At 72.3% G+C, this 461,373-nt stretch carries 343 protein-coding genes and 2 tRNA genes (2 of these 345 cut by a window edge); 179 read left to right on the top strand and 166 right to left on the bottom strand.

The features are described 5' to 3' along the window. From WMF26_RS42375 to leuS, 3 genes are all read right to left on the bottom strand, one after another. On the bottom strand, positions 1-482 hold the 5' portion of the coding sequence (locus tag WMF26_RS42375) for a penicillin-binding protein activator LpoB (protein WP_020740473.1). Its footprint begins 133 nt before the window's first position; only the first 482 of its 615 coding nucleotides appear in the window; the start codon lies at positions 480-482; the stop codon falls past the left edge of the window. Between the two features lie 62 nt (positions 483-544). Further along, positions 545-1,636, bottom strand: a complete 1,092-nt coding sequence (locus WMF26_RS42370; RefSeq protein ID WP_437951767.1) for a trypsin-like serine protease — start codon at positions 1,634-1,636, stop codon at positions 545-547. Between the two features lie 361 nt (positions 1,637-1,997). Further along, positions 1,998-4,562, bottom strand: coding sequence for a leucine--tRNA ligase (gene leuS / locus WMF26_RS42365; protein ID WP_437997354.1), 2,565 nt, complete (start codon positions 4,560-4,562; stop codon positions 1,998-2,000). Between the two features lie 713 nt (positions 4,563-5,275). Between leuS and WMF26_RS42360 the strand changes: the two genes are divergently transcribed. After that, a complete protein-coding gene (locus WMF26_RS42360) occupies positions 5,276-6,472 on the top strand; it encodes a hypothetical protein (RefSeq protein WP_437997353.1) in 1,197 nt (398 codons plus the stop codon). A gap of 78 nt (positions 6,473-6,550) precedes the next feature. After that, positions 6,551-8,008 carry a UDP-N-acetylmuramoyl-tripeptide--D-alanyl-D-alanine ligase gene (locus tag WMF26_RS42355; RefSeq protein WP_437997352.1) on the top strand — a complete coding sequence of 486 codons (1,458 nt, stop codon included), beginning with the start codon at positions 6,551-6,553 and terminating at the stop codon, positions 8,006-8,008. 40 nt (positions 8,009-8,048) lie between these two features. On the opposite strand, the gene WMF26_RS42350 is transcribed toward WMF26_RS42355, so the two are convergent. Further along, positions 8,049-8,669, bottom strand: coding sequence for a peptide deformylase (locus tag WMF26_RS42350; protein ID WP_437997351.1), 621 nt, complete (start codon positions 8,667-8,669; stop codon positions 8,049-8,051). Positions 8,670-8,793: 124 nt separating this feature from the next. Here WMF26_RS42350 and WMF26_RS42345 point away from each other — a divergent pair, with 124 nt between their 5' ends. From WMF26_RS42345 to rpsI, 11 genes are all read left to right on the top strand, one after another. After that, a complete protein-coding gene (locus WMF26_RS42345) occupies positions 8,794-11,253 on the top strand; it encodes an MMPL family transporter (RefSeq protein WP_437997350.1) in 2,460 nt (819 codons plus the stop codon). A 10-nt stretch (positions 11,254-11,263) separates the two neighbouring features. After that, positions 11,264-12,658: a hypothetical protein gene (locus WMF26_RS42340; protein ID WP_437997349.1), complete on the top strand. Its 1,395-nt coding sequence runs from the start codon at positions 11,264-11,266 to the stop codon at positions 12,656-12,658. Further along, complete coding sequence (locus WMF26_RS42335; protein WP_061627720.1) at positions 12,655-14,016, top strand: hypothetical protein; 1,362 nt, start codon at positions 12,655-12,657, stop codon at positions 14,014-14,016. The genes WMF26_RS42340 and WMF26_RS42335 overlap by 4 nt, the downstream gene beginning before the upstream one ends. 438 nt (positions 14,017-14,454) lie before the next feature. Then, the gene (locus tag WMF26_RS42330) at positions 14,455-14,874 is read left to right on the top strand and encodes an RNA recognition motif domain-containing protein (RefSeq protein WP_129579465.1); all 420 of its coding nucleotides are present in this window, start codon (positions 14,455-14,457) and stop codon (positions 14,872-14,874) included. Between the two features lie 100 nt (positions 14,875-14,974). Continuing rightward, complete coding sequence (locus tag WMF26_RS42325) at positions 14,975-16,252, top strand: MFS transporter (protein WP_437997348.1); 1,278 nt, start codon at positions 14,975-14,977, stop codon at positions 16,250-16,252. Between the two features lie 58 nt (positions 16,253-16,310). Then, positions 16,311-18,146 (top strand): glutamine--fructose-6-phosphate transaminase (isomerizing), encoded by a 1,836-nt coding sequence (gene glmS, locus WMF26_RS42320; RefSeq protein WP_437951759.1) that lies wholly within the window; start codon positions 16,311-16,313, stop codon positions 18,144-18,146. 120 nt (positions 18,147-18,266) lie between these two features. Continuing rightward, positions 18,267-20,096 (top strand): sensor histidine kinase, encoded by a 1,830-nt coding sequence (locus WMF26_RS42315; RefSeq protein WP_437997347.1) that lies wholly within the window; start codon positions 18,267-18,269, stop codon positions 20,094-20,096. A gap of 108 nt (positions 20,097-20,204) precedes the next feature. Next, positions 20,205-20,291, top strand: a tRNA-Ser gene (locus WMF26_RS42310). Positions 20,292-20,396: 105 nt separating this feature from the next. Further along, positions 20,397-20,484 (top strand) — tRNA-Ser (locus WMF26_RS42305). A 510-nt stretch (positions 20,485-20,994) separates the two neighbouring features. Further along, on the top strand, positions 20,995-21,444 hold the full coding sequence (gene rplM, locus WMF26_RS42300; protein WP_061625733.1) for a 50S ribosomal protein L13: 450 nt from the start codon (positions 20,995-20,997) through the stop codon (positions 21,442-21,444). Positions 21,445-21,452: 8 nt separating this feature from the next. Beyond that, positions 21,453-21,845 carry a 30S ribosomal protein S9 gene (gene rpsI / locus WMF26_RS42295; RefSeq protein ID WP_020740460.1) on the top strand — a complete coding sequence of 131 codons (393 nt, stop codon included), beginning with the start codon at positions 21,453-21,455 and terminating at the stop codon, positions 21,843-21,845. 230 nt (positions 21,846-22,075) lie between these two features. Here rpsI and WMF26_RS42290 read toward each other — a convergent pair whose 3' ends face one another. After that, entirely contained in the window at positions 22,076-24,217 is a 2,142-nt protein-coding gene (locus WMF26_RS42290; protein WP_437997346.1) for a peptidoglycan DD-metalloendopeptidase family protein, read from the bottom strand. 117 nt (positions 24,218-24,334) lie between these two features. On the opposite strand from WMF26_RS42290, the gene WMF26_RS42285 reads away from it, so the two are divergent. Beyond that, the gene (locus tag WMF26_RS42285; protein WP_437997345.1) at positions 24,335-25,207 is read left to right on the top strand and encodes a tetratricopeptide repeat protein; all 873 of its coding nucleotides are present in this window, start codon (positions 24,335-24,337) and stop codon (positions 25,205-25,207) included. 3 nt (positions 25,208-25,210) lie between these two features. Continuing rightward, complete coding sequence (locus WMF26_RS42280; protein ID WP_437997344.1) at positions 25,211-26,467, top strand: DUF2062 domain-containing protein; 1,257 nt, start codon at positions 25,211-25,213, stop codon at positions 26,465-26,467. Between the two features lie 1,132 nt (positions 26,468-27,599). Here WMF26_RS42280 and WMF26_RS42275 read toward each other — a convergent pair. Further along, complete coding sequence (locus WMF26_RS42275; RefSeq protein WP_020740455.1) at positions 27,600-28,052, bottom strand: hypothetical protein; 453 nt, start codon at positions 28,050-28,052, stop codon at positions 27,600-27,602. Positions 28,053-29,052: 1,000 nt separating this feature from the next. Here WMF26_RS42275 and WMF26_RS42270 point away from each other — a divergent pair. From WMF26_RS42270 to WMF26_RS42255, 4 genes are all read left to right on the top strand, one after another. Beyond that, positions 29,053-29,664 (top strand): hypothetical protein, encoded by a 612-nt coding sequence (locus tag WMF26_RS42270; protein ID WP_437997343.1) that lies wholly within the window; start codon positions 29,053-29,055, stop codon positions 29,662-29,664. A gap of 608 nt (positions 29,665-30,272) precedes the next feature. Next, positions 30,273-32,507, top strand: a complete 2,235-nt coding sequence (uvrC, locus tag WMF26_RS42265) for an excinuclease ABC subunit UvrC (protein ID WP_437997342.1) — start codon at positions 30,273-30,275, stop codon at positions 32,505-32,507. 269 nt (positions 32,508-32,776) lie between these two features. Next, the gene (locus WMF26_RS42260) at positions 32,777-34,093 is read left to right on the top strand and encodes a serine/threonine-protein kinase (RefSeq protein ID WP_437997341.1); all 1,317 of its coding nucleotides are present in this window, start codon (positions 32,777-32,779) and stop codon (positions 34,091-34,093) included. An 87-nt stretch (positions 34,094-34,180) separates the two neighbouring features. Further along, a complete protein-coding gene (locus WMF26_RS42255; protein WP_437997340.1) occupies positions 34,181-35,917 on the top strand; it encodes a VanW family protein in 1,737 nt (578 codons plus the stop codon). Between the two features lie 66 nt (positions 35,918-35,983). Here the strand turns inward: WMF26_RS42255 and WMF26_RS42250 are convergent, their stop codons facing one another. Continuing rightward, positions 35,984-37,006, bottom strand: a complete 1,023-nt coding sequence (locus WMF26_RS42250; RefSeq protein WP_437997339.1) for a tryptophan--tRNA ligase — start codon at positions 37,004-37,006, stop codon at positions 35,984-35,986. Between the two features lie 152 nt (positions 37,007-37,158). Continuing rightward, positions 37,159-37,692, bottom strand: coding sequence for a putative signal transducing protein (locus tag WMF26_RS42245; protein WP_061625337.1), 534 nt, complete (start codon positions 37,690-37,692; stop codon positions 37,159-37,161). Between the two features lie 216 nt (positions 37,693-37,908). Between WMF26_RS42245 and coaBC the strand changes: the two genes are divergently transcribed. Together coaBC and WMF26_RS42235 are read left to right on the top strand one after the other, a co-directional pair. Then, the gene (gene coaBC, locus WMF26_RS42240) at positions 37,909-39,210 is read left to right on the top strand and encodes a bifunctional phosphopantothenoylcysteine decarboxylase/phosphopantothenate--cysteine ligase CoaBC (protein WP_437997338.1); all 1,302 of its coding nucleotides are present in this window, start codon (positions 37,909-37,911) and stop codon (positions 39,208-39,210) included. Then, positions 39,207-39,935, top strand: a complete 729-nt coding sequence (locus WMF26_RS42235; RefSeq protein ID WP_437997337.1) for a CPBP family intramembrane glutamic endopeptidase — start codon at positions 39,207-39,209, stop codon at positions 39,933-39,935. Before coaBC ends, WMF26_RS42235 begins: the two co-directional genes overlap by 4 nt. A gap of 28 nt (positions 39,936-39,963) precedes the next feature. Here the strand turns inward: WMF26_RS42235 and WMF26_RS42230 are convergent, their stop codons facing one another. The 4 genes from WMF26_RS42230 to WMF26_RS42215 form a co-directional block, all read right to left on the bottom strand. Then, the gene (locus tag WMF26_RS42230) at positions 39,964-40,713 is read right to left on the bottom strand and encodes a YebC/PmpR family DNA-binding transcriptional regulator (RefSeq protein ID WP_061625334.1); all 750 of its coding nucleotides are present in this window, start codon (positions 40,711-40,713) and stop codon (positions 39,964-39,966) included. Positions 40,714-41,009: 296 nt separating this feature from the next. Then, positions 41,010-42,224, bottom strand: coding sequence for an ammonium transporter (locus WMF26_RS42225; protein WP_061625333.1), 1,215 nt, complete (start codon positions 42,222-42,224; stop codon positions 41,010-41,012). Positions 42,225-42,391: 167 nt separating this feature from the next. Next, complete coding sequence (locus WMF26_RS42220) at positions 42,392-42,838, bottom strand: universal stress protein (protein ID WP_061625332.1); 447 nt, start codon at positions 42,836-42,838, stop codon at positions 42,392-42,394. Continuing rightward, positions 42,813-44,993: a DUF2079 domain-containing protein gene (locus tag WMF26_RS42215; RefSeq protein WP_437997336.1), complete on the bottom strand. Its 2,181-nt coding sequence runs from the start codon at positions 44,991-44,993 to the stop codon at positions 42,813-42,815. Before WMF26_RS42215 ends, WMF26_RS42220 begins: the two co-directional genes overlap by 26 nt. A gap of 116 nt (positions 44,994-45,109) precedes the next feature. On the opposite strand from WMF26_RS42215, the gene WMF26_RS42210 reads away from it, so the two are divergent. Then, positions 45,110-45,748: a hypothetical protein gene (locus WMF26_RS42210; protein WP_437997335.1), complete on the top strand. Its 639-nt coding sequence runs from the start codon at positions 45,110-45,112 to the stop codon at positions 45,746-45,748. A gap of 35 nt (positions 45,749-45,783) precedes the next feature. On the opposite strand, the gene WMF26_RS42205 is transcribed toward WMF26_RS42210, so the two are convergent. The 3 genes from WMF26_RS42205 to WMF26_RS42195 are packed head-to-tail and all read right to left on the bottom strand — an operon-like array spanning position 45,784 to position 48,346. Further along, positions 45,784-46,773, bottom strand: coding sequence for a lysylphosphatidylglycerol synthase transmembrane domain-containing protein (locus WMF26_RS42205; protein ID WP_437997334.1), 990 nt, complete (start codon positions 46,771-46,773; stop codon positions 45,784-45,786). 2 nt (positions 46,774-46,775) lie between these two features. Further along, on the bottom strand, positions 46,776-47,384 hold the full coding sequence (locus WMF26_RS42200) for a class I SAM-dependent methyltransferase (RefSeq protein WP_437997333.1): 609 nt from the start codon (positions 47,382-47,384) through the stop codon (positions 46,776-46,778). Beyond that, positions 47,381-48,346 (bottom strand): glycosyltransferase family 2 protein, encoded by a 966-nt coding sequence (locus WMF26_RS42195; RefSeq protein ID WP_437997332.1) that lies wholly within the window; start codon positions 48,344-48,346, stop codon positions 47,381-47,383. Before WMF26_RS42195 ends, WMF26_RS42200 begins: the two co-directional genes overlap by 4 nt. A 302-nt stretch (positions 48,347-48,648) precedes the next feature. On the opposite strand from WMF26_RS42195, the gene WMF26_RS42190 reads away from it, so the two are divergent. Beyond that, positions 48,649-49,506 (top strand): DUF434 domain-containing protein, encoded by an 858-nt coding sequence (locus tag WMF26_RS42190; protein ID WP_437997331.1) that lies wholly within the window; start codon positions 48,649-48,651, stop codon positions 49,504-49,506. 70 nt (positions 49,507-49,576) lie between these two features. Here the strand turns inward: WMF26_RS42190 and WMF26_RS42185 are convergent, their stop codons facing one another. Continuing rightward, positions 49,577-50,524, bottom strand: a complete 948-nt coding sequence (locus WMF26_RS42185) for an NAD-dependent epimerase/dehydratase family protein (protein ID WP_061624326.1) — start codon at positions 50,522-50,524, stop codon at positions 49,577-49,579. 347 nt (positions 50,525-50,871) lie between these two features. Between WMF26_RS42185 and WMF26_RS42180 the strand changes: the two genes are divergently transcribed. Together WMF26_RS42180 and cysK are read left to right on the top strand one after the other, a co-directional pair. Next, positions 50,872-51,942, top strand: a complete 1,071-nt coding sequence (locus tag WMF26_RS42180; RefSeq protein ID WP_437333756.1) for a sulfate/molybdate ABC transporter ATP-binding protein — start codon at positions 50,872-50,874, stop codon at positions 51,940-51,942. Positions 51,943-52,000: 58 nt separating this feature from the next. After that, complete coding sequence (gene cysK, locus WMF26_RS42175; protein WP_061624327.1) at positions 52,001-52,957, top strand: cysteine synthase A; 957 nt, start codon at positions 52,001-52,003, stop codon at positions 52,955-52,957. Here the strand turns inward: cysK and WMF26_RS42170 are convergent. Both WMF26_RS42170 and WMF26_RS42165 read right to left on the bottom strand, forming a co-directional pair. Next, complete coding sequence (locus tag WMF26_RS42170; RefSeq protein WP_437997330.1) at positions 52,954-53,706, bottom strand: hypothetical protein; 753 nt, start codon at positions 53,704-53,706, stop codon at positions 52,954-52,956. The two genes, cysK and WMF26_RS42170, sit on opposite strands and share 4 nt — an antisense overlap. 235 nt (positions 53,707-53,941) lie before the next feature. Continuing rightward, the gene (locus WMF26_RS42165; RefSeq protein WP_437997329.1) at positions 53,942-54,487 is read right to left on the bottom strand and encodes a hypothetical protein; all 546 of its coding nucleotides are present in this window, start codon (positions 54,485-54,487) and stop codon (positions 53,942-53,944) included. A gap of 275 nt (positions 54,488-54,762) precedes the next feature. On the opposite strand from WMF26_RS42165, the gene WMF26_RS42160 reads away from it, so the two are divergent. The 7 genes from WMF26_RS42160 to WMF26_RS42130 all read left to right on the top strand — a co-directional run bounded on the left by WMF26_RS42160 (position 54,763) and on the right by WMF26_RS42130 (position 65,469). Beyond that, entirely contained in the window at positions 54,763-55,827 is a 1,065-nt protein-coding gene (locus tag WMF26_RS42160; RefSeq protein WP_129579426.1) for an AAA family ATPase, read from the top strand. Next, the gene (locus WMF26_RS42155; protein WP_437997328.1) at positions 55,824-57,950 is read left to right on the top strand and encodes a hypothetical protein; all 2,127 of its coding nucleotides are present in this window, start codon (positions 55,824-55,826) and stop codon (positions 57,948-57,950) included. Before WMF26_RS42160 ends, WMF26_RS42155 begins: the two co-directional genes overlap by 4 nt. After that, positions 57,947-59,143, top strand: a complete 1,197-nt coding sequence (locus WMF26_RS42150; RefSeq protein WP_437997327.1) for an ABC transporter ATP-binding protein — start codon at positions 57,947-57,949, stop codon at positions 59,141-59,143. Before WMF26_RS42155 ends, WMF26_RS42150 begins: the two co-directional genes overlap by 4 nt. Then, positions 59,140-60,888 carry an ABC transporter permease gene (locus WMF26_RS42145; protein WP_437997326.1) on the top strand — a complete coding sequence of 583 codons (1,749 nt, stop codon included), beginning with the start codon at positions 59,140-59,142 and terminating at the stop codon, positions 60,886-60,888. The genes WMF26_RS42150 and WMF26_RS42145 overlap by 4 nt, the downstream gene beginning before the upstream one ends. A 229-nt stretch (positions 60,889-61,117) precedes the next feature. Then, the gene (locus WMF26_RS42140) at positions 61,118-62,368 is read left to right on the top strand and encodes a serine/threonine-protein kinase (protein ID WP_437997325.1); all 1,251 of its coding nucleotides are present in this window, start codon (positions 61,118-61,120) and stop codon (positions 62,366-62,368) included. Positions 62,369-63,275: 907 nt separating this feature from the next. Next, positions 63,276-64,466, top strand: a complete 1,191-nt coding sequence (locus WMF26_RS42135; protein WP_437997324.1) for a hypothetical protein — start codon at positions 63,276-63,278, stop codon at positions 64,464-64,466. A 55-nt stretch (positions 64,467-64,521) separates the two neighbouring features. Then, complete coding sequence (locus tag WMF26_RS42130; RefSeq protein WP_437997323.1) at positions 64,522-65,469, top strand: PEGA domain-containing protein; 948 nt, start codon at positions 64,522-64,524, stop codon at positions 65,467-65,469. 23 nt (positions 65,470-65,492) lie between these two features. Here the strand turns inward: WMF26_RS42130 and WMF26_RS42125 are convergent, their stop codons facing one another. The 5 genes from WMF26_RS42125 to WMF26_RS42105 all read right to left on the bottom strand — a co-directional run bounded on the left by WMF26_RS42125 (position 65,493) and on the right by WMF26_RS42105 (position 74,985). Next, positions 65,493-67,346 (bottom strand): hypothetical protein, encoded by a 1,854-nt coding sequence (locus tag WMF26_RS42125; protein WP_437997322.1) that lies wholly within the window; start codon positions 67,344-67,346, stop codon positions 65,493-65,495. A 107-nt stretch (positions 67,347-67,453) separates the two neighbouring features. Continuing rightward, the gene (locus tag WMF26_RS42120; protein ID WP_437333746.1) at positions 67,454-67,966 is read right to left on the bottom strand and encodes a hypothetical protein; all 513 of its coding nucleotides are present in this window, start codon (positions 67,964-67,966) and stop codon (positions 67,454-67,456) included. A 344-nt stretch (positions 67,967-68,310) separates the two neighbouring features. Beyond that, positions 68,311-69,468 carry an alcohol dehydrogenase catalytic domain-containing protein gene (locus WMF26_RS42115; RefSeq protein ID WP_437997321.1) on the bottom strand — a complete coding sequence of 386 codons (1,158 nt, stop codon included), beginning with the start codon at positions 69,466-69,468 and terminating at the stop codon, positions 68,311-68,313. Positions 69,469-69,724: 256 nt separating this feature from the next. Next, on the bottom strand, positions 69,725-70,477 hold the full coding sequence (locus WMF26_RS42110; RefSeq protein WP_437997320.1) for a hypothetical protein: 753 nt from the start codon (positions 70,475-70,477) through the stop codon (positions 69,725-69,727). A gap of 482 nt (positions 70,478-70,959) precedes the next feature. Continuing rightward, a complete protein-coding gene (locus WMF26_RS42105) occupies positions 70,960-74,985 on the bottom strand; it encodes a protein kinase domain-containing protein (protein WP_437997319.1) in 4,026 nt (1,341 codons plus the stop codon). A 227-nt stretch (positions 74,986-75,212) separates the two neighbouring features. Here WMF26_RS42105 and WMF26_RS42100 point away from each other — a divergent pair, with 227 nt between their 5' ends. After that, complete coding sequence (locus tag WMF26_RS42100; RefSeq protein ID WP_437997318.1) at positions 75,213-76,640, top strand: serine/threonine-protein kinase; 1,428 nt, start codon at positions 75,213-75,215, stop codon at positions 76,638-76,640. Between the two features lie 93 nt (positions 76,641-76,733). On the opposite strand, the gene WMF26_RS42095 is transcribed toward WMF26_RS42100, so the two are convergent. After that, complete coding sequence (locus WMF26_RS42095; RefSeq protein WP_437997317.1) at positions 76,734-77,501, bottom strand: hypothetical protein; 768 nt, start codon at positions 77,499-77,501, stop codon at positions 76,734-76,736. A gap of 787 nt (positions 77,502-78,288) precedes the next feature. Here WMF26_RS42095 and WMF26_RS42090 point away from each other — a divergent pair. Then, the gene (locus WMF26_RS42090) at positions 78,289-79,047 is read left to right on the top strand and encodes a DNA methyltransferase (RefSeq protein ID WP_437339566.1); all 759 of its coding nucleotides are present in this window, start codon (positions 78,289-78,291) and stop codon (positions 79,045-79,047) included. Between the two features lie 45 nt (positions 79,048-79,092). Further along, positions 79,093-80,052, top strand: a complete 960-nt coding sequence (locus tag WMF26_RS42085; protein WP_437333740.1) for a gluconeogenesis factor YvcK family protein — start codon at positions 79,093-79,095, stop codon at positions 80,050-80,052. Between the two features lie 21 nt (positions 80,053-80,073). Here the strand turns inward: WMF26_RS42085 and WMF26_RS42080 are convergent, their stop codons facing one another. Continuing rightward, a complete protein-coding gene (locus tag WMF26_RS42080; RefSeq protein ID WP_437997316.1) occupies positions 80,074-80,238 on the bottom strand; it encodes a hypothetical protein in 165 nt (54 codons plus the stop codon). 498 nt (positions 80,239-80,736) lie between these two features. On the opposite strand from WMF26_RS42080, the gene WMF26_RS42075 reads away from it, so the two are divergent. Next, entirely contained in the window at positions 80,737-81,123 is a 387-nt protein-coding gene (locus WMF26_RS42075; RefSeq protein WP_061624036.1) for a hypothetical protein, read from the top strand. A gap of 178 nt (positions 81,124-81,301) precedes the next feature. Then, the gene (locus WMF26_RS42070) at positions 81,302-81,925 is read left to right on the top strand and encodes a hypothetical protein (protein ID WP_437997315.1); all 624 of its coding nucleotides are present in this window, start codon (positions 81,302-81,304) and stop codon (positions 81,923-81,925) included. Here the strand turns inward: WMF26_RS42070 and WMF26_RS42065 are convergent. Both WMF26_RS42065 and WMF26_RS42060 read right to left on the bottom strand, forming a co-directional pair. Continuing rightward, positions 81,900-83,126, bottom strand: coding sequence for a multidrug effflux MFS transporter (locus WMF26_RS42065; RefSeq protein ID WP_437997314.1), 1,227 nt, complete (start codon positions 83,124-83,126; stop codon positions 81,900-81,902). The two genes, WMF26_RS42070 and WMF26_RS42065, sit on opposite strands and share 26 nt — an antisense overlap. A gap of 171 nt (positions 83,127-83,297) precedes the next feature. After that, the gene (locus tag WMF26_RS42060) at positions 83,298-84,926 is read right to left on the bottom strand and encodes an N-acyl-D-amino-acid deacylase family protein (protein ID WP_437997313.1); all 1,629 of its coding nucleotides are present in this window, start codon (positions 84,924-84,926) and stop codon (positions 83,298-83,300) included. 122 nt (positions 84,927-85,048) lie between these two features. Here WMF26_RS42060 and WMF26_RS42055 point away from each other — a divergent pair, with 122 nt between their 5' ends. Beyond that, positions 85,049-85,714, top strand: coding sequence for an alpha-ketoglutarate-dependent dioxygenase AlkB family protein (locus WMF26_RS42055; protein ID WP_437333735.1), 666 nt, complete (start codon positions 85,049-85,051; stop codon positions 85,712-85,714). 65 nt (positions 85,715-85,779) lie between these two features. On the opposite strand, the gene WMF26_RS42050 is transcribed toward WMF26_RS42055, so the two are convergent. Together WMF26_RS42050 and WMF26_RS42045 are read right to left on the bottom strand one after the other, a co-directional pair. Then, a complete protein-coding gene (locus WMF26_RS42050) occupies positions 85,780-86,754 on the bottom strand; it encodes a hypothetical protein (protein WP_437997312.1) in 975 nt (324 codons plus the stop codon). Continuing rightward, positions 86,751-87,653: an SPFH domain-containing protein gene (locus WMF26_RS42045; RefSeq protein ID WP_437997311.1), complete on the bottom strand. Its 903-nt coding sequence runs from the start codon at positions 87,651-87,653 to the stop codon at positions 86,751-86,753. The genes WMF26_RS42050 and WMF26_RS42045 overlap by 4 nt, the downstream gene beginning before the upstream one ends. Before the next feature lie 149 nt (positions 87,654-87,802). Between WMF26_RS42045 and WMF26_RS42040 the strand changes: the two genes are divergently transcribed. Continuing rightward, positions 87,803-89,203 (top strand): serine/threonine protein kinase, encoded by a 1,401-nt coding sequence (locus WMF26_RS42040; RefSeq protein ID WP_437997310.1) that lies wholly within the window; start codon positions 87,803-87,805, stop codon positions 89,201-89,203. Between the two features lie 34 nt (positions 89,204-89,237). On the opposite strand, the gene WMF26_RS42035 is transcribed toward WMF26_RS42040, so the two are convergent. Both WMF26_RS42035 and WMF26_RS42030 read right to left on the bottom strand, forming a co-directional pair. Next, a complete protein-coding gene (locus WMF26_RS42035; RefSeq protein WP_437997309.1) occupies positions 89,238-89,960 on the bottom strand; it encodes a polyprenol monophosphomannose synthase in 723 nt (240 codons plus the stop codon). A gap of 100 nt (positions 89,961-90,060) precedes the next feature. Continuing rightward, on the bottom strand, positions 90,061-90,657 hold the full coding sequence (locus tag WMF26_RS42030) for a hypothetical protein (protein ID WP_437997308.1): 597 nt from the start codon (positions 90,655-90,657) through the stop codon (positions 90,061-90,063). Between the two features lie 242 nt (positions 90,658-90,899). Between WMF26_RS42030 and trxA the strand changes: the two genes are divergently transcribed. The 13 genes from trxA to WMF26_RS41965 all read left to right on the top strand — a co-directional run bounded on the left by trxA (position 90,900) and on the right by WMF26_RS41965 (position 102,685). Further along, positions 90,900-91,223 (top strand): thioredoxin, encoded by a 324-nt coding sequence (trxA, locus tag WMF26_RS42025; RefSeq protein WP_061622051.1) that lies wholly within the window; start codon positions 90,900-90,902, stop codon positions 91,221-91,223. A gap of 262 nt (positions 91,224-91,485) precedes the next feature. Then, on the top strand, positions 91,486-92,511 hold the full coding sequence (gene gap / locus WMF26_RS42020; protein WP_061622050.1) for a type I glyceraldehyde-3-phosphate dehydrogenase: 1,026 nt from the start codon (positions 91,486-91,488) through the stop codon (positions 92,509-92,511). 4 nt (positions 92,512-92,515) lie between these two features. Beyond that, positions 92,516-93,751, top strand: coding sequence for a phosphoglycerate kinase (locus tag WMF26_RS42015; protein WP_061622049.1), 1,236 nt, complete (start codon positions 92,516-92,518; stop codon positions 93,749-93,751). Beyond that, entirely contained in the window at positions 93,748-94,590 is an 843-nt protein-coding gene (tpiA, locus tag WMF26_RS42010; protein ID WP_437333727.1) for a triose-phosphate isomerase, read from the top strand. Before WMF26_RS42015 ends, tpiA begins: the two co-directional genes overlap by 4 nt. A 125-nt stretch (positions 94,591-94,715) precedes the next feature. Next, positions 94,716-94,988, top strand: a complete 273-nt coding sequence (gene secG / locus WMF26_RS42005; RefSeq protein ID WP_044986773.1) for a preprotein translocase subunit SecG — start codon at positions 94,716-94,718, stop codon at positions 94,986-94,988. Positions 94,989-94,994: 6 nt separating this feature from the next. Next, the gene (locus WMF26_RS42000; protein WP_437997307.1) at positions 94,995-96,659 is read left to right on the top strand and encodes a hypothetical protein; all 1,665 of its coding nucleotides are present in this window, start codon (positions 94,995-94,997) and stop codon (positions 96,657-96,659) included. Next, positions 96,656-97,330, top strand: a complete 675-nt coding sequence (locus tag WMF26_RS41995; protein ID WP_437951700.1) for an acyltransferase — start codon at positions 96,656-96,658, stop codon at positions 97,328-97,330. The genes WMF26_RS42000 and WMF26_RS41995 overlap by 4 nt, the downstream gene beginning before the upstream one ends. Next, entirely contained in the window at positions 97,327-98,427 is a 1,101-nt protein-coding gene (locus WMF26_RS41990) for a DegT/DnrJ/EryC1/StrS family aminotransferase (protein ID WP_437997306.1), read from the top strand. The genes WMF26_RS41995 and WMF26_RS41990 overlap by 4 nt, the downstream gene beginning before the upstream one ends. Positions 98,428-98,524: 97 nt before the next feature. Beyond that, positions 98,525-99,475 carry a LysR family transcriptional regulator gene (locus tag WMF26_RS41985; protein WP_437997305.1) on the top strand — a complete coding sequence of 317 codons (951 nt, stop codon included), beginning with the start codon at positions 98,525-98,527 and terminating at the stop codon, positions 99,473-99,475. A 98-nt stretch (positions 99,476-99,573) separates the two neighbouring features. After that, on the top strand, positions 99,574-100,665 hold the full coding sequence (ychF, locus tag WMF26_RS41980) for a redox-regulated ATPase YchF (protein ID WP_437722695.1): 1,092 nt from the start codon (positions 99,574-99,576) through the stop codon (positions 100,663-100,665). A gap of 243 nt (positions 100,666-100,908) precedes the next feature. Beyond that, a complete protein-coding gene (locus WMF26_RS41975) occupies positions 100,909-101,283 on the top strand; it encodes a hypothetical protein (RefSeq protein ID WP_437997304.1) in 375 nt (124 codons plus the stop codon). Between the two features lie 140 nt (positions 101,284-101,423). Then, positions 101,424-102,062: a hypothetical protein gene (locus tag WMF26_RS41970; protein ID WP_129579391.1), complete on the top strand. Its 639-nt coding sequence runs from the start codon at positions 101,424-101,426 to the stop codon at positions 102,060-102,062. Continuing rightward, entirely contained in the window at positions 102,059-102,685 is a 627-nt protein-coding gene (locus WMF26_RS41965) for a hypothetical protein (protein ID WP_061623024.1), read from the top strand. The genes WMF26_RS41970 and WMF26_RS41965 overlap by 4 nt, the downstream gene beginning before the upstream one ends. Positions 102,686-102,745: 60 nt before the next feature. On the opposite strand, the gene WMF26_RS41960 is transcribed toward WMF26_RS41965, so the two are convergent. Next, on the bottom strand, positions 102,746-103,273 hold the full coding sequence (locus WMF26_RS41960) for a DUF4142 domain-containing protein (protein WP_061623025.1): 528 nt from the start codon (positions 103,271-103,273) through the stop codon (positions 102,746-102,748). 309 nt (positions 103,274-103,582) lie between these two features. On the opposite strand from WMF26_RS41960, the gene WMF26_RS41955 reads away from it, so the two are divergent. Next, complete coding sequence (locus WMF26_RS41955; RefSeq protein WP_437997303.1) at positions 103,583-103,855, top strand: hypothetical protein; 273 nt, start codon at positions 103,583-103,585, stop codon at positions 103,853-103,855. 43 nt (positions 103,856-103,898) lie between these two features. Here the strand turns inward: WMF26_RS41955 and WMF26_RS41950 are convergent, their stop codons facing one another. From WMF26_RS41950 to WMF26_RS41920, 7 genes are all read right to left on the bottom strand, one after another. Beyond that, a complete protein-coding gene (locus WMF26_RS41950) occupies positions 103,899-104,255 on the bottom strand; it encodes a 2Fe-2S iron-sulfur cluster-binding protein (RefSeq protein ID WP_437607172.1) in 357 nt (118 codons plus the stop codon). Continuing rightward, positions 104,255-106,255, bottom strand: a complete 2,001-nt coding sequence (gene hscA, locus WMF26_RS41945; RefSeq protein WP_437997302.1) for a Fe-S protein assembly chaperone HscA — start codon at positions 106,253-106,255, stop codon at positions 104,255-104,257. Before hscA ends, WMF26_RS41950 begins: the two co-directional genes overlap by 1 nt. After that, the gene (gene hscB, locus WMF26_RS41940) at positions 106,252-106,788 is read right to left on the bottom strand and encodes a Fe-S protein assembly co-chaperone HscB (RefSeq protein ID WP_437997301.1); all 537 of its coding nucleotides are present in this window, start codon (positions 106,786-106,788) and stop codon (positions 106,252-106,254) included. The genes hscA and hscB overlap by 4 nt, the downstream gene beginning before the upstream one ends. A 56-nt stretch (positions 106,789-106,844) precedes the next feature. After that, positions 106,845-107,321, bottom strand: coding sequence for a HesB/IscA family protein (locus tag WMF26_RS41935; RefSeq protein WP_061623029.1), 477 nt, complete (start codon positions 107,319-107,321; stop codon positions 106,845-106,847). A 48-nt stretch (positions 107,322-107,369) separates the two neighbouring features. Further along, positions 107,370-107,819, bottom strand: a complete 450-nt coding sequence (iscU, locus tag WMF26_RS41930; protein ID WP_437997300.1) for a Fe-S cluster assembly scaffold IscU — start codon at positions 107,817-107,819, stop codon at positions 107,370-107,372. A 63-nt stretch (positions 107,820-107,882) separates the two neighbouring features. After that, positions 107,883-109,100 carry an IscS subfamily cysteine desulfurase gene (locus WMF26_RS41925; RefSeq protein WP_437953977.1) on the bottom strand — a complete coding sequence of 406 codons (1,218 nt, stop codon included), beginning with the start codon at positions 109,098-109,100 and terminating at the stop codon, positions 107,883-107,885. 17 nt (positions 109,101-109,117) lie between these two features. After that, positions 109,118-109,729 (bottom strand): MerR family transcriptional regulator, encoded by a 612-nt coding sequence (locus tag WMF26_RS41920; RefSeq protein ID WP_437997299.1) that lies wholly within the window; start codon positions 109,727-109,729, stop codon positions 109,118-109,120. Between the two features lie 1,069 nt (positions 109,730-110,798). On the opposite strand from WMF26_RS41920, the gene WMF26_RS41915 reads away from it, so the two are divergent. Continuing rightward, positions 110,799-112,226: an MraY family glycosyltransferase gene (locus WMF26_RS41915; RefSeq protein ID WP_437997298.1), complete on the top strand. Its 1,428-nt coding sequence runs from the start codon at positions 110,799-110,801 to the stop codon at positions 112,224-112,226. A gap of 229 nt (positions 112,227-112,455) precedes the next feature. Here the strand turns inward: WMF26_RS41915 and WMF26_RS41910 are convergent, their stop codons facing one another. The 4 genes from WMF26_RS41910 to WMF26_RS41895 form a co-directional block, all read right to left on the bottom strand. Next, a complete protein-coding gene (locus WMF26_RS41910) occupies positions 112,456-113,991 on the bottom strand; it encodes a heparinase II/III domain-containing protein (protein WP_437997297.1) in 1,536 nt (511 codons plus the stop codon). Next, positions 113,988-115,253 carry a glycosyltransferase family 4 protein gene (locus WMF26_RS41905; protein ID WP_437997296.1) on the bottom strand — a complete coding sequence of 422 codons (1,266 nt, stop codon included), beginning with the start codon at positions 115,251-115,253 and terminating at the stop codon, positions 113,988-113,990. The genes WMF26_RS41910 and WMF26_RS41905 overlap by 4 nt, the downstream gene beginning before the upstream one ends. A 139-nt stretch (positions 115,254-115,392) precedes the next feature. Continuing rightward, complete coding sequence (locus WMF26_RS41900; RefSeq protein ID WP_061623034.1) at positions 115,393-116,958, bottom strand: hypothetical protein; 1,566 nt, start codon at positions 116,956-116,958, stop codon at positions 115,393-115,395. A gap of 16 nt (positions 116,959-116,974) precedes the next feature. Next, a complete protein-coding gene (locus WMF26_RS41895) occupies positions 116,975-119,263 on the bottom strand; it encodes a GumC family protein (RefSeq protein WP_437997295.1) in 2,289 nt (762 codons plus the stop codon). 288 nt (positions 119,264-119,551) lie between these two features. On the opposite strand from WMF26_RS41895, the gene WMF26_RS41890 reads away from it, so the two are divergent. After that, entirely contained in the window at positions 119,552-123,022 is a 3,471-nt protein-coding gene (locus WMF26_RS41890; protein WP_437997294.1) for an FG-GAP-like repeat-containing protein, read from the top strand. A 157-nt stretch (positions 123,023-123,179) separates the two neighbouring features. Here the strand turns inward: WMF26_RS41890 and WMF26_RS41885 are convergent, their stop codons facing one another. Together WMF26_RS41885 and WMF26_RS41880 are read right to left on the bottom strand one after the other, a co-directional pair. After that, entirely contained in the window at positions 123,180-124,442 is a 1,263-nt protein-coding gene (locus tag WMF26_RS41885) for a hypothetical protein (protein ID WP_437997293.1), read from the bottom strand. A 59-nt stretch (positions 124,443-124,501) separates the two neighbouring features. Then, complete coding sequence (locus WMF26_RS41880) at positions 124,502-126,985, bottom strand: O-antigen ligase family protein (RefSeq protein ID WP_437997292.1); 2,484 nt, start codon at positions 126,983-126,985, stop codon at positions 124,502-124,504. A gap of 355 nt (positions 126,986-127,340) precedes the next feature. On the opposite strand from WMF26_RS41880, the gene WMF26_RS41875 reads away from it, so the two are divergent. Beyond that, on the top strand, positions 127,341-128,621 hold the full coding sequence (locus WMF26_RS41875; RefSeq protein WP_437997291.1) for a phage head spike fiber domain-containing protein: 1,281 nt from the start codon (positions 127,341-127,343) through the stop codon (positions 128,619-128,621). A gap of 25 nt (positions 128,622-128,646) precedes the next feature. Further along, on the top strand, positions 128,647-129,282 hold the full coding sequence (locus tag WMF26_RS41870) for a phenylalanine--tRNA ligase beta subunit-related protein (protein ID WP_044989384.1): 636 nt from the start codon (positions 128,647-128,649) through the stop codon (positions 129,280-129,282). 43 nt (positions 129,283-129,325) lie between these two features. On the opposite strand, the gene WMF26_RS41865 is transcribed toward WMF26_RS41870, so the two are convergent. Both WMF26_RS41865 and metK read right to left on the bottom strand, forming a co-directional pair. Then, positions 129,326-130,648, bottom strand: a complete 1,323-nt coding sequence (locus WMF26_RS41865; protein WP_437997290.1) for a hypothetical protein — start codon at positions 130,646-130,648, stop codon at positions 129,326-129,328. Between the two features lie 348 nt (positions 130,649-130,996). Continuing rightward, the gene (metK, locus tag WMF26_RS41860; RefSeq protein WP_437607158.1) at positions 130,997-132,244 is read right to left on the bottom strand and encodes a methionine adenosyltransferase; all 1,248 of its coding nucleotides are present in this window, start codon (positions 132,242-132,244) and stop codon (positions 130,997-130,999) included. A 410-nt stretch (positions 132,245-132,654) separates the two neighbouring features. On the opposite strand from metK, the gene WMF26_RS41855 reads away from it, so the two are divergent. Then, positions 132,655-133,050, top strand: coding sequence for a YbjN domain-containing protein (locus WMF26_RS41855; RefSeq protein ID WP_437333702.1), 396 nt, complete (start codon positions 132,655-132,657; stop codon positions 133,048-133,050). 15 nt (positions 133,051-133,065) lie between these two features. On the opposite strand, the gene WMF26_RS41850 is transcribed toward WMF26_RS41855, so the two are convergent. Next, positions 133,066-133,434: a PDZ domain-containing protein gene (locus WMF26_RS41850; RefSeq protein ID WP_437333701.1), complete on the bottom strand. Its 369-nt coding sequence runs from the start codon at positions 133,432-133,434 to the stop codon at positions 133,066-133,068. A gap of 202 nt (positions 133,435-133,636) precedes the next feature. On the opposite strand from WMF26_RS41850, the gene WMF26_RS41845 reads away from it, so the two are divergent. Beyond that, positions 133,637-134,509 (top strand): CDP-alcohol phosphatidyltransferase family protein, encoded by an 873-nt coding sequence (locus WMF26_RS41845; RefSeq protein WP_437997289.1) that lies wholly within the window; start codon positions 133,637-133,639, stop codon positions 134,507-134,509. Between the two features lie 63 nt (positions 134,510-134,572). On the opposite strand, the gene WMF26_RS41840 is transcribed toward WMF26_RS41845, so the two are convergent. The 5 genes from WMF26_RS41840 to WMF26_RS41820 all read right to left on the bottom strand — a co-directional run bounded on the left by WMF26_RS41840 (position 134,573) and on the right by WMF26_RS41820 (position 138,524). Next, the gene (locus WMF26_RS41840) at positions 134,573-135,280 is read right to left on the bottom strand and encodes an NTP transferase domain-containing protein (RefSeq protein ID WP_061629116.1); all 708 of its coding nucleotides are present in this window, start codon (positions 135,278-135,280) and stop codon (positions 134,573-134,575) included. Beyond that, positions 135,277-135,840 (bottom strand): thiamine pyrophosphate-dependent enzyme, encoded by a 564-nt coding sequence (locus WMF26_RS41835; RefSeq protein ID WP_437333699.1) that lies wholly within the window; start codon positions 135,838-135,840, stop codon positions 135,277-135,279. The genes WMF26_RS41840 and WMF26_RS41835 overlap by 4 nt, the downstream gene beginning before the upstream one ends. Further along, the gene (locus tag WMF26_RS41830) at positions 135,837-136,349 is read right to left on the bottom strand and encodes a thiamine pyrophosphate-binding protein (protein WP_061629118.1); all 513 of its coding nucleotides are present in this window, start codon (positions 136,347-136,349) and stop codon (positions 135,837-135,839) included. The genes WMF26_RS41835 and WMF26_RS41830 overlap by 4 nt, the downstream gene beginning before the upstream one ends. Positions 136,350-136,353: 4 nt before the next feature. Further along, entirely contained in the window at positions 136,354-138,018 is a 1,665-nt protein-coding gene (locus WMF26_RS41825) for an isocitrate lyase/phosphoenolpyruvate mutase family protein (RefSeq protein WP_437997288.1), read from the bottom strand. A 179-nt stretch (positions 138,019-138,197) separates the two neighbouring features. After that, the gene (locus WMF26_RS41820) at positions 138,198-138,524 is read right to left on the bottom strand and encodes a 2Fe-2S iron-sulfur cluster-binding protein (protein ID WP_437997287.1); all 327 of its coding nucleotides are present in this window, start codon (positions 138,522-138,524) and stop codon (positions 138,198-138,200) included. Between the two features lie 126 nt (positions 138,525-138,650). Here WMF26_RS41820 and WMF26_RS41815 point away from each other — a divergent pair, with 126 nt between their 5' ends. Further along, on the top strand, positions 138,651-139,940 hold the full coding sequence (locus tag WMF26_RS41815; RefSeq protein WP_437997286.1) for an NAD(P)/FAD-dependent oxidoreductase: 1,290 nt from the start codon (positions 138,651-138,653) through the stop codon (positions 139,938-139,940). A 30-nt stretch (positions 139,941-139,970) separates the two neighbouring features. On the opposite strand, the gene WMF26_RS41810 is transcribed toward WMF26_RS41815, so the two are convergent. The 4 genes from WMF26_RS41810 to purQ all read right to left on the bottom strand — a co-directional run bounded on the left by WMF26_RS41810 (position 139,971) and on the right by purQ (position 143,261). Further along, a complete protein-coding gene (locus WMF26_RS41810) occupies positions 139,971-140,312 on the bottom strand; it encodes a hypothetical protein (RefSeq protein ID WP_437997285.1) in 342 nt (113 codons plus the stop codon). A gap of 114 nt (positions 140,313-140,426) precedes the next feature. Beyond that, positions 140,427-141,764, bottom strand: a complete 1,338-nt coding sequence (locus tag WMF26_RS41805) for a DNA methyltransferase (protein WP_437997284.1) — start codon at positions 141,762-141,764, stop codon at positions 140,427-140,429. After that, on the bottom strand, positions 141,742-142,539 hold the full coding sequence (locus tag WMF26_RS41800; protein WP_020740366.1) for a zinc ribbon domain-containing protein: 798 nt from the start codon (positions 142,537-142,539) through the stop codon (positions 141,742-141,744). The genes WMF26_RS41805 and WMF26_RS41800 overlap by 23 nt, the downstream gene beginning before the upstream one ends. Beyond that, positions 142,536-143,261 carry a phosphoribosylformylglycinamidine synthase subunit PurQ gene (gene purQ / locus WMF26_RS41795; protein ID WP_061625438.1) on the bottom strand — a complete coding sequence of 242 codons (726 nt, stop codon included), beginning with the start codon at positions 143,259-143,261 and terminating at the stop codon, positions 142,536-142,538. Before purQ ends, WMF26_RS41800 begins: the two co-directional genes overlap by 4 nt. A 93-nt stretch (positions 143,262-143,354) precedes the next feature. Here purQ and WMF26_RS41790 point away from each other — a divergent pair, with 93 nt between their 5' ends. The 3 genes from WMF26_RS41790 to WMF26_RS41780 all read left to right on the top strand — a co-directional run bounded on the left by WMF26_RS41790 (position 143,355) and on the right by WMF26_RS41780 (position 146,583). Then, the gene (locus WMF26_RS41790; RefSeq protein WP_437997283.1) at positions 143,355-144,008 is read left to right on the top strand and encodes a CPBP family intramembrane glutamic endopeptidase; all 654 of its coding nucleotides are present in this window, start codon (positions 143,355-143,357) and stop codon (positions 144,006-144,008) included. Positions 144,009-144,511: 503 nt separating this feature from the next. Continuing rightward, the gene (locus tag WMF26_RS41785) at positions 144,512-145,906 is read left to right on the top strand and encodes an AAA family ATPase (RefSeq protein WP_437997282.1); all 1,395 of its coding nucleotides are present in this window, start codon (positions 144,512-144,514) and stop codon (positions 145,904-145,906) included. Beyond that, positions 145,903-146,583: a hypothetical protein gene (locus WMF26_RS41780; RefSeq protein ID WP_437997281.1), complete on the top strand. Its 681-nt coding sequence runs from the start codon at positions 145,903-145,905 to the stop codon at positions 146,581-146,583. The genes WMF26_RS41785 and WMF26_RS41780 overlap by 4 nt, the downstream gene beginning before the upstream one ends. Positions 146,584-146,661: 78 nt before the next feature. Here the strand turns inward: WMF26_RS41780 and WMF26_RS41775 are convergent, their stop codons facing one another. Next, a complete protein-coding gene (locus tag WMF26_RS41775; protein WP_437997280.1) occupies positions 146,662-147,960 on the bottom strand; it encodes a response regulator in 1,299 nt (432 codons plus the stop codon). Between the two features lie 175 nt (positions 147,961-148,135). Here WMF26_RS41775 and mnmA point away from each other — a divergent pair, with 175 nt between their 5' ends. The 7 genes from mnmA to ftsH all read left to right on the top strand — a co-directional run bounded on the left by mnmA (position 148,136) and on the right by ftsH (position 157,267). Beyond that, the gene (mnmA, locus tag WMF26_RS41770; protein WP_437997279.1) at positions 148,136-149,293 is read left to right on the top strand and encodes a tRNA 2-thiouridine(34) synthase MnmA; all 1,158 of its coding nucleotides are present in this window, start codon (positions 148,136-148,138) and stop codon (positions 149,291-149,293) included. Then, positions 149,290-149,943 carry a hypothetical protein gene (locus WMF26_RS41765; protein ID WP_437997278.1) on the top strand — a complete coding sequence of 218 codons (654 nt, stop codon included), beginning with the start codon at positions 149,290-149,292 and terminating at the stop codon, positions 149,941-149,943. Before mnmA ends, WMF26_RS41765 begins: the two co-directional genes overlap by 4 nt. A 190-nt stretch (positions 149,944-150,133) precedes the next feature. Beyond that, positions 150,134-152,392: a serine/threonine protein kinase gene (locus WMF26_RS41760; RefSeq protein WP_437997277.1), complete on the top strand. Its 2,259-nt coding sequence runs from the start codon at positions 150,134-150,136 to the stop codon at positions 152,390-152,392. Beyond that, the gene (locus tag WMF26_RS41755) at positions 152,389-153,786 is read left to right on the top strand and encodes a class I SAM-dependent RNA methyltransferase (protein ID WP_437997276.1); all 1,398 of its coding nucleotides are present in this window, start codon (positions 152,389-152,391) and stop codon (positions 153,784-153,786) included. Before WMF26_RS41760 ends, WMF26_RS41755 begins: the two co-directional genes overlap by 4 nt. 131 nt (positions 153,787-153,917) lie before the next feature. Beyond that, positions 153,918-154,157 carry a hypothetical protein gene (locus WMF26_RS41750; RefSeq protein ID WP_437997275.1) on the top strand — a complete coding sequence of 80 codons (240 nt, stop codon included), beginning with the start codon at positions 153,918-153,920 and terminating at the stop codon, positions 154,155-154,157. Continuing rightward, the gene (tilS, locus tag WMF26_RS41745) at positions 154,154-155,158 is read left to right on the top strand and encodes a tRNA lysidine(34) synthetase TilS (RefSeq protein WP_437997274.1); all 1,005 of its coding nucleotides are present in this window, start codon (positions 154,154-154,156) and stop codon (positions 155,156-155,158) included. Before WMF26_RS41750 ends, tilS begins: the two co-directional genes overlap by 4 nt. A gap of 162 nt (positions 155,159-155,320) precedes the next feature. After that, entirely contained in the window at positions 155,321-157,267 is a 1,947-nt protein-coding gene (ftsH, locus tag WMF26_RS41740) for an ATP-dependent zinc metalloprotease FtsH (RefSeq protein ID WP_020740357.1), read from the top strand. A 171-nt stretch (positions 157,268-157,438) separates the two neighbouring features. On the opposite strand, the gene WMF26_RS41735 is transcribed toward ftsH, so the two are convergent. From WMF26_RS41735 to WMF26_RS41725, 3 genes are read right to left on the bottom strand one after another with little or no spacing between them, the layout of a single operon-like run. Continuing rightward, on the bottom strand, positions 157,439-159,115 hold the full coding sequence (locus WMF26_RS41735) for an alginate export family protein (RefSeq protein ID WP_437997273.1): 1,677 nt from the start codon (positions 159,113-159,115) through the stop codon (positions 157,439-157,441). Continuing rightward, on the bottom strand, positions 159,112-159,954 hold the full coding sequence (locus WMF26_RS41730; RefSeq protein WP_437997272.1) for a hypothetical protein: 843 nt from the start codon (positions 159,952-159,954) through the stop codon (positions 159,112-159,114). The genes WMF26_RS41735 and WMF26_RS41730 overlap by 4 nt, the downstream gene beginning before the upstream one ends. Beyond that, positions 159,951-162,914, bottom strand: a complete 2,964-nt coding sequence (locus WMF26_RS41725) for a GYF domain-containing protein (protein ID WP_437997271.1) — start codon at positions 162,912-162,914, stop codon at positions 159,951-159,953. Before WMF26_RS41725 ends, WMF26_RS41730 begins: the two co-directional genes overlap by 4 nt. 297 nt (positions 162,915-163,211) lie before the next feature. Between WMF26_RS41725 and WMF26_RS41720 the strand changes: the two genes are divergently transcribed. Next, positions 163,212-163,808: a ComF family protein gene (locus tag WMF26_RS41720; RefSeq protein ID WP_437997270.1), complete on the top strand. Its 597-nt coding sequence runs from the start codon at positions 163,212-163,214 to the stop codon at positions 163,806-163,808. On the opposite strand, the gene WMF26_RS41715 is transcribed toward WMF26_RS41720, so the two are convergent. Then, entirely contained in the window at positions 163,774-164,346 is a 573-nt protein-coding gene (locus WMF26_RS41715) for a hypothetical protein (protein ID WP_437997269.1), read from the bottom strand. The two genes, WMF26_RS41720 and WMF26_RS41715, sit on opposite strands and share 35 nt — an antisense overlap. 439 nt (positions 164,347-164,785) lie before the next feature. Here WMF26_RS41715 and WMF26_RS41710 point away from each other — a divergent pair, with 439 nt between their 5' ends. Together WMF26_RS41710 and WMF26_RS41705 are read left to right on the top strand one after the other, a co-directional pair. Next, positions 164,786-165,811, top strand: coding sequence for a polysaccharide deacetylase family protein (locus WMF26_RS41710; protein ID WP_437997268.1), 1,026 nt, complete (start codon positions 164,786-164,788; stop codon positions 165,809-165,811). Between the two features lie 210 nt (positions 165,812-166,021). Further along, positions 166,022-166,744: a hypothetical protein gene (locus WMF26_RS41705; protein ID WP_437951656.1), complete on the top strand. Its 723-nt coding sequence runs from the start codon at positions 166,022-166,024 to the stop codon at positions 166,742-166,744. 42 nt (positions 166,745-166,786) lie between these two features. Here the strand turns inward: WMF26_RS41705 and WMF26_RS41700 are convergent, their stop codons facing one another. Continuing rightward, complete coding sequence (locus WMF26_RS41700; protein ID WP_061623866.1) at positions 166,787-167,851, bottom strand: endonuclease/exonuclease/phosphatase family protein; 1,065 nt, start codon at positions 167,849-167,851, stop codon at positions 166,787-166,789. A gap of 14 nt (positions 167,852-167,865) precedes the next feature. Between WMF26_RS41700 and WMF26_RS41695 the strand changes: the two genes are divergently transcribed. Beyond that, positions 167,866-168,327: a hypothetical protein gene (locus WMF26_RS41695; protein ID WP_061623865.1), complete on the top strand. Its 462-nt coding sequence runs from the start codon at positions 167,866-167,868 to the stop codon at positions 168,325-168,327. 50 nt (positions 168,328-168,377) lie between these two features. Here the strand turns inward: WMF26_RS41695 and WMF26_RS41690 are convergent, their stop codons facing one another. Beyond that, positions 168,378-169,637 (bottom strand): hypothetical protein, encoded by a 1,260-nt coding sequence (locus tag WMF26_RS41690; RefSeq protein ID WP_437997267.1) that lies wholly within the window; start codon positions 169,635-169,637, stop codon positions 168,378-168,380. 299 nt (positions 169,638-169,936) lie between these two features. Between WMF26_RS41690 and WMF26_RS41685 the strand changes: the two genes are divergently transcribed. Then, on the top strand, positions 169,937-170,695 hold the full coding sequence (locus WMF26_RS41685; RefSeq protein WP_437997266.1) for a hypothetical protein: 759 nt from the start codon (positions 169,937-169,939) through the stop codon (positions 170,693-170,695). A 37-nt stretch (positions 170,696-170,732) separates the two neighbouring features. Here the strand turns inward: WMF26_RS41685 and WMF26_RS41680 are convergent, their stop codons facing one another. Both WMF26_RS41680 and WMF26_RS41675 read right to left on the bottom strand, forming a co-directional pair. Then, positions 170,733-172,145: a DUF4331 domain-containing protein gene (locus tag WMF26_RS41680; RefSeq protein ID WP_437997265.1), complete on the bottom strand. Its 1,413-nt coding sequence runs from the start codon at positions 172,143-172,145 to the stop codon at positions 170,733-170,735. Between the two features lie 32 nt (positions 172,146-172,177). Beyond that, entirely contained in the window at positions 172,178-173,242 is a 1,065-nt protein-coding gene (locus tag WMF26_RS41675) for a hypothetical protein (protein ID WP_437997264.1), read from the bottom strand. Positions 173,243-173,531: 289 nt separating this feature from the next. Here WMF26_RS41675 and kbl point away from each other — a divergent pair, with 289 nt between their 5' ends. Continuing rightward, positions 173,532-174,722: a glycine C-acetyltransferase gene (gene kbl / locus WMF26_RS41670; RefSeq protein WP_437997263.1), complete on the top strand. Its 1,191-nt coding sequence runs from the start codon at positions 173,532-173,534 to the stop codon at positions 174,720-174,722. A 5-nt stretch (positions 174,723-174,727) separates the two neighbouring features. Here kbl and WMF26_RS41665 read toward each other — a convergent pair whose 3' ends face one another. The 4 genes from WMF26_RS41665 to WMF26_RS41650 form a co-directional block, all read right to left on the bottom strand. After that, positions 174,728-175,897, bottom strand: coding sequence for a zinc-binding dehydrogenase (locus tag WMF26_RS41665; RefSeq protein WP_437997262.1), 1,170 nt, complete (start codon positions 175,895-175,897; stop codon positions 174,728-174,730). A gap of 136 nt (positions 175,898-176,033) precedes the next feature. Continuing rightward, positions 176,034-176,708, bottom strand: a complete 675-nt coding sequence (locus WMF26_RS41660; protein WP_437997261.1) for a hypothetical protein — start codon at positions 176,706-176,708, stop codon at positions 176,034-176,036. A 114-nt stretch (positions 176,709-176,822) separates the two neighbouring features. Then, positions 176,823-178,277, bottom strand: a complete 1,455-nt coding sequence (lepB, locus tag WMF26_RS41655) for a signal peptidase I (RefSeq protein ID WP_437997260.1) — start codon at positions 178,275-178,277, stop codon at positions 176,823-176,825. A gap of 238 nt (positions 178,278-178,515) precedes the next feature. Next, positions 178,516-179,589, bottom strand: a complete 1,074-nt coding sequence (locus WMF26_RS41650; RefSeq protein WP_437997259.1) for a hypothetical protein — start codon at positions 179,587-179,589, stop codon at positions 178,516-178,518. A gap of 117 nt (positions 179,590-179,706) precedes the next feature. Here WMF26_RS41650 and WMF26_RS41645 point away from each other — a divergent pair, with 117 nt between their 5' ends. The 4 genes from WMF26_RS41645 (at position 179,707) to WMF26_RS41630 (ending at position 186,331) form a co-directional block, all read left to right on the top strand. Next, a complete protein-coding gene (locus WMF26_RS41645) occupies positions 179,707-180,705 on the top strand; it encodes an NAD(P)H-dependent glycerol-3-phosphate dehydrogenase (RefSeq protein ID WP_437997258.1) in 999 nt (332 codons plus the stop codon). A 93-nt stretch (positions 180,706-180,798) separates the two neighbouring features. Beyond that, a complete protein-coding gene (locus WMF26_RS41640) occupies positions 180,799-181,875 on the top strand; it encodes a hypothetical protein (RefSeq protein WP_437997257.1) in 1,077 nt (358 codons plus the stop codon). A 50-nt stretch (positions 181,876-181,925) separates the two neighbouring features. Beyond that, positions 181,926-183,872, top strand: coding sequence for a sigma 54-interacting transcriptional regulator (locus WMF26_RS41635; RefSeq protein ID WP_437951646.1), 1,947 nt, complete (start codon positions 181,926-181,928; stop codon positions 183,870-183,872). Next, complete coding sequence (locus WMF26_RS41630; protein WP_437997256.1) at positions 183,872-186,331, top strand: endonuclease MutS2; 2,460 nt, start codon at positions 183,872-183,874, stop codon at positions 186,329-186,331. Before WMF26_RS41635 ends, WMF26_RS41630 begins: the two co-directional genes overlap by 1 nt. Before the next feature lie 75 nt (positions 186,332-186,406). On the opposite strand, the gene nusB is transcribed toward WMF26_RS41630, so the two are convergent. The 8 genes from nusB to WMF26_RS41590 form a co-directional block, all read right to left on the bottom strand. Continuing rightward, positions 186,407-186,829, bottom strand: coding sequence for a transcription antitermination factor NusB (gene nusB, locus WMF26_RS41625; protein WP_020740334.1), 423 nt, complete (start codon positions 186,827-186,829; stop codon positions 186,407-186,409). A gap of 16 nt (positions 186,830-186,845) precedes the next feature. Beyond that, complete coding sequence (ribH, locus tag WMF26_RS41620) at positions 186,846-187,355, bottom strand: 6,7-dimethyl-8-ribityllumazine synthase (protein ID WP_437997255.1); 510 nt, start codon at positions 187,353-187,355, stop codon at positions 186,846-186,848. A gap of 109 nt (positions 187,356-187,464) precedes the next feature. Then, the gene (gene ribB, locus WMF26_RS41615; RefSeq protein WP_437997254.1) at positions 187,465-188,652 is read right to left on the bottom strand and encodes a 3,4-dihydroxy-2-butanone-4-phosphate synthase; all 1,188 of its coding nucleotides are present in this window, start codon (positions 188,650-188,652) and stop codon (positions 187,465-187,467) included. A 37-nt stretch (positions 188,653-188,689) separates the two neighbouring features. After that, positions 188,690-189,433, bottom strand: a complete 744-nt coding sequence (locus WMF26_RS41610; RefSeq protein ID WP_437997253.1) for a riboflavin synthase — start codon at positions 189,431-189,433, stop codon at positions 188,690-188,692. A gap of 17 nt (positions 189,434-189,450) precedes the next feature. Continuing rightward, positions 189,451-189,813 carry a PilZ domain-containing protein gene (locus tag WMF26_RS41605; RefSeq protein ID WP_020740330.1) on the bottom strand — a complete coding sequence of 121 codons (363 nt, stop codon included), beginning with the start codon at positions 189,811-189,813 and terminating at the stop codon, positions 189,451-189,453. Between the two features lie 6 nt (positions 189,814-189,819). Continuing rightward, entirely contained in the window at positions 189,820-192,579 is a 2,760-nt protein-coding gene (locus WMF26_RS41600; protein ID WP_437997252.1) for an Rne/Rng family ribonuclease, read from the bottom strand. 1,063 nt (positions 192,580-193,642) lie between these two features. Continuing rightward, entirely contained in the window at positions 193,643-194,179 is a 537-nt protein-coding gene (locus WMF26_RS41595) for a hypothetical protein (protein ID WP_437997251.1), read from the bottom strand. Between the two features lie 321 nt (positions 194,180-194,500). Beyond that, entirely contained in the window at positions 194,501-196,066 is a 1,566-nt protein-coding gene (locus WMF26_RS41590; protein ID WP_437997250.1) for an acyl-CoA carboxylase subunit beta, read from the bottom strand. Positions 196,067-196,847: 781 nt separating this feature from the next. Here WMF26_RS41590 and WMF26_RS41585 point away from each other — a divergent pair. Beyond that, positions 196,848-199,508 (top strand): protein kinase domain-containing protein, encoded by a 2,661-nt coding sequence (locus tag WMF26_RS41585; protein ID WP_437997249.1) that lies wholly within the window; start codon positions 196,848-196,850, stop codon positions 199,506-199,508. Positions 199,509-199,517: 9 nt separating this feature from the next. Here WMF26_RS41585 and WMF26_RS41580 read toward each other — a convergent pair whose 3' ends face one another. From WMF26_RS41580 to pyrH, 3 genes are all read right to left on the bottom strand, one after another. Then, positions 199,518-200,753, bottom strand: coding sequence for a KamA family radical SAM protein (locus tag WMF26_RS41580; protein ID WP_437997248.1), 1,236 nt, complete (start codon positions 200,751-200,753; stop codon positions 199,518-199,520). Continuing rightward, the gene (locus WMF26_RS41575; protein WP_437997247.1) at positions 200,740-201,801 is read right to left on the bottom strand and encodes a peptidylprolyl isomerase; all 1,062 of its coding nucleotides are present in this window, start codon (positions 201,799-201,801) and stop codon (positions 200,740-200,742) included. The genes WMF26_RS41580 and WMF26_RS41575 overlap by 14 nt, the downstream gene beginning before the upstream one ends. Before the next feature lie 135 nt (positions 201,802-201,936). Beyond that, positions 201,937-202,698, bottom strand: coding sequence for a UMP kinase (pyrH, locus tag WMF26_RS41570; RefSeq protein ID WP_437315352.1), 762 nt, complete (start codon positions 202,696-202,698; stop codon positions 201,937-201,939). 169 nt (positions 202,699-202,867) lie between these two features. Here pyrH and rpoZ point away from each other — a divergent pair, with 169 nt between their 5' ends. After that, positions 202,868-203,110: a DNA-directed RNA polymerase subunit omega gene (gene rpoZ, locus WMF26_RS41565; RefSeq protein ID WP_044966694.1), complete on the top strand. Its 243-nt coding sequence runs from the start codon at positions 202,868-202,870 to the stop codon at positions 203,108-203,110. A 141-nt stretch (positions 203,111-203,251) separates the two neighbouring features. After that, positions 203,252-204,085: a class I SAM-dependent methyltransferase gene (locus WMF26_RS41560; protein WP_437997246.1), complete on the top strand. Its 834-nt coding sequence runs from the start codon at positions 203,252-203,254 to the stop codon at positions 204,083-204,085. Positions 204,086-204,266: 181 nt separating this feature from the next. Here WMF26_RS41560 and WMF26_RS41555 read toward each other — a convergent pair whose 3' ends face one another. Further along, on the bottom strand, positions 204,267-205,004 hold the full coding sequence (locus tag WMF26_RS41555) for a metallophosphoesterase family protein (RefSeq protein ID WP_020740319.1): 738 nt from the start codon (positions 205,002-205,004) through the stop codon (positions 204,267-204,269). A 385-nt stretch (positions 205,005-205,389) separates the two neighbouring features. Here WMF26_RS41555 and WMF26_RS41550 point away from each other — a divergent pair, with 385 nt between their 5' ends. Continuing rightward, positions 205,390-206,073, top strand: coding sequence for a hypothetical protein (locus tag WMF26_RS41550; RefSeq protein WP_437951636.1), 684 nt, complete (start codon positions 205,390-205,392; stop codon positions 206,071-206,073). Positions 206,074-206,172: 99 nt separating this feature from the next. Beyond that, positions 206,173-209,130 (top strand): type VI secretion system membrane subunit TssM, encoded by a 2,958-nt coding sequence (gene tssM, locus WMF26_RS41545; RefSeq protein ID WP_437997245.1) that lies wholly within the window; start codon positions 206,173-206,175, stop codon positions 209,128-209,130. Between the two features lie 15 nt (positions 209,131-209,145). On the opposite strand, the gene rimI is transcribed toward tssM, so the two are convergent. The 6 genes from rimI to WMF26_RS41515 all read right to left on the bottom strand — a co-directional run bounded on the left by rimI (position 209,146) and on the right by WMF26_RS41515 (position 214,335). Further along, entirely contained in the window at positions 209,146-209,670 is a 525-nt protein-coding gene (rimI, locus tag WMF26_RS41540; RefSeq protein ID WP_061628295.1) for a ribosomal protein S18-alanine N-acetyltransferase, read from the bottom strand. Beyond that, entirely contained in the window at positions 209,667-210,863 is a 1,197-nt protein-coding gene (locus WMF26_RS41535) for a vWA domain-containing protein (protein ID WP_437997244.1), read from the bottom strand. The genes rimI and WMF26_RS41535 overlap by 4 nt, the downstream gene beginning before the upstream one ends. Positions 210,864-210,934: 71 nt before the next feature. Beyond that, the gene (alr, locus tag WMF26_RS41530; protein WP_437333652.1) at positions 210,935-212,215 is read right to left on the bottom strand and encodes an alanine racemase; all 1,281 of its coding nucleotides are present in this window, start codon (positions 212,213-212,215) and stop codon (positions 210,935-210,937) included. Between the two features lie 98 nt (positions 212,216-212,313). Next, the gene (locus WMF26_RS41525; protein WP_437997243.1) at positions 212,314-212,859 is read right to left on the bottom strand and encodes a hypothetical protein; all 546 of its coding nucleotides are present in this window, start codon (positions 212,857-212,859) and stop codon (positions 212,314-212,316) included. 391 nt (positions 212,860-213,250) lie between these two features. Then, positions 213,251-213,841, bottom strand: coding sequence for a GTP-binding protein (locus tag WMF26_RS41520; RefSeq protein ID WP_012239857.1), 591 nt, complete (start codon positions 213,839-213,841; stop codon positions 213,251-213,253). A gap of 11 nt (positions 213,842-213,852) precedes the next feature. Further along, on the bottom strand, positions 213,853-214,335 hold the full coding sequence (locus WMF26_RS41515) for a roadblock/LC7 domain-containing protein (protein ID WP_012239856.1): 483 nt from the start codon (positions 214,333-214,335) through the stop codon (positions 213,853-213,855). Between the two features lie 765 nt (positions 214,336-215,100). On the opposite strand from WMF26_RS41515, the gene WMF26_RS41510 reads away from it, so the two are divergent. The 4 genes from WMF26_RS41510 (at position 215,101) to WMF26_RS41495 (ending at position 222,593) form a co-directional block, all read left to right on the top strand. Then, entirely contained in the window at positions 215,101-218,913 is a 3,813-nt protein-coding gene (locus tag WMF26_RS41510) for a DUF3857 domain-containing protein (protein WP_437997242.1), read from the top strand. A gap of 193 nt (positions 218,914-219,106) precedes the next feature. Further along, positions 219,107-219,304 (top strand): 50S ribosomal protein L35, encoded by a 198-nt coding sequence (gene rpmI, locus WMF26_RS41505; RefSeq protein WP_020740309.1) that lies wholly within the window; start codon positions 219,107-219,109, stop codon positions 219,302-219,304. Between the two features lie 26 nt (positions 219,305-219,330). After that, positions 219,331-219,690 carry a 50S ribosomal protein L20 gene (gene rplT, locus WMF26_RS41500; RefSeq protein ID WP_020740308.1) on the top strand — a complete coding sequence of 120 codons (360 nt, stop codon included), beginning with the start codon at positions 219,331-219,333 and terminating at the stop codon, positions 219,688-219,690. 1,418 nt (positions 219,691-221,108) lie between these two features. Next, positions 221,109-222,593, top strand: a complete 1,485-nt coding sequence (locus tag WMF26_RS41495; protein WP_187345762.1) for a sigma-70 family RNA polymerase sigma factor — start codon at positions 221,109-221,111, stop codon at positions 222,591-222,593. 163 nt (positions 222,594-222,756) lie between these two features. On the opposite strand, the gene dacB is transcribed toward WMF26_RS41495, so the two are convergent. Then, complete coding sequence (gene dacB / locus WMF26_RS41490) at positions 222,757-224,331, bottom strand: D-alanyl-D-alanine carboxypeptidase/D-alanyl-D-alanine endopeptidase (RefSeq protein WP_437997241.1); 1,575 nt, start codon at positions 224,329-224,331, stop codon at positions 222,757-222,759. 158 nt (positions 224,332-224,489) lie between these two features. On the opposite strand from dacB, the gene WMF26_RS41485 reads away from it, so the two are divergent. Beyond that, positions 224,490-225,005, top strand: coding sequence for a hypothetical protein (locus WMF26_RS41485; protein WP_061628290.1), 516 nt, complete (start codon positions 224,490-224,492; stop codon positions 225,003-225,005). Next, positions 225,002-225,475, top strand: a complete 474-nt coding sequence (locus tag WMF26_RS41480) for a hypothetical protein (protein ID WP_061628289.1) — start codon at positions 225,002-225,004, stop codon at positions 225,473-225,475. The genes WMF26_RS41485 and WMF26_RS41480 overlap by 4 nt, the downstream gene beginning before the upstream one ends. A gap of 33 nt (positions 225,476-225,508) precedes the next feature. Here the strand turns inward: WMF26_RS41480 and WMF26_RS41475 are convergent, their stop codons facing one another. Next, complete coding sequence (locus WMF26_RS41475) at positions 225,509-226,408, bottom strand: fumarylacetoacetate hydrolase family protein (protein WP_437936120.1); 900 nt, start codon at positions 226,406-226,408, stop codon at positions 225,509-225,511. A 447-nt stretch (positions 226,409-226,855) separates the two neighbouring features. Between WMF26_RS41475 and WMF26_RS41470 the strand changes: the two genes are divergently transcribed. Further along, on the top strand, positions 226,856-228,541 hold the full coding sequence (locus WMF26_RS41470; protein ID WP_437333646.1) for a CTP synthase: 1,686 nt from the start codon (positions 226,856-226,858) through the stop codon (positions 228,539-228,541). A gap of 164 nt (positions 228,542-228,705) precedes the next feature. On the opposite strand, the gene WMF26_RS41465 is transcribed toward WMF26_RS41470, so the two are convergent. Both WMF26_RS41465 and WMF26_RS41460 read right to left on the bottom strand, forming a co-directional pair. Beyond that, positions 228,706-229,590 carry an acyl-CoA desaturase gene (locus WMF26_RS41465; RefSeq protein WP_437953976.1) on the bottom strand — a complete coding sequence of 295 codons (885 nt, stop codon included), beginning with the start codon at positions 229,588-229,590 and terminating at the stop codon, positions 228,706-228,708. Positions 229,591-229,798: 208 nt separating this feature from the next. Next, the gene (locus WMF26_RS41460; RefSeq protein ID WP_437997240.1) at positions 229,799-230,782 is read right to left on the bottom strand and encodes a diacylglycerol/lipid kinase family protein; all 984 of its coding nucleotides are present in this window, start codon (positions 230,780-230,782) and stop codon (positions 229,799-229,801) included. 95 nt (positions 230,783-230,877) lie between these two features. On the opposite strand from WMF26_RS41460, the gene WMF26_RS41455 reads away from it, so the two are divergent. Beyond that, a complete protein-coding gene (locus WMF26_RS41455) occupies positions 230,878-232,200 on the top strand; it encodes a hypothetical protein (protein WP_437997239.1) in 1,323 nt (440 codons plus the stop codon). A 36-nt stretch (positions 232,201-232,236) separates the two neighbouring features. Here WMF26_RS41455 and WMF26_RS41450 read toward each other — a convergent pair whose 3' ends face one another. The 3 genes from WMF26_RS41450 to WMF26_RS41440 form a co-directional block, all read right to left on the bottom strand. Then, a complete protein-coding gene (locus tag WMF26_RS41450) occupies positions 232,237-234,108 on the bottom strand; it encodes a hypothetical protein (RefSeq protein WP_437997238.1) in 1,872 nt (623 codons plus the stop codon). Between the two features lie 68 nt (positions 234,109-234,176). Beyond that, positions 234,177-234,704, bottom strand: coding sequence for a peroxiredoxin family protein (locus WMF26_RS41445; protein WP_020740296.1), 528 nt, complete (start codon positions 234,702-234,704; stop codon positions 234,177-234,179). 145 nt (positions 234,705-234,849) lie between these two features. Further along, positions 234,850-235,377: a TlpA family protein disulfide reductase gene (locus tag WMF26_RS41440; protein WP_061628282.1), complete on the bottom strand. Its 528-nt coding sequence runs from the start codon at positions 235,375-235,377 to the stop codon at positions 234,850-234,852. 417 nt (positions 235,378-235,794) lie between these two features. Between WMF26_RS41440 and WMF26_RS41435 the strand changes: the two genes are divergently transcribed. From WMF26_RS41435 to WMF26_RS41425, 3 genes are all read left to right on the top strand, one after another. Then, a complete protein-coding gene (locus WMF26_RS41435; protein ID WP_437333641.1) occupies positions 235,795-237,036 on the top strand; it encodes a hypothetical protein in 1,242 nt (413 codons plus the stop codon). Positions 237,037-237,178: 142 nt separating this feature from the next. Further along, complete coding sequence (locus WMF26_RS41430) at positions 237,179-238,279, top strand: P-loop NTPase (protein ID WP_437997237.1); 1,101 nt, start codon at positions 237,179-237,181, stop codon at positions 238,277-238,279. A 128-nt stretch (positions 238,280-238,407) separates the two neighbouring features. After that, the gene (locus WMF26_RS41425; protein ID WP_437997236.1) at positions 238,408-240,504 is read left to right on the top strand and encodes a S1 RNA-binding domain-containing protein; all 2,097 of its coding nucleotides are present in this window, start codon (positions 238,408-238,410) and stop codon (positions 240,502-240,504) included. Positions 240,505-240,582: 78 nt separating this feature from the next. Here WMF26_RS41425 and WMF26_RS41420 read toward each other — a convergent pair whose 3' ends face one another. Genes WMF26_RS41420 through WMF26_RS41405 form a run of 4 tightly spaced genes read right to left on the bottom strand, consistent with a single transcriptional unit; the run spans position 240,583 to position 245,054 of the window. Next, positions 240,583-241,815, bottom strand: a complete 1,233-nt coding sequence (locus tag WMF26_RS41420; protein ID WP_437951622.1) for an ABC transporter permease — start codon at positions 241,813-241,815, stop codon at positions 240,583-240,585. Beyond that, positions 241,812-243,032, bottom strand: coding sequence for an ABC transporter permease (locus WMF26_RS41415; protein ID WP_437997235.1), 1,221 nt, complete (start codon positions 243,030-243,032; stop codon positions 241,812-241,814). Before WMF26_RS41415 ends, WMF26_RS41420 begins: the two co-directional genes overlap by 4 nt. Then, positions 243,029-243,826, bottom strand: coding sequence for an ABC transporter ATP-binding protein (locus WMF26_RS41410; RefSeq protein ID WP_437333636.1), 798 nt, complete (start codon positions 243,824-243,826; stop codon positions 243,029-243,031). Before WMF26_RS41410 ends, WMF26_RS41415 begins: the two co-directional genes overlap by 4 nt. 7 nt (positions 243,827-243,833) lie before the next feature. Next, positions 243,834-245,054, bottom strand: coding sequence for an efflux RND transporter periplasmic adaptor subunit (locus WMF26_RS41405; protein ID WP_437333635.1), 1,221 nt, complete (start codon positions 245,052-245,054; stop codon positions 243,834-243,836). A gap of 315 nt (positions 245,055-245,369) precedes the next feature. On the opposite strand from WMF26_RS41405, the gene WMF26_RS41400 reads away from it, so the two are divergent. The 7 genes from WMF26_RS41400 to WMF26_RS41370 all read left to right on the top strand — a co-directional run bounded on the left by WMF26_RS41400 (position 245,370) and on the right by WMF26_RS41370 (position 249,841). Next, positions 245,370-245,975, top strand: a complete 606-nt coding sequence (locus tag WMF26_RS41400) for an FKBP-type peptidyl-prolyl cis-trans isomerase (RefSeq protein WP_437997234.1) — start codon at positions 245,370-245,372, stop codon at positions 245,973-245,975. 40 nt (positions 245,976-246,015) lie between these two features. Further along, positions 246,016-246,246 (top strand): hypothetical protein, encoded by a 231-nt coding sequence (locus WMF26_RS41395; RefSeq protein ID WP_020740286.1) that lies wholly within the window; start codon positions 246,016-246,018, stop codon positions 246,244-246,246. Then, positions 246,243-246,545, top strand: coding sequence for a DUF1844 domain-containing protein (locus tag WMF26_RS41390; RefSeq protein WP_061628276.1), 303 nt, complete (start codon positions 246,243-246,245; stop codon positions 246,543-246,545). The genes WMF26_RS41395 and WMF26_RS41390 overlap by 4 nt, the downstream gene beginning before the upstream one ends. Before the next feature lie 182 nt (positions 246,546-246,727). After that, complete coding sequence (locus tag WMF26_RS41385) at positions 246,728-247,690, top strand: S1C family serine protease (RefSeq protein ID WP_061628275.1); 963 nt, start codon at positions 246,728-246,730, stop codon at positions 247,688-247,690. A gap of 122 nt (positions 247,691-247,812) precedes the next feature. Continuing rightward, entirely contained in the window at positions 247,813-248,619 is an 807-nt protein-coding gene (locus WMF26_RS41380) for a sigma-70 family RNA polymerase sigma factor (RefSeq protein ID WP_437333632.1), read from the top strand. Beyond that, the gene (locus tag WMF26_RS41375; protein WP_437997233.1) at positions 248,616-249,323 is read left to right on the top strand and encodes an anti-sigma factor family protein; all 708 of its coding nucleotides are present in this window, start codon (positions 248,616-248,618) and stop codon (positions 249,321-249,323) included. Before WMF26_RS41380 ends, WMF26_RS41375 begins: the two co-directional genes overlap by 4 nt. Next, on the top strand, positions 249,323-249,841 hold the full coding sequence (locus tag WMF26_RS41370) for a hypothetical protein (protein ID WP_437333630.1): 519 nt from the start codon (positions 249,323-249,325) through the stop codon (positions 249,839-249,841). The genes WMF26_RS41375 and WMF26_RS41370 overlap by 1 nt, the downstream gene beginning before the upstream one ends. A gap of 22 nt (positions 249,842-249,863) precedes the next feature. On the opposite strand, the gene WMF26_RS41365 is transcribed toward WMF26_RS41370, so the two are convergent. The 7 genes from WMF26_RS41365 to WMF26_RS41335 form a co-directional block, all read right to left on the bottom strand. Further along, positions 249,864-251,024 (bottom strand): sensor histidine kinase, encoded by a 1,161-nt coding sequence (locus WMF26_RS41365; protein WP_437997232.1) that lies wholly within the window; start codon positions 251,022-251,024, stop codon positions 249,864-249,866. Positions 251,025-251,059: 35 nt separating this feature from the next. Then, on the bottom strand, positions 251,060-253,087 hold the full coding sequence (locus WMF26_RS41360) for a PAS domain S-box protein (protein WP_437997231.1): 2,028 nt from the start codon (positions 253,085-253,087) through the stop codon (positions 251,060-251,062). Positions 253,088-253,211: 124 nt separating this feature from the next. Then, positions 253,212-254,234: a Holliday junction branch migration DNA helicase RuvB gene (ruvB, locus tag WMF26_RS41355; RefSeq protein WP_061628269.1), complete on the bottom strand. Its 1,023-nt coding sequence runs from the start codon at positions 254,232-254,234 to the stop codon at positions 253,212-253,214. Positions 254,235-254,326: 92 nt separating this feature from the next. Beyond that, positions 254,327-256,246 (bottom strand): sensor histidine kinase, encoded by a 1,920-nt coding sequence (locus WMF26_RS41350; RefSeq protein ID WP_437951615.1) that lies wholly within the window; start codon positions 256,244-256,246, stop codon positions 254,327-254,329. Next, entirely contained in the window at positions 256,243-257,805 is a 1,563-nt protein-coding gene (locus WMF26_RS41345; protein ID WP_437333626.1) for a sensor histidine kinase, read from the bottom strand. Before WMF26_RS41345 ends, WMF26_RS41350 begins: the two co-directional genes overlap by 4 nt. An 80-nt stretch (positions 257,806-257,885) precedes the next feature. Next, positions 257,886-258,461, bottom strand: a complete 576-nt coding sequence (locus WMF26_RS41340) for a GNAT family N-acetyltransferase (RefSeq protein ID WP_020740276.1) — start codon at positions 258,459-258,461, stop codon at positions 257,886-257,888. A 4-nt stretch (positions 258,462-258,465) separates the two neighbouring features. Next, positions 258,466-261,195 carry a serine/threonine protein kinase gene (locus tag WMF26_RS41335; RefSeq protein ID WP_437333625.1) on the bottom strand — a complete coding sequence of 910 codons (2,730 nt, stop codon included), beginning with the start codon at positions 261,193-261,195 and terminating at the stop codon, positions 258,466-258,468. A gap of 651 nt (positions 261,196-261,846) precedes the next feature. Between WMF26_RS41335 and WMF26_RS41330 the strand changes: the two genes are divergently transcribed. From WMF26_RS41330 to WMF26_RS41320, 3 genes are all read left to right on the top strand, one after another. Next, positions 261,847-262,185: a P-II family nitrogen regulator gene (locus tag WMF26_RS41330; protein ID WP_020740275.1), complete on the top strand. Its 339-nt coding sequence runs from the start codon at positions 261,847-261,849 to the stop codon at positions 262,183-262,185. 141 nt (positions 262,186-262,326) lie between these two features. Further along, positions 262,327-263,739, top strand: coding sequence for a type I glutamate--ammonia ligase (glnA, locus tag WMF26_RS41325; protein WP_437333624.1), 1,413 nt, complete (start codon positions 262,327-262,329; stop codon positions 263,737-263,739). A 346-nt stretch (positions 263,740-264,085) separates the two neighbouring features. Beyond that, positions 264,086-265,165, top strand: coding sequence for a serine/threonine-protein kinase (locus WMF26_RS41320; protein WP_437333623.1), 1,080 nt, complete (start codon positions 264,086-264,088; stop codon positions 265,163-265,165). Positions 265,166-265,309: 144 nt separating this feature from the next. Here the strand turns inward: WMF26_RS41320 and WMF26_RS41315 are convergent, their stop codons facing one another. After that, a complete protein-coding gene (locus WMF26_RS41315; protein WP_437997230.1) occupies positions 265,310-267,067 on the bottom strand; it encodes a permease in 1,758 nt (585 codons plus the stop codon). Between the two features lie 298 nt (positions 267,068-267,365). Continuing rightward, complete coding sequence (locus WMF26_RS41310) at positions 267,366-267,818, bottom strand: Fur family transcriptional regulator (protein WP_020740272.1); 453 nt, start codon at positions 267,816-267,818, stop codon at positions 267,366-267,368. A gap of 270 nt (positions 267,819-268,088) precedes the next feature. Here WMF26_RS41310 and WMF26_RS41305 point away from each other — a divergent pair, with 270 nt between their 5' ends. Both WMF26_RS41305 and WMF26_RS41300 read left to right on the top strand, forming a co-directional pair. Continuing rightward, positions 268,089-268,574, top strand: a complete 486-nt coding sequence (locus tag WMF26_RS41305) for a hypothetical protein (protein WP_437997229.1) — start codon at positions 268,089-268,091, stop codon at positions 268,572-268,574. A 16-nt stretch (positions 268,575-268,590) separates the two neighbouring features. Beyond that, positions 268,591-269,508 (top strand): zinc metalloprotease, encoded by a 918-nt coding sequence (locus WMF26_RS41300; protein WP_437997228.1) that lies wholly within the window; start codon positions 268,591-268,593, stop codon positions 269,506-269,508. Between the two features lie 86 nt (positions 269,509-269,594). Here the strand turns inward: WMF26_RS41300 and WMF26_RS41295 are convergent, their stop codons facing one another. The 6 genes from WMF26_RS41295 to WMF26_RS41270 all read right to left on the bottom strand — a co-directional run bounded on the left by WMF26_RS41295 (position 269,595) and on the right by WMF26_RS41270 (position 275,897). Continuing rightward, positions 269,595-270,389, bottom strand: coding sequence for a hypothetical protein (locus WMF26_RS41295; protein WP_437951609.1), 795 nt, complete (start codon positions 270,387-270,389; stop codon positions 269,595-269,597). A 357-nt stretch (positions 270,390-270,746) separates the two neighbouring features. Beyond that, entirely contained in the window at positions 270,747-271,586 is an 840-nt protein-coding gene (locus tag WMF26_RS41290; RefSeq protein WP_437997227.1) for a CPBP family glutamic-type intramembrane protease, read from the bottom strand. After that, a complete protein-coding gene (locus tag WMF26_RS41285) occupies positions 271,568-272,728 on the bottom strand; it encodes a peptidase MA family metallohydrolase (RefSeq protein ID WP_437997226.1) in 1,161 nt (386 codons plus the stop codon). The genes WMF26_RS41290 and WMF26_RS41285 overlap by 19 nt, the downstream gene beginning before the upstream one ends. Further along, the gene (locus tag WMF26_RS41280; RefSeq protein ID WP_437997225.1) at positions 272,725-273,675 is read right to left on the bottom strand and encodes a hypothetical protein; all 951 of its coding nucleotides are present in this window, start codon (positions 273,673-273,675) and stop codon (positions 272,725-272,727) included. The genes WMF26_RS41285 and WMF26_RS41280 overlap by 4 nt, the downstream gene beginning before the upstream one ends. 58 nt (positions 273,676-273,733) lie before the next feature. Then, positions 273,734-274,726 (bottom strand): NAD-dependent epimerase/dehydratase family protein, encoded by a 993-nt coding sequence (locus WMF26_RS41275; protein ID WP_437997224.1) that lies wholly within the window; start codon positions 274,724-274,726, stop codon positions 273,734-273,736. Positions 274,727-274,760: 34 nt separating this feature from the next. After that, the gene (locus WMF26_RS41270; protein ID WP_437997223.1) at positions 274,761-275,897 is read right to left on the bottom strand and encodes a hypothetical protein; all 1,137 of its coding nucleotides are present in this window, start codon (positions 275,895-275,897) and stop codon (positions 274,761-274,763) included. 152 nt (positions 275,898-276,049) lie between these two features. On the opposite strand from WMF26_RS41270, the gene WMF26_RS41265 reads away from it, so the two are divergent. Next, positions 276,050-278,293, top strand: a complete 2,244-nt coding sequence (locus WMF26_RS41265) for a cyclic nucleotide-binding domain-containing protein (protein WP_061623635.1) — start codon at positions 276,050-276,052, stop codon at positions 278,291-278,293. 112 nt (positions 278,294-278,405) lie between these two features. On the opposite strand, the gene WMF26_RS41260 is transcribed toward WMF26_RS41265, so the two are convergent. Beyond that, a complete protein-coding gene (locus WMF26_RS41260; RefSeq protein ID WP_437997222.1) occupies positions 278,406-280,007 on the bottom strand; it encodes a serine/threonine-protein kinase in 1,602 nt (533 codons plus the stop codon). Between the two features lie 85 nt (positions 280,008-280,092). Next, a complete protein-coding gene (locus WMF26_RS41255) occupies positions 280,093-281,142 on the bottom strand; it encodes a serine/threonine-protein kinase (RefSeq protein WP_437997221.1) in 1,050 nt (349 codons plus the stop codon). A 340-nt stretch (positions 281,143-281,482) separates the two neighbouring features. Between WMF26_RS41255 and WMF26_RS41250 the strand changes: the two genes are divergently transcribed. Continuing rightward, positions 281,483-282,193: a helix-turn-helix domain-containing protein gene (locus WMF26_RS41250; RefSeq protein ID WP_437951601.1), complete on the top strand. Its 711-nt coding sequence runs from the start codon at positions 281,483-281,485 to the stop codon at positions 282,191-282,193. A gap of 99 nt (positions 282,194-282,292) precedes the next feature. On the opposite strand, the gene WMF26_RS41245 is transcribed toward WMF26_RS41250, so the two are convergent. Beyond that, positions 282,293-282,787 (bottom strand): hypothetical protein, encoded by a 495-nt coding sequence (locus tag WMF26_RS41245; protein ID WP_437997220.1) that lies wholly within the window; start codon positions 282,785-282,787, stop codon positions 282,293-282,295. Positions 282,788-283,477: 690 nt separating this feature from the next. On the opposite strand from WMF26_RS41245, the gene WMF26_RS41240 reads away from it, so the two are divergent. Then, the gene (locus WMF26_RS41240; RefSeq protein ID WP_437997219.1) at positions 283,478-285,004 is read left to right on the top strand and encodes a hypothetical protein; all 1,527 of its coding nucleotides are present in this window, start codon (positions 283,478-283,480) and stop codon (positions 285,002-285,004) included. Positions 285,005-285,027: 23 nt separating this feature from the next. Here the strand turns inward: WMF26_RS41240 and WMF26_RS41235 are convergent, their stop codons facing one another. Continuing rightward, positions 285,028-286,803 (bottom strand): PE-PGRS family protein, encoded by a 1,776-nt coding sequence (locus WMF26_RS41235; protein ID WP_437997218.1) that lies wholly within the window; start codon positions 286,801-286,803, stop codon positions 285,028-285,030. A 302-nt stretch (positions 286,804-287,105) separates the two neighbouring features. Here WMF26_RS41235 and WMF26_RS41230 point away from each other — a divergent pair, with 302 nt between their 5' ends. The 7 genes from WMF26_RS41230 (at position 287,106) to WMF26_RS41200 (ending at position 297,446) form a co-directional block, all read left to right on the top strand. Continuing rightward, the gene (locus WMF26_RS41230) at positions 287,106-288,233 is read left to right on the top strand and encodes a vWA domain-containing protein (RefSeq protein ID WP_437997217.1); all 1,128 of its coding nucleotides are present in this window, start codon (positions 287,106-287,108) and stop codon (positions 288,231-288,233) included. A 431-nt stretch (positions 288,234-288,664) separates the two neighbouring features. Next, positions 288,665-291,028: a hypothetical protein gene (locus tag WMF26_RS41225; protein WP_437997216.1), complete on the top strand. Its 2,364-nt coding sequence runs from the start codon at positions 288,665-288,667 to the stop codon at positions 291,026-291,028. An 89-nt stretch (positions 291,029-291,117) separates the two neighbouring features. Further along, a complete protein-coding gene (locus tag WMF26_RS41220) occupies positions 291,118-295,137 on the top strand; it encodes a hypothetical protein (protein ID WP_437997215.1) in 4,020 nt (1,339 codons plus the stop codon). A gap of 92 nt (positions 295,138-295,229) precedes the next feature. Next, positions 295,230-295,970: a Crp/Fnr family transcriptional regulator gene (locus WMF26_RS41215; RefSeq protein WP_061628538.1), complete on the top strand. Its 741-nt coding sequence runs from the start codon at positions 295,230-295,232 to the stop codon at positions 295,968-295,970. Between the two features lie 206 nt (positions 295,971-296,176). Beyond that, positions 296,177-296,485, top strand: a complete 309-nt coding sequence (locus tag WMF26_RS41210) for a hypothetical protein (RefSeq protein WP_020740254.1) — start codon at positions 296,177-296,179, stop codon at positions 296,483-296,485. Between the two features lie 128 nt (positions 296,486-296,613). Further along, positions 296,614-296,994 carry a dihydroneopterin aldolase gene (locus tag WMF26_RS41205; protein WP_437333604.1) on the top strand — a complete coding sequence of 127 codons (381 nt, stop codon included), beginning with the start codon at positions 296,614-296,616 and terminating at the stop codon, positions 296,992-296,994. Positions 296,995-297,056: 62 nt separating this feature from the next. Next, positions 297,057-297,446 (top strand): YidH family protein, encoded by a 390-nt coding sequence (locus WMF26_RS41200; protein ID WP_437997214.1) that lies wholly within the window; start codon positions 297,057-297,059, stop codon positions 297,444-297,446. Between the two features lie 349 nt (positions 297,447-297,795). Here WMF26_RS41200 and WMF26_RS41195 read toward each other — a convergent pair whose 3' ends face one another. From WMF26_RS41195 to WMF26_RS41175, 5 genes are all read right to left on the bottom strand, one after another. Next, positions 297,796-301,647, bottom strand: coding sequence for an AAA family ATPase (locus WMF26_RS41195; protein ID WP_437997213.1), 3,852 nt, complete (start codon positions 301,645-301,647; stop codon positions 297,796-297,798). Between the two features lie 164 nt (positions 301,648-301,811). Next, positions 301,812-302,846, bottom strand: coding sequence for an MvdC/MvdD family ATP grasp protein (locus tag WMF26_RS41190; RefSeq protein ID WP_437997212.1), 1,035 nt, complete (start codon positions 302,844-302,846; stop codon positions 301,812-301,814). Beyond that, the gene (locus WMF26_RS41185; RefSeq protein ID WP_437997211.1) at positions 302,843-303,862 is read right to left on the bottom strand and encodes an MvdC family ATP-grasp ribosomal peptide maturase; all 1,020 of its coding nucleotides are present in this window, start codon (positions 303,860-303,862) and stop codon (positions 302,843-302,845) included. The genes WMF26_RS41190 and WMF26_RS41185 overlap by 4 nt, the downstream gene beginning before the upstream one ends. Positions 303,863-303,875: 13 nt before the next feature. Beyond that, a complete protein-coding gene (locus WMF26_RS41180; RefSeq protein ID WP_061624684.1) occupies positions 303,876-304,103 on the bottom strand; it encodes a microviridin/marinostatin family tricyclic proteinase inhibitor in 228 nt (75 codons plus the stop codon). Between the two features lie 275 nt (positions 304,104-304,378). Further along, entirely contained in the window at positions 304,379-304,591 is a 213-nt protein-coding gene (locus tag WMF26_RS41175; RefSeq protein WP_437997210.1) for a microviridin/marinostatin family tricyclic proteinase inhibitor, read from the bottom strand. A gap of 167 nt (positions 304,592-304,758) precedes the next feature. Here WMF26_RS41175 and WMF26_RS41170 point away from each other — a divergent pair, with 167 nt between their 5' ends. The 5 genes from WMF26_RS41170 to WMF26_RS41150 all read left to right on the top strand — a co-directional run bounded on the left by WMF26_RS41170 (position 304,759) and on the right by WMF26_RS41150 (position 315,373). Continuing rightward, on the top strand, positions 304,759-305,925 hold the full coding sequence (locus WMF26_RS41170; RefSeq protein WP_437997209.1) for an HlyD family secretion protein: 1,167 nt from the start codon (positions 304,759-304,761) through the stop codon (positions 305,923-305,925). Beyond that, entirely contained in the window at positions 305,922-308,816 is a 2,895-nt protein-coding gene (locus WMF26_RS41165; RefSeq protein WP_437997208.1) for an ATP-binding cassette domain-containing protein, read from the top strand. The genes WMF26_RS41170 and WMF26_RS41165 overlap by 4 nt, the downstream gene beginning before the upstream one ends. Beyond that, positions 308,813-311,050, top strand: a complete 2,238-nt coding sequence (locus WMF26_RS41160; RefSeq protein WP_437997207.1) for an ATP-binding cassette domain-containing protein — start codon at positions 308,813-308,815, stop codon at positions 311,048-311,050. Before WMF26_RS41165 ends, WMF26_RS41160 begins: the two co-directional genes overlap by 4 nt. A 323-nt stretch (positions 311,051-311,373) precedes the next feature. Beyond that, positions 311,374-313,311, top strand: a complete 1,938-nt coding sequence (gene treZ / locus WMF26_RS41155; RefSeq protein WP_437997206.1) for a malto-oligosyltrehalose trehalohydrolase — start codon at positions 311,374-311,376, stop codon at positions 313,309-313,311. Next, on the top strand, positions 313,301-315,373 hold the full coding sequence (locus tag WMF26_RS41150) for an amylo-alpha-1,6-glucosidase (protein ID WP_437997205.1): 2,073 nt from the start codon (positions 313,301-313,303) through the stop codon (positions 315,371-315,373). The genes treZ and WMF26_RS41150 overlap by 11 nt, the downstream gene beginning before the upstream one ends. 175 nt (positions 315,374-315,548) lie before the next feature. Here the strand turns inward: WMF26_RS41150 and WMF26_RS41145 are convergent, their stop codons facing one another. Continuing rightward, a complete protein-coding gene (locus tag WMF26_RS41145) occupies positions 315,549-316,781 on the bottom strand; it encodes a cytochrome P450 family protein (protein WP_437997204.1) in 1,233 nt (410 codons plus the stop codon). A gap of 227 nt (positions 316,782-317,008) precedes the next feature. After that, positions 317,009-318,268 (bottom strand): metallophosphoesterase family protein, encoded by a 1,260-nt coding sequence (locus WMF26_RS41140; RefSeq protein WP_437997203.1) that lies wholly within the window; start codon positions 318,266-318,268, stop codon positions 317,009-317,011. Between the two features lie 201 nt (positions 318,269-318,469). On the opposite strand from WMF26_RS41140, the gene WMF26_RS41135 reads away from it, so the two are divergent. Next, positions 318,470-319,759 (top strand): NTP/NDP exchange transporter, encoded by a 1,290-nt coding sequence (locus WMF26_RS41135; RefSeq protein WP_437997202.1) that lies wholly within the window; start codon positions 318,470-318,472, stop codon positions 319,757-319,759. A 645-nt stretch (positions 319,760-320,404) separates the two neighbouring features. On the opposite strand, the gene tnpC is transcribed toward WMF26_RS41135, so the two are convergent. From tnpC to WMF26_RS41095, 8 genes are all read right to left on the bottom strand, one after another. Continuing rightward, positions 320,405-322,024, bottom strand: coding sequence for an IS66 family transposase (gene tnpC, locus WMF26_RS41130; protein WP_437997201.1), 1,620 nt, complete (start codon positions 322,022-322,024; stop codon positions 320,405-320,407). 118 nt (positions 322,025-322,142) lie between these two features. Further along, a complete protein-coding gene (gene tnpB, locus WMF26_RS41125) occupies positions 322,143-322,514 on the bottom strand; it encodes an IS66 family insertion sequence element accessory protein TnpB (RefSeq protein WP_437997200.1) in 372 nt (123 codons plus the stop codon). After that, a complete protein-coding gene (gene tnpA, locus WMF26_RS41120; protein WP_437997199.1) occupies positions 322,511-322,852 on the bottom strand; it encodes an IS66 family insertion sequence element accessory protein TnpA in 342 nt (113 codons plus the stop codon). Before tnpA ends, tnpB begins: the two co-directional genes overlap by 4 nt. A 766-nt stretch (positions 322,853-323,618) precedes the next feature. After that, complete coding sequence (locus WMF26_RS41115; protein WP_437997198.1) at positions 323,619-324,557, bottom strand: hypothetical protein; 939 nt, start codon at positions 324,555-324,557, stop codon at positions 323,619-323,621. After that, a complete protein-coding gene (locus WMF26_RS41110) occupies positions 324,558-325,997 on the bottom strand; it encodes an AAA family ATPase (protein ID WP_437997197.1) in 1,440 nt (479 codons plus the stop codon). 905 nt (positions 325,998-326,902) lie between these two features. After that, complete coding sequence (locus tag WMF26_RS41105; RefSeq protein ID WP_437997196.1) at positions 326,903-327,097, bottom strand: hypothetical protein; 195 nt, start codon at positions 327,095-327,097, stop codon at positions 326,903-326,905. 129 nt (positions 327,098-327,226) lie between these two features. Next, a complete protein-coding gene (locus WMF26_RS41100; RefSeq protein ID WP_437997195.1) occupies positions 327,227-328,144 on the bottom strand; it encodes a helix-turn-helix transcriptional regulator in 918 nt (305 codons plus the stop codon). 119 nt (positions 328,145-328,263) lie between these two features. Then, complete coding sequence (locus tag WMF26_RS41095) at positions 328,264-329,373, bottom strand: sigma-70 family RNA polymerase sigma factor (RefSeq protein WP_437997194.1); 1,110 nt, start codon at positions 329,371-329,373, stop codon at positions 328,264-328,266. Positions 329,374-329,722: 349 nt separating this feature from the next. Between WMF26_RS41095 and WMF26_RS41090 the strand changes: the two genes are divergently transcribed. From WMF26_RS41090 to WMF26_RS41075, 4 genes are all read left to right on the top strand, one after another. Further along, positions 329,723-330,745: a PEGA domain-containing protein gene (locus tag WMF26_RS41090; protein WP_437997193.1), complete on the top strand. Its 1,023-nt coding sequence runs from the start codon at positions 329,723-329,725 to the stop codon at positions 330,743-330,745. Between the two features lie 15 nt (positions 330,746-330,760). Next, positions 330,761-332,377, top strand: a complete 1,617-nt coding sequence (locus WMF26_RS41085) for a hypothetical protein (RefSeq protein ID WP_437997192.1) — start codon at positions 330,761-330,763, stop codon at positions 332,375-332,377. Positions 332,378-332,412: 35 nt separating this feature from the next. Continuing rightward, positions 332,413-333,957 carry a hypothetical protein gene (locus WMF26_RS41080; RefSeq protein WP_437997191.1) on the top strand — a complete coding sequence of 515 codons (1,545 nt, stop codon included), beginning with the start codon at positions 332,413-332,415 and terminating at the stop codon, positions 333,955-333,957. Positions 333,958-334,323: 366 nt separating this feature from the next. Beyond that, the gene (locus WMF26_RS41075) at positions 334,324-334,770 is read left to right on the top strand and encodes a DUF2147 domain-containing protein (protein ID WP_437997190.1); all 447 of its coding nucleotides are present in this window, start codon (positions 334,324-334,326) and stop codon (positions 334,768-334,770) included. Between the two features lie 156 nt (positions 334,771-334,926). Here WMF26_RS41075 and WMF26_RS41070 read toward each other — a convergent pair whose 3' ends face one another. Continuing rightward, positions 334,927-335,526: a hypothetical protein gene (locus WMF26_RS41070; RefSeq protein ID WP_437997189.1), complete on the bottom strand. Its 600-nt coding sequence runs from the start codon at positions 335,524-335,526 to the stop codon at positions 334,927-334,929. Positions 335,527-335,600: 74 nt separating this feature from the next. Next, on the bottom strand, positions 335,601-336,485 hold the full coding sequence (locus WMF26_RS41065) for an SDR family oxidoreductase (protein WP_437997188.1): 885 nt from the start codon (positions 336,483-336,485) through the stop codon (positions 335,601-335,603). Positions 336,486-336,557: 72 nt separating this feature from the next. Here WMF26_RS41065 and WMF26_RS41060 point away from each other — a divergent pair, with 72 nt between their 5' ends. Then, positions 336,558-337,361 carry a helix-turn-helix transcriptional regulator gene (locus WMF26_RS41060; RefSeq protein WP_437997187.1) on the top strand — a complete coding sequence of 268 codons (804 nt, stop codon included), beginning with the start codon at positions 336,558-336,560 and terminating at the stop codon, positions 337,359-337,361. On the opposite strand, the gene WMF26_RS41055 is transcribed toward WMF26_RS41060, so the two are convergent. Continuing rightward, on the bottom strand, positions 337,358-359,320 hold the full coding sequence (locus WMF26_RS41055; RefSeq protein ID WP_437997186.1) for a hypothetical protein: 21,963 nt from the start codon (positions 359,318-359,320) through the stop codon (positions 337,358-337,360). The two genes, WMF26_RS41060 and WMF26_RS41055, sit on opposite strands and share 4 nt — an antisense overlap. Positions 359,321-360,821: 1,501 nt before the next feature. Here WMF26_RS41055 and WMF26_RS41050 point away from each other — a divergent pair. The 3 genes from WMF26_RS41050 to WMF26_RS41040 all read left to right on the top strand — a co-directional run bounded on the left by WMF26_RS41050 (position 360,822) and on the right by WMF26_RS41040 (position 365,115). Further along, positions 360,822-361,313, top strand: coding sequence for a hypothetical protein (locus WMF26_RS41050; RefSeq protein ID WP_437997185.1), 492 nt, complete (start codon positions 360,822-360,824; stop codon positions 361,311-361,313). 528 nt (positions 361,314-361,841) lie between these two features. Then, a complete protein-coding gene (locus WMF26_RS41045; protein WP_437997184.1) occupies positions 361,842-362,963 on the top strand; it encodes a DUF4419 domain-containing protein in 1,122 nt (373 codons plus the stop codon). A gap of 457 nt (positions 362,964-363,420) precedes the next feature. Further along, the gene (locus tag WMF26_RS41040; RefSeq protein WP_437997183.1) at positions 363,421-365,115 is read left to right on the top strand and encodes an MYXO-CTERM sorting domain-containing protein; all 1,695 of its coding nucleotides are present in this window, start codon (positions 363,421-363,423) and stop codon (positions 365,113-365,115) included. Positions 365,116-365,293: 178 nt separating this feature from the next. Here the strand turns inward: WMF26_RS41040 and WMF26_RS41035 are convergent, their stop codons facing one another. Beyond that, entirely contained in the window at positions 365,294-365,854 is a 561-nt protein-coding gene (locus tag WMF26_RS41035) for a hypothetical protein (RefSeq protein ID WP_437333577.1), read from the bottom strand. Between the two features lie 274 nt (positions 365,855-366,128). On the opposite strand from WMF26_RS41035, the gene WMF26_RS41030 reads away from it, so the two are divergent. Continuing rightward, positions 366,129-368,591 (top strand): PAS domain-containing protein, encoded by a 2,463-nt coding sequence (locus WMF26_RS41030; protein WP_437997182.1) that lies wholly within the window; start codon positions 366,129-366,131, stop codon positions 368,589-368,591. A gap of 66 nt (positions 368,592-368,657) precedes the next feature. Here WMF26_RS41030 and WMF26_RS41025 read toward each other — a convergent pair whose 3' ends face one another. The 4 genes from WMF26_RS41025 to WMF26_RS41010 all read right to left on the bottom strand — a co-directional run bounded on the left by WMF26_RS41025 (position 368,658) and on the right by WMF26_RS41010 (position 373,867). Next, positions 368,658-369,797 (bottom strand): BON domain-containing protein, encoded by a 1,140-nt coding sequence (locus WMF26_RS41025; RefSeq protein WP_437997181.1) that lies wholly within the window; start codon positions 369,795-369,797, stop codon positions 368,658-368,660. A gap of 604 nt (positions 369,798-370,401) precedes the next feature. Further along, on the bottom strand, positions 370,402-371,337 hold the full coding sequence (argF, locus tag WMF26_RS41020; protein WP_437997180.1) for an ornithine carbamoyltransferase: 936 nt from the start codon (positions 371,335-371,337) through the stop codon (positions 370,402-370,404). Between the two features lie 234 nt (positions 371,338-371,571). Further along, positions 371,572-372,591 (bottom strand): RNA 3'-terminal phosphate cyclase, encoded by a 1,020-nt coding sequence (rtcA, locus tag WMF26_RS41015; RefSeq protein WP_437997179.1) that lies wholly within the window; start codon positions 372,589-372,591, stop codon positions 371,572-371,574. A 49-nt stretch (positions 372,592-372,640) separates the two neighbouring features. Next, positions 372,641-373,867 (bottom strand): RtcB family protein, encoded by a 1,227-nt coding sequence (locus WMF26_RS41010; protein ID WP_437951569.1) that lies wholly within the window; start codon positions 373,865-373,867, stop codon positions 372,641-372,643. Positions 373,868-374,114: 247 nt separating this feature from the next. On the opposite strand from WMF26_RS41010, the gene rtcR reads away from it, so the two are divergent. The 6 genes from rtcR to WMF26_RS40980 all read left to right on the top strand — a co-directional run bounded on the left by rtcR (position 374,115) and on the right by WMF26_RS40980 (position 382,537). Continuing rightward, entirely contained in the window at positions 374,115-375,746 is a 1,632-nt protein-coding gene (rtcR, locus tag WMF26_RS41005) for an RNA repair transcriptional activator RtcR (protein ID WP_437997178.1), read from the top strand. Between the two features lie 50 nt (positions 375,747-375,796). Next, on the top strand, positions 375,797-376,864 hold the full coding sequence (locus WMF26_RS41000; protein ID WP_437997177.1) for a ChaN family lipoprotein: 1,068 nt from the start codon (positions 375,797-375,799) through the stop codon (positions 376,862-376,864). Positions 376,865-377,317: 453 nt separating this feature from the next. Further along, complete coding sequence (locus WMF26_RS40995; protein WP_437997176.1) at positions 377,318-378,121, top strand: hypothetical protein; 804 nt, start codon at positions 377,318-377,320, stop codon at positions 378,119-378,121. 366 nt (positions 378,122-378,487) lie between these two features. After that, the gene (locus tag WMF26_RS40990) at positions 378,488-379,801 is read left to right on the top strand and encodes a GDSL-type esterase/lipase family protein (RefSeq protein WP_437997175.1); all 1,314 of its coding nucleotides are present in this window, start codon (positions 378,488-378,490) and stop codon (positions 379,799-379,801) included. Between the two features lie 135 nt (positions 379,802-379,936). Then, positions 379,937-380,533 (top strand): TIGR00725 family protein, encoded by a 597-nt coding sequence (locus tag WMF26_RS40985; protein ID WP_437997174.1) that lies wholly within the window; start codon positions 379,937-379,939, stop codon positions 380,531-380,533. Between the two features lie 222 nt (positions 380,534-380,755). Then, the gene (locus WMF26_RS40980) at positions 380,756-382,537 is read left to right on the top strand and encodes a serine/threonine protein kinase (RefSeq protein ID WP_437997173.1); all 1,782 of its coding nucleotides are present in this window, start codon (positions 380,756-380,758) and stop codon (positions 382,535-382,537) included. Positions 382,538-382,673: 136 nt separating this feature from the next. Here the strand turns inward: WMF26_RS40980 and WMF26_RS40975 are convergent, their stop codons facing one another. Together WMF26_RS40975 and WMF26_RS40970 are read right to left on the bottom strand one after the other, a co-directional pair. Next, positions 382,674-383,453 (bottom strand): nucleotidyltransferase domain-containing protein, encoded by a 780-nt coding sequence (locus WMF26_RS40975; RefSeq protein ID WP_437997172.1) that lies wholly within the window; start codon positions 383,451-383,453, stop codon positions 382,674-382,676. Continuing rightward, positions 383,450-384,778 (bottom strand): DNA polymerase beta superfamily protein, encoded by a 1,329-nt coding sequence (locus WMF26_RS40970; protein ID WP_437997171.1) that lies wholly within the window; start codon positions 384,776-384,778, stop codon positions 383,450-383,452. The genes WMF26_RS40975 and WMF26_RS40970 overlap by 4 nt, the downstream gene beginning before the upstream one ends. Positions 384,779-385,289: 511 nt before the next feature. Between WMF26_RS40970 and WMF26_RS40965 the strand changes: the two genes are divergently transcribed. Then, the gene (locus tag WMF26_RS40965; protein ID WP_437997170.1) at positions 385,290-386,210 is read left to right on the top strand and encodes a transposase; all 921 of its coding nucleotides are present in this window, start codon (positions 385,290-385,292) and stop codon (positions 386,208-386,210) included. Between the two features lie 243 nt (positions 386,211-386,453). Here the strand turns inward: WMF26_RS40965 and WMF26_RS40960 are convergent, their stop codons facing one another. The 3 genes from WMF26_RS40960 to WMF26_RS40950 all read right to left on the bottom strand — a co-directional run bounded on the left by WMF26_RS40960 (position 386,454) and on the right by WMF26_RS40950 (position 388,249). Next, positions 386,454-386,648 carry a hypothetical protein gene (locus WMF26_RS40960; protein ID WP_437997169.1) on the bottom strand — a complete coding sequence of 65 codons (195 nt, stop codon included), beginning with the start codon at positions 386,646-386,648 and terminating at the stop codon, positions 386,454-386,456. Positions 386,649-386,690: 42 nt separating this feature from the next. Beyond that, positions 386,691-386,969 carry a hypothetical protein gene (locus WMF26_RS40955; RefSeq protein ID WP_437997168.1) on the bottom strand — a complete coding sequence of 93 codons (279 nt, stop codon included), beginning with the start codon at positions 386,967-386,969 and terminating at the stop codon, positions 386,691-386,693. A gap of 386 nt (positions 386,970-387,355) precedes the next feature. Next, complete coding sequence (locus tag WMF26_RS40950; protein WP_437997167.1) at positions 387,356-388,249, bottom strand: SDR family oxidoreductase; 894 nt, start codon at positions 388,247-388,249, stop codon at positions 387,356-387,358. A gap of 90 nt (positions 388,250-388,339) precedes the next feature. On the opposite strand from WMF26_RS40950, the gene WMF26_RS40945 reads away from it, so the two are divergent. From WMF26_RS40945 to WMF26_RS40875, 15 genes are all read left to right on the top strand, one after another. After that, entirely contained in the window at positions 388,340-389,260 is a 921-nt protein-coding gene (locus WMF26_RS40945; RefSeq protein WP_437997166.1) for a LysR substrate-binding domain-containing protein, read from the top strand. A gap of 292 nt (positions 389,261-389,552) precedes the next feature. Beyond that, positions 389,553-390,263: a hypothetical protein gene (locus WMF26_RS40940; protein ID WP_437997165.1), complete on the top strand. Its 711-nt coding sequence runs from the start codon at positions 389,553-389,555 to the stop codon at positions 390,261-390,263. Positions 390,264-390,602: 339 nt separating this feature from the next. Beyond that, on the top strand, positions 390,603-391,742 hold the full coding sequence (locus WMF26_RS40935; protein ID WP_437997164.1) for a PAS domain-containing protein: 1,140 nt from the start codon (positions 390,603-390,605) through the stop codon (positions 391,740-391,742). Positions 391,743-392,146: 404 nt separating this feature from the next. Further along, the gene (locus tag WMF26_RS40930; protein ID WP_437997163.1) at positions 392,147-392,857 is read left to right on the top strand and encodes a hypothetical protein; all 711 of its coding nucleotides are present in this window, start codon (positions 392,147-392,149) and stop codon (positions 392,855-392,857) included. A 19-nt stretch (positions 392,858-392,876) separates the two neighbouring features. Further along, positions 392,877-393,386 (top strand): RNA polymerase sigma factor, encoded by a 510-nt coding sequence (locus WMF26_RS40925; protein ID WP_437997162.1) that lies wholly within the window; start codon positions 392,877-392,879, stop codon positions 393,384-393,386. Then, positions 393,383-394,150, top strand: coding sequence for a DUF4384 domain-containing protein (locus WMF26_RS40920; RefSeq protein WP_437997161.1), 768 nt, complete (start codon positions 393,383-393,385; stop codon positions 394,148-394,150). The genes WMF26_RS40925 and WMF26_RS40920 overlap by 4 nt, the downstream gene beginning before the upstream one ends. Continuing rightward, on the top strand, positions 394,147-395,733 hold the full coding sequence (locus WMF26_RS40915) for a caspase family protein (protein WP_437997160.1): 1,587 nt from the start codon (positions 394,147-394,149) through the stop codon (positions 395,731-395,733). Before WMF26_RS40920 ends, WMF26_RS40915 begins: the two co-directional genes overlap by 4 nt. A 200-nt stretch (positions 395,734-395,933) precedes the next feature. Then, entirely contained in the window at positions 395,934-396,233 is a 300-nt protein-coding gene (locus WMF26_RS40910) for a hypothetical protein (protein WP_437333551.1), read from the top strand. Between the two features lie 32 nt (positions 396,234-396,265). Continuing rightward, a complete protein-coding gene (locus WMF26_RS40905) occupies positions 396,266-396,994 on the top strand; it encodes a phytanoyl-CoA dioxygenase family protein (protein WP_437997159.1) in 729 nt (242 codons plus the stop codon). A gap of 381 nt (positions 396,995-397,375) precedes the next feature. Further along, a complete protein-coding gene (locus tag WMF26_RS40900; protein ID WP_437997158.1) occupies positions 397,376-398,629 on the top strand; it encodes a pectinesterase family protein in 1,254 nt (417 codons plus the stop codon). Between the two features lie 39 nt (positions 398,630-398,668). Further along, positions 398,669-401,377, top strand: a complete 2,709-nt coding sequence (locus WMF26_RS40895; protein WP_437997157.1) for a hypothetical protein — start codon at positions 398,669-398,671, stop codon at positions 401,375-401,377. Between the two features lie 78 nt (positions 401,378-401,455). Further along, positions 401,456-402,328 carry a DNA-formamidopyrimidine glycosylase family protein gene (locus WMF26_RS40890; RefSeq protein ID WP_437997156.1) on the top strand — a complete coding sequence of 291 codons (873 nt, stop codon included), beginning with the start codon at positions 401,456-401,458 and terminating at the stop codon, positions 402,326-402,328. A 371-nt stretch (positions 402,329-402,699) separates the two neighbouring features. Beyond that, positions 402,700-403,509 carry a cyanophycinase gene (locus WMF26_RS40885; protein WP_437997155.1) on the top strand — a complete coding sequence of 270 codons (810 nt, stop codon included), beginning with the start codon at positions 402,700-402,702 and terminating at the stop codon, positions 403,507-403,509. Positions 403,510-403,533: 24 nt separating this feature from the next. Further along, on the top strand, positions 403,534-406,218 hold the full coding sequence (cphA, locus tag WMF26_RS40880; RefSeq protein ID WP_437997154.1) for a cyanophycin synthetase: 2,685 nt from the start codon (positions 403,534-403,536) through the stop codon (positions 406,216-406,218). Continuing rightward, positions 406,218-407,129, top strand: a complete 912-nt coding sequence (locus WMF26_RS40875) for a cyanophycinase (protein WP_437997153.1) — start codon at positions 406,218-406,220, stop codon at positions 407,127-407,129. The genes cphA and WMF26_RS40875 overlap by 1 nt, the downstream gene beginning before the upstream one ends. A gap of 200 nt (positions 407,130-407,329) precedes the next feature. On the opposite strand, the gene WMF26_RS40870 is transcribed toward WMF26_RS40875, so the two are convergent. Together WMF26_RS40870 and WMF26_RS40865 are read right to left on the bottom strand one after the other, a co-directional pair. Next, on the bottom strand, positions 407,330-409,447 hold the full coding sequence (locus WMF26_RS40870; protein ID WP_437997152.1) for a right-handed parallel beta-helix repeat-containing protein: 2,118 nt from the start codon (positions 409,445-409,447) through the stop codon (positions 407,330-407,332). Between the two features lie 138 nt (positions 409,448-409,585). Then, complete coding sequence (locus tag WMF26_RS40865) at positions 409,586-410,755, bottom strand: hypothetical protein (RefSeq protein ID WP_437997151.1); 1,170 nt, start codon at positions 410,753-410,755, stop codon at positions 409,586-409,588. A 371-nt stretch (positions 410,756-411,126) separates the two neighbouring features. Between WMF26_RS40865 and WMF26_RS40860 the strand changes: the two genes are divergently transcribed. Further along, entirely contained in the window at positions 411,127-411,960 is an 834-nt protein-coding gene (locus WMF26_RS40860; RefSeq protein ID WP_437997150.1) for a LamG domain-containing protein, read from the top strand. 244 nt (positions 411,961-412,204) lie between these two features. On the opposite strand, the gene WMF26_RS40855 is transcribed toward WMF26_RS40860, so the two are convergent. After that, positions 412,205-412,441 (bottom strand): hypothetical protein, encoded by a 237-nt coding sequence (locus tag WMF26_RS40855; protein ID WP_437936004.1) that lies wholly within the window; start codon positions 412,439-412,441, stop codon positions 412,205-412,207. Between the two features lie 1,229 nt (positions 412,442-413,670). Here WMF26_RS40855 and WMF26_RS40850 point away from each other — a divergent pair. From WMF26_RS40850 to WMF26_RS40840, 3 genes are all read left to right on the top strand, one after another. Beyond that, positions 413,671-417,654 carry a serine/threonine-protein kinase gene (locus WMF26_RS40850; RefSeq protein ID WP_437997149.1) on the top strand — a complete coding sequence of 1,328 codons (3,984 nt, stop codon included), beginning with the start codon at positions 413,671-413,673 and terminating at the stop codon, positions 417,652-417,654. Positions 417,655-417,945: 291 nt separating this feature from the next. Further along, positions 417,946-418,746 (top strand): hypothetical protein, encoded by an 801-nt coding sequence (locus WMF26_RS40845; protein ID WP_437997148.1) that lies wholly within the window; start codon positions 417,946-417,948, stop codon positions 418,744-418,746. A 73-nt stretch (positions 418,747-418,819) separates the two neighbouring features. Further along, the gene (locus WMF26_RS40840; RefSeq protein ID WP_437997147.1) at positions 418,820-419,722 is read left to right on the top strand and encodes a LysR family transcriptional regulator; all 903 of its coding nucleotides are present in this window, start codon (positions 418,820-418,822) and stop codon (positions 419,720-419,722) included. On the opposite strand, the gene WMF26_RS40835 is transcribed toward WMF26_RS40840, so the two are convergent. The 3 genes from WMF26_RS40835 to WMF26_RS40825 all read right to left on the bottom strand — a co-directional run bounded on the left by WMF26_RS40835 (position 419,703) and on the right by WMF26_RS40825 (position 421,837). Beyond that, a complete protein-coding gene (locus WMF26_RS40835; RefSeq protein ID WP_437997146.1) occupies positions 419,703-420,020 on the bottom strand; it encodes a putative quinol monooxygenase in 318 nt (105 codons plus the stop codon). The two genes, WMF26_RS40840 and WMF26_RS40835, sit on opposite strands and share 20 nt — an antisense overlap. A 101-nt stretch (positions 420,021-420,121) precedes the next feature. Further along, the gene (locus WMF26_RS40830; RefSeq protein ID WP_437997145.1) at positions 420,122-420,664 is read right to left on the bottom strand and encodes an RNA polymerase sigma factor; all 543 of its coding nucleotides are present in this window, start codon (positions 420,662-420,664) and stop codon (positions 420,122-420,124) included. A gap of 72 nt (positions 420,665-420,736) precedes the next feature. Next, positions 420,737-421,837, bottom strand: a complete 1,101-nt coding sequence (locus WMF26_RS40825) for an RNA polymerase sigma factor (protein ID WP_437997144.1) — start codon at positions 421,835-421,837, stop codon at positions 420,737-420,739. 216 nt (positions 421,838-422,053) lie between these two features. Here WMF26_RS40825 and WMF26_RS40820 point away from each other — a divergent pair, with 216 nt between their 5' ends. The 3 genes from WMF26_RS40820 (at position 422,054) to WMF26_RS40810 (ending at position 426,396) form a co-directional block, all read left to right on the top strand. Beyond that, positions 422,054-423,166: a PEGA domain-containing protein gene (locus tag WMF26_RS40820; RefSeq protein ID WP_437997143.1), complete on the top strand. Its 1,113-nt coding sequence runs from the start codon at positions 422,054-422,056 to the stop codon at positions 423,164-423,166. Positions 423,167-423,183: 17 nt separating this feature from the next. Beyond that, on the top strand, positions 423,184-424,818 hold the full coding sequence (locus WMF26_RS40815; RefSeq protein ID WP_437997142.1) for a DUF1565 domain-containing protein: 1,635 nt from the start codon (positions 423,184-423,186) through the stop codon (positions 424,816-424,818). A 225-nt stretch (positions 424,819-425,043) separates the two neighbouring features. Next, a complete protein-coding gene (locus WMF26_RS40810) occupies positions 425,044-426,396 on the top strand; it encodes a hypothetical protein (protein ID WP_437997141.1) in 1,353 nt (450 codons plus the stop codon). Positions 426,397-426,451: 55 nt separating this feature from the next. Here WMF26_RS40810 and WMF26_RS40805 read toward each other — a convergent pair whose 3' ends face one another. Next, a complete protein-coding gene (locus tag WMF26_RS40805; protein WP_437997140.1) occupies positions 426,452-427,231 on the bottom strand; it encodes an aminoglycoside adenylyltransferase family protein in 780 nt (259 codons plus the stop codon). A 59-nt stretch (positions 427,232-427,290) separates the two neighbouring features. Here WMF26_RS40805 and WMF26_RS40800 point away from each other — a divergent pair, with 59 nt between their 5' ends. Further along, positions 427,291-428,670 (top strand): hypothetical protein, encoded by a 1,380-nt coding sequence (locus tag WMF26_RS40800; RefSeq protein ID WP_437997139.1) that lies wholly within the window; start codon positions 427,291-427,293, stop codon positions 428,668-428,670. Positions 428,671-428,892: 222 nt separating this feature from the next. Continuing rightward, positions 428,893-429,612 (top strand): hypothetical protein, encoded by a 720-nt coding sequence (locus WMF26_RS40795; RefSeq protein WP_437997138.1) that lies wholly within the window; start codon positions 428,893-428,895, stop codon positions 429,610-429,612. Positions 429,613-429,935: 323 nt separating this feature from the next. On the opposite strand, the gene WMF26_RS40790 is transcribed toward WMF26_RS40795, so the two are convergent. From WMF26_RS40790 to WMF26_RS40780, 3 genes are all read right to left on the bottom strand, one after another. Beyond that, a complete protein-coding gene (locus WMF26_RS40790; RefSeq protein ID WP_437997137.1) occupies positions 429,936-430,442 on the bottom strand; it encodes a hypothetical protein in 507 nt (168 codons plus the stop codon). Positions 430,443-430,669: 227 nt separating this feature from the next. Continuing rightward, on the bottom strand, positions 430,670-431,584 hold the full coding sequence (locus WMF26_RS40785) for an MBL fold metallo-hydrolase (RefSeq protein ID WP_437997136.1): 915 nt from the start codon (positions 431,582-431,584) through the stop codon (positions 430,670-430,672). Then, entirely contained in the window at positions 431,581-432,765 is a 1,185-nt protein-coding gene (locus tag WMF26_RS40780) for a thiolase family protein (protein ID WP_437997135.1), read from the bottom strand. Before WMF26_RS40780 ends, WMF26_RS40785 begins: the two co-directional genes overlap by 4 nt. 577 nt (positions 432,766-433,342) lie before the next feature. Here WMF26_RS40780 and WMF26_RS40775 point away from each other — a divergent pair. Both WMF26_RS40775 and WMF26_RS40770 read left to right on the top strand, forming a co-directional pair. Then, the gene (locus WMF26_RS40775; protein WP_437997134.1) at positions 433,343-433,930 is read left to right on the top strand and encodes a peroxiredoxin; all 588 of its coding nucleotides are present in this window, start codon (positions 433,343-433,345) and stop codon (positions 433,928-433,930) included. Positions 433,931-434,303: 373 nt separating this feature from the next. Further along, the gene (locus WMF26_RS40770; protein ID WP_437997133.1) at positions 434,304-436,430 is read left to right on the top strand and encodes a glycosyl hydrolase; all 2,127 of its coding nucleotides are present in this window, start codon (positions 434,304-434,306) and stop codon (positions 436,428-436,430) included. A gap of 39 nt (positions 436,431-436,469) precedes the next feature. On the opposite strand, the gene WMF26_RS40765 is transcribed toward WMF26_RS40770, so the two are convergent. The 5 genes from WMF26_RS40765 to WMF26_RS40745 all read right to left on the bottom strand — a co-directional run bounded on the left by WMF26_RS40765 (position 436,470) and on the right by WMF26_RS40745 (position 443,790). Then, a complete protein-coding gene (locus tag WMF26_RS40765) occupies positions 436,470-438,215 on the bottom strand; it encodes a class II glutamine amidotransferase (RefSeq protein WP_437997132.1) in 1,746 nt (581 codons plus the stop codon). A gap of 21 nt (positions 438,216-438,236) precedes the next feature. Beyond that, positions 438,237-439,271, bottom strand: a complete 1,035-nt coding sequence (locus WMF26_RS40760) for an alpha-E domain-containing protein (protein WP_437333515.1) — start codon at positions 439,269-439,271, stop codon at positions 438,237-438,239. Next, a complete protein-coding gene (locus WMF26_RS40755; RefSeq protein ID WP_437997131.1) occupies positions 439,268-440,896 on the bottom strand; it encodes a circularly permuted type 2 ATP-grasp protein in 1,629 nt (542 codons plus the stop codon). The genes WMF26_RS40760 and WMF26_RS40755 overlap by 4 nt, the downstream gene beginning before the upstream one ends. A 55-nt stretch (positions 440,897-440,951) precedes the next feature. After that, entirely contained in the window at positions 440,952-441,419 is a 468-nt protein-coding gene (locus tag WMF26_RS40750) for a response regulator (protein ID WP_020740151.1), read from the bottom strand. Between the two features lie 466 nt (positions 441,420-441,885). Beyond that, entirely contained in the window at positions 441,886-443,790 is a 1,905-nt protein-coding gene (locus tag WMF26_RS40745; protein ID WP_437997130.1) for a chloride channel protein, read from the bottom strand. Positions 443,791-444,011: 221 nt separating this feature from the next. Here WMF26_RS40745 and WMF26_RS40740 point away from each other — a divergent pair, with 221 nt between their 5' ends. Beyond that, the gene (locus WMF26_RS40740) at positions 444,012-444,380 is read left to right on the top strand and encodes a hypothetical protein (protein ID WP_061629806.1); all 369 of its coding nucleotides are present in this window, start codon (positions 444,012-444,014) and stop codon (positions 444,378-444,380) included. 105 nt (positions 444,381-444,485) lie between these two features. Continuing rightward, positions 444,486-444,872 carry a hypothetical protein gene (locus WMF26_RS40735; protein WP_437997129.1) on the top strand — a complete coding sequence of 129 codons (387 nt, stop codon included), beginning with the start codon at positions 444,486-444,488 and terminating at the stop codon, positions 444,870-444,872. A 168-nt stretch (positions 444,873-445,040) separates the two neighbouring features. Here the strand turns inward: WMF26_RS40735 and WMF26_RS40730 are convergent, their stop codons facing one another. After that, a complete protein-coding gene (locus WMF26_RS40730) occupies positions 445,041-445,745 on the bottom strand; it encodes a hypothetical protein (protein ID WP_437997128.1) in 705 nt (234 codons plus the stop codon). 538 nt (positions 445,746-446,283) lie between these two features. Here WMF26_RS40730 and glgC point away from each other — a divergent pair. From glgC to WMF26_RS40685, 9 genes are all read left to right on the top strand, one after another. Then, positions 446,284-447,552 (top strand): glucose-1-phosphate adenylyltransferase, encoded by a 1,269-nt coding sequence (glgC, locus tag WMF26_RS40725; RefSeq protein ID WP_061621780.1) that lies wholly within the window; start codon positions 446,284-446,286, stop codon positions 447,550-447,552. Positions 447,553-447,787: 235 nt separating this feature from the next. Then, on the top strand, positions 447,788-448,483 hold the full coding sequence (locus WMF26_RS40720; protein ID WP_437333509.1) for a metallophosphoesterase: 696 nt from the start codon (positions 447,788-447,790) through the stop codon (positions 448,481-448,483). Between the two features lie 122 nt (positions 448,484-448,605). Beyond that, entirely contained in the window at positions 448,606-449,553 is a 948-nt protein-coding gene (locus tag WMF26_RS40715; protein WP_437997127.1) for a 50S ribosomal protein L11 methyltransferase, read from the top strand. After that, on the top strand, positions 449,550-450,308 hold the full coding sequence (locus WMF26_RS40710; RefSeq protein ID WP_437997126.1) for an RsmE family RNA methyltransferase: 759 nt from the start codon (positions 449,550-449,552) through the stop codon (positions 450,306-450,308). The genes WMF26_RS40715 and WMF26_RS40710 overlap by 4 nt, the downstream gene beginning before the upstream one ends. After that, a complete protein-coding gene (locus WMF26_RS40705; RefSeq protein WP_437997125.1) occupies positions 450,308-451,303 on the top strand; it encodes a hypothetical protein in 996 nt (331 codons plus the stop codon). Before WMF26_RS40710 ends, WMF26_RS40705 begins: the two co-directional genes overlap by 1 nt. 115 nt (positions 451,304-451,418) lie before the next feature. Next, positions 451,419-452,063 (top strand): RNA polymerase sigma factor, encoded by a 645-nt coding sequence (locus WMF26_RS40700; RefSeq protein ID WP_437997124.1) that lies wholly within the window; start codon positions 451,419-451,421, stop codon positions 452,061-452,063. Continuing rightward, the gene (locus WMF26_RS40695; protein ID WP_437997123.1) at positions 452,056-453,369 is read left to right on the top strand and encodes a FecR domain-containing protein; all 1,314 of its coding nucleotides are present in this window, start codon (positions 452,056-452,058) and stop codon (positions 453,367-453,369) included. The genes WMF26_RS40700 and WMF26_RS40695 overlap by 8 nt, the downstream gene beginning before the upstream one ends. Continuing rightward, positions 453,366-454,583 (top strand): hypothetical protein, encoded by a 1,218-nt coding sequence (locus tag WMF26_RS40690; RefSeq protein ID WP_437997122.1) that lies wholly within the window; start codon positions 453,366-453,368, stop codon positions 454,581-454,583. The genes WMF26_RS40695 and WMF26_RS40690 overlap by 4 nt, the downstream gene beginning before the upstream one ends. Before the next feature lie 108 nt (positions 454,584-454,691). Further along, on the top strand, positions 454,692-455,168 hold the full coding sequence (locus WMF26_RS40685) for a hypothetical protein (RefSeq protein WP_437997121.1): 477 nt from the start codon (positions 454,692-454,694) through the stop codon (positions 455,166-455,168). A gap of 247 nt (positions 455,169-455,415) precedes the next feature. Here WMF26_RS40685 and WMF26_RS40680 read toward each other — a convergent pair whose 3' ends face one another. The 4 genes from WMF26_RS40680 to WMF26_RS40665 all read right to left on the bottom strand — a co-directional run bounded on the left by WMF26_RS40680 (position 455,416) and on the right by WMF26_RS40665 (position 460,455). Beyond that, the gene (locus tag WMF26_RS40680) at positions 455,416-456,342 is read right to left on the bottom strand and encodes a hypothetical protein (protein WP_437997120.1); all 927 of its coding nucleotides are present in this window, start codon (positions 456,340-456,342) and stop codon (positions 455,416-455,418) included. Positions 456,343-456,455: 113 nt separating this feature from the next. Beyond that, a complete protein-coding gene (locus tag WMF26_RS40675) occupies positions 456,456-456,884 on the bottom strand; it encodes a hypothetical protein (protein WP_437997119.1) in 429 nt (142 codons plus the stop codon). Positions 456,885-456,985: 101 nt separating this feature from the next. After that, entirely contained in the window at positions 456,986-457,843 is an 858-nt protein-coding gene (locus tag WMF26_RS40670; RefSeq protein ID WP_437997118.1) for a hypothetical protein, read from the bottom strand. Continuing rightward, the gene (locus tag WMF26_RS40665) at positions 457,840-460,455 is read right to left on the bottom strand and encodes a TonB-dependent receptor domain-containing protein (RefSeq protein ID WP_437997117.1); all 2,616 of its coding nucleotides are present in this window, start codon (positions 460,453-460,455) and stop codon (positions 457,840-457,842) included. The genes WMF26_RS40670 and WMF26_RS40665 overlap by 4 nt, the downstream gene beginning before the upstream one ends. Positions 460,456-460,744: 289 nt before the next feature. Here WMF26_RS40665 and WMF26_RS40660 point away from each other — a divergent pair, with 289 nt between their 5' ends. Together WMF26_RS40660 and WMF26_RS40655 are read left to right on the top strand one after the other, a co-directional pair. Further along, a complete protein-coding gene (locus tag WMF26_RS40660) occupies positions 460,745-461,161 on the top strand; it encodes a hypothetical protein (RefSeq protein ID WP_129579198.1) in 417 nt (138 codons plus the stop codon). A 67-nt stretch (positions 461,162-461,228) separates the two neighbouring features. Further along, positions 461,229-461,373, top strand: the 5' portion of a protein-coding gene (locus tag WMF26_RS40655; protein WP_020740128.1) for a ParA family protein. It continues 665 nt past the right edge of the window; 145 of the gene's 810 nt are visible here — the first part of the coding sequence; its start codon is at positions 461,229-461,231; the stop codon falls past the right edge of the window.

Below are 461,373 nucleotides of genomic sequence, written 5' to 3'. Positions count from 1 at the left end.
AAGACCTTGCCGGTGATGTAGTACTTCGCGCCGAGCTGGCGGTTGTACTCGGCGATGTGGTCCGGATCGAACCCGCCGCCGTGCTGCTGCTCGATCTCGGCGATCATCTGCTGCTGGCGCTCGACGCTCACCACGGTGACGAGGCCCGTGTTGACCATGTACGTCTCGATGTCCGACAGGAGCGCCTGGAGCTGGCTGTCGATGTGCTCGCTCGTCTGGTTCGACAGCGGGTAGATGGCGAGCGTGGGCCGCGAGCCCTCCTGCGCCCACGCCTTCGCGATGGGCGAGGCCATCAGCGACTTCAGGTTCTCGTGGAGGAGCTGCTCGATGTCGCGCTTGTCGATCCCCGTGCTCATCGCGGCGTCGTCGAGCCCCTCGACCTGGTTGCCGCGCACGTAGGTCGGCCCGCAGCCGAGGGACGTCGAGGCGAGCGCGAGCGCCGCGAGGAGCGCGGCCGGACGGATGATGGGCGAGCTGGGCATGGACACTCCGCAGGGTCTGGACGGGCGCATCCTAGCAGGCGAGGTGTGCGCCGGAGCGTCGATCAGGCGGAAATCGTGCTCCGCCGCGCGGCGCGCGCCCGCGGAGCCGCCGTCCCGGCGCGCCTCAGCGCGAGCAGCGCGAAGAGCGCGAAGAGCGCGCGTGCGGAGGCGGCCCCGCCCCCGGCCACGGGGCCGTGGGCGCACGAGAGCCAGCGCTCGTCGAGCGGCCGACGCGACGGCGATCGCTCCGCCAGGCCGGGCGCCGTGGCCCACCAGGGCGCGCCGTAAGCGCCGGCGTCGGCGGCGCGCGTTGCCTCGGCGACGAGCCAGTCGCGATGGGCGATCAGCCCGCCGTAGATGGGGTCGGAGCAGCCGGCCGGCCCGCGCGAGGTCACGCCGATGATCCGCCCGGCGCCGTCGAGCGCGGGTCCGCCCGAGTCGCCGCTGCAGATGCCGCTCTCGCCGCGCCACTCGCTGCCCGTGACGCGCTGCTGCGTCCCGCACCCGTAGCCGACGCACTCGACGCGGAGCCCGTCGCGGCGCCGACGCGCGCCGCCGTCGCGCGCCCTGCCCTCCGTGTCGCCGAAGCCCACCGCCGAGTAGACCTCGCTCTCCTCGGGCGGCCGGTCGAGGCGGGGCGCGAGGGGCGTGACGTCGCTGCTCGGGACCGGCGAAGCGAGGACGACGAGCGCGAGGTCGCGGCCGCACACGGCGTTGCCGTCGGGCGGGCTGAGCACCGCGCGCACGGCGAGCCACGGCGCGTCCGCGGCCCACATGGCCCGGCCGAGGGTGGCGTAGACCTGCGAGGCGTCGACCGGCTCACCGAACGTCGCCGTCTTGCAGGAGATGAGCTTCGGCGCCTCCGCGATGCAGTGCTGCGCCGTGAGCACCAGGTCGGGCGCGATCAGGGTGCTCGAGCAGGTCCGCGCGACGCGGCCCTTCCGATCCGTGATGATCAGCCCGGCGACCGCGCGATCTCCCGCGTCGGGATAGCCTCCCTTGATCTCCAGCGCGGCCTCGTCCGCGTCTTCCCCGCGCGCGGCAGGCTCGCCCGCGTCGCCCGCGCAGCCGGCCAGCGCGGCGGCGGCGAGGAGGTATCCAGCTCGGGTACACCACGCGGTGCTGTTCCGGAACACGGCAAGCCGCCGTTGCACGGCACCTGCCAGCCTGGGCTGTGCATGCGCCGCGTTCCTCGAGGCAGGAGAGGATTGCTTCCGAGGAAGCTCACGCGCCCGCCGAGCTGCGCAGCGCTGTGGTGGGCGCTGCGGCCGGCGCGCCGATCGGGCTCGTGGGGAGCCGAGCGCCCGACCCCGGCGCCGGCAGGGAGCCAGAGGTTCGCGATCGATCCTCCAGGGAAGGACGATGGGCGAGCTCGATCCTCCAAGGGAAGGGACGATGGGCGAGCGCGGACCTTCGGGATCCGGGAAGAGCGCGCCTCGCGCCGCCCGCTCGGAGCGTCCGTTCGCGACGACGTCGCGGCGTCGTCGTTCGTTCTGGCCGGGCGGCGCGGGCGCGTCAGCCGACCACGATGTTCACGATCTTCCCGGGGACGTAGATGAACTTCTTCACCTGCTTGCCCGCGGAGAGCGCCGCCACGCTCTCCAGCGCGAGCGCCGCGGCGCGCGCCTCGTCCTCCGAGGCCACCTTCGCCAGCGTCACCCGGCCGCGGACCTTGCCGTTCACCTGCACCGGGATCTCCAGGACGTCGTCGACGCAGAGCGCCTCGTCGTACGTGGGCCAGGGCTCGTAGGCGAGCGAGCGCTGATGCCCCGTGAGCCGCCACAGCTCCTCGGCGAGGTGCGGCGCGAACGGCGAGACGAGGAGGATCAGCCGGAGCACCGCCTCGCGCGGCGGCGAGGGGATCGCGTTCAGGTGGTTCACGAAGACCATCATCGCGGAGATGGCGGTGTTGAACGCCATGGCCTCGATGTCGCCGGTCACCTTCTTGATGGTCCGGTGGAGCTGCCGGCTCGTCGCGTCGTCGATCGCGTCCGAGAGCGGCCGCGTGCACGTCGCGAAGACGCGATCCCGGAACCGGACCACCCCCTGGATCTGGGCCGATTGCCAGGGCTTCACGGCCTCGAGCGGGCCCATGAACATCTCGTAGAGCCGCAGCACGTCGGCGCCGTAGGACCGCACGATGTCGTCGGGGTTGATCACATTGCCCCGCGACTTCGACATCTTCTCGTTGTCCTCGCCGAGGATCATGCCCTGGTGGACGAGCTTCATGAACGGCTCGGGGTGCTTCACGTGGCCGAGGTCGAACAGCACCTTGTGCCAGAAGCGCGCGTAGAGCAGGTGCAGCACGCCGTGCTCCGCGCCGCCGACGTAGAGGTCGACCGGCATCCACGCGTCGTACGCCGCCTGCGAGAACGGCTCGGCGTCGTTCTGCGGATCGAGGAAGCGCAGGTAGTACCAGCACGACCCCGCCCACTGCGGCATCGTGTTCGTCTCGCGCGCGTACCACGCGCCGTCCTTCTGGAAGAACCGCCAGTCGACTGCCCGCGCGAGCGGACCGGCCGGGTCGTCGCCAGGCCGGAAGTCGGCGAGCGGCGGCAGCTCGAGCGGCAGGCTGGCCTCGTCCACCGCGATCGGCTGGTCGTAGCGGATCGTGTGCGCGTCGCCCTTCCTGGGATCGCCGCCGGGATCGGCGAGCTCGACGGGGAAGTAGATGGGGATCGGCTCGCCCCAGTAGCGCTGGCGCGAGAAGACCCAGTCGCGCAGCTTGTAGTTCACCTCGCGCTTGCCGCGGCCGAGCGCCTCGAGGCGCTCGATGACCGCGCGCTTGCACTCCTCCGTCTTCAGCCCGTCGAACTCGCCGCTCCGGACCGCGACGCCGGGGTCGACGTAGGCGGCCTCGAGCTGGTCGTGCAGGGCGCCGTCGGGGCTCACCACCTCGACGATGGGCAGCCCGTACGCGCGCGCGAACGCGAAGTCGCGCTCGTCGTGCCCGGGCACCGCCATCACGGCGCCGGTGCCGTAGCTGCCGAGCACGTAGTCCGCGACCCAGATCGGCACCTCGGCGCCCGTGATCGGATGCACCGCGAACAGGCCCGTGTCGACGCCGGTCTTCTCCTTCGCGGCCCCGGCGAGGCGCTCGCGATCGCTCTTGCTGGACGCCGCGGCGACGTACGCGCGCACGGCCTCCCGGCGCGGCTCGGACGTGCTGCCCTCCGTCGACGTGATCCAGCTGGTGAGCGGGTGCTCGGGCGCGAGCACGACGTACGTGACGCCCATCAGCGTGTCGGGGCGGGTCGTGAACACGCTCACCGAGCCCTTGCTCCACGCCTTGACCTCGAACGTGATCAGGGCGCCCTCCGAGCGGCCGATCCAGGCGCGCTGCATCGCGACCGTCCCCTCGGGCCAGTCGAGCAGGCGGAGATCCTCCGCCAGGCGGTCGGCGTAGGCGGTGATGCGGAGCATCCACTGGCGGAGCGGCGTCCTGTAGACCGGGTGGTTGCCGCGCTCGCTCTTGCCGTCGATCACCTCCTCGTTCGCGAGGACGGTGCCGAGCGCCGGGCACCAGTTGACGCTCACCTCGTCCTGGTACGCGAGGCCGTTCTTGAAGAGCTGGAGGAAGATCCACTGCGTCCAGCGCACGTAGCGCGGATCGGTCGTGGCGAGCTCTCGCGACCAGTCGTAGCTGAAGCCCAGCATCTTGAGCTGGCGCTTGAACGTCGCGATGTTCCGCGCCGTGGTGTCGGCCGGGTGGGTGCCGGTCTCGATGGCGTGCTGCTCGGCCGGGAGGCCGAAGGCGTCCCAGCCCATCACGTGCAGCACGTCGATGCCGCGCATGCGGTAGTAGCGCGACACGATGTCGGTCGCCGTGTACCCCTCGGGGTGGCCGACGTGCAGCCCCGCGCCCGAAGGGTAGGGGAACATGTCGAGCACGTAGCGCTTCTCGCGCGCGCCGCCCGCGCTGCGGACGGCGCGGAAGGTCTCGCCCTCCTCCCACGCGCGCTGCCAGCGCGGCTCGACCGCGGCGTGATCGTAGCGCGCGGGCTCGCGCGGCTCGTTGGGAGAAGGTTCGGGGGAGGTGCGGGGGCCCATCGTCTCGGCGGCCATATCGCGACGAGCCATAGCACTGTGCTGCCGCGGTCGACAGCCGCCCCGCGGCGGCACAAGCCCGCGTCCCCGCGGGGGCGCCGTCACCCGTCCGCGGCGTGCGCCCCGCCATGTCGAGAGTTCCCGGCAAGCGTGGACAGCCCCTCGGTGCGAGCTCTGCCGTCGGGCGCGCCCGCGCTCGCGAGGCTTCGCGCAGGCCGCTGACGGAGCGCGCGTCCCCCGCACGCTGGATGCGAGCGCGCCGCGGGCCGGGAGCGCCGTCCGCTCCCGCGCAGGTGGCGGGGCGAGCGCACCGCCGCCTGCGCCCACGGGCGGAAGCGCGCAGGCGGCGGGGCGAGCGCACCGCCGCCTGCGCCCACGGGCGGAGGACGAGCTCGATCTTCGACGGGCCGAGCCCGGGAAGCGCGCCGCGCTGCTCCTTCGTCCGCAACGGGCGCCGTGGTCGCGGCGCCGCGCCGCGCATCCCCGGCGCAGCAGCGCCTCACGGGCGGGGCGACGCGTCAGAAGGATGGCCGGACGCCGAGACTTGAGGGTAGATTGAGAGCGCTGTTCCGCTTCAGTGTGAGGCGGAGGGGCCGCGTTGGCGGTCTCTCCGGGGCGCGCGGATGACCGACAAACACGTTCCATGGGGAGCCCCCGAGGGTGAGATGGCGGCGCAGTCAGGCCGGCCGCTCGCATCGACGCATGCATCAGGGATCCCTTTCCGGCCGCCGCCCGTGGCGCCGCTGATGGCGCCCGGGGTCCTCCGCCCGCTCTCCTCGCAGTACGCGCTCAGCCCTCGGCTTCAGCAGCACAGCCCACCCGGCTTCGCGGGACCGGCGCCGTCCGGGGCCGGGCTCGCCGGGCCCGCCGCCTCCGGAGCGGTGTATCCCGGGCCGGCGCCGTCGCCGCCCGCGTTCGCGGCGCCCGCGCCGTCGGCGCCCGGCCTCGCTGGGCCCGCGTCGTCGACGCCCGAGTTCTCCGCGCCGGCCTCCCCTCCGGCGGCGGCGAGATCCGGCTACACCCAGCCGCCCGCGGGGAACGTCTCGGCGCGCGGAGGGACGCTCCCGCCCGGGCTCGTCTCGCAGCAGGACGTGCTGTCGACCAGCGGCGTCTATTCTGCGAGCGGCCTCCCGTTCATCTCGGCGCCGCCGCCGTCGGACCCGGCGCCCCCGAGCCAGATGTCGTTCCAGCCTGCGCCGAACACGGAACGGATGCTGGCCGCGAACGCGGCGCAGCCGCCCCCTCCGGGGGCGCCGCCGGCGTTCGCGGGCCCCGGCTTCGGTCCGGCGGGTCCCCCTGTTCACGAGGCCGGGCGCACGCCGCTGCCCTCGCTGCACGCGGGCGTTCCGGCGCCGGCTGGACCGCCCTCGGCCGCTGCGCCCGCGCCGACCGTGGGCGCGGCGCCCGCCGCGGCGGCGCCCGGCGCGCCGCCGGCGGGCGGTGGGTGGGACGGCGCGTCCGCCGCGGGCGCGCCTCACGCCGCCGGCGGCTGGGACGGCGCGGCGGCGGCCGGCGCGCCCCAGGCGGCTCACGCGGCGATGCCGCCCGCCGAGAGCCCGTGGGCCACCACGTCGGCGCGCCTCGAGCTGCCGGCGCTCCCGTCGAGCTTCGTGCAGGAGCGCGCGGAGCCGCAGAAGCCGCCCGCCGTGACGGCGCCGCGCCGCGAGGGCGGCAGGACGGTCATCATCGTGCTCAGCGTGATCCTGGCGATCGCCCTCCTGGCGCTCGTCGGGATCACGCTGTGGCAGAGCATGGGCGGCGGCGGGCCCATCGCGATCGACTACACCGAGCCGGCCCCGACGACCGCCGAGACGTCGGCCGAGCCCACCCCGAGCGCGACCGCAGCGCCCGCCGCGACCGCAGCGCCCCGGCCAGCCGCGCGCCCGCGGCCGAAGAGCGACGACATCTACGACGAGATCGACAAGGAGAAGACCCGGCGCTGAGGCGGCTCGACGCGCGCGAGGCCGCGCGCCGGCGATTCGTTGGCCCTGCGGCCCGTTCCATGCTGGTGATCGCCCGCGATGGCGACGCCGATCCCGCAGAACCTTGCCCCGTTCACCCTCGACGAGCTGGCGCGCGCGACCGGCGGGCGCGTGCTGAGGGCCGGGCCGGCGGCGCGGGGCATCTCGACCGACAGCCGCACGATCGCGCCCGGCGCGGCGTTCGTCGCGCTCGCCGGCGAGACCTTCGACGGCCATCGGTTCCTCGGCGCCGCGGCGCAGCGCGGGGCGGCCGCGTTCGTCGTCTCCCGGGAGGCGGACCTGCCGCCCGAAGGCGGCGCGGTGCTCGTGGAGGACGGGCTCGCGGCGCTCGGGGCGCTGGCCAGCGCGCACCGCGAGCGGTGGCGCGGGGGCGCGCACCCGGACGGACCGCGGGCGATCGTCGCGATCGGCGGCTCCGCCGGCAAGACGACGACGACGCGGGCCATCGCGGCGCTGCTCGCGGGCGCGGGCCGCGGCGACGTGCACGCGACGGCGGGCAACCTGAACAACGCCATCGGGCTGCCGATGACGTTGCTCGGGCTCGAAGACCGCCATCGCTTCGCCGTCGTCGAGATCGGCACGAACCACCGCGGCGAGGTCGCGGCCCTCGCGCGGATCGCGGCGCCGGACCTCGCCGTGCTGACGTCCATCGGCGTCGAGCACACCGAGGGGCTCGGCACGCTGGAGGACGTCGCCGCCGAGGAAGGCGATCTGCTCGCCGCGCTGCCGGCCGACGGGGTCGCCCTCGGCAACGGCGACGACGCGAAGGTGGTCGAGCAGCTCGCGCGCGCCGGCGCCGCGCGGCGGATCACCTACGGGTTCGGCGAGCGCGCGCAGATCCGGATCGCGGGGCGACGGCCGGTCGGGGTGCGCGGCACCTCGGCACGGATCGAGCGGGGAGGGGAGGCGCTGGAGATCGTGGTCCCGCTGCTCGGGGAGGCGGGGGCGCTGGCCGCGGCGGCGGCCGTCGCCGCGGTGGAGGAGGCGCTCGGCGAGCGGCTCTCGACGGAGCGGGCGGCGCGCGCCGCCGCGGGGCTCGCGCCGCCGGGCGACGGGCGGCTGTCGGTCCGCGAGCTGCCGGACGGCACCGTGATCATCGACGACAGCTACAACGCGAACCCCCTGTCGATGCGCTCGTCGCTGAGGACGGCGGTCGAGCTGGCCGAGGCGCTCGGCAAGCGGCTCGTCCTGCTGCTCGGCGAGATGCGCGAGCTCGGCGCGCTCGCGGCGGCGGAGCACGACGCGCTCGGCGAGGCGGTCGGCGCCGCGCGCCCCGCCGCGCTGATCGCCGTCGGCGGCGAGGCGGCGCGGATCGCGCGCGCCGCCGAGGCGGCCGGCGTGCGCGCGTGGTTCGCCGGCGACGCGAGCGCCGCCGCGAGCCGGGCGCTTCAGATCGTCGAGCGCGGCGATCTGGTGCTGGTGAAGGGCTCGCGCGGGATCAGGATGGAGCGGATCGTGGAAGACCTCGCCGGGCGCGGCGCCGGCCCCTCGCCCTGAGCGCGGGCGCCGCGCGGGCGCTCGCCCGACGGGCGCGCGGTCACGCGCCGAGCGCGGCCCGCGCCTCGGCGACCGACTGGCCGAGCAGGACCTTCGCCTCCTCGTTGCTGCAGAAGGAGCGCGAGATCATGCGATCGACGTACAGCGTGCCGCGGAGGTGATCGACCTCGTGCTGGAGGATCCGTGCGGGCCAGCCGGTCGCCTGCCAGCGGACCTCCTTGCCGTCCGCGTCCACGCCGATCACCTCGACCGACAGATCCCGCTCGACCAGCGCCATGTAGCCCGGAACGCTCAGGCAGCCCTCGAAGAACGCCGCCCGCCCCGCGCCCGCCGCGTCGGCCGCCGCCGGCAGCGACGGCGCGAGGACCTTCAGCGTCGGGTTGACGATCACCTGCAGCGGGAAGGGCACGCGGCCGCGCTCGGCGCGCTGCTCCGGCGTCAGGCGGGACATCAGCGCCTCGCTGTCCTCGAGCACGATCACCTGCTGACCGACGCCGATCTGCGGCGCGGCGAGCCCCACGCCGGGCGCCTTGCGCATGACCGCGACCATCGTCGAGACGAGCTGCTTGAGCTGCTTCGTCCCGATCTCCTCGGGCGGGACGGGCGCGGCGGGCTTCCGCAGGACGGCTCTGCCTGCGAGGACGATCGGGGGGAGCTCCATGCCGCCGGGATGAACCGGTGCGCCCGCGGGCGCAAGCGCCGCCGGCGGGGGGCGGGCGCGCGATGTCCTCGCGGCGAGGCGGGCGTGAGGGTAGAGGAGCGGCGCCGGCCCGGCCCGGCTCGCCATGGCAGCGCCCCCTCCGCCCTCGCCGGCCCGCGCACGCGCCCCGCGCCGGCCTCTCCGCCTCGCCGTCGCGCTCGCGCTCGCGGCGCTGACGCTCGCCGCCTTCGCCGCCGTGACGCTGCGGCTCCAGCTCGAGCCGAACGTCGCCTCGCTCCTGCCTGAGCGCGGCGACGCCGCCGCGCTGCGCCGGTACGTGCGCGGGTTCGGGGGCGGCGATCTCGGCGTCGTGATGGTGAAGGGGGACGACCCCGACGAGAACGCCGCCGTCGCCGCCGAGATCGCGCGGGCCCTCGCGGCGCGCCCGACCGTGCAGCGCGCCGCCGATCGCGTCGACGCCTCGCGCGCGCTCGATCCGTGGCTCGCCTTCCGGCACGCGGACGCGCGCGTGCGGGAGCGGCTCGCCGCCGCGCTCTCGCCCGAGGGGATGCGCGAGCGGCTCGCCGAGACGCGCGCCATGCTGCTCGCGCCTGGCGCCGGCGCCGCGGCCGAGGCGATCGCGGCCGACCCGCTGCGGCTCGCGCAGCTCGTCTTCGAGTCCGCGGACATCGGCTCCGGGGTGCGCACGCAGGCCGACGGCGCGTTCGCCACGGACGACGGCAAGGTGCACCTCGTCCTGGTGCAGCCGGCGGGGCAGGCGCTCCGCGGCGCCGACGCGCGCGCCTTCGTCGCCGACGCGAACGCCGTCCTCGAGCCGATCCGCGCGGCGCACCCGCGGCTCACGCTCGGGCTCACCGGCGGGCACGCCATCGCCGCGGCCACCGAGGAGATGCTCACGCGCGATCTCGCCGTCTCGGGCACGCTCTCGATGCTGATCGCGTCCGCGGTCTTCGCGCTGCTCTTCCGCCGCATGCGCGCGCTCGCCGCGGTGATGCCGCCGCTCGTGCTCGGGACCGTCTGGACCGCGGGGCTCGCCACGGCGCTCCCGGGCGGGCTCAGCGCGATCGCGGTCGCCTTCATGTCGGTCGTCGTGGGCGTCGGCGTCGACACCGGCGTCCACGTCTACGCCGCGCTGCTCGAGGCGCGGCGCGAGGGCCTCGATCCGGAGGCGGCCGGGCGCGCCGCGAGGGCGCGGACCTTCCGCGCGGTGCTCGTCGCCGCCGTCACCGCGGCGGCGGCGTTCGGCGCGCTCGCGCTGTCGGACATCAACGCCCTCCGGCAGCTCGGCCTCCTGTGCGCCGCGGGCGAGGTGCTCACGGCGATCGCGATCGTCCTCGTGACGCCGGCCGTCGGCGCCTGGCTCGAGCGGGGGGCCCCGCCGCCCGAGGCGCCGGCGCGCTGGCCCGACGGCCTCTACCGGCTCACCCGGACCCGGGGCCGCGCGCTCGCGCTCGCCGCGCTCGCGGCGCTCCCCATCGCGGCGGTCGCCCTCGGCGCCGCGCCGCCGCTCGCCGAGGCCATCGTCGCGATCCGGCCCGCCGAGCTCGAGCCGCTCAAGGTGCAGCAGGCGATCTTCGACGCGTTCGGCGGGCGGCGCGGGCAGTGGGTGGTGCTCCTCGCGGACGGCGAGCAGGAGCGCGCCCGCGCCCGGGCCGACCGGCTCGCGGAGCGCCTCGCCTCGATGAAGGCCGACGTGGAGGCCGTCGACGCGCTCACCGCGCTCGCGCCCGCCCCCTCGACGCAGGCCGCGCGGTTCGCCGCGCGCGACGCGCTCGACCTGCCCGCGAAGGCCGGCGAGCTCGAGCGGGCGCTCCGCGACACGGGCTTCGCGCCCGAGCGCTTCTCGGCGGTGCTGGACGGGATGCGCTCGCCGCCGCGGCAGGAGGTCACGCTCGCCGATCTCGAGCGCGGCCCCGCGTCCATCCTGCTCTCGCGCTACCTCGGCGCGGACGGGGGCGAGGCGCTCGTTGCGCTGTACGTCCGGCCCCGCGAGGCCGGCTCGGTCGAGCGGATCGAGCGCGCGATCCGCGAGGAGGACCCGAAGGCCATGCTCACCGGCTACACCCGGCTCGAGGCGTCGCTCCGCGAGACGCTCGCGCACGACATGCCGCGGATCGCGATCGTCGCCGGGGCGCTCGTGCTGCTGGCCCTCTCGGCCTCCCTCCGCAGCGCGCGCGACATCGCGCTGGCCGCGCTCGTCGTCGCCTCCGAGATCTCGCTCGTGCTCCTGCTGATCCGGGTGATCGGCATCCCCCTGCACGCGTACGACGCGCTCGTCATCCCGGTGCTGCTTGGGATCACCGTGGACGAGGGCATGTTCCTGCTCCACCGCGCCCGCGACCTCGAGGCGGCGGGCGGCGGCGACGCCGTGATCCGCGAGACGCTGCGCCACGAGGGGCCGGCGATCGCCGCCACCGCGCTGACCACGGCCGCGGGCTTCGCCGCGCTCGCGTTCTGCCGCTTCGACGGCCTGCGCGATCTGGGCCGGGTCGGCGCGCTCGGCAGCGCGGTCGGCCTGGTCGTGGCGCTCGTCGTGGTGCCGGCGGGGCTGCGGCTCTGGCCCCGACCCCGCCGGCGCGCGTAACATCGCGGCGTTGTCTCCCCGGAGCCTCCTCCTCGTCGCCCTCCTCGCGCTCGCGCGCCCTGCCGCGGCGCAGCCGTCGCCGCCGCCCGCCGCGCCGCCACGCCCCGCCGCGCCGGAGCCGCCGCGCTCGGCCGTCGCCCGCGTCGTGGACGCGCTCGCGCGCTCGCTCGACCCCGTCACGGGCCGCGCGCTCGTCGCGGCCGGCCCGCTCGCCTCGGACGCGCCGGCGCCGCGCGGCGCCCAGCTCGCGGCCGCGCTCGCCGCCCACCTCGCCGGCAAGCTCGGCGCCGGGGTGCGCGCGCACAAGGACCCGATCCCGCTGCCGCTCGCGCGCGAGGCCGCGCGCGACGACGCGGCGCTCGTCCACCTCGCCGTCGAGGTCGCGGCGGGGCGGCTGCGCGTCACGGCCGACGTGTACCCGGTGCCGCGCACCGTCTGGGCGCGCATCCGCGATCCGGAGCCGGGGCCCATCGCCCACGCCTACGCCGAGGCGCCCCTCGACGCGGAGGTCCGCAGCTACCTCGCGCCGGTCCCGCTCGTCGCCGCCCGGGTCGATCGCGCGAAGAACTTCGAGGGCGACGTCGTCGCGCTCGCGTGCGGCGATCTCGACGCCGACGGCGCGCTCGAGATCCTGAGCGTGAGCCGGCGGCGCGTGACCACGCTCCGCCTCCGCGGCGGCCGGGTCGTGCCGCTCGCGTCGCGCTCGTGGCCGGACGTGGTCGCCGTGCACCCGTCGCCGCTGCGCGAGCCGCTCGCGTTCGCCACGCTCGTCGAGCGCGCGCGGTACGGCGAGCCCGAGCCGCCGTTCGCCGACGTCGGGCTCACCGATCGCGCGCGCAGCGTCCGCTTCGACGGCAAGCTGAACGCGCTCGCCGAGCTCCCGGGGCTGGCGATCCCGGACGCGGGCGGCTCGGCCTGCACGACGGCGTGGGGGCCGCTCCTCACCGGCCCGCTCGCGCCGTGCGCCCCGGCCGATCCGCCGCCGGCCACGACGGCGCTCGCCGGCCGGTACGACGCGCTCGCGTCGGCGCAGCTCCTGTCGGCCCGGGGCGAGCCGTTCACGGTCTGGGCGGCGCGCGAGCGCGGCGCGGTCGAGCTCCGGGACAGCGCGGGCCGCCGCAAGCTCGTGGGCAGCGCCGGGGCGCAGCTCGCGATCGGCGATCTCGATCAGGACGGCGAGCCCGAGCTGCTCGCCAGCCTCGACGTGCTCGACCCGCTCGAGGACGCCGTCGTCGTCTTCTCGTGGCGGCGCCATCACGGCGGCCCTTCGCGCGCGGCGCCCCCGGAGATCCTGCGCCTCCCGGCGCCGGCGGGGGTGCGCGCGCTCGCGGTCTGCCCGCCCGACGGGCCCGGGCGCGCCCCGTTCGCCGTCGCCACGGCCGACGAGATCTGGGTGGTGCGGTGAGCCGCTCGCTCCCGCGCCGCGCCTTCCTCGGCGGCGCCGGCGCCCTGCTCGGCGCCGCCGCCCTCCCGGCGCGCGCCCGCGCCATGGGGCGCACCCCGCTCGGCGGCCGCATCACGATGCACCTCCCGTGGCCGACGGGCTCGCTCGACCCGCACGACCTGAGCGATCCGGCCGCGGCCCTGTTCGCGTCGGCGATCGCCGACAGCCTCTACGGCCTCGACGCGTCCGGGAACCCTTACCCGACGCTCACGTCCGCGCTCCCGTCGCGCGAGGGCGACGCCGCGGTCGTGCGCCTGCGCGACGGGCTGCGCACCGCGCGCCTCGTCAAGCTCGACGGCCGCGACGTCGTGAGCTCGGTCGAGCGCGCCCGCGCCCGCGGCGCCGCGGCGGTGCTCGCCGACGTCCCGAGGCCCGAGCGGCACCCGAAGGATCCGCTCGCCGCCGTGTTCCCGCGCGCGGATCCCGCCCGCGTCGCCCGCGCGCTCGCGTCGCCGATGGTCGCGCTCCTGCCGCGCAGCTTCGACCCCGCGTCGCCGGACGGCACCGGCGCCTTCCGGGCCGACCTCGGCCCGCGGCAGATCACGCTGACGCGCAACGACGTCGCCGCGCGCGGCGCTGCCTTCCTCGACGCGATCGACGTGATCCGCTCCGAGGACCTCACGACGTCGCTGCGCGCGTTCGAGACCGAGCGCGACGACCTCGGGTGGCTCGGCGCCGGGCTGCACGCGAACCGCCGCGGCGCTGTCCGCTTCGATCTCGGCGTCGCCGGCTGGATCGTGCTGACCACCGGCCCGGAGGCCGGCCCCTTCGGTCAGCCCGGCGTCGCGCAGCGGCTGGTCGACGCGCTGCCGCCCGAGCGCCTCGCGCACCTCGGCCTCTCGGGCCTCCCGAGGGCGCACGGCGATCCCGGGTGGGGCGGCCCTCCGGCCGAGCTGCTCGTGGACGAGTCCGCCGCGCACCTCGTCGAGGTCGCCGAGGCGGTCGCGCCGATCCTCTCGCGGCCCGGGCACGAGGTCACGGCAGAGCCCGTCCCTCGCGCGGAGCTCGGGCGCCGCCGCGCCCGCGGCAAGGCGGCGCTCGCGATCGAGCTCGTGCGCCCGCTCGGCCCCGGGCCTCTCCACGCGCTGCTCGCGCTCGCGACCGCCGACGACCGCGCCCGCGCGCTCGACCTCGCCCGCCACCCGCCGCGGCTCGCCCCCACCGCCGCGCCGCGGTCGCTCACCACGACGCTCCGCCTCGGCGTGATCGCCGAGGTCCGGATCGCGGGCGGGGTGCTGCCGGACGTCGCCCTCGCGCGCGCCGGGGGCGGCGAGGGCTGGGATCTCGGCGCCACGTTCCGTCGATCGGCCGGGCGTTGATGCGCGCGCCGGATGTGGGGAAGCAGGCGCGACTGGCGGACGCAACAGGCGTGACCGGCGCAACCGACGTGACCGACGTGACCGACGCGACCGGCGCGACCGGCGCCAGCAGACGCGACCGCACCGCTCCGGGTTCGGTCGGGACGTCCGGCGAGCGATGCGCGGCTGCGTCGACGGGGAGGGCTGCTTCCAGCGCTTGCGCCGGGGGGACATTTGGTTACTATCGGCTGGTCACGAACGTCACTGGCACTCGACACGACGCTTCTCTTCTCGGGGATCGCGGATTGATCGCGGACTGGACGACGCAACGTGTGGCGCACCGGGGGCTCCTCCCCAGCGCCGCCCTCCCTCGATCCCCCACGGCTCCATCGGGGCGGCAGGGCACTGTTCGGCACCGAAGCTGACGCATCTCGCAGAGCCGTGAAGTGAATCAGTGTCATGGGTACTCGCCTCTACGTTGGTAATCTCCCCTTCTCCGCCACCAAGGCCTCCGTGCAGGCTGCGTTTGCCCAGAGCGGCGAGGTGACGGATGTGCACATCGTGACCGACCGCGAGAGCGGGCAGTCGCGGGGTTTCGGGTTCGTCACGATGGGCACGCCTGAGCAGGCCCAGCAGGCGATCGAGCAGATGAACGGCGCCCTCATGGATGGCCGTCCGCTTCGCGTGAACGAGGCGGAGGAGCGGGTCCAGCGCGGCGGTGGCGGCGGCGGCGGCGGTTACGGCGGCGGCGGCGGCGGCGGTTACGGCGGCGGCGGCGGCGGCGGTGGCCGCGGCGGTCGTGGCGGTGGCGGCGGCGGTTACGGCGGCGGCGGCGGTGGACGCGGCGGCCGCGGCGGTCGCGGCGGCGATCGGTACTGATCCGAGCTAGGACGACGTTCATGCGGCGGCGCTTCCCCAGGGAGGCGCCGCCGTTTTCGTTGGTGCGCTGCCCTCACCGCCGATGCCATCTCCCCTTTCTTTGCATCTCAAACCATCTCCGCGGGCGATCTCGCTCTACTACTTCGGCATCTTCGCCGTCCTCGGCGTGTACCTGCCGCTGTTCCCGAGCTGGCTCGAGGGGCGGGGGGTCCGCGGCCTCGCGATGGGGGCGATCGCGGCGACGCTCCCCGCGATGGGCCTCGTCGCGCCGCCGGTGTTCGGCCTCATCGCCGACGCGCTCGGCGTGCGCGTGTGGCTGATCCGGGCGGCCTGCGCCGGCGCCCTCGCCGTGTTCGCGCTGCTCGCGCTGTCGTCGGCGCTCGACGTCTCGCTCGGCTTCGGCGGGCTCTTCGCCGCGGCGCTCGCGTTCGCGTTCTTCCGCGCGCCGATGTTCACCATGGCCGACGTGGTCGCGCTCGAGACGTCGCTGACCTCCGGGATCGCCTACGGACGGCTCAGGCTCTGGGGATCGATCAGCTTCGCGCTGATGGCGATCGTCAGCGGGGCGCTCATCGATCCGGCGCGGCCGGCGGCGTTCCCCGTCGCGATCGCCGCCGCGCTGCTCGTCGCGTTCGCCCTCTCGTGGGCGCTCCCGGCGGGCGACGAGGCGCCGCTCCAGCGGCTCGGCAAGCGCGGCGGCGCGCAGGGCGTGGAGGGCGCGGCGCGCGCGGCGGCGGCCGCCGGCGGCTCCGTGCGCGAGCGCGCCGGCGCCCTCCTCCGGAGCCGCGACTTCCGCCTGTTCCTCGCGGCGTCGTTCCTGGCCCAGAGCGCGAACTCCTCTTACGACCTCTGTTACACGCTGCACCTGCGCGACGTCGGCTTCCCCGAGCCGCTGGTGGGGGTCGCGTGGGCCGTCGGCGTCGCCGGCGAGATCGCGCTCATGGCGTTCTCCGGCCCCCTGCTCCAGCGGTTCGCGCCGCCCGTGGCGCTCGCCGTCGCCTTCGCCGGCGCCTCGCTCCGCTGGGCGCTGCTCTCGCAGGTGCGCTTCTGGCCCGCCCTGCTCGCGCTCCAGCCGCTCCACGCGGTGTCCTTCGCCATGATGTGGGTCGCGTCGCTCGCCTACACGCGGGATCGCGCCCCGCCGCAGATCCTCGCCACGGCGCAGGGGCTCTTTTCCGCAAGCGCCGGGGCCGGATCCGTCATCGGAATGCTGACCTGGGGCGAGCTCTACAAGCGCGGGGGCGGCGCGCTCACGTTCGGCGTCGCCTCGATCACGGCCGCGATAGCATTCGTCCTGGCTGTGACCTTCGCGCGATCGACGCGGCGTTCACTGTCAGGGAGCTCAATTTTTTCTGCCGGCTCCCAGTGCCAGGAGTAACGTTGCGTTTTCCGCAGCACGCGTAGGCGCGCGCGGGCATTACCTAAACGAGGCGAGCATGTGCGGGATCGTCGGATACGTTGGGTCGAAAAAAGCGGCGCCGATCATCGTCGAAGGGCTGCGCAAGCTGGAGTATCGGGGCTACGACTCGGCCGGCATCGCCATTCATGATGGCAAGGGCATCGAGATCGTCCGGACGCTGGGCAAGCTGATCAAGCTCAGCGAGGCGCTCGAGAAGCGGACCCTCGACGGCACCACGGGCATCGGCCACACGCGGTGGGCGACGCACGGCCGCCCGAGCGAGGTCAACGCCCACCCGCACTCCGCGGGCCCGGTGGCCGTCGTGCACAACGGCATCATCGAGAACCACGTGGCCATCCGGCAGCAGCTGGAGGGCCAGGGCGTCAAGTTCCTCTCCGACACCGACACCGAGATCGTCGCTCACCTCGTCCACCGCGAGCTCCAGAAGGGCGCCAAGTCGCTCTTCGAGGCCGTGCGCGGGTCGCTCCGGCAGGTCCACGGCGCCTACGCGATCGCGGTCGTCTCGCGCGACCAGCCCGACGTCATCGTCGCCGCCCGCTACGGCTCGCCGCTCGTCGTCGGCGTCGGCGAGAACGAGATGCTGTGCGGCAGCGACATCCCCGCGCTCCTCTCGCACACCCGCGACATGATCTTCCTCGAGGACGGCGACATCGTCGAGCTGCGCGCCGACGGCGTCCGCATCGAGACCGTGGCCGGGAGCGACAAGGTCGAGCGGCGCGTGAAGCGCATCGACTGGAGCCCCGTCCAGGCGGAGCGCGGCGGCTACAAGCACTTCATGCTGAAGGAGATCCACGAGCAGCCCGACGTCGTCGAGGCGACGCTGCGCGGCCGGATCGATCTCGCCGCCGGCGACGTGCACGCGACCGAGATCGGGGTCACGCCCGAGTTCGCGAGGGAGCTGCGCCGGGTCTACATCGTCGCCTGCGGCACGAGCCACCACGCCGGCATCGCCGGGCGCTACTGGATCGAGCAGCTCTCCCGCGTCCCCACGGTGGTCGAGCTCGCGAGCGAGGTCCGCTACCGCGAGCCGATCTTCTTCCCCGACGACCTCGTCATCGCCATCAGCCAGTCGGGCGAGACCGCCGACACGCTCGCGGCCCTCAAGGCGGCGAAGGCGCAGGGCGCCAAGGTGCTCGCGCTCTGCAACGTGCTCGACAGCGCGATCCCGCGCCTCGCCGACGGCGCGCTCTACACGCACGCGGGCCCCGAGATCGGCGTCGCCTCGACCAAGGCGTTCACCACGCAGCTCGCCGCGCTGCTCCTGCTCTCGGTCTACCTCGGCCGCCGCCGCGACTCGCTCTCCGCGGATCGCGGGCGCGAGATCCTCCAGGCGCTCTGGGAGACCCCGAGCCACATGCGCGAGGTGCTCGGCGACGCCGACTACGTGCACGCGATCGCGAAGCGGCTCGTCCACGCGAAGGACGTCCTCTTCCTCGGGCGCGGCCTCGGCTTCCCGATCGCGCTCGAGGGCGCGCTCAAGCTCAAGGAGATCTCGTACGCCCACGCGGAGGGCTACGCCGCCGGCGAGATGAAGCACGGGCCGATCGCCCTCATCGACGAGAACCTCCCCGTGATCGTCGTCTGCCCGCGCGACGCGCACTACGACAAGACCTTCTCCAACCTGCAGGAGGTCCGGGCGCGCGAGGGTCAGGTCGTCGCCATCGCCACGAAGGGCGACGAGTCGATCCTCGAGATCGCGCAGCACCACGTCTGGATCCCGAAGGTGCCGGACGAGGTGGGGCCGCTCCTCACGGTGCTCCCGCTCCAGCTCATCGCCTATTACGTCGCCAACCTGAAGGGCAACGACGTCGACCAGCCGCGCAACCTCGCGAAGACCGTCACGGTCGAGTAGCGGCGCTCCGCTGCAGCGGGGCCGCTCCGGCGAGCGGGCGGCCCTGCCGGGCGGCGCGGCGGCCCGCGTGCGCGCCGGCCGGCCTGCGCGCCGGCGCGGGGCCGCGGCTATGCTGCGCGCATGCGCATCCCCGGCAGAACGGAGCGGCGGGTCGTCGCGGCCATCCTCGTGACCGCGCTCATCCCGCTCGTCGCCAGCATCGTGGTCGCCAGGACGGTGATCGCGCGGGTGTCGGCGACGGCGTTCCAGCCCGAGTTCGGCGTCCACCTGGACAGGGCGCTCGGCGTGTACGCCGAGCTCGCCGCCGCCATCAAGCAGGGCATGCGCTCCGAGGCCGAGGCGATCGCCGCGGCGGATCCGCTGCGCCGGAGCGCCTTCGCCGGGGACGCGGAGCTCCTCGACGCCGAGCTCGCGCGCATCATCGCGGCGCACCCCGCGCTGGTCTCCCTGCGCGTCGAGCGCTGCGGCGGCGAGCTCGTCGGCGCGCGGGAGCGCGGAAGGCCGGTGGATCCGGCGCGCGAGAAGACGCTCACGGTCCGGAAGGCGATCGAGCGCGCCCCCGGCTCGGCCTCCGGGCCCACGCCCTCCGAAGGGCCCGCGCCCCCCGCGGAGCCCGCGCCCCCCGCGGAGCCCGCGCCCCCCGGAGGGCCCGCGGCGGGAGGCGGCGACTGCGAGGGCGACGCGACGGCGCTCGTCGCGACGTTCGCCGCGCCGAGCGCCCGCTTCGACGAGCTCGAGTCCGCGCAGGCGTTCGCGCAGGCGTACCGCGCGCTCGAGCGCGAGCACCGCAAGGAGTACCTCGACGAGAGCTACGGCGACGCGTTCGCCGCGCTGCTCGGCGCGACGATCGTCCTCGCCGTGCTCGCCGGCGTGCTCGTGGCGCGCCCCGTGGTCGATCGCATCGCGCGGCTCGCCGCGGCCACGCGGCCGGTGGCCGAGGGCGATCTCTCGGTGCGTGTCGCGCTCAAGGGCGACGACGAGGTCGCCGATCTCGGCCGCGCCTTCGACCGCATGCTCGAGGAGCTCGAGGGCAGCCGCGCTCGGATCGAGTTCCTGAAGCGCATGGGCGAGTGGCAGAAGATGGCGCGGCACCTCGCGCACGAGATCAAGAACCCGCTGACGCCGATCCAGCTCGCCGTCGAGGAGTGCCACCGCCGCTACGCCGGCAGCGACCCGGCCTACCAGCGCCTGCTGCAGACCACGCTCGAGGTCGTCGAGGAGGAGATCGGCACGCTGCGCCGGCTCGTCGGCGAGTTCTCCAATTTCGCGCGGCTCCCGCAGGCCGAGCTCGAGCCCGCGGATCTCGCGGAGTTCCTGCGGGAGCAGGGCGAGCGCTTCGCCGCGGTGGAGGAGGCGGGGCGCGAGCACGCCTCGGACGAGGCGCTGCTCGGGCGCGTCGACCTCGAGTTCGACGTGCCGGCCGCCCCGATGCCGGCCGCGCTCGATCGCGAGATGCTCCGGCGCGCCCTCGGCAACATCGTGCGCAACGCGGCGCAGGCGCTGCGCGACGCGCAGCGGGCGGCGCCGGGCGCTGCAGCGCGCCCCGGCGCCCTCTGGGGCAGGGTCCGCGTCTCGGCGCGGAGCGAGGGGCAGAGCCACCTCATCGCGATCGACGACGACGGGCCGGGCATCGATCCCGCCGTGCGCGACTCGATGTTCGATCCCTACGTCACGACGCGGTACGACGGCACGGGGCTCGGCCTGAGCATCGTGAAGAAGATCGTCGTCGACCACGGCGGCACGATCGACGTGCTCGATTCCCCGCTCGGGGGCGCGCGCTTCGTCATCCGGCTCCCGCGCGCTGGCACGCCCGCGGCGCGCGCCGCGCAGCGGGCCGAGGGCGAGGGCGGGCCGCGCTCGACCTCGCCGCGCGCGGCGGGCGGACCTGGAGCCCCGGCGGCGCTCGGGCGCGAGGCCTTCTCCGACGGCGATCGCGAGGACGCTCGCTGATGTTTCGGCGGGGCCGGCGGAGGGCCCCGACCGCGAAAGCGCGCCGACGCGTCGGTCCGTGTCAGGAGATGCTTGACCAGCCGGCCCCGCTTTGCCATGTTCGCCCGCGGAGAGGTGACCGAGAGGCCGAAGGTGCCTGATTCGAAATCAGGTGTACCCGCAAGGGTACCGCGGGTTCGAATCCCGCTCTCTCCGCTACGCTTGGCTGCTTGCCCCCGCTGAACCAGGTGGGCTTTGACCGCCCGCTCTCTCGCGGGCGGCGCCGGTCCGGCAGAAGCGGGGCGCGTCGAAGAAGGTTCGGGAGAGGTGACCGAGTGGTCGAAGGTGCACGACTGGAAATCGTGTGTACGGCAACGTACCGCGGGTTCGAATCCCGCCCTCTCCGCCAAGCTGAACAGTCCACCGACTCCTGGTGGTGAGCTCCCCGAAACGAGCCCGCAGGAAGTCCGCAAGGAAAAAAAGAGGATGAGGCCGAGCGGCAGCTGCGCTCGGAAGTCGTGGTCGGTCGCTGACGGTGACGCCCGGCTTCTGGAGGCGTCGCTTCGGGCTGACCCTCGCGAGCTGCGGCGCCGTCAACCTCGGTCGAGCCGAGGCGGAGATCTGTCCCGAGCGACGGGTTCGGCGCTCGGAGGCGATGTCGCGCGGAACGTGTCTCGACGAGCGCGCTCTTCTGTGCAGGGGGAGCGCGAAGGGACGCGCGCGGACGCGGCGAACGCGAAGGAGCAGCGACCGACGTGAACGCTCGTGCTATCAAGGGGCCGACCGACGCCCTTGACCGGCTCCCGCCGGACGACAACGATGCCGTTACGAGCGGGCCCGAGACGCTTGACAGGCGGAGGGCCGCCTTGTAGAAGTTGCGCCCCTTTTTGGCAGGCGCCCTTCCGGAGTTTTTCGCCCAATGAATCCTCAGCCCAAGTCCTTTTCCGCCAAGCCTGCGGAGGCCCGCAACGAGCGTACGTGGTGGGTGATCGACGCGGAAGGCAAGCCCCTCGGCCGCCTTGCCAGCCGCATCGCCACGGTGCTTCGCGGTAAGAACAAGCCCACGTTCACGCCGCACGTCGACACCGGCGACTTCGTGATCGTCGTGAACGCCAAGAAGGTCCTTCTGACCGGTCGCAAGCTCCAGCAGAAGAACTACGTGCGGCACAGCGGTGAGCCGGGCGGCTTCCGCTCCGAGGCGTACGGTCACCTGCTCGAGCGCAAGCCGGAGCTCCCCATCCAGAAGGCCGTGAAGGGCATGCTCCCGAAGAATGTGCTCGGGCGCGAGCTCCTTACCAAGCTCAAGGTCTACGCCGGTCCCGATCACCCCCACGCGGCGCAGAAGCCGCAGCCTCTTAGCTACAGCTGAGCAAAGCCATGACGGAAACGAGAACGTACGCCACTGGGAAGCGTAAGACCGCGGTTGCGCGCGTCTTCCTCTCGCCGGGCACCGGCAACATCAAGGTGAACAAGAGGCCCGCCGACGAGTACTTCGTCCGCGAGACCTCGCGCATGGTGATGCGCCAGTCGCTGGAGCTGCTGGAGCTGCTCGAACAGTTCGACGTGAACGCGACCGTCGTCGGCGGTGGGCACAGCGCCCAGGCCGAGGCGATGCGGCACGGCATCGCGCGCGCCCTGTGCGAGCTCGATCCGGAGCGCAGGTCGTCGCTCAAGCGCGCGGGCTTCCTCACGCGCGACGCGCGCAAGAAGGAGCGCAAGAAGTACGGCCAGCCCGGCGCCCGCAAGCGCTTCCAGTACTCGAAGCGCTAGCAGGCCCGGCACGCTGCCCCTCGGGGCGGATGCCATGGCAAGGACATCGAGGACGAGAGGGATCTTCCCTCTGCGTCCTCGATGCTTTTTGTCCTCGGCCATGCGAGGCGCTGCGCTCTCCGAGCGGATCACTCGGCCCGCCCGGCGTCACACCGTCTCCGGCGGACGCTCGCGATGGGGGCGTTCGATGAGCTCGCCGCGCTGGAGCGGACCACCCGGCCCGCCCGGCGTCACATCGTTTCCGGCGGACTCTTGAGATCGGGGCCCTCGATGAGCTCGCCCTCATCGTCCCCGGCGCCTTCGGGCGGCTTCGCCTCGGGCTCGGTCGGCCCGCTCGGCCCGACCGCGGGCGCCGCGGAGACCGTGGCCTCGCTGCCGGCCGCTGCGGGGGGCGGCGGGGTCGGCTCCGCGACGTCCGGCTTCACCGGCTCGGGCGGCGGCTCGGGCAGCGGGATGGCGTCGAGCCGATGATCGAGCGCCTCCTTCGCCGCGGCGAACGCCGCGCGATCGACGCCGGGCATCACGCGCTCGCCGTCGAGCTGGAGCGTCTCGGCGTCGAAGTACTTGCCGTCCTTCTTCGCGCTGAAGTGAAGGTGCGGGCCCGTCGAGCGGCCCGTCGACCCCACGTACCCGACGAGCTGGTGGGTGCCCACCTTCATGCCGACCTTGATGCCGGCGGCATACCTCGACAGGTGCGCGTAGCCGGTGCTGACGCCGTTCGGATGCAGGACGGTGACGAGGTTACCGCTCGGTCCCGCGGGGCCGACCCACTCGACGACGCCGCGATACGCCGAGTACACCGGCGTTCCCGTCGGCGCGCCGAAGTCGGTCCCGTTGTGGGGCATCTTCTTCTTCAGCACCGGGTGCATCCGCTGCGGGTTGAACTTCGACGTCACGGGCGCGCCCGGGACCGGCGCGCGCCAGCCGCCCGCGTACGGCTGCCGGCCGCGCTCGTCGAAGTAGCCGCGGGCCTCCTGCCCCTTGAAATCGTAGATGCGCAGCGGCTTCTCGGCGGGATCTGCGGGCCGGTACTCGAGCGCGATGATCTTCTTGTACCGGGAGAACATCCCGAGCGCCGTCTCCTCGACGGCGATCAGCCGGACGATGCTCCCTTCCTCGAAGCTCTCCGTCGACATGCGCCCGCTCAGCGCGTCGTCGATCACGTCGAGCACGCCAGGCTCCAGGCCGCCCGATCGGTACGCGCTCGTGAGATCCTTCCCCACGTAGAAGGCGGCGACGACCTCCTCCTCGGCGATCTTCATGTCGAGCGTGGTGCCCGCGAGCAGCCCGGCCGCGTCCTCCCGCGCCTGGTAGATCTCGCTCGCCGAGACCTCGTACTCGAAGGCGCGGACGCGGCGCGTGGAGCGGTCCATCGCGACCGTGAACCGATCCTTGCGGCCGCACTTGTCGAACTTCCGCAGCCCGTCGAAGGCCTTCATGATCCGGTAGATCTGCGCCTTCGGCACGCCCTTCTCGTCGAGGGCCGTGATGAACGACCGGCGGTCCATCACGTCGCTCGCCACGATCACGGACGAATCCTTCGCGAGCTCGGAGATCCGCCACGGGCCCGGCAGCGGCGTGCGTGTCTTGGCCTTCACCTCGGGCGCGGCGGGCCGTCCGGCCTCTTCCGCGCCTGTGGCCGAGCCCGCCGGGCTCGCCGCCACGAGCGCGCGCTCGTCGCGCACCGGGACGCCCTGGATCAGGAGCGCGATCAGCGAGGTGAGCGTCGCGAGGCCGAAGATGCCGCCGAAGACCGCGGTCATGCGCGGCGAGAGGTGCGGCCCCGGAGGCGGCCGGCTGAGGCCGGCGGGCAGGCGCGGGCCGTCGGCCGCGCCGGATCCCGCGTAGGGGCCGCCGTCCGCGAGCGACGGGCGGGAGGACCGCGGATCGCTGCCGCGCGACCACGGCGCGGCGCCGCGCCCGCGAGAAGAAGGAGGAGGGAGCTGCGTCCACGACGGCGACGAGCGCGCGCGCAGATCGCCGCCGCGCGACCAGGGCGCGGCCGGAGCGCTCTCGGCCCGGCGGTGGCCCACGAGCGGCGCGGCCAGCGGCGGCGTGGCAGGCCTGCTGGAGGTGTCGAGCGCGTCGTCCGTCACGTCGGCGGCGCTGCTGCGCTCGATGTCCGCGCGCGGCGCGTGGTGCGGGACGATGCCGGGCTCGGCGCGCGGCGCGTCCCGCGGGGTGGCGTCGGCCTCCGCGCGCGGCGCGCCCTGCGGGACCGCGGCGCCGGGCTGTTCGCGCGGCGCTCCCGGCAGGGCGGCGGCGCCGGGCCCCGACGCCCTGCCGGCGTCTTCGTTCCGCTCCTCGGAGCGGTCCGCGGCGTCCGGCCCTCCGGAAGCCTCGAGCGGGTTCTGGGGTACTGCACTCGGCACGCCGACGTGCGTACCAAGGCATCGCCGGGGTTGCAACCGCGCGGCCACCCGATCCGCGCAAGGGTTGCGCGGAAGACCGACCGCATCGTACGCCGCTCGCGTAAGCTGGCGGGCCTCATGGACGACAGGCTGAAGCAGCTTCTGGTTCTCGGCAGGGAGCACTACGAGCGGCGCGAGTACGATCTGGCCGAGCACGCCCTGCGGCAGATCCTCGAGAAGACCGATCGGTTCGCGGACGTCTTCAACATGCTCGGCGTCATCCTCCACGAGCGCGGCGATTTCCTCGCGGCCGAGGCCCACTTCGAGCGCGCGGTGCAGCTGAACGAGCACTACACGGAAGCGCTGCTGAACCTCGCCGTCACGTACAACGACCTCGGCAAATACGAGGCGGCGCGACAGGTCTACTCCCGCATCCGTCGCGGCGAGGGGGACGGCGGCGTCCTCGATCCGTTCGCGCGCGGCAAGATCGCCAACATGCATGCCGATCTCGCGCAGGCCTACGCCGACGCGGGCTGCGCGCAGGAAGCGATCGCCGAGCTGAAGCGCGCCGTGGCGCTGTGCCCGACGTTCGTCGATCTCCAGCTGCGCCTCGGCACGATGTACCGCGACGCCGGCAATCTGGCGCTCGCCCGGGAGCACTACGCCGCCGCGCGCGACGCCAACCCGAAGTACCCGCCTGCGCGCGTGTTGCTCGGGGTCGCGCTGCACTCCCTCGGCGCGCTCGATCTCGCGATCGCCGAGTGGCGCGAGGCGCTCGCGATCGAGCCCGACAACAAGACGGCGAAGATGTACCTTCGCATGGTGGAGGCGCAGCGGAGCGGGAACACCGCGGGCGCGGCGCCGCGCGACGCGCCGTCGACCACCGCGAGGGGCGCCTCCTGGGAGGCGCTCGACGAGCCGACCCCCACGGAGGTGAGCGACCTCCTGTCCTCGCTGTCGGCGGACGCGGCCGATGACGCGGATCGCCCCACACCGGAAGGCAACCCCTGACCGTTGGCGAAATACTCTCTGCTCCGCGAGGAGGCGCGCCGCGCATGGCGCGAGCTCCGTGGCAGCGAGCTGTCGGCCGGCCGGACGGCCGTGGCGGTGGCGATCGGCCTGTTCATCGGATCGCAGCCGATCTTCGGGTGCCACACGCCGCTCGTCCTCCTGCTCTGCCTGTGGTTCCGCCTGGACGCGGCGATTGCCTGGGTCGCCGCGAACATTTCCAACCCCTTGTTCGCACCAGCGCTGCTCACGGCCGAGTTCCAGGTCGGGGCGTACCTCCGCACCGGGCGCTGGCTGCGCCTTCATGAGAAGATGAGCTGGGCGCAAGCACTGTCCGACTTCCCCGAGTACATGCTCCTCGGCGCGCCCGTGGTCGGGCTCGCGCTCGCCGCGCTCGGCGGCGGCCTGGTCTTCGCGCTCGTCGCGCTGAAGCGGCGCCGCGCGCCCTCGCTGAAGCGCGGCGGGATGGAGCCGTATCGGCTCCCCGAGGACGCGCCGCCGTGGGTTCACGCGATCGAGCGCGTCGCCGCGAGGTACAGCCCGCAAGAGGGCGCAACGGCGGCGCAGCGCACCCGGTTTCACTACGTCCGCTTCAAGCTGCTCGGCGATCCGGTCGCGCGGCTGATTGCCGACATCGCCGGCGACCGCCCCGGCGCGCTGGGGGAGGTGCTCGATATCGGGACCGGGGCTGGCCAGCTGCCGATTCTCCTGCTCGAGCTGGGCCGGGCCGCGCGCGCGCGCGGGTTCGACTGGGACCGCGCCAAGATAGAGGACGCGCGCCGCGCGAGCGGCGGCGATCCGGGCGCGCGTCTGCCGCCCTCGTCGGCGCCGCCCGGTCCGTCCGGCGAGCAGCCCGCGCTCCCCGCGGCCCCCCCGCTGGCCGCCGAGTTCTGGTGCGCAGACGCGCGCGAGGCCGAGCTGGGAGACGCGGACACCGTGCTGCTCATCGACCTGCTCCACTACTTCCGCGTCGAGGAGCAGGACGCGATCCTGCGGCGCGCGGCGGCCGCGGTCCGACCGGGAGGGCGCCTGCTCGTCCGCGAGGCGGACACCGAGCGCGGCCTGAGGAGCTCGATCACGCTCCTCGAGGAGCGCATCTTCACCGCGCTTCGATTCAACCGGGGCGAGCGGGTGCGTTTCCGCCCTGCCCGGGAGATCGTCGCGCTCCTCGAGCAGCTCGGCTTCTCGTGCGAGACGAGGCCCGCCTGGGGGAAAACGCCGTTCTCGAATGTCCTCATCGTCGGGACCCGGGCCGATCGCTGAGCCCGAGTCGCGCTTCCCGCAGAGATCTCTTCACGCGACCGCCGTCGCGACGCCCCTCGGTGGTGTCACCGGGGCGCCCGGTCCAGCGTGCGAGCTCGGCCCGGCGGCTCGACTGTCGATCGAGCGCCGCGGGGCTCCGATGAGCATCGCAGATGGTCAGAACCTGTCCAGCGCGGTTGCAGTTGGGTCTCGCCGCTTCACGCCGCGCATGAGGCGCGGTATCCGCTGAGCAACTCCCATGTGGCACAGACCATGCCTGAACGCTGACCAAGACCAAGACCAAGACCAAGACCAAGACCAAGACCAAGACCAAGACCAAGGGCCTGCGGCGGTCCTTGCTGTCCGGGTCCCTGCCTGATCCACAGAGGCCGAGAGCGCCCGAGGGCCCTCTTCGCTGGAGGCCGGGCTCGCCCACGTTGCAAATTCGCAATATCCGCCTGGGGCGTCCTGCCCAGATGTCTGTGAAGGTGCGTTGGTCTCCATCCCGCTTCGGGGCGAGGCGATGCCTCGCAGGCGCAACCATCGGTACCCGACGGGACACCGGGGGGAGGCGGCGCGGGCCAGGCGCTCACAGCCGAGACGCTCGCGCCGCGCCGATCGTGCTCTGCCAGCTTGGCAATCCCGACCACTTGCGGCCCACACAGCTAGATGTGGTGGTCCTTCGATGTTGCCCCACGACCTGTTGGGGTCCTCGGGTGAGGTGACGCTGGCCGTCTGCCGCGCGGACGACAGGAGCGCGCGCAGGGCGGCTCGGAAATCCAGCGTCCTGGGCGCCGGAGCGTGCCTGGGCGCACAGCGGCTTTCGGGCGCAGCTTCCGCGTTGCATCGCTGGGCGGATCCGCTCAGCAGCGGTCGGACGGGAGCTTTCGGGCCACGTGCGCGGATTTCTCCACCGCGCGTGCGGGGGTCTCCACGGTGCTACGCGGAGAGGGCATTGCTGGGGGAGTTTTCCTGAGAGGGGTCCGGAAGCGTGTACGGCTGCGGAGCTTGCTCCGCCCCGATGTGCGAGGTCTCCGCGCCTGCCTGGGGAGCTCCTGGCTCGCCACGATTTCCCCTGCTGCGCTTGGAGGAAGGCTGGACGTCGACCTCGGTTGGCTCGGCCGGACCCGCCCGGCGGGCATCGAGGCCGGCTTCAGCGGGAAAAGTACTTGGTAGCCCGCTTCTCTCCTTTCGACGTGATCTTCTTCTCGACGAGCAGCTTCCGAATCGGGAGGGTGAGCTCCTTCGTGGTGGTGCCCAGATCCTTGGCGATCTGCTCCACGCCCTGGCCGCTGTTGGCCCGGATGTGCTCCAGGACCTTCTGCGTCATGGCGGCGAGCTCTTCCTTCGAGCGCTTCTCGCCCTTTTTGCGGGTGGGCTTCGCGGCGCGCGCGGGGCGCCCCGCCGCCTTCTTGACCTCCGCAACCGGCGCGGGAGCGGCCTTGGCCCGACCCGCCTTGCGCGGCGCGGCGGCGGCAGCGGCCGGCTGGCCCTCCCCCCGCAAGGCGTCGGCGACGGCCTCGAGAGCCGCTTTGCGGACAAGTCCGCTCAGCTGAGAGACGAATGCATCAACGTGGCTTTTGATCTCGGTTTCGACGTTGCTCATTGGATCTCGCGTCCCATGAATAGCTAGAGTTGTCAACTGCTGAACAGCACCTTGGTTGAAAATAATTCGAGAGGTGTCCCCTTCATCCCCTCAGCTTGCGTCAGGAACCCGCGCTCGCGAGCTCCCCCTCCCGCCGTCCCCTCATGGCGTGCTGGGGCGACCGGTCGAGCCGGACTCCAGCCAGCGCGTCTCCCCAGTGGCGTCGCTCCGCGAAGCCAAGCCTGGTGGCTTCGCGGAGCGGGGCGAAGCCCGGTGGCACCGCGCCGCGAAGCCAGGCTCTGCCCAAACCCAGGAGGGGTGCGATGTACAGCGCCGCGCTCCTCTCTGCGCCGCGCCGCGGCTTCTCCTGCTGCCGCGCGGCGCGCGCCGCGGGCAGACCCGTAACCGCGGGGAGCCAGCGACATTCCCACGAAGGTTGGCTTTCCTGTGCTCCGGACACAAGCGACCCACCTCGCAGCAGCCGAAGCGGGCGCCTGACCGAGGGAGCGCGGAGGAGCCTGACCCCCCCGGGTGAGCCGCCCTCGTCGAGGAAAGGTGTCATGGACGAGGCCGCCGTTCCAGCCCACCCCGGTGCGCTGGACCGGAGGTCTTTCAGTTCTGCATTCCGCTCTGCGCCGCCGGCGTGTCTGTATGCCCGAGCTTTCGTCTCCGGACCGAGCCGCTCTCCGGGATCGACCGCAACGTGTCCGCCGCCGATCCGCCCTCCGGCGCTGTCGACGTCATGAGGGCTACCCCACCCACCTGCCAGGGCGCCCCCCCGGCGGAGCGGCGCGAAGGCCCGAGGCGGTTGCGCCCACCCATGTTGCAGCACCGAGGCCACCTCGCCTCGGGCGTGGCTGCGTCTTTTTGCGGCTGTGCTGGAGCTGCCCAGCCTGCGGCCGTGTCCCCCAAACCGCTCGCCGCGCCCCCGACCCGGCCGCCGCCCCGGCAAGCCGGAAGTCTGCCCGCGGGAGGTCTCGAGGCCGCCGCTCCTGCTCAGCTGCTCATCCTGACTCAGGCGGTGACACTCGCGCTGGGCACCAGGGTGACGCTCGTCCGCGGCTCGCCCCAGCTCGCGGGCGCAGAGCGCGCCGCCGCCGCCGAGGGCGACGTCGATCCCCTGAGCGGGGCGGCGGTGATGGACGCTGGTGGACAGTTCGTCACTCCTCGGCTGTTCGACGCGCACTCCCACCTCGGGGTCCACCCGACACCAGGTGCAGCGGCGCACCTGGACGGCAGCGAACGGGGACCAGATTCGGGACCGGTGGCGCCGCAGGCTCAGTCCGCCGATGCCTTCTGGCCACAGGACCCGGGTATCGAACGGGCAGTCGCTGGTGGTGTTACGACCATACAAGTCCTTTCGGGTTCAGGCAACCTGATTAGAGGGTGCGCGGTAAAGATGGAGCGCCGGCCGGGCATCGGGGCCTCCCAGATGGTTCCCAGATGGTTCCCAGATGGTCCCCAGACGCGCGTCACCGTGGCGCCCGGCGGGCCGAAAGTGGCTTGCGGGGAGAACCCGAAGCGCAGCTACGGCGAGGACAAGCGGGCACCGATGGCCGGCCCGGGCAACCTCGCTCTCCAGCGGGCGGCCTCTCTCAAGGCCAAGAAGCTCCAGACGGACTGGGCGCGATGAGGCGACGAGGAGTCGCGCAAGATTGCGACCGAGGCGAAGACGCCGTCGCCCGCGAGGCCACGAAGGAGGAACGCGCGACACCCGAGACCTGCTCCCGGGAGGTCTTGCGAAGATCTTGCCGCTCGGCCGCCTCTCGGATCGAGGGCGCGTCTCGAGGCGAGCCGCGCGCGATGAGCCACCACCGCTGTCGTCTCCGCCGCCAGCCACACGAGCGATGGCGACACAGGCGAGGGCTCGGGCGCCGTGATCATGAGGACGCCGACGCCGGGGCGCGCGAGCGCGCCGCGCCGCCGGGCGTGCCCCAGACGAAGCCGCGCAGTCGCGGCGCCGCGCCGCTCGTCGCGCTCACGCGAGTCGCGCGCGACGAGCGGGGCGGCGCGACTGTCGCGCAGGTCACCGCGCCTCCGCGGTCCGCGCCGTGCGGGCGGCCGGCGTGAGATCTCGACCTGGGCGTTCTGCCTCGCCCGCGCCGCGAGCTGCGCCGCGCCGCGTGACGGCGTTTCCGAGGTGTCGCGGAGCACCGCGCGGGCAGCGTCGCCCCTGTGCGCCGAGGGGCCGTGATCGGGGCGCTTGCTGCCGGCGCGCGCGACTTCTAGATCGTTCCGGCCGTGGTCAACCCGAGCGCCAAGCAGGATCCCGAAGCCCTCCTCGCAGCCAAGCTCGCCTCGCTCCCGACGAAGCCTGGCTGCTATCTGTTCATCGACAAGACGGGCGCCGTCGTCTACGTCGGCAAGGCGAAGAGCCTGCGCTCGCGCGTCCGCAGCTACTTTCAGGAGAGCGGGAGCGACGACCGGTACTTCATCCCGATACTCCGGAAGATCGTGGCCGATCTGGAGACGGTGGTGACCGCCACCGAGAAGGAGGCGGCCGTACTCGAGAACGAGCTCGTCAAGCAGCACAAGCCGCGGTTCAACGTCAAGCTGCGTGACGACAAGGACTTCCTCTGCCTCAAGCTCGACACGCAGAAGGAGTGGCCGATGCTCGAGACGGTCCGCCGCCCCGCGCCGGACAAGGCCCGCTATTTCGGCCCGTACCACTCGGCGACGAGCGCGCGGCGGACGCTCCACCTGGTCAACAAACACTTCCAGCTCCGCACCTGCTCCGATGCCGAGATGGCGTCGCGGCGGCGCCCGTGCCTCCAGTACCAGATCAAGCGTTGCCTCGCGCCGTGCGTGATGGATGTGGATCGCGAGCTCTATACGGAGATGGTCCGCTCGGTCGCGCTCTTCCTCGAGGGGCGCCACGACGAGCTCACGGGCGAGCTCACCTCGCGTATGCGGGACGCGTCGCGGGAGCTCGAGTTCGAGCGCGCGGCCATCTACCGCGATCAGCTCCGGGCGGTCGAGGCGGTGCGGGAAGCGCAGCGCGTCGTCTACGTGAAGGACGTCGATCAAGACGTGGTGGGCCTCTACCGCGAGGGGACGCTCGTGGAGGTCGAAGTGATCATGGTGCGCCAGGGGCGCGTGACAGACACGCTGTCCTTCTCGCTCCGCAACATGGAGCTGCCCGACGACGAGGTGCTCGGCGGCTTCCTCAACGAGTACTATGGCGTCGCGTCCACCACGATCCCCGATGAGGTCCTCGTGCCGGTGTTGCCCGACGGCGCCGAGGGCGTCGCGGAGTGGCTCAGCGATCGGCGCGGCCGCAAGGTGACGCTCTTCGTGCCGCAGCGCGGGCCCCGCGTCGACCTGCTCAAGATGGCGAACGAGAACGCAGCTCACGCGTTCCGGGAGAAGCAGCGGAGCTCGGACGATCTCGAGGCCCGCCTCGAGGAGCTCAGGGAGCGCCTCCGGCTCCCGACGCTCCCGCGTCGCATCGAGTGCTGCGACATCTCGCATCTCGGCGGCGGCGACACGGTGGGATCGATCGTGGCGCTCCTCGACGGCCAGCCCGACAAGAAGCGCTACCGCAGCTTCAACGTGAAGAGCGTGGCCGACGGCGACGACTACGCCGCGATGTACGAGGTGCTCGCGCGGCGCTTCCGCCGCGGCAAGGCAGCTCGTCCGGCGAGCCCGCCGGCCGTCGCGGACGACGCGGAGAGCGGCGCCGCGCCCGACGCCCCCGAGGCGGCCGTGAGCGACCTGCCCGAGGGCGACGCGGCCGAGGGCGCGGCTGACGACGCGATCGAGAATGAGGCGCCGGAGGGCGAAGCGATGGAGGCGGACGCGGCCGAAGCGACGTTCGACCCGGCGAGCGCCGGCGACGCTCCGCCGGAGACAGAAGCGGCGCTGGCGCCCGCGACCGCGGAGCGGCAGGCCGCCGGCTCGGGCAGCGAGGCGCCGAAGAGCGCGCAGTCCGGCGGAGCCGAGTGGGATCTGCCCGACCTGCTCGTGGTCGACGGCGGGCGCGGCCAGCTCCAAGTCGCGCTGTCGGCGGCGCGCGATCTCGGCCTGCACGGCCTTCCGATCGTCGGTCTCGCGAAGGAGCGCGAGACGCAGTCGGGCGAGAAGCTCGTCGACCGCGTCTACCTGCCTGGCCAGAAGAACGGTATCCCGCTCCGCTCCACGAGCTCGGCCCTCTTTTTTCTGGCGCGGGCGCGCGACGAGGCGCACCGATTCGCCAATCACGCGCGCAAGCGGCTGGGCAAGGCGCGGCGCCTCCGCTCCGAGATCGAGGACATCCCGGGGCTCGGCAGCGCGGTGAGGACGGCGCTCCTCCGGGAGCTCGGCTCGCTGGAGGGCGTGCGCCGCGCGACCGACGCGCAGATCCTGGCGGTCACCGGTGTGACCAAGCGCCACCTGTCCGCGCTGCGCAAGGTCATCCCGTCTCCCGAGGCTCCGCCGTCCGCCGCGCCGGCCGAGGGCGGCGGTGATCCCGACAAGGCTCCGGGGCTCACCCGGTGAGCGCGCGCCGGCCCGCGGCGCGATGGACCGGTGTAAAGATCACGCGGCGACCGAATAGCGTTCCGGGTTGAGCGCCAACGCGTTCTCTGCGACGATCCGTACATCAGGCGCCCGGCATCGCTCCGGGCGTCCGCTGTCACCCTCGATCAAGATCACCACCTGGCACACCGAGCGCTTCTCGCGAACCCGACCTCACGGAGGCCGCGCTCGGCGGGCTCCATTCCCGGCGGGGACAGCCTCGCTCCGGGGTTACGCGGCACGTGAGCACCATGGGAGAAGTACGCGCTGGCCACACGCTCGGTCGCTATGAGCTCCTCGTCCCCATCGCGCTCGGGGGCATGGCCTCGGTGTGGGCCGCTCGAACGAGCGGTCAGCTCCCGAAGATCGTCGCCGTCAAGCTGCTGCGCGCCGAGCTGAGCGACGACCCCGACTTCGAGGCGATGTTCCTGGACGAGGCCACGCTGGTCTCGCAGATCCACCACCCGAACGTCGCGGAGACCATCGATGCGGGCGAGGAGGACGGCGTCCTTTATCAGGTGATGGAGCTCATCGACGGCGAGCCGCTCAACCTGGTTCTCCGCGAGAGCAAGGCGCGCGGCGGCGTCCCGCTCCCGGTCGCGCTCCGCATCGTCGGCGAGGCGGCCCTCGGCCTGCACGCGGCGCACGAGCTGCGCGGCCGCGACGGCAAGCTCGTCGGCCTCGTCCACCGCGACGTATCGCCGCAAAACATCCTGGTCGGCTACGACGGATCGGTGAAGATCCTCGACTTCGGCGTCGCCAAGGCCGCCTCGAACCTGCAGCGCACCAAGGTCGGCCAGGTGAAGGGCAAGTACGCGTACATGTCGCCGGAGCAGGCGGGCAGCGAGCCCATCGATCGGCGCACCGACGTGTTCACGCTCGGGATCGTCTTCTATCAGCTGGTGACGGGCAAGCACCCCTTCCTCGCCGAGAACGAGCCTGCGACGGTGCGCCGCATCTGCGACAAGACCGCGGCCGAGCCGCCGCGCACCCTCATCCCTTCGCTCCCGGAGGACGTCGGGCGCATCATCATGAAGGCGCTCGCGAAGCCGAGGGACGAGCGCTTCGCGTCGATGGCCGAGCTGCGGCGCGCCATCGAGCAGGCGTCGCTGACGACGCCGCTCGCCACCGCCGATGAGCTCGCCGCGCTGATGCAGCGGCTGCTCGGCCCGCGCGGCGAGCGCCGGCGCGCCGCGATCCAGGAGGCGATGCAGATCGCGCGCGAGCGCTCGAACGACCCGGACTTTCCGCCTCCGCAGCCGAGCTCGCCAGAAACCGCCGAGCCCGCCGGGCGCGCGGTCGTGGAGCGCGGCGCGAGCGCGCCGCCGCCCGACCGACGCGCGCGGCGCTGGCTCGTCCCCGTGGCGTCCGTCGCCCTCGCGGTCCTCGTGGCGCTCGCGGGCGCGTACCTCCTGCGGTCCGCGCCCGAGAACCGCGCGCCGCACGGGCGGGGCGGCTTCATCGTGCCCAGGGCGGGCTCCATCAAGGCGCCGCTCCTCCGGGCCGCGCACGCCGCGTCGAGGGCGCCGCGCGGCCGCGCCGTCCCCGGGACGGGCGCCGCCCCGTGATTCGGTAGGCCGGGTAGGCCGAGCAGGCCGCGCCGGCGGCGTTTCCTTGACGGTTCGGGGAACGCTTTTCAAGATGGCCGCCCTCGCATGGATCTTCGCCGCTCGCCGGAGCTCTGGCGGTTCGCCGCGCTGGTGGCGATCTTCGTCACGAGCGGCCTGGTCATCACCTACCTCGTGCTTCCTCCGCCGCCGGACGACGGCCGGAAGCCTCCGCCGGTCCTCCGCGTCGCGCAGGTGCCGGTGCCGACGGGCGGCGACGTCGTGGCCAACGCGCTCGATCTCGTGCGCCGCTACGCGACCGGCGAGATCCGGATCGTGCTCCCCGACGGCTCCGCGCGCGCGCTGCGCCGCAACGACCTCGGCGTCGAGATCAACCGCGTCCGCCTCGCCGAGTTCGTCCGCGAGGCGCTCCGCCCGGAGAGCGCGCTCCGCCGCGCGCACGAGCGCCACGACGAGGACGCCCCGCTCGACATCCCGATCCCGCTCCTCCTCGACTCCGAGCGGGCGATCAGCAAGCTGCTCGATCTCAAGGTCGAGCTCGACGCGCCCGCGGTCGACGCCTATGTCGATCTGGAGGCGAAGCAGCTCAGGCCCGAGAAGATCGGGTATCGGCTGGACGTCTACGGCACCCTCGCGCGGATCGACGCTGCCCTCCGGGCGGGCGAGGACACGGCGCAGGCCAGCGTCGAGACGATCGCGCCGAAGCTCGTCGCGGAGCAGCTCGGCAACGTCAAGTTCGACCAGGTGCTCGGCTACTTCGAGACGCGCTACGCGACCGGGGGGAAGTCCAAGGAGAGGACGTATAACCTCAGGCTCGCCGCCTCGAAGCTCGACGGTGTGGTCGTCATGCCGGGGGAGATCTTCGACTTCAACGAGACGGTCGGCCCGCGCGACGAGGCGCACGGCTACCGGGTCGCTCCGGTCATCGCCCAGGGGGAGCTCGTCGACGGGCTCGGCGGCGGGACTTGCCAGATCTCGGGCACGCTCCACGGCGCCGCGTTCTTCGCGGGGCTCGAGATCGTCGAGCGCTACCCGCACTCCCGCCCGAGCTACTACATCAAGCTCGGCCTCGACGCGACCGTCGTCTATCCGACGATCAACTACCGCTTCAGGAACCCGTTCGACTTCCCGATCGTGCTCCACGAGACGGTGGCCGGCGGCGTCGTGCGCGCCGAGATCCTCGGCCCCTCGCGCAAGCTCACGGTCACGTACTTTCGCCGCATCGACGAGGTCATCCCGTTCGAGGAGCTGGAGCGCCCGACGCCGAAGCTGCCTGAGGGGACACGGACGCTCGCCCAGCGCGGCATCCCCGGCTTCCGGACGACGAGCTCGCGGGTCGTCCGCGACGGCGCCTATGGGGTGCGGGAGAAGTGGAGCGACAGCTACCCGCCGACCACGCAGATCATCCATGTCGGGAGCGGCCCGCGCGATCCGGAGGTCAAGGTGGCGGACGACAATCACCCCGAGTACGTGGCCGACGAGTACCTCGTCGTCACGCAGGGCCCGGACGTCCGCACGCCCGGCGCGACCGGCCCCGAGCCGGGCGGCGGCACCGTCGAGAGCCGCGAGCCGGGGCTCACGGGCGAGCGCGGCTGGACCGAGCGCGCGGGGATCGGCACCTTCCGAGCGAAGGGGGATGCGCGCGAGGGCGGGCGCGGCGAGGACGCCCCGCCCGCGGAGGGCGCGGCCACCGTGCAAGCCTCGAGCGAGCAGCCCGAGGGCAAGGGCGCGAGAGAGGCCCGCGGCCAGAAGGACGCCGCGGGCGACGAGGCGAAGGACGGCAAGAGCAAGAAGCGGCGCCAGAAGAAGGGCGACGGCGGCTGATCGGCCGCCGCCTGCCGGCCCGGGCGCGGCGGCCGGCGTCACGTCCGCCCGCGCCGGCGGCGGCCTTCAGCGGACGCCGATCGCCTTGCGCGTCTCCTGGATCGTCACGCTCGCGATCTGCCGCGCGCGCGCCGCGCCCTCCGTGAGCAGCGCGTCGACGCGCGCCGGGTCGGCCATGAGCTCCGCGTAGCGCCGGCGCGGCTCCTCCAGCGCGCGGTTCAGCACCTCGAACACGGCCTCTTTCGCCTCGCCCCAGCCGATGCCGCTCCGGTAGCGGCCGCGGAGCGCGTCCGTCTCCTCGGGCGTCGCGAACTCCCGGTAGAGGTGGAACAGCGGCGAGGTGTCCGGATCCTTCGGCTCGCTCGGGGGCGACGAGTCCGTCTTGTACTTGAAGATCGTCTTGCGAAGCTTCTCCGGCGCCAGGAAGAGCGGGATGGTGTTGTCGTAGCTCTTGCTCATCTTGCGGCCGTCGAGGCCCGGGATCACGGCGGTGTGGGCGTCGATGCGCGCCTCGGGCAGGACCAGGACCGGGCCGTAGATCGCGTTGAACCGCTGCGCGATGTCGCGGGCGATCTCGATGTGCTGGACCTGGTCCTTGCCCACGGGAACGACATTCGTCTTGAACAGGAGGATGTCGGCCGCCATCAGCACCGGATAGCAGTAGAGGCCCATGTTGATCCCGGCGTCGAGGTCGTCCATGTCCTCCACGGTCGCGGCGCTCGACGCTCGGGACTCCATGTTCCTGGCGACAGCGGCCTTGTAGGCGTGCGCGCGGTTCATGAGCCCCTTCGCCGTGAAGCATGAGAGGATCCAGCTGAGCTCGAGGATCTCCGGGACCTCGGATTGCCGGTAAAAGATGACCTTCTCGGGGTCGAGGCCGAGCGCGAGCCAGGTCGCGGCGACCTCGTGGACCAGGCCGCGGAGCTTCTGCGCGTCGTGGATGGTGTTGAGCGCGTGGTAGTCCGCGACGAAGTAGAGCGCGTTCGACGCGGTCCCTGCGAGCGCGAGCGCCGGCTTGATCGCCCCTACGAAGTTGCCGAGGTGCGGCGTTCCGGTGGGCTTGATGCCGGTGAGGACGGTGCTTGCCATCGTTTCGTGTTCCTGTGAGGGAGCCCCGTGACGAGCTCTCGGTGGGGGATGCTACTGCCGCGCGCCAGAAATCCCGCCAGGGATTTCTCGTCGCCACGTGACGGCGGCTCCCGCGCGACACCGGGCGCGCCGCGCCGCGGCCGCCGGTTGGTTCACTGGCCCTTCGGACGCAGCGCCGCCCCGCGCGGCGCCCGGTAGGGATTTCCATGCCTCGGCGCGTTCGCCTCCGGGGGCCAGTACGCATCGCACTTGCGGCAGTGCCACCGCTTCTTCAGGACGAGGAGCGGCAACCCGAGCAGCAAGAGGATGGCGAGGATCTGACCCGGAGCCCACTCGCGGTAAGCGTAGCGCGCCCCGCACCCAGGGCACTTCGGCCCATCGAGCTCGGCCGCCTCATCGTCGTCCTCGTCGAGCTCGCGATCGTCATCGACGGGCGGCGGTCTCAGGATCTCGGCCGCCCGCTCCAGATCCGCGCTCGGCACCTGGAGCCGGATCCCGAGAGACCTGCCGATATAATGAGGGGTCAGCGTCGCCACGTGCTCATCGGCGAGGAAGGCGCGGATGCCGTGAGCGGACAGGGCCGAGCGCCCCATCTGCGCCTCGACGGACTCGCTGTACGTCGCCACCGTGACGAGCTGCTCGGAGCCCGCCCGGGCGCGGCCCCGCGGCCGATCGAAGGAGCGCACCCGGTGAGGGTAGCATCCGCCCGCGGCGCAGCGTGTACGGCCGCCGGTTTTCGTGCCACGGTGGGCGGAGGCGGACCGCGAGGCGGTCCCCGATCGATGTTCACAGGGGACCGCGGAGCGGCTCCCGACCGATGTTGGCCAAGGGACCGCGGAGCGGCTCCCGACCGATGTTGACCGGCGACCGCGAAGCGGCGCCCCCACGCTGGCACCTGCATCATGTCCGGCCGAACGCCGTCCTCTCCTGCGCCTCACCCCGACGCCCCCGCTCCGCCGGCCGCCGGCGGCGGGCGACCGACCGTCGCGCTCGCTGTCTCCGGCAGCATCGCCGCGTACAAGGCCGCCGAGGTCGCGCGGCTCCTGATCCAGGGCGGCGCGCGCGTGCTCCCGGTCATGACCCGCGCGGCGCAGCAGTTCCTCGGCCCGATGACGCTGAGCGGGCTCTGCGGCGAGCCGGTGCGCGACACGATGTGGGATCCGGGGTTCGCGGGCGAGCTGCACGTCGCGCTCGCCGCCGAGGCGGACCTCGTGCTCCTCGTGCCCGCGACCGCCGACGTGCTCGCCCGCCTCGCCGGCGGCCGCGCCGACGACCTCGTGACGGCGCTCGCCCTGTGCGCGAAGGGCCCGGTGCTCGCCGCGCCGGCGATGCACCCCCGCATGTGGGCGCACCCCGCGACCGCGCGGAACGTCGCCACGCTCGAGGCCGACGGGCGCGTGGAGCTCGTCGGTCCGGTCTTCGGCGAGGTCGCCTCGGGCGAGCGCGGCCTCGGCCGCATGGCCGAGCCCGCGGCGATCGCGGCCGCGGCGCTCTCGCGGCTCGGCCCGCGGGATCTCGCGGGGCTCCGCCTCGTCGTCACCGCGGGGCCCACGCTCGAGGACCTCGATCCCGTGCGCTTCCTCGGCAACCGGTCGACCGGCAAGATGGGCTTCGCCGTGGCCGATCGGGCGGCGCTCCGCGGCGCGCAGGTCACGCTCATCGCCGGTCCCGTGTCGCTCGCCGCGCCGCCCGGCGCGCGGCGCGTCGACGTGCGCGGCGCGCTCGAGATGCGCGCCGCGCTCTGGCAGGCGCTCGGCGAGGACCTCCGCGGCGCCGACGCGCTGATCATGACGGCCGCGGTGTCCGACTACCGCCCGGCCGAGCAGCACGCGACAAAGCTGAAGCGCACGCCGGATCTCGCCTCGCTCCCGCTCGTCCCGAACCCCGACCTGCTCGCCGAGGTCGGCCTCGCGCGCGCCAGCCTCGACGCCGCCGCGCGCGAGGGCGGCGCGCGGCCCCCGGTGCTCGTCGGGTTCGCCGTCGAGACCGACTCGGACGACGGCGTGATCGCCTATGCGCGGCGCAAGCTCGCGAGCAAGCGCGTCGACATGATCGTCGCCAACCACGCCGCGGACTCGTTCGGCCGGGACGACAACCGCGCCACGATCGTGACCCGCGACGCCGCCGACGCGCTCGGCGTGTTGCCCAAGCCCGTGCTCGCCGACCGCATCCTCGATCGGGTCGTGCAGCTGTGCGCGCGATGATCCCGGTCGACCCGCCGGCCACCGACCCGCGCGAGCCGCCGCGGGCCTCGCGCCGCGAGGCCGCGCTCATCGCCGCGTCCGTCAGCGCCGGTGTCGCGCTCGCGGTCGCGTACGCGTTCCACCCCGATCGCGCGGGCGCGCCGGGCATGCTCGCGCCGCTCGGCGCGCTCTACGCCGTCCTCGCGGCGGTCACCGTGCTGTGGCTCCGCCGGCGCGGCGAGCTCCGCGCCGCGCTCCGCCCGCTGTCGGGCGATCTCGCGCGCGGCGCGTTCGTCGCGGCCGTGCTCTACGGCATGGCCATGGCGGTGCAGCTGGCGCTCGCCCCGCGGGGCTCGCCGCGCGAGGCGTGGCTCCTCCGCATGTACCTCCACCTCGGCGACCCCCTGGCCGACACGCGCGTGTTCACCGGCGCGATCGTCTTCGTCGTGGCCGCGCTCGAGGAGCTCGTCTGGCGCGGGCTCGTCATGCGCGCGCTCGAGGGGCCGTTCGGCCAGGTGACCGCCTGGCTGCTGTCGAGCGCGCTCTTCGCCGCCGCGCACCTCCCCACGCTCTTCTTGCTCGGCGATCCGGTCGCCGGGCCGAACCCGCTGCTCGTCGCGGCGGGCTTCGGCTGCTCGATCGTGTGGGGCCGCGTGGTGCACCGCACCGGCCGCCTGCCGCCGGCGCTCTTCGCCCACGCGTTCTTCTCGTGGGCGATCGTGAGCTTCCCGATCTGGCGCCCGTGACGTGCGGGCGCCCGCGTCGGGCCGGGCGTCACCCCTCGAGCTTCGCGAGCTCCTCTTCGGGGACGTCGAAGTCGGCGTAGACGTTCTGCACGTCGTCGTGGTCGTCGAGCGAGTCGACGAGGTTGAGACAGACCTCGGCGTCGCGGCCGGCGACCTCCTTCTTGTTCTTGGGCACGTAGCCCGCGGTGCTCGACTTCACCGCGATCTTCGCGTCCTCGAGGGCCTTCACGACGGTGTCCATCACGTCGACGCTGGAGAGCACCTGCCACTCCTCGCCCTGATCGCTGTAGTCGTCGGCGCCCGCGCCCACGGCGGTGTCCATGAGCTGGTCTTCGGTCGCCGCGTCCTTCGCGATGAGGATGATCCCCTTGCGATCGAAGGCCCACTGCGCGGAGCCGCCGGCGCCGAGCTGCCCGTTGTTCTTCTCGAAGATCTTCCGGATCTCGGCGACGGTGCGGTTCCGGTTGTCGGTCATCGCCTCGCAGAGGAACAGGGTCCCGCCGGGGCCGGTGCCTTCGTAGAGGATCTCCTCGTAGTTCGCGCCCTCGATCTCGCCGGTGCCGCGCTGGATGGCGCGCTTGATCGTGTCGGCGGGCATCGCCTGGCCCTTGGCGTCGTTGATCGCCTTCCGGAGGCGCGGGTTGCCGTTCGGGTCTCCGCCGCCCATGCGCGAGGCGACGGTGATCTCCTTGATGAGCTTGGTGAAGAGCTTGCCGCGCTTCGCGTCGAGGGCGCCCTTCTTCCGCTTGATGGTGGCCCACTTGGAATGGCCGCTCATGCCTGTCTGCTCCGTGATGACGGGGCGCTCGCTCGGCGCGCGCCCAGGGGAAAGGTTCGGCGCAAGCTGGAGCACCGATCGGTCCGGGGGGATACGCCGTCGGGGCGCCGGGGGCGCCGGGAGAGCGTCGACCTCTCACGGCATCCCCGGCGCCCCGGCGGTTCGAACCGTCTGTCGCTCTAGCGGTGCGCCCGGGTGGAGGCAACTACGACGGCGCCTCACCCCCTCGTTACCAGGAGAGCGAGCCCGGCCGAGGCCCGCGACGACGCTGGGGGCCGGGGCTGCCCCCCGCGCCGCTACAGCGCGTAACCGGTCTCGCCGTGCTCGGTGGCGTCGAGGCCCTCGCGCTCGTCGCTCTCGGCCACGCGCAGGCCGATCAGCTTGTCGACGAGCTTGAGGAGCAGGAAGGTCACGATCGCCGCGTACAGCCCGACGGCCACGATGCCGGCGAGCTGCGGGACCATCTGACCGGGGTTGCCGGCGATCACGCCGTCGCGGCCGCCCTCGTTCAGGGCCTTCTCCGCGAAGACGCCGGTCAGGACGGCGCCGAGGAGGCCGCCCACGCCGTGGACGCCGAACGCGTCGAGCGAGTCGTCGTAGCGGAGGCGCTCCTTCGAGACGACCGCCGCGTAGCAGACCGCGCCCGCGAGCAGGCCGATCACGGCCGCGGCCCAGGGCGCGACGAACCCGGCCGCCGGCGTGATGCCGACGAGCCCGGCCACGATGCCGGACGCGACGCCGAGGGCGGTCGGCTTGCCCCGCTGCGCCCACTCGACGAAGAGCCACGCCGCGCCGCCCGCCGCCGCCGCGACGTGCGTGTCGAGCAGCGCCAGCGCCGCGAGCCCGCCCGAGGTGAGCGCGCTGCCGGCGTTGAAGCCGAACCAGCCGAACCAGAGGATGCCCGTGCCCGTCAGGGTCATCGTCAGGTTGTGCGGCACGTGCCGCTCGTGCGGGTACCCCGAGCGCCTGCCCAGCACGATCGCGCAGACCAGCGCCGAGATGCCCGCGGCGAGGTGGACGACGGTGCCGCCGGCGAAGTCGAGCGCCCCCATCTCGAAGAGCCACCCCTTCTCCGCCCACACCCAGTGGGCGACGGGATCATAGACGAGCGTGGACCAGAGCAGGATGAAGACCAGATACGCCGGGAACCGCATGCGCTCGGCGAACGCCCCCGCGATGAGCGCGGGCGTGATCACCGCGAACATCATCTGGAACGCCGCGAAGGCGAGGTGCGGCACGGTGCCGCGCTCCACGCCCGCGAGCCCCCGCATGCCGACATAATCGAGCCCGCCGATGAGCCCGCCCTGCGACGTGCCGAACGCGAGCGAGTACCCGATCGCCACCCATTGCACGGAGATCACCGCGAGCGCCGCGAACGAGTGCATGAGCGTCGCGAGCACGTTCTTGCGGCGCACCATGCCGCCGTAGAACAGGGCGAGGCCCGGCGTCATGAAAAGGACGAGGGCTGTCGATGCGAGGAGCCAGGCCGTATCCCCAGTGTCGATCTTCATGGCTCGGGCGTAACGTGCCCGATGTTTCAACGAGGTTTCGGGGCAGCGGCCGGATGCATTTGGCAGGGCGTCGGGAAATTTCTAATGCCCGATCCGGTGGTGCCGGATACGGATGCGATGGTCCCCGATGCCACGAACCTCGGGCCCGAAGCGGCAGGACGTGTCGCTCAACCGCTCTGCGGGCCGCGGATCGTCAGCACCGGGACCTTCGCCGAGCGCACCACCCGCTGGGCCACGCTGCCGAGCAGCGCCCGCGCGACCGCTCCGCGCGTGTGCGTCCCGATCACGATCATGTCGGCGCCGATCTCGTCGGCGAGCCGGCAGATCTCCTCGTCGGGGGCGCCGGCGCGCAGCGTGCCCGAGATCTCGACGTCGCCCACGGCGCGCCGGCGCTCGAGCACCTGATCGAGGCTCCGCTGGGCCGCCTCGGCGAGGCGCGCCGCGTCCTCGGCCGAGGGGATCAGCGACGAGCCCTCCGGGAAGGTGTAGACGGGCACGCTGTACACGTGTGCGACGACGACCTTCGCGGAGAGCTTGCGGGCGAGCTCGATCGCAGTGTCGAGGGCGCGCTCCGAGGTCTCGTCGAAGTCATGGGCCAGGAGGAGGGTCTTCATCTTGCTCCGCGGTGCTGGTTGGCTCGGGCGGCGCGCCGCCGTCTTTTCTGTCCTGCTTTCGTAGCTCCGGAGCCGGGTCTTCGGTAGGGGGCTCGTCGCGCTCGGCCGGGGCCGGCGGCGGCTGCTTCGCCGCCGGCTTCACCCGCTTGAAGAGCGCCATCTTCTTCAGCCGGCCGAGCTCCGTGAGCTCGCCGCGCTTCACCGCCGCGTTGTGGCGCTCCAGGTCCTTGCCTTTGAGCTCCCCCTCGTCAAGGAACACATACTGGACGATGGCGGCGCGGTCGCCCGGGTAGAAATAGGCTTCCTGCCGGTTGGATACGTGCGGCCCCATCTTGCTCGTCGCGCCGACGATCGCGCCGGGCGGGATCGACTCGACCTGCTGCCTGACCCACCCGTAGGTGGCCTCCTGCTCGGGCGTGAGCGCGCGCGCCACGCGGTGAAAGCCTCCCCTGAACGAGGCGTTCTCGACGAGGCCGCCGAACTTCCACGACACGAGCGCGCTCGCCACGAGGGTCGCCGCGAGCAGCGCGCGCGAGAGCCGCCGCCCGTCGAACCCGAGGTACGCGGCCGGCGCCGAGTCCTCGACCCGCTTGAGCGCGATCGGCGTCAGCACGAAGGCGATGGGGAAGAGGATCGACGAGTACTGGAAGTGGATCGAGAAGACCGCGTCGCGCGAGGCGAGCAGGCAGAACAGGAGCCCGTAGGCGAGCATCCATCGCCCGGGCTTGGCGAGGAAGGGCAGGAAGCAGAGGGGGACGAAGAGCTGGAGCAGGAAGAGGATCTTCGGCTCCTCGAGCATGACCTTGAGGACGAAGACGGGGTTCGTGAGGACGGAGACGACGAGGCCGCCGAGCCCGCTCCGGTTCGGCATGAGCTCTTCGTAGTAGTAGGCGAACGAGTACGCGTCCTTGCCCGACATGATGATGCCGGCGGACGTCATGAAGAACAGCTTCACGATGACGAAGTAGACGAGGCTCGTCGCGATGGTGATCCAGCCGAGGCGCGTCCGGCCCGCGCGCCGGTCGAAGATGGCGTAGAGCCCGATGAAGCACATCAGGAGCGAGACGTCCTCGCGGCAGAGCAGCAGCGTGGCGAGGGTGACCCAGTACCACCGGTCCTTGCCGGTCTCGTAGAAGTAGAGGAGCCAGACGACGAGCGGCGAGATCAGCGCGAGCGAGTGGAACTCGTACATGTTCGCGCCGTGCAGGGCCGGGTAGAGGGCCCACACGGCGGCGAGCAGGAGCGCCTTGCCGCGGTGCTCGAGCTTGTCGAGCGCGAGCAGGTACACCGGGATCACGCCGGCGCCGAGCCACACGGACTGGAGCACGAGGAGGAGCTCCGCCCTCGGGTAGATGAGGTAGAGCGGCGAGAGCAGGACGAGGATGGGATCGAAGTGCGCGGAGCCGTGGTAGCCGGCGCGGAGCCAGGAGCAGCCGAGCGGCCGCCCGTGGATCGACTGGTAGAAGATGTTGTCGTAGTACCCGAGGTCGGGCGTCCGCGTGTGCAGCGCGTGGTGGTTGGTGATCGCGAGCCGGGAGAAGAAGAGGGCGTAGCCTGCCCACAGGGCGAGGACGGCGAGCGGCGCGAGCCACCGGCCGGCTTTGGCGAGCGGGCCGCCGCTTGCGGGCGGGTTGTCGAGCGCGGCCGGGTCGTCGATGGCGAGCGCGGGCGAGAGCCGGGCGCCGCGGCCCCAGGCGTAGACGCCGGCGCCCACCGTCGCGGCGGCGAGGGCGGCGTAGAAGATCGCGGTCCTCGGGCTGTCCTTCTCGATGTTCGGCAGCTTGAGCGCGGCGATGAAGGGGAGCGCGAGCAGGGGGGCGAGGGCGCGGTTGAGGCGGCCCACCGTGCCCACGACGTCCCACGAGCGGGTCAAGGCGCGCCCCGCCAGCATCACGAAGAAGTAGGCGAGGCCGACCCCCACGATGGCCGCGACGGCGCCGCCGGCCATCCAGCGGCGTTCCAGCTCGGTCAGCTTGTTCGTCGAGAGCAGGGCGAGACGGCTCGGGTGGGTGAAGACCCACGCCGACACGGCGACGCTCATGCCGAAGAGGATCGGCCACGGCGCCAGGGTCAAGGCGGCGCGCGCGAGCCGCTCGAGGGTGCCGTCGAGCTTCGCGAGCGCGCTGCTCAGCCTGGTGCGGTGGGGTTCTAGCATGGAGGAGGCGGGTCCTCGGCTACTTGACCCTACCCCCTGCTGTCAAGGAACGGCAGGAATGGCACGGGGGTGTGGGAAGGGCAGGCGCCGCGCGCGGCCCGCGGTAGAATGGTCCCATGTCGCACTACCGGGATCATCTCGATGCGGCTCGCGCGCGCATCGAAACCCTCGAAGCCAAGCTGAAGGAGCGGGAGGCGGCGCTCGCCGCCCGGGATGCGGAGCTCGCGGAGGTCCGCGCCGAGGTCGAGCGGCTGCGCGGCGGATCGGGCGACGACGGCCCGCCCGACGGCCCTCACGGGCGGGCCGGCGGGCAGCGCGCCCTCCTGGTGGCGCTCGCGGTGTGCGGCTTCGCCACCGCGACCGGCTACGCGATGGTGCGGCCTGCGCACTGCCCGCAGCGCGGCGCCCCGTACCCCGCGTCGGCCGAGGTGCTGCCGCGGTCGCACGACGGGCACGACGCCTGGTCGAGCCGGGTCGACGCCGCGCGCCTGCGCGTGGGCAGGGCCGCGGGCGCCGCGCTCGAGCACGGCCGCGTGCGCGCGCAGCGCTGCTGGCAGCCGGACGGCCCGAGCGGCGAGGGGAGCGTGACCGTGACCTTCGCGCCGGGCGGCGACGCCCAGGTGGAGCTGGACGGGCCGCCCTACGCCGGCACCGAGGTCGGCGAGTGCGTGGTCGACGCCTTCCGCGCCGCGGCCTCGCGGGTGCCGTCGTTCGACTGGGAGCCGCTGACCCTAACCACCCGCTTCTCTCTCTAAAGGGCGAACGGTGGGAGAGAGGGGAAGAGAGAGGGTTAGGGGTGGGGGGGGACGGGGGGGGCCGGTTCGGGGGAGGTGGGTGGGGGGGCGATTTGCCAGCTCACGAAGCCTAGGGCGACGACGACCAGGTAGACGACGGCGAAGACGAGGAGGCCGAAGCTCACGCCTTGCTCGGCGCTGAAGCCCAGGGCAGGAAACACGAGGGAGAAGAAGAACTCCCGGACGCCAACGCCGGCGATCGAGATCGGCAAGAGGCCGAGCAGGTTCGCGATGGCGAGCAGGCAGGTGACGTCGAACAGCGAGAGCGAGAGGCCGAGCGCCCTCGCGATGAGATAGCCCTGCAAGAAGTTGACGACGAACGTCGCCACCGTGACGGGAAGCGTGAAGAGGAGGCCGCGGCCGACTTGGGCGCGCAGCGCAACGAGGAAGCGGCTCGTCGCGCCAGGCTCCGCGGCCTCGGCGGAATCGCTCGGGATCTTGCGGGATACCGCGAGCATCAGCCGCTCGGCGAGGCCGGGGATGAGCAGCACGAGCGGCGCCAGGACCGTGAGCGCAATGCCACCCCACGTCACCCAGGCCAGGCGGCCGGCGATGACCGCGCTGTAACGCGCGACGCCGACGGCGACGAACGCGGCCAGCACGTAGAGATCACACAGCCTGTCCATCACGACGGAGGCCAGCCCCTCCGCGTACGGCACGCCGAGATCGTGGCGCAGGTAGCGGATCCGGAGGAGATCGCCGATGCGCCCGGGGGTCGGTATGCCGACATAGAGCGACGTCAGGAACGACGCCCAGGCGCGCCCGAGCGGGTAACGAATGCCCCGGGCGCGGAGCAGCGCGTCCCAGCGGACCACCTTGAGGTGGATGTTGAGCAGGTTCAGCGCCGCGGCGAGCACGAGCGGGCCAGCCGAGGCCGAGGCGAGCGCGCCGAGCACCGCGTCCCGATCGTCGATGCGCAGGATCACGACCGCCAGCAGGAGCGGCCCGATGAGGCGGACGAGCGCCCTCACAACCGTGCGGCGCATGCTCAGCGCGGGGCTGCGAGGCAGAGGACCCAGGGGTAAGAGGTCGTCATCCGCACGACGTCGAAGCGCGGCTCGATGAGCCGGCGGAACGACGCCGGGCTCCAGTGGTTGATGTGCTCGACGTCGTTGCCGAAGCGGCGCACGTTGTTCCCTGCGAGCAGGTTCGAGAGCATGAAGAACGGCTCGTACGGCACGGAGAGGATCACGCGCCGGCACGCCAGCCGCTGGATCTCGGCGAGCGCCCGGTCGGGCGTCTCGAGGTGCTCGAGCACCTCGGCACAGATCACGAGGTCGAAGCCGGACGGGAGATCGCTGAGATCATACGCGCTCCCGACGCGCGCCTGGATGCTCGGGAAGAGCCGCTGCAGACGCTCGATATCGGCGGGGTTGAGATCCACGCCGGTGAACTGCTTCTCGGGGAATTTCTCCGAGAGGTAGCCGGAGAGGAACCCCTCTCCGACGCCGATCTCGAGCACGCGCTGGACCGGATTCGCCTCGATGAAGAGCTCGTGTATCGAGGAAACGAAGCGCTGGATGAGCTTCCGCTTGAGAGCGCCTGCCTTTCTGTATTTCGCGGTCTCGAAGCGGCCGAAGTAAGCGTCAGGGATCACTCGAACTCCTCGCGGACGGGCGGCTCGTCCGCCACATGGCGCTGCTGCATCTGGAAGGTGAGGAACTCGCCGATGAACCCCATCGAGAAGAACTGGATGCCGAGGAGGATCATCAGCACGCCGAGGAGGAGCAGCGGCCGATCGCCGATCCTGTGCCCGAGCAGCCAGAGGAAGGTCAGGTAGGCGTTGATCGTCACCCCGACCGCCGCGAACACGAGGCCGATGAGGCCGAAGAGGTGCATCGGCTTCTTCGAGTAGCGGGTCAGGAACATGACGCTGAGCAGGTCGAAGAAGCCGCGCAGGATGCGCTCCAGGCCGTAGCGGGAGCTGCCGTACTTGCGGGCGTGATGGCGCACCGGGATCTCCGCGACCCGGAAGCCCTGCCACGCGGCGAGCGCCGGGATGAACCGGAAGAGATCGCCGTAGATCGGGATCGTGCGGAGCACCTCGCTCCGGTACGCCTTGAAGCCGCAGTTCATGTCGTGGAGCTTCACGCCCGTGACCGAGCGGACCGTCCCGTTGAAGATGCGGGACAGGACGAGGCGGTTCTTGGGGTCGAGCCGGTTGACCTTCCAGCCGACCACGACGTCGAGCCCCTCCTCGACCTTGGCGATGAAGCTCGGCAGATCGGCCGGGTCGTCCTGGAGATCGGCGTCCATCGTGACGACGATCGCGCCCTTCGCCTTGCGGAAGCCGGCCGTCAGCGCCGTCGCCTTGCCGAAGTTCTTCCGCAGCCGGATGCCCTTCACCACCGGGTTCTCCGCGCGGATCCTGGAGATGACGGCCCAGGTGTCGTCCGTGCTGCCGTCGTCCACGAAGATGAGCTCGTAGGTGAAGCGCCCCCGCAGCGCCTGGTCGATGCGCTGCGCGAGCTCGGCCAGGCTCTCCGCCTCGTTCAGCCCCGGGACGACCACCGAGACGTGCGGCGCCGCCGAGGTGGCCGGCGCTATGGAAGGCTCCATCAGGCTCGGGCGAGGGTCGAAGGCGGAGAGCCCGAACGTGGCGCGGTCCTCCGGGACCTCTGTAGGGGCAGGTGTGGGGGGCTGGTCCACAATCACGGCGGCGGAGGATAGCAGGATCGTCGCGGATGCGCGCGGTTCCGTCCGTGGGAAGCGACCGGCGCGCCGGCAGGGGCGCGAGGAGCGCTAGCGCGTACCGTGGAGGGAAGGGGAAACGAGGCCAGGGGCGAGCGATCGTGGCCTCGTTGGATCCGTGCTTGCTGGGCACCACAACCGAGCCTCCAACGCACGCGGCGGTGAAACGAATGGCGGACGAACGACACGACCCGACGACAGGCGAGACGACCGGCGAGCCAGCGCCCCGCGGCGGCCACCCCGACGACCCGCGGCTCTTCGGCCCCGAGGCCGTCGCGAAGCTGCGCGCCGCGTTCGAGGAGGTGACGTGGCTCCTCGGCCGCGGCTATCCGCTGCGCACCGCGATCCGGACCGTCGGCGACCACCACCAGCTCGCCGCCCGCCAGCGCCTCGCGCTGCAACGGTCCGCCTGCTCGGACGCGCAATGCGCGTCGCGCCTCGCGCGCCGGGCGCCCGCGTCGTCGCTCCGGGGCGCGGAGGCGAGCATCGACGGCTTCAACCTGATCATCACCCTGGAGGTGGCCCTCTCGGGCGGCCTGCTCCTGCGCGGCCCGGAGGGGGCGCTCCGCGACCTCGCGGGCCTCCGCGGCAGCTACGCGCCGATCGCGGAGACCGACGCGGCCATCGATCGCCTCGGCGCCGCGCTGTCCGGCGCCGGCGCGGCGCGCGCGCGCTTCCTCCTCGACGCCGCCGTCCCCAGCTCGGGCAAGCTGCGCGCGCGGATCCTCGAGCGCCTCGCCGGCGGCCCCTTCGCGCTCGAGGCGACGCTCGTCCCCGATCCCGACCGCCTGCTCGTCGGGGCGGCGGGCGTGATCTCGTCCGACAGCGTCGTCCTCGATCGCTGCGCGCAGTGGATCGACCTCGCGAGCGAGATCCTGGCCGCGCGCGCGCCGGCGGCGCGCCTCGTCGACCTCGCCGGCGGCGGTGTCGACGTCGCCGACGGCGGCGTCGACGTCGCCGACGGCGGCGTCGACCTCGCCCCCGGCGGCGTCGATCCCGTTCCCCGTGGAGGAGCGTCCGGCTCCTGAACGGCGCAGGAACCCGGGGCCCCGAGCGCGCGGTCACCCCCGGCCCCCGGCTGCGCGGGGCCCCGCCGCGCTACCGGGCGAGCCCGAGCCGCCGCGACTGCCACGCCACCTGGGCGGCGAGCCCCTCGCGCAGGGGCACCCGGGGCACATAGCGGAGCGCCGCCCGCGCCGCCGCCGTGTCGGCCCAGGTGTGCCGGACGTCGCCGGCCTGCGGCTCGCCCCGCTCCACGCGCACCGGCCCGGCGAGCTCCCCGAGCAGCCGGAGCGCCTCGTTCAGGCTCACCCGCGAGCCGCCGCCGATGTTGAACACGCCGACCGCGCCGCCCTCCATGGCCTCGACGTTGGCCTGCACGACGTCGCTCACGTACGTGAAATCGCGCGTCTGCTCGCCGTCGCCGTGCACGCGGACCGTCTCGCCCTGCAGCACGGCGGCGATGAACCGGTGGAACGCCATGTCGGGCCGCTGCCCGGGCCCGTACACCGTGAAGTACCGGAGCGAGACCGTGGGCAGGCCGAAGTTGCGCCGGTACAGCTCGCAGAGGTTCTCGGCGGCGAGCTTCGTCACCCCGTAGGGCGAATGCGGTGCGGTCCGGCTGGATTCGTGCATGGGCACGTCGTCCGCGTCGCCGTACACGGAGGAGGACGAGGCGTAGACGAGCTTGCGCACCTGGCCGTGCGCCCTCGCCGCCTCCAGCAGCCGCTGCGTCGCCAGCACGTTGTCGCGCAGGTAGCCCTCGAAGCTCTGCCCCCAGCTCGGGCGCACGCCGGCCTGCGCCGCCTGGTGGAAGACCACCTCGCACGTCGAGAGGAGCGGGCGCAGATCGGCGGTCGCGAGATCGGCCGTCGACAGAGAGAAGCGCGGCTCGCCGAGCAGCCGGGCCAGGTTCCCTTCCTTGATCTCGCGGCCGTAATAGTCGGTGAAGCGGTCCACCCCGAGCACCTCATGCCCGAGCTCGATCAACCGCTCCGCCAGGTGGGCGCCGATGAATCCGGCCACCCCAGTCACCAGACAACGCATCCGCCTCCCGTCCTGGTCCCGCCGCGCCGCGCGGCCCGCCGTCCTCGTCGTGCTGCCGCCCTGCGGCCTCCGTCCCGGTCCTGCCGCGTCGCGGCGCGGCGATGCTAGCACTTCGACCTGTCCCGTGGACCGGCACCCGCCGGCAGCCGCCCGCGCGCCCGCCGCCCGGCGAGCTCCAGGAGAAGGCGCGCGATCCGCGGGCTTCTTGCAAAAATACCCACCTTTCCGATGTATCTTCTGAATCCGGTTGCGCCTCCCGGTTCGGCGGGCGACGCTGAGCCGCGCTCGGGCGCCCTGGTTTTTTCTGTCCGAGGCGCGCGGGACGGGCAGAAGGTTAGCTGTCGCTTATGGGAATCGTTGTCGAGCAGCTCACGAAGCGGTTCGGTCCGAACAAGGTCGTCGACGACGTCTCGTTCGAGATCGAGAGCGGCGCCCTGGTCGCGCTGCTGGGGCCGAGCGGAGGGGGCAAGAGCACCGTCCTGCGCATCATCGCCGGGCTCGAGAGCCCCGACTCCGGCGAGGTGATCCTGAACGGGAAGAACGCGACGCACACCCGGGTGCAGGAGCGGAACATCGGCTTCGTGTTCCAGAGCTACGCCCTGTTCCGGCACATGACCGTGCGCGACAACATCGCCTTCGGCCTCACGATCCGGAAGCGGCCCCGGAAGGAGATCGAGGCCACGGTCGACGAGCTCCTCGGCCTCGTGCAGCTCGAGGGGCTCGGCGGCCGGTACCCGCACGAGCTGTCCGGCGGCCAGCGGCAGCGGGTCGCGCTGGCGCGCGCGCTCGCCCCGGGGTCGTCGCTGCTCCTGCTCGACGAGCCGTTCGGGGCGCTCGACGCCAAGGTGCGCCTCGAGCTGCGCGAGTGGATCCGCAGGCTCCACAAGGAGCGCGGGATCACGAGCGTCTTCGTCACCCACGACCAGGAAGAGGCGATGGACCTCGCCGATCGGGTCATCGTGCTGCACAAGGGGCGGGTCGAGCAGATCGGCACGCCCGAGGAGATCTACGACCGGCCGGCGACCGAGTTCGTGGCGAGCTTCGTCGGGTCGATCAACGTGCTCAAGGGGGAGGTCCGCGACGGCCAGGCCGCGCTCGGGACCCTCGCGGTGCACGCGCCCCCCGGGACGGGCGACGGCGCGAGCGTGCGCGCCTTCGTGCGGCCGCACGACATCGAGCTCCACACCCGGATCGACTCGTCGAGCTCACCCAGCGCCGACGACGCCAGCGTGGCGCGCGTCGAGCGGCTGTCGCGGGTCGGATGGATGGTCAAGGCGGAGCTCCGCCTCTCCGACGGCCAGCCGCTCTCCGTCGAGCTGACCAAGGACCGCGTCGCCGAGCTCGCCCTGTCCGAGGGGGACCGGGTGCTTGTAAATCTCCGAGACGCCAAGATCTTCGTGCAAGATTACTCCATCTAGCCACCTGGCCGGCGCTTCCGCCTGGCCCCGGGGGCCAGCCAACACGGAGGGCGGGCACGTGGGTTCAATCTTCGACAACATCGCGGCGACGATCGGGCGCACCCCCCTCGTTCGCCTGAGCTCTGCGGGCAAGGGGCTGCGTGCCGAGCTGATCGGCAAGGTCGAGAGCCGGAACCCCGGCGGCAGCGTCAAGGATCGCATCGGCCTCGCGATGATCGAGGACGCCGAGCGGCGGGGCAAGCTGACCCGCGGGAGCGTCCTCGTCGAGCCGACGAGCGGCAACACGGGCCTCGCGCTGGCGATGCTCGCCGCGGCCAAGGGCTACCGGCTGATCCTCACGATGCCCGAGTCGATGAGCCCGGAGCGGATCGCGCTGCTCCGGGCGTTCGGGGTCGAGGTGCTGCTCACGCCCGGGTCCTTGATGGTGCAGGCCGTCGCGCGGGCGCGGCAGATCGTGGAGGAGACGCCGGGCGCGGTGATGCTCCAGCAGTTCGAGAACCCGGCGAACCCCGCCGCGCACCGGATGACGACCGCGCGCGAGATCTGGGAGGACACGGACGGGGCGGTCGACGTCGTCGTCGCCGGCGTGGGGACCGGCGGGACGATCACCGGCGTGGGCGAGGTGCTCAAGGAGAAGAAGCCGGGCGTGAAGATGATCGCGGTCGAGCCGAAGAACGCCGCCGTGCTGAGCGGCGGCCGCGTGGGGGCGCACCTCATCCAGGGCATCGGCGCGGGCTTCGTCCCGAAGATCCTCCGGCGCGAGCTCATCGACGAGGTGGTGCCCGTGACCGAGGACGAGTCCTTCGAAGCCGCCCGCCGGCTCGCCAAGACCGAGGGGATCCTCGTCGGCATCTCCGGCGGCGCGGCGATGGCGGCGGCGCTCTCGATCGCGGCGCGCGACGAGATGCAGGGCAAGAAGATCGTGGTGATCCTGCCCGACGGCGGCGAGCGGTACGTCACCTCGCCGCTCTTCAAGGAGCTCGTCGGCTGCGCCCGGGGGCCCGCGAAGGGCTAGGGGAGGCAGCCGCACATCGGGTCGCCTTCCCTGCAGACGCACTCCGCCTTCTTGGGCGCCGGCTGCGCCTGGGGCCGCGCGACCTTGCCCTGGAGGGCGTCCCGGTCGCGCTTCGCCGCGAGGAGCTTGCGCTCGAGCTCCGCCTTCTCCGCCTCGCTCCGCACCGTCTGGTACGCGAGCGTGAGCTCGCCGATCTGCCGCTCGCTCGCGGCGAGGTCGCTCTCGAGCGCCGCGAGCCGCTGCTCGTACGCGGCGCGCGCGGCGGTCTGCTCGGCGAGCGCCTGCTCGGCCTCCGGCTGGATCTTGCCGAAGTAGACGCCGAGCGTCGCGGCGAGCGCGGCGACGAAGAGCGCGCTCCCCCCCGCGATGAGCCGCACGAGGCGCCGCTTCTGGGCGTCGCCCGCGAGGGCCGCGAGCCTGCGCTCGTGCTCGCGCTGCTTCTCCAGGGCCTCGACGCGGGCGCGCTGCTCGGCCTCGACGCGGGCCTTCTCGACGGCCGCCGCCCGGATCCCCTCGAGCCGCGCCGCCTCCTCGCGCGCGAGCTCCTCCTCGCGGCGGGCCCGCTCCTCCTCGGCCCGGAGGCGCGCCTCCTGCTCCGCCAGGGCGCGCCGCTCGAGCGCGCGCCGGGCCTCCTGCGCCGCGAGCGCGCGCCGGCGCGCGGCCTCCTCCTCCTCGCGCACGCGCTGCTTCTCGAGGCTCATGAGCTGCTTGAGCGAGAAAAGAACAGAGCTCTCCTGGATCTCGGCCATGACGGATCGACCTCCTTGCCCGCGCCGGGGTGCGGCGCACGGCGCGCGACGTGGAACGCGCCGCCGGCGGATGGAGTCCACCCCTCCGGCATCGCTCCTCGCGCGTGGTGCGCTCGCGGTTCTCAACGTTCGACCGAGCGAGGAGACGGAAGCTTGGATGGTTCAGGGGACGTCCAGAGGACGAACCGGGGGGGCGCTGCGGAGCCTGGAGAAGGAGGGCGGCGCGGCGGCGCGATCACTCGACGCGGACGGCGACGATGACCTTCATCCACACGCCCTCGGGCGGGATCTTCTTCGTGAGATCGACCTCGCCGAACCAGTCGACGTGCACCGTGTAACCGCCGTTCTCCTCGTCCGGATAGAAGAACTTCCGGATGTCGCCGTGATACTTGCGATCCAGCGGGACGATGCGCTCGCCGGCGGGCATCGGCGCCTTCTTGGCGATCAAGGTCGCTTCGCCGTCGACGACGGCCTGGGCCGTGATGCTCTTGATGAACGTCAGGTCGGGCACGTTGTCGTCGCGCGCCTCGAGCCGGATGAACCTGAGCTCGGCGCCGTCGACGGAATTCGGGTCCTGCGAGATGGAGACCTCGCTCCATCCGGAGAAGGTCGACTGCGAGGTCGGCTTGACGAGGAACTTGGTCTCCGCCTCATGCTCGCCGGCTATCGTGGCGCAGGCGCTCGCGCCGAGCGCCAGAGTCGCGGTGAGCGCCGCGCCGGCGCGCGCGGAGAGACAGAGCGAGGCAACGGCACGGCGACAGGTCCGGATAAGCATGTTCATCCGTGAAAGATAGCATGGCGGCGTCCCTGGCCGAGGCGATCGACCGGTCGTTTCCGTGCGTTACGTGCGTCCGCGGCGCCTCCGGAGGGGCGCTCCGCGCTGCGTGCTCCGGCGCGGCCTCGTCGCTCTCGGTTCGACACGAGATGCCGAGTCTTCTCGGCGGCGCCTCGGCGCGGCCCGCGGGCCGCGGCGCCGTCACGCCGCGGCCCGCGCGCTGCGGCGCCGATCGACGCCCGGCGCGCGGCCGGCTATGGTCGTGCCCCGAGGGCGACCGGATGGCGGCGGAATCAGGCGCAGGTATTGACGGAGCGGAGGGATCGGCCCCCGCCTCCTTCGAGGCGAGGCTCGAGCTCGCGCAGCAGACGAGCGCGCGGCTGCGCGAGGCGATCGGGCAGGCCGTCGTCGGCCAGGGCGACGTCATCGAGCAGACGCTCTGGGGGATCATCGCGGGAGGGCACGTCCTCCTGGAAGGGGCGCCCGGGCTCGGCAAGACGCTCCTCGTCAGGACCATCGCCAGCTGCCTCGATCTCAGGTTCTCCCGCATCCAGTTCACCCCGGATCTCATGCCGAGCGACGTGATCGGGACGAACGTGCTCGTCACCGCGGAAGGCGGCTCGCGCCACTTCGCGCTGCACAAGGGGCCGATCTTCGGGCAGGTGATCCTCGCCGACGAGATCAACCGGGCGACGCCGAAGACGCAGAGCGCGCTGCTCGAGGCCATGCAGGAGCACGCGTGCACCATCGCGGGCGCGCGGCACGCGATGGAGGAGCCGTTCTTCGTGCTCGCCACCGAGAACCCGATCGAGATGGAGGGGACGTACCCGCTGCCGGAGGCGCAGCTCGATCGGTTCCTGCTCAAGGTGCTCGTGCCGAGCCCGACCGAGGACGAGCTGACCGAGATCCTCGCCCGGACCACGGGGCACGACCGCGGCCCGCCGCCGCGGGTGCTCACCCGCGACGACGTGCTCTCGCTGCGCTCGCTCTGCCGCGACGTCGCGGTCGCCGAGCCCGTGATGCGGTACGCGTCGCGGCTGACGCGGGCGAGCGATCCGGCCGCCGAGGGGGCGCCCGAGATCGTGCGCAGGGCGCTCCGGTTCGGCGCCGGCGTGCGCGGCGCGCAGTCGCTCGTGCTGGCCGCGAAGGCGGTGGCGTTGCTCCAGGGCAGGGCGCACGTCGCCTTCGCCGACGTGCAGCGGGTCGCGAAGCCGGTGCTCCGCCACCGCATGATCCGGTCCTTCGAGGGCGAGGCGGAGGGGATCACGACGGATCAGGTGATCGCCGCGCTCCTCGCCGCGGTCGAGCCGCGGCCCGAGCCCGTGGCGCAGGCGATCCGGCGATGAGGCGCGGCGACGAGGCGCGGGAGCCGGCGCTCCGGATCGCGACGTCGAGGGGCGCGCGGGGCGCGGCCGGCGCGGCGTGGCTCGCGGCGCTCCTCGCCGCGGGGCCTGCGTCCGGGCAAGCGCCGAGCGCGCCGGAGCTCGTCGTGGACGCGGCGCCGGTGTTCGGGACGAGCGGCGCGATCCCCTGGGGGTGGAACCAGGTCGTCGTTCGCATCCAGAACCGCGGCGGCAAGGCGGCGAGGGGCGAGGTCGAGGTCGAGTCGAAGCGCTACTCCGAGCAGCGCGTGTTCGTCGCGTCGGCGCCGTACACCGTCGCTGCGGGCGAGTCGGTCCACGTGCGCGTGCCCGTGCAGGTCGCGCCCTTCGGCGACGTGCAGGTGCGCGCGCTCGACGAGGGCGGCGCGACCGTGTCCTCGCACGCGCTCTCGTCGACCTCGCAGCGCGCGGTGGTGCTCTTCGACGTCAGCGAGACGTCGCTCCTCCGCGCGGGCCTGCACGAGGCGCCGGTCGCGCCGCTGTACACGCCGAGCGGCCGCGGGCCCGGGTCGTCGCCGGCCGCGGTCCTGTGGGTCGGGCAGCCGCGCTACGACGGCGCGACCGGCGATCCGCTGCTGCCCGATCGGGCGGCCCTGTACAGCGCGGCGGACGCGGTGCTCATGCGCACCGACACGCTCTCGATGTTGAACGGCGCCGAGCTCGACGCGCTCGCCGGCTACGTGCTCTCCGGCGGCACGCTGGCGCTCGCGGTCGGGCGCCCCGAGGCGCTGCGGCACCCGACGCTCGCGGCGCTCGTCGGCGGTGAGGTCTCGAGGGCGGGCGTCGCGCCGCCGACCCTCGAGGAGATCGTGCCGCCCGGCGCGCCCAGCGGCTTCGGCAAGCAGGGCAACCCGCTCCTGCCCGCGCCGAGCGCGAGCCCCGAGGTGGCCGAGGCGCTCGCCGGCTGGTCGGGCGGGAACCTGCGGGCGAGCCCGTATGGCAGCTCGGCGTTCTACGGCCTCGGTGAGGTGCACGTGCTCGCGTTCGACCCGACGCAAAAGCCCGCGGCCGGCGACCCGTGGGTGAAGATCCGGATGGCCGATCTCGCGCGCCGCGCCCACGACCGCCGCTCCACCGTCGCGTTCCGCCCGGGCGAGGAGGCGATGGGCCTCGATCTGGACCCGGTGCGGCGCGAGCTCGATCCGAACGAGGGCGCGCGCTGGGCGATCGGGGTCTCGGCGCTCTTGCTCTGCATCTACGCGGTGCTCGCCGGCCCGATCAACTTCTCGCGCGCCGCGCGGCAGGGGCGGCCGCTCCGCGCGCTCCGTCACCTGCCCGTGTACGCGGCGGTGACGTTCGCGGCGATCGTCGGCGTGGGCGTGCTCGCGAAGGGCGTGCGCGGCAGGGCGCGGCACCTCACGCTGATCGAGGCGGGGGCCGGCATGACGAAGGGGGCGGTGCGCCGGTTCCGCGGCTTCTTCGTGGCCAGCTCGGAGGAGCTCACCGTCCGCACGACCGACGCGAGCAGCGTCATCAGCACGGCGGTGCTCGCCGAGCTCTCGGAGCGGCGCGACCGGCTCCTCGTGGACCGCGACGGGGCCCGGCTGACGAAGGTCGCCGCGCTCCCGTGGCAGACGGTGATCGTGCGCGAAGACGGCGTCGCGCCGCTCGGGGACGGCATCGCGATCGTCGCCGAGCCGAGCGGCGACGTGGTCGTGAGCAACCGGAGCGGCCGCGATCTCCGGGGCGGCGTCCTGTGGCTGCCCGAGGGGGCGGCCCGCTACTTCGCCCGCGTCCGGGACGGGGAGAAGGTCTCGTCGCGCGCGGGGGTCGATCTCGCGGCGCGGGCCGAGGGGCAGGGGTGGCTGTCGCACGTGAGCTTCGGCCGGCGGGTGGGCGGCATCGACATCCACGACCTCGGCGGGAGCCTGCTGGTCCCCCTGCTCGAGCCCGACGCGCCGGGGCTCGGCGCCGCGTGGCTCGCGATCGAGGAGGCGGCCGGCGACGCGGTCGACTGGTTCCCGGCGGGCGTGCCCGTCCTGCTCGGGCAGCTCGACGGCGGCGAGGGGCGCGCGGTCGACTCCGGGCTCGGGATCGAGAGCGACCGCGTGCTCGTGCGGATCGTCGGCTACGGAGGCCAGCCGTGAGCGCGTCCGGCGGCGCCCCGCCCCCCGCGGCGCGGATCGAGCGGCCTGCGCCGACGATCCGCGTCCGCCACCTCTCGCATCGCTTCGGCGCGCTCGACGTGCTCCGGGACGTCTCCTTCGACGTCGGCCCCGGCGAGATCTTCGGCTTCATCGGTCCGAACGGCGCGGGCAAGACGACGACGATCCGGGTCATGGCGACCTTGCTCGAGCCGATGGCGGGGCGGGTCGAGATCGACGGGGTCGACGTCACGATCGACCCGGCGGCGGTCCGCCGCAGCATCGGCTACATGCCGGATCACGCGGGCGTCTACGACCGGATCACGGTGCGCGAGTACCTCGAGTTCTTCGCGGACGCGTTCCGCGTGCCGTCGCTCGACGTTGTCGACGCGGTCCTGGAGCTGACCGACCTCGGCAAGATCCAGGACCGGATCGTGGCCACGATGTCGAAGGGCATGAAGCAGCGCCTCCAGCTCGGGAGGATCCTGCTGCACGATCCCAAGGTCCTCATCCTGGACGAGCCGGCGAGCGATCTCGATCCGCGCGCGCGCATCGAGATCCGCGACCTCTTGCTCGAGCTCCGCAGCCTGGGGAAGACGATCTTCCTCTCCTCGCACATCCTCACGGAGCTCTCCGACGTGTGCACGTCGATCGGCATCCTCGAGAGGGGCCGCCTCGTCGTCGCCGGGCCTATCGGCGAGATCGCGGCGCGCCTCGAGGCGCTGCGCGCCGCGCAGGCGCACGGGCACGCGCCGCCGCGCCACGCCGCCGCGCCGGGCGCGCACCCGGCAGAGGCGCGCCACGCGCCCGCGCACGGGCCCGGGGATCCGGCCGCCGTCGGGCCGCAGCAGGCCGAAGGTCCGCCGCCCGGGTACGGCCCGCACCCGCCCCACGCCGCGGGGCCGGGGCAGGCGGCGGCCTACCCGGGGCTGTCGCCGCTCTCCCGGCGCAAGGTCAAGGTGCGGGTCCTCGGCGATCCCGAGGCCGCGGCCTACCTGCTGCGGGGCGGCCCCGGGATCACCGACATCGAGATCGTCGCGGGCGCCGTGCACGTCGGCTACGTGGGCAACGACGTGAAGATCGCCGAGATCGTGCAGCACCTCGTGCGGAGCGGCATCGGCGTGATCGGGGTCGAGCCGGAGCGCAACGAGCTCGAGAGGATCTTCCTCGAGGTCACGCAAGGAGAGGTGCAGTGAGCGCGCAGACTGGCTCATCGCCGCCCGCCGGCCCGGCGTCGCAGCGGCTCGTCGATCGGGCGCGCCACCGCGTGGCCCGCCTCCTCGGCGAGCCGAACCCGATCTGGATCCGCGAGCTCAAGCAGGCCGCGCGGCTCGCCCGCACGCCGATCATCCTCCTCGTGCTCGCCGTGATGATGACGCTGCTCGTGGCGTCGATCGGCGGCATGGTGTCGCAGGACATCGCGCCCGCGAAGGCGGGCGTGATCCTGTTCCAGGTCTTCTTCTCGCTGGCGTTCTTCGTGGTGGCGCTGGTCGGGCCGGCGGTCGCCGCGAACAGCATCGCGTCGGAGCGCGAGGGCCGCACCTGGGAGGCGGTACTCCTGACGGGCATCCCGCCCGGCGAGATCGCGCGCGGCAAGTTCCTCGCCGCCTACACGGCGATCTCGATGTACGTGGTCATGCTCGCGCCGGTCGGGGCGCTGCCGTTCCTGTTCGGCGGGATCACTGCGATGGAGGTGGTGATCGCCTTCCTGTTCCTCTTCCTCATCGCGCTGCTCAGCGTCGCCTTCGGCCTCGCGATCAGCTCGAAGATGGCGAGCCTCCGCGCGGCGATCCTCGTCACGCTGCTGCTCGCGTTCCCCCTGTCGATCTGCTTGTTCATGGCGGGGGGCACGGGGCTCTCGTACGCGGCCCACCTCGCCTGGCCGGAGGTGCCCGACGGCCCGCCCATCTGGCTCCCGGTCGCGTACCAGCGCGTCCCGTTCGGCGTCGACTACGCGCTCTTCCTGGTCCTCCTGCCGCTCGCGGCGGTGGTCGTCCCCGCGTGGTTCCTCTACCAGGTGACCGTCGCGAACCTCACGAGCGAGAGCGACGATCGCTCCTCGGGCCTGAAGACGTGGTTCGCGGTCTGCACGCCGGTGGTCGCCGCCGCCGCGGCGGTGCCGGCGTTCTCGGTGGACCCGTCCGATCGCCTGGCCGCGATCCTCGCGGGCCTGTGCGCGACGCTCTCGTACCTGACCTTCTGCGTGTTCCTCTTCGCCGGCGATCCGGTCGGCCCATCGCGCCGCGTCGAGGTGCACTGGGCCAGGAGCCGCGCCGGCCGGCTGCGTCGCTTCTTCGGCCCCGGCGTGGCTCGCGCGGCGTACCTCCTGCTCGCGGCCGGCGTCCCCGCCGTCGTCGCGCTCTGGGCCGTCGGGCACCAGCTGCTCCTCGGCGCGTCCGTCGGCGCGCCGGAGAGCCAGACGCGGCAGCTCCAGTACTTCGCCGTCTACGCGCTCGCCTTTTATGTGTTCCTGGTCGGGCTCGGCGCCTTTCTCCGCGCGCGGATCGCCGCGCCGATGGTTGCGCGGGTGCTGCTGCTGACGCTCCTCTTCTCGATCGCGGTCGGCCCGTGGATCGTCGCCGCCATCGCCGGCCTGATCACGGAGTTCAGCGCCAGCGAGAGCGCGCTCCTCGTCGCGGCCCCGTCGCCGTTCTACGCCTTCGTGATGGTCTCCAAGACCGCGCAGGGCGATCCGGGGCCGGTCGTGGTCGCCGGGCACGTGGCCGCCGCCGCCTGGGTCGCCGCGGGGCTCGGCCTGCTCGCCGCGGCGCGCGCGCGCTGCGCCGCCCTCCTCGCGCAGCGGGACGCGGCGCTCGCCGTGACGGACGCGCTCCTCGCCCAGGAAGACGAGGCCGCGCGCGCGGCCGAACAGGCAGTCCCGGCGCAAGCCGCCGCGCCGGAGCGCGCCGAGCCAGGGAGCGCCGCGGGCACCCTCGCCTGAGCGCATCGCCGCGGCGCGCGCTGAAATCGCATGTGTGAGTGGTGTTGTTTGGAAATTTGGATCGACTCGCGGGAATGCTTCATGATGCGCCTGCGCGCGGATCTGTCGAAATCTTGAGCGCTCCGGGAGGGCGTGTGAAAAGGGCGTTCGCGCTCGAGGTCCGGGAGCGAGAGGGGATCTCGATCCTCGCGTCGCGTGGCGACGGCGGTGCGACCTCGACCCGCGGAGGATGGCCTTGCCTTCGCACGACGATTGCCGGTGCTCGGCGTCTGAGCTGAGCGATACGCTGCTGTACGGAACGCCGTACCGGCCGGTGCGTCGGCTCGGGCGAGGCGGGATGGGGGAGGTGATCGAGGCCGCGCACGTGGGCCTCGACAAGCCCGTGGTGGTGAAGCTCCTGCACCGCGATCTGAACCGCGAGCCGCGGCTCGTGGAGCGGATGCGGGTCGAGGCGCAGTCGCTGGCGCGGCTCGCCCATCCCAACCTGGTGATGGTCACCGACTTCGGGCGGACGGCCGAGGGGCGGACGTTCCTCGTGATGGAGCGGCTCTACGGCCGGACGATGCGCGAGGAGCTCGCGGCGCGCGGCGCGCTGCCGGCGCTGGAGGCGCTCGATCTCGTGACACAGACGCTGGCCGGCCTCGCCGCGGCGCACGGGGCGGGCATCGTCCACCGCGACGTGAAGCTCGAGAACCTGTTCGTGTGCGACGCGGACGGGCGGGGGCGTCGCGTGGTGAAGGTGCTGGATTTCGGCATCGCGAAGGTGGTCGCTCCGCGCGGCGACGGCCGCGCGCCGGCGCCGTCGCTCTACCAGACCGAGGAGGGGGTGCTCGTCGGCACGCCGCGCTATCTCTCACCCGAGCAGGCGTGCGGGCTCGCCGTCGACGCCCGCACCGACGTGTATGCGGCCGGCGTGGTGCTCTACACGCTGCTCGCTGGCCGCGGCCCGTTCGAGCACGTGAAGCGCGTCCCCGATCTCGTGCGCGCCCACGCCAGCGAGGTGCCCGCGCCGCCGTCCTGCCACGCGCCGCGGCCGGTGCCGCCGGAGCTCGACCGCGCCGTCATGAGGGCGCTCGAGAAGCGCCCGGAGCTGCGCTTCCCGGATGCCGCGGCGTTCGCGGGCGAGCTGTCGCGCATCGCCGCGGCGCTCTCGGGAGGGGCGGGGCCGGCGCCGGCCTTGCCGGCGGGGGCGCGCTGGGAGAGCACGGCGCCGCTGACGGTGCCGCCGGTCCGCGCGCTGGTCGCACCGACGTTGAGCGCGACGGTGGAGGCGTTCGGCCTCACGGCGCCTGGCGTGGCGGAGCAGCCTGCCTCGGGACGTGCGCTGCCGCGCGCTCCGGAGGCGCGGAGGGGCGGGGCGAGGCGCGCGCGACGGCGCCCGGCGCGCGCGGAGTCCAGCGTGGCGGCGATGGTGATGCTGGTGGTGAGCGTGGTGCTGTTCGGCTTCGCCGTGGCGCTGCTGGTGAGCGTCGTGGGCTGACGGGCGGCCGCGACGCCGTTGCCGAGGTCGCGAGGAGCCTCACCGGGGGCGATGAAACCGGTACCATGCGGGGGTGGGATGGATGGGCAGCGCTGGCGCCGGCGGGAGGCTCAACCTGGGTGGGCCGGGGGCGGCTCAACCTCGGGGTCGGCTCAACCTGGGTGGGGTCAACCTGGGTGGGGGGCGGCTCAACCTGGGTGGGCCGGGGTCGGCTCAACCTGGGTCGAGCGCCGGCTCAACCTGGGTCGGGCGCCGCTCAACCTGGGTGGGGGGCGCCGGCTCAACCTGGGTCGGGCGCCGCTCAACCTGGGTGGGGGCGGCATGCCAGGTGCAAGGTGGATGCAATAAATCGAGGCTGCGGCATCGCAACAGACACGACAGCGTAGCCATGGACGTCTCCCGCAAATTCCAGGAAGGCAGCAGAAGGATGGCCAGCGTCAACTTCGCGCTCGGTCGACCCGCAGGGGCGCGCCTCGCCCGAGGCCACGTTCCGGGGCATCGGTACGCGGCCATCGAGCGGCTCCGTCACGCCCGCGACGGCGGAGGCTTCCGATCCAGGTGCATCCCTGGACGCTGTCGTTGTATCGCTGCGGAGGGGTCGTGATGCTTGGGTGCGTGGTGGCGACAGCTGGGTGGGGTATCTTCGGGGCTATGCCGTGGCCCCGCCCCCGAGCGAGCTCCGAGGTGTCGCACGCCGACCAGCGCACGTTCGACGCTGGCCCGCGGCGCACCCGCGCTGGCCGGAGCGCTGCCGCGGCGCCCGCCGCACCGTCGGCAGAGCAGCGGCCGAGGCCGCTCGCCTCGGGAGCACGCCCATGACAACGCGGAGCCTTGGACCGGGTGCTCGATGCGCCGCTGCCCACGCGGGGCAGCAGCGCGCCTTTTGCACGTGGCGAGAGGGGCAGGCATGACCAACAGGAACCCGAACAAGAGCTCGCCAGGGCAGCCGGCAGGTCAAGGCGCTGCGGGCGACGCCGCGCCGCCGCCGCAGCAGCAGCGCGGGTACGAGGCGCCGAGCTTCGCACCGCAGGAGCACCCCTCGCAGGCGCAGCAGCGGGCGCTTTCCCAGGATCCGCGCCGCAGGCCCGACGAGGCCGCGCCGGCCGCCGCCGCGCCGCCCGTCGAGCGAATGGTGCAGTGGGGCGAGCCCAGGCCGCGGCGCCGTCAGGATCGCGAAGCGGGGCCCAGCGACAAGCAGGTGTACGTTCCCCCGGTCACCTTGCCCCCGAACCGGGAGCACCAGGCGATGGACCTGCAGAAGATCCAGGTCGCGCCGTCGCTGCTGAAGGGCGTTGACGAACGGAACCGCCCGACGATGCGCCGGATCCCCGTGCACGGCATGCCGGGCCCCCCGCAGGCGGTCCCCGAGGGGCCAGGCAGCGCGCGCACCGGCGTGCGCACGGCCCGCGTGGGCGTGGGCAGCGGCGTCTGGCCCCCGCCCGAAGAGCCGACCCGCAAGCAGCGGCTGGCTCCGGCGCCCGCTCCCCAGCCCGCCGGCGCCGCGCCTCGAGCGGGCGTGCCACAGGCCGCCGCGCGCCCCGACGCCGCCGTGGCCGCCGCTGCCTCCGCGGCGGCGCTCGCGGCGCGCCGCCGCGCGGCCCCGCTGGGCCTGTTCGCGCTGCTCGTGTTTCTGGGCAGCGCGACCGTCGCGGGCTTCTGGGTGCTGTGGCGCGCCGCCAACCCCCCGGTCCCTCCAGACGCCCCGGTCGCCGACGACGGCCGCGCCCCGACCCCCGAGCCCGGCCTCGCGGCGCCCACGCCGAGCGCGATGCCCGAGCCGGCGCCGACGCCGCCTCCGGTGGCGACCGTTGAGCCGCCTCCCACGGCGGAGCCGGCCCCCGCCGCGTCGAACGCGCCGCCGACGTCGCCTGCCGCGGAGCCGAGCGCGTCGTCCGCCCCTTCCGGAGCGGTGGCCGCCCGCCCGTTCTCGCCGCGCCCTGCGGCGCAGGCGAAGCGTCCGCCCAGACCTGCCGCGCCGGAAGATGTCTACGAATCGTCGTCCGTGAGCCCTCCGCTCCCCCCACCGCTGCCGTCCGTGCCCTCTGCGTTGCCCACGACGCCCCCGGGGACGACCGCGCCCCCGCGCCCCTTCCCCTGAGGCGTCGCCCCCTCCGGAGTGCAATCCCCCGGCAGTCACCATGCGAAAGCCATTCTTGAAATACGCGCCACTGTTCCTCCTGTGTTCCATGGTCGTCCTGGCGCCGGGCGTCGCGACCGCGACCGGCAAAGCTCGGCTCACGCCCACCTCTCCGACCGACGCGCCGGGTGCGACATCGAGTGAGGGCGAGCGCGCCGCGCAGCTCTACCGCGAGGGGAACAGGTTCTACGACGAGGCGCGGTTCGTCGAGGCGGAGGCGCGCTATCAGGCGGCGTGGGACCTCCAGCAGAGCTTCGACGTCGCCGGCAATCTCGGGAACGTCGAGCTGGAGGTGAACCAGCCCCGCGAGGCGGCCGAGCACCTCCTGTACGCGCTCAACACGTTTCCCCTCGGCGAGAAGGAAGAGAAGAAGCGCTTCTTGGAGCAGCGGCTCGCCGAGGCCAAGGCGCACGTCGGCACGCTCCGCATCCGCGTGAACGTCGACGATGCCGAGGTGCTCATCGACGGCAAGCTCATCGGACACTCGCCCCTCGAGGCCCAGGTGTTCGTCGATCCCGGCAAGCACACCATCGAGGCGCGCCGCTCCGGCGCCCGGACGTCGACGTCACTGCTCGTGGCGAGGGGCTCGGACCAGAGCATCGCCTTGAGCCTCGACGCCGGCTCGAACCTCCCGCTGGTGGTCGCGGGCGGAGCGGTCGGGCTGCTCGGGGTCGCCTCGGGCGTGACCTTCGCGATCCTCTCCACCGCGAAGGGCAAGTCCGCCGCGGCGGAGCCGTCCCCGAGCCAGCGGCGCAGCGACCTGCGCGACGCCCAGACCACGTTCGCCAACCTCTCCTTCTGGAGCTTCATCGGCGGCGGCGTCGTGCTCGCCGGGACCGCCGTGTACGCGATCAGCACGTCGAGCCGCGCGCTGCCGGCCCCGCGGACCGGGCTCACCCGCATCCACGCCGTGCCCCTCGTCACCGCCGACGCGAAGGGCTTGCTGGTCGGCGCGAGCTTCTGACGGCGCGCACGCCGCGCCCGGGCTCACCGGGGTTGGAAGTAGCGCCCGACCTGCTCGCGGTACTCTTCCGGGACGTCGCTGCGCTCGACGCCGCCGATCTCCTGGGGACCCACGACGCCGAGCGCGCCCTCGCCTTGCACGTTGGCGGTGTCTCCGGCCCGCCCTGCGGTCCGGCCGATCACGATCCCCGGCATCGGCCTGCCCGGATTGGTCCGCGCGTCGGCGCGTGAGCGCAGCTCGCCCCCCGCGATCGCGCCGGTCTGCCCCTCGTGGCTGCCCGGCCCGCCTCCCTCCGAGCGACCTGGCTGCCCGGGCCCTCGCCCTCGCGTGCCTCCGCCGCCCGCCTGCGAGCCCTGGCCGCGCTCCTCGCCGCCCGGACCCGCGTTGCCCGATCCGCCGGCGATCGGCGCCGGGACCGGCGTCCCCCCGAGCTGCCCCTCCGCCTCGCCCGCCCCGCGCTGCGCGTCGTCGAGCGCGCGCTGGCGCTCCGACTCCTCGCTGCTCGGGCCTCCCTCCTGGGCCATCCGGCGCAGCTGCTCCTCGAGCTGCCGCTGGCCCTCGGGCGTCGCCAGCTGCCGCGCCATCTCGCGCAGCTGCTCCTCCGACGCGGCCTCCCCCGGCGCGCCCTCGGGCGACCGCGCCACCTGCCGCTTGAGGCGCTCGGCGAGCTGCCGACGCTCCTCCGGGCTCAGCTTCTCGAGCGCCTTCTCGAGGCTGTCGGCGAGCCGCCGCGCGTCCTTGCCGCTCCCGGTCCGACCGAGCTCGCCGAGCGCCTCGCGCCCCTCGTCGCCGAGCGCCTCGCCGAGCGCCTCGGCGAGCTCCCTCAGCTTGTCGGCCTCCCGGCCGCGCCGATCCAGGAGCTCGCGCTGCTCCTCGAGCGCCCTCGCCACGCCGGGGGCGCCGGCCCGCTTCGCGGCCTCGGCGGCCTCCTCGAGCGTCTTTCTCGCCCGCTCGCGATCGGTCTTCTCGACCCGGTTCGCGAGCCGCTCCATCTCCTCGTCGAACGCCACGAGATCGCGATCGCCGAGCGCCTTCGCCGCCCGCTTCAGCTGCGGATCCTCCCCGAGCTTGCCGAGCGCCGACTCCATCCCGTGGCGCTGCTCGCCCTCGCCGAGCGACAGCCGCTCGGCCGTGATCGCGTCGCGGAGCGCGCCGATGTCGGCCTGCGCTTCGCGGCGCTCGACGCCGCTCCTCAATTTTTCGCGGAGCCGCTTCGCGTCGTCCGCGAGCCGCTTCAATCGATCGCGCTGCGCGGCGTCCCGAGCGTCGACCTCCGAAAGCTGGATCACCCGCTCCAGCCCGGCGATCTCGGCCATGCGCACCTGCTCGGCCCCGGGCGGGGGCGCCGCGCTGGCGGGGGCAGGCGGCAGCGGAGCCCAGCTGAGGTAACCGATGGCCGCCGCCGCGAGGGGCGCTCCGGCGTGCCACGGGCGCCACAGCGGCGCGCGGACCTCCTGGGCGGTCGCCCGATCGAGGGCCGCCGCGGCGTGCGCGAACACCACGTCGCGGGCCGCCGGCGCGCCGGCGCGGGGCGCGCCGTCGCCCGCGCGCTCGGCCGCCGCGAGCTCCACGGCCGTGGAGACCGACTCGGACGCGCCGAGCTTGCCGTCGAGGAACAGCGCGACGTCCGGATCCGACCACCGCCGCCGCCGCGCTACCGCCGCGCCGGCCGCCGCGCCGAGCAGGCCGCCGCCCGCCATCCAGGGGCGCAGCGCGCCGTGCCGCGCCTGCCAGGCGGCCGCCGCGCCCGCCGCGCCGAGCATCAGCCCCGCGGCGGCGCCGGTGAGGATCAGCTCCAGCGCGAGCCGCCGCCGGACGCGGCGGGACCAGCGAGCGAACGCGGCGCTGAACCGTCGCCGGGGGGACGCATCCTCCATGGTTCGATGTTTACCTGTGGGCAGACGCGCGGGCCAGCGCTGCCTCGGGCGCCCCGAACGCCTCGCCGCGGCGCGCTCTCCTCCGAACGCGCCGCGGGCGCGCCCGCTCACGGGACGAAGCACCATTTCAAGTGAAATGACGCGCGCTCGAGGCGCGCCTGGATACCGTCCTGGTCACCGCCGAACAGGCGCAAATCGCACCCGGCGAAAGAGAACGCGCATTCGTGCGATCCCTGCTGTGACGTCCTGAGCGTGGCCGGACATGAGCCGTCGAAAAGCTCATCGTCGACATACATTCGCATGTTCACGACAGCGGCGTCGCCGCCCTGGCGCTCGCTGCCCAGCAGATGGAGATCGAGGTAGTAGAAGCCCCTCCTGCCCTTCGAGCGATCCGCCAGCTCCAGATTGGTCTCGCCATTGACGATGGAGCAGTCAACGTCCCAGCTGTCATCGAATCTGGGGACAGGCAGCTTGCCGTCATGGCCCGTGTCGAGCTCCAGCTCCTCCCCGTTCAGGTTCATGACCGCCTTGCCGTACGCTTCAGGAATTTCCGGGCTAGCAGAGCACCCGAACGGCGCGAGCGACAGCACGAGGCCTTGGGCGATGAGGGATCGGTGCATGGGAGCTCTCCAGCGGCACGGAGGGCGAGAGTATCGCACGAGATCGACAGCCATGGACGCGCGCCGTGTGGTCGATCCATGCGCCGTGGCGGATGTCAACCGGAAACGGAGGGCTCCACGAGACGACCTTGTTGGTCCTGATCCACGCTGCGCGAGGCCCGGGGGCCCGACCCACGCTGTCCAAGGCTCGAGCCAGCGGGGCCGGCAGCGGCCGGCGAAGGAGCGCCATTGAGGTGTCCATCGCGCGCGATAAAGCGACGAGAACACGTCAATCGTCTGCGCCTGCGCGCATGATTGCGCGCCTGGACCTCCGCTTCATTGCGGCGCCTCGGCCGGCCGGGCGTTCAGGTCTTCAGCACGACCTTCACGCAGCCGTCTTTCTTCCCATTGAAGAGATCATACCCCCGCGCGGCCTCGGCGAGCGGGAGTCGGTGCGTGATGACGTCGTCCGCGCGCAGCTTGCCCTCCCTGATCCACCCGAGGAGCTTGTCCACGTGCTTGTGGACCGGGGCCTGGCCGAAGCGCACGGTCACCCCTTTGTCGAAGAGCTGCCCGAGCGGGAAGTTGTCGTACGGCATGCCATACACGCCGACCACGCTGACGACCCCGCCCCGGCGGACCGCGCTCACCGCCAGCTTGAAGGCGACGAACGAGCCGATCTGCCCGTGAACCATGCTGGAGATCTTCTCGAGCGGCGTCCGGTGCGCCTCCATGCCGACGGCGTCGATGCAGACGTCCGCGCCGCGGCCGCCGGTCGCCGCGCGGATGAACTCCAGCGCGACCCCCGACTCCACGTTGACGGTCTCGGCCGAGGCGATCTCGCGCGCCTTCTCCAGCCTGTACTCCTCCCGATCGACCCCGATCACGCGCGCTGCGCCGCGGAGCCAGGCGCACTTCATGGCCATGATGCCCACCGGCCCGCAGCCGATGACCGCCACCGTCTCGCCGCCCTGCATCCCGGCCCAGTCGACGGCGGTGTAGCCGGTCGGGAGGATGTCCGTCAACAACAAGACCTGCTCGTCCGTCAGGTCGTCATCGACCTTGCGCGGCCCCACGTCGGCGAACGGCACGCGGACCATCTCGGCCTGCCCGCCCGCATATCCGCCATACAGGTCGGTGTACCCGAAGAGCCCGCCCCCCTTCGAGCTGATGACGTTCCCCTCGGGCCCGTAATGTCCCGGGTTCGAGCGCTCGCAGTGCCCAGGCAGGTCCCTCTCGCAGAAGAAGCAGCTCCCGCAGGCGATGGCGAAGGGCACGAGCACGCGATCGCCCGGGCGGAGCCGCTTCACCTCGCTCCCCACCTCTTCGACGATCCCCATGAATTCGTGCCCGAGGACGAGCGGCTTCGCCTGCGGGATCAGCCCATTGTAGATATGCAGATCCGAGCCGCAGATCGCCGTGCTCGTCACCCGCACGATCGCGTCGGTCGTCCGCAGCAGGACCGGCGCGTCGACGGTGTCCACGCTGACATGCTTTGGGCTGTGAAACACGAGCGCCTTCATTCGCCCTCCTCGCCTTCGTGCCGTGGGACCGGGGCGAAATGTCTGCAACCTGTATGCCCCTCTGCCGCGTCCGGCGACGCGAGCGCCGAGGGTGCGCCGGCAGCAGGGCGTCAAAGCGCACGGCCGGGACGAACGAGGGCCGGTTCACGGGCGGGCTCTGCGCTCGCGTGGCGCGGAGACCCCCGGAGGCGGAGCGGGCGAGGCGCCGCGCCGCCCCGCGGATCCCACGGCGGCGCGGGGTGGCAGGCGGGCGCGCTCAGGGGAACAGCGGCGTGCAGAGCGGATAGAAGGCCGAGAAGTCGGGCCGCTGCAGAAACACCGTCACGACCTCGTCGTAAGGGGTCGTCATGGACTTGCCCCCCTGGGTGGTCACCGTCGCCTCGCACCGCTCGTAGCCCTCGAGGGAGGCGTTCTTGCACACGCTGTCCTTCGGGGCCGTCAGGTCGCGGCACGGGCCCAGGAACTTGAGGCTGCAGTCGTCCTTCGACGCGCACGTTCGCTCAGGCGCGAAGTTGGTCTCGTTGCCGGCGCACGACAGCTGGAGCAAGGCGCCGCCGCAGGCGTACATCCGCGAGCCGATGTCGCCGAGCTCGTCGCGCTTGCCGAGCGGCTGGAACACGTTGCCGAAGAAGGAGATCTCCTCCTGCTGATATGCCTGCCGCTCCGCGCTGTCCGCGGTCAGCGCCGGGTGGCGGCCGCGCAGCGAGATCGCGACCTCGACGCCGTACCCGTTCACGTGCGCGAGCAGGCACGCCGTGACCCAGCGCTGCGCCTTCTCGGGGAGCGGGGAGCGCAGCCAGTCGGGCGCGAGGCCGATCCGCCCCTCGAACTTGTACGTCGTGCCGTCCGCCGCGCCCACGAGCGCCTTCCCCTCGGGGAGCGCGCAGGCGATGGTGTAGCGGAGGAGCTCACGGCCGTCCTCGTCGCGCAGCAAATCCGTGGTGGCCAGCGTGCGGCCGTCCGCCGTGAGGCGGTTCATCGAGAGGCTGTTCATCGAGAGGCGATTCATCGAGAGGCGATTCATCGACAGCCGGTTCGCCGATATCACCTCTTGTTCCGACGTGCCCACCGCCTCCTCGGAGCCCGGATCGGCGCTCGTGACACAGCCGAACAACGCAAGGCAGGGAATCGCAACAACCGTCCGTAGCGCGGTAAGTCCCATGGGGTGCCTCTCTTTTCGAGTGCGGTGGGGTTTGCTGAAATCGCTGCAATCGTCGGGCCATGCCTGACCGTTCCCGCCCGCGTCGCACCGACGGTGGAACACCGCACGGTCGGGCTCCGCATCGCACCCGGTCGACGTCCGCGGCAGCCCCTACATCGTCCTCATGCCCGGCGCTGAGGCGAAATGCATCAGCCCGACGCCCCGCCGCTCCCGCGCCCGCTGCATTGCGCGCTTTCAGCCCGAATTCTTGCTCCCGGACGCGCGCTCGAAGCGCCGGCGCCGCGACACCCTCTCGCCACGCTGAGGCGATTTGCACCGGGGTTCAGCGCTCACCCGGGCGCAGCTTTGGTCACTCCCTGCGCGCCCGCGTGCGCGTCGCCCTCGGACGGCTCGGCAGGCGCCGGCAGCAGCGCCGCCACCGCCTCGAAGCGGGGCTGCCACATGCGGCAGCCGGCGAGCACGGGCCGCGCGCGCTCGAGCGCCGCCGACGCCTCGCGGTGACGCCCGGCGGAGGCGGCCACGCGCGCGCGGAAATAGAGCACCTCGAGCAGCTCCTCCACCGGCAGGGTGCGCTCCGCGAAGTCGGTGAGCGCCTCCCAGCTGTCCCCCTGCTCCTCCGCGCTCGCGGGGACCTCGAGCCCCTCGGCCGCGAGCACCAGCTTCAGCGTCCGGAACAGCGCGAACAGCGCCGGCGCCGAAGCGTCGGGGCTGCACCGCTCGGCGACCCACGCGACGAGGCGCGCCGCCTCCGCGAAATCGCCGCGCGCCGCCTGGATGCGGGCGATGAGCAGGGCGTCGTCCGGGGCGTCGCGCTCGCCGAAGCGCTCGTCGAGCACGCGCGAGCGGCGCGCCAGCGCGAGCGCCTCGTCCTCGCGCCCGCACCAGTGCAAGAGCTCGGCGAGGTTGTGCGTCGCGACGTGCTCGGGCCCGGGGTTGCCGATCTCGCGCGCGAGCTCGACCGCGCGGCTCAGGTCCTTGAGCCCGCGCTCGGGCGCGCTCAGCGCGGCCCACAGGTAGGCGCGGTTGGCGTACGCCGAGCAGAGGTGCAGCCGATCCTTCCTCTCCTTGGAGAGCGCGATCACCTCGCAGAAGCGCGCCTCCGCGTCGGCGAGCCGGCCCGCGATCACGAGCGCCATCGACAGGAGCAGCAGCGAGATGACCCGCGTCTCCTGGTCGCCCTCGGCCGCGGCGCCGGCCGACGCGCGGCCGAGGAGCTCGATCGCCTCCGCCACCCGCTGCTGCCGCCAGCACGAGCGGCCGAGCGCCATCCGCAGGCGGTTCTCGAGCCGGAGGTCCCCGAGGCGCTCGACGATCTCGCGCGCCTCGGACGCGCACCGCGCCGACGCCGCGTAGTCGGTCGCGTGATCCAGCGCCGTCGCCTCCTCGAGCAGGAGCTCGGCGGTGAGCCGGTCGTCGCCGAGCCCCCGCGCGAGCTCGCGCGCGAGCTCGAGATCCGCGAGCGCTTCGGGGATCCGGTGCAGGCAGTACCGCGCCTTGCCGCGGCCGGCGAGCGCGCGCGCGCGCCCCCGCGCGTCGTCCTCGGGGAGGAGCGCGAGCGCGGCCGTGTAGCGCTGGTCGGCCTCGACGTTCCTGTGGCTCGCCGCCGCCCGGTCGCCGAGCGCGAGGTGGGCCGACGCCGCCGTCGCGCGCTCGCCGCACGCGGCCGCGTGCCGCGAGAGGTGCCCGAGCCCCCGCAGATCCGGGGCGCCGGGGTCCACGCGCGCCCGCCAGAACGCGAACGCGTGCGCGTGGATCGCCTGGCGCTGGGCCGGCGCGAGCGCGTCGTAGACCGCGTCGCGGAACGTCGCGCTCTCGAACGCGTAGATCCCCCGCTCGCCGCGCGCGAGCAGGCCCAGCTGGGCGAGCGCGCCCAGGCCGACCCCGGCGTCCATCGGCGTGCTCGCCCCGCCCGCCTGCTCGATCTCGTCCTGGATCGCCTCGACCTCCTCCCGGGTGAAGTCGGGCCCGAGCGCGGAGCAGAGCCGCACGCACGCCGCGAGCTCGGGCGAGAGCGCGTCGAGCCGGCGCGCGGCCAGCCACTGCCACACGGGCAGCGGCGGGAGCTGATCGAGCGCGGCGGTCGCCACGTAGAAGGCCCCGGTCGGGCGCCGCTGGACCGCGCCGGTGCGCTTCAGCGCCCGGACGAGCTCGGTCAGGGTGGACGGGTTGTACCCGGACCAGCCCGCGAGCTGCCGGAGCGCGGCCTCGGGCGGGTACTCCGCGGGCAGGAGGAGCTCGGCCGCGAGCCGCATCGCGTCCTGCTCCGAGAGCCGCCCGAGCGCCGCCCGGTCGTGCCGCTCGGCGCGCGCGCCCCAGCTCCGGCGCATGTCCTCGAACCTCGGGTGCGCCGCGACGAGCACCCAGAGCGGGCAGCCCGGCGCGTCGAGCGTCGCGAGCTCGAGCGCGTCGAGCGCCGCGTCGTCGGCCCAGTGGGCGTCGTCGAGGAGGACCGCGACCGGCGCCTCGCGCGCGCGGCGGCGGAGCCCCTCGGCGATCGCGCGCATCGTGCTCTGCCGCAGCGACAACGGCGACGCGTCCGCGGCGTCCGGCGGCGCCCACCCGAGCGCCGCGGCCACCGCCGTCCACGTCTCCTCGGCGAGCGCCTCGCCGAGCCGCTCCGCGCAGCGCGCCCGCGCCTCCTCGGGCCTAGCGGCGGCGTCCACGTCGAGCACGCGGGCGAGGAGCTGGCCGGACACGCGCTCGCCCGCGAGCGGCTGCGCCGCGCGCAGGGCGATGAGCTGCGCCCCCTCCTGCATGCGCCGGACGAGCGCGGCCGCCTCGTCGATCAGGCGCGACTTGCCGAGGCCTCCCTCGCCGATGAGGGTGAACAGGCCCGGGCTCCCGCCGGAGAGGCTCGCCTCCATGCTCACCGCGAGCGCGCCGACGACATCGTCGCGGCCGACGAGCGGCGCGGCGCTCGCGGAGCCCGGCGGGCGGTCCGACCGCTCGGCGAGCCGGTAGAACGCGGCGAAGGGCGCGGGCGAGAGCGCGGCGTCGCGCGAGAGCCCGCGGAGCTCGCCCTCCGGCAGGGCGCGCACGAGGTCCGCGGTGAGCACGACGCCGCGCCAGTCGCCCCGCGGCATCCAGGCGTCGGGCTGCTCGACCGGCGCGCCGTAGACCGCGGGCGGCCCCTGCTCCTTGCGGCGCACGATCAGCCCGGCGATGTGCACGGCCGCGCGCCCGGCGCGCCGCTCCTCGACCTCGCGGGCGACCGCGATCGCGGCGCTCACCGGATCGTCGGCGTCGAGGCCCGAGAACACGCACACGAGCCGGCCCCCGCGCTGCCTCGCCACGAACCCCTTGCGCGCCGCGACGGCGCTCATCACGAAGGCGGCGGCGCCCCTGGCCTCGACCACGAGCACGACCGCGGGCTGGCGACCCTCGGTGAGCAGCGCGCCGCGCGCGGGCTGCGCGTTCGGCGCGGGCTGCGCGCCGCCCGGGCGCGCCTGCTCGAGCGCGCGCCGCAGCGCGGCGACGTCGGGCGGGCGGCGCTCGGGCTCCTTCGCGAGGCAGGCGAGGACGAGCCGCTCCAGCGTGTCGGGCACGGCGGCGAACTCGTGGGGGCGGTGCGGGCGGAGCGCGAGGTGGCCGTGCTCGATCTCGCCCCGATCGCCGGTGAACGGCGTCCGCAGCGTCAGGAGCTCGTAGAGGATCACGCCGAACGCGTAGATGTCCGTGCGCTCGTCCTGGATCGGGTCGCCGCGGATCTGCTCCGGGGCCATGTACTCCGGGGTGCCGATGACCGTGCCGCGGGGCGTGAGGCCCTCGTCCTCCGGCGCGCGCGCGTGCTTCGTCAGGCCGAAATCGAGGAGCGCGAGGCGCTGCCCCCCCTCGGCCAGGAGCAGGTTCTCCGGCTTCAGATCGCGGTGGATCACGCCCTTTTCGTGCGCCGCCGCGAGCGACTCGAGGATGGCCGCGCCGAGCGTCACGACGTCCTCGGCGGCCGGCGGGGCCTCGAGCTCGGCGAGCACGTCGGCGAGCGTCCTGCCGCGGATGAGCTCCATCGCGATGTACGGCCGCCCGTCGCGCAGCGCGCCGTGCGCGACCACCCGGGGCACGTGCGGCGGGCCCACCTGCGCGAGCGCCTCCGCGTCGCGGCGGAATCGCTCCACCATCGGCGGGCTCGCCCACCGCCCGACCTTGAGGGCGACGGGCTCGCCGCCCTCGGTCGGCGCCGCCTCCCATACCGTGGCGAAGCCGCCCGCGCCGATGCGCCCGAGCGGCGTCATGCCGGGCAGCGACGGGGCGGGCTCCTGCGCCGCGTCGAGGGGGGCGCTCGGCGGCGGGAGCCAGGCGTCGCGCGGGCAGGGCTTCGTGCCGGAAATGCGGCGATGGCAGACCTGACAGCGCGGCAAGCTGCCTCCTTGGACGAGAGCTTAGCCCGTTCGACGGCCCGGACGAAGGCTTCCTCCTCCCAGGCCACGCCGATGGAACGGGGTGTGCTTCTTCCGCGAGGGTGTGGCAAGAGACCGTTCGCTCGGTGGCCCCGACCCAGGACGACGCGGCGCAAAGGGCCGTGTCGGATAGGCGGGACGCGCTCGACACGGCGTGCGGCGGCGGCGCAGGTGAGGCGGTTTTGTGCATGGACACTTGCGCAGCGCCCGCGTCGTCGGGCCGCCCGCAGACGCTCCCCGCGGGCAGCCGGGTGGGCGACTACGTGGTCGAGCAGAGCATCGCTCACGGCAGCTTCGGCGTCGTCTACCGCGCCGTGCACGCGGAGAGCGGCGAGCGCGCGGCGGTCAAGGTGCTCCACCCGGAGCTCGTGTTCACCCGCGACGCGGTCGTGCGGTTCGAGCGCGAGATCCAGGCGATCCGGCGGATCGACCATCCCAACGTGATCCGCATCCTCGATTGCGGCGAGATCCCCGGGGGCCGGCCGTTCTTCGCGATGGAGCTCCTCCGCGGGGTCGATCTCCAGTCGTACATCACCTCGCGCGGCAGGCTCTCGCCGGAGGAGGCGCTCGAGATCCTGGAGCCGGTCTGCGAGGCGCTGTCGGCGGTCCACAGGAGCGCGATCGTGCATCGGGATCTCAAGGCCTCGAACGTGTTCATCGCCGACGAGGGCTGTCCTGCGCGCGTGATCCTCCTCGACTTCGGCGTCGCCAAGGTCCTCGACGACGCGGGGCCGGGCATCACGGCGCCGACGCACCTGCTCGGCACGCCGGCGTGCATGGCGCCCGAGCAGATCCGGGGGCAGGCGGCGGACCCGAGGACGGACGTCTACGCCCTCGGCGCGCTCGCCTATTACATGCTGACAGGCAAGCTCCCGTTCCTCGACTCGATGCTCGCGACGCTCCTGCACATGCACCTCTGGGTGCTCCCGCCGAGCCCGAGCCGCGAGGCGCCCGTGAGCCCCGAGCTCGACGGCGTGGTGCTCCGCGCGATGGCCAAGGACCCGGCCGCGCGGCACCAGACGGCGGCGGAGTTCATCGAGGAGCTCCGCGCCGCCGTGGCCGCGGCGCGCAAGAGCGCCGCGCCGCGGCCGGGGAGCCCGGAGGAGCGCCTGGTGGGCGCGATCCACGTCGAGGTGCGCGCGGCGTGCGGCGCCGCGGACGAGCCCGACGACGCGCTGCTCGCCGACATGGATGCGGTGCTGCCGCGCGCGTCGCGCTTCCTCGCGGCGCGGGGCTTCGGCGCGGCGATGGAGACGGGCAATACGCTGCTGTTCTTCAGGGAGCTCGCCGCCCCGGCGCCGTCGGACCGGGCGTCGCGGCGGGAGATCGTGGAGGCCGCGCTGCTGCTCGAGCGCGAGCTCTCCGAGCGCGGGGGGCGCGACGCGCGGGTGCAGGTGAACCTCTGCCTGCACGCGGGTCGGGCGCTGATGCGCGCGTCGGAGGTCGTCGGCGGAGAGGTCATGGATGTCGAGGCGTGGGCGCCGGAGGTCGAGCTGCCCGGCGTGCTCGCGACGGCGGCGATGCTCGACGGCCTCGACGTCGACGCGGAGCCGCTGGAGCGCGCGCCGGAGCTCCTGCGGGTGGCGCGCCTCTCGGCGGCGCCGCGCTCGCGCTAGCTCCGCGCACCGGAGATCCTGGCGAGGCGCGGGGTCAACCGGCGCGGCGGCGGCCCGCCCGGCGCGCGAGGCGCGGGAGGCGAGAGCGCGCCGCTATTGCGGCACGGGGAGCGCGGCGCTCGAGTCCGTGAGCCTCCCGATCACGATATCGCGCATCTGCTTCGAGTAGTACGTCGAGCCCGCTTGCGGGCTCCAGGTGTATCCCACGATCGCGCCGGTGCTGTTGCTCGCATAGAGGCGCATGTCGCCCCGCCCGACGCCCGGGTGCCAGGATCCGTCCCACTGGCGCCGGGTGTCCGTCATCCCGTGGCCCGTGGTGCTCGCGTCGAGGACGGCGAGCGCGTACTGGGTCGTGCCCGCGATGAGCGGATAGGTGCCCGAGCGCGGGACCGCGGCGCTCGCCGCGATGGCGACGTGCCCGGAGGCCGTGGTCCCCGGCGGATACTCGATGGCGATGATGTCGCCCGCCTGGATCTGGTCCACCGTCAGGATCTCGTCGAAGCCGTCCTCCGCGACGATCCTGTCGTGGTAGAGGACGGCGTTGGGGCTCGTGCTGCCGAACCACGCGGAGATGTCGTAGGTCGACAGGCCATAGGCCCGCTTGATGACGTGGGTGACGAACGAGGCGCACAGGCTGCGGCTCCGGTACTCGGTCGCCCCTTCGACGCCGGCCCAGGAAACATAGGTCGTGCCGCTGCCGTATTCGTTGTTCTCCGGGGCGATGTGCGCGACGAGGGTGTCGGCCCAGTAGAAATGGCTGGGCGCCTCGATCGACTGGCCCGCTGCCGGGAGCGGCGCGAGCAGGCTCAATCCCCCCAGGGCAAAGGCCGGAAGCGCGCGAACGACGGATCGTGAGCTCATGCACTTCATTGCACTCATGGTTTCCTCCCGTGTGGAATCGATGGTTCCGCGTGGGGTGATCTCACCCGATGCCGGCGGCTCGGCGAGCGTCGCGGCGGAGCTCCGGCAAAGCGAAGTGGGGCACGAAGCTACCCAACATACGCCGGTCGCTCGGCCGCTACAATCGCCGTCGCAGCCGTCGCCGCGGCGCTCGGCTCCGCGCGATTCGACGCTTCGCTCGCCCACGCGCCACAGTTGGCTTCATTCGAACAGCGTTCCCTCCATCTCCACAGCGCGCCTTCTCCGGACGACATCCGTGCACGTCTTCAGAGGGACGCGCGGCGGCGCCCACCGCGGGCGCGCGGAGCGGCGGTGATGCGGTGATCGCGGCCGGCCGCCCTCGTCGAACACCGCTATCCGGAGGGCAGGGGTGACGGCCCCCGGGCGCCGGGGCGCGCTTCCCCGGCGCCGGCCGGCCCGCCGGCGGGGCCGCCGGCGCCTATTTCCGCCGTTTTGTTGACAGATCCGCGCAGTTCGATTGGATGGCCACGTGCCCCCCGTGAAGCGCGCATCGACCGACCTCCACCCCGTCCTGACGCTCGGCGACTCGTTGGATCACTATGCCTCGTGGCCGAGGCCCACGGTGATCGTCTCCGACGGCGCGTATGGCGTCTCCGGCTTTCCCGGCGACCCCCCGACGCACGAGGGGCTCGCCGCCTGGTACGCGCCCCACGTCGCCGTCTGGTCGGAGCGCGCCTTGCCGTCGGCCACCCTGTGGTTCTGGGGGACCGAGGTCGGCTGGGCGACCGTGCACCCGCTGCTCGCTCAACACGGCTGGGAGTACCGGAGCTGCCATGTGTGGGACAAAGGGATCGCCCACATCGCCGGCAACGCGAACACCCGGACGCTGCGCAAGTTCCCGGTCGTGAGCGAGGTGTGCGTGCAGTACGTGCGCAAGGTCCTGCTGGAGAGCGGCGGCGTGCGGCTGCCCCTCAAGGCCTGGCTGCGGCACGAATGGGAGCGCTCGGGCCTCCCGCTGCGCCAGACGAACGAGGCGTGCGGCGTGAAGAACGCCGCCACGAGGAAGTATTTCACGCGCTGCCATCTCTGGTATTACCCCCCCGCCTCGGCGTTCGAGCGGATCGTCGCGTTCGCGAACGCGCACGGCCGCCCCGAGGGGCGGCCCTACTTCTCGGTCGACGGCAAGCGGCCGCTGACGGGCCATGAATGGGCGAGCCTGCGCGCGAAGTTCCATTGCGAGGTCGGGGTGACCAACGTCTGGCACGAGCCCGCGGTCCGCGGCGCCGAGCGCTTCAAGGAGGAGACTCGCTCCGTCCACGGCAACCAGAAGCCCCTCAAGCTGCTCGATCGCATCATCCGGGCGTCGTCCGATCCGGGCGATGTCGTCTGGGAGCCGTTCGGCGGGCTCTGCTCGGTCGCGGTGGCGGCGTTCGCGGCGGGGCGGCGCTGCTACAGCGCCGAGATCGCGCCCACGTACCACGCCGTCGCCTCGAGCCGCCTCGCGAAGTGCATGCCGCAGCCGCGCGCCGCGATCTCGGCGGCGTGACGGCCGGTGTCGGCCCCGCTCGCCCGCGTGGTACCCTGCTCCGCCATGGCGACGCCGAAGATCGTGACGGTGGGAGGAGGAACGGGCCATTACACGCTCCTCACGGGCCTGCGCGACCTGAGCGCCCGGATCACCGCGATCGTGACCATGATGGACTCGGGCGGGAGCTCCGGCAGGCTCCGGGACGAGTACGGCCTCCTGCCCCCGGGCGACTTCACGCGTTGCCTCGTCGCCCTGTCCGAGCACCCGGACGCGCTGAAGGAGCTGCTCAGCCACCGCTTCCGCTCGGGGAGCCTCGGCGGCCACACCCTGCGCAACCTGATATTCACCGCGGTGCAGGAGATCACCGGCTCGCTCCCCCTCACGGTCGAGCGCCTGCACGAGATCTTCTCCGTCAAGAACCGCGTCCTCCCCGTCACGATGGACCATGTCGATCTCGTGATGTGCCTCGAGAACGACCGGACCATCCGCGGGGAAGCGTCGATTGACAACCTCTCCGACATGCTCGATGCGCCGGTGCTCTCGGTCTATCTCGACCCGGAGGCCGTGGCCTATCCAGCCGCGCTCGAGGCGATCGCGGACGCGGATCTCATCATCCTCGGTCCGGGCGATCTCTACACGAGCCTCGTGCCGAACCTCCTCGTCAAGGGGGTGCGCGAGGCGATCGCGGCGAGCCGCGCGCGCGCGCTGTTCGTGTGCAATCTCATGACCAAGCCCAACGAGACACCCGGCTACACGGTCGAGGACTTCGTGGGGACCATCGCGATGTACCTCGGCGAGGCCCGGCTCGACGCGGTGCTGTTCAACGACGTGTGGCCCTCGGCCAGCCTGCCGGAGTACGCCTCCGCCGGCTCCGAGCCGGTCGTGACCTCGCCGGACCGGCGGCTCGCCTCCGATCTCCTCGTCCCCGCCGATCTGCTGTTCGGCGGCAAGCTGATCCGCCATGACCCGCACAAGCTCTCGGCCGCGATCGTGTCGCTCGCCAAAGAGCGCGCGTGGTGGTGAGCTCCGCGGGCGCTCGGCCCGTCACGCCGCCTTCGGCGCGTCGTACAGGTAGAAGGGCGTGTTGACGATCACGATGCCCTTCCCGCCGCGGAAGAGCAGGAGCCATTTGAGGATCGAGGAGGTGTGGTTGTGGAGCAGGTAATGGTACCAGTGTGACTCGACCACCTCGGGCACGACGACCGCCACCTGCCGATCCGGGTGGGCGCGGAAGACCCCGTCGTGCCGCGCCGCGGACGACCTGCGTGCTCTCCTCGTCGCCTGGTCGCCTGGCGCCGGCCGACCGCCAACGTCATCGACCGCCGCAACCTCGTTGAGAGCGTGAAAAGTAATATAAACTACGTGTGGCGAGGTGTGTTCCCTGGATCGCCGGACGCTCGCCTGGCCCCGCCCACATCGCCCTCGCGGACGGAGCCGCGCCGGGCTCCGTCCGCGTCCCGGTGTCCTCGTCGGAGCGCCGACGGCGCGTGAGCCCTTGAGGCGAGATCATTTGCCACGCCCGGCCAAGTTGCCCCATCGCCGGCGAGCGCCCGCGCACGCGCTCGCCCTTGCTGCTGGCGCAGGCGGCTCGAAGCGCCGTCGCTGCGCCGCCCGTTGCGCGATTCTCCAGACTGGTATGTGCTTCGCATAGAGCCGGGAGCTATCGCCATCTCAGAGGCTTGATCATTCAGGACGAGGTAGAGCGCTATGAGCACCATCGGTAACGACCAGTACACTTCGACCGGGTACAAGAACGGGATCTACGAGGGCGGCTCGCAGGAGGCCGGCTCGCAGGAGTCGAGCTCGCAGCAGGCGCAGGGCGGCGACGGCGGGATGAGCCTCGACATGCTGCTCAAGTTCGCCAAGGACGTGCAGAGCAAGGTCAAGGACGTCCCCTACATCGTTCCCATCGCGATCGGCGGAGCGGCGTTCGCGATCGGCGTGCTCGCGAGCTCGAAGATCCTGCGCCAGCTCACCCTCCTCGCCGGCGGCTACGTGGTCAAGTACGCGATCCAGAACGCCCCGAAGGATCAGATCGTCGACTTCGCGAAGAAGGTCGTGTCCGACTCGTTCCGGGCCTCGTCGAGGGCCTGATCCAGCGACCCACGGCGGTATGTGCAGGGTCGCTCGCCGGAGCGCGCAGCGCTCGGCGATGGCAGCCTGAACCGGCCCTGACCCAGCCTCCGCCGCGCCGACGGCGCACGCGCTCCCGTCTCCTCGCACGATGCGATGGGGGCGCGCGCGCCGCCTGCGCACGGGTCAGGAGGACGCCATGCATCTCCACGAGAGCTTCGAGGTCCGCTGGTTTCTGCCCGTCGACGACGCCCGAGTGCAGCGGCTCACGTCGTGGTTTTCGGGCGCGCCGTCGTCCGGGCCGCCGCGGACCGACCGCTACCTCCGCGTCGAGCGCGCCGATCTCGGGATCAAGATGCGCGGCGGGGCGGCGAGCCTGGAGACGAAGTTCCGGCGCTGCGCCTTCGGCCCGATCCACTTCTCGCCCACGATCCTGGGCGAGCTGGAGCGGTGGACCAAGCTGTCTCACCGGTCGACGGACGCCGATGACGGGGGGCGCGGGTGGACGACGCTCAGGAAGGAGCGCCGGGTGCGGGTGTTCGGGCTGGCGAGCGGCCGCGTCACCGAGGCGACGGGCGAGAGGATCCCCGGCGCCGGGTGCGCGGTGGAGCTGACCCGCGTCGACCTCGTGGACGGCAAGGGCACCGCCGCGCCGGCGGCGTGGACGCTCGGGCTCGAGGCGTTCGGCCCGGAGGAGAGCCTGCTCGAGGCGCTCTACGGCGTGGGCCGGGCGGTGTTCGCGGAGCAGCCCGACCTCAGGCTGGAGGCCGCGGACTCGAAGGGATATCCGGCGTGGCTCACCGAGAGATCGGCGGAGCGGTGAAGCGGTGCGCGGCCGACGCGGCGCTCGCGTCGAGCCGCCGGGCCGCCGCGCCCGCGAGCCATGAGGCCGCGCCGCAGGCGGCCATGACGGCCGCCATCGGCCGCATGGTGCCGTCGTTCAGGAGACCGACCAGCGACGAGGCGCAGGCCGCGATCGCGAACTGAACCGAGCCGAGCGCCGCGGAGGCGAGCCCCGCGCGCGCGGCTTGCCCGTCCATGGCCAGCGCCGTCGCGTTGGCGTTGATGAAGCCGAGGCTCGCCATGAACGCGAAGATCGAGCCGACGACGGCGGTGAGCCCGCCCCAGCGGCTGACCGCGACCGCGAGGAGGACCACGCCGATCGCCGTGGTCACGGCCGTCGCCCGCGCGAGCAGCCAGGCGGGCGACCTCCGCGCGAGCAGCCGGTGGTTCAGCTGAGAGGCGGCGATGAGGCCGAACGCGTTCGCGCCGAAGATCCAGCTGTAGTGCTGGGGCGACACGTGAAACAGCTCGATGAGCACGAACGGCGAGCCCGAGATGTACGCGAACAGGCCGGCCTGGCCGAAGGAGCCCGTCAGCGTGTACGCGACGAAGGCGTGATCCCGCCCGATGGCGCGCAGGTGCGCGCCGATCGCGCGGAGGTCGAGCCGCTCGGTCCGCGAGGCCGCCGTCTCGGGCAGCGCGGCGGCCATGAGCGCGAGGCAGCCGAGGCCGAGCGCCGCGAGCAGCGCGAAGATGACGCGCCAGCCGGCGACGAGGAGCATCCAGCTGCCGAGGGTCGGCGCGAGGATGGGAGCGGCCCCCATGACGAGCATGAGCAGCGAGAGCAGCCGCGCGGCGGCGGCCCCGCCGTAGAGATCGCGGACCACGGCCCGCGTCACGACCTGCCCCGCGGCGCCGCCCGCGGCCTGGAGGAAGCGGAGCGCGATGAGCGACTGCACGTTCGGCGCGAGCGCGCACCCGAGCGACGCGAGCACGTAGAGCGCGAGGCCGGCGTACAGGGGGCGCTTGCGGCCGAACCGATCGGTCAGCGGCCCGTAGGCGAGCTGCCCCAGCCCGAGCCCCGCGAAGTACGCGGCGAGCGTGAGCTGCACCGCGGAGGCGGTGGTGCCGAGCTCGCGCTGCAGCGTCGGCAGGCTCGGCAGGTACATGTCGATGGAGAGCGGGCCCAGCGCCATGAGCGCGCCGAGGATGAGGGCGAGGAAACCGGGGCTCCTTCGCATGACGGGCGAGCTCGGCATCGTTGGCAGACGAGCTATGTAGAACACACGGCGCCCCTCGGCCAGGAACGCCCAGCGGCCGTGGCGACGCGGGCGCCCGCGACGTGCCGGCTGCGCGGCGTCGCTCCGTTGAGCGCGCCCGGGGCGCACGGCCGTCGCGCCGCGACCGGCCCTCTACCTGCGCAGCACGCGCCCTTGCCGCGTCTTGCTCGTCAGCGCGCCGTCCTGCGCCACCACCTCGCCGGCGATCAGGACGGCTCGGATCCCCGACGGCGGCGCGTCCGCTCGCCGCGGCGTCGTGTTGTCCGCCACCGCGGCCGGATCGAAGACGACGAGATCCGCCCAGTGCCCGGGCGCGATGCGCCCCACGCCGCGGAGCCCGATCCGCTCGGCGGGCAGTGAGGTCATCCGGCGCACGGCCTCCTCGATCCGGAACAGTCCGAGGTCGCGGCTGTAGTGGCCGAGCACGCGCGGGAACGTGCCGAACGACGCCGGGTTGTGCCGGCCGCGCCGGGTGAGGATGGCGTCGGTCTCGAACGCGCAGAGCGGGTGCGAGAGCACGGTCCGGAGCGGCTCGTCCCGCGCACCCACGCCGGAGTACGTGTCCAGGAGGACGCGCGCCCGGCCGTCGCTCACGCGGGCGACGTGCACGTAGGCGTCGAACGCGCTCCTGCCGAGGCGCCCCGCGATCTCCTCGAAGTCGAGCCCCTCGAGCTCGGCGAGCTCGGGCGCCGCGCCCCAGAGCAGCCGGATGTCCGCGTACTCCAGCCCGAGGAGCAGCCGGAACATCGCGAACTCCCGCCGGAGCCTCCGGAGGACCGCCGGGTCGTTGATGCGGGCGCGAAAGCCGTCGAGCACCCACGCGGGGAAGAGGGCGTTCACCGTGGTGTTGCCGACCGTGTAGGGGAACGCGTCGAACGCGGCGTCGACCCCTCGGTCCACGGCCCGCTCGATCGCGCGGAGCACCCACGGCACCGTGGGCCACGTCCGACGGCCGATGAAGATCTGGTGCGAGAGCTGGATCTTCGCGCGGCCCTCCTCGGCCAGGCCGAGCAGCTCGCGGACGGAGCGGAGGTTGTGCGGCGGGCCGAGGAGCAGCGGCCTGTAGAACGGCGAGACCCACGTGTAGGCCCGGCCGTGGACCGTGAACACGGCGCCCTCGTCGGCCACGGTCCGGACCAGGCCGAGGAGCTCGTCCCTGCGCGCGAAGATCCCCGGCGTGTAGGCCAGCCCGGCCGAGAGCCCGAACGCGCCCTCGCGGAGCGACGCGCGCGCGAGGGCGCAGAGCGCCGCCATCTGCTCCGCGCTCGGGCGAGCGGCGCTGTTGCCCATGACCGCCTGACGGAGCGTGCCGTGGCCGACGAGGAGCGCCGCGTTGACGAGCAGCCCGCCGCCCTCGAGGGCGCTCAGGAGCTCGCCCATCGATCGCCACGGATAGGCGAGCGCTCCGTCCTTCAGGATCTCCGCGGAGCGCTCCACCAGCGGGATCGACGCGTCGGTGACCGGGGCAGGGGAGTGCCCGCAATTGCCCGCCACCACGGTCGTGATGCCCTGGGCGACCATCGGCGCGAGGACGCGCTCGTGATCCGGCAGCGGGAGGAGCCAGTCGACGTGCGAGTGGACGTCGATGAAGCCGGGGGCGACGGCGAGCCCGCCGGCGTCGAGCGTGCGCCCTCCGCGGAGCGCGCCCGGCCCGGCGATCGCCGCCAGCTTGCCGTGCTGGATCCCCAGGTCCGCCAGGTAGCGAGGCTGGCCGCTGCCGTCGAGGATCGTCCCCCGCGAAACGACGAGATCGAACTCCATCGGAAACCCCCTGTCGGTGAGGCGTCGCTCCGCCCGAACGAGCGCGCGTGCCCGGCGAGCGCCACGAGGCGCCCCATCGGCGCTGCCTGGCGCGCGCGCGGCGAGCGCGCTAGTCGGTCCTCGTGCGCACGCGGATCGAGCACCTCGTCGAGGGCGGCTGGTTCGCCCTCCTCGATCCGTGGCTCCCGCGCGCCGAGGCGGACGCGCTCTTCGAGGCGCTGCGGGCCGGCGTCGCGTGGCGGCAGGACAAGATCAAGCTCTTCGGCAGCGAGTTCCTCCAGCCGCGGCTGTCGGCGTGGTACGGCGACCCCGGCGCGATCTACACCTACTCGGGGCTGACGCTCTCGCCCGACCCGTGGTCGCCGCCGCTCGCCGAGCTCAAGGCGCGCGTGGAGTCGGCGTGCGCCGAGCTCCCCGTGGCCGAGCCGCCGCGCGCGTCGCGCGCGCCACGCCCAGCATTCAACAGCGTGCTCTTGAACTACTACCGCGGCGGCGACGACTCCATGGGCTTCCACGCCGACGCGGAGAAGGAGCTCGGGCAAAATCCGCTGATCGCCTCCGTGTCGCTCGGCGCGCCGCGCCGCTTCGTCATCAAGCCCGCCCGGAAATGGAAGGACGCTCCCGCGGTCGAGCTGGAGCTCGGCGGGGGGAGCCTCCTGGTGATGGGCGGGACCACCCAGCACCACCACCGCCACGGCGTGCCCAAGCAGCGCGGCGCGGGGCCGCGCATCAACCTGACGTTCCGGCGCATCCTCGGGCAGGGCCCGCGCGCCGGGGCGGGGGCGTAGCGCGGCAGCGCGCCGCCCTGGCGACGGCGCGCCGGGAGGCCGCGCGAGCCCCTCCCGCCGCGCGGTCAGGCGAGCTCGCCGCCGCCGAGGAGCAGCGCGGCCAGCTCCCCGGCCCGCTCCGGCGTCGCCGCGTCCTGGGCAGCGACCGTAATGGCGCGGATCTCCTCGGCTTTCCACCCGCCGTGGCCGCGCTCGCGCCCCGGGCTGGACGCGGCGATCCGGACGCGCAGCAGCTCCCCGGACGCCACGACGGCGAGCTCCACGCCCCCGCCGCCCGGCCCGCCGTCGTCGCGGGAGACGGGCACCACGACAGCGCCGCGCGCCTCGAGCGCCCGCGCGAGCCGGGCGCCCGGCGCTTCGGCCGGGCCGAGCGGCGTCGACCCGCCGAGCGGGGCGAGCGCCGTGGCGAGCTCGACGGACGCGACCGCCTCGGCCGCGCGCGTGCCGGCGCTGCGCACGGCGCGCTGCAGCCGCTCCGCGCGCTCGCCGTCGCGGTCGAGCACGGCGCGGTCCGCCGGGTCGAGCCGCACCACGCAGCGGACCAGCGCGACCCCGCCGCTGCTCGGGACCTGCGCCGCCTCGAGCCGCGCGCGGCGGAGCATCGCCGCGCCGCGCGCGTCGCCCGAGGCCTCGAGCAGCGCCGCCGCCCCGCCGAGGACCGCGTCGGGGGGCGGCCGCTCCGTCGCGGCCGGGAGCGCGGCCTCCCGGTAGACGTGGTTCCAGCCGCGCCCGACGCCGGGCAGGCGCAGGAGCGGCGTCAGATCGGCGAGCTCCGTCTCCGGGGTGCGCACCGCGCTCGCGAACGCGTCCTTCGCCGCCGCGAGGCGGGCCGCGTCCGCGGTGAGCGCCGCGAACGCGGGCGCGTCGACGGCGAGCGAGAGGCGCAGCGCGCTCACCTCGCGCGAGCCGATCGTCCACCGCTGGGGCGGCCCGGCGAGCGCGAGCTCGGCGCCGGCGACGAGGGCCGCGAGGCCGCGCTCGCCGCGCGCCTCGAGCAGCGCCACGGCCGCGGCCTTGAGCGCGGTCAGCGCCGGGATCACGCCCCGCCCATGCGCCCGCGCCGCGCCGTGCGCTGCTCCTCGAGCGCGGCGTCCGCCTCGAGGGCGGCCTCGGCCTCGCGCTGCGCCTCGGCGTCGACCGGGTGCTGCCCCTCGCGGACGCGCACCGGCTGCACCTCGGTCGCGGCCGCCTCCGCCATGGCCGCCGCGGCGTGCCGCACGTCGTCGTACGGCTTCGCCAGGTCGAAGATCACCTTGGTGTTGCCCTGGCTCAGGTTCGCCAGCGCCTCGAAGCGCCGGAGCTCCATCGCCCCGGGGGAGCGCGCGAGGATGCTCGCCGCCTCGGCGAAGTTCTTCGCGCTCTCCACGTCGGCCTCGCTCTTGATGATCACGTAGCGCCGATCGCGCTCGGCGATGGCCCCCTTCGCGAGCACCTCCTGCATCTGCGGCGGCAGCGCGATGTCCTGGAGGCCGATCATCTCCACGTGCAGCCCCCACGCCTCCGCGACCGCCTCGACCTGCGCGCGCACCTTGGCGGCGACCTCCTCGCGGTGGGCGAGCAGCTCGTCGAGCCGCGTCTCGCCCACCACGTCGCGCAGCACGACCTTGGCGCGGTCCTTCATCGCCGTCTCGTAGTTCTCGACGGCCAGCGTGGCCTTCTCCGGATCGACGACGCGGTAGTAGACGACCGCGTCGACCATCGTGGTCACGTTGTCGCGGGTGATCACCATCTGCCGGAGGAGATCGCGGTTCTTCATCCGCATGTCGATGCGCCGCAGCTCCTGGAGCCCCGGCAGGAACATCGTGACGCCCGGGGACACGCGGCCCGTCAGCTTGCCGAGCGTGAAGCGCAGCGCCGCCTCCCACTGGTTGATCTGCCGCAGCCCCGAGGCGAGGTAGGCGACCGTGAACGTCGCGAGCAGGGTGAGGATCAGGGTCATGGCCCGTCGACTCTAGCAGAGCGCTCCGCGGCGGCGGCGCGCTCCGGGTGCGGGCGGACGCCCGCGGTCGCGCGCGCGGGCGTCCGCGGTCGCGCCGGCACGGCTTCGCCCTGGTGCCGCTGCGCGGGCGGTGTACCCTCGCTCCCGCGATGAGCACCGAGCCGAGCCAGGCGTTGCGCGACGGGCGCTACGTGGTCACGCGCGCCCTGGGCGAAGGGGCTCAGGGGCACACGCTCGAGGCGGTCGACAAGCGGCTCGGCAAGCTCGTCGCGATCAAGCGGTTCCAGATCCGCGGCGCCTCGAGCTGGAAGGGCGTGGAGCTCGCCGAGCGCGAGGCGCGCGTGCTCGCCTCGCTCTCGCACCCGAGCCTGCCCGCCTACCTCGATCATTTCGAGGAGGACGGAGCGCTCTTCCTCGTGATGGAGAAGATCGACGGCGAGAGCCTCGGCGCGATGCGCCGTCGCCGCGCGGTGCTCGGGCGGGACGAGATCGTCCGGTTCCTGCGCGACGCCTCGGGCGTGCTCGACTACCTGCACGGCCGCGCGCCGCCGGTCATCCACCGCGACATCAAGCCGAACAACGTGATCCGCAGGCCCGACGGCTCCTTCGCGATCGTCGATTTCGGCGCGGTCCGCGATCGCCTGCGCCCCGAGGGCGGGAGCACCGTGGTCGGCACCTTCGGGTACATGGCGCCGGAGCAGTTCCAGGGCCGCGCGCTGCCCGCGTCGGACGTCTACGCCGTCGGCGCGACCGCGCTCTGCCTGCTCACCGGCGAGGAGCCGGAGAACCTGCCGCACCGGGGGCTCGCGATCGACGTGGTCGCGGCGCTCGGCGGCCGCGCGGACCCCGGCCTCGTCCGGGCCCTCTCCGCGATGCTGGAGCCCGATCCGGAGCGCCGCGCCGCGCGCATCGCGCCGCTGCTCGCGGCGCTCGACGCGGGCGGCGGCGCCCCGGAGCGGCCGCGCGCCGGGCGCCCCTCGGAGCGCGACGCGCGCACGGCGTACCGCGACGCGCGCAAGGCGGAGCGCGAGGCGCGGAAGGCCTACCGCGACGCGCGCAAGGCGGAGCGGCGCGCCCGCAAGGAGGACCGGCGCGCGCGCGAGCACGACGAGGCAGCGGCGCCGTGGCGCGGCCTCGACGGCCTGCCGCTCGCGGGCGCGCTGTTCGGCCTCACGGTCGCGCGCATCGCGGTCGGCCTCGCGCTCGGGGTGGTCGTGCCGACGGTGCTGACGCTGCTGTCGCTGGTGTTCGGCCGGGTGCTGCGCGAGCAGGCGGCGCCGAGCGTGCGCCGGGCCGGCCGCGTCGCCGAGCTCGCGCTGCGCCGCGCCACCCGCGCCGTCCGCGGGCGCCCCGCGCCGGACGGCGCCGCCCAGCGCGATCAGGGCGCGGCGGCGCGCGTGCGCGTCGAGGACCAGGAGGCCCCCGGGCGCTCGCGCATCCATGACGCCGACGCCGACGAGGCGCTGGACGAGGAGCTCGACGCGCCGGAGGCCGACGGGCGGACCCGGTCGGCCGCCGCGTCGAGGCCGTCGAGGACGGGCGGCGGTTGACGGCGGGTCGAGCGCGCTCCTGCGGGCGCGGGGGTCAGATGCGCCCGCGCGCGGCGTCGAGCTTCAGGCGGAAGACCTCGACGATCGCCTCGGCGAAGATCCTCCGGCTCATCTTCGAGTGCCCGGCGCGGCGGTCGACGAACACGATCGGCACCTCGACGACGCGGAGCCCTTTGCGGAGCGCCCGGTAGGTCGTCTCGATCTGGAAGGCGTAGCCGTTCGAGCGCACGCTGCCGAGATCGAGCGCGAGGAGCGCGCGCCGCGTGAACGCCTTGTAGCCGGTCGTCATGTCGCGGACGCCGACGCCCAGGATGGTGCGCGCGTAGAGCGAGCCGCCCTTCGAGAGCACGTGCCGCCCGAGGCCCCAGCCCTCGACGCCGCCCCCCGGCATGTTGCGCGAGCCGAGGACCACGTCCGCGCCCCCGGCGATCGCGTCGAGGAAGGCGGGCAGGTGTCCCGGGTCGTGCGAGAGGTCCGCGTCCATCTCGAGCGCGACGTCGTAGCCGCCGTCGAGCGCGCGCTGGAACCCCTCCAGGTAGGCCGTGCCGAGCCCGAGCTTGGCCGGTCGGTGGAGCACGCGGACGCGCCCGTCGCGCGCGGCGAGCGCATCGCCGAGGGCGCCCGTCCCGTCGGGCGACGCGTCGTCGACGACGAGCACGTGCGCGTCCGGGACCGTCGCGAGGACGGAGCTCACGAACTCGGCGAGGTTGTCTCGCTCGTTGTACGTCGGCGTGATGACGAGGATTCGGGGGGCCATCCTGGCTCGGCGCTGCGCGAGCGGGCGCTCGTGCGGCGAATCGTGCGTCGACTCGTGCGTCGAATCGTGCGCGTCGTGCTGCGCGGGCGTCCGCCCGCGCTCAGGCCTCCGGTTCGTCGGCCGGCACCGGCACCGGCGCGATCGAGAGCACCGCCGGCGCGTAGACCGCGACCGCGATCGCCTCGTCGGGCGCGCGCGCCTGGCCGTCCGCGAGGCGGTGGAGGATGTACGGCCGCGTCAGCTGCTGATGCTTCGCGGGGAAACGCGTACCGAGCAGGTAGCCGTAGAGGCGCTTCAGATCGCCGAGGCCGCGCGGCGTGGTCGCGGCGAGGTGCATGCCGCCGTCGATGCGCATGACCGTCACGTCGCCCTCCCGCCTGGCCGCGCCTCGGATCGGGAGCACGGCCTCGTAGCCCCACCGCGCCGGCGGATCGTTCTCGGGATCGCCCCTCAGGCCGAACAGCGGGTCCTCGGCGATCGTGAGCTTCTGCCGCGCGGCCACCGCGGTCAGCCGCGCGAAGGCGGCGCGGAGCGCGGGGAGCGTGAGGGCGCGCTCGAGCGGCACGACGAGCGCCCGGGCCGTCTGTCGCCACGTCTCCTCGACGTCGTAGCCGCCCGTCGTCGCCGCGGCCGCCGCGGGAGCGCCGCGGCCTCGCGGGCGGCCGAGGTGCTTCGGGGGAGGTTCGTCCGACGCCATCCGGGTCGGTCGATCTACCAAACCGGCGGCGCGAGCGGAAGGTTTCGCCGGGCGCGCGCCCGGCGCCGTGCCGGTTGGCGGTTGCCGGAGACGTGCGCGCCAGTTACTTTCCTTGCCCGACAGGGCGTCCGCTCTGCATCGGGCCGACCGGCTGGAGCAGCCTCGGTCAACTCGTGGGGTCGCACCCTCCGCACAGGGGTGCGGCCCGGAACCTGAACAGCGCGGCACCGACGGAGACAAACATGGCGAGCCAGAACGTCCACACCCTCACCGACCAGAATTTCGAGGCCGAAGTCCTGAAATCCCCCGTCCCCGTTCTCGTGGATTTCACGGCCACCTGGTGCGGGCCCTGCAAGGCGCTCGCCCCGATCGTCGACAAGATCGCGGACGAGTTCCAGGGCAAGGTGAAGGTCGCCAAGCTCGACATCGACGGCGCTCCGGAGACGACCCGAAAGTACGGCGTGCGGAGCGTTCCGACGGTGATGGTGTTCCAGGGCGGCGAGAAGACGGGGCAGCAGGTCGGCCTCACGACCCGCGAGAAGCTCATCCAGCTCCTCGGCGTCTGAGCCGAGCGCTCCCCGCCTGGAGGCCTGCGCGACGAAGCCTCGCCAGCGCGCCGACCGAAGCGCCGACCGAAACACCCGCCCGACCGAACGCCCGCACGCCCGCCCGAACGCCTCGCCCGACCAGCCGGCCCCGGCGCGCACCTGCCGCTGCGCCGCGGCGAGAGGCCGCTTCATCGCCTGCGTCGCGCGCGCTGAGGCTTTGCTTGACCGTCGCGCGCGAGGTGACTACGTATCGCGCCGGCCACTTTCCCAGGAGTTCGTGATGGCGACGAAGATCGCAATTAACGGTTTTGGGCGCATCGGACGCTGCATTGTCCGCGCGCTCTACGAGCGCGGCGTGAAGGATATCGAGCTGGTCGCCATCAACGACCTGACGGATCCGAAGACCCTCGCCCACCTCTTCCAGTACGACTCGATCCACCGCGAGTTCAAGGCGGCGAAGGTCGGCGCCGGCGACAAGTACATCAGCATCGGCGACCAGAAGATCGAGGTCCTCGCGCTGAAGGACCCGGCCGAGCTGCCGTGGAAGAACCTCGGCGTGGACATCGTGCTCGAGTGCACGGGCCTCTTCACGGACAAGGCGAAGGCCGCCGGCCACATCAACGCGGGCGCCAAGCGCGTGATCATCAGCGCGCCGGCCAAGGGTCACGACCTCACGGTCGTCATGGGCGTGAACGACGAGCTCTACGACGCGCAGAAGCACACGGTCATCTCGTGCGGCTCCTGCACGACGAACTGCCTCGCCCCCATCGCCAAGGTGATGCTCGACAACTTCGGCATCGTCCGCGGCCTGATGACGACGGTGCACTCGTACACGAACGACCAGCACCTGCTCGACATCCCGCACCGGAAGGGCGACCTGCGCCGCGCGCGCGCCGCCGCGGTCAACATGATCCCCTCGAGCACCGGCGCCGCGAAGGCGCTCTCCGAGGTCATCCCGGCGCTCAAGGGCAAGTTCGACGGGCTCGCGATCCGCGTCCCCACGGTCGACGTCTCGCTCGTGGACCTCACCCTCGAGACCGAGAAGCCGATCACGAAGGACAGCATCCACGCCGCGATGAAGCAGGCCGCGGAGCAGGGTCCGATGAAGGACGTCCTCAACTACACCGACCGGGAGCTCGTCTCGGGCGACTTCATCGGCTCGCCGGCGTCCAGCACGTTCGACGCCACCATGACGTCGGTCCTCGGCGACCGGTTCGCGAAGATCTTCTCGTGGTACGACAACGAGTGGGGCTTCTCGAACCGCATGATCGACCTCGCGCAGCTCGTGGCGAAGAAGGGCGTGTAGCGCCGTGAAGCTCACCGGAATCCGCTCTGTCGAGGACCTCGCCGCGGCTGGCGACGCCGGCGGCCTCAGCGGCAAGCGCGTCTTCATCCGCGTCGACTTCAACGTCCCGCTCGACAAGAAGACGGGCAAGATCACGGACGACTCGCGCATCCGCGAGGCGATCCCGACGATCAAGCTCGTCATGGAGGCGGGCGCGAAGGTGATCCTCGCGTCGCACCTCGGCCGCCCGAAGCCGGGCAAGACCGAGGGGCTCTCCCTGGAGCCGTGCGGTGGGCGGCTCAGTGAGCTCACCGGCTACGAGGTCCATCTGCCCGACGACTGCGTCGGCGACTCGCCCAAGAAGGTCATCTACGACCTGCGCGCGGGCCAGATCTGTCTCCTGGAGAACCTCCGCTTCCACGAGGAGGAGGAGAAGGACGACGAGGCCTTCGCGCGCCAGCTCGCCGAGCTCTGTGACGTCTACGTCGACGACGCCTTCGGCGCCGTGCACCGCGCCCACGCGTCGGTGCACGCGCTGCCGCGCCTCGTGCGCGAGCGCGCCGCCGGCCTGCTCCTCCTGAAGGAGCTCAAGGCGCTCACCCGGCTCACCGATCGCCCGGAGAAGCCGTACGTCGCCGTCCTCGGCGGCGCCAAGGTCTCCGACAAGATCGACGTCGTCGAGGCGCTCCTCAACGTGGTCGACACCCTGTGCATCGGCGGCGCGATGGCGAACACCTTCCTCGCCGCGCAGGGCAAGAACGTGCAGAAGAGCCGGATCGAGGAGGACAAGCTCCCGCTCGCGCGCACGATCATGAGCAAGGCGCGCGATCGGGGCATCCAGCTCCTGCTCCCCGTCGACGCCGTGGTCGCCTCGGGCATCGACGCGACGCAGGGCGAGGCCGCGTCGGTCGACGCGATCCCCGAGGGCACGATGGCGCTCGACATCGGCCCGCGCTCTGTCGATCTGTTCGGCAAGGCGATCGAGAAGGCGAAGACGGTGTTCTGGAACGGCCCGATGGGCCTCTTCGAGACGCCCGCCTTCTCCAGGGGCACGTTCGACGTCGCGCGCATCATGAGCGGCGCGTCCGGCTTCACGGTGGTCGGCGGCGGCGACAGCGCGGCGGCGGTCAAGCAGGCCGGCGAGCAGATCGCCAAGGGCTTCGATCACATCTCGACCGGCGGCGGCGCTTCTCTCGAGCTCATCGAGGGCAAGCGGCTGCCGGGCGTCGAGGCGCTCCGGTCGGCCGAGGTGAGCGAGTGAAGCCCGTGAACGACGGGGGCGCGCCCGAAGCCACGGGCGCCGCCCCGCGGGCGGGCTCGCGTCGTCCGCTCATCGCCGGCAACTGGAAGATGAACGCCGGCGGGCAGGACGCCTGCCCGCTGGCGGCGGCCGTCGCCAAGGCGACCCGCGAGCTCACCCGGGCCGAGGTGGTGGTCGCGCCGCCGTTCACCGCGATCGCCGCCGTGGCGCACGAGCTCGCGGAGGCGAAGAGCGAGGTCGGCATCGCCGCGCAGAACATGAGCGCCGAGGTCTCCGGGGCGTTCACCGGCGAGATCTCCTCGGGCATGCTCAAGGACGCGGGCGCGACCTGGGTCATCCTCGGCCACAGCGAGCGGCGGCAGCTGTTCGCGGAGACCGACGAGGCGGTGGCCCGGAAGGTCGCCTCGGCGATCGCGGCCGAGCTGCGCCCCATCGTCTGCGTCGGCGAGACGCTCGAGCAGCGCGAGGCGGGCGACACGCTCGCCGTGGTCGAGCGCCAGGTACGCGCCTTCCTCGACGAGCTCGCCAAGCAGCCCGGCTTCGGCGTCATCGCCTACGAGCCGGTCTGGGCGATCGGGACGGGCAAGGTCGCGCGCGCCGAGGACGCCCAGGAGGTGCACGCGTTCATCCGCGGCCTGCTCGCGAAGGCCTCGGAGGACCTCGCCGGCGTCACGCGCATCCTCTACGGCGGCAGCGTGAAGGCCGACAACGCCGAGGGGCTGCTCGCCCAGGACGACATCGACGGCGCCCTGGTCGGCGGGGCCTCGCTCGACGCCGCCGGCTTCGCCAAGATCGTCGACGCCGCGCACCGACTGGCGGAGCGCGCCGAACAGGGGTAGATCGGCGGGCCACCCCCGCCTCGCGGCGGGGCGCCGGCCTGCCCTCTCGGCTACCTCGCACCCCTCTCGCACGTTTGCCCCTGGGCCCGTCGCGCAGGCCAGAACGACCCAGCAGAAAGACGCCGATGCTTCACACGTTCCTCAACATCGTGCACGTGTTCGTCTGTCTGTTCCTGATCCTCGTCGTGCTCCTCCAGCAGGGCCGCGGGGGCGGGATGGGCTCGGCCATGGGCGGCGCGACGGCCCAGGTGTTCGGCGGCCGCGGCGCGGGCAACTTCATGACCCGCCTCACGGCCATCTGCGCCGCCGTCTTCATGACGACGAGCGTGGCGCTCGCCTACCTCTCGTCGGCGGGCGACCGCGAGCTGCGCGAGTTCGAGCGATCCCAGGAGAAGTAGGCTCGCGTGCTGCGGCCCGCTCCCGCGCCGGGGAGGGAGGCGGGCAGCGCGCTCGACGCGGGGTCGTTCGCGGCTGGGGCCGTGACCTCCGCCGTCCCTCTCGCGCGCGACCTTGCCCTCGTCGCCCTCGCCAAGGCTGCAGTCTCCGCGCTGGTCCTCGCGCTCGGCTTCCGCGCGGTCAGCGACGACGACTTCGCGCGCGTGGTCCTCGCGCAGGCGTGGGCCCACGCGCCCCGGCTCGACCCGACCGGGACCAGCTGGCTCCCCGTCCCCTTCTGGCTCAACGGCGCGCTCTTCCGCGTCTTCGCGCCGACCCTCGAGGTCGCCCGCGCCATCGCCTTCGCGCTCGGCGTCGCGTCGTCCGCGCTCATCTACATCTCCGCCCGCTGGATCACGGGCGACCGCCGCGCCGCGCTCGCCGGCACGCTGGTCGCCGGCGCCTTTCCGTGGAGCGCCTGCCTCGGCGTGGCGACGGTCCCCGAGCTGCCGACCGCGGCGCTCACGCTGTTCGCGGTGGCGTCGCTCGTCACGCCGCCGGCCGGGCCTGCGCCCCCGGCCGGCCGCGCCCTCCTCGGCGCGCTCGCGCTCGCGCTGGCGACGCTCTCCCGGTACGAGCCCTGGCCCGTCGCCGCCGTCTTCGCGGCGATGGCGCTGCTCTCGGCCGCCCGCCTCGGCCAGGGCCGCGCCGCGCAGGCGACGCTCGCGCTCGCGGCGCTCGCGGCGCTCGCCGGGCCCGCCGCGTGGATCGCCTGGAACCGCGTCGCCCACGGGGAGGCGCTGCACTTCCTGGCCCGCGTCGCCTCGTACCGCAGCGCGCTCGGCCCGGGCAGCGACGGCTCCCTGCTGCGGCTCTTCGCGTATCCCGCCGCGATGGTCCGCGAGGAGCCCGAGCTCTTCCTGAGCCCCATCGCCCTCGCCCTCGTCGCCTGGCGCGCCCGCCGCGGCGCCCCGCCGGGGGCGGCCCGCCCGCTCCCGCCGCTCCTCCGCGCCGCCCGGCCGTACGCGCTCCCCGGCGCGGTCGCCGCCGTCCAGATCGCCGCGCTCTCGCTCGCGCTCGTGCGCGACGGCGCGCCCACGCATCACCCCGAGCGCGCCACCCTCCTCGCCTTGCTCCTGCTCGCGCTCGCCGTCGGCGATCTCCTGGCGCGCGCCTTCCGCGGCGCCTCGTCCGGGGCGCGGCGGGCGCTCGGCGGCGCGCTCATGGCCGTGCTCTGCGTCGGCCTCTTCTTCCGCCCGCACCTCCGCCGCGAGCACTTCAACCCGCGGACCGACGAGGTCGCCATCGGCCGCGCCGCCGCGGAGCTCACGCCTCCCTCGGCGCCCCTCCTGATCGAGGTCGTCGACTATGGCCACCTCGCGACGCTCGCCGCCCTGGGCCGTCCCTGGGGCGCGCACCCGGATCGCTCGATCGACCCGCGCGATCCTCCGGTCCGATCGAGCTTCGACGACCCCGCGTCGCTCGCGCGCCGCGCCGCCGCGCTGGGCGCCGTCTACCTCATCGGGCGCGTCCGTCCGCCGGTGCTCGACCTCGTCGGCCCGCCGCTCGCGACGCGCGGCGCCTTCGGGCTCTGGGCCGCGCCCTCGGCGGCCGGCGCGCCGGGGGCGGCGCCGGAGGACCGCGCCCGGCGCCCCGCGCCTCCCGCCGACCCGGCGCCGGAGGCGGCGCCGTGAGCCAGCCCGCGAGGCCGTTCTTCGCGCACGCGTCGGCGTGCATCGACGAGCCGTGCGACATCGGCGAGGGCACGAGGATATGGCACTTCTGCCACGTCTCGGCGGGCGCGCGCATCGGCCGCGGCTGCGTCCTCGGGCAGAACGTCTTCGTCGCGGGCACCGCCGTCATCGGCGATGGCGTCCGGATCCAGAACAACGTGTCTGTCTATGACGGCGCCCTGGTCGAGGACGACGTGTTCCTCGGCCCCTCCGCCGTCCTCACCAACGTCGTCAACCCGCGCGCGCAGATCGACCGCCGCGCCTTCCTCGACAGGACGCGCCTTCGCCGCGGCGCCACCGTGGGCGCCAACGCCACCATCGTCTGCGGCGTCACCATCGGGCGCCACGCGTTCATCGGCGCCGGCGCCGTGGTCACCCGCGACGTCCCCGACTACGCGCTCGTCACCGGCGTGCCGGCCCGGCGCACCGGCTGGATGAGCCGCCACGGTCACAAGCTCGTCGCCTCGGGCGACGGCCTGATGCGCTGCCCCGAGAGCGGCTATCGTTACGAGCGCCGCGGCGAGATCGTCCGTTGCCTCGACCTCGACGAGGACGCGCCGCTGCCGGCGCCCCGCGCCGCGGCCGCGCGCCATTACCGCGATCTCCCCCCGGCGGAGGACGACGAGGGATGACGCCGCCGGTCCCCTTCTTCGACCGCGCCCGCGGCGATCTCGCCATGCAGGGCGAGCTCACCGCCGTGTTCCAGTCGGTGATCCAGAGCGGCCGCTACATCCTCGGTCCGGAGGTCGAGGCCTTCGAGTCGGAGTGCGCCGCGTACCTCGGCGTCCGGCACGCGATCGGCGTCTCGTCCGGCACCGACGCGCTGCTCGCCGCGCTGATGGCGCTCGGCGTCGGCGCGGGCGACGAGGTGGTGTGCCCCGCGTACACCTTCTTCGCGACCGCGGGCGCCGTCCATCGCACCGGCGCGCGGCCGGTCTTCGCGGACGTGCTCCCCGGCTCCTTCAACCTGGATCCCGCCTCCCTGGCGCGCGCGCTGACCGCGCGCACCCGGGCGGTCGTCGCCGTCCACCTCTTCGGCGCCTGCGCGCCCATGGACGAGCTCCTCGCCGTCGCGCGGGGCGTGCCGGTCCTCGAGGACGCGGCCCAGGCGTTCGGCGCCGAGCGCGCGGGCGCGCTCGGGCTCCTCGGGTGCTTCTCGTTCTTCCCGACCAAGAACCTCGGCGGCTTCGGCGACGGCGGGCTCGTGACCACGGACGACGGCGACCTCGCCGATCGCGTCCGCGCGCTGCGGGCGCAGGGCGCTCGCGAGAAGCATCGCCACACGCTGGTCGGCGGCAACTTCCGGCTCGACGCGCTCCAGGCGGCGCTCCTCCGGCGCAAGCTGCCGCGGCTCGGCGCGCTCCTCGAGCGGCGGCGCGATCACGCCGCGCAGTACGCGTCGCTCCTCGGCGGCGCGGGCCTGCCGATCTCGCTGCCGGACGCCGGCGACGCCGGGCATACGTTCAACCAGTACGTGATTCGCCTGCACGACGCGTCCCTGCGCGACCGCTTGCGGGGCTTCCTCGCCGCGCGGGGCGTCGGCACCGAGATCTACTATCCGGCGCCGCTCCACCTTCAGCCCTGCTTCGCGCCGCTCGGCCCGCCCGCCGGCGCCCTCCCGGTCGCCGAGTCCGCCGCGCGCGAGACGCTCGCGCTCCCCATCTTCCCCGAGCTCACGGGGGACGAGGTCGCCCGCGTGGCGGCCGCGATCCGCGCGTTCTTCGGCTGACGGCCGGCCCTCTCGCGCGCGGGCAGGAGGAGCGCGCGAGGCACCTCGAGCGAGCGCCGGGCGGCGGTCTTCGGCGGATGCGGCGTACAATCGGCGCGTGGAGGCGAAGAGTCGTGAGCTCGGTTCATCGATCGACCCGAGCGAGGCCGCGCACGCGCTGAGGCTCCTGGTCGCGATCGCGGATCTGCGCTCGTTCTCCGCGGCGGCGGAGCGGCTGGGGCTCACCCCGTCGGCCGTGAGCAAGGCCGTCTCCCGCGCCGAGGCGCGGCTCGGCGTGCGGCTCGTGCAGCGCACGACGCGCCGGGTCTCGCTCACCGATCTCGGCGAGGCGTACGTCGCGCGCGGCCGGCAGCTCCTCGCCGACGTCGAGTCGCTCGAGCGCGACATCGCAGCGCGCGACCAGGCGGTGCGCGGTCCGCTGCGCGTCGCGGCGCCGGCGGTCTACGGCGCGTGCCGCGTCGCCCCGATCTGCGCGCGCTTCCAGGCCGAGCACCCGGGCGTGACCGTCGATCTCCGCTGCGGCGACCGGCTCGCCGACCTTGTCGAGGAGCGGATCGACGTCGCGGTCCGCATGGTCACCGCCCCGCCCGCCGAGCTCGTCGCGCGCCCGCTCGAGGACGACCGGCGCGGCCTCTACGCGAGCCCGGGCTACCTCCGCGGGCGCCGCGCCCCGCGCGACGCGGCCGAGCTCGGCGCGCACGCCGGGCTCCGCTACGGCCCGGGCGGCGCGTCGCACGTCGTCTTTCGCCTCGTCGAGCCCGGCGGCGCCGAGGCGCCGGCGCGGGTGCCCGCGGTCTTCTCGAGCGACAGCGTCCTCGCGGTGCTCGAGGCGACGCGCGCCGGCCTCGGCCTGGCCGAGCTCCCCGCGTACCTCGTCGCGGACGACGTCGCCGCCGGCCGCCTGCGCGAGGTGCTCGCCGGGTGGCTGCCGGTGCGCCGCCGGGTCGTCGCGGTGTACCTCCCGTCGCGGTTTCTGCCCGCGCGGGTGCGCGCGTTCGTCGACCACCTCGCCGGCGCCCTGCGCGCGCCGGACCGCGCGCGGCGCTGACGGACGGCGGCGAAACCATCTCGGGTCCGGAAGCCCCTTAGGGCGGATCTGCCGCGGCGCCGGGCCGCGCGACCCTCCCTGTGCTAGACGTGCGCGCCATGAGCGTCGAGGTCGGCATCGTCGGACTGCCCAACGTGGGCAAGAGCACCCTGTTCAACGCCCTGACGGCCGCGAAGGCCGAGGCGCAGAACTACCCGTTCTGCACGATCGAGCCCAACGTCGGCGCCGTCCCTGTCCCTGACGATCGGCTCGCGACGCTCGCGAAGTACATCAAGACCGAGAAGATCGTCCCCGCCATGGTGCGGGTGGTCGACATCGCCGGGCTCGTGCGCGGCGCGAGCACGGGCGAGGGGCTCGGGAACAAATTCCTGAGCCATATCCGAGAGGTAGACGCGATCCTCCACGTCGTCCGCTGCTTCACGGTCGCCGACGTCGTGCACGTCGACGGCGGCGTCGATCCGCTCCGCGACATCGACACGATCGAGACGGAGCTCATGCTGGCCGACCTCGGCTCGCTCGAGGGCATGCTGGAGCGCACGAAGAAGCAGGCGAAGGGCGACAAGGAGCTCTTGCCGAAGATCGCCCTCATGGAGCGGTGTCTCGAGGCGCTCCAGGCGGGCAAGCCGGTCCGCGGGCTCTCCTTCGACGACGAGCAGCGGAAGGTCGTGAAGACGTTCGGGCTGATCACCTCGAAGAAGGTCCTTTACGTGGCGAACGTCGACGAGTCCGACGTCTCCGGCACGGGCCCGCTCGCGGCGAAGGTGCGCGAGCGCGCCGCCTCCGAGGGCAGCGGCGTCGTGCCGGTGTGCAGCAAGCTCGAGGCCGAGCTGAACGAGCTCGCGCCCGAGGAGCGCGCGGAGATGCTCGAGAGCCTGGGCATGAAGGAGCCGGCGCTCGCGACGCTCGCGCGCGAGGCCTACCGGCTCCTCGGCCTCCAGAGCTACTACACGGCCGGTCCCAAGGAGATCCGCGCCTGGACGATCCCGGTCGGGTGCACGGCGCCGCAGGCCGCGGGGGTCATCCACAGCGATTTCGAGAAGGGCTTCATCCGGGCGGAGGTCTACAGCGTGGACGACCTCGTCGAGCACCGGACCGAGGCCGCCATCCGCAGCGCCGGCAAGCTGCGTGTGGAGGGCAAGACGTACGTCTTCCAGGACGGCGACGTCACGCACTTCCTCTTCAACGTCTGATCTCTCCGTTCCTCGAGCGCGCCCGCTCGCCGCGGGTCCTCTCGAGCGCGCGTGCAGCGCCCCTGCGCTGCGCACGCTCCTGCTGTGCGCGTGCCCCTGCTTCGCGGGCGGCGCGGCATTGCCGTTGCTCCTCGGCCGTGTGCGCAGGCGCGGTGTACCGGCCGCGACCGCCGGCGTTCCGGCCGGCCTTGCGCCTCGTGAACGGAGGCGGCGGTGCCCAGGGCGAGCGGCGGCGCATTGTGTGTGCTGGTTCTCCTCATCTCGCCGGCGGGCGCCGCGGCGGCTTGCGTCGCTGCCGCGACCGACGTCCCCCCCGAGGAGGCGGCCGCTCCGGACCCGGGCGGCGACGCGTCGCCGGCGCCTCCTCCGCCCGCGCCGTGCGCGCTGCCGCACGGGTTCCTCGCGGGCGAGCCGCCCCGCTTCCCCGCGACGCCCGCGCCGGCCCTCGGCCACAGGCCCGCGGCGGCTCCCGGCGACGACGCCTTCGGGCGCTTCGTGCGGTCCACCGTCGCGTTCTGCGGTCCCGACGAGCGGCCGTACTTCCTTCGCTACCGCTTCTACCTCACCGGCCCGTTCGCGGGCCGCTGGCGGCGCCCGCCTCTCGCCCAGCCGCTCTGACCCGAGCGCGCCGCGCCCCCCCGGCGGCCGGCGCCCTCGCCGCGCGTCGCCGCCACGGCGGCGCCGCGGCGTCCGGTTTTTTGACCCCCCAGATCCGCTCGGCTACCTCCGTCGCCTTCACGGGACGAAAGGACGATCATTTGGGCGCACTCAAAGGATCCATCTCATTCTCGAAGTTCTATGTCCGCGGCGACCTCCCCGAGGGGTTCCGCGACAAGTTCGTCGAGCGAATCCGGCTCCGCGCGTTCCGGCCGCTGACGGTCGACGAGGACGCGGAGCAGCGCGCCGGGTGGTGCTCCATCGAGAACCCGCTCGATTGCGAGCTCGATCACGGCAAGATCTTCTTCAACTCGTACCTCAACCTCGGCCTCAGGACCGATCGCTGGCAGGTGCCCGCGGCGCTCTTCAAGGCGCATTTCGCCGAGGCGGAGCGGGAGCACCTCGCCAAGCGCGGCCGCGAGAAGCTCGGGCGGCGCGAGAAGGAGGAGCTCCGCGCGGTCGTGTCGAGGAAGCTCCGCGCGCAGCTCATGCCGGTGATGAAGGTCGTCGACCTCTCCTGGAACCTGGAGGCCGGCGTCGTGCGGTTCTGGAACCAGTCGCCGCGCGCGCACGAGGGGCTCGCGGAGCTCTTCGAGGACACCTTCGAGCTCGATCTCGTGCCCGAGAGCCCCTACACGGCCGCCCGCGAGCTCGGCCTGACGACCGAGCAGCTGGCCGCCTTCGAGGTGCTTAAGCCCACCGTCTTCCACGCCGAGTCGACCCTTGGAGGTGCCCTGTGAGCCTCGCCGAGCTGATCGAGCAGCGCCGGTTCGTCGGCCGAGAATTCCTTGTCTGGCTCTGGTTCGAGAGCGAGCTCTTCGAGGGCCGCTTCTCCCTCGACGCCCTCGGCGTCTGCGAGCTCTGGCTCGAGGGGCAGATCACGCTGGTCCAGGAGAAGGAGCAGAGCCGGCTCAAGGGCGCGGCGCCGAGCAGCGCCCCCGAGGCCCACGAGGCGCTGCGCCAGGGCAAGCTCCCGTCGCAGGCGCGCGTCCGCGTCACCCGCGGAGAGCTCGAGTACGCGTTCCTCTTCAACGCCGACGCGTTCGCGCTCGCGGGCGTCAAGATCCCGAGCGTCGTCAAGGACGCCGTGGACGAGCAGTTCTACGAGCGCATGTACCTCATCGAGGAGCTCGAGACGCTCTTCACGGCGCTCTACGGCGAGTTCCTCGCGCTGCGCCTCAGCGCCGCGTGGGAGACGGGCGTCTTGCCGTTCCTCCGCGCCTGGGTGCGGGGCGAGCCGATCGACGCGGCCGCGTACCAGAAGCTCCGGGGCAAGCTCGCGCCGGTCCGCGGCGCGGCGAGGTCGAGGACGACCCCGCCGCCCGCGGCGGCGCCCGAGCGCGCGGCGCGCGTCGTCGCCTGAGCCGGCCCTCGGCCGAGCATTGTCCGCGCCGCGCCGCGCGCGGCCGGCGCGCCCGCGCCTCTACTTCCCCTTCACCTTGCCGTGGATCTGCTTCGCCATCGCGAGGTGCTCGCGGAGCTGCGGGAGCGTCGCCGTGGCGAAGCCCTTCACATCGGCGTCCTTCGCCTCCTTCGAGGCCTTCTCGAACTTCGCGACGTCGTGCTCGTGGTCGTCGACCATCTCGCTCATGTAGGCCTGGTCGAACTCGGTCCCTGTCTTCTGCGACAGCTTGTCGACCTTCTCGCGGTGATCCTTGTCGAGCTCCTGCGGCACGAGCATGCCCTTCTGCTGCGCGACCTGGGCGAGCCGCTTGTTCGCCGCGGAGTGGTCGTCGATCATCCGCTGCGCGAAGCGCTTCACCTCCGGGCTCGCGGCGCGCTGCTGCGCGACCTGCCCGAGCCGCACCTCGAGGAGCCCTCCCTGGCCAGCCTTCTCGACGAACTCCCGGTCAGCCTTGCTGAGCTTGACCTCGCCAGCCTGGCCTTGATGCCCTGGCGAGCCCTGCCCCTGCGCGGCCACCGAGGCCGGCAGGATCGCTGTCCCGATCAAGATGGTGAATAAAACAGGCCTGAGCATTTTCGTCCCCTCCTTGTTCCGGCTCTCGCCGGGGGGACGCGCCGAGCGCTGCATGGAACCGGCGCGGCCGGACTCCACGGCTCGGTCCCCCGGTCGAGCCACCCGTGATCTGTCGTGAGACCCCGGCGCTCTGGCAAGGGGCAGCGGTCACGGGGCGGCCCGCCGCGGCCGTGCAACGGCCCGCGCGCTCGGCGTCGGCGCGCGGCCCTCGGCGCCTCGTCGAAGGGCAAACGACCCCCAAGAACTGGGCCCAGGCTGCTCGCTCATCTACCCTCGGCGCCTGTGGTCGGCGATTTCTTCAAGCGCCTCACGAACGGCATCGTCTTCCTGCTCGCCGCCCTGACCTTCTTCCTCGTCCCCATCGGCAGGAAGACGGCCGCGCAGCACCTCGTGGCCATCGTCTCGACGCCGCCCGCCAAGGAGGCCGCCTCGGCCTTCGCCCACATCGCTCGCCGCATCACCGCGGAGGCGCGCACCGAGCTGGACAAGCTCCGCAACCCGCCGCCCGCGCCGCGCGAGCCGAAGCCGCCGGCGAAGGCGAGACCGCCGTCGTGACCCCGGCCCCGGCCGGCCCGCGCTCGGCGGGCGCGCGGAGGGCTCAGCCCTTGCGCGGATCCTTCACGTTCGGGTGCTCGTTGTAGAACGCGTCGAGGCTCTCCCGGGAGATCTCCGCCTCGATATCGCCGTCCCTCAGGATCTTCGCCTGACAGCCGAGGCGGCTGCTCGACCGCACGTCGAACGCCTTGTCGAGGATGTCCTCCTCGTCCTCCTCGGCCTCGCTGAGGAGCTCGCGCCCCTTCGTGACGTACACGTGGCAGGTGGAGCACGCGCAGACGCCGCCGCACGCGTCGCCCTCGGGGGCGCCCACGGACTTCGATGCCTGGAGGACGGTCGACCCCACCGGGACCTCGACCTCCCACGCGCGACCGTGCGCCAGAAAGCGGACCTTGGCCATCAGCTCCTCCTCGCTTCGACGGCGGCCTGCGCCGCGCTGGCGCCGCCCGCCTCGGCCGCCGTGCGGCCCGCGTCGTCCCCGCGATGCTCGGCCAGGTGCGCGTCCACGCCCTTCGCCGCGGCGACGTTCGCCTCGACGTCCTCGACCTGCTTGCCCGCGATCGCCTTGGCCACGGCGCGGTCCATCCGCCGCCCCGCCCACCCGCGCGTCGCGTCGTCGAGCGCGTCGGTGCGCGCCTGGATCAGCCCCGGCTTGTCGCCGCGGATCGCCGCGTCGAGGGCGCTCAGCGCCGCCTCGATCGCCTCGCGCTCGCCTGGCCCGAGCAGGCCGGCGTCCGCGGAGAGCGCCTTGCGCGTCGCCATCGCCACGCGCTCGCCCTCGACCCGCGCCTCGACGAGCCGCCGCTTGAGCAGGTCCTCCTCGCCGTGGTCGAGCGCCGCGAGGAGCATGTTCTCCACCTCCTCGTCGGTCAGCCCGTAGCTCGGCTTCACCTCGACCTTCTGCTCGACCCCGGTCGTCAGCTCGCGCGCGGTCACGCCGAGCAGACCGTCGGCGTCCACGCGGAACGTCACCTCGAGCCGCGCCATGCCCGCGGGCATCGGCGGGATCCCCTTCAGCACGAAGCGCGCGAGCGACCGGCAGTCGGCGGCGAGCTCCCGCTCGCCCTGCACGATGTGCAGGTCGAACCCGGTCTGGTTGTCGGCGTAGGTCGTGAAGACCTGCCGCGCCCCGGCCGGGATCGTCGTGTTCCTCGGCAGGATCTTCTCGGCGACGCCGCCCATCGTCTCGATGCCGAGCGACAGCGGCAGCACGTCGAGCAGGAGCACCTCGTCCGCGCGCTCCATCGAGCCGGCCAGGATGTCGGCCTGGATCGCCGCGCCGAGCGCGACGACCTCCTCCGGATCGATGTCCTTGAGCGGCTCCTTGCCGAAGAGCTTCGCCACGTAGCCGCGCACGTACGGCACGCGCGTCGCGCCGCCCACGAGGATCACGCCGTCGACGTCCGAGGCCTGGACGCCCGCGTCGCGGAGCGCGCGGCGGCAGGCCGCGCCCGTGCGCTCCACGATCGGCGCGATGAGCGCGTTCAGCTCGTCGCGGGTCACGGTCACGAGCTTCGACGCCGGCTGGCCGGCGCCCGCCTGCACGGGCAGCTCGACCTCGACCCGCTCCGCGTCGGTCAGCGCGTGCTTGATGCTGCGGGCGGTGTCGAGCGCGAGCCGCACCACCTCGGGCGTGCGCCGCGCCGCGCCCATCTCCTGGAGCAGCCGCTCGGCCAGCGCCCGGTCCATGTCGTCGCCGCCGAGCGCGCTGTCGCCGCCGGTCGACTTCACCTGGAAGACGCCGTCGTCGAGCAGGAGGACGGTGATGTCGAACGTCCCGCCGCCGAGGTCGTAGACGGCGAACAGGCCGTTCTGCTGCTTGTCGAGCCCGTACGCGAGCGCCGCGGCCGTCGGCTCGTTGAGCAGGCGCAGCACCTCCAGCCCGGCCAGCCGGCCGGCGTCCTTGGTCGCCTGCCGCTGGGCGTCGTCGAAGTAGGCCGGCACCGTGATCACCGCGCCGCCCACGGACCGCAGCTCGCGCTCGGCCGAGGTGCGGAGCTCCCTCAGGATCTCCGCCGACACCTCGACGGGCGTCACGACCTGGTCGCGCACCTTGAAGCGCACGCTCTTCGCGTCCTCGGGGCCCTTCGGCTCCACGAACTCGTACGGCCCGAGCCGCCGCGTCTCCGGGTCGTTCGCGCCGCGGCCCATGAAGCGCTTCACGCTGACGATCGTCTCGCGCGGCTGGCTCTGCGCCATCCGCCGCGCGCTGTGGCCCACGATCGCGTGGCCGCGCTCGTCGTAGTGCACCACCGACGGCACGAGCCGCTCGCCGTTGCAGTCGTCGATGACCACGGGCCGGCCGTCGCGCACGCGGGCCACGAGCGAGTTCGTCGTCCCGAGATCGATGCCGATCGGGCTGGGCCTTGCCTTGGGGTCGAAAATTTCGAGGAGGGTCATGTCTGATCCGCGAGTTCTTCTTCGATTGCGCTCACTTCGTCGAGGAAGCGCCGGATGTAGCGGAGCTCGCTCAGCATGGCGAGCACGCCCTTCATCCGTTCCGGGTCGTCCCCTGCGGCGGCGAAGGACGCCTGGATGGCGGCGAGGGTCGTCTGCTCGCGCGCCCGCATCCCGTCGCCGAGGCGCGCGATCCGCGCGCGATCGCGCCGCTTCGACGCCTCGGAGAGCTCCTCGCGCGACTCCATCATCTCCATCAGCAGGGCGGGGGAGGCCTTCTGCTCGCCCTCCTCGCCCCGCGCGATCCCGGCGCGCTGGAGCAGCGCCTCGGCCCGGCGGATCGGATCCCTGAGGACGCGCAGGGCGTCGTTCGCCTCGATCGCGCGCCCCAGCGCGAGCCTCCGCTCGGCCGCGGGGGCGCCCGCGTACCGATCGGGGTGGAGCGCGCGCGAGAGATCGCGGTGGCGCTGCTCGAGCGCGCGCAGGTCGAGGTCGAACCGAGGCTCGACGCCCAGGATATCGAAGGGATCGGTCATCACGTGCTCTGGGGAGGAGCGCCTCGGCGGCGAGGGCGGGCGCTCCCAGCGGCGGCTCAGGCCACCGTGAACGAGTGCCCGCAGCCGCAGCGCGTCGCCTCGTGCGGGTTCTTGAACTTGAAGCCCTGGTACATGAGCGTCTTCTCCCAGTCGAGCACCGAGCCGCCCAGGTAGAGGATGCTCTTCTTGTCGCAGAAGACGCGCACCGTGGCCTTGCCCGGCTCCGCGAACTCCAGGACGAAATCGCCGGATCGGGGCGGTTTGTCCTCGAACTCGATGACGTAGGAGAACCCGGAGCAGCCGCCGCCGCGGATCCCGACCCGGATGGCGCCCTCGGGCGTGCCGCGCTTGGCGAGCTGGGCGCGGATGGCCTGGACCGCCGCGTCGCTCACCGAGATCGTCCGCTTCGACTTGGCCTCCGCCTCTCCCGCGGCCCCGCTGCTCTGCGCGGGCGCGGCGTCCGCCGCGGCGGGCGCGGGCTGGGCCCCGCCGTCCGCGGCTCTGGTCGTGGTCGTCTCCTCGCTGGTCTGCATGGCGCTGCTCCCTCTCCGGTGCTCCGGGCCGCCCCGGAAGCCGGTGTGTTACTCCGCGCTCGCCGTCGCGGTGCCCTCGGCGCCGCCCGCGGGCGCGGCGCCGCCGAGCTCCTTCTTCGCCTGCTGCTTGGCCCGGAAGTCGGCGATCGCGCTCTTGATCGCGTCCTCGGCGAGGACCGAGCAGTGGATCTTCACCGGCGGCAGATGGAGCTCCTCGGCGATCATGCTGTTCTTGATCGTCTCCGCCTCGTCGATCGTCTTGCCCTTCAGCCACTCGGTGGCGAGCGACGACGACGCGATGGCCGACCCGCAGCCGAACGTCTTGAACTTCGCGTCCTCGATGACGCCGCCCTCGCCGACCTTGATCTGCAAGCGCATGACGTCGCCGCAGGCCGGAGCGCCGACGAGCCCGGTGCCGACGCGCTCGTCATTCTTGTCGAGCGTGCCGACGTTCTGGGGGTTCTCGTAGTGCTCGATGACCTTATTGCTGTATGCCATGGCTCTCTCCTCGACCGTTTCCTTTCCTCTCGAAACCTTGCTCTGACGGGCCTGCGCGGCCCCTCAGTGGGCCGCCCACTGCACGCTGTTGAGGTCGATCCCCTCTTTGTGCATCTCGTAGAGCGGCGACATGTCGCGCAGCTTGTTCACCTTGCGGATCACGAGGTCGGCGACGTGATCGACCTCTTCCTCGGTGGTGAAGCGCCCGAGCCCGAAGCGGATGGACGAGTGGGCCAGGTCGTCGCCGATGCCCATGGCGTGCAGGACGTAGGAGGGCTCGAGGCTGGCGCTCGTGCACGCCGAGCCGCTGGAGACGGCCACGTCCTTGATCGCCATCATCATGGCCTCGCCCTCGACGAAGCTGAACGACACGTTGAGGTTGCCCGGCAGGCGCCGGTCGGGCGAGCCGTTCAGCTGGATGGCGTCGAGCTCCTTCCAGAGCCGGGTCCTGAGCCGCTCGCGCAGCGACAGGATGCGCGCCGACTCCGCCTCGCCCTCCTCCAGGAGGATCTCGGCGGCCTTGGCGAACCCGACGATGCCGGGCACGTTGAGCGTGCCGGACCGCATGCCGAACTCGTGGCCGCCGCCGTCCATCTGCGCGGTGATGCGGACGCGCGGCTTCGACCTGCGCACGTAGAGGCAGCCGATGCCCTTCGGCCCGTAGATCTTGTGGGCCGTCACCGACGCGAGGTCGACCCCCATCTGCTCGACGTTGAAGGGGATTTTCCCGACGCCCTGCACCGCGTCGCTGTGGAAGAGGATGCCCTTCGCTTTCGTGATCTTGCCGATCTCGGCGATGGGCTGGACCGTGCCGACCTCGTTGTTGGCGAGCATGATCGAGACGAGGATCGTCTTGTCGGTGATCGCCTTGGCGACGTCGTCCGGGTCGACCATCCCGTACTTGTCGACCTTGAGGTAGGTGACCTCGTAGCCCTGCTTCTCGAGCCGTTTGCAGGTGTCGAGCACGGCCTTGTGCTCGATGACGCTCGTGATGATGTGGTTGCCCTTGTCCTTGTAGAACTCGGCGACCCCCTTGATGGCGATGTTGTCGCTCTCGGTCGCGCCGGAGGTGAAGATGATCTCCTTCGGGTTCGACGCGCCGACGAACTTGGCGAGCGTCTCGCGAGCGTGGCTGACGGCCTCCTCGGCGGTCCAGCCGAAGACGTGGCTCCGGCTCGCGGCGTTGCCGAACTTGCTGTTGAAGTACGGCAGCATGGCGTCGAGGACACGCGGATCGACCGGGGTCGTCGCGTGGTAGTCCATGTAGATCGGAAGTTGGATGGCCATGATGTTCTCGCTCAGCGGTGATTCGAGCCCTGGCGGCACTGCCCATTGCCGCCGCGGATCCCGGCGACGAGCTCGGGCTCAGCCTTGCTCTTGTCGTGAAGATTACAGTTCGTGCAGGCGGCGACGAGCTCTGCCGGGTCGCACGTCTCGCAGGTGTCGAGGTAGGCGAGGCTCGCGACGAGCTCGTGTTCGAGGTTCTCGAGGTGCGCGATCTGCTCCCGCACCTCTTCGAGCTTCTGCTGGTAGACGTCCCGGATGCGCGACATGGCGCCGGGGGCCGACGAGGACGACTCCCAGGTCGAGACGATCTGCTGGATCTGGCTCAGCGACAGGCCGAGGTCGTGGAGCTTGCCGATCCACCGGACCCGGGTGAGGGCCGCGTGGTCGTAAAGCCGGTAGCGCCCCTTGGAGCGGGCGTGCGGTCTGAGCAGCCCGACCTCCTCGTAGTGGTGGATGGCCCGCACCGTCTTCCCGGTCGCCTTGGCGATGTCGCCCACCTGCAGGAGGCGCTCGTCTTCCTCGGCCTCAGCGCAGCCCCCGGCCCGTGTTCCGTCCGTTCTGGACAGGAGGGACCCGTCGATGCTGTGCTCGTGCGCGACAGGGAGGTGGTGCCGGGTCGTCATGGGTGCGCCAGGTTGAAACCCTGACCCTTACGTACGCGTGAGGGTTGCGGACCTTCTAGGGCGCTGGACGGAGGCTGTCAACCGGCTTGTACTGGTACCGGCAGGGAGCGGCGCCCAGGCCGCCGGCCCGGCGGTCCCAGGTTGAGGTCGCCGCGGCTCCGGCCTCTCAGGTTGAGGTCGCCCCGCCGGCGTCCCAGGTCGCCGCCGGCCTCCCAGGTTGAGGCCGCCGCCAGCCTCCCAGGTTGAGGCCGCCGCCGGCGTCCCAGGTTGAGGCCGCCGCCGGCCTCCCAGGTTGAGGCCGCCGCCAGCCTCCCAGGTTGAGGCCGCCGCCGGCGTCCCAGGTTGAGGCCGCCGCCGTTGCAGCCGGAGCCACGATGTCACGCTCTGACAGGCTCTCCGCAACCGAAGAGACACTCCTGAAAGGTACATTCCTGGGGTGAGGCGAGGACGCCTATGCCGGGTCAGGTCGGCTGAGCTCGGCAATACCATCCTCGGAGCCAACGTCGCCGTGAATGGAGCGCCTCGAGCACGGACGTCGCGGGCAGCGCGTTGCGGATCATCGCACCTGGACGAACGGTGAGGTGCATTGTGCTCGCCGCACAGACCGTCGGAATCGAGCGATCAGCAAGTTTGACTTGCGTCGTGGCTGCCGACGATCCGCGCGACAACAAGGGAATCGACGGACACTGACGCCGCATTTTTCCGATCATCGACCGCTGCGAAACGCCTCAAACATAGATATTTACAGTGTAAGTGTAAAGTGTGTGATCTCTCACCATGACGGAAGGTTGGCTTACTAGGGCTTTTTCTTACCTGACGCGCACACTTGTGTCCGTAACCTGCCCCCCGGGTTGTCTCGGGCGCATTGTTGAGGTAGTAGGGGCACATCGACCAAGGCTTTTCTGGCGTTTTATATGACGAGCTATGAATATCGCGCTCCGCGCTGCACCAAAAGGGGGGGGGACTCCCAAAGGGAAGGAGAGCGATGGTAAGTACGCTCACTGCGGTTATCCTTGCGCTGGTGCTCTCCTGGGCGGCGACGCCGCTCGCGCGGAGGGTGGCGTTCGCTGTGGGTGCGGTCGATGAGCCGACCGCGCGCCGCGTGCACACCCGGCGCATCCCGCGCCTTGGCGGGCTCGCCATCGTCGCAGGCTTTCTGCTGCCGCTCTTCATCCTCGTTGCGCTGCAAACCGACATCGCGCTTCAGTGGTTCTCGCAGCGCTCGCTCGTCGCGGGCCTGCTGGCGGGCGGGCTGACGATCGCGGCGGCAGGCGCCTGGGACGACTCCAAGGGGATGCGCGCGCGGCACAAGCTGCTCGCGCAGATCCTCGCCGCGTCGATCGCGTGGATCTGCGGGCTCCGCCTCGAGTGTGTGACGCTGCCGTACTTCGGCCACGTCTCCTTCTGGCCGTTGTCCTTTCTCGTGACGATCCCCTGGTTCGTCGCGATCATCAATGCGGTCAACTTGATCGACGGGCTCGACGGCCTCGCCGCGGGCGTGGGCTTCTTCGCGTGCGTCGCCAACTTCATCACCGCATACCTGGGCGGCTACCCGGGCAACCTGGTGATTTGCCTGCTGGCGGCGACGCTGGCGGGCGCGATCGTCGGATTCCTGTTCCACAACTTCCACCCCGCGACGATCTTCATGGGCGACACCGGGAGCATGTTCCTCGGGTTCATGCTCGCGGCGATCCCGCTCTTCGGCGTGGGCACGGCCAAGGGTGGCACCGCGCTCGCGGTCCTCGTGCCGCTGCTCGCGCTGGGCCTGCCGATCTTCGACATGATCTCGGCGATGGTGCGGCGCTTCATCGCCCGCAGGCCGATCTTCTCGGCTGACCGGTCGCACATCCACCACAAGCTCCTCGATAAAGGCCACTCGCACCGCGGCGCGGTGCTGATCCTCTACGGGCTGAGCCTGCTCTTCACCGTGGTGGCGCTCGTGGCGTACGTCGGCCGCTCGCACGAGATCGGCTTCGCGCTGGTGGCCTGCAGCGCGGTGCTCTTCATCGTGGTGCGCGCGGCGGGCTCGTTCGCGCTCTTCGGGGCCCGCCCCGCCGCCTCCAAGCGCTCGCGGGAGGCGGTCGTCGAGGCGCTGCGCCGCGCCGTGCCGCGGGCGCTGCTCGAGATCGAGACCGCGAGCGGGCCCGAGCGGCTGCGCGTGGTGCTCGAGCGCTTCGCGGCCGAGGCGCGGCTCCTGGCCATGGAGGTGAGCTCCAAGGGCGCGAACGGCAGCGCGCGCGTGAAGCCCTGGACCTGGACGCGGGACATCGCGACGCCGCTGCAGCTGCGCGAGGCGGTGGCCGCGGTGTTCACCTTCGACCTCGGGGGCGAGACCGTCGAGCTGCGGTTCCGCTGGGACAGCGAGGAGAGCGCGGTCAACCCGCAGGCGGACATGTTGCTGCAGCTCGTGGCCGACTCGGCGGAGCGGCTGCTGCTGCGCCGGCCGTCCTCGCGCACGCTGGAGCCGCTCGCTCAGGGCCGCCTGTCGGTGGTCTGAGCCGCCTCGTCCAGCGGCCTTCGGCCTCTACGCTCGGCCCGCAGGACAATCCACGAGACACCGTAAAGCGCGCTCATCACGTCGTCGCTTCGAACGCTACGACGAACGCGCTTTATCACCGGTGCTCGAATCCCACGCAGCCCTGGAAGGTTGAATCAGGTCCGGGGTCGCGGCCGAGGAACGCTCTCCAGGGGCGTCGATCGCCCGGCCCACGCTCGGGCGAGGCGCGTCACCACCGGACGCGAAATCCGCCGCGAAAGCCGCCCCGGACCTGGAAGCTCCCCGCGAAGACCACCGCCGCCTGCGGCTGCCGGAAGCGGGGGAACCACACGCCCGAGCTCCGGTCCAGCGTGAGCGCCCGGCCCTCGATCGCGATCGATCCGGTCCGCAACGCGGCCTCGTCGAGCCTGAGCCGCGAGCACGCGCTCGCCCGGCCGCCGATGATCTCGTCGCGGATGGCGAGCTCCCGCTCGGAGAGCTCGAGCGCCCGCCGGTGCACGGGGGCTCCAGGGAGGAACCGGTATCCGTCGTGCTCCGCCTCCACGGCGACATGCGCGCGGGCCTGCTCGATCCGGCGCACCTCGGCGCGGGCACGGCGGCCGACGCGGAAAGCGCTCCACACCTCGCTCGAGTCGGCGCCGCCGAGCTCGATGGTGTTGTGCGCGCGCGTGGCCCGGGTCTCCTCCCGATCGCGATCCGCCTTGTAGCTGGAGACGCCGTAATCGACGACGGCGCGCTCGCCCCCGATCCACAGCTCGAACGTGAGCGCGTCGGCGTGCACGTGCCCCGGCTGGTAAGACGCCCCGTCCGCCCCGGCGTCGAACGCGAGCCAGGCCCCTGCGCCGGAGCGCAGGATCACCCAGCCGGTCGCGGCGAGGCGATGGAGCGACGGCGCGCCGTCCGGCGCTGCGCCGGGCGATCGGGCCGGATCGAAGAGGCCGAGCTCCTCGCCGAGGCCGAGGACGACATCGAGCTCGGGCGCGGCGTCGAGCGCGGCGTCGTTGAACAGAGGATAGGTGCCGTCCGGAGCGCGGACCGCCGCGGCCCACGAGAGCGCCCTCTCGGCCGTCGTCCGCCAGAGCTCGGGCACCTCGCGCCCGGACGCTTGCGCGAGCTCGATCGCCTCGAGCAACGCGGCCGTCAGCGCGAGGTGGTACGAGGCGGAGAGCTCGAAATGCCCGCCGTCCTCTAGGAACTGCTCCGGCAGCTGCCAGGCGAGGAGCGCCGAGCCGAGCTTCCACCACGCCTCGGCCTCGAGCCCTTCGGTCACCGCGCCGCCGCACACGAGCCCGATGGCGTTCTCCACCAGATGATTGCCGAGCAGGTGCAGCTCGAGGCCGAGCGCGATGGCCCGACAAGCGCGCCCGAGCTCGGCCGAGAGCCCAGGACGCCCGAGGCGCGCGGCGACCGCGAGCCGGCGGGCGCGCACCGAGGCGGGGAACGGATGCGACGCGACGGGGTCGTCCCACGCGCTCGGGGCCTCGAGCGTCGGATCGGCCCCGAGCTCGTAGCCATAGGCGCGCTCGTACGCATGCAGCAGCGATCCCTCGGGGATCGCGGCCAGGCGCGCGCCGCCGCGCGCTCGTTCGGCGTCGGCGAAGGCCGCGAAGCGCGCGCGCGGCGGGGCGAAGCCGGGGCGGACGCGCGGAGGTCGCGCCGACGTGGGGACCTTGCCGAGCGCGCGCTGACCGAGCGCGAGCGGGCGGGCGAGCACTTGAATCGGATGGAGCTGCGCCACGGTACGGGCGATGCGCGGGAGGTTCATGCCCTGCTCCTCCCCTGTTCTCCTCGAGAGCCCGAGCGAAGGAGCACGCGCTCCAGCACCTCGATGTAGTCGCGCGCGAGCGCGTCGCGATCGAACGAACGCATGACGTAGGATCGCCCCGCTTCCCCCATGCGGCGCCGCCTGTCGGCGTCGGACGCGAGCTCGACGATGGCCCGGGTCATGGCCGGCACGTCCTCGGGCGGAGCAAAGATGCCGGCGCGCGCTTCCTCGACGATCTGCCGTGCCTCGCCGTCGACCGAGATCACGACCGGGCGCGCCATGGCGAGGATCTCGAAGATCTTCGAGGGGATCACGGTCTCGAACAGCTCGGTCTTGCGCAGGGGAACGAGGCAGATGTCGGCGGTGGCGTACACCTCGGCGATCGCGTCGCGCGGGAGCGCGCCGAGGAACGTCACGTTGGTGAGCCCGAGCTCACGCGCGCGCGCCTCCAGGCTCGCCCGCTCCGCCCCCTCTCCGACGAAGAGGAAGCGGATGTCGTCGCGCGCGAGCAGGCCTTGGGCCACGTCGAGCACCGCGGAGAGGCCGTGCGCCATCCCGTGCGTGCCGACGTACGCCACCACGAGGCGGTCCCCGAGGTCGAGCTTCGCCCGGAGCGGCGTGTCGCGCGGCGACGGCGTGAACCGGCCGAGATCGACGCCGTTGCGGATGACCTCGATCTTGTCGGCGGGCACGCCCCGGGCGACGAGGCGCTCGCGGAAGCTCTGCGTGACGACGACGATCTCGTCGGCCACCCGGTAGAGCTGCTCCTCGACGACCGTGAGCCCACGCACGACCGGATGCCCCGCCGGGAGCGCGCCCACGGCCACGATGGACTCGGGCCAGAGGTCGCGCACCTCGAAGACGAACGGCAGCCGGCGGGGCGCGGCGAGCCCGTAGCCGGCGACGGCCGTCAAGAAGTGGGGGCTCGTCGCGATGAGCACGTCGCTCGGAGGCAACGCGAGCTGCGCGAGCGTCAGCGCGGAGGCGGCGAACGACCCGTACGCCAGCGAGCGCCGCACCGTGCCCCGGTTGGGGGCGGCGTAGATCCACGTGCGGAGGACCCGCACTCCATGGAAGTCCTCCTCGATGCGGACCCGACCTCGGTACTCGGGCGGGACGACCCCGGTCGGGTGGTTCGGCAGACCTGTGAGGACGGTGACCTCGTGTCCGGCGCGACGCCAGGCTCGGGCGAGCTCCGAGACGCGCGCCGCGGGGGCGCCCGGCTCGGGCGGGAAGTAAGGGGAGACGTAAAGGATGCGCATGATCTGCGTGGCGCTTCAGGCCAGATCCTCGTTGGGGGTTGGTTCGGCCGTTCTCCTGGCGGAGCTCGCGCCCGCGGCCGCTGCAGCCTCGGACCGAGGCGAAGCAGGCCGCCGGCACCCGGACGGCGACGCGGGGGCCCTACTGGCCCGACGATGACGGCTGGCCGAGGCGTCTGTGCCGCAGGGGCCGCTCATATCCATGGCGCACTTTACCCATGGCAGCGAGCTTACGCCGCACGAGGTTGACGAACGAGGCCGTCAAGATCGCCACGAGGACCGCGAAACCCAGCGTGAACGAGATTTTGAGGAGGGCGGTGAGCTCGCCCCGGAACTGGTTGTACGAGAAGGAGGCGAGGCACGCGCCGGTCGCACGGCCGAGGAGCGACGTATCGCGCGCGGCTGCCAGGACGAGCGGCAGCATGAAGAAGAGGGCGCACATCGCCGAGATCTGGATGAAGGTACCGAAGAGGCCGAAGTTCAGGTACCCCTCCGCGGCGGCGCTCAGCGCCAGGCCGCCGCCACGCCGCGCGAGGTCGGGATCCTTCCACAGGACATAGCGCTGCGACAGGGCGAGCGGCCGGTCGCGCCAGACCGGGCTGGGAACGAGGATGAGGACGGCGTTGACCCAGCTCTCGCCCGGGTAATCCACGAGGGGAGGCTTCTCGTTCACGATGCTGGCGAGGTTCTCATAGATGCGCTGGAGCTCGCCGATCTCCAGCACGTTCTCGGTCTGATCGATGCGCGCGGCCGCCGACTCGATCTGCGCGTCGAGCCCGCTTCCCTGTTTGAAGCGAAAGCCGTCGATGGCGATGCCGTAGAAGACGGCGCACACCACGCCGAGGGCCAGCCACAGGCGCCGGATCTGCATCCCGTAGGCGTGCAGCGCGAGCCCGACGGAGGCGACGGCGAAGATCAGCGCGCCGCGCCGCCCCGTCACCGTGTAGAGCAGGAAGCTCATCAGGAACGACGCCCCGGCGACGGACACCAGCATCGGGGCCCGCAGGCGCGCCTTGCGGAGCGACGCGTACCGGAGAAAGAAATAAACGGCCGCGAGCTGGATCAGGTACCAGCCCGAGATCAGGATGCCCTTGCCGAACCCTTCGAGGTAGGTGTCTGCATAGCTCAGCGTGAAGAAGCGCCTCACGCCGATCGAGGCGATCCACGCGAACACGAGCCCGAGCCCGAGCAGCCCGACCACCAAGTTCCCCCAGTCCTGGTCCAGGATCGCCTTCGGTCTGTGCACCGGCACCAGGCGCTCCACGTTCGGCGCCTCGGGGGGCCGGCTCAGGGCGGTGCACACGATCGCGCACCCGGCTGCGCCGACGTAGGCCACCTCCATGGCCGCCTCGTCGCGGCTCGACAGATGCAGGCTGCTGGACATCAGCAGGCGCAGGACGGGCGTGTAAGCGACGCTGAGGAAGTACGTCGCTGGCACGTACGTCTCCGGATCGAGCGGATGAAAGCGGGGGCCGCCGGCGCGGGCGAGCGACGGGACGAGCGTCAGGAACACGATGCCGATGGTCCACCCGAGCCCGCTGCCGAGCGACCCCTCGAGGACGGGGCCGAGCGCCGCGAGGGCGGCGACGAGGAGCGCCGCCCCGACCCGGACGCGGGGCGCCCTCGCCCGGGCGGGGGCTGCCTTGGCAGCGCGCCGAGCGCCGGGGGCGCGGGGGATCCCCCACGCGCCAGGGGGCCTCAAGGACATCAAGGGCCGGGGCTCCTCAATTCGGCAGGGGCGGCGGAGGCGGCTCCGCGGGGCCTCCGGGCGCAGGCTCGGCAGGCGGCTGGGCGTAACCGTCGCTCTTGTAGCCGTAGTAGTGGTAGACGCCGTACTCTTTGCGGTTCAGGTCGACGGCGTTCAGCACGACCCCCACGGTCTTGCCCCCGACGTCGTAGAGCGCCCGGATGCCGTGGCGCGCGAAGTCGCGCGTCGTGACGGCCGCTCGCACGACGAGCACGGTGCCGTCGACCAGCGTGGACAGCACGGTGCCGTCGGTCACCGCGACCAGGGGAGGGCTGTCGATGAGCACGCGGTCGAAGCGGCCCTGGAGCTTGCGGAGCAGCGCCTTGAAGCGATCGCTGTGCAGGAGCTCCGCCGGGTTCGGCGGGATGGGGCCCGCGGGGATGACATAGAGGTTCTCCACCTCCGTCTTGAGCGCGCTCTCGTCGTCGATGACCGAGTCGTCGAGCAGCGCGCTCGTGACGCCGATCTCCATGCCTTTTCCGAAGATATGGTGGAGGCGCGGCTTGCGGAGGTCGCAATCGATGAGGACGACCCTCTGCCCTGCCTGCGCCATGGCGACGGCGATGCAGCAGACCGCCGTCGTCTTTCCCTCCGCGGGCCCGGCGCTCGCGATGAGCAGCGTCTTGTACGGGCGGTCAGGCGCCATGAAGAGCAGGTTGGTCCGGATCGCGCGGGCCGCCTCGGCGATCCCGCTCTTCGGTTGATCGTGGACGACGAGCTCGCGACGGCCCGTCTGGGCCGCGCGCCTGCCGCGGCGGTTCGCCCTGCGGAGCTCGGCCTCCCGCTTGTTCCCTTTGTCGAACTCCGGCAAAAGGCCGAGGAGGGGCAGCCCGAGCTCCCGCTCCACCTCATCCGGCGTCTTCAGGGTGCGATCGAGCAACGCGCGCCCGAGCGCCGCCACGATCCCGAGGAGCAGCCCGGCGAAGATGCCGACCGCGATGTTGGTCGGGACGCGGGGGCGCAGCGGCTCGATCGGGCGGCTCGGCCGGTCGAGGACGCGGATGTTGTTCACCCGCATCATCCGCTGCAGGTCGCTCTCCTTCGTGCGCTCGAGCACGAGCTGGTAGAGCTTCTCCGTGTTGTCCTTGGTCCTGCGGAGGCGGTCGTACTCGATCTTCAGCGAGTTCAGCTCGAAGGCCTGCTTCCTCGCGTTCTCGAGCAGCGTCGCGAGGCCCGCCTCCTGGCGCTTCACGATGGCGAGATCGCGGCTCACCGCTCCCTGGACGTTCTTGACCTCGGCGATGAGCGCGCTCCTGTTGGCGGCGATCCGCTCGTTGGCCGCGCGGACTTCCGGGTGATTCTCGCCCTTGCCGGAGCCGATGAGCGAGTCGCGCTCGCGGACGCACTCCTCTTGCCGCGCCCGCAGCATCTGGAGCACCGGGCTCTGGATGAGCTCGGAGGCGGGGAGCTCGGTCGAGCTGTTCGGGTCGACCTTCGACAGCTCGAGGCTCCGCGCGGCGAACTCCTCCCGTCGCGTGCGCACGGACGTGAGGGCGTCGTTGATCTGCTTCATCTCCTCGCGAAGCAGGTTGGTCTGGTCCTCGAAGTCCACGTCGAGGATATTGTTGCTGAGCTTGTACTCGTGGAGCGAGGTCTCGCTCGCCTCCAGGTCGTTCTTCAGCTTGTCGAGCTGCGTCCTCAGCCAGTCGACGGCCGAGTTGGTCGAGGCGAGCGCTTCATCGAGGTTCTGCTCGATGTACACATCCATCAGGGTGGCGAGCACGCGCTGCGCGCGCTCGCGATCCGCATCGTTGTAACGCACGATCGCGAGGCGGCTGTCCTTCACCGGCTCGACCAAGAGCCGCTCGAGCAGCAGGTCCGCGGCCTCCTCCGGGGTCACGGACTTGGGCGCGGGGGCCGCCGCGTCCTTCGGGAGATCCTCGAGGAAGTAAGTGTCGTTCTGCAGGCTGAGCTGGGCGACGACCGCGAGCGCCACCCGCGTCGACCGGATGACCTTGTACTGGGTCTCGTAATAATCGCGGTTATTCCAGTACGACCCAGTGCCCATGTCGACCACGGCATCGACCCCGCGGCCGAGCGGCCTCGGAGGATTCGGATCGAACTGCACTGTCGCCGTCGACTGATAAATTTTCTTCTGTCCGAGCGTGTAGAAGGTGACGCTGAGGGCGACGAAGATCATCGTCGCGAGCGCGGTGGCCCAGTGCTTGCTGATGATGCGCCAGGCGGCGACGAGATCGAACGAGCGCTCGGCCGAAGCGTCGCTGGAGGACAGGGAAGGCGAGGGGGCTCTGAATTCGTCAGCCATAAGTCGTACGCTCTAAGCGCGTTTCCCAGGGTAGGGGTCCGCGCGGAGGGCTAAGGTGCTCCCCAAGTCCCCAAAATTCAAGCCGGTGTTCCGAATTGGGCGGGGATGTAGTATAACATGCGCACGTCGGGCTGTCCACGGCCTGAACGCCCGGGCGGCGGCGCGGAGGAGCGCGCGCTCGGAGGACTTTTGCTCGCTGCTGCCGCTCCTCCGGGATGGATTACACTTCGGCCGCGTGCGCAGCGCTACGCTCGCTCGCTGAGGACAAGCAGAATGACACGGTCATCGATGGTAACGCGTGCAGGCGCGATGGCGGCGTGCTCCGCGCTCCTCTTCGCCGGAAGCGACGCGTTTGCAGACTGGCCTTCTGCCCGTCACGACCCGCAGCGCACGGGCGCCACGTCGTCCACGAGCAATATCGCCAAGCCGGCTCCCTACTGGCGATCGTACCTGGGCGGCACGCTCACGTCGAGGAGCATGTTCGCAGGCGACGTGAACCAGGATGGCGAGATCGACCTGCTCTTCGCTTCCGGAGGGCGCGTGACGCTCTCCGATCCGCAGGGCTTCACCCGCTGGAGGACCCCTTCGATGGACTTCCGGGGGCTGCAGGCGGTCGAGGATCTCGACGGGGACGGGCTGCTCGAGGTGGTCGCCGTGACCGGCGCCGGGGCGGCCGTGCTCGATGGAGCGAGCGGCGTCATCCTGTGGATGGAGCACGCCACGGAGCTCGGCGTGCTGGGCGCAGCGCGCCTCGCGGACTTCAACGATGACGGCCACCTCGATCTGTTCCTCGACGAGTGCGGCTGCTGCGCGGTGAAGACCGAGAGCCCGGGCGTCATCTACAGCTTCGCGCGGGGGTTCAGCGCCGTGGAGACGCTGCCCCCCCCGCCGCAGCGCTCGCACTGCAACGCCGCCATCGACACGGTGGGCGACTGGGACGGGAACGGAACTGCCGATCTCCTCGTGTCCTCTCACGACCGGCTGTTCTTCGTCTCCGGGTCTGGGGACGTCTTCGCGGAGTCCGGGCTCGTCGGAATGCACCTCGGGGGCGCGATGTGCGAGGCCGTGCGGCTGGGCGACCACCCGAGCCGCCAGCAAGCGCTGTGCTTCCAGAATCGGGTGTTCGGCGTGCAGGGGGCGCGCGAGGTCTCCCTGCTCGCGTACAGGCCGGGCGAGAGCCCGTCGCTGGCCGTCGCCTGGCGGAAGACGCTCAGCCCCAACGACGGCGGCGACGCCCGGGCGCCGACGCGCCTCGTCTGGGACCTCGACGGCGACGGCGCGCTCGAGGTGCTGGCGAGCGGCAAGACGGGCGAGACGTGGACGTCCTTCGTGCTCGACGCGGCCACCGGCGCCGAGCTCGCCGTCATCCCCGACGAGATCGTGCAGGGAGCGGTCCCGGGAGAGTCCGGCGCCGAGCAGTGGATCCTCGCCTCGCGCGAGGAGCGCGTGTCGGCGTTCCGGTTCAGCCGCGCGGCAGGGCAGCGGGTCGAGCGGCTCTGGTCGCTCGACGGGGAGCTGGTCCGCACGCGGTACGACTGGGAGCGCGCGCAGCACACGGGGCTCACCCAGTCGCTGATCATGCCGGATCTCGACGGCGACGGGCGCGGCGAGCTCGTGCTCGAATCGACCTCGGCGCCGGTGGTGGTCACCGCGTACGCGACGCGCGCGGACGGGGCCTCGCCGGCCGCGGCCTACCGGGTCGACCTCGGCGTCGGCGTCGGGGCGCTCGACGCGCCGGCGGCGACGTCTCCGGGGTCGCCGCGGCTCATGGTCTCCCGCGAGGACGGCTTCCTCACGCTGCTCGACGCCTCGCTCGCGCCGACGAACCTCGTGCATGAGGGGCGCGAGGTCGTGCCGGGGCTGCGCGTCGGCGGCTACCTCGCCGGCCCCGGCGCCTACGTGAACTTCGGCCGCGCGCCGATCGCGGCGAAGCTGTCGCCGGGGGACACGGCCGACAGCGTTGTCGTCGTCGATAGCCGGGGCGATCTCGTCCGGATCGCGTCCGAGGACGCGAGCAACGTCGCGCCGGCCAAGCCGGCCTGGCGCGTGGTCGACGCGTTCGGCGCCTCGATCTGGCCCGCCGACGACGGCTCGCCGGCGACCCTCGCGTGCTTCCGGCGGCGCCACCCGCTCGTCGATCCGCCGAGGTACGCCGTCGTGGCGCTCGACGCGAACGGCAGGCAGACGGGCGAGACCGCGGTGCAGAAGCCGCCCGCGTGGGACGTGCTGCACGGAGACCTCGACGGCGACGGGGCGCCCGAGCTCGTGGCGCTCACGGTCGACGCCGCCTACCGCACCGAGATCCTCGCGCTCGATCGGAGCGGCGGGGTGCGATGGAAGGACGACTTCAGCGCCTCGGCCGGGACGCAGGCCGTCGCGATCGCCGACTGGAACGGCGATGGGGGGGAAGACGTGGTCGTGGCGATCAACTCCGCCCGGGTGCTGTCGGGCCGGGACGGCCGCGCCCTCCGCGAGAGCACCGAGCGGTTCCCCTACTTCATGCCGATCCTCGCGGACGTGTCGGGCGACGAGCAGCTCGAGATGACGCTGCAAGGGGGCTACCACCCCGAGCGAACGCTGCCGCACGATCTGAGCTCCGCGCTCTGGAAGGGGCCCTCGAACAGCCGGCCGTACCCGCACGGCGCGATCGCGAGGTGCGAGGGGAGGTCGCTCCTCGTCGAGGGCTCGTACTTGCAGCCGGCGCGCCTCACGTTCACCAAGCTCGACGGCCCTGGCGCCGGCCAGTCGAGCTCCATCGTGCTCGCCGGCGACGCCGTGTTCCCCGACGAGCAGGCCGCGGAGCGGGCGGGCGCGGTCATGGGCCAGCTCAGCGACGCCGCGATCTCGCGGAACCTCACCGGGCTCCCGTCCGCGGGCCCCGCCGTCGTCATCGGCTCCACGAACGGCTTCCTCTACGCGGTCGACGCGTGCTCGGAGCGCCTCCTGTGGTCGTACGCCTTCGGCGAGCCGGTCGGCTCGCCGATCCTCGCGGACACCGACGGCGACGGCCACGACGACATCGTCGTGAGCGTCGCGGACGGCTACCTCTACGACCTGCGGCACGAGATCCTGCCCGCGCCCGAGTTCGTCTGGGAGATCGATCCGATCGCGAGCCCCAGCGAGGACGTCGACGAGATCGAGACCCGGGACACCCTCCACGTGAAGTGGTCGAAGGTCCCGGCGGCGACGTCGTATCAGGTGGCGGTCGTGGGCGGCGAGGGGAACTACGTGAGCTCGCCGCCGTGGCGCGACGTCGGCGACGTCTCCGAGGCGTCCATCGACCGATTGCCGCTCCTCGACGGGGCGAAGTACTACGTCGGCGTCCGCGCGGTCTCCGCCGCCGGGCTCTCCCCGGATCGCGCGTCGGACGGGGTGATCGTGCGCATGCCGCAGGGCGAAGGGGGCGCCGGTGGGGACGGCGCCGGTGGGGCGGGGGCCGGCGGGGCCGGCGCCGGTGGGGCCGGGGCCGGCGGGGCCGGCGGTGGCGGCGGCGGGGCCGGTGGGGCTGGCGGTGCGGGCGCTGGCGGCGCCGGCGGGGCGGGGGCCGGTGGGCCCGGCGCGGGCGGCGCCGACGGCGCGCTGCCGTTGGACACGCTCCTCTATGGCCGGGGCTGCGCCTGCTCCGAGGCGCCCGGGCAGCCCGGCGCCTCGTGGGCGGCTGGCCTCGGCGGCGTCGCGCTCGCGCTCCTCGCCCTCGGCAGGGCCCGAGCCACGGCGGCCGTTCCGGCGCGCCGCCGCGGGAGCGCCGCGCGATCCTAGAGCGGTTATCGCCCGCTCTGGTACATGCGTTACAGAGCGGCGGCCACCCGCACAGGAGACGGGTCCAGCTCGGCGTTTTCGGCGCGGAAGCGCACTCCAGTGCGCTGAGCACCGAAAACGTCGAGATGGGCCCGTATCCGAAGCGGGTGACCGCCGCTCAGAAGCTAACGCCCTGCCCGAGCGTCAGCGCGGCGGCGTACGCGGCGATGAGCAGGAACATCGCTCCGAGCGCGTAGCGGCGCATGGACGCGTCGATCACGAAGGCGAGGCGGGCCACGCCGACCAGCGCCGAGGGGCCGAACACGCCGAAATGGCGGACCAGGAGCTCCGGCGCCAAGAGGAGGCCCCCGGCCACACAGGCGCTGCTCAGCACGCTGCCGATGGGGAGCGCGCGGCGCGAACGCGGGCCGGAGAAGTAGACGCACAAGGTGTCGGTGATGAGCGGACCCGCCACGGAGACCAGCATCGTCGCCGTCATGGCGTCACGCGCGGCCCCCGTATGAGGGATCCAGGGGATCGGGATCGCAAAGAGCGCGTAGATGACGGCGCCGATGGCCCAGAGCGCGAGCCCCGCCGGCAGCCAGGCGCGCAGGGCGCGCGGCTGCCAGGTCGCCTCGTCGCCCGAGCCGCTCGCGCCCGAGACGCCGCGCGCGGCGAACGCCTGCGAGGCGCTCGAGAAGGCCACGGCGAACGACCAGTAGAGCACCTGCTGCCCGACGCGATGCTCGCCGATGTACTTCAGGTTCACGCTGAGCGAGATGGGATAGACGACCACCGTCGAGAACGTCGCGATGGAGTACGGGAACGCCCGCCGGACGATGAGCACCGCGTACCGGGCGGCGCGCCGGAGGCGGGTCGGGCGCAGCAGGAGCAGCGCGGGCGAGGCGCTGGCGAGCCCGAGGGCCGTGGCCACGCCTCCGGGGAGGCCGGCCAGCGCGGCCAGCATCGACGCGCCAGGCGAGAAGGCGAGCAGCACCGCGAGCGACTGGAGATACCGCCCCTCGCGCTGGAAGAGCGGCCAGAGGCTGGGCGAGGCCGCGGCGAGCAGCGAGCACCCGCTGAAGAAGGCCGTGATGAGCCCCGCCGCGCCGCCCAGCCCGAGGGCGAGCTCGTGCGTGAGCGTGATGCTGAAGGCGACCGCGGCGATCATCGCGAGCGCGCCGCCGGCGAGCGCGCGGCCCGCCTTCGTCGAGAGCGCGCGCGTCCGGCGCGCCAGGATCGGCGCGAGGCCGGCGTGGACCAGCGCGACGGCGACCACCCCGCGCGACATGTAGTTGGCGAGCGCGGCGAGGGCCGCGGGCTGGGACGAGAGCGCGAGCACCCACTGCGCGGCGAGCGAGAGGGCCCGCGGCAGGAGGACGGCGAACGCGACCCCCGTGCCCCCGTGCATCAGGGCGCGCAGCAACGACGACAGCTTCACGAGGCGCTTCGCTGGAGGCGGACAGGGGCGCGCATGACCACAGGGGGCGCGCAGTCTACCTACGGCGAGAGCGTAGGCGCCAGGGCCTTGGCCCGCTCGTCGAGGATCCTCCGGCGCAGCTCGGCGTCGTTGCCGCCGCGGCGCTGCAGCAGGCGCTCCAGCGCGCTCGCCGCCTCGACGTGCGCGCCGGCCGCGCTCGCGGCGTCGGCGAGCTTGCGGAGGCGCTCCTCCGTCGGTTCGTCCTGCGCCGCCCGCGCGTAATAGGTCACGGCGGACGAGTAGTCCTTGCGCCCGGCGAGCAGGTCGCCGACCCAGGTCGCCGCCGACGCGCACTCCGCGTGGGAGCTGCACGCCGCCGGCATCAGGTCGCGGAGCGCCGGGAGGAGCCGCTCGGAGGTGCCCAGCTGCGACGCGGCGACGACCCGCAGGCGGAGGCAGCCGAGCCGGTTGTCGAGCCGCTCGCAGCTCTGCGCGAGCAGCTGCTCGGCCTCCGCGCTCTTCTTGCGCGCGAGGAGGAGCCGCGCCCGCAGCTGGACCGCGAGGAACGAGTCGCTCTTCGCCCCCTGGATCGCCGCCGCGTGCGCCTCGACCTGCCGCTCGCAGGCGCCCCGCTGCGCCTCGTCGCCCCCGCAGCGGGCGGAGCTCGGGTCCTCCAGCATCGTGAGCAGCGCCGTGCCCGCGGCCCAGCGCGCGCCGACGCGCGCAGGGTCGCGCGCGACCGCCTCCTCCGCGCAGCGCAGGCGCAGGTCCAGCGCCTCCCGGCGGTCCCCCACGATCGCCATGCGCTCGAGCATCTCGACCCCGGCCTTGCCCTCCGGCACCGCCCGCAGCAGCTCGTCCCAGCGCTCGGTCCATTGCCGGGCGAGGACCGCGGCGGCGCCGGTGACGCTGGCGTCGTCCTCCACCGCGAGGCGGAGGCTCAGGAGCGCCTGCTCCTTGGCGCCGCGCGACGCGAGCACCTCCGCGAGCAGGAGGTGGGCGCGGCCGTGGCGGCGCGCGCGCTCGAGCGTGCGTTGGAGCCACGGGATCGGGCTCTCGATCCGGCCCTGCAGCACGGTCACCGCGCCGAGCAGCGGGAAGTACGGCTCCGCGGGGTGGCGGAGCATCGCCGCGCGGAGCTCCTCGCGGAGGCGCGGCCAGCCGGCGCCGCTCGCCGCCCCGGCGTCGCTCACGGCGCGGAGCGCCCGGCGGTCGTGGTCGACGTCGCGCCAGCCGAAGCGCAGCATCAGCGCGACCAGCGCGACCCCGGCGGCCGCGGCGCACGCCGCCTCCTGCCACGGCCGCCACCGCCCGGAGTCGGCCTCGTCCGCCGGAGCGCCGCGCCGCGGGCGCTCGCGGTGGGCCTCGCCCCAGAGCGAGCCCAGGGTCGCCGCGAGCGCGATGGCGACGCCTGGCACCTCGAGCCCGAGGTCCAGCAGGTTCTGGAGGAGGAGCACCACGCAGCCGACCCACGCGCCCAGCGCCGCCGTGCTCCCGCGGAGCGCGATCTTGCCCGGGCGAAACGCGACGCCGAACGCGACGAGCGCGGCCGCCGCCGCCGGGACGCCCCACTCCGCCGCCCACTGGATCGCGAAGTTCTCCGCGTGGGTGAACACGATGTTCCCCGGCTCCTGCCGGTAGGCGGGGAACACCGTCTCGAAGGCGCCGCGCCCGATGCCGAAGAGCCAGTGGTCCGCGATCAGCGGGAGCGTCGCGTAGAACAGCGACAGCTTGTTGAGGTTGTCGTCCGCGATCTCCGAGAGCGTGCGGTTCGTGGTGGCGAGCGCGGCCAGGAGGGCGCCGCCGGCGATGGCGAAGCTCAGCAGCCAGGCCGCCGGGCGCTGGATGCGGCCGCCCGAGCGCCGCCTGCCGCGCCGCTGCCGCGAGAGCAGCGCGAAGAGGGCGAGGCCGAGCGGCAGCACGAGCAGCCCGCCGCGCGAGGACGCGATGATGCCGACCCCGACGATCGTGGTGATCCCGACCCCGGCAGCCCAGGCCGGCAGGAGCGGCCGGCTCGTGAGCAGCAGCCCGACGCCGGAGAGGATTCCGAGGTTCAGGTACCCGGCGAGGTTGTTCGGGTTGAGCAGCGGACCGATATGCCACGCCGCGACCGAGAACCGCGGTTGATACAGGCCGAAGACCTGCGTCGCGCCGAGCAGCCCGTGGGCGATCGTCGTGAGCGCGGCGAGGAACGCGCTGCCGAAGACGAAGGTGATTCCAAGCCTCGCGCCGTGCCGCGCGCCGACGAACGCCGCGGCGATGAAGATGCCGGAGTACGTGAGCCATTTCACGGCCTCGACCAGCGTCGCCCCCGGATCGAGCGAGATGCTGGCGTACCGCGGCGCCGCCTCGCCGAGCGGCATCAGGGCGCGCGACCAGATGTCGGCGCTCGCGGGCGAGAGGCGCTCGAGCCACGCGAGCGGCAGGGGCACGGCCTGCAGCAGCGTATAAGCGGTCAAGCCGAGCAGCGTGAGGACCGGCAGCGCCCTCACCAACGATCGTCCCTCGGTGAGCGCGCCGGCGCGGAGCGAGAGCGCGGCAGCGATCGTTGTGATCGAAGACACCAGTGCCAGCGTGGGCGTATGGACGGCGCCGATGGCGAGCACGGATCCGGCGATAGCGGCCGCGAGGAGCCACGGGATCACCCGCTCGGCGAGCGGCGGCGCGGCGCCTCCTGGTCGGCCCCACGCTGCGGCGCTCGCCGAGCGCCGGCGTTCCATGGGCGACCTCGGCTTCAAGCGGGGGTAGTCCGGATCCACGGCCCGCCAGGGTAGTCGATCTCGGTCGCGAAGGGACGAGATCGACCACGGCATGACAGGCTCGATCGGCGCGGTGCCAGGATTGACAGCGAGAGAGTGGGAGGACAATCATCCCGCCATGAGAGCCGCCGCGCTCCGCCGCGCATCAACGGTCCTTCCGTTGGCGGTCCTCGTCGCGAGCGCGGGGGCCGCATGCACGCTCGACGTGCAGGGCACGGGAGGGAGCGGGGCGGGCGCCGCCCCCGCTTCGCCCGGCGATGGCGGGGGCGGCGGCGAGGGGAGCGTGGACGGTCTGCCGAACGGGATGCTCTACGGGTGGTCCGCGAGCACCCCGGCGCAGCCGGGGGTCTACGAGCTTCCGGGGTGGCTGACGCTGGAGAGCCCCACTCCGGACAAGACCGTGCAGATCGGCGAGAGCGCCCTCGTGAGCGGAATCCCCGCGCACGCGGCCCGCGCGCGCCGGCTCAGGGACGACGGCCCCTCCGGGCTCAGCCTCGAGAGCGCGCGCGAGAACCGGATTCCGCTCTCGACTCCGTCGCAGCGCCCCTGGCGCACGCTCCACGCGGCCAGCGTCGCGGAGGCGCGCGGGCCGGACGGCGAGCTGTCCGCCGGGCGCGTCTCCGATGAAGACACCGCGCAGGCCGCAGCGACCTACGTGCCGGTCGACCGCAGCGACGGTTCGAGCTCGACCGTCTCGGGCTGGGTGGGCGACGTGGAAGGGGAGGAGGGCGGCTTCGCGTGGATACGGGCGTTCGCGTTCGACGACGCCGCCCAGAACGACGAGCGCGCGCGGGTGCCCGCGCCGGCGCGCGCGTGGCGCCGCGTCGACTTCACCGGCGTCGAGACCGCCCGCGCCGTGCAGATCTGGGTCTATCCCGCGGCGGGCGACGACGCCCGGCAGAGCGCGGCGAGCTTCGCGTTCTTGAACCTCGAGTCGGCCCGATACCCCTCGTCGGCCATCCCCACCTCGGGCAGCGCGCGGCGGCGCGAGGCCGACGTGCTGGTTGCGAACAACGCTGAATGGTTGATCTGGAAAGGGTGGTTCAAGGCGATCCTCGAGTTCGCGCCCAACTACGCCTCTGGCGAGCAGCTCGCCGATCACGACCTCCTCTACATCGACTCCGGAACGCGGGTGTTCCTCCGCGCCTCGGACGGCGCCGTCGTGATGACCGTGACGGGCGCCGACGGCTCCGCGAGCCTGGAGACGGAGAGCCTCTCGTGGGAGCGCGAGCAGCCCTTCCACGTCGAGGCCTCGAGCTCGCCGTCGGGGCTGTCGCTGCGCGTCTCCCTCGACGAGGGGAAGGACGTCGAGATCGAGGAGCCGGCGGCCGCCGTCGCGATCCCCGTCCCCGAGTCGGGCCACATCCACATCCTGGGAGACCCGGACGGCAGCCAGGAATGCGCGGATCTACGCCGCGTCGAGTTCTACGAGGTCCACTGAGCGCGGCTGGTGTAGAGTGCGCCGCGTGCTCACGATCTCGGCACATCCGCTGCTCGAAGCCGCCGCCTTCGTCACGACCTTCCCCGCGCCGCTCGGCGAGCTGCCGGAGAGCGACGCCCTCCGCGCCCTGCTGTCCGACAAGGCCTCGGCCCCGTTCCGCTCGGACGACGCCGTGCGGTCGGCGGTCCGCGACCTGCTCCGGCACGGCGGCTACAAGCCGACCGGCCGGGGCAAGCCGGCCTCCGAGTACCTCATCCGCGCCGCGGAGGGCGGCGCGCTCGCGACCATCAACGCGGCCGTGGACGCGTGCAACGCCGTGTCGCTGCACACCGGGCTGCCCATCAGCGTGATCGATCTCGACCGCGCGAGGCCGCCGCTCCGCATCGACGTCGCGCCCGCAGGCGCCCGCTACGTGTTCAACGCGTCGGGGCAGGAGATCGACCTCGCGGGGCTCCTCTGCGTCTTCGACGCGGAAGGCCCGTGCGCGAACGCCGTGAAGGACTCGCAGCGGACCAAGACCCACGCGGGGACGACGCGCACGCTCTCGGTCCTCTGGGGCAGCCGCGCGCTGCCGGGCCGCGCGGCGGAGGCGGCCGCCTGGTACAAGGCGCTGCTCGGCGGCGTCGGCGCGGCGACCTCGGACGCGCCGATCGCGGCCTGAAGAACCGCGCCGGCACCCGCCGCCGGCGCGGGCGCGCTCGTCGCTAGGGGGCCGGCGGCGGGCGGTCGACGGGTACCGTGCTCACGGTCTCGTCCTTCTCGGCGAGCCACACCCAGTTGTCGACGAGCCCGGTCGAGTCGAGCTGGTGATCGCCGGCGTCGTACGCTCCCCACCGGATCTTGATCAGCTGGCCCGGCTCCACGGGCGCGGAGGTGACGAGCCAGCCCGTCCCCGCGCGGCCCTCGAACCCCGTCCCGAGCAGCTCGCTGGTCCCGCTCGAGCACGCGTACACCCTGCCGTCGAGGTTGCAGGGCGGGCCGCCGTCGCAGCTGCAGACGTCGATGAAGGCGTTGTTGATGCTCATCGCGTTCCTCTTGTTGTCGAAGAGGATGTGGCCGTCGATGAGGTTGGCCGGACGCGGCGAGAGCAGCGCGACGAAGTAATCGTTGAACTCGGTGCAGGCGAGCGGCCAATCGTAGGTGACGTAATTGATGTTGAACGCGAAGCCGCGGACGTTCGTCGGGACCCGGATCGCGATCTCGACGGCCGTCGGGTCGGACGGCTTCAAGGGCACGAAATCGCCGCAGTCGCGCGGGTCCTTCGGGAAGCCCTCGGGGAACTCGCCCTCGTACTTCTTGTTGAACCCCATCGGGCTCTCGAACCCCTCGTCGCTCGCTTGGCGCGCCGTGCCGCTGGAGAGCGCGAGCAGCCGCGCGCCTGCCTTCGGCGGGATGTTGGCCCCGAACTTGGGCAGGATGCCGTGCCCGAGGTGAAAGTTCGCGTTCTGTTCCGCCCCTTCCGGCGGCGGCGAGCCGTCGACCATGACCCAGGCCGCAGAGACCACCCCCCAGTCGCCGGGCCCGGACGACGTCTTGCACAGCTCGACCGCCTTCGCGGCGTTGAGCGGATCCGCGTCGTCGATCGCGATGTCGCTGTCGCAGGGCTCCGGCAGGTTGTCGACGTCGCCGTCGCAGTCGTCGTCGACCCCCTCCGGCGCGGCGCCGCCCTCGCCGCCGACCGTCGCGAGCTCCACCACGCCCGGGTTGACGAGCGGGTTGCAGTCGTCGCAGTCGCCTTGCTGCTCCGTGTAGCCGTCGCCGTCCGCGTCGTCGTCCGGCGAGCCGCCGCAGTCCATGCCCCCAGCGCCCCCCACGCTCGCCGCGCCTCCGGCGCCGCCCGACGCCGTGGTGATGGTCGTCGCGTCGGTCGTCGCTGTCGGCGCGTTGCCGCCGGGGCCGGCGGCGCTCCCGGCGCCGCCCTCCCCGCCAGCGGCGATGCCGCCCACCGGTCCGATGTTCCCGGTGCAGGCCACGCTCAGGCACCCCGCCGCGGTCATGAGGCTCAAGAAATCCAACCAACGCGTCATCGGTGCTCCTCGAGGTCGCATGGAGCCAAGGAGGTTCAGGTCGATCCGGCGATACGGGAGTCTGCGATGATTTTATCAGCAGAAGCCGCGGCAACAGTCAGCACATCCCGGCGAAGCGCGGTGCTTTTTTGTGAGTCGGACGCCCACATCGTGGCACCGGCTCCCGGCCAGGCGCGGGCGTCCAGCGCGCTGCGCGCCGCAGAAGAAGAGGGGCGACCGCATCGACGGAGCCTCGACAAAGCAGAGAGCGCCGGCGCTTTCACCGCGCCGGCGCTCTCGGGCCCTCGAGGGGCGTGGGCCGCCGGATCCGCCCCGCTCGACCGGTGCCGGGCGGGACGTTCCGGACGCTCAGGCCTGGGCGCCCACTTCCTTCTTGCCCTTGCGCTTCGGCTCCTTCTTGCCGGAGCCGTTCACGGCCGCGGGCACCGCCGAGAGCGTCGGGCGCAGCAGATCCTCGGCCATCTTGGCCGCGCGGTTCGTCTTCTCCCAGCTGAACTCGTCGCGCCCGAAGTGGCCGTACGCCGCCGTCTTGCGGTAGATGGGCTTCAGCAGGTCGAGCTGCTCGATGATCGCCTTCGGCCGCATGTCGAAGTTCTGCATGATGTACTTCTCGAGCACCTCGTCACCTACGCGGCCCGTGCCGAAGGTGTTGACGTGCACGCCGACCGGCTGCGCGACGCCGATGGCGTAGGCGATCTGCACCTCGCAGCGCGCGGCGAGCTTCGACGCGACGACGTTCTTCGCGACGTAGCGCGCGTAGTAGCAGGCGGAGCGATCGACCTTCGTCGGGTCCTTGCCGCTGAAGGCGCCGCCGCCGTGCCGGCCCATGCCGCCGTAGGTGTCGACGATGATCTTGCGGCCGGTGAGGCCGGCGTCGCCGAAGGGGCCGCCGACCACGAAGCGGCCGGTCGGGTTCACGTACACCTTCGTGTTCCGATCCATCAGCTTCGCCGGGATGCTCTTCTCGATGATCAGGCTCCGCACGGCGTCGACGATCGTCTTGTGCTTGACCTCGGGGCTGTGCTGCGTCGACACGACGACGGCGCTCACGCGGACGGGCGTGTGCTCCTCGTACTCGATCGTGACCTGGGTCTTGCCGTCGGGGCGCAGCCAATCGAGCTTCTTCGACTTGCGGAGATCAGCGAGCTTGCGGGCGAGGCGGTGGGCATAGCTGATCGGCGACGGCATCAGCTCCGACGTCTCGTCCGTCGCGAAGCCGAACATGAGCCCCTGATCGCCGGCGCCCTGCTCCTTGAAGAGGCCCTCGCCCTCGGTGACGCCGCGGGAGATATCGGGCGATTGCTTCTCGATCGCCGTGAGCACCGCGCATGTCTCGTAGTCGAAGCCCATCGAGGCGTCGGTGTAGCCGATGTCCTTGATCGTGTTGCGCACGACCACCGGCATGTCGACCCACGCCGAGGTCGTGATCTCGCCGGCAACGACGGCCATGCCCGTCTTCACCAGGGTCTCGCAGGCGACGCGGGCCGTCGGATCCTTCTCGATGATGCCATCGAGAATCGCGTCGGAGATCTGGTCGCACACCTTGTCGGGATGTCCTTCGGTGACGGACTCGGAAGTGAACTGGTAACGGCGCATGAATCGCTCCTTCGGCGGGCTCGAAAAACGGGCCTCTACGCATAGTTCGAGCGCGGGGCACCGTCAACGCGGGCTGCGGCCGGCCGCGGACAAAAGCGCCGGCCGGACGAGCTGCCGGATGGGTCGGCTCGCGCGGCCTGAGCGCGAATGGGCCACCGCGCGCGCGGCCATCCCGCGCGCGGCCACCCTGCGCGCGCGCTGCTGCCCGGGCAGCACTTCGCTCCCCGGCGCGCGTCGGTCGGGCGCGCCGGCGAAAGGCGCGCCCGACCGACGCGCGCCAGGCGAAGGGGCTGCGCCGCGCTCCGGATCGCGCCGGGCGGCCCGTGATCGCGGGCGATCGCGGCGCGGCCGCCCTGCCGCGCGTCCAGCGCACTCCCGGTGGCGCGCCGCGAGCGGCTATGATGCCGCGCATGACGTTCGACGAGATCAGGGCCTGCCTCGAGGGTGAAGGCTGGGCTGTGGAGGTCGTGTCCAGCGACACGATGCGCAGCGACTTTCAGGGGGCCGAGCGGCTCTTCCCCCTGTTCGTGCGGCTCTCGCCCCCCTTCGTCGTCTTCGCGGTGATCCCGTTCGTGCGGCTCCCGATGGAGCCCGAGGAGGGCGACGCGATCGTGCGGCGCCTCCTCCAGCTGAACCGCGAGATCAACATGGCCAAGCTCTCGGCCGACGAGGAGGGCGACGTGATCCTGAGTGTCGAGTACCGCCTCGAGGACCTGGATCCGAGCGAGGTGCGCGACGCGGTCGACGTGCTCTCGTTCTATGCGAACAAGCACTATGCCGAGCTGGTGGAGCTCGCCACGCCGTGAGGAGCCCCCGGCGCCTCACGGCACGATCGGCTCCTCTCGCGGCTTGATCCCCTCGTGCGCCCTGAGCTCGCTGCGCACGACGCGGACGCGCCGCACGTCGCCGCCGCGGACGACCGTGAGCTCGACGGCGCTCCCGACGGCGCCGCGGAGCCGCTCGCGCACCTCGGCCGAGGAGAGATCCCGCACGTAGACGCCATCGATCATGAGGATCTCGTCGCCGGGGATCAGCCCGGCTCGCTCGGCGGCGAGCCCGCGCGGTACGTCGCGCACGTAGAGCGCCTGCGACTCGTTGTCTCTCCCGAGGACGGCCCCGATGGACCCCACGCCCGCCGCGCAGCCGGCGGCCATGAGCAGGAGCGCCGCGCCGAAGGACCTGCTTGCCACGGGGACACCATAGCGCCCGAGCGGCGCCCCGTGCGCCTCATCGTCGGGCGACGTCCGCGGAGCGCTCAATCCAGTTGGTCTCCGGGGGGAAGCTGCCCTAGAGTCCGCGCCGGAGTCGCCGATGCCCGAACCGTGCGCTGCTACCGAGAGCTCTACGCCTGCCGCTCCGTCCGGCGGTGTGCCCGGCGGCTGGAAAATGCGCATGGAGGACCCGCTCAATCGCTACTACCGGTACCCGATCGCGCGCTGGATCGTGCGAGCGCTGATGAGCACGCCCGTCACCCCGAACCAGGTGACGCTGGTCCAGCCGCTCTTCGCGGCGCTCGCCGGGTACCTGGTGACGTTCGATGATCCGCGGCACCTCGCCGCCGGCGCGCTCGCCTTCGAGCTCCGCTCCATCCTGGACTGCGTGGACGGCGCGCTGGCGCGGGCCAAGCGGATGGCGAGCCCCGCAGGGCACGCCATTGACGCCCTGGCGGACTGGCTCGGTGTGACATTCCTGTACGCGGGCATCTTCTGGCACTTCCACCTTCACCCGCCGCCCGAGGGCCCGTGGAGCGCCGTCCTGTCCACGAACGGCATCCTGCTGCTCGCGCTGCTCCAGGGGGCGCTGCGCTCCTTTTCCTCGGACTACTTCAAGCTCAAGTACTGCTCGATCTTCGAGCGGGGCACCGATGAGACGGTGGACGTGCTGCGCAGCAAGATCCAGGCGCTCGGCCCGTCGTCCTCGTTCTTTGCCCACGCCGATGTCTTCATCGGGCGGATGGGGCACCTCGCGTTCGAACACGAGTGGTTCGACCCGGAGCGGAGCCGGTCCTCCACCGGCGCGGATCAGGTAAAACAGCTGATCCGGGAGGAGACATCGCCGCTCACGCGCCTCATCGGCGCGCTCTGGGCGATATCGAGCGGGGACGCGTTCCTGTCGCTGGTGGTGCTGACGCTCCTCGCGGACCAGCTCTGGCTGGGTCAGGTCTTCTTCGCGACCGGCGGGGTCGTCTGGATCGTCGCGGTCATCGTGCTGAACGGCTGGTTCCTCCGCGGCGCGTCCCGCCGCGGGAAGCTGGCCGTGGCCTGAGCTCGGCCGCCGCGGCGCCGCCGCGCTCGGGCCCGCGCGTCTCGTCTCGTCAGAGGGCGCGCGTCAGAGCGCGCTCGCCAGCCGGCGGGCCTTCTCCACGTCCTCCTCGAAGTCGATCTCGGTCCAGGGCAGGTCGTCGACGCGCTCGATGCCGAACGGCACCTCCTGGAAGGCGCGGTCCATCGCGGCCTCGTACTCCTGATCGAGGCGGCCGGCGGAGACCTCCTCCTCGAGGAGGCGCTGCATCACGCGGCCGCCCTGCGGGCCGACCTTGGCGAAGCCGACGGTCTCGCCCGCCAGGTCCCACTCCTTGCCGACGCGGCGCGCGATCTTCAGCACGCGGCCGGCGCGGACGCCGACCATCATCTCCTCGCCGCTCTCCTCCGAGCCCGCGTCGACGAGCAGGCAGTTCTCGTGCGGCGAGGACACGAGGCGCCGCAGCAGCGCGGCGGGGTACAGCACGTCGGCGTCCATCCACAGCCCGCCGCCCGACAGCCGATCGGCCGCGACGTGGAGCGAGACGATGCTCCCGTGGACGAACCGCGGGTTCTCGACGAGCTCGATCGTGAGCGGGGCGCGGAGCGACGCGAGGGCCTCCTCGATCATCTCGCGCCGGAAGCCGACGACGATCGTCAGCTCGGCGACGCCGCTCTCGGCGAGGTTCACGAGGTGGCGCTCGAGCAGCGTCTTGCCCTCGATCGAGATGAGGCACTTGGGCGCGTCCCGGCCGATGCGCCGGCCGCGCCCCGCGGCGAGCAGGATGGCCCTCATCGGCGCGCCTCGGCCGCGAAGCGGGCGGCGAGCTCCGGCGGGGTCTCGGCGACGCGGCCGATGCCCTTCACGGTGCCGCCCTCGACGAGGGCGAGGACCATGACCGGGCCCGGCTGCACGCGCGCGGCGCGCAGCGACGCGTCGAACGAATCGACCGAGTCGGCGCGGTGCGTGGCGCGGTAGCCGACGGCGCTGGCGACCGACTCGAGCTTCACGTCGCCCGAGATCGTCCGCTGCCCGCCGGTCGAGGCGTGGGAGCGGTTGTCGAGGACGACGTGCAGGAGGTTCGCGGGCCGCTCGCTCCCGACGCTGGCGAGGGCGTTCATGCCCATGAGGACGTTGCCGTCGCCGTCGAGCACGAAGATCCGCTTGCGCGGCTGCGCGAGCGCGAGGCCGAGGCCGATCGACAGGCCGAGCCCCATCGAGCCGATCATGTAGAAATTCGAGGGCCGGTCCTGCGTCGTGTAGAGCTCGCGGCCGATCATGCCGTTGCAGCAGACCACGAGGTCGTCCTTGCCGACCGCCGCCGTGAACACCTTGAGCGCTTCGAGCTTGTTCATTCGAGCACCCCCGCCGGGACGATGAGCGCCGCCGGCTGCCTCGTGGAGAGCATGACGTCCTTCGCCCACCCGACCTGCGGGCCCATCGGCTCGCCGCCGCGGAGGACGCGGTGCTGGATCTTCATCAGATCGAGGATGGGGAGCATGATCTCGCCCATCATGATGTGCTCCGGGGCGTCGTTGCCGCCCTCGCCGCGCCAGGAGATGACGAGCAGCGTGGGCACCTCGTACATCGTGCTGAGCGAGGCCAGCGCGTTGACGGAGACGCCGAGCCCGGAGTTCTGCATCAGGACCATCGGCAGCCGGCCGCCGAGCCAGGCGCCGACCGCCATCCCGATCGCGCTGTCCTCGCGGGTCGCCGAGATGTAGCGGGCGTCCCTGTCGGCCTCGAGCTGCGAGACGAGGCCCTTCAAGAGCGAGCAGGGCACGCCCGCGAAGAAGTCGAACCCCGCGTCCTTGAGCGCGGCGACGAACTCGGGCGCGTACGATTTTCCTGAACCGTGGGACATCGGCTCACTCCTTGATGAGGGCCCAGGCGCGGCGGTAGTCCTCGAACGTGTCGATCTCGAGCCACCCCTTGTAGACGTCGATCGCCTGCACGTCCGCGCCGCGGTCGATGAGCTCCTGGAGCAGGTCGGTGAAGGTCGCGCTGCGGAGCGACTCGGCCTCGTGGAAGCTGCCCTTCGCGCGGGTCTCCTGCAGCTGGTGATAGCAGTCGGTGAGCAGGCGCGCGCCCTTCGCGGTGAACATGGCCATGCCGACGAACTCGCCGTGCGCCTCGCCCGCCGGGATCGCGCGGCCGACGCGGGCCACCCGGTGCGGCGCGTCGGCGCCCACGAAGCGGTAGCCGGCCTCCTGCGCGTCCTTCAGGACCACGAGATCCGGCACGCCGCGCGCGTCCTTGGGCCGCTGGCCCTCGGCGTAGGCGCGGTCGACGACGATCGAGATGTCGGCCGGGCTCTTGAGCAGCTTCTCGAGGTGGCCGCGCTCGAACACGATGTCGCCGTAGAGGAAGACGAACGGCCCGTTCAGCTCCTTGGAGGCGCGGAAGAGCGAGGCGACCTCGTTCGTCGTCGCGTACTCGTCGTTGTCGTAATAGCGGGCGTTCGGGAGCTTGATCGCCTCCTTCTTGTACCCGCGCACGACGGCGACATCCTTCACGCCGCACGCGTTGAGCACGTCGATCTGCCGCTCGAGGATGCTCTTGCCCTTCAGGTCGAGCATCGGCTTCGGCAGCTCCTCCGTGAGGGGCAGGAGGCCCTGGCTCTGGCCGGCGGCGAGGATGACCGCGGTGACGCCCGGGCTGCCGGAGGGCAGGAAGCTCGACTCCTCCTGCTTCATCTTGTCGACGCCCACGAGCTGATAGACGCGCTCGAGCGGCACCACCTTGTCGTCGACGCTGCCGGTGTACATCTCGCGCTTGAGCGTCTGGAGCGTCTCCGTCATCGCCTTGATGGACGAGCGGATCGCGTGGTTCGCGAAGATGATCAGCTTGAAGCCGGCCTTGTGCAGGGTGTCGACGTTGGTCGTGCGGTAGATCGTCGGCACGCAGACGAGCGGCGTGCCCGGGCGATCCCACGCGCGGGCGAAGGAGAGCACCTCGTCCGGGTCCTTGCTCTTCGAGTGGATGAGGACCATGTCGGCGCCCGCGTCCGCGTAGGCGCGGCCGCGGCGGAGCGCCTCATCCATCCCCCAGCCGGCGATGAGCGCCTCGGTCCGCGCGATGACCACGAAGTCGCGGTCCTTCTGCGCCGATTTCGCCGCGCGGACCTTGAGCGCGTGCTCCTCGACCTCGGCGAGCTCGCGCTTCACGCCCGCGTAGAAGCTGCAGCGCTTCGGGAAGATGTTGTCTTCCATGCAGATGGCCGCGACGCCGGCGGCCTCGTACTCCTCGACGCAGCGGATGACGTTGACGGCGTTGCCGTAGCCGTTGTCACAGTCCGCGATGACGGGGAGCGAGGTGTTGTTCATCATCTTGGCGGCGTGGAGGTTCTCCGCCATCGTGAGGATGTTCGCGTCCGGCACCGCGTAGCTCGCCGAGATCTCGAAGCCGGAGGCCCAGAGCCCGTCGAACCCTGCCTCTTCGCCGATCTTCGCGGAGAGCCCGTTGTGCGCGCCGATGATGACGATCGGGCCCGGGCGGGCCATGAGCTCGCGCAGCTTCCTGGCTTTGGTCACGTCTCCTCCACTCCTCTCCTCCGCGCGGCCTCGTCACGGTCCGCCCGGCGAGCGACCGCGCCCGCTGCGCAGCGGAGCGCGGCCCGAGCGAGCGGCGCCCGCCGTCGCCGCGCGCGGGCGGCGCCGTGGGGCGCCGGGTCTCGCCCTCCATCGGAGCCGGGCCTCAGAACGGGGCTGCCTTAACACCGTTCGCCGGTCCCGCCAATGCCGGGCACGCCGCGGAGCCGGACCAGCCCAGGGCTGGCGCGGAGCACCGCCTGGCAGGCGAGGCGCAGGCGCGGCGGGGCGCCGAGCCGCTCGAGCAGCTCGAGCTCGCCGCGCGCCGGCGGCTCGAGGTGTTGCTCCCCCTCGACGACCTCGACGCGGCAGGTGGCGCAGCGCGCGTCGCGGCACGAGAACACGACCGGCGCGCGCGCGTCGTCGCAGACGTCGATCAGCCTGCCGGGCTCGGCCTCGACGGAGACGGGAGGGCCGAGCTCGCTGGCCTCGAACACGACCGTGGGCATCTCCGCTTCCTCCTGCGCCCTGGCTGGGGCCCCGCGCCGATGGCGAGCGGCGCGTCGGCGCGGCGCTGGCCTCGCGCGCCGCGACCGCATTTTCGCGGGCGTCTCCTCGCATTATACGACGGAGGCATGACCGATCGCTGGGACGCAATCATCCTCGGCGGCGGGCCGGGTGGGTCGACGCTCGCCGCGTCGCTGGCCAAGCTCGGCCGCCGTTCCCTCGTGCTCGAGCGGGAGACGTTCCCTCGCTTTCACATCGGCGAGTCGCTGCTGCCGCGCTCGCGCGAGGTCTTCGAGCGGCTCGGGCTGGACGAGAAGCTCGACGCGCGCTTCCTCCGCAAGTACGGCGCCCGCTTCTTGTGCTCGTCGACGAGGCGGACGCGGACGTACAGCTTCGCCGACGCGTTCGATCCGAAGTTCGAGTTCGCCTACCAGGTGGAGCGCGACGTGTTCGACCAGCTGCTGCTGCGGCACGCGGCGGAGCTCGGGGCGGAGGTGCGCGAGTCGTGGGAGGCCGTCGAGGTGCTGTTCGACGGGTCGCGCGCGGTCGGGGTGCGCGCGCGGCCGCGCGCGAGGTCCGAGGGCGCCGCGCCGGACGCCGGGTCGGCCGCGCGCGCCGGCGCGAGCGACGTCGTGGAGCTCCGGGCGCCGATCATCGTGGACGCGACGGGGCGGGACACGCTGCTCGCCTCGAGGTTGCGGCGCAAGGCGCAGCTGGCCGAGCTCGACAAGACCGCGCTCTTCGCCCACTACGAGGGCGTGGTCCGCGAGGACGGGATCCACCAGGGCAACATCCAGCTGGTCATCTTCGACCACGGGTGGTTCTGGTTCATCCCGTTCCGCGGCGAGGTGACGAGCGTCGGCGCGGTCGTGTCGTCGAGCTGGATCCGGAGCCGGAGGAGAGGGGAGAGCCTCGACGACTTCTTCGAGCGCACCGTCGCCGAGAGCAGCTGGGCGCGGGAGCTCCTCGCGGGCGCGCGGCGCGTGAGGCCGGTGGGGGCGCTCGCCGACTTCTCGTACCGGATCGACCAGCTCGCCGGCGACGGCTGGCTCTTCGTGGGCGACGCCGGCGGGTTCCTCGACCCGCTCTTCTCGACGGGCGCGCACCTCGCCATCAAGGGCGCCGATCTGGCGGCCACGGCGATCCACCGCGCGCTCGAGGCCGGGGACACCTCGCGCGCCGCGTTCGCGGGCTACGAGGCGGAGGTCCGCTACGCCGTCGATCTGTTCCTCGGCGTCGTGCAGGGCTTCTACAAGGGCCACTTCCGGGAGACGCTGTTCGAGCCGAACCAGCGGCCCACGATGCGCAAGCTCATCACCAGCATGCTCGCGGGCGACGTGTTCCACGCCGAGAAGCGCCCGCAGTGGGCGTCGTTCCTCCGGCAGTACTATCCGGCGGAGGTGCCGACCTTCACGTGACGCGCGGAGCGCTGGCCCCCGCGCGCGCGATCACCCGCCGCAGGGGGCGCGCTCGGCGACCGCCTCGCTCATCTGCTGGCACGCGGCCGCCAGCGCGCTGCGCGCCTCGTCCCTCGCGTCGCCCTCGAGCGCGTCGTCGTCGGCCTCCGCCTTCGCCTCGAGCGCGTCGCGCGCGATCCGGATCGCGGCCTCGTGGCCCTTCCTCGTCTCCGCGGGCAGCTTGCCGGCGCAGGCGAGCATCGCGGCCAGGTAGCCGTCGCACGCGTCGACCCCCGTGCTCTCGATCTCGGCCCTCCCCGGCTCGCCGCCGGCCTTGCCGCAGCCGAGGACGGAGGTGCCGCACAGGAGGAGTCCGAGGAGTGCTCTCGTCATCGTCATCGTCGCGCGCCCGGGGCGTCGCCGGCGTCCGGTGCCGGCCGCGTCGCGCCCCGCTCGATCGCGGCGCACCCTGCCACGGGCGCGCGCCGCGGGGCAATTTTCGGCCGATCAGGCGCGGATCAACAGGATGGCGTGCTCGTGGCGCGGGCGGCGCTGGAAGGCGCGCGCCGTGGGGCGGTGGAAGTGCGGGCGCGGCTGCGACGCGACCGCGCGGACCGCGAAGCGCGCGCCGGAGGCCGCGGCCTTCACCACGTCGACCGCGTAGACCGGCGCGCCGGCCACGACGCTGTCGGCGATCAGCAGCACGAGCGGCGCGCCGCTCCGCAGCACGCGCGCGAGCGCGACGAGCACGCCGCCGAGCTCCTCGCGCCAGCGCGCGCGGCCGGCCTCGGGGCCGAGCGGATCGAGGTGTCGGCGGGCGCCGATCTCGTCCTGCTCGAAGCTCGCGCTCCGGAGCCGGAGCCAGCGCAGCCTGGCCTCGTGGTGGGCGAGGTAGTCGTAGACGCCCGGGTACGGCGGCGACGTGACCGCGAGGTGGATCGAGTCGGGCGCGACGCCGCGCAGCGCGCGCGCGTCGCCCTCCTCGACGAGCGCGGGCGGGCTCGCGGCCAGCGGCGCGGCGACGTCGGCGAGGCGCCGGGCGAGCTCCTCCGCCTTGCGGACGAAGAGCCGCGCCGGATAGCCGGCGGCGATCCGCCGCGGCATCTCGTGCTCCGACGTGTCGGACGTGCGGCGGCTGAGCTTCGTGAGGATGGCCGAGAGCACGAGCTCGAGATCCGCGCGCAGGGCGTCGGCGCCGTGGCCCGCGAGGCGGTCGAGGCCGACGCGCAGCCCGTCGAGCTCGAGCAGCACGTGCGGCTCGAACAGGGCGACGTCCTCGGGGCCGTACCTGCGGCTCGGGCCGGCGCGCGCCTTGCGGCGCTCGTCGGCGGCGGCCGCGACCTCGCGTGCGGCGGCGACGAGCCGCTCGCGCTCGCCCGGGGTGCTGCCCTGCACCTTCAGGCGGGCGAGGCGCACGGCGAGGGGGTTCGCGTCGACGCCGATCGCCGCGCGGCCCGCGAGCCGGGCCTCGACGAGGACGGTGCCGCTGCCGCAGAACGGGTCGAGCACCCGATCGCCCCGCCTCGAGAGCGCCTCGACGAGCCGGCGGGCCGTGTCCGGGTGCATCCGGGCCGGGTAGCTGTGGAACCCGTGCACGTGGGCGCGGGCCGCCTCCTCCGCGTCGCTCGCGCTGGCCACGTCGAGCGCGTGGGCGAGCATCGCCGCGTCGGCCGGATCGCCCTCGAGCCGCGTCTCGCCGCCGACGTTGGTCAGCGCGCGGCGCGCCTGCGGCGCAGGGCGGGGCGCGCGGGGTTCCTGGGGCGCGCGGGCCTCCGTGGGCGCGCGGGGCTTCTGCCGCGGGGCGCCCGGCTTCGTCTTCGGATCAGCGCTTCGTGGGCTCGACATGGGCGGTCCGTTGCGTGAGGGGCACGTCGGCGAGCGCTTCCTCCTCGGCGGCGAGGGCGTGCGCCGCGCGCTCGGCCTCGGGCTCGCCCGCGGGCGCCGCGCCGACGCGCAGCCTCGGCGCGTAGCCGAACTCGCCCGCGGGGCTCACCGCGCCGCGCACGACGTCGTTCACCTCGAGCAGCGCGAGCAGCTCCTCGGCCTGGGCCTCGCCGATGCGGAGGGTCGAGGCGAGCGCGCCGGCGGTGAGCGGGCGCTCGGCCTGCCGGGCGACGTCGGACGCGACGGAGACCCAGGCGGCGTCGAGCGCGGGCGCGATGTCCCGGCCCCGCGACTTGGCCCGCCGGAACGCCCACAGGGCGAAGGCGGCGACGGGCGCCATCGTCAGGAGGCCCGCGGCGAAGAGCCCGACGCTCGCGCTGAGGACGAGCAGCATCACGGCGAACAGGAACACCTCGAAGCCGAAGAGCGCGCTCGCCGCGATGCCCGCCGCGCGCCAGACCGAGCGCGCCGAGGCCGCGGCGCGCGCCTTCTGGAGCAGCGGCACCTCGCGGCCGGATCGCTTCGCGCGGTCGCCGTCGACCGGGACGCGCGGGCCGCCGCAGACGTCGCACCGGAAGCGCAGCTCGGGGTGCGCGGAGACGCCGGCCACCCCGCCGCAGTGCGGGCACGCCTCGGCGCGCTGGTCCGCGCCGCACCGCGGGCAGCGCGCGCTCCCCGGCGCGAGCGCCGCGGCGCACACGCGGCAGCGGGCGTCGCCGGACGGCGCCTGCGTCACGGCGCGCTCGCGGCGGACGCGGCGCGGGCGCCGTTCACGCTGCGGAGCACGGCGTCGAACAGGGCGCGCCCGTCCGCGCAGCCTTGCCCCTGGAAGGGCTGGCTCATCCGCTCGGGGTGGGGCATCAGCCCGAGCACGTTGCGCCGGGGGCCGCCGTAGATGCCGGCGATGTCCATGGCGGATCCGTTGGGGTTCGCGTCTCCTCCGACCAGCCCCTCCCGGTCGCAGTACTGGAGCGCGATGGCGCGATCCTCGACGAGCTTGCGGAGCGTCTCCGGATCGGCCTGGTAGCGCCCCTCGGCGTGGGCGATCGGCAGGCGGAGCACCCGAGGCAGGCCGCTCGTGAACGGCCCCTCGGCGCGCGGCGTCACGAAGACGTCGCGGCACTCGAAGCGGAGGTGCGCGTTGCGGGTGAGGGCTCCCGGGAGCAGCCCCGCCTCGGTGAGGATCTGGAACCCGTTGCAGACGCCGAGCACCAGGCCGCCGCGCTCCGCGTGCCGCCGGATGGCGGGGACGATCTGGCTCGTGCGCGCGATGGCGCCGCAGCGCAGGTAGTCCCCGTAGGAGAACCCGCCGGGGATCGCGACGAGGTCGGTGCCAGCGGGGAGCTCGGCGTCGCGGTGCCAGGCGGTCGACGTGCGGACCTGGAGCACGTCGCGGAGCGTATGGATCATTTCGGCATCGGCGTTGGAGCCCGGGAAGATGACCACGGTCGCGTGCATGGCCGTCCACGTAGTCCGGTTGCCGGCGCTCGGCCAGGGGTCCTGAAGCTGCGCGCCGCTTCACCGGCTTCTGGGGGCGTGCCATGATGGGGCATGGCTTCGCGATGGGCGCGGACCGGCCGGACCGACGCGACGCTACGGGCTTCGCGGTGGGCGCGGACCGGCCGGGCCGACGCGACGCTGCGGGCCGCGTCCGGCTACCTCGTCCTCTCGGCGCTGGCGATCGCGCTGGCCCTGGTGGTGCGGGATGGATGGCCGTGGATCCACCCGAGCCCCTGGCTCTCGCTGCCCCCGCTGGCCGCCTTGCTGATGAGCGCCGCGCTCGGCCTCACGCTCGCGGCCGGGGTCGTCGTGATGACGCGCGTCGCCGTGGCCCGGTTCGGCTGGGCGCGGCGCCTGCACAGCGAGCTCCGCCCGGTCGCGCTCGACCTCTCGCTCGGCCAGGTCCTGCTCCTCGCGGGCCTCTCGAGCCTCGGGGAGGAGCTGCTCTTCCGCGGGCTCCTGACGCCGCTGCTCGGCGTGGCGCTGAGCGCGCTCCTCTTCGGCCTGATGCACCAGATGCGGGGCCCGAGCCGCTGGGTGTGGGTCGGTTGGGCCGCGGGCGTCGGCGCGGGGCTCGGCGCCATCTTCGCCGCGACCGGCTCGCTCGTCGGGCCGTTCGTGGCGCACGCCGTCGTGAACGCCGTGAACCTGAGCTACCTGCGGGACCACGATCCCGGCGAGGCGGAGCAGCAGGCGACGCTCTGACGGGCTCGTCCGGCCGGCCGGACGAAGGCCTCCTTGAGGAGAGGCGTTGCCGAGCTGCCCGGCCCCCGGGAGGGGGCTCGCCGCCTTGGCGAAGCCAGACCGATCGGCTCGCGATCGACCCCCGGCCGAGGTGGCCGAAGGGGAGGGGCGAAGGGGGTTCGACCCCCGGCCGAGGTGGCCGAGGGGAAGGGGCGAGGGGGGGCGAACCCCGTCCGAGGTAGCCGAGGGGGAGGGGCGAGGGGGGTCGAACCCCGTCCGAGGGTAGCCGAGGGGGAGGGGCGAGGGGGGCGAACCCCGTCCGAGGGTAGCCGAGGGGAAGGGGCGAGGGGGGCGAACCCCGTCCGAGGTAGCCGAGGGGGAGGGGCGAGGGGGGTCGAACCCCGTTCAGGGTGGCCGAAGGGCAGGGTCGAACGGGGGTCGACCCCCGGCGGTGCGATGGCGGCTGGTCTACACGTCGGGATGTGGTCCTGGCGATCCGGACGTGGCACAAGAGCCGCCTCCGCATGCAGCCCCCCTGGAAGCTCCTCGTCGAGGATCTCGGCCGCATCGCCCGTGCGGAGATTGAAGCCCGGCCGTTGCTCCTCTTCGTGGGCGGGAACAACACCGGCAAGACCTACCTCGCCTCGCTGCTCTGGGGGTTGCTGTCGCTGACGAGGGAGCTGCCCGTGGCGCGCGGCGCTGCCTACCAGCGCTGCGTTGCGTGGATCGAGGAGCGCTTCGCGCGCCGCGAGCGCGAGCCGACGTTCGATCTCACACCCGAGGTTCACGCCGATTTCGTGCAAATCGTCAACGACACGCTGCGAGAGCACGGCGCCGAGCTCGCCAGGCGAACGTTCAACCGGTCAGGCTTCGAGCTCGGCAGGATCGAGCTGCGGGACGTCACCCTTCCCAGGGAGATCTCGTTCCGCTGGGAAGCCGGTCACGAGCAAGGGGAGCCTTTCGTCTCGCTGTCAGCTCGTGAGCGCGACGGCATGATCTGGCACGCCACGGGGACCGAGGACGCGGAACGACGAGCCTCCGTCATCGCCTTTCTGGCGAAGGAGCACGTCGCTGACGTGCTCGGAGGTGCCAGCGACCCCTTCGCGAGCGACACCGTCTTCCTCCGTCTCATGGGCCCGACCTTCCATCCCGGCCCCGTGTTTCTCCCTGCGTCACGGACGGGCTTCATGCTCCTCTACCGAAGCCTCGCGCGGCAGCTCGTCGGCGACGCCCTCATCAAGACCGGCGCCGCTCGCGCGCCCGCGCCCGACCTGACCCGGCCGGCCATCGACTTCGTCGACCTGCTCGTCGGTCTTCGCCCCGAGGAGGGCGCCTACTCCGAGGAAGCGGCCTTCCTCGAGCGAGCGATGGGAGGCCGGCTCGCGCTTCGATCCGGGGTCGGGCTCAACGAAGTGATCTACGAGTACGCCGAGGGCGAGCCGGCGCTGCCGATGGAGCTCTCGTCGTCGCTCGTCACCGAGCTCGCCCCGGTGGTCGTCACGCTCCGTCACGTCAGCGGCTACCGCGTGCTCATCATCGAGGAGCCCGAGGCGCACCTTCATCCGAGGCTCCAGCGCCGGCTGGCGCAGGTCATCGTGCGCCTCGTCCGGAAGGGGCTCTTCGTCTGGATCACGACGCACAGCGAGAACTTCTGCCAGCAGATCAACAACTTCATGAAGCTCGGCGCGCACCCCCGGCGGGCCGAGATGCAGCGCAAGCACGGCTACGAGGAGATCGACTATCTCGAGGTGGACGACGTGGCGGGCTACCAGTTCGAGGCAGACGCGCCCGGCGGGCGCACCACGGTCACCGAGATGAAGAAGACGGCGTCGGGTCTGGTCATCCCGACGTTCAACCGCGAGCTCGCGGCGCTGACCGACGAGGCCATGGACCTCGAGCAACCCGACGTCGAGGGATGAGGCTGCCCGGGACCATCGAGGAGCGCCTCGCGGTGATCCGGGCCGGTCGCTGGAAGCTGCTCCGCGCGACGGAGATCGCCGAGCTCGAGGACGAAGGCGTTCGCGTGAGCTGCTCTCTCGCCGGCGCCGCTTCATGTGTCGAGCTCCGTCTGATACCGGATGACGTGCAATTCCTGCGCGAGACGACATGCGCGGATTTCGCGCTGCTGCTGGCCCGGGGAGACGACGCGTTCGAAGCGCACATCGTCGAGCTCAAGCGGTCCGTCGGGACGAACACGTGGGAGCACGTTCAAAAGCAGCTCGAGTGGGCTGCCGTGCGGCTCCTGGCCATCGCGGGCGTCGTCGGCATCCGGATCGACGGCGTGGTCGCGTACACGGCGTTCTGCAACGACAAGCTCGCGCGCGAGAGCTCCACGAACCCTGCCAGCATGAAGATCCCCCTCGGTCCATCCGGCATCCTCGCGAGCGACGCGAACGTCCGTCGCCGGGCGGAAGCGCGGCGCTCCTGGGAGCGCGGGAGCATCTGGATGAAGGCGCTCGGCCGTGACGTCGAGCACAGGCGGATCCGAGCAAACGAGGTCGGAACGACCGCGGCTGGCCATGTTGCGTGCCGACCGCGCTCGTCGCCGGCCGAGGGCGATACGACCTGGCTCTTCGAGCCCGTCGTCGCAGGATAACGCATCGGGTTATCGGCGACGCTCTTGGCCACCGCCCGTCTGCTCGCGTGGTAACGCTCATCGAGCGAGCGGGCGATCTCAGCGCTTCTTTGAGTCGGGGCGGGGAGGCCGGGCGGGCGCTGGTCGCTGGGGGACCGGGCTCAACCGCGACGAACCTGCTTCATGGCTCGCCGGCTGGGTCGTCGGGGGAGCGATGCTCCCGCGGGAGAGCTCGCCCGGCTCGCCCGAGCGGCCCGGCGAGGACGGCGGCGCGGTCGGCCGGCGGGACGGCGGCTTCGACGGGGAGAGCCGGCCGTGGCCGCGCGGGACCGTGGGCGGATCGCTCTCGTCCGCGCCGCGCCGGCTCGACGGCGGCTTCGCCGTCATGCGGGCGAGCGACCGCAACGTCGGCGGCGGCGCGGCCTCGAGCTCGAAGCTCAGCTCGAGCGACGGCGGCGCGTCGGAGATCGCCAGGGCGCCGTCGGCCGCCCTCCGCGGCGCGGCGCCGGGCTGGCGGCGCAGGAGCTCCCCGAGCGGCGCGCGCGACGACGGCGGCGCGACGTCGTCCGGGATGGACGACGGCCCGCCGAGCGCCGTCGTCGCGATCCGGGGCTCCGGACGGCGCCGCGACGGCGGCATCGGCAGCTCGACGCGGGCGCTCTCGTCCTCGAGCCGGGTCGCCTCGAGCAGGTAGGCGGCGATCGATTTTCGCTCCGGCGGCACCGGCCGGCTGCCTGGAACGAACGCGAACCGCCCGACCTTCCAGGCCAGCATGGTGCGCAGCGCGGCGAGCGCCGACACGCGCGTGCCGCCCACGGTCCCCTGGACGATGCACCCCTCGGCGATGTCGAGCTGCGCGCGCCGCTTCTTGCTGAGCACCTCGAACACGCCCGATCGCCGCTCCATCTCGAGGACCGTGAGGACGGTCGCGATCGACATCTGGCTGAGGTCGCCCTCGATGGCGGTCTGGTCGACGGAGGCGGGGATGGACATGAGGCTGTCCCGCCGCTGCCGCAGGCGGGACGCCATCTGCACGAGGGCCCCGATCTGCGCGACGACCTCGGTGACCCGGAACGGCTTGGTCATGTAGACGTCGGCGCCGACGTGGAACCCCTCGAGGCGGGATTGCTGGTCATCGAGGGCGGAGAGGAACAGGAAGGGGGTCACGGACACCCGCGAAGGTTGGGTGCGGACGTTGCGCGCGACCCAGTAGCCGTCGTGGTCGGGCAGGCCGACGTCGCAGACGATGCACTCGGGCTCCAGGGTGCAGGCGGTCGAGAGCCCGGCCTCCGCGGTGGCGCAGTAGATGACCTCGTAACCCGCCTCGCGGATCGCGGTGGCGAGCAGGTCCGCGACATACTCCTCGTCCTCGATCACGAGCACGACCCCGCTCGGCATCTGGCAGACGGTACACGCGCGCCGCGGGGGTGGCCAAGGGTGAATGGCGGCGAGCCGGTCCGAACCTCGGGCCGCGCGCCGCCGCGCGGCGCCGCGCGCCGCCGACGGAGCGTGGTGGCGCGTGTTTGCCCGCGGCGCCCGACCGCGGCGCGGGATTCACGCTATAAGAACGGAAATGGCAACTCCTGTCCGAGAGGCCGGCGGCGCGGCCCGGCCCGGCGAGCGGCCCTCCCCGGGGGCTCGCGTCTTCATCGCGATGAGCGGCGGAGTCGACTCCTCGGTCGCCGCGGCGCGCCTCTGCGACGCTGGTTACGAGGTCGTCGGCGTGACGCTGCACCTCTGGGACTACCCCGACGACGGCAGCGTCAAGAGCCGCTGCTGCGCGCCCGAGGATCAGCACGACGCCCGCCGGGTCGCCGACCACCTCGGCATCCCGCACTACACCTTCGATCGCCGCGCCCTGTTCCGCGAGCACGTCGTCGATCCGTTCGTCGACGCCTACCTCGCGGGCGAGACGCCGAGCCCGTGCGTGGCCTGCAACCGCTCGGTCAAGCTCCGGGAGCTGTTCCCGCTGGCGGAGCGGCTGGGCGTCTCGTGGGTGGCGACGGGCCACTACGCGCGGGTCGTCGTGGAGGAGGGCGGCGCCCGCCTCTACCGCGGCCGCGATCGGCACAAGGATCAGAGCTATTTCCTCCACATGCTCCGGTCGGACGAGCTGTCGCGGCTCCTCTTCCCGCTCGGCGAGTCGACCAAGGAGGAGGTGCGCGCCGAGGCGATCGCCCGCGGGCTGCCGGGGGCCGACAAGGGGGAGAGCCAGGAGCTCTGTTTCATCCCCTCCGGCCGCTACGCGCCCTTCGTGGCCGAGCGCGCGGCGGACAGGCTCCGGCCCGGGCCGATCGTCGATCGGGACGGGCGCGTGGTCGGGTCGCACGGCGGGGTGCACGGCTTCACCGTGGGCCAGCGCAAGGGCATCGGCGTCTCGCTCGGCCGCCCGGCGTTCGTCGTGGGCCTCGACGCGGCGACCGGCGCGGTGCGCCTCGGCGACGAGGCCGACCTCTACGCGGCGGGCGCCGAGATCACCGAGGCCGTGTGGTCCGACGACGCGGTCTTCCCCCTGGAGGCCGAGGTGCGGGTGCGCGCGCGGCACGAGGCGGCGCCCGGCGTCATCGAGCGGCGGCGTGACCCCGCGACGGGCGCCGAGAGCTTCGTGGCGCGGTTCGAGAGCCCGGTGCGGGCCGTCTCCCCCGGTCAGATGGCCGTGGTGTACCGGGGCGACCGCGTCCTCGGCGGCGGCCGCATCCGGGCCGCCCTCCGCGCGGGGGCGGCGTCGTGACGGCGCGCCTGCTCGTGCCCCTCGTGTGCTGCCTCTCGCTCGGGTGCTCGCTCGGGCAGGGGGAGGGCGAGGTCTACAGCTCGAGGCTGCTCGCGGCGGACTGCTGGGAGGGCGCCTACGACATGCGCCCCGACTTCTTCGCCGCGGTCCCGTACCGCTCCACGCTGCAGATCCGGGTGCAGCGGGGCAGCGACCTCCAGGAGGTCTCGGACGGCCTCTCGGTCACGATCGACGATGTCGGCCTCATCCGCGGGGACGGGCAGGTGAACAAGCTCGATGTCGACCTGAGCGTCGGGCTCCCGCCCGGCGTCGAGCTGCCGGGCTCGCCCCCGCCGACGCCGAAGCCGGAGGGGCTCGCCCCGCTCGTGCACATGGCGCTCTACCTCCAGCGGTCGTGCCACAACCAGAACACCGTGCTCTACGCCGTGGATGGGACCATCAAGTTCCAGGCGCTGTTCAGCGGCGATCCCAACGAGACCGACGCGGTCGACAAGTACACGGACGCGACGTTCGACATCTGGGTCGGTGATCCGCGCGACGCCGGGATCGGTCATCCAGCCGACGCCATTCCCCGGGAGCTCCTCTCGAGGGTCACGGGGAGCTTCCGTTTCTATTTCGAGCGAGGTCAACCTGGCCAACCGTTCCCCTGAGCTCGCCACGACTCCGTCCTGGGTCTCTGGTGGTGTCCTACCTGTCAGGACACGGGCCTTCAGCGACCGAGTGGATTGAAGCTGACCATCTGCCAGGTCGCTCGGCCGAGACGACATGGCAAAGCGCCGCGCACTCGCGGTAAAGTAGTGACCGCTCATGCCCCAACCCCCGCCTCGACCCGCATCGCGAATGGGCGGACCTCCAAGCCCCGGGTCGACCAATTCATCGTCTGACGCGCGCGCGAAGGAGTCCGAGAAGCAGCAGGGGACCTACTTCCTGGGCCGTTACCGCGTGGTCGACGAGATCGGGGTGGGCGGAATGGCGAGCGTCCACCTGGCGCGCATGGATGGGCCGGGTGGCTTCCAAAAGTGGGTCGCCATCAAGCGGATCCACCCGCATCTGGTCGAGGACGATCAGTTCGTCGATATGTTCCTGGACGAGGCGCGCATCGCGGCTGGCATCAACCACGCCAATGTCGCGCAGGTGTTCGATCTCGGGAAGGACGACAACACTTACTGGATCGCCATGGAGTATCTCCACGGCGAGCCGCTCCGGGAGGTGATGCGGCGCGCCGAGGAGCGCCGGCTGCGCATCTCGCCCGAGCTCGCTGCGCGCATCTGCTCCGATGCGGCAGAGGGGCTCCACGCCGCCCACGAGCTGCGTGGAAAGAACGGCCAGCTGCTCGGCCTGGTGCACCGCGACGTGACGCCGCACAACCTGTTCCTCACGTACGACGGCTACACAAAGGTGGTGGATTTCGGGATCGCCAAGGTGGCCGATCGGCTGTCGTCCACCCGCGCGGGAACGCTGAAAGGCAAGTTGGCCTACATGTCTCCCGAGCAGGTGCGCGGCAATGAGGTCGATCGCACGACCGACGTGTTCGCGCTCGGGGTCGTCCTCTGGGAGCTCACGACGAACCAGCGTCTCTTCCGGATGGATACCGATCTCGACACCCTCGAGAAGGTGCAGGCCTGCGTGGTCCCGCCGCCGTCCACGATCGTGCCCGACTATCCGATCGAGCTGGAGAGCGTCGTCATGAAGGCGCTCGCCAAGCACAGGCAGGACCGCTTCCAGACGGCGCGCGAATTTTCGCGAGCGCTGCAGAACTTCCTGATGCGGAGCGGGATCTTCGTCGGCTCCGAGGAGGTCGCGCAGTTCGTGCAGCAGGTGTTCGCCGACCGCATCCAGAAGCGCGAGGCGCACCTCGCGTGGGCGGCGGAGGTGACGTCGACGATCAACGTCGAGCAGGTGCGCGGGCGGGCCTCGACCACGGCCACGGACAGCGTCGGGCTCCGCAGCCGCGGCCGGGAGCCCGAGCCGCAGCAGCGGCTCACGCCGCCGCAGGTCTTCCGGCACAACGCCGCGCCGGCGAGCGGGATCGCGCCGGTCGGGCGCACGCCGTCGAGGGACGCGGCCGACAAGCAGATGGTGGCCTCGTCGCTGATGGATGACGACGAGGATGTCCCGACGACGGTCGCGACGCGCGAGCACGCCGAGCCGGTGCGGCCGCTCCCGCACGGCGAGCGCGCGATGCCGCGCCCGGCGGCCGGCATGGCGCCGGAGCTCGCGCCGGCGCCTCCGCCTCAGCCCGGTGCCCCGTCCGCCCTTCCCACGGTGCGGCCCGGTGCCCCGCCCGCGCACGCGGGCTCGCCGCGCGCGCACGGCGGCCAGAACCTCACCGCGCCGACGATCCCGGCGAACCCGTATCCGCCGCGCGATCTCGGCGCGGCCGATCGGGCGCCGTTCCCCAAGGGGGGCCTCCTGGACAGCGATCTGGGCAACCCGCTCGCGTCCACGCTCGCGCTCCCGCAGCAGGCTCCGCCCCAGCCCCCCGCGCCGGTCCCGCAGGGCTCGAGCGACGCCGCGCGCCGCGCGCACGCGAGCAGGGCCGCTGCGTTCGGCGCATCGCCGCAGGCGCCCTCGTTCGCGCTGCCGTTCAACGGCCAGGGCTACGCTCCTTCGCCTCCTGCCGGCTCGCCCGCGCCGGTGTTCCCGCCGCCGCCGTCGATGACGCTCGATCCATCGCGCGCGCAGGCCCAGCCGTTCGCGCCCGCCGCGCCGGCGCAGCCTCCCCAGTCGCAGATCGAGACCGCGCTCTCGCTGCCGCGCCCCGATCCGGCGGCCATCTGGGCGGCCACGCAGGACGCGGTGTCCAAGGGGAACGGCAGGAACACGCTCGTGCTCTTCGCCGTCATCGCCCTCACCGCGCTGTGCGTCATCGGCATCGGCGCGCTGATCTACATCAAGACGATGGCCGCGCAGCCCGCGCCCCTGAAGGGGGTCGACGCTGCGCCGCCCGCCTCGACCGCCACGCGCGGGCCGCGCCTCGGCGCCAACGTGGAGCCCGCGGGGGATGGGCGCGCGCGCTCGCTCGCCCTCGCCGGCGGAGCTCCTCTCGTCCACCACCCCGGCGCGACGAGCCTGCGGCGCGTTACGATGAAGGGATGAAGGCTGTTCATCGCCGCTCGAGCGGCGCCAGGGCGCGGCCCCGCGCCGGCGAGCGAGCGCAGCTGCGCATCGACGCGCTGGCCGCCGGCGGCGCAGGGATCGGTCGGCTCGCCGGCGAGGTCGTCTTCGTCCCCGCGACGGCGCCGGGCGACCTCGTCGAGGTCGAGCTCGATCGGAGCGCGCGCCCGGCGCGGGGCAAGCTGCTCCGCGTGGTCGAGCCGAGCGCCGACCGCATCGCCCCGCCCTGCCGCTTCGCGGAGACCTGCGGCGGCTGCGACTGGATGCACGTCCGCGTCGAGGCGCAGCAGGCCGCGCACGCGCAGATCGTCCGGCAGGCGATCGCGCGCGCGGCCTCGCTCGCCGAGGCCGACCTGCCGCCGATCCGCCTGCACCCCGCGCCCCAGCCGCTCGGCTACCGCTCGCGCGCGCGGCTGTTCGCGCGCGCGGAGCGCGGCGAGGTGCGCGTGGGCTACCGCGCGCCGAGGACGCACGCCGTCGCGGCGGTCGACCGCTGCCTGGTGCTGGCCGACCCGATCGCGCCGCTCGCCGGCGAGCTGCCCGGCGTCCTGCGCGGGGCCGCGGGGGAGGGCGACATCCTCGTCTCGCTGGGCGCCTCGAGCCGCCCGGTGGTCGAGATCCTCTGGCGCGGCCAGCTCCCGCCGGCCGTGTGGCAGCAGCTCGACGAGCGCACGGCCGGCGGCGCGTGGGCCGGCGCCCGCGTCACGCTCGACGGCGCGCGCGAGGCCGCGTCGTTCGGCGATCCGCGGCCGGCGATCGTGGGCGCCGACGGCCTGCCGCTGCTCCTCGCGCCGGGCGGCTTCGGGCAGCCGTCGGAGGAGGGCGCCGCCGTGCTCGCCGGCCGCGCCGCCGAGCTCGCTCACCTCGACTCCTCCCGGCCGCCGCACGTCCTGGAGCTGTTCGCGGGGAGCGGGACGCTCTCCGTGCTCCTCGCGCGCGGCGCGCCGCGGTCCGCGCCGGTCGCCGGGGCTGCCGAGGCCGCCTCGCCGGCCGCCCCGGGGCTCGCGTCGTTCACGGCGGTGGAGCGCTCGCCCGAGGCGGTCGCGTGCCTGCGCCAGAACCTCGCCGCCCGCGGCCTCGCCGGCAAGGCGATCGAGGCGGACGCCGACCAGGTCCCGATCCCGGCGCGCGCCGACGTCGTGGTGCTGGATCCTCCGCGCAGCGGGGCGCCCGGCGCGGCGCGCGCGATCGCGGCCTCGGGCGCGCGCGTGGTCGTCTACGTGTCGTGCGACCCGGCCACCCTCGCGCGCGATCTCGGCGGCATCCTCCGCGGCGGCTTCGAGATCACGGACATCGAGGCGGTCGAGCTCTTCCCGCAGACGAGCCACATCGAGTCGATCGTCCGCCTCGCCCGCGCCCGCCGGCCGGCGCGCTGAGCCGCGCGGCGCGCGGCGAGGAGGCGCGTCGCGCCGCGTCGCGCGCAGCCCCGGCGAGCTCGGGCCGAGATCGCGCGCGGCGCGGGGTCGCAGCGCGCCTCCGCCCAGCGGCTTGCGCTACGCTGGCCGGGATGATCCACCCCCTCGACGAGCGGCTCCGCGAGGAAGCGCGGCGCTACCGCCTCGTGTTCGCCTGCCCCGACTGCGCGTCGTTCGATCCGGCGGAGACCGAGCGCGACGAGGCCGGCGGCGCGCCTGCCGGCGGCGCGCCGCGCTGCTCGCTCGGCTATCCGGTCGCGCCGCACCTGAGCCCGTCGCTCGACGACGAGCGCGACGAGATCATCTTCTGCAAGGCGTTCGAGCTGCGATGAGCCCGTCCCCCGGGCCTCCCCCGCCGCCCAGGCGGGGCCGGTCGCACCCCCCGTCGCTGATCCGGCTGGCCGAGCGGCTGATCCGGGACGAGCGGCTGCTCGCGCGCGGCGACGTGGTCCTCTGCGCCTGCTCCGGGGGTCCCGACTCGACGGCGCTGCTGCACGTCCTTGCCATGCTCCGGCGGCGGATCGGCCACGAGGTCGTCGCGCACGGCGTCGACCACGGCCTGCGGCCGGCGGCCGCGGCCGAGCTCGCGATCGCGCGCGACCTGGCCGAGCGGCTCGGCGTCCCCTACTCCAGCACCCGTGTGGACGTGGCGCCCGGCGCGAACCTCCAGGCCAGAGCGCGCATCGCCCGGTTCGCCGCGCTGTCGGCGGCCTCGGCGGCGCTCGGCGCCCGCGCGATCGCGACCGGCCACACCGCGGACGACCGGGCCGAGACGGTGCTGCTGCGCCTGCTGCGGGGCGCTGGGCCGCGGGGGCTGGCCGTGCTGCCGCCGCGCGCGCCGCTCTGGACCGACGCCGCCGGCGCGGCGCCGGGCGCTGCGGAGCCGGGCTCGGCGGCTGCCAGCGTCGAGCTCATCCGCCCGCTGCTCCTGGCCCGCCGCGCCGACGTGCTGGCCCACCTCAGCCGACATCGGCTGGCTTTCGCGGAGGATCCCAGCAACGGGGACCCCCGCTTCACCCGCGTTCGCGTCCGCCGCGAGCTCCTCCCGCTCCTCGAGGACCTGTCGCCGGCGATCGTCGAGCACCTCTGCGCGCTCTCGGACATGCTCGCCGCCGGCCGAGATCGGCGCGCCGGCGGCGATCCGGCCGTCCTCGACGGCGGCGAGCCGCTCTCGATGCCGCTCGGTCGGGCGCAGCGCCTCGCGATCGAGCGGGCTCGCAAGCTCGGGCGGCCGCTGCGCGTCCTGGTCCGCGGCGGCGGAGAGATCGCCCTGGGCTTTCCAGAGGAGTCCAGCGTGCTTATCGAGGACAGGTCTGAGCGTCGCGGGGCCTGACCGCATGCACCCCACCCGCGACCCCTGTCGAGTCCCCTGTTTCGCCGTGCCGCCGCGGGGAAAACCCGCGGTCGACGACCGAGCCGACGGGTGGCATGCTGACTGGAACACGCGTACAATTTCGGTACACGCCGGCTCGCCGCGCGAGCTTAGAGGGTCCTCGTGAAGCAATCGCACAAGACGCTGCTGCTCTGGGTTCTGCTGATCATGATGTTCTTGGCGATCTGGCAGTTCTTGAGCCCGGATTCCCGGCCCGCCACGCAAGTCGCGTTCAGCGAGTTCATGGGCCAGGTCCAGGTCGAGGCCAAGGACAAGGATCCGCACGTCGAGTCGGTCACCATCAAGGACCGCGAGTACACCTTCTGGGTCAAGGACCCCAAGACCGGGGCGAAGACGAAGAAGGTCACGATCGGGCCTGACAACGCCGACGAGATCACGAAGACGATCGTCGACAACAAGGTCGCCGTCTACTTCGAGAAGGAGGACACGTCGCCGTTCTGGCCGGGGGCGATCATGTACCTCCTGCCGACGGTCTTCCTGCTCGTGATGTTCTACCTGTTCATGCGCCAGCTCCAGGCCGGCGGCGGCAAGGCGATGAGCTTCGGCAAGTCGCGCGCCCGGCTGCTCAGCGAGGCGCAGAACAAGGTGACGTTCGCCGACGTCGCGGGCATCGACGAGGCGAAGGACGAGCTCGAGGAGATCATCGCGTTCCTCAAGGACCCGAAGAAGTTCCAGAAGCTCGGCGGCCGGATCCCGAAGGGCGTGCTCATGATGGGCCCCCCCGGGACGGGCAAGACGCTCCTCGCGCGCGCGATCGCCGGCGAGGCCGGGGTGCCGTTCTTCTCGATCTCCGGCTCGGATTTCGTCGAGATGTTCGTCGGCGTCGGCGCGAGCCGGGTGCGCGACCTGTTCGAGCAGGGCAAGAAGCACGCGCCGTGCATCATCTTCATCGACGAGATCGACGCGGTCGGCCGCCACCGCGGCGCGGGCCTCGGCGGCGGGCACGACGAGCGCGAGCAGACGCTGAACCAGCTCCTCGTCGAGATGGACGGCTTCGAGTCGAACGAGGGCGTGATCATCGTCGCCGCGACGAACCGCCCCGACGTCCTCGACCCCGCGATCCTGCGGCCTGGCCGCTTCGATCGGCGCATCGTGGTGAACCGCCCCGACGTGCGCGGCCGCGAGGGCATCCTCCGGGTCCACACGAAGAAGGTCCCGCTCGGGCCGGACGTCGACATGGAGATCCTGGCGCGCGGCACGCCCGGCTTCGTCGGCGCCGACATCGAGAACCTGGTCAACGAGGCGGCCCTCCTCGCGGCGCGTCAGGACAAGGACGTCGTCACGATGATCGACTTCGAGATGGCCAAGGACAAGGTGCTGATGGGCGCCGAGCGCCGCAGCATGGTCATCAGCGACGAGGAGAAGCGGACCACGGCCTACCACGAGGCCGGGCACGCGCTGGTCGCGAAGCTGCTGGAGAAGTTCTCGGATCCGGTCCACAAGGTGACGATCATCCCGCGCGGCCCGGCGCTCGGCCTCACGCAGCAGCTGCCGAAGGAGGACCGGCTCAGCATGTCGCGCGAGTTCGCCAAGGCGCGGCTCTCGGTGCTGATGGGCGGCCGCGTCGCCGAGGAGATCATGTTCGGCCAGTTCACGACCGGCGCGGGCAACGACATCAAGCAGGCGTCGAACCTCGCGCGGCGGATGGTGACCGAGTTCGGCATGAGCGACGTCATCGGGCCGATCTCGTACGGCGCGGACGAGGAGAGCGTGTTCCTCGGGCGCGACTTCACGAGCCGGCGCCGCGACTACTCGGAGACGATCGCCAACCAGATCGACGACGAGGTGCGGCGGTTCATCCTCGACGCCCACGCCGAGGCGCGGCGGCTCCTCACCGAGAACCGCGAGATCCTCGAGCGGCTCGCCAACGCGCTCCTCGAGCGCGAGACGCTGGACGCGGAGGAGGTCGACGCCATCGTCTCGGGCCGCGAGCTGCCGCAGCGCCAGCGCGTCGTGATCCCGAGCTACAGCGATCGCGATCGCGCCGCGAAGGAGAAGCGCCGCGCGGCCAGCATCTTCGGCACGCCGAAGCCCGCCCCGAGCACCTGATCGCGAAGCGCGGGGGCCGCGCCCGGTGAGCCCGGGCGAGCGCCCCCGCACCGCCGCGCGCCGCACGGCACGGCGCGGCCCCCGAGACGCCTCACTCCCTCCCCTCCGACAGCGAAGCACGCGGCGCGCGACGCGGACAGCGACGCACGCGGCGCGTGACAGCGGCCCGCTTCAGGGAGCGCTCAGGGTCGTCTGCAAGAACGCCCACTGCTGCAGATCTGCCGGGCGGCCGCCGTCGTGCGCGCGGTTCGCCTTCGTGAAGATCGCCTGGGCGCCGTCGCCGAAGATGAACAGGCCGTAGCCGAGCGCGAAGCGCAGCGGGTCCCACGGCTGGAAGGCGAGCGAGACGTCGATCTCGTGGCCGAGCGTCCGGCGCTCGTTGTCGCGGACGGCGCCCACCGGAAGGAGCCGCGCGGTGACCCACCTGCCCCCGGGCGAGGCGAGGCCGACGAACGTGTACCCGGCGGCGACGGTCATCGCGTCGAGGGGCGAGGCGCGGACGGCTCCGCCCGCCTCGATCACGTTGGACCACGCGTAGAGCCCCATCGGGCCGTGGTTGTCCTGCGCGTCGGGCAGGATCGGATCGAAGCGGCGCTGCGTCTCGCCCTCCTCGAGCGCGCCGTCGTCGCCCGTCGCGTAGGCGCCGCGGGCGCTGAAGGTGAGGCGGGCGGGGAGGGACGTCTCGAGCGCCGCCCGCGCGGCGGCCGCGAACCCGCCGAGCGGGCGATCGGCCGTGAAGGTGGCGACCCGACCGAGCTCGTAGGCCCCCTCGATCGCGTAGCGGAAGCCGCGGCGGTCGCCGGAGATGCGCGCGTCGAGGACCACGGTGTCTCCGGGCGTGAGCCAGCTCGGCCGCGGCTCGCGGGCGATTCGCGCGAGCGCCGTGGCCTCGAGGTGGAGCAGGGGGGCGACGCGCCAGAGCGCGTTCAGGCCGTAGAGCTGCGTCCCTGTGCCGGCGGAGATGGGCTTGCGCGTCCCCGTGACCTCGGGCGGCGCGCCGCCCGGCGCAGCGAGGAGCACGGCCATCGCCTCGAGGTCGACGTTGCCGAGCTGCACCCCCGCGCGCACCCCGTCGAGCGAGCGCGCGGTGAGCGTCTCGTCGTCCGCCCCGATCAGGCGGCCGTCCCCCCACTCGATCCGCTGACGGCCCAGCCGGACGAAGGCGCGGCGCCCCGAGCGCGTGTGCACATCGACGTAGGCCTCGTAGGGCGCCGTCGCCGGGAGGGACGGCTCGCCCGCCCCGACGAAGATCGCGTCGTCGCTCCCCCAGAGCCGCGCGTCCTGCAGCGTGAGGACGCCCGTGACGGGCCCGCGATCGACGGCCAGGCCGAGGCGCGCGCGCTGCGCGAAGAACCACTGGGTCTCGACGACGTTGCCCGTGTCGAGGAGCGGCGGCAGCGCGCCCCCGAAGCCCTCGGCGAGCACCGCGTTCGAGCTGTAGACGTCGCCGCCCGTGTCCACCGGGTACCGGCGAAGCTCGCCCCGGATCCGGAGCTCCGCCGACGGGCGGAAGACGAACCCGCCGATGTGCACGCCCTCCGACTGCGGCGGCGCCTGGGCCGCCGCGGTCCGGGGCGCGAGCGCGAGGAGCGCCGATCCCAGAGCGATGGAGGCGAACGGCAGGGATCGGATCATCAGCGAGGAGGGCCGGGGCGCGGGGTCGTCGAACGGCGGATGCGCGGCCTGGCGCGCGGCGTTCTCGCGGGCCGCGCTCCTGGATCGCTCGCGGAGGATAGGCGTCCCGGCGCTCGTCGGACAAGTGGGGAAGCTGCCGAATGGAATGCAGTGCCGCTCCTGTCCGGAGGCGTTGCCGCCGGACAGGGCGAGCCGCCGCGCCGGCGGCGTCACGGATCGAAATCGTCCTCGCCGTTCGGAGGCGGCGGCGGCTTCGGCGGCCTCGGCGCGGCTCCGGCGCCGCTCCCGCGCTGCGGCGGCGCCTTGGCGCTTCCGGTGGGCTGCCTCGGCGTGGGGCGCCGCGCCGCGCCTCGCCGCGCCGGCGCGACGCCCGCGTCGACGGCGAGCACCAGATCGAGCGCGAGCTTCGACGCCCTGCCGGCGTGCCGCTCGGCGGCCGCGCCCGCCTCGGCGAGCACGCGCTCGGCCGCCTCGAGCTCGCGCTTCGCCTCGCGGCGCTGCGGGTCGCCCGCCATGGTCTCGGCCCACGAGGCTGCCAGCGACGCCCGCTGCTTCTCGAGCTCCGCCGCGCGCTTCGACAGCTCGCCGAGCTGCTTCGCCGCCGCGAGGGAGCTCTTCAACGACGCCTCGAGCGCCTCGACGGCGTCCCTGTCGTCCGCGTCGAGCGCGCGCCCGCCTCGCGCGCTGACGAGCCGCGCTTCCGGCGCGAGCTCGACGTGGAGCGAGACGCCCGACGCGCGGAGCTCCGCGGCGCGCGCGCGCGCAGCGTCGAGCGCCGCGTCGGCGGCCGACCTCGGATCGAGCCCGGCCGCGCGCGCGAGCTCGGCCCGCGCCGCGTCCGCGAGCGCCTCGGCCTTCAGCGACTCCTCGCGGAGCGCGAGCGCTGCCTCGAAGAACTCGTCGTAGGGCTGCTTGCCCGTTCGCAGGGCCCGGCCCTGCTCGAGCTGCGACGCCTGCGCGGCGCACGCGGCGAGCAGCGGCGCGTGCGCCGCGGCGAGCAGCAGCGCGAGCGCCGCCGCCCGGAGGCGGCTCGCGCCCGGGGCCCTCGTCATCCACATTGGAGGATGACCCCCCAGAGCTCGTAGCTCGCGGCGGGCTTCGAGAGGAACACGACGCCCACGTAGCCCGATCGCGGCGCGACGCCGAGCACGCCCTGCCCGAAGTTCCCGGCCGGGGGCGAGAGCGCGATCGGATCGCCGATCGGGGAGAAGTTGGGGGCCAGGGTCTGCGCGCGCATGGCGCGGCTCCCCGGAGGGCCTTCGGTCCACACGAGGAGCCAGCGTCCGTCGCTGAGCCCCGCGATGTCCGGCGCGAACGCGTCGCCGCCGGGGCCGCCGGAGGGGAGCGGGATCACCTGGGTCGACGTGGGGATGTCGCCCGGCGCGGCTTGCCCGGCGCGGATCTCCCATCGTCCGTCCGCGGGCCGGTCGGCGAAGACGACGGCGAGGGCGCGCTCGTTCCAGCCGAGCGAAGGCTTGCCGAGCGCGCCCCCGGAGCCGTTCACGCGGGTGAGCTCGCCGGCGGGCCTGCGCTCGGCGTCGAGCCAGCCGGCCCACACGGCCTTCTCGCGGCGGAACGCGACGGCGTACCCGCGGGACCCGGCCGCGAGGGCGCGCGGCGACTCGAGCGGCTCGTCGCCTTGCACCGGCCAGAGCCGCGAGGGCGCGGCGCCGGGGTCGTCGGCCGCGACCACGGCGCCGTCGGCCAGGCCGATGACGAACGGCCGGGGCCCCGGGACGCTGACCGGGGAGCGGATGGCCTGCTGCGCCGACGTGAGGACGGTGAAGGTGTCTTCGACCGGCGAGATGCTCACGATGTCGGCGGCCTCTCGGTTCGAGAACTTCTCGCTCCGCTCCCCGGTCGCGGGATCGATCTCGAGGCCGACGGCCTCCATGGCGCTCCTGGCGTAGCCCACCAGGAGCTTGCCGCCCTTCGTCGCCGTGACCTCGAAGGGGATGCTCTTCGCGACGAGCGGCGCCCATGGCTGCGGCTGGCGCGCCACCCAGCAGGGCTTCAGCGGCGCGGGGATGGCGGAGCGGGCGACGTTGTGCGCGGCGCCGAGCGCGGGGCGCGCCGTCGCGACCAGCGGCTGCCGCGCGGCTGCGACGGAGTGGCGGCCCGCGAAGAAGGCGGCGATGCTCATGAGCACCGCCGCCCCGCAGATGCCGATGAGCGACGAGATCGGCACGGGCACCGCCGTGGAGAGCCGGCCGTCGCCCCGCGCCGGCGCGCCCGCGAGGGGCGGCTGAGCGCGCCGCGCGGAGAGGGCGCGCGGATCGAGCGCAGGCGGGCCGTTGCTCGATCCCGGGGCGGAGCCGCGATCGGAGCGCGGCGCCGGCGGAGCCGCGGCGGACGCAGGGCGCAGCCCGGGCAGCAAGCCTGGCCACGCGCGCATGGCCGGGTGCCCCTGCGGGGCGCCTGCGCCGACGCCCTGCGGGGCGCCTGCGCCGACGCCGGCCGAGGGGATCGTGGCGTACTCGCGGCGCCCCATCGTCGGGTCGACGGCCAGGGGGGAGCGCTTCGTCTCGCTGGGCACGGGCGCAGCGGCGTGCTCCTTGGCCTCGCGGTGCGGCGCCGTCGTGGTGGAGGGCTCGGGGGCCTCGCTGACGGCGCGGAGCTCCGATGGGACCCGGCCATCGTCGGCCGGCGTGCTCTCGGCGCCGCGGGGCGGGGGACCGTCGCCGGGCGCCGCGGGGCTGGCGAGGCGAGGTCCGATGGACGCGATCGCCGCCGCGTCGGCGGCGCTCGAGACGGGCGTCGCTTCGGCCGAGGGGATCGGGGCAGCCGGGGGCGAAAGGAGCGCTGCGGCCGGCTGCGAGGGGGACGGCGGCGCCGCCACCGGCGTCGCGCGGGGAGCGTCCGCGGGCGGGCGCGGCGGCGGCGCGGGGAGCGCTCCGAGGCGGACGAGGGCCTTCGCGCCTGCCGCGGTGTGATCCGGTGCATCGAGCGCCGGCGCGCCCGCGGGCCGCTTCGCGGCGACGGCGGGGAACCGGACCGGGACCGGCGGCGGCGGCACGGACCGCCCCTTCGCGGGCCGCTTCGTGCCCCGGCTGGGGCTCGCCAGCGCCGGCGGCGTTGCCGGGAGGGGCTTGCCGGCGCCCTGCTCCGCAACGGCGGCTGCGCCGCTGCGCCCGTCTTCCTGCGGCGCAGCGCCGGCCGGCGCCCCGTCGCGGCCTGGAGGCAGGGGCGGCGGCCGGGGCGGCCTCGCCGCGCGCGCGGCCGGGCCGCCCGCGGCCTTCGGCGTCGCGCCGGGCCTGCTGGGCGCGGCCGAGCCCGCCGCGCGCCTCGGCGCTGCGGGCTCGCCGCCTTCGGTCATCCCGCCGGCGGCGCCTGCGTCGCCGGCCGGACGCTGACCGGCCGACGTGTCCTCGGGGTCCTCAGACGCCGAGGGGAGCTTCGGCGCGCGCGGGATCGCGGGCGCTCCCTCGTCGCCTGCCGAGGAGCCGTCGTAGCGGGGCAGCTGCGTGATCGCGCGGGCGACGCCCGCGTCGAACGCTCCGCCCGCCGAAGGCACGACGATCGGCGCGCTCTGTCCGCTGGCCGGCGCGCTCGCCGGAGCCTCGACCCCCGCGAGCGTCGCCATGGGCTCGCGTTTCCGCGGCGGCGGGGGGGGCGGCTGCGGTCGGGCGGTGGCCCGGCCCGGGGACGACGCCGCAGGTCGCCGCTCGTTCGCGGACCTGTCCGGGGGCGCCGGGCGCTGACCCGGGCGGGCGGGCGCCGGGCCCAGCTCCTCGACGAGCTCGAGCTCCAGCGTCGCGCCGCTGTCGCGCGCCGACGCCCGGGCATCGGCGGCGGGCTTGTCGGGCGGAGCGGCGCCTGCGTCCGGCTTGCGCCGGAGCTGCGCGGCGTCGGCGAGCTCCGGCTGCTTGGAAGCCGGGGCCCACGCTTCCATGCCCTGGCGCCACACGAGCGTGGAGCCCGGGATGACCCCGGCAGCCAGCGCGCTGCGCAGCTCGGCGGTGCTCACGAGCCGCTGGACGCCGCGCTCATCCGTCCATCGCCATGCGCTCAACGGCGGCCCCTCCTCCCCTTGCGAGAGCGCCGGAATTTCAGGACGCGATCCACGACGCGGGGGATCGTACCGCGCGTCGTTTGCAAAGAGATCCTCTTTTGTCCGATCGCGCAACCGCGCGCCCGCTCCTGACGACGATCGCGCTGGCAGCCCATGAGCCCTTCCCGCGCCCTCGTCGCCGCAATCCGCTTTCTGGCCGCCATCGCTGCGCGTGCGCTCAGCCCACCGGCCTGCGCCGCCTGTGACGCCGCCATCGCAGCTGGCGCGGTATTTTGCTCCGACTGTGCGCGGACCACCGTGCCGTACGCGGAGCGCCCGCTGCGGAGGGCGGTGGGGTCGAGCGCGGCGGCGGGCGTCGATCTCGTCGCGTTCGCTGTGTTCGGCGGGGCGATCGCGGAGGGGATCCGGCGCTTCAAGTACGGGGATAGGCCGGACCTCGCGCGCCCGCTTGGCCGGTTGCTGCTCGGCGCGGCGCGCGACGCCGAGGTGAGCGCCGACCTCGTGGTCCCGGTGCCGCTGCATCCGCGCCGTCTCGCCGAGCGGGGGTACAACCAGGCGGCCTTGCTGGCTGCGTACGTCGCTGACGGACTTCAGGCGTCGATGGCCCCGCGGGCGCTTTGCCGCGTCCGTCCCACGGCGCAGCAGGCGCAGCTCCCGCGCGGTCTCCGCTTGCAGAACGTGGCGGGGGCGTTCCGGGTCCGCGCGCCGGAGCGCGTGCACGGCCGGCGGGTCGCGCTGGTCGATGACGTGGCCACGACCGGCGCCACGCTCGCGGCGTGCCGGGAAGCGCTCCTGGGCGCGGGGGCTGCTTCGGTCACCTACCTCGTCCTCGCGACGACCGAGAGCGGCGTGGACGAGCTCAGAAGGCCGCCTCTGTCAGCGCACCGCACTTGATGCGAACTGTCCTGCCCTCGGCGAGCCATCGCGTACCGTTGCGCGTCGGCTCGCCGAGCCGCACGAAGAAGCGCCCGCAGCGCACCTCGATGGGCTGATTGCTGGGACCCACCGCCACGCCCGTGACGTACACGGTCGCGTTCTGGGAGGAGTTGAGCTTGAGGAAGCCGTAGCCGCGGCGCGGTTTCCGCGGAACGCTCGCTTCGGCCTGGGTGGCCGGCGGCTGTGGAGGTGCCGGCGCTGCTTCGGGGCTGGGCTGGGGTGGAGGCGGGGGTGGCGCCTCGGGGCTGGGCTGGGGTGGAGGCGCATCGGGGGGCGGCGGAGGTGCGGCCTGTGCAGCGGCTTCGGTCGCGCTCGGCGGGGGCTGGGCGGTCAGCAGCACGGGGGCGGCTGCTTGCTTCGAGGCTGCGGTGTTCGAGGGTGCGGTGATGACGCTGGCGGGACCGCTGGCCGCCATGTTCGCCGGGAGAGCCTCCCGGCTGCGTTCTGCGAGCCCGGGCAGGCCCGTCTCGACGGTGTAGACGCCCAGCGCAAACACGATCGCTGCCGTCGTGAGGGCAACGCCGATGGTGCCGAGGGGCGAGAGCGGCTTCGACGGATGGCCGTCAGCCGACCGAGGTTGGGGCCCGTCCCCAGCCGACCCAGGTTGGGGCAACTCGTCGGCCGACCCAGGTTGGGGGGAGAGCGGCTTCGACGGATGGCCGTGAACCGACCGAGGTTGGGACCCGTCCCCAGCCGACCCAGGTTGGGGCGCATCCTCGGCCGACCGAGGTTGAGGCGCGTCCGTCGCGAACATCGCCGCCAGTCTAGCGGGATCGTCCACCGCCGAACCTTTCTCTCCCGCTCGGCGGCCCAACGTCCGGCGCGCAGGACCGCTCCCTCCGAGCCGCTCCGGAACGCGAGCACGGACGCTGTTTGTGTGCTGGAATACATGTGTGTACGTCATCGCACATCCACTGACGTGGGTTCGCAGGGGGATGCCGCACGGCCGTCGCGCGCTGGCCGCCGGCGCGCTCGACACCCTCGGGCTCCTGGATCGCTTCCTGTGGCTGCGCGCGAAGCTCCGGCTGCCCGTGCTCTCCGTGTTCACCTACCACCGCATCGCCGAGCTCTCCGACGTGGACGAGCTCGATCCCGGCGTCGCCGAGGTGAGCGCGCGCGAGTTCGAGGAACAGCTCGCGGTCATCAAGGCGCACTGCACGGTGGTGTCGCTCCGGGACGTGCGGCGCTTCGCCAAGGGCCGGAAGCTCCCGCCGAACCCCGTCATGGTCGCGTTCGATGACGGCTACCGCGACAACCACGACGTCGCCTTGCCCCTCCTCCAGCGCGCCGGCGTCACGGCCACGTTCTTCGTCGCCACCGAGTACCCCGGCAAGGGGCGCCTCTTCTGGTGGGACCGCGTCGCGCTCCTCATGCACCGGTGCCGGCGAGCGCGCGTCGAGCTCGCCTACCCAGCGACGCTCGTGCTCGAGCCGCAGCGCGACCCGGTCGCCGCGGCGACCCTCGTCTGCCAGACCATCAAGCGCACGTCCGGCATCGACATCGGCCGCCTGTGGGACGAGATCGAGCGCTCCACGGGCGTATCGATCGACCTCTGCGAGGAGCGCGCGATCGCGGCCAGGACGATCATGGACTGGCACCAGATCGCGGCGCTGCGGCGGGCGGGCATGGACGTGCAGTCGCACTCGCACAGCCACCGGGTCCTCCAGACCCTGTCGCCCGAGGAGGCCACGCGCGATCTCGCGCGCTCCCGCCGCGTCCTCTCCGACGCGTTGAACGAGGCCGTTCACGCGGTCGCGTACCCCGTCGGCTACAGCCTGTGCGGCGCGTTCCATCGCGCCGTGCGGGAGGCCGGGTTCGAGATCGGCTTCACCAACAACTCCGGCCTTTGCACGCTCTCGTCCTTCGATCCCCTGAACTTCCCGCGCATCGCCATGGACCGCGGGCAGATCGGCGCCCTCTTCAAGCTCAAGCTGCTCATCGGCCAGCGGCCCGGCCGCTGATCGGGCAAAGCCCCTGCGCCGCTCCGCCGCCGCGCTCTCCGGCCCGCCGCCCTCGCTGCCCCAGCGCCCCCGCTCGCTCGCGGCCGCCTCGACCGGCGCGGCCGTGGCCTGGGCTGTGCACGTGCACCGTCGCTGGGCCGGTTCTGCACGCGCATGGCCTCGATGGCCAGGAAAGCTGCTTCGCAGCCTGTCCGACGAAGGGAGGCTCTCGTGAAAGGCACAATCCGTGGTCGCAGCTCCCGCGCCGCCTCGTCCATGCTCGGCGCGGCCTCGCTGATCTCCGCAGCCCTGGGCTCGGGATGCGGCGGCTCAGCGCCGCACGCGGCGCCCGCCAAGTCGCCCGCGCAGCCCGCGCTCGAGGCGCGCGACGGGCGAGGGGAGCGGAGGGGGGCCGTCGAGCAACCCGAGCACCGCGAGCAGCGCGAGGCGCAGCGCGCGTGGTGCGTGTACCTCGAGGAGCTCTACGAGCGGGCCACCGAGCAAGCGAAGGGCTGGCCCAAGTTCGAGCAATGCACCCGGATGACCACGATGGCCTCGCCGAGGATGCTCCGCGCCACCTCGGAGTGCTCGCTGGCAGCGCTGAGGCGGTTCGAGGGCGATCCCTTCACCGCCGCTTACGCGGAGGAGGTGAGCCGCTGCGGCTCCGACGCGATGACGGCCACCACGCTGCCGCGGTCGGATCTCGCGCCGTTCATGGCCGCCCTCTGCGGCCGGATCGCCGGGTGCGGAGACCTCGACTACGACACCTGCCGGCAGAGCCTCGAGGAGGGGCTCGGCCCGCAGCTCGAGCGGGCGATCGGCGCGATGAACAGCCGTGGCCGGCAGGAGGTCCGCGCCTGCTTCGGCAAGCTCGCGTGCGGCGGCGATCTCGGTCCGCAGATCTCCGCGTGCCTCGAGCCCATCATGGACGACCTGCTCTGGCTGCCGGGGTGACGCCCGGACGCGCCAGGGCGGCAGCGCTGCGCGGCGCGGCGGTCAGCCGGAGGTGCCCGGCAGGCGGCAGCGCGCGATCAGCGGGACGTGATCGGAGAGGCCGGCGAACGCGCCCTTGTGACCGAACGGGTGCGTGCCCGCGAAGTCGAGCCACTCGAGGCGCTCGGACGAGTAGACGTGATCGAGGTGCATGCGCAGGTTCATGAAGCCGGCCGTCGGGAAGGCGCGCGCCTCGATCTCGGAGAGGCAGCGGACCTTGGCGAACGCGTCCACGAAGCCGATCTCCTCGCGCAGGAAGCGATCGACCGGCGAGCCCGGCAGCGAGTTGAAGTCGCCGACCACGACGAAGTTGTCGCTCCGCCGCTCGCGGTGGACGAAGTCGGCGAGCACGCGCGCCTCCTCGAGCTGGTTCGGCCCGAACCCCATCCGCGCCTCGCCGGTCCAGAACTCCCTCGAGAACACGCTCGGCAGGCTGAGGTGGGTGTTGAACACATCGAACGTCTGGCCGCTCTCGTGCTCGAACGACACATGCGCGCAGATGCGCGTCTGCTTCAGTCTCTTGACCCTCCGCCGGTGGGTGATGTCGTGCGGACGCTCTGCGTTGTGGTGCCCGATGCGGAACGTGTCGCGCGCGATCACCGCGAGCCCCGTCGTGTAGATGTTCGTCCGCGAGGTGAGCCTGTAGGTGTGCGCGGGGAAGTAGTAGGCGACGTAGCGCTCGGGCCGCTCTGCGTGCGCCAGCGCCGCGTGCAGCTCGGTCATCAAGCGATCGAGCTGCGTCTCCTCCGGGTGCCACCGCGGGTTCATCGTCGAGGAGCGCAGCGACTGCGTCTCCACCTCCTGGAGGCACACGAGATCGGGCAGCGGGGAGAGCCGCGCCAGCGTCGTCGCGATCCGGGTGATGGCGGCGCTGGTCGAGGCGATGCCCCGCGTGCCGTGCCCGAAGTAGCGGACGTTATAGGTGATGATCCTGAGCGACGTGGCGCCGTCGGCCGCCGCCGCGCCGCCGCGGCTCGCGCCGCGCGCCTCGCCCGCGGAGCGGCCGCCAGGCGCGGAGTCCTCAGGGATTGTGCCGTTCGAACCAGGTGGGAGGCGCCGCTCGGTCATGTATCCTCTCGCCCATGGGCAAGAACATCATCGTTTCCGAGGATACCATTCGTGACCTGCTGGAAGCGCATGCCTCCCTCTCCGCCTGGTACTATGAGCTCTGGTCGGCGCTGCGGGTCGCGAAGGCGTCGGCGAGCGCCCCCGATGATGCGGCCCGTGCGGCGTTTGTCGAGCGGATGGCCACGAGCTTCCCGGAGGTCGCGTCGATCGCCCGCTCTATCCGGGTGCCGAGGATGTTCGTCCCACCTCCGCCCGCCGTGAGCATACCCCCGGTCGCGACCGCGGAGGGCGAGGGCACGGAAGAGGCCCCGACGGCGGTCGAGCCCGCTCCCGCCCGGCTCCGCGAGCTCCACGGCCAACCACCCAAGAGCCAGCCAGGCGCTGGCTCCGCCGATGAGCCCGCTCCGGCGCCGTCGCAGCCCGCGATCGCTCCTCCGCCGCTGGTGATCCCATCGACGGTGAAATACGACACCTGAGGTCGCTGGCGACGAGATCGGACTCGGCCTGACGCGCGCTGGGCGCGCTGTCAGCGGGCTGGGCCGCCGATGGAAGTCCGCCGCGCGAGGAGCTGCTCGGCCTCCGCGGCTCCCGTCCAATCGAACCTCGGGTTCAGATCGAGCGCAGCCCGCACGAGCCGCTCGCCCTGCTCAAGGTCTCCCAGCGCGATCCGGATCGCCCCCGCGTGATAGAGCAGGCGCGCGTCCCTGGTGCCGAGGGCCAGCGCCCTGTCGCTCGCGGCGCGCGCCTCGGACAGCCTGCCGGCGCGGTACAGCGCCCAGGCGAGGGTGTCCTCGGTGTCGATGTCCCCGCGGACGGCGCGCTCCGCGGCGGCGAGCCGCACGGCCTCGTCGCGCTCCAGGCCCTTGGTCGCGTAGTACAGCGCGAGGGTCCGGCGATCGGAGAGGCGCCCAGCGGCGACCGCGCTCTCGTAGGCCCGCGCCGCGCCGGCGCGGTCGCCGGCGGCCGCCCTGGCGTCGCCGAGCAGCCACGCGATCTCCGCCTCCGCGCTCTGCCGGTGGGCCCGCTCGAGCAGCTCGACGGCGCGGCCCCACGCGCCGCGGGCCAGCGCGACGCGCGCTCTGCCGGCCAGCGCCGGCGGATACTCGCCCTGCACGGCCAGCGCCCGCTCGAAGCCCCGGTCCGCGGCCTCGGGGTCGCCCTCGTGCCAGAACATCGCGGCCGCCTGCGTCAGCGCCCACGCGAGCGCCTCGGGCTCGCGCGGATCGCCCGCGTCGATCGCCAGGCGCATGATCCGCTTCGCGGTCGCCGCGTCGCCCTGGAGCCAGCGGAGGTGCGCGGCCCGCGCGTAGGACGGCAAGCCCGGCCGCAGGTCGACCATCCGCTGCGCCGCCGCGGCCGCCGCCTCGAAGTGACCGAGCCCGAGCTCCGCGTCGCTGAGCGTCCCGAGCGCGAGCGTGTCGCCCCCGTCCCGCGAGAGGACCCGCTCGGCGGCGTCGCGCGCCTCGACGAACCTGCGGTCGTGGAGCAGCGCGAGGCCGAGCAGGTCGAGCGACGCGCGATCGCCCTCCGCCTGCGCGAGCGCGAGCTCCGCGCACGCGTGAGCGCGGCGGGAGAGCGACGGATCGCCGGAGGCACGCGACTTCTTGATCCACGCGAAGCCGAGCGCGCTCCAGAGATCCGCGCCGCCCGGCGCCTTCGCGAGCCGCCGCGAAAGCGCCTCGATCTCGAGATCCGCGGCGCTCGCGCCCGCCGGCGCTGCGAGCGCGAGCCTGCGCGCCGCGTCGAGGCTCGAGGGCGCCGGCGCCTCGTCAGGGCGCTCGATCAACGCTGGCGCGGCCGGCGACGCTGACGCGGCCGGGACGGCGTCGCCGCGCGATCGCCCGGAGCAACCGAGGCTCCCGCTCAGGGCAACGCAGGCGAAGAGGCGAGCCGTTCGTCGCAGCATCGGAGCGTCGACCTCCTTTCGCGCTGGAGCTCCGCCCGGGGCGAGCCGCGCCTCTTACCGCGGCGTCGCGACCTCGATCCGATCGCGAAAGAGCTTGCCTCGCCGGTAAGCGCCGGCAAGCTCGCCGCTCCAGCGCATCGCTCGATCGGCCAGCAGCGCGCAGCGCGGAGGGGATCGCATTGCCTGTCTCGACGGATCGCGACCGCCTGCGGCGGCTCTGCGCCGCGGCGCTGATCCTGCAGCTCGGCGCCGCCTGCGCGCGCGCGCAGCGCAGCTCGCCGGACGATGGCGCAAGCGCAGCGCCCCCGCCGGACGCGGGCGCGACCGCAGCGCCCTCGCCGGACGCGGGCTCCTCGGCGAGCGGCTCCTCGCCGACGCCGCCCGCCGACACCCCGGTCGGCGACGAGATCTCTCCCGTCTACCCGAAGGCCGAGGGCGCGCCGGATCCGCTCGCGGCGCGGCTGTGCGAGGCGCTGCACGCGCTCCCCGCGCGGCGCAAGGCGGCGTGCTGCGGCGGCAGTCCGGGCTTCCATGCCGGCGCGGAGTGCGCGCGCGCGCTGAGCTTCGCGCTCCGCGCGAAGGCGGTGACCCTGTCGACCGACGCGGTCGACCGCTGCGTCGAGGCGATGGCGCGATCGCTCGAGGGGTGCGACTGGGGCGCTCCGCTCGCCGCCCCGGTTCCATCGGCGTGCGAGGGGCTCGTCCGGGGCGCGCTCGGCGAGGGCGCGCGGTGCCGGTCGTCGCTCGAGTGCGTGGACGGGCTGCGTTGCGACGGCGTCGGACCTACCGACGCGGGCATCTGCCGCGCCCCGCGCGCCGCGGGCCCGTGCGGCCTCTCCGTCGACGCGCTGGCCGCGGTCACCCGCCAGACGCGCTACGCCGAGGCGCACCCCGAGTGCCGCGGCCGCTGCGCCGGGCGCGCCTGCGCGGCGCCGTGACGCGCGCCGCGCCGTGACGCGCGCCGCGCCGGCCGGCTCAGGGCCGGAAATGCCCCTGCGTCGCGCCTTCCCAGGCGGTCGCGAGGTACGGGAACGCCGGCAGGAACCGCGCGTCGTTCGCCGCGACCCCGTCGCCCGCGGTCGTCCCGGGCGCGCCGGTCAGCAGGAGCGTGAGCAGCGCGTCGGTGACGTCGGTCTGCTCATGATCCGCGCCGGGCACCAGCGCGCGGCCGTTCGGAAAGGCCGACGGCATGCCCAGATCGATCCGGAGCACGTCGCCGACCGTCTCCAGGTTGTGCCCCCCGAGGCGCGCAGGCTTCAGGTTGAACAGATCGATGAGGTCGGTCCGGTTCTGCTTCAGCGCCTCGGGATCGAACCCCGCGAGCGGCTGGCCCGTCCGGTAAAGGCCGGCGAACTCCGCGTCGCGCACCACGATCGGGTTCAGGAAATACGCCCCGAAGTTGGCGAGATCGTCGCGCGGGTGCGCGCGGTTGTACTTGTCCTTGTCCTGCAGGCCGATGAGCCAGGTGTTGACGAGCGGCAGGCCGACCCGCGACACCTGCACCCACGGACCCAGGCCGTCCTCCTTGCCGTTCGCGCGCAGGATCCGCACCTTGCGGCGGCTCGCGGAGGCCCAGACGCCGAGCGTCTGCCGGTCGCTTGGCCCCGGCGTCGGCGCCGACCCGCCGTTGACCACCGCGAGCGGGATCTCGAGCGCGAGCGTGTGGACGTTGAAGCCGGCGAGGTTGTCGCGCCCGGCGCACGACGGGTTCGGCGCCGCGAGGAGCGGGCACAGCCCCGCGAGGTCGAACGCGCGGCCGAGGTCGGCGTAGAAGCCGTCGTCGCGCGGCCCGGCCCAGGCGCGCCCCTCGCCGCCGGCCATCTGCTTGAGGAACTTCGAGGACGTCGCGAAGGCAGGGTAGCCGCCGCCGGTGATCTGGTAGGCGAGCTGGTTCGTCCGCTTCCCGATGTTCGGCGGCGCGACCGGGGCGCCGGCCAGGATGACCTTCGACGCTCCGCCCTCGATCTTCGTGATCGTGTACGTCTGCTCCGCGCCGGCGAGCTGCGCGAAGAACTCGTTGCCGCCGCTCGGCGCCGGCGTGAGCCCCGCCGGATCGGCCACCCGGTACGGCGTCGTGGAGAACCGGAACTGGTAGGTCAGCGCGTCCTCGAGGCTCGACGGCCCGCGGGCGATGTGCACCTCGTAGAGCACGTCGTCCGAGAAGCCGTGGAAATTCGGCCCGCCGGCGGGCTCCTCGAACGGGATGTAGCTCGCGAGGAGCACGAGGTTCGCGCCCTCGACCCACGCGTAGAGATCGGTGTTGTCGGCGGCCGGATCCCCGGCGATCGCCGGCGCCTCGCGGTGGCTCGACGCGGCGGCGAGGCCGGGTGCGCTGAGCGCGGCGCACGCCGCGATGGCGGCGGCGACGCGCGACGGTCGGTGGATCATGCGTGCGGGTCCTCCCATCGCTCCTCCGCGGCTCACGGCCCGAGCAGGAACACCGAGCCCTGCTCCTGGGCCCTGTGATCGACGAACGCGAAGACGTCGGCGCCCTTCGCCCGGTGCAGCCCGCCGGGCTCGTCGTGGCCCGGGGCGCCGGTCGCCGTCGCCGAGCGCGCCCCGGACGCCACCTCGATCCGCACGACCTCGTCGGCGCCTCGGGCCACGTCGCGCGCGAGCACGAGCAGCGCCGCGTCGTCGCGCGTCAGCGCGAGCCCGCACGGATAGCCGACGTGGAGCCCGGTCGCGAACGCGCTCACGAAGCCGTCCTCGATCCGGAAGATCGTCGCCGTCCGGTCGGGGCTCGCGAGGGTGTCGCACACGAAGACGGCGCCCCCGCCGGCGACGGCGACCCCGCTCGGATCGACCAGCGGGCTCCCCGTGGCGATCGCGGAGGCCTCGCCGCCGCGCGCCGGCAGGGCGAACACGCCGGGCTGGCCGCCCTCGCGATCGCGCCCCGAGAACACGATCCGCTCCTCGCCGTCCGCGCCCCGGGCGACCTCCAGGCCGCGCGCGCGCATCCCCTCGCCGCCGCGGACCGGCGCGACGGCGCCGCCGGGCAGGTCGATCGCGAAGAGGGCGCCCGCGTCGTCGAGCGCCGCGCCGCCCGCGCCCGGATCGGCCACGAAGAGCCGGCCGCCGTCCGCGCTCGCCGCGATCCCGAGCGGCGCGACGAAGGGCGGTCCGGCCGCGATCTCGGTGGAGCCTGCTCCACCGCGCGCGCGGGTCCTGAAGACGCCGGCCCTGCCGCCCGCGTCGATCGCGGTGAAGTACACGTACGCCGCGCCCGCGTCCGGCGTCGCGTCGAACGCGATCGCCGGGGCGAGCGCCGAGATCGCGTAGGAAACATCGCCGCCCGCGCCGCCCGCGCCGCCCGTACCGCTCGTCGCGGCCGCGCCCCCCGTGCCCGCGGCGGAGCCCGCGACGGTCCGTCCCGGCGCTTCCTCTGCGCGGCTGCAACCCGGGTTGCCCGCGGCGGCCGACAGCGACGCGACGGCGCACAGCACGCCGGCGCTCCGCCGGAAGTCCCCCCTGGCTTCCGTCATGCCTGCTCCTCCCGGCGGCGCTCGTGCGCCCGGCGCGCGCGGCGCACGTCCACGCGCGCCGATGCGCGTGCCGCGCGGCGATCGCGCGGCGCCGAACGCGGCCGTTCTGCCACGGCGCTCCGGGACCGAGTAGGCCTCGGCCGCGCCGCGCGCGACAAAGCCGCGCGCACCCTGCCTCTCGAGTCCGGGGTCGCCCGCCGGCGCTCAGGCCGGCGAGCAGCCCCGCGCGGGACGGCCGTACGGCGTTCCCCCGTCGACCCGCTGAGGACCCCGTTTTATAACGACATCCATGTTCGATGTCGCTCGGTCATTGTACGCACGGGCGTTGGAGGACATCCGTGCGGCGGGTCTCTACAAGGAAGAGCGGATCCTCGCGACGCCGCAGGGGCCGGCGATCCGGACCGAGGGGGGCGCCGAGGTCCTCAATTTCTGCGCGAACAACTATCTTGGCCTGTCGTCGCACCCGGCGGTCATCGGCGCGGCGAAGCAGGCGCTCGACTCGCACGGCTTCGGCCTCTCCAGCGTCCGCTTCATCTGCGGCACGCAGGACCTGCACCGGCGGCTTGAGTCCAGGATTGCCCGCTTCTTCGGCACCGAGGATGCGATCCTCTACTCGTCCTGCTTCGACGCGAACGGCGGCCTGTTCGAGACGCTCCTCGGCGAGGAGGACGCCGTCATCTCGGACGCGCTGAACCACGCCTCGATCATCGACGGCATCCGCCTCTGCAAGGCCGAGCGGCACCGCTACCCGAACGGGGACATGGCCGCCCTCGAGGACATCCTCCGCAAGACGGAGGGCAAGCGGCTCCGGCTCATCGCCACCGACGGCGTGTTCTCGATGGATGGATACCTGGCCAAGCTCGATACCATCTGCGATCTCGCCGACAAGTACCGCGCGATGGTGATGGTCGACGACTCGCACGCGACCGGGTTCATCGGGCAGACGGGGCGGGGGACCGCGGAGCTCTGCGGGGTCATGCATCGGGTCGACGTGATCACCTCCACCCTGGGCAAGGCGCTCGGCGGGGCGAGCGGCGGCTTCACCACCGGCCGGCAGGAGATCGTCGACCTGCTCCGGCAGCGCTCGCGGCCGTACCTGTTCTCCAACACGCTCGCGCCCGCGATCGCCGGCGCCTCGATCGCCGTGTTCGACCTCATCGACGCCGAGCCCTCGCTGCGCCAGCAGGTGATGGAGAACGCGCGCCGCTTCCGGCAGGGGATCACGCAGGCCGGGTTCACCGTCAAGCCGGGCATCCACCCGATCGTGCCCATCATGCTGGGCGAGGCGCGGCTCGCGAACGAGATGGCGAAGGCGCTCCTCGCCGAGGGCATCTACGTCATCGGCTTCTCCTACCCCGTCGTGCCGAAGGGCGAGGCCCGCATCCGGGTGCAGCTCTCCGCCGCGCACGAGCCCGCGCACATCGATCGGGCGATCGAGGCCTTCCGCAAGGTCGGCCGGCAGCTCGGCGTCGCGAGCTGACCGGCTCAGTACCGGAGGATCACCTTGGGGTGGTTCGAGATCGCCTCCTGGAAGGCCGCCGGGTCGTAGTCGTTGAAATCGAACACCGTCTCCTGACCCCGGTTCAGGATGACCTCCCAGATGAGGTCGTGGATGTTCGGATCGCGCGACTCGAGCAGGTGGCGCGTGATGTGCCACGTCTCGAACATGCGGCGGCCGATCACGCTGTGGAGGCTGATGCCGTCGACGATGAGGCGATCGAAGTTCTCGATCACCGCGTCGCCGCTCTTCAGGCCGAAGAGGATCACGTCGCCCCCGCGCCTCGCCGCGTGGATCGCGTTGTTCACGCTGCTGTTCACGCCGCTCATCTCGAGCACCACGTCGACGCCGACCCCGTCCGTCAGCTTGCGCACCCGCTCCGTCAGCTCGGGATCGCTCGCGTGGGGCCGCTCGGGGCTCGCCCGGTGCGGGCGCAGGACCACGTCGGCGCCCAGGCGGCGGGCCATCTCGGCGTTCCGCTCCAGCGGCTCGACGCCGATGATGTAGATGGCCCCCATCGCGCGCGCGATCGCGACCGCGAACAGGCCGATGGTGCCGCAGCCGAAGATGGCCACGCGCTTGCCGCGGAGGTTCACCTTGGTGCACGCGTGCACGGCGTTGCCGAACGGCTCCTGCACCGCGGCGACCTCCGGCCGGATCCTCGTGATGTCCGTGCGCCACAGGTTCTTCGCCGGCAGCTTGACGAGCTCGGCGAAGCAGCCATCCTCGCTGATCCCGATGATCTTGTCGTCGGCGCACACGTGGGTGTCGCCGACGCGGCACTGGTAGCAGGCGCCGCAGGCGATGTGGCTCTCGGTCGACACGATGTCGCCGATCTCCAGCCCGAAGGTCCGCCGCGCGTCGGTCCCGAGGTCGACGACCCGGCCGAGCAGCTCGTGGCCGATCGTGCGCGTCGCCTTCCGGTCGCGATCGAGCGACTTGAAGATCATGTCCTTGAACGCGCCGCGGAACCAGATGCCGCGATCCGAGCCGCAGAAGCCCGTCATGATCGGCTTCACGAGGACGCTCGCGCGATCGTGGTAGTCCTTCGCCTCGTTGATCGCCGGGCGCTCGACCTCGTCCTTCGACAGCCCGACGGTGGACTCCCACGGCTGCTTCTCGCGGTTGTACGTCAGCGCCCACATCGTGTCGCTCATGCACCAGGCTCCTGTCTGGAGGTTCGAGGCGCACGCAGCTGGCGCTCGGGCGCCTCAGGCCCGTGTAGCGTGGCGCGCGAACGAGCGAGCGCCCATCAGAAAATTGCGCTCGGGCTGCTCACTTCGTCGGTGCACTCTACGGCCTCTTCAGGATGATCTTGCGCCGCGCGCCGCCGTCCGCCGCGCCCGCGTCGGGGTTGGCGCCGGAGCCGGTCGCCCCCGCGTCGCCGCCGCCGGTCGTCCCCGCGTCGGGGTTGGCGCCGGAGCCGGTCGCCCCCGCGTCGCCGCCGCCGGTCGTCCCCGCGTCGGGGTTGGCGCCGGAGCCGGTCGCCCCCGCGTCGCCGCCGCCGGTCGTCCCCGCGTCGGCCGTCTTGGGCGCAGGGGTCGCCGTCGCCGCGCGCGCCTCCGCGTCGGTCACGGTCGTCGCGCGGGTGTCGTTCACCTTGAGCTCGATCCAGCCCAGCGTGGGCTGGCCCCCGCTCTGGAAGGCCACGAGCATCCAGTCCTGATAGCTCGCCTTGAGGTCGACGATCGCCCCGCTGTCGAGGCGCGCGAGCTCCTTCGATTTGGCGTCCGCCGACTGGTATACGGCGAACTGCTGCTGAAGGCGCCGGCGCCCGGGCTGGGGCTCCATGGTCGGGTACGTGGCCACGTACCCGACGAGGTCCGTCGCGGCGGGCGCCACCGGGGGCGCCGAGGCCACCGCCGAGGTCGCTGCGCTCGTCGTCGAGGCCTCCTCCCTGCTGCACCCTGCTCCAGCGAGCAAGCTGCCCGCGAGCGCCAGGCTCCACATCTCGACCGCACGTGCCATCGTCTCCTCCGTCGCCTCGGGCCGGGGGACGCGCTGCGTCGGCCCGAGGGCCGGGGCAACGTACACGAGCGCCGCAGGGAGCGCAGCTCCCCACGCTCGCCCGTTTTGGCGGCCTCAGCGCTTGGATTGCCGGCGCGCGGGCGCGGGCGGCGGGGTCGTCTCGGAGACGGGAGGCCGCTCGCGCAGGCACTTGTCGAGGCCTTCCTGCAGCGTCGCCTCGTGCGCGCCGGGGAGCTTCGGGCGGCCCATCACGTTCACGAAGAGGCGATCCTGCGCGATGCCCCCGCCCGGCCCGAAGCTCATCCACACGAACATCGCGCGCCCCTTGATGTTCTCGAAGGGCACGCCCGCGCCGAGCCCGCCGCGCCAGCTGCGCGAGTCGTGGCTGTTGTTGCGGTTGTCGCCCATCACCCACGCCTCGTCGGCGGCCACCTTGAAGGGGCCCTGGAGCATGCCGCAGATGCCGCCCCGGCACGTGGAGCCCGGCGTGCAGTCGTCGTTCGCGACGCACATCGTCTCGTCGGGGTTCGTGTCGTAGAGCGTGAAGTACGACTTCTCCCCGAGGAACTCGACGAACAGCTCCGCCTGCCGGCCCTCGTAGCGGTAGGGGCCGACGTGGCAGTGGGGGACGAGCCAGCCGTTGAGGATGGGGCGGCCGTTGATGGCCTCCAGCGTGTCGCCCGGGATGGCGATCGTCCGCTTGATGAAGTCCTGCTCCTTGTTCTCCGGGAACTTGAACACCATCACGTCGCCCCGCGACGGCGGCAGGCGAGGGAAGAGGCGCTGGTCGGTCCAGGGGATGAGCGGGCCGTAGGTGAACTTGTTGACGAAGATGTGGTCGCCGACCATGAGGGTCGGGATCATCGAGCCGCTCGGGATCTTGAACGCCTCGACGACGAAGGCGCGCAGGATGAGCGCCACGGCGACGGCGATGCCGATCGACTCGGCGTACTCGCGCATCTCGCCCTTGCGCCAGCGGCCGAGGTGCTCGCCGACCGTGCGATCGGCGCGGCCGAGGGCGGCGTCGAACTCGTCGGCGTCGAACGTCTCGGCGCTCATCGCGCGCTCGAGGGCGGCGATCGCCTGCATCACCTGCTCGCGCTCGCCGCTCGTCAGCTCGCGCTCGACCTCGCGCTTCCGGCTGCGCAGGATCCGGTGCGCCTCCTCGAGGAGCGCCGCGGCGTCCTCGAAGCGGGCGCGCACCTTCGGCGGGATGTCCCGGCGGCCGCCGACGCCGATCGCCGACGCGAACGGCAGCTCGTAGCGGAACCGCCAGAGGATCATCGCGAAGATCGTGAAGAGCACGATGCCGGCCGGGATCTGCTGCTCGGCGACGAAGACGCGGAGCGGCTGGGTGCTCCCGCTCTCGGACGACGGGGTGAGCAGCCAGACGTTCACGACCGCGAGCGCGAACGGCACGAGGCAAATCCACACGAGGTGGAACAGGAAGCGCAGCACCCGGCCGTCCCGGCCGCCCGGCGGAGGGGCGCCGCCGGTCCCGCGCGCGTCAGCCCCTCCGGTCGGCTTGGCCGCGCTGACGCGGGGCTCCGAGCTCGAGCTGCCCCTCATCGAGGTTCGGAACTCCGAGCTTGCGGGCCGATTGGCCGCGACCGACGGTACGCTCTGGGGTTGTTCATCGGGGCGCGGCGGCAAGAGAGAGCTTATGTATACGCCGACCCTCGCCGCGGCAAGTGCGCAGGCGCGGCAGGCGACGAGCGGTCCGTCGTCGCCGGCCACGTCGCCGTCCGCGCCGCCGGCGTGGGCGTCCGCGCCATCCGCGCTCCCGTCCGCGTCGCCGCCGCCGCCGTCACGGCGCGTCCCCCGTCTCGACGGCGTAGCTCACCAGGGCGGCCCGGTCGTCGCGGGCGTACGTCGTCGGCTGCGTGCGCCCAGCGGCGTTCGTGTTGTCGATGACCAGGTAGTACTGCCCCTCGGGCAGCGGCACCGTCCGCCGCCAGGGGGCGCCGGAGTACACCGGCTCGTCGAGCAGGGGCGCCGCGGAGAGGGGCGGCGGCGCGGCCTGCGTCAGGTACGCCTGGAGCCACTGCTCGCCGGCGGTCCGGGGCACGAGGATCACGTCCACGCCCGGCGCGCCCTCGACGGCGACCGTGAGCGTCATGGCCTCGCCGCTGCCCGTGATCTCCAGCGGGCCGATGTAATCGCGCTGGCCCTGGTGCACCTCGGTGCGCTCGTTCGCCAGGAGGAGCCGGCCGTTGTCGCGCCGCGCGTAAGGCGCCTGGGGCCGCTGCCCCTTCTCGATGATGCCGAGGCCGAACTGCACGGCGCCGTCGTCGTCGCGGATGACCGTGAACCCCCGGGCGATCTCGGTCTTCACGAGCTGCGCGCCGAGCGCGTTGGCGTACGCGCTGCCCTGGGCCAAGGACACGCCGCCGAGCGAGATCGCCGCGGGCTGCTCGATGAGCTTGGTCGTGAAGCTCGCCGCCGTGGTCGACCGCTGACGGAAGTACACGTACATCGTGTCGCCATCCATCAGGAAGTCGTGATCGTACTCGACGGCGGCGCTCGCATCGAAGCTCATGCGCTTCGTCAGGTTCGTCCAGACCACGCCGCTGCCGCCGAACTGGAGGAAGAGGTTGCCGTTCGCGAGCTCCTGGGCGACGCAGGTGCCCGGGTAGAACCGGCCGGTCACCGGATCCTCGTCGCGGAGGCGCAGCGGCACGCTCCGCTTCCGCATCTCGCTGCAGAGCTGGCTCGTCGCGAAGGACAGGATCGCCCTGCGGAGCGACAGGTTCCCCGGATCGTTGACGACGCCCGGCATGACGCCGAGCGCGCCCTGGCCGCACGCGCCGCCCACCGTCCCGAGCACGGAGAGGCAGAGCGCGAGGCCGAGCGCGCGCAGCGCGGCGGTGCGGAAGAGCATGGGCGCAGCATAGTCGAAACGCCGGCGGATCGAGCGGCGCGCCGCTGCGTCCGCCCAGCCGGGCGCGCGGGGCACGCCGCTTTCGGCCCGGAGCGCCGGTGGTGATAGGGTCGCTCCATGGCGAACGTCGCAGTGATCGGGGCCGGCGCCTGGGGGACGGCGCTGGCGAAGTTGCTGGCGGACAAGGGCAACCCCACCGCGCTCTGGGCGCACCAGGGGGAGCTGGCCGAGCGCATCGAGCGCGAGCGCCAGAACCACCGCTACCTGCCCGGCGTGGAGCTGCCCGGGAGCCTTCGGGCGACGGGCGATCTCGAGGGCGCGCTCCGCGGCGCGGAGCTCGTCGTCGTGGTCGTGCCGTCGCACGCGCTGCGGGAGGTGGTCCGCGAGGCCAGGCGCCACATCCCGGAGGGCGCGCTCGTCTGCAGCGCGACCAAGGGCATCGAGAACGACTCGCTGATGCTGATGAGCGAGGTGCTCGTCGACGAGCTCGGGCGCGAGGCCGAGCCGCGGCTGTCGTACCTGTCGGGCCCGAGCTTCGCGCGGGAGGTGGCGGCCGGCCAGCCGACCACCGTGGTGGTCGCGGGCAGGGGCCCGCAGGAGACCCACGCGGTGCAGCGCATGCTCGCGACGGATCGGTTCCGGGTCTACTCGTCCGATGACGTCGTGGGCGTCGAGGTGGGCGGCGCCCTCAAGAACGTCGTCGCCATCGCGGCGGGCATCTGCGACGGCCTCGGCCTCGGCCACAACGCGCGCGCCGGGCTCATCACGCGCGGCCTCGCGGAGATCGGCCGCATGGCGGCGGCGAAGGGGGCGAACCCGCTCACGCTGGCGGGGCTCTCCGGGATGGGCGACCTGGTGCTCACGTGCACGGGCGAGCTGTCGCGCAACCGTACCGTCGGGATCGAGATGGGCAGGGGACGGAAGCTCGAGGAGATCCTCGAGGGCCTCGGGCACGTCGCCGAGGGGGTGAAGACGGCGAAGAGCGCGTACGACCTCGCGGACAAGCTGGGCGTGAGCGCGCCGATCACGGTCGAGGTGTACCGCATGCTCTACGAGGGAAAGCCGCCGCCGCAGGCCGTCGTCGACCTCATGACGCGCGCCCTGACGAGAGAGTGAGAAAGAGCGAGGCGCGGGGGCGGCTCGGGGGAAGGCGCTTTCTCGCGCCGCGCGCGCGCCTCGCCGCGCGCGAGCGTGTAAAGTGGCGGCGCGATGCACACGCGACCTCTCGTGAGTCTCCTCTCCGCGATCCTCATGTCGAGCGTCAGCTGGACGGCCTCTGCCCAGTACGGCGCGCCGCCCTACGGCGGCGCGTACGGGGGCCAAAGCGGCGCGTACGGGGGCCAATACGGCGCTCCGTATGGAGGTCAGTACGGCGCGCCCTACGGCGGCTACGCCTACACGCCGCCGAAGAGCCAGCCCAAGTCGACGCCGCTCGAGGTCGGCTACCTCTACGCCACGTCCGTGGCTTACGGCGTGGGGACCGGCATCTGGTTCGACGCGCTCGTCGGCATCGACGATCCCGGCGTGCAGTTCATCGCGCCCGCGCTCCTCGGCGTCGCGGCGCCCGTCGGGGTCTACTTCCTCGACTCGCCGCCGATGCCGCGCGGCATGCCGTCCGCGATCGCCACTGGCATGGTGATCGGCGCGGGCGAGGGGCTCGGCGTCGCCTCCTACCAGTACGTCAGCGCGCGCAAGGGCGAGGAGTGGGGCTTCCTCGGGCTCGCCACCTCCGAGGTGATCGGCTCCACCGTCGGCGGCGCGCTGGGCTGGGGCTTCTACCACCTGCTCCGGCCCAAGCCGCAGACCAACATGCTCATCGCCTCGGGCGCGGTGTGGGGCTCCCTCATCGGCAGCGCGTTCGGGGCCGCCGCCAGCAACGGCGGCTGGAGCGAGGCGAACGACAGCATCTCGCTCGGGGGGCTGATCGGGTTCAACGTCGCGACCGCGGGCGCCGTCGGCGTGTCGATCGCCTGGACGCCCTCGTGGAACCAGCTCGCGTGGATGTGGGGCGGCCTCGGCATCGGCACGGTGGTGTCGCTGCCCATCTACTTCGCGTACATCGGCAGCGACCACGACCCGCGCCGCGGCCTCATCGCCCAGGGCGCGGCGGGCACCCTCGGCATCGTGGCGGGCGCCTTGTTCCTCGGGAAGCCGGACCCGCGCGGCGAGGTCGCCCTGGACGAGCCGGAGGAGCGCGGCGATCCCCCGTTCGCGCGCGTGCTCGGCGGCGGCATGGTGCCTTACCAGGGCGGCATGGGCGCCGTCGTCATCGGAGAGCTCTGGTAAGCCGCGGTGCGCACGCCAACACGGCTGCATGGGGCCGCGGCGCGCCTGCTATGCTGCTGTCGATGCCGACCCTGAAGTATTTCGCCTCGGAGGGCGCGCCACTCCTGTACAGCGTCCACAAGCCGGTCACGACGATCGGCAAGGCGCTCGGAAACGACGTCGCGGTCGCGGGGGCCGGGGTGCTGGAGCATCACGCGCAGATCGTGTTCGACGGGCGCGATTTCGTGCTCGAGGAGTGCGAGCGCGACGGCGAGATCGCGATCAACGGCAAGAAGAAGCGGCGCGCGCGGCTGGTGCACGGCGACCGGCTCCAGCTCGGCTCGGTCGAGCTCGGGTTCTCGATGTTCGCCGAGGCGCCGACGGTGAAGGAGCGGCTCCCCGCGTGCGACGGCGAGGCGGAGCGGCCCGCGCCGGCGCAGGGCTCGTCGGAGCTCGCGGGCGTCCGCAAGCTGTTCGCGTTCAGCGAGAAGCTCATCAACCGGCGCAGCGTCGACGAGCTCCTCGAGGCGATGCTCGACGACGTCATCGAGCTGACCCACGCCGACAAGGGCTTCCTGCTGCTCCTCGAGGGCGCGGAGGCGGCGGCGGACACGGCGGTCCGCGGCGGCGCCCCGTCCGCGGCGTCCGCGGCCGGCGACCGCAAGCTCGCGGTGCGCGCGTCGCGCAACATCCGCAAGGAGGCCATCACCGACGCCGCCGGGGGGATCTCGGACAGCATCGTGCGGCAGGTCATCTCCTCGGGCCGCCCCGTGATCGTCTCCGACGCGCTCGCCGACACGCAGTTCGGCCGGAGCGACAGCGTCATCGCGATGAAGCTCTCCAGCGTGATGTGCGCGCCGCTCCTGTCGCAGGGCCAGATCATCGGCGCGCTCTACGTCGGCAACGACAAGATCAAGCACCTCTTCGATCGCGCCCAGCTCGACCTGCTCAGCATCTTCGCGTCCCAGGCCTCGCTCATCCTCCAGAACGCGATGCTCCTGAACGCCCTCCGCGCCGACAAGGCCAAGCTCGTCGCCGAGCTGCACGACAAGAAGTTCGGCGAGATCATCGGCGCCTGCCCGTCGATGCTCGAGGTCTTCCGCAAGCTGCAGAAGGTCGCCGCGACCGACATCAGCGTGCTCATCACGGGCGAGACCGGGACCGGGAAGGAGCTCATCGCGAGGGAGCTGCACCGGCGCAGCCCGCGCGAGGGCGGCCCCTTCGTCACCATCAACTGCGGCGCGATCCCCGAGAACCTCATCGAGAGCGAGCTCTTCGGCCACGTGAAGGGCGCCTTCACCGGCGCCATCGCCAGCCGCCCGGGCAAGTTCCAGGTCGCCGACAAGGGCACGCTGTTCCTCGACGAGATCGGCGAGCTCCCGCTGAACCTCCAGGTGAAGCTCCTCCGCGCCCTCCAGGAGCGGGTGGTCTTCCGCGTCGGCGACTCGAAGCCCGAGAAGGTCGACATCCGCATCGTCGCCGCCACCAACCGGAACCTCGAGGACGAGATCCGCGCCGGCAACTTCCGGGAGGATCTCTACTACCGGCTCAACGTCGTGAACCTGTGGCTCCCGCCGCTGCGCGAGCGGGGCGACGACGTGCTGATCATCGCCAAGGTCCTGCTCTCGAAGTACGCGGACGAGCTCGGCAGCCCCGTGCGCGGCTTCAGCCCGGCCGCGCTCGCCGCGATCAAGAAGTACTCCTGGCCGGGCAACATCCGGCAGCTCGAGAACCGCATCAAGAAGGCGCTGGTCCTCTGCGATCAGGCGCTCCTCGCCGTGGAGGACCTCGATCTCGGCCCCGGCGCCGAGACGGCGATCATGCCGCTCGAGAAGGCCAAGGAGGAGTTCCAGCGGCGGTACGTGCTGGAGGCGCTCGAGCGCAACAACGGCAACCGCACGCAGACGGCCCGCGACCTCGGCGTCGACCCGCGCACCATCTTCCGCTACCTCGAGAAGGAGCAGAACCCGATGCCGAGCGGGGCCGGCGGCGTGGCCCGCGATCCGACCGAAGCGTGATGGAATACAACCCCGAGGGGCCCTTCGCAGACCCCTGTCCGACCAAGACCCGCGCCGATCTGGAGTGGGACCGCATCCTCGAGGCGCTCGCGGAGCGCTGCGCGTCGCGCGCCGGCAAGCGGCTCGCGCGGGCCCTGCCGTTCGCGTCGACGCGCGCCGAGGCGATGACCATGCTCGCGGAGGTGCGTGAGGCGGTCGAGCTCGCCCGGGCCGGGGCGCCGGTGCCGGCGCGCGACGTCGCGGAGCTCGAGGACGCGCTCGACCGGGCGCGCATCGGCGCGTCGCTCGCCAACGAGGAGCTCCGCGCCGTGCTCGGCCTGCTCGAGGCCGCCCGGACCGCGCGGCAGTACCTGCAGAGCCGGCGCCAGATCGCGCCCGCGCTCTACGCGGCGTGCGCGACCAACCCGGAGCTCGACGCCGTCGCGCGCGAGCTCGACGCGGCCTTCGATCCGGACGGCACGCTCTCGGATCGCGCCTCGCCCCGCCTGGAGGCGCTGCGCGCGGAGCGGCGCGCGGTGCGCGAGCGGCTCGTCCGCCGCCTCGAGGACCTCATCAACAAACACGAGGACATCCTCCAGGACCGCTACTGGACCGAGCGCGACGGGCGCTACGTGCTCCCGGTGCGGTCCGACGCGCACGAGCGCTTTCCCGGCATCGTCCACGCGACCAGCGCGAGCGGCGCCACCGTGTTCGTCGAGCCCCGGGTGCTCGTCGAGACCGGCAACCGGATGAAGATGGTCGACGCCGAGGTCGCGCGCGAGGAGCAGGCGATCTACGCGGCGCTCACCGCCCGCGTGGCCGAGGACATCGAGAGCGTCGCCGCCGCCGCCCGCGCGCTCGCCCACGCCGACGTGCGCGCCGCCGCCGCGCGGCTCGCGAAGGACCTCGACCTCACCTTCCCGGACGTCCCCGAGGGCGCGTTCGCCGTGGATCGCGGCGCCTCCGAGGCCGCGGCGCGGCCGACCTCCATCGAGCTCGTCGGCGGCCGCCATCCGCTGCTCGCGCTCGACGGCGTGAAGGTAGTGCCGAGCGATCTCTCGATGAGCGCGGGCCGCGCGATGATCGTCTCCGGGCCGAACGCCGGCGGCAAGACGGTGGCCCTGAAGACGCTCGGCCTCGCGGCGCTGATGGTCCGCGCGGGCCTGCCGGTCGCGGCGCGGGAGGGCTCGCGGGTCGCGCTCTTCGACGTCGTGCTGACCGACGTCGGCGACGACCAGAACCTCCACAAGAACCTGTCGACCTTCAGCGCCCACGTGAAGAACCTCGGGCGCATCCTCGGCGAGACGCGCCCCGGCGCGCTCGTCCTGCTCGACGAGCTCGCCGGCGGCACCGACCCGCGCGAGGGCGAGGCGCTCGCCGCGGCCGTGCTCGACTCGCTCTGCGCGCGCGGCGGCACCGTCGTCTGCACCACGCACTACGAGGGCCTCAAGGCGCTCGCGCTCGGCGATCAGCGCTTCGAGAACGCCTCGGTCGGCTTCGATCTCGCCACCATGAGCCCGACCTTCCGGCTCGTCGTCGGCGTGCCCGGCGCCTCGAGCGCGCTCGCCGTCGCGCGTCGGTTCGGCATCCCGGGCACCGTGCTCGAGCGGGCCGAGCGCTTCCTCACGACGGAGGCGGTCACCTTCGAGCAGATGGTCGAGAAGCTCTCCGCCGAGCGCCGCGCGCTCGAGCTCGCGCGCGAGGACGCCGAGCGCGAGGCGGCCGCCTCCCGGGCGAAGCGGCGCGAGCTGGAGAGCGAGATCGAGCGGCTCCGCGACAAGGAGCGCGGGGTGATCACGCGGGAGGGGGAGGCGCTGCTCGCCAGCCTGCGGCGCGCGCGCGAGGACCTCAAGGCGGCGCAGTCGCGGCTGCGCGGCAAGCCCACCGAGGAGGACCTGCGGGCGGCCGCGCGCGCCATGGATGCGGTGGGGCAGAAGACGTCGATCGGCGGCGAGCTCGAGCTCCGCCCGAAGGACGAGCCGCCGGCGCGGCCGGCGGTCGATCCGGCGGCCATCCGCGTCGGCGCGCGCGTCTACGTGCCTCGCCTGCGGGCCGAGGCCGAGGTGGTCGAGGTCCTCTCGGGCGGCCAGCTGCGGGTCGCCGCCGGCGCGCTCAAGCTCACGACCTCGATCGCCGAGCTGCGCGGCGCCGGCGCGCCGCCTGCGGCCGCGGCGCCGCCCCAGCGCCGCGTCGACCTGGACGCGGCGGCGGACCCCGACGTGCCGATCCAGACGGCGGACAACACCGTGGATCTCCGCGGCTTGCGCGCGCACGAGGCGGTCGCGATGGCCGAGCAGTTCCTCGATCGCTCGCTCGGCGCGGGCCGCCGGGTCACGTTCTTCGTCCACGGGCACGGCACGGGCGCCCTGCGCGACGCCGTCCGCGAGGCGCTGCGCGGGAGCCCCTACGTGGCGCGCATCCGCCCGGGCGGCCCCAGCGAGGGCGGCGACGGCGTGACGGTCGCGTGGCTGAAGTGGTGAGGTGAGCGGCCGTCGCCGCGGCGCTCGGCGGGCCGCGGCGCTCGGCGGGCCGCGGCGCTCGGCGGGCCGCGGCGCTCAGCGATCCCGGTCGATGCGGCCGAGGTTCTCGGCGACCCGATCGAGCACGCCGTTCACGAAGGCGCCGCTCTCCTCGCTGCCGTAGCGCTTCGCGAGCTCGACCGCCTCGTCGAGGATGACCGCGCGCGGCACCTCCGGGTGCTTCATGAGCTCCCACGCGCCGAGGCGGAGCACGTTGCGGTCGACCCGCGCCATCCGCTCGAGGCGCCAGTTCGTGCTCGCCTTGCGGATCGCCTCGTCCACGGCCGCGAGGTCCTTGGCGACGCCGTGCACCACCTCGTCCGCGTAGGCGCGCCCCTCCGGATCCCCCGGCGTCTCGCGCCAGAACGTCGCGACGACGCGGGACGCCGGGTTCCCGCCGGCCTCCAACGCGAACAGCATCTGCAAGGCCGCCTCGCGGCCGGTCGAACGCGCACCCATCGCTCAGAACCTTCGTCTACAGGCCGGCGGCGTCCAGCGACGCGCCGAGCGAGAGCATCTCGATCGCGCTGACCGCGGCCTCCCAGCCCTTATTGCCATGCTTCGTGCCGGCGCGCTCGACCGCCTGCTCGATCGAGTCGGTCGTGAGGACCCCGAACGTGACCGGCACCCCGGTCTGGAGCGACACCGTCGCGATCCCCTTCGTGACCTCGGCCGCCACGTAGTCGAAATGCGGCGTCGAGCCCCGGATCACGGCGCCCAGGGTGATGATCGCGTCGACGCCCTTCTTGTGCGCGAGCCGCCCCACGACGGTGGGCATCTCCCACGCGCCCGGGACGCGCACGATGGAGGTCCGCTCCAGCGCGCCGCCGTGCCGCGCGATGGCGTCGAGCGCGCCCTCGACCAGGCGGTCGACGATGAAGTGGTTGAAGCGGCTCGCCACGACCGCGAAGCGCGCCCCCGGCGGGACCACCAGGTTGCCTTCGATCACCCTCGCCTGTGCCTGCCCGACCGCTTGATCTGCCATCCGCCGTTCCTCTCTCTCGCCGCGCTCGGTGCGCGGCCTTCGCGCTCGCGATCCTCGTCCGAGCGCCCCTGCTCTCCGCGCGACCCGGCGCGCCAGCGCACCTCGCGCGTCAGGCCTCGCCCTTCATCGACACGAGCGGCACCCGCTCGGTCACGGTGAGCCCGAACCCGGTGATCCCGACGATCTTCGGCTGGCTGTTCGTGAGGAGCCGGATCTGGTGCACCCCGAGGTCCGCCAGGACCTGCGCGCCGAGGCCGAACTCCCGCAGCGTCGACGGCTGCTGCGCCCGCACGACGAGGGCGCTCTCGTCGGGGCCGGGGCCCCGCAGCTGCTCCAGCTCGCGGCCCAGGTCCCCTCGCGACGGGATATAGACGACCACCCCGACGCCGGCGCCCTCGATCGCGAGCAGCGCCTCGCGCAGGTTCGAGCCGCCGTCGAAGGGCGTCGAGCTGAAGAGGTCCGCGACGGTCGAGCCGGAGTGCACGCGGCAGAGGATGGGCTCCTGCGTCGCGACCACGCCCTTCGTGAGCGCGAGGAACTGCCGCTGCTCGTTGATCACCTCGTAGACGTACGCGGTCCACTCGGTGCCCGTGAGGTCGAGCCGCAGCGTCCGGTCGCTCACGCGGCGGACCAGCCGCTCCGTCTGGAGCCGGTACTGGATGAGGTCCGCGACCGTCACGATCAGGAGGCCGTGCTTCGCGGCGAACACCTCGAGGTCCGGCATGCGGGCCATGCTGCCGTCGTCGTTCATGATCTCGCAGATCACGCCCGCCGGCCGCAGCCCGGCGAGCCGCGCGAGGTCCACGGACCCCTCGGTCTGGCCCGTCCGCACGAGCACGCCCCCGCGGCGCGCCTTGAGCGGGAACACGTGCCCCGGCGTGACGAGATCCTCGGGCCTCGCGTCGCGCGCGCTCGCGACCCGGATCGTGTGCGCCCGATCGGCGGCGCTGATCCCGGTCGTCACCCCGGTGCGCGCCTCGATGCTCACGGTGAAGGCGGTGCCGAGCGGCGGCCCGTTGCGCCCGGGCGCCGACATCATCGGCAGCTCGAGGCGCGCGACCTGCTCCTCGTCGAGGGCGAGGCAGATGAGGCCGCGCCCGTGCATCGCCATGAAGTTGATCGCCTCGGGGGTCACCGCCTCCGCCGCCATGCAGAGGTCGCCCTCGTTCTCGCGGTCCTCGTCGTCGACGAGGATCACCATCTTGCCCGCGCGGATGTGGTCCAGCGCGGTGTTCACGCGGTCGAGGACCGCCTTGTCGATGGTCAGCCGGTGAGGCATCGGACCCCCGGAGGTCATGTCGTGGTCGAGCTTGCCGCTCGAGGCTGACAGGGCCTCACCAGAATCCCCCCGCGCGCAGCTTTGCGAGGAGTCGTTCGTCGTGATCCGCATTCTCTCCCGTATTTCCACGCTCTTCGCCACGCTCGGCAGAGGCATCGCCCTCGCGCGCGTCCCTGCTCGAGAGGCTCTGCAGGCCGGCGATCGACACGACCTGGAGCGTCCGCGCCACGTAGCGCGCGAGCACGTCAACTTCAAGGTTGACGGCCGCGCCGGGGCGGAGCTCGCCGAGGAGAGTCCGGCCGATGGTGTGCGGCACCAGCATCACGTCGAACCACGTCTCCGCGGAGCCCGGCGTGGACACGGCGTTGAGCGTGAGGCTCGCGCCGTCGACGGCGATCGAGCCCTTGGGAGCGAGGAACGGCGCGAGATCGGTCGGCGCGCTCACCCGCATGCGGAGCGCGTCGCCGGCGCGCGATTGCTCGACGACGCGGCCGAGCCCGTCGACGTGGCCCAGCACCACGTGCCCGCCCATGCGGGCGCCGAGCGGCGTCGCCCGCTCGAGGTGGACGCGCGCGCCGACCGAGAGCGCGCCGAGCGTGGTGCGGCCGAGGGTCTCGGAGGACATGTCGCACTCGAACCCGCCGGGCGCGATGCGATCGACGGTGAGGCAGGCGCCGTTCACGCTCACCGACTCGCCGAGCGTCAGCGGCCCGAGGCTCGCCTCGATCAGCGCGCGGGCCACGGCGCCGCCGCTCCGGCGGCGGAGGACCCCGATCGTCTCGACAAGCCCGGTGAACATCGCCGAAGCCCCTCTGCCTATTCCTTCGAGGCGCGGTGCCCCTGGCTCGTCAGGAGCTTGTCGATGAGCCCCTGCGAGTAGCTCGACAGCTCGGTGAAGACGACCCCCATCCCCTGCGGATCGTCGTGCACGCGCACGACCTCGCCGACGCCCTCGATCGTCTCGATGTCGTCCATGATCACGGTGAACCGGAGGTTCACCTTGGTGCCGACGGCGAGCGGCGTCTTCGACCGCACGAACACGCCGGTGCGCGAGATGTTCGTCACGTACTCGTTGATGAACGCGTCATAGGACTCGAACTCCTTGTTGATGGTGACGCGCTCTTCCCTGCGTCCCGTCTTCGCGTCGATGCTCTCCGGAGAACCCTGATCGTCCGCCATGGCGCCTTACCTGCCTTGCAGATCGAACTGCTCGAGGTGGTACTCCTTTCGGGGCACGAGATCGATCCGGCGCTGGAACAGCCGCTCCGCCTCCTGCACGGCGATGCGCTCGTCGTTCTTCAGGAGGTCGATCACGGCCGGATGCGCGTTCACCACGACCGAGTAGCCGGGCAGGTTCATCCGCTCGCGCCGGATCTGCCGCAGGATCTCGTAGGCGACGGTCTGCTTGGATTGCAGCTGGCCCGTCCCGTCGCAGTAGAAGCACGGCTCGAGGATCGTGCGCCCGAGGCTCTCGCGCGTCCGCTTCCGGGTCATCTCGATGAGGCCCAGATCGGAGATCCGGTTCAGCGTGGTCTTCGCCTTGTCCTTGGAGAGCAGCTCCTCGAGGCGGCGCCGCACCTTCTCGCGGTTCTGGGCGCGCTCCATGTCGATGAGGTCGAGGATGATCAGCCCGCCGATGTTGCGGAACCTGAGCTGATAGGCGATCTCCTCGACCGCCTCCATGTTCGTGGTCAGGATCGTCTCCTCGAGATCCTTCGACCCCTTGCCGACGAACCGCCCGGTGTTCACGTCGATCGCGGTGAGCGCCTCGGCCTGATCGATGATCAGGTGCCCGCCCGACGGGAGCGGGACCTTCCGCGACAGCGCGCGCTGGATCTCGTCCTCGATGCCGTACGCGTCGAAGATCGGCTCGGTCCCTTCGTAGAGCTCCACCGCGTCGGCGCGCTCGGGCATGAACATCTCGACGAAGCGCCGCAGCCGGATGTACTCCTCGCGGTCGTCGATGACGATCTTCTCGATGTCGTCGGTGAAGAGGTCGCGGGCGGTCTTCAGCACGAGGTCGAGCTCGGTGTAGAGCACCGCCGGCGCCCTCACGCCGCTCTCGCGCTTCTTCGCCACCTCGCCCCAGAGGCGCACGAGGTAGCCGACGTCGGCCTTGAGCTGCTTCTTCGTGAGGCCCTCGGCGAGCGTGCGCACGATGAGCCCGCCCTGCGGCGGCTTCATCGCCTCGATGGCGTCGCGCAGCCGAGAGCGCTCCTTCTCCGAGCCGATCCGCTTGGAGATCCCGATGTGATCGACCGTCGGCAGGTACACGACGTAGCGGCCGGGGAGGGAGATGTGGCTCGTGACCCTGGCGCCCTTCGTCCCGATGGGCTCCTTCGAGACCTGGACGATGACCTCCTGCCCTTCGCGGACGACCTCGCGGATGGGCGTCGATTTCGAGATGCGCGGCGGCTCGTTCTGCCAGCTGCGCGCGCTCTGCTGGCCGCGCGCGGCGCTCTTGCCCTTGCCGTCCCGCGCCTGCTCGCGCCCGCGCTCTCGCGTCCGCTGCTCGCCGCGCCCGCGCTGCTCGCGATCGCGTCCATCGCGTCCGCCCTGCTGTCCGCGTCCGCCCCGGTCGCGGCTTTCGCGTCCTTCGCGGCTTTCGCGTCCTTCGCGGCTTTCGCGTCCTTCGCGGCTTTCACGGCCTTCGCGGCTTTCACGGCCTTCGCGTCCCTCGCGGGCCTCGCGGCCTTCGCGGGCCTCGCGGCCTTCGCGGGCCTCGCGGCCTTCGCGGGCCTCACGGCCTTCGCGCGGCGCCTCGCGCGCTTCCGTGGCGACAGCCCCCTCGGGCGCGGCGCTGATCCCCTCGATGTTGGCGCGCCGGTCGCGCGTTCGTCCCGACCGGCGCACGCGCGCCTCGCGCCGCCCGCGCGCGCGCCCGTTGCGCGCACGCGCTGCCGGCGGCACCTCGTCGCCGGGCGCGTCGGGCGCGGCTTTCGCGGCGGCGCCCTCGGCGGCTGGCGACGCGCTCGCCTCCTGCCCGGACGGCCACTCGCCGGAGGCACGCGCAGCGGGCTCCTCGGACGCGATCTCTGCGGGGGCTTCCGTTTCCCCGCGGTCCGTGGCGTCGCTCCGCGCCTCGGGGCGCTCCTCGGCCGCGCTCCACACGTCGGCGGCGTCCTCCGGCGGCGGCGAGGCCGGCTCGAGGTCGTAGGCGGGCGTGTCGAGCTCGTCGTCGTCCTCGGCCTCGGCGTCCTCCGGCCCAGCTTCGTCGGGCCCTGACTCCTCCGGACCGGCCTCGTCGACGTCGCTGCCGCTGCCTGCCGCGACCAGCTCCTCGTCGTCGTCGTCCGCGCCCTCGTGCACGTGTCCGCCGTCGAGCCCCGGCACCGGCTCGTCGTCGGCCTCGTCGAGGGTCACCATCGAACCCACGCCGGCGAACGCCTGGCCGGAGGGGCTTCCGAGCACGTCGAGCGCCGTGGGCAGCTCGATCGGCACGTCGCTCGATTCGTCGAGCGGGCTGTCCGCCTCGAGCGGGCTCTCGGCCTCGAACCCCTCATCGGCCCCGAAATCCGCCCCTTCGTGGGGCTCGTGGTGTTCGGCTGCGGCGTCGGGGCCCTCGGGCGCGGCCTCCTCTGCGCCGGATAGCTCGTGAACCTCGCTTTCTTCAGGCCCAGGCGCCTCGCTGGCGCGCGCGGCGCGGCCTCGGGAGGAGGCGCGCTCCTCTTCGGCAGGACGGCGATGCCCAGCCAGGTATGCCTCGAAGTCGTCGGGCCGGATGAGGTCCTCGACGTGCAGGAAGGCGGCTCGCTCGAGCCCCACGTCGATGAACGCGGCCTGCATCCCGGGCAATACGCGGCTGACCTTGCCGAGGTAGATGTTTCCGAGCGTCCCCTTGGAGCTCTCCCGCTCGAGATGCAGCTCAGCGATGATCCCATTTTCGATCAGCGCGACGCGTGTCTCGCGGATGTCCACATTGATGACGAGAAGGTTCTTTCCCATGTCGGATGCCGCACATCGGCGGCGCCGCCAAGCGTTACCACGGGTTGCCCGAGCCATGAAGGCGCAACCCGGCGCGCGCTGCGCGATTGGGGGCGTCGGGGGTCGCAGGTCGCCGAGGTGGGCCGGCCGCCAGCACGTGAGCTACCTCGCGTATCCGCGGCCACGCCCCGAGGCGCGGCGGCGGCTGGCGTCGGCCCCGGGGAGCGGCGGCGGCTGGCGCCGGACGGCGTACCGGCGCCGGCCGAGGCTCCGGCGGCGGGGCAACGGGGGCCTCCTGGGACGGCGGGCGCCCCAACCTGGGACGGCGGAACCCCAACCTGGGACGGCGGAACCCCAACCTGGGACGGCGGAACCCCAACCTGGGACGGCGGAACCCCAACCTGGGACGGCGGAACCCCAACCTGGGACGGCGGAACCCCAACCTGGGACGGCGGAACCCCAACCTGGGACGGCGGAACCCCAACCTGGGACGGGGCCCCAACCTGGACCGGGGCCCCAACCTGGGACGGCGGAACCCCAACCTGGGACGGGGCCCCAACCTGGACCGGGGCCCCAACCTGGGACGGCGGAACCCCAACCTGGACCGGGGCCCCAACCTGGGACGGCGGGACCCCAACCTGGGACGGGACCCCAACCTGGGACGGGACCCCAACCTGGGACGGGACCCCAACCTGGGACGGGACCCCAACCTGGGACGGGCACCCCAACCCGGGACGGCGGCGCCTCAACCCCGGACCGGCGCCCCAACCCCGGACGGTATTCCCAGCAGCGAGCGGCCAGCCCTTGCGCAGCCTCCGACCGCCCCCGTCCTCTTATCCCCCCGGCACCCTGCCGGCGCCCCCCTCCGGCGCTGCCGCGCGCACCGCCGTCCCGCGCCGCATGTTCCAGGCCGGCCAAGGCGAGCCCCGCGCCGAGCGCGCCTGTCTCGCGGATACAGCTGCAGCAGATTCCACGCAGCCCGCAGAGCCCGCCCGCCGTCCGCCGTGCCAGCGAGCCAACAAAAGGCCGAAGGGGGCGGCCATCGGACGCCCCCTTCGGAGATGACGTGCTGCTGGTCAGCGCCTCACATCGCGCACAGCGGCTCTTCGGAGGCACCGCAGTTCTGGGCGCACTGCTCGCAGACAATGCACTTGGTGATGGCGTCGTACGCCTCCACCCCGGCCTCGTTCGCCGTGCGGCACTCGTCGATGCACGTCGCCGGATCTTCCTCGTCCGAGCAACGAGCGACGCATTTCACGAGGTCAAAACATCCCATGTCGGCATTATCATCCACACAGGCGTCGATGAACTCTTTGCATGCGTCGTCGGCGGCGCACTTGTAGCAGCCCGTCCCGTCGTCGCTGCCGCACGCGTCCGTCGTGTCATCACACGTCGGGATCCCTGTCGAGGAAGAGCTCGTGGTGCTCGCGCCTCCGTCGCCGCCCGAACCGCCGCCGCCGGCGTCGCCGCCGTTGCCGCCGTTGCCGCCGTTGCCGCCGGAGCCGCCGCTCCCGTTGCTGCTGCTGGTGGTGCCGTTGTTCGGCGGGTCGGTGTTGTCGTCACCGCACGCCACGAGGGCGCAACCGGAAATCAAAAACGCAGCGAATACCCAAGATTTCATGCTCAATACCTCCACAGAACCCAACCGACCCCTCATTCGTATACTCGGCGACCCCCCAACGCTCGGTATGCCCGCCAAACCACCCGTCCTCCTGCAACCGGCCCCCGGGTGCGCTTGTGCAGATCGTTGGTCAGAGAGAAGCATCGCGCGTGGAGAGCAAAGAAAAACAGCCACGCAAGTTGTTTTTACACGCTTGGGATCGGCCGCGCAACGGCGTCGCTCGATCCGGCTCCCTCCTTCCAAGGCGTTCTAAGCGGTTTTGCAGGCCGATCTCTCGCTGAGCGAGGCTCTCGTGGGGCTCCCCGTCGCCCCAAAATTCTACTAAAGCGGGATGTTTCCGTGTTTCTTCGCTGGGTTCTTGTCCCGCTTGTCGCGCAGGAGGTCGAGGGCACGCGCCAGCCGAATGCGGAGCATGCGCGGGTAGATCACCTCGTCTATGAAGCCGAGCTCGGCCGCCCTGTACGGGCTCGCGAACGTCGTCCTGTAGTCCTCGACGAGGCGCGCGCGGGCGGCGGCCGGGTCCGCCGCCTGCTGGATCTCCCTGCCGTAGACGATGTTCACCGCGCCCTCCGGGCCCATGAGCGCGATCTCGGCCGTGGGGAAGGCGAGGTTGTAATCGGCCCGGATGTGCTTGGACGCCATCACGTCGTAGGCGCCGCCGTAGGCCTTGCGCGTGATCACCGTGATCTTGGGCACCGTGGCCTCGGCGAACGCATAGAGCAGCTTCGCTCCATGAGAGATGATCCCCCCATATTCCTGGTCGAGCCCCGGGAGGAAGCCGGGGACGTCCACGAGCGTGACGAGCGGGACATTGAAGCAGTCGCACAGCCGGACGAAGCGCGCCGCCTTGATGCTGGCCTTGATGTCCAGGCAGCCGGCGAGCACCTGGGGCTGGTTCGCGACCACCCCGATGGGCGCGCCCCCGATCCGGGCGAGCCCCACCACGATGTTCTGCGCATAGCGCGCGTGGATCTCGAAGAAGCGGCCGTCGTCGACCACGGCGCGCACGAGCTGCTTGACGTCGTACGGCCCCGACGGCTCGAGCGGGAGCATCGTGTCGAGCTCCGGCACCTCCCGGTCGACGGGATCGACCGCGGCGCGGCGCGGCGGAGCCTCGGTGTTGTTCGAGGGCAGGAACGAGAGCAGCTCGCGGACCTGCGCGAGCGCCGCCCGATCGTCGGGTGCGGTGATGTGGCATACGCCGCTCCTGGCGGCGTGGGCGGCGGCGCCGCCGAGGTCTTCCTCGGTGACGTCTTCGTTGGTCACCGCCTTGATGAGCTCGGGGCCGTTGACGAACATGGTGCTCGTCCGCTCGGTCATCAGGATGAGGTCGGTGATGGCGGGCGAGTACACGGCGCCGCCGGCGCACGGCCCGAGGATCGCGCTGATCTGGGGGACGACCCCGCTCGCGAGCGTGTTGCGGAGGAAGATGTCGGCGTACCCGGCGAGCGACTCGATGCCCTCCTGCACCCGCGCGCCGCCCGAGTCGTTCAGCGCGACGACGGGGGCGCCCACCTTCATCGCGAGGTCCATCACCTTGCAGATCTTCGAGGCGTACGCGCCGGAGAGCGAGCCGTCGAACACGGTGAAGTCCTGCGCGAACACCACGACCTTGCGCCCGTCGACGAGGCCCCAGCCGGTCACGACGCCGTCGCCGAGGACCTTCCGCTCGTCCATGCCGAAGTCGGCGCACCGGTGGACCACGAACCGGTCGATCTCGACGAACGAGCCTGGATCGAGGAGCAGGTCGATGCGTTCCCGCGCGGAGAGCTTGCCGGCCTCGTGCTGCTTGGCGACGCGATCCCCCCCGCCCCCGTCGAGCGCGCGGCGGTTCATCTCGTCGAGACGAGCGAGCGCCGGACGCGGCAGGGCCGTCGGATCAGCCATGCCGCGCCCTACCACGGCTCCCCCCGGGGATCGAAACCCCGTCGCGCGGCGGGCCGGCGCGGCGGCGGGCCAGCGCGGCGGCGGGCCGGCACGACGGCGGAGCGGCGGAAGGGCGCGACGGCGGCCGGACGGCGCCGCGGGGGACGGGCCCACCCGCTGGTACGACAACGACGACAATGGGCGAGGTCGTCGGAATCGTGCCCGACGTGCGGGAGGTGCGAGCCGGCGGCAAGCACGCGAGGGGCGGGCGTGAGGCGCGAGCCGCGGAGGCGCGCGGGACCTGCGACGAAAAATGACCGGGCCCGGACGCCATCCGCCCTACTCTCTTGCCCAGGCGAGGGGACACCACGTAACCTGGGCAGCGCTCATTTATCGCTGGTAAATGCAGGAATTTCCGACACATAGAGTCTCTGAGGACCGGGGCGCGCGGGCGGCCATCGCCGCTCCGGCCCTGCCGCGTCGCGACTTCCAACGGGGCAGCTCGGGCCGGCGCGGCAGCAGAGCGGGCGCCTGCCACGGCGGCTGACGTGCGCCGCCTCGTGGGACGCGCACCGAGCGGCGGCGCCGGCAGCCCTGCATCCGCCGCGGGAGCGCTGCGCCCTCGCGGCGCGCGCCGCCTTGCGCTCAGCGGTCCCAGCGCGGCCTTCCGCCTCGCGTCTCGCGGTGAGATCGTTTCGGACGAGAGGTCGCTCGAGTGAAGCTCGCTCAGACTCGCGAGGCTCGTGCCCTGGCCGTCGCCGCCGTGGCGCGAGGGCTCATCGAGCCCAACGCCCTTTGGGACATGGCCTGCCGATGGACCCTCGGCGGCGCGTCGACGCCCCAGGAGCTCTTCGAGGGGATCCTCACGCCGGAGCAGCTGGCGGCGCTGCCGGAGCTGCTCGCGCAGGAGGGGCGCAGCCCGCCCGCCGCGCGCGCCCTCGCGCCGCAGGTCGACGATCTGGACGCGCTGCGCTTCGACACGCAGCGGGAGATCGATCTTCCGGGCGAGGAGGTCGTGGCCGATTTTCCGACGCTCGCGACCTCCGCCACGCGCGCCGTGAACGCCGGCGGCAGCCGCTACGAGGTCGGCGAGGCGCTCGGCGCGGGCGGCGCCGGGAAGGTGGTGAAGGCGCGCGACCGGGAGATCGGGCGCGTGGTGGCGCTGAAGACGCTGAAGCCCGGGGCCGAGGCGGACTCCGCGGTGGGCAACCGCTTCCTGACCGAGGCGCGCATCACGGCCCAGCTCGAGCACCCGAACATCATCCCGGTCTACGACCTGGGCACGCTGCCGAACGGCCAGCCCTACTACTCGATGCGGGTCGTCAAGCGGCAGAGCCTGCAAAACGTGCTGACGAACCCCGAGCTCCGCAAGCAATGGCCGCTCGTCCGGCTCATCGGCGCGTTCGTGCAGATCTCGCGGGCGCTCGCCTACGCGCACCGGCGAGGCGTCGCGCACCGCGACATCAAGCCGGAGAACGTGCTGCTCGGCGACTACGGCGAGGTGTACCTGGGCGACTGGGGCAACGCGAAGCTGCTCTCGAGGGCGGAGGTGAGCGAGCCGATCACCATCGACCCGAGCGGGCAGGACTTCGGCCGGAAGCGGCACGAGGCGGTCGCGAGCGCGCTCTCGGGCACGCCCGGGTACATCGCGCCGGAGCAGATCCGGGGGGATCAGAAGCGGATCGATCACCGCGCGGACATCTTCGCGCTCGGCGTGGTGCTCTACGAGATCCTCACCGGCGAGCACCCGTTCGACGCGCCGACCGTGCTCGCCGTGATCCTCGCGACGCAGACGCGCGACCCCAAGCCGCCGCGCTCGATCTCGCCGAGCTGCCCGCTCTTGCTCGAGGACCTCTGCCTGGCGATGCTCGCGAAGGATCCCGATCAGCGCCCGCCGACCGCCGACCGCGTCGCGGCGGAGGCCGAGGCGTTCCTCGAGGGCGCCAAGGAGCGGATGCGCCGCCGCGAGGAGGCGATCAAGCTCTGCGAGCTCGCCAAGGCCCCGCTCGAGCGCGACCGGCGGCTCGACAGCGAGCGCGAGCGGCTCGTCGAGGAGGCGCGTCGGCTGCTCAAGGACGTGAAGGAGTACGAGCCGATCGAGCGCAAGCGGGCCGGCTGGCAGCTCGAGGACAGGGCGGCCGGGGTCGAGCGCGAGCAGGCGCGCGCCGCGGCCGAGGCGATCGATCTCTACACGAAGGCGCTGGCGTACGACCCGGATCTGGTCGAGGCGCGCGCCGGGCTCGCGGACCTCTACTGGTCGCGCGCGGTCCGGGCCGACCAGGAGCACCAGCACGCGGCGCGCATCTACCACGAGGCGCTCGTCGCGGAGTTCGACGTGGGCCGCTACGCCGCGCTGCTCACCGCCGACGCGGTCCTCTCGGTCGACTCGTCGCCGTCGGGCGCCAGCGTCCTCGCGTACCGGTACGTCGAGAAGGACCGCATCCTGGTGGCGAGCGACGAGCGCGCCCTCGGCCGCACCCCGCTCCGCGAGGTGCACCTCAAGCCGGGCAGCTACCTCTTCGTCCTGAAGCGCGCCGGCTACCGGGACGTGCGCTACCCGCTGCTGCTCAAGCGGGGCACCCACCACCGCGTCGAGGTGAACCTCTACACCGACGCGGAGATCGGCGAGGGGTTCGTCTACATCCCCGGGGGGACGTTCATCGCCGGCGGCGACGCGCAGGCCTACGATCCGCTCCGCCGGGCCGAGCTCCACGTCCCCGACGTCGCGATCGCGAAGTTCCCGGTCACCTTCCGCGAGTACTGCGAGTTCTTGAACGAGCTCGAGTCGCGCGATCTCGATCTCGCGCTCAAGCGCGCGCCGCACGGGACGCGCGGCTCCGAGGGCTACGTCGCGCGGCCGGCCAGCGGCGGCGGGTGGGAGCCGCTGCCCACCGTCGTCGAGGGCGACGCGCAGAAGCGGTTCCCGGCCGAGGAGGGGCACCTCTGGAACCTGCCCGTCATCCTCATCGACTGGTTCGACGCCGTGGCCTACTGCCGCTTCCGGAGCGAGCGTGACGGGATCGAGGTCCGGCTCCCCACCGAGCTCGAATGGGAGAAGGCGGCGCGCGGGACCGACGGCCGGTTCTACCCGTGGGGAGATCATTTCGATCCCACGTTCTGCCTGATGCGCTCGTCGCGACCTTTCCTCGCGCAGCCGGAGCCGGTCGGGACGTTCCCCATCGACACCTCGCCCTACGGCGTGCGCGACATGGCGGGCGGCGTGCGCGAGTGGGTCGCCGACGTGAACGGCGAGAAATCGTGGGTGGAGACGTCGCTTGAGATCGAGTCGACCGCCGACGCCGGCAGCGACGCGCCCCCGTGGCGCATCGCCCGCTCCGGGAGCTGGGCCGCGGACTCGCAGCAGTGCAGGAGCGCGTCGCGCACCCGCTTCTTCGGGATCACGCGGGCCCTGAACCTGTCGTTCCGGATCGCGAAGCCGCTCTCGCGCGGCCCGGGCCGCTGAGCGGGCGGCTCAGCCGCCGGGCTGCGGCGGGGGGTCGACGTACTCGACCTCGACGCCGCGGTGGGTGCGGAGCACCGTGCGCCCGGGCCGGCGATCGACGACGTAGTCGGGGCCGACCGGCACCTTGCCCATCCCGCCCGGGGTATCGACGATCAGCTTCGGCAGCGCGATGCCGGTGAGCCGTCCCTGGAGCTGCTCCATGAGGGAGATGCCGGTCGCGAGCGGCGTGCGCAGGTGCGCGGTGCCGCGCACGGGGTCCATCTGGAGCAGGTAGTACGGGCGCACGCGCCAGCGCACGAGCCCCCGGAAGAGGGCGGACAGCGTGGTCGCGTCGTCGTTGATGCCGCGCAGCAGCACGGTCTGGTTCATCACGGGGAAGCCGTTGTCCACGAGCCGCTTGCAGGCGCGCTCGGCGGCGGGCGTGAGCTCCTTCGGGTGGTTGAAGTGCGTCATCACCCAGAGCGGATGGTGCGGCCTGAGCGCGCGCACGAGCTCCGCGGTGATGCGCTGAGGCAGCGTGACCGGCACGCGCGTGGCGATGCGGATCGTCTCGACGCTCGGGATCTGCCGCAGCCGGGCGATCAGCCGCACGACGCGGTCCGTCGAGACCGCGAGGGGATCGCCGCCGCTCACGATGACGTCGCGCACCTCCGGGTGCGCCTCGAGGTAGGCCATGGCCGGCGCGAGGCGCTCGAGCGCCACCGCGCCGCCGCCGTCGCCGACCATGCGCGAGCGGGTGCAGAACCGGCAGTACACCGCGCAGCGATCGGTCGCGAGCAGCAGCGCGCGATCCGGGTAGCGCTGCACGAGGTGCGGCGCGACCTCGTGCGCGACCTCGCCGAGAGGATCGACCAGATCTCCGGGCACCTCGGCGGCCTCGTCGGCGAGCGGCACGCACTGACGGCGGATCGGGCACGCGGGGTCGCCCTTGTCGCAGAGGCTCAGGTAGTACGGGGTGACGCGGACGGGCAGCCCGGCCTTCTCGGCGCGCCGCGCGCCCGCGAGCTCCTCCGGCGTGAGCGACAGCGCCCGGTGCAGCTCGTCGGCGCTCGAGAGCGCGTGGCGCAGCTGCCATGTCCAGTCGCTCTGCCGCGCCTTGGCGCGGGCCGGTCGCGCGCCCTGCTCACCGCCCGCGGCGGGCGCCGCGGGGAGCTCGGGCGGCGCGACGGCGCGGGCGCCCGCGCCGTCGTCGCTGGGCCGCCGGGTGAGCTGCGCCGGGGCGACGAGCGCGCTACTTGCCCGCATCGCTCGACGAGGGCGCGGCGCCGCCGGCCTGCTCCGGCTGCGGCGCGCTGGGCTTCGCGGGATCGGGCTGCGGCGCGCTCCCGGGCTGCGTGAGCTGCGGCGGCAGCTTCACCGAGGAGAGCGCCGCGTCGTTGATCTCGACGGGGAACTTCTTCCGCAGCTCGTCCTCGAGGGCGCGCTCCTGCTCCTGCATCTTCTGCTGGAGGAGCGCGACGCGGATCGAGCGCTCGGCCTCCGCGAGCGCGCGCCGGTGCCCGCCCGTGAGCCCGCTCAGGCGGACGATGTAGAACCGGCCGTCGGCCTCGACGAGCTCGTCGCTGACGGCCCCCACGCTGGCGATCCGGAAGACGGCCGCGCGGACCGGCTCCGGGACCTGCGGGTGGGCGCCGCGCGGATCGCCGGGCGGGCTGACGATGCCGAGCTCGCCCGCGAGATCGAGCGGCGGCGCCTTGCTCTTGTCCTTCGGCGCGCCGAGCGAGTGCTTGAGGAAGAGCTCTCCCCACGCGCTGCTGCTCGCGGCCTTCTGCGCTTCCTTGAGGACCTTCTCCCCGAGCGCCCTGTCGCCCACCACGATGGCGGAGACGCGCCTTCGCTCGGGCTCGCTGAACTTGTCCGCGTTCGCCTCGTAGTACGCGCGCACCTCGGATGCCGGGATGTCGGCCGGCGCGGGCAGGCCCTTGCGCGCCTGGGCGATCATCGCCTCGCGGAGGATCTGCCGGATCGCGTCCTCGACCGCGGCCTCCTTGTCGAGGCCGCGGCGCTTCGCTTCCAGCGCGAGCAGCTCCGCGTCGATGATCTCGCTGAGCAGCTCGCGGCGCCGCTCCTTCGTCTGATAGCGGAGCCGATCGAACTGATCCATTCGCTCCAGCGTCCTGCCGAAGTCGCCGAGGGTGATCACCCGGTCGCCGACCTTCGCGAGCACGCGCGCCGACTGCTCGGCGCTGAGCCCGAGGACCGGCTCGCCCGCGTCCGCCGGGACCTGGAGGGCGGGCTCATCGCAGCTCGAGACGAGCGCGGCGAGCGAGATGGCGAGCAGGGGGCGGCGCACCGGAGCTCGGATCATTGCTGGCTCGGGGTCTAGCACGGTTTCCTCGCGGCTCGAGGGCGCGCCGGCCTGGCTCGCGCCGGCGGGGCGCCTCGGCCCGTCGCCCGCGGCGGGGCGCTGCGGGACGATCGCGCGCGCTCAGTCGACGATCGTGCCGATCTCCTCGCCCCTGCACACGCGGAGGATGTTGCCGCGGGTCATGAGCTTGAACACGCGGATGGGCATCTTGTTCTCGCGGCAGAGGGTGACCGCGGTCGAGTCCATGACCCCGATCCTGTCCGCGAGGAAGCGGTCGTAGCTCAGGTGCGCGAACATCTGCGCGCCCTCGTGGCGCACGGGATCGCGGTCGTAGATGCCCTCGACCTTGGTCGCCTTGAACAGCGCCTGCGCCTGGATCTCCATCGCCCGCAGCGCTGCCGCCGTGTCGGTCGAGAAGAACGGGTTGCCGGTGCCCGCGGCGAAGATGACGATGCTGCCCTTCTCCAGGTGACGCATCGCCCTGCGGCGGATGTACGGCTCGGCGACCTGCCGGATCTCGATCGCGGTCATGACGCGCGTCGGCACGCCCGTCTTCTCGAGCGCGTCCTGCAGGGCGAGCGCGTTGATGACGGTGGCGAGCATGCCCATGTAGTCGCTCTGGGAGCGGTCCATGCCCGCGCTCGCGCCCTTCAGCCCGCGGAAGATGTTGCCTCCGCCCACGACGATCCCGATCTGCACCCCCATCCGCTGGAGCTCGGCGATCTCGCCGGCCACGTGGTGGAGCGTCTCGGGGCGTATGCCGAACCCGCCTTCTTCGCCGCAGAGCGCCTCGCCGCTCAGCTTGAGGACGATGCGGCGGTATTTCAGCCCTGGGACCGGACGGGGGGGAGGGGGGAGGAGGGAATCCTGCTCAGCGGCCACGGGGGCACCTCGTAGCCGGGACCTGCGTCGAGGGCAACGAGCAACGTGCGCCGCGCGGCGCCGTCGACTGACGAGCGGAGCGACGCGGCAGCGCGGCGCCGCGGCGCAGAGCCGCCGAGCGGCATGTACCTTGCGCTGGCCGGAGCAGGGCGCTACTCTCGGCCCCCCTATGGCGCGTGTGACTGTGGAAGACTGCCTCGAGCGCGAGGAAAACCGTTTCGCCCTCGTCGTGCTTGCGGCCAACCGGACGCGGCAGCTCATGAAGGGCTCGGACGCCCTCGTGAAGACGAAGAACAAGCCTGCCGTGACCAGCCTTCGGGAGATCGCGGCCGGCAAGGTGCACTTCCACCGGAGCTCCCACGAGGTCGTGTCCGAGTGGCTCCAGCAGATGAACGCTGGCGGCCAGCGCTGAGGGCGCGTCGGGCGAGCGTGCTCTCGTGAGGCACGCCTCCGTCGGCCCGGCATCTCGGCGCGCTCCCGCCCGAGTGCCAGCGCTGCGCTCGATCCGCTGCTTCCCATGAAAGGTGCGGCCACGCCCCGGTCGAGGCGGTCTTTGCGCTCGGGCCAGCCTCGCGACCCGGAGCTCGATGCGGGGACGTCGGCCCACTACGAGGACCCGGCGTACTACGCGAAGACGTATGCGCGCCGGCAGGACGACGTCCGCTACTACGTCGATCTCTCGGTGGCGTCCGGCGGGCCGGTGCTCGAGTACGGCTGCGGCAACGGGCGGATCACGCTGCCCGTCGCGAGGGCAGGGGTCCGGATCACGGGCGTGGATCTATCGGCGCCGATGCTCGGCGATCTGCGCGCGCAGCTCGGGCGGGAGCCGCGCGGCGTCTCCTCTCGCGTGAGCGTCCGGCGAGCGGACATGCGGGCGCTGCGGCTAGGGCGCCGCTTTCCGCTCGTGATCTGCCCCTTCAACGCGTTCCTGCACCTGTACACGCGCCCGGACGTCGAGCGCTTCCTCGCGCGGGCGCGCGAGCACCTGACGCCGCGGGGCGAGCTCGTCTTCGACGTGTCCATGCCCGAGCCGGCCGAGCTCGCGCGCGATCCGGATCGCGCCTACGCCACGCCACGCTTCCGGTATCCCGAGAAGGACGGCCCGGGCACGGTCGTCCGGTACACGGAGCGGTTCGACTACGACAAGGTCCGGCAGATCCTGTTCGTGTCCATGGAATTTTCGCCCGTCGACGGCGGCGAGCGCTGGATGACGCCGCTCGCCCATCGTCAGTTCTATCCGCAGGAGCTCGAGGCCTTGCTCCACTACAACGGCTTCGAGATCACGGCGCTCCGCAGCGACTTCTCCGCAGCGCCGCCCGACAACCAGACGAGCATGCTGCTCTATCACTGCCGTCCCCGGCGCTCCGTTCGCACCAGCCGCGCTTAGGCGCCGAGCGACCGCGACGCGGACGCGTCGTCAGCGGGAAGAGCAGGACCGCAGGTCAGCGAAACCCACGCGCGATCCCGCCTCGCGGAGGCGCCGGGTCGCCATCGCACGAGCGCGCGACGGGACGGCCGCCGCGCGCGGCTGCCAGCTCGCGCGCCGCGCGCGGATCCGCGAGGCGCTCTCAGACGCCGATGTAGAGCCGGTGGGCGAAGTTGCGCTCGAGCTTCGCGCGCAGCACCTTCTCCGCCGCCGTCTCGATGTCGTACTCGACGCGCTTGAACTCGAAGCGCTTCGTCTCGCTGTCGTAGATCGTGTAGCTCGCGCGGTTGTCGTAGTCCCGCGGCTGTCCGACCGACCCGACGCTCACGATGTACTTGCGCCCCTGCTCGAGCTGGAAGTCCACCGCCGGGAGCTCCTCGACGCTGTTCGGCGTGAGCGCGAACACCTTGCAGAGGTGGGAGTGACCGATCAGCGTGATGTGGCCGAGCTCGTTCCACATGGGCAGGCACTCGCGCGCCTGCTCGGGGGCGAAGATGTACTCGAACTCCTCGAGCCGGACGGGCGATCCGTGGCAGAGGTCGACGTTGATGTCCGTCAACTTCTCCTGGTACGTCAGGCTCCGGAGCCACGCCGCGTTCTCGGAGGAGAGCATCGCAGCGTGCGTGTCGAGCGCCTGCCGGGCAGCCTCGTAGTAGTACGAGTAGTCCATCCGACCTGCGACGGCCGCGTCGTGGTTGCCGAGGATCGTCTTCTTGGCCACCTTCCGGACGAGGTCGGCGCATTCGTTCGGCGAGCCGCCGTAGCCGACCGTGTCCCCGAGGCAGTAATAGACGTCGATGCGCTCGTGGCGGTAGGACTCGAGCACAGCGCTGAGCGCCTCGTAGTTGGCGTGCGTATCGCTGAAGATCCCGAGTCTCATTTCGACGCGAGGGCGGAGCTTAGCACGATGGCCTCGACTTCCGTTAGGAATTCAAACCCGAATCCACGGCCGGGCTGATCAGGGCGGGGGCTCAGGGCGACCGGCTTTCCGGAGCAGCTTCGGCGGCCCATGCTTTCGCTGCGCCGGCACTTCCCTTCGAGGCGGAGCTTCGAGGAGGAGCGAGGGCCGGCCACGTTCCATCTCGACGATTCGCCCGACGATCCGACCCGACGACCCCGGCCCGACGACCCCGACAATCCCGAAGCCTCAGGAGCTGTCGGGATCGTTGCGACCACCGAGCCTGCGGAGGCGCTTGCTGAGTCGCTCCCAGCGCGACCACGTTGACGAGCAGCCACCCGCACCGGAGAAGGATAGCGTGGAGCCCATGGATACCAAACAGAACGGTGCAGGGTCCTCTCCGATTTCTCTGGAGCGGTCGGCCGAGCCTGCTCCGTCCGCTGCAGCTGTCGCGCCGCCGCCGCCCGCCGTGGAGGATCTCGCCGAGGGGTGCGTCCGGTTTGTCGAGCGCGCTCTCGGTGTACGGCTTGACTATCGGCCGGAGACCCTCCCCGTGCTCGACCACTACCTGGAGCAGGCGCGTGGGGCGACGTCGGAGAGGGTCGAGGCGTTGCCGGTGGTCGCTCACATGGCGGGCGTGTACTTCGGCGAGGTCATCCGGCGCCGGCACGCGTCGTGGTGGCGCATGGACGGCGAGGATCCGACCTACTGGCAGCTGGAGTTCGAGTCGGTCTACCTCGCGTTCAGCCCGGTGCTCTTCATCCGGGAGGCGCTCACGCGCGGTCGCGGCGCCGAGGCCGCGCGGGACCTGGCCGAGGACTCGGTGAGCGGCGATCCGGCGGCGCTCGAGCTGGAGGAGGAGGACCGCGAGGCGGTCGCCGAGAGGCTCGCGGAGCTGCCGCAGGTCTCCGAGGACGAGTACTACGCCCCGTCGACGCGGCTCGAGGTGATCGACATCGCCGTGGACGCGATCCGCTCGCGCCGGCTCGCGGCCGGCGAGGAGACGGACGCCGCGCTCGAGCCGGGCGACTACGAGCGCGGCGACGGCTGATCCCGGTGCGGCGGCGCGCGAGCGGCTTTCGCGCGCGCGTCGCGACGCCGCCGCGCGTCGCGACGCGCGCGCGAAAGCCGCTCGCGCGCCGCGCTGCGCGTGGGACGTGCTCCGGAGGCGGCGACCGGTGGTATCGTCGCCATCGTGTTGTGGGTCCTCTTCGGGCTGCTGCTCCTCATCTCGTGGGCGGCGTACTTCACGTTCGGGCTGTCCACCGCGGTCCCGATCGCGGCGAGCGTCGTCGTCGCGCTCTCCGCGGTCGCGCTCTTCGTGTACCGCCGCGTCAAGGCGGGCCGCGCCGCGTCTGCCCTGGAGCGGGCGATCGTCCAGCAGGGGGCGCAGCAGGCGCTCAACGCGCGGCCCGAGCGGCGCGCCGAGATCCAGGAGCTCCAGCGGCAGGTCCAGGGCGGCATCAGCGCGCTGAAGAGCTCGAAGCTCGGCAAGGGCAAGAAGCACGGCAGCGCCGCGCTCTACTCGCTGCCCTGGTACGTCATCATCGGCCCGCCGGGGGCAGGGAAGACGACGGCGCTGAAGCACTCCGGCCTCGTCTTCCCCTACGCGCACCCGAGCAACGGCGGCGGCGTACGCGGCGTCGGCGGGACGCGGAACTGCGACTGGTGGTTCACCAACGAGGCGATCCTCCTCGACACCGCGGGGCGCTACACGACCGAGCAGGACGACCACGAGGAGTGGATCGCGTTCCTGCAGATGCTCCTCAGGCACCGCGCCCGTCGCCCGCTCAACGGCATCCTCGTCGCCGTCAGCGTGACGGACGTCATCGACGCGAGCGAGCAGCACATCGAGCAGATGGGGAAGAAGCTCCGGGCGCGCATCGACGAGGTCATGACGCAGCTCCACATGGTGCTGCCCGTCTACCTCCTGTTCACCAAGTGCGATCTCATCGCGGGCTTCTCGGAGTTCTTCGGCGACATGCGCAAGAGCGACCGCGCCCAGGCGTGGGGGGCGACGCTCAAGCTGAGCGCGGACAAGGCCGACCCGGGGAGGCTCTTCGACGCCGAGTTCGACGCCCTCGCGAAGCAGATCCACGGCCGCGCGCTGAAGCGGCTCGTCATGGAGCGCAGCCGGGAGGTGCGCGAGCGCGTCTACCAGTTCCCGCTCGAGTTCTCGGGCATCCGCCGGAACCTCTCCGATCTGGTCTCGACCGTCTTCATGGTCAACGCCTTCCAGGGCACGCCCATCTTCCGCGGCTTCTACTTCACGAGCGGCACGCAAGAGGGCAGGCCGCTCGACCGGGTGCTCCAGCGCATGGGCCAGGCGATGGGGATCCGCACGCACGAGGCGGCGGCTCAGCAGAACGTGGAGTCGAAGAGCTACTTCCTCCACGACGTGTTCATGAACGTCGTCTTCCCGGACGGGGACATCGCCGCGAGGAGCGCGAGCGAGATCCGGCGCCAGCGCGTCGTGCGCGGCGCGATCAGCGCGGCGGCCGCGGCCCTCGGGGTCATCCTCGCGATCCCGAGCGTGGTGTCGTTCGGCAACAACCGCGAGTTCCTGCGCGGGGTCGAGGCCGACGCGCGCGCCGTGAGCGCGCTCCGGTGGGAGGACACGCGGCCGCTCTCGGACAAGCTCGCCGCGCTCAGGCCCGCGCTGGATCGGCTGCAAGAGATCGACAAGGCGCGCGAGGAGGGGCCGCCGGACGGGATGGGCTGGACGATGTTCCAGGGCGAGACGGTCTACCCCCCGCTCTTGCACGTCTACGTCGCGAGCCTCCAGAACGGCTTCGTGATCCCGTGCAAGCAGCGGCTCGAGGACCGCCTCAAGCTCGCGAAGGGAGAGCACTACCTGCGCGAGCGCAACGACCTCAAGCTGTACCTGATGCTGAGCGACGTCGAGCACCTCGACATCAACTGGGCGAAGGACAGGCTCACCTCGCTCTGGGCCGAGGTGCTCCGGCCGACGTCGAACCTCAACGAGAGCGACCTGAAGAAGCAGCTCGAGCCGCACGTCAGGTATTACCTGTCGCTCATCAAGCAGAAGAGGGTCACGCCCGTCGCGCCCAAGGCGGAGCTGGTCGCGAGCGTGCGCGCGACGCTGCAGGCCGTGCCGGTGCGGAAGCGCTACTACGACTTCTTCGTCAACTCGATCATCGAGGAGAAGTACGACGAGACGGGCGACAACAGCCGCGCGAACCGCAAGTACCCGCCGCTCACGCTGGCCGACATGTTCGCCGACCGCCCGGACGTGCTGAAGGTCATCAGCAGCAAGCAGTTCGCCAAGGAGAAGCGCTGGAAAGAGGTCGACGGTCCGTACACCGAGAGCGGGCACTTCGAGGTGCTCGATAAGATCCGCCAGGGAGCCGACCTCTTGAGGGCAGAAGAGTGGGTCGTGCCGCTCGCGCCCGGCGAGAGCGCCGCGATCGACAAGGATCTGGACGGCCTCGCGGCCGACTACGACGCCCGGTACATCGCGCAGTGGACCGACTGGATGGCGGACCTGACCGTGCGGATGCCGGCCAACCTCAAGGAGGCGAAGGAGCTCTACATGGAGCTCGCCAAGCCGGACTACCCGTACCTCCGCATCCTCCGCGCGCTCGAGGACAACACGCAATGGAAGCGGGATCGCAGCGCGATCGAGGACTCGGGCTTGCTCAAGCTGGGGAAGCAGCGCGTCGAGAGGAAGATCGAGCAGACGACGAGGTTCAAGGTCCCCATCGACGTAAAGCTCATCCGGAACCGCCCGAGCCCGGTCCCGGACGCGTTCAAGCGGACCGTCGAGTTCGGCGTTCCCGCTGCGTCGAGCGGCTCCGCGCCGATCACGGACACGCCGCTGGCGAGGTACATCTCGCTGCTCAGCTCCCTGCGCGACGAGATCCAGCGGCTCGAGGACGTGAACCCCAACGTCGACGCGCGCCTCATGGCCGAGCGGCTGGTCGAGGCGATACGGCAAGCGGACGCGCTCCTCCAGCCCTTCGACGAGCGGGCCAAGACGCTGCTCCGTCCGCTCTTGCTGACCCCGCTCCAGGTGGTGGCCGCGCGGCTGCCGCCGCTGTCGGCCACCTCCCGCTTTCCTGCGGCGTCGGCAGCCGCGCAGCGCTGAGCGGCGCGGCGCCGCTCAGACCTCGATGCGGATCTCGTCGCGGCCTGGCTGCACCGCGCCGGTCGCGGGATCGAACGTGAGGACCATCTCGACCGCGTCCTCGCCGTTGTCGCTGTAGTACCGGGGGCGCACGCCCATCGCCGTGAAGCCGAGCTTCCGGTAGAGCCGGATCGCCGCCCGGTTGGAGCGGCGCACCTCGAGCAGGACCAGCCGCACGCGCTGCTCCTGCGCGTACTCGAGCGAGCGGCGCATCAGCGCCGTCGCGAGCCCGCGCCGCCGCGCGGTCGGGCAGGTGGCGACGTTGAGCACGTGCAGCTCGTCGGCCACGTGCCACGCGATGAGGAAGGCGAGCGCGCGCCGCTCCTCGCGCGCGACCCAGCACCGCGTCCAGGGGCGGCCCAGCTCCTCTCGCGCGGAGAACTGCGGCACGTCGAAGGCCGCGGACGCGACCGCGTCGATCTCGTCGAGCGCGGCGTCGTCCGCGGACTCGGCCGTCAGCTGGATCAGCGTGGGCGCGCTCTTCGCTGCGTCGCGCCTCACCTCGCCACCTCCGTGGGGCAGCCGGAGACGATCTGCACCTGCCCGACCCGCCCGCTCTTGAGCTTCTGGCACGCGTCCCCGAGGAGCTCGACGACCGCGGGGGAGCTCCAGCGCCAGCCGTCCTCCGGGTCGTACGGGACCAGCTCTTCGTCCAGGTAGACGTTGGTCTGCCCGTCCTCGGGCGGCGGGTCGACGAGGTCGAACTCGCAGGAGACGACGATGCTGGCGATCTTCGACAGGACGTTGCCGAGCGTGTCGAGGTCGTCCACCTTGAAATAGAACGGGCTCACGAACTGCGCCGTGCCGCCGGCGAGCGCCATCTGGTCGAGGACGTCGCCGTAGAACTCGCTCCCCGGGATGCCGACGACGTAGACTTCGATCCCGCTCGCCGCGAGCCGCTCGATCGCGGCGACCGTATCGCCGCGGTCGAGGCACCCTCCTGGCCCCGAGAGGCCTGACGGTGTGCAGCAGTTCTCCTGGGGGCATTGTTGCTCGATGTTGGCGATGCACTCCTCGGCGCCGCACGTCGCGGCGCTGTTGCAGTTCGGGCCGCCGTCGGTCGCGAGCACCACGATCGTCTTGCCCGGGAGCTCCACGAGGCTCGGCGTGAGCGCCGCGAGCGTCGCCGCGGTCGGCGTCCCGCCGAGCGGCTCGACGCGCGTCGCCGAGCGGAACCTCGAGGTCGTCGTGGCGCCTTCCTGCGAGGCGGCGAAGGGATCTCCCGGCGTGACGGGGAACACCTCGCCGCCGGGCTTGCACGGCGCATCGGAGGTCGCGTCCAGCGGGAACACGGCGGCGCCGACGTTGATCAGCGGGCCCAGGTTGTGCACTAGGTCGACCGCCGCCTCGCGCACCCGGTCGTAGCGGGTCGCGCGCGACGAGGCAGGGCTGAGCATGCTGCCCGACGCGTCGAGGACGAAGTAGAGGTTCGGCGCCTCGGCGATCGTCACCTCGTGGACCTGGTTGCCGCAGAGCCCACCCGCGTCCACGGGCGGCGGCCCGCTCGAGCCCCCGGGGCCAGGGTCGAACTCGTCCTCCGGCTCCTGCGCGCCCTGGCCGCCGCCGTTGCGTGGACGCTGCGCCTGGCCTTCGTCCTCGCAGGCGGACAGCGCCGCGCCGCCGAGCGCGAGCGCGGCCGCGAGGCCGCAGAGCATGCCGTAGACGCCGGCGCGCTGCTTCACGGCCGTCTTCATGGAGAGCAGCGTACCACGCCCGTTCGCACCGGCAGCGCCGGCGCGGGCGGCGAGCGCCGCCGCGCGCGAGCTCAGGGCTCTCGGTAGAACCTGGGCACGCGGCGAGAGATGCTCGTCAGCACCTCCCAGGCGATCGTCCCCGTGAGCCCGGCGATCTCCTCCGCGCTGATCGTCGCCCGCCCGAGCGGGCCGTCCTGGGTCCCGAGGAACACCACCTCGTCGCCCACGCGGGCTCCCGGCGCGTCCGTCACGTCGAGCATCGTGAGATCCATCGACACGGCGCCCGCGATCGGCGCGCGCTGACCGCGCACGAGGGCCGCCCCGCGGTTCGACAGCTGGCGGCTCAGGCCGTCGGCGTACCCCATCGGCACGGTCGCCACGACGCTCTCCCGCGACGCCTGCCAGGTGTGGCCGTAGCCGATCCTGTCGCCCTTCGCGATCGTGCGGAGCGCGACGATCTCGCTGCGCACCCGGATCACCGGCTTGAGGTCGGGCGCGAGCCCTGGGCACGGCGAGATGCCGAACAGCGCGACCCCGGGTCGAACGACGTCGAGCCACGCGGCGGGGAGGCGCAGCATGGCCGCGCTGTTCGACGCGTGCCGGATCCGCGGCGCGAGGCCGAAGCTCTTCGCCCGCTGCTCGATCTCCTCGAAGCGCCTCATCTGCTCGATCGTCACGCCGAGATCGTCGGCGTCCGCGCAGGCGAGGTGGGTCATGAGCCCGTCGAGCCTCACCTCCGGGTGCTTGGCGAGCATCGCGAACACCGCCTCGATCTCTGAGCTCGCGGCCCCGAGCCGACCCATGCCGGTGTCCACCTTCAGGTGGACGCCGACGCGGCCGCGCTGCTCGAGCCGCACCACGTTCGCGAGGCGCTCGATCTGCCCGGCGTCGTAGACGACGGGCACGAGATCGCGCGCCATGATCTCCTCGAACCCCTCGCGGCGGGGGCCGTAGTAGCCGCCCATGACGAGGATGGGCAGCCGGATGCCGGCGTCCCGCAGCTCGATGGCCTCCTCCAGGAGCGCGACGCACAGACCGGGGATCCCGGTGCGCTCGAGCGTCCTCGCGACGGCCGGCGCGCCGTGCCCGTACGCGTCGGCCTTCAGCACGCCCCAGATCTGCGGCCGCTTCGCGCCGGTCAGCGCGCGCTCGAGGACCCGGAGGTTGTGCCGCAGGTGGGCGAGGTTCACCTCCGCGCGGGTCGGCCGCACCGCGTCCGCTGGCGCCGCCCGGCGCGGCCGCAGGACCCGCACGGGGCCGGCGCTCGAGCCGAGCCCTTCGACGGGCGACGCCGTGCCGTTGCGATCGGAGGTCGTGCTGCTGAGCTCTGTGGGCGCGTGCGAAGCGGACATCGTGTACGCGGATAGCCCTACGCTCGATCGCGGGTCAAGATTCCAGGCCATCTTGGTGCGACAAGGTGAGGCATGTTCGCAGAGCGCAGCGCCGCTGGTCAGAAGCAGCCGCGCATGCACCGCGTGTACTTGCCGGAGCACCCCTTCTCGCAGCCGGCGGACCTGCAGTCCTGCAGGCACCCCTTCCAGCTCGCCTCGCACGCCGCGCTGCACTCCGCCCCCGGCGGCGCTGCGTCCTCGGCGGCGCTCGGCGCCGTGTCGGGGGCACCAGCGTCCGCCTCCTCCGCGGGCGCGGCCACGTCGGCGGTCAGGAGCCTGGGCGGCGGGGCGAGCGCGCTCGTCGGCTCCGGCACGGCGGGAGCCCGGCTGCTGGGCGGGCTCCACTCGCCTTCGTCGAAGTCGCTGGCGTGGCTCAGCTGCCTCGCGCGGAGCGCGGCGTACTCGACGCGATCGCGCGTCTGCCCGAACGTGTAGAACTGGAGCCACTCGTCCCAGCACGCGCGCCGCAGCGTCGGCTTCACGTCGGCCAGCGAGTCGAGCGCCATGCAGTGCTCGAAGCGTACGTCCCCCTCGTAGACCGCGTTGATGCTCGCGCCGCACGCGGTCACCGAGGCGGCGAGGCAGAGGAGGATCCTGAACCGCACGAGCTACGAACACCGATAGCAGAAAAGCTCGGCCCCGGTGTGCCCCCTGGCTCGCCGGCTCCGGGACCGCGTGGGTCGGCGGGCCGAGGTGCTCTCCGGTTGAACTTTGCCCTGCGATGCCGTACCTTGCCGCCCCTTCGCACCGGCGGCGGCGGCACGACGCCTCCGCGCCGGGCGCCTCAACGGAGCCTGTCCATGTTCCTCATGCTGTCGAAAGGTCCTCGGAAGACCACGCGCTCCAAGTCGAAGCGCTACCGGTCCAAGCTGAAGGCGAAGAACCGCAACCGGCGGAACCGCATCTACCAGCGCGCCTGATGGTTGCAGCGAGCGCGAGCGGGCCTTCGCGCCTCGCTCGCCCCGCTGTGCTTCGCTCGTGGGGCTGCCCCTTGTCTTAGGGGCCGCCCTTTTTCAGCTCGGTCAGCACCAGCTTCGCGACCGCCTTGAGCGTGTCGAACACCCCGACGCCGGTCCGCGCGACGCCCTCGAAGTCGGGGACGTTGGTCGGATTGAGCAGCGACCGGAGCTCCTCGACGGTGCCGATCTCCGGCAGGTCCCGCTTGTTGTACTGGATGACGTACGGGATCTTGTCGAGCGAGTAGCCCTGCTCGGCCAGGTTCGTGCGGAGGTTCTCCACCGACTCCTGGTTCGCCTCGATGCGACCGAGCTGCGAGTCCGCCACGAAGACCACGCCGTCGACGCCCTTCAGGATGAGCTTGCGGCTCGCGTCGTAGAAGACCTGCCCCGGCACCGTGTACAGGTGGAACCGCGTCTTGAAGCCGCGGATCTCGCCCAGCGCGAGCGGGAGGAAGTCGAAGAAGAGTGTCCGGTCGGTCTCGGTGGCGAGGGAGATCATCTTCCCCTTCGCGTCCGGGTTGGTGCGCTCATAGATGTACTGCAGGTTCGTCGTCTTGCCGCAGAGACCCGGGCCGTAATAGACGATCTTGCAGTTGATCTCGCGCGCCATGTAATTGATGAAGCTCATCGACCGCGCTCCTAGTCGTTGAAGAGGTTGTCGATGTCCTCGTCGGTGATCTCGGCGAACGGCGAGTCAGCGCCCGGCTCCTGCACCTTCTTGAGCAGCGCCTCGAAGATGTGGTTGAGCTCCTCGCTCGCCTTTCGCACCCGGAGCCTCACCAACCCGAGGCTCGACTTTGAGTCGAAGATCACCACGAGGATGACGCGGTTCCCGACCAGCTGGATGTGGATGTTCGCCTTCTCACCCTCGTGGAACTGAGTGGCGAACTCGTTCTCCTTGAGGAGCTTCGCCATCCCGCCCGTGGCGGCGATGTTCCCCGCCGTCAGCGAGGCGAGCGACGTGGTGTCGAGGTTGTCGACGTCCCCGCTCGCGGCGATCAGTTGCCCGTTCTTGTCAACGATGAAGACGACCTTCGCATTGGCGTCCTTGACGAGGCGATCCACCACGCTCTGGATCTGATTGAATTCCTCCTCGTACATCACCATCTGAGGGTTGACCATCGTTCCTCCGCCAGCGCTCTCGCGATGGGGCCCTGGGCATTGCGGGCTCTGTAGCCCTTGTCATCACCGGGCGCCGCACGTGCGGTCCCCGACCATCGTCATCCAACCGGCTTCCCGCTGTGCGGGTCTGCCTTACCACCGGTACCACGTTCGCGGCGCCACGCTCGCTGCCTGGGGCTTGCATGACCGGTTCGCGGCGCGCAGTGCCGCTGCTCCTCGACCGTGCGCCCGTACATCTTGGGACGTTTCTATCCGAAGCAGGTGCGGCGGAGCAAGGCGGCCCTTTCTGGAAGTTGGAGGATCGCGCAGCGGGGCCCCTCCGAGCGCTGCTCGAGGTCGACGGACCTCGCTCCCACCCCGGCCCCCGTCGGCCCCGGTCCTGGCGCTTTCCAGGCGCCGCTCCGCGGCTGCAGGCCGGGCGTTCTTCTCGTCCAACTATATGAATTAAAAAGATTTTTTGCGACCCGAGGGGCGGCGGTCCGCTGCCGGACCGCCGCTGCGCCCCGCTCTGGGGGCCCGCTGCTCGCGGGCGCGCCGAGCAGCGCTCCTGTGTGTTGGGCAGAAGGTCGGGAAAATTCCTGGGATCAGCGCGGGCGGCGCGGCGGGCTCATGAACGCGCTCCTCGACGTGCGAGAGCCCGGGAACGTTGCCTGCCGGCGCGCTTTGCTGGCCGTGAGCGTCAGCGCTTGACCTGGGCCGCTTCATGGCCTGTGCGGGCGAGGCTTGCGCTTGACCGATGGCTTCGGCCACGGGATAGCGCCCTGGATGCGTGACGTGCTCAACCGGACCGAGCCCCGTGGAATCGAGCTCGACGCGGGGACGACGAGGAAGCGCTTCTCCTGCGCGCTCGCCGCGGGGGCGGCGGCCCTGGCGTGCGCCGCGTCGATCGGCTCGGATGCTCGCGCGGAGCTCGGCGCGGTGCACCCCGAGGTGCTCGCCGCGCACGCGGCTGTCCGCTCCGCGAGGGGGCCGGAGGTTTACGGCGCGCTGCGCGAGCTCTGGCGCACGTGGGACCGCGCCGATCCGACGCAGGTCGAGGAGGCGATCGCGTCGATCGCGGAGAGCGGCGCGACCAGCGCGCCTGCCCGTGTCTACGCGGAGCTCCTCTCGGCGTACGCGCGCAGGCGGCGAGGCGATCTCGACGGCGCGGTCGCGAAGATCCAACGGCTCGGGTTCATCGGTCGCTGGGCGACGATCGGCCCGTTCGACAACGAGAACAAGGGGGGCTTCGATCGCGCGTTCGGGCCCGAGGAAGAGCTCGAACAGCCGATCGTGGCGGGCAGGACGTACGACGGCAAGGCGCGGGCGGTCCGCTGGCGCGTGCCGCCCGAGGCGCCGCAATACGGGTGGTTCGATTTCGGCGATGTCATCCGCCCGGTGGAGGGCGTCTGCGGCTACGCGACGACGTTCGTGCGCGCGAAGCCAGGGACGCGCGCGCCTCGGCCGATCTCGGTCTGGGTCGGCGCCGACGGCGCCTTCAAGCTGTTCTGGAACGGCGAGAAGGTCCTCGCCGATCCGGGGTACCGCGAGCTCGACATCGATCGGTTCGCCGCGCTCGTGTCGCTGAAGCCGGGCTACAACCGCCTGACGATCAAGGTCTGCGGAGGTGCGTCGGCGCCCAAGTTCGCGCTCCGCATCGGCGACGAGAAGGGAGCTCCGGATCTCGATCTGGAGGTGACCTCCGACATCGGGACGCAGGTGACGGCGCCTCAGGGGCAAGCGGGCGTCGCCAGGCGTCCTTCCGACGCGCGGGCGCAGGCTGGAGCGCCGGCCTCGGGCGCGACGCTCGCCGCGCGTGCGCTCGCCGTCGAGGGGCCCATGCAGGCGTTCGAGCGCGCCGCGGGCGCCGCCCGGCCCTCGCCTGCGCTGCTGGAGGCGTTCGCGCGCTACCTCATGCTCACCGGCGGCGACGCCGAGGGCGAGCACAGGGCGCGCGATCTCGCGCGCCGCTCAGCCGAGGCCGAGCCGAGCGTGCGACGCTACCTGCTCGCGGGCCAGCTCTCGGAGGACAGGAACCAGCAGCGCGCGTGGATCGAGCGCGCCGCGCAGCTCGCGGGCCGTGGGCGCGAGGACGTCGACGTCCTGCTCGCCCAAGCGCGGCTCGCGCAGACGAGCCCGAACTGGCGGGAAGCCGCCCCCATCTACGAGCGCATCCTGGCCGCAGACCCCGACCACGTCGTCGCTGTCCTCGGGCTCGTCGACCTCTACGTGGAGGCGGGGCTGAAGCGCACCGCCCTCGCCACGCTGGAGCGAGCGCTGTCGCGCCAGCCGAGCAGCGTCTCGCTGCTCCGCGCGTCGGCGGCGCAGCTCCGCGCCCTCGGCCGCGACACGGAGGCCGCCGAGACGGAGGCGCGCTACGCGGCGCTTCGCTTCGACGACTCGAGCTTCCTGCACCAGCAGGTCGAACTCGCGGTGGCGCGGCGCGATCCTGCCGGAGCGGAGCGCTGGCTCGAGCGCTTCCTCCGCAGCGAGCCCGACTCCGTCTGGGCCCGTTCGGTCGCGGCGCGCACGTACCGGGCGCTCGGTCAGGGCGATCGCGCCCTCGCCGCGCATCAGCGCGCGCTCGCCATGGCGCCGGAGGACATCGGCACGCTGCGCGCGCTCTCGGATCTCTACGGCGAGGAGGGCAACCGGGAAGCGCAGCTCGAAATGCTGCAGCAGATCCTGGCGATCAGCCCTCAGGCGAAGGACGTGCGCGAGTACATCGAGCACATCGAGCCGCCGAAGCCGCGCGCCGACGAGGCCTACGCCTGGGCGCCCGACCGCTTCCTCCCGATGCGGCGCAGCGCTGACCGGCAGTATCCCAAGCGCACGCTCCGCAGCCTGACGGTGACCACCGTCTTCCCGAACGGCCTCGCCAGCCGCTTCCGTCAGGTGGTCTTCCAGCCGCTCACGGACGAGGCCGCGGCGAGCGCCCGGCAGTACGCGTTCGAGTACCAGGCCGATCGCCAGACCGTGAGCCTCCGGGCCGCGAAGGTCTACCGGGCCGACGGCAAGGTCGACGGGGCGATCGAGAGCGGCGAGGCGGGCGCGAACAACCCGGCGCTCGCGATGTACACCTCGGCGCGCACGTTCTACGTCAGCTTCCCGCGGCTCAACGCCGGCGACGTCGTCGAGCTGCGCTACCGCATCGACGACGTCAGCCCTCGCAACGAGATCGCCGATCACTTCGGCGAGATCGAGTACCTCCAGAGCGACGAGCCGATCGCCAGCAGCGAGTACGTGCTGATCACGCCGAAGGCGAAGCCGTTCCACGTCTTCGCGTCCCCGCTGCCCGGCCTCGTGCGTGAGACCAAGGAAGACGCTGAACGGCGCATCTTCCGCTTCTCCGCCGCCTCGGTCCCGGCGGTCGCCCCCGAGCCGGCGATGCCCGCGTGGTCCGAGATCCTCGCGCATGTCCACGTCTCGACGTTCAAGAGCTGGGACGAGGTCGGCTCCTGGTACTGGGGCCTCGCGCGGGAGCAGTTCGACGTGGACGACGAGGTGCGCAAGCGGGTGCGCGAGATCACGAAGGGCCTCAGCGACGATCTGAGCAAGGTCCGCGCGATCTACAAGTACGCGACCGAGACGCGCTACGTGGCGCTCGAGTTCGGCATCGAAGGCATCCGCCCGAGGAGGTGCGCCCAGACGCTCGCTCGCGGCTGGGGTGACTGCAAGGACAAGGCGACGCTGATCGTGACGATGCTCCGCGAGCTCGGCATCCCGGCGACGATCGTGCTCGTGCGCACCCGCATGCGAGGCGGCATCGAGCCGGAGCCCGCGAGCCTCGCGCCGTTCGACCACGCCATCGCGTACGTGCCCTCGCTCGACCTCTACCTCGATGGAACGGCGGAGCACTCCGGCTCGACCGAGCTGCCGATCATGGATCGCGGCGCGATCGCGCTTCAGATCAACGAGGGCAAGCCGAAGCTCGTTCGCCTCCCTGAGCCCCCGCCGGAGGCTTCCGTCGTGCAGCGGACCGTCGACATCGCGCTCGGGGCCGACGGGTCAGCCCAGCTCGGGGTCGACGTCCAGGTGGCCGGCGCGTTCGCGCCGGAGTGGCGGACCCGTTACATGGCCGAGGGGACGCGCCGCGATCGGGCAGGTCGGGACCTCGCCGTGGACTTCGGGACGGTCGAGCTGGCTCCCGGCAAGGCGGGCGTCGAGGTGAACGACCTCGAGGACATCGAGCAGCCGGTGAAGCTGCGGGCGAGGGGAAAGGCCGTCGCGCTCGCTCGCCGGGAGGGCGACAGTCTGTCGATCCCCGCTGTCCCCGCCCAGCGCCTCGCCACGGAGTTCGCCTCCCTGTCGGTACGTACCCGCGACGTGATCATCCCTGCGCTCACCACGCGCCGGGACGAGTGGTCGATCCGCCTCCCTGCGGGGTGGCGCGTCACCAGGGCGCCGCTGCCCCAGGAGGTGGACACCCCCTTCGGCAAGTTCTCCATCTCGGTCGAGCAGTCCGCGGGGAAGGTCGTCGTTCGCAGCCAGATCGCCCTCGCCAAGTCCCGGATCAAGCCGTCCGAGTACATGGATTTCAGGCTGTTCTGCGAGACCGCGGACCGTGCGTTCGGCCAGCGGGTCGTGCTCGGCAAGTGAGCGACCGCCCGAACCATGCCGGAGCCCCGGCAGTTCGTCGACGACCGGCGCCGGCCCCTGCCTCGGCCTTGACAATCTTGCGGTGGGTCGCCATAAAGCGCCCCCTCTACGCATCCCTGCGGCACAGAACAGCCGCTCCGGTGGTTCGGAGCGGTGGCCGCTGGGAGCGGTAGGCACTCGGATCGAGGGCGTCATGCCGAAGATGAAGACGAACCGCGCCGCGGCCAAGCGGTTCAAGGTGACCGGCTCCGGCCGGATTCGCCGCAGCAAGAGCGGCCTCAACCACTGCATGCAGGAGAAGAGCAAGAAGCGCCTGCGTCGTCTCCGCAAGAACGACATGGTCGACTCTGCGATGGAGAAGCGCGTCAAGCTGCTTCTTCCCTACGGCTGACCCTGGATCAGTGAGGTAGAGCTCCGATGCCGCGTGTAAAAAGAGGGTTTAAGGCCCGTCGCCGTCGCAACCGCGTCCTCAATCAGACCGAGGGCTACTTCCTCGGCCGGAAAAATCGCTTCCGCCAGGCGGTCGAGGTCCTGCGTCACGCCTGGGAGTACGGCTACATCAGCCGCAAGCTCAAGAAGCGGGATTTCCGTCGTCTTTGGATTACTCGGATCAACGCCGCCGCGCGCCTGAATGGCACGACCTACTCCCGCCTCGTCAGCGGGCTCAAGAAGGCGGGTATCGCGCTCGATCGGAAGATCCTGTCCGAGATCGCGATCCACGATCCCGCGTCGTTCGGTGCTGTGGCGAAGCTCGCCGCGCCCTCGTCGGCCAGGTGACGGTCCCGGGCGGTCTGCACGCGCATCCGGCCGCACCTTCCTGAGTCGGTCGAGCCTGCCAGACCGCCCCATCTGGGGCTGAGAATTTCAAGATCGTAGTATTTTTCGCATCAAGCTGCCTGGTGAAGCAGGCTGCTCTGGCCACCGCGCCTGTGGGCATGGAGGTCCAGATCCATCTTCACGGTGAAGGCACGCCGCTCCCCGTCCCTGGCATGAACGGCTCTGCCGTCAGGTGAGGCGAGTCGGCACCGAACGGATGCACAGTGTGCACATCCTGCACGCCGGCTACGCATCTTTGATGGCACCCTATGACCCTGCTGCCAGGGTGAGCTGAGACCCAGCTCCCAGATCTTCGACGGCTCCAGCGTCGCACATCGTCCTCGCGACGGGGCCCTTCGCACATACGAGGCCGGAGGAGCCTAAGGCCGTTCCCGACCCCGCTCCCCCGGGTTACACGTAGCTGCGAATTCCGCTGCGCCTGATCCGCCGCCTGGAAATACTAACTTTCCAGGTGGATCTGTCGGGAAAAATAACCTTCTCCGCCTTCGGCTGTCGGGTGAGGGCTCGACATTGGCATCGGGAGGCCCAGGTTCAGGAAACATCGAAGCGCGCTGACAGGACGGCCTCAACGGTCGGGTCCGGCCCTCTAAGGGTCGGAAACGACAGCGTATTCCCTTGCCCGTGCCGCGAGGCCGACCCCGCCGGAGCCCATGAGAGGCCGGCGAGCTCGATGTCCTCAAGGAGACAGGTTGCCGATGTTGTTGCGTCCCCGAAAGCGTACCCAGCCATGCAGTTCGGCTCGGTCGCAGCGAAATGTTTCGCTCGACACGACACGGACGGCACCTTCCACTCTACATACCGCACCCAGGGCGAGCTCTCAAACGGGAGAACACGGAACGCACGCCAAAAAAGGCACTGTTCTTGCTTCTGGAGTTGGGCTGCCATCAGGAGCCGGCTCGAGAGCATCACTCTGCAAGAGCAGGTCTGCCTCAGGCGAGAAGAGTTCGACCGGAATCAAAAGAAAGCACCAGCGGTTGCCGGTTTCAACAGGGGCTCCTTCGGTCAGCTCCTGCTCCCTGTTTGGCACGAAATCGTCTCGCTCGCCGTCGAAAGGTGGCGAGGCATTTCAATCTCGCAAGGTCAGCCGTTTAGAAGTGAACGCCGACACAAAGACCAAGATGAGCACGTCGACCGCCCGCCGTCCAGAAACTGCGCGGAGAAACGCCAAGTCCTCTGCTGTAGGTACCTCTGCGCGGCTCGCGGCATCCAAGAGCTCGCAGGGAGCCGAGACCGCATCGGCTCCCCGGCGGGCGGCATCGCAGACCACCGATCCGGGGGTCTCCGATGTCGAAGAATTCGGGGACAGCCAGTCGCCGCGCTCGCACTTTCAAGGAGCTACCACCGTGGAGGGAGCCGCCATGAGGTCGACCAAGAGCAACGCCACTGTAGTGAAGGGCGACCCGCTCGCTCAGGGTGGGACGGCCACGCCGGAAATCGGAGCCCTCAGCCTTCTGGAAGACGACCAGACGGAGGAGACCGTCGTCCGACCCCGCCCGGCGGAGATCCTCGACGAGGATCGGGCGGCTGACTTCATGGATCTGGACCTCGGACCGCTCGATCGGCTGCCGCAGCCCGAGCGGGCGAGGAACCAGGATCGGGAGCTGAAGGATGTCGAGGACGGCGGGGGCGACTCGATGCTCGCCCGCTACTTCCGCGACATGGCGCTGCACCCGGTGATGGGGCCGGACGAGGAGCTCGACACCGCGCGCGCGGTCGAGCGCACCGAGGTGGACCACTGGGTGGCCCTCCTCTCGTACCTGCCTGCGGCCGAGTACATCCTCACCGCGCTCGAGGAGGATGTCGCCAAGGCTGGCGAGGACGAGGTGAAGGCTCCGCAGATCGCGGAGCTGCAGAAGCTCGTCCGCCTGGCGAAGAAGCAGAAGGGCAAGCTCCTGCCCGAGCAGGAGAAGCCGTGGACGCAGCTCTCCGAGGAGCTCGCTGCAGCCGTCCGGCTGCCGGACTCGGATCGCCTCTGGATGGCGCGGGCCTTCACCATCGCGCGCGATCTCGTGCGCGAGCCGGACTTCGAGGACGACGTGAGCGATCCCGAGGAGACGCGTCCCACGCGGCCGAGGCTCCCGATGTCCAGCTCCTACCGTCGGTACCTCGATCGGGTCGAGCGGACCTTCCAGGCGCAGCACGACGCGAAGAACCGCTTCGTGAAGGCCAACCTGCGGCTCGTCGTGTCGATCGCGCGCCGGTACAACCGCGGGCGTCTGCCGCTCATCGACCTGATCCAGGAGGGCAACATCGGGCTGATGAAGGCGGTCGAGCGCTTCGACCACAGCCGCGGCTACCGCTTCTCGACCTACGCGTCCTGGTGGATCAGGCATGCGATCAGCCGCGCGCTCGCCGACAAGGGCCGCGCGGTCCGCATCCCGGTCCACATGCTCGACACGTACAACCGCGTGGCGCGGGCGACGCAGGCGATCATCGCGCGCACGGGGCACGAGCCGACGATCGAGGAGCTCGAGAAGGAGACGGGGGTCCCGCGCGAGAAGCTCGACAAGGTGAAGGACTTCTACGCGGAGACGCCGTTCTCTCTCGACCGCCCGGTGGGCGACGAGGACGGGCGAAAGTTCATCGACTTCCTCCAGGAGGAGAACGCGCTGTCGCCGTTCGATCACCTGGCGAACAGGAAGTGGAGCGACGAGGTCCGACGGCTCCTGACCACCCTCACGCCGATCGAGTCGCGGATCATCCGCTGGCGCTTCGGTCTCGACGATGAGGATGAGCTCACGCTCAAGGAGATCGGCGACAAGTACAACCTGTCGCGCGAGCGCATCCGCCAGCTCCAGGAGCAGGCGCTCGGCAAGATCCGGAAGCAGATGCGCGACTACTGAGCGACGAGCTCAGCCGGTGCGACGATGCGGCCGCGCAGCGCAATGCTGCGCGGCCGCGCTGCTCGAGCCGCCGGATCCCGACCGTCCGTGGGAGCGCGCCGAGGCGAGCGGGGCTCGGGAGCGCGCCTCGGCAGCGACGTGACGGCAGCGGCCGGCCGCGACCTCACGGCGTGCGTGCACCCCGCCAGAGCTCGTCGGCGAGCGCTCCGACGAAGTCGTCGATGGCCCTCCGCACCGGATCGATCTTCCCCGGGACCTCCGCGACCAGGACGGCGAAGGCGATCGGAGATCGGCCGGGCGGCGGGAGGACGTAGCCGGAGAGGGCCACGACCGAGGCGAGCGTCCCCGTCTTGGCCCGGATGGCGCGCTCCTTCGACCACCCGCGGAAGCGGCCGCGCAAGGTCCCGTCCACGCCGCCGATCGCGAGCTGCGCGGTGAAGTCCGCGCCGAGCGCCGGATCGAGGAAGGCGGCGCGGAGCAGCCGCACGATGGCCTCTGGCGACGCGCGGGCCGCGTCGAACAAGCCGGAGCCGTTCCGCAGGACGACGCCCTCTGCGAAGGCGTCGAGCTCGCCGAGCGTCTCGCCGACCAGCGCCGCCGCAGCCTCGGCCGTGCCGGGGCGTCCGCGCTTCTCGGCGGCGAGCGTCTTGAAGATCGTCTCCGCGTAGAAGTTGTCGCTGTCCTTCCCGAGGACGGCGAGGAGCTCGCCGAGAGGCGCCGAGCGGTGAGCCACGAGGAGCCGCTTCTGATGCTCGCCGCCGAGCCGCACCTCCCCCGGGACCTCGACGCCCACTTCCTGCAGCATCTCCTTGAGCGTGTACGCAACGAGGAGGCGCGGATCATCGACGCGTCTCGCCACGCTCACCGCGCGGCCGCCCTCCGGGACGTGCCCGCTGAGGTGCGCGACGAGGCGATGTCCGCTCGGCTCGAGCCGGACGCCGATCCGCTCCGGTGTGTCGCGCTTCGCGGTGGTCACGGCGCCACGGAGCACCACGAAGCCCGGGGGATCGATCGCCACGGAAGCGGGCTGGCCCGCCTTGGATGGCCGCACCGTGAAGAGCAGGGCGTTCGCGTTCAGCGACGCCGCCGCGACGGGGGCACGGAAAGCCGCCCACTCGTCCGGCTGCTGCTCGAAGGCTGGAGGCACGAAGCGCGCGTCGAAGTAGCCCTGGTCGATCGAGATCGCCGCGACCTTGCGGACGCCGGCCGCGCGCAGATCGCGCGCCATCTCCCAGAGATCGCGGGTCCTGAGCGACGGATCTCCCGAACCTCGGAGCACGAGCTCGGCGACGCTTCCGTTCGACGCGTCCCCGTAGAGGCCGGTCAGGTAGCGGTAGCCCGGGCCGAGCAGGCGCAGCGCAGCGGCGGCGGTGAAGAGCTTCGCGTTGGACGCAGGGTTGTACAGTCCGCGCTCGTCGAGGGCGGTGAGGGTCGCTCCGCTCGCGATGTCGAGCGCGAGCACGCCGACCCGCCCCCCCGCGCGCCGCACTTCGGCGGCGAGCTTCTCGAGCTGCTCTCGAGCACGCCCAGGGGCGAATTTTTGAGGCCCAAGCGCGCCGAGGGGCGAGCGGGGGGCGCTCGGGTCCCCGGGTACGTCGAGCGTGGGCTTCGCGGTGCGGGTCGAGCGCTCCGCGGGAGCCGCGCCGCCGTCGAGCGGCTGCGAGCCGCCCGGGCGGGCGAGGATCGACGAGAGCACGAGCGCGACCACGGAGAGGGCGCGGCGGGGATGTCGAGGCATGACGGCTCTCCGGCTCTACAATGTCTTCGCCGCGGGCGCCTCCTCCGGTCGACCGCTCGGCGCGGGCTGGGCGATGCTTCTCGGAGTTGTCCTCGCAAAGGAGAGCTTGCTAGGGTGCGCGCAGCACTCCTTCACGCTCTGTTCGAAGGGAGGACACCGTGTCCCAGCAGCATTCGACCCGCGCCATCTTGCCGCTCATCATCCTCGCGGCGGCGGCATGCTCCGGCGCCAAGCCCAAGCAGGCAGGGGAAGACTACAACTTCGACCAGGCATATACCGGCGAGGCCGCACCGGCCGAGACGGGCAGCTCCGACGCCGCCGAGGCGAGCGCGCCCTCGGACAGCGGCGGCGGGCTCAACGACGACCAGAAGAAGCAGATGGAGATCGCGCTGCGGCGCGGCGGCGACAAGGCGGCGAACTGCGCCGAGGTCGTGCCCAACGCGCCGACCGGCGAGGGCGAGGTCAAGGTCGTGTTCGACGGTCAGAAGGGGCGCGTGACCGACGTGCTGGTCGGACCGCCGTTCGCAGGGACGCCCGCCGAAGCATGCGTCAAGCGCGCCTTCGTCGGAGAGATCGTGCTGCCGTTCGAAGGCGAGCCGCTCGAGGTCCCCTACACGGTGAAGCTGCCGTCGAAGAAGGCCGGCTCCGCACCCTCCAGCAAGAAGGCCCCATGAAGAGCGTCGCGCTCGCCGTCGCCGCTGCGCTCGCGCTCTCCGCGGCTTCCGCCGGCGCGGAGGAGCCAGCGGCGCCTCCGCGGTACCCGCCGTCGTCGGCGCGCGCGAAGGTCATCGTCGGCGGGGTGGCCGTGACGGCGCTCTCCTATGGTGCGGCGTTCCTGGCCGCGACCTCGTGGCCCGAGGTGCCCGGGTCGAGCGAGCTGAAGATCCCGATCGCGGGCCCGTGGATGGCGCTCGCCAAGAACGGCTGCGCTTCGGATGATCCGGACTGTGGAGCGAAGCTGTACCTGCGCGGGGCGCTCACCATCGTCGGTGGGCTCGCGCAGCTCGCTGGCCTCGGCCTCGTCGCCGAGGGCATCTTCATGACCACGGAGGCGCGCTCTGCGCAGCCCGCGGCGATCACGGTGCGGCCGGCTCCGGTGATCACCGCGACCGGCATGGGAGCCGGCGTCGTCGGCACGTTCTGATCCACCGAGGACCTCGGCGATGCGCCGGCGCGCTCACCCGCGGCGCCACGGCAACGGAGCAGGGCCTCGGACCGGTTTGCCGCTCAGCCGTCCGATGCGCTCGATCATCAGCTCCACGCTGGCTCCGTACGGTACGCGCTGGCCGGCGCTCCCGCCGAAGACCCGGCCTGCTCCGACCACGTCGCCTGCGCGCAGCTCGATGTGGTTGCTGATGTACGCGACGGATTCGGCCAGCGAGAAGGCCCACTCGCCGATGCGAGAGCAGGGGCGCGACGCGGCGCCGACGCGGACCTGGGTCCGCAGCACCTCGACCGGGCCGAGCTCGTCGGGCGTGACCAGAACCGGACCGAGCTGCGTCGCGAAGTCCCTCGCTTCCGACGGCGGAAGCCCGCACGCCAGCGAGCGCGCCTCCAGGCCGCGCGCGGTCCAGTCGTTCAGCACGGTGTACCCCGCGATCGCGCGCTCCACATCGTCCGGCGTGGCGCGCCGCAGATCCTCGCCGAGGAGCGCCGCCAGGTTCAGCTCGTAGTCGGGCTCGTCCTCGAGCGCGGGGAAGGGGATCGCCGCATCGTGCCCGAGCAGCGCGCGGCTGTTGCCGAACCGATACCAGGGGCGCTCCGCGCCGTGCGCGTAAGGGCCGAGCTGGATGTACGCCGCGCGATCCGTGGCGCAGGGCGGCAGCCAGAGGACGGTGGACGGGTGCAGCTCCGTCGACGAGGGGCGATCTCCGCTGAGGAGCCGATCGTCCAGCGCGTGGAGACCGGCACCGCGGAGCGCCACCACGCGCGTGTGAAAGTCGGACACGCCGCGGATCTCCGCGAGCTTCGTCCCGAAGTGGCGCTCGAGCTCCGCGACGTCGTAGAGCGCGCCGTCCCGTTCCAGCGCGACGATCGGGGTGGACGTCGCGAGCTGGAGCACGTGGGCGATTCTCATGGCGTGGCCAGGCCGCGGAGAGCCGGCGGAGCGTACCATCCCGGTCCGCCGACGCCCCGGGCCGACGGAGCCCCCGCGGCCGCGGCCGCGGTCGGGCCCGATCCGGAGGGGGCTCGGCCCTTCTTGGGAGATCGGATTGCCCTTTGCATTGACGAGCTGAGAGAGCGGCCTAGAATGCCGGCGGATTCAGAGCGGCATCACGTCGCGCAGGCTTGCCTCGAGCTCATCCGGTTGTAGACGGGCTCGCACGGCAGGTCAGGTTCTGTTGCCGGCGCGGGATCCCCCTCGCGGGGGATTCCTCTGGCTTCGGTCCTGTTGACGGGGCCGTGCGGCTTGTAAGCCGGGCAAGGTATTTGCCGTGGACAGCCGAACCTCGCGTCGCTCACCTTTGAGCGCCGCCGAGGAACTGGTTACAGGCGCGCACACGGCGCAGCGGAGCGATGGGTCATGAGCAAGCGGACCAAATTCGTCTTCGTCACAGGCGGAGTCGTATCGTCGATCGGCAAGGGACTGGCCGCGGCCTCGATCGGGGCGCTGATGGAGTCCCGTGGGTTGAAGGTCACCCACCTCAAGCTGGACCCGTACATCAATGTCGATCCCGGCACGATGTCGCCCTACCAGCACGGCGAGGTCTTCGTCACGGACGATGGCGCAGAGACCGACCTCGATCTGGGGCACTACGAGCGCTTCACGCTCGCCCGGATGACGAGGCAGAACAACTTCACCACGGGCCGCGTCTACGAGGCGGTCATCTCCAAAGAGCGCCGCGGCGAGTACCTCGGGGCGACGGTGCAGGTGATCCCGCACGTCACGGACGAGATCAAGCTCCGCATCCGCTCCGCGGCGGATGGGGCCGACGTGGCGATCGTGGAGGTCGGCGGCACGGTGGGCGACATCGAGTCGCTCCCGTTCATCGAGGCGATCCGCCAGCTCAAGGTGGAGTCGGGCGCGCAGAACGCCATCTCGGTGCACGTCACGCTCGTGCCGTTCATCGCGACGGCGGGCGAGCTGAAGACGAAGCCCACCCAGCACTCGGTCAAGGAGATGCGCGAGATCGGCATCCAGCCGGACATCCTGCTCTGCCGCTGCGATCGGCCGCTCCCGCGCAGCATGAAGGAGAAGATCTCCCTCTTCTCGAACGTCGCCGTCGACTGCGTGATCGCGGCCGTCGACGTGGACTGCATCTACGAGCTCCCGCTGGTCCTCCACGCCGAGGGGATCGACGAGAAGATCACGGAGCTGCTCAACATCTGGGCGAGGCAGCCGGACCTGTCGTCCTGGCAACGCATCGTCGAGCGGTTCAAGAAGCCGTCTCGCGGCATCGTGAAGATCGGCGTCGTCGGTAAGTACGTGCACCTGCGCGACTCCTACAAGTCGCTCCACGAGGCGCTCGTCCACGGCGGGCTCCACAACGACGTGCGGGTCGAGCTCGAGTACATCGACTCCGAGCAGATCGAGGCGCGCGGCGCGCCCGAGGTGCTGTCGAACCTCGACGCGATCCTCGTGCCCGGCGGCTTCGGAGATCGTGGGACCGAGGGGAAGATCGAGGCCATCCGGTTCGCGCGCGAGGAGAAGATCCCGTTCTTCGGGATCTGCCTCGGCATGCAGCTCGCGGTCGTCGAGTTCGCGCGGCACGTCTGCGGCATGGCGGGAGCGAACTCCGTGGAGTTCGATCGGAACGCCCCCTACCCGGTGATCGATCTGATGCCCGACCAGAAGGGGGTCGTCGAGAAGGGCGGGACGATGCGCCTCGGCGCGTACCCGTGCGTGCTGGACAAGGGCTCGGTCGCCGCGGAGGCGTACGGGCAGACGAGCATCAGCGAGCGGCACCGGCACCGGTACGAGGTGGCCAACAAGTACCGCGAGGCGATGGTGCAGAAGGGGCTCGTGCTCTCCGGAACGTCGCCCGATCAGCGGCTCGTCGAGATGATCGAGCTGCGCGAGCACCCGTACTTCGTGGGCTGTCAGTTCCACCCGGAGTTCAAGAGCCGCCCCCACAGCGCGCACCCGCTCTTCGCTCGCTTCGTCCGCGCCGGTCTGGAGCGCCAGCGCGAGCGCAGCAAGGCCGAGAAGCCGAAGCCTGGCGACTCCGCCACCGCTCACAGCCAGCAGGCTGCCTCGTCGGTGAATTAGCTCGCGTCCCACGCCGGAGAGCCGCGATGGATCTCCGGCCGCCACGCCTCCGCAGATGCGCGGGGACGGCGCTGTTCATCGAGCGGGCTGTCGCGAGCGCTCCCGGCGAAGGCTGACCAAAAGCCTCCGACCGGGAGAGGTTCGATGCCGAGCGGCGCGGGCGGTCAGACGTCGCCGAGGCTCGGCCGACCCAGCGGCGGGGCGTCGAGCGGCTCGACCGGCGCGGCCTGAGGGGCGAGGAGCGGCGAGCGCTCGCCGACCTCCTTGATCAGGTTCCGCTGCAGCACGTGCGCCGGCGCCGTCCTGAGGTCCCAGATCAAGCCGAGCTTCTCCATCCCGCGCAGGATGTAGAAGCTGACGTCGATCTCCCACCAGAAGAAGCCCTGGTTGGCGCTGCTCATGTAGTGGTGGTGGTTGTTGTGCCAGCCCTCGCCAAGCGTGACCAGCGCGAGCCAGAAGTTGTTGCGGCTCGTGTCGGTCGTCGCGTAGCGCCGCGAGCCGAACACGTGCGCGAGCGAGTTGATCGTGAACGTGCCGTGCATGAGGGCGCACGTCGACACGACGTAGCCCCACAGGAAGGCGTCGTAACCGCCCAGCGCGAAGAGCAGCGCGATCATTCCGAGCGGTCCGACCACGTGGTAGCGATCCAGCCAGCGGAGCTCAGGAAAGCCCGCGAAGTCAGGGATCCGCTTCAGGTCGAGCTCCTCGTGCTCGCGGCCGAGCCACCAGCCGATGTGCGCGTACCAGAACCCGCGACGGAGCGGGCTGTGAACGTCGCGCTCGGTGTCCGAGTACTTGTGGTGGACGCGGTGCGTGCCCCCCCACCACAGCGGGCCCTTCTGCGTCGCCGTGGTCCCGAGCAGGGCGAGCAGGAACTGGAGGCCACGGCTCGTCTTGTAGCTCCGGTGCGAGAAGTACCGGTGGTAGACCGCCGTGATCGCGAACATCCGGACGAAGTACGTCGCCGCAGCGAGCGCCGCGAGCTTCCACGTGGCGCCTCGGACGATGGCGACCACGGTGCCCGCGTGGATCGCAACGATCCCCAGCACGTTGAAGAGCTGGCCGAAGCTCGGGCCAGGCTTCGGTACGACGACTCGTGTAGGGCTCGATGCAGGGGCTTGCGTGATGGTTTCCAAGGTGCATGGAGCATCGAGCACGCCCGTCACTGGGGTTCACGACGCCGGTCATGATTCCGTCACGCAACGCGCCGCCCGGCACCCGGCAGATCGGGCGCACGTCGCCGACGAGCGCGCGGGCTCAGGGACGCGGGGTCAGGACGCCGATGGCCGGCCCGGCCGAGATCCGGACCTCGCTCGCCCGGAGGGGATCTCCGTCGAGGATGTAGGGGCCGTCGCCGGGCGCTGGCGCGCCGTCGAAACGGACCGTGAAATCGCGGACGAGATCGTCGAAGTGATCCCGACCGCCGATGGGCCGGCCCGCAAGGACGAGCGGGGCGCGCGGGCCCAGCTCCCGGGGGGGTAGCGCGCTGGCGACGAGGTGCGGGCGCTCGAGAGCCTCACCGGCCCGGTAGGTGACCCGCATGTGGATGCCGAGGTCGCGCACCACCGACGAGCAGACGAGCGACCAGGCGCGCGGGGCGAGCCGCCGCCCCTCCACCTCGATCGTGCAGGGCAGCGGTTCGAGCACGCGCCGCGCATAGGAGCCGCCGTAGAACGACTCGATGAACACCCGTGACACGATGCGCGCGGCGGCGCCGTATCCGTCTCCTCCGCGCTCGTAGTAGACGTCGAAGAAGCTGGCCACGAGCCCGGTGCCGAAGATGAAGCCGATGCGCTCCTCGACGCCACCGCCGCGCGTCGTCGCTCGCGCGCGCAAGGTGGGCCGACGGACAACCCCGGGGAGGGCGGCGCCGCTGCGAAGGCCGCGAGCTTCGTGGATGATCCGCTCGAGGAGCACGGCCGGATCGCCCGTCATGCCCCAGTTGCGCGCGACGGTCGCCACGGTCCCGCCAGGCAGGAGGACGAGGGGCGGCAAGGAGCGCTCGCCGAAGGCGCGGGCGAGCGCCGTGACGCCCGCCATGAAGCTGCCGTCTCCGCCGGAGAGCGCGACCAGATCCGTGCCACGCCGCGCGATCCGGTCGCAGACCTCCGCGAGCTCCGCGACGCTCGAGGTCGGATGGAGCTCCGCAGCGCCAGCGCAGGCGGCCGACATGCGGTCGATGAGCGAGGGCTTCGCCCGGTACCGGCGCGCTGTGGTGTTGACGATGACGTCGATACGCATGGTGCCGGGGCGTGAGCGCCGTATAGAACGGATTCCCCGGGTGGTCGAGCCGAAGGGGCTTCGAGCGCGAACTTCGGCGCGGTAAGAGTCGCCTCATGCACCGCGCGCTCCCTGGGTCGATCCTCGCCGGCCTCCTCTCGCTCGCCGCGGTCGTCGGCTGCGCGAGCTCGGCCTCGATGCGCGCGGCCGAGGCGGGCAGGTTCGATGAGCTGCGCCGCGCGCTCCACGACGAGCTGCGCCGCGGCGCGCTCGACAGCGACGACGCGCGCGCGATCGCCCGCGCGGTCGCGGAGGGGGAGATCGCGCGCGCGACGCCGCCGTCCGGGATCGATCTCCTGCGCGAGCTCCGGACCTGCGCGCGCCCGCTGGAGGACGCGCTCGCCGAACGCGCCGCGGGCTCGGACGCGGTCGCGACAGCCGCAGCGATGATCCTCCTCGAGGCAGGGCTCACCGAGCCAGAGCGCGCGAAGCTGTACGCGAACGACGCGGCGGCCGGGAGGTCCCCTGACAAGAACGCGGCGCTCCGCGCGCTGGAGGCGCGGGCCTTCGTCGCAGCCGAGGACGGCGCGGCGCGGCGCGCGCGGATGCTCGACGGCGATCAGGAGGTGCGCGTGTCGGCGCTCCGCGCCGCGATCGCGGCGGCGGACCCGAGCGACCGAGGCGCGCTGCTCGAAGCGGCGCGCCTCGACCCGTACCCGCTCGCGCGGACGCTCGCGATCCGCGCCGCCGGTGCGCTCGGCGGTCGAGAGGTCGTGCTGGCGTTGCGCGATCTCTGGACCCTCTCGGATGAACCCGGGCGTGAAGCGATCGCCGAGGCGTGGGCGGCGCCGCGCGCGATCGACGCCGGCGGGCGCGCGCAGCTCCTCTGGGCGATCTCCACCCAGCGCGGCGCGCCCGCGATCGCCGCCGCGCGCGGGCTGGTCCGCGCTGGCGGCGACGGCGCCGGGGAAGCCGTCGCCGTCCTTATCAGCGCGATCCGCACCAGCCAGACGAGGGACCGCGTCTACGCCATCCTCTCCGCGCCGCTCGAGGATGCCTCGGTGCGAGCCGCGCTCCTCGAGGCGCGGGCCGATCCGGATGACGCGGTCGCCTTCGCCGTCCACGCCCGCCACGTTGATGCCCCGCCGCACCTCATCGCAGCGCGCGAGCGCACCGCCGCGACCGCATGGCTGACGAAGCTCGCCACGGGCACGTCGACCCGCGCGGTGCTCGCGCGGGGCGTCCTCGCCCGCGCGGGCGTCAGGTCCGTCGTGCCGCTCCTGGAGCGCGATCTCCAGTCCCGGGAGATCCCGGTCCGCGAGGCGGCCGGCGTCGGCCTGGTCGATCTCGGCGAGATCCCGCGCGCTGCCCCGCTGGTCGCCGACGCCGATCCCCGGGTCAGGAGCGCGGTGGCCTGCGCGATCCTAACGGCGTCCTGATCGCCGCCGGTGGCCGCGCGCGGCGCGCTCGGCCGCTCAGAACCTCGAGACGAGCTCGAGCCGCGCGCCCTCGAACGGCGGGAAGGTCCGGCACACGCCGGAGACGCAGCGCAGGCCCCCGCGCCGCTGGCCGACGAAGAGCTGCGCCGTGTCGACGATCTGATCGAGCGCCGTCCGCCTCGAGCCGGATTTCCATTGCAGGCCCCCGCTGAAGAAGTGGCAGAGCTCGCCGTCCTTGCCGGGCGCGCAACCAGGTTGAGACGTGTACTCGTAGCCGAAAATTGCTGCCAGGTGGGGCGACCACTGGAGCGCGAGGTAGTTGTCCCCTTCGACCCAGGACGACTCGAAATTCTCCGGCCTGTAGCGGCGGCGGCTGTTGCCCTGCACCTGGACAGAGAACGCGCCAGCGAGGTGCTTCACGATGTCGTAACGGACGTAGCCCTCGCTGTAGAAGGCGCGCTCCGGCTCGGCCTCGTCGGATTGTCGAGCTCCGGCCCACGCGCGCACGTGCGAGCGGCTGCGGTCGAAGTGGAGCTCGGTGCCCGCCGCGACGTCCCACGTGTCGGTGCGGTTCGCGTCGTCTTCGATGCAGCCGTCGCTCGCCTTCTCCGTGAAGCTCACGTAATGACCGACCCAGGCGTACACGGCCAGGCTCCGGTCGAAGCGGTAGTCGACCCGCCCGCGCCCGCCCGTCACGCAGACGTTTGGCGCGCCGATCGGCTCCACGTAGACGGGCTCCGCGGTGGGAGGTTGGTTGTACGCGAGGCCCTTGTACTCGGGCGCGCTGAAGCCAGGGTTCAGCGGGTCGACATCGATGTTGGCCAAGAGCGGCGCGAAGCGGCGATAGTGCTTCCCCTCGAGCGACACGGCGACCGGCCCGCTGCGGGCGTTCGCCGCCGCGTAGATCGCGTAGCCCGGCCGGACGCGCTGGCCCTCTTCCGTTCGGCCCGGCTGGCCGGCCACCTCGACGTACACGTCGCCGTGCTCCGCGATCGAGGGAACGCCGATCGAACCGCTGAACGTGCCGATCTCGCCGCGGAGCAGCGCTCCGTTCGCGGCGAGCTGCACGCCCTTCGCCGCCACCTCCAGACTTCCGCCGAGCACGGTGTCCTCGACGTAGCTCGGCTGCGCCTCCGCGACATGCGTGACCGGGCGCGGATTCCCCTGCGGGTCCACGGTCGACTCGTACGTGCGCAGGTCGCCTGCGCTGTCCGCGTCGGGGAACCCGAAGAAGAGGGGTGACCCGGAGCCGTGCAGCCGCCTGCCGCTCGCGCTGTCGATGCGCAGCGGGTTCAGCTGCCCGGCGAAGGCCGTGGCCTTGAGCCGGAGGACCGTGAAATCGTGCTCGAGCGCGAGCCTGCCACCTCGGACCGTCGTGTCGATGGCGAGCTCGTCCATCTTGCGCACGCTGAAGACCAGGCCGCGCCCGAGCTGGGCGTAAAAATCACCTACCGTCGCCTCGATGCCTGGCTGCGTGTAGGTTATCCAGAGCTTCGACGGATAGACCGTGTTCCGGTACCGCGAGTGGAGCTCCCGCCTGGCGTCGTTGACCTCGAACAAGACCTCCTCGTCCCGGATCTTCTCCAGCAGGTCGAAGCTGGTCGCCGACGGCGTGCCGACATAGAAGGCGGCGTCGATCCGGGCGCCGAGCTGAAGACGCCACCAGCTGATCTGCGCGTCCAGCCGGTCGAGGATCTCGCCGTAGCGGTCGTCGAGGTAGCGCGACGCGTAGCGAGGATCGTCGTTCCGGTTGTCGAAGTGGTACACCGCGGCCGCGGTGTTCACGATGTCGACGGCCATCGGCTGGCCGCCGACGTCCTGGAAATCGACCGCCGCCGCGGAGCCGGCAGCGAGGAGGAGGGACGCCGCGGGCAGACCGGCGACGGCGGCGTGGAGCAGGGAGCGCACCTCGGTTTCCTACCACGGACCCACCGCCCGTGGAGCCCGGCGCGGCGCCGAGCGCGAGCCCTCCGCGCCTACGGCTGACCGAGCGCCTTCTCGACATGCTCGGCGAGCAGCGCCTCGTCGCCGGGCTGGTAGCCGCCGCGCTTGTGAAGAATCGAGCCGTCTCGGCCGATGAGCACGGAGAACGGTAGCTCGCGCTTCGGGTTGTACTTGGCGGCAACGGTCGTCTCCTCGTCGAGGAGCACGGGGAAAATCATCTCTCTGTCGTGCGCCGTGCTGCTCACCTGCGCGCGGGACTCCGGCCCATCGAGGGAAACGGCGAGCACGACGAACCCCTTGTCCTTGTGCTTCTTGTAGAGCTCGACGATGTGGGGCATCTCCGCCAAGCACGGATCGCAGGTGGTTGACCAGAAGTCGATCAATACGACGCTCTTGCCGGCATAATCCGAGAGCCTGACGGTCTTGCCGTCCAGGGCGGGGAGCGAGAAGTCCGGCGCAGGGCTCGCCGCCGGGCCTCCGGAGGCGGCGCCACACGAGGTGGTCGCGAGGCCGAGGACAGTGAACGCCAGCGAGAGCGCGCAGCGGGTAATTCGGTTCATCGAGGGCTTCCGTCGCGGAGGGCCGGCCTGAGCGGCCGACCGGCTTGAGGTCTCAACGTTGCGGACGCCGCGAGCGGCGCCCTGACAGGTTCTCCCGCGGGCGCGCCGAACGGTGGCTCGGCGGCGCGCCCGCGCGGCGGTTCGTTCAGAGCTCGCCGTTCATGATCTTCTCGAACTTCCGCCAGAAACTGCTGTCCTCCGCGGGCACGCCGGAGACGACCTCGATGATGGTCATGTCCTTCGTCCTGACCAGCATGTTCGCCGGGAACGCATCGGCCTGGAAGAGCGCGCCGAGCTTGTACGAAGGGTCGATCGCCGACGGGTACTGCACGTCGTACGTGGTCGTCCAGCGGTACAGGTCGCGCGGCACCGCGGGCTCACCCGGGTTCCTCCCGTCGGCGAGCTGGACCAGGAACTCGCCGCCGAGCGGTTGATACTTCTCGTACAGCCTGGGCAGGACGGACTCCGCCTCGATCTTGCAGGGGCCGCACCACACGGACGAGACGTCGATCAGCAGCACCTTCGGCTTCGGCTCGCCAGCGCCGTAGGGCGAGCCCTCGGGAAAGACCTCCTCCCCGGTCGGGTTGTAGAAGTCGGCGAGCTGAATCGGCTGCATCGTGTCTTTGTGTTCGGCGGCGTTGGCGTACCCGACGAACTGGTAATTCGCGATCACCCGGCCGGGGCTGATCCCATACGGCCCAGCCGGATATTGAGCAGCGTTGGCCGCAGGCTGACCCGTCCCTTCAGGAAAAGGAGGAGCCGGGATGGGATCCTCTTCTCCCCCGCAGCCGACGAGCCCCAGGGCTGCGACGACGCCAAGGCCCATCCAAACGAGAACTGCGTCCATTCGCATGATGCCACCGCCTGAAGTATGGTGTAGGAGTGCTCATTCTTCTGGGCGGCACGGGGGGCGTCAAGGGCAACCTTGTCGCCGCCGCTTCGCTCGGGGGGCTCGTTTCCGCAATCTCCGGCCAGGCCCGCCGTGCCTGCCCCGATCCGCGGGTGTTTCCCGCGCTGAGGTCCTATGCAGCAGGTTGTCGCCACTCACAGCGCCCGTCGGCCCCGTCTCCGTCGTATCCACGCCTTCCTGATGCTGGGCTTGCTGGCGAGCGGGGCGGCCCTCGCGAGCGGCGCCTGCTCGTCGTCGGACGCGCCGCGGGACGAATGCTTCGGAGGCGTCGTCGTCAACGGCGTCTGTGAGGGCAAGTGCAGGCCGGAGCTCTGCCTGGCGGGCAACACCTGCGTCGGAAACCGCTGCGTGCTCGAGTGCAGCAGCCACCTCGAGTGCGCCCCGGGTCTCCAGGACTGTGTGCCCGCCGTGGAAGACGACACGGAAGCCAAGATTTCCGTTTGTAGGCCGAACGGGAAAATGGTGGGTTTTGGGGCGCCGTGTCCGTTCGGTTTCGAATGCGGGCACTTCGGGCGCTGCCCCGACGACACGCCGTGCAACCCGATGCAGTGCAACGGCAATCCCGGCGAGTGCCAGCGCGACGCCGCGGCGTGCGGCGACAACCCCGCCTGTACCGCCGGCAAGTGCAGCGACGGCAGCTACTGTTTCATCCCGACCTGCGCTCCCGACCAGTGCTCTTCGCTCGGCCTGGAGTGCCTCGGCAAGGGAGAGGGCGACGCCGAGGCGTACTGCACGCAGCCGCATTGCGAGAGCGACGCCGACTGCCCCGGCGGCTTCGAGTGCGCCGTGACCCGCGACCCTCACGCGATCTGCGGCACCGACAAGGGGAATAGCAGCTTCTGCGGCGAGACCGACGAGGAGTGCATCGACCCCTCCACGTTCGGCGAAGGCAACACCTACGAGGAGGGCTCGCTCTGCCTGCTGCGAAAGACGTGCGTCAAGCGCACGCAGTGCGCGCCGTGCAGCTCCGATGTCGACTGCTCGCTCGTCCTGGGGCAGCGCTGCGTCACGATCGGCGGCGAGAGCCGGTGCGCCAGGTCGTGCAGCGAGGACTCCGACTGCGACCTCGACTACAGGTGCGACGGCGACGTGTGCAAGCCGCGGTTCGACCGCTGCGTCGGCGATCCCGGCGGCTTCTGCCATCCGTGCCGCAACGACACCGACTGCGGCGACGCGGACTCCACGATGGAGTGCACCACCACGCTGCGCGGCCAGCGGGCGTGCCTCGACGCGGCGCTCCCCATCCGGTGCACCGAGGAGAACGCGGCCGAGGTCTGCCCGAAGTCGCCCAGCGGGCTCTCCGGCGCGTGCGTGTGCATCGAGGCGAACGGGAGCGGGGAGTGCGTGGACTCGCGGTGCTACCTGCCGTCGCGCCGGCTCGACCCGAGCGACCCGCAGTCCGTGGTCACCTCCTGCTGGTGACGGGGCCGGCCGGGCGCGGGGCGGCCGGTGCGCCGCCCGGCCAGGTGAAGGCGAGGCGAAGGCGAGGCGAAATCGAACGGCCGCGAGCGTGGCGCGCTCGCCGGTTGACGGGAATCCGGAGCGGTCCTAACTCCTTCGCCCCATGCCCATCACGAAGGATGCCGCGCTCGCCGCGCTGGCAAAGGTCATCGCGCCGGATCTCCAGCGCCCGCTCACAGAGCTCGGGCGCGTCCGGGAGCTCTCGATCGAGGGCGAGGCCGCCTCGCTCACGGTCGAGCTGACCAGCCACTTCAAGCAGCGGCTCGCCGCGGACATCGAGGCGGCGCTGAAGGGCGCCGGCGCGAAGGACGTCCGGATCGCGTGGGACGTCGCCGTCCCGCAGCGCACCATCCTCCCGGACGACCCGTCGCCGGGCGTGCGCAACATCGTCCTCGTGATGAGCGGCAAGGGCGGCGTCGGCAAGAGCACGGTCGCCGCCAACCTGACGCTGGCGCTGAGCCGCGAGGGGGCCAAGGTCGGCCTGCTCGACGCGGACATGTACGGGCCGAGCGTCCCGACCATGCTCGGCGTGATGGGCCGCCCGACCTCCGCCGACGGCCAGAAATTCCTGCCGCTCGAGCGCTTCGGCGTGAAGCTCATGTCGATCGGCTTCCTCCTGGAGGATCCGAGGTCAGCCGTCGTCTGGCGCGGCCCGATGCTCCAGAACGCGCTGCTCCAGTTCATGCGCGATGTGGAGTGGGGTGAGCTCGACTACCTGGTGCTCGATCTGCCGCCCGGGACCGGTGACATCGCGCTGACGATCTCCCAGAAAATGAGGACCACGGGCGCGATCGTCGTGACGACGCCGCAGGAGGTGGCCCTCCAGGACGTGTACAAATCGGTTTCCATGGCCCAGAAGGTCGGGATCGCCCTGCTCGGCGTGGTCGAGAACGAGAGCTACTTCGTGTGCGACGGGTGCAGCAAGCGGCACGAGCTCTTCGGGGCCGGCGGCGGGCAGAAGATCGCCGAGTTCGCCGAGGCGCCGCTGCTCGGCCAGATCCCGATGGACCCCGCCATCCGGGAGTGGGGCGACGCCGGCACGCCGGTCGTTCAGGCCGCCCCGGCCAGCCCGATCGCGCGCGCGTTCCTGGATGTGGCGGAGCGGCTGGCCGGCCAGATCAGCGCCCACAACCTCGCGAGCGGGGGTGGCCTGCGCATCGACCGGAGCGGGGGGACGAACAAGCACCTGCCCATCATGCGGTAGGCTCTCGCGTAAACGTCCCGGGTACGTTATGGTTCCGGCCCCTTCCCCCCAATTGAACCGAGGGGGCCGCTGGAGAGAACGCGAGCACGTTTCGCCCCCATCGGCATGCGTTGTCGCGCGAGGCGCGGATGAATACCCACGAAAATACCACCACGCCGGCGGACGCGCCGGAAGCTCCGGCCGACCAGGGCGGCACGCTCGAGGCGTCGAACGCGGCGTCCGAGCAAGCAACCCAGGCTCATGAAGCGGGGTCCACCACCCCGTCCGAGGCGAGCGGCGCGTCCGGCGGAGAAACCTCGCCGCAGGCGAGCTCGACCCAGCCCGAGGCAGCACCGGCCGCGGCGGCACCCGCCGCCCAGGCGAGCGCTGCCGATGACGACGACGACTGGGAAGAGCAGCCCGGCGACGACATCGGCAACCGCGTCCCCGGCCTGCCGCGGGACGATATCGGCAACCGCAAGCCGGGGGCCCCCCAGGGCCAGGGCAGGCGGGGCGCTCCGGCGGGCGGGAAGCCCGCGCAGGGCGCGAAGCCCGCGCAAGGCGCGAAACCCGCGCAAGGCGCGAAGCCCGCGCCGGCGGGAGAAGCGGGCGCGGCCGCACTGGCGGAGGGGGGCGCTGGAAAGAAGCGCCGCCGCCGCCGCCGCCGCAAGGGCGCGGAGGAGGCCGGTGGTCCGCCGGGCGCCGAGGCGGCCGAGGCGGCCGAGGCCAGCGACGCCGAGGCCAGCGACGCCGAGGCGGCCGATGCCGGCGACGAGGAAGGCGAGGAGGAGCAGGCGGCCGACGAGGCGGGGGGGCAGCCCCAGCCCGGCGGCGAGAAGCGCAAGCGGCGCAAGGGGCAGGGACCGCCGCCGCCGCGCGAGCGCCCCGCCTTCAGCATCGGCGAGGAGGTGTTCGGCAAGGTCAGCAAGATCACTGACCACGCCATCTGGATCGACATCGCCGGGAAGGCCACGGGGCTCTTCGACCGCCGCGAGATCCTCGATGAAGAGCCGCCCGTCGATGGCGATCAGTTCATCGCGACGGTGGCGAGCACCGGCGTGCGCGGGGGCATGCTGCTCCTGTCGAGAGCACCGGTGCAGCTCGATCAGGCGCGGGCGCGCGCCGAGGCCGCGCTCCAGAGCGGCGAGCCGATCGAAGGGTTCGTGACCGGGGCGGTGAAGGGCGGGCTCGAGGTCGACCTCGGCGGCCTCCGCGCCTTCGCGCCGGCGTCGCACGTCGATCTGCGCCACGGCGCCGACCTCAACTACCTCGTGGGGCAGCGGCTCGATTTCATCGTGACGCAGTTCGCGAAGAAGGGGCGCGACATCGTCGTGTCCCGCCGCAAGATGCTCGAGGAGGAGACCCGGAGGGCGCGCACCGAGGCGCTCACGTCGATCGAGCCCGGCTCGCTGCACAAGGGCGTGGTGCGCAAGGTCGTCGCGTGGGGCGTGTTCGTCGCGCTCCCCGACGCCGGCGGCGTCGAGGGGCTGGTCCACATGAGCGAGGCGAGCCACGACCGCGGCGCCAAGCTGGCCGACCTGTTCAAGCCGGGCGCGGAGATCGACGTGAAGGTCCTGCGCGTCGACGACAAGGGCAAGCTCTGGCTGAGCCGCAAGGCCGCCACCGTCGATCCTTGGGACGCGGTGAAGGACAAGTACGCGGTCGGCTCGCGCCACAAGGGGAAGATCGCCCGCTTGCAGCCGTTCGGTGCGTTCGTCGAGCTCGAGCCGGGCATCGATGGGCTCATCCACACGGCCGACCTCTCGATGAAGCCGATCCAGCACCCGAGCGAGGTGGTGACGGTCGGCGACGATGTCGACGTGGTCGTCGCGAGCTGCGACCCGGCGGGTCGGCGGATCGGTCTCCACCCCGCCCCGCCCGAGGGCGAGGAGAGCGAGCCGCGCCAGCGCGTGCAGCAGGGCAGGGCGGTGAAGGTGGCCGTCACGCAGGTGACCGAAGGGGGGCTCGTCGTCCGGGTGCTCGGCACGACGGGGCGAGCGGCCCGCGGCTTCATCCCGGCCGGTCACACCGGCACGCAGCGCGGCACCGACCTGCGCAAGGAGTTCCCCATCGGGACCCAGTTCGACGCGAAGGTCATCGAGGTGGATCCGCGCCGGGGAGAGGCCAAGCTGTCGATCCGCGCCCTCAAGGAAGACGCCGAGAAGCAGGCGTACCAGCAGTACCGCGCGGGCGTCGCGCGCGAGGCCAAGTTCGGCACCTTCGCCGACCTCATGAAGAAGAGCTGATCCCGGGAGGGGCGCGCCGCCTGCGCGGCCGCGCCCCCGCCTCCCTCCGGCCGCCGCGGCGGTCCGCGGGGGTTCGCGCTACTCGCGCCCGAGCGCGTTCACGGGATCCATGCGCGCGGCCCGTCGCGCCGGGAAGAATCCGAAGACGATCCCGATCGCCGTGCTCACCCCGAGCGCGACGCCGAGCGCCGTCGGCTCAAGCCTCATCGGCCAGTCGAGGGCGCTCGAGAACCCGAGGATGACGCCGTACCCGAGCGCGCTGCCGACGATGCCGCCCAGCGTGGCGAGCACGAGCGCCTCGAGCAGGAACTGCAGCAGGATGTCGATCTCCCGGGCGCCGATGGCCATCCGGATGCCGATCTCGCGGGTGCGCTCGGTGACCGACACCAGCATGATGTTCATGACGCCGATGCCGCCGACGACGAGCGACACCGCCGCGATGCTCACGAGCAGCGCCGAGAGCGCCGCGAAGATCGCGTCCTGCATGGCCTGGAACTCCGCCTGGCTCCGGACGGCGAAGTCGTCCTCCTCGCCCTCGTCGATGCGGTGCCGCTGGCGGAGGATCGCCTCGGCCTGCTGCTTGGCGCGCTCCGACGTCTCCGCGGACGTCGAGCTCAGGAGGATCGCGTGCACTTCTCCGGGCCGCGTGGCGACGACGTGCGATCGCATCGTGGTGATGGGCATCAGCACGATGTCGTCCTGGCTCTGCCCGAAGGGCGACGCCCCCTTCTCCTCCAGGACCCCGAGCACGCGGTAGGTGTGGCGGCCGATCCGCACCATCCGGCCGACCGGATCGAGCGACCCGAACAGGTCGCGCGCGGTCTGGGCGCCGATGACGACGACCTTCTCGGAGAGGTTCTCCGAGGCGGGGCTCCACGGCTCTCCCCGCGCCACCTTCCAGCTCCGGATCTCGAAGTAGTTGAGGCGGGTGCCGACGAGCGTCGGGCTCGCGTTCTGGCCTTCGTAGATGACCTGGGCGCTCGACCTGAGGAACGGCGCCGCGATCCGGATGCTCGTCGACTCGCGCACGAGCGCCTGGCCGTCGAGCTCCGAGAGCCGGGCGCCGGTGGTGCTGCGGACGCCCGAGGCGCGCGCGGAGCGCGCGAAGACGATGAGCGAATTGGAGCCGAGGTTCGAGATCTGCGCGTTCACGTTGGCGCGCGCGCCGCTCGCCAGCGCGGTGACCGTGACCACGGCCGCGACGCCGATCGTGATCCCCAGGATCGTGAGCCCCGCGCGGAGCTTGTTCCGGCGCACGGCGCGCATCGCGATCACGATCGCCGACAGGACGCGGGTGAGCGTCGCCCTCACTCGTGCCTCAGGGCGGTGATCGGGTCCTGGCGCGCGGCGCGGCGCGCCGGGAAGAACCCGAAGACGATCCCGATCGTCGCGCTCGTCCCCACCGCGACGACGACCGCGCTGGCCGGCAACGTCATGCTCCAGCCGAGCGCCGCGGCGAAGAGCTGGATGACGACGAGCCCCGCGCCGAGCCCCATCACGCCGCCGATCAGCGACAGGGTGATCGCCTCGACCAGGAACTGGACCAGGATGTCGCCCTCGGAGGCGCCGATCGCCATGCGGATGCCGATCTCGCGCGTCCGCTCGGTGACGCTGACGAGCATGATGTTCATGACCCCGATCCCGCCGACGAGGAGCGACACCGCGGCGATCGACGACAGGAGCATCGTCAGGGTGTCCAGGATCCGCTCCTGCGACGCCCGGAACTCCGCCTGCGTACGGATCACGAAATCCGGCTCGTCCTCGGGGTCGATCTCGTGGCGCTGCCGGAGGATCCTGTCGATCTGGTCCACCGCGCGATCGACGGTCAGCTCGCTGGTCGCGGCCGCGACGAGCATTTGCACCCTGCCCGGCGCGCTCGGCACGACGCGCGACCGGAAGCTGCCGATCGGCATGAGCAGCCGGTCGTCCTGGTCCTCGCCGAACGGCGATTGCCCCTTCTTCTCGAGCACCCCGATGACCCGGAACGGGTGCTTGCCGATCCGGATGTACTGCCCCACGGCCTCGCCGGAGCCGAACAGGTTCTCCCGGACGGTCTCGCCGATCACGCAGACCTTCGTCTTGAGCTGCTCGTCCGACTCGGTCCAGCCGTCGCCCTTGGCGACGCGGTAGGAGAGGATCGTGAGGTAGCTCCGCGTCACGCCCATGACCTGGGTCGCGACGTTGGCCTCTCCGGCCACGATCTGCGTCGACGTGGAGCTGAACGGGCTCAGCGCGGCCACGCTCGTCGACTCCTTCACGATCGCGAGCCCGTCGGCCTCCGACATCCGCACGTTCTCGCGGCGCTTCAGCCCGGAGGCCTGCGTCGACTGCGGGAAGATGTAGATCGAGCTCGCGCCCAGGCCCGAGATTTCGCCGAGGACGCGGTTGCGTACGCCCGTCCCGAGCGCCACCACGATCACCACGGCCGCGACCCCGATCAGGATGCCGAGCACCGTGAGCGCGGCGCGGAGCTTCGAGCGGACGATGGCGCGCAGGGCGATCCGGACGGCGGCAAGGTAGCCCCTCACGGCGCCTGCTCGTCGAGCTCCGCCCCGGAGGGCGGCAGCGCGGCCAGGGCCACCGCCGCGTCGACGGGGCGCTCGTTCCTGAGATCGCTGCGGACCTCGCCGTCGCGCATCGTGATCACGCGGCTCGCGCAGGCGGCGATGTCCGGCTCGTGGGTCACGAGGACGATGGTGATCCCTTCCAGGTTGAGCCGCTGCAGGAGCCCGAGCACCTCGTAGCTCGTGCGGGTGTCGAGGTTGCCCGTAGGCTCGTCGGCGAGGAGCAGCGGCGGGGAGGTGACGAGCGCTCGCGCGATGGCGACGCGCTGCTGCTGGCCGCCCGAGAGCTGGTTCGGCGTGTGGTGCAGGCGCTCGGCCAGCCCCACCGCGCTGAGCGCCTCGAGCGCGCGCGTGCGCCGCTCCGCCGCGCCGACGCCCCGGTAGACGAGCGGCAGCTCCACGTTCTCGAGCGCCGTGGTGCGCGGCAGCAGGTTGAAGCCCTGGAAGACGAACCCGATGAGGCGGTTCCTCACGATCGCGCGCGCGTCGTTGCTGCGCCGGGTCACGTCGAGCCCGTCCAGCCGGTACGTGCCCCGGGTCGGCCGATCGAGGCACCCGATGATGTTCATCAGGGTGCTCTTGCCCGAGCCGCTCTGCCCGACGATGGCGACGAAGTCGCCGTGCTGGATGGTCAGATCGACGTGGCGGAGCGCCCGCACGACGACCGCCTCGGTCGTGTAGTCCTTGCCGACGCTCGAGAGCTCGATGAGCGGCTCGTCTCGGAGCACCGCGGCGACGGCCTGGCTCTGGGGCAGCATCGGCGCCTCAGAACAGCCGGGGGCCGCGCCCCCTGCCGCCCGTGGATGGACCGTCGTTCTCGTCGATGACGACCTTGACCGGCCCGAGATCGGTGAGCAGCGCGGTGAAGATGCCGTCGGTGATCCCGACGTCGACGACGCGGGGCTCGATCTTCTCCGCGCCCGGCGTGGCGTCGGTCAGCACGTAGACGCGGCCCTTCTTCGGCGGGAGCGGCTCGAGGGGCGGCGCCTTGATCTCCTTGCCGTCCTTGTCCCGCTCCGGGGCCGGCTTGAACCGGAGCGCCGCGTTCGGCAGCCGCCGCGCCCCCTTGGCCTCGGCGGACCGGATGCTCACCGTGGCCGTCATGCCCGGCCGCAGCTTGACGTCCGGGTTGTCGACCTCGACGACCGCCGCGTACGTCACGACGCCGGACTGGTTGAGCGGGCTGTAACGCACCTGGCTCACCGTCCCCCGGAACGTCTCGCCCGGAAAGGCGTCGACGCTGACGTCCGCCTCGATGCCCTCGCGGAGCCGCCCCACGTCCGCCTCGTCGATGTCGGCGAGCACGCGCATCTTGCGCAGATCCTGGGCGATCACGAAGAGCGTGGGCGCCTGGAAGCTCGCCGCCACGGTCTGCCCGGGATCGATCGCGCGGCTGATGACGACGCCGTCGATGGGCGAGAAGATGCGCGTGTACTGGAGGTTCGTCGTGGAGGAGCGGAGCACCGCCCTGAGCTGCGCCACCTGCGCCTTCGCAGCCGCGAGGTCGGCGAGCGCCACGTCGTAGGCGCCCTGCGCCGTGTCGAGATCGGCCTGCGAGCCCACCCCCTCCGCGACCATCTTCTTCGCGCGCTCGAGCCGCTGCTTGGCGGTCCCCAGCGAGGCCTCGGAGCGCACGACGCTCGCGTTGGCCGCCTCGAGCTGCGCCTGGTTGGAGTCGATCTGCGCCCCGAAGAGCGTCGGATCGATCTCGGCCAGCACGTCGCCGGCCTTCACGATGCTGTTGAAGTCCACGTAAACCTTGGTGATTCGCCCCGAGACCTGCGCGCCGACCTGCACCTCGGTGAGCGGCTTGACCTGCCCCGTCGACTGCACCAGCTCGATCACGTCGCCCGTCGTGATGTCGCCCGTGACGTAGCGCGGCGGCGGCGGCGGCCTCGTCCGGATCCTCCACACGACGATCCCCGCGACGAGCGCGGCGATGATCGCCAGAACGCCGAGCCGCCCGAGCCAGCGCTTCGTCCCCACCTTCGAGAGCTCCTGCTCGAGGCTCTCCCGTCCGCGACCGGGAGGCGGTCCACCCGCGCGCGGGCCCTGGACCGACGCGCCGCCGCGCGGGGGAGGCGCTGCCGAGGCCGGTCGTGCCCCGCCCGGCTGCGCCTCGCCGGGGCGGACGCGCTCCGTTTCCGGGGTGGCCTGCGTCGCAGGGGCCGACGCGTCGAGAGGGTCGCGACCGGTCGCCCGAGCCATGGAATCGGCCATCGGACGTCCTCATAGCATGCCGCTGCGCAGGCGCGGCTCGCTTGAAACCGCGGAACCGCCATGGCAAACCATCCGCCGCCTATGGAGTCTCTGCCCATCGCAACGGACACGGTCGTCACGCTGTCCTACGTCCTGTTCAACGAAAACGGCGAGGCGGTGGACCAGGCGTCGACCGCGGAGCCGCTCATCTACGTGCACGGATACGCCCAGATCGTGCCTGGCCTGGAGCGCGCCCTGGAGGGCCTGCGCGCCGGCGAGCAGCGCGAGATCACCGTCGAGCCGGCAGAGGCGTTCGGCGAGCGCGAGGACTCCGGCATCTTCGAGGTCGACAAGGCCGATTTCCCCGATGCGGGCGAGGTCGAGGTCGGCGACGAGTTCGTCGCCCAGGGGCCGGACGGCGAGCCGGTCGCGCTCCGCGTGGTCGACATCCTCCCCGACGGCTTCCGGGTCGACACGAACCACCCGCTGGCAGGCCAGAAGGTGCGCTTCCAGGTCCAGGTCAGCGAGGTGCGCGCCGCCAGCGAGGAGGAGATCGCGCAGGCTCAAGCCGAGCTGGAGGAGCGCATCGAGGAGTCCGAGAGCGGGGGCTGCTGCGATCACGATCACGACCATGACCACGATCATGGCCATCCTCACGAGCACGGCCATGGAGAGGCGCTCGTGACGCTCTCGAAGAAGTCGTCCTAAGCCCGCCGCAAACGGGCGGGTTGTCCGAGGAGATCACATCATGACCGTAGGTGAGAAGGGCAAGCTGACGGAGCTGCAGCTCGATCGCCGGGTGCGCGAGCGCCTCCTGGCGAGCGGTACGCTGAGCGCCGCGACCATCGAGGCGCACCTCGCGAGCTTGCCGGATGCAGAAGAGCAGGCCGAGACGATCGCGGTCGATCAGCCGGCGCTCGGCGGGGCAGCGCACGCGCCGCGGGTCGAGCCTGAGCTCGACGACGAAGGGTCCGAGTGAGCGACGCGAAGGAGCAGGAGGATCTCCCTCCGGCCGGGGGCCCCCCGGAGCTGCCGACGCTCGACTTCTCGACGTTCGTGCTGTCGATCATCGGCTCCGCGTACGTGCACCTGGGCGACGCACCCAGCCCTGACGGCAGGGAAGAGCAGAACCTGGTCCTCGCGCATCAGGACATCGATCTGCTCTCCCTGCTCCAGGAGAAGACCAAGGGGAACCTCACGGGTGACGAGGAGCGCCTGCTCGAGCAGGCGCTCTACGATCTGCGGATGCGCTACCTCGAGGTCTCGAAACGCTCGTGACCGCCGGCGCCAGGGCTCTTTCGTGGGTCCTCCTCGCCTGGCTGGTCGCCGCGTGCAACAAGGCCTCTCCCGGCCACTCTTCCGGCGCGAGCAGCTCCGCCGTCCCTCCGGGCGCCGTGCCGGTGGTCAGCCTCTCCCCGCCTCCTCCTATGCCGGCTCCTCCGATCGTCCGGTCCGAGGGCATGCCCGGCTCCTTCGCGCCGCTCGCGCGCAGGGCCGACCCAGCGGTCGCCACGGTCAAGGCCCGCGTCGAGCGGCAGCAGCACCCGGGCGGCCGCCGCCGGACGGTCGCCGAGGGGCTCGGGACGGCCTTCGTCTACGACCCCGAGGGCTTCCTGCTGACGAACAACCACGTCATCGAGGGCGCGACGGACATCCTCGTGAGCTTCGTCGACGGACGCGACATCAAGGCGACCGTCGTCGGCCGCGACAAGCACACGGACGTCGCCGTGCTGAAGGTCGAGGAGAAGGGGCTCCCGTCGCTGCCGCTTGGCGACTCGGACACCATCGAGGTCGGCGACTGGGTGGTCGCGATCGGCAACCCCTTCGGCCTCTCCCACACGGTGTCGGCGGGCATCCTCTCGGCCAAGGGCCGCACCCGGGACGACGTGAAGGGGCTCGATCCGAGCGGTTATTTCAACTTTCTCCAGACGGACGCGAGCATCAACCCGGGCAACTCCGGCGGCCCGCTCCTGAACCTCAAGGGCGAGGTGGTCGGCATCAACGCGGCCGTGCGCGCCAACGCGAACAACATCGGGTTCGCGATCCCGATCAACATGGTGCGGCAGCTCCTGCCGATGCTGCTGCGCGACGGGAAGATCCGCCGGAGCCAGGTCGGGGTGATCGTCGATGTCCTCAACTCGATCGAGGCGGGGCGGCTCAAGCGGCCGGATCGAAAGGGGGCATGGGTGAAGACCGTGGTGGCGGGAGGGCCCGCGGACCGGGCCGGCATCGCGCCGGACGACGTGATCATCGGCTTCGAGGGAAAGCCGATTTCCGACCCGAACGAGCTCAGATGGATGGCGAGCATCGCCGGCGTGAACAAGGTCGTTACGCTCCGCGTCGCGCGGCTCGAGCGGGTCTTCGATGTGCGCCTCACGCTTGGCGAGCTCCCCGAGCTCAACGAGGAGGCCGATGAGCCGTGAGCCGGGCAACGCGGAGCGTAACGACCTTGTGCCCGGCACGCCCGCCGGCCACCGCGCGCCCGGCCTGGGCATCCGCCGCGCGACGTTCCTTGCCCCCCAGCCTCCTCAGGTAAGCTGACCCCGTGGCCTCTCTACCTTCCTCCCCGGACGAGCTCGAGCCGGTCGCACCTCCCGGCCCTCCCGGCGACGCGCCGGGCGACATGGCGGGTGACGACCTGCCCGCGGGGGGCGACCACCGCCGAGCGGAGCAGCTCCACGCGCGCCTGAATAGCGCTTCCGCCCGTGCGTCCAATCGCGAGGCACGACGGCGGGAAGCGGAGGAAGATCGTGAGCTCATCGAGCGGGCGCAGAAGGGGGACCAGGCGGCGTTCCGCTCGCTCGTGGAACGGCACCAGCGCCGGGCGTTCGCGATCGCGATGGGGCTCGTCCGCGACGAGAACGACGCGCGCGAGCTCGTGCAGGACGCGTTTCTCCGCGTCTACAAGGGGCTCGGCTCCTTTCAGGGCGGCTCCTCGTTTTTTACTTGGCTTTACCGGATCGTCACCAACCTGGCGATCGACCTCATGCGCAAGCCGGGGCGCCGCGACCTCGAGCTCCAGGAAAACCAGGCGGCTGAAGAGCAGTCCGACTTCCCGCTCGTCGCCCGGATCGACGGCGCCGACCCCCTCAACGTCGTCCGCCGTCGGGAGATCGCCGGGCGCATCCAGGCCGCGCTCGACGCGCTGCCGCCTTACCACCGAGGCGTGATCCTGATGCGGGAGGTCGAGGGGATGTCCTACGAGGAGATGGCGCAGGCGATGGGGGTCTCGAAGGGGACGATCATGAGCCGCCTGTTCCACGCCCGTCAGAAGCTTCAGCGCGCCCTCGCTGACTGCTACGCGGAGGAAGAGGGCAAGGGAGCCGCAGAGGACCCGGAGGAGATCGCGTGAGCACCGCCAACAGCAGCAAGGCGAATCACGGGGATGCGAGCGCCCCGCCGACGGATCTGGAGCTGATGCTCTATGTCGACGGTGAGCTCGATGAGGCGCGCCATCGGCAGGTGGAGGAGTATGTGCTCCACGACCCGCGCTGCCGAGCGAAGGTCGCGGGGCTCGTCACCGCAGCCGACATGATCCGGGACAGCGCTCTCGCCTCCAGCGCGGCCGACGGCATCGCCGACGGGGTCATGGCGAAGATCCTCGAAGGGCAGGGGGCGGCCGCGAAGGCCAACGGAGGCGCTGCGGTGCAGCCGGTCGCGGCGTCGCCGCCGGCCGCGCTGGAGGCGAGCGCGCGGGCGCAGCTCCAGGGATCGCCGGCCAACGACAACGCGCGCGGGATCTTCGCGCTGACGGCGCTCGCCGTGGCCGCGGCCGCCGCGATGATGGTCTGGGGTCGGACCGACGTGGAGGCGCCCAGCGCGGCGCTGACCGCGCCGGCGTCCTCCGCAGAGCTCGCCCCGCCGCCCGCCGCACCGACGCACGAGCCCGTCGCCGCGCCGAGCGCTGAGGGCGAGATCGAGCCGGGCGTCGAGGTCGCCGCGGTCGACTTCGGGGCGCGCATGGGGTCCATCTTCTACGTTCCGCGGGAGGCCGCGGCCTCAGGCCCGACGACCACGGTGGTTTGGCTCTCCGATGAGGGTCCGGGAGGACAGTGATGAGATTTCTTGCGAGTGCGATCACCGCGATCATGGTCCTGGCGCTCGGCGTGAGCCCTTCCCCCGCCGTCGCGCAAGGCAAGGCGCCGGCGCCCGCCCCGGCGGCGCCGTCCGACGCCGCGATCACGACCGAGGTCGTGGTCCTCCACGCGACGAACGACGGGTCCGGCATCGATCCGAAGATCGGCAAGATGCCCGAGCTCGGGAAGCCGCCGTTCTCGGCGTACAACAGCTACAAGCTCCTCGATCGGCTGAAGATCAGCCTGCAGAAGGGCAAGCCGACCACGACGAAGCTGCCGAACGGCAGCGTCCTCATGGTGTCGCTGAAGGACGTCGTGGCCGCGAAGAAGCAGGACGAGCCGAAGCGCTTCGTCGTCAGCGCGAGCATCCAGAAGCCAGGCGGCAACACGTTCCTGCCGCTGCTCGAGGTGAACGCCAAGGCGGGCGAGAATTTCTTCGTGGCGGGTCAGCAGCACCAGGGCGGCGTGCTCGTGCTCGGCATCAAGGTCGCGCCCTGAGCCGAGGGCGCTCGGCTCCCGCTCAGCGACGGCCCGAGGACGGCAGCGCGACGGGCAGGTCGAGGTAGAAGGCCGCCCCGCGCGGGGCGCACGCCTCCGCGCGGATGCTGCCGCCGTGCGAGGCGACGATGTTCCTGACGATGCTCAGGCCGAGCCCGGTGCCGCTCCCGTCGGTCTTGGTCGTGAAGAAGGGGTCGAAGATCCTCGGCAAGTGCTCGATGTCGATCCCGTGCCCCTCGTCCCGGATGGTCACCGTGATGTAACCGTCCTCCGGCGACGTCGCGGTGGTGATGCCGAGACAGCCACCGTGCTCGTGCATCGCGTGCGCGGCGTTCGTGAACAGGTTGACGAACACCTGCGTCAGCGGGTCGATGACGCCCCGCACCGGAGGTATCTCGCCGAAGCATCGCTCGACGGTGACGCCCGTCTGGTCGAGCAGGTGCTCGCAGAAGACCAGCGCGCGCTCGATGATGTCGTGGAGGGAGACGGCGCCCGGCTTCTCCGTGGACGGCCGCGCGTAGGTGATGAGGTCGCGCGAGAAGCGGAGGATGCGGTCCGCCGCCTCGTTGATCCTCGCGAGCCGCTCGATGTCCGAGGGATCGAAGCCGCTGCGCTCGCCCTTGCGGCGCAGGTACTCGGAGTAGGCGAGGATCGAGGTGAGCGGGTTGTTGAGCTCGTGCACAACGCCGGCGGCCATCTTCCCGAGGGAGGCCAGCTTCTCGGCCTGGATGACCTGGGCGCGCAGCGACTCGTGCGCGCGCGCCTCGCGGAGCGAGGCGCCCAGGGTGAGCACGAGCCGGTCGACCAGCGCCTGGATGGGCGCGCTGTCGAGGTACACGGCGTCGTCTGCCGCGATGTGCATCGTCGAGCGCCCTTCAGGCTCGATGGCCGCGACGCGCTCGAAGGCGAACTCCGGGAGGAGCCGCGCCGGATCGCGGCCGTCGTCGCGGCGAGCGCGCGGCGACACCCGGACGACCGCCTGCGCGCCCGTCGCGCCCGGGATGTACACGCCGAGACCGCAGCCGGGCAGCATCTTCGCGGCTGCGCCGAGCAGCGCCGAGGCGCGCTGCTCGATGGAAGCGGACGGATCCAGCTCGCTCGACGCGATCAGCAGGTTGTCGATCCACTCGAGCGGGAGGTCCCGGGTGAGGGGCTTTCGAAGCGTGACCGGAGCGTCGGACAACGGCCGCTTCCCCAGGCGCTCCGCGCTCCTCCCGCTCACCCGATCCCCCTGTTCGGGTCGTCGCCGCTCGACCGGTCGAGATCGATGATCTTCGCGGCGCCGACATAAGATTTCGTTTCGTAGCGGGTGATCTTGCCGATCTTGCGGACGATCTCCGCCATCCGCTCGGCCTCGCTGCGGATCGTGGCCGCCGCCCCCTTGATGGGGGACGCGTCGTCGATCCGGCGGCAGATCAGCTCGGCGTAGCCGAGCACGCTGGTGAGGGGCTGGTTCAGCTCGTGCGCGGCCGCGCCCGCGAGCTCCGCGATGATGGCCTGCTTCTCGCGAGCGCGGAGCTCCTCCTGCGCCTCGGTGAGGCGGGCCTCCATCCGCATCCGCTCGCGCAGGTCGGTGAAGATGCCGACGGAGCCGACCGGGACGCCGTTCTCGAAGATCAACGCCGCGGAGAGGTGCACCGGGATGCGCGACCCGTCCTTGGCGAGGACCTCGGTCCGGTAGCCCTCGAGTCGGCCGGGGCCGCCGTGCTCCTTCGCGTGGATGAGCCTCATGATCTGCTCGGCGTTGTGGTCGGGATAGAGCGCGCGGACGTTCATCGCGCCGACGACCTCCTTCGCGTCATAGCCGTAGATCCGCTCGGCGGCGCGGTTGAAGAGCAGGACGACGCCCGCCATGTCGGCCGAGACGATGGCGTCGACGGAGCTCTCGATGACCCGCTCCAAGAACTCCTTGGTCTTGGTGAGCTCCGCCTCGGTGGCGCGCTCCGTGGTGACGTCGCGGAAGCTGACGAGGACGGCGCCGCTCTCCTCCCGGAGGACGCTGCTGAAGCTGAAGCTCAGGATGAGCTTCTCGTGCTCGGGCACGCCCCGCCTCACGGTGAAGTCCACCATGTGCGGGAACGACCCCTTGGCGAAGCCGGCGCGGATCTCCTCGAGGAGCGGGAGCTCGCGGGGATCGACGAGGTCGGCCAGGTTCGCCTTCTCGAGGTCCTCCGCCGTGCGCCCGGTGATCGCCTGGGCGCGCGGGTTGGAGAAGAGGATGTGGCCGTCGGGATCGACGACGATGATGCCGTCCGCGGTCGAGTGGAAGAAGTCGGCGTAGCGCTGGAGCGCCTTGAGCCGGCGCTCCGCCTCGAACCGGGCGAAGGTGCTCTGCTGCGTCTGATCGCGGAGCGACTGCAGGATGCGCGCGTTGCGCAGGGCGATCGCGGTGGCGCTCGCGACCGTGCGCGCCAGCGAGAGCTCGTGCGTGTGGGGGGCGACCGGCTGCCGCCCCCGCAGGAAGAGCACGCCGAGCGGTTTGTCCTCGAACAGGATCGGCAGAAGGGCGAGCGAGCGGAACGCGTTCTCCGGGAGCTCGGCACGCACGATGTCGAACAGCGGGTGCGCCTTCGCGTCGTCGATCACGAGCACGTCGCCCGTGCGCATGACGCGCTGGATCTCCGGGTACTTCCCGAGATCGATCGGCAGATCGCGGAGCTCCTTGTCGTCGCTCGCGGCGACCACGTAGCCGACGTCGCCCGAGTCGCGCACGAGCACGATGCTGCAGCGATCGACGCGCGCCACCTCGGCGATGCGGCGCACGACCGTGAAGAGGATGTTCCGGAAGTCGAGCGTCGAGGCGAGCGCCTGCGTCAGCTCGAGGACGACCTTCGCGTCGTGCTCCTTGCGCGCGAGCGCGTCGACGTAATCGCGGATCCGGAGCTGCCCGCGGATGCGGGCGATGAGCTCGGCCGGGCGAAACGGCTTGCGGATGAAGTCGTCCGCGCCGAGCTCGAAGGCGCGGGCGACGTCCTCGTCCGCGTCGAGCGCCGTCAGCACGACGACCGGCACGTCCTGCGTGCGGCGATCGTCCCGTACGGCGCTGAGGACCACGTAGCCGTCCGGGGGCGGCATCACCAGATCGAGCAGCACAAGCGCGGGTACGCTCGCCTTGAGCCAGGCGAGCGCCTCCGCTCCCGAGGTGACCGCGACGGTCTCGATGCCCGCGTCGGCCAGCGCGTGCAGCAGCATCTGCCGGCTGACGGCGTCGTCATCCACGACGAGCACAGGATCACGGCGAGACACACCGCAAGCTTATCGATTCCACGCTGGAGCGATGAGAGAATTCCGGCTCACGGCGCAACGCTGGCCCGCTCACCAAACGTGGCGGGCGGCGCGGCGCATCGGGGCGCCGCGCGCGCGGCGTGGGTCAAGAGAAGAGATCCCCCTGCTTCGCCGCGGGAGCCGCGATGCCCAGGTGCTCGTACGCGCGGCGGGTCGCGATCCTGCCCCGGGGCGTGCGGCCGAGGAAGCCCTGCTGCAGCAGGAACGGCTCGTATACGTCCTCGATGGTGTCGCGCGGCTCACTGAGCGCCGCGGCCAGGGTGTCGACGCCCACCGGGCCGCCGTCGTAGTGATCGATGATGACGCGCAGCAGCCTGCGGTCCATCTCGTCGAGGCCGGCCGCGTCGATCTCGAGCCGCTCCGCGGTCTTGCGCGCGATCGCCATGGTGATCGCGCCGTCGCCGAGCACCTCGGCGAAGTCGCGCACCCGGCGCAGGAGGCGGTTGGCGACGCGGGGGGTGCCCCGCGAACGCGCGGCGATCTCGCGCGCGCCCCCGGCGTCGATCGGCACGTCGATCAGGCCGGCGCTGCGCTGCACGATGCGCTCGAGCTCCTCGACGGGGTAGAAATCGAGGCGGACGACGTGGCCGAACCGCGACAGCAGCGGCGCGGTGAGCAGCCCGGTGCGGGTCGTGGCGCCGACGAGCGTGAACGGCTTCAGCGCGAGCTGGATCGTCGTCGCGTACGGGCCGTCGCCGGTCATGATGTCGATCTTGAACGATTCGATCGCGGGGTAGAGGCTCTCCTCGACCGCCGGCGTGAGCCGGTGGATTTCGTCGATGAAGAGCACGTCGTTGCGCTCCAGCTTGGTGAGCAGCCCGGCCAGCGCGCCCTTGTGCTCGATCGCCGGCCCGCTCGTGACGTGGAGGGTGACGCCCATCTCGCGGGCGAGGATGTGGGCGAGCGTCGTCTTGCCGAGCCCGGGCGGGCCGCAGAAGAGCATGTGGTCCAGCGGCTCGTGCCGGCGGCGCGCGGCCTCGACGAAGACCTTCAGGTTCTCCGTGTGCTTGGCCTGGCCGACGTACTCGGCGAGCGAGGCCGGCCGGAAGAGACGGTCGAAGCGATCGTCGTCGCCTGTCTCGGCAGGAGAGAGCGCCCGTTCAGGCATGCCCCGGGAGTACCGCGGGCAGAGGGCGAAGGGAAGCGATCCCGCGCGCGGAAGGAGCGTGCGTCGCGCGCCGCCGGCGGCTGCGGGCGAGGTCAGCCGAGCGCGGGGACCGACGAGAGGCGAGGGCGGCGCGGCGGCGGGACGCGCGGCAGCCGCGCGCGGCAGAGCGGGCGGCCGTCCGGGGCTCCGTCGACCTCGAGCGAGCCGCCGTGGAGCTCGATCACCGAGCGCGCATGGCTGAGGCCGAGGGTCAGGCCGCGCCCGCGCGCCGTGGTCTGCCGGCTGAACAGCGCCTCCAGCTCGTCGGGCGGCACGTCGCGGCTGCCGTACTCGATGTCGATGCGGACCTCGCTGTTGAACTCGCCGGCCATCGTCGCGGTGAGGCGCACGAGGCGCGCGGACGGGTCGGCCGCGCCGGTCCGGAGCGCGTGCGCCACGATGACGGCGATCGCGCGCGTCGCGTACGCCTGGTCGACGGGGATCAGCGGCAGCGTGTCGCCGACCTCCACGACGACCTCCCCGTCGGCGTCGCTCGCGAGCTCGCGCGCCTTGCGGATCGCGCCCGCGATGAGCGCGCCGACGGACGTCGGCTGAGGCTCGAGCGTGAGCTGGCCGGCCTCGACGCGCGCGGCGTCAAGGATCGACTCGATGAGGCCGAGGAGCTCGCGGCCGCGCGTCGAGATGAGCTCCAGGCTCTCGCGCTGGGCGGCGGTCAGGTCCTCCTGGCCCACGAGCTCGGCGAACCCGAGGATCGCGTTCAGCGGGCTCTTGAGGTCGTGGCTCACGCTCGCGAACAGGAGGCCGCGCATGCGCTGCGCCGCCTCGCGGGCCTCGAGCGCGCGCTCCTGCGCCGCGGCGAAGACGCGGAAGCGCTCGGCGAGATCCTCGATGGCGTGACCGAGCCGGGCGACGACGGCGAACCGGGCGGGGCGGGCGATCTGCGTGGCGCCGCGGAGCACGCTGTCCGTGCCGAGCAGGCGCACCTGCTTCGTGGCGTGCACGAGATCGGCGGCGAGGACGCGGCCGAACAGGTTGCCGAGCACGCCGGCGACCAGCACCGCGAGCAGCGCGACGAGCGCGCCCCAGATCGCCGCGGAGGGCTCGAGGTCGGCCGAGAACCGGATGTTGGCGCAGCCGCCGTCGAGCGGCGTGATCACGGCGATCTGCCCGTCGGCCTCGCGGCCGAAGGAGGGCTCCGCGCTCACGCAGTCGTGCTGTACGCGCGCGAGGAACCCGTACTCCGCCGCGGCGGCCACGACGTCGTTGCGATCGGCCTCCGCGATGGCCCCGAGCGACGGATCGAGCGCCGTCCGCGCGATGAGCCCCGCGGTCGTGCGCCGGCTCCGCTCGATGAATGTCTGGAGGTGCGCGTTCGCGATCAGCACCGCCCCGACGCCGACGAGCAGCACCGGCGCGGCGACGGCGAGGAGCAGCTTGTAGGTGACCCGCCGGCGCGGCGTCTGGTAAAATTCGGCCGTCTCGAGCAACGAGCCGATCGCCTCGGCCGGGCTGATCTCGAAGAGGCTGAACGTCGTGGCGCGCGTCAACACGTAGTGCGGGATCGCGGACGCGCAGAGGATCGTGATCGCGAGGATGAGCAGGCTGACCGCCCGGCCGTCGTCGAGCTTCTCCGGCCTGATCCCCGGGATCATGGTGAGGCTCGAGATCGTCGAGCTCGCCAGCACGAAGCGCAGCGCCAAGGACGGCGGCAGCTCGGCGAACCGCTCGAGCTCCTCGTGATCGATGTCGCGCGAGCCGATCATGAGCGAGCGCAGCAGGTTCCGGTGCGTGCGCAGCCGGAGCAGCGTCAGCAGCGTGGTCGCGACGATCGCGGCGAGCGCGATCTTGGCGCCGACCGAGAGCACGCTCGCGGCGACGTCCTGCTCCAGGATGAGCAGCTTCGGCGCGAGCGCCGCGATCGCCCCGAACGCGGCGACGCCGACCAGCGCCTGGCGGACGAGCACGCGCCGCGCGAAGTGGATCGCGTCGTCCCTCATGCGCTCTTCGTTCATACGATCCTCCCACCTGGCCGGCCGCCGCCCGGCTCGCTCACGGGCGTCGCCGCCGCGTCCGGCGCGGGCGGCTGGACCGGCGCGGGCTGGGGGGGCGGGGCGACCCAGAGCGGCAGGGTGATCGTGAAGGTCGAGCCCCGCCCGAGCTCGCTCTCCAGCTGGATCGTCCCGCCGTGCATCATCACGAGGCGCCGCGCGATCGAGAGCCCGAGCCCCGTCCCGGCCCGGCGAGAGCGCACGTCGCCGGTCTGCCGGTACTCCTCGAAGACCGCCGACGTCTCCTCCGGCGGGATGCCGGGGCCGGTGTCCTGGACGGCGATGGTCGCGTAGCGGCCGCGCGCCGCGATGTGGACCGCCACCGAGCCGCGCGCCGTGAACTTGACGGCGTTCGAGACGAGGTTCGTCAGGATCTGCCGCACCCTCCGCGGATCGGCGTGCGCGAGGAGGCCGTGCTCCCCGGTGACGCGCAGCTGGATGGGCTTGTCGCGCGCGGCGGCGGACGCCTCCCGCATCACCTGATCGACGAGGACGCGGAGGTTGACGGCGCGGCGGGAGAGCTGGAGCTTGCCCGTCTCGAGCGCCGACAGATCGAGGATGTCGTCGATGAGCGTGCGCAGGTGCTCGCCGCTCTGCCGGATGACGGACAGCGCCTCGCGCGCGTCCTGGCTGAGCGGCCCGTCGACCTCGCTCTCGAGCACGTGCGCGAACCCGAGGATGGCGTTGAGCGGCGTGCGCAGCTCGTGGCTGAGCCCCGCGAGGAACGCCGAGCGCTCGCGGTCCATCGCGGACGCTTGCTGGAGATCCGCCCGGTAGGAGCGCTCCGCCGCGGCGAAGCGGGTGATCAGCAGGTTGAAGGCCGCCGTCAGGAGGCCCACCTGGTCGAGCGACCTGATCGGCACCGGCTCGGTCTGGATGAGGTCGGTGCTCGACGCGCTCTGTCCGTGACCGCGCGCCATCGCGGTGATGCGCTCGCGCAGGTAGTCGACGTCGTCGCGCGCCGCCTTGGTGAACGAGAGCGCGACCGCGACCGCCACGCCGAGCAGCAGCGTCGTGAGCGCCGCGACCGCGTTGCCGAGGGCGAGCGAGTCGGGCGGCGGGGTCGGCGCCGAGACGAAGGTGAGCACCGAGAGGTGGGACAGGGGTGGGCGGAGCGGGCGCGCCGCGAACCGGACGCGGCCGAGCGAGGTCGTCTCCTCGCCCTTGCCCCGCGTGAGCATCTGGAAGATGTCGGCCTTGGCCGGCGCGCCGAAGCTCTCGTTCACCAGCACGTGGCCGTTCTGCTCCACGAGCAGGATCTCCGACCCGGTCCGCCGCGCCGCCTGCCCGAGGACCTCGGTCCGCTCCGCGTCGGCGGTCCCATGGAGCCGCGCCGCGAGCGTCGCGGCCAGCACCTCCGCGCGCAGGCTCGCGGCCTGATCGCTCATCCTGGCGAGCTGGCGGATGCCGATCAGCGCGATCGCCACCGCCGTGGCGATCCCCACGACGATCACGATCGCGGGCGCGAGCGGCACGAGCGGCATCGTGCCGCGAGGCCAGCGGATGAGGCGACGGCGAGCCACGGCGAGGGCAGGATGCTAGCGCGCTTCGGGCGGCGTACGGGCCGCCTCAGGCGCCCGGAGCGCGATGGGGCTTACCCGCCTCACCTGGGGTCGGTCGCCAGGAGCGCGAAGACGGAGTGGTCGAGCCAGCGGCCGTCGCACCACTCGGCCTGCCGGGCGATGCCCTCGAAGCGAAACCCGAGACGCCCGATGACCGCGAGGGAGGCGTGGTTGTCCGTGGCGGCCGCGACCCGCACCCGGTGCGCGCCCATGTGGCCGAACGCGAACCCGAGCGCGGCCTTCGCGGCCTCGGTCATCAGGCCGCGCCCGGTCGCCTCCTTGCGCAGCCAGTACCCGAGCTCGCAGGAGCGGTGCAGGTGCACGCACGACTCGAGCCCGACCACCCCGGCGAGCGTGCGGTGCGCGCGCTCGCGGATGACGAAGCGCAGCGCCCTGCCGTGATCCCAGTCGGCGGCGCACGCCTCGGCGAAGCGCACGCTCGCGGCCGGATCCGTGTGGAACTGCACCCAGGGCAGCCAGCGCTGGAGCGTCGCGCGCGAGCCGCTGACCGCGAGCCAGAGCTCCGGTCCGTCGGACGGATCGATCGGCACGAGGAGCAGCCGCTCGGTCTCGATGGGGCGGGCGCGGACCTCGCTTCGAGGTGGGAGGATGAGCATGGGGTCACCGGCACTGGATGCGAGCGGCGTAGGGCTCGAGATGACCCGCCTCGTAGTCGAGCCAGGCGACATACCACTCTCCGGGCTTCGCGCCGGGGCTGATCGATGGCGCCGGCTGATCGCCGCTGACGCGGGCGAACTTCGTGGGCGCGCCGATGCCGTCGCGGTTGATCGATGCGGTCAGCATGCGGCCCTGCTCGAACCAGACGAGCTGGGCCTGACCGCTCGGCGCGATCGCGACCGACGGGCGCGCGCCGGTCTTCGAGAACCTCTTGCGCCAGAGCGGCTGCCCCTTGGCCGGATCGATGTACGCAGCCGACGCGCCCCCGATCGGCGCCTCGCCGTGCCAGACGACGAAGCAGCCGGCCGCGCCGCACGCGAGCGAGGGGCTGTCGCTGCGTGCCCGGTCGCTGTTCACGAGCGACAGCTCGCCGAGGGCGCGGTCGGCGCGCTTGCCGGGCGCGGCCGGCGGGAGCCCCTTGTCGGCGCTCGCGAGCGGGAGGCGCATGTACTGGATGACCCGCATCGGATCGCGATCGAAGCGGAAGGCGAGGTGCATCACGTCGCTCGTCACCGCGATCGAGGGCAAGCGGACGCGCGGCTTCGACGGGCCCGTCGGGGTCACGTCCGTGAGCCGGATGATCTCGCCGACCGGATCGAGGTTCGGCGAGAGGCGGCGCATGAAGAGGTCCTCGGAGGAGGCGTTGTCCCCGTCGTCCGACCACGCGATCACGAACCCCTCGGGGGCGCGCGTGAGCGAGGGCCAGGAGTTCCCCCCGCGAGGGAAGCGGGCGACCATCATCGCGGGGCCGTCGATCCGGCCGCTGGCGTCGAGCCAGCGCACGTACACGCCGGCCTCGGGCCCCTTGCCGTCCCAGTACGTGAGCACCAGCCGATCGCCGGCGGTCGTCAGCTCGGGGCGACCGATGGCGCGGCCCTCGGGCGTCACGTCGAGCGCGGGGGACGACGGGCGCATCGCGCTGTCGAGCGCCGCCGTGTACGCGTGCTCGGTGCCCTCGTGCGAGTCCGTCCAGGTGATCACTGCGCCGCGCGGCCCGAGCGAGATCGAGGGCCGGCTGGCGCCGATGGCGCGGCCGCCCTCGCGCACGAGATCGTGCGTGCGCGGCCGGGCGAGCCCGGTGAGCTGGCACGGCGCCTTGCCGCTCGCGTCCTTCAGGGCGACCTGCACGTGCTCGATCAAGGTCCGAGGCACGGGGTGGTTGCCCTTCTCCTGAGCGTCCCTCAGCAGCCGGAGCGCGGCCTTGAGATCGCCGGCGGCGATCGACTCCTGCGCCTGCGCGACGAGCGGCGGCCACTGCAGGCCCGGCGGCTCGGGCTGGGCGTCGGCGCGCGCCGGCACGGCGGCCGCCGACGCGGAGGACGAAGGCGCGCTGACGACCGGCGGCGGCGCGGCGCTCGACGAGACGGGCGGCAGCGTCGTCGGCTTGAGGAACTGGCGGTAGCCCGCGTACGCGGCGCCCGCGGCGAGCACGAGCACGCCGAAGACGACGAGCGCGCGACCGGCCCCGCCGCGCCTCGGCGGCGAGCGCTGCGCGAGCGGATCGGACACCGAGGCCTCGCCCGAGCCCCCGGAGAACGTGATCTGCTGCCCCGCGCCCTGGCTCACGCGCCCGGCCGGCGTGCCGCCCGGTGAGCTCGAGAAGTCCAGCCCGGCGAACGGATCCAGCCCGCGCTCCGCCGGGCCCGAGGGGACGGTGCGCCGCGCTTCGTTGGGGGTCACACGGACGACCCCCGGCGGATCGAACGTCACGTCCGCTGGCGGGTCGCCGCCGGTCGGCAGGACCCCCGCCTGCGACGGCTCGGCGCCGCGCGGGGGCGTCGGCTGCGCGACGCCGAGCGCGATCGAGAGCTCGTCGGCGAACTCCTTCGCGGTCTGGAAGCGGCGATCGATCGAGCGGTCGAGCGCCTTCTCGAACCACACGGTGAAGCTCGGCGGCAGATCCGGGCGGAGCGCCGAGGGCTGCGGCAGCGGCGCGTTCGCGATCTGCGCGAACGTCATCGCGACGCCCTGCTCGGTCTGCCAGACGGTGCGGCCGGTGAGGCACTCGTAGGTGATGCAGCCGAGGGCCCAGAGGTCGGCGCGATGATCGACCGCCCCCTGTCCGCGCACCTGCTCCGGGCTCATGTACGCCGGCGTTCCGAAGACCGCGCCCTCGCGGGTGAGGCGCGCCTGCGCGTCGCCGCCGTCGACGGGCGCGTAGAACTTCGCGAGCCCGAAATCGAGGATCTTCGCGCAGAGCCGGCCCTCCTCGTCCTTCGTGAGGAAGATGTTCTCCGGCTTGAGGTCGCGGTGGACGATCGAGGCGGCGTGCGCCTTCGTGAGCCCTCGACACACCTGGGACACCACCGCGACGGTGGTCTCCGGATCGAGGTACCTGACCACGGTCATGCGCTCGTAGAGCGACTCGCCTTCCAGGAGCTCGAGCACGAGGAAGGGCCGCCCGTCGTCGAGCTTGCCGGAGTCGTAGACGTCGCAGATGAACGGGCTACGGATCGACGCGGCGGCTCGGGCCTCGCGGAGGAAGCGCTCGACCACAACGGCGGAGGTCGTCAGCTCCTGTGCGAGCACCTTGATCGCCACGCGCTTGCCGATGTCGATGTGCTCGGCCTCGTACACGGCGGCCATGCCGCCGCGCCCGATCTCGCGTGTGATGCGGTATTTTCCGGCGAGGACCGTGCCTACCGGGATCTTCGCTTTGTTCGGCAAAGCCATCAGGCAGGGCTGTCCCGCGACTGGATTCGCCAGCGGAGACTATTCGAGCCGGGTCGCAAGAACAATGGCGAGCGCGGGGGGACCCGTCCGGGAGGGGGAGCCACCCCCTCGGGGCGCCGTGGAGGCGGGCTCTGCCATCGCCCGGACGGAGCCGGGGGGCGGCGCCGGCCCGGGAAAGGAGGAGGCGGACCCACCCCGGCGCCTGGGCGAGGGGGGCGGGCGCGCTTCCGCCCGGGGCCCCTCCTCGGGCTCCCCGGGGCGGGGCGCCGGGGCGGTGAAAAAAGTAAGCGGGCTCTGATTTCCGGAGGCCGGAACCACTTTTCTCACGCACGCGCAGTGCGCGAAACATTCCGGAAACATGAGCTTGGGTACACCAGCCTGGACCTCGGGTTGCTGCGCCAGCGCCCGGGGTGAAGGGTCGCCGATCCAGCTCTGCTGGATGGGCCCCTGAGTCGTTGACAAGCGTCGGGGCAATGCTCGGCAGGCCGGGCGGACCCCGTCACGGATCGGAGGCCGGGCGGCGCCCGGCACATCGACGGGAGGCCGCCGGCGGAGGCGTCCCCCCTTTACCGGCTCTGCTCCGGCGGGGCTTTTCGGGTGCTCGCCCGGGATTTTACCCTGGCGGGCACCCGGTCACCACAGGCGTGCGCAATGAAAAAGGTCGAGGCGATCATCAAGCCGTTCAAGCTCGACGAGGTCAAGGACGCCCTCGCCGAGGTCGGGATTCAGGGCATGACGGTGACCGAGGTAAAGGGCTTCGGTCGGACCGGCGGCAAGAAGGAGGTCTATCGAGGGTCGGCGTATGTCGTCGACTTCGTCCCGAAGGTGAAGGTCGACATCGTCGTGCCGGACAGCATGGTCGGCGACGTGATCGACGCCATCGAGAAGAGCGCCAAGACGGGTCGGATCGGCGACGGCAAGATCTTCGTCGTCCCCGTCGAGGAGGCCGTGCGGATCCGCACGGGGGAGCGCGGCGAGGACGCCATCTAGGCGAGCCGCGGGCAGAGCGTTACAGGGCATTCGCAGCGGGTCGCAGGCTCGACAACCCAGGCAGCCAACAGCGAGCACGAGCCAGCGCGCCGTAGAATCACATCCAGCGAGAGCAGCGAGTCAGCGAGGAAAGAGAAGATCATGAAGGCCAAAGATGTCGTCGCGTTTGCGAAGGAAAACGACGTAAAATTTGTCGATCTCAAGTTCATCGATCTGCCCGGCATCTGGCAGCACACGACCGTCCCGGTGTCCCGTCTGAACGAGGACATCTTCGAGGAGGGGATCGGCTTCGACGGCTCGTCGGTGCGCGGCTGGCAGCCGATCAACGCGAGCGACATGCTGATGACGCCCGATCCGACGACGGCGAAGCTCGACCCCTTCCACGCCCAGAAGACGCTCAGCCTGATCTGCAAGATCAGCGACCCCGTCACCGGCCAGCCCTACGGCCGCGACCCCCGTTACATCGCCCAGAAGGCGGAGAACCACCTCCGTCAGAGCGGCATCGCTGACACGACCTACTTCGGGCCCGAGGCCGAGTTCTTCGTCTTCGACTCGATCCGCTACGAGAGCTCGCCGCGCGGCGCCTTCTACGAGATCGACAGCGACGAGGCGGTCTGGAACACCGGCAAGGCCGGCCTGAACCTCGGCCACAAGATCCGGTCGAAGGAGGGCTACTTCCCCGTTCCGCCGACCGACACGCTCGCGGATCTGCGCGCGGACATGATGTCCACGCTGATCGAGACCGGCATCGCGGTCGAGGTCGGCCACCACGAGGTGGCGTCGGCCGGGCAGTGCGAGATCGGCATCAAGTTCTCGACGCTGACCACGATGGCCGACAACCTCATGTGGTTCAAGTACGTCATCAAGAACGTCGGCCGCAAGCACGGCAAGTCGGTGACGTTCATGCCGAAGCCGCTCTTCGGCGACAACGGCAGCGGCATGCACTGCCACCAGTCGCTCTGGAAGGAGGGCAAGCCGCTCTTCGCCGGCGACGGCTACGCCGGGCTGTCCGACACGGGCCTCTGGTACATCGGCGGCATCCTGAAGCACGCGAAGTCGATCGCGGCGCTCACCAACCCGACGACGAACAGCTACCGCCGGCTCGTCCCGGGCTACGAGGCGCCCGTGAACCTCGCGTACTCGAGCCGCAACCGCTCGGCGTCGATCCGCATCCCGCTGCCGCCCGGCAACAGCCCGAAGGGCCGCCGCATCGAGGTCCGCTTCCCGGACGCGAGCTGCAACCCGTACCTCGCCTTCGCGGCCATGATGATGGCCGGCCTCGACGGCATCCAGAACCGGATCGACCCGGGCGACCCGCTCGACAAGGACATCTACGCGCTCTCGCCCGAGGAGCTCAAGGAAGTGCCGCACATGCCGGGCTCGCTCGACGAGGCGCTCAGCTCCCTCGAGCGCGACCACGAGTTCCTCCTCCGCGGCGACGTCTTCACCCGCGACATCATCAAGACCTGGATCGACTACAAGCGCGAGCGCGAGGTCGACGCGATCCGGCTCCGCCCGGTCCCGCACGAGTTCTTCCTCTACTACGACGTCTGATCACCCCCGCCCGAGGGGCAGCGCAGGGTCCGGCGCACGGGAAACCGCGCTGCGACCCTCGCTGCCCGCGCTCTTCATCGCTCGCCACCCCGTTCGTCGAGCGCCGGTGACGCGAGAGGCGCCGCGGCGCCTCGACATCCAGGCTTTTCCGTCCATCGCCGCGGCCCCTCGGGCCGCGAGGCCGGCTGTCGTCTCCGCGGCCCGCGAACTTTTGCTTCCTGCTGGACCGAGCGGCCCGCGGTACCGCTCGTCCATCCGCCGGGTTATCCTCCGGCCCGTCTCCGATGTGGGTCGGGGGTAAGGCATCCCCCTCCCGGAGCTTCCCCGGAGACACCTCGGCGCAGCAGTGAACCCCGGCGATCTCATCCAGTCTCGCTACCGGCTCGTGAAGCTCCTGGGCCGAGGCGCCAGCGGGTCGGTGTGGGCCGCGAAGAACGAGCTCATCGATCGCGACGTGGCGCTCAAGGTGATGCGCCCCGAGGTGGCCGAGGACGCCGTCGCGCTCCAGCGGTTCTTCAACGAGGCGAAGGCGAGCGGGCGCGTGCGGAGCCCCAGCATCGTCGAGATCCTCGACCTCGGTCAGGCCGAGGACGGCTCGCCGTTCCTCGTGTTCGAGCTGCTCGTCGGCGAGGGGCTCGACGAGTGGCTGCGCCGCGAGCACACGATCGAGCCGGAGACGCTCGTCGAGATCTTCATCGGCCTCGCGCGGGCGCTCGACATGGCGCACCAGCAGGGGATCATCCACCGCGATCTCAAGCCCGCGAACATCTACGTGCACAGGAATCACCTGGGCGAGCTCGTGGGGAAGATCCTCGACTTCGGGATCAGCAAGGTGCTGGAGAGAGAGCACAACTTCTCGCTGACCCATACGGGCTGCGTCGTCGGATCGCCGGCGTACATGTCGCCGGAGCAGGCCGCGGGGCGCGAGGACCTCGACGGCCGCGCCGACATCTGGTCGCTGGGCGTCGTCATGTACGAGGCGCTGACAGGGACGCTCCCGCACCAGGCGCCGAACTACAACGCGCTCATGGTCCGCATCCTGAGCAAGGACTGCGATCCGATCGCCTCGCGCCGGCCTGGGCTCCCGCCGCGCCTCTGCCACATCGTCGACGCCTGCCTCCGGCGCGAGCGCGACGAGCGGGTCGCCTCGGCGGGCGTGCTCGCGAAGGAGCTCGAGGCCTTGCTCCGCGAGCTGCGCGCCGCGCGCTTCCGGGGGCGGCGGGGGCGGCGCGCCTCGGACGTCGTGCTGGGCGACACCCTCGCGCCGGAGAGCGCCGCGATGCGCGGCGGCGGCGCCGCCGGGACGCTGGGGCGGCTCGTGCAGCACGGCAGGCGGCTTCCGCCGGCCATGCTCGTCGCGGCGGGGCTCGGCGTCGTGTTCTGGGCGATGGTGCTCGTGCTCCTCGGCAGGTACTGGACCCGCTGAGCGGCGCCCTCGGCCGCGGCCCCCTGCCACCGCGAGCGGCGCGATCCCGCGCGCGGGCCGGTGGACGGCGGCGAGCGGCCCGCGCGCGCGCCGGCGGCGGGCGTCGGGCGGCGTCTCGTGGAGCGAAGGGTCGCGCGCTCGACGTCAGAGGCGCGGCGCGCTCGTGCTCGCGGCGGGCGCGTGCGCGCGGCGGTCGCCCAGCGCGTCGCAGCGATGCGCGTGCGCATCGGGCGCGTGCGGCTCCGCCGGCCCGGGCGCAGGCGCGTCGCCCTCGCCGAGCATGCCGCCGAACCACGCGCGAGGCCCGAGCCGCGCGAAGCTCGAGAGCAGCAGCGCGCCGAGCGCCGCCGCGCAGATCCACGCGACGGGGGCGTGCTCGCGGGCCGCGAGGCCGTGGAGCTCAGGGACCGCGGCGGCGGGGACGAGCGCGTTCGCGGCGAGGCCCATCGCGACGGCGAGGGCGACGCTGGCGAGCGCGAAGGCGGCGGCGGCGCGCGCGCCGAGCGACCGCTTCAGCGCGGCGAGCGCCGCGGCGCTGGTCGAGGGCCCCACCACGAGGAGCGCGAGCGCCGCGCCGACCGAGAGCCCCTTGTGGACCATCACCGCGGCGAGCGGCGTCGCGCCCTGCGCGCACACGTAGACGGGCGCCGCGATGAGGGCGCTCACCACGACGCCGGCCGGCGCGCCGAGCGCGCGCGCAGCGGCCGGATCGAGCGTCGCCTCGAGCGCGGCGGCGAGCGCGAGGCCGACGACGTACCACGCGGCCACGCGATCGAGCGCCGGACCGGCGGCCTCGGCGGCGGCGGCGCGGAGCCGCGCGCCCAGCGACGCGGCGGCGCCCGCGACGGCGGGCGGCGCGCTGCTGCGCGGCGCCGCGCCGGGAGCGCCGGCCGCCCTGGCGACGAGGCGCGCGAGCAGCACTGCGAGGAGGGCGCTGCCCGCGACGCGCGCCGCGGTGAACGGCAGGCCGAGCAGCTGCAGCGACATCAGCGCGCCGCCCACGTCGAGCGCCGGCGCGAGCGCGGCGAGGGAGAGCATCGCGGCGACCGGAGGGCCGCCGCGCGGCCGTCTGGTCGCGCGATGCGGGAGGAGCGCGCGCAGGAGCCCCGCCGCGGCGAGCCCCGCGAGCATCGCGGGCGCGGTCGCGACGAACAGCGAGCCCAGCGACCCGGCGATCGACGGCTCGGGCCCGTGCGCGTGCGTGAAGACGCTCTCCTCACCGGGGAGCGCGAGCGCGGCGCAGAGCCCCGAGACGAAGGCGACGGCGCTCGCGGCCCGCGCCGTCTGGCTCCGGGGCGGCGCCTCGTGCGTGTGGACGACGAGCCGCAGGAGGACGCCGAGGCCGAGGGCGATGAACACCTCGAGCGACGCGTGCGGGAGGCCGTCCATGAGGCGCTGCCCGAGGAGGGCGCCGAGCAGCGTCAGCAACCCGAGGAGACCGAGGCGCAGGGCGAGCTGCCGCCACCCCCAGGCGGGCAGGAAGCGCGCCGCGAGCGAGAGCCCCTCGGGGAGCCGATGCACGAGCACGGCGCTCGCGATGAGCAGCCCGTCTGCGCCGCCGTCGGCCGCGGCCGCGGCCAGCGCGAGCCCGGCGCCGTCGAGCAGACCGTGGACGGCGAGCGCCGAGAACGCGATCTCCCGGCCCAGGACCTCGCCGGTGTCGCGCCGCCGGTGCTCCGTGAGCGAGAGCGCGAAGTACCCGAGCGCCGTCCAGAGGACCGCCTGCGGCCCGATCTCCTCGACGGCGTGCGGGAGGTGGCGCGCGAGGACCAGGGTGGGGACGAGCCCGAGCGTCAGCCCGTCGAGCGCCGACGTCGGCAGCGCCCTGCGCCGGCCGAGCGCCACGAGGAGCGGCCCGGTGGCGAGGCCGACGATCGACAGGGCGACGACGAGCGCGAGCATGGGCGCTTGGCGCTATGCCCGAGCGACGGACCCCAATCAACATCAAATTGATGTTGCAATCGAGCTGCAAACAGCCGCCGCGCCCCCCCGCGAGGCGGCGCCTTTTCGCGATCGTCGGGCTCGCCACGCGGCTCCGGCAGGCCCGAGCTCAGGGCTGCCGCGCGGCTCCGCTGGCTCCGGCTCGGACCGACGCGCGGCTCGGATCGACGCGGCGGCTCAGGCCGGCCCGCGGCTCAGACCGACGCGCGGCTCAGGCGGGCCCGCGGCTCAGGGCCGCCGCGCGAGCCCGCGCGCCGGCTCAGGGCTGCACGCACCGGTCGCAGCGACCCTTGATCTGGATCTGGAGACCCTTGCGGCGCAGCGCGCGGGGCGCACCGCGCGCCGCCTTGATCTCGATGCTCTCGTCGGGGAGGCAGAGCACATCTCCGCACGTGTCGCACATGAAGTGGGGGTGCTCGTCCTTCGCGTGCTCACCGCTGCCCTCGCGCAGCTCGAACCGCCACAGGTGGTCGCCCATGTCGGTGCGGCGCACGAGCCCCGCATTCGTGAGATCGATCAGGTTCCGGTAGATGGTGGCGCGATCCCACCCCTTGGGAGCGAGCTCGGCCGCGAGCTCGGCGTGGCTCACGGGCGTCCGCGAGCGGCCGAGGCTCTGCAGCACGGCGATGCGCGGCGAGGTGGCTCGTAGGCCGGTCGCCCGGATCTGCTCGCGGAGCTGCTCCGCGGACTGACCTGCTTTCGTACGCGCCATGCGAGACATCTACCGTCGCCAGGACAGTACTGCAATCAGGATGCACGGAGCTCACCGGACGCGCGCCCCGGGCCGGCCGCAGGGGCGAGTGAGATCGCCCGACCGCCGCGCGGCTCGCCCCGCCGCGCCCGTGCTCGGCGAGGCCGCCGCCGAGGGACCACCAGACCGGCGACCGCGCCCTCTCCCGCCGCGGCCGCGGCCGCGGCCGCGCGTGCGCCGCGCAGCCCGGGGCGAGCCGGCACAGCGAGCGCGGCCGTGGGTCCGAGATCGATGAAGATGGCAGATGGCGAGTTGGACAACCTCGTGGGGCCTCGATTCGAGCGTGGCTCAAACTGCACAGGCAAGGCGGATGAGCCGCGGCGCGGTGTTCCTCAGAAGGCTTTTCGAAACCTGGGTGAGCTCCCCGAGCCTGCTGCCGAATACGCAGAGGACATGGAACAGGCGGAGCCGCCATCGTCCCGGTCGTCGCGTCTGGTCTCGACTCGAGGGTCACTTCTGGAGAGCGCCGATCTCGGCGCGTGCTCCATAATGGAGCGATCGCTCCATGTTGGAGCAGCCGAGGTGTCGCTCTGCGCGTATCGTTGCGCCGCGTCATGGGGGGGTGCGCGCTCGACGGATCCTCTGGCGTTCGGCGAGATGACGCAAGGCGACCAAGACGTGGAATCTCACCTTGTCGTCGTGCGTGAAATCAGCCCTTTTGGAATTGAACTGATTGTCATCGCGGATATATATTCCTGCTTCCTTTGCGGGGCCTGAACCAAGGAGAATGTCCATGCGAGCTCGGACGCGTGCGGAGGTACTTGCCTTAGTCTTGATCGCTGCCTTGAGTGCCGCCGCGTGCAACGGCGAGCCCGCCGCCCCGGCGGAGCAGGAAGCGCCGGCGGTCGTCGACGCCGAGCCCGAGCAGGTGGAGGCCGCGCCGGCTCCCCTCCGGCGCAGCTGCGCGACCGTCGAGCTGAGCGAGGCTGAGAGGGATGCGGTCGATCAGTTCGTCCGCAGCCGGGTGGCGGCCGGATTCACCGTGGAAGGGCCGGTCCAGATCCCCGTGCACTTCCACGTCATCAACAAGGGAACGGGTCTACGGAACGGCGACGTGCCCGATTCCATGATCAACGAACAGATCAGGGTGCTCAACGAGGCTTACGCGACCACGCGCTTCAGCTTCGTTCTGGAGTCGGTCGACCGGACCACCAAGGCGGAATGGTACACCATGTCGCTCGGCTCCACGGCAGAACGGCAAGCCAAGAGGGCGCTCCGTAAGGGTGGTCCCGACCACCTCAACCTGTACACCGCCAACCTGGGCGGCGGTCTACTCGGCTGGGCGACGTTCCCCTCGGACTACTCGGCTAAGCCGAGCGACGACGGCGTCGTCATCCTGTACTCCTCGTTGCCGGGCGGCAGCGCGGCGCCGTACAACGAGGGAGATACGGGGACGCATGAGGTCGGACACTGGCTCGGCCTCTACCACACGTTCCAGGGCGGCTGCAGCACCAAGAAGGGTGACGAGGTCGACGACACGCCGGCTGAGCGCAGCGCCTCGTATGGCTGCCCCATGGGCCGGGACACCTGCGGGGGCGGTGGTGTCGACCCGATCACGAACTTCATGGATTACACCGACGATTACTGCATGAACTCGTTCACGGCGGGTCAGGCTGCCCGCATGTCGGCGCTCTGGGACGCGTATCGTTGAACGGGAGATGATGTGAGAGCGCAGCCGGCGAGAGGCGGAGAGCTCCGCCGCTCGCCGGCTGGCGAGGCGCGATCGTCAGAGGACGATCACGCCGACTTGACCTGCGCCCGGCCCTCGAAGCGCTGGCTCTCGGGGAGGACGCGAGGCGCGGGCTTGGCCTGGGGCGCGCTCTCGCCGTCGTCGCCCTGCGCGATGCGCTGCTGGCGGCGGGTGCCGGCCTGGACACCGAAGTAGACGCCGAGGAACGTCACGAGACCCCAGCCGAGCAGGCCGGCGGCGATGAGGCCGGTCTGGCGCGAGGCGTCGCTGCCGAGCTGGCTCATCTCCTCCATCGGCGCCGACAGCTTGCTCACCTCCTTCATCGGCTCGCGCAGCGTCGCGACCTGCTCCATCGGCTGCCGCAGCCCGGCGACGTCGCGCATCGGCGCGTTCAGGGCGGCGACGTCGCGCATCGGCGCGTTCAGGGCGGCGACGTCCTCGAGCGGGGCGCGGATGCCCGCGAGGCTCTCGTTCATCGCCGCGATCGTCGCCTTCATCTCGCTCAGCCGGTCCATCGACTGCTCGAGGCTCGCGGTCTGCCGCAGGCTCTGCTGCATCGCGTCCATCGACCCCTTGAGCTCGGCCAGCCGATCCATCGCCTCCTGCATCTCGGCGACCTTCTCCATCGGCTGGCGCAGCTCGGCCAGCCGATCGAGGCTCTGCTGCGAGTCCCGCAGCGTCCGATTCGAATCTTCGATCGTCGACCGCGTGCGCCGCATCTCCTCGGTGGTCGCCTGGATGGAGCGCGTGTTCGTGTCGACCATCGTCGCCATGCCGCAGCCCGTCGACGCGAGGACGAGCAGCGTCACCGGCGCAATCTGACGGATTCCCTTCCAATGCATATCCGATCGTTGATGCCTCGAAGGCGTCGCGTCAACGTGCATTTGACGCGGTGCGCTGGAATATGACATAGCCGTGTCCGGGGGGTGAGGCGCTGTGGGATGGTGCGCAGCGCGCACCACAGGTTTCGCGGCGCGCGGCGCGTCCTCGCACGCTGCTGTGAACTGTCGGTGTCGGTTCGGCGGACGTTGGCGCGCCGGGCGCCGGAAGCGGGATGAGGGAGAGGTCGAGCGCGCGGCCGCGACGCGCGTGGCGCCCCCCAGCGCCGCTGTCCGGGGCTTCAACGCGGGCGAGGGGCATCTCATGCCGGCGCGGCGAGCGTCAGGGAACGCCCGGCGGCGTCCGCGGGGCGGGGGCGCTCACGGCGCCGGGCGGCGAGGGCGGGGCGCGCCGGCGCGGAGGACGAGCGCGGCCAGGGCCGCGAGCGCGGCCGCGGCGAGCCAGGCAGGCCGGCCGAAGGCCCGCGTCCCCGCCGCGAGGGCGCCGTCGACCCACGTGACGTCGAGCAGGGAGCCGCGCAGGCCCGCGCCCGCGAGCGCGGTGAAGCTCGCGTGGGCGGCGATCGGCGCGAGCACACCGCGGCCGCGCAGGAAGAGCGCCGCGGCGAGCGCGCCGAGCGCCGCGGCGAGGGCGAAGCTCGACACGGTCGCGCCCGGCGCGAGCCCGAGGGCGGCGCCGTGCGCGAGGGCGGAGAAGGCGATCGCGTGGCGGGTCGAGATGCCGGCGCGCGCCGCGGTGGCGAACGGAATGCCGGTGAGCAGGAGCTCGTCGCGCACGGCGAGCGCGATCGCGCGCGCCACGGCGAAGCCGAAGCTCGCCGAGGGCGCGCCAGCGTCGACGGTCGCCCAGCCGAGGAGCGCGGAGACGCCGAGCGTCAGCAGCACGGCCAGGGCGCCCAGGGCCGCGCCGAGCCCGACGCGGCGGGCGAGGCGCGCGCGGCGGCCCGGGCCCTCCGGCTCCAGCGGGTCGATCCACGGCACGCCCGCCCGCGACGCGACGAGGTCCGCGACGACGGCGCCGGCGAGCGCCGCGGCGAGCGGGCTGGACGACAGGAGCGCGGAGACGAGCTGCAAGGCGGCGGCGAGGCCGACGAGCCAGGCCGCGCCGAGCGCGAGCTCGACCAGACGACGGCGCTGCGGCTGGGCGCGGCCGGGCCGGGGGCGGCCTTGCTCCGCGGCGTTCAGTGGAGCGTGTGCCACTGGCCGTTGTGCTCCACCTTCGGGACGTCCGCGTCGCCGTCCCCGTCGCCGCGATGCCGGGCGCCCAGGGTCGCTACGAGCTGGGCCGTGGACGGGCGCGAGGACCGGTGGCGCATCTCCACCGCCTCGCGCGCCGCGCGGAGCCGCCGGCGCGGCGCCGGCGGCGGCAGCGACCTCCGGGCGCGGAGCCGCTGTACGGCCAGCTTGCCCGCCACGACCAGCGCGATCAGCAGCAGCGAGCCGGCCAGCACCGGGACGAAGCCGTAGCGACGCGCGACGTCGGCGCGCCACGCGAGCTCGAGCTCGCGGCCGGTGGAGGCGTACGCGACCTCGAGCGCGGCCGCGAGCGGGGCCCCGGCGCGCACCTCGTCGAGGGCGCGCGCGAAGCGCTGCCGGCGCTCGATGTCGACGAGGTAGCGGACGACGTCGGCCGCCTGCGCGTGAGCCAGCGAGCCGGCCGTGTCCCCGGCGTCCGAGAGGCTCGCCTCGAGCTCGTCGAGCGGGAGGAGGCGGCCCCGGAGCGCGGCGATGGAGAGCCGCTGCGCGCGACCGGCGACGCCGTCGCCCGCGGCGTGCGCGGCGAACCCCTCGTGGAACCAGCGCGGGATCGGGGCGCCGCCCGTCGCCTCGTCGAGGGCCAGGTGCGCGAGCGCGTGGCGGAAGGCGCTCTCGAGATCGGGCGCGTCGACGCCGAGCCGCGGGGCGTCGCTCAGGACGGCGAGCCGCAGCGCGCCGAAGGAGACGGCGGTCGCCGGGCCCGCGACGCCGCCAGGGACGAGCCGGTCGAGCTCGGCGGGGGAGGCGGCGATCCGGACCTTCACCGGAGCGGCCAGCGTCTCGCGGCCGAGCAGGGCGCCGAGCTCGGCGCGGACGGCGTCGGCCCGGGCGAACAAGGGGCGGACGCGATCGCGGGTCGACGGGTGGTAGGCGAGCTCGATCCAGCCGAGATCCTGGGTGAGGTACTCCGGCGGGGGCGGCGGGACGGAGGGAGCGGCCGCGCCGCTCTCCGCCGCGGCGGGCGCGTCGTAGACGCGGGGCGCGGCGCTGGCGGCGCGCGAGGGCGCGGCGCCGAGCGCGAGGCACAGGAGCGCGGTGAGCCGCAGCCCCAACGCCGCCGAGCTGCGCCGGCCGGAGCGCGTCATGGAGCGATCCGACCCCGGAGGTGCACGGTCTCGCCGTCGCCGTCGCCCGTCTGGGCGAGCACGAGCACCACGATCCCGGTCGCGACCACGCCCGCGAGCGGACCCCAGAACCAGGGAGAGCTCCACATCGAGCGCTGCGCCGGCGCGCCCTGGCCGCCGGCCGGCGCCTTGGATGCCGTCAGGTCGACGCCCGCGCGAGGGCCCACGGGGCCGCGCTGCGGCGCCGCGTGGGCGGACGCGGACGGCGCGGCGGCGCGATCGGCCGCGCCTGCCGCGCGCTCGTCGCCGGCGAGCAGCGCGCGGACGGCCGCGCCCGCGCCGGGCCAGTCGAACGTCGCGTCGGCGGGGGCGGCCGCGCCGTCCGCGGTCGCGCCCGCGCCGCCCGCGGCGCGCTGGACCGTCGCGCCGAGCTCGAGCGGCGCGTAGCTCGCGCCCGCGACCCGGAGCACGCGCGCCACGGGGTGGCCGTGCGCCGTGGTCACCGCCACGACGAGCGCCGCGCCCGCGCCCGCGCCGAGCGACGCGAGCAGGCTGCGGGCGACCGGCTCGGACTCGGCGCGACCGGCGGAGCGGCGCACCTCGGCGAGCTCCTTCACGGCGGCCGGCGCGTCGGGCCGCGGCGGATCGCCGGTGAGCACCTGCGCGGCCGCCTCGTCGATGGGCGGGCGCAGCGCCGGGTCGCGGTAGATCGCGCGCGCGAGCGCTCGAGCGGCGTCGGCGCTCGCGTCGTCCACCGCCACGACGACGGCGCCGCGAAGGGCCGACCGGGGCGCGACGGCGCTCGGCGCGGCGCCCGAGGGGGCCTCCGCCGCGGCGGCGCCTCCGTCGCGCGGCGCCTGCGGCGCGGCGGCCCCGCCGCCAGGCGGAGCGTCGGCCAGCGCCGGCGCGGCCGCCAGGCCGAGCGCCATCGCGACGAGGCCCGGGGCAGCCGGCGGACAGCGGGACATGCGTTTACCGTACGGAGGCCGCGGGCGAGCGTCAAACGGCGCGCGGCGCGGCGTCACGTCACAGCCAGCCGTGCTCGCGGTACCAGGCGACCGCCCGGCGCGTCCCCTCCGCCCATCCCACCTGCGGCTCCCAACCGAGCTCGCGGCGGGCGTCGCCCGAGTCGCAGACCCAGTGCGACGCGGCGAGCTCGTTCAGCTTGTCGCGCGTCAGCATCACGGGCTTGCCCGTGAGGCGGCCGAGCCCCTCGCTCGCGAGCGCGGCGCCCCGCACGAGCGAGAACGGCACGCCGAAGCGGACGAGCGCCCGCGCGCCGAGCGCCGCCTCGACGTGCGCCAGCATGTCGCGCCACACGTACACGCCGCCGTCGTCGATGAAGTAGGCCCGGCCGCTCGGCACGTCGGCCTCGAGCGCGCGGATGCACGCCGCGGCCGCGTCCGAGGCGTAGATGACGCTGAGCGTGTTCCTGCCGTCGCCGAGCATCGGGAGGAAGCGGCGCGCGACGCTCTGGAAGAACGCGAACGACTCCTGATCGCGCGGGCCGTAGATCATCGGGGGCCGCAGGACGACGACGGGCAGCGCGTCCTTCTCGGCCAGGACCAGCCGCTCGGCCTCGAGCTTCGAGCGCCCGTAGCGCGTCACCGGGGAGGGGCGCGCGTCGGCGGCGACCGGGCGCCCGTCGAGGCTCGGGCCGATGGCGGCGAGGCTCGAGACGAACACGAACCGCTTCATGGACGGCGCGGCCTTCGCGGCGTCGAGCATGTTCCGCGTGCCGCCGACGTTGACCCGGAAGAACTCCGCCTCGTCGCGCGCCTTGACCAGCCCGGCCGAGTGCACGATCGCGTCGACGCCCGGCGCGTCCAGGACCGCGCGGCGGACGCTCTCCGCGTCCTCGATGGCGCCGTACGCGAGCTCGACGCCGCGCAGCGACGACAGGAACTTCGTGCTCGACGAGCGCCGCACGAGGGCCACCACGCTGTGGCCCTTCTGCACGAGCTGCTCGGCGACGTGCGAGCCGAGGAACCCGCTCGCGCCCGTGACCAGCACCCTCATCGATCCGCTCCTCCTGCGCCCGCGCCCCTGTCGCTCACAGCGCCCGCTCGTAGATCCGGTACTTCTTGTAGATCCGGCCGCCCATCAGCCGGATACCCGCGTTGATGGCGGCGTTGTCCTCCAGCGTCCACCCGAGCTCCCCGCCCGTCATGCCGAGCAGGTGCGCCGAGCGGTTCATCTCGACGTAGAGGAAGGCGCTGAGCCCGGCGTAGCGCCGCACGTGGCGCCACTTCTTGCGGATGCCGAGCACGACGAGGCGCCCGCTCTTGGGGCCGCGCACGCGCAGCCGCCACAGCAGCTTGAAGATCCCGGTCGGGAGGAGCTTGCCGTGGAAATCCTTGATCAGCTCGTTGAGATCCGGCAATCCGAGCGACACGGCCGCCGGCTCGCCGTCGATGAACGTGAGCCTCGTGAGCTCGGGCAGCAGGATGAGCCGCACGTCCTCCGCCCACTTGACGAGCTCCTTCTCGGTCATCGGGACGAAGCCCCAGTTGTCGCTCCAGGCGTCGTTGAAGACGTCCATGAGGATGCGGATGTCGCGGAGCAGGTTCTTCGGATCGCCGCAGCGCGTGTGCACCTCCGGCATCGCCAGGATCTCGGCGTGGGCCTTCTCCGCCCGGGCGGGGATGTCGCCGACCTCGTAGCGCCACGCGTAGAGGTCCTTCACCTTCTCGAGCCCCGCGCCCTCGGTGAGCCGGCCCTGGTGCGGCCGGTGGTAGGACATCATCAGCACCGGCGGGTGCTCGAAGCCTTCGACGAGGCAGCCGACCTCCTCGTTGATCGAGAGCGAGTAGGGCCCCCGCATGCGCTTCATCCCGCGCGCGCGCAGCCAGCCCGCGGCCTCGGCGAGCAGCGCCTGCGCCGTCTCGGCGTCGTCGATGGTGTCGAAGAAGCCGAACATGCCCGTCTCGTCGCGGTGGACCCGGAGGTGCTCGTGGTCGACCTGCGCGGTGATCCGCCCCGCCGGCCGGCCGTCCTTGTACGCCACCCAGGCCGTGCCCTCGGCGTGCTCGAAGAACGGGTTCTTCTTCTTGTCGAGCCGATCGGAGATGTCCAAGTCGAGCGGCCGGATATAGTTGGGCTCACCCTCGTAGACCGTGTCGACAACGTTGAGGAAGTCCTTGAGGACCTTCTTGTCGCCCTTCCGAAGCTCGCGGATCTCGATGGCCATACGGCGCAAGCCCGTACCTTCCGGGGCTCGGCGCCGCAAGGGGATCGCGCGGGCGCGGGCCGGCGCTGATCGCAGCGCGCGGCGCGCGCGGAGCCGGTAAGCTCTCGCGGAGGGCGGCTGTCCGGCCCCCCGGCAACTCAGGTGGACGCACCATGATGACCCCGAAGGAGTTCCAGAGGCAGTTCAAGCGGCTGCTGATGAGCCGCGTTGAAGGCATGGATTGGGAGGACAAGCTCGCCCGGGTCCGCCAGTACCTGCGGCAGCTCGAGGCGCGCCAGAGCCCGGAGGAAGAGTCGGCCGAGCTCTCGCCGTCGCTGGAGCTCATCCCGTTCGAGCCGGGCAAGCGGCCGGTCGACGAGGCGCTCTACCCGGGGCACGGGTGCAGCGAGCGCGTCGGCTGCATCAACACCTCGGGCGACCCCTCGGAGCTCGGCGACGAGGTGTGGCTGCTCTACCGGCTGCGCGACCTCTACGCGTTCGTCGCGCCGTTCGAGCGATCGTTCGAGGTGACCATGTCGGCGTGGTTCCTCCCGGCGAGCCCCGGCGACGGCGAACCGTGCCCCGTGCCCGGCATCATCGACCTGCCGCTCAGCCCGCAGATGGTCTCGACGTCGTCCTACCCGGTCCCGATGCTCGAGCCCGCGCCGTGGAACTCGTTCCACCAGACGGTCTACGTCGCCACCATCGCCCCGGCGCGGCACCTCGTGCCGCACCCCCCGGGCGAGGACACGGGCGGCGGCTATCACTGGATCGACCTGCCCGAGTCCTTCCGGCGGCGCATCACCGACGGCGCCGATCCGTTCACCTTCGCGAGCCTGTTCCGGCAGCAGCTCCGGGTCGAGATCAAGCTCAGCGAGGCGGGCAGGACGGTCTCCTCCGAGTCGACGGACATCGAGATCTTCGACACCGGCCGGTTCGGCTCGCTCTACGCGCGCCTGCTCGACCGGCTCGTCAAGGCGGACACGGAGATCCAGCAGCGGGCGCTCGGGATCGACGAGCTCCACGTCGGCTATCACCCGTGGTTCCCCGTGCTCACCATCGGCATGGACAAGGCCCTCCTGTACCTGCGGGCCATCCATCAGGACCTCGAGCAGCACCGGCGCAACCTCCCGGACCCCCGGTGGCTCCTCCGGGTGGGGCTCTACCTCGAGCTGCTCACGTGCGTCGGCATCTTCGAGGCGGTGAAGGATCAGTACCCGGACATGCTGTCGCCCGGGGAGCGCGAGGCGTTCGAGCGCGGCGAGGCGTTCGCGCCCATCCGCGCCGCGGTCGACGTGGCGGCGTGGAAGCAGGTCTGGGAGCTGCGGCACATCGCGCCGCGCGCCGCCGGCTTCTTCGCGGCGGGCCCGGTGAGCCTGACGAACCTGATGCGCAAGCAGAAGGCCACGCTCGCCTTCCTGCACGCCCACCACGCCGACCTGCAGAAGGCGATCGAGCTCGCCGGCAACAACCTGTGGAACGCGCAGGAGACGTGGCACCGGGTGTTCCGCGACGCGGAGCGGGCGGTGCTCAAGAACAGCGTGCTCGCGTTCCCAGAGCTCGCGCACCTCGACCCGCGGTGGCGCGACTTCGCGCTCTGGCACCAGCGCGGCGACATGCGGCTGTTCGGGCTCAGCCTCATGCCCGAGGCGCTGACCGCGCTCTTCGGCGATCAGGACGGCATCTTCCCCGCCGCGTGCCGGCAGTACCGCAAGTCGATGAACGACGTGGCCCGCTGGGCCGCCGAGCGGAGCCTCATGGATTACACGGGCGACGAGTGCATCCCGCGGAACGCGAGCCTGCTCGAGGCGTACATGGAGAAGAACCCGTCGCTGCTCGCCGCGCTGCAGCGGCGCGACGGCTACGGGGCCGCGGCGTCGATCGAGCTCGACGAGCCGAGCAAGGCGCCGCGCGAGGCGAGCGCCGAGGACATCATGACGCTGCTCCGGCGGACGCCGGTCTTCAAGCCGCTGCTCGATCGCGAGCTCCGCAAGCTCGCCACGAAGGTGCGCCGGATCGAGTACGGCCCGCTCGACCGGATCGTGCTGCAGGGGCAGCGGGACTCGTCGATGTTCGTGGTCGCGTCGGGCGCGGTCGAGGTCCTGGTGCGGCACCCGGACGGGCAGGACTCGACGGTGGCGGCGCTCGAGAAGGGCGCCGTCTTCGGCGAGTTCGCGCTGCTCACGGGCGAGGAGCGCACCGCGACGGTGCGCGCCGTCGACGAGGTGGTGCTCTACCAGATCACGAAGGAGGCGCTGCAGCCGATCATCGAGGCGCGCCCGCAGCTCGTGATCGAGCTCAGCCTGCTCATGGCCTCGCGCCAGGCCCACCTGCGCGACGCGGCCGAGCGCTACATCGAGGCCGAGGAGAAGGTGCGGAGCCTCGCCGGGCGCATCCGGCGGTTCGTCCTCGGCTGAGCGCGGGGCCGCTCGCGCCCCGGCCGGGCGAGCGGCCGCTCGCGAGCCGGCCTGGCGCGGGGCTCGAGCGCCCGGCGAGGCGATCGGCCCCTCGCGCCCGGCCCGGGGGCGCTCAGCCCTTCAGGAGCCACGCGAGGGCGTCGGCCTCCGCGGTGAAGAACGAGTACTCGGGCAGCCCCATGGCGGCCGACAGGCGGGAGATCTGCATCTTCGAGAGCGCGCTGTTCACGAGGTTCGCCGCCTTGCGCATGCCGTGCTCGACCGCGTACGCCATGGTCTGCTCGACATAGGGGCTCACGTCGGGCTTCTGCGGCGGGAAGTCCGCGATGTCGGCGAGCACGTACCAGGGCTTCCCGAGCGTGAGCAGCGTCGCGGCCTTCTGGCGGAACTCGTCGAGGTACGCCTTGCCCTCGTCGATGTCCCAGAACCCCCACACCTTCACGTGGAGGACCCCCGTCGTCGTGTCGGCCCGGACGTGGAACCGCCGCTGCCCGGCGCGCTCGCGCCGCGACGTGGGATCGGACTTCCTCGACGGCTCGCCCGCGGAGGAGCTCGTCCGGCCCGGCGCCTCCGAGGGCCGCGGCCGGGTCTCCGGGGCCCTCGACGTGGGCGGCGGCGACGGGGGCGAGAGCGGGGTGCGGCGCGACGGCGGCGTCTTCGACAGCTCGGGCACGGTGACGGTCGGCACGTCGGCGAAGCCCGCCGACTTGCCGGGCCGCGAGGGCTGCGTCGGGTCGGTGGGGCTCGGGTTCACGCTCGGGCTCGGGCGCGGCGACGGCGACTCGGGCAGGAGCACGACGCGCGACGCCCGCGGGAGCGGCACCTCGAGCGCGACGGCGAGCGCGCTCACCGCGGTGGACGCGCGGTCGAAGCGGTCCTCGGGCTTGAGCGCCGTGGCCTTGAAGAACCAGCCGTCGAACGCGCTCGGCAGCGTGATGGAGCGCCGGCGCGCCGCGCGAACGCTGGGCGACTCCATCGCCCCGCGCAGGAGCTCGGCCGCGAGCAGGTACGGCGACGGGATCGCCTCGGCCTCCTGGGACCAGTACGACTCGCCGACGAGGAGCGCGTACGCGACGTGCCCGAGCGCGTAGATGTCGGCGCGGGGGCCGACGTTGCGCTCGGCCCGGATCTGCTCGGGCGCCATGTACACGGGCGTGCCGAGCATCTGCCGGGTCAGCGTGGAGGCGTGGTGCTGCTCGATGACCTTGGCGATCCCGAAGTCGAGGATCTTCACGCACGGCGAGCCGTCGTCGCGGACCGTGACGAACAGGTTGTCCGGCTTGAGGTCGCGGTGGACGATGTTCGCCGCGTGCGTCTTGTCGAGCGCGAGCGCGGCCTGGAACAGGTAGATCGCGACCTCCTCGGGGGGGAGGAAGCCGCGCTTCTTGAGGAGGCTGCCGAGCTCCTCGCCGCGGAGCAGCTCCATGACGATGAACGGCGTGCCGGTCTCGTCGTCGACCCCGGCGTCCGAGGTCCGGACGATGTGGTCGCTCTCGATGATGCCGGTGATGCGGGCCTCGAGGGAGAAGCGGGCGCGCAGCTCCTCGCTGTCGAGGAGGCTGGGCAGCATCACCTTGAGCGCGCGGCGCGCCGCGGTGACGTCGTCCATCACCTCGTACACGGCGCCCATGCCGCCCGCCTTGATGACGCGCAGCACCTGATAGCGATCGCGAAACCGCGTATTCGGCTGCAGCAGACCGGGCGAGGAGCTCATCCTGCGGCCCTCGATTGAGACATGGTCTGGAACACGCTACCAGCGCCGCTTCCTGCGTCGCAAGGCGCACGGGTAGGGAACGTGCTCACCGCGGGATCGCGCCGCCGCCGGCCGCCTCGGCCTCGGCCCGAGCGGCGCGGTCGAGGAGCGGCTCCAGCGCGCTCCAGAGGGCGCGGACGTCCTGGAAGCGCTCCTCCGGGATGACGGCGAGCGCCCGGGCCACCCAGGCGTCCACCTCGGGCGGCAGATCCGGCCGGAAGGCGTGCAGGCTGGGACGTGGGCCGCGCGCGGCCGCGAGCAGGATGTCGACCCGGCTCGCCCCGGCGAAGGGCACGCGGCCCGCGAGCGCGCGGAAGATCACCGCGCCGAGCGAGTAGATGTCGATCCGGTGGTCGATCTCCTGGGGCCGGCCCTTCCAGACCTCGGGCGCGATGTAGCTGGGCGAGCCCGGGATCGCCCCCTCGCGGGTGAGGGGGTCGGCCTGCATCACCTTGACAAGCCCGAAATCAAGCAAACGCACGCATCCTCGGTTCGCTGCCCCGCGATCGGCCGGCGCGCCGCCGCCGGCGCCGTCGCCCGCAGCGCGGATCGGGTCGCCGGCCGGGGGGCTGCCATGAGCCGCGTGTCCTAGATTACCTTTGTGGCGAGGCGAGCGTGAAGAAGGCGGGCCGCTTGCGTCGATGTCGAGGACGAAGATGTTCGCGGGCTTCAGGTCGCGGTGGACGATGCCGCGGGCGTGCGCGGCGTCGAGCGTGTCGATGATCGGACGGAAGAGCTCGCGGAGCCGGGCGAGGGGGAGCCGCTGGTTGCGCGCCTCGAGCCGGCGCAGCGTCGTCTCGAGATCGCTGCCCTTCAGGAACTCCATCACGATGTAGAGCGTGCCGTCGGGGGCCTCGCTGAAGGCGAAGACCTGCGTCGCGCTGGTGCCGGAGAGCGCGCCCATGGCGCTGGCCTCGCGCCGCATGCGGGCTTTCAGGGCGGGATCGCTGGAGAACTCGGGCCTCAGGTACTTGACTGCGACGTGCGTGCCGGTCTCTTGGTCCAGGGCGCGGTAGACGACGCCATGGCCTCCCTGGCCGACCACCTCGATCAGCTTGTACCGGCCGTCGATGACGTCGTCGATGTCGTGGTCCATCGGCAGGTCCTCGCTGTTCCGAGAGCGCTGCGCCAGCATGCCCGCGGAACGAGCTCAGGTTGTAGCCGCTCCGGCGCCCTGGCGGTAGGGACGGTTGGATGGGGCCCCAGGCCGGCCGGCGGCCGGGCGCGGGGAGGGAGGGCGCGCGGGGAGGGAGGGCGAGCCTGCTGAGGCGAGCGCGCCGTCGGGGAAATGCGACAGGGACATTGCGTGCGGGCTCAGGCATCATCCTAGGAGTCGCGGAAATCACCTGATGATGCTTACAGTTGTTACGCCGAAGTGACGAACTTGGCTGTGTTGCTGGCTTGGTGATTCCGTGTAGAGTGGCGCCCATCGCGATATGAGATCCGTCCGACAGAACAGCGATCTTCCTCCGGTGAGCAGCGCGTTGCCGGTCGCGCTCGACGTGCAGCAGGCCAAGCCCGGCGCGCCCGATCCGGAGCTGGACGAGTCGTGGACGTATGAGGTCGCCCACCCCGACTCGCCGGCGGATCTCACGGCTGTGGTCGGGGAGAACCTCCGGCGGCTCCGCACGCGGCGCGGGCTCTCTCTGGAGCGGCTCTCGAAGGTCTCGGGCGTCAGCCGCGCCATGCTGGGACAGGTCGAGCTCGGCCGCAGCGCGCCCACGATCAACGTCGTGTGGAAGATCGCCCGTGCGCTCGGCGTGCCGTTCTCGGCGCTCGTCAGCAATCGCTCGTCCGGCGGGCCGATGCTGCTGCGCGGGGACCGCGCGAAGCGGCTGACCTCTCACGACGGAAAGTTCACGTCGCGCGCGCTCTTCCCGTTCGATGCGCCGAGAACGGTCGAGTTCTACGAGCTGCGCCTGGCCGCGCTGGGCATCGAGAATGCCGATCCTCACCCGCCTGGCACGATGGAAAACATCATCGTGAACCAGGGGACGGTCGAGATCAGCGTCGACGGACAGCGGTTCCTGCTCGCGACCGGCGATGCGCTCGTGTTTCAGGCGGACGTCCCGCACGTCTACCGCAACCCGGCGAACGTCGATTCGCTGATGTACCTGGTGATGACGTATTCGCTGTCGGCCCCCTGAGGGCGGGTCTCCCCCGAGGGGTGGAGGGGAGGACAAAAAAAACGCCGGCGGTCGCCGGCGCTTTTTTTTGCTGCAAGAAAGAAAGGCCTTGTGGCGGTGCTACTTGGTCATGGCGGACATGCCCATCATCATGGGCATCCCGCCGCACATCATCATCATCGGCATCCCGGACGACATCATCCGCGTCATGGCCTCGCAGCGCTCCTTGAGCATGTCCATGGACATGCCCTCGGCCGGCATCAGCTTGCAGGTCATCCCGTCCTTCGTCATCTCACAGGACATCTTGCACATCATCGGCATGCCCATGCCCATCATGCTGGGCATCATGCCCATGCCCATCATGCTGGGCATCATGCCCATGCCCATCATGCTGGGCATCATCGGCATTCCCATGCCCATGCCCATGCCCATCATATTGGACATCATCGGCATGCCCATCATGGGCATCATCGGCATGCCCATGCCCATCATGCTGGGCATCATGCCCATGCCCATCATGCTGGGCATCATTGATGCGCCAGCGGCCATCTCCGGCGTCGCCATCATCGGGGTCATCGTCTGCGGCATCATGGGCATCTGCATCGCGGTGGTCATGGGGGGCCTTCCTGTCTTCGGCGCTGGTCGCGGCCGGGAGCCGTTCTAGCCGGCCTTCGTGCGCGAGCAACGCGTTCACACCGGCGCCCATCACTTTGCTCCAGTCTAGCGGAGGCGCCTCCACGGGCTTGGAGGCGCGGGCGTTTCGAGCGGACGAGCGTCCGCTATGGCGACGGGCCGCTCCTCCTGGGCTACGCTCGCGAGCTGCGTCCCGGCCAGACAGGGAGGGTACGGCGGGCACGACGGCCCGACGCGGGGCGAGCGGGACCCTGCGGGCGCGAGCTGGGCCGGGCGGCCTGCTCCAGCGCCGGTGCCCCCCCACCTCCGCTTCGCCCGTCGCTGCGGCTGACACGGCGGCCACATCGGTTCATCCACTGCGCGCACTCGGGTGCGTGACGGCGCCCTCTCGACGACAGTCGCGTTCTCCGAGACCGTGAGCGCCATCGACGAGCCGCATGAATCGCCTGCGCCTGTCGCGGTGTGCGCGCGCGAGCGACGGCAGTCGCTTGAGCCTGCCGCGAGCGGCTCCGACCGGTCCACCCGCCGCGAACCCGCCGGAACCGGAAGAAGCCCGCCCGGTGTTCGGCGGAGACGCTGCGCGAAGATGCCTTGCGGCGCGAGCCAGCGGGGCTTGTGTGCGTCTTGCTTCAGCCTTGACGGGCGTTGGAACTTGGGGCCTCATAAATCACCATGCGCCGCACTCCGTCTTCTCCGCCCCTTGTTCACGCCACCCGCGTGCTCGCCCTGGGTGCCCTCCTGGGCACCGCGTCGTGCGCTCAGGTCCTGAGCCTCGACGAGTTCCAGGACTGTGATGCGGACTCGTGCTCGGGAGTCGTTTGGGCGAAGAGCTTCGAGAGCCATGAGCTCGTCTTTGCCGAGAGCGTTCGGGTCGACTCGAAGGGGAACATCCTCCTCTCAGGGATCTTCCAAGGTACCACGGATTTCGGCGGCCCGCCGCTGGTATCGTCGCGTAATGCTTTCTTTTTCGCCAAGTTGAAGCCGGACGGCAGCCATGTATTCAGTCGAGGGTTGTCGGTGGCTGACTCCGATGGTGCATTGGCATCGCGCCTTTCGGTGCTGCCTGACGATAGCCTCGTCTTGTCGGGCTCATACGCGGAAGCCATCGACTTCGGCTCCGGTGTTACCCTCACGGCGCCCACTGCCGATGAGGATGGGTGCTTCGTGGCCAGATTTCTGTCCAGCAGCGAGCTGATCTGGAGCCACAACCTGTTCACGGGGACGGGGCGCCTCACTGTCATGGATTCATCGGCTACGCACGACGGTGACGTGGTACTGGTCGGCTTTTTCGACGGAGAAGTGCGCCTAGGTTCATCGACCCTGACGACCGCATCGAGGGATGCCTTCATTGTGAAATTGGACGGCGAGACAGGTGACGTGCGATGGAATCTTCATTTGGGAGGACCTGAAGCCACGATGACGACCATCGAGGCGATGGCGGTGGCCGTAGATCGCGACGGTAACATCGTCGTTGGGGGCCGCTTCACGGGATTCACCGAGGTTGGCTTCGACGAGAGCTCCGCCTCGAGCCCATCGGGGGCCGGCTCCTTCCTGCTTAAGCTCTCACCCACCGGGAAGAGGGACTGGTCCGTTGTCATCCAAGGAGAGGGTGATGCCTGGTTGAAGGATGTCGACGTTGATGCGCGAGGGGATGTCGTTGCGGCTGCGGCTTTCGCAGGAGCGATCGATGTAGCCACGCACGGGGTTAGGGGCGCCCAGCAGACCAGCGGACTGGCAGATTCGGACCTCCTGCTCGTGAAGCTGTCGTCCGCGGGAACCCACCTGTGGTCGCTAAAATTCGGGGACGATTTGCCTCAGTTCCATATCGATGCGGGCTTCCGCTACATGTCGCCTTTCGGGATTCACGTCGCCGCCGACGCCGCCGGAGACGTCGTGCTTGGCGCTGGGATTGCAAGCGCTGTCGACTTTGGGGGCGGGCCGCTCGGCGGGAGGCAGGATCGCGACTGGACGATCGCTAAGCTGAGCGCTGGCGGGGAGCATCTCTGGAGCAGGCGTTTCGGCGATGCCGCGGCAGGGCAAGGGATCGCCGGCATTGACACCGATCCAGCGACCAAGGCGCTCGTAGTCGTTGGAATCAACGATGGGGTACTGGATTTTGGCAATGAGATCAAGGCCGCGGTTGCCGGCGGCTTCAGCTCTGTTGTGGCGAAAGTCGACCTTCAGCGGGTCGGGAGATAGCTCTTCGAACTCAGTAGAGCTGGTCAGTTGATCTGCAGGTTCGCGGCCCCCGTGCCCTCCTGCCCCGCGCCCGCGGCGCCGCCGCTCGGGGTCGTCCCGCCAGCGCCGCCGAACCCGGGGGTGCCGATCACGCAGCTGTTGTCTCGGAACGTGAAGGTGACGCTCCCGGATCGCGCCAGGCAGGCGCTCGGACCGCCGCCGCCGCCCGCGCCCGGGCCGCCGTCGCCCCCATTGCCACCTCTGCCGCCGACGCCGCCGTTGGTGGCGTCATCAGGACCGGGGCCGCCCGGGCCGCCGTTCCCCCCGAGCTGTCGCGCTCCGCCGTTGCCGCCGCGGCCGCCATTGCCGCCCTTTCCGGTTGTGATCTCGTTGCGGGAGACGACCACCTGGCCGGCCGCCGCGAAGATTCCAAAGCTCCCGCCGCCACCTCGGCCGGCCTGGCCGGCGCGGCCGCCGAGTCCACCGCATCCGCCGCTGCCGCCGCCACCACCACGATCATTGGGGCCTACCCAGCACGTGCCGCCGCCGCCGCCGCCCGCGCCGCCGCCACCGCCGCCGTTCGCTCCCGGCAACCCGTTGGTGCCGTTCGCAGGCTGGTAGACGCCCGAGGCGATGGTGCCGAGCGTCGCTCCCCCGGTCCCCGGCGTCCCCTGTACCCCGGCCATGCCTGGCGCGCCATTCTGTCCTGGATATCTGGGATCCCCGCAGTCGTGCGAGGGGCCTCCCGCACCGCCGGCCGCCCCCTGGCTGCCCGGATGGCCCGACGCTCCGGTGGCAGAGCCATGTCCGCCATACCCGCCTCTCCCGCCAGGCTCGTCGCACACGGGCGCTGGACCGGCATTCCCAAGGCCGCTGCAGTCGTTGCAGCCCACCTCTCCCGCGTTCCCCCCTGGAGCCGTCCCCGCCGTGTGCGCCGCCCCGTCCGTTCCCGCGACGCCGTTCTGGCCGTCCTGCACGCGGATGATGTTGTACCGCACGAAGAGCTGCGCGAGCCCGCCGCCCAGGCGCACTCCATAGGTGCTCGCGCCGGCCGTCGTCGCCTTCAGCGCCTCGATCGTGATGCCCTCGATGTGCGTCGGCTGCGCGATCGACGGCGCGTGGAACACCGTGCCTGACGCGCGCACCGTCGTCGTCACCTCGGAGGTCCTGCGGAACTTGAAGTCAGGGTCGTCGTGGTCGAATCCGCCATAGATGCTGATGCCGGACACGACCGTGACCGCCTCCTCGTACAGCTCGCCGGAGAGACAGACCGCAGGCACCGCGCTCTCCTGCGCCACCTGGATCGCCGTGGCGATCGTCTGCACCGGGGCCGTGCGCGTCCCGCTGTTGGCGTCGTCCCCGGTGCTGGCCGAGACGTAGACGCACCGCTCCACGAGCCCGTCGCCGCCATCGCAGTTGGCGTCGACGAACTCATCGTCGATAGGATCCTCGGTCGTCGAGGTCGGCGTACACGCGTATTCGCAACCGCACTCGCCCGTGAGCGGGTTGCCGTCGATATCGTGCGTGCCCGGGAGGCACCCCATCGCGCAAGGGTCGGTGACCTCGCCCCCACCGCCCCCGTCTCCGCTGCCCGCCTCCCCGCCCGCGCCGCCTTCGCCCCCGCCCGCGCCGCCCTCGCCGCCCTCGCCGCCGTCGCCGCCCGCGCCGCTCGTGACAGCCGCGCTGCTGCTCGATGACGTCGTCGTTGCGCTGCTCGCGCTCGACGCTCCGCCCGATCCGGAACCGCCGCCGGTGCCCGAGACCGGCCCGATGGGACCGTCGATCGAGCTGCTCTCGGCGCAGCCGAGCGCGGAGAGCATCGCAAGCACAGAAGCCGTTCCGAGGAGGGAGCGCACGCGCATGCTTAATTCTGCACCTTCGCGCGCTTTTCGGAAAGACTTTGTCACGCTGGCGGTAATCACCCCATGCGCCCCATGGACCCATCGCGCCGTGCCGCACGCACCGACACCGCCGTGCCGCGCTGCGCCGCCGCGAGCCAGCTCACGATCCCGCGATTCGCCCCTCGCGCCCGTCACCGACTCCGGTAGTCTGGGTCTGCGCCCCTGCGCCCCTGCGCCCCTGCGCCGCCTCCGCGCCGTCCCTGCCGTACGCCAGCACGCCCATGCGCCTCGAACCGCTCCACCGACTCTCGCTCGCCTCCCTGCTCGGGCTCGCTGCCGCCGCCGGGCTCCACGGTGCCTGCGCCCCGGATTCGGGGATCGGCGCGGCGTCGTCCTCGTCGGAAGGGGCCGGCTCGGGCGGAGACCTCGATCCGGATGGAGGGCTGTTGGGCGACGCGCCCATCGATACCCGCCCCGACCCGGACGCCGCCTGCGGGCTCGTCACCGAGGAGGCGATCGCCGTCCCCCTCAATCTCTACATCATGATGGACAAGTCCTCCTCCATGGTGGGAGACAAATGGGATAGCGCGAAGGTCGGCCTGACCGCGTTCGTCAACAGCGCGCGGTTCGCCGGCGTGCGCGTGGCGCTGCGCTTCTTCCCGCGCGCCGCGGACGACGTGCCGGCGTGTGACCAAAATGCCTACAAGACGCCGCTCGTCCCGTTCGGCCCGCTCCCGGGCAACGCGGGCGCGATCGTGGACGCCATCGAGGACGAGTCGCCGAACGGGCTGAGCACGCCCATCTACCCGGCGCTGGGCGGGGCGCTGCTCCAGGGCATCGAGGTGGCGCAGAACCACCCCGACGAGGCCTCCGCCGTGCTGCTCGTCACCGACGGGAAGCCGCAGGGGCCCGCGACCCAGTGCGGCGGCGCGAACCCGGAGGATCCGGCGGCCCTCGCGGCCCTCGCGGCGGCGGGCGCGCGCTATCGACCGCCGGTGCGCACCTTCGTCATCGGGCTGCCGGGCGTCGACCAGAGCATCGCCAACCAGATCGCCGCGGCAGGCGGCACCGATACCGCGGTCCTCGTCAAGGGGACGAACATCGCCGTCGAGTTCCAGAGCGCGCTCGCGAAGGTGACGGGTCAGGCGCTCCCGTGTGAGTACGAGGTCCCGTCCGAGGTGGCCGGCGGGCAGATCGCGTTCAACGACGTCAACGTCCTGTTCGGGCTCGACGGCGCGCCGCAAGAGATCCTGCCGCAGAGCCCCGGCTGCGACGGTCCAGGCTGGCGCTACGACAACCCGAGCTCGCCCACGGCGCTCGTGCTGTGCCCCGACACCTGCGACGCCGCGAGGAACGCGTCCGCCGCGAGGATCCAGATCCTCCTCGGCTGTGAGACCGTGCTCCGCTGACCGCGCTCGGCAGAGCCCGCTCGGCGCCAGAGCGACGCTCGTCACGAGATGCTCGCCACGAGAAGACGAACGTTGAGCCGCCGAGGCGACGAGGAGCCAAGGAGTCGACTTCCCGGGTTCTCCCGGTGCAGCGGCATTGTCGAGCCCGGTCGCATGCAATGGGACCTCGCAGCGCTTGCCGCGACGCGCGCGTGTCGTATCGCAGCGCTCGCCGCGACGCGCGCGTGTCATGGAGATGACACCGGGAGCGACGAACGGGGTTGGGGAACACGGGGTTGGGGAACACGGGGTTGGGCAAGACGCACAGCGTCATGGGCGACGGCCGCCGAGCTTCGAGGCGGGGCGCGCGGGGCCGGCGCCAGGCGCCTCGTTGCAACTCTGCACGGCGCTTTGTGGACTCCCGGCCCCCAGCGCCGTAAGAGGACGGGACCATGACGACGGAGTCCTCCCTCGCAGCCGCCGGTTCGCCGCGGCACGCCGCCCCCGCTGCGCTCCACCCCGCCCTGGTGCTGAGCGCATACCTCGAGCCGCTCGTGCGCGGCCGGCGGGTCGCGGTCCTGGGTGACGCCACCATCGGCCTCGCCGACCGGCTGCTCCAGCGCGGCGCGCGCCTCGTCCATGCCTACGATCCGGACGCCGCGCGCGTCGCGGAGAAGCTCGCGCGAACGGCGCCCGGCCGGCAGCCGCACCCGAGCTTCGCCGTGTTCGACGGCGACCTCGGCGTGCGCGACGGCGCCTTCGACACCCTCGTCATCCCCGACCTCTCGATCTTCGCCGACCCGGCCGAGATCCTCCGGCGCGCCCGCCGCCTCACCGCCGCGAGCGGCGCCGCCATCATCGCGTCGCCGAACCCGGACGTCGCCCGGGGCCTGCTCCCCGCGGGCGCGCGGCGCGGCGCGGCCCCCGGCTACTACGCGCTCTACGACCTTGTGGCGCTCCAGTTCAAGCAGGTGCGGATGGTCGGCCAGGCGCCGTTCGTCGGCTACACGGTCGCGGAGTTCGCGCCGAAGGGCGAGCCCGAGGTGAGCGTGGACACGTCGATCCTCGACGGGTCCGAGGAGCCGGAGTGGTTCATCGCCGTGGCCGGCGAGCGCCTGCCGCGGCTCGACGCGTTCGCCGTCATCGAGCTGCCGTTCGCCGAGTTCCCGGTCGCGGCCGCCGGCCCGTCGGCCGAGGCGCTCACCGAGGCCGAGGGCCGCGCGGAGCGGCTCGGGGGCGAGCTCGCCGCGCTGCGCACCCGGCACCAGCGCGACCGCGAGGACGCGGGGGCCCGCGCCGAGAGCGCGGTCGCCACCGCCGCGCGCCTCGCCGAGACGGAGGCCGAGCTCGAGGCGCGGGGGGCGCGCCTGCGGGAGGTCGAGGCGAGGGCGGGCGACGCCCACGTCCGGGCCGAGCGCCTGGCGCACCAGATCCGCGACATGGAGGAGGAGCTCCGCAGCCAGCGCGACCGCGCGACCCGGCTCGCCAAGCAGCTCGACGACGAGAAGCGGGCGCGGACCAAGGTCGAGCTCGAGCTCGGCATGATCCGCAACAAGCCGGAGATCGCCGGCGCCCGCGACCGCCTCGACGCGGCGACGGCCGAGCTCGATGCCGCGCGCGCCAGGATCGCCGAGCTCGAGGCGAGGCCCGCCGTCGCGGCGCCGGACCCGGCGCTCTCGGCGCGCGTCGACGAGCTCGAGGCGGCCGCGGCGGGGGCGCGGCGGGAGCTCTCGAAGATCACGGCGGATCGGGACGCCGCGCGCAGGCGCGCGCAGGAGAGCGAGCGCGCGCTGGAGGAGGCGCGGCGCGCGGCGGCGAAGCACGAGGAGCTCGAGGCCGCCCGGGCCGAGCTCGCGCGCGAGCGCGACCGGCTCAAGGAGCGCGTGGAGCGGATCGAGCGGGAGAACCGCGCGCTGGAGGAGCAGCGGAGCGCCCTCGACGCGCGCAGGCTGTTGCTGGAGGCGCGGATCGTCGAGCTCGAGCAGCGCGTCGTCGCGCTGGAGCAGCGCGCCGCGGAGCTGGAGAAGCGCGACCCCGGCGAGGCGGCGGCCGCCGAGATCGCGAGCCTCGAGGCGGCGCTCCGCGACCGGGGCCACGTCATCGCGTCGCTCAAGGCGCAGCTGCTCGAGAGCGAGCGCGTGGGCAAGGAGCTCGTCGACGAGCTCGGGACGGCCTTCGCGTCGGGCACGGCCGAGAGCGGCGGGCCGGGCCAGGCCACGGGCGGTGGGCCGGGCGGGGCGCTCCCGGGCAACGGCGGGCAGGGCGACGCCGTGGAGGCGCTCCGGCAGCAGCTCGACGCGCTGGCGCGGAGCGCCGCCGCGAGCGAGGCCGACCTGCGCGCCGCGAGCTGGAAGATCGCGCAGCTCGAGCGCGAGCTGTCCGAGGCGCGCGATACGGCCGGCGCGCCCCAGGCGCTCCACGACGCGCTCGAGCAGGCGCTCGTCGCCGCGCAGGCGGAGATCGCGGCGCTGCGCCGGACGGCGGAGCGCGAGGAGGCGGGCGAGGCGCGCCAGGATGTGGGCGGGAGCGCGGCGGGCGAGGCGCGCCAGGACGCGAGCGCGGCGCCCGAGGACGCCGGCGAGGCGCGCGAGGATGCGAGCGCGGCGCCCGAGGACGCCGGCGAGGCGCGCGAGGATGCGAGCGCGGCGCGCGAGGAGGCGGGCGCGGCGCACCATGTGAACGCGGCGCGCGACGACGTGGCCGGGGCGCGCGACGACGTGGCCGGCACGCGCGAGGATCTGGGCGTGCCGCCCGAGGTGATCGAGCAGGCGGTGCTCCTTCAGCAGGTCGCCAGCGCTGTCGAAGCGGGGGCGTGAGCGAGGACGCCGCGGGCTGCGGCCCACCCGACCCGCGTGAACGCGGGGTACCTGTGCGCACGCGGTCGCTCGCGCTAAGGACCGAGCCGATGCGCGCACCTCGCCCCCTCTCCTCGCTCCTCCGGCTCGCCGGCGCCGCTGCCCTGGCCCTCGCGCTCGGCGCATGCAGCGCGGCCACCGCGCCCCGCGCGCCAGACCCCATCGCCTCGCTCCGCGACGCGGGCGCGCGCTCGACCGACGGCGAGGTCGTCGGCCGCTGGCTGCTCGGGGAGCTCCTCGTCCCGGGCGGCACGCCCGCGGGCGTCAAGGCGGCGCGCAAGCGCCTCGACGGGATCGGGGCGAAGTCCATGCTCGCGTCGCTGGGGCGCGCGATCGACGACGAGGCGCACGGCCGCAACGCGCGCGCGGCGGCGGCCTACCTCGAGGCGGTGGACGCGGCGCGGGTGAGCGCGCACCCCGACGCCCCCCTCGTGGGCTGGTTCGCCGCCAATCACCTGCTCGGGTTGCGGTCCAGCGTCGTCGGCCTCTGGAAAACGTCCCGCGAGGTCGTCCTGCGCGCGATCGACCGCCCCGGCAACCTCGGCTGGCGCGCGCGGGCCGAGCTCGTCGAGTGGTGGAGCATCGAGGGGCTGCCCGAGGAGGCGGCCGCCGCGGCGCGCGCGGACAGCGCCGGCGGCGCGCCCGCCGCGCCGCTCATCGACGTCGCGGCGCGCCGCTACGGGTGCATCGAGAACGCCCGCTTCGCCGGCCCGTTCGGCCACCTGGCCGAGAGCGACCACCGCGTGCGCTACGAGGCGGAGCGCGCCGGCCCCTGGCCGCCCGTGTTCCCGCGCGATCCCCGCCGCGCCGACCCGCCGCGCGTGCTCGGCGCCGAGCGCCGCGGCTGCCAGCTCTCCGCGGTCGCGCCCGACGCGCGCGGCGAGGGCAGGGCCAGGGGCATCTTCTACGTCGAGACCTTCGTCGACCTGCCCGCCGAGCGCGAGCTGATCATCGCGGTCCAGGGCGCCTTCGCCATCCTCGTGGACGACGTCGAGGTGCTGACGCGCGACATGAAGCAGTGGGGGATCTGGCCGAGGTTCGGCGCGCGCCTGCGCCTCGGCCCGGGCCGGCACCGCATCCTCGCCCGCGTCGGGAGCGGCGAGACCTCCATGCGGCTGCTCGCGCCGGACGGCACGCCCCTCGGCGTGGCCACGTCCGCCGATCCGACGCCCCCGTACTCGCTCTTCCCGCCCGAGGTCCTGCCGGATCCCAACCCCATCGAGCCGTTCCTCAACGCGCTCGGGGTGCCGCCGCAGCCCGCGCCGAAGGTGGCGCGCGCGCTCGGGCTGCGCGGCGCGCCGCGCCCCGAGCGCGACGTGAACGACCCGATCTCCCGCTACCTCGCCGCGACCATCGCGCACCTCGAGGGCCAGGACGACGTGAGCGCGGTGCTGATCGAGCCGCTCGTGGCCGATCCGGCGCGCGCCACCGGCCCCGCGCTCGCGACGCAGGCCGTCTTCCTCGAGAAGGACCCGATCTTCCCGCCGTCCGACGGCCGCGACCTCGTGAAGGACGTGCGCGCCCGCGCCGCGGCGAAGGACCCGGAGCTCTGGTACCCCCGCTTCTGGCTCGCGCTCGAGGAGGCCGACAAGGCGGGCCTGTCCGAGGTGACCCGCACCGTCGAGGCGCTCGCCGATCAGTTCCGCGAGGTGCCCGACCTCCTGAAGACGCTCGCCGCGATGTACTCGCGGCTCGGCTGGCGCGTCGAGCAGGTCCGCACCGTGAAGGAGGCCGCCGCGCGCTTCCCGGACGACGTCGAGGTGCTGGGCGCGCTCCTCCGCATCCACGACGCCGACGGGCACGTCGCGCAGGCGGACGAGCTCGCCGCCCGCATCCGGGGGCTCGACCCCGACGCGGAGATCGAGCTGGAGCGGGCGATCGATCGGCGCGACTACGCGGCGGCCATCCGGGAGCTCCAGCGCCTCGGCGCCGTCCGGCGGGACCGCAAGGACATCGCGCTGCGCATCGCCGACCTCCTGACCCGCGCCGGCAAGCGCGCCGAGTCGTTCGAGCAGCTCGAGCGCGCGCTCGCGAGGTCGCCGGACGACGCGGACGCGCGCCTCGCGCTCGCCGACGCGCGCTTCGCCCGGGGGGAGCGCGACGCGCTCCAGAAGGCGCTCATCGAGGCGATCCGGACGGGCTCGGACACCTCGAGCCTGCGCGACGCGATCGAGCTGCTCGACGGCACGACCGAGCTCAGCCCCTACCGGCTCGACGGGAAGCGGGTGATCGCCGAGCACGAGGCCTCGGGCGAGGTCATGCCGGGCACGGCGGCGCGCGTGCTCGACTACGCGGCCCTGTGGATCCACGAGGACGGCTCGGCGCGGATGCTCCAGCACGAGATCATCCGGATCCAGTCGCGCGAGGCCATCCAGGAGCACGCCGAGCAGCGCGTGCCCGACGGGCTCGTGCTCAAGCTGCGCACGGTCAAGCGCGACGGGTCGATCCACGAGCCGGAGTTCATCGAGGACAAGCCGACCGTGACCATGCCGCACCTCGAGGTCGGCGATTACATCGAGGTGGAGAACCTGTTCGTCCTGCGCGGCGACGGCCAGGGGGGCCTCACGTTCCAGGGCCCGCGCTGGTTCTTCCGCGAGGAGAAGGTCCCGTACTGGCGGAGCGAGTTCATCATCGTGTCGCCGAAGAGCCGGCCCCTCGACGTGGAGGTCTCCGGCCCGGTGCCCGCCCCGGAGATCGTCGAGTCCGGCGCGCTCGTCACCCGCCGCTACCGCGTCGACAAGAGCCCCGCGCTCCCGGAGGAGCCGGCGAGCGCGCCGATGGCGGAGTTCCTGCCGAACGTCCGCGTCGGCTGGGGCATCACCCTGGCGGACACGATCGCGCGCATGGTCGACGCGGCCGCCGACGAGACGCCGCGCGATCCGCGGCTCGTGCGCATCGCGCGGGCGATCGCGCGGACGCCGATCGCGCCGGGGGCCTCCGGCGCGGCCGCGGGCGGCGGGGCGGGGAAGGCCGCCGGTGGCGGCGGCGCGGCGGGGGGCGAGGCCGGGGCGGCGCCGTCGAAGGACGAGCAGGCGCGCCGCATCTACCGGTGGGTGCTCGCCAACGTGGAGGCGGGGCGCGAGAACGACGGCCGCCGCGTGGTCATCGGCAAGAGCGGCAACCGGACCGAGGCGTTCCTCTACCTGTGCCGCCTGGTCGGGATCGACGCCGGCTACGGCGTCGTGAGCGACCGGCTCGCGCCGCCGCCGCGCGGCCCCATGAGCGAGGCCGAGACGTGGAGCGCGCTCGCGGTGCGCGTCGACACCGGCGAGAAGCCCGGCGCGAGCGCGGCCCGCTGGATGTTCGTGCGCGACAAGTTCGCGCCGTACGGCTACCTGCCGAGCTCCCTCCGCGGGCAGCCGGCGATCGTGCTGCGGCCCGGGGCGCCGCGCGAGGTGACGCCCTCGTCCGGCGCGCACGACGGCGTGGTCACCGAGGGCGTCGCCGAGGTGGCCCGGGACGGCTCGGCGTCGCTGTCGATCGAACAGCGCTACGAGGGCAAGCTCGCGATCGCGCTGCGCTCGGCGCTGGAGTCGCTCCCCGACGCGCAGCTCCGGGACGCGGTCGAGTCGCGGCTGCTGCCGCAGATGGTGCCGGGGGCGCGGCTCCAGGAGATCCAGGTGAAGGAGCTGACCGAGATCGACCGGCCGCTCACCCTGAAGATGAAGATCTCGGCCGCGAGCTTCGCGCGCGCGCAGGGCCCGGAGCTCGTGCTCTCGCCGCCCTTCGGCGTGCGCGTGGCCAGCCTCGCCAGCCTGCCGGTCCGGGAGACGCCGCTCTACCTGTCCGAGCAGATCGCGACCCGCTCGGAGGTGCGGCTCCGCGTCAAGCTCCCCCCGGGCGCGCGCGTGGCCACGCGGCTCGCTCCGTTTGCGGCGGACAATGACGGGCGCACCGTGCGGGTGAACGATCGCCTCGACGGCGGCGCGCTGTTCCTCGATCGCTTCCTGGAGCTGCCCGCGGGCCGCGTGCAACCGGACGCTTACCCGCGGTTTCAGCAGTTCGCCCGCGCGGCGGACGGCGCGCTCGACCGGGACATCGTCGTGCTGCTCGACCGCGACGGACGCTGATCCCGGCGCCCGCGCGTCCCCCTCGAGCGCCCCGGTCCCGGGGATTCCTGTGTGCCAACCTACGCAGTATGGATTACGCTTTTGCTCTACCCGTGAGCGATCTGGATTCCCAGTACGCGCCGGATACCGGGCGCCCGCCGACCGATCCCGTGAAGGCGCGGGTGGCGCGCGCTTTCCGGCTCTCCTCGCTCTTCGCGCAGGTCGACCGCGCGGTGCGCGACGCGGTCACCGACGCCGCGGTGCTCGAGGTGGTGGCGTCCGACGCGGCGATCTTCGAGCAGGGCGCCCCTGCGGACACGCTCGTGGTGCTCGGCCGGGGCCGGGCGCGCGTCGAGCGCATCAACGACGCGGGCGCCGCGTTCCCGCTCAGCTACCGCGGCACGGGCGACGTGCTCGGCGAGTCGTGCCTCGGCGGGCTGGAGACGCGGACGGAGCGCGCGGTCGCGATGGACGAGGCCGAGGTGGTCCGCGTGCCGCTCGCGCTCATCCGCGAGCTCTGCGCCCAGCACCCGGGGTTCGGGGGGGCGGTGTTCGCGCTCCTCGTCGCGCGGCAGCGCGAGACCGAGGACCGGATCGAGTCGATGCTGTTCAAGAACGTGGGCGGGAGGCTGGCCGAGTTCCTCCTGCACGCGGCGGAGCGCTGGGGCGTGCCGACGCCGCGGGGGACGCTGATCTCGGCGCCGATCACGCACGCCGAGATCGCGCAGGTGATCGGCTCGACGCGGGAGACGGTGACGCTGACGCTGGGCGCGCTGCGGAAGGAGGGGGTGCTCGACGTGGCCGGGCGGCGGCTGATCGTGAAGGATCGCGAGGCGCTCGCCCGGAAGCGGTAGTGGACGCGGATCGCGCCGGCGCGCGGCGCCGCTATGCGCGGATGGCGTCGGAGGTGGCGCGAGCGGCGAGATCCTCGGCCATGTCGCGCTGGACATGCGCGCTGGCGCGCGGCCGCTCGCGCCCTCGCGCGCGCCGTTCCCTGTTGACGTGGCGCACGAAGCGCCGATACGCCTTCGCGAGTCGACCTCGCAGGAAAGGATTGCTCATGCCGAAGCTCAGCTCCGGAACAGCCATCGCCGTCGCGTTTCTCTTCGGTTGCTCCGCGTCGTACGTGGCGCCGCGCTTCCTGGTGCCGCCGGTGCACGCGGGGAGCGATCCGCCCCGGTGGGAGGTGCGGTGCGTGGACGCCGAGACGGCGCAGGTCAGCGACGCCCAGCTCCTCGAGGTGACGAGCGCGTCCGGGTGGAACCCGGTCCTCAAGCGGTTCGGGCAGGAGGGCTGGGAGCCGGTGCAGTTCCTGCGCAGCGAGCTCGCCGCGAAGATCGACGCCGTGTGCTTCAAGCGGCCTCTCTGACCGGGCGCGCGGCGCCGCGCGCCGCGCGCCCGGTCGGAGCGCGCCCGGGGGGCCTCCGCGGGCGGGCGAGCCTGCGGCCGCGCAACCTTCGGCGGAAGCCGGCCGGAAGGCGTGCTAGGGGGGCGCGGATGGAGTCTGCGATCCAGACGTACCGGATCCGCCTCGACGGCATCCGCTTTCGCGCCAAGCACGGCGTGTCCCGCGCCGAGCGCGACTTGCCCCAGGATTTCGTGGTGTGCCTGGAGGTGGAGCTCCCGGTCGCCTTGTTGCCCCGTGCCGACGCGCGGGCGCGGGTGTTCGATTACGACAGGCTGGCGAGCCTGGTCGTCGAGGCGGGCACGAGCGCCTCGTACAAGCTGCTCGAGACGCTCGCCCAGCGGATCATCGAGCGCGTGCTCGACGACACGCCGGCCCTCGGGGTCACCGTTCAGGTGAAGAAGTTCGGCCCCCCGACGTCGGTGTCGGTGGACTCGGCGTCGGTCGAGCTCTCGGGGCGCAAGGGCGGGTGAGCGCGGGCGCGTCGGGCGGGTGAGCGGCTGTCGCGCCGGCGCGGTGAGGAGGGCGGTCGGCCATGCCCGGTGAGGAGAGCGCGAAGCGGACGGAGGCCTATGCGCGGGAGCACCTGGCCAACGAGCGGACGCACCTCGCCTATGTGCGCACGGCGATCGCGCTGCTCAGCTTCGGCATCACGCTCAACAGGTTCAGCCTGTACTTCCTGGAGGCGGCGCCCGGGGCCACGCAGGTGGGATCGCGGTCGATGCTGCGGGAGGTGGTGGGCCTCGGCGCGGGGATGGTCCTGCTCGGGATGGCGCTGATGGCGTGGGCCGCGGTGCGGTACCTGCGGGCGTACAGCGATATCGAGCGCGGGGCTTACCGGCCCGACAGGACGGCGATCCTGATCTTCACGGCCGCGATCTTCCTGATCGGCGCGGCGAGCATCGTCTGGCTGTTCACGTCGTGAGGGCGGTGACGCGAAGGCGCAAAAAAAGAAGTTGATGTGAAGAGAATTTAACGCCAAGGCGCAAAGACGCAAAGGCGCAAAAAAGAAAGAAGATTTGGGGTTGGATGTCCTACGATTTGTCTCTGTATCCCTTGCGCCTTTGCGTTGGATCCTCATGTCGTGCGACCGCTTCGATCGCCGCATTCGCCCAATCTATCTCTGCCTTTTTGCGCCTTGGCGCCTTTGCGCCTTGGCGTTGAACTCTCGGTCTCCAGGACCGCCTCGGCCGTGAGGCGCCCTGCCTCTGGCGTCCTTGCGTCTCAACGCTGGTCCTGCGCGGCCACCGCAGCCCGGCGCAGGGCGCCGGCCTTCAGCGCAGCCGGTGCTCGCGCAGCACGTCGGCCGGCACCGCCTCCCGCGCGAGCTCGCAGAGACGCGCGTGGTGCGTGAAGAACAGCACCTGCGTCGTCGCCGTCAGCTCGCCGAGCACCGCGAGGGCCGCCCGGGCGCGGTCGTCGTCGAAATGGATCAGGAGGTCGTCCAGGATGAGCGGCATCGGCTCGCCCGTCCGCGCGTGGTGCTCCAGGCTCGCGAGGCGCAGCGCGAGGTAAAGCTGGTCGCGCGTGCCGTCGCTCAGGCCGGTCACGTCCACCTCGCGCTGCACCGGCGCCTTCGCGGGCTCCGCCGCCGCGTCCGCCGACGCCGGCGCCGCCCCGCCGGCGGGAGCGGCGGCGACAGACGGCGCCGCGCGGACGCAGCGGAGGATCGCCTGCTCGCTCTCGTCGTAACCCACCCGGAGGCCGGCGAAGGCGCCCAGCGTCAGGCGATGGAAGAGCGCGCTCGCGCGCGCCAGGATCGGCCCCTGGTTGCGCTCCCGGTAGCGCTCGATCTCCCGATCGAGCAGCACCGCGGCGAGGCGCGCCCGCACGTAGCGGCGCACCTCGCCGCGCAGGTGCGACAGGCAGATCTGCGCCTCCACGGCGGCCTCCGCGGCGCCCACCGTCGCCCTGAGGTGCTCGCGCTCCTGCTCCAGGCTCCCGAGCGCCCGATCGATCCGGCGCCGCTCGTCCTCCAGCGCCGCGAGCCGCTGCTCCGCGCGGTCGAGCTCGAGCGCGAGCGCGTCCCGCTCCGCCCCCGCGGTCTCCTGCTCCAGCGCCGCGACGCCCGCGCCCTCGCCCGCCTCGAGGAGCTTGCCCTCGTTCTCGACGAGCTCGCGGTCGAGCCGGCGCGCCTCGCGCGAGCGCTCCTCCGAAAGCGACAGCGCCGCGAGGTCGCCGGCGACGTCGCCCGTGCGCGCGACGCCCGCCGCCTCGAACAGCTTCGCGAGGCGCGCCTCGGCGGCCGCGCGCCGCGCCTCCTGCTGGTCCCGCTCGCGGCGCTTCTCGGCCATACGCACTTCGATCTCCCCGCGCTCGCGGAGGTCGGCGCGCGCCTTGTGGTGGCGCTTGATCAGCTGATCGGCGGCCTGATCCGCCGGCAGCTCGGCCAGATCCGGCGCGTGCCGGGCCGCGAGCGCGGCCACGTCGGCCGCGAACGCCAGGGCGTCGCGCTCCATCCCGAGCACCCGGCGGCGCTCGTGGGCCGCGCTGTCCACCTTGCGGAACAGCGCGCCGAGCTCGTCGAGGATCGCCGTGGCCTCGTCCGCGGACGCGTCGCCGGGCAGGCCGAGCGCCCGCACGCTCTCCGCCCAGCCGGCCCGCCACGCCTCGAGCGCGCGCGCGTGCTCCGCCCGCTCCCGCTCGAGGTCCTCGAGCTCGCGCTCGAGCTCCTTGCGCTCCCGCGCGAGCTCGCGGCGCTCGCGTGCTGCGCCCTCGATGGCCGCGAGCTCCTGCTCCGCCGCCTCGACGAGCGCCGGGAGGCGCGCGGCCGCGTCCTCCAGCGGCCCGGCGCCCGCGCCGCCAGCGTCCCCGCGCGCGCCGCCCGACGCGGCGCGGGCGCCCTGGATCGCCGCGTGGAGCTCGGCCGCGTGGGCCTGCATCCGCGCCCGCAGCGCCTCGGCCTCCGCCTCCGCGGCGCGCAGCCGGTCGACCGTGGCGGTCAGGCCCGCGTGGCGGCCGAGCCAGCCGCGCATCTCCTCGGGCGAGCGCGGCGCGACGCCCGCCGGCCGCCACAGCTCGACCCACGCGGCCTCGGCCTCCTCCGCGCGGCGCGTCAGCGCGGCGCGCTCCGCGACGAGCTGCGCCTGATCCGCCTCGGCCCGCGCCTTGTCCGCGAGCAGCCGCGCCAGGCGGGCGACGCGGTCGGCCTCGCGGCGCAGCCGATCGGCCAGGGCGTCCGCGACGCGGACCAGCTCGGCGTAGTCGTCGGCCTTGCCGCGCGCGGCCGCCTCGCCCGACGCGCCGAGCGCCGGCCTGCGCCCCGCCCCGGGCGAGGCGGCCACGTCCGCGCCGAGGTCGAAGAGCGTGGCGGTGTGGATCGCCGCCGCCGCGCGGGCGCTCCCCTTGGCCTGGAGCGCGCGCAGCAGCGCCTTGAAGGCGGCGTCGCGGCGCTCGCGCGCCTCGGCGAGGTCGGCCTCCGTGGGCACCGCGCCGGCGCGCTGGAGGGCGTCGATCTCGCGCGCGCTCTCGCGCAGGCGCGCCTCGACCTCGGCCGCGCGTTCGGCGAGCCGCTCCCGCTCGCGCGCGATGGCGCCCCACTGCGCCGCGGCCTGGTCGACCGTCTCGGGGAGCGGGACGGGCAGGGCGCTTGCCTCGGCGGCGGAGAGCGGCCGCCTCGCCGGAGCGGCGGCGTCGCCGGCCGCGCCGTCGTCGTCGAGGCGCGCCGGCGCGCTGTCGACGTCGAGGCGCGCCCGCTGCGCCGGCGCGCCGAGCCCGAGCCGGGCGCGCTGCGCGTCGGCCTCGCGCGCGAGCTGCGCCGCCGCGGCGGCGGCCTCGCGGCGGCGGTGCTCGAGGTCGCCCTGCTTCTGCGCGCGCGAGAGCGCGCCCCGGAGCGGGGCGGGGTCCTCGCTCGGCGGCAGCTCGGCGAGCCGGCGCGCGCACGCGTCGCGCCGCGCGCGGTTCGCCGCGAGCAGCCGCTCCACCTCGCGCGGCTTGGCCTCGACCGCGCCGCGCTCGCGGGCGAGCTTCTTGATGCGCGCCTCGGTGGCGACGTCGACGCGCATCGCCTCGAGCCGCTCGGCCTCCGCGCCGCCGACGAGCGAGGCGTCCCGCCCGAGCCTGCGGAGGATCGCGCGCGCCTCCTCCTCGATGCCGTGGAGCTCCGCGCGGACCCGCGGCAGGTCGACGGCGGCCTTGCGGTGGCTCCCGAGCCGGGTCACGAGGCCGTCGATCGCGCCCGGATCGAGCTCGGCGAGCGACGCGGGGACGTGCAGCGCGGCGTGGCGGGCCTCGAGCTCCTCGATGTCGGCGCGGAGCCGCGCCGCCTGCTCGGCCGCGTCGGCGGCGCGCTCCTGCGCGTCCTCGCGATCCCGCTGCGCGCCCTCCGGCAGGAGGACGACGTCGCCGAGGGCGGCGCGCCGGCCGAGGATCGCGCGCCGCGCCTCGAGCAGCGGGAGCACCCGGAGCGCGCGCCGCAGCCGCTTGTCGGTCGCCCGGAGCGCGCGGAGCTCCGCGTCGACGCGCTCCTGCTCGGCCTTGGCCTCGTCGATCTCCTGCCGCTTGCGCGTCCAGTCCGCGGGCGGCCGCGCGGCGGCCTTGGCGCGGCCCCGCGCCTCCTCGAACGCCTTGATCGCCTCGTTGAGCGGGCGGGTCCTCGCCTGGGGCGTGAAGATCTCGTCCGCCTCCTGGCGCAGCGTGCCGAGCAGCTGCTGCAGCCCCGGCCCGCCGAGCCCCGCGCCGAACAGGCTCTGGCCGACGTCGCCCTTGCCCTGGAGCAGCGCCTCGGCGCCCTGCCGGAGCGTGTCGTGATCCAGCCCGAAGGAGGTGCGGAAGAGCTCCTCCGTGACGCCGCCGAGCAGCGGCGCGAGCACCGCGTCCTCGAGGGGGTTGTCGTCCGGGTCGCGGAGCGTCTTCACGCGCCCCTTGCGGCGGACGAACGCGAGCGCCGCGTCCCCCCTGCCCGCGAGCCGCCCGCCGACGCGCAGATCGGTGTTGTGGTGCAGGTGGGCGTCGGGCGTGATGTGCGGGATGCCGTAGAGCAGGCCGCGGATCGCCCGGAGCGCGGTGCTCTTGCCGGCCTCGTTGGGGCCGTAGATGACGTGCAGGCCCGGCGACGGCGAGGAGAAATCGAGCCGGAGATCCGTGAAGGGGCCGAACGCGAGGAGGTGGAGCTCTAGGATCTTCACGAGGTCGCCGGCCAGGGGGTGCCCTCCCCTGAACGGATAGCAAGTGCGAAACCTCCGCGCGATGTCAAGGCCGCTCCTCGCGGCGCGCGTGCTCGGTCCGCCGGAGGGCGGGCGGGTTCTGCTGGAGGTGGCGGGCGGGCGGCGCTTTACGCTATCCGTCCGGCTCAGCGGGGCTGCGTCACGGGGGCGTGCAGGAAGGCGCTCCACGAGCCGCGGCGCGGCGCCTTGCCGAGCAGCACCTCGGCGAGCGCTTCGCTGATCGGCAGCCCGGGGCTCCGCTCCAGCCAGAAGAACTCGCCGACGGGGTTGACCTCGAGAAAGACGTGCCGGCCGTCCGGCGTGCGGAGGATGTCGAGGGCGCCGTAGTTGAGGCCGAGCTGATCCATCAGCCGGAGCACCGCGGTCTCGACGTCGGGCGGGAGCGCGTCCTTGCGCCACGCGTCGATGAGCTCGAGCCCCTGCCGCCGCCAGTCGACCTCGGCGCCGGGAGCCGCCTCCGGATCGATCGAGGCCGCGAACACGCGCTCGCCCACGACCGTCACCCGCAGCTCGCGCGCCTTCGGGATCCTCTCCTGGAAGGTCATCGGGCAGAGCGAGAGCCCCCGCATGTCCGCGAGATCCTCGTCCCGGAGGGCGTTCGTGAAGACCACGTGCTCCTCGCCGCCGCGGTAGACGGCGAACGACGAGAGCATCTTGGCGATCACCCCGCCCGGGCAGGTCGCGGCGAAGGCCCGCGCTGCATCTTCGTCGTTGGTGGTGAGCGTGCGCGGCGTGTCGAGGCCGACCTCGCGGGCGATGTCGAGCTGCACCTGCTTGTTCGACGCGAAGCGCACCGCCGGCAGCGGGTCGACCTGCGGGACGCGGAGCGCCGCCAGCAGGCCCTCCACGGTCCGCTTCGCCTCCTCGACCGACGCGCTCCGCAGCTGCGGGTCCATCGACGCGGGCAGCCCGCGGCCGAACGCGACCCGGCGGTACCAGATGGCGGTCACGTCGCCGAGATCGAGCTCGCCACCGCCAGCGCCCAGCGTGCGCAGCGTGGAGCGGCGCACCCCGGGCCCCGAGGCGAGCGCGAGATGCGCCCCGCCGGGGAAGAGGTCGGTGTTGAAGCGGAAGGCCCGGCCCCCCAGCCGCTCGATCGCGGCGGCGACGCGGGCGATGCACTCGTTGTCTTCGCTGTGCGTGATGATGAGGACGGTCACGGGTTCTCCGTCGGAGCGAGCAGCGCCTCGGCCAGCGCGTCGGCGATCGGCAGGCCGAGGTCCCGCTCCAGCATGCCCCACTCGCCGGCGGGGTTGATCTCGAGAAAGACGTGCTCTCCCTCGGGCGTCCGGATGAGGTCGACGGCCCCGAAGGCGAGCCCGAGGGCGCGGAGGAGCGCGCCGAGCTGCGCTTCGACGTCGCGCGGGAGCGCGTCCTGCTCCCACGCGATGCCGGCGGCGCTGACGTCCGGGTGGCGCCAGTCGACGGCGATCGACTCGTAGCGGGAGGCGTCGAGCGCGCCGGGGAAGCACCGGCCGCCGACGCAGGCGACGCGCAGCTCGCGCGCCTTGGGGATGCGCTCCTGGAAGACCATCGGGCTCTGGCGCAGGCCGGAGAGGGCGTCGAGGTCGGCCGCCGTGACGGCGTGCGTGAAGACGAAGGGAGTGTTGCCCGAGAGGCTCGTCGAGAAGGGCGTGAGCATCTTGGCGACCACGTTCCCGCCGAGGCGCGCGAAGAAGGCGCGGGCCTCGGCCGCGTCGTTCGTCACCAGCGTCTCGGGGATGCGCAGGCCGACCGACGCGGCCACCGCGAGCTGGCGCAGCTTGTCCTGGGCGCGCTCCTCGGCCGCCGGCTCGTTGATCCACCGCCGCGCGGGGAGCCCGCGCAGCCAGCCGGCCAGCGCCGCCATCGACTCGCGCACGCAGGCGGCGCGGTACGCCTCCGGGACGCCCTCGCCGAGGTTCGGCGCCCAGACGCGCCGGAGCCAGACGGCGGAGATCTCGTCCCCGCCGAGCGCGGCCCCGGCGCCCTCCAGGCGGCGGCGCACGCCGCCGGCCCCGAGCGCCGTCGAGAGGGCGATGTCGCGAGGAAACCGGTCGACGTTCAGGCGAACGGGGCGGGCGCCGCGCCGTCGCAGCGCCTCCGCCACGCGCTCGATCCCGAAGTCGTCCTGTGAATGCGAGACCAGGAGGACGTTGTCGCCCGCGGTCGTCACGTCGGGTTGCCTCTCTCGCACGGGCCCGGGCGGCTCATACCCCGGAGCCGGAGTCTTCGCCGTCCGACGGGTACTTCAGCGTGGTGTAGATGGGCGGATCGTCATCGCTGTCCGAGGGGAACTTCTTCGTCACGGCGCCCCCGCCGGCCTTGACGCCGGTCCGGACGCGCTTCTGGTCCTCCAGGAAACGGGCGAAGAAGGGCACCGCCTCGGCGGCCTCCTGCTCCTGCTGCTCGGGCTCACGGAGATCGACATCAGCCATGGGATACCTCCAGATTGGGACGGCGGCGCCGTCGAGGATAAGAGAGCTAATTAAACGAGCAACCAGGCGGGTAGGCAAGCCCGCGGGCACCCTGAACACGGTGGCTGCGACCGATTCCGCTGCTGCGGTCGTCTTTCAGTCGCGGGGTGCTCGGCTGTGTTGAATATTGTTAAAGTTCGTTGCGCTGGGTTGCGTGTCGGCGAGCCTGGGCGCGTGTCGGCGAGCCTGGCCGCGCGGCGCCTCGATCGCGTGATCTGCGCCGCGCGGCGCGCGGATCACTTCACGCCCAGATCTTCGTCGTTGTCGGAGGGGAATTTGAGGGTGACGGCCTCGCCGCCGCCAACATCCTCACCGTCCGAGGGGTACTTCATCGTCGTGACACACCCGCCGGCTTTGACGCCGGTGCGGACGCGCTTCTGATCTTCCAGGAAGCGAGCGAAGAAGGGCACCTGCTCGGTCTGCTCGGGATCGCGATCGATATCAGCCATGGGAAACCTCCAGAGTGGATGTACTACCATGCGGCGGAGCCGCCGTGGGCAGGATGGATTGGGCCGACCCGCTGCGCACGTTAAGTTTTGCTATGCTCATCGCCTCACCCGGGCGATGGGCGTGACTTCCTGACCCTGCTTCGCTCGTGTACCTTTGCACAATCGCCATGCCCGCCGGGTTCTCACGCTCGATTCACGCGATCGCCACCGACGGCCACCGCGGCTCGATCGCCGGCGTCGCGATCGGCGCGGTCCTGCTCTCCGCCTGGCTCGCGTGGTTCTTCCTCGCGCGCGTCGGGCGGTACGAAACCAGCGTGAGCGCCCGGCTCGAGGTGGGCCAGGCGGCGCACCGCGTCGAGGCGCCGCTCGGCGGGAAGGTCGCCGCGGTCCACCTCGCCCTCGGGGCCGAGGTCGCCGCGGGCGACGTCCTCATCGAGCTCGACGTCGAGCCGCTCCGCCGCGAGATCGACGACAAGCAGGCCCGGCTCGAGGCGATCGCGGGGCAGATGGGGCCGCTCCGGGCCGAGATCGCGGCGCGGGGGCGGGCGCTGCGCGACGGGGAGGAGGCGGCGCGCGCGCACGTCGACGAGGCGAAGGCGCGGCTGCGGGAGGCCGAGGCGGGCGCGCGGTTCCAGGAGCTCGAGGCGGAGCGGGCCGTGCGCCTGCGCCAGGACGGGCTCGTGTCCGAGGCCGAGGCGGCGCGGCTCGCGGCCGACGCGCTGTCGAGGCGCTCGGCGACCGAGGCGCTCGACCGCGCCGCCGCGCGGGCCTACGTCGAGCGGCGCGCCGGGCAGAGCGAGCAGCAGGCCGAGCTCGCGCGGCTCGACCGCGAGGCGGCCACCCTCGAGGGCGAGCGGCTCGTGCTGGAGGCGGCGATCAAGGGGCTGCTCGCCGAGATCGACCGGCGCAAGATCCGCTCGCCGATCGCCGGGCGGGTCGGCGACATCACGGTGCTGCGCGCCGGCTCCTTCGTGAGCGAAGGGGACGTCGTGGCCGCCGTCGTGCCGCCCGGCGAGCTCCGGGTGATCGCGGAGTTCCCGCCCGCCTCCGTCGGGCGGATCCGCGCGGGGCAGGAGGGGCGCCTGCGCCTCGACGCGTTCCCGTGGACCGAGTACGGCACCCTCTCCACCACCGTCGACCGCGTCGCGAGCGAGACGCAGGAGGGCCGCATCCGCGTGGAGCTCGGCGTACGGCCCGACCCGGCGTCGCCGATCCCGATGCAGCACGGGCTCCCCGGCAGCGTCGTCATCGAGACCGAGCGCGTCTCGCCGGCCTCGCTCGTGCTGCGCGCCGCGGGGCAGATCGTGAGGGTCCGCGGCGGAGCGGGCGGGTGAAGGAGGGGACGACGAACGCCGATCCCCGATCCGCGCCGGAGCGATCACCGAACCGCCGTCGCCGGGCGTCGAGCCCGGAGCGACGGCTCCTCGCGCCGGAGGTCGTGCAGACCTCGGCGATGGATTGCGGGCCGGCCACGCTCAAGTGCGTGCTCGAGGGCTTCGGCATCGGCGTGAGCTACGGCCGCCTGCGCGAGGCCTGCCAGACCGACGTCGATGGCACCTCCATCGACACCCTGGAGGACCTCGCGGGGCAGCTCGGGCTCGTGGCCCAGCAGATCCTCGTCCCGACCGAGCACGTGCTGCTCGACGAGGCGCAGGCGCTGCCCGCCCTGGCGATCGTGCGGCAGTCGGCCGGGCCGCTCCACGTAGTCGTGCTCTGGCGCCGGCACGGCGGCCTCGTGCAGGTGATGGACCCGGCCACCGGGCGCCGCTGGCTCACGCGACGGCAGCTCGAGGGCGAGCTCTACCAGCACGAGCTGCCGCTGTCGGCGGCGGACTTCCGCGACTGGGCGGCGAGCGACGGGTTCACGCGGCCGCTCGAGCGCCGGCTCGCCTGGCTCGGCGCGGGGGCGCGGCCGCTCGAGGCGGCGCTCTCGGACCCGGGGTGGCGCGCGATCGCGGCGCTCGACGCCGGCGCGCGCCTGGTCACGTCGCTCGTGCGCTCCGGCGGCCTCGGCCGCGGTCGCGAGGCCGCGCGCGTGCTGGGCGCGCTGCTCGAGCAGGGGCCCGAGGCCGCGCGGGAGGCGATGATCCCGCCCACCTTCTGGACGGCGCACCCCGGGCCGGCCGGCCCGCGCGGGGAGGATCGGGTCGTCGCGCGGGGCGCGGTGCTCGTGCGGATCCGCGGGCTGCGCGCCGCCGCGCGCAGCCACGCCCGCGCCGCGGCTGCGCGCGGCGGCGCGCCGCGGGCCGCCGCGCCCGCGCCGCCGCCCCGCGCCGACGAAGCGAGCCCGAGCGCCGAGGCGCGCCTCCCGCCCGACGTCGCCGCCGCCCTCGCGGAGCGCCCGGCCCGGCCCGCGCGCGAGCTCTTCCGGATGATCCGCGAGGACGGGCTGCTCACGCCCGCCGTGCTCGCCGGCGCGCTCGCGCTCAGCGTCGCCACGGTGGTGCTGGAGAGCCTCCTCTTCCGCGGGTTGCTCCAGATCTCGAACGATCTCGCGCTGTTCGAGCAGCGCCTCGCCGCCATCGGCGCCCTCGCGACGTTCCTCGCGGTGGAGCTCGCCCTCGATCTCTCGCTGACCACCGGGGTGATCCGGCTCGGGCGGCACCTCGAGGCGCGGCTGCGGATGGCGTTCCTCGCGAAGATCCCGCGCATCGGCGATCGCTACTTCCACAGCCGCCCGGCCTCGGACATGGCGCAGCGCGGCCACAGCCTGCACGTGCTCCGCGCCCTGCCGGCGTTCGGCGGCCAGATCGCGCGCTCGGCGCTCGATCTCGCGGTCACCACGGCCGCGATCGTCTGGATCGATCCCGCGAGCGCGCGCCTCGCCGTGCCGTGCGCCGCGCTCGCGCTGGCGCTGCCGTTCGCGGGGAACCGCGTCCTCGTCGAGCGGGACCTGCGCGTCCGCACCCACGCCGGCGCGCTCACGAGCTTCTACCTCGACGCGCTGCTCGGCCTCGTGCCGATCCGGGCGCACGCGGCGGAGCGGGCCGTGCGGCGGCAGCACGCGGGCCTGCTCGGGGAGTGGGCGCTCGCCGGGCGCGCGCTGCTCCGCGCGGCCCTCGCCGTCGACGGGGCGCAGGCGCTGCTCGGCTTCGCGCTCGCCGCGTGGATCCTCGGCGATTTCCTCGCCCGCGGGGGCGCGCTCTCGCGGGCGCTCCTGCTCTTCTACTGGGCGCTCGCGCTGCCGGCCATCGGGCAGGCGCTCGCGGGCGCGCTGCTCCAGTACCCGGCGCAGCGCAACACGGCGCTGCGCCTGCTCGAGCCGCTCGGCGCGCCGGAGGAGCCGCGCGACGGCGGCGCCGCGGCCGACGCGCCGCCTCCGCGGGCCGGCGCCGAGGGCGCGGGCTGCGCGATCGCCTTCGAGCGCGTGCGCATCCAGGCCGCCGGCCACGTGATCCTCGACGGGGTGGATCTCCGGATCGCGGCGGGCAGCCACGTGGCGATCGTGGGGGCCTCGGGCGCGGGCAAGTCGAGCCTCGTCGGGGTGCTGCTCGGGTGGCACCGGGCGAGCGAGGGCAGGGTGCTCGTCGACGGCCGTCCGCTCGACGGCGCGCGGCTCCACGCCCTGCGCGAGGAGACCGCGTGGGTCGACCCGGCGGTGCAGATCTGGAACCGGTCGTTCCTCGACAACCTCCGCTACGGCGCGCCCGACGACGCGGCCGACTTCGGCGCGGTCGTCGAGGAGGCCGAGCTGCGCGAGGTGCTGGAGCGGCTGCCCGAGGGGCAGAAGACCCTGCTCGGCGAGGGCGGAGGGCTCGTCTCCGGCGGCGAGGGGCAGCGCGTGCGCTTCGGCCGGGCGATGCTGCGGAGCGAGGCGCGGCTCGCGATCCTCGACGAGCCGTTCCGCGGCCTCGACCGGGAGCGCCGCCGCGCGCTGCTCGCCCGGGCGCGGCGGCGCTTCCGTCGCGCGACGCTCCTCTGCGTCACCCACGACGTCGGCGAGACGCGCGGGTTCGAGCGCGTGCTCGTCGTGGACGGCGGGCGCGTGGTCGAGGACGGGGCGCCCGCCGAGCTCGCGGCGCGCCCTGGCTCCCGCTACCGCGCGCTGCTGGACGCCGAGGCGGCCGTGCAGCGAGGGCTCTGGTCGAGCGGCGGGTGGCGCCGGCTGAAGGTCGTGCGCGGGCGCATCGCCGGAGCGGCGGCGGAGGGCGCGGGATCGGCGGCCGAGGCCGCAGGAGTGGCGGCCGAGGCCGCCGCGGCAGCGCCGGAGGGCGAGCGGAGGTGACGGCGGAGGCGCAACCCGGGTGGGGGGCCGAGCCGGACGGCGCGCAGGCGCGACGCGGCTGGGGCGCTCGGCCGGGCGAGGCGGCCGACGCGCTCGGCGCCCTCGAGTGGCCGGCGGAGCGCCTCGGCGACGCGCTCGAGGCGCTCGCGCTCCAGGGCGGCCTCCGCCCGCGCGCGGTCGCGGCGCCCATCCCCACCGCCGGGCACCTCCGCAGCGCGGACGCGCTCGGCGCGTGGATCGATCAGGCCGCGGGCTACCTCGGCGTCGAGGCGGAGCCGATCGCGGCGCGCTACGACGAGGTCGCCGGCGCGCTCCTGCGCGTCGCGCCCGCGCTCGTGTGGCTGCGCGGCGGCGAGGCGCAGCGCTTCCTCGCCGTCGTGGGGCGCAGCGGGCAGGCCCTCTCGGTGCTCCGCGCCGACCGCTCCACCGCGCGGGTGCCGGTCGAGGCGATCCTCCGCCGCATCGCCCGCCCGCTCGAGGCGCAGGTGCTCCCCGAGGTCGATCGCATCCTCGACCGCGCGGGCGTGCGGCCGCGGCGGCGCGCCCGCGCGCGGCAGGCCCTGCTCCGCGAGCGGCTCGGGCCCGTGGTCCTCGACGGCATCTGGAGCCTGCGCCCGCCGCCCGGCGCCTCGTTCGGGCGGCAGCTCGCGGCCGCGCGGATCCCGCGCCGCCTCCTCGGCCTGCTGGCCGCCCACGCGTCGGCCTACACGCTCTGGATCCTGGTGTGGACGACCGTGGGGCGCAGCATCCTCGACGACCACCTCGACGAGGGGTGGCTCTACGCCGGGGCGCTGCTGCTCGCGACGGTGGTCCCGCTGCGCCAGCTCATGGCGTGGCTGTCCGGCGTGGTCGCGATCGACGCCAGCGCGCTGATCAAGCAGCGCCTGCTCGCGGGCGCGCTCGCGCTCGACGCCGAGGAGGTGCGCAGCGAGGGCGCGGGCCGCTTCCTCGGGCGCGTGATCGAGTCCGAGGCGATCGAGGCGCTCGCGATGGGCGGCGGCGTCGGGGCCGTCGCGGCGGCGTTCGAGCTCGCGGCGGCGGCGGTCGTGCTCGCCCAGGGCGCGGCGGGCGCGCTCCACGCGCTCCTGCTCGTCGCCTGGGCGGTCCTCGTCGTCGCGCTCTGCGCGCGCTTCTACCGGCGCCGCGCGCGCTGGACCGCCGCGCGGCTCGCGATGACCCACGATCTCATCGAGCGCCTGGTCGGCCACCGCACCCGCCTCGCCCAGGAGCGGAGCGGCCGCTGGCACCACGGCGAGGACGAGGCGCTCTCCCAGTACCTCGCGCGATCGCGCGAGCTCGACCGGAGCCAGATCGAGATCGGCGCGCTGATGCCGCGCGGCTGGCTCATCGCGGGGATCGCCGGCCTCGTGCCGCCGTTCCTCGCGGGCACCGGCTCGGCCGCGGCGTACGCGGTGGCGCTCGGCGGCGTCCTGCTCGCGAGCCGCGCGCTCCAGGGCCTGTCGGCCGGCCTGTCGAGCCTCGCCAGCGCGGCGATCGCGTGGGAGCAGGTCGCCACGCTCTTCAAGGCGGCCGCCCGCGGCGGGGCGCCGCCGCCGCCCCTGCCGCCCGACGCGGGGCGCACGCCGCCCGGCGCGGGCAGCGCGGGGGACGCGGAGCGCCGCGCGCCGGTCCTGGAGGCGCACGAGCTGTCGTTCCGGCACAAGGGCAGGCCGCGCCCCGCGGTGATCGACGCCTCGCTGCGGATCGCCGCGGGCGAGCGCATCCTGCTCGAGGGGCCCTCGGGGGGAGGGAAGTCGACGCTGAGCGCGCTGCTCTCGGGGCTGCGCGCGCCCGACGCGGGGCTGCTCCTCTTGAACGGGCTCGACCGCCACATGCTGGGCGCCGCCGCGTGGCGACGCCGCGTGGCCGCGGCGCCGCAGTTCCACGAGAACTACGTCCTCGGCGGGACGTTCGCGTACAACCTGCTGATGGGCCGGCGCTGGCCGCCGAGGCCCGACGATCTCGCCGAGGCCGAGGAGATCTGCCGCGAGCTCGGCCTCGGCGAGCTGCTCGGCCGGATGCCCGCCGGGCTGGAGCAGGTGGTGGGCGAGACGGGCTGGCAGCTCTCGCACGGCGAGCGGAGCCGGCTCTACATTGCGCGCGCGCTGCTCCAGGGCGCCGAGGTCGTCGTGCTCGACGAGAGCTTCGCGGCGCTCGACCCCGAGACGCTGGAGCAGGCGCTGCGCTGCGTGCTCCGGCGCGCGCGCACGCTCGTGGTCATCGCCCACCCGTGATCGCGGAGCCCGCCGGCGCGGAATCCGCTCTTACCGGCGCTCGCTCGATGAGGCGAGTCTACACTGCTCTCCTCCTCGGAGCCCGCCAGCCTGGGTGAGGCACGCGCGCGCTCCAGGATCGCTTGATCTGTGCAATGCAGACCACTTCGCCTGTGCCGTCTCTCATCGTCGGTCGATCCCCGATCCCTCTCAGGCGACCCCGTAAGGCGTTATCGCTCGCCATGTAAGCCAGGTGAATAGAACCGATGCAAAGGGGACCGCCGAGCCTATGGGTCTGGACGTCACGTGTGTTGCGCTTAGAATGCAACTCAATGCCGGAGAAGATGGAAAGACGGTTGCCTGTCGGCGCTGAGGTGCTCGCCGGAGCCGGAAAAGGAGTGCACTTCCGCGTCTGGGCGCCCTCCCGGCGCCGGGTCGAGGTGGTCCTGGAGGCCGGGCCGGGGAGCGGCGAGACCGCGCCGCTGCGGCCCGAGGAGGGCGGTTACTTCGCGGCGCTCGTCCCGGCCGCGGCGGCCGGCACCCGCTACCGGTTCCGGCTCGACGACGACGAGAAGCTCTATCCCGATCCCGCCTCGCGCTCGCAGCCGGAGGGGCCGCACGGGCCCTCCGAGGTGATCGACCCCGCCGCGTTCGCGTGGAGCGACGCGGGCTTCCCGGGCGCCCCGCTCAAGGGGCAAGTCGTCTACGAGATGCACGTCGGCACCTTCACCCGGGAGGGCACCTGGGAGTCCGCGGCGCGCGAGCTGCCCGAGCTCGCCCGGATCGGCATCTCCTTGATCGAGCTGCTCCCGGTGAACGAGGTCCCCGGCCGGTTCAACTGGGGGTACGACGGCGTGAACCTCTTCGCGCCGACGCGCCTCTACGGCAGCCCCGACGATTTCCGCCGCTTCGTCGACGCGGCGCACCGCGTCGGGATCGGGGTGATCCTCGATGTCGTCTACAACCACCTCGGTCCGGACGGCAATTACCTTGGCCAGTTCTCCAAGGACTACTTCACCGATCGCCACAAGACCGACTGGGGCGCGGCCATCAACTTCGACGGCCCCCGATCCGAGGCGGTGAGGGAGTTCTTCCTCGCGAACGCCGGCCACTGGATCGACGAGTACCACCTCGACGGCCTGCGGCTCGACGCGACCCAGAACATCTACGACGGCTCGAAGGACCACATCCTCGCCGCGATCGCGCGCCGCGTCCGGGAGGCCGCGAAGGACAAGGAGACGTTCATCGTGGCCGAGAACGAGTCCCAGGAAGAATGGCTGATCCGCGGCCCGGAGCGGGGCGGCTACGGGCTCGACGCCATCTGGAACGACGACTTCCACCACAGCGCCAAGGTGGCGCTCACCGGCCACAGCGAGGCGTACTACACGGATCACGAGGGCTCTCCGCAGGAGTTCATCTCCGCCGTCAAGCGGGGCTTCCTCTTCCAGGGGCAGCGCTACCAGTGGCAGAAGCAGCGGCGAGGCACCCCCGCGCTCGACGTGGATCCGGCCCGCTTCGTCCTCTTCCTGGAGAACCACGATCAGGTCGCCAACACGGCCAAGGGCGAGCGGCTCTATCACCTAACCTGCCCGGGGAAGTTCCGGGCGATGTCGGCGCTCCTCTTGCTCGCCCCGGGGACGCCCATGCTCTTTCAAGGGCAGGAGTTCGGGTCGTCGGCGCCGTTCCTCTTCTTCGCGGACCACAACCGCGATCTCGCGCCGCTCGTGCGCAAGGGCAGGGCGGAGTTCCTGGCGCAGTTCCCCTCGTGCGCCTCGCCCGAGGTCGCCTCGCGGCTCGACGCCCCCGACGACCCGCGGACGTTCGAGCGCTGCAAGCTCGATTTCTCCGAGCGCGAGCGCAACGCCGGCATCTACGCCCTCCACGAGGACCTGATCGCGCTCCGCCGGCGCGATCCCGTGATCCGGGCCCAGCGCCCGCGCGGCGTCGACGGGGCCGTCCTCTCGGGCCACGCGTTCCTCCTCCGCTACTTCGGCGACGACGGCGACGACCGCCTGCTCCTCGTCAACCTCGGGCGGGACATCCATCGAGGGTCCTTGCCGGAGCCGCTCATCGCCCCGCCGCCGGGGCGCCGCTGGGAGACGTTGTGGTCCAGCGAATCCCCCCGTTACGGGGGACAAGGCAGTCCACCTGTCATCACCGAGGATGGCGTCCACATCCAGGGCGACGCGGCGATCCTCCTGCACCCCGTGGTCGGGACGCCGGTGCCCGAGAAGACGAGCGCCAACCCTCGCCCAGAGGAGCCCAAAAAGCATGTACGCTGACGAGATCTGCCGGATGATGGTCTGGTCCCGGGGCACCGGCCCCGCCTCGCACGACGACGCCGAGCACGGGTCGGACCCGCTCACGCGGGAATGGCTCGTCACGAACGGCCTCGGCGGCTACGCGTCAGGCACCATCTCCGGCGCGGTGACCCGCCGCTTCCACGGGCTCTTGATCTCCGCGCTGCCGGCCCCCCTCGGCCGCACCATGATGCTCAGCGATCTGTCGACCCGGGTCATCACCGCGGACGGCAAGGTCTATCAGGTCGGCGGTCAGGAGCCCTGGCTCGACGACAGCGCCGCGCAGGTCATCGATCTCGCCGAGTTCCGCCTGGAGGCCGGGCTCCCGGTGTGGCGCTACGAGGGCGCCGGGATGGCGTTCGAGCGGCGCCTCCTCCTGCCCCACGGGCAGAACACCGTCCACGTCACGTACACGCTCCTCAAGGGCGAAGGGCCGGTCCAGATCGAGCTCCAGCCGTGGGTGAACTTCCGCCCGCACGAGGGCGCGCTCGATCGGCCGGTCGCGGGCCCGTACGCGCTCACCGTGGTCGAGGATCGCTACGAGCTCGCCTCGCCGAGCGACCTGCCGCCGCTCCGGCTCAAGGTCCAGGGCGCCCGGGCCGAGTTCCGGATCGACAGCGCCCGCCTGCGCAACGTGCGCTACCGGATCGAGCAGAGCCGCGGGTACGACGCGGTCGGCGAGTTCTACAGCCCCGGCCGCTTCGGCCTCGAGCTCCCCGTCTCCGGCAGCGTGACCCTCGTCGCGTCGACCGAGCCCTGGGAGACGATCAACGCCCTCTCCACGGAGCAGGTGCAGCGCGCCGAGCGCAAGCGCCGCACCCGGCTCCTGCTCGCCGCGGCGCCCGAGGTCCGCTCCGGGCCGCCGGCGGAGCTCATCCTCGGCGCGGATCAGTTCCTCATCACCCCCGCGGGCCGCGTCGAGGACGCCGCCCGCGCGCGGGCCGCCGGGGACGAGGTGCGCACCGTCATCGCGGGCTATCACTGGTTCACCGACTGGGGGCGAGACACCATGATCAGCCTCGAGGGGCTGACGCTCGTCACCGGTCGTCACACCGAGGCGGGCTACATCCTGCGCACGTTCGCCCATTACGTGAAGGACGGGCTCATCCCCAACATGTTCCCGGAGGGCAAGAACGACGGGCTCTACCACACCGCCGACGCCACCCTCTGGTTCTTCCACGCGCTCGATCGCTACCTGACCTACACCGGCGATCGCGAGACGCTCCGGCTCGTGCTCCCGACGCTGATCGATATCGTCGAGCACCACACCCGCGGGACGCGCTTCGGGATCGGCGTCGATCCCAAGGACGGCCTCGTCCGTCAGGGGGAAGAGGGGTATCAGCTGACCTGGATGGACGCCAAGGTCGGCGATTACGTGGTCACGCCCCGCCGCGGGAAGGCCGTGGAGATCAACGCGCTCTGGTACAACGCCCTGCGCCTCATCGAGCGCTGGGTGCGCGAGGCCGAGGGCGACGGCGCGGCGCGGCGCTACAGCGCGGCCGCCGAGCAGGTCAAGGCCTCGTTCAACCGGCGCTTCTGGTCCGACGAGCTGGGCTATCTCTACGACGTGCTCGACGGCGAGCAGGGCAACGACGACGCCTTCCGGCCCAACCAGATCTTCGCGATCTCGCTGCCGCACCCGGTCCTCGACGCCGCCCGCTGGAAGGGCATCGTCGATCAGGTGAAGGAGCGGCTCTGGACGCCCGTGGGCCTCAGGTCGCTCGCCCCTGGGCACCCCGATTACAAGCCGAAGTATTTCGGCGATCTCCGCGCGCGGGACATGGCCTATCACCAGGGCACCGTGTGGGGGTGGCTCATGGGCCCCTTCATCGACGCCTGGCTGAAGGTGTATCCGGCCGATCTCGCCGGGGCGCGGAGCCTGCTCGAGGGCTTCACCCCGCACCTCGACGAGGCCTGCGCCGGGTCGATCAGCGAGATCTTCGACGCCGAGCCGCCGTTCACGCCCCGCGGGTGCGTCGCCCAGGCGTGGAGCGTGGCCGAGGTGCTCCGGGCCTACGCCAGGACGGCCCGCTCGGCGGGCTGAGCGGCAGTGCTCAAAATTGAACTGAAGGCGGGGAGGCGGGAAGAAAAGAACAATGATCTTCCTGCCTTCCCGCCTTCATGTGAACTCTCTCCAGGCAAATTCGAGCACTACCGGCTGAGCGCGGGCCCGGGGCCGAGCTCCCGGGGCGCCGGAGCGCCGCTCGCGTCGCCGCCCCTCAGAACGCCACGGGCACCGCCGTCGGGCCGCGGATCAGGGACCACTCGCTCCATTCGATCTCGTCCGGCGAGACGTCGAGCTCGAGCCCCGGGAGCCTCCGGAAGAGCGTCGAGAGGGCGATGGCCGCCTCGATCCGCGCGAGCGTCGCGCCCAGGCAGAAGTGGATCCCGCTCCCGAAGGCGAGGTGCCGGTTCGGCGAGCGGCCGATGTCGAAGCGGTCCGGATCCGGAAACTGCTCCGGATCCCGGTTCGCGGCCAGGAGCCCCGCGACGACCCCTTCTCCCGCCGGCACGCGCGCGCCGAGCAGATCGACGTCCTCGAGCGGCCAGCGGACCACCGAGATCTCGGCCGGCCCCTCGCAGCGCAGCGTCTCCTCGACCGCGGAGCCGATGAGCTCGGGCTCCGCCTCGAGCCGCCGCCGCTGCTCGGGGTGCGAGAGCAGGAGGAGCGCGCCGCTCGCGATGAGGTGCACCGTGGTCTCGTGGCCCGCGACCAGCAGCAGGAACACCATGCTCATGACCTCCGCCGAGCTCAGCTTGTGCTCCTGCTCCTCGGCGAGCACGATCGCGCTGATCAGGTCGTCGCGCGGGGCCTTGCGGCGGACCGCGAACAGCGCCTCGAAGTACGCCTCGATCTCCTTCACCGCGGGCATCGCGGGCTCGAGGAGCGCTCGATCGCTCGTGGCGGCGAGGAGGAGCTTGGTCCAGTGGCGGAATCGGTCGCGATCCTCGCGCGGGAGGCCGAGCAGCTCCGAGATGACCGCGATGGGGAGCGGGAACGCGAAGTCGGCCACGAGATCCATGCGGCGCTGGTCCGCCACGGCGTCGATGAGCTCACCCACGATGGCGTGGATGCGCGGGCGCAGCCCCTCCATCGCCCGCGTCGAGAAGGCCCGCTGGACGATGCCCCGGAGCCGGGTGTGATCCGGCGGGTCGGCCTCGAGCATGTGATGACTCAGCAGGACCGAGCGCTCGCCGAGCGGGCGGTAGCTCGCGCGCAGCTCGGCGGGGAGCTTGCGGCAATCCCGGATCAGACGAGGATCCTTGAGGAGCTCCACGCAGTCGTCGTAGCGCGTGGCCGTCCAGAGAGGCACGTTGAGGCGAGGGTGGATGAGGCGATGGATGCGCCCCGCGGCCCGCATGCGCGCGTAGATGGAGTGCGGCTCGGCGCGGCCCCTCGGACGGAACAGCTCCGAAAAAGCGCTCTGGTCGATCGTGACTCCCCCGTCCATGACTCCCCCGTCCCGTCGCGTCCGGCTGTCCGAGGCGATGCTCGCGTGCGCAGGGCGCGTCAGGAGGAGTGCATGGTGGAGATCGACGTGCCGTCAAGCCGCGCGGGCCGCGGCCGCGGTCGTCCGGGCAGCGCTCGCGAGAACACGATAAGTTGCGGGAATCGCTGAGTTTATTTCCTGATTTCCGCCTTCGCGGCCGGCTCCGACCCAGGCCGCCGCGCCGGCGCTCACGGCGCCTCGCCGGCGCCGAGCAGCCGCGAGATCAGCGTGTGCTCCACGTCGTCGAGCGCCTCGCGCAGGTACGTCGGGTCGTCGAGGCGGATGGCGTCGTCGCCCTCGCGCGCCTCGGCGGGGAGCTTGTTCTTGAGGCTCGCGAACTCGCGCAGGAGCGAGGAGAGGCCCGCCTCGTCGTCGCGCAGCGCGCGCAGCGACCGCGTGAGCTGGCCGATGGCGTCGTCCCGCTCCTCGAGCGCGCCGACCTGGAGCGGGGCCAGCGTCCGGGAGAGCACGCGCTCGATCCAGAGCCCGCCGCCGAGGTCGTTGGCGATCGCGCGGATCTGCCCTGTCCAGCGCTCGAAGTCGGCGCGGAGCGCGGCGTGGGCCGGCGTCGCGCCGCACAGGATCACCCGCGCGGCCAGCGTGCGCCCGTCCGCCTCCGCGAGGCGCTGCTCGAGCTGCTCGCGCGTCAGATCCACGATGTCGTCGGCGCTCGCGGCCGGGGAGAGATCGACCTCGCAGGCGCACCAGCGGACGACATCGAGGGGGCGGTGCTCGACGGAGGCGACGCGGCCGTCGTCCACGGTGACGAGGAGGGCGCCCTTCTCGCCGGTCTCGCGGGCGTGGCGGCCCTGGAGGTTGCCGGAAAAGGCGATGTACGGATCCTCCGAGAGCACCTCCCGGGTGTGCACGTGGCCGAGCGCCCAGTAGTCGTATCGCTTCCCGACGAGGGTGTTCAGGCTGCAAGGAGCGTAGTTGTCGTGGCCCTCGCGGCCGCCCAGGCAGGTGTGGAGCAGGCCGATGTTGAACAGGCCCGCCAGCGCGTCCGGGTAGCCGGCGGCGAGATCGTCGGTGACCGCCTTGGTCGCGAAGCTCTGCCCGTGGACCGCGACCCCGAGCCGCTCGAAGAGGACCGTCTCTGGGCTCTTCGGGTCGAGCCGGCGGGCGTTCTCGGGGAGCTCCAGGTGACGCGTGATGTGGCTCTCGGCGTCGTGGTTGCCGCTGAGGAGCACCACCTCCACCCGGGCGGCGCGCAGCCGGGAGAGCTGCGAGGCGAAGAACAGGCCCGTGCTGTAGTCCTTCCAGTCGCCGTCGTAGATGTCGCCGGCGAGCAGCAGGAGGTCGACCTCCTCGGTGAGGCAGAGGCTCACGAGGTTCTCGAGCGCGCGGCGGGTGGCCCCGCGGATCTGCTCGACCGGGGCGCCCGGGTAACGGTCGAGCCCGCGGAGGGGGCTGTCGATGTGGAGGTCGGCGGCGTGGACGAACTTCATGGCTGCGCGGCCCGAGCTTAGCCGCTCCGCGCCGGGAGCGCTGCTCATCCGATGAGGTCCGCGCCCGCGGGCGGCCGGCGCCGCCGGTCGCCTTGACGCGCGGGGCGGGCTGTCGTGCAGTGAGCGTCCGATGCTGCGCCCGCCGTCACGCCTCACGCCGCCCGCGGCGCGACGCCCCGCCGGGGGGAGGGCGGCGGACCGTTGAGCCCGGCGGCCGCGCTGCTCCGGCGGGTCTGCGACGTGAGGGAGGGCGAGGTCTCCGCGCTGCTCTGGAGCTTCGCGTACTTCTTCTGCGTCCTCTGCAGCTATTACATCCTGCGGCCCGTCCGCGAGGAGATGGGCATCTCGGGCGGCATGGACAAGCTGCCCTGGCTGTTCACGGCGGTGTTCGCGGCGATGCTCGCGGCCGTGCCGGCCTTCTCCGCGCTCGTGGCGCGGCTGCCGCGGCGGCGGTTCATCCCGATCGTCTATCGCTTCTTCGCGTCGAACCTCCTCGTCTTCTTCGGGCTGCTCGCGCTCGGCGCGCCGCGCGTCGAGGTGGGGAAGGTGTTCTATGTCTGGCTGAGCGTCTTCAACCTGTTCGTCGTGTCGGTGTTCTGGCAGTTCATGGCCGACGTCTGGCGCAGCGAGCAAGGCAAGCGCCTCTTCGGCGTCATCGCCGCCGGCGGCAGCGCCGGCGCGCTCGTCGGCTCGCTCGTCACGGCCGCGCAGGCGCGGCAGATCGGGACCGCGAACCTCCTGCTCCTGTCGGCGGCGCTGCTCGAGCTCGCCGTGCTCTGCGTGACGCGGCTGAACCGCCTCGCCGGCCGGCTCACCGGCGGCGCGGCGCCGCCCGAGGCGAGCGCCGCGGAGGAGCGCATCGGCGGGGGCGCATTCCGCGGGGTGACGCTCGTCCTCGGGTCGCCGTACCTCCTCGGGATCTGCGCGCAGACGCTCTTCTTGTCGATCACCGCGACGGTGCTCTACTTCGAGCAGGCGCGGATCGTCTCCGCGGAATCGATGGATCCCGCGCGGCGGACCGCGATGTTCGCCTCCATCGATCTCACCGTGAACGTGATCACCATCGTCGTGCAGGTGCTCGTGACCGGGAGGCTCATGACCCGGGTGGGCCTCGGGGTCGCGCTCGCGGTGGTCCCGGTGGTCACCGGCGTCGGGTTCCTCGCGCTCGCGGCGCGGCCGACCCTCTCGATGATCGCCGGGCTCCAGGGGCTCCGGCGGGCGATCCACTACGCGGTGGACCGGCCGGCGCGGGAGATCCTGTTCACGGTGGTCGCGCGAGAGGAGAAGTACAAGGCGAAGAGCTTCATCGACACCGTGGCGTTCCGGGGCGGGGACGCCGCGAGCGCGTGGGCGCTGTCGGGGCTGTCGGCGCTCGGGGTGAAGGCGGCGGGGCTGTCGCTCCTGATGGTGCCGGTCGCGGGCGGGTGGGTCCTGCTGAGCCGCTACCTGGCGAGGCGGCAGGCGGAGCGGGCCCGAGGGGAGGGCGGATGAGGGGGGCGCTGGGTCCGTGGGGCGGATATCCCGCCAGGATTCCGCCGCGGTGGCGAACCGTCGCGAACCGTCGCTTTCCCCAGAGTTTCAGGGGGGCGTGACGACGAATCGCACCTCCTCGGGAGGCATGGACCCAACCCCGGCCCAACCGGCGAGCGTGGGGTTCGGCGAACTCGCGACGGTCAATCCCCGGCCACGAGCCGCCGTGGTCGCCTCGCTCGCCGGCACCCTGAGCCGTGCCGTCGTCCTCGGGGATGAGGATGTCGACGTGCATCAGAAACCGCGGAAATTTGAGCGCGGGAATTTGGTATGCGTTCGGTAGAGCCCATCCTGACGCCGAGCAGACCGGGGACATAGGCTTGCCGTGCGATGCGAGAGCGACGGCAGGGCGGCGAGACCAGACGGAAGGGACTCGAGGCGGTGGCCGAGGAGCGCGCGGCTGGCGACGTCGGCATGCGGAGGCGGCGCGCCGGCAGACCGAGCCCCTCTGCTGCGGAGCCTGAGCAGCAAAAGGTCGGCTGCACGCCACGCACCGCGGCGGACGGCGGAGATGCCTCACCCCCGCGGCAACGCCGGCGAGCGCCGCCCACGGCCAGCGCGACGCCGCCGGAGGTCACCCGTAGCGCAGAGCAGGCGCCGCAGCGCTCACGCGGCCAGCGTGGCTGGCGCCCAGGTCCACGGGCTGGCAGCGAGCCGCTGCCGAGCGTCGGTGTTCTCGAGGGTCTGCTTCCAGGACTTGGGAGCGAGCTCGATGACCCGATCGCGCGGCCAGCCCGGCAGCAGGATCAGCACGTCGCGCAGGTAGGCCCAGGGGTCGAGCTGGTGCAAGGCGCAGGAGGCGATCAAGGACACGATGGTGGCGTTCCACTCCGCCCCGTCGTCACTGCCCACGAAAATCCAGTTCTTCCGACCGAGGGCCTCCCTGCGGAGCTCGAGCTCGCTGCGGTTGTTATCCAAGCGAAGCCGCCCGTCCTCGAGGAAACGGGTGAGCGCAGTCCACTGGTTGCGCGCATACCCGATGGCTCCGGCGATGGGGCTCCTGGGCAGCACGAGCAGCTCCTCCTTGTCGAGCCAGGCGCGGAAGGCATCGAGCACGGGCTGGGCGCTGCTGCGGCGCTGCTCGGTGCGGCGGCTGGGAGCCAGGTCCTTGGTGGCCTTGTCGATGGCGAAGAGCTGGTGAATGAAGCCGAGCGCCGTCATCGCGCGCTCCCGGTCCGACGACATCGCCTCGAAGAAGCGCCGCCGGCAATGCGCCCAGCAGCCCACCTCCGTGACCTGCTCGGTCCGGTACAGCTCCTCGTAAACGCTCGATGCGTCCGCCTGGACGTAGCCCTTGTACCCGCGGAGAAACTCCTTGGGACCATCCTGGTTGTGACGCGGCGTGAAGCGAAACAGCACGTGGTCGCGGTCCGCGACGAGCACCCAGAAGTGACCGCGCCGGCACTTGTCCTTCGCCTGCACGAGCACCCCAGTAGCGTCGATGGCGATGCAATGCGCGGAGAGCGCATCCTTGGCCATGGCGCCGACCAGATGGCCCAGCACCTCGGCGCACGAGCTGACCCAGCCGCAGAGCGTCGAGCGCGCCAGGTGCACCCCTTGGCGCTCGTAGATCTTTTCCTGCCGATGCAGCGGCAGGTGGTCGCCGTACTTGCTCACCAGCACGTGGGCCAGCAGCCCGGGCCCGGCCAGCGACCGGGGGACGGGACTGTCGGCCACGTCGGCGATGATCACGCCAGCTTCCGGCTCGCCCGGTCTGGCAAACTTGGGTCGTACGATCTGCAGCCGTACGAAGCTCGCGGGCCTCCACTCCAGCGTCTCGGACACCTCTTCGCCGATGCGGACCATGTCGGTGGCGCGCTCGTCGCGCACTTCGGGCGGGAGCAGCTCGATGCGCTCGACCGGCAGGTGCTCGGGCAGCTTCTGACGTCCGTGCGGGGTCGTCCTGCGCCCCTTGCCGCCGCTGCCAGGTGCGCCTGCGGGCGCCGCGCCGCCGCCTTCAGGCGAGTTTGGCGCGTCCGCATCGGCTGGCGCCGCTGCGCCCGTCGGCGCCCCTGCGCCCGCGAGCATCTGCACGATGGCGTCGAAGGCCAGCTGCATCTGCCCGGGGTCGACGTGCTCGGCCTTCTGGCCGAAGATGTGCCGGCGAAGCCGCTCCAGCTCGATGCTGGCGAGCTCGTAGAGCTTGCGGTACTCGTCGCGCTCGTGCGCGGCGCGCGCCAGCCTGTCCTTCAGGTCATGAATCTGCTCTTCGAGCGACTTGCCCACGAGGCGCTAAGTACTCGTGACTTCTTGCTTTTTGAAGGGGGTTGTCGCAGGAAAAGAAGTGGCTCTCGCCGGAATGCAGCGCGTGCGCTGCCCGGCAGTGCGCGAAGCTCAGGTGAGCTCAGGGGGCTGGAGCCGGTGCAGCCTCGGCGAGGCGGACCTCTCGCCGCAGCTTCGTCGGCGGAAGCGCGATGCCCTCGAGGATCTTCCCGAGCTCGGCCGCGTCGATGACGACGCTCGTGGCTCCCGGCGTGACCGCACGCGGGGCTCGGAAGGTCCCGCGCTCTAGACGTTTGTAAAGCAGGCAGTACCCGCTGCGGTCCCACCACAGAGCCTTGCAACGGTCGGCTGCCCGGTTGAAGAACAGAAACAGCGCTCCGGAGAGCGGATCCTGCCGCAGCACCTCGCGCACGACGGCGGCGAGGCCATCAAACGACCGCCGTAGGTCCAGCGGCTCGGTGGCGACGTAGATCGAGACGCGGCCCGGGATCATCGCGAGCCCCCGAGCGCACGAACCACGCGCGCCAGCGTGTCCTCGTCGAACGTCGGCGGCACGCGCACGACCGCGCCGTCTGGCAGGACGATCTCCAGCGCCGCGCCCGGCGAGGGCGCCGTCGCGCCCGATGTGGCGACCACCACAGGGAGCAACGCAGGCAGCGTCGCCTTGTCCGAGCGCTGCCGGTACTCGCTCCGCTTCATGCCCAGCCGGCGGCTCCAGGAGTACAGCGTGCCGGCGCTGACCCCCTCCTGCTCCGCGAACACGCGGGCGGAGTGCCCGCTCTTGTGCCAGCGCGCCACCCGGTCGCGCCAGATGCGTCTGCTCTCGTCCATCCACACCTCCGGCGCCGGTTTCTACGCAGCGCCGAGGCTCCAAAACAGCATGTGGATCACCGAACGCGTACGGAATTTGAGCACGATCCGCGGTTCGGAGCCCCCGCCGGAGGCCCGCTTGCCCATCGCCCGAGGTCCCGCACCGGGAGGGCGGAGCACAGGTCAAGGGCGGCGCAGCCGGCTCGCGTAGCGAGCGCACCCTTGACCTGCGCGAGCACTCCCGGATGCTGGCTGCGCGATGGGCCGACTTCACCGATTTTCTTCACCGAGTTTCCGCGCAAGTACGAGCTCACCAACAGAGGAGGCGGCCCGCGTCGTTCACGAGGCCATCGGCCGACTACTCAGCACCGGACCGGAAGAGCGAGCAAGCTCGCGTCGGTAGCAAGACTCACGGCCGCCGAGGTGACCTACGCCGTAAGCGCCCGGCGTCGACCCGGCAGGCGTCATTGACCTCGCCGCCGAGCGCAGCCGGCGCGGCGGGTAGCGCCGGCTGGGACGGCGCTACCCGCGGGCGACGTCGAGGCGGCGCGCATCACCCACGAGACCATCGGGCGCCTGCTCGGCACGCCCGGCGCGGACGCAAGCGGGATAGTCGACCTCAGACCTTTGCTTCCAAGAACGGTACTAGGCTCTATCTGACGAACGTCGCGAGCGACCCGAGTCTGAAACGAGCGAGTAACGAGTAAGCCAAGGTTCCGGCAAGCTCCACTCGCGGCTCGGGGCAATCGCGACGCTCGTCAGCCGAAGGCTATCGCGTTCGGACGCTCTACTGCTTGAGCCAATCGATGAAATTCTGAGGCATCTTCACATCGCCCGACTTTACCTGATCGCCCCAAATCTCAGCCCCAATGCGCAGCTTAGTGTCACGATGAGCAGTTGCAATTTCTTGCGCCACATTTGAGCTTAACCCCACGGCCAGCAAGACCTTGGCAACACCACTCCATAACCCATCTGAACCAACATGACCATGCGAGACCCACCGCGACACATCTGTCGCGTTCTGCTGCATGTCGCGCTCGAAGATCTGGACGTCATTGACAATCACATCAGCTTCCGTCCCAGACACGCAGCGCGCTACCATCTGAGCCCGAACCGCATTAACATTCAACGCCAGACAACCACTTGTATCCACTTCCCAACTAGCCATAGACAGCATCTTGTTGCAACGCGTCACAACGTGTCCACGAGCGAGAGAAATAGAAAGAGCCGCCAGCCACCGCATGATAGATGGAACAGCTGCGACAGCCCGGTCACTCATCTCACTGTCAACATGCTCCGGCACGATCCGACTCAAGAATGCCTCAACCGTAGCCCTATGAAATGCATAGTTCTCTGCCGAATGGCCGCGTGTCCAAATCAGATTAGGAGCTGCAACATAGTGACCACCAACCGCGTCAATCACCGGGGGGCCAAACACAAATTCGCGAAATTCACGATCGACAAAGGCAAACAGATCAATACCTAGTCGAGTGGCTTGCGCATGAACCGTCTCAACGATGGCACGGTTTCCACACACCCCAGTGGATCCGCTTATCATTTCCGCAGTATCGACAACTAATTTTCTCGCACGCAGAATCCCCAGCGTCTCAAAGCGACGAATCAGGCCAGCAACAATTTTCTTGTCATTGATTCCCTCAACTATCAACGTACTTGACGTCCGTGTTTCAAGAACACTAATATATCCGGAAAGCGAGTAAGATGACATCTAGGCGCCCTCCGCACCGTCATCGTCCTCTATGTCATCGGAAAGCTGAGACGCGTCCGGAGTCCACGCCACCGTAGCAAGCGGGAAGTACACCTCGAGATGATCGGCGGAAACTTCAGGCGCATGAGTACAAGCTATAATCTGACGACCAGATGCCTGCTTTTCCAACTCTGTAAGGATGATCCTTTGCCACTCGACATGAAGAGAAAGTTCGGGCTCGTCAATAAGAACAACCCCGTCTGCGGAACTCATGTGCGTGGCAGAGAACAGCAGAGTAACAACATGACGTTCACCCGAGGAGAGCGCGTTAAAGTTCGCCCGACGCTTTCCCGGAAGCTCTATCAAGTTTGATCCACTACGCAGCCCACGACCTTTATAGGAAGCTCGCACATCAAGCACCAAGCGGCGTCCCTCTTCTTCCAGGAATCGGTTAACCGATTCCTGGAATATTCGGATACGCTCAAAAGCCTTCTTCTGCGTTTCAGCGCGATCAGCTAGCGCCTTCTCGTAGACGTGCAAAATCCGGCTTACTTTTGCTTCCGGAGTAGAATCCGCCCCGTGCATTTTGAGCGTTGAGCCGAGCTGGGAGTAGATCTCAGCAACCTCATTGTTCCCGGGATCCAGTGCTTCCAGGTGGTGCTTGACCCTTGACAAGAGCTGAGGCACGCTCTCACGATCTTCGTCGGAGTCGCTTCCTAGGACAGCTCCAAGGACGTTTACAAAGACTGACGAAAGTGCTTTCTGGTCAGTGGCTGAAAGCTCGAGATACGCATCTTGAACTTCGTGAGCCACCTCATCTGCTACCTCCCACAGCGAAGGATAGCGCACAAGCGGAACAAACGGCCCGAACCAGCGACGACATAGTATTGTCTTTTGGGCCAACGACTCGCCACGACTCCTGAGCATCATATATGGAATTTTACGCTGCTCGGGATCGCTTCGAAACTCCTGGGTGACGAGCTCGATGATACGGGCGGTTTCGGATTTCTCAAAATCGCTAGATACGTGTCCCTGGGTAAAAGTGGTACGAGTGATTGCTTCGAGTACTGATCGGAATGCCGGAAGATAGACCGGTCGCCCGCCGAGGCGCTCTCGGAGCAGTGCATTCAGTGGCAGTGGTGTTATCTCGCCTCTGCGTACGAATCCACTGGCGGCACCATCAACAAGTACTTCTACGCGCGCGCCATCGCTGCTTGGCGTTTGCCGCAGCTCTAGCTTAGCACCATTGTCCATCTCAGCGACCAAGCGCCTGAATACAATGTGACAGAAGCGCTCAATATCTCGCTCAAGTAGGTTCGCGACAATGTGAAGCATTGTCGTCTTCCCGTGACCGTTCTTTCCGTGAAAGATATTGAGTCCCGGCTGAAAATCGACAGTGAGTCGTTGGTTGCCGTGGAGCCCCTCCACGTCTAAGTGCCTTATATTGATGAATGTCGGCATCGAGCTGCATCTACTCTGGACTCACTTCGGCGTCAAGTGGCGCCCCGGAACCGCTGCATTCTCGGCGAAGATCGGTGGAGACTCTTCTAGGGTCGCCTGGCATCGCGCAGCTTGGCCGGCATGAGGAGCGCGGAGACTCGGGTTAAGCGCACTCCTGAGGTTGTCATCCGCGTTCCCTCCTCATGCATTTGACTCACCCAAGCCGATCTTAGCTTGAGATGTCTAATGCAATAGCCGTCCAAGGCGGCTCTGTTCGTCCTAGTTACTTCTGGCCTCGTGGTTTCCGCGTCCAGGTGTGCCGCGCTGCTGGACAGGACAGAACCAAGCATAGCTGAAGCTGTCATAAAGCCGGACGCCGCGTAGCGGTACGAAGCAGGGAAGCAGACAATTAGGATAGGACTGGCGCAGGACTTCCCAGTTACAGCTTTAGGGCCTAGGCGGCACGAGCCCGGTGCATCACCCAATGTGTGACAGCACGGTCAACAGCAACAACCTCGCACACGGCCATCGTCAACGAGACGACCGTCTCGTTGTCAGAAACCCGAGCGGCGCGTTTTGGTCGTCGCCGAGCATGGGTATTGATTGCCATTCTCATGCTGACCACGTAAGCTCGCCGGACAAGCGAACTGACGCCAGCGTGCGCTGGTAACACTACGGGCGGCGTGGCCGAACCCCGACAACCCGAGGTCCGACATGTCCGTTGTATACTTACGACCTCTGATGGGTCAAGGAACCGACCCGCCTTCAGGACGGGCCCCCGCCCGCCCGCTTCCCCATTCTGCAGACGGGCCCGCCGGCCTACTGCGAGACGCGCAGGTGAAGCGCCCGCGGAAGGGCGCGCCAGGGGCGAGGTCTGGGCCGAGCCGGCATCGGTGCGCTCGCGGAGCCAACGACACGGGCGGCCCTCAGCGCAGCCGCTCCCGCTCCCACCGCACCTGGTCCGCGATTGCGTCGTCCGCAGAACGTACGCCCTCGACGAACAGCTCTGCGTGGGCGGGGTTGTCCAAGTCGACGCCGAGCCGGAGCAGCATGGCTCGGTCGCGCGGCGGCGCGGAACGGAGGATCGCGGCGGCGGAGCGGGGGTAGCGAGCGGGACGCACGCTGCGAGCATACCAGAGGCCGCGGGCAGGCCGTGTCGCCGCGCAGCTGGCTCGTGCCTCGCGCAAGCGTGTCCAGGCAAGCGTGGTGCACCGTGGCTCGAACGCGCCACCGTCGGCAAGCGAGGCGGCTCAGTCGGCTTGGATTCCTTCGGCGTAGACGCTTCCTACGCCCGGCAGAGTCGTGTTCAGAGGCGATCCCTCCATGTTCTCCCAATCGGCACCGTGAGCAGTGCTGGACCCGCCGTCGTCGCGCTGTACGGGGAAGCTCGTCAGCCTGGCAGCACGCCGCTCGGGCTCGGCCCCCGAGCTTGCGCGGGCCGGGAGCGGAGACCGAAGCCGCGGCTGTGGAGGCGACGGGAGCTTGGCCCGCGGGCTCCTGGCGACCAGATCGGGGATCGCCACCACAGGCGGCGGGACATCGGCCGCGCGTTCGGGAACCGCAGCTGGACCCGGCCGTGCGGAGGTCGGCGCCGGCGCGGCCGGCGCACGTGCCGAGTTCTCGCGCTTGGTGGCGGGCTCGCTGAGCTGGATCAGCTGCGTCTCCTCCGCGTCTGTTCGATCGTCGTCATGCAGACACCAGAGGAACTCCCAGTACCGAGCAGGCGTGCCCGTGAAGGCCTCCAGCTGCCTCGCGAGGACGGGCGTGATCGGGAGGTCGCTCTTCAGCAGCCGCTCCAGGTCTCTCGGAACCAGCCCGGTGCTCTCGGCCAGCTTTCGTTGCCAGCCGGGGATGGTGGCACAGAACGTCTCGAGGACGCGGCCTGGCAACGGCACCGGGCGCGCGCGTGGGCTGGTTATCGCCGCGATGAGCGCATCCACGTGGCAGTCCAGCAGGCGCTGGTGTCGCCGCAGCTCGCGCTCGGCGTCCTCCTTCGCGTCGGCGAGGGCCGACTCCTCGTCCTCGTACCTCTGCTCGCCGGCCGCGCGCAGCCCGCGCTCTCGGCCTAGCGCTTCGCGCGCCGTGACAGCGAAGCCGATCGCCACACAGGCCATCATCGCGAGACCGATCGGTGAGGCGAGCCACATCGCACCTAGAATGTCCTCCATTGTACGTTGCCTCCTCGTCGTGAGCGTTCGTGTCCGACGCAAGACGGATCTCGGCCTTGTGCTGCCCGAAGGCATCACCAGCGCTGCCGCCTGCTAGCTGTCGAGCGACAGCCGATGAGTCAGCGAATCCGCTGGAGCAGCGCTTCGCGCTCCAAGGCGAGCCACCCTTGCGGGAACTCCTGCTTGTGCATCTCGAGCAGCTGGCGCGCCTCGAGGTCGGCGAGGGCGGTGTGGGCGTCCAGCGCGCGGCGGGCGTCGCGGATCAGGCGCCGCTCGCGCTCGCTGACGGCGGGGTGCACGGCGCTCCTGGGCGCCGCGCTTCGGCGCACGACACGCCCGGGCACCTCGCCACGGGGGGGAGCCTCGGCCGACGCCGCGGGCCTATCCACGGCGGCCAGGGCGCTGGCGTCGCCTTGCTGCGCGGACGGCTCCACCTTGCGCGCGGCTGGCGCACCGATCTCGGCGGTGGCGCTCGCGCCGCCCTCTCGGGTGGACGCGGTGACCTCCTGCGCGGCTGGCGCGGAGCCGGGCGCGCGAGCCACCGCGGGCAACAGCCAGGGTTCCAATCTGTGCGACAGCCCGGAGAGCAGCGCGCCCGTCAGGACGACGAGCGCGCCCTGTGCCAAGATCCTGAAGACCAGGCGCCGCAGCGTGGCCAGCCACGACTCGCGACGGTAGAGGCCGAGCGCCACGGGGACGCACGCCTCTGCGTCCCGTCCCCGTGCATGCTGCTCGGCCGTATAGCGGCGCTTCTCCTCGGCGAGCTGCTCGAGCGCCCGCCGGTGCTGCGTCTTCACCGCCTCCCTCCTGAGGCCGAGCTCGCCGGCGATCTCGGCGAGCGGGATCTCCTCGAGGTCATGCTTGATCAGCAGGTGTCGGTACTTCGGGTCGACCCGGTTGATCAGGCGGCGCGTGAGCGCGTGCCGCTGGCTCCCGCGTACCAGCTCCTCTGGATTCGGGCACTCGGCTCGGAGCTCGCTCTCGTCGAACGATGTCAGGACCTCTCCGCGACGGCGCGCGGTCCGCACATGGTCGCGCGCCTGGTTGATGGCGATCGTGACGCGGTACGCCGCCGCGTCGCCGCCCGGCGCAATCCGCTGGTCCGCTTCCAACCCGCGCAGGAGCGCGTCTTGCGCCACGTCCTCGGCGTCGCGTGCCGGGACGCCGAGACGCCTCGCGAGGCGCCGGAAGAGCTCGAAACTGCTGGAGATGCTCGACGGATTGCCCACGCCGGTAGCACGTCTGAGCGACCCCCTCGGGGTCAGCAAAATGCACGGTCGCGATCACTTTGGTCGGATAATGTGGCACAAGGCGCTACATCTCACCCGGGTTGGCTGGAAGATCGCCGACACACGGGACGGATGATTCGATTCCGCCATGCTCCTGTGAATTCTCTCCTAAAGCGCTGCTTCCAGCATTTTCTCCCGGTTGACGTCGCGTGCTCAGCGTAAGTACCGTCGTCGCATGTGTCGCGGTGCGCACCTGTTGTCCATTTTGCTTACGCTTGGCGCTTCAACGGGCTTGGTCAGCTCGGCCGATGCTCAGCAGCGGTCTCCGGCCTCGGGGAGAAGCGACGGGTTGAACGGGTTGACGGTGAAGGAGCTTGTTCGCCGTGCTCGGAAAGCGCGCGATCGCGGCAACTGGACGCAGGCCTACGAGGCCTACAAGACGGCCCTTGACGCCGCAAACGTGCCGCCCGGCATGAAGCTCGACCGCGCGGACGTCGACCGCGGGGCGTTCGATCCCGCCGAGATCGCCGGCGAACTAGGCCTCTGCGAGCTCGAGCTGCGCAAGTACCGCGATGCGGCGGAGCATCTCACCTGGAGTCTTGAGCGGGACTGGGCGCTGCCGAGTCAGCTTCAAGAACGATTCCTGACCGGCCAGCGGAAGGCCGCGTTTTACGTCGTTGAGCTCGTGCTCTCCGTCGACCCGCCGGACGCCGAGATCCTCATCGACGGCCAGAAGATCGGTCGGACCGCGCGGACTTACAAGCTGTTCCTCGAGCCCGGGCGACACATGGTGCGGGCCCGGGCGCCGGGGCGCGAGGACGGCTTTCACGCGTTCAACGGCGAGCCGGGCGATAAGCAGGAGATCTCGATGAAGCTTTCGGGCCCGGCGGTGAGCAGCGCCAAGGAGGCCCCGGCCGTGCCGAAGACCGCGAGCGCTTCGCCCGCTGTGCGCCCGAAGGAGCCCGGACCGTGGGCGTCCTGGCCGGGGACGCTGCGCATCGGCGGCATCGGCTTGACCGCGGCAACCGCATCGCTCGGCGCCGTGTTCATGGTACGCGCGAGCACAGCGGACGGGGACCTCGACGAGCGGAACAAGAAGCTCGACGCCGCGGGGGTCTCGCGAGGCGTGTGTCGGGAACAACTGAAGCCGGCGACGTGCTCCGAGCTGACGCGTCTCCGACGAGACCGCGACCTCTTCGCCGGGCTCGGCACGGCGATGGTGGTGACAAGCGGTGTCGTGGGCGCTGCGACGGTGGCGTCGTTCTTCACGGATTTCTCTTTTCGCCGGACTGAACCCGCGAAAGCTCGGCTCGCGCTGATTCCGACGGTCGCGCCGGCACAGGTCAGCCTCGTGGCATACGGCGTGTGGTAATCGGGGAGCACGGACATGCCCTTTCCTGGTCTTCGACAAAAGCGGCTGCTGTTGACGCTGGGGGCCCTCTCCACGGTCAGCGCTGGCGGTCTCTCCGGGTGCTACTACGGCGATAGCTGCGATGACGAACGCATCTGCCTATCACCGCCCAAATCGCTCTGTGATGGCCACCCAGCGACGGCGCCGGCGCTCGACGTGTGCGGGGTGTTCGTCAGTGAGCTGCTGGGCGACGACGACAACCCCGGCACGAAGCGCGCCCCGGTCAAGACGCTTCAGCATGCGGTCGGGCTCGCCGCGCACGGGCGAGGCAACAGCGAGGTGCCAACCCGGCGAGTGTACGCTTGCGGCGACACGTTCAAGGAGACGATCACGCTGCCCTCCGGTGTCGACCTCTTGGGCGGGCGTCTGTGCGACGGCGGCGAGCTGTCGTATGAGTGGTCGGTTGTTGGGCCCAATCAGCTCACGACCATCGCCCCGCCGGGGGGGATACCGCTTCGGGTGATCGAGGGCAAGGACGCGACGTCGACGTCGACGATCTCCGGTGTGCGCGTCATCGCGGCAGACGCGTCGGCGATGGATCACAAGTCGTCGATCGCGATGATCCTGAGCCAGGGGGCCAAGGCCAACGTCGTGTCGAGCGAGATCGTCGCGGGAAACGGCAAGCGTGGCGAGCCGGGAGAAGATGCGCCTCGGGAACGGGCGACGGACGGCGTGGAGGGGAACGATGGCGCGTCCGCTTGCACAGCGGATGCCGCCGTGGGCGCCCTTCCGGCTGTTACGGTCTGCGACGACGGTACCGAATCGACGAGCGGATACGGCGGCGAAGGCGGACTCGACGTCGGTGGCGATGGCGCGCCGGGACAGCCTGAGCCCGCGGAAAATCCGCAAAGCTTCGGGGCTGCGGGGCGCGGCGCGGGCAGCGAAATTTGCTCCGCTGGATCTGACGGCGCGCACGGCGCTAGCGGTGGCCGCGCTGGCGGCGCGGTAGGTGAAGGCTACCTCACCTTCGACGGATGGATTGGTGTCCGTGGTGAGGACGGGAAAAGGGGTGCTGTCGGGCAAGGAGGGGGCGGCGGAGGCGGCAGCAAGTCGCGCGGGCCCATGGTGGCGTGCCCGGCAGCTCGCCCCCAAAGCGGTGCGGCCGGCGGCTCGGGCGGGAGCGGGGGCTGCGGCGGCGAGGGAGGCAGGGGCGGCGGCTATGGCGGCGCGAGCATCGCCATCGTCGCACTGGAGGACTCCGAACTGGAACTCAACGCTACGAAGATCGTCGCGGGCAGCGGCGGCAAGGGCGGGGTCGGCGGAACTGGCCAACCAGGCGGCTACGGCCGATGGGGTAGACACGGAGGGAACGGCTTCACTGGCACCAACATGTGGGGCGCCTGTCCTGGCGGCCGTGGAGGGAACGGCGGCCGCGGCGGTGATGCCGGTGGCGGGCTCGGCGGGGCTGCCGTCGGCATCGCGTATGTGGTCCCCAATCTGGCTATCCGGCCCGGCACGACGATCGACATTGGCAAATCCGGAGAAGGTGGGGATGCAGGAAACGCCCGCCCAGGCGACGAGGCGGGCAGCGGCGGGACCGGCCCGTCGGGCCCACTCTATCGTTTCGGTGCGGCAAACGAGCCGCCCCGTTGAGTCGCTCACGGCGGCGCCGCCGTCGAGGAATACCGATGATATCAAAACGTACGATCGTCCTGCTCCTAGCACTTCCTCTCTCCACGGTTGGCTGCGAGAGCGCGCCAGGCCCCATCGATTCCGATGGTCCGCCGTGTGCGCTCACATCGTCGTGCGAGGGCGAAGCACCGCCAGAAGCCGTCTGTCTCGAGCACCTGGCGGCCGATCGGATGGCCGACGGCTGTGGCGTATTCGTCGCCGGGCCCTTCTTTGGCGGCGACGATGCGAATCCAGGCACGAAGAACAAGCCGGTCCGCTCTATCCTGCGCGCGATTGAGCTAGCACGTGTCGGTCGAGGAAGGGTGTTCGCGTGCAACGACGTCTTCGAAGGAGCCGTGGTCCTACCGTCCGGCGTGGACCTCTACGGGGGCATTGATTGCCAAACATTCGAACGCTTTGGTGAGGATGTTACAACCGGCATCGTCGTCCGTTATGATCCAATCATCACGCTGATCGTCGAACCTGCGGGCGCCGGCGACACCGGGGCGGCGGACGGGGTCTCCACGATCGACCACATGACCATCCTGAGCAAAGCCCACATCGGGATGCTCGTTCGGTCAGGCAGCGCGGTGGAGTTCATCCAGGGCGAGCTCCGTGCATCGTACGGAGGTGGGGGCGGCCAGGGCGAGGGGTGGCCCGGGTTCAATCGGGCACCCGGTGGGGGGCACGGCATCTACGGCGGGGATGTGTGCTCCGCAGCCACGGTCGCGGGCGGGCCCGCGGTGGTGAACCCGTGCGAGGGCGGAATCCCGAGCGTCGGTGGCAAGGGAGGCGACGGCCTCCCCGACGGCGCGGGAGATGGGGCGGACGGCGAGCCGGTATCCGAGCCGGACCCCGGCCACGATGGGCGAGGGGGACTCGGCGACCGGCCAGACGGTGGTTGCAGCAACGGCGTCACCGGGAAAAGCGGCTCGTGGGGCGTGATCGGCGCACCTGGCGAGGGCATCGGGCGGCTCACGGAGACAGGATGGGAGGGCGACAAGGCAGGCGACGGCAGCCGCGGCATGCCAGGCCAAGGCGGCGGCGGGGGCGGCGGGCGTCGCGGCGGGCTCGCCGTGTGCGGCGCGGCCACCAAGGGAGGCGCCGGCGGCGGCTCGGGCGGCGCAGGGGGCTGCGGCGGTCGAGGCGGCCGAGGGGGCGGAAACGGCCGGCCGAGCATCGGCATCGCCGTGCTTCACGCCAAGCTGACGGTGCGCGACAGCCTGCTCGAGACGCTCGACGCCGGGCGAGGCGGCGACGGCGGGCTCCCCGAGGAGGGCGGCGAAGGCGGTCGAGGCGCACCGGGCGGGGCCTTGGGAGACGGCACCTGGTCCTGTGGCGGCGGGGAAGGAGGCCGAGGAGGCGACGGCGGCTACGGCGGCCCCGGGCGCGGCGGCGACGCGATCGGCATCGCCTACCTGGACGAGGACCAGCTCACGCTCGAGGGCGTCAAGTACGAGCTCGGTCCGCCCGGCAAGGGCGGCATCAGCTGGAACCACGATGGCAGCATGGTGACGGGGGAGGACGGCACGCAGATCGAGACGCTTCGGTTTCCTGAGTAGGAGACCGGCTCGTCCTCTCGGCCAAAGCGGCCCGCGTGCGCCTGAGCGGACGATGCGGCTCATGGCCAGCGTCCCTCCGCTCGCTGGTCGACATAGAGAACCTTACATGACCGCCTCCGTCGGCGAGAGCGCACCCGCGCAGGACGGACGCGCGCGGCCGAGGCGCGGGCCATGGGCAGCCTGGCCACGGCGGGAGCCAGCCCCCTGGCCTCAACCGTGCGCTGGCCACCAAACGTCCCGGCGCCCCGCTGCACGGCGCCGTTGCGGTCCACGAGCCCGCCCGGTACCCTCGGGGGGAAAATGGCGTCCATCGCGCCAGGGCCGAACGCCGTGGCTTCGCAGACCGTTGAAAGGAGTTCTGACGACATGAAGAGGTTCTTGGCTCTTTCTGCCGCCTTGGGTTGCTCCCTCGCCACGTCGCTCGTGCTCGCGGATCCTCTCCCTGTGACTGGCCAGTGGCGGACGATCGATGAGCAGGGGGTCGAGCAGTCGGTGGTAGAGATTTATGAGAGGGGCGGGAAGATCTTCGGCAAGATCGTGAGCCTGAAGCAGCCGCTCGACGCGAAGGGGAAGCCGAAGCTCTGCACCGCCTGTGAGGGGGCCGACAAGAACAAGCCCCTCGTGGGGCTCGTCATCATCAAGAACATGGTCCGCGATGACGACGAGTACGATGACGGTACGATCCTGGATCCGAACAACGGCGAGACCTATAGCTGCAAGCTCGAGGCGATCGAGGGCGGGAAGAAGCTGAAGGTGCGCGGCTTCTTGGGCATCTCCCTCCTCGGCAGGACGCAGACCTGGCTGAAGAAGTAAAAGGATCTTCCTCGTCGTGGGCGCTCGGGTGCCTGCGCCGCAGCCGCGAGCCGGACGAGCCGGCGCGGCGGCTGTCGCCGACGGCCAGGGCAGCACGCCGCTGCGGTAGCCCCGCGCGCGGTCCTCGCTGCTCTGTGGTGAAATGCTCTGGAGAGGCTAGGACGCCGGGGCGTCGGGATTCACCACCACCTGGTACCGACGCCCCGTGGACAGCACGCTCGGATCGATGCCCTCCTCGAGCGGTACGCGCGTCTGCGTGAGCTGGTGGCCGGGCAAGCAACACGCGAGGGTGAAGGCCGCGTCCCAGCGCAGCCGATCGAGCACCCTGTCCATGTGCACGTGGGCGTGGACGAACGTCACGAACACCGGCATCGGGGGCAGGGCATTGAGCTGATCCGCGACGTCGTCGATGCTGGCCTTGTGCCACGCCAGGCGCCGGACCCCGAAGCGATCGCGCCACGCCTCCACCAAGTCTACGTTGAGCAGCGGATCGACGCTGATGTTGTCCGCCTCGCTCTTCAGCGAAAAGAGGGCCCCGGTCCTCGCGTGGGCCCCGTCCCCGACGTGAATGACGCGACATGGGCGGCCCTTGGTCAAGAGGGGCCGAAGATGACAGAGGGCAGAGTAGCTCTCGGTCATCTCCTTGGCGGGCCTGGTCGCTTTCGCGAACAGGGGCCACAGCGCTTCGAAGGAGTTCCTCCGCATCAACCGGTCCAGGTAGTCGCTGTTCGGGGGCTGCGCGTCGATGCTGACCATGGCGGCTGCTTGTAGCAGAGCTGCCGCGATCCGCCCGGGACCATGACGACCCTCGAGGCTTACGCGCGCCTCTTTCAGAAGTAGTGCGCGCGCATGTCGTCGAGCAGGCCGGGCTGCTCCGGCTTCCAGCCGAGCAGCTCACGCGTCGCCTTGCTCGAGGCCCGGTTGTCGAGCCCGACGACCATCGACATCCATCCGAAGTGCGCGCCTGCCTCCGAGGCCGGCACGCTCTTCGTCGGCACACCGGCGCCTTTGCCGATCGTCTCCGCGATCGCGCGCATCGCGATGCCTTCCTCGGCGGTGCCGTGCAACACGGACCCCGGCGGCGCGCTCTCGACGGCGAGCCGGTACAACCGCGCCGCATCGTCGCGATGCACCGCGGGCCAGTGATGATTGCCATCGTCGATGTAACCAGCGGCCTTCTTCTCGCGCGCGATATGGATCAGCATCGCGATGAAACCCTTGTCACCGGCGCCGTGCACCGTCGGAGCCAGCCGGATGACGCTGCCACGGACTCCGCGCTTCGCAGCATCGACCACGAGGCGTTCGGCCTGCAACCGGACCGCGAGCGGCGAGCTCGCCGGCGACTCGTCCGCCTCGAACGCGACCTTGCCAGGCTTCGAAACCAGCAGCGTGCCGCTCGTGCCGACGAACGCCTTGTTCGTGCCCGCCATCGCATCGAGCATCGCGCCGATCGCGTCGCGATCGATCTGGCACATCTTTGGGAAGTCTGAGAAGTCCAGGTGAAACGCCAGGTGGATCGTCGCGTCGGTCGCGCGGACGCCCTCGACGAGGCTCTTCGGGTCCCTGAGGTCGCCGCGGTAAACCTCCACGCCCTGCGCCTTCAACTTCTCGGCGCCCGCGTCGCTGTGCGCCATGCCGAGGACGCTGTGGCCGGCCCCGCGCAGCTCCTTCAGCACCGCCGTGCCGATCCAGCCGGTCGCGCCGGTGACGAACACTCGAATTGACTTGGTCATACGAGGACCGTACGCTCGGATCGCTCGTCCGAAAAGACGGGCAGCTATACTGGTATGGCGGCTACCACCCTCCCCACGTTCCTGCGCGACCGCCGCGAGCGCGTCCGTCCCACGACCACCGCGCGTCGACGCACCCCCGGGTTGCGCCGCGAGGAGGTCGCCGCCCGGGCAGGTGTGAGCGTGACCTGGTACACGTGGCTCGAACAAGGTCGCGGCGGCGTGCCGTCGGACGACGTGCTCGAGCGCCTCGCCCGCGCCCTCGAGCTCGACGACACGAATCGCGAGATGCTGTTCCTGCTCGCGCATGGCCGTCCGCCGCCGCGCAAGCCCGCGCCGCCCGCGGCGGTCACGCCGTCGCTCCAGCTCGTGCTCGACAACCTCGCCGTCCCCGCCTTCGTGAAGACGCCGACGTTCCAGATCGTCGCCTGGAATCGCGCGGCGGTCGCGGTGCTCGGCGATTACGCGGCGGTCCCGGAGCGCGACCGCAACTTGCTGCGCCGGATCTTTCAACCGGGCTCAGAGAACAAGGTGCACCACGTCGAAGACGTTCGCCGTACCTGTCTCGCGTCGTTCCGCGTCGACATCGCGCGTGCTGGCCAATCCGACGAGGCGACGGCGCTGATCGACGAATTGATGGAGACGAGCCCCGACTTTCGCCGCCTGTGGGACGAAGGTGAGATCCGGTCGCACGGCGGGTTCCAGAAACGGCTCGTCCGCCCCGAGGTCGGCGAGATCGTGCTCGAGTCGTCGGTGTTCTACGTCGAAGGGAGTGACGGCCTCTCGATGTTCGTGTTCTCACCCGCGGACGAGGCGAGCGCGCGCGCCCTCGCGCAGCTGGTCCGAGGGTCCGGAACCTAACGCACGCACGTGCAGGTGGAGTGCTCGGAATCGGGCGAGTCCTTGCCTTGCTCGCCGGCCCTGTCGACGACCTTCGCGTCCATGCCGAGCTGCTGCAAGAGCTCGGTCACGAGCGCGATCGCCTCCTGCTTGTCGGCCTGCGTGCGCGGGGAGGACCACGCGTCGCTCTTCTTGACCAGCGTCCGCACCAGGGCGTCGATCTCCGGGGGGACGGTCACCGCGTCGAGAGCAGCCGTCGCGTCCGTCGCTCGCGAGGTCTCTTGGCCCTGTGTCGCTTCGGAGGCGCCGTTCCAGGGGCTGAACGAGCCGAGCCGATCGGCCGGAGCGCCGCCGTCGGGCTCGGTAGCGCCGCTCGTCGCGGCGGAGCTGGACGCGGCGCTCGGGAGAGGCGCCAGCGCCGTACCGACGATCCTCGCGGCCGCGGCCTCGGCCGCCGCGTCCGGTCCGTTGGCCGCGTCGACGCGCTCGAAGGTGAACAGGTAGCCGCGGTTCCTGCGCTCGGCGGCCGCGCGCGGGTCGGCGTCGGAGACCGTGCGGTCGTCGCGTACCTGCCACTGCCCCGTCGCCGCGTTGCGCGTCATCGCGGTGTAGTGCCCCGCGTCCCCCGTCGGCCCGTGGTGATTGACGACCACGTTCAGACGGTACCAGCGGCCGTTGACGCTGAGCCACTCGGGGACGTCGACACTGCTCTCGTTCTCCCCGTCCCCGCGTTGCAGAGCAATCGTGACTGCCCGAGGCGTGTTGTTGGCCGAATCGACGAGGAGCCGCCTCGATGGACTGCCCCTCACCGCTCGGCCCTGGCGCACGGCGGCCACGTCATCCATGGTGCTCGCGCCGAAATGGGCGTCGAGCGCCTGCTGCAGGGTGCGGCTGCCGTTGACCAACGGGCTGAGCACGACGTCGGGCTGCGCCGAGTCCCATACGGGGTTGTCGTCGAGCGAGGTGCGATCTCCCAGCGTCTCACCCGTCTCGCGCAGCTCGACCCCCCTCCAGTCGGTTCGCTGCCTCTGGGCCAGGGTCACGCCGGCGGTGTCGAGGCTCGCTCTCTCGAAGAGGCGTCTGAAGAGGACCTCGCTGGGATCCTGCTGCGTCGTCCTGGACGACGCGCCGAGCACGCCGGTGTCGCGCAGGACGTCGTCGAGCGCCTGCATGCTCTCCGCCCCGACGAGCGTGCCGGCCCGGATCTGCTCGAGGATCGGGCGTACCGCGGCGCGGAGCCGGGGGCCTGCGGCGTCGAGGTCCTCGCCGTCGCGCGGCGCGAACAGGTCATAGTAGGCGTCGGTGTGCGCGAGCATCGTGAGGCCGGCCGACAGGAAGCAGCTGTTGCCGATGTTCACGATGCCGGTGTTGCTCACCTGCGAGCTCGGGGCCCCGGAGCGCGACGCGCTCTTCGCCACGATCCCCGCCGGAGGGGTGGACGCCGCCGCAGGCGCGATGTCGCGGCGGTCGTGGGCGTAGCTGGTGAGGAGGTGCGCCGTACCGTCGGGCCTGACCCGCGCGATGGCCTTGTTCGCGCCGTGCCAGAGCACGACGTTGGTCGCGCCGGTCTCGTCGGTGCGCGCCTCGATGGCGGTGGCGTTGCGGACCACGTCGCGCGCGGCATCGAGGTAACGCCGCACGACGTCCGCCTGTGACGCGGCCGCCAGCTCCGCCGGGGTCAGGAAGTCGGCGGCGTGCTTCTTCGCGTGGTAGGCGGCGGTGCTCGCCGACTCGAAGCGCAGCTCGCTGGCCGCCGCCGCGAGCCGCTCCCGCAGCTCGTCGCCATCGCCGAGCGTGACGTCGCCCACGGCGCCGGCCTCCTGGGCCGCCTGCCGCTGCGCTTGCCAGAGGGCCTCGACGTCGGCGCCGGACAGGTTGTCCTGCATCGAGGCGATGTAGAACTCGAAGCGCTCGACGAACTCGTTATAGCTACTGGCGCGCTCCAGCGCGAATGCGGCCGCCGGGCGGCGCAGATCCGGGCGCACCTCGCCGCTCACCAGGTCGTAGAGCCGCAGCAGCGCGTCGTGCCGCATCTGGCCGCGCTCGGCGAAGATGCCGATCGATCTCGGGTCCTCGATGCCGCTGTCGCGGAGGAAGGGCTCGACCTGGTCCAGCTGCGGCGTGAAGCGCAGCCGCTCCTGGCCGCGATGCGAGCCGGACAGGTCGGCCGTCGCCTGGTCCCTGGGGGACCAGGGGATCCCGTTGTTCAGGTTCTGGACGAGCGTGAGCAGCTTGCCGAGCTGCCCGCGGCGATGGAGCTCTCGCAGCCGATCGCGGTGCAGCCTGACCTGCCCGCCGAGGTCGATCTGGTCGCCGATCGTCGTGAAATCGATCTTTGCGTCCGTGATGAGCCGCTCGGCGTCCGCGAGGAAATCGTCGCTAGTGCTGTCGAGCTCCTCGTCGAACCGCCACGGCTGCGGGCCGCGGTAGTAGTCGCCGTCGATCCGCGGGCGGCCCGGCTGGCCGGTGTCCGAGAACCCGTTCTTCTTCTTGTCCCACTTGGCCTTCCCGTCGCGGTCGCGCCAGCGGTAGACGTGGTAGTGCGGCGCGTTGTGGCCTGGCTGGTTGTGGTCGCTCAGGTCCACGTCGATGATGACGCGCTCCGCCGCTTGCCCCGGCCGCTGCGGCAGCAGGGCGTGGAAGCGGTATTGATAGATCCGGCCGGTCGCGACGTCGACCTTCATCTCCGGCGCGCCCAGCGGGTAATCCCTGGCGTCGTTGTCGGGGGTGTCGCGCCAGCGCGGCAGGATGTCGTGATCGTAGGCGAAGCTCTCGTCGTCGAAGCGGCCGGCCTTCTCGTCGGGGATGAGCCTGTGCATCGCGCCCCGGGGGAAGCCGAGCACCTCCATGGTCTCGAGCAGCTCATCCGGCGACTTCGCGCGCGTCTGGTGCAGGAACAGCGACTTGTCGCGGAGCGGCGCCTCGCGCTTCTTCATCGAATCGATGATGCTCTCGGCGTTGTCGCGCAAGGCATTGAGGATCTCGGGCTCGAGCACGTAGCCGCGCCTGTAGAACTTGAGCGCGCGGCCGAGGTTCCACGGCGCCTTGTGCAGGTGCTCGACGACGGCGCGCTGCCGCTCCTCGACGGTCGCGCCGGGGCCGGGGTCGGCGACGAAGCGCAGCCTGCCGAGGAGCTGATCCTCGATCCCGTCGAGCGGATCGACAACGTAGCCATCCTTGTCGAGGTAGATGGCGTTCATCCGGAAGTCGCGCTTCTGCGCGTCGGCCATGACGTCGAACGGGCCCGGCGCGCTGGTGTCGTCGCCGGCCGTGATGTCCACCACGTTATCGCCGCCGCCGACCTGGAGCAGGCCCAGGTCGGGGATGGTGGTGACGGGGAGGGACGGATATTCGCGGCGCAGCGCTTCCTCGAGCCGCGACATGGGCATGTTCGTCTTGAGGTCGACGTCCCTGGGCGCGATGCCGCTGAGGGCGTCGCGCACCGCGCCTCCGACGAAGTAGACGCCGAAGCCGGAGGTGCTGATGAGCGAGATCAGGTCGTGGACCCGCAGGGTGGATCCGACCGGGGTGTCGAGGAGCGACGCGCCGATGGGCTCGCTCCGGGCGGGCGCGGCGCCCTCGGGGGCGGGGGGCGCTTGCCTCCTCTGGGTGAGGATCGCATGGGCCTTGATCTCACGGCCCTGGACCTTCGGGCTGAAATAGGTGGTTCCCCCGGTCTTCTCCTCGACGAATTTGTCGAACGGCTTCTCGCGACGCTCCGCCGCGTCGATGCCGGCGAAATGGAGGAGCGGCGTCAGGATGCCGTTGTCGTTCGTGGCGAAATGGGGCACAGGGGGCGCGTCGCCGTCGCCGGCGCGCTCGGAGAAGAACGCGTCGGCGAGCATGCTGCGGTCGGCGCTGCCCTTCTTCTCCCCCACCGAGCCTCTCGTCAGCTGCTCGAACCCCTCGTCGTATTGGGCCATGGCGCCGCGCCGGCTGCGATCGACCCGGATGCCGTACCAGGGGAGCTTTAGCCCACCGGACGTGGTGAACGTGCTTCCGATGATGTCGTCGTGCTGGAACAGCTCTCCGATGTTGATGTTGGCGAGGCGCAGGTCCGTGATCCCGTGCTTGCTGATCAACAACTCCAGCTGATCGCGGATGTCCCTCCTGGCGGGCGACAGCTGGTCGATCGGCGTCAAGAGATCGGCGACCAGGTTGGAGTCGACCACCAGCGAGGTCGACGTGAGCGGCGGCGACAGCGCCGGATCCGAGAGGCGCCCGGCGTGGCGGACCAGCTGCTCGATGATCCCGCGGGTGTTGGCGACCTTGCCCTTGTCCATGGCGCGCGCGAGCATGCCGGCGAACGCGCGCTCGCCGATCGATCGCTGGATGACGCCGAGCTCTTCGGTGGTGACCCAGCGTCCCTCCTTGGCCCTCTTGAGGATCGCGCGCGGCGTCTCCTCCTCGCCTTTCTGCGGGGGCGGTGGCGGCGGCTCGCGCAGGGCCGCGAGGTCGATGCCCTGCCTCTGCTCGAGGGCGTCGAGGGCGCCCAGCGCCTTGGCGACGTCGAAGGCGAGCCTGCGGTTCTCCGCGTTTCTGTAGCCATCGAGCACGCGCTTGAATGCCGCTTCCGGGTCCTTGCCCTCGGGGGAGCCCTTGATCCGGCTGTTCAGGAACCGCGCGAGCGCGGTCGAGCTTCCCTTCGCGGTCGCCAGGAGCCCGGTGAGCGCGCGCTTCACCGCGTCGTCATCGAAGCGCTCGACCAACCTTTTCTGCAGGTCCTCGTAGGGCGGCACACCCCAGATCCACTCGGGAACGGCCTCTTGCGCAGGATTCTCGCGCTTGGGCTTCTGGTTTCGCTTTTCGCGCTGCTCCGCCTTGTGCTTCTCGACGTCAGGCTCCAGGTCGATCTCCAGGCCGCCGAACGGGTTCTCCTCGCTCTCCGACTCATCGCCGCTATCGGACTCGTCGTCGCGATCGGGCTCGTCGTCGCTCTCCGACTCTTCACTATCGGACTCATCGTCACTCTCTGACTCTTCACTACCGGACTCGTCGTCGCTCTCCGACTCGTCGCTATCGGACTCGTCGTCGCTCTCCGGTTCCCCCGGGGGCGGGTTCGTGTCGACGGGCGCGTCGGGGGCCCGCTCGGGGAGCTGCGGGGTGTTCGTCTTCGCGGCGGCGGGAGGCGTCTCGCCGGTGGCGTCGCCCTCCTCCTCGGCGTCGTTGTCTCGGCCGATCGCACGGAGACCCTGATCCCGCTTGAGCGTGCGCACGACGACCTCGACGTGCGCTGCGAGCTGCCGCTGCAGCTCGTCCGGGGGCAGCTGGCGCACGCCGGGGTGGAACACCAGCCACGTCTCGACGATCTCCTCGGCGAGCCGCTTGGCGGCGGCCGTCTCGATGGGCAGGATATCGAGGATCTGCGGGAGGAGCCTCGCTCCGATGATGTCGTCGACGAGGAGCATCGCCTGGTTCAGGCGCTGCTGTGGGACGCTCTCCTGGAGGGCTTGGTACAGCCCTGACGACATGCGCTGGACGCTCCCGGGATGGGGCCTCCCCGACGCTGCGGCAGGCCCGCGAGCGGCGCTGGCCCCGTCCTGCTTCGCGGGAGCTCCCGCGAGCAGGTCGGCCGTGTCCGCGCCCTCTCGTGCTGTCCCCGACGAGCCGCGCGACGCGAGGTGCGCCGGAGCCTCCTGCTCGGCGGAGGTGCCCGGGGCCGGGGCGCGCGGCGGGGGGTAGGTTCCGAGGGTGATCACCTCGAAGAGCCTTGGCATGTCGGCCTTGGCCACCCGGATGGGGAACGACTGCCCCCACGTTTGGACGGGCACGATGAAGGCGTCGCCGTCGGCCGTGATCTCGCCGTCGATCGCGAAATGGTGCCGGCTCTCGGCTTCGCCCTTGCCGAGCGGCGCGATGGTCGTGGGAGCCTGAGGCGCCGCGCCGCCGCCGTCGCGGTGCCGCTTCGCCGCTTCCCAGAGCGCCTTGCCGTTCGCGACGGTCGCCACGGCGAACCCGGATCGATCCGTGCGCCCGAGCGTCCCGTTGATGCGAGCGACGTCGCCCTCGGAGACGCCGCTCTCGATCACGACCTCCGCCCCGAGCGCGTCGCTCATGAGGGATGCGATCGAGTTCGCCGAGAGGAGCATATCGCCCTGCGCCGCCGCGACGCCGGGCTGCTTGGCGCGGTCGGTTCGCTTCCCGTGCTGCGCGACGGCGTCCTGTCCGAGGAGCTCGACCAGGCCTCGGGAGAGCAGGTGATCGAGGAGGTGGCGATCCAGCTGTTGCCGGTCCGTCGCTTTGGTCAGGCCGCCGCGCTTCGCCCCGGCCGTCTTGAGCCCGTTGACGAGCGGCCGCGTCGGAGCCGGGCCGAGGGCGCGCGGGATCTCTCCGGTAATCACGCGCCGGAGGATGTCGAGGTCTTCGCTGAGCACCGCCCTGTCCGCATTCGGCTGCGCGCCGAGCTCCCGGGCCCCGGGCGCCTGCGCGAGCCGGCCGAGCAGCCGGCCCGTGAACAGCGCGACGACGAGGTGCGAGGTGGTGGCGAGATCGCCCTTCAGCATCGTGTAGAGGGCGCTGCTGAGGCCGCAGCTGCTGAAGGCGGATTGCGACAGCGACGCGGGGTTCTCGATGAGCTCGCGCAGCCTGTCCACGATCGCGCGGTCGACGTTCAGCGACTCGAGCAGGCCTGTCAGGCTGTTCGCGACCTGTCGCCTGAGCTCGTCGTTCGCCGGACCGGACCACGCGCGGCTCTGCTCGTCGAGCGCGCTGAGCAGCTCGTCGAGCGTTCTGTCTTGGCGCTGTGGGCTCGGCTCGACCTGCGCGCTGCCGGTGTGCGGCAGCGGATCGACGGCCATGCTCTCGCCGTCCAACGCGGGGTTATAGCCTGCCAGCACGTTCGCCGGCGTTCCGGTGCGCTGCGCCGCGTCGGCCGGGTCATCCCCGGGCTCGTTGTCCGAGCGTTGCTGGGTGTCCTGGAGCTCTTGCGGCGGCTGTGTGCGGGGGCCGAGGAGCTCGTGGAGGGCGTCTTTCCCTCGTTGCTCGAGCTCTTGCTCGAACCGCTCTGCGCGGTCCTTGAGGGTCTTTGCCCAGTCGCTCCCGAGCTTTCCGAGGTCGACGGTGCGGGCGTTCTTGGTGCTCGCGTCGCCGATCTTGTCCACCTTGAGGGCACCGACGCTGGTGATGGGGTTGGCCGTCTTCTCGGTGGAGCGCCAGTTGTGGACGTAGCCGACGGTGCTTGGCGCGCCCGGGCCGGTGGTCTCCATGCCGATCTGGAGTGCGCCGGGCCTGTTCTTCTTGGGCGGGCGATAGCCGAGGAACATGTGGCCGTGGGCGCCGTCGGGCAGGATGACGTCGCCGTTGAAGTCCTTGAGGCCGAGGCCGCCGACGGCGAGGTTGATGCCGTAAAGCTCGGTGTCATCGAGCTTGGCGAGGAGGGCGGCGCCCTGGCCGCCTTGCTCCTTGAGCTTGCCCCCTTCGAACGAGGTGTGATGGGTGCCGACGAAGCGCTTGAACACGCCGGCGGTGGGCTTACCGTTCTTGTCGGTGATGCCGAGGTGCTCCATGAGCGCGTAGGGAGCGCTTCCGGCGGGGATCTGGACGTTGACGCGGCCGCCGTGGGACAGGAGCTTGGCGACGGGCACGTTGTCTACCGGGACATAGCTCTTGGAGGCGCCGTCGTAGATCTCTGCGCCTTCCTGGAGCAGGTGGAAGATGTTCTTGAGCACCTTGAGCGACTGGCCGTGTCGCTTGACGACCTCGTCCTTCGAGAGCACCTTGCCCGTGGTGAAGGTGACGGTGTTGAGGAGCGACTTGGGCGCGAGGACGGCGCCCTTGTTGATGGCCTCGGTCGCCGCGTCGTTGGGCTCGGTGTACTCGAAGGTCTTGGACCACTCCTCCACGATGCTTCGGTCGATGAGGCTCTTGAGCTCCTCCCGCCTGGCCGGGTCGGTCGTGTGCCGCGCCTCCATGGACAGGGCCGCCGCCGCGGGCGGGGTGCCTTCGAAGCGCTTGCCGGCCTCGCCGCTCTTCATCTGGCGCGAGACGTAGCTGGCGAGCACGAGCTTGCTCCCGTCGTGGAGCTTCTCGAAGCCGCGGAACTGCTCGGGGTTCTGGCTCGGATCGCCCGACAGGTACTGCTCGACCTGCTCGTGGGTGAGCAGGCCCGAGGCGTTGAGCCAGGTCTGGCCCTGGGGGGTGGAGGAGAGCTGCTCGAAGGCGCTCCACTCGGCGTCGCTGAGCAGCGGCCCCCTGGGGAAGCGGCCTCCGAGCTGCTCCTTGGCCGTCGTGGGATCGGGGGGAAAGCCGCTGCTGCTCAGCGGGCCTTGGATCGCGGAGAGGGCGTGCTTGGCCCGCTCGCGGCTCCTCATGCCGGTGTCGGTGCGCCAGATGGTGTTCTTGACGGCCTTGTCGACGATCCAGGTCACCTCCTCGACGGGGGTGGCGGTCTCCGGATCCGGCGCTCTCTCCGACGGCGGCTCCGGCTCCTCCTCGATCGCATCGAGCTGCGCTTGCGGGTCGACCGCCGCATCTCCGCTGCTCGCAGCGGGGTTGTACCCGCCCAGCATGTCGGCCGGGTCATCACCGGGCTCGTTGTCCGAGCGTTGCTGGCTATCCTGGAGCTCCTGAGGTGGCTGTGTGCGGGGGCCGAGGAGCTCGTGGAGGGCGTCTTTCCCTCGTTGCTCGAGCTCTTGCTCGAACCGCTCTGCGCGGTCCTTGAGGGTCTTTGCCCAGTCGCTCCCGAGCTTTCCGAGGTCGACGGTGCGGGCGTTCTTGGTGCTCGCGTCGCCGATCTTGTCCACCTTGAGGGCACCGACGCTGGTGATGGGGTTGGCGGTCTTCTCGGTGGAGCGCCAGTTGTGGACGTAGCCGACGGTGCTTGGCGCGCCCGGGCCGGTGGTCTCCATGCCGATCTGGAGCGCGCCGGGCCTGTTCTTCTTGGGCGGGCGATAGCCGAGGAACATGTGGCCGTGGGCGCCGTCGGGCAGGATGACGTCGCCGTTGAAGTCCTTGAGGCCGAGGCCGCCGACGGCGAGGTTGATGCCGTAAAGCTCGGTGTCATCGAGCTTGGCGAGGAGGGCGGCGCCCTGGCCGCCCTGCTCCTTGAGCTTGCCCCCTTCGAACGAGGTGTGGTGGGTGCCGACGAAGCGCTTGAACACGCCGGCGGTGGGCTTACCGTTCTTGTCGGTGATGCCGAGGTGCTCCATGAGCGCGTAGGGAGCGCTGCCGGCGGGGATCTGGACGTTGACGCGGCCGCCGTGGGACAGGAGCTTGGCGACGGGCACGTTGTCTACCGGGACATAGCTCTTGGAGGCGCCGTCGTAGATCTCGGCGCCTTCCTGGAGCAGGTGGAAGATGTTCTTGAGGACCTTGAGCGACTGGCCGTGTCGCTTGACGACCTCGTCCTTCGAGAGCACCTTGCCCGTGGTGAAGGTGACGGTGTTGAGGAGCGACTTGGGCGCGAGGACGGCGCCCTTGTTGATGGCCTCGGTCGCCGCGTCGTTGGGCTCGGTGTACTCGAAGGTCTTGGACCACTCCTCCACGATGCTTCGGTCGATGAGGCTCTTGAGCTCTTCTCGCCTGGCCGGGTCGGTCGTGTGCCGCGCCTCCATGGACAGAGCCGCCGCCGCGGGCGGGGTGCCCTCGAAGCGCTTGCCGGCCTCGCCGCTCTTCATCTGGCGCGAGACGTAGCTGGCGAGCACGAGCTTGCTCGCGTCGTGGAGCTTCTCGAAGCCGCGGAACTGCTCGGGGTTTTGGCTCGGGTCGCCCGACAGGTACTGCTCGACCTGCTCGTGGGTGAGCAGGCCCGAGGCGTTGAGCCAGGTCTGGCCCTGGGGGGTGGAGGAGAGCTGCTCGAAGGCGCTCCACTCGGCGTCGCTGAGCAGCGGCCCCCTGGGGAAGCGGCCTCCGAGCTGCTCCTTGGCCGTCGTGGGATCGGGGGGGAAGCCGCTGCTGCTCATCGGGCCTTGGATCGCGGAGAGGGCGTGCTTGGCCCGCTCGCGGCTCCTCATGCCCGTGTCGGTGCGCCAGATGGTGTTCTTGACGGCCTTGTCGACGATCCAGGTCACCTCCTCGACCGGGGTGGCGGTCTCCGGATCCGGCGCTCTCTCCGACGGCGGCTCCGGCTCCTCCTCGATCGCATCGAGCTGCGCTTGCGGGTCGGCCGCCGCATCCCCGCTGCTCGAAGCGGGGTTGTACCCTGCCTTCACATCCGCCAGAGCTTGCTCTTGAGAGGAGGCGGTCGAAGACGGCGCTCGCGACGGGAGAGCGGTGCCGTAGGTGATCGCCGCGAAGACCTTCGGCATGTCCTCCTTGTTCACCCGTACGGGGAAGGTGCGCCCCCAGGACTGGAGCGGCACGAGGAAGGAGTCGCCCAGGTCCTTGATCTCCCCGTCGATCGGGGCATGGTGGGGCACGATCGTCGCGGGCTCGCCGAGCCGCGCGACGTACACGGGGGCGTACGGAGCAGTGGAGCTGGCCTCATGCGCCTCCGCTGCGCTCCAGAGCGCCTCGCCGTCCATCGCCGTGGCGATCGCAAACCCTGCCTGGTCCGCCTGCTGAAGGGCGTCATTGACGCGCGTGACGTCGTAGCCCCCGGGGGAGCTCTTGGTCATGACGGTGGCGTTCGCTCCGAGCGCCGCTTTGAAGATGCTCGAGACCGAGTTCGCCGAGGCCAGCAGGTCGCCCTGCGCCGCGGCGACGCTGGGTTGATTGGCGCGGTCGGTCTGCTGCTCGAGCTTCGCGAGGGCGCCGGGGCCGAGCATCTCGACGAGGCCGCGGGTGAGCAGATGGTCGAGGAGATGGCGCTCCACCGCCGCTCGGTCCGTGGCCTCCTTCAGGCTGTCGCCCTTGGCCTTGGCGGTCCGGAGGCCGTTGACGAGCGGCCTGGTAGGCGCCGGGCCGAGCGCTTGCGGGACATCTCCTGTCATCACGCGCCGGAGGAGGTCCAGGCTGTCGCTGAGCGGCCCCTTGCCAGAGCCCTGCGGTTGGAAGGAGGCGGCTCCGGTGGAATCCGCAAACTTGCCGAGCAGCTTGCCCGTGAAGATCGCCGCGACCAGATGGGAGGTGGTGGCGAGATCGTCCTTCAGCGTCGGGTAGAGGATGCTGGTGAGCGCGCAGTTGGTGAAGGCAGACTGCGAGAGCGAGGCGGGGTTATCGATGAGCTCGCGCAGCCTGTCGATGACCGAGGGGCGCACGTTCTGTTGCTGGAGCAGCCCGGTCAGGAGCCGTTTGGCGTCCTTCTTGTTCTCGTCGGTGGCCGGTTGCGACCATGCGCGGCTCTGCTCGTCCAGCGAGCCGAGCAGCTGGTCGAGCGTTTTCCCTGGGTCCTGGGCGCTCGGCTCGACCTGGGCAGCTCCTCCGGCGGTGGTCGGCGTGGGGGAGGGGGTCGCGCCCGGCGCTGCGGCTCCGGCGAGCATATCGCCCGAGCGGCCCACACCGTCGTCCTGGAGCTCCTGAGGTGGCTGTGTGCGGGGGCCGAGGAGCTCGTGGAGGGCGTCTTTCCCTCGTTGCTCGAGCTCTTGCTCGAACCGCTCTGCGCGGTCCTTGAGGGTCTTTGCCCAGTCGCTCCCGAGCTTTCCGAGGTCGACGGTGCGGGCGTTCTTGGTGCTCGCGTCGCCGATCTTGTCCACCTTGAGGGCACCGACGCTGGTGATGGGGTTGGCCGTCTTCTCGGTGGAGCGCCAGTTGTGGACGTAGCCGACGGTGCTTGGCGCGCCCGGGCCGGTGGTCTCCATGCCGATCTGGAGCGCGCCGGGCCTGTTCTTCTTGGGCGGGCGATAGCCGAGGAACATGTGGCCGTGGGCGCCGTCGGGCAGGATGACGTCGCCGTTGAAGTCCTTGAGGCCGAGGCCGCCGACGGCGAGGTTGATGCCGTAAAGCTCGGTGTCATCGAGCTTGGCGAGGAGGGCGGCGCCCTGGCCGCCCTGCTCCTTGAGCTTGCCCCCTTCGAACGAGGTGTGGTGGGTGCCGACGAAGCGCTTGAACACGCCGGCGGTGGGCTTACCGTTCTTGTCGGTGATGCCGAGGTGCTCCATGAGCGCGTAGGGAGCGCTTCCGGCGGGGATCTGGACGTTGACGCGGCCGCCGTGGGACAGGAGCTTGGCGACGGGCACGTTGTCTACCGGGACATAGCTCTTGGAGGCGCCGTCGTAGATCTCTGCGCCTTCCTGGAGCAGGTGGAAGATGTTCTTGAGCACCTTGAGCGACTGGCCGTGTCGCTTGACGACCTCGTCCTTCGAGAGCACCTTGCCCGTGGTGAAGGTGAGGGTGTTGAGGAGCGACTTGGGCGCGAGGACGGCGCCCTTGTTGATGGCCTCGGTCGCCGCGTCGTTGGGCTCGGTGTACTCGAAGGTCTTGGACCACTCCTCCACGATGCTTCGGTCGATGAGGCTCTTGAGCTCCTCTCGCCTGGCCGGGTCGGTCGTGTGCCGCGCCTCCATGGACAGGGCCGCCGCCGCGGGCGGGGTGCCCTCGAAGCGCTTGCCGGCCTCGCCGCTCTTCATCTGGCGCGAGACGTAGCTGGCGAGCACGAGCTTGCTGCCGTCGTGGAGCTTCTCGAAGCCGCGGAACTGCTCGGGGTTTTGGCTCGGGTCGCCCGACAGGTACTGCTCGACCTGCTCGTGCGTGAGCAGGCCCGAGGCGTTGAGCCAGGTCTGGCCCTGAGGGGTGGAGGAGAGCTGCTCGAAGGCGCTCCACTCGGCGTCGCTGAGCAGCGGCCCCCTGGGGAAGCGGCCTCCGAGCTGCTCCTTGGCCGTCGTGGGATCGGGGGGGAAGCCGCTGCTGCTCATCGGGCCTTGGATCGCGGAGAGGGCGTGCTTGGCCCGCTCGCGGCTCCTCATGCCCGTGTCGGTGCGCCAGATGGTGTTCTTGACGGCCTTGTCGACGATCCAGGTCACCTCCTCGACGGGGGTGGCGGTCTCCGGATCCGGCGCTCTCTCCGACGGCGGCTCCGGCGCTTCCTCGATCTCGTCGAGCTGCGCTTGCGGGTCGGCTGCCCTGTCCGCGGTGTTCGAAGCGGGGTTGTACCCGGCCAGCATGTCCGCGGGGTCGCCGGTCTGGCCATCACCGAGGTTGTTCGAGCCGGTGGTGATGGCGCTCGAGCCCGCTGCGGGCGGCTGGTTGCCGGCGCTGCGCGCGATGTTGTCCCGAATGCGTTGCCACGTGTCCCGCCCCTGGTTGATCAGGCCCGGGAGGTCGTCCGCGAAGAAGTCGCGCACCTCCTGGGTCAGCCGCGCCTTCGGCGCGGGGTTGGGGTCGTAGTAGGACGCATACGTCTCGGCGAACCACTCGGCGGGCGTGGAGAACTGGTAGTTGGAGACGGCGTTGTTGCGGGCGTCTTGGCGATAGCTGACCCAGTTGTTGTATTGGTCGACGTGGTAGATGCGGCCGCCGACGGCCAGCTTCGAGGCCCCGCCGTCGTCCAGCGTCCAGGGCTGGGCCATGGCGAACTTGACGGTGCCAACGGCCTTGTCGAGCTTCTTCTTCAGGTCTGGGTCGCCGGAGGCGACCTCCGCGGGAAACTCTTCCAGAGGCGCCATGTCCTCGCGCCGCGCGGAGGGATCGAGGACGGAGGTGAAGCGCTGGAGCAGGGAGAAGCCGTCGGTCTGGTGCGCCGCCTCCGCGTCGGTGATGCCCGCTTTGGCGAAGATGGCGCGGGTGACCTCTTCGAGGTCCCGCGTGTCGGAGTGGACCTTCCAGCCGCCGAACCGGTCATCGCCGGCGTGGCTCGCCTTCCAGTCGATCAGCTTGTCGACGGAGTGGGCGACCTCGTGGCGCATGGTCCACTTGATCAGGTTGCCATTGGCGAGCACGTCGGACACGCCGCCCATGACGTGGCGGTCTTCGGTGATGCCGAGCGCCTTGTCCTGCTCCTTGTCGACGCCGTCGTAGTCGCGGATGGCGCCGCGATCCATCCGCTTTCGCTGCCAGTTCCAGCGCCGGTTGAGCCGGCTGTAGATGAAGGTGCGGACCTTCGGGGGATTGACGATGTTGATGGTGTCGGTGAGCTCGTCGTACGCGCTCGCTGCTTCCTTCGAGGAGAGGTCTCGGATGATCTTCCGCAGCGTCGGGCTGCCGGTGATGTGCTCGGGCGGCAGATCACCGAGCGCCTTCTCGATATGATCGAGCATCTTGTGCGAGAAGTGCTCGTCGGTGGCGGCGTCGTCCGGTCCGATCTGCAGCGCGTACTGGTCCGCCAGCGCCTGCTCGCGATCCGCGGCCCCCTCGTTGCGGCGCATCCCGGCGTACCCGTGTCCGCCGGTGCCGAGCTTCTTGCCGAGCCACCCCACGTTGGTGGGCGCTCGCGGCGGCTGCTCCGTCCCCGGGTCCGCGGTCGCGGACGCTGCGGCGGAGCTCTCCGCGCCGGCCGCGGGCGGCCTGATCGGCGCCTGCATCCCCGAGGTGATGGCGGTGGCCGGGTTCCCGCTGCGCCGCGCGGGCGGCTGCGAGGTCGTCTCGGGCCGGGACTGGCCGGGTTCCGCCGGCGCTTTCCCTCGATCGCCTTGCTCACCGGTCGGATCACGGCGCTCGTCGCCCTGCGGGGCTTGCTCGGAGCCTCCCGACCCGTCCTGCAGCGCCTGAGGCGGCTGTGTGCGGGGGCCGAGGAGCTCGTGGAGCGCGTCCTTCCCTCGTTGCTTCAGCTCTTGCTCGAACCTATCGGCGCGGTCCTTGAGGGTCTTGGCCCAGTCGCTGCCGAGCTTGCCGAGGTCGACGGTGCGGGCGTTCTTGGTGCTCTCGTCGCCGATCTTGTCCTGCTTGAGGCCGCCGACGCTGGAGATGGGGTTGGCGGTCTTCTCGGTGGAGCGCGAGTTGTGGACGTAGCCGACGGTGCTGGGGGCGTTCGGGCCGGTGGTCTCCATGCCGATCTGGAGCGCGCCGGGCCTGTTCTTCTTGGGCGGGCGATAGCCGAGGAACATGTGGCCGTGGGCGCCGTCGGGCAGGATGACGTCGCCGTTGAAGTCCTTGAGGCCGAGGCCGCCGACGGCGAGGTTGATGCCGTAAAGCTCGGTGTCGTCGAGCTTGGCGAGCAGGGCGGCGCCGTGGCCGCCCTGCTCCTTGAGCTTGCCCCCTTCGAACGAGGTGTGGTGGGTTCCGATGAAGCGCTTGAACACGCCGGCGGTGGGCTTACCGTTCTTGTCGGTGATGCCGAGGTGCTCCATGAGCGCGTAGGGAGCGCTGCCGGCGGGGATCTGGACGTTGACGCGGCCGCCGTGGGACAGGAGCTTGGCGACGGGCACGTTGTCCACCGGGACATAGCTCTTGGAGGCGCCGTCGTAGATCTCGGCGCCTTCCTGGAGCAGGTGGAAGATGTTCTTGAGCACCTTGAGCGACTGCCCGTGTCGCTTGACGACCTCGTCCTTCGAGAGCTCCTTGCCCTTGGTGAAGGTCAGGGTGTTGAGGAGCGTCTTTGGCGCGAGCACGGCGCCCTTGTTGATGGCCTCGGTCGCGGCGTCGTTGGGGTCGGTGTACTCGAAGGTCTTCGACCATTCCTCCACGATACCCTGGTCGATGAGCCTCTTGAGCTCCTCTCGCCTGGCCGGGTCGGTCGTGTGCCTGGCCTCCATGGACAGGGCCGCCGCCGCGGGCGGGGTGCCCTCGAAGCGCTTGCCGGCCTCGCCGCCGTTCATCTGGCGCGAGACGTAGCTGGCGAGCACGAGCTTGCTCGCGTTGTGGAGCTTGTCGAAGCCGCGGAACTGCTCGGGGTTTTTGCTCAGGTCGCCCGACAGGTACTGCTCGACCTGCTCGTGCGTGAGCAGGCCCGAGGCGTTGAGCCAGGTCTGGCCCTGGGGGGTGGAGGAGAGCTGCTCGAAGGCGTTCCACTCGGCGTCGCTGAGCAGCGGCCCCCTGGGGAAGCGGCCTCCGACCTGCTCCTTGGCCGTCGTGGGATCGGGGGGAAAGCCGCTGCTGCTCAGCGGGCCTTGGATCGCGGAGAGGGCGTGCTTGGCCCGCTCGCGGCTCCTCATGCCGGTGTCGGTGCGCCAGATGGTGTTCTTGACGGCCTTGTCGACGATCCAGGTCACCTCCTCGACCGGGGTGGCGGTCTCCGGATCCGGCGCTCTCTCCGACGGCGGCTCCGGCGCTTCCTCGATCTCGTCGAGCTGCGCTTGCGGGTCGGCTGCCCTGTCCCCGGTGTTCGAACCGGGGTTGTTCCCGGCGAGCGTGTTCGCCGGGGCGTCCCGGGGTGGAACTCGAGGAGCGCTGTCCCGCGACGCCTCCTGGGGCTTGCCCGGGTCGTCGCTCGCGGCAGGGTTGTGCCCGCTGGTGATGGCGCTCGCTGCGCTCCCCGCGGGCGGCTGCGTCCCAGTGCTCTGCTCGGCGTTCCGGGTATTCTCGTTGATGCGTTGCCACTTCTCGCGCCCGCTGTTGACCAGGTCCGGGAGCTCGTTCGCGAAGAAGTCGCGCACGTCCTGGGTCAGCCGCGCCTTCGGCGCGGGGTTCGGGTCATAGTAGGACGCGTAGGTCTCGGCGAACCACTCGGCGGGCGTGGAGAACTGGTAGTTGGAGACGGCGTTGTTGCGCGCGTCGGCGTTATAGCTGACCCAGTTGTCGTACTGGTCGACGTGGTAGATACGGCCGTCGACCTCCAGCTCCGTGGCTCCGCCGTCGACCAGGGTCCAGGGCTGGGCCATGGCGATCTTGACCGTGCGTACGGCCTTGTCGAGCTTGTTCCTCAGGTCGGGATCCTCGGGGGCGATCTCCGCGGGAAACTCCTCCAGGGGAGCCATGTCCTCGCGCCGCGAGGGCGGATGGAGGAAGGAGGCGAAGGCCTTGAGCAGGGAGACCCCGTCGGTCTCGCTGTTCGCCTCGTCGTCGGTGATGCCCGCCTTGTCGAAGATGGCGCGGGCGACCTGCTCGGTGTCCCGCGTGTCGGAGTGCACCTTCCAGCCGCCGAACCGGTCTTCGCCGGCGAGGCTCCTCCAGTCGACAAGCTTGTCGATGGAGTGGGCGATCTCGTGGCGCATCGTCCACTTGATCAGATTGCCGTTGGCGAGCGCGTCGGACACGCCGCCCATGACCTGGCGGCGTCCGGTGATGCCGAGCGCCTTGTCCTGGTCCTTGCTGATGCCGTCGTAGTCCGCCTTGGCGCCGCGATCCATGAGGTATCGCTGCCAGCTCACCCCCCGGTTGAGCCGGCTGTACAGCCAGCTGGGCACCTCGATGTTCTTGAGCTTGGGATTGACGATGTTGATGGTGTCGGTGAGCTCGTCGTACTCGCTCGCCGATCGCTCCGAGGAGAGGTCGCGGATGATGGCCCGCAGCGTCGGATTGCCGGTGACGTGATCCGGCGGCAGCTCGCCGAGGATCTTCTCGATGCGGTCGAGCATCTTGTGCGAGAAGTGCTTGCCGGCGGCGCCCTCGCCCGGGCCGATCTGGAGCTCGTACTGGTCCGCCAGCGCCTGCTCGCGCTCCGCTGCCCCCTTGTTGGAGAACAGCCCGCCGAGCCCGCGTCCTCCGGTGCCGAGCGGGTCGCCGCCCCCCGTGGTGAGCTTGCTCCACGCGCTGCTCTCCGGCGCCTTGTCGCCGGTCGCGTCGTTCGCAGCCGGCGCTTGCGACGGGAGATAGGTTCCGTAGGTGAAGACCGGGAAGAGCGACGGCAGGACGTCCTTCTTCACCTTGATGGAGAAGCGCTGCTGCCAGGTGTCCAGCGGGACGACGTAATGGTCGCCGTCCTCGGTGATCTTGCCGTCGATGATGACCTGGTGCGGGCTCGACGTGCGGCTCGTGACCGCCTTGTCGAACGGCTTGGCCGTGGTGGGATCCTTCGCGGACTGCGCCGCGCGCTCGACGAGCCCCTTGCCGTCGAGGAACGTGGCCAGGGCGAACGGCGCCTGCTCGGGCTTCGCGAGCGCATCGTTGATGCGGCGTACGTCGTAATCGTCCTCGGCCACCATGGTCTGGGCGTCGCCGCCGAGGATCGAGGTGAAGAGCGTCACCAGTGAATCGGCCGAGAGCTGCAGATCGCCGCGCTTCTTGGACGGGCCTGTGGCGCCCTTGTGCCGCGTGGGCGCCTTGTCGAGGTAGCCGGGGACGACGCTGGCGGTGTAGTCGGCGTCCGCCTGGTACTGGTCGGGGGCGAGCGTGCTCAGCATCTTGCCCATGCCCCGGGCCAGGAGGTAATCGAGGACGTGCTTGTCGGACCAGGCGCGCCCCTTGCTCTTGACGTCGTAGCGCTTGGCCCCGGCCTTCTTGACGCCGTTCTGGAGCAGCTTGTTGCCGATGGGGGCGCCCTTCAGCGGGAACTCGCCGCGGATGACGCTTTGGATGGGATCGTCGGGCGTCTGGAAGCGCGTCGTCGTGCTGTCTTCGCCCTGCTTGTCGAGCGAGAAGTCGGCGATCTGCTTGCCCTCCCGATCGAAGAGCTTGCCGGTGAACTCGGCCGCGACCACGCGCGCGAAGCCGGACAGGTCGGACGTGAGCTGCGTGCGGAGCACGCTTTGCAGCGTGCAGATGGCGAACTGGTCGTGGGAGAGGGAGTCGGGGTCGTCGATGAGCTCCGCGAGCCTGTCGACGAGCGACCTGTCCACGCCCTGAGAGCGCATGAGGTCGCCAAGGAGCTTCTTGGCGTCCTGCTTGTCCGCGGCGGTGGCCGGATGCGACCAGGTCTTGCTGGCGTCGACGAGCGTCTGCAGGGCGGCCTGGGTGTTGCCCAGGCTCTCGCGCGCGCCGTCGGTCTCCTGGCCCGCGCCGTCCTGGGAGGCGCCCGAGGCGTCACGAGGCGAGCTGTCCTGGGAACCGCTCGTGGCGTCGCGGGGCGGGCTGGTCTGGGAGCCGCCGGTGGCGCCGCGAGGTGAGCTGTCCTGGGGGGAGCCGCCCGTGGCGTCGCGGGGTGAGCTCGCCGCGCTCGAATCGCCGGAACGAGCTCCGGTCGTGATGTCCCCGGCGAAGCCCGCGGTGATCGCGCTGGGGCTCGCCGCGCTGGGGTTCGCCGAGCTCCCCGCGGGCGGCTGGTTCCCGGTGCTCTGCTCGGCGTTCCGGGTGTTCTCGTTGATGCGTTGCCATCGCTCGCGCCCACTGTTGACGAGGTCCGAGAGCTCGTTGTCGAAGAAGTCGCGCACCGCCTGGGTCAGCTGCGCCTTCGGCGCGGGGTTCGGGTCGTAGTTGGCCGCGTAGGTCTCGGCGAACCACTCGGCGGGCGTGGAGAACTGGTAGTTGGAGACGGCGTTGTTGCGGGCGTCGGCGTTATAGCTGACCCAGTTGTTGTACTGGTCGACGTGGTAGATACGGCCGTCGACCTCCAGCTTCGAGGCCCCACCGTCGTCCAGCGTCCAGGGCTGGGCCATGGCGATCTTGACGGTGTCGACGGCCTTGTCGAGCTTCTTCTTCAGGTCAGGATTCTCGGAGGCGATCTCCGCGGGAAACTCCTCCAGGGGAGCCATGTCCTCGCGCCGCGAGGGCGGATGGAGGAAGGAGGCGAAGGTCTTGAGCAGGGAGACCCCGTCGGTCTCGCTGTTCGCCTCATCGTCGGTGATGCCCGCCTTGTCGAAGATGGCGCGGGCGACTTGCTCGACGTCCCGCGTGTCGGAGTGCACCTTCCAGCCGCCGAACCGGTCTTCGCCGGCGAGGCTCCTCCAGTCGACAAGCTTGTCGATGGAGTGGGCGACCTCGTGGCGCATCGTCCACTTGAGCAGGTTGCCGTTGGCGAGCACGTCGGACACGCCGCCCATGACGTGGCGCTTGTCGGTGATGCCGAGCGCCTTGTCCTGCTCCTTGTCGACGCCGTCGTAGTCCCGGATGGCGCCGCGATCCATCCGCTTTCGCTGCCAGCCCCAGCGCCGGTTGAGCCGGCTGTAGATGAAGGTGGGGACCTTCGGGGGATTGACGATGTTGATCGTGTCGGTGAGCTCGTCGTACGCGCTCGCCGCTTCCTCCGAGGAGAGGTCGCGGATGATCTTCCGCAGCGTCGGGCTGCCGGTGATGTGCTCGGGCGGCAGGTCACCGAGGGCCTTCTCGATGTGGTCGAGCATCTTGTGCGAGAAGTGCGTGTCGTCGGCGCCGTCGCTGTCCGGTCCGACCTGCAGCTCGTACTGGTCCGCCAGCGCCTGCTCGCGATCCGCTGCCCCCTTGTTGGAGACCATCCCGCCGAGCCCGTGCCCTCCGGTGCCGAGCTTCTTGCCGAGCCACCCCGCCTTGGGGGGCGCGGGCGGTGGGAGCGGCGCCTGCATCCCCGAGGTGATGGCCGTCGGCTTGACGGTGCGCGGCGCGGGCGGCGGCGAGGTCGTCTCCAGCCGAGGCTGACCAGGCCTCTCCGACGCCTTCCCTGGCGCGCTCTGCGTCGCTCCAGCTTCCGGGCGAGGGCTCGAGGCCTCCGGCGTCTTGGCCGTCCTCTGCTCCGGCGCGTCACCGGGCATCTCGCGGGGCGCCTTGCCCTTGGGGGCTTGCTCGGCCCCGCGCTGCCGCTGATCCGAGCCGCCTCGCCCGGGATCCTCTGCGCCCCGCTTCGGGTCGGACGCTGCGTCTCCCGGCGGATCGCGGCGATCACCGCCCCGCGAACCTCGCTCGGACCGATCCGACCCGTCGTCGGACGACTCGTCGGATGACTCGTCGGGAGACCCGTCAGAAGCCTCGTCGGGGGCGCGCGCCGCGGTCTCCTCGGTGTCCTGCGGCGGAATTTCGCGTGGACCGACGAGATTCTTGATCGCCTCTGTCGGGTTTTCCGCCACGTCATGCGCGAACTGGTCCGCTCGGCCCTGGAGGACCCCTCTCCAATCGGCCCCGAGCTTGCCCAGGTTCACGGTGCGGGCGTTCTTGCCCTTCTCGTCGCCGATCTTGTCCTGCTTGAGGCCGCCGACGCTGGAGATGGGGTTGGCGGTCTTCTCGGTGGAGCGCCAGTTGTGGACGTAGCCGACGGTGCTTGGCGCGCCCGGGCCGGTGGTCTCGAGGCCGATCTGGAGCGCGCCAGACCTGTCCGGCTTGGGCGGGCGGTAGCCGATGAACAGGTGGCCGTGAGCGCCGTCGGGCAGGATGACGTCGCCGTTGAAGTCCTTGAGGCCGAGCCCGCCGATGGTGGGGTTCATGCCGTAGAGCTCGGTGTCGTCGAACTTGGACTTCACCATGGCGCCGCGTCCGCCCTCCTCCTTGAATTTGCCGTTGCGGAGCGAGACGTGATGCGTCCCGTAGTCGCGCTTGAACACGCCGGTCCTGGGATTGCCGTGCTCGTCGGTGATGCCGAGGAACTCTGTCAGCGCGTAGGGCGGGCTGCCCGCCGGGACCTGGATGTTGACGCGGCCGCCGTGGGACAGGAGCTTGGCGACCGGTACGCCCTGGAGCGGGACATGGCTCTTCGAGCCGGCGTCGTAGATCTCGGCGCCGGCCTGGAGCAGGTGGAAGGTGTTCTTGAGCACCTCGTTCGCCTGCCGGTGCCGGGCGAGGGCCTCGTCCTTCGAGAGCGACTTGGGCTCTGCGCGCGTCAAGGTGTCCTTGAGCGTCTTCGGCGCCAGCACGGCGCCCCGGTCCATGGCCTTGTTCGCGGCGTCGTTGGGCTCCGTATGCTCGAACGTCTTGGCCCATTCCTTGGCGATGCCCTGATCGATCTGCTTCTTGAGCTCGTCCCGCCTCGCCGGGTCGGTCGTGTGCCTCGCCTCCATGGACAGGGCCACCGCCGCCGGAGGCGTGCCCTCGAAGCGCTTACCGTCGTCGCCGCTGTTGCGCGAGACGTAGCTGGCGAGCACGACCTTGCTCGGCTTGTGGAGCTTGTGGAAGCCGCGGAACTTCTCGGGGTTGTCGTTCGACAGGTACTCCTCGATCTGGTCGTGCGGGAGCATGCCCGAGGCTTTGAGCCAGGTCTGTCCCTCCGGGGTCGAGGAGAGCTCCTTGAAGGCGTCCCACTCGGCATCGCTGAACAGCCGTCCCTTGGGGAAGCGCTTCCCGATCTTCTTCTTCGCGTCCGCGGGATCGGTGGGGAAGCCGCCGTGGGTCAGCGGGCCGGCGAGCTTCGGGAGTGCTTGCTTTGCCTCTCGGCGGCTTCGTCTCCCGGTGGCAGTCCTCCACTTGCTAATCTTGACGGCATTGGCCGCGATCCACGTCACCTCGCCGTCCTGCACTGGGGCAGTCGTGGTGGACGAGCTCCCCGGCTGCGGTCCCGGGCGATCGCGCCCCGGCTCTTGGGAGCCCTGCCCCGCGGGCCGTGACGTCGAGGTCGAGGCGCCGGTGGACGTGCCCTGCGCGGGGGAAGCGGGCTGTTGCGTGGGGGTGCTCTTGCCGCCGGTATCGCCGGGTTTGGGGGAGGGCTGAGCGGACGTGTTGTCCTTGGCGGCGACCTCCTTCGGTGGCGCCTTGGGGGACGTCTCGCCGGGCTTGGGGGTCGTGCCTCCCTGCGCCGTCGCGGGCTTGCCCTGCGCGGGGGAAGCGGGCTGTTGCGTGGGGGTGCTCTTGCCGCCGGTATCGGGTTTGGGGGAGGGCTGAGCTGACGTGTTGTCCTTGGCGGTGATCTCCTTCGGCGGCGCGGTTGGGGACGTCTCGCCGGGCTTGGGGGACGTGCCTCCCTGCGCCGTCGCGGGCTTGCCCTGCGCGGGGGAAGCGGGCTGTTGCGTGGGGGTGCTCTTGCCGCCGGTATCGGGTTTGGGGGAGGGCTGAGCTGACGTGTTGTCCTTGGCGGTGATCTCCTTCGGCGGCGCGGTTGGGGACGTCTCGCCGGGCTTGGGGGTCGTGCCTCCCTGCGCCGTCGCGGGCTTGCCCTGCGCGGGGGAAGCGGGCTGTTGCGTGGGGGTGCTCTTGCCGCCGGTATCGGGTTTGGGGGAGGGCTGAGCTGACGTGTTGTCCTTGGCGGTGATCTCCTTCGGCGGCGCGGTTGGGGACGTCTCGCCGGGCTTGGGGGTCGTGCCTCCCTGCGCCGTCGCGGGCTTGCCCTGCGCGGGGGAAGCGGGCTGTTGCGTGGGGGAGCTCTTGCCGCCGGTATCGCCGGGCTTGGGGGAGGGCTGAGCTGACGTATTGCCCTTGGCGGTGACCTCCTTCGGTGGCGCGGTTGGGGACGTCTCGCCGGGCTTGGGGGACGTGCCCCCCTGCGCCGTCGCGGGCTTGCCCTGCGCGGGGGAAGCGGGCTGTTGCGTGGGGGAGCTCTTGCCGCCGGTATCGCCGGGCTTGGGGGAGGTCTGAGCGGACGTGTTGTCCTTGGCGGTGACCTCCTTCGGTGGCGCGGTTGGGGACGTCTCGCCGGGCTTGGGGGGCGTGCCTCCCTGCGTCGTTGCGCTCGTGTTCCCCTGGGGAGCATTGCCCGGGAGCTGCGATGATGGGGTTGTGGGTTGCGTGGAGCCCTGGGGAAGGCCGCCGCCGGCAGGCGAGGATTGAGGTCTGACCGGGGTCTGGGGGGCCTGCGGCGGGGTGGCGGTATTGCCGAGAGTCTGAGGCTGCGGGTTGGGGCGCGGCGTGGAGCCCTGGGGAAGGCCGGCAGGCGAGGATTGAGGCCTGACCGGGGTCTGGGGGGCCTGCGGCGGGGTGGCGGTATTGCCGAGAGTCTGAGGCTGCGGGTTGAGGCGCGGCGTGGAGTCCTGGGGAAGGCCGGCAGGCGAGGATTGAGGCCTGACCGGGGTCTGCGGGCTTCCAGCGGTGGCAGGGGGCGTCCTGGAGCCGGGGAGCTCAGGGGACTGCGAGCCGCCGCTGCCCGGCATCGCGCTCGGGTTCGGAGGCACGTTGACCGGAGAGGCCGGCCTGGGCGTCGCGGTGGGCGAGCTCGGCGCCGTGGTAGGCCCCTGGCCGACATGGGAACCATTGTTCCCGCCCGTCGTGCTCCCGAACTGGCTTCCCGAAGACGTGGTCGTCGTGGTCGTCGTGTTCGTCGGGCCGGGCGAGCTCGTTTGGCTCACGCTCTTCCGCGTGACGGGATCCCAGCCGGAGAAGGCGCCCGGCTTCGGGGTCGGCTTCGGGGCCGCGGCCTGGTTCACGGCGTCGGGCACGGCCGTGCTGCTGGACGGGGTGCTGCTGCCGGCCGAGGGGTGGGTGAAACGGCCTGAGCCCTTGATCTGGTTGCCCAGCCCCGACCGGACCCCGGTGACTGGCGACGGCGAACGGCTCCGCGAGGACCTCATGGGCCATGATTGACGCGAAAATCATGCGTTGCCAAGCGCCTCGCCCCCGCGCCTCGCGGCGGGATATCCCGCGCCATGGCATCCCTGCTCCGCCCGCTGCGCACCGCCTCGGGGCCGCGTCTGGATCGGCGATCCCCGCACCTCGGAGCCGCAACGGCGCGCCCCATTGCGGCGCTCGCCCGTCGAAACGCCGACGCGGGTCCTGGCATGCGTTCAGGTCGACGCGCGACAGGCGCCTCGATTGCGGCCAACCCGCCGGCCAGGTAATCTATCTCTCGAATGCATCCGCCGGCGTTGCGATTGTGCTGTAATATTCTTATGAGAGCGAATTGTTTTGCCTTTCCCTTCACGCGCCTCACGCGCGGTCGTGCGTCCGCGCCCGGCGGCTATCGAGGGCTGTCGGCGCGAATCCAAGGTTGAGCCGGCTCGCTGTGCGCCCGCCGCCGAGGCGAGTTGTCTCGCGCGGCGCTCTTGTGTACGAGGTTGGAGCGGCAGCGCTGGCCCATGAAGCCGTCGCGCAGGGCCAGGAGAGCGAGGATCCATGAGCATCACGACCATCGTCGTCACCGACTTCGAGCCTGCGACGGCGCCGCTGCCCGCGTTCGACGAGGAATCGACGGTGCAGAGCCTGCTCGTCTCCCCCGTCGAGGCCGCGTACCGCCATCGCCTGCCCATCGTCGGACGCACGGACGTGCACCCGCTCGTCCAGGCGGCGTACATGGCCTTCACGCAGCGCTACCCCCTCGTGCTCTCGCCCGACGTGGTCTGGTTCTGCCTGGCCCGGGGGTTCACGCTCCACGTCGCCGCGAACGAGGAGCAGCGGCGCCAGGTCCTCCTCGAGGACGGCGACTTCGAGCTGAGGATCGACCGGCCGGATTTCACGCTCGGTCAGGTGAACCCGTGGCCCGTCGCGTTCTCGGACCTCTCCGCCCAGATCGCCGCGCGGGTCGGCACGCTGCGGGAGCTCGTGACAGCCAGCTTCTCGACCACGGGGCCGGTGGAGCGCGTGGCATCGGAGCTCACGGTCATGACGCCGTTCGTGCCGCACTTCGAGTGGCAGCCGCCCTTCCCCGCGGACATGAGCTTTCCGAACGCCGGAATCCCGCGCGTCTACCTGCTCGGCACGGCGGACGACTGGCGCTGGGTGCGCCACCGCGCGGCGGCGTTCGCCCCGTTCGGCGCGGAGCGCTGGACTCACGTCCTCCTGCCGGTGCTCGACCAGATCGTCGCCGCGGCGGAGGGCCGTCAGGATCCGGCGTTCTGGCGCGCCTTCTTCCGCTACGAGAACGCCGCGGACGAGCTCACCGGGTGGATCCACGTGCTCTTCCCCTACCTGCGCGCCTGGCCTGCCGACCACTTCGTTCCGAACACGGCCCTCGACGGCTGGCTCGAGCGGTGGCGGGCCGCGGAGGACAGGCGCAACCCGCTCGCCGCGCTGGCGAAGCCGGAAGGGCCCGGGCTCGCCCGGCTCCCGCCCGGGCTGACCAGCGCGCCCTTACGGTTCATCGACGAGCGGCGCCAGGAGCACGCCCTGGAGTTCATCAGCGGTCTCATCGGCGTCACGCAGGACCAGCACTCGCTCGCGCTCATCCCGGAGTTCGTGTGGGCCGTCGTCCACGGCGAGCCCGGGCCCGCGGCCGAACCGCCCGCCGAAGCGCGCTGAGCGCGGCGGCAGCCGCTCGGCGAGGTCCGCGCCCGCCCCGCCGCAGCCGCGCCCCGCGCCTCGGATCGCACCTCGCGTCGGCCAGCCAGGCCCGCGCCTCGGGCACGACGCGGAGCCTCAGGTCGCGCCAAACGCCGAGACGACGAAGTCCGCGCTCCGCCGCAACTCCCCCCCGCCGCGCCGCGGGAGAGCGTCAAGTAGGCTGTTGCCTCCCAGCCCGGAGCGGCAGCAGAAAACGCTCCTGACAGCCAGCGCGACTCCATGCGCCGCGGTGACAGCGTGCGTCAAAACAGGCGCGCACGGCGGCGCGGGAACAACTGGGCTGCAACATTTTGATGGTGCGGAGTTATGGAATCATCTGCTCCCAGCGCGCACGAGGAGGTGTACAGTGGCGCACATGCCGCAAACGCCTTACTTCATGGGTTCTCGCCGACGCGCGGTACGAGCCGCGCTCTCTTTGTCCCTCTTGCTCGCGCCGCTCGCGGGGGCTGTACCCGCGAGCGCCGCGGTGGAGCAGCTGGACGGCACACGGCTTCCCACGCCGGTCAGAGAGGCCGAGCTCGGCCTCGTGCGGGGCCGCGGGTTCCCGGACAACGCCGTCACGCTCGATGGGCTCTTCATGTACCGGGGGGAGGACATCGATCCCGTGGCGGACGCGAGCACGGAGCCAGGCGTCTTTTCGCCGCTCTGCGGGTTCACGGGAGAGCTGGTGCTGCGCGGGGGCGGGTGCAAGGTCGCGTTCGGCTGGTACAACGCGACGGCGAGCGGCGTGCGCCCGCCGGACAATCAGATCTACGAGCTGATCCCCGCGGACACGTCTGTGGCGTTCCGGTGCGAGGACAACGACTTCTGCCCGCTGGCCACGATGATGACGACCCAGGCGGGGCAGCACGACTGGACGCCGACCCAGTTCTCGGCGGCCGACATCCGCAACGACGCGCGGTACCAGGGCGGCCTCGTCGGCTTCGCGCTCATCGGCAAGGCGGGCACCTACTGCACGCAGACGAAGTTCTCGCAGCGCGAGCTCAACACGGTCTGCACGAGCTGCACGCCGAACGAACCGTGGGTGACGACGCTGATCTACACGTCGACGGCCTCGCCCGACGCGTTCTATGTCGCCTTCGAGGACCTGCCCGTGACCCCGACGAGCTGGAAGGGGAGCCAGGGCGGGTACGAGAACGACGGCGACTTCAACGACTTCGTCTATTACATCACGGGAGTGACCTGCCAGGGCGGCGGCCAGATCTGCGACACGGGGCTGCAGGGCGCGTGCGCCGTGGGGAGGACGGGGTGCGCGACCGAGGGCGACACCGAGTGCCTGAGGGTCCTCGAGCCCGGCGAGCAGAGCGAGCGCTGCGACAACATCGACAACGACTGCGACGGCGAGGTCGACAACGGCGAGGGCCTCTGCGCGGAGGGGCTCGTGTGCAACCGCGGGTCGTGCGTGCCCTACTGCGGCCGCGGCGAGGTCGTCTGCGACGCCGGCTTGGTCTGCGAGGAGGGCCTCTGCGTGGAGGAGGCGTGCGTGGGCGTGGCGTGCGAGGGCGGCCAGGTCTGTGTCGGCGGCTCCTGCGTGGGCGGGTGCGACGGCGTCATCTGCCCGGCGAACCAGGAGTGCCAGCTCGGGCGGTGCGTGGATCTCTGCGCCCAGATCGAGTGCGAGGACGGCGCGGTCTGCGAGCGCGGCATCTGCCAGTCGAACTGCGGCTGCCGCACCTGCCCCGACGGCAAGACGTGCGGGGACGACGGCCGCTGCGTCGACGTCGGGTGCAAGGGCGTGACCTGCGCTGAAGGGCAGCTCTGCATCGGCGGGAGCTGCACCGACGCGTGCGCGGGCGTCGTCTGCCCCGGCAACGCGCCGTGCGCCCGCGGGTTCTGCGGCGACCCGCCGATCAACGGCGGCGTCACGGCCTCGAGCGGGGGCCAGGACGGAGGCGGCCTGTTCCTGGACGAGCCGCCGGATCTGACCTCGGGCGCTGGCGCTGGCGCTGGCGCGGGCGGCGGGGACAGCGGCTTCGTTCCCAAGCCCGACTCGTCCTGCGCCTGCCGCGCGGGCGCGACGTCCGAGGGCTCGCCGGCCCGCCTCGGCCTGCTCGGCCTCGGTCTCTTCCTCCTCGCCGGCCGCCGGCGCCGTCCGCGCGCCGCGCGCTAGCGCGGCCCTCGGCTGGGACTGACACGGTCTTCCGTCTTCCGTCTTCCGTCTTCCGTGCGCGTCCTTCGTGCGCGTGCGCGTGCGCGATTCCCCGGAGTCAGCGCGCACGCGCACGCGCACGCGGAGGCCAGACGCAGACGGGGGACGGGGGACGGGAGACGGGGACGGAGGCCCCGCGTCACCCGCCGGCGCGCGCCGCCATCGCGGCCACGAGGCCCGCCACGACCGCCGCGAGGAACCACGCGAGGCGCGCGCCGGGGGGCTCGCGCCCCGCGGCGCCGGCGGGCAGCGGGAACACCACCGACCGCACCCGCCGGGACTCCGCGTCGACCAGGAGCACCCCGTCGACGTCGAACGCGAGCCGGTACTCGAGCAGCTGCCGCCGCGTGGCCGGCGTGTCGATGCGCGGCGCGAGCCGGCCTGTCTTCACCTCGGCGACATACCGCCTCTGGCCGTGCGCCACGAGGTAGTCCGCGCGGAGCCCGACGGTGAACGGCTCGCCGTCGATCTGGACTCCATAGGAGACCGCGACCTGCCGGCCAACGATCGTGTAGCCGAGCTCGCGGAGGAGCGCCTCGGCGCGCGCCTCCCCCGCGGCGCCCTGCTCCCGGCAGCGCTCGATCCGGCGCCGCTGCCGGGCGCTCCGCCACGCGAGCCGGAGCGTCTGGACCAGCCCGAAGAAGAGCGCCGCGCCGGCCACGGCCAGGAGGAGCTCCGGCGGGATGTCGCGGAATTCCACGCAGCGCGTGTTTGCGCAGGAATCCGGATCCAGGGCCAAGTTTTGTGCGCACGCTTGTCCTCGGCCTGGCTGGCGCGCATGTCCGCACGCTCCTATTACAGTTTCACAAGAGGTATACACCGCCCGCTCGCGCCCTGGCGTGGCTGCGCCCTGCGCCGAGCGTGCTCGGCTGCTCCGGTCAGGGATGCACATCCACCATCGGCGAGAGTTCCCGTATTATCCGGCCGAGGCCCGTCCCTCCGTGGTCGATCTCGAGAGCAGATCTCGGTCGCAGGTGCGTGTGCTGACCGAGGCCGGTCGCGCGCTCGCGGTGGCGCGCTCCGCGCGCGAGATCCAGGAGACCGTCCTCTCGGCGGCGCGGCAGCTGGGGGGCGCCGGCAGGGCCGTGTTGATCCTGAACGACGACGAGGGGCGGCCGGTCGTCCGGTCCTCGCTGGGGCTCGACCCGGCGCTGGTCGCCGAGCTCCGCGGCCGCCCGCTGCCGAGCTTCGACGAGGGGGTCGCGCGCGCGCTGCACGGGTCGGCCCATGTCGTCGCCGCCCCCTTGATCGTCCGCGACCGCATCTCCGGCGTGCTCGCGGCCGAGCGCTTCCTCCAGGCCTCGGACGAGGATGCCTGGTTGCTCGCGGCGCTCGCGGATCAGGCCGCGGTGGCGCTCGCCAGCGCGGACGGGCAGGCGCCTCCCGAGCCCGAGGGCGTCGGCGAGCGCGCTGGCGAGGCCGCCGCGGGCGAGCTCGACGCGCGCCTGGAGGTGGACGTACAGCGCGAGCGCTATCGCCTCCTCGCGCGAGCGGTCAAGGACCCGATCTGGGACTGGGACCTCCGGACGGACCAGGTCGAGCGCAACGAGACCTTTCATGAGGTCTTCCGCTACGCTCCCGAGCAGACGTCGCCCACGGGCGCCTGGTGGTTCACCCGCCTGCTGCCCGAGGATCGCGATCGCGTGGCGCGCGGCTTCGAGGAGCTCCTCCGCGGCAGCGGCGACAGCTGGTCGGACCAGTACCGCATCTACCGCGGCGACGGCTCCGTCGCCCACGTGTTCGATCGCGGGGCCGTGCTCCGCGACGCGCGCGGCGCGCCGATCCGCATGGTGGGCTTGACGGTCGACCTGAGCGAGCGGTTCCGGATCGAGAGCGCGCTCCAGGATCGAGAGGACCGGCTCCGGCTCGCGACGTGGGCGGCGGACGTGGGCACGTGGAGGATCGACCTCACCACCCTCTCCGATACGAGGGACGCGAGCCTCAACCGCATCCTCGGCCTGGAAGAGCGCGAGACGACGCAGCCGATGGACGACTGGCTGAGCCGCGTGCACCCGGAGGACCGCGACGCGGTGGCCGCGGCGCACCAGCGGACCCTCCGGGAACAGCACGTCTACGACATGATCCATCGCGTCGTCCGCCCCGATGGGGCGATCCGGTGGGTCCACGACCGCGGGCGGCTCATCGTCGATCGGGGCGGCTCGCCGCTGTTCTTGACGGGCGCCGTCGTCGACATCACCGAGCTGAAGCAGCTCGAGCGAGAGCGCGCGGACCTGCTCCGCCGCGAGCAGCAGGCGCTCGCCCAGTCGGAGAAGGATCGCCTCCGGGCCGAGGACGCGAACCGCATGAAGGACGAGTTCCTCGCGACCGTCTCTCACGAGCTGCGGACGCCGCTCACCGCGATCCTGGGCTGGGCGCGGCTGATCAAGGAGCGGGAGCTCGGCCCGGATCGCGTGAAGCAGGGGGTGGCGGCGATCGAGCGGAACGCCCACGCGCAGGCGCAGATCGTCGACGACATCCTCACGGTCTCCCGGATCATCACCGGCAAGCTGCGGCTGAACACGGCCGCGGTCGACCTCGCGGCCGTCGTCGAGGCCGCCGTGGACACCCTCACGCCCACGGCGAGGGCGAAGGACATCGAGATCTGCGTCGAGCTCGACGACGCGCCCGACGAGATGAGCGGCGACCCGGACCGCCTCCAGCAGGTCATGTGGAATCTGCTCTCCAACGCGGTCAAGTTCACCCCGAAGCGAGGTCGGGTGACGGTCCGGGTGGGCCGGAGCGACGCGCAGGTCGTGATCGCGGTCACCGACAACGGCAAGGGCATCGCCAGGTCGTTCTTGCCGTATGTCTTCGACCGCTTCCGCCAGGGCGACTCCTCGCCGACGAGGGCGCACGGCGGCCTCGGCCTGGGGCTCGCCATCGTCCGCCATCTCGTCGAGCTGCACGGGGGCACGGTGGACGCGGAGAGCCAGGGCGAGGGAAGCGGCGCCACGTTCACGGTGACGCTCCCCCTGAACGCGGCGCCCTCCAGCGCGCGCGAGGAGCCGCCGCCCGCGCCGTGGCGCGTCGCGCTCGAGGAGGGGGAGCGGGCGCCGCTCTGCGGCCTCCACGTCCTCCTCGTCGACGACGAGCCGGACGCCCGCGAGATGATCGCGTTCCTGCTGGAGGGCGCGGGCGCGCAGGTCACCACGGCGGGCTCGATGGGCGAGGCCATGGGCGTCCTGGAGCGGCTGAGGCCCGACGTGCTGGTGAGCGACATCGGCATGCCGGGGGAGAGCGGCTACACGCTGATACGGCAGGTGCGCGCGGCGGGCCGGGCCGAGATCCGGGGGATCCCCGCGGTGGCGCTGACCGCCTATGCGCGGATCGAGGACCAGAGGAGGGCGCTCTCGGCCGGCTTCCAGAAGCACGTCGCCAAGCCGATCGACCCCGCCGGCCTGGTGAAGGTGGTCGTGGAGCTCGCCGGCCGACCGTGAGCCGGCGAGGCCCAGCGCCCGGCGCTGGCGCTGCGCTGGTCCTGCCGTCGCGGTTGCCGGGCGAGGTCAGCGATGGGCGACGTCGTTCGCCATGGGGCGAGACGCGCTCTGCTGCGCGCCCGTCGAGGCCGTCGCGCCGGTCATGCCCGTCGTCGCGGTCGTCGCGGTCGTCGTCTCGGCGGCCCGCTTGATGCGGATCTGGTTGTGCACGTCCTCCACGCCGCGGACGTTCTCGGCGATCTGCTCGATGAGGCGCCTGTGGTGGCGCTCGCTGACCGTACCCTCCAGCGTGACCTCGCTGTTCTGAACACGGACGGTGACCTCGCTGACATCGATATCGTCGCGATCCGAGAGCAGCTCGCAGACGTCTTCGCGGATGCGCTCGTCGGACCGCTTGTAGCCCTTGGGCCCGCGGCCGAGCGCGCTGCGCACGCGCTCTCCGATGTTGCTCAGCGCGCCGCTGACGTTCTGCATCGCGGAGCGGCCCGCGTCGCGGACCGTGCGAACGAAGTCCTGGCCGTATTCGCGGTCCTGATCGCGGCCCCAGCCGCGGTTGTCGTCGCGGCCCCAGCCGCGGTTGTCGTCGCGGCCGTAGGGGCTGCCGAAGCTGCGGTTGTAGTCGCCGCGGTAATCGCGGCCGTACCCGCCGCCGAAGGTGCCCTCGTGCTCGCCGCGGTAGTCGCGGCCGTACCCGCCGCCGAAGCTCCTGTTGTACTCGCCGCCGAAGCTGCGGTTGTAGTCGCCGCGGTAGTCGCGGCCGTAGCCGCCGAAGCTGCCGTCGTGCTCGCCGCGGTAGTCGCGGCCGTACCCGCCGCCGAAGGTGCCCTCGTGCTCGCCGCGGTAGTCGCGGCCATAGCCGCCGCCGAAGTTGCGGTTGTAGTCGCGGTCGAAGCCGCCTTCGCGACCGGAGAAGCGGCCCTGGTCGTAGGTATGCTCGCCGCCGTAGCCGCGCTGCATCGCGCGCCCGTGGTCGCGGTCCTGGTCGTAGCCCGAGGTGCGGTGCTCGTCGCGCGACCAGCCGCGCTCCTGGAAGCTGCCCCGGGGCCGGCCGTAGCGCTCGTCCCAGCCTCCGCCCTGTCCCTGGCGCTCGTCCCACCTGCTGCCTTGTGCCTGGCGCTCGTCCCAGCTCCCTCCCTGTCCTTGGCGCTCGTCCCAGCCGCGCTCGTCTCGACCGTAATCCATGTCCCTGTCGAATCGATTTCGCATGGTGGCAACTCCTTCGTTGCGTTGTGAAACAACGTCAAATGTGGTTCAACCACGCGCCGCGACGCTGCTCACAGCGACCCTGACACAGCTCATCGCGTGGACCACCACAGTGGAGCGCAGCGGCCCGAGTCGCAATCGGGGAGAACCCTTCGTCGTCCCCCGGGGCGATCCCGAAACGAGCGATGTGGTCTCAAGCACAGATGAGATCGCCCATCGCGGTCACATCGTGCGGTATCGGGTGAGACCACATGGCCGCTGCGAGATTGCCCACCAGAGTCCGGCGGCGTGTTCACCATGAACGAACTCGCCGCGTGCACGATCGAACACATCGGTCGAGCGGATCATTCCGCACATGTGGACCGGCTGGGAGCGGCGCGTCGAGCGCAGCAGCGCGTTGGAGCGTCGCGTCGGGTCGCGTCGGATGAGGCCGCGCAAGAGCTCGCCTGTCGGCGTGCGTCGAACCTAGGGCTGTTCCCGACTGCCTATTGCGTCGGTGCCCCGCTCATGACGGCGAAGGGAGGGCTGGATGACACTCCTGCTCTCTCTCCGCCTGACTCAGCCTGACCTCCGTCTGACGGCGGTCAGATTCCGTCTGTTCCGAGCCTCAGGCCAGCTCGACGCCGAGCAGCCAGAGCATCAGCGCCTTCTGCACGTGCAGCCGGTTCTCGGCCTGGTCCCACACGCGCGAGCGCGGCCCCTCCAGCGTCTCGTCGTCGATCTCCTCGCCCCGGTGCGCCGGCAGGCAGTGGAGCACGACCGCGTGCGGCGCGGCCTTGCCCATCACCCCGGCGTCCACCGTCCAGCCGGCGAACGCGGCGCGGCGCCGCTCCGCCTCGCCCTCCTGGCCCATGCTCGCCCACACATCGGTGTTCACCACGTCTGCCCCCGCCGCGCCCTCGCGCGGGTCGTTCACGAGGGTGACGTGGCCTGTCGCCCGCGCCCGCGCGACCTCGTCCGCCGGCGGCATGTACCCCTCGGGCCCGGCGAGCACGAGGTGGAAGTCGAAGAGCGGCGCCGCCTCGAGCCACGAGCGCGCCATGTTGCTCGAGCAGTCGCCGAGGAACGCGATGCGCCGGCCGGCGATGCCGGTCCTGTCCCCGCCCGCCGCGAGCGCCTCCTCGATCGTGAAGATGTCGCTGAGCACCTGCACCGGGTGCCCGTCGTCCGAGAGCGCGTTGATCACCGGCACGCTCGCCTCGGCCATCTCGAGCAGGCGCGCGGTCGACGACGTGCGGAACGCGATCGCGTCGCAGTACCGGGCGAGCACGCGGGCCGTGTCGCGGATCGGCTCGCCGCGCGCGAGCTGGCTGCCCTGGGTGCTCAGCACGACCGGCTGGGCGCCGAGCTGCGCGATCCCGACCTCGAACGACACGCGCGTGCGGGTGCTCGCCTTCTCCAGCACGACCGCGACCGACCTGCCGGCGAGCAGCGTCGCGCGGCGCCCCTTCGGCTCCTCCTTCAGGCGCGCGGCGAGCCTGAGCACGCGGTGCGCTTCGGCCAGGGTCATGTCCGTGATCTTGAGGTAGTCGCGCTTCGCCATTGTCTCGCCTTCCGCGTCGCTGCCGTCCGGGGCGCGCGCCCTCCCGCCGCAGAGGAGCCCGCGACGAGCGCGCCGCGCGCCCGCCGTGATGTGGCACGACCGGGACGCCGCCGTCAATCGCGCCCGGGGGCGCCGAGCAGCTTCATGGCTGTCTGGTGGTGAGTTCCCAGCCTGCGCCTGGAGACGGCGAACCTCGCTGCGGCGACCGATGTCGTCTGTCGAGCCGCCCGGCGCTCAACGCCCGATCTCGATTTGCCACGCATGCTCGGAGACCTGCTCCACCGACGCGCGGATGCCGAGGAGATCGCGCAGCAGCTCGAGGTGGGTCGTCGTGTGCGACGAGGGGCGGACGGTCCGGAAGGCGCCGCGCCCCGCGAGGGCGATGGGCAAGAGCAGCTGATCGGCCAGGTGCTCGCCCACCGGCACCCCCGCCGCGAGGTAATCGCGCGCCTCCTCGGCGGCCTTCGCGGCGACCGACTCCGCGCGAACCCCCTTCTCGCCGAACCCGGTGAAGACCTCGGTCACGTGCTCGCTCTCGACAGCGATCGTGATCACGTTGCCCGGGCCGTGGCCGCCCGTCAGCACGTTCGGCTTGAAGCAGGCCGGCTCCCAGCCGAGCACCGCCGCCGCCGCGTCGAGCTCGCGCATCGCGACGGAGCTCGGGAGGTTCGACACCGTCGCCACCGCCCTCCGGCCGCGGATCTCCCCGCGCGAGAGCAGCTCGAGAGGAGCGAGCGCGGGCGAGGGCGCGATCGAGACGCGGGCGAGCCCGCCGCCCGCGGGATAGAAGCCGGGCGTCACCAGCGTGGCGGTGACGTCCGGCCCCATCCGCCGCACGAGCGGCAGGTAGGCGAGGTCCAGGAAATCGAACGGCGGCGCCATGGGGTTGTGCGTGCCGCCCTCGAGCGTGAGCGTCGACGGCGCGGGCGCGCGGAGCAGCGCCGGCAGGACGGTCTGCAGCACGAGCGTCGTGCTCCCCGCGCTGCCGACCCGGAACGTGTGCTCGCCGGGCACGATCGCCGTCGGCCGGAAGACGATCTCCTGCGAGCCGAGCGCGGCGCCCGACACCTCGGCGCGGCCGACCTGGGCGGCGGCCTGGACCGAGGTGAGGTGCTGCCGCATCAGGCCGGGGCGCGCGCGGCCCTTGCGGATCGAGGTGATCCGGACGGGCGTCTGCGTGATCAGCGAGAGGCAGAGCGTCGTGCGGAGGATCTGGCCCCCTCCCTCTCCGACGGATCCATCGATGGTCAGCATGGCAGTCGACTCTCCCTGGACGACCGATACCACGACCCCGGGCCGCGGCTCACCCCTTCACGCACACGACCTGCCGCAGGGTGTGCACGATCTCGACGAGGTCGCGCTGCGCCCGCATCACGTCGTCGATCGGCTTGTACGCGGCCGGCGTCTCGTCGATCACGGCCTCGTCCTTGCGGCACTCGACGCCGGCGGTCGCGGCCTCGTGCTCGGCGACGCTGAAGCGGCGGCGCGCCTCGGTCCGCGACATCACGCGGCCGGCGCCGTGGCTCGAGCTGCAGAAGCTCTCCGGGTTGCCGAGCCCGCGGACGATGAACGAGCGCGCGCCCATGCTGCCCGGGATGATCCCGAGATCGCCCGCCCGCGCGCGCACGGCGCCCTTGCGCGTCACGAGGACGTCCTTTCCGTAGTGGTGCTCGCGCGCCACGTAGTTGTGGTGGCAGTTCACCGCCTCGACGGCCGCGTCGAACGGCGGCAGCTCGCCCGACGCGCGGAGCGCGCCCACCACCTGCGCCATCATCAGCTCCCGGTTCACGGCCGCGAAGTCCTGCGCCCACGACACCGCCTGCATGTAGTCGTGGTAGTGCCTCGTCCCCTCCGGCAGGTAGGCGAGGTTCGCGTCGGGCAGGTTCACGAAGAAGCGCCTCATCTCCTGCTTGGCGAGCTCGATGAAGTAGCTCCCGACGCGGTTGCCGACCCCGCGCGATCCGCTGTGCAGCATCACCCAGACGCGGTCGTCCTCGTCGAGGCAGAGCTCGATGAAGTGGTTGCCGGTGCCGAGCGTGCCGAGGTGCTCGATGGCCGAGCCGCGCCCGAGGCGCGGGTGCTTCTCGACGATCTGCCGGTACCGCGGCTCGAGCGCGGCCCACGCCTCGAGCTGAGCCGGCGGGGGCGAGCGCCACGCGCCGCGGTCGTTCTTCCCGCCGTTGTCGGTGCGGCCGTGCGGCACCGCCTCCTCGATGGCGGTCCGGAGCGCGCGCAGCGAGTCCGGCAGGTCCGACGCGCGGAGGCTCGTGCGCGCCGCCATCATCCCGCAGCCGATGTCGACGCCGACGGCCGCCGGGATGACCGCGCCGTGCGTCGCGACGACGCTCCCCACCGTCGCGCCGATGCCCTGGTGGGCGTCGGGCATCACGGCGATCCACTTGTGGATGAACGGCAGCGCGGCGATGTTCTTGAGCTGCGCCTCGGCGGCGGGCTCGAACGGCACGCCGACGGTCCACGCCTTGATGGGGACGCCCGAGTCGGTGGGGATGACGTTGTAGCTTCGCTCCATGGCAGGATCTCCGGGAAGGGGGCGCGCCGTCGGGCGCGCGCCCCGGGTTCGGTGATGTTGGGTCACGCCTGGGTCGTTCGGTTCAGGCGTTTCGGCAGTCCGGTGTTCCGACGTCCGACGTCCGATGTCGGATGTCCGATGTCCGATGTCCACGTATCGCACGGCGCGTGCCACCCGAAATCCCGGCGATCGGAGGGCGCTGGTCGCGGCGCTTATCTAGGTGTATAAAGCGTCTAGAGAAGCTTCTATGACGCGCAAATCCACGGTGGTCCTCGGCATGCTCGGCCCGACGCTGGACACCGGCAAGACGCCGGAGCGCTGGTCGCGGTGGCGTCCGAGCGTGGCGCTCTGCCAGCACGAGGACCTGATCGTCGACCGGTTCGAGCTGCTCTACCAGCGCCGGTTCGACGGGCTGGCCGAGACGGTGATGGGCGACGTGCGGCACGTCTCGCCGGAGACGGACATCCGCGGTCACGTGCTCGAGCTGGACGACCCGTGGGACTTCGAGGCGGTGTACGGCGCGCTGCACGACTTCGCGCGGGCGTACCCGTTCGCGCCGGACCGGGAGGAGTACCTCATCCACATCACGACGGGCACGCACGTCGCGCAGATCTGCCTGTTTCTGCTCACCGAGTCGCGTTATTTGCCCGGCCGGCTCATCCAGACGTCGCCGCCGAAGCGCGACCGGGCGGAGCTCGCGGCCGGGTCGTTCACGATCATCGATCTCGACCTCTCGAAGTACGACCGCATCGCCTCGCGCTTCCAGAAGGAGCAGCGCGAGGCGGTGTCGTTCTTGAAGAGCGGTATCGAGACGCGCAACGCGGGGTACAACCGGCTGATCGAGCGGATCGAGCACGTGGCGATCGCGTCGCGCGCGCCGATCTTGCTCATGGGCCCGACGGGGGCGGGCAAATCGCAGCTCGCGCGGAAGATCTACGATCTCAAGAAGGGCCGCCGGCAGGTGAGCGGCGACTTCGTGGATCTGAACTGCGCGACGATCCGCGGCGACGGGGCGATGTCGGCGCTGTTCGGGCACACGAAGGGCGCGTTCACGGGCGCGCTCAAGGACCGCCCGGGCCTGCTGCGCAAGGCGCACGAGGGGGTGCTGTTCCTCGACGAGATCGGCGAGCTCGGCGCGGACGAGCAGGCGATGCTGCTGCGCGCGATCGAGGAGAAGGCGTTCTTGCCGGTCGGCTCGGACCGCGAGGTGCGGAGCGAGTTCCAGCTCCTTGCCGGCACGAACCGCGATCTGTCGCTGGAGGTCGCGGCGGGGCGCTTCCGGGAGGATCTCCTGGCGCGGATCAACCTGTGGACCTTCCGGCTGCCGGGGCTCCGGGATCGGGTCGAGGACATCGAGCCGAACCTCGATTACGAGCTCGACGCCTCGGCGCGGCTGCTCGGCGTGCGGATCACGATGAGCCGCGACGCGCGCGAGCGGTTCCTCCGGTTCGCGACGTCGCGGGAGGCGCTGTGGCACGGCAACTTCCGCGACTTCAACGCGGCCGTGACGCGGATGGCGACGCTCGCGCCCGGGGGGCGCATCGGGCTGCCGATCGTGGAGGAGGAGATCGCGCGGCTGGCCGAGGCGTGGCGGCGGGCGCCGGCGGCGGGCGGCGCGGGAGCGGGGGAGGGCGGGGAGGACCTCTTGGTCGCGGCGCTCGGCGCGCGGCGGGCGGCGGCGCTCGACCCGTTCGACCGGGTGCAGCTCGCCGAGGTGCTGCGGGTATTGAAGAGCGCGCGATCGCTGTCGGAGGCGGGGCGGGTGCTGTTCGCGGCGTCGCGGGCGAAGAAGAAGAGCGTCAACGACGCGGACCGGCTGCGGAAGTACCTGGCGCGGTTCGAGATCGACTGGAGCGAGGTGGTGGCGGAGGGCGGGTAGGGGGAAGCGCGCGATCGAGCTGCTACGCTGGCGTGGCCACCGGAACGACCATGCCGACACCGAAGCTGATGTGCTCGCTCGACGCCGCCCGACGGTCTCCGCTGCCGCGCGCGCGCCGTCTCGCCGGCGTCGCTTGCGCGGCGATGCTGCTCGCCTGTTCGCCCTCGCCGCCCGCGCGCGCTCCGGCGGCGCCGAGCGGCGGCGCTGCGCCCGCGAAGGCGCCGCCGGGCGGCGCGGAGCCGTGGCGGTCGGCGCTCGATCGCGATCACGCGCTCGTCGGCAAGCTATGGGACGTGAAGGCGGGCGCGTTCGTCGACGTCGCCGCGCTCTCGCCGCGGCTCGCCGCCGCGCGGTTCGTGTTGCTCGGCGAGCGGCACGACAACCCGGACCACCATCGCCTCCAGGCGCGCGTGCTGGAGCAGGTGGCGGCCGGAGGGCGGCGCCCGCGGGTGGTGTTCGAGATGCTGGAGGCGCAGCAGCAGCCGGCGATCGCGGGCTACACGGCGACGCGGCGAGAGGCCGCCGGCTTCGGCGCGTGGATCGGCTGGGAGAGGACGAGCTGGCCGCCCTATTCGGAGTACCTGCCGATCTTCGACGTCGCCTTTGGCTTCGGGTTGCCGATCGTGGGCGGCAACGTGGCGCAGGAGGAGGCACGGGCGCTCGCGCGGCAAGGCCTGCAGGGCATCTCGCCCGAGCGGGCGGCCGAGCTGCGGCTCGAGCAGCCGCTCCCGGCCGCCGAGCAGGCGTCGCTGGAGCAGGAGCTCCGCGACTCGCACTGCGGGCACCTGCCCGAGCGGCTGATCCCGACGATGGCGCTCGCGCAACGCGCGCGCGACGCCCAGCTGGCGCAGGCCATGGTGCGCGCGGAGGCCGGCGGCGCCGTGTTGATCGCCGGCGCGGGCCACGCGCGGCGCGACCGCGGTGTGCCGTACTGGCTATCGGTCGAGGCGCCCGGAGCGGAGGTGCTGAGCCTGGCGTTCGTGCAGGTGCAGCGCGGCGTGCAGGAGCCCACCCGGTACGCCGCGCAGTTCTCGACGGCGACGCTGCCGTTCGATTTCGTGTGGTTCACGCCGCGCGTGTCCGACGGAGATCCGTGCGCCGCGTTCCGGGCGCGCTGACGGCGCGGGCGCGCTGACGGCGCGGGCGCGCTGACGGCGCGGGCGCGCTGACGGCGCCTCTGGCTGCGACGGAACCTCGCGCCAGGAGGGCTGCGCGCCGGCAGCCGTGGATCCGTGCAGCCTCCGGCTGGCGACGGCCCGCCCGCCCGTCCCACGCCCCGGCCCGCCGGGCACGCGGCGCGTATCCCCGCGCGGCATCGAGGTGTGGCTGCAAGCCCAGGGGCGTGCTCCGCAGCGCACCGGAAGCCTTACGGCGTGACCGATCCACGAGGGTGCCCGGAATTGACTGGGTGGGACGCGGCTGCTCGGCCCGTGCGGGAGCCATTGCATGAGCCAGGCACGTCGCTTGAACAACCACCATGATCGTAACTGCCCGAGAGTCTACCGATGCCCTCGATTACCCACGAAGCTCTGATAGAGCTGTTCAAAAATCGGCCGACGCTCGCTGCCGAGATGCTGCAAAGCGCGCTCGGCCAGCGGATCCCCACCTTCCAGGAGGCGCGCGTCGAGTCCTCGGATCTGACCGAGATCGTTCCCTCGGACCGCCGTGCAGATCTCGTCGTCGTGCTCGTGGGAGCGCAGCAGCGGCCCGCGCTGGGGATCGTCGTCGAGGTCCAGCTCGGCGTGGATCCGAACAAGCCCTACGTGTGGCCGGTGTACATGACGCAGACACGGGCCCAGCACCGCTGCCCGACCCGGCTGCTGGTCGTGACGACCGATCCTGCGATGGTGAGGTGGTGCTCGCGGCCCATCCACACGGGCCATCCTGGCTGGACGCTGAGGCCGCTCGTGCTCGGGCCTGAGGGCGTCCCGGTCGTCACCGACGCCGAGCAGGCCAAGGCCGCGCCCGAGGTGGTCGTGCTCTCGGCGATGGCGCACGGGCAGAGCGGGGCGGGGGAGGCGATCGGCGTGGCGTTCCTGGCGGCGGCTGCCGGGCTCGACGAGGAGCGCCGCGCTGTCTACGGAGATCTGGTGCTATCCTCGATGAACCAAGCGGCGAGGCGGACGTTGGAGGCGATGATGAAGAGCGGATACGTGTTCCAGAGTGAATTCGCGCGCAGCTACGTGGCGAAGGGAAAGATCGAGGCCAAGGCGCAGGCCGTGCTCGCCGTGTTGGAGTCCCGCGGCGTCGACGTCCCCACGGAGGTGCGAGAGCGCGTGCTCGCGAGCACCGATCTCGCCGAGCTCGATCGTTGGATCCGCCGGGCTGCGGTCGTCAGTGACGCCAGGGAGCTGCTCGTCACGACCGGCGCCTGAGCACGCGCCGCCGGTCTCCGCCAGCTGTCGGATCCTTCGGTTCCGGCACCGGAGGGGATTGCGCTGCAGGCTCGCTCCTCGTCCCGCTCCCGGCTCGCCTGCCGCCCCGCGCACTCCCGGCTCGCCCGCCACCCAACGCGCATCGCCGCTCATCTGTCCATCCGGACCCTCGCGGCGAACGTTGTCTCTGTATATTTACCGGTGCAGTAGACAACTGTGCCCTGCAGGCGCTGGGTCGAGGCTTCCGTCACTGTTTCCCAGTCCGTGACGCTTTACCGGTTCATCTTCTTGATGGCGGAGGTCGACTCCGCTGTTGATCGTCGCGCCACGATGCCCCAGAGTGCCCGGCCCTGGAGGTCAGCTTCGATGGCTTTGCGTTCATTCCAACGGTCAGCCTTCCTGGTTCTTGCGCTTGGGACGGTCGCGCTCCTGCCGGCCTGCTCGGACGATGACGGCGGCGCGTCCGCGAGCTCCGGGGGCACAGGGGGCGCGTCCGCGAGTTCCGGGAGCTCGGGGAGCACCTCCGCCCAGGGAAGCGGCGGCGCCGGAGGCGGCACCGGCGGCTCCGGGAGCACCGGTGGCGGCGGCACCGGCGGCAGCGGCGGCGACGGCGGCAGCGGCGGCGGTCCCGCCGCGTCGGGGATCACGCCCAACCCCATCATCTCGCGCGGCAAGCCCGCTTTCGCCTCGCGGGGAACGGCGTCGGTCATCAACGACGGCAAGTACAAGTCGGCGGGGACCTGGATCGCGGGCAAGCCCACCGCGGGCGCGCCGGCCTGGATCGCCATCCAGGTCGGCGACGGGTACGATCGGCTGCTCCTGAGCTGGACCGCCTCGTACAACTACAACTACACGGACGTGCAATACGGGGCGCCGGGCGCCTACCGCGTGGAGACGTCGAGCGACTCCACGAACGGCTCGGACGGCACCTGGAAGAGCGTCGCCGAGGTGACCGACAACCCGGTCCGCACGCGCGCTCACAGCTTCGACTTCAGCGGCCAGAGCTGGGTCCGGCTCGTCGTCACCGCGGCCCCCGCGACGTCCGACGACACCGGCGTCCAGCTCGACGAGATCGACGTGCACGACATCTCGAACGGCGCGGAGGACACGTGGTTCTTCCTCGGCGACAGCATCACGGCGTTCGCCTACGACCGCGACACGCCGGCCACGCAGCCGAGCTTCGCGGAGAACGTGCACGCAGCGCACGAGCCCAACTACCCCGCGATGATCAACGGCGGCATCGGGGGCGAGCTCACGAAGAGCACGGACCGCCCCAGCGCGCTCGATCGCATCGATGACGTCCTGGAGATGAACCCCGATTACCACTTCTTCGCCATCGGCTACGGCACCAACGACTCCTGGGACCAGACCGACCCGAGCACCTTCAAGTCGAACCTGCAGGAGCTCATCGACAAGATCCAGGCGGCGGGCCGCGTCCCGGTGCTCGCGCGCATCCCGTTCTCGCCCGACGGCCACCACGACGCGCTCGGCGCGTTCAACCAGGCGATCGACGAGCTCACGGCCGAAAACGCCCTCCCCCCAGGGCCGGATCTGTATGCGTGGTTCGAGGACCACCCCGAGCAGCTGAGAGATCAGGTGCACCCGGATGCCGCCGGGTGCGTCGCCATGAACAAGCTCTGGGCCGAGGCCGTGGACGGCCTCTACGCCGGCCAGCAGTAGGGCGCGTCACCGAGGCGGCCGGCGCGCCGAGGTGAGCGATCTTGCCACGCTGCGCGGGAAGCGACAGGATGCGCCTCGCGACCGGGCCGAGCGCCACGTGACGCGTCGTCCCCCGGGCGCCGGAGCGGAGCCGTGATGGACGACGATCGGGAAGACGAGGACACGAAGCGGGACATCGCTCCCTACGTGCCGCGCCGCCCCGTGATGGCGGTGATCGGCAACGGCCTGGCGCTGGACGCGGCGACCGAGGCCGTGTGCGTCGAGCTCGGTCGCCGCGCCGTCGAGGCGGGGTTCCGGCTGGTGACCGGCGGGCTCGGGGGCGTGATGGCCGCCGTCTCGCGCGGCGGGCGCGAGGCGACGACCTGGCGCGACGGCGACATCGTGGGGCTCCTGCCCGGGTACGAGGCGTCCGCGGCCAACCCGTACGTGGACATCGTCATCCCGACCGGCATGCAGATCGGGCGCAACATCCTGGTCGTCGCGGCGGCGGACGTCGTCGTGGCGGTCGGCGGGGGCGCGGGCACGCTGAGCGAGATCGCCGTCGCCTGGCAGCTCGGCAAGCCGATGCTCGCGCTCGCGACGAGCGGCGGCTGGGCGAGGCAGCTCGCCGGAGGGCGCGTGGACGACCGGCGCTCGGATCGCATCGCGTCGGTCGCGACCGCGGAAGAGGCGGTCGCGGCGGCGTGGGACGTCGTGGGCCGCGGCCGCGCCGGCGGCGGCGGCCGGGTCTGAGCCACCTCCGCGGGAGCGCGCGCCGAGCGCAGGTGACGACAAGCACCCTGGCGGCAGCGCGCATGAGGTGATCTCTCTGGAGAGCGGGGCGCGCGCCTCACGCGATCGGGGAGCGGGCCGCGATGCGCGAGCGTCGATGAGCGAAGAGGGCCAGTGACTCCGGGCCATCCCGGCGTGGCGGTCGAGCCGGCCGCGAGGCGGCCCGTGCTAGGCTCGGCGCCGATGTCGGAAGCGGAAGAGGAAGAGACTCGGCGGCTGAGAGCCCGCGTCGGGACGACCCTCCACGGCAAGTGGCGGCTCGACGCGCTGATCGGGGCGGGCGGGATGGCGGCCGTCTACGCGGCCACCCATCACGTGGGGCACCGCGTGGCCATCAAGATCCTGCACCCGGAGGGCGCCGTGTCCCGCGAGCTCCGCGCCCGCTTCGAGCAGGAGGCGCTCGCCGCCACGCGCCTCGGCCACCCGGCCGCGGTGCAGGTCCTCGACATCGACGTGACCGAGCAGGGAGAGCCGTTCCTGGTGATGGAGCTGCTCGAGGGCGAGAGCCTGCGCGAGCGCGCGTTGCGGCTCGGCAGCGTCTCGTTGCCCGAGATCCTCGCCCACGTGGACACGCTGCTCGAGGTCCTCCGGGCCGCGCACGACGCCGGGATCGTCCATCGGGACATCAAGCCGGACAACCTCTTCGTGACGCGCGACGGGCGGCTCAAGGTGCTCGATTTCGGGATCGCGCGCATGAAGCAGGGCGGCGCCGGCCTGAAGACGCGGACGGGCGCGGTGCTGGGCACGACGAGCTACATGGCGCCGGAGCAGATCCTGGGGAGGGACGTGGACGGGCGGGCCGACCTCTACGCGGTGGGCGCGACGATGTTCACGCTGCTCGCGAACCGGCGGCTCCACGACGCGGACGGGCTCACCGAGGGAGAGCTCCTCATCAAGATGAGCACGACGCCGGCGCCGCCGCTCTCGACCGTGGCGCCCGGCGTGGATCCGCGGGTCGCGCGGGTCGTGGACCGCGCGCTCGCCTTCCAGGTCGAGCGGCGCTACCCGAACGCGCAAACGATGCTCGCCGACGTGCGCGCCGTGCGCCGGGGCGAGGATCCCCCCTTCGCGACGGCGGGGGCGGCCGAGGGCGAGGCGCGCACGCGCGTGCACGGCCGGGGCATGCCGGGCGGACCGCCGAGCGGGGCGCCGCTGCCCGGCGCGATCCCGCCGGCCACGGCGGCGCCGGCCGCGCCCATCGCGGCGCCGGCCGTGCCGGCTGCGGCGCTGCCGAGCCAGCCGCCGGCGGGGGCGCGCGCCGCGCCAGGGCCGCGCGCGCCGGCTGCGCCGCCTCAGCTCGCCATCGTGGTCGGGGCGGCGGTGCTCCTCTTCTTCGTCGGCCTCGGGGCAGCGCTGCTGCTCCTGCGCTCGCGCGGCCAGGGCGCCGGCGACGCTCCCGGCAGCGGCGCGCCGACGTCGGTGTCCCTCAAGGACATCCCCCGCGCCGCGAGCTCCCTGGCGCGCGCGACCGACCCCGGCGGCTGCCAGCCGGGCGTGCCCTGCACCTGCGCGCCCGGCACGCCGGGAAACGTGCCAAAGAGCTGCCAGCTCACCTGTGGCGACGCGCCCGGCTGCAGGCCGAGCTGCTCCGAGCGCGACGTCTGCGAGAGCCGCTGCGCCGGCGACTGCCGGTCCTCCTGCGATCACAGCAAGGCGTGCGACACGCGGTGTGCGGATGCCTGCGCCGTCGACTGCCGTCATGTCGAGACGTGCCAGGCGACCTGCGGCGCGGGGTGCTCGTATACCTGCGAGAACGCGGGCAAGTGCGTCCCCGTCGTCGGAGACGGGAGCGTGGTGAGGTGCAATCAGGTCGGACTGTGCGAGGTGACCTGCACGGGGTCGTGCGCGGTGTCGTGCACCGCTACCGGACGAGGGTGCCCGATCACGTGCCAGGGGCAGGGGCCGGCGAAGCGGTGCAGCGACGGCCGCATGGCGTGCGAGGACGGCTGCTCGCTGCCGCGGTGAGGCGTGGACAGCGCGTGGGGCTGCGGCGCAGCGGTGATCATCGCGCCCGTCGCCTCGGCCCGCCCTCGATGTCGATGTCGAGGCGACGCACAAGGTGCACATCCGCAGGTGCACCGATTCAAGCTCCCTCTGCGCTTCAGAGCCGCGCCTTGCGCAGCGTGAGCAGCCAGTCGTCGAGGTCGTCCTGGTTGCGCGGCTCCTCCGGCAGCACGGCGCGATCGTGGGCTGCCTCCAGCGTCGTGAAGGCCCGGGAGATCTGCTCTGCCCAGCGGCCGGCGGCCTCGGCGGAGAGCGTCGACTTCTCGCCGGCCCGCTTGGCCTCGATCAGCTCGCGCGCGGCGCTGAAGCCGTAGAGGTCGAGCAGCGCGGTCACGTCGGTGACGATCTTGCCTGTCCGGAGCGCGTGGGCGCCGGTCAGCGCGGTCCGGAGGACGTAGAGCAGCTGCTTCGCCGACGTGCGGCCGCCCGCCTCCCAGGCGCGGAGCTGGCTCGTGGCGAAGCCGACGTAATGGCGGAAGATCCGCCGCGAGAGGGCCTCGGCGACGAGCGGGCGGAGCGAGGCGAGATCCGGATCGACGTGGAGCTGGAGGGAGCCGAGGATCCGCTCGATGTAGTTGCCGTTGCCCTGGAGCACGCCGAGGAGCACGGGGTGGATCTCGTTCGACGTGTAGTCGATCTCGACGCCGTCGATGACCTCCATCCGCGTGGGGCTCGCGCCGCCGCGGAGCAGGCCGAGCAGCCGCGCGGTCGGCTCGACGTGCACCGCCTTGAGGTCGACATCGCTGTCCGGGGAGGGGAAGCCGTACGCGTGCGCGCCGCTCAGGGCGATGACGAGGTGCGGCCGCTTCGCCTCCTCCTCGGCGATGACGCGCGCCACGACCTCCTGCTGATGTGCTTCGAGCACCTGCGTGTTCATGCGTCGTCCTTTCTCTCGTCGCCGCCGTCGCCCTCGCCGTCTTCGCCGGCGCCGCGCGCGACGCCCGCACCCCCGTCGTCCCAGACGGCGACGGGCGCGGGGGGCGCGTCCTTGCCGAGCGGGCCCGGCGCCGCGGTCAGGTGGCGCCTCGCGACCTCCTCGCGGACGCGCCGGAGGAGCGCGTCGGCGCGGGGCACGTCGGGGTGCTGGGGCAGCTTCGTCGCGAGCCGGGCGGCCTCCAGCTCGGGCGTCATCGCCTCGGCGAGCGCGATCGTCCGGTCGAGCGGCCAGGCGCCGGCCTTGATGGCGAGGAGCGTCGCGCGCAGCTCGCCCTGCACGGCCAGGTCGATCTCGCCGTCGCGCAGCCAGCGGATGGCGGTCGCGATGAGGCGCACGAGGTTGTAGGCGTTCTTGGGGCGGAGATCGCGGGACAGGTCGAGCGAGGTCCGGCCCTCGCGGGCGAAGGCGGCGAGCGAGGCGAAGTCGCGCGCGGGCAGGAGGCCCTGGTCGTGGAGCGAGCGGTAGAGCTGCTTGATGTGCTCCTTGGCCTGGAGCTCGCGGTCGGCCTCGGTGGGCGCGGCGCGCGGGCTGATGGCGGCGAGCTTCCGGGCGACGTCATCGAGCGACAGCGACGGGTCGTCCGCGAGCCAGTCGAGCACGCGCTCCCGGTGCTCGGCGAGCCGGTGCGCCTGCGAGAGCCGCTTGAGCTGCGAGAGCGCGTAGCGGCCGAAGCTGCCGTAGATGGCCGACGACACGAACGCGGTGCGCGCCTCGAGGATCCACGCGCCGATCTCGTCGCGCGCCTCTGCGGTGCGGACGAAGAGCAGCTCGAGGGTGTTCGGATCGGCGCGCAGGGCCTGCCGGATGGCCTTCTCGACCTCCCAGTACGAGGCGCTGCCGTCGGCGCTCACGAGGTCCCGCGGCGGCTCGGCGAGGCCGGTGGTCCAGGGGAAGGGGAGGGCGAAGACGCCGCGCCGGTCGGTGTCGGACCCCTCGTGCGCGAGCCCCCACGCGCGCGACCCCACGACGGCCTCGAGGACGACGGCGGGCCGGAGCGCGTCCCATGCGGCGCTGCGCCGCTCCGCGTGCCGCACCTGTCCGGCCTTGCGCGGGACGAGCTCGTCGCGGCGATAGCGGACGACGCCGACGCCGACGACCATGACGTCGAGCTCCGCGCCCGCCGAGGCGACGACGCGCCCGACGGCGCCCTGCGGGACGCGGCGCTCGCCGAGGAGGCGGTCGACGCGGGTGGTCACCTCGGTGCCGTGGGGCAGGGGGACCGCAAGCGGATCGAGGTGGGTGAGGCCGCGCAGGCGGAGCTCCATGAGAGGACGCTACCATGCGGGGGGGCGTGGCCGAGCGGGCTCGTGCGGGACGTACGGCGCGGCCATCGCGCTCTGCGGAGGCCGCGGCGCGACCCGACCCAGGTTGGCGCGGTGCGGTGCGACCCGACCCAGGTTGGCGCGGTTGCGACCCGACCCAGGTTGGCGCGGTTGCGACCCGACCCAGGTTGGCGACCTATGGCCCGACCCAGGTTGGCGACCTATGGCCCGATCCAGGTTGGCGACCTATGGCCCGATCCAGGTTAAGGGCGCCCGGGACGACCGGTGCGGCGGGGTGACCGACCCAGGTTGTGCCCTCAGCGTTGCGAAGCAACCTGGGTCAAGGTAGCGGGGGTAGCATCGGTTGGCAGTAACCCCATGCTACCCAGCTCGGGATAGCAGGGGAGCCGTCCATCAGGGCCGACCGCCTGGCGGCCGCCACCCATGGCGTGCGCCAAGTTGTTGAAAAGATTCGCGGCGACCCCCGGCACGGAGTTTGTTGTGTGTCCTGGCCATGAGCCAGCCCCGCGAGATCATTCCCGGCGCCACCTACATGATCACCCGCCGCGTTCTGCGCCGACACCTCCTCTTACGCCCCGACGCGTCCATTACCCAGCTTCTGGTCTACACCCTCGCCGTCTCAGCGCACCGCTTCGGCATCGAGGTGCACGCGTTCTGCGCGATGTCAACGCACCTGCACATCATCGTGACCGACACGAAGGGCGTCCTGCCGCGGTTCCTGCAATTCTTCCATCGTATCGTTGCGCTCGGTACAAAAGTGCTCCGCACGTGGGAAGGGCCGGTTTGGGACCACGAAGCGACGAGCGTAGTGCAATTGCTGACGCGCGCAGCGCTGGTGGAGAAGATCGCTTACGTCCTCGCGAATCCCGTGGCCGCTGGCCTCGTCCGGTATGCGCGTGAGTGGCCGGGCGCCAAGGTGGATGTGCGTGAGCTCGGCTGCGGTGTGCTGCACGCAGCGCGTCCTTCGGTATATCTCGATCCGGAAAACCCGCAGTGGCCCGAGGAAGCGACGCTCCCGATCGCGTTGCCGCCGCTCATTGAGCAGGACCGCGCGGACGGCTTTCGTCAACAGGTCGCCGCCGAGATCGAGCGACAGGAAGCGCAGGCACATGCGGAGATTCAGGGACAAGGCCACCGTTTCCTTGGCGCCGAGCGAGCCAGCGAAGTCTCCCCGTACGAGCGCGTTACGAGCTTTGAGGCGCTGAGGGCTCGCAATCCGACCTTCGCGGTTGGTCGAGGGCAGGAAGACGCGTGGCGAATCGCTTCCGCCGCTGTGCGGACGTTTCGCGCGTCGTACCGCGCGGCGCTCGAAAGGTGGCGTGCCGGCGTGCGCAGCGTCCTATTCCCTGCGGGGACGTGGTGGATGCGCACGTTTCACGGTGTCAGCGTAGCGGACGTCGCGCTCGCGATCTAAATCGAGCGGTGCGCCGTGACGCTACGGCAAGGAGGGCGGCGGCTTTGGCATCCTCGTAGAGGACGTCCGTCCGGAGAGGGGCGGATCGGACGGCAGAGTATTCGCACGACGCTGTCATCCACAATGTTGGTTAATATTGATTGAGTAGAACTCAGCGGTTGTCCGGGGGCAGCGATCACAGTCAACCCGGGTCGTGCTTCTGGTTTCCCGGGTGGTCGGGTCTCGCCTGGGTAGAGTCTCGGATCATCGCTCGACCAGCAGCACCGGGCTGCCAGAGAGAGCGAGCGTTACATTACCGTCGCGCGCGTTGGATGATGTCTCCGCGCCGTCCCATGCGTGGATATCGAACCCCGATGGCGTCGCGATCTCGACGTTCGGTGCCTGCGCCAGCGTCATCATCTTGATGAGGTAGTTGCGCGCATACTCCGGGCTTCCCACCTCGGGGTACTTCGGCGTGGGCGCGAGCGGCGCGCCGCTCTCCTAGACGTTCCACCCCTCCACCCGCACGCCGGCGCCGGCGAGCGCCGCGACAAAAGCGTCCTTCGATGCAAGGAGGTCGTCGATGGACGCGTCCGAGCTCTTCGGGCTGAAGATCGGGTAATAGTGGAAGTCGACGACGTCGATAGAGGCGCTGCCCTTCTCCGGGTGAACCGGTGTGGCCGCCCCGCCCTCGGGATTGTCGGTGTAGCGCAGGATGGCCGAGAGGAACGCTGGGTATCCGGCTGTCCTGTCTACTGCCGGCGAGCGCGCGCCGCGCAAGCCGCGACCCGACCCAGCCGCGCAGCCGCGACCCCGGCGGCGACCCGACCCAGGTTGGGCGGCGGGGCGGCGACCTGACCCAGGTTGGCGGCGGCGACCCGACCCAGGTTGCGCTCCGCCGCAGGTTGCGGCGGCGACCCGACCCAGGTTGCGCTCCGCCCCGCAGGTTGGCGACCCGACCCAGGTTGCGCTCCACCGCAGGTTGCGGCGACCCGACCCAGGTTGGGCGCTCCGCCCCCGACCCGACCCAGGTTGGGCGCTCCCGGTGTGACCCGACCGAGGTTGCGGCGACCCCACCCAGGTTGAGGAGCCCCCTACGGCGGCGACCCACCCAGGTTGAGGATCCCCCCCCAGGTTGGCCGGCCGACGCAAGATCGGCGGCGATATCAGGGCCCGACCGGCGCGAGCAGGGCGGCCTTGTGGCGGGCGAGGAAGCTCCGCACGTCCTCGGCGGGCCTTCCGGTGAGCTCCTCTACCGCGTTCGTGGCCACATCCAGCGTGCCGCGCGCGATCGCCTCGTCGAAGGAGGCGAGCAGGGTGGCTGCCTTGGCGGGCACGCCGGCCTGTTGCATGCCCTGCTCCAGCGCCTCGCGCGGGACGTGGACGTAGGCGATCGGCTTGCCCGTGAGCTCCGAGGCGATGCGGGCGATCTCGCCCTGAGAGACGGCGGTGGGACCGGTGATGTCGAGCACGCGCTTGCCGTCGAAATCGCCCGACAGCGCCGCTGCCGCAGCGCGGGCGCAGTCCTCGCGCGTGACGTAGCCGGCCTTGCCGTCGCCGGCCGCGGCGACGAGCTGGCCCGTCGTGAGCGCGCGCCGCAGCGAGGCCACGAGGAAGTCGGCGTAGAGATTGTTGCGCAGGACGGTGGCGCCGAGCCCGCTCTCCGCGAGCGCGTCCTCGGTGGCCTGGTGGTCGGGCGCGATCGTGATCGGCGAGCCCGGCCCGGGGTTGGTCAACGACGTGTAGACCACGTGCCGCACGCCCGCCTTCGCCGCGGCCTGGATCGCGCTCCGGTGCTGCGCGATGCGCTGGCCGGGTCGATCCAGCGCGTCGGTGCTGATGAGCAGCATCCGCGCCGCGCCGGCGAACGCCTCCGCGAGCGAGGCGGGAGCGTCGAAGTCGGCGCGCCGCACCTCGACGCCGCGTGCGCGGAGCTCGCCAAGCGCCTCCGGGTGCCGGGTCGTGGCGATGAGGGGGCCCGCGCCCTGCGCGAGCAGGAGATCGACGACGCGCCGCCCGAGCTGGCCGCCGGCGCCGGTAACGAGGAGAGGCTGGGACACGGTGAGGGCTCCTTGTTGAAGAGGTTGAGCGGATGTTGGGTCCGTCTCGGATCTGGTTCAACGAGCAAATATTGGTCAATATGTTCCGAAATGGGAACAATGGACCTGAACCACCTCTCTGTCTTCGCGGCGGTCGCCGAGACGGCGAGCTTTACGGCGGCGGCGCGCCGGCTGGGTGTGCCCAAGTCGACGGTCAGCCGGGGCATCGCGTCGCTCGAGGCGTCGCTCGGCGTGCGGCTCTTGCAGCGGACGACGCGCAGCGTGGCGCTCACGACGGCGGGGCAGGCACTCATCGATCGGCTCGGCTCGCGGCTCAAGGCGTTGACGGAGGCGATCGACGGCCTCCCGGAGCTCGCGGACGAGCCGTCGGGCTTGCTGCGCCTCACCGCGACGGCGGACTTTGGGACCGAGGTGCTGGCGGAGATCCTCGCCGGCTTCTGCCGTCGCTACCCGCGCATCGCGGTGGAGATGCACCTGTCGAGCCGGCCCGTGGATCTTGTGAAGGAGGGGTACGACGCTGCGTTTCGGTTCCTCGGGAAGAAGCCCCGGGACTCGACGCTGGTTGCGCGCAAGGTGGGCGATCTGGACATGCAGCTCTATGCCTCGCCTGCGTACCTGGCCGCGCGGGGGACGCCGCGGACGCTGGACGAGCTCGCGGAGCACGACTGCGTCGCGCTCGCGGGGACGAGCCCGTTTGGGCGCGACGAGGCGTCGCGCGCTCGTGCGCGGCTCCGGGTCCGGCTGCTCGCGGACGACGGGTTCTTCGTGCGCGAGGCGGTGCGCCATGGCGTCGGGATTGGCCTGCTCCCCGCGTTCCTGGCGCAGCAGGACGTGCTCAACGGAGCGCTCGTCCGCGTGCTCCCGCGCTGGACGACGCCGATGGGCGGCGTGTTCCTGGTGTTCCCGAGCGGCCGGCACCTGGCGAAGAAGACCGCTGCCCTGCGGGATCATGTGGTGGAGGCGCTGCGCGTACGGCTGACGGTACGTGGGGGGCGCGCGGGCGAGGGCTAGCGAGCCAGGCTGGGCTACCCGGTGGCGACCCGGGTTGGGCGACCCGGGTTGGGTGACCCCGCGGCGACCCGGGTTGGGCGACCCGGGTTGGGCGACCCGCGCGGCGCTGGCACAATCTGGCTGAGCCAAGTTGAGCCATGTTGGCCACAGGCCCACGAAGGGAGTGCCGATATCCCGCGATTTCAGGTTGGTTCACGAATTGCTCTTACCAGTGGCCGTACTCGGGACCGCGGCAGACCGCGGCACACGCGACTGCTGGTCCCGAGCGGTAGCTTGTTGGGAGGCTAGAAGAATGATGAAGACGTTCAGGGGATTTGGGGCGCTTGCGGTGGCCGGCATGGCGCTCGTGGCCGGGCTCGGCGGTTGCACCGCGCAGGCTGGCAATGACGACGACGCGTTCGGCTCGATCAGCTTGCCGCTCGCGGCGGAGGCGCCGTCCGGAGCGCAGTATCGGCTGCGCAATGCCACGTTCGAGATCCGGAGCGGCTACTACTACTACTACGACGAGAACGCGGGCGTGGGCGTCGTCACCAGCGGCGGCGGTGCCTCGTATCCCGGCAACCTTGTCCTGACGGTCAATAGCGAGGACGAAGATCCCGACGCGAGCTCCATCCTCGTCGATCTCGAGCAGGGCTCGTACAACGTCACCCTGCTTCCGGGCTGGAGCTTCGAGAAGGTCGAAGGCGGGACCGCAACGGAGGTGGAGGCCACGCTGCTGTCGTCGCAGACGGTCTACACCTACGTCTCGCCGCAGTCGACGACCTGGGCTCAGTATCAGTTCGGCATCGGGGACCGCGCGCTGTGGCTCAACGGCAAGCTGAACATCAACATCGACGTCTACGAAGACCCGAGCGAATACTACTACGGCCAAGGGGGCGCCGGCGGCGCGGGTGGCTTCGCGAACTCGACCGTCGGCGTGGGCGGCTCCTGGCCGGGGACCAGTGGCGCGGGTGGCGCGGGTGGCGACGCTGGCTCTGCCGAGGTCGGCGGCGGCTCGCCGTAACGCGACGGCTCCCGCCGCGGCAGCGGCGATCGACGCTGGCCTCGAACGCGCAGCGACGCCGCTGGCCGCCCTCGGGAGCTCTGCCCCTCCCACGCTCGTCCCTGGCTCCGAAACCCCGTAGGCGCGAGGCGCCGCTGCTCGTCGCGCGGCGCCGGGCCCCCTCGGCGCCGCGCCCCGCGCACGTTGTCGGACGAGCGGGGGCGCCGTGCCGAGAAGTGGTCTCCTCGCCCGCGCAGCCCTCCATCGGGGCTTGATCTGCCAACGGTGCCCAGGGTTACGCTGGCGCGCAGCGAAGCCGCCGGCGCCCGGCGGACGGCGCTCCTGACGATGAGGGAACACGTGCACACGCTCGCCCGATCGCCGCTCGCGGTGGTCGAGTACGGCCTGGATCTCGCGATCACGGAATGGAACGAGAGCGCCGCGCGGCTGCTCGGCGTCCCGAGGCAGGAAGCCGTCAGCCGACCCATCGCCGAGCTGCTCCCCACGCCCGAGGACGAGGGCGTATGGCGGCGCCTGCTCGACGAGGACAGCGGGGAACGGCGCCTGCGCCACACCCGGAGCGACGGCAGCCACGTGGCGTGCGCGTGGGCTCACCACCGCGTGCTCGATCCCGGCGGAGCGCCGGCCGGCGTGCTGTGCATCGGCCGCGACGTGACCTCCGAGGTCGAGGCGTCCCGGCGAAAGGTCGAGCAGCAGGCGATCCTCCGCGCCCTCGTCGACAACCTCAAGATCATCGTCTGGGCCTCCGATGGCCGCGGCGTGTTCACCTACCTGGACGGCAAGGGCCTCTCGGGGACAGGCGTGAAGCCAGGCCAGCTCATCGGACGGAGCGTCTTCGACGTCTACAAGGAGCACGAGACCGAGGGGCTGCGCCGCGCCCTCCGCGGGGAGCAGCTCCACATCGTCTCGGAAGCCAACGGCAAACCCCTCGAGAACTGGTTCGTCCCGATCGAGGACGAGCGCGGTGAGGTGGGCGCCGTGGTCGGCATCTCCCTCGATCTCACCGAGTCGCGGCGCGCGGAGCTGGAGCTCCGCGATCGGCTCGCGCTGATCGAGCGGCAGCAGCAGGTCATCCGCCAGCTCTCGACCCCCATCCTCCAGGTGTGGAACGGCGTGCTGGCGCTCCCGATGATCGGCGTGGTCGACAGCGCGAGGACCGCGGAGGTGATGGACAGCCTCCTCCAGGCCGTCGTGCGCACCCAGGCCCGCTTCGCGCTCCTCGACCTGACCGGGGTCGAGGCGGTCGACACAAAGACCGCGAGCTACCTCGTCGATCTCGTCCGCGCGATCCGGCTCCTCGGCGCCGAGGGGATCATCACCGGGATCCGGCCGAGCGTCGCCCAGACGGTCGTCTCGCTCGGGCTCGACCTCGCCGAGATCACGACGCTCTCCGACCTCCAGGCGGGCCTCAAGCACTGCATCGGGCGCACGGTGGGCGAGGAGCGAGCGCGCGGCGGCAGGCCGCTCCGCGAGCGGTGAGAGGCCCCGCCGCGGAGGGCGCGCTCGACGCCTGCCCTCCGCGAGCGGGGGGCGCACGCCGCTCACCGCCGCAGCGCCGAGGACGCGCGCATCGCGACCCCCTCCGGCGCACACGGCGCTCGGCCGCAAAAATATAGCGACAACAAAACGGCAAGAATCGACATCGATCCGTGCCCGAACCGGGCCCCCTGCGGTCTACCCAGGTTGAAGGGGCCAGCGACAACCGGTTCCTTCCCGGGTGCCGCGCCGTGGGACGGCGGGCGCCTCGCCATCGGTCCACGAGAGCTCCGGCGACGACGACCGCCCCACGGCGGCGACGGCAGCGTTGCGCGCATCGCCCTCTCGCGGACGGCTGGCCCGCGCGTTCACCATCGCTCGTTGTCCTTTTGCCAAGGAGAAGTGTCATGCAGCTTCGTTCGATCCTCTCGTTCGCTCTTCCGCTCCTGCTCGCCGCGTGCGGCGACGCACAGGTGGGCTCCGATTATCCCGGCGAGGCGCTCCTGACGCTCGAGGGCACGATCGTCAATGAGCTCGGCGTCGCGCCGGAGGGGCCGGTCGAGGCCGTGCTGGTCTGGAACGCCGACGACACGGACTCCGGCAGCCGGATCATCCCCGTCCGCGCGTCGGCGACTGGAAGCTTCCCCGCGAGCTTCACGCTGTCGATCCATGCGCCTCCGCCGGAGAGAGCGCTCAACGATTTCAGCGAGTTCATCTTCGAGAACACGAGGGTCGGCATCGCCACCGTCGAAGCGGCGCTCGACGAGGCCTCCGCCGGGGAGCGCACCTCGCTCGGCGTCGATGAGAACCATGTGATCGTGTACGTCGATGGTGAAATGGCCGAAGGTGGCTTGTGGTCGAATTTCTTCGGCGGGCGGCTCGCCGCCGGATACCACGTCATGGAGGTGTGGCCCCGCGAGCCCGGAGGCGCGGTGGACGCGGAGCTGCAAGCGGCCTTCGACGCCTGCGACGCCGTGGCGACGACGGAGGCGGAGCACAACGCCTGCATCGGCTATGACGGGAAGCTCAAGGTCCGCCCCTCCGCGGAAGGGGCGGACGCGACGCTCACCGTCCGGATGGCCCCGTCGGAAGATTTGGAGTATCCGGACTGGCACTGATCGTGGTACACGCCCGGACGTGGACGATCGTGTGGCGCTGGTGTCGCTGATCGAGGCGGCTTACCGGCAGCACGGGCACCTCGTGCTGCGCCGGGCGCGGCGGCTCCTCGGGAGCGAGCAGGAGGCGCGGGAGATCCTTCAGGATGTCTTCGCCTCCCTGCTCGGCGAGCCCGGGCAGCTCGACGGCAAGGGCCCGATGGTGGGCTGGCTCTACGGCGCCACCACACACGCCTGCCTCAACCGCATCCGCGACCGCAAGAACCGGCTGCGGCTCCTCGATACCCACGTTGCGCCCCTGCAGCAGGAGAGCGTGGCGGCGTCCGCCGAGCACGTCCTCCTCACGCGGGAGCTCCTCGCGCAGCTCCCGGTCGACCTCGCGCAGGTCGCCGTCCACTACTACTCCGATGAGATGACCCACGAGGAGATTTCGCGCGTGATGGGTTGTTCCCGTCGGCACGTCGGCAATCTGCTGGAGCGGCTCAAGGCCGCGCTCTCCGACCGGATGAGAGAAGGGAGTTCGAGTCCATGACGCCAGCGCGACCCGGAGGGTGCCTCTCGGAGCTGAAGCTCGACGAGCTCATGGCCGGCCAGCTCGACGCGGCCGCGGCGCAGGAGGCGAGCGCGCACGTGGCAGGCTGTTCGCGGTGCTCGGCGCGGCTCTCCGAGATGGAGGCGGCGCGCGCCTCGTTCGCGGCGTCGGCGCCGCCCCTGCGGCTCGATCGAGGCGCCACGGCGGGCCGCTCCGTGGCCGAAGCGCGCCCGCGGCGCCGATGGCTGGCGCCCGCGGCGGCGAGCGCGCTCGCAGCCGCGGCGGCGGTGCTCCTCTTCTTCCGCTTCAACGCGGCGCCGCGGGGAGCAGACGTGGAGATCCCCAAAGAGCGCATCAAGGGAGGAGAGCGACTCGGCTTCTACGTGAAGCGCGGTGAGCAGGTCCTGCCCGGCGGCGCGGGAGAGCGGCTCCTGCCCGGCGACGCGCTCCAGTTCACGACCACGAGCGCCGAGGCGCGGTACCTCGCGATCCTGAGCGTCGACGGGGCGTCGCAGGTGAGCGTGTATTACCCGAGCGGCCCGCTCGCCGCGCGGATCGAGCCTGGCCGGGAAGCGCCCCTGCCGCAGAGCACCGTGCTCGACGGCACGCTCGGCACCGAGCGGATTTACGGGGTGTTCTGCGCCGAGGCGATCGCGGTCGAGCCGCTCCGGGCCGCGCTCGCGGCGAACCCCGACGCGCTCTCGGCCCCGCCGGGCTGCGACGTCGACATGCTCACGGCGGAGAAGGTCGCGGGATCGCCGTGAGCCTCGGTCGCCTCGCGGGGCTCGCCGCCGCAGCGTATGGTCTCGCCGCCGCCTGGGCGGCCCCCGCCGAGGCCCGTATCGAGCGCTTCGCGGTGCTCATCGGCAACAACGCCGGGGAGAAGGGCGAGGTGGAGCTCCGCTACGCGGAGGACGACGCGGCGAAGATGGTCGATGTCCTCAAGGACCTCGGCGGCTTCCCCCCGGCGAACCTGGTGCTCCTGCGGAGCGAGCGCGCGGACACCGTGCGGCGCACGCTCATCGCGATGAACGACCGCGTCCGCGCGGCCGTGTCGAGCCCTGACACCGATGTCCTCTACCTCGTCTACTACTCCGGACACGCCGACGCGAACGCCCTTCACCTCGGGCCGACGCCGCTCTCGCTGACCGAGTTCGAGCAGCTCGTCCGCGGCTCGGCGGCCTCGGCGCGGCTGCTGATCGTCGACTCGTGCCGCTCGGGGGCGCTGACGCGCGTCAAGGGCGGCACGAGCGCGCCCCCGTTCGTCATCAAGCTCGACCAGCGGCTCGCCGGGCAAGGGATGGTGACCCTCACGTCGAGCTCCGGAAACGAGGACGCCCAGGAGTCCGATGAGCTCAAAGGGTCGTTCTTCACCCACGCGCTCGTCTCGGGGCTGCTCGGGACGGCCGACGCGGATCGCGACGGGGCCGTATCCCTGGAGGAGGCGTACCGCCACGCGTACGAGAGCACCCTGCGCGCCACGAGCCGCACGTGGGCCGGCGCGCAACACCCCACCTTCCGTTACGACTTCCGCGGGCAGGGCAAGCTCATCCTGACGGAGCTGCCGGTCCACGCGTCGCTGCGGAGCGTGCTCCGGTTCCCGCGCGGCAGGTCGTACCTCGTGATGCGAGACGCCAGCGAGGGCGCGGTGGCGGCCGAGGTGGGGGCGAACGACGCGGCGCGGACCATCAGCCTCCGGCCAGGCCGTTACTTCGTGCGGGGTCGAGGCCCCGATTTCCTCCTCGAAGGGGCGATCGAGGCCGAGGCCGGGCAGGCGGTCGACGTGGGCGACGAGCGGCTGAGCCGCGTCATGTTCGCGCGGCTCGTGCGCAAGGGCGGCGGGGTCCGCGAGGTCGCGCACGGGCCCGTGGCCGGCTATCAGCTCAGGACGCCCCTCGTCGAGGGAGACTCGCTCTGTCACGGCGGCTTCCTCGGCTACGGCATCGAGCTCCAGCACATCGGCATCGCGTCCCGGCTCAGCGCGTGTCGCAGCGGATTCCAGAACGAGCACCTCACGGCGCGCAACGACGAGCTCGGCCTGGACGTGCGCCTGTCCCACGCATGGGACCTCCCCGTGATCACCGTCGGCGTCGGCGTGGATCTCGGCCTCGCCGTCATGAGGCAGCAGTTCGAGACGCGCGGGGACGCCCCGGACCGCCACGGCCTCGCCGGCGCGTTCGGCGCCGGCGCCGGCGTCACCGTCGACCTCGTCCGAGGGCTTTACCTCCACCTCGAAGGGGGAGCACAGACGTACGTCCTCAAGCAGCGACGCGCGGGCGGCGAGGAGGCCGAGATGGCCCCTGCCCTGGCCGCCCGGCTCCGGGCGGGCATCGGCGCGAGCCTCTGACGTGCGTTGACAGCGGCCTCGGTCCGGCGAATACTGCGCCTATCGGGCTGCTCCGAGCCCGGCTCCTCGCCTGCCGCCGGCACGGCTCGCGCGAGGTGCGAAGAGGGCGCTGCCCTTCGGGGTCCTGGCTCGTGATGCTGCCGTTTCCGTCGGTGCCGGCCGACAAGGATCGATCTCGGCAGATCACCTGGACAGGCCCGATGGGGAACCGTCACCACCACAAGAAGCTGCGCGCGGACGTTCGGGCCAGGATGGCCAGGACCGGCGAGAGCTACCAGAGGGCCCTCGCGCGGATCCTCGACGAGCGCTCGTCGCCGGCACCCGCGCGCGGCGTCGATCTCGTGCCGATCGAGTACTTCGGCGCGCCGGCCGCGCTCGCGACGTTCGAGATCGCGGGGAGGCTCGCGTGTCTCGTCGTCTCGAGCCCTCATCGCCCGCGGCCGTTTCCCCACGATCCCCTCGTCGCGCTGGCGATGCGTGGGCCTCGGACCGTCCATTGAGTGATCTTCGCGGGATCCACTGCCGCGAGGTCATGATGAGCACTTCGACCATCGATCGGGTGGCCGCCTTCCGCGCGCACGGCTTCTTCGTCGCGCCCGCCTTTCTCGACGCGGCAACACGCGCCGATCTCCGTCGCGCGTGCGACGTCGCGCTCTCGCACGCTCGAGCGCTCTCCCAGGAGACGGGTCACTCGACCCCGAGGATCTCGCTCCTCACCGACGGCATGGTCTGCCTTCAGGACGACCCGCGCGCGCTGGAGGTCATCGCCGCGTTCGTCGGCTCCCCGCGCGTCTGCGAGCTGCTCTCCGGTCTCGCGCGTCCGCAGGAGGGAGACACACCGCGCCTGAAGGACGCGCACTACTACCACGAGCAGACCAGGCATGACTGGGACGGGGACTGGCATCGAGACAGCCAGTTCGGCCAAGCCGATCCGGAGGTCGAGCGCGCACTCGTCGCGACGACCACGTCGGTGCACTTCCGGGTGGCGCTCGAAGACGACGACCGGCTCGAGATCGTCCCCGGCTCCCACGCCCGCTGGGATACCCCGGACGAGCTCCGGATCCGCCGAGGCGCCGATCGGACCACGCCGGACATGCCGAACGCCGTGCGCGTCGCCCTGCGGGCGGGAGATGCGTGCGTCTTTCACGCGTGGTCGATCCACCGCGCGACGTACCGCCGCGAGCCTCCGCGCCGCACGCTCGACGCCCTCTACGCGTTCGGCCGTGCGACCGTGCGCCGCTGGGCGCCGCCGGGGACATGAGACGCGCCGCGCCGCGACGCGCGCCGGCGGCGCTGTCACGCGCAGCTGTCAACTGTGTCAACCCGGAGTGGACACAGCGGGCGGCCCCGCGCGGCGTCGCGCCGCGTGGTGTGTGTCTTGCAGCGCCAGAGCGCCTCGCAACCTCGGCAAAGGCAAGGTCGAACGGTGAATATGACCGGCAACTCCCGTCGGATGCTCTCGCTCCCTCTCGTGCTCGTCGCGCTCGGCCTCTCCGCGTGCGGCGGCGACGATTCGAGCGGCGGAGGCCCGACAGACGCGTCTTCCTCGGGCGGAGGTCCAGCCACTCCGGCCGCCTCCAGCAGCTCGTCCTCCGGCGGCGTCACCGGCGCAGGCGGCTCGTCGGACGGGGGCGCTGGCCCCATGAGCAGCTCCACGGGCGACATGACCGGATCGGGCGGCTCCGGCGCAGGCGGCGCAGGCGGCTCCGGCGCGGGCGGCTCCGGTGCAGGCGGCGCCGGCGCGGGCAGCTCCGGCGCGGGCGGCTCCGCGGCAAGCACCGCGACGCGACCGCAGCTCACGAGCGCGCAGGCGGCGAGCCATACCGTCCTGAAGCACCTCGAGAAGGCCGGCGATCTCGCGTCGGGCCTCGCGACCGACCGCTGGGATCCCACCGCGGGCGCGGGCGATGTCGACGGCTTCACGCCCACGTACAGGGTCGCCGCGAGCGGGGGCTCCCACAGGACGGTGCAGTCCGCGATCGACGCTGCCGTGGCCGCCGGCGGGACGAGCCGCATCTACATCGAGGTCGCGGCCGGCGCTTACCGCGAGGTGGTCTGTGTGCCGGCGTCGGCCCCGCCGATCACGCTGTACAGCAAGAGCTCCGACGCCAGCCGGACGGTCATCGCGTACAACAACTACAACGGCAAGGCCAAGCAGGCGGGCTCCCCCGCGAACCCCTGCAACCCGAACCTGAGCGGGACGACCTACGGGACCAGCGGCAGCGCGACCTTCGCCGCGTACGCCGACGAGTTTCGGGCCAAGAACCTCACCATCGCGAACGACACCGACGAGGGCGCCGTGTCCGGCGGCGGCACGCAGGCCGTCGCGCTGATGACGCAGGCCGACCGGCTGATCTTCGAGAACGTGCGCCTGCTCGGCAATCAGGACACGCTCTACGTGAAGACGCCGAACGCAGGGACCGTGTCGCGCGCGTACTTCAAGGGTTGCCACGTGGAGGGCGACGTGGACTTCATCTTCGGCCGCGGCACCTTCGTGCTCGACGGCTGCACGATCAGGTACCTGACCGCGCGCCAAGGCGGCAAGGGCGGGTACATCGTCGCTCCCAGCACGGACGCCCGCAACGACCACGGCATCCTCATCATCGACAGCGAGCTGACCGCCGAAGCCGGCACGCCGGGCGGGCTCGTCTACCTCGGCCGGGCCTGGGACGAGGGACAGAGCGACCTCACGACGTACGCCGCGAACGTCGCGAGCGGCGCCTACCCGAACGGCCACGCGGTCATCCGGAATTCGACCCTCGGCCCCCACATCCGCGCGGAGGCTCCCTGGCACGCCTCGACCGTCGATCGCCCCTACAGCTCCACGGCGGGCGCCTACCCCGCGAACCGCTTCTACGAGCACGCCAACGCCGGTCCGGGCAGCGCCGCGCCCTGAGCGGCCGCGCGAGGGCGCGTTTCCTCTATCCTCGCGCCCATGGCGCCCCGCCAGCCCCTGCTCCTCCGCCTCGCCGGCGGGCTGGAGACCCGCCCCGTCAAGGCCGCGCTCTCGCTCCTGATCCTCGTCTCGGTCCTGCCCATCCAGGGCCTCGAAGACGAGCTCCGCCCGTACTTCCTGGGGATCTTCGGCGTGGAGCTCCTCCTCCGGGCCGCCCTCCTCCGGCAGCGCGGGCGCGAGCGATCGCGCCTCGACGTCGTGCTCTTCGCCTTCGACGTCATCGCCTGGCTCAGCTTCCTGCCGCTCGAGCGGCTCCTCGACGCGCACGCGGCCCACGCCCTGCCGGTGCTGCGGCTCACGCGGCTCTTCTTGCTCCTGCGCTTCACGCGCGAGATCGCGATCGACCTCTACGCGATCATGACGCGGCGCGAGCTGCTCGAGCAGTTCGGGCTCGTCACGCTGGCCGTCTGGGGGCTCGCGTTCGGCGCCTCCGTGCTGCTCAGCCACCTCGCGATCTCCCACGACTACGACGGCCGCGGCCCGGTCCCCGACACCACCTTCTTCGACCGGATCTGGTGGTCGTTCCGGCAGCTGGAGAGCGCCGACAACCTCGTCGCGAACCTCCACGTGCACCCGGTCGTCGCGGTCCTGTCGCTCGGCCTCACGATGGTGGGCGTCTTCATCACGTCGTTCATCATCGGCATCGGCGCCAACGTGGTCGATCAGGTCGTGCGCGCGGCGCGGCGGCGGCCGGTCGGCTACGCCGGGCACGCGCTCGTGATCGGGCCGGTGCACGAGGCGGAGATGCTGGTGCAGGAGTTCGTCCGGTTGTACGAGCGCCACCGGGCGCTGCGCAGCATCCGGCTCTCGGAGCTCTGGGTGTGGCTCGTCCGCCGCGGCCCCCCGCCGACGCGGCACGCGCTGCCGCGGATGGCGCTCCTCGGCACCGAGGACGACCCGCCCGCGTACCTCTACGCGCCGAGGATGCGCTGGGTGGCCTACCGCACGGGGGACAGCGCGCAGCCCGAGGCGCTCGGCCTCGTCGGCGCCGCCGGGGCGAAGCGGGCGCTGATCCTCGCGCGGCCCGACGCCGGGCCCGACGCCGACGCCGTGACGGCGATGGCCCTCTCCTCGTTCCGGACGCAGAACCGGCGCGGCCACGTGTTCGTCGAGGTGCAGGAGAGCAAGAACCGCGATCTCCTCCAGGCGGTGGGCGGGCCGGGGACCTATCCGCTCGACATGCAGCGGTTCCTCGGCTTCTTCCTGTGCCAGCACCTGATCACGCCGGGCGTGGAGGCGCTCTACACCGACCTCATGACCGCCGACGGGTCGGAGTTCTACACGCACATCTTCCTCGGCGAGGAGGCGGTCCGCGCCGTCGCCGCGCTCGGCGAGGGGCCGGGCGACGAGATCTCGTTCTCGCGCATGGCGCGCGCGGCCTGCCAGAACAACGTCATCCTCGCGGGCGTCTTCCTCGGCGACGCGGTCCCGGAGCGCCGCGCGGGCGAGCTCGTGTCGACGGAGGGGCTCGTGCAGTGGCTGAACCCGCTGCTCGACCCGCCCGAGGGGTCGCCGGCGTGGGCGCTCGGCGCGCGGGCGGGCCGGGTGCCGGCGCGGCGGCTCCGGGGGCTCATCGGCGTGTCGGCCACCTACGCGCCGCTCCGGCGCTACGGGCGGGAGCTGCTGATGGGCCGGGGGATCGCGCCCGCCGAGGCGGCGGACGGCGCGGGGGCGCGCGCGGACGGCGCGGGCGCCGCGGACGACGACGCTGGGGCGGCGCGGGCGTGGGCGGCGACGCTCTCGCCGCGCCGGAGCCGCCTCGATCGGGTGCTCATCGTCGGGTACAGCCCCGCGCTGCCGTCGCTCTTGCACGCGCTCGCGCAGTTCGTCCCGGGGATCGAGGTGACGCTGGTCCTCGGCGAGCGCGGCGACGAGCGGATGCCGCTCGCCGATCGGCTCGCCTCGCTCGGCGTCGCGCCCGCGCCGGACGGCGCGCCGCCGGGCCAGATCGGGGCCAGGCTCGCCCTCCCGCGCGGCGGCAGCGCCACGGTGTACACGCAGCACGGGCACGACCTCGCGTCGCTCGCCGTGCGCTGCGCGGCGCGCGGGGCGCCGGCCTCCGCCGCGGTGTTCCTGAGCGAGCCCGAGGGGCTCGACCGCGACGCGCGCACGGCGATGCGGCTCATCCGCTTCGCGCGGGCGCTGGAGAGCGGCGAGCTCGCGCACGGCGCGCGGCTGCACGTGCTCGCGGAGTTCTCCTCGGTGGCCAAGGGCGAGCACGTCCGGAGCCTCCTCGACGCCGGCAAGTGCGGCTTCGCCGGGCCCGATCGGCTGCGGCTCAGCCTCGTCAGCACCGAGCGCATCAAGAACTATTTCATGGTCCACAGCGCCTTCGTGCCGGGAGTAACGACCCTTTACGATGAGCTCCTCGGCGAGGGCGGTCAGGATCTCGTGCGCGTCGAGGCGCCGCCGCCCGGCCGCGGGGAGCGGGTGAACGGCCCGATCGCCTTCGAGGAGCTCCGGGCGGCGCTCGAGCCTCGGGGCGTGATCCCGATGGCGCTGGAGCTCGACGACGGCGCCGTGCTCCTCAACCCGGAGCCGGGGCCTGCCCTCGCGGCGGCGCGGATCCGCGCCGTGTACGCGCTCGCGCGCGGCCGGGATCTCGCGGCGTACGGCGATCGGCAGCCGGAGGAGGGCGAGGGGCGGGAGGCCGCGCGCGGCGAGCAGGCTCCGCGGATCAGCGCCTGAGCCGCGCGCCGCCTCATTTCTTTGCGCCCGACCGGAGGTCGCACGCGACCTCCGCGGCGAGATGGGTATTCTGGGGTCGTGCCGGAGCGACCCGACCTGGAGTACGTCGTCCCGATCCTCGCGCGCGAGCTCGCGGGCGCGGCCGTGGCCGCGGCCCGGGCCGACAGCCCGGTGGTGCTGCGCGTCCTGCTCCCGGAGCGCCTCGACGCCCTCCTGCCGGGCGCGGAGATCCGGCGCGTGACGCGGCGGGCGCACGCCGTGGTCTTCGAGCTCGCCGGCGCGCGGGCGCTCGATCTCGTGGTCGCCCCGATGCTGGCGGGGCGGTTCTCGATCACGCTGCCGGGCGAGACGCGGGTCCCGACCGATCTCGCGTTCTCGCTGACCCTGAAGGACGGGCGTGAGCTCAGGGTCCGCGACGAGGTGGAGATGAGCAAGGTCTACGTGCTCGCGCGGGGCGAATACGACAAGATCCCCGGGCTCGAGCGCGTGGGCCTCGACGTCCTCGATCCGCGGGTGTTCACGCAGGAGGCGTTCCGCGCCGCTGCGTGCGGGCGGCGCGGCCTGGTCAAGGACTTCCTGATGGACAAGGCGGCGCTCGACTCGCTGGGGAACGCGTACGCCGACGAGGTGCTCTTCGAGGCGCAGATCCACCCGAAGGCCACGGTCAAGGGCCTCTCCGAGGAGGAGCTCGACCGCCTGCACGTGGCGATCGCCCATGTGCTCGGCGACGCGACCCGGACCATCGCTCGGCGGGCGCCGGCGCTCGACGAGAAGCTGCGCGACTTCCTCAAGGTCCGCGGGCGCCCGGGCCAGCCGTGCCCGCGCTGCGGCGACAAGCTCCGCCGCGCGAGCGTCCACGGGTACGACGCGATCTACTGTCCGACCTGCCAGCCGGAGGAGGGGAAGGGCGCGGCCGCGGATCTCCGGCGCGCCAGGCGCACGCCGGGCTGAGGCGGGGTGGCGGCGGCGCGCGAGGTCGCGCGTCGCGCGCGCCTCCACGCGCGCGACGCTGCGCTCGACCATGCGCGCGACGGCGCATCCTCACCCGCGATCCCGGCGTGAGGGGCTCTCGACCTTCTCCGGCAAGCGGCGAGAGCCAACGCAGGAGGTCGAGCAGGAGATAGGAGAGCGGCAGTCAGCCGTGCGGCGCCGAGGTCTGCAAAGGAACCAGAGCGCCAGCCTCAGCTGAAGCGGAGAGGGGCAATCGACCACCCTGTGGCAATTTGCCATGGTGCAGATCGAGCCACCCCCATTGAAACACGCACGAAACGAGGCATCGTCCGCCTGGCCCAAGGGTTGCGAAGTCGGGTCAGCTCCTGGACATGGTCCCCGCGACGAGCTTTCCGCGCCTGTTGGCCATCGGCGGCGCCGAGGACAAGGAGGGGGAGCGCGCCATCCTGCGCGAGTTCGTGCGCCTCGCGGGCGGTCAGGACGCCTGCATCGTGATCATCCCCTCGGCCAGCGAGACGCCCGAGGTGGTCGGCGAGCTCTACCAGCACATCTTCCAGCAACTCGGGGCATTGGAGGTCACCGTGCTCACCATCGCTGCCCGCGACGACGCGCGCAACGAGGCGGCCATGCGGCAGATCGAGCGGGCGACCGGCACCTTCTTCACGGGCGGCGATCAGCTCCGGATCATGAACCGACTCGGCGGCACCGGGGTCGACACGATGCTCCACCGGCGCTGCGCGGAAGGGATGGTCGTCGGGGGCACCAGCGCCGGCGCCGCGGTCATGTCGTCGACCATGATCGTCGAGGGCGAGACCCGATCCCCGCGGGCGGGCGCGGTGCGCACCGGCCCGGGCCTCGAGCTCCTGCCTGGGGTCATCATCGATCAGCACTTCGCCCAGCGCGGCCGCATCGGCCGGCTCCTCTCCGTCATCGGGCTGTTCCCCCATTATCTCGGCGTCGGCATCGACGAGGACACCGCCATCGCCGTCGAGGGACACCGCGCCACCGTGATCGGGAGCGGCGCCGTCACCATCGTCGACGCCGGCTGCGCCTCCTTCAACGACGCCGTGGACACCGGACCGGGAGGCTGCATCACGCTCTCCGGGGTCACCCTGCACTCGCTCCCTCACGGACGGAGCTTCGATCTGCTCGAGAGAAGACCGATCATCGCTGCTGACTGACACCCACACAGCCGAGCTAGACCCATGCGCATCATCACCCTCCGTACGCTCCACGGGCCGAACGTGTTCGCCAGCTGGCCAGTCCTCCGCATGACCCTCGATCTCGAGGACCTCGCCGAGACGAGCAGCGCCGAGGTGCCCGGCTTCGTCGACCGGCTGCTCGCCCTCCTGCCGGGCCTCGGCGAGCACCACTGCTCGCGCGGCAAGCCGGGCGGCTTCGTCGAGCGGCTCCGGGAAGGCACCTACTGGGGCCACATCATCGAGCACGTCGCGCTGGAGCTGAGCGGGCCGGCGGGCATCGGCGTGACCTACGGCAAGACGGTCTACGCCGGCGCGCCCGGGCTCTACGACGTCGTCGTCGAGTTCGAGAACGAGGCCGCCATGCGGCTCCTGCTCGAGGCGGCCTTCGAGCTCGTCACCGCCGTGCTCGAGGGCGGGCCGTTCGACGTGGACGCGAAGGTCAAAGAGGCCGCGCGGGTGGCCGAGGAGACGGCGCTCGGGCCGAGCACGCGCGCCGTGGTCAAGGCGGCCGAGAAGCGCGGTATCCCCTGGTCGCGCCTCAACGACGAGAGCCTCCTCGTGTTCGGCTACGGCAAGCACCGGCGCTTCGTGCAGGCCACCACCTGCTCCACCACGAGCTTCGTCGCCGTCGAGATCGCCGGCGACAAGCAGCTCACCAAGGAGCTCCTCGCGCGCGCCGGGGTGCCGGCGCCGCGCGGGATCGTGGTGAGGACGGCGGGCGAGGCGGCCCGGGCGCTCGGCGAGCTGCGCGCCCCCGTCGTGGTCAAGCCGCTCGACGGCAACCAGGGCAAGGGCGTGTCGCTGAACCTCTGGACCGAGGCGCAGGTGCGCGAGGCGTTCGAGATCGCCCGCGCCCACCGCCCCCGCGTCCTCGTCGAGGAGATGGTGAGCGGGCGCAACTACCGCGTCCTCGTGGTGAACGGGCGGGTGGTCGCGGCGAGCGAGCGGCTGCCGGCCCACGTGGTGGGCGACGGGCAGCGCACCGTGGCCGAGCTCATCGCCCTGGAGAACGAGAACCCGCTCCGCGCGGACGGGCACAACGGCGTCCTCACGAAGATCGTCGTCGACGACGTGGTGCGCGCCTGCCTCGCCAAGCAGGGGCGCTCCCTCGACGAGGTGCCCGCGCGCGGCGAGCGGTTCTTCCTGCGCGAGAGCGTCAACCTGTCGACCGGCGGCATCGCGCGCGACGTCACCGACGAGATCCACCCCGACACGGCCCGCCTCTGCGAGCGCGCGGCGCGGGCCATCGATCTCGATATCTGCGGGATCGACCTCGTGGCCGAGGACATCGCGAAGCCCCTCGGCCGCGGCGCGATCATCGAGCTGAACGCCGCCCCGGGCATCCGCATGCACGAGCACCCGAGCGAGGGGAAGTCGAGGGACGTGGGCGGCGCCATCGTCGAGATGCTCTATCCGCCGGGCGCGCCGTCGCGCATTCCCATCATCTCGATCACGGGCACCAACGGCAAGACCACGACCACGCGCATGGTGGGGCACATCCTCGGGGCGACGGGCGCCACGGTGGGAATGACCACCACCGAGGGCATCTACGTCGGCGGCCGCTGCATCGAGGCGGGCGACACCACGGGGGCAGGGTCCGCCCGCGCGATCCTGTTCGACCCCACGGTGGACGTCGCGGTGCTCGAGACGGCCCGCGGCGGCATCGTCCGGCGGGGGCTCGGCTATGACTGGTCCGACGTCGCGATCATGACCAACCTCTCGCCGGATCACCTGGGCCAGGATGGCATCGAGAGCGTCGATGATCTCCTCTGGATCAAGATGGTCGTGGCCGAGCGGGTGCGCGAGGGCGGGACCCTGGTGCTCAACGCGGAGGACCCGCTGCTCGCCGCCGTCCCGCAGCACCGCCGCATGACGAAGCTGTCGCGCGCCATCGTGTTCTTCGCGCTCGACCCGTCGAACGCCGTCCTGCGCGCCCACGTCGCTCAGGGCGGGACGGGCTACACGCTGAAGAACGGATCCATCGTGGAGCTCAAGGGCACCCGCGAGCGGCACATCGTCGGAGCGGAGGAGATCCCGGCGACCTTCGCGGGCGCGGCGCTCTTCCAGGTCCAGAACGCGATGGCGGCGATCGCCGCGTGCCGCGCCCAGGGGGTGCCGGTCGACGCCATCCAGAGCGCCCTCCGGACCTTCGACGCGTGCGGCAAGAACCGTGGCCGCATGAACCTCTACCAGCTCGACGACAACTACGTGCTCGTCGACTATGGCCACAACCCCGGCGCCTTCCAGGCGACGTGCGCGCTCGCGGCCCAGTGGGAGGGGCGGCGGCTCACGGCCATCGTGAGCCTGCCCGGCGACCGCTCGAACGCGTTGCTCGAGGCGTGCGCCTGCGAGATCGCCAAGGGCGGCTTCCACCGCATCCTCGCCAAGGACGACGGCGACCGCCGGGGCCGCGCGCCCGGGGAGCTCCCGGCGCTCGTGCAGCGGGTCGTGGCGGAGGTGCGGCCCGAGCAGACGTGCGAGGTCATCCTGGACGAGCACGAGGCGATCGAGCACGCGCTCGCCACCGCGGAGCCGGGCGAGGTCATCGTGCTGTTCACCGAGGAGGCGCCCGCGATGGAAGAGATGCTCACCCGGATGGGGGCGGTCGCGGTCAACGCGGTGCCCGAGCTCCGGTCCGGGACCCGGCTCCGCGCGCGCCGCCGCGAGGACGCGCTCCTGGCCGTCTGATGCTCGTGCTCATCGAGGGCGGGGAGGCCGTCGCGCCGGAGATGGTCGGAAGCAAAAGGAACGCTGAGGAGCCGGACAAGGGTCCTCCGGCGGGCGGGCCGCGCGCGCGGCCGGGCGGCGCGCTGGTGCTCATCGGGGGACACGAAGACAAGGAGGGCGCGCGAGAGATCCTGCGCGACGTGGTGGCGCGCGCCGGCGGGCGGCCGATCGTGGTGGCCACGGTCGCGAGCGACGTCGCCGGCGAGCTCTGGGTCGAGTACGAGCGGGTCTTCCGGGCGCTCGGCGCGGCCGAGGTCGCGCACCTCGATATCGCCCAGCGCGGCGACGCCGGCGAGGCGCGCTGGCTGGGGATGCTCGAGGGGGCGGGGTGCGTGTTCTTCACCGGGGGCGATCAGCTCAAGATCACGAGCAAGCTCGGGGGCAGCCGCATCGCCGACGCGATCTGCGCGGTGTACAGGCGCGGCGGCACCATCGCGGGCACCTCGGCCGGCGCCTCGGTCATGAGCGAGACGATGCTCGTGGGCGGGGCGGGCGAGGAGTCCGCGAAGGTGCGCGGCGCCGTGCGCATGGCGCCCGGCCTCGGGCTGGTGCGCGATCTCCTCGTGGACCAGCACTTCGCCCAGCGCGGCAGGCTCGGCCGTCTGCTCGGCGCCGTCGCCCATAACCCCCGCATGCTCGGGATCGGCATCGACGAGGACACCGCCGCCGCGATCGAGCCGGATCGCCGCCTGCGCGCGCTGGGAACGGGCGCAGTCTACGTCGTCGACGGGCGCAATCTCAGCCACACGAACATCGGCGAGGAGGAGGGCGATCGCGTGCTCAGCCTCTTTGACGTGCGGCTCCACGTGCTGAGCGCGGGGGACTCGTTCGATCTCGAGAGCGGGCGCCCGGCGTCCGGACAGCCTCGATGATGCAAGGCCCTTGCGCTTCATCGCAAATTCTGGTGGTGGCCGGATTTGAACATGAAGGCGGGAAGGCGGGAAGAAAAGATCAATGATCTTCCTGCCTTCCCGCCTTCATGTGAATCACTCCGGGGCAAATTGGGCCACCACCCAAATTCTACGGTGGTGCCCGCGGGCTGACCCGTTTCACCCGGTCATGCCGCGCTCGCTCATGGCTCCAGCGCCGGCGGGAGCGGCTCGGGCGGCGCGAGCCCCTCGCTCTTGGCCTGGCACGGGATGCTCACGCCCTGGCAGCCGCACTGGTTCTGGCCGCTGTCCGTGATCTTCCCCGACGTGCCGAGCTCCGTCTCCACGTTGAGATCGATGAAGTTGCACTCGAGCGTGGTGCGCTCGAGCGAGACCGAGGCGCCGAAGCTCGCGACGGCCGCGCCGTCGTTCTCCTCGATGCGCACGTCGGTCAACGTCACCTCCGCATCGTCGACGTCCTTGCTCACCGTGACGCCGTTCCCCTTGAGCCCGTTGGATGAGCTCCGGGTGCCGCGGACGGTCGACGCCTCCAGGGTGGCGGTCGACCCGATGATCGAGAGCCCCGTCTCGACGCTGTCCTCGACGAGCGACGACCGGAGCTCGAGGTGGCTCGGCGTGCCCTGCGCGTCGAGGCCTTGGACCGCGATGCCCCGACCGAAACGCTCGTCCGAGGCGCGCGGGAGCGTGCGGCGGATCGCGACCCCTTCCAGCGTCGCCTCGGCTCCTTCGATGAAGACCCCCGCGGTGCGGCTCCCCTCGATGACGGCGCCGCGCGCCGTGACGCGGCCGTGGAGCTCGTTGCCGGAAGCGACCGCGAGCCCGATACCGTGGTTCCCGTCCATGTCGCGCGGGAGGGTGTCCCGCACGAGCACGCCATCGAGCGAGCCATCGGCGCCGAAGAGCGCGACGCCCACGTCGCGACTTCGCTCGACGACGACGCGCTCCAGGGTCGCCTCGGACCGCAGGCCAGCCGCGATGTCGGCGACGACATAGATGCCCCATCCTGTCCGCAGCTTTCCCGGGTAAGGCCGCGTGTCGCGCACCACGGTGTGCTCGACGGTGGCGGACGAGCCCTGGACGAACATCCCCGCCTCCTGGTTGCCCTCGATGACGCTGCGCCGGATGGCCACCTCGCCCGGCTGGCCCCGGCTGTTCCGGAACGCGACGACGCCCATCCCCGCGGCATCGGCGTCGATCCCGATGCTGTCGCGGATCACGCTGTCCTCGACGATCGCCTCGGAGGCGATGATGTACACGCCGGTTCCCCGGCTCTGCTCGATGATCGAGCCGCGCACCGTGACCGAGGCCGGCACGTCGCCCTCTCCCGGATTCGCGCCGATGCCCGACCCCCGGAACTCGCCGACCTCCAAGGTGCCCCGTACGACCGACGACTCGAGGACGAGCTCGGCCCCCCTGCTGTGGGCGCCGACCGAATGGGCCTCTTCGATGAGCGAGCCGCGGACGGTGAGCTGCGACGGGCCGTGCTCGTTGTGCACCTTGACGCCCTGGGCGCCCGTGCCGTGCACCCAGACCTCGTCGACAACGACCCCGCTGGCTCCGGAGACCACGATGCCCGCGCCCGCGCCGCGGACCGCCACGCCCCGTATCTCGGCCGCGTCGGCGCCCGGATCGACCGTGACGGCTGCGCTCGTGTCCGGCCCCGTCCCGGCGATCTCGACCATCGCCGGGCATCTCCCCCACAGCCGTAGTGGCTTGTCGACGATCACGTCCTCTGCGTACGTCCCCGCCGCGACCGCGACGACCCCGCCGGGCGCGGCCGCGAGGACGCCGTCGCCGACGGTCGTCCAGGGCCTCGCCGCGCTGCCGTCGGAGTCGGCCCCCGCGTAGGCGGCGTCGACGAACTGGGTCTGCTCGTCCACGGGGAGGTCGCCCCACGCCCCCTCGCCGCACGGCGCGACCTCGCGACAGGCCGTCTCTCCCGGCACCGCCATCGTCCCGGCGGCGCAGGGCGCGGGCGGCAGGACGGGCGCGCACGCGCGGTCGCCCGGCGTGAAGCCGGCGCCGCAGGCCTCGGCCGGAATGCCCGCGGGCTCGCACCCCGAGGGCGTCGCGAGCTCGCCGGGCGCGCACCCCGGCACGGCCGTCCCGCCGCCGTCGCCGCCGCCTCCTCCTCCTCCATCCGGCATCTCCGCTGGAGGCACCCCGGAAGCATCCTTGTCGCAGCCCTCCGAAACCCACGTTGCCGCGAGCAGCAGGAAGGGCCGCAGGGCCACGGCGCTCCGGCGCGTCGGGCGTCCGGGGCGCCATTCGGTGTCGAGCGCAGCCATCCTGGTGTTCATGGGGCGCCTTTGCGCGCAAGTCCGGTCGGGTCGAACCGTGCTCCAAGCGCCGATCGCCCGGAGACGTCCATGAAGCCACAGCGGCCACGAAAATCACACGTCAATCGCCTGACCCTCGTGCCCTCAGCGCGCGGCGGCCTACTGCTCGGCCGGCGGCGCCGTCGCTTCAGCGTAGAGGCTGTCGAGGAACAGGGTCATCGTGAGGTACAGCTGCGCACCGGGGCTGTGGAAGAAGGAGCGGCGCTGCCCGTCCTCCGCCAGGGTGGACGTGGTGTTGTCGTAGCCGAGCTCGAACCATGCGATGTCCGCGGCCGGGTAGCTCAGCGACACCCCGAACGTCGTGTACGCCACGGCCGCCGTCGACGATCCGCGCGGCTCCACGGGCACGCATCCGGTCGAGGTCTCGACGCAGCCTCCGTCGAGCGGCGAATCGCGGAACCCGGCCCCGAGCCCCCATGTCGTGCCGACCGACAGGTCGCCCCAGACGTTGACCCAGGAGCTTAGCCCCGCGGAGAGCCGATCGCGCTCCAGGAAGCGACCCGAGAGCTGGTCGTCGAGGAGCACCTCGCCCGACGGGGCTTGCCGCGGGCGGTGGGCGCCGTCGTGCGCGGGCGTGGTGGCCTGCGAGAACAGGTGTTCCCAGCCGCCGCCGGCCGAGAAGAAGACCCCGTTCAGCCACGCCCCCTCGAGCAGGCGGATGTTCCCGAGAGCGCCGAGCCCGAGCCGCGTGCGCGCATAGACGCCGATGTCCCGGCTCGCCGCCGACGTCGGGAGCACGACGGCGAGCCGGGGCCCGCCGAGCAGGACGAGGCCCCTGCCGTCCTGAAAGAGGGTGTAGTTGTACGCGGCCTGAAGGGGCAGGTCGGCCAGGGTGACGGCGTCCTCTCCGGAGACGTCGCTGTCCGTGAGCTCCAGCGCCAGCGCGACGTCCGTGCCCACCCAGGCCCAGTGCTCCTTCGTGCTCACGAACGAGTACCGAGGAGCGAGCGAAAAGGACATGCCGGCGCGCTCGCCGTCGACCCTGTACAGCCCGCCGCCCAAGCCGAAGACGTCGGTGGTGGTGCTGGTGGTCCAGCCGAATCGGCTCGTGCGAAGCGCGTTGTCGCGCGCGCCGAGGTGGAGCAGGGGCGCCCCGCCCCGGAGCCCCGGCGCCCGCCCGGGGCCCTGCTCGACGGGCGCCGGCTCCTCCGGGATCGGGGCGGCCGCCGGCTGGGCGAGCGCCTCGCCGCAGCGACAGACGAGCACCGCGGCGAGCGAGCCCGCGCGAAGCGCTGGCCCCGCGGCGCGACCTGAAGGGTGCCTCGACATCCGGTGACAGCGTACATCATCGTCCGCTGAAGTTGAACAGGTAGCTCCGCGATGTACGGGGCGCCCATCACCGAGCCACGACGCCCCGTCGAGACATATGAGCTCTCCCTGCATGGCAATGAAAAGTTATGCTCTCGATGTTCCAGAGACCGATACTACAGAGAGGCTGTCCAGCCCCTGGCTCGCTTCAGGCCACCTGAAGGGGGGAGAGGCTCGGCCGGCGCGCCGGGCGGGCCCGATGAGCGCGCTGCGTCGATCGAAGTCTCGTACGACTCTCGGTGACATGGCGCGGTCCTTTGGGATAGGCTGCCGACCGCAGGAGACGCAGCATGGCTTATTCCTCTCGCTTTTCACCACGTTGTTTGGCTGGCATGGCCGCTCTGCTGCTGTCGGTGCCAGGCTGCGCCCTCGACGCGAGGGGCACACGCCAGCCAGAGCGAGCCGAGCCTCGACCGGAGCAACCCGTCGAGGAGCCCGCCGGAGACATCGGTGAAGCTCCCGCCGAGGGGCCGGTGGACGCGCCCGCCGAAGACCCCGTCGAGATCCCCCCCGAGGAACCCGCGGAAGAACCGGTCGAGGAGCCCGCGGAGGAGCCGGCCGCGCTGTGCGACGCGGCGGATCCGTCGCTGATCGCGTGCTTCGCGTTCGAGGGGGATCCCGGCGACGGCTCGCAGCATCGCTTCAAGCCAGAGCAGGCGGAGAACCTGAGTTACGAGCCCGGCAAGGGCGGGCAGGCGCTCCGGGTGACGCGGAGGAGCAGCCTCCGGTTTCGCCACGACGCCGCGTGGGCGGCCCCCGCGATGACCATCGATGTCTGGATCAAACCGGCCTCCCTGCCGAAGCACGGGAGGTACGCCGTGATCGACAGCGGCGGGAAGCCCTCGATCTTCCTGATGGCGAGCGGGGAGATCCGCTGCACCATGGGGGTCGAGCGGAACGTGCCTTATGCCGTCGTTCCCGGGGAGTGGACGCACATCGCGTGTCTCTCCGACGGTCAGACGCAGAGCCTCTACGTGAACGGCGTCGAGATCGACCGGAGCTCCGCAGGAGCGGTGCTCGCCTCGGGCGAACAGCCCATCTTCATCGGCTCGGAAGAGCCCTCGGGCGGAGACGAGTTCGACGGCCTGCTCGACAGCCTCCGCGTCTTTGGCCGGACGCTCGCGCCCGAGGAGATCTGCGCGGCCGCCGGCGGCAAAGCCTGCTGAGCGGCGCGGGCCGCGCGCTCGGCGGAGCAGCGGCGCGGGGCGCAGCGGCGGCGGGGGCAGCGTCGGCCCGCGCCCGTGGACCGAGCCCTGGCCGATTGGCGGCCAGGGCGGGTCGAGCAGCGTTTCGGGTGACGGCGGTTGCGGCGCGCCCTGGCGAGCGGTTGCGGCCAGGGCGGCTGGAGAGCGCGCGCCAGGCGCGAGGGGTAGAGGAGGGAGAGGCGAGGGTAAGGAAGAGAGAGACGCCTCAGAAGGCGGCGTCGCGGAGCTTCGCCTTGTACTCCGCCTTGTACAGATCGTGGCAGGCCTTGCAGCTCGCCTTGGCGCCGTCGATGTCGCCCTTCTTGGCCTTCTCCGCGCCTTCCTTCGAGATGGCGACCCACTTGGGCATCCCGGGCGGCGGCTTCGACGCGACGTAGTCCAGCGCCGACGCGATCTTGGCGCCGTCGCCGCTCGTGGTCGCGGACTGCATGACCGTCTTCATCCAGCCCTGCATCGGACAGGCCTTCTGTCCCTTTGCACCGCAACCGAAATCCTTCCCCTCGGCAACAGAAGCGGGGACATCCGCAGCCCCACCCGCGGCCCACGCAGCGCCCGCAAAGCCAATGCCGACGCTCATCAACACGGCACTCATCAGCTTCATGCTCATCGACATCCGACGTCTCCTGTCAGGTAAGGGCAAGCTCAGCCCATACATCGCAGCTCCATGGCTGGATGTCAATACACACCCAGCCGCCGAGCGAGCCTGCGAACACCAACGGGGCGCAGACGAGGTCAGGGGGCAAAAACTTCAATCACCGATCGAGTTCGCGAGCATCATCGGTGCAGATAACGCCTCCGGGGGAAAACTTTACTCATGGTGTTCGCCCGCCATCTCACCCAGGCTGTCCGCGAGAAGCGATAGTAAAGAATTTTACTAAAGATGCAACCGTGGCGGCGGCGCCCGCGGGGGTGCCCGGCGGTCGCCCTCGGTGCACACGAGGCGCCTGCCGGGGGGCGCCGAGCGGCGGTACGCCCGGCGGGGCGCGTCCGAGCGCTCAGGTGAGCCCGTCCGCCAGGGGCGGCCCTCGGCGATGCGGGGCGCGGTCCGGGGCGCCCGACGGGGCTGGCCCGCCAACGCGCAGGCACGCAACCAGGTTGACGGCGCTGTGGACCGTGCATGGAAAATTCGCTGCAACTGGAACCTGCGGCCGCCGCCGGCACGCGGGTTGCTGCCGTCGAGTCGGAGCACCAGGAGATGGGCCCCCGCGGCGCGGCCGGCGATCCAGCAGCAACCCCGGCGACCGCTCACCGGCGCTTTTCCTGGAAAATCGTGCTGCCCGAACGGAATGCCTCTCCCGGGCGCGCGCTCCTCGCGACGAGGGCGTCTCGCGACATCGCGCGACGTCACCCGACGCCGTCGCGTCCGCAGCGCGCTCGCGCCGTCCACGGGACGCGACGGCGGGAAGGTAGGGAGAAAACCCGGATCATCCTCTCGCCTTCCCACCTTGGTCAGCGACCTCTCTGGCCAATGACCGCTTCACCCAGGCTGATCGCGGGAGGAATCATGAGCTGTCTTACGTAGCGAGGCGCGCCGGGTCGCGATGACGCTCCGCGCCGGGCAGACGCGCTGACTCCGCATGTCGGTCGCTCGCCCACCCGCCGTCGCGAAAGCAGGCATGCCCTACAGCGAAGCGAGCCTCGCGCGTGATATCGCTGGATCCACGGCCGCTGATGCGCGTGGGAGAGATCGTCGACGAGCGGTTCGAGATCGAGGGCCTCGCCGGCTCCGGTGGGATGGGTCACGTCTACCGGGCGCGCGACCTGGAGAGCGGCGACACGGTGGCTCTCAAGGTGCTTCGCCGCGCCGGCAAGGGCGAGCAGCGCCGCTTCTCCTGCGAGGTCGAGGCGCTCTCGGCGCTGCGCATCCCCGGTGTGGTCCGGTACATCGCTCACGGCCTCACGGCGGGCGGCAAGCCGTATCTGGTGATGGAGTGGCTCTCCGGCGAGACGCTCGCCGAGCGCATGGTGCAGAGGGGCCTCACCGCCGCCGAGAGCGTCGATGTCGTCGCCCGGGTCGCCGGCACGCTCGGCGCCCTCCACCGGCAGGGCGTCGTGCACCGCGATCTCAAGCCGAGCAACCTGCTCCTCGCCGACGGGCGGCTCGACCGGGTGATGGTGCTCGATTTCGGGATCGCGCGCTTCCGGATCGACCAGCAGCTCACGATGCCGGGCACCGTCCTCGGGACCCCGGAGTACATGGCGCCCGAGCAGGCGCGCGGCGAGCGGAGCGTCGACGCCCGCGCCGACGTGTTCGCGCTCGGCTGCGTGCTCTTCAAGTGCCTCACCGGGCGCGCCGCGTTCCAGGGCGTCGGCGCGCTCGCCGTGCTGGTCAAGGTGCTCCTCGACGAGCCGCCGCACCTCCACGAGCTCCGCCCCGAGCTGCCGGCGCAGCTCGACGCGCTCTGCGCCAGCATGCTCGCGAAGCAGCCGGACCATCGGCCCCGCGACGGCGCGGCCGTCGCCGAGGCGCTCGGCGCGATCGATCTCCGCAGCGCCGGCGCGGCGGCCGGGGGCGAGCCCGCCGCGCCGGTGCGCGTGCTGGAGCTCACGAGCAGCGAGCGGCGCGTCACGTGCCTCGTGCTCGCGCACGAGCGCTCGGAGCCGGACGACGAGACGCGCTCGCACGAGGAGGAGCAGGCGCGGGCGCTCGGGCGCGTCGAGGAGCTGCGCGCGCTCGCGGCGCGCTACCAGGGCCAGATCGAGCTCATCGACGCCCGCTCGCCGCTCGTGGTGCTGACGAGCGCCGAGGCGGCGACCGATCTCGCGGCGCAGGCGGCCCGCTGCGCGCTCGCGCTGCGCGCGCTGCTCGGCGGCGCGCCGGTCTCGCTCGTCACGGGGCGGGCGGAGCTCACGTCGCGCATCCCGATGGGGGAGCTCATCGACCGGGCGGTGCAGCTGCTGCCGGCGCGGGGCGAGCCGGCGCCCTCGGCCGCGGTGCGCATCGACGACGTGACGGCGGGGCTGCTCGGCGGGCGGTTCGAGACGAGCCGCGAGGGGGGCGCGCGCTTCCTGCACGGGGCGCGCGACGACCACAAGGTGGCGACCGCGCCGGCGCTGCTGGGCAAGCCGGTGGCGTGCGTCGGTCGGGATCGGGAGCTCGCGGTGCTGACCGCGGAGCTCGAGCGGAGCATCGAGGAGTCGACCGCGGGCGCGATGCTGGTGGTCGCGGCGGCGGGCATGGGCAAATCGCGGCTGCGGCAGGAGTTCCTCGCCAAGATGTCGGCGCGCGGCGCGCGCGGCGGACACGGCGAGCGCGGGGCCGACGGCGCGAACGGGGCCCACGGCGAGAGCGGAGCCCACGGCGAGAGCGCGGAGCGGGTCGAGGTGTGGTTCGGGCAGGGCGACCCGATGAGCTCGGGCTCGGCGTTCGGGCTGCTCTCGCGCGCGCTTCGCGGCGTGATGGGCATCGTCGACGGCGAGCCGCTCGAGGAGCGGCGGCGCAAGGTGCGGGCCCGGGTCGAGCGCCACCCGGAGCTCGACGTGGGGCGGGTCAGCGCCTTCCTCGGCGAGCTCGTGGGCGCGCCGTTCCCGGACGACGACATCCAGGTCGGCGCCGCGCGGCGCAACCGGCTGCTGATGGGCGATCAGCTGCGCCTGTCGTGGGAAGAGTTCATCCGGGCCGAGTGCGCGAAGCAGCCGGTGGTGCTCATCCTCGAGGACCTCCAGTGGGGCGACCTGCCCACCCTGACGATGGTGGAGGCGGCGCTCCGGAGCCTGAAGGACCTGCCGTTCCTTGTCCTCGGGCTGGGGCGCCCCGAGGTGCACGAGATCTTCCCCGCGCTCGCGAAGGGGAGGTTCGGCAACCAGCTGATGCTGCCGCCGCTCACGCGGCGGGCGAGCGAGCGGCTCGTGCGCGCGGCGCTCGGCGACGAGGTGAGCGCGGAGCTCGTGGCCACGCTGGTGGACCGGGCCGACGGCAACCCGTTCTACCTCGAAGAGCAGGTCCGGGCGGTGGCGGCCGGCCACGGCGCGGACCTGCCCGAGACGGTGCTGGCGATGGTGCAGGCGCGCATCGAGGCGCTCGACGCGGAGGCGCGGCGCGTGCTGCGGGCGGCGAGCGTCTTCGGCCAGGCGTTCTGGCCGAGCGGGGTGAGCGCGCTGCTCGGCGGCGCCGGGGTCACGCGCTGGCTCTCCGAGCTGGAGAAGCGCGAGGTGATCCACCGGCGCGGCCCCGGCCGCCTGCGGGGCGAGGTCGAGTACCGCTTCCGCCACGCGCTCGTGCGCGAGGCCGCGTACGGCATGCTGACCGAGGCCGACCGGCGGCTCGGCCACGCGCTGGCGGGCGACTGGCTGGAGGGCGCGGGCGAGCCCGACGCCATGGCGCTCGCCGAGCACTTCGAGCGCGGCGCCGTGCCCGCGCGCGCCGCGGCGGCGTACCTGCGCGCGGCGCAGCACGCCCTGGAGGGCAACGATCTCGGCGCGGCGATCGCGCGGGCCGAGCGCGGGCTCGCGTGCGCGCCGGAGCCCGCGGTGGTGGGGGCGCTCCGGCTGGTCCAGGCCGAGGCGCACGTGTGGCGGGGCGATCTCGCGCTCGCCGAGGAGCGGGGCACGGCGGCGGTGGAGCACCTCACCCCCGGCTCGGCGCCGTGGTTCACGGCCGTCGCGCAGGTGGTCGCGGCGGCGAGCAAGCTGGGCGGCTTCGACCGCGTGGAGCGCTGGATGGGCGCGGCGATCGGCGCGCCCGCGCTGCCGGGCGCGGAGAGCGCGAGGAGCACGTGCCTCTGCGCGGGCGCCTCGACGCTGGCCTTCGCCGGGCGGCCCGCGGTGGTCGACGCGCTCATCGCGGAGGTGGAGCGCGCGCTCTCCGACGGCGCGGCGACCGGCGCCGGGACGGGCGCCGAGGTGGTCGCGGGGCTGCACCAGGCGCGCGCCTTCCGCGCCATGAGCGGGGGCGATCCCGGCGCCTGCGCCACCGGCCTGGAGGCCGCGCTCGCGGCGTTCGAGCAGGTCGGCGACCGGCGCAACGCGTGCATGACCCGCGCGAACCTGGGCTACTGCTACGGCGAGCTCGGCGATTTCGGGGGCGCCGAGGCGGCGCTCCGCTCCGTGATGGAAGCCGCGGAGCGGATGGGGCTCCACGAGGCGATGGCGGCGGCGCAGGCCAGCCTCGGGCAGGTCCTCGCCTACCGCGGCAGGCTCGCCGAGGCGCGGGCCGTCGAGGAGGCGGCCCTCGCGTCGAGCCAGCGGCTCGGCGACCCGCGCGCCGAGGTGGTGTCGCGCTCCTACCTGGCGAAGATCGCCCTGCTCGGCGGCGATTTCGCGGGCGCCGAGCGCGAGGCGCGCCACGCCGAGGCGCTGGAGAGCGCGTCGCCGCTGCGCGTCGCGGCCACGGCGATCCGCGCCCGGGCGCTGATCGGGCTGGGGCGCGCGGCCGAGGCGCTCGCGGCCGCCGGCGAGGCCCTGGCGGCGCTCGAGTCGCTCGGCGGGCTCGAGGAGGGCGAGTCGATGATCCGGCTGGTCCACGCCGAGGCGTTCTCCGCGGTCGGCGACGCGGCCCGCGCCGCGGTCGCCATCTCCTCGGCGCGCGACAGGCTGCTCGGCCGGGCCGAGAGCGTCCGCGACCCCGAGTGGCGCAGGCGCTTTCTCTCCCACGTCCCGGACAACGCCCGCACCCTGGAGCTCGCGGCGCAGTGGGTCGGGACGGGTCGGAACTGAGCGCAGCTGAACGGAACTACGCTCAACTACGCTCAACTGCGCTCAAGTACGCTCAACTACGCGCCGCTTTCCCACGGGTGAATCTGCAAGGGACGTCGATTTAAGGGCTGACAGACGACGTGAATCGCCGTACGATGCCCATAGACGTGGAGAGTTCCCGGTCGTCGCTGGGTTGAGCGACGGCCGGAGGGCGTGCTGCGATCGGGGAGCGTGAGCGCTCCCCTTGGCCCGCTACCGAGGTCTCATCACGTGAACATCAAGGCGGTACTTGGATGCGCTGGCATCCTTCTCGTGGCTAACGGCTGCGTCGCGCCCGAGCTGGCGTTTGAAGAGGATGGTGAAGCAGAGGAGCTCGGCTCGAGCGCCGACGCGATCGAGAGCGGCAATGCGCTCAGCTACAATGCGCTGAGCTACAACGCGCTCAGCTACAATGCGCTGAGCTACAACGCGCTCAGCTACAACGCGTTGAGGCCGGAGGCGGCCTCCGCCCTCAAGGATCCCGGCGTGGGCGGCGAGCTCTTCCGGACGCTGGTGAAGTACACGGTCAGCTGCGCGTTCAAGGAGTCCCAGTCGTTCCGCTTCTCGTGGACCGACGCCGCGGGCGCGACCCACAACGAGGTCTACGCCGGGCACCTCGGCCTCGCCGACCGGTGGGACAGGCGCCCGCTCGACGAGGACGGCAAGCAGATGGTCTCCGCGTGCCTCGCGGCCCACACGAACCGTTATGGCGTGTCGGTCCTCATCTCGATGCGCTCCCCGCAGAACCCGCTGCGCCGCGAGGTCGAGGCGGACGAGCTCTCCGCGTATCCGCACATCGAAGGCGCCTTCTGGGGGAACCTCTTCGCCGAGACGCCCTACCTGCGCGCCTGTTACAACGAGGCGAACGTCGAGATCGCGCGCGCGGCGCGGCGCGACTGCGCCGCCGGCCACCCGGGCGCGGACGGGGATCTCGAGGGCTGCGGGATGATCGAGATCGTGGGGAGCTGCCAGGACACCTGCGGGAAGGTCCACCGGCCCGGACAGTATTACAAGGACTGCCGTGATCCGGAGTCGGGCAAGACGCGGTATGTGATCACGACCGGGCTGAGGTGACCGCTGCCCTCGCGGCGCGAGGGCGGCCGCGACGGATGGCGCGGGCGGCGTCGCCGGGCGAAGATGCGCGGCCATGGAGACCCATCAGGTCCGGTATTTCCTGGCGGTGATCGAGACGCGCAGCTTCACGCGCGCGGCCGAGCGGTGCTCGGTCTCGCAACCCGCGCTCACGGCCGCCATCAAGAAGCTCGAGGAGGAGCTCGGCGGGCCGCTCCTCCTGCGCGAGCGCGGCGGTGCCAAGCTCACCGCGCTGGGGCAGGGCGTGCTGCCGCGGTTTCTGCGGCTGCGGGACGACATGCAGGCCGTGCAGGTGATCGCGGAGAACCACCGGCGCCTCAAGCAGGTGCCGCTCCGGGTGGGCATCCTCTGCACCATCGGGCCCGCGCGGCTCGCGGGCTCGCTGGCGGCGTTCCGCGCGGAGGCGCCGGGGGTGGAGCTGGAGATCGCGGTGACCACGCAGGGCGAGCTCCTGCGGCGGCTGGAGGAGGCCGAGGTCGACGTCATCGTCTCGAACCTCGGCGACGCTGTCCCGGACTGGTGCGTGGTGGCGCCCCTCTACGAGGAGCGTTACGTCGTGGTCCTCCCGCCCGGCCACCGCCTGGCCGCGCGCGAGGGCCTGCGGCTCGAGGATTTGGACGGCGAGCCCTACCTCGATCGGCTCGCGTGCGAGATGCGCGAACAGGTCGCGGGCGTGTGCGCCGCGCGGCGCGTGGACCTGTATGCGGCCTACCGGACCGATCGGGAGGACTGGGTCCAGAGCCTGGTGCACGCGGGGCTGGGCTTCGCCTTCATGCCGGAGCACTCGCTGCTCCTGGCGGAGGCGTCGCAGCGCCCGCTCGTGGACCCCGCCCTCGGGCGCACCATCGCGCTGGTGCGCTCGGGCGATCGCACGCCGGCGCCGGTCTTGCAGCTCTTCTGGGACACGCTGCTGGCGCGCGCTGCCCGGCCGCGGCCGGTCAAACCTTCGCGGCGATGATGTCGACGTGCTCGATGACGGGCGCGGCGGCGAGCAGCTCTTCTGCCTTTGCCATGAGCGCGGCCGCGATGCGGCCCGCGAGGTGCTCCTTGCGCCCTACCTCGTCCGCGAAGGTGTCGAAGATGCCGAACGTCGACGGCCCGATGCGCAGCGCGAACCAGTGCACCGTCCGCGGCTCCTCGACCGCGAGGCCGACGGCGGAGCGGAGGAGCGCCTCGACCTCGGCCTCCTTGCCGGGCTTGGCCTCGATGCGGGCCAGGAGGGAGAGCGTCACGGTCTTCGTGGGGTCAGCGGTCATGGGAATCTCCTCTTCGGCGGCGCATGGCGCGCCGCGCTTCGTTGAGGAGGGATATGATGGGCGCGCGTCCGGCCGACCATTCGATGTTCTGGATGGATCCATCAGCGCCGTGGATGGTGCTCCCGGCGAGCCCGCGGCAGCCTCCGCCACCTCCGGCGTACGCGCCGGAACCACAGCCGGCCGAGCCGCAGACGATTCGAGACCGTGTTCTCGTTATGCCCGATCTCCGCGGCGATCTCCGCGATCGTGTATCCCTGCGCCGTGAGGGCGAGGACGGCTCGAAACCTGGGGTCGACGCGTCTCAGATCGTCCAGCGCTTTCCGGGCCTCGACCTGCTCGAGCGGCGCGGGCGCGTGATCCTGGCAGAGGCGACCCGCGCTCGGCACGAGGACCTCGTACCGCCGGTGCGTGCGCGTCGCGTAATGGGAAGCATGGCGCCAGCTGATGCCGACGATCCATCGCTTCAAGGCCACGGCGTCCGGGACCCCCGGCCGCGGCTGGAACCGCCCGGCGCGCATGCGTCGCCAGGCCCCGAGCAGCACCTCCTGGGCGATGTCGGCGCGATCCCTGCTCGGTATGCGCCAGCGCCGCAATACATCGTCGATGGTCGCCGTGTGCCGGGCGATGGAGTCGATGTCCAGCATGGCGGCGGCTCGACGCATGCCTATCGTGAGGGATTACGGGCGTTGCCGCGGGCAACGCGAACACTCCTGTGCTCAGAGCGACCCGTGGCGCTCGCAGCGCGCCCGCCGGAGGAGCGCGTCGCGCTCCGCGGCGTGCTCTCCGCGACCGCGACGCTCGCGGTGCTCGTGCAGGAGACGGCACGCCGAGAGCTGTCCTTCGGTGGTCCCGAGATCGAGCATCGCTCGCGCGCGCTCGAGCCTCGGGTCGATCCGAGTATGCGCCGCGCCGGTGCCTCCCCGGGACGACCTCTCGACGGCGGCGGATACCGCGCGGGCTGTCGTGGAGCTGCCCTGATCGGCGGATACGGCCGAGGCCGTGACGGCCTCTCGCCCGCTCGCGCTCTCGGGTCCTCCCGGCCGCACGCCGCGCGCGTCAGCAGGCCCAGCCGAGATCTCGACCGCGGGCTGCGCGCGCCCCGAGGCGGCGAGCAAGGGCGCTTCGGCGAAGCCAGCCGCCGGACCGGGCCAGGCGGCGCCCGCCCCGAGGACGAGCGCCGCTGCCGCCGCCCCATGCAGCTTGAACCGACCCAGCCCGCGCAAGGCGTCGTGAAGCCAGGTACCGGAGAAGAACGGCACCAGGCATGGCACTGTGGCCTGCCCGCGTCGCCGCTGCTCTGCCTGCCAGCGCGCCCTCTCCTGCTCGACTTTGTCCCATGCGGCGGTGAGCCGTGACTTGACGGTGTTCTCCGAGAGCGCGTGCGCCCTGGCGATCTCGGCGAGCGTCCGGCCCAGGAGCTCGTGCTCGACGAAGACCGAGCGGCGCGCGTCGTCGAGCTTGTCGATGAACTGCCAGAGGACGGCAGTCCGCTGGCGGGCGATCACGGACGCTTCCGGGCCCGGCCGCTCGTCTGAAGGCTCTGCGCCCTGCAGCGGCGCGATGACCTCTTCCCGGCGGCGTGCTCGCCGCCGGCTGGTGCGCGCCTCGTTTCTCACGATCTGGTCCGCATATGCCGCGGCGTCCCTCGCCATGCCGACGCGCGCGCGGTTCTCCAGGATGCGAAGCCACGCCTGCTGGACGACGTCGTCGATGTCCTGAGCCGGCACGCGCATGGCGCGCGCGAGCCGGCGGAAGCGGTCGGAACCGAGCGGACAAGGGGCTGTGACGTCCAGGCTCGTCGAGGTGGTCACGTCCATGCACGTCCAGATGATTCAGGCCCGAAAAGAGGTGACCCAATCGACCGGCGCGACGAAGAAGCGGTGCGCGAAGGTGCGCCCACACGGGGATGACGATCGGGTGGCGTCTCGGTGGAATACGTTACGAGCGTGGCGTCGGATTTGTCATGCAAAGCGCAGCGCTCGGCGTGCAAGCGCCGTTGCTGTGCAGGCGGCTTCGTCGGTACAGTCGGCCGCATGATGCGCTTGCGCTCGGTCGTGGGCGGGATTTGCTGTCTCGTCGCGCTGGGCAGCGGCGTCGGGCTCGCGCGCGCGCAGCCGGCGCCCGAGGGCTCGAGGGCGGCGGAGAGCGCGGCGACGAACGCGCACCAGCAGGCCCGGCGTGCCTTCTTCGCGCGGCGGTGGGCCGAGGCGGAGGCGAGCTTCGAGGCCGTCCTGGCGGTGCCCGGCGCGGCCTGGATGCCCGCGGCGCAGCGGGCGGAGGTGCTCGGGTATCTGGGGCTCTGCGAGCTGGAGCAGGGCAAGCACCGGGAGGCCGCCGAGCACCTCGGGCAGAGCCTCGAGCACGACGCCGCCCTGGATCAGACGCTCCTTCGCAGGTTCACGCGCGCGTTCAACGGGGCCGTCGAGCACGTCGGGAGGGTCTACGTTGCAGCCTCCCCGCCGGACGCCGAGATCCTCGTGGACGGGAAGCCCATCGGCACGGGCGCCGCGGCCCACGAGCTGTTCGTCGAGCCGGGGGCGTACACGCTTCGGGCTCGGCTGTCGGGGTATGGGGAGGCCTCGCAGCGGCTCGAGGTCGCTGCGGGGATGACGGTCGGCGCGGCGCTGCAGCTCGCGCGCGCGGCCGATGCGTCCGCGCGCGCACCGGAGCCGGGCGCGACGCGGAGCGCACCGGTCGCCCCGGCGGCGGCCTCGGACGCGCCGCCGGCGGCGCCGGGGCCGTGGGCGTCGTGGCCGGGGACGCTGCGGATCGCGGGGATCGCCGTCGCGGCGGCCACCGTGTCGACGGGGGCGGTGTTCATGCTCCGGGCGAACCGCCTCGACGGGGACCTCGACGAGCGCATCGACGGCCTCCACCGCGACCCGGCTTGGACCTCGGGCGCGTGCAGCGCAGCGCCGCAGCCCTCGGCGTGCCCGGGGCTCCGTCGCATGCGGGAGCAGCGCGATCTGTCCGGCGCCGTCGGAACGGCCCTGGTCGCGACGGGGGCCGTGGTCGGCGCGGTGACCGCCGCGTCGTTCTTCGTGGATTTCTCGTGGCTGCGATCGACGCCGGCGCGGAGCGGTTTTCAGGTCGTCCCGGCGATGGCGGCGCAGCAGGTCGGCCTGGTGGCGGTGGGGGTGTGGTGAGGGGCTTGGAGACCGGCATGGATGGCGAGGCGAGCGTGAGGCGGGCCAGGGCCGCGCGGAGGGCCGCGGTGTCGCTCGCGATCGCTGCGCTGGGCGCGTGCGGCGCGAGCGTGGTCTCGGGGTGCATGTACCTGGGGAACCACTGCTGGGAAGAGCAGACCTGCGACGAGCCCGCCCCCCCGGCGCCGCCGCCCGCGGCCTCGCCGTGCGACGGCGATCCCGGGAGGGCGCCGGCGCTCGACGCGTGCGGGGTGTTCGTGCGCGCGCAGGGCGACGACCGCAACCCGGGTACGCGGGAGAGGCCCGTGAAGACCTTGCGGCGCGCCATCGTGCTCGCCGCGGGCGGACGCAGCCACGGGCAGGCGCCGACCCGGCGCGTGTACGCGTGCGGCGAGACGTTCGAGGAGGCGGTCGTGCTGCCCTCGGGCGTGGACCTCTGGGGGGGCCGCCACTGCGCCGACGGGGACTGGTCCTTCGGGGGGGCCGACCAGCTGACCACCATCGCCCCGGGGCCGGCGGGGGTTCCGGTCCGGGTCCTCGACGGGGGAGGGGCGAGGTCGACGATGTTCGGGATCCGGGTCGTGGCCGCCGAGGGGTCGGCGAGCGACGGGAAGTCGTCGATCGGGATGATCTTGAGCCAGGGGGCGAAGGTCCGGGTGGTGGAGAGCCAGGTCCACACGGCCGACGGGAAGGACGGGGAGCCGGGGGAGGACGCCCCGCGCCTCCGGGCGAAGGACGGGGAGTACGGGGAGAACGGCGTGAACGCGTGCAGGGCGGAGGTCGCGACGGGCGCGTCACCCGTGGTCACGGAGTGCGACGGGGGCATCGAGTCCATCGGCGGACAGGGCGGCGATGGGTACGCCGACGATGGTGGCGACGGCCAGCCGGGCGCGCCTTCCCCGGCGGAGAATCCCGCGGCGTCCGGCGAGGGGGGGCTCGGCGCGAGCAGCGGGGGATGCAAGGCCGGAAAGCCGGGCGCGAACGGTGAGCCTGGGCGGCACGGCCCCGGCGCCAGCGGCCTCGGCAGCCTCGACCAGGCCGGGTGGGTCGGCGTTCGGGGCGCCGACGGCGCCCCCGGGGGCGTCGGCGGGGGCGGCGGGGGTGGCGGCGGGAGTCGATCCATCCAGTGCCGTTCCGGAGAGCCTCAGGGCGGCGCTGCCGGCGGTTCCGGAGGCAGCGGCGGCTGTGGTGGAAAGGCGGGCCATGGAGGGGGCTATGGAGGCTCGAGCCTCGGGATCGTGGTGCTGGAGGGCGCCGAGATCACGGTCGATGACAGTCAGGTGGTGACCGGCCGAGGCGGCCGTGGCGGGGCTGGTGGGACAGGCCAGGCCGGTGGCTCGGGCGCGCCGGGGGGCTATGGTGGGAAATATCTAGATCAATCAGCTTGGGATGCCTGCGACGGCGGCGATGGCGGCGATGGCGGCCATGGCGGTGATGGCGGCGGCGGCCTGGGTGGGCACTCTATCGGCGTCGCCACGGTGGGCGTCACCAAGGTGAGCTTTGAACGAGGTGCGCAGATCAGGAACGGAGCTGCTGGCGACGGCGGCTCCGGGGGGAGTTTCTCCGGAAACGAGAGCGATGGTAGACGGGGCGAATCAGCCAACTGGGTGGTGTTCCCTGCGGTGGCCTCGGCCGAAGAACCACCGAGATGAAAGTTCCCTCCCCCGGGCGCAATATCGAGAGGCACCATGAGAATGGCTGAAATCCGACGACTGCTTCTGCTGGTGCCGCTTGCGGCCGTGGGTTGTGGGATCGACCTAGGTCCCTATGAAGACCCTACGCCCTGCGCAGGCGCGAGCTCGTGCGAGCCTGCTCCTCCGCCGGAGTCGGTCTGTCGCGCGTACCTCACCGCTGACCAGGCAGAGGACGGCTGCGGCGTGTTCGTAAATTCGCTTCAAGGCGATGATGGAAACCCGGGCACGCGGGAAAATCCGGTGCGGAGCCTGCCGCGCGGCATCGCGCTCGCGCGCACGGGGCGCGGGCGCGTGTTCTTCTGCGGTGACCATGATGGCGCGATCAAACTGCCCTCCGGCGTCGATATCGTGGGGAGCTTCAACTGCTTGAATGACTGGAAGCGCGAGGCGCTGACCAGCTATTCCATCCTCCAGACGCGCGACGAGACCGTCGCGCTGACCATCGAGCCCGCGAGCGCAGGCGATACAGGCGCCGCGGACAGCGTATCCACGCTCGTTGACATCTGGCTGGCGAGCGGACGGGAGGTCGGGCTCTTCGTTCGGTCCGGTACCGCTGTGGAGATCGTGCGGGGCCAGATCGAGGGGCATCACAGCTTCAGGACGAAGCCAGGAGAGGATGCGCCGAGCCTGCCGCAGGCGCCTGAAGGCGCACCTGGCAACCATGGTGTAGAGAGCTGCTCCGTGACCCCCGCCGCTGGCGGGGCGCCGGCGATAACCTCCTGTGATGACGGCGCCGTGTCGATCGGCGGCGAGGGGGGCAGCGGGGACGCCGACGAGGCCGGCGACGGCACCGGTGGTGCGCCCGCGCCGAGCCCCGATTCCGATGTCTATCCCAGGGGCGTCGGGGGCACCGGAGACCGCGGCGACGGCCGCCGCTGCCAGGACGGGCAACCGGGGACATATGGCGCGACGGGGGCCGACGGCGTGCCGGGGCAGGGCATCGGGCGTATCAGCGAGGATGGCTGGATCGGAGCGCGGGCCGGGGATGGGGCCAGAGGGGCGCCGGGACAGGGAGGCGGCGGGGGCGGCGGTCTTCGCGGGAGCGCCGCCCTCTGCGGTGTCGCCTCCCGATCGGGACCGTCCGGAGGCTCGGGCGGCGGCGGCGGCTGTGGCGGCAAGGGCGGAACAGGGGGCGGCAATGGCACCCCGAGCATCGGGGTCCTCGCGCTCCACGCCAAGGTCACGGTGCGCGACAGCCGGATCATCACGCATTTGGCCATGAATGGCGCGGACGGCGGCGAGCCTCAGAGCGGCAATCGCGGGGGGCGCGGGGGGGCCGGCGGGTACTGGCCCGATGGTTGGGGCCACGCGTGCGACGGAGGCGACGGCGGCTTGGGGGGCCGGGGCGGCTATGGCGGCGGCGGGCGCGGCGGGGACTCCATCGGCATCGCCCACCTCGACGATACCGAGCTCGTGCTGGAGAACGTCACGTTCGAGCTCGGCGAGCCCGGCGCGGGCGGCATCGGCAACCCCGCGGATGCCGCGACCTGGGGCGAGGACGGCGTCGCGGTCGAGACATTGCGCTTCCCCGAGTGAGCCGGCTGGGCGCCGGCCGGGCACGGATGCATGATGGCGACCTGTTGCAGCAGCCTCAGCTATCCATCGCCGTGAGCGCAGCCGAGGCGTGCTGCAGAAACGCCTCCACCTCCCGCTCGCGCCCGGACCAGTCGTCACGAGTCTCGCCGCGATAGCCCGAACGGGCCAGCGCCAGCACGTCCCGGTGCTCGACGGGCAGTACCTCGAGCATTCGCTCGGCGGCGACGTCCTTGGGCAGGATCTCGCCCGTGGCGAGCGTGACCCACATGCGGGCCACGGTCAGCAGCACATTGCGCTCATCGCCCCTTGCGCCGGCGACGAGCTCGGGGACCAGCGCAAGGATGGCACGCCGCACGTCGGCGGCGGGCACCGGCTCGAAGAGGTCTGACGCAGCCGGCCCCAGGAGGGGGATGCCGTGCTGCCTGACGAGGGTGAGCAGGATCGTCAGGTCGGGGTCTGGGCGCGGCGGCGGGATGTGCGCGGCCAGAAGGTCGCGCCGCAGCCACTCGCCGAACTGGAGCTCGCGCGTCGGCGGATAGCGCCAGGGAATCACATCGCCGAGGACCACCAACGTCACTTCGAGCGGGCGCCCCTGGGCTTCACCGACCGGAGCCGAGATGGCCAGAAGATCATCGATGAGGCGCGAACGCGGCTGCCCGCGCAAGGAGCGGCGGGACGCGACGAGCAGGTCCACATCGCTCCTGGGACGCAATCCGCCGGCCACCGACGAACCGAACAAGTACACCCCGATCATCGAGCTGCCGAGGTGGTGTCCGAGCGCGTCGAGCGCGCGGTCGACTTGGGCCAGGCCGTTGGAAGGGGACGAGGTCACCATGTGCGAGTTTCTCGATGCGTGTCACATCCGCGAGACCGACCTACGTTCAATCTCCACGGGTGAGTTCGAAATACCAGCGGCAGCGCGCCGGCATCAGCATGAGCGCCCGGCGTGATGCGATCAACGGCTCGCCGGACGAGGCGGATCGGTTCCTGGACGACGCCGCAGGGTTCCTGGACGAGGCGGAGCGGTTCCTGGACGGGGCGGAGCGGTTCCTGGACGGGGCGGAGCGGTTCCTGGACGGGGCGGAGCGGTTCCTGGACGGGGCGGAGCGGTTCCTGGACGGGGCGGAGCGGTTCCTGGACGAGGCGGAGCGGTTCCTGGACGGGGCGGAGCGGTTCCTGGACGAGGCGGAGCGGTTCCTGGACGAGGCGGAGCGGTTCCTGGACGAGGCGGAGCGGTTCCTGGACGGCACCGCGAGATTCCTGGACACCATCGCTGGATTCCTTCATTGCTCCTTTACATCATCCCCTCATCACGCTCGCCAACTTCTTGCTTTGCCCGCGCCACCCCGCCTCGACCTCTTGTCGCTCCTCGCGGACGTCGTTAACCGAGGAACGCTCGGGGAGAACGTCACTCCCCATGAACAACACCGCTCGGTACATCAGGAGATTCCGATGCCCAAAGCCAAGACCGATCTGGACCTGTGGATGAACGAGGCCCTCGCCGCTCCGGGAGACGGCGAGCTCTCCCTCTCCGTGCCCCTTCACGTGCTGTTTGGCGAGGCGGTCGACGTCGCGAGGTTCCACAAGACCTACTGGAAGCCGGAGGTGAAGGACGGAAAGGTGGTGCGCCGCGGCCTCGAAATGGCGGCGAGCAAGAAGAAGAACGCAAACACCCTGACCGCGAAGACCGGCGAGGAGATCCTCTCGCTCCAGCGCGCCGCCGTGGAGGCGGGCACGCGCTACCTGCTCGCCGTGGACCCGAAGAAGGCGAGCCCCTTCGAGCGCGGGCAGGTCGTCCTCGACGAGATCACCGCGACGCTCGAATGGCTGTTCGACGACGGCGTCGAGGACGAGAACGACGTGAGGCTCGCCAAGCTCGGACAGGCCCACGCGGACGACCCCGCCACCGCCGACGCGCTCGCGCTGGCCCTCGACGACTACGCCGCCCTCGCGGCGCCCCACCGCGAGGCGATGGACGGACTCGGCGGGTTCGACGCGGCCATGCTCGACGAGGCCAAGGACCTCGCGGCCGCGCTCCGGGCGCACGCCACCCAGAGCGCCGGGCTCGGTGAAAAGGCGCGCGACGCGCTCCTCCTCCGCAACAAGGTGATCGGGCTCCTGAACGCGCGGATATCGACGGTGCGCGCGGCGGCGCGGTTCGTGTTCCGCGACCGGCCGGACATCGTGCGCGAGTCGACGAGCGCCTACGAGCGGCGGCGGCGGGCCGAGGCCAAGCGCCGCGCGAAGAAGGCCGACGCGCCCCTGCCCCTGTGAGCCCGACCTGAGCCGCCGTCACCCGCCGCCTGGTCGCGCGCTCCCGGTGGCGTTAGAGATGTGACGGTATCGTCGATATCGGCGACATTTCCCGCAATTCCTTTCTGGTGCCGCTCTTGCTTGCGCCGTGGATCACGGCGGGCGATCACCCGCGAGCATGGCGCGCTCGCCGGAAACGACGTGGGTCGTCCACCCACGGTGCGTGGAGAGCGAGGAGCACCCATGAAAATATCCGCAATGGTTTCCACCCTCGTCGCTATGTCCCTGTGCGGCGGCGTGGCGTTCGCCGAGGGCGGCCGCGCTTCGCGCGAGCCGCGGCACCTCCAGGTCCTCAGGGCGCGCGGCGACATCGTCGATCGCGTCCATCACCGCGCGCCGCGAGAACCGGCCGCCGGGCGGCACGGGCGCGCCGAGCGCGCCGAGCCGATCCGCGTCGCCCGCGGGCACGCGCAGGAGCGGATCCGCTGCTCCGACATGGGCGCGGACTGCTCCTCCCGCGCGGCGGCGGCCCACAGGAGCCGCACCGAGGCGCGCGCCGACGCCGGGCGCAGGGCGGCGGCGCAGCCGTCGCCGCTCAGGAGCAAGGCCGAGTCGCGCATGAATTGCAGCGACGCGGGGGAGTGCACCGCCTCGAGCGCCGGGGCGCGCCGCGCGTGGGCCGGTCGGTCGGCCGGGGCGCCGGCCGCGCAGGGGAAGGAGCGCGCGGCCGCGCCGCGGGACGCCGTGCAGCGGCAGAGCCCCCGCATGGCCTGCAACGAGGGCGAGGAGTGCGCCATGTCGAGCAAGGAGGCCGCGAAGTTCTGGGCCGCCCAGTCCATCAAGGCGGGCACCAAGTCCCCGAGCCAGATCGCCTCGGAGCGCTCCGAGCGGGCGCGCCGGGTCGCCGAGCGCCAGCGCGAGCGCGACGCGCAGCGCGCGAGGAGCGACGCCGCCGCGAAGTGACCCCTCCGTCAGGCCGCGCGGCCGGGCGTCATGCCCCGCCGCCGGCCGCCCGCCGCCGTCGGCCGTCGCGGCTGTCGCCCTCCCAGGAATCGATGAGGATCGTCCCCACGCCGGCCACCATGTCGCCGCAGACCAGGACCATTCGTGTTGCTCTGAATCGTCATGCTCGTCAGCCGAGCGAATCCAGACCGACCGCATCCGCGCCGCCCACCCATCCGCGCTCGATCGGGACCGCGTGGAGCAGCTCGTCCTCGACGCGATCGAGCAACTCTTCGCTTGCGATGAGGTGGGATGAGCGGCCGTGATAGAGCGCGGCGAGCTCCTCACCCCTCGCCAGGCACGTAGACCGTGGCCGTGGTGAGCGTGGTCCCAGGGAACGTGCGCGCTCGTCCTCGAAGCTCGATCGAGGACCCCGCGGGCACCTCGGCGATCACGAACGACGCGACGACCCGATTGGCCCCCTCCAGGGGAGCCTCGAGCGACTCGACCTTTCGCGCGTCCATGTTCGGGCTCGCCACGGCCTGGGCGCCCGTGAGCCATTCGATCTGCGAGAGCTTCTGGCCGTCGTGGTAGCTCTCCACGATGACGGCCAATCCATAAGCATCCTCCGCGGTGGATGCCTTGACGACGTCGAACCGGAGGAACACGGCGACGGGGTTGTCCCGCGCAGGCACGTTGAAGACGAACTGCCCGTTCGCGTCGAGGTTCGTCTTGCTCGAAGCCCGGTCCAGATCGTGCCGGCGGCCCGCCGCGCGTACACTCCCGAGCACGAGCGTCACGAGCAGCGCGACCGCGCCGATGGCCCCCACCACGATGACGGCGTCTTGCATGATGCCCCCTGTGAGGACGGTGGCCTACCGCGCGAAATCTCTCCTAGGCCGCTCCGTACATGACTGTCAATCTTTCGTGCTCGCCGCAGCGAGGCGAGGCGGCCGCGCCCTCGTGCTCGGTCCGTTGGCTGGGGATGAGAACGCGAGCGTGCTGTCGGAGCTCGGCGGGATCGCGGTCTCGCTGCTCTCGGGAGCATGCGGCGGGCCGATTCCGGACCAGCGGGCGGTCAGCCCCCGCCGGCCGCCCGGCGCCATCGGCCCTCGCGGCGCACGGCTCGGCCTTCGCGCTCCAGCTTGATCAGGTGCGCCTCGAGGCTCAGCCGCGCGATCGGCCAGAGCGCCAGCGCCGTGTCCGCGTAGGCGACCGGCAGGAGCTCCTCGAGCGTCGCGCCACCCTGGCTGGCCGCGCCGCCGCTGCGGCCCTCACCGCCGCCGCCGCCCTCGCCGGCCGCCGCCGCGAGCGCCTCGAGCACCCGCTGCTCGCGCATCCGCCGGTGCGCGATGTAGCGCCGGAACAGCGCCTCGGGCGCGTCGATCGGCTCGCCGTGCGCCGGCAGGGCGACCCGGGCGCCGAGCGCCGCGAGCCGCTCGAGTTGCGCGAGGTACTCCGCCATGTCGCCCTCCCGGGGATCGATGAGGATCGTCCCCACGCCGGCCACCATGTCGCCGCAGACCAGGACCCCCTCGGCCTCGTCGAGGAAGCAGAGGTGATCCGGCGCGTGCCCCGGCGTGTGGAGCACGCGCAGCGCCATCGGCGCCGGCCCGTCGAGCCGCACCACCTCCCCGTCCGAGAGGCGGCGCGCGACCGGGACCTCGTGCAGGACGCCACGCAGGCGCGGGGCCGCCTCGGCGTGCGCCCAGATCGGCACCCCGAGCTCGGCCGCGAAGAAGCGCGCGCCCCCCACGTGGTCGGCGTGGTGGTGGGTCACCGCGATCGCCACGATCGACCGCCCCTGCGAGGCGAGGCCGCGCGCCCACGCGAGCCACGCGCGGCGCTCGTCCTCATAGGGCGTGGCCGGCTCGACGAGCAGCACCTCGCGGCCGCCGAGGGCGTAGCTGTTCGTGTGGGTCGCCGGCGGCAGCGTCGGCGTGCGCGCGGCGAACGCCTCCACACCCGCCGCGATGGCCCGCGGCCGGATCACCGCTCCACGACGACCGCGAGCGCCTCGCCGCCGCCGATGCACAGCGTGGCGAGCCCGCGCTTCGCACCCCGGTCCTTCATGGCGTAGAGCAGCGTCGTCAGGATGCGCGCCCCGCTCGCGCCGATCGGGTGGCCGAGCGCGACCGCGCCGCCGCGGACGTTGACCTTCTGGGCGTCGATCCCGGCGAGCTTGTTCACGGCGAGCGCCACCACCGCGAACGCCTCGTTCACCTCGTAGAGGTCGATCTGGTCCGTCGTCAGGCCGAGCTTCTTCGTGGTGTTCGCGATCGCCGCGGCCGGCGCCGTGGTGAACCACTCGGGCGCCTGCGCGGCGCCGCCGTAGCCGACGATCCGCGCGAGCGGCGTGAGCTTGTGCTCCTTCACGGCCCGCTCGCTCGCCAGGACGAGCGCGCTCGCGCCGTCGTTGATCGACGAGGCGTTGGCCGCGGTGATCGTCCCGTCCTTCTGGAAGGCGGGCTTCAGCGAGGCGAACTTCTCGGGCTTGCCGGCCGGCGGGCCCTCGTCGTCCTTCACGACCACCGCGTCGCCCTTCTTCTGCGGGACGGCGACGGGCGCGATCTCCGCGGCGAACAGCCCCTCGCGCTGCGCCGCGAGCGCCCGACGGAAGCTCTCCTTCGCGTACTCGTCCTGCGCCTCGCGCGAGAAGCCGTGCTCCTTGGCGCACGCCTCGCCCGCCGTGCCCATGTGGAAGTTGCCGTACGGGTCCCAGAGGCCGTCGTGGATCATCCCGTCCACGAGCTTGCCGTCGCCCATGCGATAGCCGGAGCGCGCCTGCGGGAGGTAGTAAGGCACGTTCGACATCGACTCCATGCCGCCGGCGACCACCACGTCCGCGTCGCCGAGCGCCACCGTCTTCGCGCCGAAGATGACCGCCTGGAGCCCCGAGCCGCACACCTTGCTCACCGTGGTGGCCGGGACCTTGCTCGGGATGCCGGCATAGATGGCGGCCTGCCGGGCCGGAGCCTGCCCGATGCCGGCGGACAGGACATTGCCCAGGAAGACCTCCCCCACGGCATCGGGAGAGAGGCTCGCCCGCTCGAGGGCCGCCCGGATGGCGACCTCGCCCAGGCGGGGGGCGGGCAAGGGCGAGAGCGCTCCCTGAAACGCGCCGATCGGCGTCCGGGCCGCTGCGACGATGTACACGGGGACGGGTAGGGTCATGATCTCCTCCGGCGGCGCTGGTGTCGTCTCCTTCGACGACGCGCGATGACGCGGTCCGGCGCGTCGTGCGAATGTGCCTGTTGGTACCTCGGCGGCCCCGCTGCGGCAAGCCGGCCCAGGGCGCTCCTCCGCCGCGCCGCCCGGCGGCGTTCGCGTCGCCACATCTCGCCCTCGGCGCTCCCCGCCGGCCGGGATCTCCCCTCCGCGGGAAACCCGGAAAGCCGCGGAGTCGACGTGGCCGGCCTCATGCGGAGCGCCCGGCGAGGTCGGGACGGCGTGCTCGGAAGCGTCGGCCGCGTCGGCACAGCGCGCCTCGCGGCGCTGCTCGACGAGCTCGACGCGCGCGCGGGCGCTCTGGGACGGAATCCACGCACCGCCGGAGCCGGATCCGGGCTGGCCCTGACGCCCGCGCCTCGGGGGTCGAGCGGCCTCGCCGACTCGCCGCCTCGGACCGGCCGCGGGCGCGGTCCCGGGGCAGCTCTGTGGTGCGCCGGCGACGCCGCGTGTATCGTGCCCGCCGCGGCGCCGGAGGGGGGCAGTCCTCCCTGCGCCCGATCAGACAAGGAGCGAGCGAGCGATGGTGAATGCAGGCGACCGTGCCCCGGATTTCTCCCTCGAAAGCGACAGCGGCAAGGAGGTTGGCCTCGCCGATTTCCCGGGCAAGACGGTCGTCCTCTACTTCTATCCGAAGGACGACACCCCGGGCTGCACGCGGGAGGCCCAGGCCTTCTCCGCCGGGCTCGACGCGTTCGCCGAGGCCGGCGCCGTCGTGCTCGGCGTCTCCCGCGACTCCGTCGATCGCCACCGGAAGTTCAGGGACAAATACGATCTCGGGGTGACGCTCCTCAGCGATCCGGACCTCGTCGCGCACAACGCCTACGGCGCCTACGGCGAAAAGACGATGTACGGCAAGAAGGTGACGGGCACGATCCGGAGCACGTTCATCATCGGTCCCGACCGCAAGGTGAAGCACGTCTTCAGCGGCGTGAAGGTCGACGGCCACGCCGACGCCGTGCTCGCGCTCGTGCGCGGCGGCGACGCGCACGAGGCGCCGCCCGCGCGCCGCGACGCCTCGAAGAGCGCAGCCGCGAAGAGCGCCGCCAAGGCGCCCGCGAAGAAGGCCGCCGCCAAGGCGCCCGCAAAGCCCGCTGCCAAGCCCCGGTGACGCGCCGCCCGACGCGGGCGGGGACACGAGGGCGGGGATGTGCGAAGAAATATCAACAAACTTGCTAGTTTACCGCCTTCATGCGAGCTCACCTCCCGGCGGGCGCCATCGCGGCCGTCGGACAATGACGTAGCGATTCGCGGCCTGTGGGACGGCGATCGCCGGATTGATGAGGTCGCGACGGCTTCGCGCGCGGCGTCCGCCGAGCTCGCCAGGCTGGACGGGCCCGGCGCTTCGTGAAAGAATCTTGCTCCGTTGCTTGCAGATCGATGAAATTACCACGACACCAGGGCTCATCTCTCGATCCGCTTCGCATCAGGTGGAGCGATGAGCGCTGGAGCGAGGGAGCAAGAGAATGATGTTGAAGCATCCGATGCTACGGACTTTCACGTTGCTGAGCTGCCTGTGCGCCATCGCCGCCTGCGGCGACGACGAGACCCCGCCGCCCCCGCCGACCAACAACGACGGCGGGGGAGGCGGCGGAGGGGGCGACGGCGGCGCCGGCGGCGTGATGGTCGAGACGTGGGAGCTCGATCGCGACAAGCCGCTGTCGAAGGTCGAGCCGGAGTTCGAGCAGTCGGCGCACGCGCTCGAGCCGATCGACGCCCTGTCCCGCCTGAAGGCCCCGCTCCCCACGAACGCCACCTGGATGAACTTCGTGCTCGGCGCCGGCGATCAGCGGATCAACGCCGCGCCGTACGACCTCAAGGCGCTCGGACAGGGGCTGTCGATCGCCCGGCCGGACGTCGCGGTGGCGAGCAAGGCTGTCACGACGGCGGACGTCTCGCACCTCGGCCTCAGCGCGCGCGAGGCCTTCTCCGGCCACGCGGTCACGTCGTCCGACCTGCTCTCGGTCACCGTGGAGTGGAAGGCGCAGGGCGGCACCATGACCGCGCCCATCGTCTACGGGATGCCCTATGTCACGACCACGTACGCCGGGCTCCGCCCCTCCGTGCGCGCCGGCGACGGCGTGGCGATCACCGCGGTGAACGGCGAGTCGACGAGCCCGACCGAGGTCACGGGCGATCGATTCGAGATCTCGCTCAACAACGGCCAGACGTGGGTCCTCTACGCGTTCCCCGAGATCACCCTCGAGTGGGACGCGCTCTCCATGGTGGCGCGCGCGCCGTACGAGGGCTCGCTCCGCCTCGCGCTCGTGCCGGGGCCGAACGCGGCGGCGGAGCTCGACAAGCACGCCGCCGCCATCCCGGTCGGCGGCGACGTCGAGGCGACGGTCACCGAGGACACCGCCTCGGTGCGCTTCGTCTGGAAGACGGAGGGCGAGGGCGATCTCCTGACCATGGCCCTGCCGCACCACCTGGAGCGGCTCGAGAAGGTGAAGGGCGCGGACATCGCGTACCCGACCGTGATCGGCGAGATGAAGGGCATCTCCGGGGCGAGCTGGGAGCTCGTGTACCCGCTCAGCACGATCGGCTGGGACTCGCCGCGCCGCGTCTCGGACGACTGGAGCGAGATCGTCGCGGACGCGCTCGAGGAGGAGCGGTCGTTCACCCCCGCTCAGGACGTCGCCGGCGTGGACCCCTATTTCGGGGGCAAGCAGATCGCGAAGCTCGCGCGCCTCGCGCAGATCGCCGAGTCGGTCGCGAAGGAGGACCTCGCCGAGGAGCTCAGGGCGCGGCTCAAGTCGCAGCTCAACCCGTGGCTCAACGGCGAGAACGAGAACCCCTTCGTCTACGACACGTCCTGGGGCGGCATCGTGACGACCAAGGGCCTGGAGAGCGAGACCGCCGACTTCGGCCAGGGGTATTACAACGATCACCACTTCCACTACGGCTACTTCCTCTATGCCGCGGCCGTCCTGGCGAAGTCCGACGCGGACTGGCGCGACGAGTACGCCGACAAGGTGCTCTGGCTCGTCCGCGACATCGCGAACCCGAGCGCGAAGGACCCGCATTTCACCCCGTTCCGCCACATGGATTGGTTCAGGGGGCACTCGTGGGCTTCGGGGCTGTTCCCGTTCGCGGACGGCCGCAACCAGGAGTCGACGTCCGAGGCCGTCAACGCCTGGTACAGCCTGAAGCTGCTCGGCGAGGCGCTCGATAACGACGACGTGAAGAACATCGGCCGGGTGCTCCTCGCCATGGAGACGGCCTCCGCGCAGACCTACTGGCAGATCACCTCGAACGGCACCGTCTACGACGTGCCCTTCAAGGAGAACGGCGCCGTCGGCGTCCTCTGGTCCACGAAGGCCGACTTCGGGACGTGGTTCGGGGAGAACCCGGAGTACGTCTATGGCATCCAGCTGCTCCCGATCACGCCGATCTCGGAGTCGCTGATCTCGAAGGCGTGGATCAGCTACGCGTGGCCGGCGATGGAGGCTGTCTCGAAGGGCGCGGAGGACCCGTGGAACGCCTTCCTCATCGCGGCGCACGCGACCATCGACAAGGAGGCGGCCTGGGAGGAGGCGCAGGAGCAGACCGCGCTCGACGACGGCCTCAGCCGGACGGCGCTCCTCTACTGGATCGCCACGCGGCCCTGAGCCGCGCTGTCCCCGAGCGGCCCTGAGCCGCGCTCTCCCTCAATCGATCGGCTCGACCCGCACGTCGACCTCGAGGCGCTCCGCACCACCCCCGACGAAGATGGTGCCCGAGGTCGGCGTCGCGTCCATGTAGTTGCGCCCGACGGCGACGCGGATGTGCTCGGTCTGGGTCAGGATCCCGTTCGTCGGGTCGAAGCCCTTCCAGCCGATCTCCGGCAGGTACACCTGCACCCAGGCGTGCGACGCCTCGCTCTGCCGGTGGTTCTCGTGCTTCGGCCCCGTGTAGATGTACCCGCACACGTAGCGCGACGGAACGCCGAGCAGCCGCGTCAGGCAGATGAACAGGTTCGTGAAATCCTGGCACACGCCGCGGCGGTTCGCGTACACGTCGAACGCCGTCGTGAACACGTTCGTCGCCCCCTGCTTGTACTCGTACTCCTGGAAGATCGACGCGTTCAGGTCGAGCAGCGTGTCGAGCAGGTCGTAGTCGTTCCGCTCGACGAACGTCATCGCGTACTCGATGAGCTCCGCGAGCTCGCTCTCCGCCAGCTCCGGCGGCAGGAGGAACGGCTGCAGGATCTGCCGCTGCCACGGCATCCACACGAGCGGGATCGTCGAGCGGGCGCGCAGCGGGCGGAAGCTCAGCGGATCGGTGTCGAGCAGCTCCACCCGCGACTTCGACTCGATGATGAGCTCCTTGAACGGCGTGTCGAGCAGCACCCGCCGCGCGCGGTTGCCGAAGACGTCGTCGTAATCGCGCTGCTGGCCCTCGACCGACAGGTTGATCTCGTTGTGGAGCAGCGCCTGCAGCCGGTCGTGCGCCGGCGTCAGCCGGAGGAGGTGCGTGCTGCGCTCGACCGCGGTCGCGTACTGGTACGCCGTGCGGTGCACCACCTGGAAGCGGCGGATCGGCGCGTGCGTCGGGCGGCGGACCGGGCGCGACGAGAGCGGCGGCGCCGACGGCGACGGCCGGCGGCCATCGGTGCGCGGGGTCGCCCTGGCCCGCAGCGCGCCCTGCCGCAGCACCACGAGGTGGCCCGGAGGGACGCGCGTCCAGGTCGCGGGCTGCGCCCCCGCGTGGACCTTGAGCTCCTCCGACGAGACGATGACGCCCTTGCGGCTCTTGACCCCCCGGCGGCTGAGATCGACCTCGAGGTCCTCGTCGCCGAACGCGAGCCGCTCGTACGGCGGCAGCACCTCCCACAGGAACGCGTCCCCCTCGCGATCGCGATCCGCGTAGACGACGAGGTCGCGGCCGTCGGCCAGCACCGACGTGAGCGGGCCGTGCTCGTTCATCTCGTCGAACCAGTCGCGCAGGACCGCCGGATCGATGTCGCCGAGGCTCCGGAGGCCCTCCGACGCCATCCAGCGGAGCAGCTCGCACAGGATGAGCTCCGTGTCCGTCGACCCCACCGGCTGGAAGAGCGACTTCGGATCGACCTCGATGCGGTCGACGAGGCTGCCGCTGTGCGCGAACAGCCAGTCGCGCCCGCCCCAGCTCCGGCTGAACGGCTGCGTGTTGGCGTCGTTGATGCTGCCCCACGTCGCCGTGCGGATGTGCAGCACGAGCAGCGACGACTCGAGGTGCTCCCACGCCTTCACGAGCTCGCTGCGGATGCTCCCCTGCGGCGGCGCCGGCTCCTTGAGCACCGTGGCGCTCGGCTCGCCGCCCGGGTAGTAGCCGATGCCCCAGCCGTCGGGCAGCTTGCCCCCGGGGCGCAGGCACGTGAGATCGAAGCACGGGGCGAGCTCGCCCTCGAACGACATCGCGAGGAGGTTCGGCATGGATACGTCGGCGGGTCTTGGCTACTGGCTCGTTCCGGAGGGGCTGCTGTCGGGCGGCCCGTAACCGAGCAGCTCGCGACCGATACCGTCGCAGATCGTGGCTGTCTCGTCGACCACATGGGTGAGCGCCGCGTGGACCGCGAGCGGATCGAACGGCTCGCCCGCCCTGTCGGCGACCCACTGGTGCAGGAGGTGCAGCCGCGTGAGGCTCTCGCCCCCGGGCAGCGTCGCGCTCTCCGGCGGCCGGATCTCGCAGAGCCGGGCGAACGCCGCGTGCACGCAGTGCCGGATCGAGCGCGGGAAGCGGGGCTCGAAGAGGAGGAACTGTGCGACCGCCTGCGGGTTCACCTGACCCTGGTGCAGCTTCATGAACGGCTCGAACCCGGAGCAGGCGCGGAGGAGCGAGAGCCAGAGCGCCGTCTCCACCACCCGGTGACGCCGGGGCGCGCCGCCCTGCCCCGCGCCGCTTCTGGCGGACGTCGGCTGCTCCACGGCGGTCAGGGCGTGGTGGTGGACGTCGAGCGTGCGCGCGGTCTGCCCGACGCGCTCGATCAGCACGCCGAGCCAGATGAAGTCGAGCGGCGTGTCGTGGAGCATCGTGCTCTGGGTGAGCCCGAGGCAGAGCTGGGTGAGCTGCCGCACGCGCCGGTAGAAGGCGTAGCGGCTCGACCTGAACTCCTCCAGCGCCTGGTCGCTGTTCATCCAGAGGTGGAGCTCGTTGACGGTCTCCCACGCCTCGAGGCTGACGACCTCGCGGATCGACCGCGCGTTGTAGCGCGCCGCGGAGCTCGAGATGCGGAGGCTCGTCGGGTTGTCCTCGTCGAGGCTCATGTAGCGCTGCACGAGCTCGCCGTCGGCCGCGGCGTCCTCGCCGTGCACCTCGGCGAAGTGCGCCTTCTGCCCGGCCACGATGATGACCGGCAGCCAGCACTGCTGCGGCGAGAGCTCGGCGTCGAGCGCGAGGTTCTGCGTGACGGCGAGGATCCGGGCCACGCTCTCGGTCCGCTCGAGGTAGCGGCCGAACCAGAAACAGTGATCGGCGACGCGGGAGATCACGGGGCCTCCGTGGGGTCGGACGGGGGCGGCGCGCCGGAAGCGCCGTTGCTCGCGGCCTCGGGCGCGGGGCCCGCGGCGCCGACCGACGGGGGCCGCTCCGCGCCGTCCCCCGGGCCCTTCAGGACCCAGGTGTCCTTCGAGCCCCCGCCCTGGCTGGAGTTGACGACGTACGAGCCGGCCACGAGGGCGACGCGCGTGAGCCCGCCGGGCAGCACCCACGGGCCGTCGCGGCCCGTCAGCACGTACGGGCGGAGGTCGAGCCGGCGCGGGACCGCGACCCTGGCGGCCGGGTCCCAGGTGGGGCTCGTCGACAGCTCGACCCGGTGCTGCGCGATGTAGCGGCGCGGCGTCGCCTCGATGCGCGCGCGGAACTCATCGCGCTGCGCGGCGGTCGACTGCGGGCCCATGAGCATGCCGTAGCCGCCGGCCTCGTCGACCGCCTTGACGACCAGCTCGTGGAGGTGCTCGAGCACGTAGCGGCGATCGTCGTCGCGCATGCACAGGTAGGTGGGGACCTGCTCGAGGATCGGCTCCTCGCCGAGGTAGTAGCGGATCATCTCGGGCACGAAGGGGTACACGGCCTTGTCGTCGGCCACGCCGTTGCCGGGCGCGTTCGCGAGCGCGACGTTGCCGGCGGCGTAGGCGCGCATCAGGCCGCGCACGCCGAGCAGGCTGTCGGGGCGGAAGGCCTCGGGGTCGAGGAACGCCTCGTCGATGCGGCGGTAGATGACGTGGACGCGGCGCGGGCCGCGCGTCGTCCGGACGAAGACCTGGTCCTGATCGACGAAGAGGTCGGGCGCCTGGACGAGCTCGAGCCCCATGGTGCGCGCGAGGAAGCTGTGCTCGAAATACGCCGAGTTGTACGGCCCCGGCGTGAGCACGACCGCGCTCGTGCCGCTCGGGCTCACGGGCGACACCGAGCGCAGCGTCTCGGCGAGCCGGGCCGGGTAATGGTCGACCCGCTGGACGCGCCCCTTGTCGAGCAGGTGCGGCAGCACGCGCTTGCTGATGAGCCGGTTCTCCAGGACGTAGGACACGCCGGACGGGGTGCGGAGGTTGTCCTCGAGGACGCGGAAGGTCCCGGCCGGATCGCGGATGATGTCGACGCCCGCGATGTGGATGCGCACCCCGCCCGGGGGCCGCAGGCCGTGGACCTGCTTCAGGTACTGCCCCGAGCCGAGCACGAGGTCCCGGGGGACGCGCTCGTCCTTCAGGATGCGCTGGTCCCCGTAGACGTCGTCGAGGAACAGGCCGAGCGCGCGGACCCGCTGCTCGAGGCCGCGCTCCATGTGGGCCCAGTCGGCCGCGGAGAGCATCCGGGGGATGAGGCAGAGCGGGAAGATCTTCTCCGCGCCGCGCTGGTCCGCGTAGACCGAGAAGGTGACGCCCTGGTTGAGCAGGGCGAGCTCCGCGAGCTGCTGCGCGCGCGCGAACTCGCTCGGCGCGAACGCGCCGAGGAGCGTGGCAGTGCGCAGGAACTCGGGTCGTGGGGCGCCGTCTCGGCCAAACAGCTCGTCGTAGGCGCCGGGGAGGGGAGCGTAGCCGGCGAAGAGGCCGGCACCCGGGGTCTCTAACAACACTGAGGTGAAGCTACCGCTTGACGGCCCTCGAGGTCCATGGGCCATTTGCGGTTTCGATTGTTTCGATTGGATGAAGCGCGCGCTTCGTGAGCGGCGGAGGCTACTCGGCGCCGAGGATTTGGCGCTCCCGGCAGTGCGTGAGCTCGTCGACCGCGGCCAGGAAGGCGTCGTAGTCGATCGGCTTGGGGAGCACGCGAGCGACACCGAGGCTCGTCGCGTCATGTTTTGAAGACGCGGATGAAACAATGACTGGTATACGCGCCGTCTTCTCGTTGTGCCGGAGCGCCGTGAGCAGGCCCCAGCCGTCCATCACCGGCATCATGATGTCGACGACGAGCAGGTCCGGCGGCGCGATCTGGTCGAGCAGCGCCAGCGCCTCCTCCCCGTTCGAGGCGCAGCGCACCTCGTAGCCGCCCTCGCTCTCCAGGATCATGCTCACGACCTCCTGGATGCTGGGCTCATCGTCGACGACAACCACGAGCTTGGCGCGGCTGTTCGGCGCGCTCGAGCGTGTTCGTACCTCTGCGTTGCGCCGCACCGTCCGACCTCCGAGCGTATCGACCAGCATGCCCACTCTCCCCTGCGCGCTCTCCGGATCGAATTCCAGGGATGAACCAGAGTATCCCCCACGCCCCTGGTTCCGTCGCTGCGTGGAATCCAAGATTGAAAGCTCAGGAGACTCCCGAAACGGGCGGCGGCCCTGCGCGTGGGCATTGCGCCCGAGACCGCGATCGCCGGCGCGGCGCGACCAGGACATCCGCCCGCCCGCGCGCGCGTGAAGCCCGGGCGTTCGCGGCGAGGCCCGCGGGCGCCGAAAACTTGCCTTTTCCCGGGGGAGCGCGCCCCGGCCGACGCGTTCGGCCGGCATTCGCGACGCGCGCGGAGGACGCCCGTGACGCGCGCGGAGGACGCCCGTGACGCGCGCGGATGACGCCCATGACGCGCGGATGATGCCCGTGACGCGCGCGGCCGACGCCCATGACGCGCGCGGAGGACGCCCACGACGCGCGCCGGGCCGTCGACGCGCGCGGCTCCTACTGCGCCGTACCTTCGAGCTGCGCCGTGGCGTCGTGGTAAGCGCGCGTGACGTCGGACTCGTCCAGGATGCCGACGATCTTGCCGTCGCCGTCGGTGACCAGGAGCTCGCGCACGCGGAGCTCCAGCAGCACCTGGAGCGCGCGGTGCAGGTCCGCGGTCTCGCTGACCGAGGCGGGGCTCGCCATCATGTCGTGCGCGATCGCGAGCCCCGACAGCTCGGGGCTCATCGCGGTGGCGCGGAGGATCTCGGCGTCGATGGTCCCGATGACCTTGCCCTCCTCGGAGAGCACCGGGAAGGTGTCCTGCCACTCGCACGCCGCGATGCGCTCGACGACGACCGACGCGGGCGTCCGCGCCTCGAACGACACGAACGGGCGGCTGCGGATGACGATGTCGGCGACGCGGATGCTGCGGAGCACGTCGACGATGAGCTCGTCGCGGTGCGCCGGGGATTCGCGCTTCGTCGCGACCTGCGCGCGGTACAGGGTGCTGTGCCGCAGGGCCACGAAGGCGATGCCCTCGCACAGCATGAGCGGCACGAGCAGGTCGTAGCTGCCGGCGAGCTCGCAGACCATGACGAGCGAGGCGATCGGCACGTGCGCGATGCCGCCGTAGAACGTGCCCATCCCGACGAGCGCGAACGCGCCGGGGTCGATGCGCGGGTCGCCGAGGAGGAGCTCCGCCGCGCGCCCGAACGCCCCGCCGGTGAGCGCGCCGAGCACGAGCGAAGGGCCGAAGTCGCCGGCGCTGCCGCCCGAGCCCACGGTGAGCGAGGTCGCGACGATCTTCGTCGCGAGCAGCACGAGCAGCAGCTGCACCCCCGTCCACCCGCTGGGCATCCACGAGGCCCCGGTGATCGCGACCTGGGCCGCCCCGTACCCCGCTCCCAGCAGGCCGAACCCTTGCCCCGGCCGGTCGAAGCGCGGCCCGAGGAGCATCAGCAGCGGGGTCACGAGCGCGCCGAGCGCGAGGCCGCCGAGCGCGGGCTTCGCCCAGATCGGCAGCCGGATCTGGTGCATCGTGTGCTCCACGGTGTGCAGCGTCCGGAGGAACACCGTGGCCACGAGCGAGACCACGAGCGCGAGCGCGGCGTAGAGCGGCAGGTGGGCCGGGATGAACGGGTAGCGGGGCGCGTGCGCGAAGAGGGTCGACTCTCCGAAGAAGTAGATGAAGACCGAGTACGAGACGACGCTGGCGAGGATGGACGGCACGAGCGCGTCGGCCTCGAAGTCGTCGCGGTGCAGCACCTCGACGGCGAGGAGCGCGGCCCCGAGCGGGGTCCGGAACACGGCCGACATGCCCGCGGCCGCGCCCGCGATGAGCAGGATCCGCCGCTCGCGCGCGCCCACCCGGAGGGCGCGCCCGATGATCGAGCCGATCGCGCCGCCGATCTGCATGGTCGGCCCCTCGCGCCCGCCGGAGCCGCCCGAGCCGAGCGTGAAGATCGAGGCGATCGCCTTCACCATCGGGACGCGGCGGCGCATGTTGCCGCCCAGCCGGTGGAACGCGTTGATGAACGCGTCGCTGCCGCCGCCGCGGGTCTCGGGCGCGAGCTTGGCCGTGAGCAGCCCGCCGACGAGGGCGCCGAGGGCCGGCACGAGGCAGACGAGCCACGGCCGGAACGGCCCGGTGTGCACGCCGGTGAGCACCGCCTCGCCCTTCGCGCGGAGCGGCCTGTAGCCGGTGGGCGCGACGAGGAGCTCGTGCTCGGCGAGCTCGAGGGCGGCGAAGAACAGCGAGCCGGCGATGCCGGCCGCCACGCCGACGAGGATCGCGTGGAGCAGCACCCGACCGACGAGCTGGAACGCGATGAGCCCCTGCGCCCTGGGGATCGGCGTGCGCACCGCCGCCCCGATGCGGCTCGGGCGTGAAGCGTGGTGGTCCTCGGGGGATGACATCATGATCTCGGGGGCCAGCGCCCCCCCGCCGCTGGGCCTGGCAGGGGCGGTAGCTTCCCTGATCTGGCCGCGGGTTGCCGCCTGAAATCGCCGCCGGGAGCGACTTCTCCGGCGTGGGCGCCCTGCCGTCGGCTTCCGATCGGCGCTCCACCGCTCCATAGCGTGGAAGGAAGGCCGTGCGGGCGCGGTCTGCGGACCGTTCCGGGCGCGGACGAGGTGGAGTCATGACGACCGATCGGATCACCGTCGAGTACGGCACCCTCATCACCGGAGACGAGAGCGTCGCGATGGGCGACGCGGCGGTCCAGACGACGGACGAGAGCGTCCGCACGACGGCCGAGACGGTGGTCACGCCCGTGGTGGCGCTGGACCTGGCGGCCGAGATCCTGACGGGCGCGCTGGGACCGCTGATCGACGCGGACTACGTGCAGGGCAAGACGCAGTTCCGCGACGTGCTCTGCGACCGGATCGACATCTCGCAGCTCGAGGCGGAGGAGCTGGTCGACGACATGGAGCGGTCCGGGCGGATCCGCTTCATCGGCGCGGAGGAGGGCCGGGGGTGGCACGTGCAGCAAGGCGTCGGCGCGCGCTGAGCGTCGAGGCGCCGCGCGCCGTCGACCACGCGCCGCGCGCCGTGGTGCCCGATGAAACAATTCCCTTGCCGGCATAGTCAAGACATGGCCTACGTTGAGGCGCCTATGGAGGACGGTACGAAGCCGCGCAAGGCCGTGGTCCCGAGCGCTCCGCCCATTCCGCTCGTGATCGTGGCCGGCTGTCCTGCCGAGTTCGTCGCGGTGTGCCGGGAGGTGGGGGCGCGGCTCGGGGTCGCGGTGCGCGAGTGCGATCTGCGCTCGCTCCGGCCGACGATCGCGGCCTCGCAGCCCTATGCGGTCATCGTGACGGAGGATCTGTACCGGTTCGAGCCGGCGTCGTTCGATGCGGTCATCCGCCAGGCGCCGGCCTCGCTGGTGCGCATCGATTCCCGGGAGGCGCACGACGATTCGATGCGGCGGCTCCTCGTCGGCGCCATCTTCGAGTCCGCGGCGACCGAGCCGGGCAGCGGGATCCGGTCGATCCTCACCTGAGGCGTGCCGCGGCGCCGGCCGGTCGCTCCGGGTTCGACGAGGGAGAGAGACGCCGAAACGGAGAGGGCGCCAATCGAGGAGAGACAGAGAAGAGCGCTCTTCTCTCTATCCCCTCGTGGCGCCCTTGCCGGTCCAGAGGCCCTCGCGCCGCCGCGGCGCGGCCGTCCGTCAGGGCCTGCGCTTCATGCCGGGGAGGGTGGCCTTCTCGGTCGGCGGCTCGAGGTACTCGATCTGCTCGGCCGACATGATGCCGTACTTCGGGTTGGCCGCGGCGCCGCCGGTCGACTTCGTGAACGTCACGCCGTAGGTGCCGGTGACCTTCACCTTCGCGCCGACGGCCGGGATCGGGTTCGGCAGATCCTGGCCCCAGAACTCGTCGGTGAGCTTCGCCTCGTTCTCCTTGCCGCGCGGCGCCCGGTCGATCGCCTCGATCAGGCTGTAGATCTGCGCGAAGTTCGAGGCCCAGCCCATCACCTCGATCACGTCCTTCGTCTCGCCCTTCTCGTCGGCGATCGCGAAGCTCGGGACCGGGGCCTTACAGTCCGCCGGGTCGGCCTTGCCCGTCTTGTGGACGGCGCAGGGCGGGGCCTCCGCGAGGTTCGTCTTGACGATGTAGCCGACGATCGAGAGCTTCTTGCCGTTCACGTCCTCGAAGTGGACGCGGCTCCGGAGGTCGTGCGTGACGCCCCACACCGTGTAGGCGTCGCCCTGCTTCTTGTTCTTCGCGGGGAGCGTCGGCACCGCGGGCAGGCTCGGCTTCTGGCCGCTGAACGCGGGCTTGGCTTGGTAGGGCTGCTCGTCCGTTCCGCACCCTGAAGTGCCCGCGACGAGGAGGATAGCGGCGGCGAGGGTTCGACCGAATCGGGCGTTCATGGCATCTCCAAGGTCAACGTGACGGGGGCATCCGGCAGGAAAGATCCAGCGCTGGAGTAGCCTCCGGACGGCGGTGCGCCGCGTGCGGATCAGGCGCCTCTCGCGTGCGCGCGCGGCGGCGGAAACGGCTAACACGGCCGCGAGCGGATCGTAAAGAGAAACGGAAACGTCCCCCTCTCTTCATCGGGCGGCGACGCGGCGGCGCGTCGCCGCGGAGGTCGACGCTCCCCCGCCGGAGCGGCCGCTCGCGAGCCGGAGCGGGAGCGCGCGGGGCCTTCGAGGCGCGCGGGCTGCCCGCGGAGGCGCGCGGGCTGCCCGCGGAGGCGCGCGGGCTGCCCGCGGAGGCGCGCGGGCTGCCCGCGGCGCGCGCGGGCTGCCCGCGCGGGGGGAACCCGCTGGCTCGCTCGTTACGCACGTCGGGGCGCTCGTTACGCGGGGCTTCGCGGCGTTCTCCTGGCCCCCGGGCGTCCGTGAAACCGCGGAGGGCGCGTTTCCGCTCTTCGCGCTGGCAACATCGATCGAGTACCCTCTCCGTCCCATGCGCGAGACGACCCTGCGCGCCGCTTTCGAAGCGTCGAAGGTTTTGGTGATGATCCTCGCTGGCGGCGAAGGCCGCCGGCTCGGCCCCCTGACGCACGACCGGGCGAAGCCGGCCGTGCCGTTCGGCGGCCGCTACCGGATCATCGACATCGTCCTCTCGAACTTCGTCAACTCCGGCCTGCACCGAATCAAGATCCTCACGCAGTACAAGAGCGCGTCGCTAGACGAGCACATCGCCCGAGCTTGGCGCCTGTCGCCGATGCTCGACAGCTTCATCGAGACCGTCCCGGCGCAGCAGCGCACGGGCAAGAGCTGGTTCAAGGGATCGGCCGACGCCGTCTACCAGACCCAGCACGTCATCACCGACGAGTCGCCCGAGCACCTCTGCATCTTCGGCGGCGACCACGTCTACAAGATGGACGTGCGCCAGATGCTGCACGATCACCTCGCGCGCGGCGCCGACGTGACCGTGGCCGCCATCCCGGTGTCCAAGGAAGAGGCCCGCGCCTTCGGCGTCATCGAGTGCGACGAGGCGGGGCGGATCATCGCCTTCCACGAGAAGGTGCAGGATCCGCCGAGCATGCCCGGCAGGCCGGGCATGTGCCTCGCGTCGATGGGCAACTACATCTTCAAGACCCCGGCGCTGCTCGACGTCCTCGAGCAGGACGCCGCGACCGAGGACAGCGCGCACGACTTCGGCCGCGACATCATCCCGCGGATGGTGAAGAGCGGCAGCCGCGTCTATGTCTACGATTTCCACGAGAACCGCGTGCCTGGCGAGGACGAGGGCGCGGGGTACTGGCGCGACATCGGGACGATCGACGCCTACTGGGCGGCCCAGATGGATCTCGTGAGCATCCAGCCGGCGTTCAACTTCTACAACCCGCGCTGGCCGATCCGGACGGGCATCAGCCACGACCCGCCCGCCAAGTTCGTCTTCCGCGACGAGGCGAACGCGCGCGTCGGCATCGCGACGGACAGCCTCGTCTCGCTCGGGTGCATCATCTCCGGCGGCCGGATCCACCGGAGCGTGCTCTCGAACCGGGTCCGCGTGAACTCCTTCAGCCACATCGAGGAGTGCGTGCTGTTCGAGGACGTCAAGATCGGGCGCCACGTGAAGCTGCGCCGCTGCATCATCGACAAGGACGTCGAGATCCCCGCCGGCGCCGAGATCGGCTTCAACCTCGAGGAGGACCGCAAGAAGTGGTTCGTCAGCGAGGGCGGGATCGTCGTCATCCCGAAGCGCGCGAAGATCGACTCCCCGTAACGCTCCTGACCGGCCCGCCGCGCCCGCGGCGGGCGCCGGCCAGAGGCCTGCCCGCCCGCTCGGCCGCGGCGGCGGAGGCCGGCGATACCGTCGTAACTTCCTGAAATTCAAGGAAAAATGCCGATCGTGACCCCCGGCGGCGGCGGGCGCTGCCGCGGGGCGGGGGCCGCCGAGCTCGGGGGGCCGGGGCCTGGAGGCCCCCTGAGCCGGGCGTCCCTGCTACGTTGGGTGTGCGATGCCGCGCACGATCATCATCGGTGACGTCCACGGCTGCCGGGATGAGCTGGCGCGGCTGATCGAGCACGTCGGCTTCGCGTCGGGCGATCGGGTGGTCATGGTCGGCGATCTGATCGTGCGCGGCCCGGATCCGTGCGGAACGCTCGATCTGCTCCGGGAGCTCGGCGCGATCTCGGTGCGGGGCAACCACGAGGATCGGCTGCTCCGCTGGCGCGCCGGGCGCAGCGATCCGCGCGGCGAGCCGCTGGGGGAGCTCTCGAAGGAGACCGCGCAGCAGCTGCGCAAGCGCGACTGGGCGTGGCTCGAGACGCTGCCGTACTGGCTGGATCTGCCGGAGCACGGGCTGCGCGTCGTCCACGCGGGGCTGATCCCCGGGCTGCCGATCGAGCGGCAGGATCCGCACACGTTGATGTACGTGCGCTGCCTCGGCCGCTACGGCGAGCCGGTCGAGCGCCGCGGGGGCAAGACGCTGTGGGGCCAGACCTACCAGGGCCCGCCGCACGTGGTGTTCGGCCACAACGCGCGCAGCGAGCCGCAGATGCACGCGTGGGCCACCGGGATCGACACGGGCGCCGTCTACGGGGGGCGCCTCACCGCGATGGTGCTCCACGACGGCGAGCGCGTGCCGCCGCCCGCGTTGCGCGGCGAGGTGCTCGTCTCGGTCCCGGCGCGCCGCCGCTACGTAGGCCGCTAAAAATGCTCCGCGTCCTCCAGGGCTTCCGCGCGATCGGCGGCCCCGGCGCGCCGGATTTTCGTTAGGCTCCCGGCGCGCCGCCGCCGCTCTTCAGGCGGGCGGCCCGTCACGGAGCAAGCCAGGTGGAGCCTCGATACCCGTTCGTTGCAGTCGATGTCCCCGAGCCGGAGGCCGACGAGATCGCCGCCGCGCTCTTCGAGCTGGGCGCCTCGGGCGTGGAGCAGCGCGACGAGCAGACGCTCGTGCGCGGCGCGCGCTCGGGCCAGGTGACGCTCGTCGCGAGCTTCGAGGATCACGGCGAGGCGGAGGCGGCGATCGCGGCGCTCGGGGAGCTCTCGCCGCCGCTCGCCGCGCGGCTGGAGGAGGTGGTGGGCGACGCCTGGCGCGACGCGTGGAAGGAGCACTTCGCGCCGTTCGCGCTGACGCCCACGATCACGGTGGTGCCGCCGTGGGCGGAGCGCGCGCCGGAGCGCGAGGGCGAGCGGGTGCTGCTGCTCGAGCCGGGGAGGGCGTTCGGCACGGGCCTTCACGCGACGACCGCGCTCGTGGCGGAGCTGCTCGACGAGCACGCGGCCGAGCTCCGCGGCCGGGAGATCCTCGACGTGGGCACGGGCAGCGGGATCCTCGCGCTCGTCGCGCTGCTGCTCGGGGCGGAGCGGGCGGTCGCGATCGACAACGACGACGACGTGATCGAGGTGGTCCTCGAGAACGCGGCGCGCAACGGCCTCGAGGGACGCGTCGAGGCGAGCGCCGGCGTGGTCGAGCAGGTGACGCGGCAGTTCCCGTGGGTGGTCGCGAACATCGAGGCGCGGGTGCTCCGGCCGTTGGCGCCCGAGCTCGCGCGCGTGCTCGCGCCGGGCGGCTGGCTGATCCTGTCGGGCATCCTCGAGAGCGAGCGGGACGATCTCGTGGCGCGGTACACGTCGCTGCCGCTCGCGCACGTCGCGACCCGGCCGGATCCCGCGTCGGGGCGGGGCGAGCGCGCGTCGGGGCGGGGCGACGCGGGCGGCGAGGGCTGGGTGGCGCTCCTGTTCCGCGCGCCGGGCGGCGCGGCGCCCGCGGCGGGATGAGCGGCCAGGGGCTGCTCCGGGTGCCGCTCGGGTCGATCGCGGCGGGCGTGATCGCGCTGCCGCCGGAGGCGGCGAGCTACGTCGTGCGGGTGCACCGCCTGCGCGAGGGGGATCGGTTCGTCGTGTTCGATCCGGAGCTCGGGGTCGAGGCGGACGCCACGCTCGAGTCGATCGGCCGGAAGAGCGCGGAGGCGCGCATCGACGCGCCCCGGCCGGCGGCGCTGCGGCCGGGCCGGCGGGTGACGTGGATCCAGGCGGTCGGCAAGGGCGACAAGATGGACGCGGTGGTGCGCGACGCGACCGAGCTCGGGGCGACGCGGATCATCCCGGCGATCTCGGCGCGCAGCGTGGCGCGCCCGGGCGAGGACAAGAGCCAAAGGTGGCGCCGGATCGCGGTCGAGGCGGCGCGCCAGTGCGGCCGCGGGGACGCGCCGCGCGTCGACGCGCCGATGAGCCTCGCGGCGGCGCTCGCGGCGGCGGGGGCGGCGCGGCCCGGCGAGGGCGGCGCGCTGGGGATGGTGCTCGATCCCTACGCGGAGACGCCGCTCGGCGCGCGGCTCGGCGCGCTCTCGCCGGGGGTGGAGGCGGCGTTCGCGGTCGGCCCGGAGGGCGGGTTCACGCCGGAGGAGCTCGGCGTGTGCGCGGCGCTCGGGTTCGAGCGCGTGCGCCTCGGCGCGCTGACGCTGCGCACCGAGACGGTGTGCGCGGCGGCGCTCGGGGCGCTGATCGCGGTGAGCGACGCGCGCGGGGGGTGATGGGCCGGCGCTCCGCGAGCGGCGCGCTGGCCGGCGTCGGCCTGCGCGTCATCGGGACATGTCCTGGCGCCGCCGCGCGGTGGATCGCGCGGCTCGCCATCGCGCTCGCGGTCGTCCCCAGCGCGTGCAACGGCGCGGCGGACGCGCCGAGGAGCGGGCGCGCGCTGCCGCCGGACGGCGCCGCGCTCGCCCCCGCGGAGCGAGGCCCGGCGCCGCCGCCGAGCGTGACGGCCGCGGCGCCGGCGATCCCGACGGCCGCGGCGCCGGCGAGCGCGCCGCCCGAGCAGGCGCCGTGGCCCCGAGCGCGACCGCCGCGGGTCGAGACGGACTGGTGCATCGACGGCGTCGACGCGCTCGACGAGGAGACCTGCTACGTGCTGCCCGACGCGCCGACGCGCGCGGTGCTCATCTACCTCCACGGGATCGTCCCGCCGGGGAAGGAGAGCCAGCAGAAGACCAACTTCGAGACGGTCGTGTCGCGCGCCGCCCGGCGCGCGGGCGTCGCGGCCTTGATGCCGCGCGGCAAGGTCGGCCTCGCGCCGAAGGGGTACGCGCGCTGGTGGGGCTGGCCGACGGGCGGGCCGGCGTACGAGAAGCACGCCGCCGCGTTCGTGGCGACGTTCGCGGAGAAGCGGCGCAAGCTCGAGGAGGTCGCCGGCGTCGCGTTCTCGCGGGTGTACGTCGCCGGCTCGTCGTCGGGCGCGTTCTTCGCCGCGGCGCTCGCGCTGCGCGGCGGCATCGACGCCGACGGCTTCGGCGCGATGTCCGGCGGCGGCGGCCAGGCGACGGCCGAGCTCGCGACGCTCGCGCCAAGGCCGTTCTACATCGGCTTCGGCGCTCACGATTCGGTGGGCCGCTCGGCCCGCGCCCTCGCCGACGTCCTGCGCGGCGCGGGCTGGCCCGTGCGGGTCGCCGAGCACCCGGTCGGACACGGCGCCAAGGAGGTCTACCTGGACGAGGCGTTCGCCTTCTGGCGCGAGCACGACGCGCGGTAGGCGCCGGAGCGGGAGGGAGATGGTTCGCGCCACCCGCGCGGCAGCGGCGGGCGATCGCCCCTCGTCTCTTTTGTGAGCCACCCGGGCCGCCCTGCGACCACCTATTTCAGCTCCCGTGCTCCTGTCCAGGCCAGCCCTCGCCCCCCGGCTCACGCTCGTCCGCGCGAGCCCCCTGGCCGACCTGGATGACGCCGGCCTCGCCCGCGCGGCCGCCGAGGGGCAGCCGGGCGCCGCCGGCGCCGTGTGGGACCGCTACGGGGCGCTGGTGCACGGCCTGCTCCGCCGCGTGCTCGGCCCGGGCGGGGACGTCGAGGACCACGCCCAGGAGACGTTCCTGCAGTTCTTCCGCGAGGTGAAGAACCTGCGCGATCCCGCGGCCTTGCGCCCGTTCCTCCTCGGCATCGCCGTGCGCGTGGCGCGATCGGCGCTGCGGCGCCGGCGGTTCCGGCGCTGGCTCTCGCTCACCGACAGCGGCGTGCTGCCCGACGAGCCCGCCGCGGGCGTCGACGAGGGCGCGCGCGAGGCGGTCGCGCGGCTCTACGCGATGCTCGACACGCTGGACGACCGGGCGCGGCTGCTCTTCGTGCTGCGCCACATCGAGGGGCTGGAGCTCGCCGAGACCGCGCAGGCGAGCGGGATGTCGCTGGCCACGGCCAAGCGCCACCTGGCCAAGGTGACCGCGCGCGTCCACGCGATGGCCGAGCGAGATCCGCTCCTCGCCGCCTACGTCGCGCCCGCGGAGGAGGCGAGCGATGGCTGAGCCGAAGCCCGAGGTTCCGCCGGAGGTCGCCTTGCAGCGGCTCACGGCGCTGGCGCGGGAGGCAGGGGCGGTCGCGCGGACGGACGCCGCGCTCGCGCGCGGGCGCGCGCGGCTCATCGAGGAGGTCGAGCGGCCCGTGCTGCCGCTCGCGCCGCGGCGGAGCTGGCTCATCCCCGCCGCGCTCGCGCCGCTGCTCGCGATCCTCGGGCTCGTCTGGCTCCGCCCGGCGGCGCGCCTCAGCTACCGGATCGACGACGCCGCGCCCGCGGACAGCTATGTGCTGGCGGAGGCGAGCGGGGCGACGGCGCGCTTCAGCGAGGGGACGACGATCCGCTTCGCCCCGGGGGCGCGCGGGCGCATCGCCGCCGTGACGGAGCGCGGCGCGCAGATCCACCTCGAGAGCGGCGCCGCGCACTTCCAGGTCGTGCACCTGCCGGAGGCCGAGTGGGTCGCGGAGGCAGGGCCGTTCACCGTCACCGTGACGGGCACGGAGTTCGAGCTGCGCTGGCAGCACGAGCGGCTCGAGCTGACGATGGAGAGCGGCTCGGTCGCGGTCCGCGGTCCGCTCGTGTGGGGCGGCGTCACGCTCCACGGCGGCCAGCGTCTGGTCGCCGACACCGGTCGCCGCGAGCTCACGATCGTAGGCCCGAGGGCCGACATCGATGCGTCTGCGCCCGAGGACGGCGCTCCGGCCGACGCTCCAGCCGAGCCCGACGCAGCGGCCAGGGTCGATGCGCCCGCCGTGGCCGAGGCGCCGGAGCCCGCTGCGCCGGCGAGGGTCGATGCGCCGGCGAGGGTCGATGCGCCGGCGAGGGGCGATGCGCCAGCGGCGGCCGCGACGGTCCCGCAGAGCTACCGCGAGCGCGTGGCCCGGGGCGATTTCGCCGGGGCCATCGCGGACGCGGAGGCCCGGGGCATCGACGCGACCATCGACGCGAGCCCGCTGCCCGAGATCGCCGCGCTGGCCGACGCCGCGCGCTACACGGGGCGGAACGACCTGGCCCGGCGCGCGCTGCTCGCCGAGCGCTCGCGCTTCGCCGGCTCGCCCGAGGCGCGCTCGGCCGCGTTCCTCCTCGGCCGCATGGTCGAGGCGAGCTCGCCCGCGGAGGCGATCTCCTGGTATGAGCGGTACCTGTCCGAGTCGCCCGGTGGACCGCTCGCGGCCGAGGCGCTCGGGCGGAAGATGCTCGTGACGCGCACCTCTCGTGGCAAAGACGCGGCCCGGCCGGTCGCCGAGGAATACCTCGCGCGGCACCCGCACGGGGCGTTCGCGGGCGCCGCGGCGGAGATCCTCGGCCCTCCATGAGGGCGTGGGGGCTCGCGTTCGCCCTGTGCGCGGCGCTCCTCATGCCCTGCGAGGCGAGCGCCGAGGAGGGCTTCCATCTGGTCGTGGTGCGCCCGCCGCGCGCCGGAAAGGTCGTCGAGGAGGCCACCGTCCGCCTGACCGGTGAGCTGCGGGCGGTGGGCTTCTCGGTCCGCTCCGCCGAGGGCACGTCGGGCACCGACGGGCGCGCGCAGGTCGAGGCGGCGGCGGGGACGCTCGCGGCCATCGCGATCCTCGAGTCCGACCGCGGCGCGGCGGCCGACATCTGGGTCGCCGACCACGTGATGAAGAAGACCGTCGTTCGGCGCGTGGAGCTCGGCGACCCGGAAGTGACCAACGCCGTGAGCGATCTCGCCGTGCGTTCGGCCGAGCTGCTTCGCGCGAGCCTGGTCGAGGTGATCGGCGCGCGCAGGCGGGAGCTGCCGCCCGAGATCGCGCGGTGGATCGCGCAGGCGTCGCCGCCGGCCGAGCGAGCGATCGCCGAGCCGGCGAAGGAGGCCGCCGGGCCGGCGAAGGGGGCCGAGACCGCCGGGATGGCGAAGGAGACCGCCGGGGCGGCGCAGGCGGATGCCCGGACGGCGCGGGAGGCCGCCGGGTCGGCGAACGAGCCGGCCGGGGGCGGCCCTGCCTTGCCCGAGCGGCGCGCTCCTCACGAGGCCAACGCGGCGCCCCGCGGGGCCGAGCGACGCCGGGACAGCCTCGAAGCAGGCTCCGCGCACCTCATCGGCGAGCTCGGGGGCGTCTCCTCGGTGTATCTCCGGGTCGAGCATGCCTTGGCGGCGCGCCTCTCGCTGCGAGCGACCTTCGTCCCAGGGATCCTCGAACATCGCCTCGACGCGCCGGAGGGCAGCGTGACGCTGCGGCAGACGCTGGCGACGTTGGGGCTCGCCTACGCCTTCGACGCGGAACCGGCGCGGCTCTATCCCGTGATCGCGCTCGGGGTGGGGGCTTATCACGCCTCGATCGATGGCCAGGCGAGCCTCCCGGCGGAGGGGAGGCACGAGGACTTCGTCACGGCGGGGGTCGCCCTGGGAGGCGGCCTCGGGGTCCGCATCACGCCCGAGCTCACCGCGCTGGCGCAGCTCGACGTCGTCCTGCTCGCGACGGAGCCGGTCCTGGCGGTCGCGGGCACGGAGGTGGGGCGCACCGGCCGCCCCGCGCTGCTCTCCTGCGTCGGGCTCAAGCTGAGTTATTGAGGCGTCGAGTCTCCTTTTACGAGACTCGATTTTCGTGAGCCACGGCGGCGGCGTCACTTCCACTTACCGATGGACGCCTCAAGCAACCTCCACGAGGGGGATCGGACCATGCGCAACTCTGCCTTTGAATTCCTCATGCGGCTCGCCGCGGCCGCGCTGTTCATCACGTCCGCGTGCGACGTCAAGGTGATCGATGTCGTCAATGTCACCGGCGGTGCGGGGACAGGGCCCTGCGTCGACAGCAGCTCATCGAGCGACGGTTCATGTTCACCCGGCGCAAGCGGCGCCGTTGGATCCAGCGTGGTGAGCGTCGGCGTCGGCGTCGGCGGGTTCGGCGGCGTCGGCGGCGGCGGGGTGGGCGGGTACGGCGGCGTCGGCGTCGGCGGGGTGGGCGGGTACGGCGGCGTCGGCGGGTTCAACGGCGACGGCGGCTGGGCGGGCGGGCTCGACGGCGGCGGCGGCGTCGGTGGGTTCGGCGGGTTCGACGGCGTCGTCGGCGGCGGCGGCGTCGGCGGCGTCGGCGGCGTCGGCGGCTGGTCGCCCGTGCCGAACTGCGACAGCGATGTTTACTGCTTGAGCGAATAGAACGGCTGCCGTGGAGGCCTCCCTGCGACGGCCGCTTTCTTGGCTTCGCGTGCGACCTCAACGCCGAGGACGTGCTCGTGTGCGAATGCACCGTGGATCGCACGGTCGGTACCAGCGAGGAACCGGGCCAGCTCTGCAGGATCGGCCTCGGGCGCTGCGCATGGACGTTCCTTCGATGACCCGCTGACACGAGGCTCAGGCGCGCCGCGCCGGTCGTGACCGGCGCGGCCGGGGCACCGTCAGCCGATCACGGGAGCAGCGCGCGCCTCGGGCACTCGCCATCACCCTGGAAGTCGCCGAGCGTGCGCGCTTGCGCGACCACGTAATCGTACGCGGTCTCGATCTCCCCGAGGGCGCCGGCGAGGTTGTACTCCTGGCCGAAGACGTCGGCGACCTTCACCTTCTTGAGCTCCTCGATCGTCGTCTCGCCGTCGCCGTCGACGTCGCAGTCGGCGATGTACTGCGCGTAGCGCTTCGTGAGCTCCACGCCCGCGGTGATGTTGTCGAAGAACCAGTGATCGCCGTGGATGGTCGGCTTCACCGCGATCGTCCCGCCCGTCGGAACGCTGAACCCGGGCAGCTCGTCCTCGGTCGCGCAGTCGTCGAACGACGTGCCGGCCGAGAGACCCCAGCTGAAGCGCACCTCCTTCGCGGGGACGCACTCCCCGGAAGGCGGGCACGACTCGCCGTCCTCCTTCTCGATGGAGCCCTCGAAGAACACCGAGTAGCCGCTCTCGACCATGAAAGCGACGTCGGCCTCGGTGGTCGGCGCGAGCGTCTTCGCGCCCTCCCGCGCGTTCGGGAGGTCGAACCCGAAGCGGTCCCAGCGCACGGCGCTCACGCCCTCGAACTCCGCGATCACGTACCGCGTGGCCGGAGCGTTCTTGAGGTCGAGCACGAACACCGAGGGATCGCTCAGCGTCTCCTGCGCGTCCGAGCGCGCCGCGCGCACGTTGCCGACGGTCACGAGGAATCGATCGTAGGTGACCTTCCAGCCGTCCGCGATGTTCTCCTCCCCCGTGCCGGGCTCGAGGCCCTCGGGGATGGTGTCCTCCGGCTCCACGAAGATCTGTACGGTGCCGGTCCCGGACCCCGCGCCGTCGTCGCCGCAACCCGCGATCAGCGTGAGCGCGGCCGCCGCGGCCACGATGCTTGCCTGTCCCGTTCTCTGCATGATCAAAGCTCCTCGAATCGTTGGAAATCCGGACGAGCGCGCACGAGCGCGCCCGGCGAGCGCAATCCCGCGCTCTCGCGCGCCGCGCTCGCATCACCCTGTCGCCTCGCCGATCAGGCCGCGGGCGGAGAGCTCTTCGGCGCCAGGATCAGCAGGGGGATCGGGCGGACCTCCGGCGAGGGCCGGAGCGCGTCGAGGCAGAGCACCTCGAGCAGGGTGGCCTCCGCCACCCGGTGAACCGGCGCGCCGAGCTGGCCGCGCAGCGCGAACGCGTCGCAGTGATCGTCGTCGAGGTGGCGCAGCGCGCCTTGCTCGGCGGCCTCATCGCCGGGGCCGGGCGCCGGCCCTTCTGCGTGCTGCGGCGCTGCGGCCTCGGCGCGCGGCGCGGCGCGAGCGGCGCCGGAAGCGCGGGCGGCGCCCACGGCGTGGCCGGTGTGGACCAGCGCGCCCACGTGGACCAGCTCGCCGTGCTCGCAGCGGGCGTGCCGGACGAAGAGCGCGTGCGTCAGGCTGCAGAGCTGCGCGAGGAGCGCGAGCAGCACCAGGCCGCGCGCGCTGGAGCCCGCGCGAGGGCGCGGCCGCCGTGGGAGCGGCCGCCGCGGCCGCGGCGCGCGCGCCCTCGCGCCGGCGCCGCGGCGACCCCTCACGGCGACCTCGACCAGACGAGCTCGGGCGGGCTCTGCGCCGTCATGGCGATCACCAGCGCGTTGTGCGCGCGCGATCCCGGCGCGATCACCGCCCGGAGCGTTCCGCCGTCGCCAGCGCCCTCGCCGCCAGCGCCCTCGCCGCCGGCGCCCTCGCCGCCGGCGCCCTCGCCGCCGGCGCCCTCGCCGCCAGCGCCCTCGCCGCCGGCGCCGTTACCGGCAGCCTCCTCGGCCAGCGCGTCGAAGTCGACCCGCGCGACCCACGCGCCCACGTCGAAGCGGACCGCGAGGCGCACCGGCTCGGCGCCGACCGTCGCCGCGGCCGCGACGCTCGGGACCGCGCGCTGCCCCTGGAACTGCGGCACCGCGTCGACGTCGGCCACGAACTCGAGCACGTCAGCGCCCCGCGTCGCGCGCCCGCGCAGGTGCGCCGAGTGGCCGCCGGGCGCCTCGGGCGACCGCACCGGCGCGGCCTCGGTCAGGAACCAATGGATCCCGTAGTCGAACGACGCGCTCCGGATCTCCCCCTCGAAGCCGCGGACCCGACCGAGCCGCTGCGGCCCGGGATCGAGCAGGTCGACGCGCACGATCGAGAGCAGCTCGGCGATGGCGGTGCCGCAGAGCGTCGCCGAGCCCGACTCGGCCGCGCAGAACTGCACCGGTCCGAAGGCGACCGACGCCTCGTCGAGCACCACCGTCCAGGCGCCCGCGGCGATCTCGCCAGGCGGCGCGGGCTCGGCGACCGCGAGGTACGAGACCTCCGGCTGGCCGGTGCCCGCGCAGCCGAGCGCCGGCGCCGCGGAGAGCGCGAGGGCGAGCATGCAGCGGGCGGCCAGGCGGTCGTTGCGGGCGTTCATAGCGAGAGCGTCACGTTGCCGAGGAGGGTGAGCGGCGGCCCCGCGCTGATGTGGCGCGCCGGCAGCGCCGACGGCAACGGCGTGGTCTGCCAGTTCGACACGAACGAGTACTCCGTGTCCGCGTGCTCGGCGTCGAGGAGGTTCTGCGCCTCCAGGCCGACCTCGATCCAGGGGCCCTCCTGCGCCGGGTCGCCGCCCGCGCGCAGGCTACGGCGGAGCGAGAGCGACGCGTCCATCACGAGGAGCGGCGCGGCGGCCTGCGCGTACGGCAGCGGCCGCGGCGAGAGGTACGTCGCGCCGTAGCCGAGCCGCCCCACGATCGGCCGGCCGGCGATCGTGACGAGCGGCCGCTTCACCGAGAGGTCGGCGCGCACCACCACGGGCGGCACGAACGGCAGCTGCTGCCCCTCGACGTACGGCGGCGTCGGGTTCTCGGGCGTCGGCGGCGGCGGCGCGTCCAGCGTGGCGTGGGCGAAGGTCGCGCTCACGCCCGCGGTCAGCGCCGGGCTCGGCGCCGCCTGCAGGTAGACGACGAGCCCGCGGCGGGTCGTCGGGCCGATGCGCGCGAGGCCGCCCTCCGCCGCGTCGAACGCGAGATCGTAGGAGAGGCGCGTCTCGTAGGCGGCCGCGGTCGCGCTCAGGCCGCTGACGGGGCGCAGGGTCGCGCCGACCTCGTAGCTCCTCACGGTCGCGAACGGCGCGTTCTCGCCCTCCTCGAGCTGCCGCGCCTGCGGGGAGCGGTAGCCGTGGCCGTACGCGGCGGAGAGCCGCAGCTCGGGCAGCGGGTCGACCTCCAGCGTGGCCCGCGGGCCGAGCGCGACGCCCGCCGCCGTGCGCCGGAACCCCTCGATGTGCGTCTCCTTCTGGAACGCCGGGATGAAGTTGCCGAGGCGGTCGTCCACGTCGAAGACGAGCACGTCCGCGCGCGCGCCGCCGCGCAGGCGCGCCCACCGCGACAGCTCGAGCAGCGCGTCGGCGTGGACGCCGATCCCGGTCAGCCGGATCGACGCGTCGACGCGCCGGTCCCACGTCTCGTTCTGCGGCGGCTGGAGGAGGTTCTGCGCCTGGTCGATGCCGTCGGTCTGCGCCTCGGCCCCGACGGCGATCTGGCCGGTGAGCCACGAGGCGAGCGGGATCCGCGGCGTGCGGTAGGCGAGGCCCCCGCCGAGCGCGGCGTCCTCGTTCGACTGCTCGATGAGATCGCCGCGGCCGGCCCACGCGGGCCGCACGCGCGAGCGCTGCGTGTAGCCGGTGAAGTTCATCCGGCTCCGGTACCCGGACGTCATCGCCCACAGCCAGGCGCTCTTCTGCGAGCCGTCGTCGTCCGACCGCTCGGCGAGGAGCCCGACCTGGAGCCGCGTCGACGCGGCCGACTGCGAGCGAGCCGACGGGTCGCGGTAGGTGTCGTAGAAGCCGACGCGCCCCGCCGCGATGTCGTCCCGCCGGAGCACGCCCGCGAGGTTCGCGCGGCTGCCGTGGGCCGCCACGTGGAGCAGCAGCGAGAACTCGTCCGGCAGGACCATCCGGTACTGGCCCACGGCGGCGCCCGAGAGCGCCCCGCGCGTGCCGTCGCCGAAGCCGTCCGTGGCGCGCACCGCCGCGGCCCCGAACGTGTCCTCCGACTGCGCCTCCGGCGCCCAGATCGCGAGCAGCCGCCGCGCGCCGAACGAGCCGAGCGTGCCCTTGAGCAGGAGCCCGCGCTCCTCGACGCCGAGGTCGAAGTACGCGCTGCCCGCGACCGCGAAGTCGCCCTGCTGCGGGTCGTAGACGCCCTCGACGACGCGCAGCGACCGCACCACCTCCGGGATGACCACGTTGAGGTCCGCGTACCCCTGCCCGTGGACGTGCGAGCGCTGGTTCAGCGGGATCGGCCCGACCCGGAGCTCGATGTCCTGGCCGTGATCGGCGTCGAAGCCGCGGAGGAAGATGCGCTGCGCGACCGCCTCGCCCTCGGGGTGCGCGACGTGGACGCCGGGCGCCGTGCGGAGCAGGTCGGCGGCGCTCGCGTGCGGCGCGGCGGTGAGCGCCGCGCGGCCGATCCGGAAGTCGCTCGTCGCGCGCCGCGGCGGGTTCGGGCGGCCCTGCACGTGGATCTCGATCGGCTTGCCGGGCTCGGCCACGGCGTGCGGGCCCGCGACGCCCCCGGCGAACTCCACCGGCTTCGGCGCCGGCGGCGCGGGCGGCGGGGGCGCCGCCGGAGCGTCGGGCGTCGCGGGCGCCGGCTCGGGCGGCGCCTCGTGGGGGCCGGGCGCGAAGTGGAACGGCACCCGGATCCGCGCCCGCACCGGCGCGCCGCCGCGCATGGCCGGCGAGAAGCGCCACCGCCGCACGGCGCTCATGGCCGCCTCGTCGAAGCCGGCGCCGCCGGACTCGGCCACGGCCGCGTCGCTGACGGTGCCGTCCTTCTCGACCGTGACGAACAGCGTGACCGTCGTGTCGACGCCCTCGGCGAGCCGCTCGGGCGGGTACACCGGGTCCACGTGCTCGAGGATCTGCGGCGCCACGGCCGCGTCGGGCGGCGGCTCGGGCTGCGCGAGCGCCGCCGGCGCGGCCAGCGCGGCGAGCGCGTGGGTCGACAGGCAGCAGGCGAAGAGCCAGCGGGGCGCGCGCATGGGCACTTGAGCCCCAGGCGACTACCACGGCGCACAGCGGCGCCGCAAGCGACGCCCCGCTGCGCCCGGCGCTTCGGAGCGGGCGCGAGCGACGGCGACGGATGCGCACGGAAGAGGCCGCGACACGACGGCGACACGACGGCGGCGAAACGGCGGACGAATCGCGCATGGGCGCGCGTGTGCGAGCGACGGCGACGTACGCGCGACGGACGCGCGCCGGACGCGCGCGGCGCGCCGGCGGTGCAGCGGCGGCCTCCCCGCGGGGCGCCGGCCCGTGTATCGTCTCGTCATGGCGAATGAGGCGCTCGTTCAGGCGGTCAAGTCCATCGTCACCCACGCGCGTGGGGGCAATCTCGACGCTGCCTACCGGGGTTACCGCGATCTCTTCCAGAAGCCGGAGTTTCTCAAGCACCGACCCGAGGACCAGCGGCAGGTCCTGCGGCTCATGATCCTCGCCAAGGGCGTCCCGTCGACGCCGACCGAGGCGATGATCGAGGCCCACCGCGCCGCGGTGCCCGCGTTGACCGAGCTCGTCTCGATCCACGGCGATCCCGGCGATCACGAGCTCCTCGGGCTCTGCCACGTGGTGCTCGGCAACCTCGAGAGCGCCGACAAGATCTTCCGCGCCGGCCTCGCGATCGAGCGCGAGCGCAACCCGCAGAGCGATCTTTGCGGCACGCTGATGAAGCGGATCTCGCTGCTCTAGCCCCTGGCGGCGTCCGTCCTGTTAGGATGCCCCCTGGGCGCCGGCACTGCGCGCCGTCGGGGAGTCCATGTACGTCATTGCGGTCGCGAGCCAGAAGGGCGGCGTGGGGAAGACCACGATATCCCTCAACCTGGGGCTCGCCCTTGCGCGCGCGGGTCACCGCGCGCTGATCCTCGAGCTCGACGCCCAGGGGAGCCTCGGGCTGTCGCTGG

This window comes from Sorangium sp. So ce185, assembly GCF_051526825.1.
Taxonomy (GTDB): Bacteria; Myxococcota_A; Polyangia; order Polyangiales; family Polyangiaceae; genus Sorangium; species Sorangium cellulosum_D.
This window is presented reverse-complemented; position numbering and strand designations above follow the sequence as displayed.

Bases quoted from the DNA above. Each gene is read 5' to 3' on its own strand.
- leuS (WP_437997354.1), bottom strand. From the start codon at position 4,562: ATGGCTCGTCGCGATATGGCCGCCGAGACGATGGGCCCCCGCACCTCC.
- WMF26_RS42360 (WP_437997353.1), top strand. From the start codon at position 5,276: ATGGCGCCCGGGGTCCTCCGCCCGCTCTCCTCGCAGTACGCGCTCAGC.
- WMF26_RS42355 (WP_437997352.1), top strand. From the start codon at position 6,551: ATGGCGACGCCGATCCCGCAGAACCTTGCCCCGTTCACCCTCGACGAG.
- WMF26_RS42350 (WP_437997351.1), bottom strand. From the start codon at position 8,669: ATGGAGCTCCCCCCGATCGTCCTCGCAGGCAGAGCCGTCCTGCGGAAG.
- WMF26_RS42345 (WP_437997350.1), top strand. From the start codon at position 8,794: ATGGCAGCGCCCCCTCCGCCCTCGCCGGCCCGCGCACGCGCCCCGCGC.
- WMF26_RS42330 (WP_129579465.1), top strand. From the start codon at position 14,455: ATGGGTACTCGCCTCTACGTTGGTAATCTCCCCTTCTCCGCCACCAAG.
- glmS (WP_437951759.1), top strand. From the start codon at position 16,311: ATGTGCGGGATCGTCGGATACGTTGGGTCGAAAAAAGCGGCGCCGATC.
- WMF26_RS42315 (WP_437997347.1), top strand. From the start codon at position 18,267: ATGCGCATCCCCGGCAGAACGGAGCGGCGGGTCGTCGCGGCCATCCTC.
- rplM (WP_061625733.1), top strand. From the start codon at position 20,995: ATGAATCCTCAGCCCAAGTCCTTTTCCGCCAAGCCTGCGGAGGCCCGC.
- rpsI (WP_020740460.1), top strand. From the start codon at position 21,453: ATGACGGAAACGAGAACGTACGCCACTGGGAAGCGTAAGACCGCGGTT.
- WMF26_RS42285 (WP_437997345.1), top strand. From the start codon at position 24,335: ATGGACGACAGGCTGAAGCAGCTTCTGGTTCTCGGCAGGGAGCACTAC.
- WMF26_RS42275 (WP_020740455.1), bottom strand. From the start codon at position 28,052: ATGAGCAACGTCGAAACCGAGATCAAAAGCCACGTTGATGCATTCGTC.
- WMF26_RS42260 (WP_437997341.1), top strand. From the start codon at position 32,777: ATGGGAGAAGTACGCGCTGGCCACACGCTCGGTCGCTATGAGCTCCTC.
- WMF26_RS42255 (WP_437997340.1), top strand. From the start codon at position 34,181: ATGGATCTTCGCCGCTCGCCGGAGCTCTGGCGGTTCGCCGCGCTGGTG.
- WMF26_RS42250 (WP_437997339.1), bottom strand. From the start codon at position 37,006: ATGGCAAGCACCGTCCTCACCGGCATCAAGCCCACCGGAACGCCGCAC.
- coaBC (WP_437997338.1), top strand. From the start codon at position 37,909: ATGTCCGGCCGAACGCCGTCCTCTCCTGCGCCTCACCCCGACGCCCCC.
- WMF26_RS42235 (WP_437997337.1), top strand. From the start codon at position 39,207: ATGATCCCGGTCGACCCGCCGGCCACCGACCCGCGCGAGCCGCCGCGG.
- WMF26_RS42230 (WP_061625334.1), bottom strand. From the start codon at position 40,713: ATGAGCGGCCATTCCAAGTGGGCCACCATCAAGCGGAAGAAGGGCGCC.
- WMF26_RS42225 (WP_061625333.1), bottom strand. From the start codon at position 42,224: ATGAAGATCGACACTGGGGATACGGCCTGGCTCCTCGCATCGACAGCC.
- WMF26_RS42220 (WP_061625332.1), bottom strand. From the start codon at position 42,838: ATGAAGACCCTCCTCCTGGCCCATGACTTCGACGAGACCTCGGAGCGC.
- WMF26_RS42215 (WP_437997336.1), bottom strand. From the start codon at position 44,993: ATGCTAGAACCCCACCGCACCAGGCTGAGCAGCGCGCTCGCGAAGCTC.
- WMF26_RS42210 (WP_437997335.1), top strand. From the start codon at position 45,110: ATGTCGCACTACCGGGATCATCTCGATGCGGCTCGCGCGCGCATCGAA.
- WMF26_RS42205 (WP_437997334.1), bottom strand. From the start codon at position 46,773: ATGCGCCGCACGGTTGTGAGGGCGCTCGTCCGCCTCATCGGGCCGCTC.
- WMF26_RS42195 (WP_437997332.1), bottom strand. From the start codon at position 48,346: ATGGAGCCTTCCATAGCGCCGGCCACCTCGGCGGCGCCGCACGTCTCG.
- WMF26_RS42190 (WP_437997331.1), top strand. From the start codon at position 48,649: ATGGCGGACGAACGACACGACCCGACGACAGGCGAGACGACCGGCGAG.
- WMF26_RS42185 (WP_061624326.1), bottom strand. From the start codon at position 50,524: ATGCGTTGTCTGGTGACTGGGGTGGCCGGATTCATCGGCGCCCACCTG.
- WMF26_RS42180 (WP_437333756.1), top strand. From the start codon at position 50,872: ATGGGAATCGTTGTCGAGCAGCTCACGAAGCGGTTCGGTCCGAACAAG.
- WMF26_RS42170 (WP_437997330.1), bottom strand. From the start codon at position 53,706: ATGGCCGAGATCCAGGAGAGCTCTGTTCTTTTCTCGCTCAAGCAGCTC.
- WMF26_RS42165 (WP_437997329.1), bottom strand. From the start codon at position 54,487: ATGAACATGCTTATCCGGACCTGTCGCCGTGCCGTTGCCTCGCTCTGT.
- WMF26_RS42160 (WP_129579426.1), top strand. From the start codon at position 54,763: ATGGCGGCGGAATCAGGCGCAGGTATTGACGGAGCGGAGGGATCGGCC.
- WMF26_RS42155 (WP_437997328.1), top strand. From the start codon at position 55,824: ATGAGGCGCGGCGACGAGGCGCGGGAGCCGGCGCTCCGGATCGCGACG.
- WMF26_RS42140 (WP_437997325.1), top strand. From the start codon at position 61,118: ATGGCCTTGCCTTCGCACGACGATTGCCGGTGCTCGGCGTCTGAGCTG.
- WMF26_RS42135 (WP_437997324.1), top strand. From the start codon at position 63,276: ATGACCAACAGGAACCCGAACAAGAGCTCGCCAGGGCAGCCGGCAGGT.
- WMF26_RS42125 (WP_437997322.1), bottom strand. From the start codon at position 67,346: ATGGAGGATGCGTCCCCCCGGCGACGGTTCAGCGCCGCGTTCGCTCGC.
- WMF26_RS42120 (WP_437333746.1), bottom strand. From the start codon at position 67,966: ATGCACCGATCCCTCATCGCCCAAGGCCTCGTGCTGTCGCTCGCGCCG.
- WMF26_RS42115 (WP_437997321.1), bottom strand. From the start codon at position 69,468: ATGAAGGCGCTCGTGTTTCACAGCCCAAAGCATGTCAGCGTGGACACC.
- WMF26_RS42110 (WP_437997320.1), bottom strand. From the start codon at position 70,477: ATGAATCGCCTCTCGATGAACAGCCTCTCGATGAACCGCCTCACGGCG.
- WMF26_RS42100 (WP_437997318.1), top strand. From the start codon at position 75,213: ATGGACACTTGCGCAGCGCCCGCGTCGTCGGGCCGCCCGCAGACGCTC.
- WMF26_RS42095 (WP_437997317.1), bottom strand. From the start codon at position 77,501: ATGAGCTCACGATCCGTCGTTCGCGCGCTTCCGGCCTTTGCCCTGGGG.
- WMF26_RS42085 (WP_437333740.1), top strand. From the start codon at position 79,093: ATGGCGACGCCGAAGATCGTGACGGTGGGAGGAGGAACGGGCCATTAC.
- WMF26_RS42075 (WP_061624036.1), top strand. From the start codon at position 80,737: ATGAGCACCATCGGTAACGACCAGTACACTTCGACCGGGTACAAGAAC.
- WMF26_RS42070 (WP_437997315.1), top strand. From the start codon at position 81,302: ATGCATCTCCACGAGAGCTTCGAGGTCCGCTGGTTTCTGCCCGTCGAC.
- WMF26_RS42065 (WP_437997314.1), bottom strand. From the start codon at position 83,126: ATGCGAAGGAGCCCCGGTTTCCTCGCCCTCATCCTCGGCGCGCTCATG.
- WMF26_RS42060 (WP_437997313.1), bottom strand. From the start codon at position 84,926: ATGGAGTTCGATCTCGTCGTTTCGCGGGGGACGATCCTCGACGGCAGC.
- WMF26_RS42045 (WP_437997311.1), bottom strand. From the start codon at position 87,653: ATGACCCTGATCCTCACCCTGCTCGCGACGTTCACGGTCGCCTACCTC.
- WMF26_RS42040 (WP_437997310.1), top strand. From the start codon at position 87,803: ATGAGCACCGAGCCGAGCCAGGCGTTGCGCGACGGGCGCTACGTGGTC.
- WMF26_RS42035 (WP_437997309.1), bottom strand. From the start codon at position 89,960: ATGGCCCCCCGAATCCTCGTCATCACGCCGACGTACAACGAGCGAGAC.
- WMF26_RS42030 (WP_437997308.1), bottom strand. From the start codon at position 90,657: ATGGCGTCGGACGAACCTCCCCCGAAGCACCTCGGCCGCCCGCGAGGC.
- trxA (WP_061622051.1), top strand. From the start codon at position 90,900: ATGGCGAGCCAGAACGTCCACACCCTCACCGACCAGAATTTCGAGGCC.
- gap (WP_061622050.1), top strand. From the start codon at position 91,486: ATGGCGACGAAGATCGCAATTAACGGTTTTGGGCGCATCGGACGCTGC.
- secG (WP_044986773.1), top strand. From the start codon at position 94,716: ATGCTTCACACGTTCCTCAACATCGTGCACGTGTTCGTCTGTCTGTTC.
- WMF26_RS41990 (WP_437997306.1), top strand. From the start codon at position 97,327: ATGACGCCGCCGGTCCCCTTCTTCGACCGCGCCCGCGGCGATCTCGCC.
- ychF (WP_437722695.1), top strand. From the start codon at position 99,574: ATGAGCGTCGAGGTCGGCATCGTCGGACTGCCCAACGTGGGCAAGAGC.
- WMF26_RS41950 (WP_437607172.1), bottom strand. From the start codon at position 104,255: ATGGCCAAGGTCCGCTTTCTGGCGCACGGTCGCGCGTGGGAGGTCGAG.
- hscA (WP_437997302.1), bottom strand. From the start codon at position 106,255: ATGACCCTCCTCGAAATTTTCGACCCCAAGGCAAGGCCCAGCCCGATC.
- hscB (WP_437997301.1), bottom strand. From the start codon at position 106,788: ATGACCGATCCCTTCGATATCCTGGGCGTCGAGCCTCGGTTCGACCTC.
- WMF26_RS41935 (WP_061623029.1), bottom strand. From the start codon at position 107,321: ATGCAGACCAGCGAGGAGACGACCACGACCAGAGCCGCGGACGGCGGG.
- iscU (WP_437997300.1), bottom strand. From the start codon at position 107,819: ATGGCATACAGCAATAAGGTCATCGAGCACTACGAGAACCCCCAGAAC.
- WMF26_RS41920 (WP_437997299.1), bottom strand. From the start codon at position 109,729: ATGACGACCCGGCACCACCTCCCTGTCGCGCACGAGCACAGCATCGAC.
- WMF26_RS41910 (WP_437997297.1), bottom strand. From the start codon at position 113,991: ATGAACCTCCCGCGCATCGCCCGTACCGTGGCGCAGCTCCATCCGATT.
- WMF26_RS41905 (WP_437997296.1), bottom strand. From the start codon at position 115,253: ATGCGCATCCTTTACGTCTCCCCTTACTTCCCGCCCGAGCCGGGCGCC.
- WMF26_RS41900 (WP_061623034.1), bottom strand. From the start codon at position 116,958: ATGTCCTTGAGGCCCCCTGGCGCGTGGGGGATCCCCCGCGCCCCCGGC.
- WMF26_RS41895 (WP_437997295.1), bottom strand. From the start codon at position 119,263: ATGGCTGACGAATTCAGAGCCCCCTCGCCTTCCCTGTCCTCCAGCGAC.
- WMF26_RS41890 (WP_437997294.1), top strand. From the start codon at position 119,552: ATGGTAACGCGTGCAGGCGCGATGGCGGCGTGCTCCGCGCTCCTCTTC.
- WMF26_RS41865 (WP_437997290.1), bottom strand. From the start codon at position 130,648: ATGACGCGTTGGTTGGATTTCTTGAGCCTCATGACCGCGGCGGGGTGC.
- metK (WP_437607158.1), bottom strand. From the start codon at position 132,244: ATGCGCCGTTACCAGTTCACTTCCGAGTCCGTCACCGAAGGACATCCC.
- WMF26_RS41855 (WP_437333702.1), top strand. From the start codon at position 132,655: ATGACGTTCGACGAGATCAGGGCCTGCCTCGAGGGTGAAGGCTGGGCT.
- WMF26_RS41845 (WP_437997289.1), top strand. From the start codon at position 133,637: ATGGAGGACCCGCTCAATCGCTACTACCGGTACCCGATCGCGCGCTGG.
- WMF26_RS41840 (WP_061629116.1), bottom strand. From the start codon at position 135,280: ATGAGGGCCATCCTGCTCGCCGCGGGGCGCGGCCGGCGCATCGGCCGG.
- WMF26_RS41835 (WP_437333699.1), bottom strand. From the start codon at position 135,840: ATGAACAAGCTCGAAGCGCTCAAGGTGTTCACGGCGGCGGTCGGCAAG.
- WMF26_RS41830 (WP_061629118.1), bottom strand. From the start codon at position 136,349: ATGTCCCACGGTTCAGGAAAATCGTACGCGCCCGAGTTCGTCGCCGCG.
- WMF26_RS41820 (WP_437997287.1), bottom strand. From the start codon at position 138,524: ATGCCCACGGTCGTGTTCGAGGCCAGCGAGCTCGGCCCTCCCGTCTCC.
- WMF26_RS41815 (WP_437997286.1), top strand. From the start codon at position 138,651: ATGACCGATCGCTGGGACGCAATCATCCTCGGCGGCGGGCCGGGTGGG.
- WMF26_RS41810 (WP_437997285.1), bottom strand. From the start codon at position 140,312: ATGACGAGAGCACTCCTCGGACTCCTCCTGTGCGGCACCTCCGTCCTC.
- WMF26_RS41805 (WP_437997284.1), bottom strand. From the start codon at position 141,764: ATGTCGAGCCCACGAAGCGCTGATCCGAAGACGAAGCCGGGCGCCCCG.
- purQ (WP_061625438.1), bottom strand. From the start codon at position 143,261: ATGCACGCGACCGTGGTCATCTTCCCGGGCTCCAACGCCGATGCCGAA.
- WMF26_RS41790 (WP_437997283.1), top strand. From the start codon at position 143,355: ATGGCTTCGCGATGGGCGCGGACCGGCCGGACCGACGCGACGCTACGG.
- WMF26_RS41785 (WP_437997282.1), top strand. From the start codon at position 144,512: ATGCAGCCCCCCTGGAAGCTCCTCGTCGAGGATCTCGGCCGCATCGCC.
- WMF26_RS41780 (WP_437997281.1), top strand. From the start codon at position 145,903: ATGAGGCTGCCCGGGACCATCGAGGAGCGCCTCGCGGTGATCCGGGCC.
- WMF26_RS41775 (WP_437997280.1), bottom strand. From the start codon at position 147,960: ATGCCGAGCGGGGTCGTGCTCGTGATCGAGGACGAGGAGTATGTCGCG.
- mnmA (WP_437997279.1), top strand. From the start codon at position 148,136: ATGGCAACTCCTGTCCGAGAGGCCGGCGGCGCGGCCCGGCCCGGCGAG.
- WMF26_RS41760 (WP_437997277.1), top strand. From the start codon at position 150,134: ATGGGCGGACCTCCAAGCCCCGGGTCGACCAATTCATCGTCTGACGCG.
- WMF26_RS41755 (WP_437997276.1), top strand. From the start codon at position 152,389: ATGAAGGCTGTTCATCGCCGCTCGAGCGGCGCCAGGGCGCGGCCCCGC.
- WMF26_RS41750 (WP_437997275.1), top strand. From the start codon at position 153,918: ATGATCCACCCCCTCGACGAGCGGCTCCGCGAGGAAGCGCGGCGCTAC.
- tilS (WP_437997274.1), top strand. From the start codon at position 154,154: ATGAGCCCGTCCCCCGGGCCTCCCCCGCCGCCCAGGCGGGGCCGGTCG.
- WMF26_RS41730 (WP_437997272.1), bottom strand. From the start codon at position 159,954: ATGACGAGGGCCCCGGGCGCGAGCCGCCTCCGGGCGGCGGCGCTCGCG.
- WMF26_RS41710 (WP_437997268.1), top strand. From the start codon at position 164,786: ATGCCGCACGGCCGTCGCGCGCTGGCCGCCGGCGCGCTCGACACCCTC.
- WMF26_RS41700 (WP_061623866.1), bottom strand. From the start codon at position 167,851: ATGACCGAGCGGCGCCTCCCACCTGGTTCGAACGGCACAATCCCTGAG.
- WMF26_RS41695 (WP_061623865.1), top strand. From the start codon at position 167,866: ATGGGCAAGAACATCATCGTTTCCGAGGATACCATTCGTGACCTGCTG.
- WMF26_RS41680 (WP_437997265.1), bottom strand. From the start codon at position 172,145: ATGATCCACCGACCGTCGCGCGTCGCCGCCGCCATCGCGGCGTGCGCC.
- WMF26_RS41675 (WP_437997264.1), bottom strand. From the start codon at position 173,242: ATGACGGAAGCCAGGGGGGACTTCCGGCGGAGCGCCGGCGTGCTGTGC.
- kbl (WP_437997263.1), top strand. From the start codon at position 173,532: ATGTTCGATGTCGCTCGGTCATTGTACGCACGGGCGTTGGAGGACATC.
- WMF26_RS41665 (WP_437997262.1), bottom strand. From the start codon at position 175,897: ATGAGCGACACGATGTGGGCGCTGACGTACAACCGCGAGAAGCAGCCG.
- WMF26_RS41660 (WP_437997261.1), bottom strand. From the start codon at position 176,708: ATGGCACGTGCGGTCGAGATGTGGAGCCTGGCGCTCGCGGGCAGCTTG.
- lepB (WP_437997260.1), bottom strand. From the start codon at position 178,277: ATGAGGGGCAGCTCGAGCTCGGAGCCCCGCGTCAGCGCGGCCAAGCCG.
- WMF26_RS41650 (WP_437997259.1), bottom strand. From the start codon at position 179,589: ATGCTCTTCCGCACCGCCGCGCTGCGCGCGCTCGGCCTCGCGCTCTGC.
- WMF26_RS41645 (WP_437997258.1), top strand. From the start codon at position 179,707: ATGGCGAACGTCGCAGTGATCGGGGCCGGCGCCTGGGGGACGGCGCTG.
- WMF26_RS41640 (WP_437997257.1), top strand. From the start codon at position 180,799: ATGCACACGCGACCTCTCGTGAGTCTCCTCTCCGCGATCCTCATGTCG.
- WMF26_RS41635 (WP_437951646.1), top strand. From the start codon at position 181,926: ATGCTGCTGTCGATGCCGACCCTGAAGTATTTCGCCTCGGAGGGCGCG.
- WMF26_RS41630 (WP_437997256.1), top strand. From the start codon at position 183,872: ATGGAATACAACCCCGAGGGGCCCTTCGCAGACCCCTGTCCGACCAAG.
- nusB (WP_020740334.1), bottom strand. From the start codon at position 186,829: ATGGGTGCGCGTTCGACCGGCCGCGAGGCGGCCTTGCAGATGCTGTTC.
- ribH (WP_437997255.1), bottom strand. From the start codon at position 187,355: ATGGCAGATCAAGCGGTCGGGCAGGCACAGGCGAGGGTGATCGAAGGC.
- ribB (WP_437997254.1), bottom strand. From the start codon at position 188,652: ATGACCTCCGGGGGTCCGATGCCTCACCGGCTGACCATCGACAAGGCG.
- WMF26_RS41610 (WP_437997253.1), bottom strand. From the start codon at position 189,433: ATGTTCACCGGGCTTGTCGAGACGATCGGGGTCCTCCGCCGCCGGAGC.
- WMF26_RS41605 (WP_020740330.1), bottom strand. From the start codon at position 189,813: ATGGCGGACGATCAGGGTTCTCCGGAGAGCATCGACGCGAAGACGGGA.
- WMF26_RS41600 (WP_437997252.1), bottom strand. From the start codon at position 192,579: ATGGGAAAGAACCTTCTCGTCATCAATGTGGACATCCGCGAGACACGC.
- WMF26_RS41595 (WP_437997251.1), bottom strand. From the start codon at position 194,179: ATGAAATCTTGGGTATTCGCTGCGTTTTTGATTTCCGGTTGCGCCCTC.
- WMF26_RS41590 (WP_437997250.1), bottom strand. From the start codon at position 196,066: ATGGCTGATCCGACGGCCCTGCCGCGTCCGGCGCTCGCTCGTCTCGAC.
- WMF26_RS41585 (WP_437997249.1), top strand. From the start codon at position 196,848: ATGGCCTGCCGATGGACCCTCGGCGGCGCGTCGACGCCCCAGGAGCTC.
- WMF26_RS41580 (WP_437997248.1), bottom strand. From the start codon at position 200,753: ATGCGGGCAAGTAGCGCGCTCGTCGCCCCGGCGCAGCTCACCCGGCGG.
- rpoZ (WP_044966694.1), top strand. From the start codon at position 202,868: ATGGCGCGTGTGACTGTGGAAGACTGCCTCGAGCGCGAGGAAAACCGT.
- WMF26_RS41555 (WP_020740319.1), bottom strand. From the start codon at position 205,004: ATGAGACTCGGGATCTTCAGCGATACGCACGCCAACTACGAGGCGCTC.
- WMF26_RS41550 (WP_437951636.1), top strand. From the start codon at position 205,390: ATGGATACCAAACAGAACGGTGCAGGGTCCTCTCCGATTTCTCTGGAG.
- WMF26_RS41535 (WP_437997244.1), bottom strand. From the start codon at position 210,863: ATGAAGACGGCCGTGAAGCAGCGCGCCGGCGTCTACGGCATGCTCTGC.
- alr (WP_437333652.1), bottom strand. From the start codon at position 212,215: ATGTCCGCTTCGCACGCGCCCACAGAGCTCAGCAGCACGACCTCCGAT.
- WMF26_RS41520 (WP_012239857.1), bottom strand. From the start codon at position 213,841: ATGAGCTTCATCAATTACATGGCGCGCGAGATCAACTGCAAGATCGTC.
- WMF26_RS41515 (WP_012239856.1), bottom strand. From the start codon at position 214,335: ATGGTCAACCCTCAGATGGTGATGTACGAGGAGGAATTCAATCAGATC.
- WMF26_RS41510 (WP_437997242.1), top strand. From the start codon at position 215,101: ATGCGTGACGTGCTCAACCGGACCGAGCCCCGTGGAATCGAGCTCGAC.
- rpmI (WP_020740309.1), top strand. From the start codon at position 219,107: ATGCCGAAGATGAAGACGAACCGCGCCGCGGCCAAGCGGTTCAAGGTG.
- rplT (WP_020740308.1), top strand. From the start codon at position 219,331: ATGCCGCGTGTAAAAAGAGGGTTTAAGGCCCGTCGCCGTCGCAACCGC.
- WMF26_RS41495 (WP_187345762.1), top strand. From the start codon at position 221,109: ATGAGGTCGACCAAGAGCAACGCCACTGTAGTGAAGGGCGACCCGCTC.
- dacB (WP_437997241.1), bottom strand. From the start codon at position 224,331: ATGCCTCGACATCCCCGCCGCGCCCTCTCCGTGGTCGCGCTCGTGCTC.
- WMF26_RS41480 (WP_061628289.1), top strand. From the start codon at position 225,002: ATGAAGAGCGTCGCGCTCGCCGTCGCCGCTGCGCTCGCGCTCTCCGCG.
- WMF26_RS41475 (WP_437936120.1), bottom strand. From the start codon at position 226,408: ATGAGAATCGCCCACGTGCTCCAGCTCGCGACGTCCACCCCGATCGTC.
- WMF26_RS41470 (WP_437333646.1), top strand. From the start codon at position 226,856: ATGAGCAAGCGGACCAAATTCGTCTTCGTCACAGGCGGAGTCGTATCG.
- WMF26_RS41460 (WP_437997240.1), bottom strand. From the start codon at position 230,782: ATGCGTATCGACGTCATCGTCAACACCACAGCGCGCCGGTACCGGGCG.
- WMF26_RS41455 (WP_437997239.1), top strand. From the start codon at position 230,878: ATGCACCGCGCGCTCCCTGGGTCGATCCTCGCCGGCCTCCTCTCGCTC.
- WMF26_RS41445 (WP_020740296.1), bottom strand. From the start codon at position 234,704: ATGAACCGAATTACCCGCTGCGCGCTCTCGCTGGCGTTCACTGTCCTC.
- WMF26_RS41435 (WP_437333641.1), top strand. From the start codon at position 235,795: ATGCTGGGCTTGCTGGCGAGCGGGGCGGCCCTCGCGAGCGGCGCCTGC.
- WMF26_RS41430 (WP_437997237.1), top strand. From the start codon at position 237,179: ATGCCCATCACGAAGGATGCCGCGCTCGCCGCGCTGGCAAAGGTCATC.
- WMF26_RS41425 (WP_437997236.1), top strand. From the start codon at position 238,408: ATGAATACCCACGAAAATACCACCACGCCGGCGGACGCGCCGGAAGCT.
- WMF26_RS41410 (WP_437333636.1), bottom strand. From the start codon at position 243,826: ATGCTGCCCCAGAGCCAGGCCGTCGCCGCGGTGCTCCGAGACGAGCCG.
- WMF26_RS41400 (WP_437997234.1), top strand. From the start codon at position 245,370: ATGGAGTCTCTGCCCATCGCAACGGACACGGTCGTCACGCTGTCCTAC.
- WMF26_RS41395 (WP_020740286.1), top strand. From the start codon at position 246,016: ATGACCGTAGGTGAGAAGGGCAAGCTGACGGAGCTGCAGCTCGATCGC.
- WMF26_RS41385 (WP_061628275.1), top strand. From the start codon at position 246,728: ATGCCCGGCTCCTTCGCGCCGCTCGCGCGCAGGGCCGACCCAGCGGTC.
- WMF26_RS41370 (WP_437333630.1), top strand. From the start codon at position 249,323: ATGAGATTTCTTGCGAGTGCGATCACCGCGATCATGGTCCTGGCGCTC.
- ruvB (WP_061628269.1), bottom strand. From the start codon at position 254,234: ATGCCTGAACGGGCGCTCTCTCCTGCCGAGACAGGCGACGACGATCGC.
- WMF26_RS41350 (WP_437951615.1), bottom strand. From the start codon at position 256,246: ATGAACGAAGAGCGCATGAGGGACGACGCGATCCACTTCGCGCGGCGC.
- WMF26_RS41340 (WP_020740276.1), bottom strand. From the start codon at position 258,461: ATGCTCATCCTCCCACCTCGAAGCGAGGTCCGCGCCCGCCCCATCGAG.
- WMF26_RS41335 (WP_437333625.1), bottom strand. From the start codon at position 261,195: ATGGCTTTGCCGAACAAAGCGAAGATCCCGGTAGGCACGGTCCTCGCC.
- WMF26_RS41330 (WP_020740275.1), top strand. From the start codon at position 261,847: ATGAAAAAGGTCGAGGCGATCATCAAGCCGTTCAAGCTCGACGAGGTC.
- glnA (WP_437333624.1), top strand. From the start codon at position 262,327: ATGAAGGCCAAAGATGTCGTCGCGTTTGCGAAGGAAAACGACGTAAAA.
- WMF26_RS41315 (WP_437997230.1), bottom strand. From the start codon at position 267,067: ATGCTCGCGCTCGTCGTCGCCCTGTCGATCGTCGGCCTCGCCACCGGG.
- WMF26_RS41310 (WP_020740272.1), bottom strand. From the start codon at position 267,818: ATGGCGCGTACGAAAGCAGGTCAGTCCGCGGAGCAGCTCCGCGAGCAG.
- WMF26_RS41305 (WP_437997229.1), top strand. From the start codon at position 268,089: ATGAAGATGGCAGATGGCGAGTTGGACAACCTCGTGGGGCCTCGATTC.
- WMF26_RS41300 (WP_437997228.1), top strand. From the start codon at position 268,591: ATGCGAGCTCGGACGCGTGCGGAGGTACTTGCCTTAGTCTTGATCGCT.
- WMF26_RS41295 (WP_437951609.1), bottom strand. From the start codon at position 270,389: ATGCATTGGAAGGGAATCCGTCAGATTGCGCCGGTGACGCTGCTCGTC.
- WMF26_RS41285 (WP_437997226.1), bottom strand. From the start codon at position 272,728: ATGACGCGCTCCGGCCGGCGCAGCTCGGCGGCGTTGGGGCTGCGGCTC.
- WMF26_RS41280 (WP_437997225.1), bottom strand. From the start codon at position 273,675: ATGTCCCGCTGTCCGCCGGCTGCCCCGGGCCTCGTCGCGATGGCGCTC.
- WMF26_RS41275 (WP_437997224.1), bottom strand. From the start codon at position 274,726: ATGAGGGTGCTGGTCACGGGCGCGAGCGGGTTCCTCGGCTCGCACGTC.
- WMF26_RS41270 (WP_437997223.1), bottom strand. From the start codon at position 275,897: ATGGCCATCGAGATCCGCGAGCTTCGGAAGGGCGACAAGAAGGTCCTC.
- WMF26_RS41265 (WP_061623635.1), top strand. From the start codon at position 276,050: ATGATGACCCCGAAGGAGTTCCAGAGGCAGTTCAAGCGGCTGCTGATG.
- WMF26_RS41260 (WP_437997222.1), bottom strand. From the start codon at position 280,007: ATGAGCTCCTCGCCCGGTCTGCTGCAGCCGAATACGCGGTTTCGCGAT.
- WMF26_RS41255 (WP_437997221.1), bottom strand. From the start codon at position 281,142: ATGGACCACGACATCGACGACGTCATCGACGGCCGGTACAAGCTGATC.
- WMF26_RS41250 (WP_437951601.1), top strand. From the start codon at position 281,483: ATGAGATCCGTCCGACAGAACAGCGATCTTCCTCCGGTGAGCAGCGCG.
- WMF26_RS41245 (WP_437997220.1), bottom strand. From the start codon at position 282,787: ATGACCACCGCGATGCAGATGCCCATGATGCCGCAGACGATGACCCCG.
- WMF26_RS41240 (WP_437997219.1), top strand. From the start codon at position 283,478: ATGCGCCGCACTCCGTCTTCTCCGCCCCTTGTTCACGCCACCCGCGTG.
- WMF26_RS41235 (WP_437997218.1), bottom strand. From the start codon at position 286,803: ATGCTCTCCGCGCTCGGCTGCGCCGAGAGCAGCTCGATCGACGGTCCC.
- WMF26_RS41230 (WP_437997217.1), top strand. From the start codon at position 287,106: ATGCGCCTCGAACCGCTCCACCGACTCTCGCTCGCCTCCCTGCTCGGG.
- WMF26_RS41225 (WP_437997216.1), top strand. From the start codon at position 288,665: ATGACGACGGAGTCCTCCCTCGCAGCCGCCGGTTCGCCGCGGCACGCC.
- WMF26_RS41220 (WP_437997215.1), top strand. From the start codon at position 291,118: ATGCGCGCACCTCGCCCCCTCTCCTCGCTCCTCCGGCTCGCCGGCGCC.
- WMF26_RS41210 (WP_020740254.1), top strand. From the start codon at position 296,177: ATGCCGAAGCTCAGCTCCGGAACAGCCATCGCCGTCGCGTTTCTCTTC.
- WMF26_RS41205 (WP_437333604.1), top strand. From the start codon at position 296,614: ATGGAGTCTGCGATCCAGACGTACCGGATCCGCCTCGACGGCATCCGC.
- WMF26_RS41200 (WP_437997214.1), top strand. From the start codon at position 297,057: ATGCCCGGTGAGGAGAGCGCGAAGCGGACGGAGGCCTATGCGCGGGAG.
- WMF26_RS41180 (WP_061624684.1), bottom strand. From the start codon at position 304,103: ATGGCTGATGTCGATCTCCGTGAGCCCGAGCAGCAGGAGCAGGAGGCC.
- WMF26_RS41175 (WP_437997210.1), bottom strand. From the start codon at position 304,591: ATGGCTGATATCGATCGCGATCCCGAGCAGACCGAGCAGGTGCCCTTC.
- WMF26_RS41170 (WP_437997209.1), top strand. From the start codon at position 304,759: ATGCCCGCCGGGTTCTCACGCTCGATTCACGCGATCGCCACCGACGGC.
- treZ (WP_437997206.1), top strand. From the start codon at position 311,374: ATGGAAAGACGGTTGCCTGTCGGCGCTGAGGTGCTCGCCGGAGCCGGA.
- WMF26_RS41150 (WP_437997205.1), top strand. From the start codon at position 313,301: ATGTACGCTGACGAGATCTGCCGGATGATGGTCTGGTCCCGGGGCACC.
- WMF26_RS41145 (WP_437997204.1), bottom strand. From the start codon at position 316,781: ATGGACGGGGGAGTCACGATCGACCAGAGCGCTTTTTCGGAGCTGTTC.
- WMF26_RS41140 (WP_437997203.1), bottom strand. From the start codon at position 318,268: ATGAAGTTCGTCCACGCCGCCGACCTCCACATCGACAGCCCCCTCCGC.
- tnpB (WP_437997200.1), bottom strand. From the start codon at position 322,514: ATGATCCCGGGCCGCGTCTCGATCTACGTCGCCACCGAGCCGCTGGAC.
- tnpA (WP_437997199.1), bottom strand. From the start codon at position 322,852: ATGGACGAGAGCAGACGCATCTGGCGCGACCGGGTGGCGCGCTGGCAC.
- WMF26_RS41115 (WP_437997198.1), bottom strand. From the start codon at position 324,557: ATGTCATCTTACTCGCTTTCCGGATATATTAGTGTTCTTGAAACACGG.
- WMF26_RS41110 (WP_437997197.1), bottom strand. From the start codon at position 325,997: ATGCCGACATTCATCAATATAAGGCACTTAGACGTGGAGGGGCTCCAC.
- WMF26_RS41100 (WP_437997195.1), bottom strand. From the start codon at position 328,144: ATGGAGGACATTCTAGGTGCGATGTGGCTCGCCTCACCGATCGGTCTC.
- WMF26_RS41085 (WP_437997192.1), top strand. From the start codon at position 330,761: ATGCCCTTTCCTGGTCTTCGACAAAAGCGGCTGCTGTTGACGCTGGGG.
- WMF26_RS41080 (WP_437997191.1), top strand. From the start codon at position 332,413: ATGATATCAAAACGTACGATCGTCCTGCTCCTAGCACTTCCTCTCTCC.
- WMF26_RS41075 (WP_437997190.1), top strand. From the start codon at position 334,324: ATGAAGAGGTTCTTGGCTCTTTCTGCCGCCTTGGGTTGCTCCCTCGCC.
- WMF26_RS41070 (WP_437997189.1), bottom strand. From the start codon at position 335,526: ATGGTCAGCATCGACGCGCAGCCCCCGAACAGCGACTACCTGGACCGG.
- WMF26_RS41060 (WP_437997187.1), top strand. From the start codon at position 336,558: ATGGCGGCTACCACCCTCCCCACGTTCCTGCGCGACCGCCGCGAGCGC.
- WMF26_RS41045 (WP_437997184.1), top strand. From the start codon at position 361,842: ATGAGCATCACGACCATCGTCGTCACCGACTTCGAGCCTGCGACGGCG.
- WMF26_RS41025 (WP_437997181.1), bottom strand. From the start codon at position 369,797: ATGCGAAATCGATTCGACAGGGACATGGATTACGGTCGAGACGAGCGC.
- argF (WP_437997180.1), bottom strand. From the start codon at position 371,337: ATGGCGAAGCGCGACTACCTCAAGATCACGGACATGACCCTGGCCGAA.
- rtcA (WP_437997179.1), bottom strand. From the start codon at position 372,591: ATGCTGACCATCGATGGATCCGTCGGAGAGGGAGGGGGCCAGATCCTC.
- WMF26_RS41010 (WP_437951569.1), bottom strand. From the start codon at position 373,867: ATGGAGCGAAGCTACAACGTCATCCCCACCGACTCGGGCGTCCCCATC.
- rtcR (WP_437997178.1), top strand. From the start codon at position 374,115: ATGACGCGCAAATCCACGGTGGTCCTCGGCATGCTCGGCCCGACGCTG.
- WMF26_RS41000 (WP_437997177.1), top strand. From the start codon at position 375,797: ATGCCGACACCGAAGCTGATGTGCTCGCTCGACGCCGCCCGACGGTCT.
- WMF26_RS40995 (WP_437997176.1), top strand. From the start codon at position 377,318: ATGCTGCAAAGCGCGCTCGGCCAGCGGATCCCCACCTTCCAGGAGGCG.
- WMF26_RS40990 (WP_437997175.1), top strand. From the start codon at position 378,488: ATGGCTTTGCGTTCATTCCAACGGTCAGCCTTCCTGGTTCTTGCGCTT.
- WMF26_RS40985 (WP_437997174.1), top strand. From the start codon at position 379,937: ATGGACGACGATCGGGAAGACGAGGACACGAAGCGGGACATCGCTCCC.
- WMF26_RS40980 (WP_437997173.1), top strand. From the start codon at position 380,756: ATGTCGGAAGCGGAAGAGGAAGAGACTCGGCGGCTGAGAGCCCGCGTC.
- WMF26_RS40975 (WP_437997172.1), bottom strand. From the start codon at position 383,453: ATGAACACGCAGGTGCTCGAAGCACATCAGCAGGAGGTCGTGGCGCGC.
- WMF26_RS40970 (WP_437997171.1), bottom strand. From the start codon at position 384,778: ATGGAGCTCCGCCTGCGCGGCCTCACCCACCTCGATCCGCTTGCGGTC.
- WMF26_RS40965 (WP_437997170.1), top strand. From the start codon at position 385,290: ATGAGCCAGCCCCGCGAGATCATTCCCGGCGCCACCTACATGATCACC.
- WMF26_RS40945 (WP_437997166.1), top strand. From the start codon at position 388,340: ATGGGAACAATGGACCTGAACCACCTCTCTGTCTTCGCGGCGGTCGCC.
- WMF26_RS40940 (WP_437997165.1), top strand. From the start codon at position 389,553: ATGATGAAGACGTTCAGGGGATTTGGGGCGCTTGCGGTGGCCGGCATG.
- WMF26_RS40930 (WP_437997163.1), top strand. From the start codon at position 392,147: ATGCAGCTTCGTTCGATCCTCTCGTTCGCTCTTCCGCTCCTGCTCGCC.
- WMF26_RS40920 (WP_437997161.1), top strand. From the start codon at position 393,383: ATGACGCCAGCGCGACCCGGAGGGTGCCTCTCGGAGCTGAAGCTCGAC.
- WMF26_RS40910 (WP_437333551.1), top strand. From the start codon at position 395,934: ATGGGGAACCGTCACCACCACAAGAAGCTGCGCGCGGACGTTCGGGCC.
- WMF26_RS40905 (WP_437997159.1), top strand. From the start codon at position 396,266: ATGATGAGCACTTCGACCATCGATCGGGTGGCCGCCTTCCGCGCGCAC.
- WMF26_RS40900 (WP_437997158.1), top strand. From the start codon at position 397,376: ATGAGCAGCTCCACGGGCGACATGACCGGATCGGGCGGCTCCGGCGCA.
- WMF26_RS40895 (WP_437997157.1), top strand. From the start codon at position 398,669: ATGGCGCCCCGCCAGCCCCTGCTCCTCCGCCTCGCCGGCGGGCTGGAG.
- WMF26_RS40885 (WP_437997155.1), top strand. From the start codon at position 402,700: ATGGTCCCCGCGACGAGCTTTCCGCGCCTGTTGGCCATCGGCGGCGCC.
- cphA (WP_437997154.1), top strand. From the start codon at position 403,534: ATGCGCATCATCACCCTCCGTACGCTCCACGGGCCGAACGTGTTCGCC.
- WMF26_RS40875 (WP_437997153.1), top strand. From the start codon at position 406,218: ATGCTCGTGCTCATCGAGGGCGGGGAGGCCGTCGCGCCGGAGATGGTC.
- WMF26_RS40870 (WP_437997152.1), bottom strand. From the start codon at position 409,447: ATGAACACCAGGATGGCTGCGCTCGACACCGAATGGCGCCCCGGACGC.
- WMF26_RS40865 (WP_437997151.1), bottom strand. From the start codon at position 410,755: ATGTCGAGGCACCCTTCAGGTCGCGCCGCGGGGCCAGCGCTTCGCGCG.
- WMF26_RS40860 (WP_437997150.1), top strand. From the start codon at position 411,127: ATGGCCGCTCTGCTGCTGTCGGTGCCAGGCTGCGCCCTCGACGCGAGG.
- WMF26_RS40855 (WP_437936004.1), bottom strand. From the start codon at position 412,441: ATGAAGACGGTCATGCAGTCCGCGACCACGAGCGGCGACGGCGCCAAG.
- WMF26_RS40850 (WP_437997149.1), top strand. From the start codon at position 413,671: ATGCGCGTGGGAGAGATCGTCGACGAGCGGTTCGAGATCGAGGGCCTC.
- WMF26_RS40840 (WP_437997147.1), top strand. From the start codon at position 418,820: ATGGAGACCCATCAGGTCCGGTATTTCCTGGCGGTGATCGAGACGCGC.
- WMF26_RS40835 (WP_437997146.1), bottom strand. From the start codon at position 420,020: ATGACCGCTGACCCCACGAAGACCGTGACGCTCTCCCTCCTGGCCCGC.
- WMF26_RS40830 (WP_437997145.1), bottom strand. From the start codon at position 420,664: ATGCTGGACATCGACTCCATCGCCCGGCACACGGCGACCATCGACGAT.
- WMF26_RS40825 (WP_437997144.1), bottom strand. From the start codon at position 421,837: ATGGACGTGACCACCTCGACGAGCCTGGACGTCACAGCCCCTTGTCCG.
- WMF26_RS40820 (WP_437997143.1), top strand. From the start codon at position 422,054: ATGATGCGCTTGCGCTCGGTCGTGGGCGGGATTTGCTGTCTCGTCGCG.
- WMF26_RS40815 (WP_437997142.1), top strand. From the start codon at position 423,184: ATGGATGGCGAGGCGAGCGTGAGGCGGGCCAGGGCCGCGCGGAGGGCC.
- WMF26_RS40805 (WP_437997140.1), bottom strand. From the start codon at position 427,231: ATGGTGACCTCGTCCCCTTCCAACGGCCTGGCCCAAGTCGACCGCGCG.
- WMF26_RS40795 (WP_437997138.1), top strand. From the start codon at position 428,893: ATGAAAATATCCGCAATGGTTTCCACCCTCGTCGCTATGTCCCTGTGC.
- WMF26_RS40790 (WP_437997137.1), bottom strand. From the start codon at position 430,442: ATGCAAGACGCCGTCATCGTGGTGGGGGCCATCGGCGCGGTCGCGCTG.
- WMF26_RS40780 (WP_437997135.1), bottom strand. From the start codon at position 432,765: ATGACCCTACCCGTCCCCGTGTACATCGTCGCAGCGGCCCGGACGCCG.
- WMF26_RS40775 (WP_437997134.1), top strand. From the start codon at position 433,343: ATGGTGAATGCAGGCGACCGTGCCCCGGATTTCTCCCTCGAAAGCGAC.
- WMF26_RS40770 (WP_437997133.1), top strand. From the start codon at position 434,304: ATGCTACGGACTTTCACGTTGCTGAGCTGCCTGTGCGCCATCGCCGCC.
- WMF26_RS40765 (WP_437997132.1), bottom strand. From the start codon at position 438,215: ATGCCGAACCTCCTCGCGATGTCGTTCGAGGGCGAGCTCGCCCCGTGC.
- WMF26_RS40755 (WP_437997131.1), bottom strand. From the start codon at position 440,896: ATGGCCCATGGACCTCGAGGGCCGTCAAGCGGTAGCTTCACCTCAGTG.
- WMF26_RS40750 (WP_020740151.1), bottom strand. From the start codon at position 441,419: ATGCTGGTCGATACGCTCGGAGGTCGGACGGTGCGGCGCAACGCAGAG.
- WMF26_RS40745 (WP_437997130.1), bottom strand. From the start codon at position 443,790: ATGATGTCATCCCCCGAGGACCACCACGCTTCACGCCCGAGCCGCATC.
- WMF26_RS40740 (WP_061629806.1), top strand. From the start codon at position 444,012: ATGACGACCGATCGGATCACCGTCGAGTACGGCACCCTCATCACCGGA.
- WMF26_RS40735 (WP_437997129.1), top strand. From the start codon at position 444,486: ATGGAGGACGGTACGAAGCCGCGCAAGGCCGTGGTCCCGAGCGCTCCG.
- WMF26_RS40730 (WP_437997128.1), bottom strand. From the start codon at position 445,745: ATGAACGCCCGATTCGGTCGAACCCTCGCCGCCGCTATCCTCCTCGTC.
- glgC (WP_061621780.1), top strand. From the start codon at position 446,284: ATGCGCGAGACGACCCTGCGCGCCGCTTTCGAAGCGTCGAAGGTTTTG.
- WMF26_RS40720 (WP_437333509.1), top strand. From the start codon at position 447,788: ATGCCGCGCACGATCATCATCGGTGACGTCCACGGCTGCCGGGATGAG.
- WMF26_RS40710 (WP_437997126.1), top strand. From the start codon at position 449,550: ATGAGCGGCCAGGGGCTGCTCCGGGTGCCGCTCGGGTCGATCGCGGCG.
- WMF26_RS40705 (WP_437997125.1), top strand. From the start codon at position 450,308: ATGGGCCGGCGCTCCGCGAGCGGCGCGCTGGCCGGCGTCGGCCTGCGC.
- WMF26_RS40695 (WP_437997123.1), top strand. From the start codon at position 452,056: ATGGCTGAGCCGAAGCCCGAGGTTCCGCCGGAGGTCGCCTTGCAGCGG.
- WMF26_RS40690 (WP_437997122.1), top strand. From the start codon at position 453,366: ATGAGGGCGTGGGGGCTCGCGTTCGCCCTGTGCGCGGCGCTCCTCATG.
- WMF26_RS40685 (WP_437997121.1), top strand. From the start codon at position 454,692: ATGCGCAACTCTGCCTTTGAATTCCTCATGCGGCTCGCCGCGGCCGCG.
- WMF26_RS40680 (WP_437997120.1), bottom strand. From the start codon at position 456,342: ATGCAGAGAACGGGACAGGCAAGCATCGTGGCCGCGGCGGCCGCGCTC.
- WMF26_RS40670 (WP_437997118.1), bottom strand. From the start codon at position 457,843: ATGAACGCCCGCAACGACCGCCTGGCCGCCCGCTGCATGCTCGCCCTC.
- WMF26_RS40665 (WP_437997117.1), bottom strand. From the start codon at position 460,455: ATGCGCGCGCCCCGCTGGCTCTTCGCCTGCTGCCTGTCGACCCACGCG.
- WMF26_RS40660 (WP_129579198.1), top strand. From the start codon at position 460,745: ATGGCGAATGAGGCGCTCGTTCAGGCGGTCAAGTCCATCGTCACCCAC.